General features: G+C 48.8%; 380 protein-coding genes, 6 tRNA genes, 1 pseudogene and 1 riboswitch (2 of these 388 running past the window's edge). Of the genes and pseudogenes, 200 read left to right on the top strand and 187 right to left on the bottom strand.

What is annotated here, in order from left to right; translation table 11 throughout:
* From ACXAGQ_RS02150 to ruvB, 5 genes are all read left to right on the top strand, one after another.
* On the top strand, window positions 1-16 hold the end of the coding sequence (locus ACXAGQ_RS02150; protein WP_475251437.1) for a YebC/PmpR family DNA-binding transcriptional regulator. The gene continues 728 nt to the left of window position 1, outside the view; only the last 16 of its 744 coding nucleotides appear in the window; the start codon falls outside the window, past its left edge; its stop codon occupies window positions 14-16.
* Between the two features lie 12 nt (window positions 17-28).
* Entirely contained in the window at window positions 29-550 is a 522-nt protein-coding gene (gene ruvC / locus ACXAGQ_RS02145) for a crossover junction endodeoxyribonuclease RuvC (RefSeq protein ID WP_475251435.1), read from the top strand.
* A gap of 216 nt (window positions 551-766) precedes the next feature.
* A complete protein-coding gene (locus tag ACXAGQ_RS02140) occupies window positions 767-2,224 on the top strand; it encodes a methyl-accepting chemotaxis protein (RefSeq protein ID WP_475251433.1) in 1,458 nt (485 codons plus the stop codon).
* A gap of 105 nt (window positions 2,225-2,329) precedes the next feature.
* On the top strand, window positions 2,330-2,953 hold the full coding sequence (gene ruvA, locus ACXAGQ_RS02135; protein WP_475251431.1) for a Holliday junction branch migration protein RuvA: 624 nt from the start codon (window positions 2,330-2,332) through the stop codon (window positions 2,951-2,953).
* Window positions 2,954-2,991: 38 nt separating this feature from the next.
* The gene (ruvB, locus tag ACXAGQ_RS02130; RefSeq protein ID WP_475251429.1) at window positions 2,992-4,008 is read left to right on the top strand and encodes a Holliday junction branch migration DNA helicase RuvB; all 1,017 of its coding nucleotides are present in this window, start codon (window positions 2,992-2,994) and stop codon (window positions 4,006-4,008) included.
* Window positions 4,009-4,084: 76 nt separating this feature from the next.
* Here the strand turns inward: ruvB and ACXAGQ_RS02125 are convergent, their stop codons facing one another.
* Window positions 4,085-5,398, bottom strand: a complete 1,314-nt coding sequence (locus ACXAGQ_RS02125) for an IS4 family transposase (protein WP_475251427.1) — start codon at window positions 5,396-5,398, stop codon at window positions 4,085-4,087.
* 1,055 nt (window positions 5,399-6,453) lie between these two features.
* On the opposite strand from ACXAGQ_RS02125, the gene cydA reads away from it, so the two are divergent.
* From cydA to ACXAGQ_RS02060, 13 genes are all read left to right on the top strand, one after another.
* Window positions 6,454-8,040 (top strand): cytochrome ubiquinol oxidase subunit I, encoded by a 1,587-nt coding sequence (gene cydA / locus ACXAGQ_RS02120; RefSeq protein ID WP_475251425.1) that lies wholly within the window; start codon window positions 6,454-6,456, stop codon window positions 8,038-8,040.
* A 17-nt stretch (window positions 8,041-8,057) separates the two neighbouring features.
* Window positions 8,058-9,194, top strand: a complete 1,137-nt coding sequence (gene cydB, locus ACXAGQ_RS02115) for a cytochrome d ubiquinol oxidase subunit II (protein WP_475251423.1) — start codon at window positions 8,058-8,060, stop codon at window positions 9,192-9,194.
* A gap of 11 nt (window positions 9,195-9,205) precedes the next feature.
* Entirely contained in the window at window positions 9,206-9,319 is a 114-nt protein-coding gene (cydX, locus tag ACXAGQ_RS02110; RefSeq protein WP_317523376.1) for a cytochrome bd-I oxidase subunit CydX, read from the top strand.
* On the top strand, window positions 9,312-9,614 hold the full coding sequence (ybgE, locus tag ACXAGQ_RS02105; RefSeq protein WP_475251421.1) for a cyd operon protein YbgE: 303 nt from the start codon (window positions 9,312-9,314) through the stop codon (window positions 9,612-9,614). The genes cydX and ybgE overlap by 8 nt, the downstream gene beginning before the upstream one ends.
* Before the next feature lie 281 nt (window positions 9,615-9,895).
* On the top strand, window positions 9,896-10,303 hold the full coding sequence (gene ybgC, locus ACXAGQ_RS02100; RefSeq protein WP_475251419.1) for a tol-pal system-associated acyl-CoA thioesterase: 408 nt from the start codon (window positions 9,896-9,898) through the stop codon (window positions 10,301-10,303).
* Window positions 10,300-10,983: a protein TolQ gene (gene tolQ / locus ACXAGQ_RS02095; RefSeq protein WP_475251417.1), complete on the top strand. Its 684-nt coding sequence runs from the start codon at window positions 10,300-10,302 to the stop codon at window positions 10,981-10,983. The genes ybgC and tolQ overlap by 4 nt, the downstream gene beginning before the upstream one ends.
* Window positions 10,984-10,988: 5 nt before the next feature.
* Complete coding sequence (tolR, locus tag ACXAGQ_RS02090; RefSeq protein ID WP_475251415.1) at window positions 10,989-11,435, top strand: protein TolR; 447 nt, start codon at window positions 10,989-10,991, stop codon at window positions 11,433-11,435.
* A gap of 13 nt (window positions 11,436-11,448) precedes the next feature.
* The gene (tolA, locus tag ACXAGQ_RS02085) at window positions 11,449-12,492 is read left to right on the top strand and encodes a cell envelope integrity protein TolA (RefSeq protein WP_475251413.1); all 1,044 of its coding nucleotides are present in this window, start codon (window positions 11,449-11,451) and stop codon (window positions 12,490-12,492) included.
* A 10-nt stretch (window positions 12,493-12,502) separates the two neighbouring features.
* On the top strand, window positions 12,503-13,852 hold the full coding sequence (tolB, locus tag ACXAGQ_RS02080; RefSeq protein WP_475251411.1) for a Tol-Pal system beta propeller repeat protein TolB: 1,350 nt from the start codon (window positions 12,503-12,505) through the stop codon (window positions 13,850-13,852).
* A gap of 35 nt (window positions 13,853-13,887) precedes the next feature.
* Window positions 13,888-14,418, top strand: a complete 531-nt coding sequence (pal, locus tag ACXAGQ_RS02075) for a peptidoglycan-associated lipoprotein Pal (RefSeq protein ID WP_475251409.1) — start codon at window positions 13,888-13,890, stop codon at window positions 14,416-14,418.
* Window positions 14,419-14,436: 18 nt separating this feature from the next.
* A complete protein-coding gene (ybgF, locus tag ACXAGQ_RS02070) occupies window positions 14,437-15,183 on the top strand; it encodes a tol-pal system protein YbgF (RefSeq protein ID WP_475251407.1) in 747 nt (248 codons plus the stop codon).
* A gap of 121 nt (window positions 15,184-15,304) precedes the next feature.
* Entirely contained in the window at window positions 15,305-16,366 is a 1,062-nt protein-coding gene (gene nadA, locus ACXAGQ_RS02065; RefSeq protein WP_475251405.1) for a quinolinate synthase NadA, read from the top strand.
* A gap of 101 nt (window positions 16,367-16,467) precedes the next feature.
* Window positions 16,468-17,340 (top strand): bile acid:sodium symporter family protein, encoded by an 873-nt coding sequence (locus tag ACXAGQ_RS02060; protein ID WP_475251403.1) that lies wholly within the window; start codon window positions 16,468-16,470, stop codon window positions 17,338-17,340.
* 90 nt (window positions 17,341-17,430) lie between these two features.
* On the opposite strand, the gene ACXAGQ_RS02055 is transcribed toward ACXAGQ_RS02060, so the two are convergent.
* Window positions 17,431-18,018, bottom strand: a complete 588-nt coding sequence (locus ACXAGQ_RS02055) for a UPF0149 family protein (protein WP_475251401.1) — start codon at window positions 18,016-18,018, stop codon at window positions 17,431-17,433.
* Between the two features lie 244 nt (window positions 18,019-18,262).
* Here ACXAGQ_RS02055 and ACXAGQ_RS02050 point away from each other — a divergent pair.
* Window positions 18,263-18,350: transfer RNA gene (locus ACXAGQ_RS02050), tRNA-Ser, on the top strand.
* A gap of 120 nt (window positions 18,351-18,470) precedes the next feature.
* On the opposite strand, the gene ACXAGQ_RS02045 is transcribed toward ACXAGQ_RS02050, so the two are convergent.
* Window positions 18,471-20,960, bottom strand: coding sequence for a Lon protease family protein (locus ACXAGQ_RS02045; RefSeq protein WP_475251399.1), 2,490 nt, complete (start codon window positions 20,958-20,960; stop codon window positions 18,471-18,473).
* Between the two features lie 151 nt (window positions 20,961-21,111).
* Here ACXAGQ_RS02045 and ACXAGQ_RS02040 point away from each other — a divergent pair, with 151 nt between their 5' ends.
* Window positions 21,112-21,843 (top strand): PHP domain-containing protein, encoded by a 732-nt coding sequence (locus ACXAGQ_RS02040; RefSeq protein ID WP_475251397.1) that lies wholly within the window; start codon window positions 21,112-21,114, stop codon window positions 21,841-21,843.
* A 6-nt stretch (window positions 21,844-21,849) separates the two neighbouring features.
* On the opposite strand, the gene dsbB is transcribed toward ACXAGQ_RS02040, so the two are convergent.
* Window positions 21,850-22,368: a disulfide bond formation protein DsbB gene (gene dsbB / locus ACXAGQ_RS02035; RefSeq protein ID WP_475251395.1), complete on the bottom strand. Its 519-nt coding sequence runs from the start codon at window positions 22,366-22,368 to the stop codon at window positions 21,850-21,852.
* Window positions 22,369-22,602: 234 nt separating this feature from the next.
* A complete protein-coding gene (nhaB, locus tag ACXAGQ_RS02030; RefSeq protein ID WP_475251393.1) occupies window positions 22,603-24,195 on the bottom strand; it encodes a Na(+)/H(+) antiporter NhaB in 1,593 nt (530 codons plus the stop codon).
* Between the two features lie 556 nt (window positions 24,196-24,751).
* On the opposite strand from nhaB, the gene fadR reads away from it, so the two are divergent.
* Window positions 24,752-25,603 carry a fatty acid metabolism transcriptional regulator FadR gene (gene fadR / locus ACXAGQ_RS02025; RefSeq protein ID WP_475251391.1) on the top strand — a complete coding sequence of 284 codons (852 nt, stop codon included), beginning with the start codon at window positions 24,752-24,754 and terminating at the stop codon, window positions 25,601-25,603.
* 91 nt (window positions 25,604-25,694) lie between these two features.
* Here fadR and ACXAGQ_RS02020 read toward each other — a convergent pair whose 3' ends face one another.
* From ACXAGQ_RS02020 to ACXAGQ_RS02010, 3 genes are read right to left on the bottom strand one after another with little or no spacing between them, the layout of a single operon-like run.
* The gene (locus ACXAGQ_RS02020) at window positions 25,695-27,224 is read right to left on the bottom strand and encodes a SpoVR family protein (RefSeq protein WP_475251389.1); all 1,530 of its coding nucleotides are present in this window, start codon (window positions 27,222-27,224) and stop codon (window positions 25,695-25,697) included.
* A 23-nt stretch (window positions 27,225-27,247) separates the two neighbouring features.
* Window positions 27,248-28,519, bottom strand: a complete 1,272-nt coding sequence (locus tag ACXAGQ_RS02015; RefSeq protein ID WP_475251387.1) for a YeaH/YhbH family protein — start codon at window positions 28,517-28,519, stop codon at window positions 27,248-27,250.
* Window positions 28,520-28,553: 34 nt separating this feature from the next.
* A complete protein-coding gene (locus tag ACXAGQ_RS02010; RefSeq protein WP_475251385.1) occupies window positions 28,554-30,488 on the bottom strand; it encodes a PrkA family serine protein kinase in 1,935 nt (644 codons plus the stop codon).
* A gap of 574 nt (window positions 30,489-31,062) precedes the next feature.
* On the opposite strand from ACXAGQ_RS02010, the gene ACXAGQ_RS02005 reads away from it, so the two are divergent.
* Window positions 31,063-31,443 carry a VOC family protein gene (locus tag ACXAGQ_RS02005; protein WP_475251383.1) on the top strand — a complete coding sequence of 127 codons (381 nt, stop codon included), beginning with the start codon at window positions 31,063-31,065 and terminating at the stop codon, window positions 31,441-31,443.
* Between the two features lie 75 nt (window positions 31,444-31,518).
* Here the strand turns inward: ACXAGQ_RS02005 and ACXAGQ_RS02000 are convergent, their stop codons facing one another.
* Both ACXAGQ_RS02000 and gap read right to left on the bottom strand, forming a co-directional pair.
* Entirely contained in the window at window positions 31,519-32,394 is an 876-nt protein-coding gene (locus ACXAGQ_RS02000) for a D-hexose-6-phosphate mutarotase (RefSeq protein WP_475251381.1), read from the bottom strand.
* A 276-nt stretch (window positions 32,395-32,670) separates the two neighbouring features.
* The gene (gene gap / locus ACXAGQ_RS01995; protein ID WP_475251379.1) at window positions 32,671-33,666 is read right to left on the bottom strand and encodes a type I glyceraldehyde-3-phosphate dehydrogenase; all 996 of its coding nucleotides are present in this window, start codon (window positions 33,664-33,666) and stop codon (window positions 32,671-32,673) included.
* 347 nt (window positions 33,667-34,013) lie between these two features.
* Between gap and msrB the strand changes: the two genes are divergently transcribed.
* Complete coding sequence (gene msrB / locus ACXAGQ_RS01990; protein ID WP_475251377.1) at window positions 34,014-34,415, top strand: peptide-methionine (R)-S-oxide reductase MsrB; 402 nt, start codon at window positions 34,014-34,016, stop codon at window positions 34,413-34,415.
* Between the two features lie 76 nt (window positions 34,416-34,491).
* Here msrB and ACXAGQ_RS01985 read toward each other — a convergent pair whose 3' ends face one another.
* Window positions 34,492-35,304 (bottom strand): DUF2989 domain-containing protein, encoded by an 813-nt coding sequence (locus ACXAGQ_RS01985; protein WP_475251375.1) that lies wholly within the window; start codon window positions 35,302-35,304, stop codon window positions 34,492-34,494.
* 195 nt (window positions 35,305-35,499) lie between these two features.
* On the opposite strand from ACXAGQ_RS01985, the gene ACXAGQ_RS01980 reads away from it, so the two are divergent.
* On the top strand, window positions 35,500-35,808 hold the full coding sequence (locus ACXAGQ_RS01980; protein WP_475251373.1) for a YeaC family protein: 309 nt from the start codon (window positions 35,500-35,502) through the stop codon (window positions 35,806-35,808).
* A 26-nt stretch (window positions 35,809-35,834) separates the two neighbouring features.
* Here the strand turns inward: ACXAGQ_RS01980 and ACXAGQ_RS01975 are convergent, their stop codons facing one another.
* The 3 genes from ACXAGQ_RS01975 to sppA all read right to left on the bottom strand — a co-directional run bounded on the left by ACXAGQ_RS01975 (window position 35,835) and on the right by sppA (window position 39,585).
* Entirely contained in the window at window positions 35,835-36,503 is a 669-nt protein-coding gene (locus ACXAGQ_RS01975) for a glutathione S-transferase family protein (protein ID WP_475251371.1), read from the bottom strand.
* A gap of 131 nt (window positions 36,504-36,634) precedes the next feature.
* On the bottom strand, window positions 36,635-37,645 hold the full coding sequence (gene ansA / locus ACXAGQ_RS01970; protein WP_475251369.1) for an asparaginase: 1,011 nt from the start codon (window positions 37,643-37,645) through the stop codon (window positions 36,635-36,637).
* Between the two features lie 89 nt (window positions 37,646-37,734).
* On the bottom strand, window positions 37,735-39,585 hold the full coding sequence (gene sppA / locus ACXAGQ_RS01965) for a signal peptide peptidase SppA (RefSeq protein ID WP_475251367.1): 1,851 nt from the start codon (window positions 39,583-39,585) through the stop codon (window positions 37,735-37,737).
* 344 nt (window positions 39,586-39,929) lie between these two features.
* On the opposite strand from sppA, the gene ACXAGQ_RS01960 reads away from it, so the two are divergent.
* From ACXAGQ_RS01960 to ACXAGQ_RS01940, 5 genes are all read left to right on the top strand, one after another.
* Complete coding sequence (locus ACXAGQ_RS01960) at window positions 39,930-41,942, top strand: NADPH-dependent 2,4-dienoyl-CoA reductase (RefSeq protein ID WP_475251365.1); 2,013 nt, start codon at window positions 39,930-39,932, stop codon at window positions 41,940-41,942.
* A gap of 179 nt (window positions 41,943-42,121) precedes the next feature.
* Window positions 42,122-42,685 carry an NAD(P)H nitroreductase gene (locus ACXAGQ_RS01955; protein ID WP_475251363.1) on the top strand — a complete coding sequence of 188 codons (564 nt, stop codon included), beginning with the start codon at window positions 42,122-42,124 and terminating at the stop codon, window positions 42,683-42,685.
* 140 nt (window positions 42,686-42,825) lie between these two features.
* Entirely contained in the window at window positions 42,826-43,866 is a 1,041-nt protein-coding gene (selD, locus tag ACXAGQ_RS01950; protein ID WP_475251361.1) for a selenide, water dikinase SelD, read from the top strand.
* A gap of 2 nt (window positions 43,867-43,868) precedes the next feature.
* A complete protein-coding gene (gene mnmH / locus ACXAGQ_RS01945) occupies window positions 43,869-44,963 on the top strand; it encodes a tRNA 2-selenouridine(34) synthase MnmH (RefSeq protein WP_475251359.1) in 1,095 nt (364 codons plus the stop codon).
* A gap of 182 nt (window positions 44,964-45,145) precedes the next feature.
* Window positions 45,146-47,164 (top strand): DNA topoisomerase III, encoded by a 2,019-nt coding sequence (locus ACXAGQ_RS01940; protein WP_475254640.1) that lies wholly within the window; start codon window positions 45,146-45,148, stop codon window positions 47,162-47,164.
* A gap of 18 nt (window positions 47,165-47,182) precedes the next feature.
* Here ACXAGQ_RS01940 and ACXAGQ_RS01935 read toward each other — a convergent pair whose 3' ends face one another.
* Window positions 47,183-48,820, bottom strand: a complete 1,638-nt coding sequence (locus ACXAGQ_RS01935) for a sensor domain-containing diguanylate cyclase (protein WP_475251357.1) — start codon at window positions 48,818-48,820, stop codon at window positions 47,183-47,185.
* Window positions 48,821-49,117: 297 nt separating this feature from the next.
* Window positions 49,118-49,813 carry an SDR family oxidoreductase gene (locus tag ACXAGQ_RS01930; protein WP_475251355.1) on the bottom strand — a complete coding sequence of 232 codons (696 nt, stop codon included), beginning with the start codon at window positions 49,811-49,813 and terminating at the stop codon, window positions 49,118-49,120.
* A 118-nt stretch (window positions 49,814-49,931) separates the two neighbouring features.
* Here ACXAGQ_RS01930 and ACXAGQ_RS01925 point away from each other — a divergent pair, with 118 nt between their 5' ends.
* On the top strand, window positions 49,932-50,207 hold the full coding sequence (locus tag ACXAGQ_RS01925) for a hypothetical protein (protein WP_475251353.1): 276 nt from the start codon (window positions 49,932-49,934) through the stop codon (window positions 50,205-50,207).
* A 47-nt stretch (window positions 50,208-50,254) separates the two neighbouring features.
* Here the strand turns inward: ACXAGQ_RS01925 and ACXAGQ_RS01920 are convergent, their stop codons facing one another.
* Entirely contained in the window at window positions 50,255-52,099 is a 1,845-nt protein-coding gene (locus tag ACXAGQ_RS01920) for a DUF3413 domain-containing protein (RefSeq protein ID WP_475251351.1), read from the bottom strand.
* 50 nt (window positions 52,100-52,149) lie between these two features.
* On the bottom strand, window positions 52,150-52,368 hold the full coding sequence (locus tag ACXAGQ_RS01915) for a YejL family protein (RefSeq protein ID WP_107298617.1): 219 nt from the start codon (window positions 52,366-52,368) through the stop codon (window positions 52,150-52,152).
* Window positions 52,369-52,452: 84 nt separating this feature from the next.
* Here ACXAGQ_RS01915 and yejK point away from each other — a divergent pair, with 84 nt between their 5' ends.
* The 3 genes from yejK (at window position 52,453) to ACXAGQ_RS01900 (ending at window position 55,334) form a co-directional block, all read left to right on the top strand.
* Entirely contained in the window at window positions 52,453-53,466 is a 1,014-nt protein-coding gene (gene yejK / locus ACXAGQ_RS01910) for a nucleoid-associated protein YejK (protein ID WP_475251349.1), read from the top strand.
* A gap of 214 nt (window positions 53,467-53,680) precedes the next feature.
* Window positions 53,681-54,913, top strand: coding sequence for an Hpt domain-containing protein (locus tag ACXAGQ_RS01905; RefSeq protein ID WP_475251347.1), 1,233 nt, complete (start codon window positions 53,681-53,683; stop codon window positions 54,911-54,913).
* Window positions 54,914-54,971: 58 nt separating this feature from the next.
* On the top strand, window positions 54,972-55,334 hold the full coding sequence (locus tag ACXAGQ_RS01900) for a nitrous oxide-stimulated promoter family protein (RefSeq protein WP_475251345.1): 363 nt from the start codon (window positions 54,972-54,974) through the stop codon (window positions 55,332-55,334).
* Window positions 55,335-55,442: 108 nt separating this feature from the next.
* Here the strand turns inward: ACXAGQ_RS01900 and fldA are convergent, their stop codons facing one another.
* The 7 genes from fldA to nhaC form a co-directional block, all read right to left on the bottom strand.
* Entirely contained in the window at window positions 55,443-55,931 is a 489-nt protein-coding gene (gene fldA, locus ACXAGQ_RS01895) for a flavodoxin FldA (protein WP_475251343.1), read from the bottom strand.
* Window positions 55,932-56,018: 87 nt separating this feature from the next.
* Window positions 56,019-59,591: a pyruvate:ferredoxin (flavodoxin) oxidoreductase gene (gene nifJ, locus ACXAGQ_RS01890; RefSeq protein WP_475251341.1), complete on the bottom strand. Its 3,573-nt coding sequence runs from the start codon at window positions 59,589-59,591 to the stop codon at window positions 56,019-56,021.
* Between the two features lie 142 nt (window positions 59,592-59,733).
* Entirely contained in the window at window positions 59,734-61,083 is a 1,350-nt protein-coding gene (hcp, locus tag ACXAGQ_RS01885) for a hydroxylamine reductase (protein WP_475251339.1), read from the bottom strand.
* A gap of 443 nt (window positions 61,084-61,526) precedes the next feature.
* Entirely contained in the window at window positions 61,527-62,648 is a 1,122-nt protein-coding gene (locus ACXAGQ_RS01880; protein ID WP_475251337.1) for a M20 family metallopeptidase, read from the bottom strand.
* Between the two features lie 80 nt (window positions 62,649-62,728).
* On the bottom strand, window positions 62,729-63,193 hold the full coding sequence (locus ACXAGQ_RS01875) for a YjiG family protein (RefSeq protein WP_107298624.1): 465 nt from the start codon (window positions 63,191-63,193) through the stop codon (window positions 62,729-62,731).
* Entirely contained in the window at window positions 63,193-63,912 is a 720-nt protein-coding gene (locus tag ACXAGQ_RS01870; RefSeq protein ID WP_475251335.1) for a nucleoside recognition domain-containing protein, read from the bottom strand. Before ACXAGQ_RS01870 ends, ACXAGQ_RS01875 begins: the two co-directional genes overlap by 1 nt.
* Before the next feature lie 496 nt (window positions 63,913-64,408).
* Window positions 64,409-65,857 (bottom strand): Na+/H+ antiporter NhaC, encoded by a 1,449-nt coding sequence (gene nhaC, locus ACXAGQ_RS01865; RefSeq protein WP_475251333.1) that lies wholly within the window; start codon window positions 65,855-65,857, stop codon window positions 64,409-64,411.
* 822 nt (window positions 65,858-66,679) lie between these two features.
* Here nhaC and asd point away from each other — a divergent pair.
* A complete protein-coding gene (asd, locus tag ACXAGQ_RS01860) occupies window positions 66,680-67,798 on the top strand; it encodes an aspartate-semialdehyde dehydrogenase (protein ID WP_170114905.1) in 1,119 nt (372 codons plus the stop codon).
* Window positions 67,799-67,858: 60 nt separating this feature from the next.
* On the opposite strand, the gene ACXAGQ_RS01855 is transcribed toward asd, so the two are convergent.
* The 3 genes from ACXAGQ_RS01855 to sodB form a co-directional block, all read right to left on the bottom strand.
* Complete coding sequence (locus ACXAGQ_RS01855; protein ID WP_475251331.1) at window positions 67,859-70,948, bottom strand: efflux RND transporter permease subunit; 3,090 nt, start codon at window positions 70,946-70,948, stop codon at window positions 67,859-67,861.
* A complete protein-coding gene (locus ACXAGQ_RS01850) occupies window positions 70,948-72,054 on the bottom strand; it encodes an efflux RND transporter periplasmic adaptor subunit (protein WP_475251329.1) in 1,107 nt (368 codons plus the stop codon). Before ACXAGQ_RS01850 ends, ACXAGQ_RS01855 begins: the two co-directional genes overlap by 1 nt.
* Window positions 72,055-72,284: 230 nt before the next feature.
* On the bottom strand, window positions 72,285-72,869 hold the full coding sequence (gene sodB / locus ACXAGQ_RS01845) for a superoxide dismutase [Fe] (RefSeq protein ID WP_039456908.1): 585 nt from the start codon (window positions 72,867-72,869) through the stop codon (window positions 72,285-72,287).
* Window positions 72,870-73,167: 298 nt separating this feature from the next.
* Between sodB and ACXAGQ_RS01840 the strand changes: the two genes are divergently transcribed.
* Complete coding sequence (locus ACXAGQ_RS01840) at window positions 73,168-73,506, top strand: Grx4 family monothiol glutaredoxin (protein ID WP_475251327.1); 339 nt, start codon at window positions 73,168-73,170, stop codon at window positions 73,504-73,506.
* A gap of 140 nt (window positions 73,507-73,646) precedes the next feature.
* On the opposite strand, the gene ACXAGQ_RS01835 is transcribed toward ACXAGQ_RS01840, so the two are convergent.
* From ACXAGQ_RS01835 to ACXAGQ_RS01825, 3 genes are all read right to left on the bottom strand, one after another.
* Window positions 73,647-77,918, bottom strand: coding sequence for a transporter substrate-binding domain-containing protein (locus tag ACXAGQ_RS01835; protein WP_475251325.1), 4,272 nt, complete (start codon window positions 77,916-77,918; stop codon window positions 73,647-73,649).
* A 136-nt stretch (window positions 77,919-78,054) separates the two neighbouring features.
* Window positions 78,055-79,407, bottom strand: coding sequence for a response regulator (locus ACXAGQ_RS01830; protein ID WP_475251323.1), 1,353 nt, complete (start codon window positions 79,405-79,407; stop codon window positions 78,055-78,057).
* 185 nt (window positions 79,408-79,592) lie between these two features.
* Entirely contained in the window at window positions 79,593-80,915 is a 1,323-nt protein-coding gene (locus tag ACXAGQ_RS01825; protein WP_475251321.1) for a Na+/H+ antiporter family protein, read from the bottom strand.
* 317 nt (window positions 80,916-81,232) lie between these two features.
* Between ACXAGQ_RS01825 and ACXAGQ_RS01820 the strand changes: the two genes are divergently transcribed.
* Window positions 81,233-81,838: a peroxiredoxin C gene (locus tag ACXAGQ_RS01820; RefSeq protein ID WP_475251319.1), complete on the top strand. Its 606-nt coding sequence runs from the start codon at window positions 81,233-81,235 to the stop codon at window positions 81,836-81,838.
* Between the two features lie 103 nt (window positions 81,839-81,941).
* Here ACXAGQ_RS01820 and ACXAGQ_RS01815 read toward each other — a convergent pair whose 3' ends face one another.
* The 3 genes from ACXAGQ_RS01815 to rnt all read right to left on the bottom strand — a co-directional run bounded on the left by ACXAGQ_RS01815 (window position 81,942) and on the right by rnt (window position 86,713).
* Window positions 81,942-84,368 carry a VolA/Pla-1 family phospholipase gene (locus ACXAGQ_RS01815; RefSeq protein WP_475251317.1) on the bottom strand — a complete coding sequence of 809 codons (2,427 nt, stop codon included), beginning with the start codon at window positions 84,366-84,368 and terminating at the stop codon, window positions 81,942-81,944.
* Between the two features lie 40 nt (window positions 84,369-84,408).
* Window positions 84,409-85,632: an outer membrane protein transport protein gene (locus tag ACXAGQ_RS01810; RefSeq protein ID WP_475251315.1), complete on the bottom strand. Its 1,224-nt coding sequence runs from the start codon at window positions 85,630-85,632 to the stop codon at window positions 84,409-84,411.
* Between the two features lie 412 nt (window positions 85,633-86,044).
* On the bottom strand, window positions 86,045-86,713 hold the full coding sequence (gene rnt / locus ACXAGQ_RS01805; RefSeq protein WP_475251313.1) for a ribonuclease T: 669 nt from the start codon (window positions 86,711-86,713) through the stop codon (window positions 86,045-86,047).
* 244 nt (window positions 86,714-86,957) lie between these two features.
* On the opposite strand from rnt, the gene motY reads away from it, so the two are divergent.
* The 3 genes from motY to ACXAGQ_RS01790 all read left to right on the top strand — a co-directional run bounded on the left by motY (window position 86,958) and on the right by ACXAGQ_RS01790 (window position 88,661).
* A complete protein-coding gene (gene motY, locus ACXAGQ_RS01800) occupies window positions 86,958-87,806 on the top strand; it encodes a flagellar protein MotY (protein ID WP_475254639.1) in 849 nt (282 codons plus the stop codon).
* A gap of 109 nt (window positions 87,807-87,915) precedes the next feature.
* On the top strand, window positions 87,916-88,224 hold the full coding sequence (locus tag ACXAGQ_RS01795; RefSeq protein ID WP_475251311.1) for a hypothetical protein: 309 nt from the start codon (window positions 87,916-87,918) through the stop codon (window positions 88,222-88,224).
* An 86-nt stretch (window positions 88,225-88,310) separates the two neighbouring features.
* On the top strand, window positions 88,311-88,661 hold the full coding sequence (locus ACXAGQ_RS01790) for a hypothetical protein (RefSeq protein ID WP_475251309.1): 351 nt from the start codon (window positions 88,311-88,313) through the stop codon (window positions 88,659-88,661).
* Window positions 88,662-88,716: 55 nt separating this feature from the next.
* Here the strand turns inward: ACXAGQ_RS01790 and ACXAGQ_RS01785 are convergent, their stop codons facing one another.
* From ACXAGQ_RS01785 to rsxA, 12 genes are all read right to left on the bottom strand, one after another.
* On the bottom strand, window positions 88,717-90,108 hold the full coding sequence (locus ACXAGQ_RS01785) for a CehA/McbA family metallohydrolase (RefSeq protein WP_475251307.1): 1,392 nt from the start codon (window positions 90,106-90,108) through the stop codon (window positions 88,717-88,719).
* Between the two features lie 43 nt (window positions 90,109-90,151).
* Complete coding sequence (locus ACXAGQ_RS01780) at window positions 90,152-91,012, bottom strand: ABC transporter permease (protein ID WP_475251305.1); 861 nt, start codon at window positions 91,010-91,012, stop codon at window positions 90,152-90,154.
* A 20-nt stretch (window positions 91,013-91,032) separates the two neighbouring features.
* Window positions 91,033-92,157, bottom strand: a complete 1,125-nt coding sequence (locus ACXAGQ_RS01775; RefSeq protein WP_475251303.1) for an extracellular solute-binding protein — start codon at window positions 92,155-92,157, stop codon at window positions 91,033-91,035.
* A gap of 23 nt (window positions 92,158-92,180) precedes the next feature.
* The gene (locus tag ACXAGQ_RS01770; protein ID WP_475251301.1) at window positions 92,181-93,137 is read right to left on the bottom strand and encodes an ABC transporter ATP-binding protein; all 957 of its coding nucleotides are present in this window, start codon (window positions 93,135-93,137) and stop codon (window positions 92,181-92,183) included.
* 1 nt (window position 93,138) lies between these two features.
* Window positions 93,139-93,981 carry an ABC transporter permease gene (locus ACXAGQ_RS01765; RefSeq protein ID WP_475251299.1) on the bottom strand — a complete coding sequence of 281 codons (843 nt, stop codon included), beginning with the start codon at window positions 93,979-93,981 and terminating at the stop codon, window positions 93,139-93,141.
* 466 nt (window positions 93,982-94,447) lie between these two features.
* A complete protein-coding gene (gene nth, locus ACXAGQ_RS01760) occupies window positions 94,448-95,092 on the bottom strand; it encodes an endonuclease III (RefSeq protein ID WP_475251297.1) in 645 nt (214 codons plus the stop codon).
* 127 nt (window positions 95,093-95,219) lie between these two features.
* On the bottom strand, window positions 95,220-95,915 hold the full coding sequence (locus tag ACXAGQ_RS01755; protein ID WP_222548870.1) for an electron transport complex subunit E: 696 nt from the start codon (window positions 95,913-95,915) through the stop codon (window positions 95,220-95,222).
* 2 nt (window positions 95,916-95,917) lie between these two features.
* The gene (gene rsxG / locus ACXAGQ_RS01750) at window positions 95,918-96,550 is read right to left on the bottom strand and encodes an electron transport complex subunit RsxG (protein ID WP_475251295.1); all 633 of its coding nucleotides are present in this window, start codon (window positions 96,548-96,550) and stop codon (window positions 95,918-95,920) included.
* A 10-nt stretch (window positions 96,551-96,560) separates the two neighbouring features.
* A complete protein-coding gene (gene rsxD / locus ACXAGQ_RS01745) occupies window positions 96,561-97,607 on the bottom strand; it encodes an electron transport complex subunit RsxD (protein ID WP_475251293.1) in 1,047 nt (348 codons plus the stop codon).
* Window positions 97,608-97,609: 2 nt separating this feature from the next.
* Window positions 97,610-100,234 carry an electron transport complex subunit RsxC gene (gene rsxC, locus ACXAGQ_RS01740; RefSeq protein WP_475251291.1) on the bottom strand — a complete coding sequence of 875 codons (2,625 nt, stop codon included), beginning with the start codon at window positions 100,232-100,234 and terminating at the stop codon, window positions 97,610-97,612.
* 1 nt (window position 100,235) lies between these two features.
* The gene (gene rsxB, locus ACXAGQ_RS01735) at window positions 100,236-100,817 is read right to left on the bottom strand and encodes an electron transport complex subunit RsxB (RefSeq protein WP_475251289.1); all 582 of its coding nucleotides are present in this window, start codon (window positions 100,815-100,817) and stop codon (window positions 100,236-100,238) included.
* Between the two features lies 1 nt (window position 100,818).
* Window positions 100,819-101,400, bottom strand: a complete 582-nt coding sequence (rsxA, locus tag ACXAGQ_RS01730) for an electron transport complex subunit RsxA (RefSeq protein ID WP_475251287.1) — start codon at window positions 101,398-101,400, stop codon at window positions 100,819-100,821.
* 835 nt (window positions 101,401-102,235) lie between these two features.
* On the opposite strand from rsxA, the gene uvrB reads away from it, so the two are divergent.
* The 3 genes from uvrB to ACXAGQ_RS01715 all read left to right on the top strand — a co-directional run bounded on the left by uvrB (window position 102,236) and on the right by ACXAGQ_RS01715 (window position 106,482).
* Window positions 102,236-104,272 (top strand): excinuclease ABC subunit UvrB, encoded by a 2,037-nt coding sequence (gene uvrB / locus ACXAGQ_RS01725; RefSeq protein ID WP_475251285.1) that lies wholly within the window; start codon window positions 102,236-102,238, stop codon window positions 104,270-104,272.
* A 395-nt stretch (window positions 104,273-104,667) separates the two neighbouring features.
* Entirely contained in the window at window positions 104,668-106,104 is a 1,437-nt protein-coding gene (gene luxO / locus ACXAGQ_RS01720) for a quorum-sensing sigma-54 dependent transcriptional regulator LuxO (protein ID WP_475251283.1), read from the top strand.
* An 18-nt stretch (window positions 106,105-106,122) separates the two neighbouring features.
* On the top strand, window positions 106,123-106,482 hold the full coding sequence (locus ACXAGQ_RS01715) for an Hpt domain-containing protein (protein WP_475251281.1): 360 nt from the start codon (window positions 106,123-106,125) through the stop codon (window positions 106,480-106,482).
* Here the strand turns inward: ACXAGQ_RS01715 and yvcK are convergent.
* The 3 genes from yvcK to ACXAGQ_RS01700 all read right to left on the bottom strand — a co-directional run bounded on the left by yvcK (window position 106,444) and on the right by ACXAGQ_RS01700 (window position 108,513).
* Window positions 106,444-107,349 (bottom strand): uridine diphosphate-N-acetylglucosamine-binding protein YvcK, encoded by a 906-nt coding sequence (yvcK, locus tag ACXAGQ_RS01710; RefSeq protein ID WP_475251279.1) that lies wholly within the window; start codon window positions 107,347-107,349, stop codon window positions 106,444-106,446. The genes ACXAGQ_RS01715 and yvcK overlap by 39 nt on opposite strands.
* Before the next feature lie 206 nt (window positions 107,350-107,555).
* Window positions 107,556-108,131, bottom strand: coding sequence for an LON peptidase substrate-binding domain-containing protein (locus tag ACXAGQ_RS01705; protein WP_475251277.1), 576 nt, complete (start codon window positions 108,129-108,131; stop codon window positions 107,556-107,558).
* Window positions 108,132-108,285: 154 nt separating this feature from the next.
* A complete protein-coding gene (locus ACXAGQ_RS01700) occupies window positions 108,286-108,513 on the bottom strand; it encodes a hypothetical protein (RefSeq protein ID WP_475251275.1) in 228 nt (75 codons plus the stop codon).
* 179 nt (window positions 108,514-108,692) lie between these two features.
* A riboswitch (molybdenum cofactor riboswitch) is annotated at window positions 108,693-108,836 on the top strand.
* Here ACXAGQ_RS01700 and moaA point away from each other — a divergent pair.
* The 6 genes from moaA (at window position 108,825) to ACXAGQ_RS01670 (ending at window position 113,348) form a co-directional block, all read left to right on the top strand.
* Window positions 108,825-109,814, top strand: a complete 990-nt coding sequence (gene moaA, locus ACXAGQ_RS01695) for a GTP 3',8-cyclase MoaA (protein WP_475251273.1) — start codon at window positions 108,825-108,827, stop codon at window positions 109,812-109,814. Its footprint overlaps the riboswitch before it by 12 nt.
* A gap of 45 nt (window positions 109,815-109,859) precedes the next feature.
* Window positions 109,860-110,339 carry a cyclic pyranopterin monophosphate synthase MoaC gene (gene moaC / locus ACXAGQ_RS01690; protein WP_475251271.1) on the top strand — a complete coding sequence of 160 codons (480 nt, stop codon included), beginning with the start codon at window positions 109,860-109,862 and terminating at the stop codon, window positions 110,337-110,339.
* Window positions 110,336-110,581: a molybdopterin synthase sulfur carrier subunit gene (moaD, locus tag ACXAGQ_RS01685; RefSeq protein WP_475251269.1), complete on the top strand. Its 246-nt coding sequence runs from the start codon at window positions 110,336-110,338 to the stop codon at window positions 110,579-110,581. Before moaC ends, moaD begins: the two co-directional genes overlap by 4 nt.
* Window positions 110,582-110,583: 2 nt before the next feature.
* Window positions 110,584-111,033 carry a molybdopterin synthase catalytic subunit MoaE gene (gene moaE, locus ACXAGQ_RS01680; RefSeq protein ID WP_475251267.1) on the top strand — a complete coding sequence of 150 codons (450 nt, stop codon included), beginning with the start codon at window positions 110,584-110,586 and terminating at the stop codon, window positions 111,031-111,033.
* 244 nt (window positions 111,034-111,277) lie between these two features.
* Window positions 111,278-111,814: a hypothetical protein gene (locus ACXAGQ_RS01675; RefSeq protein ID WP_475251265.1), complete on the top strand. Its 537-nt coding sequence runs from the start codon at window positions 111,278-111,280 to the stop codon at window positions 111,812-111,814.
* A 487-nt stretch (window positions 111,815-112,301) separates the two neighbouring features.
* The gene (locus tag ACXAGQ_RS01670; RefSeq protein WP_475251263.1) at window positions 112,302-113,348 is read left to right on the top strand and encodes a porin; all 1,047 of its coding nucleotides are present in this window, start codon (window positions 112,302-112,304) and stop codon (window positions 113,346-113,348) included.
* A gap of 112 nt (window positions 113,349-113,460) precedes the next feature.
* On the opposite strand, the gene ACXAGQ_RS01665 is transcribed toward ACXAGQ_RS01670, so the two are convergent.
* Window positions 113,461-113,853 (bottom strand): MerR family transcriptional regulator, encoded by a 393-nt coding sequence (locus ACXAGQ_RS01665; RefSeq protein WP_475251261.1) that lies wholly within the window; start codon window positions 113,851-113,853, stop codon window positions 113,461-113,463.
* Window positions 113,854-114,427: 574 nt separating this feature from the next.
* Between ACXAGQ_RS01665 and ACXAGQ_RS01660 the strand changes: the two genes are divergently transcribed.
* From ACXAGQ_RS01660 to ACXAGQ_RS01630, 7 genes are all read left to right on the top strand, one after another.
* Window positions 114,428-114,601 carry a hypothetical protein gene (locus tag ACXAGQ_RS01660; protein WP_475251259.1) on the top strand — a complete coding sequence of 58 codons (174 nt, stop codon included), beginning with the start codon at window positions 114,428-114,430 and terminating at the stop codon, window positions 114,599-114,601.
* 426 nt (window positions 114,602-115,027) lie between these two features.
* Entirely contained in the window at window positions 115,028-116,659 is a 1,632-nt protein-coding gene (locus tag ACXAGQ_RS01655; protein WP_475251257.1) for an ABC transporter substrate-binding protein, read from the top strand.
* A gap of 115 nt (window positions 116,660-116,774) precedes the next feature.
* On the top strand, window positions 116,775-117,695 hold the full coding sequence (gene oppB, locus ACXAGQ_RS01650) for an oligopeptide ABC transporter permease OppB (RefSeq protein ID WP_475239473.1): 921 nt from the start codon (window positions 116,775-116,777) through the stop codon (window positions 117,693-117,695).
* Window positions 117,696-117,710: 15 nt separating this feature from the next.
* Complete coding sequence (gene oppC / locus ACXAGQ_RS01645) at window positions 117,711-118,622, top strand: oligopeptide ABC transporter permease OppC (RefSeq protein WP_475254637.1); 912 nt, start codon at window positions 117,711-117,713, stop codon at window positions 118,620-118,622.
* Window positions 118,623-118,691: 69 nt separating this feature from the next.
* Window positions 118,692-119,657 carry an oligopeptide ABC transporter ATP-binding protein OppD gene (oppD, locus tag ACXAGQ_RS01640; protein ID WP_475239475.1) on the top strand — a complete coding sequence of 322 codons (966 nt, stop codon included), beginning with the start codon at window positions 118,692-118,694 and terminating at the stop codon, window positions 119,655-119,657.
* Window positions 119,657-120,646, top strand: a complete 990-nt coding sequence (gene oppF / locus ACXAGQ_RS01635) for a murein tripeptide/oligopeptide ABC transporter ATP binding protein OppF (RefSeq protein WP_475239476.1) — start codon at window positions 119,657-119,659, stop codon at window positions 120,644-120,646. Before oppD ends, oppF begins: the two co-directional genes overlap by 1 nt.
* A 221-nt stretch (window positions 120,647-120,867) precedes the next feature.
* Window positions 120,868-122,979 (top strand): methyl-accepting chemotaxis protein, encoded by a 2,112-nt coding sequence (locus ACXAGQ_RS01630; protein ID WP_475251255.1) that lies wholly within the window; start codon window positions 120,868-120,870, stop codon window positions 122,977-122,979.
* Between the two features lie 68 nt (window positions 122,980-123,047).
* Here ACXAGQ_RS01630 and ACXAGQ_RS01625 read toward each other — a convergent pair whose 3' ends face one another.
* Window positions 123,048-124,181 carry a ribosomal protein uL16 3-hydroxylase gene (locus ACXAGQ_RS01625; RefSeq protein WP_475251253.1) on the bottom strand — a complete coding sequence of 378 codons (1,134 nt, stop codon included), beginning with the start codon at window positions 124,179-124,181 and terminating at the stop codon, window positions 123,048-123,050.
* Window positions 124,182-124,426: 245 nt separating this feature from the next.
* Between ACXAGQ_RS01625 and ACXAGQ_RS01620 the strand changes: the two genes are divergently transcribed.
* From ACXAGQ_RS01620 to ACXAGQ_RS01610, 3 genes are all read left to right on the top strand, one after another.
* Entirely contained in the window at window positions 124,427-124,780 is a 354-nt protein-coding gene (locus ACXAGQ_RS01620; RefSeq protein ID WP_475251251.1) for a tRNA-binding protein, read from the top strand.
* Between the two features lie 50 nt (window positions 124,781-124,830).
* Complete coding sequence (locus tag ACXAGQ_RS01615; protein ID WP_475251249.1) at window positions 124,831-125,319, top strand: P-loop nucleotide/nucleoside kinase family protein; 489 nt, start codon at window positions 124,831-124,833, stop codon at window positions 125,317-125,319.
* A 109-nt stretch (window positions 125,320-125,428) separates the two neighbouring features.
* A complete protein-coding gene (locus ACXAGQ_RS01610; protein WP_475251247.1) occupies window positions 125,429-125,764 on the top strand; it encodes a zinc ribbon domain-containing protein YjdM in 336 nt (111 codons plus the stop codon).
* An 83-nt stretch (window positions 125,765-125,847) separates the two neighbouring features.
* Here ACXAGQ_RS01610 and purB read toward each other — a convergent pair whose 3' ends face one another.
* The 4 genes from purB to ACXAGQ_RS01590 form a co-directional block, all read right to left on the bottom strand.
* Complete coding sequence (gene purB, locus ACXAGQ_RS01605) at window positions 125,848-127,218, bottom strand: adenylosuccinate lyase (RefSeq protein ID WP_475251245.1); 1,371 nt, start codon at window positions 127,216-127,218, stop codon at window positions 125,848-125,850.
* 110 nt (window positions 127,219-127,328) lie between these two features.
* Window positions 127,329-127,946, bottom strand: a complete 618-nt coding sequence (hflD, locus tag ACXAGQ_RS01600) for a high frequency lysogenization protein HflD (RefSeq protein ID WP_475251243.1) — start codon at window positions 127,944-127,946, stop codon at window positions 127,329-127,331.
* Between the two features lie 14 nt (window positions 127,947-127,960).
* Complete coding sequence (gene mnmA / locus ACXAGQ_RS01595; protein WP_475251241.1) at window positions 127,961-129,076, bottom strand: tRNA 2-thiouridine(34) synthase MnmA; 1,116 nt, start codon at window positions 129,074-129,076, stop codon at window positions 127,961-127,963.
* Window positions 129,077-129,331: 255 nt separating this feature from the next.
* The gene (locus ACXAGQ_RS01590; protein WP_475251239.1) at window positions 129,332-129,973 is read right to left on the bottom strand and encodes a pseudouridine synthase; all 642 of its coding nucleotides are present in this window, start codon (window positions 129,971-129,973) and stop codon (window positions 129,332-129,334) included.
* 142 nt (window positions 129,974-130,115) lie between these two features.
* On the opposite strand from ACXAGQ_RS01590, the gene icd reads away from it, so the two are divergent.
* Window positions 130,116-131,369, top strand: coding sequence for an NADP-dependent isocitrate dehydrogenase (gene icd, locus ACXAGQ_RS01585; protein ID WP_475251237.1), 1,254 nt, complete (start codon window positions 130,116-130,118; stop codon window positions 131,367-131,369).
* A gap of 139 nt (window positions 131,370-131,508) precedes the next feature.
* Window positions 131,509-132,822, top strand: a complete 1,314-nt coding sequence (locus tag ACXAGQ_RS01580) for an IS4 family transposase (RefSeq protein WP_475251235.1) — start codon at window positions 131,509-131,511, stop codon at window positions 132,820-132,822.
* A 263-nt stretch (window positions 132,823-133,085) separates the two neighbouring features.
* Here the strand turns inward: ACXAGQ_RS01580 and cspD are convergent, their stop codons facing one another.
* Window positions 133,086-133,307 (bottom strand): cold shock domain-containing protein CspD, encoded by a 222-nt coding sequence (gene cspD, locus ACXAGQ_RS01575; RefSeq protein WP_039459846.1) that lies wholly within the window; start codon window positions 133,305-133,307, stop codon window positions 133,086-133,088.
* Window positions 133,308-133,769: 462 nt separating this feature from the next.
* Between cspD and clpS the strand changes: the two genes are divergently transcribed.
* The gene (gene clpS / locus ACXAGQ_RS01570; RefSeq protein ID WP_475251233.1) at window positions 133,770-134,090 is read left to right on the top strand and encodes an ATP-dependent Clp protease adapter ClpS; all 321 of its coding nucleotides are present in this window, start codon (window positions 133,770-133,772) and stop codon (window positions 134,088-134,090) included.
* Window positions 134,091-134,138: 48 nt separating this feature from the next.
* A complete protein-coding gene (clpA, locus tag ACXAGQ_RS01565) occupies window positions 134,139-136,403 on the top strand; it encodes an ATP-dependent Clp protease ATP-binding subunit ClpA (RefSeq protein WP_475251231.1) in 2,265 nt (754 codons plus the stop codon).
* A gap of 190 nt (window positions 136,404-136,593) precedes the next feature.
* Here the strand turns inward: clpA and speB are convergent, their stop codons facing one another.
* The 6 genes from speB to aat form a co-directional block, all read right to left on the bottom strand.
* Window positions 136,594-137,508: an agmatinase gene (gene speB / locus ACXAGQ_RS01560; RefSeq protein WP_475251229.1), complete on the bottom strand. Its 915-nt coding sequence runs from the start codon at window positions 137,506-137,508 to the stop codon at window positions 136,594-136,596.
* Window positions 137,509-137,576: 68 nt separating this feature from the next.
* Window positions 137,577-139,499 carry a biosynthetic arginine decarboxylase gene (gene speA / locus ACXAGQ_RS01555; RefSeq protein ID WP_475251227.1) on the bottom strand — a complete coding sequence of 641 codons (1,923 nt, stop codon included), beginning with the start codon at window positions 139,497-139,499 and terminating at the stop codon, window positions 137,577-137,579.
* 166 nt (window positions 139,500-139,665) lie between these two features.
* The gene (locus ACXAGQ_RS01550) at window positions 139,666-139,842 is read right to left on the bottom strand and encodes a hypothetical protein (RefSeq protein WP_475251225.1); all 177 of its coding nucleotides are present in this window, start codon (window positions 139,840-139,842) and stop codon (window positions 139,666-139,668) included.
* 280 nt (window positions 139,843-140,122) lie between these two features.
* A complete protein-coding gene (gene infA / locus ACXAGQ_RS01545) occupies window positions 140,123-140,341 on the bottom strand; it encodes a translation initiation factor IF-1 (RefSeq protein ID WP_005298441.1) in 219 nt (72 codons plus the stop codon).
* A 175-nt stretch (window positions 140,342-140,516) separates the two neighbouring features.
* Window positions 140,517-141,230, bottom strand: a complete 714-nt coding sequence (locus tag ACXAGQ_RS01540) for an arginyltransferase (protein WP_475251223.1) — start codon at window positions 141,228-141,230, stop codon at window positions 140,517-140,519.
* Window positions 141,227-141,940 carry a leucyl/phenylalanyl-tRNA--protein transferase gene (aat, locus tag ACXAGQ_RS01535; protein WP_475251221.1) on the bottom strand — a complete coding sequence of 238 codons (714 nt, stop codon included), beginning with the start codon at window positions 141,938-141,940 and terminating at the stop codon, window positions 141,227-141,229. Before aat ends, ACXAGQ_RS01540 begins: the two co-directional genes overlap by 4 nt.
* A gap of 82 nt (window positions 141,941-142,022) precedes the next feature.
* Between aat and ACXAGQ_RS01530 the strand changes: the two genes are divergently transcribed.
* Complete coding sequence (locus ACXAGQ_RS01530) at window positions 142,023-142,484, top strand: glycine zipper 2TM domain-containing protein (protein ID WP_475251219.1); 462 nt, start codon at window positions 142,023-142,025, stop codon at window positions 142,482-142,484.
* Between the two features lie 76 nt (window positions 142,485-142,560).
* Here the strand turns inward: ACXAGQ_RS01530 and pyk are convergent, their stop codons facing one another.
* Complete coding sequence (gene pyk, locus ACXAGQ_RS01525; RefSeq protein WP_475251217.1) at window positions 142,561-144,006, bottom strand: pyruvate kinase; 1,446 nt, start codon at window positions 144,004-144,006, stop codon at window positions 142,561-142,563.
* Window positions 144,007-144,364: 358 nt separating this feature from the next.
* Window positions 144,365-145,219 (bottom strand): MurR/RpiR family transcriptional regulator, encoded by an 855-nt coding sequence (locus ACXAGQ_RS01520; RefSeq protein ID WP_039457491.1) that lies wholly within the window; start codon window positions 145,217-145,219, stop codon window positions 144,365-144,367.
* 340 nt (window positions 145,220-145,559) lie between these two features.
* Between ACXAGQ_RS01520 and ACXAGQ_RS01515 the strand changes: the two genes are divergently transcribed.
* From ACXAGQ_RS01515 to fabV, 4 genes are all read left to right on the top strand, one after another.
* Complete coding sequence (locus tag ACXAGQ_RS01515) at window positions 145,560-146,411, top strand: NAD-dependent epimerase/dehydratase family protein (protein ID WP_475251215.1); 852 nt, start codon at window positions 145,560-145,562, stop codon at window positions 146,409-146,411.
* Window positions 146,412-147,645: 1,234 nt separating this feature from the next.
* The gene (gene psrA / locus ACXAGQ_RS01510) at window positions 147,646-148,320 is read left to right on the top strand and encodes a TetR family transcriptional repressor PsrA (RefSeq protein ID WP_475251213.1); all 675 of its coding nucleotides are present in this window, start codon (window positions 147,646-147,648) and stop codon (window positions 148,318-148,320) included.
* Window positions 148,321-148,377: 57 nt separating this feature from the next.
* Window positions 148,378-150,654, top strand: coding sequence for an acyl-CoA dehydrogenase (locus ACXAGQ_RS01505; protein ID WP_475251212.1), 2,277 nt, complete (start codon window positions 148,378-148,380; stop codon window positions 150,652-150,654).
* A 199-nt stretch (window positions 150,655-150,853) separates the two neighbouring features.
* The gene (gene fabV / locus ACXAGQ_RS01500; RefSeq protein ID WP_475251210.1) at window positions 150,854-152,056 is read left to right on the top strand and encodes an enoyl-ACP reductase FabV; all 1,203 of its coding nucleotides are present in this window, start codon (window positions 150,854-150,856) and stop codon (window positions 152,054-152,056) included.
* A gap of 79 nt (window positions 152,057-152,135) precedes the next feature.
* On the opposite strand, the gene ACXAGQ_RS01495 is transcribed toward fabV, so the two are convergent.
* The 5 genes from ACXAGQ_RS01495 to ACXAGQ_RS01475 all read right to left on the bottom strand — a co-directional run bounded on the left by ACXAGQ_RS01495 (window position 152,136) and on the right by ACXAGQ_RS01475 (window position 157,701).
* Window positions 152,136-153,479, bottom strand: coding sequence for an ATP-binding protein (locus ACXAGQ_RS01495; RefSeq protein WP_475251208.1), 1,344 nt, complete (start codon window positions 153,477-153,479; stop codon window positions 152,136-152,138).
* Complete coding sequence (locus ACXAGQ_RS01490; RefSeq protein WP_107297463.1) at window positions 153,479-154,153, bottom strand: response regulator; 675 nt, start codon at window positions 154,151-154,153, stop codon at window positions 153,479-153,481. The genes ACXAGQ_RS01495 and ACXAGQ_RS01490 overlap by 1 nt, the downstream gene beginning before the upstream one ends.
* Before the next feature lie 237 nt (window positions 154,154-154,390).
* Window positions 154,391-156,073, bottom strand: a complete 1,683-nt coding sequence (locus ACXAGQ_RS01485) for an aspartate:alanine antiporter (protein ID WP_475251206.1) — start codon at window positions 156,071-156,073, stop codon at window positions 154,391-154,393.
* A gap of 197 nt (window positions 156,074-156,270) precedes the next feature.
* Window positions 156,271-156,534, bottom strand: coding sequence for a GrxA family glutaredoxin (locus ACXAGQ_RS01480; RefSeq protein ID WP_475251204.1), 264 nt, complete (start codon window positions 156,532-156,534; stop codon window positions 156,271-156,273).
* Between the two features lie 183 nt (window positions 156,535-156,717).
* On the bottom strand, window positions 156,718-157,701 hold the full coding sequence (locus tag ACXAGQ_RS01475; RefSeq protein WP_475251202.1) for a porin: 984 nt from the start codon (window positions 157,699-157,701) through the stop codon (window positions 156,718-156,720).
* 420 nt (window positions 157,702-158,121) lie between these two features.
* Here ACXAGQ_RS01475 and ACXAGQ_RS01470 point away from each other — a divergent pair, with 420 nt between their 5' ends.
* From ACXAGQ_RS01470 to ACXAGQ_RS01450, 5 genes are all read left to right on the top strand, one after another.
* The gene (locus ACXAGQ_RS01470) at window positions 158,122-159,321 is read left to right on the top strand and encodes an iron-containing alcohol dehydrogenase (RefSeq protein ID WP_475251200.1); all 1,200 of its coding nucleotides are present in this window, start codon (window positions 158,122-158,124) and stop codon (window positions 159,319-159,321) included.
* Window positions 159,322-159,464: 143 nt separating this feature from the next.
* The gene (nfsA, locus tag ACXAGQ_RS01465; protein WP_475251198.1) at window positions 159,465-160,187 is read left to right on the top strand and encodes an oxygen-insensitive NADPH nitroreductase; all 723 of its coding nucleotides are present in this window, start codon (window positions 159,465-159,467) and stop codon (window positions 160,185-160,187) included.
* A gap of 197 nt (window positions 160,188-160,384) precedes the next feature.
* Complete coding sequence (locus tag ACXAGQ_RS01460; protein WP_475251196.1) at window positions 160,385-161,662, top strand: hypothetical protein; 1,278 nt, start codon at window positions 160,385-160,387, stop codon at window positions 161,660-161,662.
* 424 nt (window positions 161,663-162,086) lie between these two features.
* On the top strand, window positions 162,087-162,674 hold the full coding sequence (locus ACXAGQ_RS01455) for an acetate uptake transporter (RefSeq protein WP_039457464.1): 588 nt from the start codon (window positions 162,087-162,089) through the stop codon (window positions 162,672-162,674).
* A 131-nt stretch (window positions 162,675-162,805) separates the two neighbouring features.
* A complete protein-coding gene (locus ACXAGQ_RS01450; protein ID WP_475251194.1) occupies window positions 162,806-163,774 on the top strand; it encodes an ADP-ribosylglycohydrolase family protein in 969 nt (322 codons plus the stop codon).
* A gap of 132 nt (window positions 163,775-163,906) precedes the next feature.
* Here ACXAGQ_RS01450 and ACXAGQ_RS01445 read toward each other — a convergent pair whose 3' ends face one another.
* The 5 genes from ACXAGQ_RS01445 to pabB all read right to left on the bottom strand — a co-directional run bounded on the left by ACXAGQ_RS01445 (window position 163,907) and on the right by pabB (window position 170,706).
* Complete coding sequence (locus tag ACXAGQ_RS01445; protein WP_475251115.1) at window positions 163,907-165,343, bottom strand: IS1182 family transposase; 1,437 nt, start codon at window positions 165,341-165,343, stop codon at window positions 163,907-163,909.
* 119 nt (window positions 165,344-165,462) lie between these two features.
* On the bottom strand, window positions 165,463-166,824 hold the full coding sequence (locus ACXAGQ_RS01440) for an L-serine ammonia-lyase (RefSeq protein ID WP_475251192.1): 1,362 nt from the start codon (window positions 166,822-166,824) through the stop codon (window positions 165,463-165,465).
* 233 nt (window positions 166,825-167,057) lie between these two features.
* On the bottom strand, window positions 167,058-168,311 hold the full coding sequence (locus ACXAGQ_RS01435) for an aromatic amino acid transport family protein (protein ID WP_475251190.1): 1,254 nt from the start codon (window positions 168,309-168,311) through the stop codon (window positions 167,058-167,060).
* Window positions 168,312-168,492: 181 nt separating this feature from the next.
* On the bottom strand, window positions 168,493-169,101 hold the full coding sequence (locus tag ACXAGQ_RS01430; protein WP_475251188.1) for a CoA pyrophosphatase: 609 nt from the start codon (window positions 169,099-169,101) through the stop codon (window positions 168,493-168,495).
* Window positions 169,102-169,302: 201 nt separating this feature from the next.
* Window positions 169,303-170,706 carry an aminodeoxychorismate synthase component I gene (gene pabB / locus ACXAGQ_RS01425; protein ID WP_475251186.1) on the bottom strand — a complete coding sequence of 468 codons (1,404 nt, stop codon included), beginning with the start codon at window positions 170,704-170,706 and terminating at the stop codon, window positions 169,303-169,305.
* Between the two features lie 265 nt (window positions 170,707-170,971).
* Here pabB and ACXAGQ_RS01420 point away from each other — a divergent pair, with 265 nt between their 5' ends.
* The 4 genes from ACXAGQ_RS01420 to ACXAGQ_RS01405 all read left to right on the top strand — a co-directional run bounded on the left by ACXAGQ_RS01420 (window position 170,972) and on the right by ACXAGQ_RS01405 (window position 178,130).
* Window positions 170,972-172,480, top strand: a complete 1,509-nt coding sequence (locus ACXAGQ_RS01420) for a fumarate hydratase (RefSeq protein WP_475239540.1) — start codon at window positions 170,972-170,974, stop codon at window positions 172,478-172,480.
* Window positions 172,481-172,904: 424 nt separating this feature from the next.
* Complete coding sequence (locus ACXAGQ_RS01415; RefSeq protein ID WP_475251184.1) at window positions 172,905-173,945, top strand: efflux RND transporter periplasmic adaptor subunit; 1,041 nt, start codon at window positions 172,905-172,907, stop codon at window positions 173,943-173,945.
* A 1-nt stretch (window position 173,946) separates the two neighbouring features.
* Window positions 173,947-175,032, top strand: coding sequence for an efflux RND transporter periplasmic adaptor subunit (locus ACXAGQ_RS01410; protein ID WP_475251182.1), 1,086 nt, complete (start codon window positions 173,947-173,949; stop codon window positions 175,030-175,032).
* A 2-nt stretch (window positions 175,033-175,034) separates the two neighbouring features.
* Entirely contained in the window at window positions 175,035-178,130 is a 3,096-nt protein-coding gene (locus ACXAGQ_RS01405) for an efflux RND transporter permease subunit (RefSeq protein ID WP_475251180.1), read from the top strand.
* 263 nt (window positions 178,131-178,393) lie between these two features.
* On the opposite strand, the gene pyrC is transcribed toward ACXAGQ_RS01405, so the two are convergent.
* Both pyrC and ACXAGQ_RS01395 read right to left on the bottom strand, forming a co-directional pair.
* Window positions 178,394-179,425, bottom strand: coding sequence for a dihydroorotase (pyrC, locus tag ACXAGQ_RS01400; protein WP_475251178.1), 1,032 nt, complete (start codon window positions 179,423-179,425; stop codon window positions 178,394-178,396).
* A gap of 226 nt (window positions 179,426-179,651) precedes the next feature.
* On the bottom strand, window positions 179,652-181,655 hold the full coding sequence (locus ACXAGQ_RS01395) for a methyl-accepting chemotaxis protein (RefSeq protein ID WP_475251176.1): 2,004 nt from the start codon (window positions 181,653-181,655) through the stop codon (window positions 179,652-179,654).
* A gap of 419 nt (window positions 181,656-182,074) precedes the next feature.
* Here ACXAGQ_RS01395 and hinT point away from each other — a divergent pair, with 419 nt between their 5' ends.
* The 9 genes from hinT to ACXAGQ_RS01350 all read left to right on the top strand — a co-directional run bounded on the left by hinT (window position 182,075) and on the right by ACXAGQ_RS01350 (window position 189,509).
* Window positions 182,075-182,425, top strand: a complete 351-nt coding sequence (gene hinT, locus ACXAGQ_RS01390; RefSeq protein ID WP_107297478.1) for a purine nucleoside phosphoramidase — start codon at window positions 182,075-182,077, stop codon at window positions 182,423-182,425.
* A gap of 136 nt (window positions 182,426-182,561) precedes the next feature.
* Window positions 182,562-183,947, top strand: coding sequence for a COG3014 family protein (locus tag ACXAGQ_RS01385; RefSeq protein ID WP_475251174.1), 1,386 nt, complete (start codon window positions 182,562-182,564; stop codon window positions 183,945-183,947).
* Complete coding sequence (locus tag ACXAGQ_RS01380; RefSeq protein WP_475251172.1) at window positions 183,947-184,333, top strand: YcfL family putative periplasmic lipoprotein; 387 nt, start codon at window positions 183,947-183,949, stop codon at window positions 184,331-184,333. The genes ACXAGQ_RS01385 and ACXAGQ_RS01380 overlap by 1 nt, the downstream gene beginning before the upstream one ends.
* A 51-nt stretch (window positions 184,334-184,384) precedes the next feature.
* A complete protein-coding gene (lpoB, locus tag ACXAGQ_RS01375) occupies window positions 184,385-184,978 on the top strand; it encodes a penicillin-binding protein activator LpoB (protein WP_475251170.1) in 594 nt (197 codons plus the stop codon).
* 40 nt (window positions 184,979-185,018) lie between these two features.
* Window positions 185,019-185,909 carry a phosphotransferase gene (locus ACXAGQ_RS01370; RefSeq protein ID WP_475251168.1) on the top strand — a complete coding sequence of 297 codons (891 nt, stop codon included), beginning with the start codon at window positions 185,019-185,021 and terminating at the stop codon, window positions 185,907-185,909.
* 153 nt (window positions 185,910-186,062) lie between these two features.
* Window positions 186,063-186,908 carry a DUF6279 family lipoprotein gene (locus tag ACXAGQ_RS01365; protein ID WP_475251166.1) on the top strand — a complete coding sequence of 282 codons (846 nt, stop codon included), beginning with the start codon at window positions 186,063-186,065 and terminating at the stop codon, window positions 186,906-186,908.
* Between the two features lie 95 nt (window positions 186,909-187,003).
* Window positions 187,004-187,546: an alpha/beta hydrolase YcfP gene (gene ycfP / locus ACXAGQ_RS01360; RefSeq protein WP_475251164.1), complete on the top strand. Its 543-nt coding sequence runs from the start codon at window positions 187,004-187,006 to the stop codon at window positions 187,544-187,546.
* A gap of 420 nt (window positions 187,547-187,966) precedes the next feature.
* Window positions 187,967-189,256 (top strand): NAD(P)/FAD-dependent oxidoreductase, encoded by a 1,290-nt coding sequence (locus ACXAGQ_RS01355; RefSeq protein WP_475251162.1) that lies wholly within the window; start codon window positions 187,967-187,969, stop codon window positions 189,254-189,256.
* A gap of 34 nt (window positions 189,257-189,290) precedes the next feature.
* The gene (locus ACXAGQ_RS01350) at window positions 189,291-189,509 is read left to right on the top strand and encodes a DUF7661 family protein (RefSeq protein WP_475251160.1); all 219 of its coding nucleotides are present in this window, start codon (window positions 189,291-189,293) and stop codon (window positions 189,507-189,509) included.
* Window positions 189,510-189,590: 81 nt separating this feature from the next.
* Here the strand turns inward: ACXAGQ_RS01350 and ACXAGQ_RS01345 are convergent, their stop codons facing one another.
* The 5 genes from ACXAGQ_RS01345 to ACXAGQ_RS01325 form a co-directional block, all read right to left on the bottom strand.
* Entirely contained in the window at window positions 189,591-190,064 is a 474-nt protein-coding gene (locus ACXAGQ_RS01345; RefSeq protein WP_475251158.1) for an FKBP-type peptidyl-prolyl cis-trans isomerase, read from the bottom strand.
* 47 nt (window positions 190,065-190,111) lie between these two features.
* A complete protein-coding gene (locus ACXAGQ_RS01340) occupies window positions 190,112-190,690 on the bottom strand; it encodes a GNAT family N-acetyltransferase (RefSeq protein WP_475251156.1) in 579 nt (192 codons plus the stop codon).
* A 175-nt stretch (window positions 190,691-190,865) separates the two neighbouring features.
* Window positions 190,866-191,702 (bottom strand): peptidoglycan binding protein CsiV, encoded by an 837-nt coding sequence (locus ACXAGQ_RS01335; protein ID WP_475251154.1) that lies wholly within the window; start codon window positions 191,700-191,702, stop codon window positions 190,866-190,868.
* 29 nt (window positions 191,703-191,731) lie between these two features.
* Window positions 191,732-195,187, bottom strand: coding sequence for a transcription-repair coupling factor (gene mfd, locus ACXAGQ_RS01330; protein WP_475251152.1), 3,456 nt, complete (start codon window positions 195,185-195,187; stop codon window positions 191,732-191,734).
* Between the two features lie 2 nt (window positions 195,188-195,189).
* Window positions 195,190-195,768: a PilZ domain-containing protein gene (locus ACXAGQ_RS01325; protein ID WP_475251150.1), complete on the bottom strand. Its 579-nt coding sequence runs from the start codon at window positions 195,766-195,768 to the stop codon at window positions 195,190-195,192.
* Window positions 195,769-195,957: 189 nt separating this feature from the next.
* Here ACXAGQ_RS01325 and lolC point away from each other — a divergent pair, with 189 nt between their 5' ends.
* Genes lolC through lolE form a run of 3 tightly spaced genes read left to right on the top strand, consistent with a single transcriptional unit; the run spans window position 195,958 to window position 199,092 of the window.
* Window positions 195,958-197,166, top strand: coding sequence for a lipoprotein-releasing ABC transporter permease subunit LolC (lolC, locus tag ACXAGQ_RS01320; protein WP_475251149.1), 1,209 nt, complete (start codon window positions 195,958-195,960; stop codon window positions 197,164-197,166).
* The gene (gene lolD / locus ACXAGQ_RS01315) at window positions 197,159-197,848 is read left to right on the top strand and encodes a lipoprotein-releasing ABC transporter ATP-binding protein LolD (protein ID WP_475251147.1); all 690 of its coding nucleotides are present in this window, start codon (window positions 197,159-197,161) and stop codon (window positions 197,846-197,848) included. The genes lolC and lolD overlap by 8 nt, the downstream gene beginning before the upstream one ends.
* A complete protein-coding gene (gene lolE, locus ACXAGQ_RS01310; RefSeq protein ID WP_475251145.1) occupies window positions 197,848-199,092 on the top strand; it encodes a lipoprotein-releasing ABC transporter permease subunit LolE in 1,245 nt (414 codons plus the stop codon). The genes lolD and lolE overlap by 1 nt, the downstream gene beginning before the upstream one ends.
* 174 nt (window positions 199,093-199,266) lie before the next feature.
* Here lolE and ACXAGQ_RS01305 read toward each other — a convergent pair whose 3' ends face one another.
* On the bottom strand, window positions 199,267-199,797 hold the full coding sequence (locus ACXAGQ_RS01305; RefSeq protein WP_475251143.1) for a DUF2062 domain-containing protein: 531 nt from the start codon (window positions 199,795-199,797) through the stop codon (window positions 199,267-199,269).
* Window positions 199,798-199,828: 31 nt separating this feature from the next.
* Between ACXAGQ_RS01305 and ACXAGQ_RS01300 the strand changes: the two genes are divergently transcribed.
* The 5 genes from ACXAGQ_RS01300 (at window position 199,829) to kdsB (ending at window position 205,986) form a co-directional block, all read left to right on the top strand.
* The gene (locus ACXAGQ_RS01300) at window positions 199,829-202,168 is read left to right on the top strand and encodes a DNA internalization-related competence protein ComEC/Rec2 (RefSeq protein ID WP_475251141.1); all 2,340 of its coding nucleotides are present in this window, start codon (window positions 199,829-199,831) and stop codon (window positions 202,166-202,168) included.
* 138 nt (window positions 202,169-202,306) lie between these two features.
* On the top strand, window positions 202,307-204,064 hold the full coding sequence (msbA, locus tag ACXAGQ_RS01295) for a lipid A ABC transporter ATP-binding protein/permease MsbA (protein ID WP_475251139.1): 1,758 nt from the start codon (window positions 202,307-202,309) through the stop codon (window positions 204,062-204,064).
* A complete protein-coding gene (gene lpxK, locus ACXAGQ_RS01290) occupies window positions 204,064-205,080 on the top strand; it encodes a tetraacyldisaccharide 4'-kinase (protein ID WP_475251137.1) in 1,017 nt (338 codons plus the stop codon). Before msbA ends, lpxK begins: the two co-directional genes overlap by 1 nt.
* Window positions 205,061-205,240: a Trm112 family protein gene (locus ACXAGQ_RS01285; RefSeq protein ID WP_039468742.1), complete on the top strand. Its 180-nt coding sequence runs from the start codon at window positions 205,061-205,063 to the stop codon at window positions 205,238-205,240. Before lpxK ends, ACXAGQ_RS01285 begins: the two co-directional genes overlap by 20 nt.
* Window positions 205,240-205,986 (top strand): 3-deoxy-manno-octulosonate cytidylyltransferase, encoded by a 747-nt coding sequence (gene kdsB, locus ACXAGQ_RS01280; RefSeq protein WP_475251135.1) that lies wholly within the window; start codon window positions 205,240-205,242, stop codon window positions 205,984-205,986. The genes ACXAGQ_RS01285 and kdsB overlap by 1 nt, the downstream gene beginning before the upstream one ends.
* Window positions 205,987-206,070: 84 nt before the next feature.
* On the opposite strand, the gene ACXAGQ_RS01275 is transcribed toward kdsB, so the two are convergent.
* From ACXAGQ_RS01275 to elyC, 3 genes are all read right to left on the bottom strand, one after another.
* Window positions 206,071-206,946, bottom strand: coding sequence for a DMT family transporter (locus ACXAGQ_RS01275; RefSeq protein WP_475251133.1), 876 nt, complete (start codon window positions 206,944-206,946; stop codon window positions 206,071-206,073).
* 254 nt (window positions 206,947-207,200) lie between these two features.
* Window positions 207,201-208,589, bottom strand: coding sequence for an L-cystine transporter (locus ACXAGQ_RS01270; RefSeq protein ID WP_475251131.1), 1,389 nt, complete (start codon window positions 208,587-208,589; stop codon window positions 207,201-207,203).
* Between the two features lie 337 nt (window positions 208,590-208,926).
* Window positions 208,927-209,709 carry an envelope biogenesis factor ElyC gene (elyC, locus tag ACXAGQ_RS01265; RefSeq protein ID WP_475251129.1) on the bottom strand — a complete coding sequence of 261 codons (783 nt, stop codon included), beginning with the start codon at window positions 209,707-209,709 and terminating at the stop codon, window positions 208,927-208,929.
* A 120-nt stretch (window positions 209,710-209,829) separates the two neighbouring features.
* Here elyC and cmoM point away from each other — a divergent pair, with 120 nt between their 5' ends.
* The 6 genes from cmoM to ACXAGQ_RS01235 all read left to right on the top strand — a co-directional run bounded on the left by cmoM (window position 209,830) and on the right by ACXAGQ_RS01235 (window position 219,585).
* The gene (gene cmoM, locus ACXAGQ_RS01260; RefSeq protein WP_475251127.1) at window positions 209,830-210,651 is read left to right on the top strand and encodes a tRNA uridine 5-oxyacetic acid(34) methyltransferase CmoM; all 822 of its coding nucleotides are present in this window, start codon (window positions 209,830-209,832) and stop codon (window positions 210,649-210,651) included.
* Complete coding sequence (gene mukF / locus ACXAGQ_RS01255) at window positions 210,648-211,970, top strand: chromosome partition protein MukF (protein ID WP_475251125.1); 1,323 nt, start codon at window positions 210,648-210,650, stop codon at window positions 211,968-211,970. Before cmoM ends, mukF begins: the two co-directional genes overlap by 4 nt.
* On the top strand, window positions 211,951-212,679 hold the full coding sequence (mukE, locus tag ACXAGQ_RS01250) for a chromosome partition protein MukE (RefSeq protein ID WP_475251123.1): 729 nt from the start codon (window positions 211,951-211,953) through the stop codon (window positions 212,677-212,679). The genes mukF and mukE overlap by 20 nt, the downstream gene beginning before the upstream one ends.
* Complete coding sequence (mukB, locus tag ACXAGQ_RS01245; protein ID WP_475251121.1) at window positions 212,679-217,142, top strand: chromosome partition protein MukB; 4,464 nt, start codon at window positions 212,679-212,681, stop codon at window positions 217,140-217,142. Before mukE ends, mukB begins: the two co-directional genes overlap by 1 nt.
* Window positions 217,143-217,438: 296 nt before the next feature.
* Entirely contained in the window at window positions 217,439-218,446 is a 1,008-nt protein-coding gene (locus tag ACXAGQ_RS01240; RefSeq protein ID WP_475251119.1) for a membrane lipoprotein lipid attachment site-containing protein, read from the top strand.
* Window positions 218,447-218,799: 353 nt separating this feature from the next.
* Window positions 218,800-219,585, top strand: coding sequence for a tetratricopeptide repeat protein (locus ACXAGQ_RS01235; RefSeq protein ID WP_475251117.1), 786 nt, complete (start codon window positions 218,800-218,802; stop codon window positions 219,583-219,585).
* 129 nt (window positions 219,586-219,714) lie between these two features.
* Here the strand turns inward: ACXAGQ_RS01235 and ACXAGQ_RS01230 are convergent, their stop codons facing one another.
* Window positions 219,715-221,151: an IS1182 family transposase gene (locus ACXAGQ_RS01230; RefSeq protein WP_475251115.1), complete on the bottom strand. Its 1,437-nt coding sequence runs from the start codon at window positions 221,149-221,151 to the stop codon at window positions 219,715-219,717.
* A 347-nt stretch (window positions 221,152-221,498) separates the two neighbouring features.
* On the opposite strand from ACXAGQ_RS01230, the gene torE reads away from it, so the two are divergent.
* The 4 genes from torE (at window position 221,499) to ACXAGQ_RS01210 (ending at window position 226,088) form a co-directional block, all read left to right on the top strand.
* The gene (gene torE / locus ACXAGQ_RS01225) at window positions 221,499-221,672 is read left to right on the top strand and encodes a trimethylamine N-oxide reductase system protein TorE (protein ID WP_039464313.1); all 174 of its coding nucleotides are present in this window, start codon (window positions 221,499-221,501) and stop codon (window positions 221,670-221,672) included.
* Window positions 221,673-221,730: 58 nt separating this feature from the next.
* Window positions 221,731-222,915 (top strand): pentaheme c-type cytochrome TorC, encoded by a 1,185-nt coding sequence (torC, locus tag ACXAGQ_RS01220; protein ID WP_475251113.1) that lies wholly within the window; start codon window positions 221,731-221,733, stop codon window positions 222,913-222,915.
* 23 nt (window positions 222,916-222,938) lie between these two features.
* Complete coding sequence (torA, locus tag ACXAGQ_RS01215; protein ID WP_475251111.1) at window positions 222,939-225,428, top strand: trimethylamine-N-oxide reductase TorA; 2,490 nt, start codon at window positions 222,939-222,941, stop codon at window positions 225,426-225,428.
* Window positions 225,429-225,647: 219 nt separating this feature from the next.
* Window positions 225,648-226,088, top strand: coding sequence for a group II truncated hemoglobin (locus ACXAGQ_RS01210; RefSeq protein ID WP_475251109.1), 441 nt, complete (start codon window positions 225,648-225,650; stop codon window positions 226,086-226,088).
* An 84-nt stretch (window positions 226,089-226,172) separates the two neighbouring features.
* Here ACXAGQ_RS01210 and ACXAGQ_RS01205 read toward each other — a convergent pair whose 3' ends face one another.
* The 4 genes from ACXAGQ_RS01205 to ACXAGQ_RS01190 are packed head-to-tail and all read right to left on the bottom strand — an operon-like array spanning window position 226,173 to window position 230,016.
* Window positions 226,173-227,078 (bottom strand): LysR family transcriptional regulator, encoded by a 906-nt coding sequence (locus tag ACXAGQ_RS01205; RefSeq protein WP_475251107.1) that lies wholly within the window; start codon window positions 227,076-227,078, stop codon window positions 226,173-226,175.
* A gap of 22 nt (window positions 227,079-227,100) precedes the next feature.
* A complete protein-coding gene (locus tag ACXAGQ_RS01200) occupies window positions 227,101-227,856 on the bottom strand; it encodes a LutC/YkgG family protein (protein ID WP_475251105.1) in 756 nt (251 codons plus the stop codon).
* Window positions 227,857-227,858: 2 nt separating this feature from the next.
* On the bottom strand, window positions 227,859-229,283 hold the full coding sequence (locus ACXAGQ_RS01195; RefSeq protein ID WP_475251103.1) for a LutB/LldF family L-lactate oxidation iron-sulfur protein: 1,425 nt from the start codon (window positions 229,281-229,283) through the stop codon (window positions 227,859-227,861).
* A 13-nt stretch (window positions 229,284-229,296) separates the two neighbouring features.
* Entirely contained in the window at window positions 229,297-230,016 is a 720-nt protein-coding gene (locus tag ACXAGQ_RS01190; RefSeq protein WP_475251101.1) for a (Fe-S)-binding protein, read from the bottom strand.
* 591 nt (window positions 230,017-230,607) lie between these two features.
* Here ACXAGQ_RS01190 and ACXAGQ_RS01185 point away from each other — a divergent pair.
* Entirely contained in the window at window positions 230,608-231,396 is a 789-nt protein-coding gene (locus ACXAGQ_RS01185; RefSeq protein ID WP_475251099.1) for a TSUP family transporter, read from the top strand.
* Between the two features lie 16 nt (window positions 231,397-231,412).
* On the opposite strand, the gene cuyB is transcribed toward ACXAGQ_RS01185, so the two are convergent.
* Window positions 231,413-232,123, bottom strand: coding sequence for a cysteate racemase (gene cuyB / locus ACXAGQ_RS01180; RefSeq protein ID WP_475251097.1), 711 nt, complete (start codon window positions 232,121-232,123; stop codon window positions 231,413-231,415).
* A 205-nt stretch (window positions 232,124-232,328) separates the two neighbouring features.
* Between cuyB and ACXAGQ_RS01175 the strand changes: the two genes are divergently transcribed.
* Window positions 232,329-233,219 carry a LysR substrate-binding domain-containing protein gene (locus ACXAGQ_RS01175; protein ID WP_475251095.1) on the top strand — a complete coding sequence of 297 codons (891 nt, stop codon included), beginning with the start codon at window positions 232,329-232,331 and terminating at the stop codon, window positions 233,217-233,219.
* A gap of 83 nt (window positions 233,220-233,302) precedes the next feature.
* Here ACXAGQ_RS01175 and ACXAGQ_RS01170 read toward each other — a convergent pair whose 3' ends face one another.
* On the bottom strand, window positions 233,303-234,604 hold the full coding sequence (locus ACXAGQ_RS01170; RefSeq protein WP_475251093.1) for an anaerobic C4-dicarboxylate transporter: 1,302 nt from the start codon (window positions 234,602-234,604) through the stop codon (window positions 233,303-233,305).
* A gap of 375 nt (window positions 234,605-234,979) precedes the next feature.
* Here ACXAGQ_RS01170 and ACXAGQ_RS01165 point away from each other — a divergent pair, with 375 nt between their 5' ends.
* A complete protein-coding gene (locus tag ACXAGQ_RS01165; RefSeq protein ID WP_475251091.1) occupies window positions 234,980-235,750 on the top strand; it encodes a TSUP family transporter in 771 nt (256 codons plus the stop codon).
* On the opposite strand, the gene ACXAGQ_RS01160 is transcribed toward ACXAGQ_RS01165, so the two are convergent.
* Both ACXAGQ_RS01160 and ACXAGQ_RS01155 read right to left on the bottom strand, forming a co-directional pair.
* Entirely contained in the window at window positions 235,710-236,555 is an 846-nt protein-coding gene (locus tag ACXAGQ_RS01160) for a LysR family transcriptional regulator (protein ID WP_475251089.1), read from the bottom strand. The two genes, ACXAGQ_RS01165 and ACXAGQ_RS01160, sit on opposite strands and share 41 nt — an antisense overlap.
* A 27-nt stretch (window positions 236,556-236,582) precedes the next feature.
* Window positions 236,583-237,068, bottom strand: a complete 486-nt coding sequence (locus ACXAGQ_RS01155) for a MarR family winged helix-turn-helix transcriptional regulator (protein WP_475239642.1) — start codon at window positions 237,066-237,068, stop codon at window positions 236,583-236,585.
* A 264-nt stretch (window positions 237,069-237,332) separates the two neighbouring features.
* Between ACXAGQ_RS01155 and ACXAGQ_RS01150 the strand changes: the two genes are divergently transcribed.
* From ACXAGQ_RS01150 to uhpC, 11 genes are all read left to right on the top strand, one after another.
* On the top strand, window positions 237,333-238,562 hold the full coding sequence (locus ACXAGQ_RS01150) for an imelysin family protein (protein WP_475254636.1): 1,230 nt from the start codon (window positions 237,333-237,335) through the stop codon (window positions 238,560-238,562).
* A 94-nt stretch (window positions 238,563-238,656) separates the two neighbouring features.
* The gene (locus ACXAGQ_RS01145) at window positions 238,657-240,090 is read left to right on the top strand and encodes a di-heme oxidoreductase family protein (RefSeq protein ID WP_475251087.1); all 1,434 of its coding nucleotides are present in this window, start codon (window positions 238,657-238,659) and stop codon (window positions 240,088-240,090) included.
* A 43-nt stretch (window positions 240,091-240,133) separates the two neighbouring features.
* On the top strand, window positions 240,134-241,141 hold the full coding sequence (locus ACXAGQ_RS01140; protein WP_475251085.1) for an imelysin family protein: 1,008 nt from the start codon (window positions 240,134-240,136) through the stop codon (window positions 241,139-241,141).
* Window positions 241,122-242,288, top strand: a complete 1,167-nt coding sequence (locus ACXAGQ_RS01135; RefSeq protein WP_475251083.1) for a DUF1513 domain-containing protein — start codon at window positions 241,122-241,124, stop codon at window positions 242,286-242,288. The genes ACXAGQ_RS01140 and ACXAGQ_RS01135 overlap by 20 nt, the downstream gene beginning before the upstream one ends.
* 192 nt (window positions 242,289-242,480) lie before the next feature.
* Complete coding sequence (locus tag ACXAGQ_RS01130; protein WP_475251081.1) at window positions 242,481-244,163, top strand: L,D-transpeptidase family protein; 1,683 nt, start codon at window positions 242,481-242,483, stop codon at window positions 244,161-244,163.
* Between the two features lie 174 nt (window positions 244,164-244,337).
* A complete protein-coding gene (gene mepK, locus ACXAGQ_RS01125) occupies window positions 244,338-244,892 on the top strand; it encodes a peptidoglycan L,D-endopeptidase MepK (protein WP_475251079.1) in 555 nt (184 codons plus the stop codon).
* A gap of 171 nt (window positions 244,893-245,063) precedes the next feature.
* Entirely contained in the window at window positions 245,064-245,717 is a 654-nt protein-coding gene (locus ACXAGQ_RS01120; RefSeq protein WP_475251077.1) for an MBL fold metallo-hydrolase, read from the top strand.
* 380 nt (window positions 245,718-246,097) lie between these two features.
* A complete protein-coding gene (uhpT, locus tag ACXAGQ_RS01115; RefSeq protein ID WP_475251075.1) occupies window positions 246,098-247,498 on the top strand; it encodes a hexose-6-phosphate:phosphate antiporter in 1,401 nt (466 codons plus the stop codon).
* A gap of 184 nt (window positions 247,499-247,682) precedes the next feature.
* Window positions 247,683-248,291, top strand: coding sequence for a response regulator transcription factor UhpA (uhpA, locus tag ACXAGQ_RS01110; protein WP_475251073.1), 609 nt, complete (start codon window positions 247,683-247,685; stop codon window positions 248,289-248,291).
* Entirely contained in the window at window positions 248,291-249,817 is a 1,527-nt protein-coding gene (uhpB, locus tag ACXAGQ_RS01105; RefSeq protein ID WP_475251071.1) for a signal transduction histidine-protein kinase/phosphatase UhpB, read from the top strand. Before uhpA ends, uhpB begins: the two co-directional genes overlap by 1 nt.
* A gap of 63 nt (window positions 249,818-249,880) precedes the next feature.
* A complete protein-coding gene (gene uhpC / locus ACXAGQ_RS01100; RefSeq protein WP_475251069.1) occupies window positions 249,881-251,209 on the top strand; it encodes an MFS transporter family glucose-6-phosphate receptor UhpC in 1,329 nt (442 codons plus the stop codon).
* A 58-nt stretch (window positions 251,210-251,267) separates the two neighbouring features.
* On the opposite strand, the gene ACXAGQ_RS01095 is transcribed toward uhpC, so the two are convergent.
* Window positions 251,268-251,942 carry a DUF2982 domain-containing protein gene (locus ACXAGQ_RS01095; protein ID WP_475251067.1) on the bottom strand — a complete coding sequence of 225 codons (675 nt, stop codon included), beginning with the start codon at window positions 251,940-251,942 and terminating at the stop codon, window positions 251,268-251,270.
* Between the two features lie 398 nt (window positions 251,943-252,340).
* Here ACXAGQ_RS01095 and ACXAGQ_RS01090 point away from each other — a divergent pair, with 398 nt between their 5' ends.
* Complete coding sequence (locus ACXAGQ_RS01090; RefSeq protein WP_475251065.1) at window positions 252,341-252,751, top strand: MarR family transcriptional regulator; 411 nt, start codon at window positions 252,341-252,343, stop codon at window positions 252,749-252,751.
* A gap of 306 nt (window positions 252,752-253,057) precedes the next feature.
* Window positions 253,058-253,363 carry a hypothetical protein gene (locus tag ACXAGQ_RS01085; protein ID WP_475251063.1) on the top strand — a complete coding sequence of 102 codons (306 nt, stop codon included), beginning with the start codon at window positions 253,058-253,060 and terminating at the stop codon, window positions 253,361-253,363.
* An 82-nt stretch (window positions 253,364-253,445) separates the two neighbouring features.
* Here ACXAGQ_RS01085 and ACXAGQ_RS01080 read toward each other — a convergent pair whose 3' ends face one another.
* The gene (locus ACXAGQ_RS01080; protein WP_475251061.1) at window positions 253,446-254,636 is read right to left on the bottom strand and encodes an amino acid aminotransferase; all 1,191 of its coding nucleotides are present in this window, start codon (window positions 254,634-254,636) and stop codon (window positions 253,446-253,448) included.
* Between the two features lie 610 nt (window positions 254,637-255,246).
* Here ACXAGQ_RS01080 and ACXAGQ_RS01075 point away from each other — a divergent pair.
* Complete coding sequence (locus ACXAGQ_RS01075; RefSeq protein WP_475251059.1) at window positions 255,247-256,608, top strand: MFS transporter; 1,362 nt, start codon at window positions 255,247-255,249, stop codon at window positions 256,606-256,608.
* Window positions 256,609-256,692: 84 nt separating this feature from the next.
* On the opposite strand, the gene ACXAGQ_RS01070 is transcribed toward ACXAGQ_RS01075, so the two are convergent.
* Entirely contained in the window at window positions 256,693-257,442 is a 750-nt protein-coding gene (locus tag ACXAGQ_RS01070) for an enoyl-CoA hydratase-related protein (protein WP_475251057.1), read from the bottom strand.
* Window positions 257,443-257,596: 154 nt separating this feature from the next.
* Here ACXAGQ_RS01070 and ACXAGQ_RS01065 point away from each other — a divergent pair, with 154 nt between their 5' ends.
* The 3 genes from ACXAGQ_RS01065 (at window position 257,597) to thiE (ending at window position 259,333) form a co-directional block, all read left to right on the top strand.
* The gene (locus ACXAGQ_RS01065; protein WP_475251055.1) at window positions 257,597-257,785 is read left to right on the top strand and encodes a hypothetical protein; all 189 of its coding nucleotides are present in this window, start codon (window positions 257,597-257,599) and stop codon (window positions 257,783-257,785) included.
* A gap of 84 nt (window positions 257,786-257,869) precedes the next feature.
* Window positions 257,870-258,703: a hydroxyethylthiazole kinase gene (gene thiM, locus ACXAGQ_RS01060; protein WP_475251053.1), complete on the top strand. Its 834-nt coding sequence runs from the start codon at window positions 257,870-257,872 to the stop codon at window positions 258,701-258,703.
* A 9-nt stretch (window positions 258,704-258,712) separates the two neighbouring features.
* Window positions 258,713-259,333, top strand: coding sequence for a thiamine phosphate synthase (gene thiE / locus ACXAGQ_RS01055; RefSeq protein WP_475251051.1), 621 nt, complete (start codon window positions 258,713-258,715; stop codon window positions 259,331-259,333).
* Here the strand turns inward: thiE and ACXAGQ_RS01050 are convergent.
* Window positions 259,330-259,548 (bottom strand): VF530 family protein, encoded by a 219-nt coding sequence (locus ACXAGQ_RS01050; protein WP_475239682.1) that lies wholly within the window; start codon window positions 259,546-259,548, stop codon window positions 259,330-259,332. The genes thiE and ACXAGQ_RS01050 overlap by 4 nt on opposite strands.
* 185 nt (window positions 259,549-259,733) lie before the next feature.
* On the opposite strand from ACXAGQ_RS01050, the gene ACXAGQ_RS01045 reads away from it, so the two are divergent.
* A complete protein-coding gene (locus ACXAGQ_RS01045) occupies window positions 259,734-260,204 on the top strand; it encodes a YehS family protein (protein ID WP_475251049.1) in 471 nt (156 codons plus the stop codon).
* A 69-nt stretch (window positions 260,205-260,273) separates the two neighbouring features.
* On the opposite strand, the gene ACXAGQ_RS01040 is transcribed toward ACXAGQ_RS01045, so the two are convergent.
* The 8 genes from ACXAGQ_RS01040 to queE all read right to left on the bottom strand — a co-directional run bounded on the left by ACXAGQ_RS01040 (window position 260,274) and on the right by queE (window position 270,559).
* Window positions 260,274-260,852 (bottom strand): hypothetical protein, encoded by a 579-nt coding sequence (locus ACXAGQ_RS01040; protein ID WP_475251047.1) that lies wholly within the window; start codon window positions 260,850-260,852, stop codon window positions 260,274-260,276.
* A gap of 298 nt (window positions 260,853-261,150) precedes the next feature.
* A complete protein-coding gene (locus ACXAGQ_RS01035) occupies window positions 261,151-261,507 on the bottom strand; it encodes a DUF2937 family protein (RefSeq protein WP_475251045.1) in 357 nt (118 codons plus the stop codon).
* 263 nt (window positions 261,508-261,770) lie between these two features.
* Window positions 261,771-263,171 carry an asparagine--tRNA ligase gene (gene asnS, locus ACXAGQ_RS01030; RefSeq protein ID WP_475251043.1) on the bottom strand — a complete coding sequence of 467 codons (1,401 nt, stop codon included), beginning with the start codon at window positions 263,169-263,171 and terminating at the stop codon, window positions 261,771-261,773.
* Window positions 263,172-263,273: 102 nt separating this feature from the next.
* Complete coding sequence (locus ACXAGQ_RS01025; RefSeq protein ID WP_475251041.1) at window positions 263,274-264,893, bottom strand: methyl-accepting chemotaxis protein; 1,620 nt, start codon at window positions 264,891-264,893, stop codon at window positions 263,274-263,276.
* Window positions 264,894-265,127: 234 nt separating this feature from the next.
* Complete coding sequence (locus ACXAGQ_RS01020) at window positions 265,128-265,736, bottom strand: GNAT family N-acetyltransferase (RefSeq protein WP_475251040.1); 609 nt, start codon at window positions 265,734-265,736, stop codon at window positions 265,128-265,130.
* 81 nt (window positions 265,737-265,817) lie between these two features.
* The gene (locus tag ACXAGQ_RS01015) at window positions 265,818-266,654 is read right to left on the bottom strand and encodes a helix-turn-helix domain-containing protein (RefSeq protein ID WP_475251038.1); all 837 of its coding nucleotides are present in this window, start codon (window positions 266,652-266,654) and stop codon (window positions 265,818-265,820) included.
* Between the two features lie 174 nt (window positions 266,655-266,828).
* On the bottom strand, window positions 266,829-269,720 hold the full coding sequence (locus tag ACXAGQ_RS01010) for a hydrogenase expression protein HypA (RefSeq protein WP_475251036.1): 2,892 nt from the start codon (window positions 269,718-269,720) through the stop codon (window positions 266,829-266,831).
* 170 nt (window positions 269,721-269,890) lie between these two features.
* Entirely contained in the window at window positions 269,891-270,559 is a 669-nt protein-coding gene (gene queE / locus ACXAGQ_RS01005; protein ID WP_475251034.1) for a 7-carboxy-7-deazaguanine synthase QueE, read from the bottom strand.
* 263 nt (window positions 270,560-270,822) lie between these two features.
* Here queE and mlc point away from each other — a divergent pair, with 263 nt between their 5' ends.
* The gene (gene mlc / locus ACXAGQ_RS01000; RefSeq protein WP_475254635.1) at window positions 270,823-272,037 is read left to right on the top strand and encodes a sugar metabolism global transcriptional regulator Mlc; all 1,215 of its coding nucleotides are present in this window, start codon (window positions 270,823-270,825) and stop codon (window positions 272,035-272,037) included.
* A gap of 74 nt (window positions 272,038-272,111) precedes the next feature.
* Here mlc and ACXAGQ_RS00995 read toward each other — a convergent pair whose 3' ends face one another.
* Window positions 272,112-272,678 (bottom strand): LON peptidase substrate-binding domain-containing protein, encoded by a 567-nt coding sequence (locus tag ACXAGQ_RS00995; RefSeq protein WP_475251032.1) that lies wholly within the window; start codon window positions 272,676-272,678, stop codon window positions 272,112-272,114.
* 119 nt (window positions 272,679-272,797) lie between these two features.
* Window positions 272,798-274,057: an adenosylmethionine--8-amino-7-oxononanoate transaminase gene (bioA, locus tag ACXAGQ_RS00990; protein ID WP_475254633.1), complete on the bottom strand. Its 1,260-nt coding sequence runs from the start codon at window positions 274,055-274,057 to the stop codon at window positions 272,798-272,800.
* Window positions 274,058-274,218: 161 nt separating this feature from the next.
* Here bioA and bioB point away from each other — a divergent pair, with 161 nt between their 5' ends.
* Genes bioB through bioD form a run of 4 tightly spaced genes read left to right on the top strand, consistent with a single transcriptional unit; the run spans window position 274,219 to window position 277,905 of the window.
* Window positions 274,219-275,271 carry a biotin synthase BioB gene (gene bioB / locus ACXAGQ_RS00985; protein ID WP_475251030.1) on the top strand — a complete coding sequence of 351 codons (1,053 nt, stop codon included), beginning with the start codon at window positions 274,219-274,221 and terminating at the stop codon, window positions 275,269-275,271.
* A complete protein-coding gene (bioF, locus tag ACXAGQ_RS00980; protein WP_475254631.1) occupies window positions 275,222-276,418 on the top strand; it encodes an 8-amino-7-oxononanoate synthase in 1,197 nt (398 codons plus the stop codon). Before bioB ends, bioF begins: the two co-directional genes overlap by 50 nt.
* Window positions 276,408-277,232 carry a malonyl-ACP O-methyltransferase BioC gene (gene bioC / locus ACXAGQ_RS00975; protein ID WP_475251028.1) on the top strand — a complete coding sequence of 275 codons (825 nt, stop codon included), beginning with the start codon at window positions 276,408-276,410 and terminating at the stop codon, window positions 277,230-277,232. The genes bioF and bioC overlap by 11 nt, the downstream gene beginning before the upstream one ends.
* Window positions 277,225-277,905: a dethiobiotin synthase gene (bioD, locus tag ACXAGQ_RS00970; RefSeq protein WP_475251026.1), complete on the top strand. Its 681-nt coding sequence runs from the start codon at window positions 277,225-277,227 to the stop codon at window positions 277,903-277,905. The genes bioC and bioD overlap by 8 nt, the downstream gene beginning before the upstream one ends.
* Window positions 277,906-277,991: 86 nt before the next feature.
* Here bioD and ACXAGQ_RS00965 read toward each other — a convergent pair whose 3' ends face one another.
* Window positions 277,992-278,648, bottom strand: a complete 657-nt coding sequence (locus ACXAGQ_RS00965) for a hypothetical protein (RefSeq protein WP_475251024.1) — start codon at window positions 278,646-278,648, stop codon at window positions 277,992-277,994.
* Between the two features lie 173 nt (window positions 278,649-278,821).
* Window positions 278,822-278,980 carry a hypothetical protein gene (locus ACXAGQ_RS00960; RefSeq protein WP_475251022.1) on the bottom strand — a complete coding sequence of 53 codons (159 nt, stop codon included), beginning with the start codon at window positions 278,978-278,980 and terminating at the stop codon, window positions 278,822-278,824.
* Between the two features lie 410 nt (window positions 278,981-279,390).
* On the opposite strand from ACXAGQ_RS00960, the gene ACXAGQ_RS00955 reads away from it, so the two are divergent.
* Window positions 279,391-279,858: a hypothetical protein gene (locus tag ACXAGQ_RS00955; RefSeq protein WP_475251020.1), complete on the top strand. Its 468-nt coding sequence runs from the start codon at window positions 279,391-279,393 to the stop codon at window positions 279,856-279,858.
* Window positions 279,859-280,110: 252 nt separating this feature from the next.
* Window positions 280,111-280,989, top strand: a complete 879-nt coding sequence (htpX, locus tag ACXAGQ_RS00950) for a protease HtpX (RefSeq protein WP_475251018.1) — start codon at window positions 280,111-280,113, stop codon at window positions 280,987-280,989.
* Window positions 280,990-281,140: 151 nt separating this feature from the next.
* On the opposite strand, the gene ACXAGQ_RS00945 is transcribed toward htpX, so the two are convergent.
* The 4 genes from ACXAGQ_RS00945 to ACXAGQ_RS00930 form a co-directional block, all read right to left on the bottom strand.
* Window positions 281,141-282,349: an MFS transporter gene (locus ACXAGQ_RS00945; protein WP_475251016.1), complete on the bottom strand. Its 1,209-nt coding sequence runs from the start codon at window positions 282,347-282,349 to the stop codon at window positions 281,141-281,143.
* Window positions 282,350-282,351: 2 nt separating this feature from the next.
* Window positions 282,352-282,522 carry a hypothetical protein gene (locus tag ACXAGQ_RS00940; protein ID WP_475251014.1) on the bottom strand — a complete coding sequence of 57 codons (171 nt, stop codon included), beginning with the start codon at window positions 282,520-282,522 and terminating at the stop codon, window positions 282,352-282,354.
* A gap of 164 nt (window positions 282,523-282,686) precedes the next feature.
* Window positions 282,687-283,751: a PQQ-dependent sugar dehydrogenase gene (locus ACXAGQ_RS00935; protein ID WP_475254630.1), complete on the bottom strand. Its 1,065-nt coding sequence runs from the start codon at window positions 283,749-283,751 to the stop codon at window positions 282,687-282,689.
* Window positions 283,752-283,952: 201 nt separating this feature from the next.
* Window positions 283,953-285,449 (bottom strand): aminotransferase-like domain-containing protein, encoded by a 1,497-nt coding sequence (locus ACXAGQ_RS00930; protein ID WP_475251012.1) that lies wholly within the window; start codon window positions 285,447-285,449, stop codon window positions 283,953-283,955.
* A 100-nt stretch (window positions 285,450-285,549) separates the two neighbouring features.
* Here ACXAGQ_RS00930 and ACXAGQ_RS00925 point away from each other — a divergent pair, with 100 nt between their 5' ends.
* Together ACXAGQ_RS00925 and ACXAGQ_RS00920 are read left to right on the top strand one after the other, a co-directional pair.
* A complete protein-coding gene (locus tag ACXAGQ_RS00925; protein ID WP_475251010.1) occupies window positions 285,550-286,455 on the top strand; it encodes a DMT family transporter in 906 nt (301 codons plus the stop codon).
* A gap of 123 nt (window positions 286,456-286,578) precedes the next feature.
* Window positions 286,579-286,920, top strand: a complete 342-nt coding sequence (locus tag ACXAGQ_RS00920; RefSeq protein WP_475251009.1) for a hypothetical protein — start codon at window positions 286,579-286,581, stop codon at window positions 286,918-286,920.
* Between the two features lie 41 nt (window positions 286,921-286,961).
* Here ACXAGQ_RS00920 and ACXAGQ_RS00915 read toward each other — a convergent pair whose 3' ends face one another.
* The 4 genes from ACXAGQ_RS00915 to ACXAGQ_RS00900 all read right to left on the bottom strand — a co-directional run bounded on the left by ACXAGQ_RS00915 (window position 286,962) and on the right by ACXAGQ_RS00900 (window position 291,584).
* Entirely contained in the window at window positions 286,962-288,341 is a 1,380-nt protein-coding gene (locus tag ACXAGQ_RS00915) for an ABC1 kinase family protein (protein WP_475251007.1), read from the bottom strand.
* A gap of 154 nt (window positions 288,342-288,495) precedes the next feature.
* Entirely contained in the window at window positions 288,496-289,335 is an 840-nt protein-coding gene (locus tag ACXAGQ_RS00910) for an energy-coupling factor transporter transmembrane component T family protein (RefSeq protein WP_475251005.1), read from the bottom strand.
* Window positions 289,335-291,029: an ABC transporter ATP-binding protein gene (locus ACXAGQ_RS00905; protein WP_475251003.1), complete on the bottom strand. Its 1,695-nt coding sequence runs from the start codon at window positions 291,027-291,029 to the stop codon at window positions 289,335-289,337. The genes ACXAGQ_RS00910 and ACXAGQ_RS00905 overlap by 1 nt, the downstream gene beginning before the upstream one ends.
* A 3-nt stretch (window positions 291,030-291,032) precedes the next feature.
* Window positions 291,033-291,584: an ECF-type riboflavin transporter substrate-binding protein gene (locus ACXAGQ_RS00900; protein WP_475251001.1), complete on the bottom strand. Its 552-nt coding sequence runs from the start codon at window positions 291,582-291,584 to the stop codon at window positions 291,033-291,035.
* Between the two features lie 864 nt (window positions 291,585-292,448).
* Here ACXAGQ_RS00900 and uvrY point away from each other — a divergent pair.
* The 7 genes from uvrY to ACXAGQ_RS00865 all read left to right on the top strand — a co-directional run bounded on the left by uvrY (window position 292,449) and on the right by ACXAGQ_RS00865 (window position 297,157).
* Window positions 292,449-293,093, top strand: coding sequence for a UvrY/SirA/GacA family response regulator transcription factor (gene uvrY / locus ACXAGQ_RS00895; protein WP_039468571.1), 645 nt, complete (start codon window positions 292,449-292,451; stop codon window positions 293,091-293,093).
* Window positions 293,093-294,925, top strand: coding sequence for an excinuclease ABC subunit UvrC (gene uvrC, locus ACXAGQ_RS00890; RefSeq protein ID WP_475250999.1), 1,833 nt, complete (start codon window positions 293,093-293,095; stop codon window positions 294,923-294,925). Before uvrY ends, uvrC begins: the two co-directional genes overlap by 1 nt.
* A gap of 38 nt (window positions 294,926-294,963) precedes the next feature.
* Entirely contained in the window at window positions 294,964-295,521 is a 558-nt protein-coding gene (gene pgsA / locus ACXAGQ_RS00885) for a CDP-diacylglycerol--glycerol-3-phosphate 3-phosphatidyltransferase (RefSeq protein ID WP_475250997.1), read from the top strand.
* 403 nt (window positions 295,522-295,924) lie between these two features.
* A tRNA-Cys gene (locus ACXAGQ_RS00880) sits at window positions 295,925-295,998 on the top strand.
* Between the two features lie 3 nt (window positions 295,999-296,001).
* Window positions 296,002-296,077 (top strand) — tRNA-Gly (locus tag ACXAGQ_RS00875).
* Window positions 296,078-296,127: 50 nt separating this feature from the next.
* Window positions 296,128-296,214: transfer RNA gene (locus tag ACXAGQ_RS00870), tRNA-Leu, on the top strand.
* 637 nt (window positions 296,215-296,851) lie between these two features.
* Window positions 296,852-297,157, top strand: coding sequence for a helix-turn-helix transcriptional regulator (locus ACXAGQ_RS00865; RefSeq protein ID WP_475250995.1), 306 nt, complete (start codon window positions 296,852-296,854; stop codon window positions 297,155-297,157).
* Between the two features lie 74 nt (window positions 297,158-297,231).
* Here the strand turns inward: ACXAGQ_RS00865 and ACXAGQ_RS00860 are convergent, their stop codons facing one another.
* The 4 genes from ACXAGQ_RS00860 to ACXAGQ_RS00845 form a co-directional block, all read right to left on the bottom strand.
* A complete protein-coding gene (locus ACXAGQ_RS00860; RefSeq protein ID WP_475250993.1) occupies window positions 297,232-297,537 on the bottom strand; it encodes a helix-turn-helix transcriptional regulator in 306 nt (101 codons plus the stop codon).
* A gap of 284 nt (window positions 297,538-297,821) precedes the next feature.
* On the bottom strand, window positions 297,822-298,670 hold the full coding sequence (locus ACXAGQ_RS00855; protein ID WP_475250991.1) for an SIS domain-containing protein: 849 nt from the start codon (window positions 298,668-298,670) through the stop codon (window positions 297,822-297,824).
* 91 nt (window positions 298,671-298,761) lie between these two features.
* Window positions 298,762-300,183, bottom strand: coding sequence for a glycoside hydrolase family 32 protein (locus ACXAGQ_RS00850; RefSeq protein WP_475250989.1), 1,422 nt, complete (start codon window positions 300,181-300,183; stop codon window positions 298,762-298,764).
* Window positions 300,184-300,223: 40 nt separating this feature from the next.
* Window positions 300,224-301,615 carry a sucrose-specific PTS transporter subunit IIBC gene (locus tag ACXAGQ_RS00845; RefSeq protein ID WP_475250987.1) on the bottom strand — a complete coding sequence of 464 codons (1,392 nt, stop codon included), beginning with the start codon at window positions 301,613-301,615 and terminating at the stop codon, window positions 300,224-300,226.
* 254 nt (window positions 301,616-301,869) lie between these two features.
* On the opposite strand from ACXAGQ_RS00845, the gene rpiB reads away from it, so the two are divergent.
* Together rpiB and rpe are read left to right on the top strand one after the other, a co-directional pair.
* Window positions 301,870-302,319 carry a ribose 5-phosphate isomerase B gene (gene rpiB / locus ACXAGQ_RS00840; protein ID WP_107297574.1) on the top strand — a complete coding sequence of 150 codons (450 nt, stop codon included), beginning with the start codon at window positions 301,870-301,872 and terminating at the stop codon, window positions 302,317-302,319.
* On the top strand, window positions 302,312-302,983 hold the full coding sequence (rpe, locus tag ACXAGQ_RS00835; protein ID WP_475250985.1) for a ribulose-phosphate 3-epimerase: 672 nt from the start codon (window positions 302,312-302,314) through the stop codon (window positions 302,981-302,983). The genes rpiB and rpe overlap by 8 nt, the downstream gene beginning before the upstream one ends.
* Before the next feature lie 99 nt (window positions 302,984-303,082).
* On the opposite strand, the gene ACXAGQ_RS00830 is transcribed toward rpe, so the two are convergent.
* On the bottom strand, window positions 303,083-304,105 hold the full coding sequence (locus tag ACXAGQ_RS00830; RefSeq protein ID WP_475250983.1) for a PTS sugar transporter subunit IIC: 1,023 nt from the start codon (window positions 304,103-304,105) through the stop codon (window positions 303,083-303,085).
* Window positions 304,106-305,065: 960 nt separating this feature from the next.
* On the opposite strand from ACXAGQ_RS00830, the gene ACXAGQ_RS00825 reads away from it, so the two are divergent.
* The 3 genes from ACXAGQ_RS00825 to nspC all read left to right on the top strand — a co-directional run bounded on the left by ACXAGQ_RS00825 (window position 305,066) and on the right by nspC (window position 310,825).
* Window positions 305,066-307,963, top strand: a complete 2,898-nt coding sequence (locus ACXAGQ_RS00825) for a diaminobutyrate--2-oxoglutarate transaminase family protein (protein WP_475250981.1) — start codon at window positions 305,066-305,068, stop codon at window positions 307,961-307,963.
* A gap of 70 nt (window positions 307,964-308,033) precedes the next feature.
* Window positions 308,034-309,278, top strand: a complete 1,245-nt coding sequence (locus tag ACXAGQ_RS00820) for a carboxynorspermidine synthase (protein WP_475250979.1) — start codon at window positions 308,034-308,036, stop codon at window positions 309,276-309,278.
* Window positions 309,279-309,685: 407 nt separating this feature from the next.
* Window positions 309,686-310,825 carry a carboxynorspermidine decarboxylase gene (nspC, locus tag ACXAGQ_RS00815; protein ID WP_475250977.1) on the top strand — a complete coding sequence of 380 codons (1,140 nt, stop codon included), beginning with the start codon at window positions 309,686-309,688 and terminating at the stop codon, window positions 310,823-310,825.
* 69 nt (window positions 310,826-310,894) lie between these two features.
* Here nspC and ACXAGQ_RS00810 read toward each other — a convergent pair whose 3' ends face one another.
* Together ACXAGQ_RS00810 and ACXAGQ_RS00805 are read right to left on the bottom strand one after the other, a co-directional pair.
* Window positions 310,895-312,478 carry a methyl-accepting chemotaxis protein gene (locus ACXAGQ_RS00810; RefSeq protein WP_475250975.1) on the bottom strand — a complete coding sequence of 528 codons (1,584 nt, stop codon included), beginning with the start codon at window positions 312,476-312,478 and terminating at the stop codon, window positions 310,895-310,897.
* A 269-nt stretch (window positions 312,479-312,747) separates the two neighbouring features.
* Complete coding sequence (locus ACXAGQ_RS00805) at window positions 312,748-313,563, bottom strand: hypothetical protein (protein WP_475250973.1); 816 nt, start codon at window positions 313,561-313,563, stop codon at window positions 312,748-312,750.
* A 261-nt stretch (window positions 313,564-313,824) separates the two neighbouring features.
* Between ACXAGQ_RS00805 and ACXAGQ_RS00800 the strand changes: the two genes are divergently transcribed.
* The 7 genes from ACXAGQ_RS00800 (at window position 313,825) to ACXAGQ_RS00770 (ending at window position 317,391) form a co-directional block, all read left to right on the top strand.
* Window positions 313,825-313,898 (top strand) — tRNA-Cys (locus ACXAGQ_RS00800).
* Between the two features lie 3 nt (window positions 313,899-313,901).
* Window positions 313,902-313,977: transfer RNA gene (locus ACXAGQ_RS00795), tRNA-Gly, on the top strand.
* Window positions 313,978-314,151: 174 nt separating this feature from the next.
* Window positions 314,152-314,901, top strand: coding sequence for a 5-oxoprolinase subunit PxpA (locus ACXAGQ_RS00790; RefSeq protein WP_475250971.1), 750 nt, complete (start codon window positions 314,152-314,154; stop codon window positions 314,899-314,901).
* On the top strand, window positions 314,870-315,613 hold the full coding sequence (gene pxpB, locus ACXAGQ_RS00785; protein ID WP_475250969.1) for a 5-oxoprolinase subunit PxpB: 744 nt from the start codon (window positions 314,870-314,872) through the stop codon (window positions 315,611-315,613). The genes ACXAGQ_RS00790 and pxpB overlap by 32 nt, the downstream gene beginning before the upstream one ends.
* Entirely contained in the window at window positions 315,595-316,548 is a 954-nt protein-coding gene (locus ACXAGQ_RS00780; RefSeq protein WP_475250967.1) for a 5-oxoprolinase subunit C family protein, read from the top strand. Before pxpB ends, ACXAGQ_RS00780 begins: the two co-directional genes overlap by 19 nt.
* A 29-nt stretch (window positions 316,549-316,577) precedes the next feature.
* Window positions 316,578-317,171: a gamma-glutamylcyclotransferase family protein gene (locus ACXAGQ_RS00775; RefSeq protein WP_475250965.1), complete on the top strand. Its 594-nt coding sequence runs from the start codon at window positions 316,578-316,580 to the stop codon at window positions 317,169-317,171.
* Window positions 317,140-317,391, top strand: a complete 252-nt coding sequence (locus ACXAGQ_RS00770; RefSeq protein ID WP_475250963.1) for a hypothetical protein — start codon at window positions 317,140-317,142, stop codon at window positions 317,389-317,391. The genes ACXAGQ_RS00775 and ACXAGQ_RS00770 overlap by 32 nt, the downstream gene beginning before the upstream one ends.
* Window positions 317,392-317,420: 29 nt before the next feature.
* Here the strand turns inward: ACXAGQ_RS00770 and ACXAGQ_RS00765 are convergent, their stop codons facing one another.
* Together ACXAGQ_RS00765 and ACXAGQ_RS00760 are read right to left on the bottom strand one after the other, a co-directional pair.
* Complete coding sequence (locus ACXAGQ_RS00765; protein ID WP_475250961.1) at window positions 317,421-318,197, bottom strand: DUF3108 domain-containing protein; 777 nt, start codon at window positions 318,195-318,197, stop codon at window positions 317,421-317,423.
* Between the two features lie 153 nt (window positions 318,198-318,350).
* Complete coding sequence (locus ACXAGQ_RS00760; protein WP_475250959.1) at window positions 318,351-319,895, bottom strand: long-chain-fatty-acid--CoA ligase; 1,545 nt, start codon at window positions 319,893-319,895, stop codon at window positions 318,351-318,353.
* Between the two features lie 401 nt (window positions 319,896-320,296).
* On the opposite strand from ACXAGQ_RS00760, the gene ACXAGQ_RS00755 reads away from it, so the two are divergent.
* Window positions 320,297-320,515 carry a hypothetical protein gene (locus tag ACXAGQ_RS00755; RefSeq protein WP_475250957.1) on the top strand — a complete coding sequence of 73 codons (219 nt, stop codon included), beginning with the start codon at window positions 320,297-320,299 and terminating at the stop codon, window positions 320,513-320,515.
* Window positions 320,516-320,732: 217 nt separating this feature from the next.
* Window positions 320,733-321,206, top strand: coding sequence for a DUF2947 domain-containing protein (locus tag ACXAGQ_RS00750; RefSeq protein WP_475250955.1), 474 nt, complete (start codon window positions 320,733-320,735; stop codon window positions 321,204-321,206).
* 84 nt (window positions 321,207-321,290) lie between these two features.
* Here ACXAGQ_RS00750 and ACXAGQ_RS00745 read toward each other — a convergent pair whose 3' ends face one another.
* The 5 genes from ACXAGQ_RS00745 to ACXAGQ_RS00725 form a co-directional block, all read right to left on the bottom strand.
* Entirely contained in the window at window positions 321,291-323,318 is a 2,028-nt protein-coding gene (locus tag ACXAGQ_RS00745) for a sensor domain-containing diguanylate cyclase (RefSeq protein WP_475250953.1), read from the bottom strand.
* Entirely contained in the window at window positions 323,311-323,883 is a 573-nt protein-coding gene (locus ACXAGQ_RS00740; RefSeq protein WP_475250951.1) for a YfiR family protein, read from the bottom strand. The genes ACXAGQ_RS00745 and ACXAGQ_RS00740 overlap by 8 nt, the downstream gene beginning before the upstream one ends.
* Window positions 323,883-325,940 (bottom strand): TonB-dependent receptor plug domain-containing protein, encoded by a 2,058-nt coding sequence (locus ACXAGQ_RS00735; RefSeq protein ID WP_475250949.1) that lies wholly within the window; start codon window positions 325,938-325,940, stop codon window positions 323,883-323,885. The genes ACXAGQ_RS00740 and ACXAGQ_RS00735 overlap by 1 nt, the downstream gene beginning before the upstream one ends.
* Before the next feature lie 418 nt (window positions 325,941-326,358).
* Entirely contained in the window at window positions 326,359-327,186 is an 828-nt protein-coding gene (locus ACXAGQ_RS00730; RefSeq protein WP_475250947.1) for a pirin family protein, read from the bottom strand.
* Window positions 327,187-327,397: 211 nt separating this feature from the next.
* Window positions 327,398-328,696, bottom strand: a complete 1,299-nt coding sequence (locus ACXAGQ_RS00725) for an outer membrane protein transport protein (protein WP_475250945.1) — start codon at window positions 328,694-328,696, stop codon at window positions 327,398-327,400.
* A gap of 553 nt (window positions 328,697-329,249) precedes the next feature.
* Between ACXAGQ_RS00725 and ACXAGQ_RS00720 the strand changes: the two genes are divergently transcribed.
* Window positions 329,250-331,328, top strand: coding sequence for a carboxylesterase family protein (locus tag ACXAGQ_RS00720; RefSeq protein WP_475250943.1), 2,079 nt, complete (start codon window positions 329,250-329,252; stop codon window positions 331,326-331,328).
* A 69-nt stretch (window positions 331,329-331,397) separates the two neighbouring features.
* Here the strand turns inward: ACXAGQ_RS00720 and ACXAGQ_RS00715 are convergent, their stop codons facing one another.
* Window positions 331,398-333,050: a VRR-NUC domain-containing protein gene (locus ACXAGQ_RS00715; protein WP_475250941.1), complete on the bottom strand. Its 1,653-nt coding sequence runs from the start codon at window positions 333,048-333,050 to the stop codon at window positions 331,398-331,400.
* Window positions 333,051-333,219: 169 nt separating this feature from the next.
* Here ACXAGQ_RS00715 and ACXAGQ_RS00710 point away from each other — a divergent pair, with 169 nt between their 5' ends.
* Both ACXAGQ_RS00710 and ydiJ read left to right on the top strand, forming a co-directional pair.
* Window positions 333,220-334,704, top strand: a complete 1,485-nt coding sequence (locus tag ACXAGQ_RS00710) for a bifunctional NUDIX hydrolase/phosphatase PAP2 family protein (RefSeq protein ID WP_475250939.1) — start codon at window positions 333,220-333,222, stop codon at window positions 334,702-334,704.
* A gap of 158 nt (window positions 334,705-334,862) precedes the next feature.
* Window positions 334,863-337,928 (top strand): D-2-hydroxyglutarate dehydrogenase YdiJ, encoded by a 3,066-nt coding sequence (ydiJ, locus tag ACXAGQ_RS00705; protein WP_475250937.1) that lies wholly within the window; start codon window positions 334,863-334,865, stop codon window positions 337,926-337,928.
* A 70-nt stretch (window positions 337,929-337,998) separates the two neighbouring features.
* Here the strand turns inward: ydiJ and aqpZ are convergent, their stop codons facing one another.
* The 3 genes from aqpZ to ACXAGQ_RS00690 form a co-directional block, all read right to left on the bottom strand.
* Window positions 337,999-338,685, bottom strand: a complete 687-nt coding sequence (aqpZ, locus tag ACXAGQ_RS00700) for an aquaporin Z (protein WP_475254629.1) — start codon at window positions 338,683-338,685, stop codon at window positions 337,999-338,001.
* A 136-nt stretch (window positions 338,686-338,821) separates the two neighbouring features.
* Complete coding sequence (locus ACXAGQ_RS00695; RefSeq protein ID WP_475250935.1) at window positions 338,822-339,643, bottom strand: UDP-2,3-diacylglucosamine diphosphatase; 822 nt, start codon at window positions 339,641-339,643, stop codon at window positions 338,822-338,824.
* Between the two features lie 132 nt (window positions 339,644-339,775).
* Window positions 339,776-340,660 (bottom strand): LysR family transcriptional regulator, encoded by an 885-nt coding sequence (locus tag ACXAGQ_RS00690; protein ID WP_475250933.1) that lies wholly within the window; start codon window positions 340,658-340,660, stop codon window positions 339,776-339,778.
* A 192-nt stretch (window positions 340,661-340,852) separates the two neighbouring features.
* Between ACXAGQ_RS00690 and ACXAGQ_RS00685 the strand changes: the two genes are divergently transcribed.
* Entirely contained in the window at window positions 340,853-341,527 is a 675-nt protein-coding gene (locus tag ACXAGQ_RS00685) for a cation efflux transmembrane domain-containing protein (RefSeq protein WP_475250931.1), read from the top strand.
* A gap of 116 nt (window positions 341,528-341,643) precedes the next feature.
* On the opposite strand, the gene ACXAGQ_RS00680 is transcribed toward ACXAGQ_RS00685, so the two are convergent.
* On the bottom strand, window positions 341,644-342,123 hold the full coding sequence (locus ACXAGQ_RS00680) for a LabA-like NYN domain-containing protein (protein ID WP_475250929.1): 480 nt from the start codon (window positions 342,121-342,123) through the stop codon (window positions 341,644-341,646).
* Window positions 342,124-342,299: 176 nt separating this feature from the next.
* Between ACXAGQ_RS00680 and ACXAGQ_RS00675 the strand changes: the two genes are divergently transcribed.
* The gene (locus ACXAGQ_RS00675) at window positions 342,300-343,043 is read left to right on the top strand and encodes a DUF2884 family protein (RefSeq protein WP_475250927.1); all 744 of its coding nucleotides are present in this window, start codon (window positions 342,300-342,302) and stop codon (window positions 343,041-343,043) included.
* Between the two features lie 81 nt (window positions 343,044-343,124).
* Here ACXAGQ_RS00675 and ACXAGQ_RS00670 read toward each other — a convergent pair whose 3' ends face one another.
* A complete protein-coding gene (locus ACXAGQ_RS00670; RefSeq protein ID WP_475250925.1) occupies window positions 343,125-344,165 on the bottom strand; it encodes an IS481 family transposase in 1,041 nt (346 codons plus the stop codon).
* Between the two features lie 184 nt (window positions 344,166-344,349).
* Window positions 344,350-345,747, bottom strand: coding sequence for a hypothetical protein (locus tag ACXAGQ_RS00665; RefSeq protein WP_475250923.1), 1,398 nt, complete (start codon window positions 345,745-345,747; stop codon window positions 344,350-344,352).
* A gap of 808 nt (window positions 345,748-346,555) precedes the next feature.
* Here ACXAGQ_RS00665 and ACXAGQ_RS00660 point away from each other — a divergent pair.
* Entirely contained in the window at window positions 346,556-348,178 is a 1,623-nt protein-coding gene (locus tag ACXAGQ_RS00660; protein ID WP_475250922.1) for a diguanylate cyclase domain-containing protein, read from the top strand.
* A gap of 116 nt (window positions 348,179-348,294) precedes the next feature.
* Window positions 348,295-348,450: a hypothetical protein gene (locus ACXAGQ_RS00655; RefSeq protein ID WP_475250920.1), complete on the top strand. Its 156-nt coding sequence runs from the start codon at window positions 348,295-348,297 to the stop codon at window positions 348,448-348,450.
* Between the two features lie 76 nt (window positions 348,451-348,526).
* Here the strand turns inward: ACXAGQ_RS00655 and ACXAGQ_RS00650 are convergent, their stop codons facing one another.
* From ACXAGQ_RS00650 to xisR, 3 genes and pseudogenes are all read right to left on the bottom strand, one after another.
* A complete protein-coding gene (locus ACXAGQ_RS00650; protein ID WP_475250918.1) occupies window positions 348,527-350,923 on the bottom strand; it encodes a YgiQ family radical SAM protein in 2,397 nt (798 codons plus the stop codon).
* A gap of 364 nt (window positions 350,924-351,287) precedes the next feature.
* Window positions 351,288-352,496 carry a tyrosine-type recombinase/integrase gene (locus ACXAGQ_RS00645; protein WP_475250916.1) on the bottom strand — a complete coding sequence of 403 codons (1,209 nt, stop codon included), beginning with the start codon at window positions 352,494-352,496 and terminating at the stop codon, window positions 351,288-351,290.
* Window positions 352,497-352,505: 9 nt separating this feature from the next.
* Window positions 352,506-352,604 (bottom strand): annotated as a pseudogene (xisR, locus tag ACXAGQ_RS00640) (excisionase family protein); the annotation flags it as partial.
* A gap of 72 nt (window positions 352,605-352,676) precedes the next feature.
* On the opposite strand from xisR, the gene ACXAGQ_RS00635 reads away from it, so the two are divergent.
* Window positions 352,677-353,827, top strand: a protein-coding gene (locus ACXAGQ_RS00635) for an IS3 family transposase (protein WP_475250914.1) whose coding sequence is annotated in 2 segments (ribosomal slippage) — window positions 352,677-352,914 and window positions 352,914-353,827 — 1,152 coding nt in all. Because the reading frame shifts where the segments join, the coding sequence is not laid out codon by codon here.
* A gap of 321 nt (window positions 353,828-354,148) precedes the next feature.
* On the opposite strand, the gene ACXAGQ_RS00630 is transcribed toward ACXAGQ_RS00635, so the two are convergent.
* Window positions 354,149-355,885, bottom strand: coding sequence for a hypothetical protein (locus tag ACXAGQ_RS00630; RefSeq protein ID WP_475250912.1), 1,737 nt, complete (start codon window positions 355,883-355,885; stop codon window positions 354,149-354,151).
* Window positions 355,886-356,310: 425 nt separating this feature from the next.
* Here ACXAGQ_RS00630 and ACXAGQ_RS00625 point away from each other — a divergent pair, with 425 nt between their 5' ends.
* Window positions 356,311-356,796 (top strand): hypothetical protein, encoded by a 486-nt coding sequence (locus tag ACXAGQ_RS00625; protein WP_475250911.1) that lies wholly within the window; start codon window positions 356,311-356,313, stop codon window positions 356,794-356,796.
* Between the two features lie 447 nt (window positions 356,797-357,243).
* Entirely contained in the window at window positions 357,244-358,893 is a 1,650-nt protein-coding gene (locus tag ACXAGQ_RS00620) for a hypothetical protein (protein WP_475250909.1), read from the top strand.
* 462 nt (window positions 358,894-359,355) lie between these two features.
* Here ACXAGQ_RS00620 and ACXAGQ_RS00615 read toward each other — a convergent pair whose 3' ends face one another.
* The 11 genes from ACXAGQ_RS00615 to ACXAGQ_RS00565 all read right to left on the bottom strand — a co-directional run bounded on the left by ACXAGQ_RS00615 (window position 359,356) and on the right by ACXAGQ_RS00565 (window position 372,125).
* Window positions 359,356-360,804 carry an FGGY-family carbohydrate kinase gene (locus ACXAGQ_RS00615; RefSeq protein WP_475250907.1) on the bottom strand — a complete coding sequence of 483 codons (1,449 nt, stop codon included), beginning with the start codon at window positions 360,802-360,804 and terminating at the stop codon, window positions 359,356-359,358.
* 16 nt (window positions 360,805-360,820) lie between these two features.
* The gene (locus tag ACXAGQ_RS00610) at window positions 360,821-362,119 is read right to left on the bottom strand and encodes an MFS transporter (RefSeq protein WP_475250905.1); all 1,299 of its coding nucleotides are present in this window, start codon (window positions 362,117-362,119) and stop codon (window positions 360,821-360,823) included.
* Window positions 362,120-362,322: 203 nt separating this feature from the next.
* Window positions 362,323-363,474 (bottom strand): FAD-binding protein, encoded by a 1,152-nt coding sequence (locus tag ACXAGQ_RS00605; RefSeq protein WP_475250903.1) that lies wholly within the window; start codon window positions 363,472-363,474, stop codon window positions 362,323-362,325.
* Window positions 363,474-364,274 carry an electron transfer flavoprotein subunit beta/FixA family protein gene (locus ACXAGQ_RS00600; RefSeq protein ID WP_475250901.1) on the bottom strand — a complete coding sequence of 267 codons (801 nt, stop codon included), beginning with the start codon at window positions 364,272-364,274 and terminating at the stop codon, window positions 363,474-363,476. The genes ACXAGQ_RS00605 and ACXAGQ_RS00600 overlap by 1 nt, the downstream gene beginning before the upstream one ends.
* Window positions 364,267-365,727 carry an FAD-binding oxidoreductase gene (locus tag ACXAGQ_RS00595; RefSeq protein WP_475250899.1) on the bottom strand — a complete coding sequence of 487 codons (1,461 nt, stop codon included), beginning with the start codon at window positions 365,725-365,727 and terminating at the stop codon, window positions 364,267-364,269. Before ACXAGQ_RS00595 ends, ACXAGQ_RS00600 begins: the two co-directional genes overlap by 8 nt.
* Window positions 365,724-366,668 (bottom strand): FAD-binding protein, encoded by a 945-nt coding sequence (locus ACXAGQ_RS00590; RefSeq protein ID WP_475250897.1) that lies wholly within the window; start codon window positions 366,666-366,668, stop codon window positions 365,724-365,726. Before ACXAGQ_RS00590 ends, ACXAGQ_RS00595 begins: the two co-directional genes overlap by 4 nt.
* Before the next feature lies 1 nt (window position 366,669).
* Entirely contained in the window at window positions 366,670-367,401 is a 732-nt protein-coding gene (locus ACXAGQ_RS00585; protein WP_475250895.1) for a hypothetical protein, read from the bottom strand.
* A gap of 59 nt (window positions 367,402-367,460) precedes the next feature.
* Entirely contained in the window at window positions 367,461-368,912 is a 1,452-nt protein-coding gene (locus ACXAGQ_RS00580) for an FAD-binding oxidoreductase (RefSeq protein ID WP_475250893.1), read from the bottom strand.
* A 74-nt stretch (window positions 368,913-368,986) separates the two neighbouring features.
* Window positions 368,987-369,763, bottom strand: a complete 777-nt coding sequence (locus tag ACXAGQ_RS00575; protein WP_475250891.1) for an SDR family oxidoreductase — start codon at window positions 369,761-369,763, stop codon at window positions 368,987-368,989.
* A 192-nt stretch (window positions 369,764-369,955) separates the two neighbouring features.
* Entirely contained in the window at window positions 369,956-370,534 is a 579-nt protein-coding gene (locus ACXAGQ_RS00570) for a glycerol-3-phosphate responsive antiterminator (protein ID WP_475250889.1), read from the bottom strand.
* A gap of 10 nt (window positions 370,535-370,544) precedes the next feature.
* The gene (locus ACXAGQ_RS00565; protein WP_475250887.1) at window positions 370,545-372,125 is read right to left on the bottom strand and encodes a BCCT family transporter; all 1,581 of its coding nucleotides are present in this window, start codon (window positions 372,123-372,125) and stop codon (window positions 370,545-370,547) included.
* Window positions 372,126-372,802: 677 nt separating this feature from the next.
* Between ACXAGQ_RS00565 and ACXAGQ_RS00560 the strand changes: the two genes are divergently transcribed.
* On the top strand, window positions 372,803-374,323 hold the full coding sequence (locus tag ACXAGQ_RS00560; protein ID WP_475250885.1) for an ISNCY family transposase: 1,521 nt from the start codon (window positions 372,803-372,805) through the stop codon (window positions 374,321-374,323).
* Window positions 374,324-375,145: 822 nt separating this feature from the next.
* Here the strand turns inward: ACXAGQ_RS00560 and ACXAGQ_RS00555 are convergent.
* The gene (locus ACXAGQ_RS00555; protein ID WP_475250883.1) at window positions 375,146-375,319 is read right to left on the bottom strand and encodes a hypothetical protein; all 174 of its coding nucleotides are present in this window, start codon (window positions 375,317-375,319) and stop codon (window positions 375,146-375,148) included.
* A 618-nt stretch (window positions 375,320-375,937) separates the two neighbouring features.
* Window positions 375,938-376,849, bottom strand: a complete 912-nt coding sequence (locus ACXAGQ_RS00550) for a LysR family transcriptional regulator (RefSeq protein WP_475250881.1) — start codon at window positions 376,847-376,849, stop codon at window positions 375,938-375,940.
* A 117-nt stretch (window positions 376,850-376,966) separates the two neighbouring features.
* On the opposite strand from ACXAGQ_RS00550, the gene ACXAGQ_RS00545 reads away from it, so the two are divergent.
* The 4 genes from ACXAGQ_RS00545 (at window position 376,967) to ACXAGQ_RS00530 (ending at window position 380,073) form a co-directional block, all read left to right on the top strand.
* A complete protein-coding gene (locus ACXAGQ_RS00545) occupies window positions 376,967-377,911 on the top strand; it encodes a universal stress protein (protein WP_475250879.1) in 945 nt (314 codons plus the stop codon).
* A gap of 82 nt (window positions 377,912-377,993) precedes the next feature.
* Window positions 377,994-378,437: a phosphate-starvation-inducible PsiE family protein gene (locus tag ACXAGQ_RS00540; RefSeq protein ID WP_475250877.1), complete on the top strand. Its 444-nt coding sequence runs from the start codon at window positions 377,994-377,996 to the stop codon at window positions 378,435-378,437.
* A 201-nt stretch (window positions 378,438-378,638) separates the two neighbouring features.
* A complete protein-coding gene (locus ACXAGQ_RS00535) occupies window positions 378,639-379,184 on the top strand; it encodes a prepilin-type N-terminal cleavage/methylation domain-containing protein (RefSeq protein ID WP_475250875.1) in 546 nt (181 codons plus the stop codon).
* A gap of 706 nt (window positions 379,185-379,890) precedes the next feature.
* The gene (locus ACXAGQ_RS00530; protein WP_475250873.1) at window positions 379,891-380,073 is read left to right on the top strand and encodes a hypothetical protein; all 183 of its coding nucleotides are present in this window, start codon (window positions 379,891-379,893) and stop codon (window positions 380,071-380,073) included.
* 79 nt (window positions 380,074-380,152) lie between these two features.
* Here ACXAGQ_RS00530 and ACXAGQ_RS00525 read toward each other — a convergent pair whose 3' ends face one another.
* The 4 genes from ACXAGQ_RS00525 to ACXAGQ_RS00510 form a co-directional block, all read right to left on the bottom strand.
* Window positions 380,153-380,584, bottom strand: a complete 432-nt coding sequence (locus tag ACXAGQ_RS00525; protein ID WP_475250871.1) for a hypothetical protein — start codon at window positions 380,582-380,584, stop codon at window positions 380,153-380,155.
* The gene (locus ACXAGQ_RS00520; RefSeq protein ID WP_475250869.1) at window positions 380,563-381,354 is read right to left on the bottom strand and encodes a winged helix-turn-helix domain-containing protein; all 792 of its coding nucleotides are present in this window, start codon (window positions 381,352-381,354) and stop codon (window positions 380,563-380,565) included. The genes ACXAGQ_RS00525 and ACXAGQ_RS00520 overlap by 22 nt, the downstream gene beginning before the upstream one ends.
* 254 nt (window positions 381,355-381,608) lie before the next feature.
* Complete coding sequence (dcuC, locus tag ACXAGQ_RS00515; protein ID WP_475239880.1) at window positions 381,609-382,976, bottom strand: anaerobic C4-dicarboxylate transporter DcuC; 1,368 nt, start codon at window positions 382,974-382,976, stop codon at window positions 381,609-381,611.
* Between the two features lie 325 nt (window positions 382,977-383,301).
* The gene (locus tag ACXAGQ_RS00510) at window positions 383,302-384,171 is read right to left on the bottom strand and encodes a LysR family transcriptional regulator (RefSeq protein ID WP_475250867.1); all 870 of its coding nucleotides are present in this window, start codon (window positions 384,169-384,171) and stop codon (window positions 383,302-383,304) included.
* Between the two features lie 102 nt (window positions 384,172-384,273).
* Between ACXAGQ_RS00510 and ACXAGQ_RS00505 the strand changes: the two genes are divergently transcribed.
* A complete protein-coding gene (locus ACXAGQ_RS00505) occupies window positions 384,274-385,485 on the top strand; it encodes an MFS transporter (protein WP_475250866.1) in 1,212 nt (403 codons plus the stop codon).
* Between the two features lie 3 nt (window positions 385,486-385,488).
* On the opposite strand, the gene ACXAGQ_RS00500 is transcribed toward ACXAGQ_RS00505, so the two are convergent.
* The 5 genes from ACXAGQ_RS00500 to ACXAGQ_RS00480 all read right to left on the bottom strand — a co-directional run bounded on the left by ACXAGQ_RS00500 (window position 385,489) and on the right by ACXAGQ_RS00480 (window position 393,220).
* Window positions 385,489-387,378: a methyl-accepting chemotaxis protein gene (locus ACXAGQ_RS00500; protein WP_475250864.1), complete on the bottom strand. Its 1,890-nt coding sequence runs from the start codon at window positions 387,376-387,378 to the stop codon at window positions 385,489-385,491.
* A 207-nt stretch (window positions 387,379-387,585) separates the two neighbouring features.
* Window positions 387,586-388,797, bottom strand: a complete 1,212-nt coding sequence (glpC, locus tag ACXAGQ_RS00495) for an anaerobic glycerol-3-phosphate dehydrogenase subunit GlpC (RefSeq protein WP_475250862.1) — start codon at window positions 388,795-388,797, stop codon at window positions 387,586-387,588.
* Window positions 388,794-390,137 carry a glycerol-3-phosphate dehydrogenase subunit GlpB gene (gene glpB / locus ACXAGQ_RS00490; RefSeq protein ID WP_475250860.1) on the bottom strand — a complete coding sequence of 448 codons (1,344 nt, stop codon included), beginning with the start codon at window positions 390,135-390,137 and terminating at the stop codon, window positions 388,794-388,796. Before glpB ends, glpC begins: the two co-directional genes overlap by 4 nt.
* Window positions 390,134-391,777 (bottom strand): anaerobic glycerol-3-phosphate dehydrogenase subunit A, encoded by a 1,644-nt coding sequence (glpA, locus tag ACXAGQ_RS00485; protein WP_475250858.1) that lies wholly within the window; start codon window positions 391,775-391,777, stop codon window positions 390,134-390,136. The genes glpB and glpA overlap by 4 nt, the downstream gene beginning before the upstream one ends.
* Window positions 391,778-392,047: 270 nt before the next feature.
* The gene (locus ACXAGQ_RS00480) at window positions 392,048-393,220 is read right to left on the bottom strand and encodes a GGDEF domain-containing protein (RefSeq protein WP_475250856.1); all 1,173 of its coding nucleotides are present in this window, start codon (window positions 393,218-393,220) and stop codon (window positions 392,048-392,050) included.
* Between the two features lie 265 nt (window positions 393,221-393,485).
* On the opposite strand from ACXAGQ_RS00480, the gene ACXAGQ_RS00475 reads away from it, so the two are divergent.
* Window positions 393,486-394,154, top strand: coding sequence for a hypothetical protein (locus tag ACXAGQ_RS00475; RefSeq protein ID WP_475250854.1), 669 nt, complete (start codon window positions 393,486-393,488; stop codon window positions 394,152-394,154).
* Window positions 394,155-394,270: 116 nt separating this feature from the next.
* Window positions 394,271-394,459, top strand: coding sequence for a DUF4250 domain-containing protein (locus ACXAGQ_RS00470; RefSeq protein ID WP_044623045.1), 189 nt, complete (start codon window positions 394,271-394,273; stop codon window positions 394,457-394,459).
* A 46-nt stretch (window positions 394,460-394,505) separates the two neighbouring features.
* Here ACXAGQ_RS00470 and metR read toward each other — a convergent pair whose 3' ends face one another.
* On the bottom strand, window positions 394,506-395,417 hold the full coding sequence (metR, locus tag ACXAGQ_RS00465; protein WP_475254627.1) for an HTH-type transcriptional regulator MetR: 912 nt from the start codon (window positions 395,415-395,417) through the stop codon (window positions 394,506-394,508).
* A gap of 226 nt (window positions 395,418-395,643) precedes the next feature.
* Here metR and metE point away from each other — a divergent pair, with 226 nt between their 5' ends.
* Window positions 395,644-397,935: a 5-methyltetrahydropteroyltriglutamate--homocysteine S-methyltransferase gene (metE, locus tag ACXAGQ_RS00460; protein ID WP_475250852.1), complete on the top strand. Its 2,292-nt coding sequence runs from the start codon at window positions 395,644-395,646 to the stop codon at window positions 397,933-397,935.
* Window positions 397,936-398,002: 67 nt separating this feature from the next.
* Here metE and ACXAGQ_RS00455 read toward each other — a convergent pair whose 3' ends face one another.
* From ACXAGQ_RS00455 to ACXAGQ_RS00420, 8 genes are all read right to left on the bottom strand, one after another.
* The gene (locus ACXAGQ_RS00455; protein ID WP_475250850.1) at window positions 398,003-398,251 is read right to left on the bottom strand and encodes a hypothetical protein; all 249 of its coding nucleotides are present in this window, start codon (window positions 398,249-398,251) and stop codon (window positions 398,003-398,005) included.
* Window positions 398,252-398,889: 638 nt separating this feature from the next.
* The gene (locus ACXAGQ_RS00450; protein WP_475254625.1) at window positions 398,890-399,333 is read right to left on the bottom strand and encodes an META domain-containing protein; all 444 of its coding nucleotides are present in this window, start codon (window positions 399,331-399,333) and stop codon (window positions 398,890-398,892) included.
* Window positions 399,334-399,597: 264 nt separating this feature from the next.
* On the bottom strand, window positions 399,598-401,238 hold the full coding sequence (locus tag ACXAGQ_RS00445) for a mechanosensitive ion channel domain-containing protein (RefSeq protein WP_475250848.1): 1,641 nt from the start codon (window positions 401,236-401,238) through the stop codon (window positions 399,598-399,600).
* 150 nt (window positions 401,239-401,388) lie between these two features.
* Window positions 401,389-401,820, bottom strand: a complete 432-nt coding sequence (locus ACXAGQ_RS00440; protein WP_475250846.1) for a hypothetical protein — start codon at window positions 401,818-401,820, stop codon at window positions 401,389-401,391.
* A 240-nt stretch (window positions 401,821-402,060) separates the two neighbouring features.
* Complete coding sequence (gene pstB / locus ACXAGQ_RS00435) at window positions 402,061-402,810, bottom strand: phosphate ABC transporter ATP-binding protein PstB (protein WP_475250844.1); 750 nt, start codon at window positions 402,808-402,810, stop codon at window positions 402,061-402,063.
* An 18-nt stretch (window positions 402,811-402,828) separates the two neighbouring features.
* Complete coding sequence (gene pstA / locus ACXAGQ_RS00430) at window positions 402,829-403,695, bottom strand: phosphate ABC transporter permease PstA (protein ID WP_187462436.1); 867 nt, start codon at window positions 403,693-403,695, stop codon at window positions 402,829-402,831.
* 5 nt (window positions 403,696-403,700) lie between these two features.
* Window positions 403,701-404,612 carry a phosphate ABC transporter permease subunit PstC gene (gene pstC / locus ACXAGQ_RS00425; protein ID WP_475250842.1) on the bottom strand — a complete coding sequence of 304 codons (912 nt, stop codon included), beginning with the start codon at window positions 404,610-404,612 and terminating at the stop codon, window positions 403,701-403,703.
* A 104-nt stretch (window positions 404,613-404,716) separates the two neighbouring features.
* A complete protein-coding gene (locus tag ACXAGQ_RS00420) occupies window positions 404,717-405,535 on the bottom strand; it encodes a phosphate ABC transporter substrate-binding protein (RefSeq protein WP_475250840.1) in 819 nt (272 codons plus the stop codon).
* A 690-nt stretch (window positions 405,536-406,225) separates the two neighbouring features.
* On the opposite strand from ACXAGQ_RS00420, the gene ACXAGQ_RS00415 reads away from it, so the two are divergent.
* The 3 genes from ACXAGQ_RS00415 (at window position 406,226) to ACXAGQ_RS00405 (ending at window position 409,100) form a co-directional block, all read left to right on the top strand.
* Window positions 406,226-407,143, top strand: coding sequence for a LysR family transcriptional regulator (locus ACXAGQ_RS00415; RefSeq protein WP_475254624.1), 918 nt, complete (start codon window positions 406,226-406,228; stop codon window positions 407,141-407,143).
* A gap of 262 nt (window positions 407,144-407,405) precedes the next feature.
* Window positions 407,406-408,623: a NupC/NupG family nucleoside CNT transporter gene (locus ACXAGQ_RS00410; protein ID WP_475250838.1), complete on the top strand. Its 1,218-nt coding sequence runs from the start codon at window positions 407,406-407,408 to the stop codon at window positions 408,621-408,623.
* Between the two features lie 201 nt (window positions 408,624-408,824).
* The gene (locus ACXAGQ_RS00405; protein ID WP_475254623.1) at window positions 408,825-409,100 is read left to right on the top strand and encodes a hypothetical protein; all 276 of its coding nucleotides are present in this window, start codon (window positions 408,825-408,827) and stop codon (window positions 409,098-409,100) included.
* A gap of 19 nt (window positions 409,101-409,119) precedes the next feature.
* Here ACXAGQ_RS00405 and ACXAGQ_RS00400 read toward each other — a convergent pair whose 3' ends face one another.
* Both ACXAGQ_RS00400 and ACXAGQ_RS00395 read right to left on the bottom strand, forming a co-directional pair.
* Entirely contained in the window at window positions 409,120-409,914 is a 795-nt protein-coding gene (locus ACXAGQ_RS00400) for a family 16 glycosylhydrolase (protein WP_475250836.1), read from the bottom strand.
* A gap of 177 nt (window positions 409,915-410,091) precedes the next feature.
* Window positions 410,092-411,612, bottom strand: coding sequence for a DUF3131 domain-containing protein (locus ACXAGQ_RS00395; RefSeq protein WP_475250834.1), 1,521 nt, complete (start codon window positions 411,610-411,612; stop codon window positions 410,092-410,094).
* Window positions 411,613-411,822: 210 nt separating this feature from the next.
* On the opposite strand from ACXAGQ_RS00395, the gene ACXAGQ_RS00390 reads away from it, so the two are divergent.
* From ACXAGQ_RS00390 to ACXAGQ_RS00365, 6 genes are all read left to right on the top strand, one after another.
* Complete coding sequence (locus tag ACXAGQ_RS00390) at window positions 411,823-413,556, top strand: type I secretion system permease/ATPase (RefSeq protein WP_475250832.1); 1,734 nt, start codon at window positions 411,823-411,825, stop codon at window positions 413,554-413,556.
* Window positions 413,549-414,847 carry an HlyD family type I secretion periplasmic adaptor subunit gene (locus tag ACXAGQ_RS00385; protein ID WP_475250830.1) on the top strand — a complete coding sequence of 433 codons (1,299 nt, stop codon included), beginning with the start codon at window positions 413,549-413,551 and terminating at the stop codon, window positions 414,845-414,847. Before ACXAGQ_RS00390 ends, ACXAGQ_RS00385 begins: the two co-directional genes overlap by 8 nt.
* A 14-nt stretch (window positions 414,848-414,861) precedes the next feature.
* Window positions 414,862-415,131 (top strand): hypothetical protein, encoded by a 270-nt coding sequence (locus tag ACXAGQ_RS00380; RefSeq protein WP_475250828.1) that lies wholly within the window; start codon window positions 414,862-414,864, stop codon window positions 415,129-415,131.
* 1 nt (window position 415,132) lies between these two features.
* Window positions 415,133-416,053 (top strand): hypothetical protein, encoded by a 921-nt coding sequence (locus ACXAGQ_RS00375; protein WP_475250826.1) that lies wholly within the window; start codon window positions 415,133-415,135, stop codon window positions 416,051-416,053.
* 28 nt (window positions 416,054-416,081) lie between these two features.
* Window positions 416,082-417,038: an alpha/beta hydrolase gene (locus ACXAGQ_RS00370; protein WP_475250824.1), complete on the top strand. Its 957-nt coding sequence runs from the start codon at window positions 416,082-416,084 to the stop codon at window positions 417,036-417,038.
* Window positions 417,039-417,206: 168 nt separating this feature from the next.
* Window positions 417,207-420,323 carry a response regulator gene (locus ACXAGQ_RS00365; RefSeq protein ID WP_475250822.1) on the top strand — a complete coding sequence of 1,039 codons (3,117 nt, stop codon included), beginning with the start codon at window positions 417,207-417,209 and terminating at the stop codon, window positions 420,321-420,323.
* Between the two features lie 98 nt (window positions 420,324-420,421).
* Here the strand turns inward: ACXAGQ_RS00365 and ACXAGQ_RS00360 are convergent, their stop codons facing one another.
* The 3 genes from ACXAGQ_RS00360 to ACXAGQ_RS00350 form a co-directional block, all read right to left on the bottom strand.
* The gene (locus ACXAGQ_RS00360) at window positions 420,422-421,303 is read right to left on the bottom strand and encodes an EamA family transporter (RefSeq protein WP_475250820.1); all 882 of its coding nucleotides are present in this window, start codon (window positions 421,301-421,303) and stop codon (window positions 420,422-420,424) included.
* 324 nt (window positions 421,304-421,627) lie between these two features.
* Window positions 421,628-426,808 (bottom strand): beta strand repeat-containing protein, encoded by a 5,181-nt coding sequence (locus tag ACXAGQ_RS00355; RefSeq protein WP_475250818.1) that lies wholly within the window; start codon window positions 426,806-426,808, stop codon window positions 421,628-421,630.
* A 271-nt stretch (window positions 426,809-427,079) separates the two neighbouring features.
* Window positions 427,080-428,009, bottom strand: a complete 930-nt coding sequence (locus tag ACXAGQ_RS00350; protein ID WP_475250816.1) for a hypothetical protein — start codon at window positions 428,007-428,009, stop codon at window positions 427,080-427,082.
* Window positions 428,010-428,320: 311 nt separating this feature from the next.
* On the opposite strand from ACXAGQ_RS00350, the gene ACXAGQ_RS00345 reads away from it, so the two are divergent.
* From ACXAGQ_RS00345 to ACXAGQ_RS00290, 12 genes are all read left to right on the top strand, one after another.
* The gene (locus tag ACXAGQ_RS00345; protein WP_475250814.1) at window positions 428,321-429,580 is read left to right on the top strand and encodes a PP2C family protein-serine/threonine phosphatase; all 1,260 of its coding nucleotides are present in this window, start codon (window positions 428,321-428,323) and stop codon (window positions 429,578-429,580) included.
* Window positions 429,532-429,864 (top strand): STAS domain-containing protein, encoded by a 333-nt coding sequence (locus ACXAGQ_RS00340; protein ID WP_475250812.1) that lies wholly within the window; start codon window positions 429,532-429,534, stop codon window positions 429,862-429,864. The genes ACXAGQ_RS00345 and ACXAGQ_RS00340 overlap by 49 nt, the downstream gene beginning before the upstream one ends.
* An 11-nt stretch (window positions 429,865-429,875) precedes the next feature.
* Entirely contained in the window at window positions 429,876-431,057 is a 1,182-nt protein-coding gene (locus ACXAGQ_RS00335; protein ID WP_475250810.1) for a nucleotidyltransferase family protein, read from the top strand.
* An 18-nt stretch (window positions 431,058-431,075) separates the two neighbouring features.
* On the top strand, window positions 431,076-431,525 hold the full coding sequence (locus tag ACXAGQ_RS00330) for an ATP-binding protein (RefSeq protein ID WP_475250808.1): 450 nt from the start codon (window positions 431,076-431,078) through the stop codon (window positions 431,523-431,525).
* Window positions 431,526-431,563: 38 nt separating this feature from the next.
* Window positions 431,564-433,696 (top strand): glycoside hydrolase family 2 protein, encoded by a 2,133-nt coding sequence (locus ACXAGQ_RS00325; protein ID WP_475250806.1) that lies wholly within the window; start codon window positions 431,564-431,566, stop codon window positions 433,694-433,696.
* Entirely contained in the window at window positions 433,697-435,367 is a 1,671-nt protein-coding gene (locus ACXAGQ_RS00320; protein WP_475250804.1) for a glycoside hydrolase family 9 protein, read from the top strand.
* A gap of 15 nt (window positions 435,368-435,382) precedes the next feature.
* Window positions 435,383-437,248 carry a glycosyltransferase family 2 protein gene (locus tag ACXAGQ_RS00315; RefSeq protein WP_475250802.1) on the top strand — a complete coding sequence of 622 codons (1,866 nt, stop codon included), beginning with the start codon at window positions 435,383-435,385 and terminating at the stop codon, window positions 437,246-437,248.
* Window positions 437,238-438,560, top strand: coding sequence for a DUF3131 domain-containing protein (locus ACXAGQ_RS00310; RefSeq protein WP_475250800.1), 1,323 nt, complete (start codon window positions 437,238-437,240; stop codon window positions 438,558-438,560). Before ACXAGQ_RS00315 ends, ACXAGQ_RS00310 begins: the two co-directional genes overlap by 11 nt.
* A gap of 26 nt (window positions 438,561-438,586) precedes the next feature.
* On the top strand, window positions 438,587-439,993 hold the full coding sequence (locus ACXAGQ_RS00305; protein WP_475250798.1) for a DUF3131 domain-containing protein: 1,407 nt from the start codon (window positions 438,587-438,589) through the stop codon (window positions 439,991-439,993).
* A gap of 17 nt (window positions 439,994-440,010) precedes the next feature.
* Window positions 440,011-441,393: a DUF3131 domain-containing protein gene (locus tag ACXAGQ_RS00300; RefSeq protein ID WP_475250796.1), complete on the top strand. Its 1,383-nt coding sequence runs from the start codon at window positions 440,011-440,013 to the stop codon at window positions 441,391-441,393.
* A complete protein-coding gene (locus ACXAGQ_RS00295; protein ID WP_475250794.1) occupies window positions 441,390-442,583 on the top strand; it encodes a hypothetical protein in 1,194 nt (397 codons plus the stop codon). Before ACXAGQ_RS00300 ends, ACXAGQ_RS00295 begins: the two co-directional genes overlap by 4 nt.
* A 304-nt stretch (window positions 442,584-442,887) precedes the next feature.
* Entirely contained in the window at window positions 442,888-444,165 is a 1,278-nt protein-coding gene (locus ACXAGQ_RS00290; RefSeq protein ID WP_475250793.1) for a glycosyltransferase, read from the top strand.
* 86 nt (window positions 444,166-444,251) lie between these two features.
* Here the strand turns inward: ACXAGQ_RS00290 and ACXAGQ_RS00285 are convergent, their stop codons facing one another.
* The gene (locus ACXAGQ_RS00285) at window positions 444,252-447,101 is read right to left on the bottom strand and encodes an FAD-binding and (Fe-S)-binding domain-containing protein (RefSeq protein ID WP_475250791.1); all 2,850 of its coding nucleotides are present in this window, start codon (window positions 447,099-447,101) and stop codon (window positions 444,252-444,254) included.
* A gap of 219 nt (window positions 447,102-447,320) precedes the next feature.
* On the bottom strand, window positions 447,321-449,009 hold the full coding sequence (locus tag ACXAGQ_RS00280) for an L-lactate permease (RefSeq protein WP_475250789.1): 1,689 nt from the start codon (window positions 449,007-449,009) through the stop codon (window positions 447,321-447,323).
* A gap of 167 nt (window positions 449,010-449,176) precedes the next feature.
* Between ACXAGQ_RS00280 and ACXAGQ_RS00275 the strand changes: the two genes are divergently transcribed.
* Window positions 449,177-450,079 (top strand): LysR family transcriptional regulator, encoded by a 903-nt coding sequence (locus ACXAGQ_RS00275; RefSeq protein ID WP_475250787.1) that lies wholly within the window; start codon window positions 449,177-449,179, stop codon window positions 450,077-450,079.
* 19 nt (window positions 450,080-450,098) lie between these two features.
* On the opposite strand, the gene ACXAGQ_RS00270 is transcribed toward ACXAGQ_RS00275, so the two are convergent.
* Window positions 450,099-450,455 (bottom strand): YcgJ family protein, encoded by a 357-nt coding sequence (locus ACXAGQ_RS00270; RefSeq protein ID WP_475250785.1) that lies wholly within the window; start codon window positions 450,453-450,455, stop codon window positions 450,099-450,101.
* A gap of 193 nt (window positions 450,456-450,648) precedes the next feature.
* On the opposite strand from ACXAGQ_RS00270, the gene ACXAGQ_RS00265 reads away from it, so the two are divergent.
* Both ACXAGQ_RS00265 and ACXAGQ_RS00260 read left to right on the top strand, forming a co-directional pair.
* Entirely contained in the window at window positions 450,649-451,035 is a 387-nt protein-coding gene (locus ACXAGQ_RS00265) for a DUF805 domain-containing protein (RefSeq protein ID WP_475250783.1), read from the top strand.
* Between the two features lie 296 nt (window positions 451,036-451,331).
* Entirely contained in the window at window positions 451,332-452,168 is an 837-nt protein-coding gene (locus ACXAGQ_RS00260) for a hypothetical protein (protein WP_475250781.1), read from the top strand.
* Window positions 452,169-452,246: 78 nt separating this feature from the next.
* On the opposite strand, the gene ACXAGQ_RS00255 is transcribed toward ACXAGQ_RS00260, so the two are convergent.
* On the bottom strand, window positions 452,247-453,899 hold the full coding sequence (locus ACXAGQ_RS00255) for an FAD-dependent oxidoreductase (protein ID WP_475250779.1): 1,653 nt from the start codon (window positions 453,897-453,899) through the stop codon (window positions 452,247-452,249).
* Window positions 453,900-454,076: 177 nt separating this feature from the next.
* Between ACXAGQ_RS00255 and ACXAGQ_RS00250 the strand changes: the two genes are divergently transcribed.
* Window positions 454,077-454,496, top strand: coding sequence for a YeeE/YedE family protein (locus ACXAGQ_RS00250; protein WP_475250777.1), 420 nt, complete (start codon window positions 454,077-454,079; stop codon window positions 454,494-454,496).
* Between the two features lie 13 nt (window positions 454,497-454,509).
* The gene (locus ACXAGQ_RS00245) at window positions 454,510-454,932 is read left to right on the top strand and encodes a DUF6691 family protein (RefSeq protein ID WP_475250775.1); all 423 of its coding nucleotides are present in this window, start codon (window positions 454,510-454,512) and stop codon (window positions 454,930-454,932) included.
* Window positions 454,933-455,069: 137 nt separating this feature from the next.
* On the opposite strand, the gene cobA is transcribed toward ACXAGQ_RS00245, so the two are convergent.
* The 4 genes from cobA to nirB form a co-directional block, all read right to left on the bottom strand.
* Complete coding sequence (gene cobA / locus ACXAGQ_RS00240) at window positions 455,070-455,828, bottom strand: uroporphyrinogen-III C-methyltransferase (protein ID WP_475250773.1); 759 nt, start codon at window positions 455,826-455,828, stop codon at window positions 455,070-455,072.
* Window positions 455,829-455,994: 166 nt separating this feature from the next.
* Window positions 455,995-456,849: a formate/nitrite transporter family protein gene (locus tag ACXAGQ_RS00235; protein ID WP_475254622.1), complete on the bottom strand. Its 855-nt coding sequence runs from the start codon at window positions 456,847-456,849 to the stop codon at window positions 455,995-455,997.
* A gap of 111 nt (window positions 456,850-456,960) precedes the next feature.
* Window positions 456,961-457,284: a nitrite reductase small subunit NirD gene (nirD, locus tag ACXAGQ_RS00230; RefSeq protein WP_475250771.1), complete on the bottom strand. Its 324-nt coding sequence runs from the start codon at window positions 457,282-457,284 to the stop codon at window positions 456,961-456,963.
* The gene (gene nirB, locus ACXAGQ_RS00225) at window positions 457,284-459,845 is read right to left on the bottom strand and encodes a nitrite reductase large subunit NirB (protein ID WP_475250769.1); all 2,562 of its coding nucleotides are present in this window, start codon (window positions 459,843-459,845) and stop codon (window positions 457,284-457,286) included. Before nirB ends, nirD begins: the two co-directional genes overlap by 1 nt.
* Window positions 459,846-460,294: 449 nt before the next feature.
* Here nirB and ACXAGQ_RS00220 point away from each other — a divergent pair, with 449 nt between their 5' ends.
* Window positions 460,295-461,373 carry the beginning of an alpha/beta fold hydrolase gene (locus ACXAGQ_RS00220; RefSeq protein ID WP_475250767.1) on the top strand. Its footprint extends 1,153 nt past the window's final position, so 1,079 of the gene's 2,232 nt are visible here — the first part of the coding sequence; it begins with the start codon at window positions 460,295-460,297; the stop codon falls past the right edge of the window.

Here is a 461,373-nt window from a genome sequence, read left to right as displayed (position 1 = left end):
TGCGGCTCAGCTGTAACGTCTCACGAGAATGTCTATTATTTTGGGGATCGACCCCGGCTCAAGGATCACCGGCTACGGTGTGATCCGCCAAGTCGGGCGGCATTTGGAATACCTCGGCAGCGGCTGTATTCGCACTTCTGTCGAAGATATCCCGGGCCGCCTCAAGCAAATCTATGCCGGGGTGAGCGAGGTTATTACCCAGTTCCAGCCCGATGTGTTTGCTATCGAAGAAGTCTTCATGGGCAAGAATGCCAGCTCGGCGCTGAAATTGGGCCAGGCCCGTGGCAGTGCCATTGTTGCTGCGGTAAATGCCGACTTGCCGGTCAGTGAATATGCCGCCCGCTTGATAAAGCAGGCTGTGGTCGGGACTGGTGGAGCCGATAAGTCACAGGTCCAGCATATGGTCTGCTCGGTGCTGAAGTTGCCAGGCAAGCCACAAGCCGATGCCGCCGATGCCTTGGCAGTGGCGATTTGTCATGCCCATACCCACAAAACCCTGGTGGCGATGGCGGGCCAAGCTCGCGGTGCTCGTCGAGGGCGTTATCGATAATTTCCATTATTACAAAGTGTTATGTCGGTACTACGATATATGCATAATGAGTGATTGATCAAAAAAGCAGCCTTTGGCTGCTTTTTTGTTTTGTTGCGATATTGTTTCTTGGCATATATTGGTCGGAGGTCATATGACCTTGTGATGGTGACAGTGACATATCAAGCTCGAACATACCTGACAATAATAATCTAGACACAACAAGGAACGGACTCCATGACGCCATTGGCATTTTGGCGGGCGATGTTTTTACCGCCTTCTACTAGTTGGCAGGGCGAAGACGCGCGCTATGTCGACACTTTTTTGTTCTTCACGCTAACTTCGTTTTTTGTCGGCATCTATAGCCTGTTCAAATGGTATGAGCATGACCATAGCGCCTTGGTGACCACTTCAGTGCTGCTGGTGGCCCTTGAATGTTTGGCAGGGGTAATGTTTCGCCTAACCCAACGGCATGATGTGGCACTGAATGTCGGTTTCCTCGGGATGGTGATCCATGCCGTCAATATCATCTACCAAACCGGTGGCATCGTTGAATCAACCCAGGCTTTTTGGTTACCGCTGCTGATTGTCGCCTTCTACTTATCGGCCCGCTTGCTGATGGCATCGGTATGGGCGCTTGCCGTGGTGGTGGTGGCCGGTTGGATGGTGAATGGCCACCTGTCTGGCAATACCTACCCGAATGTTGCACTGAGTCCAACCTCCCAGGCCATTGAAACCTGGTCTGGCTTTCTCTTGCCGCTAGTTGTGATTGCTCAGGCATGGTCGGCAAGACAGAGGCAAAACGCAATAGAGCAAGCTGAGTCAGCCCATCAGGTAAGCGAAGCTATCGCAGAACAAGCCAAGCAAGGGGCGACCCAGCTTGCAGAGGTGTTGGATCAGGCCAGTGGCAATGCTGCATCCTTGAGTGATGTTTCAGCCGTGATAGAGCAGCAGTCAACCGAATTGCACCAGCAGGTGGGTACTCTCAACATCAATTGCGAATCACAGGCCAGTGCTGCCGAGCAAATGAGCGAGCAGGTTCAGCACCTGAGCCAAGGTATGGAAGCGTCTGATCAGTTTGTGACTGAGCTGAAACAGCGCAGTGACATTATTCAGCGTCAGGCAGAAACCAGCTCCGATTCCTTACAGGCTTCGAAAGAAGCGATTGCCCGTATCCTCAGCAGTAATGATGAGATCATGTCGGTGGCCGATGTGATCACCTCGGTGGCTGAGCAAACTAATCTGCTGGCACTCAATGCTGCCATTGAAGCCGCTAGGGCCGGGGAGCAGGGCCGGGGATTTGCGGTCGTTGCCGACCAAGTACGTGAGCTATCGGCCAAGAGTAATAGTTCGGCAGTAGATATCCGTGCTTTGCTGGAGCGCAGCCGCCGCGAGGTATCACAAGGTCAGGCGGTGATCGAAAACAGCACGGCCGAACTGAGCGGGATCATCGAGCAGGTAAGCAGTGTATCTGTGGATGTTACCCAGTTGGCCGTGACAATTAGCCAGCAAGTTGAGGCTCTCAGGGAGTTGACTTCAGCCAGTCAGGCTGTGGCGAGCAGCGTGGTGGAAACCAATCAGGTATCTGATGCTGTCGCCTCTCAGGGAGCGTTGCTGGCCGAGCAGGTTGAGCGGCTAAATACCCTTGCCGAGAGCCTCAATCAAGTCGTCGGTATGCGCCAGCAGATGGCATAGTATTGGGCTTGATGACATTGCTGGAAATGAAAAAAGAGCTGGATATACATCCAGCTCTTTACTATCCTAGAGCCAATTTTGTGGATTGAGAAAAGAGATCTTGCTGTGATTGGCCGACTACGTGGAATCATCATTGAAAAACAACCACCTGAAGTATTGCTTGAGGTGAATGGCATAGGCTATGAAGTCCAGATGCCGATGAGCTGCTTTTACGAGCTGCCGGAAGTTGGCCGTGAAGCGGTTATTTCTACTCACTTTGTAGTGCGTGAAGATGCGCAGTTGCTGTATGGCTTCAACAAGAAAAGCGAGCGTGATCTGTTCCGTGAAGTGATCAAGGCCAACGGCGTCGGTCCTAAGCTGGGCTTGGCTATTCTTTCCGCAATGACAGCGAGCCAGTTCGTGCTGAGTGTTGAAAACGAAGACGTGACCACCTTGGTGAAAATTCCGGGTGTCGGTAAGAAGACCGCTGAGCGCTTGGTGGTAGAAATGAAAGACCGCCTCAAAGGTTGGGGTGAAGGTGACTTGTTCACTCCTGCGCTTGATACTGCGGCGTCGAATGCACCTATTCAGGATACGGCCTCTCAGGCCCGTGTCGAAGATGAAGCGGTCAGCGCCCTGGTTGCCCTTGGCTATAAACCGCAACAAGCCTCTAAGGTGGTAGCTCAGGTCGCCCAGCCAGAGATGACCAGCGAAGCCATTATTCGCGACGCACTGCGATCGATGGTTTAAGTGCTGTTTTTATTGATTTTGAATGTAGGTAAGGCTTGATGATAGAAGCAGACAGACTGGTCGCCAATGATTATCCGACAACGCGTGAAGAAGACATTATCGATCGCGCGATCCGTCCCAAATTACTTGAAGACTACAAGGGACAGGATCATGTCCGTGATCAGATGGAAATCTTTATCAAGGCTGCCAAGCTGCGTGATGAAGCCTTGGATCACTTGCTGATTTTTGGTCCGCCGGGATTGGGTAAAACCACGCTGGCGAACATTGTTGCCAATGAAATGGGCGTGAGCATTCGCACCACGTCTGGTCCTGTTCTGGAAAAAGCCGGGGACTTGGCAGCGCTGCTGACCAATCTGGAAGAAAACGATGTACTGTTCATCGATGAGATCCACCGTCTCAGCCCGCAGGTTGAAGAAGTCTTGTATCCGGCGATGGAAGACTACCAGCTGGATATCATGATCGGTGAAGGGCCGGCGGCGCGCTCTATCAAGATTGACCTGCCACCCTTTACCCTGATCGGGGCAACGACCCGTGCAGGTTCACTGACCTCGCCGCTGCGCGACCGTTTTGGTATTACCCAGCGCCTTGAATACTACAAGGTGGAAGATCTCAAGGGGATCGTCCAGCGCAGTGCGAACTGTTTGGATCTCTCGATGGAAGAAGCCGGTGCGTTAGAAGTGGCGATGCGTGCCCGAGGCACGCCGCGTATTGCTAACCGTTTGCTGCGCCGGGTGCGTGATTTTGCCGAAGTGAAGGGCAATGGTCATATCTGCCCGGATGTGGCTGCCAAAGCCTTGGATATGCTCGATGTCGACAGTAGCGGCTTTGACTACATGGACCGCAAACTGCTGATGGCTATTATCGATAAGTTCATGGGCGGGCCGGTTGGACTGGACAACCTTGCTGCGGCGATCGGTGAAGAGCGCGATACGATCGAAGATGTGCTTGAGCCATACCTTATTCAGCAGGGTTTCCTACAGCGTACCCCGCGTGGTCGTATTGCCACCCACCGCGCTTACCTGCACTTTGGTTTTGATGTGCCTGAGAGTAAATAAGAAATAATCTTTATCTTTGAAGAGCACATAAACAAAAACGAGGCCATTTGGCCTAATGCATGTAAGTTAAGATAACTTAACGCCTTTTTGGGGGCCTGGTCGTATAGCGGCTAGGCCTTTTCTTTACTGCTCTTGGGTAGCTTCTTTCCCTTCTCTCCGGCAGCGTAAAACTTTCTGCCATATCTAATATGTAATTCATCACCTCCGGGATTCTGCCAGGAGCCACCGCGGGCAGTAATTGAAGCTGGCCTACTAGGAACAAAGAGGCTTGTTTGAACCCGATTTGGTATGGCATGACGCTCTTCTGGTCATAGGCCATTTGGCACATCAAAAACCTTAATAGGTTGTAAGCGAGTAGCATTCCCCATAGTTCTTGGGTCACTAGTTCTGGTGTTTTGCTTCTTAAGGTAAGGTTATTTTGGAGCATGTATTGCTTCATTTCTCTGTAACCTAGCTCTATTTCCCAACGGTGGCTGTATAGCTCTGCGATGTCTGCGCCCGGGTATCTTAATGGGTCTGTCATTGATGTAAGCAAGCGAACTTCTTTACCCTTGATGTTCTTCGTGATGAGCCGCGCTTGCAGTGTTTCCGGCGCATCCGACCATTTCTTTCTGGCTTGAGGTGATAACTTGAGTTCAACAAGTTCTTGCCCACGCCCTAACTTGGCTACTGTCGTGTATTGAGCTCCTTTACGAAGCGGGATTAACCAATGCTTCTCATCTCCACTGCTTCGCCAACGATGAAGTAGACCAAGAGCATAAAAGCCTCGGTCAAAAATGGTTAGGCTGTTTGACGGAGAACGGTCGACAAGCTGAGTGGTTAAATCGATCTCACTGCTTGATACTGAGTCGAAAGCGGCACTTGTCAGTAAATGGCTGGTGAGTTCCATATGGCAGACCATACGAACTTGCGGGTAGTCCGATATGGTTGTTTTATTTCCTGTGCGACCAAAGTGCTGGTCATTATCTGGTGTCTCAGGAGTGCGCCAAACAACACCATCGACAGCGTGTAATGTTAAGCCGTGCCAATCTGGGTGGGGCGTTTTCGCATGCCATAACTTCTGGGTCTTGTTAAACACCGCTTTGACTACATTTGAACCCAGACGTTTTCTCGCTTGGATAACCGCACTCGGTGCGACAAAAGGCTTTTTACCCGGAAGGAGAATATCGAGTTGAGAGACAACTTTTTCCATAGATAAGTGCCGATATAAAGACATACCGACAACACTCCATACCATCATCTCCATCGGTAAACGGCGTTTTCTGATAGTAGCGATACCAGTATCTTTGAGGCATTCATCAATCATTTCTGGAGAGAGAAGATCGGATAGTCCTGAAAGCTGTTCGGTTGAGAAGTTATGAACAGTATTGAGTGCTTGTCTGAGAAACATAAAAAAATCCGAGTGCATTGAATACACACGGATTTTGACATGCTCCAAGGATCGTTCAACCGATCATTTTAGGCTTAACTGATCGGCATTAGGCCATTTGGCCTCGTTTTTGTTTTTAACACCTAGCACAACTTTTTTGTTTAACGGCTGTTTCTATCGTTACAAGTCTGTGACAACTCGAGCAGCTGCCACAGACAGAAAATATTGGACATTAAACCGCCGTCAGAGCACTTGCTTGCTTTGTGAACAGTTGTTAGCAGTTGCTTTTATACATTTCCGCAAAGCTTGGTTGGTAAAGCGCAACGATTTTTTCAAAAATACGAGCCATATCTACTTCCTCAATCTAAATCAAAATGGTTGGGGAAACAGTCTACAACCCGCCAAAAAGATAACTTTTACTCTCTGGGCGGCCTTATCTGTTTCTGGGGCTGATTATAGGCAGTTTTTAGTAATTCAAAAGCGAGTTAAATTTTAAATTCGGATTATTTTAAATAATGCGAAAAAGTGCTTATTGAGCACTGTAACGATTGATTTATCAGTAGGAGAGCAGAATTAATGATTATTGAATGACCTGTTAAAGCATATTCAATCCTCTTTTTTCTAAGGATAAGTAGGGTATATATGACGGGATAAAACAGAATGTGAAGTGGCATTAATACGGCACTTCGTGATTTGTTAAACCGAAGATTTATTCCTGTCGCTCCAGCAGCATGTAAGGTTCCAAATAGTTTGATCTGGGTCAACCAAGATGCGGGTGATTAATAAATGAGCAATGTTTATTGATATTTATCAAAGCAAATTGTGCGATAAATCCATTGAGCCTGAGAGCGAATGCCAGTAATATTAGCAATGACTTTATTAGCTGTAGCTTAACAACAAATTAACTAATTTGGTACAGTGTCGCAACATATCAGGGATGCCACTGATTATTTAAATAATGGCAACCAGGAAGGTGACAAAATTGCGACGACGTTTGGCTACATTTTGCTAAGCCCAACCATAAGTGCACTGTGTTGTACTGTCGTCAGTCAGCCTGGCGAAAGAAGGAGTTCTCAATGTTCACTGATATCGTCGAACTATCGCGGTTACAGTTCGCATTAACTGCGATGTATCACTTTTTGTTCGTCCCACTGACTCTCGGTATGGCTTTCCTACTAGCCATCATGGAGTCGGTTTACGTAATGACCGGAAAGCAAATCTACAAGGACATGACCAAGTTCTGGGGTAAGCTTTTTGCCATTAACTTCGCCCTTGGTGTTTCCACGGGTCTTACCATGGAGTTCCAGTTCGGTACGAACTGGGCGTATTACTCCCACTACGTAGGTGATATTTTCGGTGCGCCGCTGGCTATCGAAGCACTTATCGCTTTCTTCCTTGAATCTACCCTAGTCGGCCTTTTCTTCTTTGGTTGGGATCGTCTATCCAAGCGCCAGCACCTTGCTGTTACTTGGTTGGTTGCTCTTGGCTCAAACTTCTCGGCGCTATGGATTCTTGTGGCAAACGGTTGGATGCAGAACCCTGTAGGTGCAGAGTTCAACTTCGAAACCATGCGTATGGAAATGGTGAGCTTTGCAGAAGTGGTACTAAACCCGGTTGCACAGGTGAAATTCGTTCACACTGTAGCGTCTGGTTACGTAACAGGTGCGATGTTCGTACTAGCTATCAGTTCTTACTACATCCTTAAAGGCCGCGATATTGCCTTTGCCCGCCGTTCATTCGCGATTGCTGCTGCATTCGGTATGGCGTCAATCCTATCTGTAATCGTGCTTGGTGATGAATCAGGTTACGAACTAGGTGACGTGCAGAAGACCAAACTGGCGGCTATCGAAGCGGAATGGCACACAGAAGAAGCGCCTGCCGCGTTTACTGTGTTTGGTTTGCCAAACCAGGAAACGATGGAAACGGACTACGCGATCAAGATCCCTTACGTAATGGGTATTATCGCAACGCGTTCTTTCGATACCGAAGTAACAGGCCTGCGTGACCTGAAAGCTGAGCACGAAGTACGTATCCGTAACGGTATGGTAGCTTACGGCCTGCTAGAGAAATTGCGTGCCGGTGACAAGACACCAGAAAATATCGCAGCGTTTGATGAGGTTAAGCATGACCTAGGTTACGGCTTCCTGGTTAAGCCATATGCCGAGAACGTTGTTGATGCGACAGATGAAGATATTGCACGTGCTGCGGATGACTCAATCCCAACAGTATGGCCGCTATTCTGGAGCTTCCGTATCATGGTGGCGTGTGGCTTCCTGATGCTGGGTATTATCGGTGCGGCATTCGTTCAGTCTTGCCGTCATAAGATCACCGAGAACAAGTGGGTACTGAAAGCCGCGCTATACGGTCTGCCACTTCCTTGGATCGCAGTAGAAGCGGGTTGGTTCGTTGCAGAGTACGGTCGCCAGCCATGGGCAGTGGGTGAGATCCTGCCGGTATCGATGGCGGTGTCTAACCTGGCACCATCCGATATCATCACTTCTTTGCTAGCAATTATTGCACTGTACACAGTGTTCCTGATTGCTGAATTGTACCTGATGATCAAGTTTGCTCGTCTAGGTCCTAGCAGCCTGAAAACTGGCCGCTACCACTTTGAAACTAATGATGCACCACAGAATGTTGTTGCGCGTCAGGTTGAAGCATAATCAGGGAGAGTTAAGCAATGTTTGAATATGAAGTATTGCGATTTATCTGGTGGGTGCTGATCGGTGTGCTATGCATCGGCTTTGCAGTCACAGATGGTTTTGACATGGGTGTAGGTGTACTGTCCCGCATTATCGGTAAGACAGACAGCGAACGCCGAGTAATGATTAACTCTATCGCCCCGCACTGGGACGGTAACCAAGTTTGGTTGATCACCGCTGGTGGTGCACTGTTTGCTGCATGGCCTCTGGTTTACGCAACAGCGTTCTCGGGTTTTTACTTCGCGATGATCATCACACTGGCGGCACTTTGGCTTCGTCCTATCGGTTTCGACTACCGCTCGAAGATTGAAGATCCAAAATGGCGTGAAGCGTGGGATAAAGCCATCTTCGTCGGTAGCTTTGTACCACCTGTGATCTTCGGTGTGGCGTTCGGTAACCTGATGCAGGGCGTTCCGTTTGAGCTGAACGAGTTCCTAATCCCGACTTACAAGGGTTCGTTCTTCGGCCTGCTTAACCCGTTTGCATTACTTTGCGGTATCGTGAGCATTCTGATGATCACGACCCAAGGTGCAGCATACCTGCAGATGAAAACTACTGACGCTATCCGCGAGCGCGCTCGCCGCGTAGCGATGCTAACTTCAGTAGGTACAGCGGTTTGTTTTGCTATCGCTGGTATCTGGGCTCAGAGCATCGAAGGCTACATCGTGACCTCTGAAATCATGACCAATGCGCCTTCTAACCCGCTGACTAAAGAAGTTATGCGCCAGAGCGGTGCCTTGTTTGCTAACTTCGACGCTTACCCACTACTGTGGATTGCTCCGGCGCTAGCTGTTGCGATGCCTGCATTGACGGTACTGTGTTCTCGTGCGAACCGTGCTGCACTGGCTTTCATCACATCTAGCCTAACCATGGCGGGTGTGATCCTGACTGCTGGCTTTGCACTGTTCCCATTCATCATGCCTTCAAGCCTGGTTCCAAACCACAGCTTGACCATGTGGGATGCAACGTCTTCTGAGCTAACGCTGAACATCATGACCGGTGTTGCAGCGGTGATGGTTCCGATTATCCTGGCGTACACCTCTTGGTGTTACTACAAGATGTTTGGCCGTCTTGATACCAAATATATCGAAGACAACAAGAACTCACTGTACTAAGGAGACAGACTATGTGGTATTTCGCTTGGATCCTGGGTGTGCTACTTGCTTGCTCATTCGGTATCATCAACGCGCTGTGGCTTGAAGCGACAGAAAATATGGATAAAGAGGATACCGGTGAGTAATCTCGATCACTGGGTGAAGCGTGCCCACCAGTGGGTAGACTTCGGTCTGCTGCGCGTAGCGTCACTGCTGATGTCAATGGCATCGGCAGGGTTGGTGGTTTGGGAACCCACACTCTTCGCTCAGGCGATTGGCGGATTTGGACCGGTTGTCTCGCCGGCCTTGATTTGGGCAACGTGTGCAGCCATGGTCTTCGGTGTTGGCTTTGTGCCTCGCCGTTGGTACTGGCAGGTGTTTTTCACCCCGTACATCTCGTTGCCAATCTTGGCTTACATTTTGTTTCTGCGTTTAACGTAACGAATTGATTTCGAACTGTTCACGCTGATACAAAAACATACAATTGAAACAGCCCATTGCAATTGAGTAATGGGCTGTTTTTTTATAACTGGATAAAATGCCATCAGATAGGGTGCAAGTAGAAGAGTACAGGCAGTGACAAGATCATCAAAAAGTAAAACTCTGCGTGTTAACTGGTAATGCATGATTCCAATCAGGTAGCCAAGTTAGGTATAGTAAGCGATTGAGTTTAAGCCTTAATCCATTGGCGAGAGTGATTGAACACCAAGGTTGGAATGATAATGACCGAAGAGCATCCATTTGAATGGCCGATCAGGGTCTATTACGAAGATACTGATGTAGGTGGCCTGGTTTATCATGCTAACTATATTAAGTTTTTTGAGCGGGCGAGGACGGAACTCTTCCGTTCCATCGGTGTCAGTCTTAACGACTTGTTCGCCGACAAAGTCAGTTTTGTAATTCGGCACTTAGAGATTGATTACCTCAAAGGTGCCAAGCTGGATGATCAACTCGTTGTACGGACCTGGCCTAATACTATACGCCGGGCATCGATCGAATTTTGTCAGGTTTTAGTTAACACTAGCGGGCAAACCTTGTGTAGTGCATCGATTCAGGTAGCCTGTGTCCACCCCGATACGTTGAAACCTATCAAGATCCCAGAACATATTTTATCGGAGATAACTAAGTGACTGAACTTTCGATTTTAGACCTATTCCTTCAGGCGAGCCTGCTAGGTAAGGTCGTTGTAATCATTTTGATGTGTATGTCCATGGCATCATGGACCATGATCATCAAACGTTCCCAGGTCTTGTCACGGGCAAAAAACAATGTGGAGCGATTTGAAGACCGTTTCTGGTCGGGGGTCGATTTGTCTCAGCTATACCAAGAGGTAGAAGCGCGCAAAGACAGCCTGACCGGCACTGAGCAAATTTTCCATGCCGGCTTCAAAGAATTCGCCCGCTTGCACCGCAACAACGGCAAGGCGCCGGAAGCGGTGATGGAAGGCACAGGGCGTGCGATGCGCGTTGCCATGTCTCGTGAAGTAGAAGAGCTTGAAACCAACCTGCCATTTTTGGCAACCGTCGGTTCAATCAGCCCATATATTGGCCTGTTTGGTACGGTGTGGGGGGTTATGCACGCCTTTATCGCGCTAGGTGCGGTGAAGCAGGCCACGCTAGCTATGGTTGCTCCGGGTATTGCTGAATCTTTGATTGCAACGGCAATTGGCCTATTTGCGGCAATCCCTGCCGTTATTTTCTTTAACAAGTTGACCAACCAAGTGGCCAAGCTTGAGCACTCTTACGCCACGTTCATGGAAGAGTTTTCTAGCATCCTGCACCGCCAGGCATTTGCTGCTCAGCAGGAGTAAACGCAATGGCTTATCAACCGAAAAAACGCAAGGTTACTTGTGAGATAAACATTGTTCCGTATATCGACGTGATGTTCGTCTTGCTGATCATCTTTATGGTAACAGCCCCTTTTATTACCCAGGGTGTTGATGTTGATTTGCCGGGCACCACAACGGCCAAGACGGCAGCTGAACTGGTTGGTGAGAATAACGAAAAGCCACCGATTATTGTTGAAGTTGACCAAGACGGTCACCTTGGGATCAGTGTTGATGATCAGGAAATGCAGCGCGGGTTGGGTCTTAACGACCTGCTTACCCGTGTACGTGCCGAATTGCAGCTTAACCCGGAATCCGCTGTATTGGTTGGTGGCGATGCACGTGCACCGTATGCATACATCATCGAAACCCTCGATGCCCTTAATCAGGCAGGTGTTGGATCAGTAGGTCTGATGACTGAACCGCTAGAGCAATAAGCAGGCAGGCAGGATGAAGAAAAGAGAATACAGTGCTGCCTTCATTATTTCGTTACTTATGCATGGTTCACTGGTCGTAATGTTGTTGTGGGGAACGGATTTCATCATGACAAAACCCAAGCCATCGGGAAACATCGTTCAGGCGGTGGTCGTCGATCCGGCTTTGGTGAACCAGCAGGCACAGCGTATTCGCCAGCAGCGTGAAGCAGCAAAAGCTGCGGAGCAAGATAGGCTGAAACGTTTGGAGCAGCAAGCCGATGCATTGGAAAAAATGCGTCAGGAAGAAGAACAGCGGTTGCGCCAGCTCAAGGCGGATAAGCTGAAAGCTGAAAAAGAAGCCCGTGAAGCCGAGCAAGAGCGCAAGCGCGTGGCGGCAGAACGAGCCAAAGCGGCGGAAGAGAAGCGTAAAGCGGATGAAGCAGCACGTGTAGCCCGTGAGCAAGCCGCTAAGGCTGAAGCTGAGCGTAAAGCGAAACAGGAAGCAGCCAAAAAAGCTGAGCAGGAGCGCCAGCGTCAAGTCGCGGAACAGCGTAAAGCAGAAGAAGCGAAACGCCAGGCAGAAGCCGCTGCTGCCAAAGCAGAAGCAGAGCGCCAGGCACAGATCGCTGCCAAGAAGAAAGCCGAAGAAGAAGCTCGCAAGGCGGAGGCTGCCCGTAAGGAAGCCGAACGCAAAGCGGCCGAGGCTCGCGAGCTTCAGCGCCAGCAGGAAGCGGCACTGAATGATATGTTCGCCGGCCTTGAAGCTGAGTCTGAGCAGCGTGGCGGTGCCCGCGGCCAGTTTGTGGCGGATGAAACACAGCGTTATGGAGCCATCTATACCCAGATGATTCAACAGAACTTGTTGGTAGAGCAAAACTTTATCGGCAAGGAATGTGTGATCCGTATGCGTTTGTCGAGCAATGGTTTGGTGCTTGATGCGTCGGAAGATGGTGGCGACAGTGCCGTTTGCCGTGCTGCGAAAGCGGCGGTGGTGAAGGTTAGCCAGTTCCCGATGCCGGAAGATCCAGCCGTTGTCGACCAGCTTCGCAATATCAGACTAACAGTAAGCCCGCAATAAGGAAGGAGTAATGATGAAACGTTGGTTAATGGGGTTGTGCGTGGCTCTGTTGAGTTTCAGCCAAATCGCACAGGCAGAGTTGGAATTGGTGATCACCGAAGGGGTAGATTCTGCTCGTCCTATCGGTGTCATACCTTTTAAGTGGGAAGGTACCGGCAAAATGCCGACTGATATCTCGGCTGTCATTGCTTCTGACTTGCGTCGAAGCGGTAAGTTTTCACCGGTGTCGACCAGCAATATGCCGCAAACACCTTCGAGTGAAGAGCAGGTAGACTACAACGCCTGGACGTCAATGGGCGTTGATGCCCTGGTAACCGGCACGGTAACCATGAACGAGCAGGGCAACTATGTCATCAACTACCAGCTGATTGACGTGGTGCGTGGCCAGCTTACCAGCGGCCAGAGCCGTGGCTTAGAAAACGGCGAGTTGGTAATGACCAAAGATCACGTGATGATCAATAACCGAGCAACGATAAAAGAGTCGCGTCTACGCCATTATGCTCACCGTATCTCAGATATCGTTTACGAGAGACTGACAGGTGAAAAAGGGGCGTTCCTTACTCGCATTGCCTATGTCGTGATTGATGACAAGGCACAATACCCTTACCAGTTGCGTGTGGCCGATTACGATGGCTTCAACGAGCGCTTGGTGCTGAAATCCCAGCAGCCACTGATGTCACCATCATGGTCGCCGGATGGCAGTAAGCTGGCCTACGTGAGCTTCGAGAACCAGCAGGCCCAGATTTTTATCATGGATATCTACAAGGGTACCCGTGAAATGGTGTCGTCGTTCCCACGTCATAACGGTAACCCGCGCTTCTCGCCTGATGGCAAGAAGTTGGCCATGGTACTGTCAAAGAGTGGTAGCCTGCAGATCTACATTAAAGACCTAGAAACCAAGGAATTGAAGCAGATCACCCGTGGTCGAGCGAACAATACCGAGGCATTTTGGGATCCGAGCGGCGACTCTTTGATCTTTACCTCAGACAGAGGTGGTAACCCACAGATTTATAGAGTAAATTTAGCTGACGGTTCGACTAAGCGCCTGACTTGGCAAGGAAGTCAGAACCTCGGTGGTCAATTGACGCCTGACGGCCGGTACTTGGTAATGGTGAACAAGTCCGATTCTGGCTACAACATTGCCAAGCAAGACTTGAAAACCAATGCAGTGCAGGTACTGACCAAGACATTTTTGGATGAGTCACCAAGCATTGCGCCAAATGGCGGCATGGTGATCTACAGCTCGGTGAATAATAAGTCTAATGAGTTGTCGCTAGTGTCGATTGATGGGCGATTTAAAGCAAGATTACCTGCCACTAACGGCCGGGTAAGGGCTCCGTCTTGGGGACCTTTCCTTTAAGTTAGTCGCAACAAGCAATAAAAAAGGAAAATAAAATGCAACTGAACAAAGTTTTAAAGGGTTTGGCAATTGCGCTGCCAATGTTCACTCTAGCGGCGTGTAGCTCTAGCGAAAGTACTGATAGCTCAGCAGCATCAGAGAGCAACACAGGTTCAACTACAGAGCAATCTACTGTAGTAACGTCTCCGGTTGAGCAAGAGCCAGTACTTTCTGAGCAGGAGCTACGCAGCCAGCAGCTACGTCAAGAGCAAACTATTTACTTCAAGTTTGATAACGCTGAAATCCAGCCTGACTACCAGGACATGCTGACAGCTCACGCTGAATACCTACGTGACAACGCTGAAGTTAAAGTGATTGTTGAAGGTCACGCTGATGAGCGTGGTACGCCTGAGTACAACATCGCGCTAGGCGAGCGTCGTGCTAACGCGGTTGCTAAATACCTTCAGGCACTAGGCGTATCTGCAAGCCAGATCTCAATTGTTAGCTACGGTGAAGAAAAGCCTCTAGTTCTAGGCCACACTGAAGCTGACTACGCCAAGAACCGTCGTTCGGTTCTGGTTTACTAAGCCATATAGGTAATTACGATGAACAGTAACACAATGCGAAAGCTCGCATTAACGTTGCTGGTTGGTGCGGCGACCCAGGTGGTCGCCGCACCTGCTCCTGTTACTGAAATTAGCGGTAACAGTGCGCAGGGCGATAGCCTGGAACGTCTGGAAAGGATGATTGAGGCTCGCAACCAGGTGCAGTTGGATATGCAACGGCAACTGGATCAGCTGGCAACCGAAATGGATGAGCTACGAGGGATCGTAGAAAGAAACAGCTACGATCTAAGCCAGATGCTTGAGCGTCAGCGTGAGCTATACCGCGAGATAGACTCTCTCAGTCGTCAGCCTCAAGCTAAGCCGGCTGAAGAAAAAACCTCAGAGAAGGCGAGTACCGAAGTATACTCCAGCAATGTGAGTGAGAACGAAGCGTATGAGTCGGCGGTGAACCTGATCTTAAAAGAGAAGGACTACACCGGTGCGATCACGGCGTTCAAGAGCTTCCTTACTACCTACCCTGAATCAGGCTACAAGCCGAATGCCCATTACTGGCTTGGTCAGCTTTACTTCACGCAAAACCAACTTCCTGATGCGGCAGAGCAGTTCACCGCTGTTGCCAGCTTTGAGAAGTCCAACAAGCGCGCCGATGCGTTGCTGAAGCTGGGTATCATTGCCGAGCGGAGCAAGAAGCCGGAAGAAGCGAAGAAATTCTACCAGCAAGTTATTTCAGCCTATCCGAACTCAACCAGTTCGCGACAGGCACAGAGTAACCTCGACAAGCTGTAAGCCATTGTGCGGATGGTTGCAAAAAGGCCGGTTTATCCGGCCTTTTTTGATCCATGATATTTGAACGTTTGCGGTGTATAATGCGCGGATTGTACATGGACAGCAATAGAGCAACCGAGCTATGAGTCTTACATTTGATCCCTCTGAAATGGTCTATCCGTTTCCACCTAAGCCAACGCCGCTATCTGTCGACGAACAGCAGGCGTACAAGGCAAAAATCAAGGCACTGCTAAAGGAAAAAGATGCAGTGCTGGTGGCCCACTACTACACCGATCCTGAAATCCAGGCTCTGGCGGAAGAGACCGGCGGCTTTGTTGGCGACTCGCTGGAAATGGCCAAGTTCGGTAACCAGCATCCAGCGAAAACGCTAGTGATTTGTGGTGTGCGCTTTATGGGCGAGTCAGCCAAGATCCTGACCCCGGAAAAACGTGTTTTGATGCCGACTCTCGAGGCCGAGTGTTCACTCGATCTTGGTTGTCCGATTGATGAATTCAGCAAATTCTGTGATGCCCACCCTGATCATACTGTGGTTGTATACGCCAACACGTCGGCAGCGGTAAAAGCCCGTGCTGACTGGGTCGTTACCTCAAGTATTGCGCTGGAGATTGTCGAGCACCTTGATAGTGACGACAAGAAAATCATCTGGGGCCCAGACCGCCACCTAGGTTCGTATATCCAGAAGCAAACCGGCGCTGACATGCTATTGTGGCAAGGTGAATGTGTGGTGCATGACGAGTTCTCGGCCAAGGCACTGCGTGACATGAAAAATGTTTACCCGGATGCGGCTATTCTGGTGCACCCTGAATCACCAGCCAGCGTAGTGGCGTTGGCTGATGCCGTAGGCTCGACCAGTCAGCTGATCAAAGCGGCCAAAGAGCTTCCTAATCAGCAGCTGATCGTTGCCACCGACAAAGGCATCTTCTTCAAGATGCAGCAGATGGTTCCGGGCAAAGAGCTGATTGAAGCGCCGACAGCCGGTGCTGGTGCAACATGCCGTAGCTGTGCACACTGTCCGTGGATGGCGATGAATGGCCTTAAGGCTATCGAGCAAGGTCTGCGTGAAGGCGGTGAGCAGCATGAAATCTTCGTTGATGAGTCGCTGCGTGAAAAATCACTGATCCCACTGAACCGAATGCTGGACTTTGCTGCCCAGCTTCAGGTGAGTGTAAAAGGTAACGCGTAGATCGTACTGCCTACCAGCAAAGAGCGACCTTGGGTCGCTCTTTTTCTATGTGCGATAAGCCTAGGTGGATTACACTCTAGGTTTTACAAAGGAGGTTTTGAATGGGACAGACAATGCTCACAGTTGCTTTGCCCATCGCGTTGGCTTGGATGATGTACTGTGTTGGCCTGACACTGTCTGTGGCTGACTTCAAGCGGGTTGGCCGTTATCCGCTGTTTATATTCTCCGGCCTGGCAGCCCAACTGGTTGGTTTGCCGCTGATTGCCTTGGCTTTGATTCATTTTCTCGGCCTGCCGGAAGTGGTTGCTGTTGGACTATGGCTATTGGCGCTGGCACCGGGCGGAGCATCGTCTAATGTCATCACGCATCTATGTGGCGGTAATACCGCGCTGTCCATTTCCATGACGGCCGTAAGCAGTTTGATCATCCCATTTAGCCTTCCTTTGCTGTTGCCTGTGGTACTGAGTGATACCCAATTGGTACTGCCTCTGAAAACTGCCATTTTACAGCTAGTCATGGTGACGCTGGTACCCGTGACAATCGGTATGGCTTGCCATCATTTCGGTCAAGGCAAACGTTATGCGAGCTTTGCCAAGTGGGCAGGGCGTTCTTCGATTTGGGTGTTGATGTTTACGGTAACCATTACTCTGGCGGCTAATACTCAGGTATTCCAGCAGCTGTTCTCTAGTGCATCGATTGTTGCGATTGCTTTGTGTTTATTGGGAATGGCGTTAGGTGTGGCCGTTGCCCGTTTGCTCAAAGGCGGGGAGCAGTTGACCAAGACACTGGCTATTGAAGTCGGGATCCAGAATGCAGGAACTGCAATTTTTGTGGCAGTGGTACAGCTTAAGCAACCCGAACTCGCACTGACGCCGCTGTTGTATGGGGTGTTAATGAATATCCCGGTAGTGGTGATGATCTACCGCCATCAGCGCGGGCGGTTGCGAGCTTTGTTTGCCCGCGAGCCAAACTGATCTCACCGTGATATAAAGCCGTGATACAAAAAAGACGGCCACTCAGTACGGGTTGTACTGGTGGCCGCCTTTTTTTTTGTCTGCTATATATTAGGCTTCTTCTGCACCTTCGTTGACCAGCTGGTAGCCACGAATAGTCAGTCCGCACAGCATCGTTGGTAATGAAGTGAAGATTTCTTCAAATTGGGCCAGGCCGTCAGCGCCTTCTTGCGAAAGGGCCTCCATCGCATTCTCTGGATCATACAGCAGGCTGAAGCATAGCAGTACACCACCCAGCAGTGCGTTGTGCTCGCTCTCTTCCGGCATAATCGTTTCCCAGTCATCGCGGGAAAGCTGCCAGCCCTGAAGTATACCTTCAGAAAATTCGCGGGCATCGCTTGAGACCAGCTCTTTGTCATCGAGAGCACAACCTTCAGGCCATTGCCAGCTACCTTCTAGCAAGGCTTGGCGGCTCTCGTTCCAAAGGTCAATAATGGCATTGGCGTAGCTTTCAAGCTCTTCTTGGCTAGTGAAAGGCGCAGACTCTTCGCCACCCCACATGAAGGCTAGCCACTCGGACGGGTTGATAAGGTGAGGAGCCGCTGCCATTGCTGTCACAAAACCACGGGTCTGGGCTTCGGAAAGCAACTGTTGGGCCAGCTGCGGGTTCTCCAGCAGTGTGCGTAAAGATGAAGACATAATTCGCTCTCGTATATTTAGTATCAGGGGTGATCCAACGCAACCTTGCCGCTGGAAGAACACGATTTTATACGAAGTATTGTAACAGGGTAGTGAAGAAGGTGGCACTGTTCACCGGTATTTCGGGAACTTTGCTGCAATAGTAAACACTCGATTGATTGTGCTATGTTTTTTGTTGACCTTTGCCGCCCCAGCCACTATAGTAGCGACCCTGTTGAGGCGACATGCCTTGGCAATACAATTTGGTGAGGTGTCCGAGTGGCTGAAGGAGCACGCCTGGAAAGTGTGTATACGGCAACGTATCGAGGGTTCGAATCCCTCCCTCACCGCCATATTTCATGAAAAAGCCCGTTGATTATCAACGGGCTTTTTCGTATCTGATAATTGGTCAATTTTATCTTGGCCCCCACCATTATCTAATGGGCAAATGCGCCTTGCTTTTCGTTCTTGCCTTAGCGTTTTTGACCCGTCCGGGAACCGTTTATCGCACGGCTGAGTGCCTTGTTCATTTGCTTGATCCGCATAACAATTGCGGCATTGATACTATGGGGCGGATAGTGGCTTTTGGTATTCGCTCTTCCCATCTGCTGGTCGGTGAGCAGTGCCATTATCTGATTAATATGGTCAACAGCCCATATATGAAACTGGCCCTTGGCCACTGATTGGCGGACCTGTTGGCTGACCATTAAGTGGACAGTGTTGGTTTTCGGAATGATCACGCCTTGTTTCCCAGTCAGGCCACTAGCGTTGCAGATATCAAAGAACCCTTCAATTTTCTCGTTGACCCCTCCAATTGCTTCGATATTGCCATGTTGATCGATGGCACCAGTTACGGCAATACTTTGTTTTAGTGGAATTTGTGCAATCGCTGATAAGAGTGCACACAGTTCGGCGGCTGATGCACTGTCACCATCGACCATACCATAGGACTGCTCGAAGGTGAGGGTGGCCGAAAAGGCGAGTGGTTGCTGCTGCTCGTACTGTTCGCGCAGGAAGGCGGTCAGGATCATTACTCCCTTGGAGTGGCTCGGACCGCTGAGATCTACCTCCCGCTCAATATTGATAACGCTTCCTTGGCCGAGGTGCACGGCTGCAGTGATCCGGCTCGGATGGCCGAACAGACAGTCGTCAAGGCTGATCACCGACAGGCCGTTTATTTGCCCGATGGTTTCTCCCTCAATCGCAATCTGGCTGATCCCGCGATGAATATTATCCGTTATGCACTCTTTAAGGTAGCTACTCCGAACGCGGCGGGTGTCAATTGCTTGTTCAACTGTAGCGGCGGTGATCATCTTAAGTGTCTGTTGCTCTGCCCAGTAGTTTGCCTCGACTATGATCCCGCTGATCGTGTCCCGGTGCAGTGTCATCTTTTCGCCATCTTCAACCAGCCGAGAAGCATGCTCAATGATCCTTGCCACCGCACTACGGTCGAGTGGCCGTGCCTGTACCTCTGTTTGCAGTGCTTTGATAAACCTCGAGTAGAGCCTGCATGAGTCCGCTGTACGGCTAATCTCCTCTGAGCAGTCTGCCTGGATCTTGAACATCTGGCCGAAGTCGGGATCGTAGCGCTTGAGCAGGTAGTAGGTCATACGGTCGCCGACCAAAATAACTTTGATATCGATAGGTATTGCATCCGGCTCCAGCGTGGTAAGCGCTGTGACACTGAGCTGCTGCTCGAGCGGTTGGATCTTGATTTCTTCAGATAGCAAAGTGCGCTTGAAGACATCCCAAACAAAGGGCTTGTTGAGCAGTTGGTTCACGTCGATGACTAGGTAGCCGCCGTTCGCTTGATGAAACGCCTCTGGCTTGATTAGGGTAAAATTGGTGATAAAAGTACCGAGCTCACCCTTGTGTTCGATTCGGCCGATTAAATTGGTATAGGTCGGGTTGTCTTCATATATCACCGGGGGAGAACGGTGCTGACTGTTGTCGACAATGATATTGACTTCATAGATGGTGAAGGGGCTAAAGCTGAGTTTTTGTCCGGTATATTCGTTCACCTCTGTCTCAAGGCTACCGTTGAACAGGGGGATGTTACTGAGGATGTGCTGTTTGAGGTTTTCGATATGCCGCTTGATACATTCGATAGCCATGATATCGGCAGGGAGTTGCCCAACAAGATAATCGAGGGTACTGGCGACAAATTCTCTTTCCAACTGCTCTTTTTTGCCCCTCATCTCCTGATCCCAAAACGGCACTTGCTTGATCAGGTTGACAAGCATCAGCCTGAGCTCTTCGACCGACTCATCGATTACTTTCCGTTCGTCTTCTGGGAGCTTCTCGAACTCCTCTTTGCTGATGATTTTGTCTTTTTTGACCGGGTGAATAACATAGCCTTTATGAGAGCGCTTTAAGACGCAACTTTTTTCTTTGGCTCGGGCTTCGATAGCCTGGAATGCCGCGATCTCTTTGTCGTTGAGCTCATTTTGCAGCTTGTCGATGTTATGGATGAATTTGTCGTTTTGCAATAATGAAGGCACGTTTTTTTTCAGCCCTTCAATGAGTATTTGGAGGCTCTCCTTTAGTCGGATTCCCATTCCCGCAGGCAACTGAAGAGCAACGGGTCTGCTGTTGTTGCCGAAGTTATTGACGTAACACCAGTCAGAGAGTTTTTTGTCAGTATCGAAATGCTGGGATAGTAGCTGTTTGGCCATCGAAAGCTTGCCGAGTCCCGCTGAACCCATGACAAAGATATTGAATCCCTTATTAGGGATCCCGATGCCGAGTTTGATGGCCTCTGCGGCGCGCTTTAGCCCCAGGGGAGTATCCGTCGAGTCTATTTCTTCTGTCGTCTCGAAGTCGAAAAGAGCGGGATCACAAGGATGGAACAGTTCGGTTGCTTTGAGTTTGGCCGCAGTTGTCACTTGGTCGGTTTGCGCTGAATGGCTGGATGAAGCCATCGCTTTGCGTTGTTGATTGGCCTTAGAGTGTGAATCCTTCATGGCATCGGCTTTTCCGGCATATCGATATATCGCTAAGTATAATAACCATTGGGCAATTGGCAGCTTCAACTGTTAGAGCGAAGCTTAGAAAGTGCTATTTTCGGGCCTATCAAAGCTGAGGATTTCTCCTATCTTTAAGGTGGAGGGGACTATGATTGAGTTTGATAAGCTTTCCAGTTTTTTCTCTGGCTATTTTCAATTTAAGCCTAGAGATAAGTTTATATATCTTGATTTCCATCTGCACACTGTAGCCGCAGAGGGAGCAACGATAACGCCTTCGGTCGTGTCTTTTCTGTTGGAACAACCCCATTTGATCGCGGTGACAGACCACAACGATATCAGGGGTGCTGCTGCAATGTGTGAAATTGGTATGAACAATATTCCGAGTATAGAGCTGGTTTGCGAGGATGGTTTTGAATTGCTCGTCTATTTTAACAGCCTGCAAGACCTCGAATCTTTTTATGCAAAGGAAGTAGAAAAGAGCAAACATCGCTACCGGATGGCGAGGACGGATAAGGGGATCGATTACTACCTAGATTTGTTGCAAGAAAGGGACTGTTACCTATCAATCCCGCATATCAATGGGTTGGCCGAGAAGAATTACTTGAAAAATATGCCTCAGATGAAAAGTGTGATTAAGAGGGTCGATGCTATCGAAACTTATAATCATGCACTTCCCAAGAACAGAAATGTTAATGCACAAATTATCAGGCGTTTTTATCAGTTAGAGGCAACGTTTGGTAGCAGCGCTTTCATTAGACATGAGCTGTTGTCTTTTTGCCGTTTTCTCGGGCAAGAAGAAAGGCGCCATCGGCGGCTACTGGGTAGCTTATACCAACGTCCTTCGAGGGTGGGGCTTGCCCAGCGCCGGGCTGGGCAATGAGCTCGCTTAGGCTTTCTTATTGCCAAGGATCTGCGCAATCACAATAACCGCAACAGCCACCAAGTTGGCCGCGAAGATCACTTCCAGCCATTGAGGCATGGATAGGCCGAAGAACTGCCATACGATTTTGCCGCAGTCGCCAGAGGCTTCAAACATCCAAGGTACCCACTGGTTGAGCGGTGCCCAAGCCGGGAAGTTCACGTCCAGCGCGCAGGTTGCAGACCAAGGGAACTCAGGGAACTGGTAGCCGATATGTTCCTGGGCCAGTGCCAGACCTTGGTAGGAGCTATAGGCCCAGCCAGCTAGGCCTGCCCAGCGAACCACGTTGTTCTTCGGTGCAATCATCCCCACGATTGCTGCCACCGCGATCCCCATCATGGCAACACGCTCGTAGACACACATCACACACGGGTCGAGCTTCATCACATGCTGGAAGAACAGGGCGCAGGCTTCAAAGAAAATGATGAAAGCCAGTAAGATAGCCCACGAAAGGCGGCTTTTTGAAAAAGTATTTAAAAAATACATACGGTGTTCCCGATTGAAAGGTTAACTGCTAAACCGGCTCGCTCAGGCTTGTATCAAAAAGCGTGAGCCGATTTAGCACTTAGCCATAGCATTATAATGACCAAGAAAATGCTAATTTCTGTCAGTAATTTGCCTTATGAAATAAATCTTAGCACCAATTAATGACGAAAAATACAATAAAGCCCTGATGATTCAGGGCTTTAATACAGACAATCAGAGATTGAAAAAATTCAATTAATGGCCAACTGCAGGCGCAATTTGTGAAGCAGCCTCCACCGTGCCCTGGGTGATCCAGCCTAGGTCATAGAACCACTGTGTCATTGGTACCAGTGTGAATTCGATACAGGCAAGGCCGACCAGCGATAGCACGATAGTGTATGGCAGCGCCATGTATACCATGCGGCCGTACGACAGGCGGATAAGCGGTGCCAGTGCAGACGTCAATGCAAACAGGAAGGCAGCCTGGCCATTCGGCGTTGCCACTGACGGTAGGTTGGTACCGGTATTGATAGCAACGGCCAGCATATCGAACTGATCACGGGTAATGATGCCGTCTAGCAGTGCTGCTTTTACCTCATTGATGTAGACGGTACCCACGAATACATTGTCTGACACCATGGAAAGCAGGCCGTTTGCGATGTAGAACATGGTCATCTGCATGCTACCTTCAAGGCTCAGCACCATCTCGATGATAGGTGCGAACAAGTGCTGGTCGATGATCACCGCAACAATTGAGAAGAATACAGCCAATAGCGCGGTAAAAGGCAGCGCCTCTTCAAACGCTTTACCCAGAGCGTGTTCGTCAGTAATACCGGTGAATGAAGTTGCCAGGATAATAACAGTCAAACCAATCAGGCCAACCGCAGCTAGATGCATGGCCAGGCCAACAATCAGCCAGATAGCAATGACAACCTGAACGATGAGCTTAGCGTAGTCCAAGTTGGTACGGCGCTTGCGCTCTTCGTTGTCAAACTCAACCAAGATGCGTCGTACGTTTTCCGGCAGACGGGCACCGTAGCCGCAGATCTGGAATTTTTCAACCAATACACAGGTCACGAGGCCGCACAGGAACACGGGTAGGGTGACAGGCAGCATCCGGATAATGAACTCGCCAAACAGCCAACCAGCCTGGTCGGCAATGATCAGGTTCTGCGGTTCGCCCACCATGGTCATTACACCACCCAGCGCGGTACCGATACCGGCATGCATCAGCAGGCTGCGAAGGAATGCACGGTAGTTTTCCAGGTCATCACGGCTGACTTCCAGGATATGCTTGTCCGACGTATGGTCGTGAGAAGAATGGGGCTCCTGGCCCGAAGCCACTTTGTGGTAAATGCTGTAGAAACCAATGGTCACACTGATCACAACGGCGATAACCGTCAGGGCATCAAGGAAGGCTGACAGGAAGGCCGCCATCACACAGAATGACAATGAAAGCAGGGTCTTGGACTGAATGCCGATCAGTATTTTGGTGAAGATATAAAGCAGCAGCTGCTTCATGAAGTAGATACCAGCCACCATGAAGATCAGCAGCAGCATAACTTCGATGTTGGCAACCAGTTCATGCTTGACCATCTCGGGGCTGGTCATGCCAATAGCGACCGCCTCGATTGCCAGCAAACCACCCGGCTGTAGCGGGTAGCACTTCAGTGCCATGGCCAGGGTAAAGATGAACTCAATAACGAGTAGCCAGCCAGCCACGAATGGGTCGACAAAGAAGAAAACAAGCGGGTTGATGATCAGGAAAGCAATGATGGCGACTTTGTACCAGTCGGGTGCTTTACCTAGGAAGTTTTTTATAAAGGCGTTCCCTAGCGAAATTGCCATTTGTTCGAGTCTCTATATACGCAAATACTAAAAAAACGAGCTGCGTTGCTATCTTGCCTTTTGAAGTCCGAGAGCAGGATAACCATTATATTGTTGTTCTGGTTAAGTGTTCTTTTGAGACCCTCTAAGCTAAAGACCATTTCCTTGATGGTGTTTAACTTAAAGCAGGCAGCAGCATCCATTCAGCTCCCAGAGTGAAAACGTGCTAACTCTACCGCGTGATCCATCGCAGTCAAGTGCTTACAGATGAAGTTATTTAAGATTGTGAAATTTCATCGCAAAACAAGGCTTGTACGGGTATTTTTCACGTAGCTTTGAAATATATGCTTACAATTTTCATTTTACGTTGAGCTTCGTCAAGTTTTGGTTCGACGAATCTTTGAGCTGAATTTTGCGTGCGCCTTGTATGCTAGGTGCATATCAAGCTCGCTGGAGTGAATGGTTATAAATAGACAGCCGAGATACTTCTTTTGGTAATTAGGTAGGCATTAGGTAAAGACTGGTGGTATGATGAGTTAATAAAAATAGAGCAAGAAGCAACTGGAAAACTGATCAGATGGTTATAAAGGCTGATAGCCCAGCAACATTTGCTGAGAAATATATTATTGAGAGTATCTGGAATAATCACTTCCCACAGGGCTCAATCCTTCCCGCAGAACGAGAGTTGTCTGAATTAATTGGTGTTACTCGTACGACTCTTCGTGAGGTATTGCAGCGTCTGGCGCGTGATGGCTGGTTAACCATTCAACACGGCAAGCCGACCCGGGTGAACAATTACATGGACACCTCCGGCCTGAATATTCTCGACACCCTAATCACACTTGACGGCCAAGATGTTCAGGGCGTTCTGGAAGATTTGCTTTCAGCCCGCACCGATATCAGCAGCGTCTACATGCGTTATGCTGTTAAAGGCAACCCTGAAGAGTCTTCAGCGCTGATCAATCATGTGATTGAAGAATGCGAAGCCTTGTTGAAAGCCGACAGCTTCTCTGACTACATCGAGCAAAGCGAAGACAAAGCAGAGCTGATGCAGGAAGTGAAGAAGATTGTTGATAAGTACGGCAAAGATGATCCCCAATTGTGTGAGGCGATTTCCCGTGCCCGCGCATTCAACTACTTTGATTACCGTATGTTCCAGGGCATGGCCTCTAAGTCGGGCAATACCCTGTATGTACTGACTATCAATGGCCTGCGCAAAATCTACACCCGCGTTGGAGGCTACTACTTCATGTCTAAGGAAGCCTGTGAGCTTGCTCTCGACTTCTACCGCGACATGAAGGCATATTGCGATAACAGCCAGCCCGAGTTGGTCGCAGACCGTATCCGCAAATACGGCCGCGAAAGTGGAGCGATTTGGTATGACAACCGTATTGAAATTGCTCGATACTTGTACGAAGAAGAGCAGTAATCGGGTTTTCTAACCGCGGACAGAAAAAAGGAGATGCCTAGGCATCTCCTTTTTGTTTCTAAATGTTAGTATTTATGTAAGCGATGGTGGGCTAGATCTCGGTATTGTACTGTGCCCGGTTAGGGCAGGTTCCCAAGATATGCGAGCGGCCGTCTGGTAGCTCTTCTTCCAGTGTGACATCAAAGCCCCATAAACGGTGCATGTGCTTAAGTACTTCCTGGTGGCTGTCGGCTAACGGGATACGGTTATGTGGTACATAGCGTAGGGTTAGCGAGCGGTCACCTTTGAGCGCGACATTCCAAACTTGGATATTCGGTTCGTTGTTGCTGAGGTTGTACTGCGATGACAGTTTCTCCCGGATCATCCGGTAGCCTTCCTCATTGTGGATCGCACTGACCTCGACGTAGTTATGGCGGTCGTCGTCATTGACGGCAAACAGCTTGAAGTCCCGCATCACCTTAGGAGACAGGAACTGGCTGATAAAGCTTTCGTCCTTGAAGTTCTCCATGGCAAAGTGCAGTGTATCCAGCCAGTCCTTGCCGGCAATATCCGGGAACCAGTATTTATCCTCTTCGGTTGGGTTTTCGCAAATCCGGCGGATATCCTGGAACATGGCAAAGCCCAGAGCATAGGGGTTGATCCCACTATAATACGGGCTGTTGTAGTCCGGTTGGGCCACCACGTTGGTATGGCTGTGCAAAAACTCAATGATGAACCGATCCGTCACCAAGCCCTCGTCATAGAGATGGTTGAGGATGGTGTAGTGCCAGAATGTTGCCCACCCTTCATTCATGACCTGGGTCTGTTTCTGCGGGTAGAAGTACTGGCTGACTTTACGTACGATCCTGACCACTTCACGCTGCCATGGCTCCAGTAATGGGGCATGCTTTTCAATAAAGTAGAGGATATTCTCCTGTGGCTCTGCCGGGAACCGCACCTCTTCGGCTTCGACTTCTTCCTCCTGTGTCACCGGAATGGTTCGCCACAGTGAATTGACTTGCGTTTGTAGGTAATCTTCCCGGGCTTTCTGGCGCGCTTTTTCCTCGACCATAGAAATCTTCTGCGGTCGCTTGTAACGGTCGACGCCATAGTTCATCAGCGCATGGCAAGAATCCAGCAGCCTCTCAACTTCATCGACACCGTATTTTTCTTCACACTCGGTGATGTATTTACGGGCGAACAACAGGTAATCGATGATTGAGCTGGCATCGGTCCATGTTTTGAATAAGTAATTGCCTTTGAAAAACGAGTTGTGGCCGTAACACGCGTGGGCCATAACCAGAGCCTGCATGGTGATGGTGTTTTCTTCCATCAAGTAGGCAATACAAGGATCTGAGTTGATCACAATTTCATAGGCGAGGCCCATCTGACCGTGTTTATAGCCTCGCTCAGTTTCGATAAAACGCTTACCAAATGACCAGTGATGGTAGTTGATAGGCATACCAATACTGGAATAAGCATCCATCATTTGTTCGGCAGTGATGATCTCGATTTGGTTGGGGTAGGCATCAAGCCGGTAGTGGTCAGCTACCCGCTTGATTTCCTTATGATACTGATCCAACAAATCGAATGTCCAATCTGGACCGTCACTGAGTGTCTTAGATTTGGCGACTGTCTCCATAGCACATTCCCCCTAAAGCGATGTTAACTGACTTGCTTTTTAAATAGCTCCCGGAATACAGGGAAAATGTCTTCCACACTCCTTATGTTCTGCATCGCAAAGTTACTGTGGCTGGCTTGTAGCGCCTCATATTCCCGCCATAGTGTTTGGTGTGCCCGGCGTGTGATTTCGATGTATGAGTAGTAACGGGTGACTGGCAAGAGCTCTTTGTCCAGCAGCTCTCGACAGCCAGGTGAATCATCCGCCCAGTTATCCCCATCCGACGCCTGTGCCGCGTAGATGTTCCATTCGGCAGGGGAGTAGCGTTTTTTCACAATCTCATTCATCAACCGCAGTGCACTCGACACTATGGTGCCCCCAGTTTCCTGGGAGTAGAAGAACTCGTGCTCATCCACCTCTTTGGCTTGGGTATGGTGGCGGATAAACACCACGTCGACATTTTTGTATGTCCGGTTTAGGAACAGGTACAGCAAGATATAGAAGCGTTTTGCCATATCTTTAGTTGCCTGATCCATCGAGCCCGAGACATCCATCAAGCAGAACATCACCGCTTGGCTGCTTGGCTGAGGTCGACGTTCATAGTTTTTGTAGCGTAGGTCAAAAGTATCAATGAACGGTACGCTGCTGATCTTTTGCCGTAGCGCTTGGATCTCGTCTTTCACCCGCTCTTCCTCGAAAGGCTGAGCTGGTTCGGTGTTCATAAGCAGATCCAGTGTTTTCTCCAGCTCGCGAAGCTGACGGCGTTTGGCTGCTGTCATTGCGGTGCGTCGCGCCAGGGAATTCTGGAGCGATTTCACAATCGCAATATTGGCCGGTACGCCTGACGACTTGTAGCCCGAGCGGAAGGTTTTCCATTCAACAATTTTGTTGAGCTGGTTCTTCTCAAGGTTTGGCAACTCCAAATCCTCAAAGAGCAAATCGAGATACTCATCTTTGGAAATTTGGAATACGAATTCATCCTGGCCTTCACCGTCTGGGCTTGCCTGTCCTTCACCGGCGCCGCCTTGTCCGCCCCCTCCTTGGGGGCGTTCAATACGGTCTCCGGGGCTGAACTGGTCGTTGCCCGGGTGGACAACTTCACGTTGTCCACCACGGCCTTGGTGAAAGCTTGGCTCGCGGATGTCACGGTTCGGAATCGTAATATCTTCACCGCTTTCCACATCGGTAATCGAACGTTTGTTTACTGCATCAGCAATAGATTCTTTGATCTGCTGCTTGTGGCGACGCAGGAAACGCTGACGGTTTACCGTGCTTTTGTTTTTACCGTTGAGCCTTCGGTCTATGAAATGCGCCATAAGCTCTCCCCTTATTCATCCCATCCACGCCAACTTAAGAAGACTTACGTACGCGTAGGTACCACTCGGAAAGTAGACGTACCTGCTTGCGGGTATAGCCTTTCTCCATCATACGAGCAACGAAGTCATCATGTTTCTTCTGCTCCTCGGTAGATGTCTTGGCATTGAATGAAATCACTGGAAGTAGCTCTTCGGTGTTGGAGAACATTTTCTTCTCGATAACCGTACGAAGCTTCTCGTAGCTGGTCCAGTTCGGGTTCTTGCCGGCATTACTTGCACGAGCACGCAGTACGAAGTTGACGATTTCGTTTCGGAAATCCTTCGGATTACTGATACCGGCAGGTTTCTCGATTTTCTCTAGTTCGTTGTTGAGTGCGGCGCGGTCGAATAGCTGCCCGGTCTCTGGGTCACGGTACTCTTGGTCTTGGATCCAGAAGTCGGCATAGCTGACATAGCGGTCAAAGATGTTCTGGCCGTACTCAGAGTAAGACTCTAGGTAAGCAGTCTGGATTTCTTTACCGATAAACTCGACGTACTTCGGAGTCAGGTAACCTTTCAGGTGCTCAAGGTACTTCTCGGCCAACTCTTGCGGGAACTGCTCACGCTCAATCTGCTGCTCTAGGACATAGAACAGGTGGACTGGGTTAGCGGCCACTTCGGAGTGGTCGAAGTTGAATACGCGAGAAAGGATCTTGAACGCGAAACGGGTAGATAGGCCGGCCATACCCTCATCGACACCGGCATAATCGCGGTATTCCTGGTAGGACTTGGCTTTCGGATCGGTATCTTTGAGCGTTTCACCGTCGTAGACGCGCATCTTCGAGTACAGGCTCGAGTTCTCAGGCTCTTTCAGGCGAGAAAGCACCGAGAAGCGGGCAAGAATTTCCAAGGTAGAAGGTGAGCATGGTGCCGACGATAGTTCAGAGCTCTGCAGCAGTTTCTCGTAGATTTTGATCTCTTCGGAAACACGCAGGCAGTATGGCACTTTGACAATGAAGACACGGTCAAGGAAGGCTTCATTGTTCTTGTTGTTACGGAATGACTGCCACTCGGATTCGTTGGAGTGTGCCAAGATGATGCCGTCAAATGGCAATGCGGATAGTCCTTCGGTACCGTTGTAGTTACCTTCTTGCGTTGCGGTAAGCAGTGGGTGTAGGACTTTCAGTGGTGCCTTGAACATCTCGACGAATTCCATCAGGCCTTGGTTGGCCTTACAGAGTGCACCGGAGTAGCTGTAAGCATCTGGGTCATCCTGAGCGAAGTGCTCAAGCTGACGGATGTCGACCTTACCAACCAGTGACGAGATGTCTTGGTTATTTTCATCACCGGGTTCGGTTTTGGCAATACCGACCTGGTCAAGAATAGAAGGGCGAACCTTGACGACTTTGAATTTAGTAATGTCACCGCCGAATTCATGCAGGCGTTTAGCGGCCCAAGGCGACATAATGGTGTTTAGGTAACGATCTGGAATACCGTATTCTTTTTTGAGAATATCGCTATCTTCGCCTTTGTCGAACAGACAGAACGGATGGTCGTTGACTGGGCTGCGCTCACCATTGGCTGTTAGCACATAAACTGGCACCTTCTGCATGAGGCTTTTCAGTTTTTCAGCCAAAGATGATTTACCGCCACCTACCGGACCCAGTAGGTAGAGGATCTGTTTGCGTTCTTCCAAGCCCTGTGCAGCATGTTTTAGGTAGGAGACGATTTGCTCAATGGCCTCTTCCATACCATAAAAATCTTCAAAGGTTTTATAGCGGGAAATAACGCGGTTTGAGAATAGTCGGCTCAAGCGTGGGTCTTGAGCGGTGTCAATCATTTCGGGTTCGCCAATAGCCATCAGCAAACGTTCTGCTGCATTGACGTAAGCGCTTCGGTCGTTACGACAGATCTCAAGGAACTCTTGCAATGAAAGCTCTTCATCCTTGGATTCTTCATAGCGTTGACGATAGTGGTCAAAAATACTCATGGTATGCCCCCTGAATCGTTCTTTAATCAATTAGAAAGGACGAAAACACAAATCTTTCACATCCCCCATATCTTAAGACTAGACCTAACTGATTAAATTGCTTGACTGAGTTGTTGGTTTATAAACTAAATTTCCTTTTTCGATATTCCTTACAAGCTGAATGTTTTTTGCTCATTCACTTACTATCCTCCTATAAATCGCGTTCTGCAAGAGTTGGTGTTTAAAAAAAATCACGATTTTGTTGAGATATTGTGATAGCGAGGCCTTGTGTAAATGAATAGTCAGATATGATGAATTTTATTTCCAGTGCAGAGCTATTTGCTGAATGCAAAGGATTTCATTGCTGCAAGATGGTGAAAAGTTAGGGTAGGGGAGGTCATGATGGCTTTTTTGCAAAAAAAGCGATTTAGCGACTTCATTTTTGCAAATAAGCGAAGAGTCAGACAACAATCTTGAACACCATTTGTGTCAAACCCCGGTGTCAAAAAAGTGCGAGGCGGAGTTATTTTGTGCGCTAAATCAAAAACTCTGGCTTAAGCTAGAAATGTGCCGATATTTGGGGGGAGCATAATTAATGAGTATTTCTCGTGTTGATACTGTATCTATCCCGGTTTCTGATCAAAACCTAGCGTTAGCATTTTACCGGGATATGTTGGGATTTGAGCTAATCCGCGATCACCAAGCTGACCAACATAAACGTTGGATTCAGCTCGCGCCCAAAGGAGCAGAAACGACGATTAGCTTAGTTATGCCTTTTGGCGGGATGAAAGCTGGGTCAGTGCAGGGGCTAGTGGTTCAGACTGACGATATTCACTCAACCCATGATGAGCTGTCAAGCCGGGGGGTGCCACTGTCAGAGATTGTTACCTTGATCGGTGGACGCTTTGCGACCTTTGCCGATCCCGACGGCAATGGCTGGGTGTTGATAGAAGCTAACACCCAGATGCTGGCATAACGGTGTATGGCCCTATTCGGCGGGACGCACCCAAGCAACGAGGCGTTACCCGGGCGATCCCTGCTTGAAACCAGCTTAACGTTTAACGCTGATCTCTGTGGTCAAGGTATGTGACTCACCAGGCGCAAGCGCTACACTCGTGTCGTTATGAATGGTCGACTCGACACATACCATTGTTTCGAAGCTATCGTCTGCCATATCAGCCATGCTGACTGACAGGTCTTGCCAAGGGTTCCAGATCACTGCAGCATTGTGGCCGCTGTTGGTTACGGCAATTTGGCGGCGCTGGTGGTCATGGATCATCACTGTAGATTCTGGTTGAGTGTAAACACGGTCCACTTCACCTTCAAAGCTCAGTTGTTCACCGCCATGGCAAACTTTGCCGGCCTGAGTGCTGTCTTGGTATTCGCTACCCATTTGGGTGATGGCCGTGTTATAGATGCTTTCCACATTGAAATAAGTATGAAGGGCACCCGAGAAGCTCCACTCGGTGTCGCCAGTATTGGTCGAGGTCAATGAGACCTTCAGAGTGGTGCCAATTTCGAACGTCAGCACATTACTGAACTTGTGCGGCCATATTGCACGGGTCGCTTCAGAGTCCTCTAGGGTTAAGGCAACAATCACGCCATTGTCGTTCTCGCGATGCTCTTTGAGAGCCCATTCGCTGTTGCGGGCAAAGCCGTGTGATGGGGTGGCAGCTTTGCCGAACCAAGGCCAGCATACAGGGATCCCGCCGCGGATTGCTTTTGTAGTATCGAATTCCGCTTTTTCGCTGAGCCAAATTACCTCATCTTCACCTTGGGGCTTGAACCAAACAAGATGCCCGCCATGCAGTGAAATACCAGCCTCAGCCTGGGCATGTTTGATTCTTACAATCTTGATCCCTTGGTGCTCGCAGATAGTGACAGCATCTGATAAGGCCGCCACAGTTGGAAGAGTATTGAAGTCCATCAGACTATCCTTTGGTTGTAGCAATGTATAAATGATTGCCACCTTGGTGGAAAAGTAACAGTCAATTCTACACTTATTTTTATTTAAAAAATAACCAAGCCTATTAAAAATTATTTGTTAAATTTGTAATTATTTTTTAGCTGCATTTTCATGCTTTAGGCTTGTGGCTTCTTTTTTAAAGCTTCTTATTGGGAAATAGTGGTGCAAGTTTGAAAAACAGATACAAAAAAGGCGACACCGCAGCGTCGCCTTTTATCATCTAGCTAAAAGCTTACATTACTTAGAGATGTGAGCGATTAGGTCTAGAACTTTGTTTGAGTAACCGATTTCGTTGTCGTACCAAGATACAACTTTAACGAATTTGTCAGTTAGAGCAACACCAGCTTTAGCATCGAATACTGAAGTCTGAACTTCACCGATGAAGTCTTGAGATACAACCTGATCTTCAGTGTAACCAAGAACGCCAGCCATTTCGCCTTCTGAAGCAGCTTTCATAGCAGCACAGATTTCGTCGTAAGAAGCAGCTTCTTTAAGGTTAACTGTTAGGTCAACTACAGAAACGTTAGCAGTTGGTACGCGGAAAGCCATACCAGTTAGTTTGCCGTTTAGTTCTGGAAGAACAACGCCTACAGCTTTAGCAGCACCAGTTGATGATGGGATGATGTTCTGAGAAGCACCACGGCCACCGCGCCAGTCTTTAGCAGAAGGACCGTCAACAGTCTTCTGAGTAGCAGTAGTAGCGTGAACAGTAGTCATAAGACCAGATTCGATGCCCCACTTGTCGTTAAGAACTTTAGCGATTGGCGCTAGGCAGTTAGTAGTACAAGAAGCGTTAGAAACGATGTCTTGACCAGCGTAAGAGTCTTGGTTAACACCCATAACGAACATTGGAGTTGCGTCTTTAGATGGACCAGTTAGAACTACTTTCTTCGCACCAGCTGTGATGTGCTGACGAGCAGTCTCGTCAGTTAGGAAGATACCTGTTGCTTCAGCAACAACGTCAACACCGATTTCGTCCCACTTAAGGTCCGCTGGGTTACGCTCTGCAGTTACGCGAACTGTTTTGCCGTTAACGATTAGGTTACCACCTTCAACTTCAACAGTACCGTTGAAGCGGCCGTGAGTTGAATCGTACTTAAGCATGTAAGCCATGTACTCAACGTCGATTAGGTCGTTGATACCAACAACTTCGATGTCGTTACGCTCTACAGAAGCACGGAAAACAAAACGTCCAATACGGCCAAAACCGTTAATACCTACTTTGATAGTCATTACAGTTGCTCCACAACTTAATTTCTAATGAAAGATAACTGGTAGTAAAATTACAGAATCTAATGTGATGCTGCAAGTGAAAAACGAACTTAAATTGCGTGAGGTCAAAAAAAAGTTCGGATCTTTTTTACATTCCCACTACAACGCTGCAAATTTATACAGAAGTTGTATGAATATCCATCATGGCTGTTATTAACTTTTAATATCAACACGAAGCCCACCCAAAATATGCTTAAATGAGCAGTGAAGATGTAAAATCCTTTCGAGCAGAAAGTATGTGCCACAGTTGACGCAATTGGCAACCATTTTTCAAAATTGATAACGTGAATATTAAAAAGGGAAATATAATGTCAGCCAAATCAGACTCTTATTGGCGTGAGAAACTGACGGAAGAGCAGTATCACATCTGTCGTGAGCAAGGAACCGAAGCGCCATTTTCAGGTAAACTGCTCCATAACCGCGAAACAGGTGTTTATAGCTGTACCTGTTGCCAGGCGCCATTGTTCCACTCAAGCGGCAAGTATGACTCAGGTTGTGGTTGGCCGAGTTTCGACGCCCCTATCGAGCGGGATGCTATCCGCTACCTGGAAGACAACAGCCATGGTATGCACCGGATAGAGATCCGCTGCGCCAAGTGCGACAGCCACCTGGGCCATGTGTTTCCAGATGGACCGAAAACGACAGGAGAAAGGTATTGCGTGAACTCGGTCTCCTTGATCTTTGATAGCCAACCGGACGATAAGTCTTAAAGGATGGCTTGATTAAGAATGGCTTGATTAAGGATGCTTCATCAAAATGCTTAGCCCTGCTCTGCCAGCAGGGCTTTTATTTTGCCATCGCGGCGTCGAAGTTACCGTCATGGAGTGCTTGGGCAATACGTTCAGCCTGGTCGTTAAGCGCACTGCGGCGTTCGTCGCTTATTGGGTAGAACGCATTCAACTTGTCTTGGCTGGCAACAGGCAATGCCAGCTCGCTGCCTACTCTGGCCCAAAGGTAGGCTTTCTCCGCTTCGCCACTCTGGTGGGATAATGTCGCTAAGCTTTGGATGATTTCTGGCTTAATCTTCGGTTGCTTGCCGTAAAGCTCCAAGGCGCGTTTGAGCAAGGTAACCGTCTTCTCCTGATCTTTTGTCGTATAGAAGGTCGCCAGCGCTAGCTGCATCTCAGGTGTGTCCATTTCAGGTGTGCCTTCCAGGCGCAAAAACGTTCTCAGCGCTTCCTTGTCTCCCTGGCTCCATCGGAAATAGAGGATTTCTGGATCATTGGATTCACTCAGTTCGTTGTTTAGCCGCTTGATTGAGGCATAGGCACTGAGCATGGCTTGTGTCCGGTGGGTTTTGCGCTCTTTTAATTCTGTCGGCTCTATGCGGGCGGCATATTCCAGGCATTTCTGATAGTCGTACGTGTACTTGAGCTCTTTAAACTTCTCTTTATCTGACGGGTTTTTTAGCACATCGTACCGTTGCCAAATGAGATTGACCCGTTGCAGGCGGCACTGGCCATCATTAAGGTTGGTATCAGCACAAAGCTGTGGCTCGGCCTGGCACAAGCTGTCTGTAGAGCGGTGGCGCTCGAAGCAACCGCTAAGCAAGGCCAAGCAGGCCAGCAAAAGTGTGAGTTTTAGCGCGGGTTTTCTCATTTGGCTTATCAGTGACTGTAATAAAGTGAATCTTGTTAACGAGTTTATCAAAATAGAGATAAAAGACTGCGGCGGGCCGCTGATTTTCAGCAGTGTGATCCCCCAAGCATTTTATCGACGTATTCTTGGCGAGCTTTAGAGGAAACTGTTATTACTGCGGGCAAGAAATGCTAATAAAAGGAAAACAGAACAGCCATGGAACTAGACACTCTGCTTAACGCGATGACCCCAGAAGTTTACCAGCGCCTTGCTACCGCTGTTGAGATTGGCAAGTGGCCTGACGGCACGCCGCTGACCCCTGAGCAGCGCGATTCTTCTATGCAGGCCGTTATGCTCTACCAGTCCCGCCATAACGCTGAAGCTGCCCATATGACAGTGGAGAAAGGTGGGGAGATTAAATTTAAGTCCAAGGCGGAGTTGAAAAAAGAGTTTTCGGGCAACGATACGTCAGTATCAGAGAGGGCGCCTGATGACATTGCCCGTTTCGAACATGACCAACTGTAAATTTACCCCCTTGCGCACTTACTCTCTTATTTAATCGTACCCAATACCACGGGCGGGCAATAAAAACTTGCCAGCTCGTGGTCTTCTTCAGTGACTAAGTTAGCTACCCACGGCTCCTGCTCGATACGGGCCAGGAAGCTATCTAGCGCTGGGTAGTGGGAAAAACGCAAACCTGCCATCCAGCCACTTCGCAACACGCTCCACAGGCTGATTTCCGCCATCGACAAATGATCGCCAATATAGCCCTGTTCGGGCAGTTGTTCTTCTAAATACTGAATGGCTTTTGGTAGGTGTACCTCAAGGCATTGCTCAACGGCCTCTTCATCAACCTCTTTGCCGAGCATCTGACCCCTGAGGATTTTCTGGTAGAACAATACGCCACCAATTAGTGAAGTGAGCCGGGTGTCTGCATACTCTTCCAGCCAACGGATTTTCGCCCTGGTCAATGCACTGCCGGGGTACAGCGGAGGAACCGGGTACTGATCGTCAAGGTAGTGGGCGATGACCGTCGAGTCCATGATGCTGTGCTGGTCGATTTCCAACACAGGAACTTTCCCTAGCGGATGGCGCTTTTGGGCCAGCTCTTTCTCGACGTAAGGGTTGAGTGGCTGAAGCTCGTAGGTGATCCCTTTATAGGCAAGGGCTAGCATGATTTTTCTGACAAAGGGTGAAATCGAGGAGCCGTGTAGGATCATAATGTACGCATGGCCTTTCGCTGACGGGAATAGTCAAAGTGTAGCCGAGTAGTTGATTTTGAGAGAAGAACAATAAAAACGGCAGCCAATGGCTGCCGTTTTTGATATTGGGGGGGATGCAAAGTGGAGACTTAGAGAGTAAGCTCGCCACGCAGATCTTGTTGCATCAGGCTGCGTACGTTTTCTACTGGAAGCTCTTGGCTCAGTAGGAAATGCAGCTTGGCCAGTGCAGCTTCCGGCGTCATATCGTAACCACTTAGGACACCGGCATCGGCCAGGGCACAACCTGTGGCGTAGCCTCCCATGTTGACTTTGCCTGACAGGCACTGGGTCAGGTTCATCACAATCACACCACGGTCGCTCGCTTCCTTGAGCTGCTCCAGCAGTTCAGGGTTCTGCGGGGCATTACCGACACCGAATGTCAGCAGGATCATCGCATTGACTGGCTGGCGCAGGGTGTTGCGGATCACTTCTGGTGAGATCCCCGGGTACATGGTGATCACGCCAATTGGCTGTGGGGTAATGTTGTGAACCTTGAATGCCCCTTCCGGCTTCTTGTCGATTTCAACATTGTTGAGTTGGATGTTGATACCGGCTTCCAGCAGCGGTGGCAGGTTAGGTGAAATAAAGGCACCGAATCCGTCTGCATGGGCTTTGGTGCTGCGGTTGCCACGGATCAGTTTGTTGTTGAAGAACACTGTGACTTCATTGATCGGGTAGTTCGCGGCAACGTGAAGGGCATTGAGCAGGTTGCTCTGGCCGTCGGAGCGCAGTTCCGCAAGCGGGATTTGCGAACCGGTGACAATAACAGGCTTGTCGAGGTTTTCGAACATGAAAGACAGGGCAGAGGCGGTATATGCCATGGTATCCGTACCATGCAGGATCACAAAACCGTCGTACTTGTCGTAGTTCGCTTTAATATCATCAGCAATGCGCTGCCAATCCGCTGGCGTCATATCCGACGAATCGATCAGGGGATCATATTCGTGGATGGTGAACTTTGGCATTTCTGCACGATGGAATTCTGGCATGCTTTCCAATTGCTGTTCCATAAAACCAGCAACGGGTACGTAGCCATGGTCTGACTTCTGCATACCAATTGTGCCGCCCGTGTAGGCGATGTAAATGTGTTTTCTTTCCATATGAAGGTACAGAATTATCGGTTTGGTGGGCGCATTATACGGGGTATGTAGCGTAAAAAAAGCCCAGCGATGCCGGGCTGATCTCACTTTTAAAGATCTGGGCAGTTTACACAGAAGGCATATTGCCCTTTTGGATCATTGAAGTTACCAAGGGTAGAAAGGTCTGTTACAACTTTTTGTGTAACAGGTTGCATTGCCTCTGGCAGCTCCCCCCATACCATTTGGTGGAAGTAGGCTTTGGCTTCAGCGCCGAACTGTTGCATGAACATTTCAGCCGTACTCAATGGCTTAGCCATCCAGCGCACCTCGTAGTCTTCACCCAGCGTCGCCAGCTCAGCGGCACTGGCAATGGCATCATCGAAGTCACCGAGCTCATCGACCAGACCCAGGGCAAGGGCATCCTTACCGGTCCAGACCCGGCCCTGCGCCACGCTGTCAGCTTGCTCGAGTGTCATATCTCGGTATTGGCCGACCAGGCCGATGAAGCGCTGGTAACCGTTTTCGATACCTAGCTGGAAGATCTCAGCGATACCTTCCGGCAGCTCGCGGGTTACGCCGACACCGGTGAATGGCGTCGTGCCCACACCGTCGCTGTAAATGCCCATCTTCTCCAGGCCTTTCTCGAACGTAGTCAGGATGGCAAAGATACCGATAGAGCCGGTAATGGTGGTTGGCTGGGCCATGATCTTGTCAGCAGAAGCCGAAATCCAGTAACCGCCTGATGCCGCAACACTCGACATGGATACCACCACCGGCTTGCCAGCCGCTTTCAGGGCATCAACTTCGTTGCGGATCACTTCCGATGCAAAGGCGCTACCGCCCGGGCTATCGACCCGGAGAATGACCGACTTCACTTTGTCATCAAGGCGAGCTTCGCGCAGCAGGGCCGCCGTGGTATCTCCGCCAACGTTGCCTCTTTGCTGAGGACCGTCCATGATGGCACCGCTTGCAACTACGACAGCGATTTGGTTGTCGCTTGGCAACTGGGTATCACCAATGGTGGGCTGGTAATCGTAATAGCTGATCTGGTTGAAGCTGTGGTCGTCGTTCTCGCCAAAGGCTTCGATAAGCTGTGCCCGCAGCTCAGGACGGTTCACCAGTTCATCGACCAAGCCCATCTTCTTGCTTAGCTTGGCGAAATCACCATCTACGCTTTTCAGCTCAGTGACAAATTTATCTAGCTGTGGGGTCAGTGTGCTGGCGTCAATTTGGCGATTGTTAGCCACATCAGAGGTATAAGCGCCCCAAAGCTGGTTTAGCCAGGCAGTGTTGGCCTCACGGGCTTCGTCAGACATACCATCAAGGGTATAAGGCTCGACAAAGGATTTGTAGGTACCGACACGGAACACATGGGTGTTGACGTTAAGCTTCTCGAACAAGCTCTTGTAGTAAAGGGTATAGCTGCCGTAACCGGTTAGCATGACGCCGCCATCCGGTGACATGAACACTTTGTCAGCGTAGCTCGACAGATAGTACTGGCTTTGCTTGTAGTGGTCGCCAATGGCGTAGACAGGCTTGCCCGACTCCTTGAACTCTTCTAGTGCTTTGGCGATATAGCGTAGCTTGGTCAGGTTGGTTTCGCTCATGTCACGCAGGTTGAGCACCAGGCCGGATATCCGCTCATCGGTGGCGGCGGTACGCAGGGTCTCGACAATGTCGAACAGCACGTTTTCTTGGGTTTGTTCACCGCCCAGTGCACTGCTAGTGAGGCTGTCTAATGGGCTGGTATTGCTACGTTGCTCGACGATAGGCCCCGACAGATCCAACACCAGTGCTGCCTGCTCCGGTAGCTCCGGCTCTTTGCCGCTCTCGGTGAAGGCGAAGAACAGCGCGCCAATGATAACGAGGAATAGTAAGTTGATGATCAGCTGGCGGGTAAAGCTGATCAGTTTCCATATCCAACGGAAGAGTTTGCCAATTCCTTTAAAGATCACTTTCATGAAGTTTCCTGATTTTTCGCCAAGGCTCTGAGCCTGCTTATTTCACAATCTATATAAGATTGGACGTAATAATAATGATTTAGTTCTGTATCTAAATGTATATGCTAACCGAGTAATAGAGGAAATACAGTAATTAATAGAATTAGGTGAATGGCTTAGGGATACATATGCGGAGCAGTTATCACCTAAATGAACAAACACCGTGCCGTTACTTTACGATACGTTTTTATACATGGAGTTAGATCTAAATCAATATATTGTTGCGTTTATGTAAACGATTGTTTGAAATATGGTTGGTCGCTTCGTATACTGGTCAGACCATAACAACATAAAGAATGGAAGCCATGGACGATAAATCTTACCCTCATCTGTTATCACCGCTAGAACTTGGTTTCACTCAATTACGTAATCGTGTGTTGATGGGATCGATGCATACCGGTTTGGAAGAATCCCGTGACGGGTTCAAGAAACTTGCCGCTTTCTACGCTGCCCGTGCCAAAGGCGGTGTTGGCCTTATTGTCACCGGCGGATTCTCGCCGAATTTTCGTGGTCGCCTTCACCCGCTGAGTGCCGAATTCAGTTCCGGCCGCGCAGCGCGGGCACACCGTGTTATTACCGATGCCGTGCATGATGAGGGTGGGAAGATCGCCTTGCAGCTGCTCCATGCCGGGCGTTATGCCATGCATCCTTTTGCCGTCAGCGCTTCCGCCATCAAGGCGCCTATCTCGAAGTTCACTCCCAAAGAGATGAGTACCCGCCAGATCAAGAAAACCATCGAAGCGTTTGCCCGCAGCTCAGAGCTTGCCAGAGAAGCAGGTTACGACGGGGTCGAGCTGATGGGCTCGGAAGGTTACCTGATCAACCAGTTTATCTGTAAGCGTTCGAATCACCGTTACGATGAATGGGGCGGTAGCTATGAGAACCGGATGCGCTTCCCGCTTGAGCTGGTCAAAGCGGTGCGAGCCCGGGTAGGGAGGGATTTCATTATCGTCTTCCGTCTGTCGATGCTCGATTTAGTGGAGCAGGGCAGCACCCATGAAGAAGTGGTGATGCTGGCTAAGCAGCTTGAGCAAGCAGGCGTGACTATCCTCAATACCGGTATTGGCTGGCATGAAGCTAGGATCCCAACTATCGCAACCCAGGTACCGAGAGCGGCCTTTGCCTGGGTAACAGAAAAGCTCAAGTCGGAAATATCTATTCCGCTGGTGACCTGTAACCGAATCAATACTCCCCAGGTCGCGGAAGATATTCTAGCGAGCCAGCAAGCGGATATGGTGTCTATGGCGAGGCCGTTCTTGGCCGATCCGGATTTCGTTGTCAAAGCGGAGCAAGACCGGGCTGATGACATCAATACCTGTATCGGTTGTAACCAAGCGTGTTTGGATCATGTGTTCGTTGGCAAGCGAGCAAGCTGCTTGGTCAATCCGCAGGCTTGTTACGAAACCGAATTAATTTTGTCGCCATCGGCGAGCCAGCGCCGCATTGCCATCGTCGGCGCAGGGCCTGCCGGAATGGCAACCGCTGTTGCAGCGGCTGAAAGGGGCTTCGAGGTGGATTTGTTCGAGAAGAATGATCACCTTGGCGGCCAGTTCAACTTGGCGATGCAGATCCCCGGCAAGGAAGAATTCAAGGAAACCATCCGTTATTTCACCCGCCGCCTAGAGCAGACCGAGGTGAATGTGAAGCTTGGGCATGCCGTGTCCGTGGATGACTTGCAAGGTTATGATGAAGTGATCGTTGCAACTGGCGTCCAACCGCGTCGTCCGCCAATTCCGGGCATAGACCATGAGAAGGTCATCGATTACCAGACGCTGATCCGCGACAAAGTCGAACTGGGCCAGCGAGTAGCTGTCATCGGTGCTGGTGGGATCGGAGTGGATGTCTCTACCATGCTGACCGAACCCGATCATCAGAGCTTGGATGACTGGCTCAAGGACTGGGGGATCGACAAGTCCATTGAGCATGCTGGTGGGCTGTATCCGTATGAGGAATACGTTAGTCAGCGCCAGGTATGGTTGATGCAGCGCCGTCCGGGCAAGATGGGTAAAGGGCCGGGCAAGACGACCGGGTGGATCCACAAGAAAGTATTGGAAAAACGAGGCGTTGAACTACTGAGTGGCGTGAGCTACGACAAAGTCGATGACCAAGGTTTGCACATCACGGTCGAAGGGCAGACGCGGGTCCTGGAGGTCGATAACGTGGTGCTGTGTGCTGGGCAAACTTCGGTGGATGAACTTTCCGATGCGCTCAAGGCCAAGAACATCAATGTCCATGTGATTGGCGGCGCGGATGTCGCCGGCGAGGTCGATGCCAAACGTGTGATCCGCCAAGGGGTTGAGCTGGCGGCGAAGCTCTAGAAGCAGAAGCGAGTACCTAGATCCTAGTTCCGAGGAAGTGCGAAGCCGGTTCTTCAACCTCTAGGAACCTGGATCTAGGTTCTAGGATCTCAATCTCCGAATCTCACACTTTTCCCATGGACTTACCGTATTAAAACTATGCTATCGTCTTAATTAGGATAGGTTTTAACGAGGTTGTTATGGACGCACTTACCTTATTGCTCAACCGCAGATCACTGCCGAAAATGGTTGCACCCGCCCCGCAAGGGGAAGCGCTGGAAGCGGTTCTTCGCGCCGGCTTGCGCGCACCGGACCATGCGGGTCTGACTCCGTGGCGGTTTATTGTTTCTCAGGAGGATGGCTCTAACGGGGATGGTAGACAGAAGCTTTCAGATATTTTAGTAGAAGCGGCCAACAGCGATGGAGCCGATGAAGCGACTATCGAGAAAGCGGGCAAGTCACCTTTCAGGGCGCCGATGGTGATCACCGTTGTGGCTAAGGTTTCTGAGCATGACAAGGTACCGGTGATTGAGCAGCACCTCTCAGCAGGCTGTGCCGTACAGGCGATGCAGCTGGCAGCGGTGGCACAGGGGTTTGCTGGTTTTTGGCGTACTGGGAAATGGGCCTACCATCCGGTTGTGCGACAGGCTTTGGGCGTGGAAGGGAATGATATGATCGTTGGCTTCTTGTATTTAGGGACGCCCGGTTGCCGTGATGCCAAAGCACCAGAGCGGGATTTGACGCAATTTGTTGAGTACCTTTAACCTTATAATCGACGTTCTTTAGCCGCACATAACGCTAAAACAAGAAGGGAACCATAGGTTCTCCTTTTTGATCCAGGTGGATGACAGGATCTGGTTGCAGGAGTAGAATCCATCGCTCTTGTAAATTTTCGGAGCGTGTCATGGAAAATGTTCGCCTTACCCAATACAGCCATGGAGCAGGATGTGGTTGTAAAATCTCCCCTCAAGTTCTTGATACTATTCTTCGAACGCAGCTCGCTCCGTTTGCCGATCCTAACCTACTTGTAGGTAACGAAAGTAAAGATGATGCGGCGGTCTATGACCTTGGCAACGGTACGGCAGTGGTGAGCACTACCGATTTCTTCATGCCGATTGTCGATGACCCGTATGATTTTGGTCGCATTGCGGCAACAAACGCAATCAGTGATATCTACGCCATGGGTGGCAAGCCGATTATGGCGATCGCGATCCTGGGCTGGCCGGTAAATGTATTGGCACCAGAAATCGCCCAGCAGGTGATTGAAGGCGGCCGTGCCGTCTGCCGTGAAGCAGGGATTTCTCTGGCTGGCGGCCATTCCATTGATGCGCCAGAGCCAATTTTCGGTCTTGCCGTGACGGGGATTGTCGATACTGACCGTGTTAAGCGAAACAATCAGGCAGAAGCGGGTTGTAAACTATACCTGACCAAACCATTGGGTATTGGTGTGCTGACGACTGCTGAGAAAAAGTCAAAGCTACTTGATGAGCATCGCGGTCTGGCCCGAGACTGGATGTGTCAGCTGAATAAGCCGGGTGCAGACTTAGCCAATGTTACGGGTGTGAAAGCCATGACCGACGTGACTGGTTTTGGCTTAATGGGCCACCTTAACGAAATCTGCGAAGGCAGCGGCCTGAAAGCAACCATCGATTTCTCCCAGGTTCCTCACTTACCGGGTGTTTTTGAGTATATCGAGCAAGGCTGCGTACCGGGTGGCACCGAGCGTAACTTTGCCAGCTATGGCCATCGTTTGTGCGCCATGACAGATCAGCAGAAAGCGCTGCTTTGTGATCCGCAGACATCAGGCGGTTTGCTGCTGGCGGTGGTACCTGAAGCCGAGCAAGAAGTAAAAGCCCTGGCTCAGCAGCACGGTATCGAGCTCAATGCGATCGGTGATTTGGCTGCGGCTGCAGCTGATGAAACTGTACTGATTGAGATTCGCTAAATATGTCACGTCCGAATTGCCAAGATTTTCGCCAGCTGTTTATCAACGACACACCGCTGATGGACATGCGTGCGCCAGTAGAGTTTGAGCAAGGCGCTTTCCCAGCTTCTATCAACCGCCCATTGATGCTCGATGAGGAACGGAAGGCGGTTGGTACATGCTACAAGGAGCAAGGGCAGGAAGCGGCGATTGCACTAGGCCACAAGCTGGTACATGGTGATATCAAAGCCGAGCGAGTAGCCCAGTGGAAAACTTTTTGCGAAGCGAACCCCAATGGCTACTTGTACTGTTTTCGTGGCGGGCTGCGTTCGCGTATCACCCAGCAGTGGCTGAAAGAAGCAGGTATCGATTACCCGTTTGTCGAAGGCGGTTACAAAGCTCTGCGCCGCTTCTTGATAGATACTATCGATGAGGTGGCGACCAAGCCAATGACATTGATCGGCGGTAATACTGGCTGCGGCAAAACCATTATGGTGAATGAAATTGCCAACGGTATTGACTTAGAAGGTGCTGCCAACCATCGCGGGTCATCATTTGGCCGTTATGTGACGGCGCAGCGAACCCAAATTAACTTCGAGAATATCCTGGCAATTGCCATGCTCAAAAAGCAAGCCGCCGGCGCCTCGCATTTTGTCTATGAAGATGAAGGTAAAATAATCGGCTCGGTCAGTGTCCCTCTGACGATCGTCAAAGCGATGCAACACGCCCAGATAGCCATTGTCGATGATCCGCTGGATGTACGTTTGGCGCGATTGCTGGAAGATTATGTCGTAAGGATGCAACGTGACTTCTGTGCTAAACACGGAGAACAAGAGGGTTGGGTGCTTTTTGCCCAGTATCTTGAGCGCGGCTTGTATTGTATTCGCAAGCGCCTCGGCTTCCAGCGCTACGAAGAATTGCTTCAGGTACAGCAGCAGGCAGTGAAAGCGATGCAGGCAAATGGTGATTTGTCAGGCCACTATGATTGGCTGAGCTTGCTGCTGGAGCAATACTACGATCCTATGTACACCTACCAGCTTGGCAAGAAGGCTGATCGTATTGTTTTCCGTGGTGAGTATGCCGATGTAAAAGCGTGGTTGGCTGAAAAAAGTGCCTAACTGGCTGGTTAGATAACCCAAATGCTGAAAGCCCGGCTCGTAAGACCCGGGCTTTTTTGGATATAGCGCAGTACACCATTTCTACGGAGCTGTGTTTATATCCAGTATTTTCTTGTCCTGTGTGGACTTTTTTCATATAGTTCAGCCAAGTCTTTCCAATGCGATCCAACTTAACTTCAGCCATGTCTCGTCTTTATATTGCAGAAAAACCTAGCCTTGGGCGTGCGATAGCCGCTGTATTGCCTCGACCTCACAAGAACCACGACGGTTATATCGAGGCGGGCAACGGTGATATCGTCACTTGGTGTATCGGCCATTTGCTCGAGCAGGTTGAGCCGGACGCCTATGACGAAAAATACAAAAAATGGAATATGGCAGATTTGCCGATTGTGCCCCAGCAGTGGCAGCTAGCGCCGCGCAAATCAGCTAAAAAACAGTTGGGGGTGGTACGCAAGCTGTGCAAGCAAGCCAGTGAAGTGGTTCACGCCGGAGACCCAGACAGGGAAGGGCAGTTGCTGGTCGATGAGGTGATTGATTATGTCAATCTAGCCCAGGGTAAAAAAGCGGCCATGCAGCGGCTGCTGATTTCCGACCTTAACCCGTCTGCAGTCAAGCGGGCGCTCGGCAAACTGCGTAGCAACCGTGATTTTATTCCGTTGTCAGTCTCGGCACTGGCCCGCTCCCGTGCTGATTGGCTGTATGGCATGAACATGACCCGGGCTTATACCCTGCTGGGCCAGAAAGGGGGTTACCGGGGCGTATTGTCGGTAGGCCGGGTGCAGACACCAGTATTGGGTTTGGTTACCCGACGTGATGATGAAATTGCCAATTTTATCCCCAAGCCATTTTATGAACTGTTTGCGCTTATCCCTTACCAGCAGCAGGAGATCCGCGCCAGATGGAAGCCGAGTGAAGCGTGTAAGCCATGGCTGGATGAAGATGGCCGGATAATGAACCGCAAACTTTGCGAGAACGTTGTTAGCCGTATCAAGGGGCAGCCTGCCGAAGTGACGGCTTCGGAACGCAAGGAAACCCGCCAGGCCCCGCCATTGCCATATTCTTTGTCGGCGCTTCAGATTGATGCTGCCAAGCGCTTCGGTATGAGTGCTGCCGATGTTCTGGCCACTTGTCAGTCGCTGTATGAAAAGCATAAGGTGATCACTTATCCGCGTTCAGATTGCCGTTATTTGCCGATGGATCACTACCGACAGGCTGGCGATGTGTGCCAAGCGATTGCCAATACTGACAGCCAGCTTGGTAAGGCTGTGGATGGGGCGGATACCAGCCTCAAATCAAAAGCATGGAATGATAAAAAAGTCGATGCCCACCATGCGATTATTCCCACCCCCAAGGCGGTCAATGCCGCGAGCCTGAGTGGCAGCGAGCAGAAGGTGTATCAACTGGTTGCCAGACAATACCTGATGCAGTTTTACCCGGCAGCCATATACAGTGAAGCCAAGCTGGAGTTCACCATTGCTGGGGGGCTTTTTGTCGCTCGGGGGCGCCAGTTGATGTCGTCAGGTTGGCGTGCCTTGCTTGGTCGCGATGAACCGGCGGACAAGGAAGCTGATCTTGCCGACAAAGTACCGCCGCTTGAGATAGGCACGGTGCTGACCTGCCGCGATGGTGAGATCCTCGATAAAATGACCGAGCCACCAAAGCCATTTACCGAAGCGACGTTGTTGCAGGCGATGACGGGTATTGCCCGTTTTGTCTCTGACAGCTCGCTAAAAAAAATCCTCCGTGACACTGATGGCTTGGGCACGGAAGCAACCCGGGCAGGGATCCTCGATATATTGTTCAAGCGACAGTTGCTGATGCGTCAAGGTAAAAGTATCCATGCTACCGAGGCTGGAAAGGGGCTTGTCTATGCCTTGCCGGATGAGGCTACCTATCCGGATATGACAGCCCACTGGGAGCACCAGCTACAGGATATGGCAGATAAGAAATGTGCCTACAAACCTTTTATGGATGCGCTGGAAGTGCAGGTGACCCAGTTGATGGAAAAGGTGAAAACCAGCGAGGTTCCGCAAAGCCTTCGTGATTTGAAATCTCCCGAGCCGTTTAAACAACGACGCTACAGTAAAGGTGGTGGTAAGGGGAGTAGTAAGGGCGGGAAGCGATCTTCTGGCAATAGCAGCCGAAGTTCCGCGGGCAGCTCACGTGCCCCCCGCCGGCGTAGTGCGAAAAAACCTGACTAAGTGAATGGGGTAGAAGGGTTATTCGTTGATCATGAATATCTGGTTGCGCCCGCAAGATTTGGCCTCGTAAAGGGCGGCATCGGCGAGCTTGAAGAAGGCGTCAGCCGTGCTGCTCCCAGAGGGAGTCTGGGTACACCCGCCGACACTGATGGTGACAATACTGGCACTATCTTGTGATGACGGGTTTCTGGGTAAGGCCAGGTCACGAATGGCACTGAGCGCACGCTCGGCGGCATATTCCGCGGCTTGCTGGTCTTGGCCCGGCAAGAGCAGGACAAACTCTTCGCCGCCGTACCGGGCAAACAGCGCTCCAGCACGGCGCTCAAGCGGCGCGAGTGTTTGGGCGATAGTTTTTAGGCATTGATCGCCAACAGCATGGCCGAAGCTATCGTTGTACGTTTTGAAGTGGTCGACATCAATAATCAGCAGTGAAATGGGCAGGCAGTGGCGCTCTGCACGCCGCCACTCTTCGGCAAACCGCTCGTCAAACTGGCGCCGGTTGGCGACCTGTGTCAGCGGGTCTTCACGAGAGACTTTCTCCAGTTTTTCGTTGGCCTGCTGTAATGCCTGTGTGCGTTCGGCAACCCTCAGCTCTAGTTCGGTATTAAGCTGGATGAGCTTTTCCTCGGCTTGGCGTCTTACCAAATGCTGGGAGACAATGAAGGCAAACTGCTTGAGCAGCTGGTGCAAGTGAGAGGGCAGTGGCATGCCGCTGAGTAAGTTGTCGCAGGCGATCCAGCCTATCGGTGTATCTTCATCCCAAAGCGAAATATAGGCGCTCCAGCCAAACCCGACCACCTTGAGGTTATGGTAAAGTGGGGTGTTTTCCTCAATGGCCAAATACTCTTCATTCTTCTGCAGGGCATGGACCGAGAACCATAGATCCGGTATTTCCGTCTCAAAATAATGCTCATCGACGGTATTGCCATGGATATCGGTTCCATATGTGCCTTGCATACGATTGTCAGAATTGAACAGGAAGATAGCCATCCGGTCGATATTGAGCTGTTTTTTGGCTTCGTCGACGGTGGTAAAAAGCATGCTGTTGATTGAGTCAGCTCGCCATAGCTTGAACGAGATATCGTGCAGCGCCTGAAGCTGTTTCTGCAAATTGATCTGTTCATGCTGGCGAATTTTCAGCTCGCGCTCGGCAATACAACGGTTACTGTGCTCATCTTGGATAATGGCATCATTCACCGAGGTATTAAGCTCAGAAGCGAGCAACACACCCAGGAAGCGAAAGTCATGGGTATCCAGCTCTTGCGTGGTTGCTGTTTTGGGAAAATCAGCAATAAAGCAGCCAATGATCCGCGAACGTTTTTCCAGTGGCAGAACAAGGCGGATACTTCCCCCGTGCTCGAAAAGCATCGCGCTTTGTAATTTGACTGCCTGGTTTACCTGGTCAAAGGAGAAAACCTCACTGTTAGCATCAGAGGGGGTGATAGCTGGGGAGAAATAGTTGATCCCTGTGTTATCCATGATCAGGAACGTCTTCCAGTTTGAGCCGTCAGCAACCACCAAGATGGCATCTTCCACAGCGAAGCCTAGCATCAGATTCCGGCAAATTTGCTCGCAGGTCGCCCTCAAGTCGTGTGACTTGCCCGAAAGCGCTAGCACCCGGTCGTAGAAGTCTTGAATATGAAAACCTTGAGTCAAATGACCATCCCAAATATTGATAGTGAGCCCGGTACGTAACTAAGTTAAAACCGCAGAGGGTGCGCCCGGAGGCAGTGGATAGGAGCCAGTGACAACGAAAATTAATCAGCCACATACCATTGTTACGAATTTTTTTCGATAAAAGGCATATGGATACAGCAAATTGGCCGTTTTTTATCGTTTGGTTGCAGGAAATGCGACGGGATACACAATGGAGTGTAACTGGCTAATTGCTCAGCCAGTCAAAGTAAGAAGGTGCTCTTAAGTGGGGCGAATACTAGGCACTAAGTAGAATAATCACCAAGCTAAGTAGTTCCCCTGGTAATCCATAAACAGCCCAGAGTCAGCGGGAGTCAAATTATCAATCACTTTCTTTAGACTGGCAGCTGCGGTGTGACTATCTATCAGGGCATTGGGCCCGCCCATCTCGGTTTGGACCCAGCCAGGGTGAAGGGCAACCGAAATGATGCCTTCGGGTAGCAGGTCATTGGACAGGCTTTTGACCACGGAGTTGAGAGCGGCCTTGGATGAGCGGTAGATATACCCGCCACCGCTGGTATTCTCGGCCATACTGCCGACTTTCGAAGACAAGCAGGCTATCACGCCAGGTTCGCCTTGTTTTAGCTGGGGGTAAAACGCTTCAGCGAGCTTGAGTGGGGCAATGGTGTTGATCTCAAAAACCTTGCGCCATTCCTCTGCATCGGTATTGCCAAACCCATAGCCTTTGGGGCCATAGTAACCGGCATTATTGATCAATAAATCGAGGCTGGTGGACTCCATCGTCTGGGCTAGCTGCATGACAGCTTGGTGATCGGTAACATCGAGCTCTGCAATCATCAGGTTGGGAAAGACATCTTGCCGGCGGGTTAACTCATCGGCACGGGCTATATCGCGACAGGTAGCAACGACTTGCCAGCCTGCTTCCAGATAAGCGACGGTTAGCGCCAGCCCCACGCCACGGTTAGCTCCGGTAATTAAGACATGCTTGCTCATTTTATCCCCCTAACATACTGCTGTGAGGTATAAAGATAGCGGATGTATTGAATCTAAGACAGCCCTAAACAGCGGGCTCCGCTACATTTTAGGTGTTTATTTTCATATATGGATGTTTATGACTCTTTCACCTAAGTTTGCAGGGGTAGCCATCATCGCTGGCCTCTTCAGCGGGTGTGCGGACACGCGACATGAAACCCTGTCCGAGCTGGGTTTCACCCGGCCTTACTTGGATGGCTACCAAGATGGCTGCTACAGCCGCAAGCACGAACCCGCTACGCATTTGGACGGCTTCCGCCAGGACCCAGAAAGGATGGAGGCTGACAATAAATATGCCTATGGCTGGCAGGATGGCTATGAGCAATGCTATGCCGACAACAAAGATTACTTATAACAAAAAAAGGGCAGCCGATGTGGCTGCCCTTATCAGATCACTCTGGATTACTCGGACTGATTGAAGCGTTTCATCTCGTGCATGGCTTGCATCAAGGTAGATAGCTTGGGCTTGGCTGAATCCAAGCGCTTGTAGTTTTGGTCATAAACCAAATAATTGCCGTATTTGTCGATGACAGTGGTTGATTCCGGCTGGATCATCACAATGTCTTTTTCGTTACCTGCCAAAATCCAGCGGCGCTTCGTCGAATTGGTAAACAGGCTATTGCCGCTGCTGTAAGCGGACGACGGTGTCGTAGTGTTGAACAGCGATTCCATCAGCGTCGGTGCAATATCAAGGTGGCTCGTTAGCCGGTCACTGACTGATGTAACGCTGCCCGGCCAATGGATGACGAGGGGAACTTTCAGCTGGTACTGGCTATAGTTGCTGTTGGCACCCCAGCTGTTGCTGCCTGTCTCGTTGAATTCTGTACCGTGGTTTGCCGTAATAATGACGATGGTATCGTCCATCAGGTTCAAATCAACCAGTTGGTCAAAGATGCGGATTAATTGCTCATCTATGTAGTAAGCCGCATTACGGTAGCTGTTCTTCAGGATCAAATTAGTGTTTTGCCCTGATACATTGCTCGAACCGAGTGATGGCTCAAATTTCGGCGAGTAATCGCCGCCTTCCTCGAAGTTTTGTACCGAGGTCAGTTCAATGTAGCTGAACCAAGGTTCATTATCAGTTTGGGCTTCAAGCCATTTGCTCCAGTGATCAACGGCTTCGCTATCTTGATTTGTGCTGACCAGCTCATCCAGCGGCAGGCCGCTGAAAATCGCCTCGCTGTAGATAGGATCTTCACTGATGTTGTCTGCGCCAAACAAACCAAACTGGTAGCCGCGTTTTTCAAGCGTGCTGATCAGTAGCGGCTTGGTGCCTGTAGAGCGGGCACTGTTGATATAGCTGTTCGGAAGGCCATAGAACAGGCCGAAAATCCCGGCAGTATTTTCATTGCTGCTGCTGTAATGGTTATCGAAGTGCATATTCTGGCTGGCAAACGCAGAGAGGTAAGGCATGGTTTCAGCCTCGACCATATCACTACGCAGGCCATCAATCATCACGACCAGGAGGTTTTGTCCTGTGCCAGGATCATCAAATGCAATTTTTTCCAGCGGGTAGCGCAGCTGCTCGCTGGTTTCGACCCCTTGGGCATTGAGGCGTTCGGTATACTCTTCACGATCAAGCAGGCCATGCTTCTCCATGAAGGTCTTCGCGGTCATTGGGTATGACAGCGGGAAATTAGAGCGCTGCACGGTGATAGGGCGATACAGTTTAGCATCAGCCCAAATGTACATCAGGTGGCTGCTGATAAAACAGAACCCGAATACCATGGCGATTGGCACACCGACATGTTTGCGAGTGAGTTTTCTAAGTTTGCGCCACAGCCACTCTGACAACACGAGTTGCAGCAGGAAAATCACCGGAACGGTCACAAACAGGTATTGCCAGCGGGCATTGAGCTCGGTTCGCTCACCACTCAACAGCAGATCCCATACCAAGGGGCTCAGGTGGAGCTCAAGGGTTTCGTAGGCATGGGTATCGAGCAACAGGGCTGTGAGGCCGGTAGTAGCAACCAATACCGCAAACAGTCGCATCAGGCGCTGTGACGGGATCAGGAAACTGGCCGGGAAGAGGATCAGTATATAAAAACCAAATACCAAGAAGCCAAAATGGCCTACCCAGCTGAATAGCAGGTAGAACTGGCCAACCAGCGAGGCTGGCCATTCGGAATGGGCAATATACCGCGTACCCAAAAGCATGGCGGCGATAATATTGAAAAAACTGAACCAGTGTCCCCAGCTGATAAGCTGAGAGACTTTCTCTTTGTAATTGTTACCGCTGGAGACCATAGATGTCAGTATTTCCCAGTCCTATATAGCTGTAGCACAAGCAAACAAGATTAATCTTCTTTGATAGAAGACTGCAGAGCGTGTGCGAATTTATCTGCAATAGCTTTCCTTTGCGATGCAGGAACATCTGCATTGATGATATTGGTGGCGATGTTGCCAACGATCATCAGAGCAAGTTCTGCAGAAGCATCATGCTTCTCTAATACATCGAACATATCTTCAATGATTTGTTCAACTTTTTTATTGGTGTATTTTGAAGTAATTGGCATAGGAAGTCTTGTTTAATCTTGTTTAATGTTAAGGAAAGCGACTTATAATAACCTACACATTAGAATTACTGAAATTTTTCCATTATGAGTCTCACGCTTTCCAACGTCATTCTTCACCAATTAGTCAAGAATGAAAACGATGAATTGGAAATTCATCTACGAAAACAATCTCTTGAGAACAATACAGCGACCGAAGAGCTGGTTTCCGAGCTACATCGGGTATACAGCAGCAAAGGAGCCAAAGGGTTCGGTCATTTCTCTGACGATAGCGAATTTGGCCACTGGCTGAAACAGGCTCGTCGTGGTGAGTTGGACTTTCTTACATTTTCTAACCAATCGGCCCAGCGTTTGCAGACTGAACTGGCGAAATACCCGTTTGCAGAAATGGGGACTTTGGTCATTGCCGAATACCAATCGCTGGCGACCGACTACTTATTTATCGGCCTGCTGCCAACCTGCCACAGTATGAAGGTGACAGAGCAACTGGATATCAGCGCAACGGATTATCTGGATGTGTCCAAAATGGATATCGTAGCCCGCATCGATTTGTCTTCTTGGGAAACAGATGCTGAATCGAACCGTTACCTGACGTTTATCAAAGGACGAGTGGGCCGTAAGATCGCTGATTTCTTCCTTGATTTCCTCCAGGCGGAAGTGGGGCTGGATGTTAAAGAGCAAAACCAGGTGCTGATGCAGGCGGTGGAAGATTTCTGTGCAGACTCGCGCATGGATAAAGAAGAGAAGCAGGAATACCGCAAACAGGTATATGACTACTGCAACAGCCAACTTCAGGCTGGCGACGAAGTAACAGTCAAAGAGCTCGCTGCTGAACTGCCTGAGTCGGATGACGGTACCGATTTCTACCAGTTCACTTCGCAGCAGGGTTATGAGCTGGAGGAAAGCTTCCCGGCAGATAGAACGGCGATGCGCAAGCTCACCAAGTTCGTTGGCTCGGGGGGCGGTGTTACAATCAATTTCGACGGCATGCTGCTTGGCGAACGTATTTTCTATGATGCCGATACGGATACCCTGACATTGAAAGGTACGCCACCAAACTTGAAAGACCAGCTATTGCGCAGGCTCAATAGCGACAGTTAAGTTAATGATTAAACGGGTAACTCGAAGAGTTACCCGTTTTTTGTTGACCGTTTTGCTGGCAATTTTTTGAACCAGCCTCTGATTTGGGTTGTAACTCTCTAATTATTTTGCCTACAGTTTTTGTATAGGGTTTGTATGTTTTTTCATACTTACCTGATCGTTTTTGCATACCAAGGTTTGGCTATAGGCCATTGGTAAATGGATAGGAGTGACCATGAAACGCACATCAGGCACAGGTTCTATTTCCCCCAGACCACGCCATAACACGATGTTAGGCTATATCGGCGCCGTGTGTATTTTGACAGCGCTACCCTGCCTATACCTTGGTGTCTCTATGTCTGGTGTGATGGGCTATTCATTGGTCGCTTTTTCCATAATGGCATTGGTGGCAGCATTGGGGATTGGTCATAGCCTGCTGGTCAAGTCAAAGAATGAGGCACTTCTCAACCTCGAGTCTTCACCGGAGCCTGTGGTGGAAAATGAGCCCTTACCTGAGTCCATATCCAAGCCATTAAGCCTTTCTACTGACGTTGAGGCTCTGGCGGTATTTGATAGTGATTACCTACTTGATACCATGGATGGTGATCGCGATATGGTCACCATGCTACTGGAGGTGTTTGTAGACGAGCACCTTGATGATGGCCATAAAATTGTAAAGGCGCTCCGGGACGGTGATTTAGATCAGGTTCAGATGATTTCGCACAGCTTGAAAGGGGTGTCGGCAAGTTTGGGCGCCGAGCAAATCCAGGCTTTGTCTGAGCAGGTTGAACGCCAAGTGATCACACAGGCTGATCCTGTGCAACTGGAAAAACTCTGTGAATTACTGAAGATGGTTTTCACGCCTGCTGCCCTGGCAATCCAAGCATTCCTTGATGAAAGCGAAGAGATCAAGCTCCGTGAGCTAAGCCAGGAAGGTAATATCCATAGTGAACAGCCACAAGCTGGTGCAGCAATGGCTGAACCTGTTGGGAGCCCTGTAGCGGAGACTTCTGAAACGCAAGCAAACAAGCCAGTTGTTACTTCTATTGGCCAGCCGAGTAAAGATGAAGGCGCTGAAACTGACTCTGAGACGAGTCCTGAAATTGCAGAGGCTTGCGAATGGCTTGATGTGGATGCCTTGAGGGATGCGATGGACGGTGATGAGGAAACTGTTTGTATGCTTCTCGAAATTTTCGTAGAAGACAATGCCGGGAAAGGGCAAGTCTTGGTCGCGGCGGCTTCAGAGCCCGGCCAACAAGAGCATGCGCTTAATATTGTCCATGCGCTGAAGGGGGTTGCAGCAAACCTCAGTGCGAGGCCATTGCGTGAATGCACTGGTGTGGTTGAAGCGAAATTTAAACAAAATGAGCCGGTTACCGTTGAAGAGTGCCAGAAAGTAGAGCGAATTTTGAACTATACTATTGCAACAGCAGAGGCTTACCTTACCAAAGCGGCCATAGGGGCATAGCGCTGGGTTTGATCGAGATCATATAAATGCTGCTGCTTGAGTGGATAATAGCACCACTATGATCGTTCAAACTTCTGGTCCAGCTCGTCAGCAGCGTGAGTTGGATACCGCAAAGGCGATGATTCGCCTTTACTGCAAAACGCTGCACCGTGGTGCCATTATGTGCCCTGAGTGTGAAGGGTTAATTCAATATGTTGAACACCGCGTAGAAAAATGCCGGCTCGGTAATGAAAAACCGAACTGTATCCAGTGTAAAAGCCACTGTTATCAGCCAGCCAAGCGCCTGCACTTCAACCATGTGCTGCGTTGGGCTATGCCAAAAATGGCCTGGCGACGTCCGCTGCAAACCCTGAAATTCAAGATCGACTGCTTACGCCGTGGCGAGCAGGTTGATACCACTTCATCATCCTTACAGCAGTAATCTTTTCTATCACCCCCTAAGCTGTATAGGCTGATCTTAGTGATTAAGTCCCAACAAAAAGGGCTGCGGTGTGCAGCCCTTGTCACTCTTTTTTCGATGCCTAACGGCTTAAAGGCCTAGCGTTGATAGCCAAGTGGCAATGCGATCATCTGTCAGTTCAGGCTGGCGGTCTTCATCCAGCGCAAGGCCGACAAATTTCCCGCCTTTGACTGCACGTGAGTCATTGAACTCGTAGCCATCTGTTGGCCATTCGCCGACGAGCTCACCACCTGCCTCTTCTACCATTTCAGCCAACTCACCCATCGCATCCAGGAAGCTATCAGGGTAATCAACCTGGTCGCCAAGGCCAAACAGAGCCACCTTTTTGCCATTGAGATCGGCATCTTCCAGTTCAGGAACAAAGTAATCCCAGTCAGGCTGCATCTCGCCGTAGTTGGCGGTGGGTGTACCGAGGATCAGCAAATCGTAGTCATCAAAGATATCGCTGCTGTTGCCCGCGATATCCTGCGCGTCCAAAGACAGCTTGGTTGCGATCTTTTCTGCTACTTTTTCTGTGTTGCCGGTATCGCTACCGAAGAAAATGCCGATGTTAGCCATATTGTATTCTCCTAACTATTTTCGTGGGCTGGCCGCCGGGGGATTGATCGGCCAGCCGCTTTGTAATGCGGTTTGAAATAAACAGGGTTAATTGTTTGTGTCTTTCGCCGGTTTCCACTGTGCTAGCTGTTCAAGCAGCTGGTGTTTGTGGTTAACCTGTTGGTGAAGGCGGCTGAGGTTCTGCTCGTAGCGCTGCGGATCTTTGCGCTTGATTTGGGTGAAGCGTGCTTCACGGCCAATCAGTTCCTCGATGTCTTTCTTAGCTGGTTTTGAGTCCATCTGCAGCGCGGCACGGCCTTTGGCAACCCGGCGCGGGTCAAAGCGGAACAGCGGCCATAGGCCAGAATCGACCAAGAGTTGCTGATGCTCGACGCCTTCTGCCATGTCAAAGCCATGGGTAATGCAAGGTGAGTAAGCAATCACCAAAGATGGGCCAGGGTAAGCTTCTGCTTCCTGCAGGGCCTTGATGGTCTGGTTCATGTTGGCACCCAAAGCGATCTTGGCGATGTAGACATTGCCATGCATCATCATGTTAAGCGCCAAGTCTTTGCCTTGGCTGGTTTTGCCCTGGGTGGCGAATTTGGCGAACGCGCCGGTTGGCGTCGCTTTTGACTGCTGGCCACCGGTATTGGAATATCCCTGGGTGTCCATGACGAGTACGTTGACGTTATCGCCGCCGGCAAGGACATGATCCAAGCCGCCATAACCGATGTCATAGGCCCAGCCGTCACCACCAACTATCCAGTTGCTTTTCGCCACCAAGTCATCGGCACAAGCATCAAGCTGGCGCATTGAATAAGGCAGGGCGGCACGCAGACGGGTAAGGTTGCCACGTTGGCGGACCACGGCTGCTTCGCTGCTGTCAAAGGCATCCACGCGGATCTGCTCAATTAGCTCTGCCGGAATAATATCGCGCGCGGTATCAAGCAGCGTTAGGGCATTGTTGCGCTTGCTGTCTAGTGCCAAGCGCATGCCCAAACCGAACTCGGCGTTGTCTTCGAACAGCGAGTTAGCCCAAGCCGGGCCACGTCCATCACTGTTAACAGCATACGGTGTGGTTGGTAAGTTACCGCCATAGATTGACGAACAGCCAGTTGCATTGGCGATCAGCAAGCGGTCACCGAATAGCTGGGTAAGCAATTTGACATAGGAAGTCTCGCCGCAACCCGAGCAGGCGCCAGAATATTCGAACAATGGCTGTAGAAGTTGGCTGGTACGGGCATCGAGACGTTTGATATCAATGCGCTCCACTTCAGGCAGTTGCAGGAAGTACTCGTAGTTTGCGCTCTGCTGTTCAATGACTTGCTGTTTCGGCACCATATTGATGGCCTTGCGGGCTGGGTTGTCTTTGTCACTGGCAGGGCATGCAGTGGTGCACAGGTTACAGCCGGTGCAGTCCATAGGTGACACTTGCAAGGTATAGGCCTGGCCTTTGAAGTCACGCTGTTTGTAGTCGGTATGCTTGAAACCGTCAGGGGCATCGATCAGTTCGCCCGGGGATACGGTTTTAGCGCGGATAGCTGCATGTGGGCACACCAAGGTACAGATATTACATTGGGTACACAGATCTTCTTCCCAGACTGGCACTTCCTGGGCAATGTTACGCTTTTCCCACTGGGTCGTGGCTGTCGGCCAACAGCCATCAACGGGGAAGGCACTGACTGGTAATTGATCGCCTTTGTCAGCCATCATCATGGCGCTGACACGCTTGACCAAATCCGGTGCATTTTCACTGACTACCGGTGGACGACGGAAAATACTGGTGACTTCATCCGGAATAACGATTACCTGCAGATGGGCAACGGCGGCATCCACCGCGGCATGGTTGGCTTTAACAATCGCCGGGCCACGTTTGCTATAGCTTTTCTCAATGGCGGTTTTGAGCTGAGCGAGTGCGTCTTCAAGAGGCATTAAGTTGCTAAGGGCAAAGAAACCGGCCTGCATAATGGTGTTGATACGGTTTTTCAGCCCCAGTTCACGGGCAAGTTTGACAGCATCAATCACATACAGCTTCAACTGGCGGCCAATGATTACCTGCTGCACTTCCCGTGGCAGGTGTTGCCAGACACTGTCGGCATCATGGGGGCTGTTGATGAGCAAGGTTGCTTTAGGCGCTGCTTTCTCGAACATTTCAAGTTTGTTGATGAACTGGAACTGATGGCAGGCAATAAAATCAGCCTGCTCAATCAGGTAGGGAGCTTCTACGGCTTGTGGGTCAATGCGCAGGTGCGAGGTGGTGATCCCGCCAGATTTTTTCGAGTCGTAGACAAAATACCCCTGGGTGTGCAGCGGGGTATTTTCACCGAGGATCTTGATGGTGTTCTTGTTGGCACTGACCGTCCCGTCGGCTCCCAAACCATAAAACAGTGCACGCAATCGTCCTGCCGGCTCAATGTCGATAGCTGTTGGCTGAGGAAGCGATAAGTGGGTGATGTCATCGACGATCCCCACGGTAAACGGATGCTTGATCTGATTTTCCAGCATGGCGTTGAAAATGCCAGCCGCATGCGATGGGGTAAATTCTTTGGAAGACAGGCCATAGCGACCACCGACAATCGCAGGCATGTGCGGGAATTGCTGGTTGGCAACGGCCTGCTGCAAGGCAGCCATGACATCCAAGTAAAGTGGTTCGCCCAAGGCACCCGGCTCTTTGGTGCGATCCAGCACTGCGATACGTGCCACCGACGTCGGTAATACTGCAATCAGATGTGATAGCGAGAACGGGCGGTACAAGTGAACAGTAACAACACCGACTTTTTGGCCGAGGGCTAGCTGGTGGTCAACGGCTTGCTTCACAGTCGATGAAGCCGAGCCCATTACCACGATCACATCATCAGCTTGTGGATGACCGTAGTAGTCAAACGGGCGATACTCACGACCTGTCAGTTCGGCAAACTGGGCCATTTTCGCTGCGACGATATCAGGGCAGGCTTGATAGAACAGGTTTGAAGCTTCGCGGGCCTGGAAGAAGGTATCTGGGTTTTGGGCGGTTCCGCGGATACTCGGGGCATCTGGAGTCAGGCCGCGTTCACGGAAGGCGTTGACCTGCTCGTTGTCTACCATGGCATGTAACGTCTCGTCATCAATCACTTTGATTTTGTTGATTTCATGCGAGGTACGGAAGCCATCGAAGAAGTGCATGAAGGGGACACGGCTTTCCAATGTGGCTGCTTGGCAGATCAGCGCAAAGTCATGGGCTTGCTGCACACTGCCAGCGGCCAGCATGGCAAAGCCTGTCTGGCGAACTGCCATCACATCTGAGTGATCACCGAAAATGGACAAAGCATGGGTTGCAAGGGTACGGGCGGCAACATGCATAACGAACGGAGTCAGCTCGCCTGCAATCTTGTACATGTTAGGGATTTTGAGCAGCAACCCCTGCGATGAGGTAAAGGTGGTCGACATCGCGCCAGCCATCAGGGCGCCATGCACGGCACCGGCGGCACCGCCTTCGGATTGCATTTCAATAACCCGAGGGACCTGGCCCCAGATATTTTCCTTTTGCTGCGATTCCCATGTCTCGCACGCTTCCGACATCGGGGAAGACGGGGTGATAGGGTAGATACCGATCACTTCATTACAGCGGTAAGCGACTGATGCGGCGGCTTCATTGCCGTCCATGGTGACAAACTGCGATTGGCTTTGTTGATGAGTAGACATGACTGGCTCCAATGGGCAAGCCCTGTTTAACAGGTGCAGGTAATCGACACAGGCAAACATGTTGCTGTGTTATTGTTTTAATTAAGGGTGGGCCGACCCCTAGTGGGTAGCAGAGGGCCGGCCCGAGGGCATGGTTGCCGTATTACACTTCAACCACGTCTAGCTGTGGCTGAGGGTTCAGCATGCGAGCCAAATCTTCTTTGGCGTTGCCAGTCAGCTGCAGGTTGAACTGCTGCTGCAGGAAGGCGAAGATATCTTCGTTAACAAACTCTGGCGGGTTAGGGCCAAGGTAGATGTTCTGGATACCCAGGTTGAACAGTGCCAGCAGGATCAATACCGCTTTTTGCTCCATCCATGACAGAACGATGTTTACTGGAAGATCGTTCACAGGCACGCCCATCGCATCGCTTAAGGCTAGTGCGATCATCACCGCACCGTAGCTGTCGTTACATTGGCCGAGGTCTAGGTAACGCGGGATCTCTGTGCCCGGAACGGTACCGAAGTCATGGTCGTTGAAACGGAACTTACCGCACGAAGATGTCAGAATAATGCAATCGTCCGGGATCGACAGGGCTAACTCGCGGAAGTAGTCATTAGGTTTACCAGGCTTGTCACAACCGGCAACAACGAAGAACTGCTTGATATTGCCTTCGTTCACCGCTTCAAGGATCTGCGGAGCCAAACCAAGAATCGTCTTGTAGTTGTGGCCAGTCATCAGGGTTTCTTCGCTTTCGAAACCTTCGATGTCCGGCAGGCTTAGTGTCTGCTCGATCAATGGACCGAAATCGTCCTCAAGCTGGCGACAGTTATCGATACCCACAATGCCGTAGCTGTACAGGCGGTCTGCATAATCAGCACGGCCTGTTGGCGGTACAATACAGTTGGTGGTAACGATGATAGTACCGTTCCACTTCTGGAACAGTTGCTTTTGGTCGAACCAAGCTTTACCGATATTACCCTTAAGGTGGCTGTACTTACGCAGCTCAGGATAGCCGTGGGCAGGTAGCATTTCTGAGTGGGTATAGATATTAATGCCTTTGCCCTCGGTGGCAATCAGCAAGCGCTCTAGTAGCTCAAGGTCGTGACCGGTAACCAGGATGCCTTTACCTTCCGCTTTGTTCTGCGGCACACATACAGGAGTAGGGATCCCTAAGCGGCCATGGTGGGCTTCACCGAGGCGAGACATCATCTCGCTACCGGCACCACCGATCTTCATTAGCTGTTCGATATGCTGATCGAAGCTGAAGTTAACGTTAGTCAGCGTGAAGTATAGGGTTTCGGCAATCACGTCATCGACTGATTTGGTGTCTGCACCCAGATCATCGGCATGAGTACGGTAGGCAGAGAGGCCCTTCAGGCCGAAAATCATAATATCTTGCAGGCGGGAAAGGTTTTCGTCTTTACCACAAGTGCCTTGGGTTTTTCCCGTGCTACCACAGCCGCCAGTCTGGGCCATAGAGCATTGGTGACAGAACATTGCTAAGTTCGACATTATTGCATTCCTTTAAAGGTGTATTTATATTGCAACTTATGAGGCGAGGATAGAGGCAAAGCGCAGTAACGTCATTGATCAAGATCAGTTTTGCTAAAAACATCCATATAAAATACCACTTATGTGGACTAGATAGGATAATTGTATCGAATTGTATTGATTGAGCTTGCGCTATTGAACGGTGTTTTGTATGCCTGTAGCCTATCGCATCTCGCTCAGCTATATGGATTTGTTATGGCTACCTCTATGAAAGTAAAGGCACAACTTGCTCAGGCGCACTTAGCCAAGGTGCGGAAGAAATATCTAGAGGCTTACCAAGCAGATGAAAAGAACCGGATGCGGTCAAAGGGATAAGCCGGAGGGAGTTGCTCAGAATGCAAACAGAGCAGAATGAAAAAGGGCGCCGATGCGCCCTTTTGTCTAAAATGGTGAGTTAGTTTTGATTAATCCGCGATTTTAGCCAGTACTTTTTTCAGTAGCTGGATACGAGGCTCGATAGTCTCAAGCTCAAGGTACTCGTCAGCACTGTGGAAACCGGCACCGGCCGGGCCAAGGCCGTCTAGTGTCGGGATACCAAGTACCGCAGTCAGGTTAGCGTCAGAACCGCCGCCTACTTCTTGCCAAGTAATGTCGATACCTAGCTCTTTGCCTGACTCTTCAACCAACGCCATCAGCGCTTCTGTTTTCTCAGAAGGAACCATCGATGGTTTGTGCGCTTCGCGGTCAATAGTGATCGCAACACCGTCAACGAATGGCGTTTCTGCCATCGCACGGATCTTCGAATCGGCAGCAGCGTATTCGTCGTTGTCCCAGAAACGAACGTCAACCACAGCTTCAGCGTGGTCAGGAACGATGTTGGCACCTGCGCCACCTTTAACAACACCGACGTTCAGGGTAGTGCCGCTTTCGAAGTTAGTCAGCTCGTTAATAGCTAGGATCCAGTTGGCCATTTCAGTGATAGCACTGCGGCCGTTTTGTGGTTCGTTACCTGCGTGTGCTGCTTTACCAGCGAAAGTCATGCGGTAGCGAGCCATACCCTTACGGGCTTTTACCAAAGAGCCGTCTGCACGGGCAGCTTCTGCTACCAATACATTTTTCGCGTTAACTGCAACGCTCTTCAGCCATTTTTCTGAGTGTAGCGAACCGATTTCTTCATCTGGGTTCATGCATACACAGATAGACAGCTTGTCCAGGGTTTCCTTGTCCATTTCACGCAGGGCGTAAACAACGTTCAACAGGCCAGATTTCATGTCAGAAACGCCAGGACCGTAGGCACGCTTGTCATCAAACGTCATTGGGCGAGCAGCAACAGTGCCAACAGGGAAAACCGTATCCATGTGGCCGATTAGCATTACGTCAATCTGCTCTGCTTCAGGCTTGTTGCGGACTTCAAGGCCAGTACCGGCAATGCCACAGTCAATGCGCTTAACATTCCAGCCCAGATCAACGTATTTTTGCTCCATCTGGTTGGCAATAACTTCAATGCCTTCTTTGGTTAGCGTACCGCAGTCAACATCGATCAGCGGGCGTAGTTCTTCCAAGTAATCTTGCAGTGAGAAACTCATATTAGCTCCTGAGAGAAACCCTGTAGGGTATGAATAGCGACAGGAAAAAGGGGGCAATACGCCCCCTTAAAGGGAGTGATTTACACTAGGATGTTCATCACGAACATCGCAACGAATGCATTCAGAACAGAGATTGCAACCATCACTGGGATGTGGCGGCCTTCTGTGCCGATAACACCTAGGATACGGCCAAGGTACTGAACCTGAGAGCCCATTAGGTAGATAGCAGGGGCTAGGATAGCGATGTGGTTACCGTCAAGGATACCCGCGTCAAATAGGGTGATTACCACACCCACTGCACCACCCATAGACATCCAAGCACCGATAAGTACGGCTGCTGCTTCACCCGGTAGGCCGAAGATGCCCATGATAGGTGAGAACAGAACGCCCATTGCGTCTAGTGCACCGGTTAGCGAAAGTACTTTGATGATCACGAAAGCCATCAGTACGTTTGGAATCGTTGAGCTGGTAGAGATTGCCCAGCCTTTCTTCGCGCCTTCTACGAAGATGTCAGTAACCATTGGTTTTTTAGTTGCTTGAGACATTATGCGGTCTCCTTCTCAGTAGAAACGTTGTTTTTCTTGTCAGTGGCTTTTAGGTATAGGCGGAAGATGTTCGCGCCAACAATCTTCATCACGAACATGATGACGACTGCCAAACCGATTGAAGAGGTTACTGCGTTGCTGCCGTCAGCGTAGGTTAGGGTGAATAGCACCGCACCTGAAGAGAAGAAGTTAACAATGGTTGCACCGGCAGAGAACTGGAACATCGCGAATACATCGGTTTCACGCTGAGTGATGTGGCCGCCTTCCTGAAGCTGGCGAGTCATTGATGCGCCTGAGTCAGTGTTCTGCAGAGAAGCGATTAGCGCCAGGCCGGTATCGCCTGGTAGGCCAACTAGCGGACGTAGTAGTGGAGTCAGTAGCTTACGTGCTGCGTCAAGGGCACCGTAGTGCTCAAGAACGTTGATCATACCCAGTGCGAACATAACAGTAGGTACAAGTGTTAGGGCGAATAGGAAGCCGTCACGTGCACCGCTACCGCCAGTACCGCGCATAGTGGTTTGCGTGACTTCGATGGCACCGTCTGCCGTAGCAGTTACTGTGTTCGCCATTGTACCGAAAGAACCGTTCAGGGTGTTGAAATCAAATACACCGTACCACTCGTTGGTTTGTAGTAGACCTGAAAAGAACACAAAAGCGAACGCTAGGGCAATGTATGCACCTATCGTTACCTTTTGGTTTTTCTCTGCTGGATTGCTCATATGTAACCTCTTAGGAATCAAAAAGGCCGATTGGCCAAAATAAGGAATCTGTAACAATTCTTCACAGCTCTTCACTGCAAATTGAGCTGTTACACAGCCCTCAAAATAAGAAACGAGGTCATTGTCCCTGATTTATGGGGGAAATAATTGACGGGGGTCAATATGTGCTACTGAATGCTAATCCAAACGGGTTAATGGCTGGTATTTGTGATCATGATCTACATTAATATCTCATTCACATATTTTAATATCGTTCATGGATGTTTTGAAGCATGATTAATTGTTTTTTTATTATTAATTAACCATTTTCAAGTTGTGCTTTGTATGTTTATTTTGATGGTTTCTGTGCTTTCAGGAATGATAAATGTGGGTGTTAAGAGGGCTTAGTTAGTATAAGTTCAATTAATATTTGTTTACAACTATATTGTTGACTCCGGGATAAGAAAGAGCGCCATAGGGCGCTCTTTGAAGTCTTTATAAGTGGCAGTTATGCAAATTATGCGGTTTGTTGCTGTCCTTGAGTGGATGGCAGTGCTGCATCATCAGCCTCTTCGCTTGCTGCTGTTGGTGGGCAGCGGTCAACGAACCAACCCATGTAGGAAGAAACAATGGTGACGATGATACACACGAAGCTCAACCACATGAACGGTGCGTAGGAGAAGGTCGCGACACCCAGAATGCTCGCCATGTAGATACCGTTATCACTCCACGGCACCATGCCGGAAGTCAGGGTACCGCCGAACTCTGCATTACGTGATAGGTTCTTACGCTGGTAGCCAAGGCGGTCGTAGTTCTTGGCACAGATTTTTGGTGTCAGGATCAGTGATACGTACATTGCAGAGCCGAAAACGTTACCTAGGAAGGCGGTAGCAATCGTTGATACCGATAGGCTACCCGCTGAGTTAACGCGTTTCTCGAAGATCTTGGCAATAGTCTGCAATACACCGACTTTGTCCAGTAGGCCACCAAAGCCAAGGCCGAAGATGATAACAGCGACTGAGCCCAGCATGGACGACATACCGCCACGATTGAGGATGGCATCGATGAAATCAACACCCGAATCGATGGAGAAAGGTGCCCAGGCAGTATTAAAGGCAACGAGTGGGTCCATATCCTGAACCATAACCGCCCATACGATACCCAGCAATGAACCTAGCGAAATAACTGGGAAGGAAGGCAGGCGCAAAGCCAGAAGGGCAAGCACAATGATCACCGGAACAAACGAGAATGGCGAGATTACGAACTGCTTGTCCATGGCCAGGATAACAGACTCAACCTGAGACATATCGACATTGCCGGCGTAGTGAATGCCAACACCAGTAAACAGTATACCGGTAATGATGTAGCTGATCAGGGCAATCGGCAGCATGCCTTTGATATGCTCAACAACTTCTACATTCGACATCGATGAAGCCAGAATCACCGAGTCTGATAGCGGTGATAGTTTGTCACCGAAGTAACAGCCAGACAGGACTGCACCGGCTGTCATTGGCGCAGGAATACCAAGACCCTGACCGATCCCCATCATTGCGATACCGGCAGTACCTGCCGCCCCCCAAGAGGTACCCGTTGCCAGCGCTGTCATCGAACAGATCAGCATTGTCGCCAGCAGGAAGATGGATGGGTGGATAGCCTTGAGGCCATAATAAATGATGGTTGGCACAATACCACCGGCAATCCAGGTTCCGACGAGGGCACCGACTGCCAGTAGGATTAGGACAGCACCTAAGCCGTTGGCAATGCCTTTGGTCGCTGCTGTTTCCAGCGATTTGTAATCATGACCAAGCTTGATGCCCAGTGCGATGATCACGAACCAGCCGATGTAAAGCGCAAGCTGGATAGGTAAATCGAGTTTCGCAGTAAAAGAGAAAGCCAGCGCAAGAAAAATACCGAGAGCGATAAAGACCTGAGTCAGCGACGGTAGTTTTACAGTCTGTTTGTTCATACTTCTAACCTTGTAAGTTCGAGCCTGTAAATTGTGAATAGCCTTAGGACAGGAAATATCGGTCCTAAGGGATTATTTTCTAATAGTTTTGATGACCTGATAGGTCTGCTAAAGGGTACTAGCATTGATTCGCCGCTACTCTAGCGGATAGCTTTCGAGCTCACGATAGAAAATGTCTCTAGATGTGATCTCATCCAAAATGAAGTTGTAACCCTTTAAAAAAGCACATTTGTATTTTGAATTATTGTTAATTTTGCGTGCTTAATTTGTGTTTTGTTTGTTTTTTGACTGTTCTTTCATGTTGTTTCCATTTGTGTGATTCCATTAATAGATAGATGATACCACCGCAATTGGGGTGGTATTCTAGAATTAAGCGTTGTGCTTGCGAGTTTTGGTAGGTTATCAATGTGTGGCGAAATGATCAAAATAAGTGATAGTGGAAGTTAGCTGTGACTTAACTGATTTTTCATCTTTTGGTCTTGTTTTTGAACATTTTGTTGGCTTCTGTCTGCTCTTTGTTCGGTTTTTGGTTGTGTTCTAGCCCGAAATTTCACCAAAAATAATGTGGGGATTTAGCATTCTGTGCTGACGGGTGTAATAAATATCGGCGGTTTTGTTTACAGGGTGGTGATTTTTTTTACAGGATTTTTGCAACTTATGCTTGAGTTTCGTTGCTGAAATTACTATAGATGGGGGTCTGCCTGTCGCTATAACTATCGCGGGTTAACTGGGGTTAGGTCTTACCAGTAGGGGCCTTTCCATGCCATATATTAAACGCGATAGTTATACCGATAGAACAATGAATCAGGGAGTGTAGTGCACATGATGAAAGTAGGATTAGTGGGTTGGCGAGGCATGGTGGGCTCTGTCCTGATGCAACGTATGGTAGAAGAAGGTGATTTCAACGTGATTGAGCCTGTATTCTTCTCTACGTCCCAAGTGGGGATCCCAGCTCCGAATTTTGGTAAGGATGCCGGTGTCCTTCATGATGCGTTTGATATTGAGCGCTTGAAACAGTTGGACGCGATTGTCACCTGCCAAGGCGGTGGCTATACCGAGAAAGTTTACCCAGCACTACGCCAAGCAGGCTGGAAAGGGTATTGGATTGATGCGGCTTCTACTCTGCGCATGAAGGAAGAGTCGATCATTGCCCTTGATCCGGTCAACTACGAGCAAATGAAACAGGGTCTGCATAATGGTGTAAGTACCTTTGCCGGCGGTAACTGTACGGTTAGCTTGATGCTGATGGCTGTAGGTGGCTTGTACCAAGCAGGTTTGGTTGAGTGGATGACATCGCAAACTTACCAGGCTGCCTCTGGTGCGGGAGCGAAAAACATGCGTGAGCTGATCAGCCAGATGGGTGTGATCAACGATGCGGTGTCTAGTGAGCTGGCTGACCCTTCAACGTCCATTTTGGATATCGACCGTAAAGTTGCGGAAACCATGCGATCTGAAGACTTCCCAGCTTCTGAGTTCGGTGCGCCGCTTGCGGGTTCATTGATCCCTTGGATTGATGTGAAGCGTGAAAATGGCCAGAGCAAGGAAGAGTGGAAAGGCTCGGTAGAAACCAACAAGATCTTGGGCTTGGATAATAATCCAATTCCAATCGATGGTACCTGTGTGCGTATCGGTGCAATGCGCTGCCACAGCCAGGCGCTGACACTGAAGCTGAAGAAAGCCGTACCGATGGATGAAGTCGAAGAGATCATCGCATCGCACAATGACTGGGTTAAAGTGATCCCGAACGACCGTGATGTGACTGTCCAAGAGCTTAGCCCAACGAAGGTAACAGGGACGCTGTCTGTTCCTGTCGGTCGCCTGCGTAAACTGGCAATGGGTGATGATTACCTCAATGCGTTTACTGTTGGTGATCAGCTATTGTGGGGTGCGGCAGAGCCACTGCGTCGTACACTGCGTATTATCTTGGCTGAAAAGCAATAAGAATCTGATTTATTAGAAACAAGGCCTGCATGATGCAGGCCTTTTTTATTGGTGGGATTGTTAGTTTGCTGGGGCCTGTCGTTGACGGCGCCAAATCGCGAGAACATCTTTCTCTTTCAACTTAGCCATTGCCACATAGGCTACAGGCACCACGAATAGTGAGAAGAATGTACCTGCGACTAAGCCACCAACCAGCACCAGACCGATGTTCACCCGCCCTAGAGAGCCAGGACCGTCGGCAAAGGCCAGTGGCAGCGAGCCGAGGATCATGGTGAGCGAGGTCATCAAGATTGGGCGCAGACGAGAGCGGGCACTCTCCAACGCCGCTTTGATGGCGCAGGCACCCTGGCGTCGCTGCTCGTTGGCAAATTCAACCAGCAAGATGCCATGCTTGGTTACGAGGCCAACCAATGTCAGCAATCCGATCTTCGAGTAGATATTCAAGCTCTGATCAAACATTGCCAAGGTTAGTAACGCACCCACGATACACAGAGGGACCGTCAGCATGATAACTAGCGGATCGATGAAGCTCTCGAACTGCGCAGCCAGGATCAGATAAACAAAGATCAGGGCTAGCAAGAAGAGTAACTGGGTACCAGCTTGGGAATCATCCAACAGTTTGACCGTGCCATTGAAGTCGTAGCCTTGGGCACTGCTGAGCAAGGAAGGAACTTCTTGATCAATGTAAGCCTTGATATCGCTGGCCGTATAGCCGGGCATTAAATCTGCGGTGATTTCAGCACTGTCTTTGCCCATGAAGGTCTTGAAGCTCGATTCCGCCGTGGTTTGTTTGATAGTGACAAACTGCGACAACGGCAGGCTCTGACCTGAGTCTGAGCTGACATAGAGCTTATCAAGTACGTTAAAGCTTCCGAGATCCCGGCGGTTTACCTGTACCTGGATAGGGTAGGTGAAGCCATCATCTGCCTGCAAGTCTGCCGCTTTGACCGAGCCGAGGAAGGTTGATAGGGCATTGGTGACATCGTTGTAACTGACGCCCGACAAAATAATCGCGTTACGGTCAATTTCCAGATCATAGGTTAACTGATCACGCAGGGTTGAGTTCTTAACGTTGGTCACCCCCGGGTACTGCTCTAGTAGTTTAGTCACTTGCTCAGCGGTTTTCGCCAAAGTATCAGTATCACGATCGACCGTTGTCAGTTCCAACACTAGATTCGTTGCGATGCCAAGGTTATCCGCAGAGCGCACGGCGAACGACATGTCGTAGGCTGAAACCGTACGGTTAGCCTTTTCAGTAAGGCTTGCTATGACCTCATCCGCTGTTTGCTGACGCTCCCCCCAAGGCTTGAGTAATACATGGTTGGTTGGCGTACCTTCAATGTATGACAAGTTGGCTTCGATAGCGCGTTGGCCAGCCATCGCACTGTTGAGTTCATCATTATGCGAAAGGTGGTACTGGCGGCCGACACCGGTCGGGGCGGTTGAGGTGACTTCGATGAAACCGGAGTCTTCAGTTGGCAACAGTACCTGCGGCATTTTGATGAAGGCAAACCCAGACAACACTAACAGAAGGCATGACAACCCTGCCATGACTGCCTTGCGGTTAAACCACTTTTCAAGTTCAAGGGTGTACCTGTCGGCCAAGCGGTTGAGCTGGTGGTCGATGCGGGCAAACCACTTTGGGTGTTGCTCTGTTGGCTTGATTAAATAAGCGCTCATCATCGGCGACAAGGTAAGGGCGACCACCCCCGAGATGATCACTGCCGCTGCTAGGGTAAAAGCAAACTGACGAAAGAGATCAGGCGTTAGTCCGGACATCAGCCCGATCGGCAGGTAAACCACGGCCAGGGTGAGTGTCATCGCAATCACCGGGAAGATGATTTCCTTGCTGCCTTTCAAGGCGGCATTGAATGGTGTTTCCCCTTGTTCGATATGGCGGTAGCAGTTTTCTACCACCACAATGGCATCATCGACCACCAAACCAATGGCGAGGATAATCGCAAGGATAGTCAGGACGTTGATGCTAAAGCCAAGCATTGCCATCACGGAAAACACACCGATCACGCATACTGGGATGGTAATGATCGGCACCGAGGCAACGCGAAACGAGCCGAGAAACAACATGACTACGATAGACACCAATATTACCGCTTCAACCAAGGTAGCAAAGCCTTCATTAATAGCAGATTCGATGAAGTCGGCTTGGTTGTAAACCATCTTCATCTCGATACCGTCAGGGAGCTTACTTTGCATCGATTCGATAGCAGCCTTGACCCGCTCGGCGACGACGACGGGGTTTTCTGTTTTTAGTGGTAGAACCTGCAACGACATGGCTTGATTACCATTCACCGTGAGCAAGCTCGGGGTCAGGCTTTCTTCGCCCATGACAACATCGGCAATGTCTTTGACCCGGATGATCTGACCATTATCAACCCGGATGACGAGTTCTTGCACATCTTGCAGCGAAGTGACTTGGCTCACAGGGTTAATCGAGAAGTCTCGAGCTTCACCTTTGATGGTTCCGGCAGTGAAAGTACTGTTGTAGGTGCTCAGTGTGCCGACGACATCAGCGGTTTTGATGTTAAGCGCTTTCATACGCTCCGGTTTGAGCCATACCCGCACGGCTTTCGAAGAGCCCCCATATGGCCCCCAGACACTGCCCACTCCTTGAATGTGACGGAATTGCGGCACAAGCTGTTGGCTGATGTAGTCATACATCTCCTGCTGCTCAAGGCCACCAGTGTTGACGAATGTGATGACGTTACTGGTGGTGCTGGTATCTGACGAATTATCCGTTACCGTTGGCTTGTCGGTCATACTCGGTGGAAAATCACCAATCGTTTCGACACTGCTGCGTAACTTGTTCATCAGGTTGGTGTATTCAACATCATCGACATCATCGCTGAAGTTGATTTTCAGGGTACAGCTACCTTCAACACAGTCGGTGGTCATGGTATCGACACTGTCGAGGCCTGTTGCGGCATCAATCAGTTTATCGGCGACGTTACGAGACATGAACTCGGCACTGGCACCGGTGATATTGGCACTGACGGTCGCGGTCGCGGTTTGATGCTCCGGGAAGTATTGGATGGCCAGCTTCTGGAATGACAAGACCCCCAAGAGTACGACGGCGATACTCAGTACAGAAGCAAAAACCGGATGGCGGATACAAACTTCAGGCAAGCGCATTATCCGGCCTCCTTGTTGGTAACGTCTCCGGCATTATTTACCGATTTTGACAGGTTTTTTTCAGGCTGCTGGGAGGAGAGCACATTAACAGAGCTCTCATCTGTGAGCTTTTGCTGGCCAGTGGTAACGACCTTCTCTCCTTTTTCCAGGCCATTGGTGATCACAACGTAACCATCATTGGTATTGGCACCCAGCTCAACCTCTCGGCGCTCGGGCTTGTTCCCCTCTATGACCCAGATATACCGCTGCTCGTCATTGGCCAGCACGGCATTTTGCGGGATGACCAGTAGAGGCTTGCCTCGTTGCAACTGCTGGCTGACATTGGCAAACATGCCCGGTGCCAGGATCAGCTGTTGATTCTCGATAGTGGCATGTACCTCAACTCGGCCTGAGCTTTCATCGACGGCGGGAGCGATATAACTCACTTCACCGGTGAAAGTCTGTTTTGGATAGGCGGATACTGTCACATTCACTGTCTGGCCGATTTGTGCCATGCCGAGATCTTCCTGGCTGATGGCATAGGTCACGCTAACTGGGTCTAGCTTGTATAAGCTGACCAGGGCACTAGAGGCGTCGATATGGCTACCGATTGAGTGGGTAAAGGTGGTAAGCCGACCATCGAATGGGGCAACGATGGTGTAGTCTTTCAGGGTTGCTTCTTGCTGGCGGAAATCAGCAGCGGCGAGATTGACCTCTTCTTGCAGCTCGTCGACATCCTGGGGCGATAGCGCATCAGGCTGCTTGGCGAGTAGATCACGGGTGCGCTGAAGTTTAGTTTTAGCCAAATTCAGAGTGCTACGGGCTTTATCCAGATCGGCTTTGGCTTTGGTGTTATCGAGTTCGGCGATAACATCGCCTTTTTTTACCGCATCACCATCGCTGAAGGCGATTTTTTCAATCTTCGCCCCGGCACTGAAAGTGAGGCTGGCGTTATCAAGTGCCGTGATCTTTCCTACCTCCTCGATTTTTTGCGCGATATGCCGGGTGGATACCGGCTCCACGGTAACCGGAACCGCTGAAGGCTCAACATCATTGGCTAACACCATCGCAGGGGCTAGGCAAAGGAAAGAAGTGGCAATCTTTTTGCAGGCTGAATGTCTGGTCATAGGAGTATCTTCTTGCTGAATACCCCCGCATTTTTACTTTCATCTGTTCAGCGAATTGTCAGGAAAGCGTCAATCAACTCTATGAAATACCTATATTTTATATTTTTTATAGTTTTTTTAGAGAGCTTGGGATGACGCTGGGTTTTGGAATGCTGTTAGATATTAGAGGCATAAAAAAACGCCTGCATCAGCAGGCGTTTCAATTCGATATAGGGGGAGTTTTAGCGCGATTAAGCTGCTAGGTTCTTCGCTACGAAGTCCCAGTTAACCAGTGCCCAGAAACCGTTCATGTAGTCTGGACGTAGGTTGCGGTAATCGATGTAGTAAGCGTGTTCCCACAGGTCAACAGTTAGAAGAGGAGTCACACCTTCTTCTGTTAGTGGAGTGCCAGCGTTAGACGTGTTAACGATGTCTAGAGAGCCGTCAGCTTTCTTAACAAGCCAAGTCCAAGAAGAACCAAAGTTGTTGATTGCTGAATCAGTGAACTTCGCTTTGAACGCTTCGAAAGAGCCGAATGCTGCGTTGATTGCTTCTGCAACTTCACCTGTTGGTTCGCCGCCAGCGTTTGGTGCTAGGCAGTGCCAGTAGAAAGTGTGGTTCCAGATCTGAGCTGCATTGTTGAATACACCACCAGTTGAAGTCTTAACGATCTCTTCTAGTGATTTTTCTTCTAGCTCAGTACCTTCGATAAGACCGTTTAGCTTAACCACGTATGTGTTGTGGTGTTTGCCGTGGTGGTACTCAAGAGTTTCTTGAGAGATGTGTGGCTCAAGAGCATTTTTTTCGTAAGGTAGAGCTGGTAGTTCGAATGCCATTGCTCGATTCTCCATTTTGGTTAAGGGGCGTTTCCCTTGACATTGCTTCCAGTCGGCTAGGGCCAACTTATTATTTGAAACTGACTATTGTCACTGAATTACTATACCGCGAGGTATGGGTCTAAATTGTGACGGTGAAATCATTTTAGCAAGTTTTTTCTTTATTAAAAGATCTGAAGAGCAAAAAGAGGTGAAAAATAATATCCTTACTTTCTTTAGGCATTTTTTTCCTGCGCGTGACCAAGTAGAATGATGTCTGAGATAGTCAACTTATAAAGCAAAGTCGTAAGAGGAAGCTATGGAAACCATCGACAAAATTAAACAGCAGATTTCTGAAAACGCAATTCTGTTGTACATGAAAGGCTCACCAAAACTGCCAAGCTGTGGTTTTTCTTCTCAGGCGTCGCAAGCGCTAATGGCGTGTGGTGAAAAGTTTGCATATGTCGATATCCTGCAAAACCCTGATATCCGTGCTGAGCTTCCAGCCTACGCACAATGGCCGACTTTCCCTCAGCTATGGATTGAAGGTGAGCTAATCGGTGGCTGTGACATCATCCTTGAGATGTTCCAGAAAGGTGAGCTACAGCCAATGATCAAAGAAGCGGCTGAGCGTCGTGACGGCGAAGCTGCAGAATAATCGCCTGCAATAAACCTGGTGGACACCATGTTCACTGGTTAAGCGACTGGTAGATTAGGCTGAGCCAAAAGCTAACAGAAGCTTTAGCAAAACACCCCGGGAAATTGCTTTCTCGGGGTGTTTTCGTTTTAGGGGCATGGCTACAACAGCTCGCTGAGCAATCTTAACTTCTCAATGGAAGGTTGCGCCTGTTCGATATTCTCGCTATTGGCGTGTTGTTCTATATCAGCCAAGGGCTCTGCTAGCGCTTCACATTCCAGCATCTTTGAGGCTCCCTTCATTCTGTGGGCAATATCGGCGGCTAGGCGTTGATCTTGTTGAGCCAGTGCCGTTTCCAATAGTGCGAGATCATGCTGGTGGGTTTGCTTGAACTCAGCAATCAACTTCTCGGCCAGCTCCCGGTCATTGAACATGCCGACAAGCTTTTGCCTGTCTAAAAGGCTTGAGCCGTTAAGGTTCTCATCCGTGACAGTTGGTTCTGTTACCGCCTCGGACAACACGGAATTGTCTGTATAGCTCGCTTCACCGAAGCTATGTTCATTGCCGAAACTGTGTCTATCAGAACTGGGCTCACCGCCGTTAAGGGCATCAGAAATGTCGCCAAACAAGGCACCAAAATCATCGGCTAGGAAGCCGGTGTCTGGCTGAACCTCAAGCTCCGGAGAGGTGGGGGCAATGTTATGCTGAGCCTCTTTGGCTGGGAGCCAGCGTTCAATGAGGCCTTTGAGCTGTTCAATGGAAACGGGTTTGACCACGAAGTCGCTCATGCCGGCATCAAAACACCGGCCATCTTCCCCCTGAACCGCGTTGGCGGTTAGCGCAACGATCGGGAGCCCTTCATGCAAACACGTATTGGCAATCGTCACCCCTACCGTTGACGTCAATCTTGCCATCATGCCCTCATTGCTCTCTTCATATTGTTCAAATTGAGTATAAAGATCGTAGGCTTGTTGTTCTTTTTGGCGAATAGTCGCCGCAAGGTTATACCCATCCATTTCCGGCATATGGCAATCAGAAAGCAGTAACCCGTATTTATGCTTTTCAAGCGCTTGCAAAGCTTGGATCCCGTTGTCGACAATGTCGGCAACCACGCCTAGCTTTTCTAGCTGTTTGGCGATCACTTGTTGGTTTATCGGGTGGTCCTCGGCGACCTGGATTAAACGGCCTGCCAACTCAGCCTGTTCGCGGGTTTCTGCCTCTTCCTGGTGCTGTGGGCTATGGTCGGAGTGGAACGAGCCCGGTGTGATCTGCTGGGTCATGACATGCCGCAAATTATCAGGGAAAAGCGGATTGACCGACAGGCACCAGTGTTCATCCATGGGCTCCGGCGACAGCATCGGGTTTTGATTAATGATGATGACTTTGGAGGCCGGGGAGTGCCGCTTGAACCAATTTGCTGACAATGCCAGCTGTTGCCATAGGGATAGGGTCAGGAAGACGTAGCTAGGCTGAGATTTACGTATTTTCTCACAAGCAGAAGATGGGCTATCAAGGGTGACTAACTCTGGCTCGACGCTATGGCTCTCGAGGTAATGACATAGTTCTTCCCGTTGCAAGAAATAGCCAAATACCACGGCACTCTGCTGCCCGGCAAACAGGCTTGGTTTGGTTTCCTCTTTGGCAACCACTGGCAGCGGAAGAGTGACACTAAAGGTACTGCCTTTGCCTTCTTCGCTATCTAGGTGGATGCTACCGTTCATTTGCTCTACCAGCTTGCGGGCAATCGCCAACCCGAGGCCAGTGCCGCCAAATTGCCGGCTAGTGGATTGGTCCGCTTGGGCAAATGGCTGGAAAAGCGCCTTTTGCTTTTCTTTTGAAATCCCAATCCCGCTGTCTTTGACGCTGAACCGGACAGTTTGAATGTGTTGGCCTGTACCATCTTCATGATTGTCCAAGATATCAATAGCAAGGGAGATGGTGCCCTGCTGGGTGAATTTTATGGCGTTGTTGAGGAAGTTGTTCAATACCTGCTGCAGGCGAATGTCATCGAGGTAATGGTAAGAGGCCAGGGTAGGGTCTTGCCAGTAATGGAACGCCAACGACTTTTGCTGGGCGTGGATCGACTGGGGCTGGATGATCCGGGCCAGGACATTGCCAAGCTCAACCTCTGTTGGGTTTAGGTCTAACTTGCCGGCTTCTATTTTGGAAAAATCCAATACGTCGTTGACGATATGCAGCATATTCCTTGCCGACTGGGTGAGCCCCCCATGCAGGTTGCGGGTTTCTTCGTTAAGCGGTTGGTCTGCCATCAGCTCGAGCAGGCCGAGAATGCCACTGATCGGGGTACGCACTTCGTGGCTGATGGTCGCGAGGAATTGGGATTTCGCCTCGGTGGCGCTTTCCGCTCTCTGCCGGGCACTCTCGAGTGCCAGCTGCTGCTGTTTGAGCAGAGATATATCGGTGATGACGGTATTCCAGTAAAAGCCGCCATGTTCACTGGGGGTGATTCGGCTCTTGAACTGCACCCACATCGGGGTGGATGTGGACGTTGTAATGGCTTGTTCATGATCCCAATGACCCTGTTGGCAGGCATTGAGCATGCTTTGTTCCAGCTCGCCAATGTTACTAATTTCCATTTTATCAAACAGTGAACGGGGAGCTTGAAATAGCTGGCTTGATGAAACATTTAGCAGATCACGAATACTGGCACTGACAAAGGTGAACTGGAATTGCAGCGGCTTAGCGGGATCGGGCTGGATATGCTGTAGCACGATGCCATCGAGGTTATCGGCTAGATGCTGGAGGCGCAGTTCGGCATTTTTTGCCCGTAGCTCAGCTGCTTTGCGTTGCAAGATTTCCTTGGCCATCTTGCGGTTCCAGCCAATGATGCTGGCTATAACGACGATACCCAGGGTTGAAATGAGCCCGGCCCATTTGGCGACTTCCATCGGGGCTAGGCCTTCTTGGTAATCAAAGGTAAGCCATTGGTGCTCTAACCTTGAATAATCGTCTTGAGGAATAGAGGCCAGGGCCTTGTTGATTATATTCAACAGGATAGGGTGGCGGTAGTTGACCGCAAAACGCAAAGGTACCAAGTTGTCTGGCAAGATCTGGCCTTGCATCCGAAACTGCCCGATATAGTCACTTTGCAGCAGCGGGGAAGCGTGGTGCAGTGATGTGAGGACTTGGTCGATATCCCCGGCTTGCAACGCCTTAAAGGCCGTTTTCTGGTCGGGGTAATCGACCGCACTGCAACCCTTGCACAGTTCTGGTAGCAAACTCTCCCCAGCGGTACCGTTGATGATACCTACCTCCGAGCTGTCTTGGCTGAGTATCTGCACGTAGGCGGAATCGGCATTGCCGAAGAGTACCCAAGGCTCATCGACATACGGGGTGGAAAAATGCATTTGCAGGGCGTCTTCGGGGGTTTCTGCCAACGCTGACAACATCATGATATCGCCATCGATAAAGGCTTCTCGCAACTCGCTGTACGAAGGCTTTGAAATGATGTCGAATTTTATCCCTAGCTCATTGGCAATGATCTTCAGTAGATCGGCAGTGAGCCCAGCGTGGTGTGCTTGCTCGCTGATGAAATCATAAGGCTCCCAGTCACGGTGGACACCAATGGAGATGGTCGGGTTGGCTTCGAGCCAACTGCGCTCCTCCTGGCTCAAGTTGAGATTACCGAAATGGGCAAACATATTGAGTTGATCGGGCGTCAGCCATTGGTTGTAGATGGCTTTGAGGCGGTCAGCTTTAATGTCTTCTAACGCAAAGTTGATTCGGTTGAGCAGCCGGTGCTTGCCTTTCTGGGTTGAGAAATGGAGGTGATTGGTGGGTAAGTCGGGCAAGATGGACAAAGTTAGCTGTTTGTCACCATGTTGCTTGATCAAGTTTGACAGTACGACAGCATCGCCGATATAGCCTTTTGCCTCTTTATCCAAAATGCTTGAGAGGGCCACCGCGCTATCTGGTACGGGGCGGAGCTGAGCCCAGGGCAAAATGGCCGGTAGCAGCTCCTGCAAGGCGAAGCCCTGCTCGATAGCGATAACTTCGCTGTCGAGTTCATGGTAGTGATTAATGGGCTTGTTCAGGGTCACTACGCCCCGGCGCAGGGAAAAAATCGGCTCACTAAACGACATAAACTCCTGCCGCTTTGAGGTCGATGTTACCCCTGCCAGCAGATCCAAATCACCCGCCTTGAACGCATTGGTCACATCCTCAAATGTCGGGTAGAAGACCACCTGATAGTCAAAATCAGCGAGGTGGGAAACCTGCTGGAGCACATCCATCAGCAGCCCGCTGTAACTTTGTGGGCTAGCAGGGAGCCCCTTGGCTGAGATATGCTGTTCGAGTTCTTCATCAAGATAAACGTAAGGTGGAAAGTTAAACCCCGGAAAACCGACTCGAATCAGCGGCCTGGGTTCATTAATTGAGCTAGCCTCAGTGCTAGGATCCAGTCCTGGTGCCACTTGAGCTGCCTGTATATTGAATATTGATAAGAACAACCAAACGGTAAAAATGGCTCGAAAAAGGAATAATGGTTGTGAGAAAGGCGGCATACTTTACGTCCTTGTAAAGAAGTGGGCTAGCAGGGGAGGCAATCCACTATGTGGCCTCGCCTAATTCGATTTTGGCATGCTCGGCAGAGGTTTTGGGCTTGACCATATTAGAGACGGCAATGCGTTGGAGGGTCGCCAGCCCTTCGCTGCTAGGCGCTTGGCTATTAAGGGCAAGCTGCTGGTAGCGAGAAATCTTTTCTTGTTCATCCAAGAAGTTATACGCCCAGCAAACCAGGTAGATTGTTTCGGTATCACTGACTTCTTTGTCTTCAACCATCGCCATAATGGCCCGTGCCTTTTCCTCATCCCCTATCAGTAGGGCTTGGATGGCGAGCAGCGCTTTTTGCACCCCTTTGCTGCGAAGCCTGCTTTTGGGATCATTGCAAAGCCGGCTCCACGCCCCGTCGAGGCGCCAGTTCTTCAGGCCATTGCTGTCTTTTTTATGCTGGAGCGATAACAGATCGGCAAACAAAATCATCCCCCTACGGCCGGGGGTATCCCACATTGAGTGGGGAAGTAGCTGCGCGGTCTTGAATAAAAGGGGGATCGCTTTTTCAAGATCTTGGTGAATAAGGTGAACCCAAGCCAGGGTGAGTGTCTGCTCAATATTCCCGCTGTGGAGTTGGATATGGCGGTGGATGGACTCTTCAACCTCCTCCCATTGCTCGGTAAGGGTGCAGATTGTGGTCTTGAGCTTGAGCAGGCGAATATTAAAGGGGTTGAATTTGATTAATTGGTTAACTTTCTCTAATGCCTGTTGGTAGTTTTTCTGCGCAACCTGAATTTCGGCCTGTTTGATTTTGGCTTGCAGGACGTCATGAACTTGCAGCAAGCCGGCAAGCATTGCCTGAGCATCATCAAATTGCTCCTGCTCAGTGAGCAGATCAGCAACAAATAAAATGCCACTTTTAAGGGCGGCAGTATCCGGTGCTTGGGCAAACAATGGCTTAACGCTGGCAAGCCCGTCGTTAACATAGGCTTGCTGTAATAGTTCGCAATACTCCCGTTTCTGCAACCCGGCAGCAACGCGCTTGATAATATCTTCCGAGCGGATCGGTTTGATCAGGTAGCCATCGGGCTCATGCTGCGAATAACCGAAAAAGACTTCTTGGCTGTCGTTGCCTGTCACAATAAAGACCAGTGCTTGACGAGGGATCAGGTTTTTATAGTGGAGGTATTCGAGCAACTGCAGCCCGCTGCTGCCAGTACCGAGATTATGGTCGATCAACAGGATATCAAATTTGCGCTTGCTGCAGGCAAGCACAGCACCTTTCGCATTGGCGGTACTGATGATGTTGTTCATCGGCACCCCAAGCTTCATGAGCAATGCACGGGTTGCACTTTGAATAATATTGCTGTCGTCGATGATCAGAAAAGAGGATTGCGCAATTCTGTCCATATACCATCCCTGATATAAAACACCTTGAATAACTATAGGACATAAAATTTCGATGTCCAAACACGGTGATGTGACCTATAGCTAATTAAGCATCTAATTTAGCAGGAATTATTGGACAACAAAAAAGGCCAGCCGTAACGCCGGCTGGCCTTTGAAGTATTAGGTGAAAAAGGTATGAACCCGTACTACAGCATCATAGAGGCAAGCCAGCCGAAGGCAATCAGCGGCAGGTTGTAGTGTAGGAATGTTGGAACAACAGAATCCCATACGTGCTCGTGCTGTCCGTCTGCATTCAAGCCTGCTGTTGGGCCTAGCGTAGAGTCAGATGCAGGTGAACCGGCATCACCCAGTGCTGCTGCCGTGCCAACCAGGGCAACGGTTGCCAGAGGAGAGAAGCCGAACGTCAGGCACAGTGGTACGTAGATGGTCGCTAGAATTGGGATGGTCGAGAATGAAGAACCGATCCCCATAGTCACAAGCAGGCCAACAACCAGCATTAACAGTGAAGCCAGTGGCTTGTTGTCACCGATAATATCAGCCAGTGAGCTAACCAGGGTTTCAACCCCGCCTGTGGCTTTCATTACAGAGGCAAAACCTGCTGCGGCAATCATGATAAAGCCGATCATTGCCATCATGTGTACACCCTTGGTGAACACGTCATGAGTCTCTTTCCACTTGATCACGCCTCCAAAGGTGAAGACCATAAAGCCGATCAGGCCGCCAATGATCATTGAGCCACTGTATAGTTGCGCGCCCAGTGCCGCCACAATCGCACCCACAGCAATGTAGACATGCTGCATGTTGATTTCTTTGTGCTCAGGCTCTGCTGCCAGGATTTGCTCTTCTGAATACTCGCGAGGTTTGCGGTAGGTAAAGAAGGTGGCAACCAGCAAGCCGAAAATCATTCCGAGCGCAGGTAGCAGCATCGCAAACGGTACTTGGCCCGCGGTGACATCAAGGCCATTGTCGTGCAAGTTCTTCAACAGAATATTGTTGAGGAAAATACCACCGAAGCCAACAGGAAGTACCATGTATGGTGTTACCAGACCGAATGTCAGCACACAGGCAATTAGACGGCGGTCAATTTTTAGCTTGGCGAATACGTGAAGCAGAGGCGGGATCACAATTGGGATAAATGCAATGTGAACCGGGATCGCATTCTGAGAAGAAATGGCTAGAAGCACAAGAATGATTAAAACAGAATACTTTACGCCCGTGGCAGCCGCTGCATTGTCATGGCCACTGATACGCTTGATCACTTTTTGCGCCAGGACATCGGTAATGCCAGAGCGTGAAATCGCAACGGCAAACGTACCTAGCATGGCATAGCTCAATGCTGTGGTGGCGCCGCCACCTAAACCGCCTTCGAAAGCTGAAATGGTTTCCGAAAGTGGCATCCCGCCAATCAGGCCACCAAGAATGGCACTGAAGGTAAGCGCTACTACAACGTTTACTCGCATTAATGCGAGTAAAAGCATAACGCATACCGATATAACTACTGGGTTCATAAACTTAAGATCCGTCCATTGTGTTATGTCGTGAATTGCATGAAGCTTGCACCTTATGTGCAATGTTTCTTATTTGTTTTGGCTGCTTTGCTCAAAGGAAATCAATTTACAACATGTAGAATAAAAATTCATGTAGTGAAGGAATTTTCTTTTATTGTGCTGCATGTCTAAGCCTTGTCACCTTACCCTGTCTATACTGGTTTTTGCCTTTTTGGTATGAATATTCGGCAGTAGTACATAGGTATTACTGTATGATCTTATCTTGGCTGTGAAATTCTTGGTAAAAGAAAGCACCAGCCAAAAACATGGAGTTTGTTATGAGTGTTCTAGTTGGCCGTCCGGCCCCGGACTTTACTGCTGCTGCAGTGCTTGGCAACGGTGAAATTGTTGATGCCTTCAACTTACACAGTCATCTTGCAGGCAAGCCTGCAGTGCTGTTCTTCTACCCGCTAGATTTCACCTTTGTATGTCCTTCAGAACTGATCGCCTTTGACAAGCGCTTCGCTGACTTCCAGGCCAAGGGCGTGGAAGTGATTGGGGTGTCTATCGATTCCCAGTTCTCGCACAATGCATGGCGTAACACTGCAGTTGAAGATGGCGGTATTGGCTCTGTTCAGTACCCACTGATTGCCGATACTAAGCATGAAATCTGCCAGGCTTATGATGTTGAGCACCCAGAAGCCGGTGTTGCTTTCCGTGGCTCATTCCTAATCGATAAAGAAGGCGTGGTTCGCCACCAGGTTGTCAATGACCTACCGCTAGGCCGTAACATCGACGAAATGCTACGCATGGTTGACGCACTTCAGTTCCACGAAGAACACGGTGAAGTTTGCCCAGCGCAGTGGGAAAAAGGTAAAGAAGGTATGGATGCATCACCACAAGGTGTTGCTGCGTACTTGTCAGAGCACACTGACGACCTATAAGGGTTTCTGTTATTGCCCGCTGCTGAAAGATTTGGTGGTGGTTGATATAAAAAGAAGGCTAGCCGTTGGCTAGCCTTTTTGGTTGATACTTTTGCAGTTGAGATTATTCAATCAGTGTTTTATTACCAACCACAACCCCTTGCCCAGCATTTGCCGAGAAGGTAGCGACTTGTAGCTGAGCTTCATCAGTTGCTGCTTGAGCTTCAGATGGTGTAATAGGGTTGCCTTCACCGTCCACAAGCTGTGGACCAATTACCGTACTGTGCTGGGCTTTAGAAACTTCAGCATTGAAACGGGCGACGTGTCTCACTTCACCTGCAACGCTATCGGTAAGATCTGATAGACCACCCGACTCCGGATCAAACTGCTTCACCAGTGGTTCAGTGCCGCCGATACCGAATAGGCCGGTATCATTCGGTACTACACTGTCTCCTTCAGCCTGCATTACATAAACCGGACCATTGACACCGCTAGCTAGGTTATAAGGATCGACGGTATCTAATACGGTTTGCGCCGCGTAAGCGAACGAGGTGAAGGTACTGTCAATCTTGGCTTTGGTTGTATCATCTAGGCTTTCGTAGAAAGTGGTGAAACATGCGCCACCGTCTTCAGCATTGCCACAGGCTGCCACATACGCCGCCTCATCAGCACCAATTAACAAAGAGTGCTTGATGGTCGGGCCAAAGGTTAATGACTCAAGCAGCAAGGAAGGGATGCCACCGCCCGGGTTGGCAAATGCCCCTGATGTGAAGTTAAACATGGCATCCGCTGCTGGAATACCCATTTCATCGTTACCTAAACGGTAAGTACCAATACCGGTAATCGCGCCCAGTGAATGGCCGAAGAAGCTGACATCCATGACATTCAAGCTTGGGAAGGTTGGCAAGCCACTGCCAGCCATCACAGTCAGTGAGGTGCGAAGACCTAGATCATCAATGATGCTCTGGCGGATATTGTCACGGGCAACATTGAGGTATTCGAGGTTCATGTACACATCAGCGGTTTCACCGGTCGTTACCGTGCCATCGGCTAGCGCACGCTCACCGTGTAGAGGGTGGTCGATGGCGACAATAGCTTTAGATTTCATGCTCGAAGCTGCTATACCGATGTGCTGTGCGCCAAACAGGTAGGCTGTTTCTTTTACTGAAGTAATACCGTGCTGGTAAATCGTCACACCAGGATTTGAGGCAAAGGCTTCTGGTGGAACAATCATCAGCATAGGCACCTGATCGACCGATTGGATTTGCGGTAATGGACTGTATTGGGTGACTAGGCGTTCTTCATCCAATTGTGAACCATCAGCCAGCGTGACTTTCAGGCCAATCAGCTTGATGAACTCAGCACTGTCACCATCAAGCAGCTTGGCAATATCGATCCCATCCAAAGAAGCCTGAACCGCCGCCTTGTCAGCATCAGAACCGTTGGTCATAACATTGCTGATTTTGGCAAGGCTAGGTACCGCGCTCTTCCAAGGGGTTTTCTTCCAAGCTTCACCTTCGGTGTTGCTGTTGAGGAAGTTCGGCAGGCTGACCGTACCGGTGTAGATTTTGGTACCCGGGAGAGTAATTGTATAAGCAGTAACGAGTTCATCAATAGCCCCCTGGTCATTACCAACCAAGGCTCTTAGGGTTACATTGTTATTAAAGAATGTTTCAATATCAGTTACTTCACTGATATTCATCTGGTACAAGCCCGACAAGTCCACATTGTTCGGGTTGGCTTCACCCTTTAGGACATCTTCAGCTTTACCGCCTGCTTGAACAGTGCCGATGGTCTGGGCAATGATGGCTTTTGTAGTATCAAGCACATCACCCACAGACGCTGTTGTGAACCAGCTTGAGTAGATGATTGACTTGGCATCGATGCTTTTAGCTGCTGCAATAGTGGCTTCAATGGCATGGGTGACTTTTTGGGCATCAATCAGGTCACTGCTTGGTGGCTTAACGGTGGATTTCAATACCGCGTATGATTCCGACATGCCCACCGGTTCGCCTTCGCCATCAACCAAGGTATCAGTGACCGCAAACATGTATTCAGACTTTGGATTCAATGGTTTTTTCGGGAAAACGGTTAAGTTGCCATCCAAGGTCACAACGGTGAAGTCTTCGCCATTGATTAATTTATCTTTGACCTGCAAGTCGCCAGAAAGCGGGCTGGTAGTTTCAATGAGATGGAAGGCACCTTGCGCACTCATCATATTCAAATCGCCATCGAATGGCATGACGATCGGCTGCGACACACTCCAGCCGTCGGTTTTACCCAGTGCCGTTAGCGGATCGGATAAATCGGTGTTGTAGTTCTCGTCACCCACGCTTCCTTCAGTCGAGAGTGTCCCGTCAGTGCTGTCCATAGCCAAAAACGTTGGCAGGATTGGGGCGGTCAATACATCAAATTTGATTTTGGTATCGGCCTGAAGGCTCTTGACGATGTGATCTTCGTAGCTGACTTTATTTTCGACTTTGGCGTCGTTACCACAACCTGCCAGTGCCAATGAGGCTGCAATGCTTAGTGCTAAAATACTTTTTTTCATTATGGTGTTCCCTTAACTGAATTTATGTCTACCTAGCGGTTTAGAAGATGTAATTAATCTGCGCAGAGGTTAGGTACGCATCATTTTCGGCATGGAAGGTCTCGCCGCTTTCTTCGAAGCTATTGCTCTTGCCGTAGAGGTAGGTAAAGCCAAAGTCGAACGTCATCTGGTTGCTGTAGGTGTAGGTAAAGCCCGCCGAGTACCAGTAACGGTCGGTATCAGGGATACTTAGGGTTGATTTGCCTGCTTGCTCATCGAATGCAAAACCGGCACGTAGGATCCAGTCAGGGTTTAAGTTGTAAGTGGCACCAATGGAGTAACGGAAATTGTCGTCGAAGTCTTCTTCCTTAAGCAGGCAAGTGTTGTCCACACACTGGTCGCTGGTGGCACGCAATTCATCAAACTTGCTCCACTGTATCCACTGCACACCATAGTGAACCGCCCACTGGCTGTTTAGCTGGTGGAAGCCACCAAATTCAGCGATGGCCGGGGTAATCACGTTCAATTTACCCGGTACGGTATCGCCAGCGTTACCGTCTTCCAGGAATGCACCTGTGTAGTCAGTGAAATCACCATCAAATTTCAGTTCAACTTCCGAGCGGTAGCTCAGGCCGAATCGGTTGTCTTTGTTCACTTCATAAAGGAAACCGATATTCCATCCCCACTCCCACGTATCTCCCTCTAGTTTTAGGAAATCGGCACTTGGGTTAGATGGTTGAAGACCACCGTAGTGGCGAAGCAATTCGGCATCGGCATAAACCAGGTTAACCCCTGCACCAATACTGAAATTGTCATTGATGCGGTAAGCAATATTTGGGTTAAGGTTCAGGGTCAAAAGGTCGGTCTTACCTGCATCGGTGCCATAGGTGAAATCAGTAGGGTACTCGGTGGCAAAACCGTAGTTGGTAAACATTGCCAGCCCCCATGCAAACTGGTCGTTAATTGGCTGGATAAAGTAGCCAGCGGGAACTACGGCAGTAGGGGCAACATCAGTGGCCTTTTCACCGCTTGATTGTGCTGTGATATCGATTTGTGGGTCAATGTAAGAGATTGCACCGGAAAACTGCATCCGGTCGAACATGGTCATTGCCGCTGGGTTGCGGGCGATGACGGAGGCATTGTCTGCGATGGCAGCTTCCCCAGAGAATGCACGCCCAAGGCCGGAGGCAGAATGTTCGTTAACTTGGAAGCCGGCAGAGTGAGCATTGATACTGAGTAGCGCAGCGGATACGGCGAGTGCCGTCAGAGTAATTTTCTTAGTCATTATTATGCGTGCCTTTTAGAGTGGGTTACTTCTTGTTCTTCGATCCATGAATGAAAAACGCAAAAAGGTGTTACTGAACCACGGGGTTTCGGAAGGGGCCCTTGACGACAGGGGAACAGCATATTTGTTCACACGAAGGGGGCGCAGCAACGACAAATAGCCATGGGTTATCGTTAATGCGGTGATACCACTTGAAACAATATGAAACAGTTGGGGCAGTATACGGGCGGAATTTAGAATTGTTAACCTAGTGTAACGCATTGTTTTTGAAAAACATGTCTAATTGACCAATGTTTAATTAGACTGTGTTTAAAACAATCACTTAATTTGGAACGCTTGTTTGAATAGAAGTGTGACCAAGCCCAAATTTAAAGGGCTTGGTCAGAGGTCTGATGAGTCTGTTTTGTTTGAATTATTCGGCGTCGGTGCTAGCTTCTGTTTGATTTTCTAGCAGTGGCCACCCGCCCAATTTTTTCCATTTGTTAACAATCTCACAAAATAGTTCTGCCGTTCTTTCTGTATCGTACAGCGCAGAATGGGCTTCTTTGTTATCAAACGGGATCCCTGCGGTGGCACAGGCTTTTGCCAGTACAGTCTGCCCAAAGGCAAGCCCGCTTAACGCTGCGGTGTCGAATGTCGCAAATGGGTGGAACGGGTTGCGCTTTAATTTTGCACGCTCTGAAGCGGCCATAACAAAACTGTGGTCGAAGTTGGCGTTATGAGCCACCATGATAGCGCGAGAGCAACCCGCCGCTTTTTGCTCTTTGCGGATCTGCTTGTAGATTTCCTTGAGAGCTGCTTCTTCCGACACCGCGCCGCGCAACGGGCTGAATGGGTCGCGGATACCGTTGAACTCAAGGGCTTCTTTATGGATCACAGCCCCTTCAAATGGGGCGACATGGAAATGCAGGGTCGTCGCCGGTTTCAACCAGCCTTCTTCATCCATCTGTAGCGTTACGGCGCAGATTTCTAGCAATGCATCCGTCTTGGCATTGAAGCCTGCAGTTTCTACATCAATGACGACTGGAAAGTAGCCGCGAAAGCGACTTTTCAAAGTATTTAGTTCGTTATCTTGGCTCATAAAACGGCAAATCAATGTAAAATAGTCGGCCATTATGTCAGATTCGACCGATGAGCTAAACCTTTCCCTGTCTTGGAGCAAAATCGTGCAACAGAAAGGGAGGATTAAAGTTTTTTCGGTATTTTCCGATACAATAACGAGCCGTAAATATTTCTCGTGCTGAGTGGCAGTGTGAGAGGGCAAGACAGCAACAATGGGTGGATGAATGGCTATCTCGAAACTTCAATATTGCACGTTGGCATCCATGCTAAGCATGGTGGTGACCAGTGCTGCGAGCGCAACGCCGGTTTATGTCGCCCAGCCGTCACAGTCAACATGGAAAGTGGCAGTGGATACTCCATTGGAATGCCGTATGCTCCATACTATCCCTAATTATGGCGAAGCCCAGTTTACGTCGAAGGCCAGCAAGAAAATTAACCTTGATTTCGAGCTGAAAATGCGCCGCCCGATGGGAGAAACCCGCAACGTCAACCTAGTTTCAATGCCTCCGCGCTGGATGCCGGGCGATGCGGCACAGCCGATCACCAACTTGACGTTCTTCAAGCAGTTTGATGGCTATGTGGGGGGCCAAATCGCCTGGACGATGCTGTCCGAGTTGGAAGGCGGACGTTACCCGACATTCAGTTACCGGGACTGGCAACAGAGCAACAAGCGTATTGATGTGGCTTTGTCGGCAGTGACTTTCCGCCCTGCCTATGATCAGTTCAGCCAGTGTATCAACAACCTTCTTCCTTACAGCTTTGAGGACATTGCCTTTACCGTACTGCATTATGATCAGGGCAGCGATCAGCTGAATAAGTCCTCGCAGCGCCGGTTGTCCCAGATTGCTGACTTTGTCCGCTACAGCGACGATGTTGATTTGGTGCTTGTTGCGGCCTATACCGATGGCCAAGGCGCGAAAACGGGCAACCAGGCGTTGTCTGAGCGCAGGGCCGAACGCCTTGAAGAGTATTTTATGGCGATGGGGCTCCCAGAAGACAGGATTCAGGTTGAAGCCTATGGTGAGCGCCGCCCTATTGCTGACAACAGCACGCCGATTGGGCGAAACAAGAACCGCCGTGTGGTCATCTCATTGGGCCGCACTATTATCTAGATTAAACATCTAGAGGCAATACCTAAATTGAACTGATGCGGAGTAATATTCGCGATTATGGATTCCTTGGCTAACTTTATAGGGTGTAGTCAACAACAGGTAGTCAATAATGAAATCCTTGCTATCCATTGCTCTTTTTGCCGCTTTTCCCCTGATGGCGGAAGACTGTCATTCTGTCACTCAAGTGGATGGTGTGCCTCACGAAGTCAGTGTCGACAAGGCTCAAACGATGGGCTTGAATCGTGCTGACTCATTTACCGTGTATACGGTGTCGGGGAAATCCAAACTTGAACAGTTGGTTTATAACAAACTCAAAGAAAAAAACATTGAATATTACTCTGTCGCCTACGTGGTTCCGCGCAGCGACAACAGTAACTATCAGGCGATAGTAACCAGTTATTACGATAAAATTGAATAACCTATTTTTCTTAATTTTGATGCTGAATTTACTGCTGAAGTGGCTAAGTTTTAGTGTGAACAATAAAACTAAGTAGGGTAGTGGTTATGAAAAAAATGAATTGGCTAGTGGCTTTGAGTTTTTGTTTCAGCGCCGGGTTGGCGACAGCATCTAATGATGTGGTGGTAGATAGCAGTGCAGAGAAAGTGGATAGCGAACTTGCTGCGCAGGTTAAATCTCAGCGCATTACCTTGGAGCAGGCGAAAGAAATGGATCTCAATCGTGCTGAAACCTATGAAGTCGTCAGTACGGTTAGTGTCGATAATTTGGAAATCCAAATTGCGGAAAAACTAAAAGACAGCATTATGCCTTACTACTCCATCGAGTATAACGACCCAACCAGTGATGATGAGTCTTTCGTTGCAACTGTTACTGAGTACTTTGGTAAAGTTGAATAGAGAATAGTTCGATATATGCTCAGTAGTCACGCCCGCTTGTGCGGGCGCTTCTGACTCAGTGGCAGTCTGATTCTATCTGGTCTTTCAGTTTCAACCATTCAAGAGGCGTTTGGCTGTGCTCACCGCAGTAAACCGGGTTGAAGAATACCTTTAAGTTCCCTTCCTCATTGCGGGCATCAATACGGGCGAAGTCACCGTCAGATAACGTCAGGGTGAAACTAACTTCCGCGTTCGCAATCTTTTCAACGACCTCGCCATTGATAATAAGTTGCCATGTTAGGCTTTGCTCGCTGGCGCCATTAAATTGGATAGCGGTATGGGTATCCAATCTTTGTCCCCACAAGACAGGTTTACCCGATAGTTGCTCATAGAATTGGAACTCAACGTCACAATCTTTGGTGATGAAACTATGGCCACTATTGAGTGCTGCTTTTACCGAGCTAGGGCTCGTGGAATTGGCCAAAAAGTGCGTGATAGGCTTTCCTGGGCGGATATATTCAGATCTTGCCTTGGCATGGAAATCACTGCCGCCAACGGCAAAAATGCGATAACCATGGTTCCATAATACATCGAAGGCTTTAACGGTTCTGACATCATCGATACTGAGCTTACCCTCACGGTAAGGGCGGCAGACTTCAATCGTATCAAACAGGGATAAATCGAAGTTATATCTTGCGCCGGTATGAGGGTTGAACGGGTGGTTGAGTGAGATCAGGGCGCCTTGCTGCTTTGCTGCCTTGATACATAACTCTGCACTTTCGTGGACGGTGCCAGCCCCCTTAGTGATGGAATGGATATCCAATGGCTCTGTTAAGCCGATGAAATTGATATGGCCGTTATCATCCAACGTTAGTTCCATCGAGTAGGTCGGGTGTTGATCATCTCGTAAAGACCGTACTGCCAGGTTGTGATCGGTGATGGTGTAGAAATCTAAACCGCCTTGGCGGCACAGTTCATCAAGATGCGCCAGTGACTCGTTGCCATCAGAAACATAGGTGTGCATATGAAAGTCCCCTTTGTACCACTGAGGTGCACTGCTTTTCACTGTGCCGGGGGAGCTGTTGAAATCAAACGCCATATTGAAACTGTCAGTTTGGATACCAGCTTGATCAATCGACACCTTGCCACACCCGTTTAACGGATGAAAATGCGTAAACACAACTTCCCATTCTCCTGACTCATCGATCAGAGGCAAATGAAAGTGCGCCAACTTTGATTTAAAGGTGACTGCACAAGCAAACTGGCCCGATGGACTGTAAAGGCTGACCAGCACATGCTCAAAAGGCACCTCAATCAAATGGATATTTAGAGGTTGTCCGGCATTGGCATTAAAGCGGTAGACCACCGATGCAGGGGTATACGGTTCAAGGTTATTCCTGATCGTCTCGGGATCATTGAATTGAACATCAAGGGTCAGTGGTAGAGTTGGCGTGGTTACGGTATTCACAGAGTTATCCATAAGTCTTCAATAGTATTGGTCAATTAAGCGATTAACTGAACGTGCTTTTCTTGTCGTTAAACATAATGCGGATATACAAAGCACCGACGACAGATGAGATAGCAAAGATAATGACCGAGAGTGCTGCTGCCCTTGAGTAGTCCTGATAGACAGAGAACTCCTGGAACAGGTTGACCCCAAGCATTTTCACCGCATTTTCTCCCATCAGGAATGGGGTGGTAAATGCACCCATGGTACTGATGAAGACGAACGTAGCCGCAAGGTAGATAGTATTTTTGATATGCGGGATCACAATCTTAAATAAGATGTCCAGGCTTTTAAGGCCAATATCCCTGCCTGAGTCGATTTGGTTATTGCTGATTTTGTACAGCGCACTCATTAGCAATAAGGTCGCAAAAGGGATGTTGAACCACAGGTTCATGATAATGATCCCGGTATCGGTATGGAGCAGCTGTGGTAGGAATCGCTCACCGGTGAGCTGGTAACTGATACGCGTCAGGCCACCACCATTGCGAATGACTGACATAAAGGCAAAGACGGCAATGACCCCGGGTACAAACTTTGGCAGCAGGATGATCTTGCCAATCCAAAAAGCATTCTTGGAAGAGGAAAAACGCAAGTAGACCGATAATATCAGGGCAAACAGGATAGTCAGTGCGACAGTCCACAATACGATCGAAACCGTATAGCGGATGTTGGTTTGGACATTGCTGTCAGTTAACAGGCTGATATAAGTATCAAAGCTGTAGCCGCCAGCTCCGTCAGAGAGGCTAGTCACAAAAGAGGAAAATACGGGATAGGCGACAAAGCATAACAAAATGGCCATTGCTGGCATCATTAGACTTATTCCCAGTACTGCTTGTTTGTCAAATTTCTTCATTAGCTTATTCATGTCACATATCCCGATTGTTATTACTTGCTTAGAGAGGCAATTTTATTGGCCCACTGGCGCTTAAGTTGGTTTTCAAGGTTACCCAGTGAGTAAGTGCGGTATTCGCTGACTTCCAAACCACTCAGTGAATTAACAACGTCTTCATCTAGCTGGGAGTTGGCGATAACCGGAATCGCTTTTTGCTCTTTGACGAACAGGTTCTGTGCTTGTGCTGAAACCACGTAGTCGACAAACTGCTTAGCAGCACCCTGCTTGGCAGAATCTTGCGGGATAGCGATAGAGACCAAGCTACCTGTGAAGGCTGGTTCTAGTTGGGTGATGGCAATATTGTCAGGGATCAAACCACGGGACTTCTGATCCAGTACCATATCTGCCCACATAGGCGTCATGTCAATTTCGCCGATAGCAAGTAGGTCAAGGGCACCTTGGTTCTTGAACGGGTAATGGACACGATTGGCCGTTTGGTACATGAACGGGTGAAGTTCTTCCAGTAGCTCAAAGCCCTGAGCCCATTGCTGTGACCACTTCTCGTCACCTGAAGTCATCGCTTCTGTTGGTAGCTTGTTGTAGACCGAGCTGACTAGGAAGGAGTCACACGCGCCGCCAGTACCCGGCTCGCAGTAGCCGAAACGTTGCGGGTTTTCTTTGATCCAGTCATACAGCTCTGCCGATGTGGTCGGGACGTTCTTTACATCTTCTTGGTTGTAGGCCAGCACCACAGTCGTACCACGGTAAGGGATAGCATAGCCCTGAGAGCCGGCATTATCGGCAATAACGTTTTTCAGGTTAGGGATAGACGCCTCGTCCATCTTGACCAAAGCCTCAGTGCCCGCCTGAGACAGAATGTTGTTCAGCTCGGACTGATTGACTTCCAGAATGTCGATACCAGAGCTGCGGCCTGCTTTATGAGAAGCAATAAGGCGGTCAGCACCGACCATGCCGCCAGTACCTGATGGCAAGAACTCGAGATTTACCTTGATGTTAGGGTGGCTTTGCTCGAAATCTTGGATCACTTTATCCCAAGTCGATTTAACATTGTCGGAGCCGCCAGAGTACAGGTTGATGGTTTCAACATTGCTCGCAAAAGAAGCGCCAGAAGCTAGCAGGCTGATAGCGACTGCCAGGCGAGATACGGTAGATTTCATCGGAATATTCCCTTAGATATCGATTAAATTGACATTGAGTGATTAATTTTCAAACCAACGGTTTCATTGGTTTGGAGGTGCGGATATTCGTTGGAGGTCATGGCCACACGAATTTCGCCATATTGGGTGTCAAGGATCAGTTTCGAGAACAAGCCGAATGACATTTTCGACTGTACAACGCCGGTAAAGTCATAGTTTTCCTCGGCAACTGAAATGTGCTCGGGCCTGAAGGCAATGGTTTCGGTACCTTTTTCAATGAAGTTCATCTCACCGATAAACTCAGCAACGAAGCGGGTTTTTGGCTGGTGGTAAATTTCATCAGGGGTACCGATCTGCTCGATGTTGCCCTTGTTCATCACAATGATCCGGTCAGACAGGCTGAGGGCTTCTTCCTGATCGTGTGTCACGAACAAGATAGTGATGCCCAGTTGGTGCTGGATCTTGCGCAGCTCTTCACGCATGTAACGACGGATCTTGGCATCGAGTGCCGAGAAAGGTTCATCCATCAACAATACTTTGGGTTTGAGCAGCAGTGAGCGGGCAATTGCGACACGTTGCTGCTGACCACCTGAAAGTTGATCAGGGTATTTGTCGATGTGATCTTCCATCTTGAGGATGGTAAGCATCTCGCGGACCTGAGCTTGGATGTCCAGTTTGCTAACTTTGCGGATCTTAAGACCCAAGGCCAGGTTCTCGAATACTGTCATATGCGGCCATAGGTTATAGCCCTGAAATACCATCGAGGTTGGTCGGTCGTCTGGGGTCAGTCCAGAAATGTCGTTGCCATCGATATTGACTTCACCGGAGTCGATATCGTTGAAACCGCCAATGGCACGCAGAACCGTGGTTTTGCCGCAGCCCGACGGGCCAAGTAAAGAGACGAGTTCACCGTCGCTAACATGGAAGTTGACACCTTTGACGCCATCGCCACTTGAGAAAACTTTCTTTAATTCATGAACTTTTAGTTTATGAGCAGGCATCTTACATCCCTTTACTTTCGAACATTGATTTAAACAGAACGCTGCGTTTCGCAACGAAATACACGATGGTTAACAGCAGAATAATTGGCACGATATATACCATGGCAAACGCGGCTGCTGCCGGCATTGGGGTATCGAAGATAATGCCGTACATCGCTGTGGGTAGAGTTTTGTAATTAGGCATACCGACAAGGAGCGTACCGGTTGATTCTTCCAAGGATTCCAGGAAGGTAAAAATAGTGGCAACAGCAATACCCGGTGATGCCAGTGGTAGGGTAACCCACCAGAAAGTTTGCAATCGGCTCGCTCCGACATCACGAGCAGCTTCTTCTTGCGCTCGTTGGATGTTCTTGAATGCGGCACTGGTTATCCAAGTCATAATGGTTAACGAGTTGATGATGTGAATAATCATCACCCCGGTTAGCGTGCCAATGAGATCGAATTTGTAGAACACAACCCCGATACTGATGTACAAACCCATTTTCGGGAACGCGTTCGATAGCAGGAACGAGAACAGGAAAAAGTGTTTGAATGGGAAAGACAGGCGGGCTAACGCGTAGGCTGCTGGAATGCAGACCAATAATGACAGTGCGGTAGAAACAATGGCGATCATGTAGGAGTTGTAAAAGGCACTCGTAACGCCATCGCGTTCAATAATAAACTGGAACCAGCGCAGGGACATTTGCTCTGGAACATAGTTTCGCTCAAACGCGTTAAACCGAAAGGCTTCCATCACCATATTCGTCAACGGGCTAATAAAAAACACTACAAAGGAAATAAGCAGGAGTAACTCTAACCAGTTGGTGTTCCTTACGAAGTAAAGTGTTGCTCTATAAAATTTCATCGTGCCAGACCAAATAAAAAAGTTCGGCAATAATGACGATGTAATATTTATTTTTTGCTACAGGCAGGTTAAGAAATGATGCTAGTTGAATTACAGCCGTTGAAATAACTATGACTGGTATATTTCAAACAAAACAATGAATATTTTTATGCCCTTGTATTTAAATGGTTTTATTGGTTGCTAATTATTGCTTTTTGGTTGCGTTAAATTGCATTGCTGAATGGTTTGTTCTGTTTTACTAAATTATTAAATTTAAAAGAATGGTATTTATATACCAGGGGTTAATTTTAATTTTCATTGAAGATTAATCTGTATTTTATTGACTTTAGATATTTGCAATTGTTTTGCAATCTTGCAGACCTCTAATTATATCTAAATTAAATCGTATTAAATGAATCTAGCGTGTGAAATGATAAAGTACTGCCAGCTTAGATGCTGGCAGTGAATGGATATTTAGCTAGAGACTTTATAGCTCTGTCTTTTCTTTTGGTGGAGAGTATTCACAAAGATCCTCGATGATACAACTTCCGCAGCGTGGCTTGCGCGCGACACAGGTATAGCGTCCATGCAAGATCAGCCAGTGGTGGACATCGACCTTAAATTCTTTTGGCACGACTTTAAGCAGCTTTTCTTCGACCTGATCAACATTTTTCCCCATCGCAAACTTGGTGCGGTTCGAGACGCGGAAAATATGGGTATCGACGGCGATGGTCGGCCAGCCAAATGCAGTATTGAGAACGACATTGGCAGTCTTGCGGCCAACACCCGGCAAGGCTTCTAGTGCTTCACGGCTTTCAGGGACTTCGCCGCTGTGTTTATCAAGTAGGATCTTACAGGTCTTGATAACGTTTTCGGCTTTGGAATTAAATAAGCCGATGGTTTTGATGTACTCCTTGACGCCGTCCACACCAAGGTCAAACATGGCTTGTGGCGTATTGGCGACAGGGTAGAGCTTGTCGGTGGCTTTGTTGACACTGACATCGGTGGCCTGCGCTGAGAGCAGCACTGCGATTAACAGTTCAAAGGGCGAACTCCAGTTCAGCTCGGTTTCGGGGTGGGGGTTCTCCGCACGTAAACGTTCCAGAATCTGGACGCGTTTTTGATTATTCATACTAACTTCCGGCGTTGTCTACTCAGCAGCATCAAGCAAGGAAAGGCCGGTTGGTGCTACATGAGTACATGTCATTATAATTGTATTTTCTGCTGGCGATCCCTCACCAGCAGCTTACTTCATTGTCTTAATTGGTGGTCGTGACGCGGGCACGCTCAATTGCAGGCTTGTCCTGCGACTTGGCAGCTTTCTGTTCACGCTTACTATCAATAGCATTTTTCAAGGCAATCATAAAGCCAACACCGATAAAGGCACCCGGTGGCAGGATTGCCAGTAGGAAGCTGCTGTCGAAGCTGAAGACTTCAATGCGCAGTGAGGCAGCCCAGTCACCGAGCAGGCGGTCAGCACCGTCAAACAGGGTACCGTTGCCTAAAATTTCTCTCATCGCACCGAGCACGACCAAAGCGGCAGTCATACCCATCCCCATCCATAATCCGTCCAGTAGGGCAGGGACAGGATCATTTTTGGAAGCGAAGGCTTCGGCACGGCCGATGATGATACAGTTGGTAACGATCAGCGGGATGAAGATACCCAGTGATTGATACAGGCCATAAGTGAAGGCGTTCATCAGCAATTGCACGCAAGTTACCAAGGAGGCAATGATCATCACGAAAACCGGAATACGGATCTCCGACGGTACCCACTGCCTGACCAGAGAAACAATCAGGTTCGAGCCAACCAATACGGCAGTGGTTGCCAAACCAAGGCCAAGGGCATTGGTCACCGTTGCAGAAACGGCAAGCAGCGGACACAGCCCGAGCAATTGAACAATTGCCGGGTTGTTGTTCCACAAGCCATTTTTCATCAGTTCTTTATTCATCATCTTCACTCACCCTGACAGTTCAGTGGCTGTTCGAATAGGCGCTGTTGGTTGGCCTGGTAATACAGCGATACGTTTTTCACTGCGCCCACGACGGCACGTGGGGTAATCGTAGCACCGGTAAACTGGTCGAATTCACCACCGTCTTTGCGTACTGCCCAGCGGGGATCCTTATCGCCGTCTACGCGCTTGCCGGTAAAGCTGTAAATCCAGTCACTGATACGGGTTTCAATCTTGTCACCTAGCCCCGGAGTTTCGTTGTGGCTCAGGATGCGAACACCCGTCACGGTGCCTTCAAGATCCAGGCCGACGATCAGCTTAATGGCACCGCTGTAGCCATCGGGTGCAATGGCCTCGATTGCCATGCCCACTTTTTGACCTTCTTTCTCGGCAATATATGCCGGCATAGGGCTGTCGGTCCCCAAATATTGCTCGCTGGTGATCAAGGTACAGCTCTTGTATAGCTCATTATCATGGCTTTCTGCCGGTATGACTTGATTAAGTACCTTCAATAGCTCTTGTTGCTGCTGTTGCTCGATTCGCCCAGCCGTCAGCAGGTTGGTTACCGAGACTAAGCTGGTGGCCAGAATGGCAAAAATAGCCAGGATGCCACCATTTTTCTTCATTGCATTGATCATGGTTGCTTCCTTAGTGGCCGAAGGTGCGTGGTCGGGTGTAGTAGTCAATCAGCGGTACGCACATGTTGGCAAGCAGTACGCTGAAGGCAACACCGTCTGGGAAGCCACCAAAGGTGCGGATCAAAAATACCAGCACACCAATTAATGCACCGAAGATCAAACGGCCTTTGACTGTTGTCGACGCCGACACCGGGTCCGTCGCGATAAAGAAGGCACCCAGCATGGTTGCACCGGAGAACAGGTGGAACAGCGGTGATGCGGTGTTGTCCGGGCTGATCATAAACGCGATAGTGCTGATGACAAACAGTGAACCCAGCATACCCGCAGGGATGTGCCACTGGATCACTCGCATCTTCAGCATGATCAGACCGCCGATCAAGAAGCCGAGGTTAACCCACTCCCAACCGATTCCACCAATCAGGCCGAAGACAGGACCTGATAGGATCTCTGTTGCGGTATGGCCTGTAGTCAGTGATGTTTTCAGCGTATCGAGTGGCGTTGCCATCGTGACGCCATCGACCGACATGCGAAGTTGGTGGACGCTAAACCCGTCCTGAGTGAAGCCTGTCAGAATAGCGCTAACACTATCCATCAATGTGGCTGGCTCGGCTGCTAGAGATTGCGGAGGCAGCCAAGTTGTCATCTGCAACGGGAATGAAATCAGCAGGACCACGTAGGCCACCATGGCTGGGTTGAACAGGTTCTGGCCTAATCCGCCATAAAGGTGTTTAGCAATAACAATGGCAAACAGGCAGCCGATAACACTGATCCACCAAGGCGCCAGAGGCGGAATCGATAGGCCAATCAATACACCCGTTAACAGCGCGCTGTTATCTCGCAGGTAGGGTATCAAAGGACGTTGGCGTAGCTTCAGGATCACGGCCTCTGTGGCAACACACAAAGTTGCGGCCAATGCGATTTGGAGCAATACGCCCCAGCCAAAGAAGTACCATTGGGCAGCTACGCCCAATCCGGTACAAAGGATAACAGTGCGCATTAAGCTGCTGGTGCTTCGGCGACTGTGGGCATGGGGTGAGCTAGCAATATTAAAAGCCACAGTTAGTTTTCCTCATTTTTTTCTTGTGCTTCTTTCGCAGCTTTGCGTGCCTTAGCGCGGGCAACAGCTGCTGCGACAGCGGCTTTCTTCGGATCAATTTCAGTTTCGTCTGCTTGAGCTGGTCTAGCTTCTAGAGCAGGCTCTCCCGCTTCTGCCTGTGCCTGTTGGGCTGCTTTTCGTGCCTTAGCACGGGCGACGGCAGCAGCAACTGCAGCTTTCTTCGGGTCAACGTCAGTGTCGTCAGTTTGCTCCATCTTGGCTTCTTCAGCCTGTGTTTCTGCTTGTGCTTGCTGGGCTGCTTTACGTGCCTTGGCGCGGGCAACGGCCGCAGCGACAGCGGCTTTCTTCGGATCAACGTCAGCGTCGTCAGCTTCTGCAGCAGGAGCTTCCGTTACGGTTTCCTGTGCAAGGGCTTCTTCCTTCGCCTGCTGGGCAGCCTTGCGTGCCTTAGCACGGGCGACGGCAGCAGCAACTGCAGCTTTCTTCGGGTCAACGTCAGTGTCGTCAGTTTGCTCCATCTTGGCTTCTTCAGCCTGTGTTTCTGCTTGTGCTTGCTGGGCTGCTTTACGTGCCTTGGCGCGGGCAACGGCCGCAGCGACAGCAGCTTTCTTCGGATCCGCGTCAGTATGTGCTGCATCAGCGGATTGCTCAGGCTCACCGCTAGTGCCCTGTGCGGCTTTACGTGCTTTTGCTCGTGCTATAGCGGCAGCAACTGCGGCTTTCTTAGGATCGGACTCAGCGTTGGCTGGTTGCTTATCTGTTGACTCTCTCTGAGCATCAGCTTGCTGGGCAGCCTTGCGTGCCTTGGCACGGGCAATCGCGGCGGCGACCGCATCTTTCTTGCTATCGGCGCTTTGCTCTGCTGGGCTTTCTGCTGTATCCGTTTCTTCAGCTAGTTTCGCAGCCTTGCGCTCACGGGCTTGACGTTTGCGCTCTTCACGCAGCTTCGCCATTTCACTGTTGTCAGGCACCGCGCTGGTGATTTTAGGTGCTGCGTTACCTGCATTTGCCGCTTCTGCTTGCTTGGCTTTGGCACGGGCAATGGCCGCGGCAACAGCCGGTTTTTTGTCAGCGGTTTCTGATGTTGCAGCAGCTTGTTTCGCTTTTACGCGGGCAATGGCTGCAGCAACAGCATCGTCTCCGCCTTTCGCCGCCATATCTTTACGGCGATCTTCGGCAGCTTTCTTGAAGCGGTTTTCCCTTGCGGCTTTATCGCGCTCGAAACGGGCTTGTTTGGCTTCGAAGCGCTGTTTGGCGCGCTCTGCATTGGCCGCTTCTTGCTGGTTAGCCCAAATCTCGGCTTTAGCCTTGCGGTAGTAGTTAACCAGCGGGATTTCGCTTGGGCACACATAGGCACAGGCACCACATTCGATACAGTCGAACAGGTTGTACTCTTCACATTTGTCGTAGTCTTTGTCCTTGGCATACCACTGCAATTGTTGCGGTAGCAGCGAGGTCGGGCAGGCATCTGCACAGGCACTACAACGGATACACGCCATTTCATGAGTATGCAGCGGCAATTCACGGCGCTTTGGCGTTAAGATACAGTTGGTGATCTTGGTAATAGGCACATTGGCATGCGGCAGAGTGAAGCCCATCAATGAGCCACCGATAATCACACGCGGGTATTTGCGGTCTGGTTTGTAACCGTAGTTATCGAGCAGGTAGGAAATAGGGGTTCCCAAACGGGCAAACACGTTACCACGCTGCTTGAAAGCCTCTCCGGTTAGGGTGACGACACGTTCAATCAGCGGCTCGCCGTCGATAATGGCACGCTTAACCGCAAATGCGGTACCGACATTCTGTACCACAACACCGACAGCTGAAGAGCGAGACTGGCTTGGTACTTCACGGCCGGTCAAGACTTTTACCAATTGTTTGGAGCTACCCGAAGGGTACTTGGTCGGTATCACGCGGATGATAATGTTATCTTCCGCAGACACGCATTTTTCCAACGCCTTGATGGCTTCTGGCTTGTTGTCTTCAATACCGATCAGGGTGAGTTTGGGTTTGACGATATGGCGCAGGATCCGGATCCCTTCGATCACTTCCTCTGCACAGTCCTGCATCAGACGATCGTCGGCAGTAATGTAAGGCTCACACTCCGCGGCGTTGATGATCAGGATATCGGCCAAGCCCAAACTGCCTTGTAGCTTACGCCCGGTCGGGAAACCCGCCCCACCAAGGCCGGCAATGCCGCTCAAGCGGATCGCATCAATTAGCTCAGCAGGCTCAAGGGATTCATAATCAGCAATCTTGTGCTGGGAGCCCCACTGGTCTTCGCCGTCACTCTTGATAACAATGCTGAGATCGCTCAAGCCTGAAGGGTGGGCAGTGGTTCTTTGTTCAATGGCAGTGACAGTACCTGAGGTCGGCGCATGAACCGGAACACACATGCTCATGTCGCTTTTAGTCAGTGGTTGGCCTTTTAGCACTTTATCGCCAACGCTGACCAAGATCTCACCTTTAGTACCGATGTGCTGCTTTAGTGGCAGGATCAATTCATCGGGAACACCAGCATGAGTGATCGCTGTACGGTTCGACAGGGTCTTATTCTCGGCAGGATGGATGCCGCCCGGGAAGTCCCACAGCTGACCTTGTTTGATTTGTTCAATAATAGACAGCATGTTACTTCACCGTGCTTTCATTGTTATCTGCTGGGATATTGACGACTGGGATCTGGTTTAAATCCCATTGCCAGTTCTCAGGCGTTGTTTCTACCGGGATCATTTCAATACAATCAGTCGGGCAAGGTGCCACGCAGAGGTCACAGCCGGTACACTCGTCCTTGATGACGGTATGCAGGGCTTTCGTTCCCCCAACAATCGCATCAACAGGGCAAGCCTGAATACACTTGGTACAGCCGATACACATGTCTTCATGGATAAAGGCGACCTTCTTGATGCTTTTCTCTGCATCATGGGCGGATTCTTGAACCTCTACACCCATTAAATCGGCAAGCTTTTCGATTGCCTGCTGGCCACCCGGAGGGCATTTGTTGATGTCATCGCCGTTGGCGATAGCTTCGGCATAGGGGCGGCAACCCGGGTAACCACATTGCCCACACTGGGTCTGGGGCAAAATAGCATCAATTTGCTCGACGATAGGGTCGGCTTCGACCTTAAAACGGATCGATGCAAAGCCCAAAATCAAGCCGAAAATGGCGGCTAGGGCTGCAATGGCAATCACAGCAATGATTAATCCACTCATGTTACAGTTTCACCAATCCAGTAAAGCCCATAAAGGCCAGTGACATCAGACCTGCGGTGATCATCGCAATCGAAGCGCCTTTAAATGGAGCGGGAACATCTGCTGCGGCGATCCGTTCACGCATAGCAGCAAACAGGATAAGCACCAAAGAGAAACCGGCAGCCGCGCCGAACCCATAAATCACTGATTCAATGAAGTTATGGCGCTCGTTGATGTTGAGTAAGGCAACACCCAAAACAGCACAGTTCGATGTGATCAATGGCAGGAAGATGCCCAGTAGGCGGTAAAGAGTTGGGCTTGTTTTGTGAACCACCATTTCAGTGAACTGTACAACAACCGCAATCACTAAGATAAAACTCAGCGTTCTGAGGTATTGGATGCCTAAGGGGACAAGAATGTAGGTTTCGACTAAGTAAGCACACACTGACGCAAGTGTGAGCACAAAGGTGGTAGCCAACCCCATTCCGATGGCCGTTTCCAGTTTTTTGGAAACCCCCATGAAGGGACAAAGTCCTAAAAATTTAACCAGTACAAAGTTGTTGACCAACACTGTACCTACGAGAAGGAGTAGGTATTCAGTCATACCGCCGCATTACTATTTGCAAAAGATCCTTATATTATCTTCCTTTGTTGCATCTATAACAACTCCCCATGAGCAGGGTTTTTCTTCTTCGGCGAGCTTTTCGCCATTCATTGCTGCAAAGTTAATGCAACTTAATCTGTCATTAACAATTTTGTACCCACTCAGTTGGCTACTTTACACATGATCTTGATTGATGATTTAGCCAGTATATCTGGACAAACATGTATGGTATTGCCGAGATAAATTTCATTTTCTTTATCTTTTGGTCGTTTTGCAACCATTCAGGTTTTAGTACGCAGAAATTTCCTTCAATAGCCAATTTGGAACTAAAAAAAGGCTTGATTTCCGCTAGCCCAGACAACACAAGGGTTTAACTCACTTATCCACGGAAACTGTGGATAACTGTGTTGATGGATGTTTGGAAACTAGGGTGTGGGCTCAGCATTGTGCCATTGCGATTAAAATTTGAGCAAGATCGGATGTGCAATAAACCACTGTTATAGAGGGAATGACAGAGGGGAATTATGTGCTGGTTAACAGAGTTAGAGCGTTTACTTTAGAGGTTTGGTAGGCGTAATTTCGCTGTGAATTGATATAAATCAAAACTTGGATAAGTTGTGGAAAGGGTGTACCGAGTAAGGCTTAGAAATAGTTGGGAATAAAATAAGCTGACCGAGAGGTGAACAGCTTGGGTTTGTTGCGTGGGCGGTGATATTACGGCGTTATCAAATTACCGTCAAGAACAAATGGTGATTATTTTGGCATCTTATTGACAAGCTCGATAGCTGCTGCACAATGTTATGTACACTGATCATATAGCCAGTACGGAATCATGATGGACAAGTCTAGTTCTAAAACCTTTACGCTCTCTTCCCGCTATTCCCCTTCTGGTGACCAGCCTACGGCTATCAATCAGCTTCTTGAGGGGCTGGATGCCGGGCTTGCCCATCAAACCTTATTGGGGGCAACGGGAACCGGTAAAACCTTCACTGTGGCCAATGTCATTGCAGAGTCTGACAGGCCAACGCTGATCTTGGCTCCAAACAAGACCCTGGCAGCGCAACTGTATGGCGAGATGAAGGAGTTTTTCCCGGACAACGCCGTAGAGTACTTTGTCTCTTATTATGACTACTACCAGCCTGAGGCTTATGTGCCCACCACGGATACGTTTATTGAAAAAGACGCGTCAGTGAATGCTCACATCGAGCAAATGCGCCTTTCGGCAACCAAGGCGCTGATGGAGCGGCGTGATGTGGTGATTGTGGCATCGGTATCGGCGATTTATGGTCTGGGCGATCCTGATTCCTACCTCAAAATGATGCTGCATGTGCGCCGCGGCGATATTTTGGATCAAAGGGATGTCCTGCGCCGGTTGGCTGAATTGCAATATACCCGTAATGACGTGGCGTTTGAGCGCGGCAATTTCCGGGTAAGGGGAGAAGTCATCGACGTTTTCCCAGCCGAATCGGAAAAGGAAGCGGTACGGATCGAGCTGTTTGATGATGAAGTCGATTGCATCAGTATGTTTGACCCGCTGACTGGCGCTATCCTGCAGCGTGATTTGCCCCGTTGCACTATTTACCCTAAAACCCACTATGTAACACCAAGGGAGCGCGTGCTTGAAGCGATAGACGGCATCAAAGACGAGCTTGAAGTGCGCAAAAAGCAGCTACTGGAAAACAACAAGCTGGTAGAAGAGCAGCGGATCAGCCAGCGAACCCAGTTTGACATCGAAATGATGATGGAGCTGGGTTTTTGCTCCGGGATTGAAAACTACTCCCGCTACCTCAGTGGGCGTGCCGAGGGTGAGCCGCCACCGACCTTGTTTGACTACCTGCCACCGGATGGCCTGCTGATCATTGACGAGTCCCATGTTACCGTCTCGCAGATTGGTGCCATGTACCGTGGTGACCGTTCACGCAAGGAAAATTTGGTGGAATACGGTTTCCGCCTACCCTCTGCGCTGGATAACCGGCCACTGAAATTTGAAGAATTCGAATCCCTGGCACCACAAACGCTGTATATCTCGGCAACGCCCGGCAACTATGAAATAGAGAAATCTGGTGGGGATATTGCAGAGCAGGTAGTAAGGCCGACAGGTTTGCTAGATCCGCAAATTGAAGTTCGCCCCGTTGCGACTCAGGTGGATGATCTGCTGTCAGAGATCAGGATCCGCGAGGCAAAACAAGAAAGGGTGTTGGTAACGACCCTGACCAAGCGAATGGCTGAGGATTTGACCGAGTACCTGACTGAGCATGGTGTGAGAGTGCGCTACCTGCATTCTGATGTCGATACCGTTGAGCGCGTTGAGATCATTCGCGATCTGCGCTTGGGTGAATTCGATGTACTGGTGGGGATCAACTTGCTGCGTGAGGGCTTGGATATGCCAGAGGTCTCGCTGGTGGCTATCCTCGACGCTGATAAAGAAGGCTTCTTGCGCTCAGAGCGATCGTTAATCCAGACCATTGGCCGTGCAGCTCGAAACTTGGAAGGTAGGGCGATTCTATACGCAGATAGGATCACCGGTTCTATGGAGCGGGCGATGAATGAAACCAATCGCCGTCGTGATAAGCAGATTGCCCATAATGAAAAGCACGGCATCGTGCCTAAGGCGCTCGAGACCAAAGTCTCGGATATTATGGAGTTAGGTGCGCCGGGCAAAGGCAATAAAGCCAATCGTGCAGCGCAGCTTCATAAAGTGGCCGAGAAGAAAGGTACGTATACCACCATGTCACCTCAGGAGCTGGAAACTGAGATTTTGCAGCTGGAAAAAGAGATGTACGATGCGGCCCAGAATTTGGAATTTGAAAAAGCGGCGGAGCTAAGGGATAAAATCCATACATTGCGAGAGCAATTTATTACCAATAGCTAACGGTAATCAGTCCAAGCTGGTGGCTGGGTAAATCGCAGGCAAAAAAAAGCCAACCGATAATAGGTTCGGTTGGCGTCATTGTTTTAGTGAAATAATTCCACAAACAACGTCAGTTGGCTAGGTTGACTCTCAGGAAGAGTCATAATTATTAAAGCAGTATGTGTGCCAACTTTTTCTAGTCCTCTTTAATTGCACTTTTTTAGGGGGTTAACAGCAAAAATAGTCGTTCATTGAACTTATTTGTGAACGTGTATTTGCATTTTGCAAAGCAATATGCGATTCATATTGCTAATAGCAAAATACTTGCTATGACTTGAACAATAACTATGAAAAAGTCACATCGTTTTTTTTCTTTTGTTTACAATTAGTAAAGATTGATAGGACTTGGAGGGGCAATGGAAAGCAGATCACACCAACGCCGTATTCTGATGGTGGAGGATACGGCCTCAGTCGCAGCGTTATATAAGTCATACCTCAACCCATTGGGCGTTTCTGTGACCATTGTAGGTACAGGAACAGAGGCACTTGAGTTTGTCAAAGAAGTCACTCCTGATCTTATCCTGCTCGACTTACGCTTACCTGATATGGAAGGTATGCAAGTCTTGGAAGTGGTAAAGCGGGATAATCCGGCGATCCCTGTCGTTATCATGACTGCCCATGGCTCCATTGATGTGGCGGTCGAAGCGATGCGCTACGGCGCGAAAGACTTCCTTATTAAGCCCTGTGAGGCGGATCGCCTCAGGGTGACAGTCAACAACGCCTTGAAAGAGGAAGACCGGAAAGCGAAAGGGGAAACCTCCCAGCCAACCTCTAAGCAGTCTGGTGCCCAGTATCAGGGGTTTATAGGCAACAGCCTGCCAATGCAGGCGGTATACCGGGTGATTGAATCGGCAGCGGCCAGTAAGGCGACAGTCTTTATCACTGGGGAAAGTGGTACCGGCAAGGAAGTGTGTGCCGAGGCGGTGCACGCGGCCAGCCCTCGTAACGACAAGCCTTTTGTGGCACTCAATTGTGCTGCAATCCCCAAAGAGTTGATTGAAAGCGAGTTGTTTGGCCATGTCAAAGGGGCTTTTACGGGGGCGTCGACTGAGCGTCAGGGGGCCGTTGAGCTTGCCAACAAGGGGACGCTTTTCCTCGATGAGCTTTGCGAAATGGATCTGGATTTGCAAAGCAAGTTGCTACGTTTTATCCAAACCGGGACATACCAAAAGGTCGGCTCTTCCAAAACCAGCACGGTCGATGTGCGTTTCGTCTGTGCAACCAACCGCAACCCTTGGCTGGAAGTCCAGGAAGGGCGGTTCCGGGAAGATCTTTACTACCGCTTGCATGTTATTCCCGTGACTCTGCCTCCGCTTCGGGAGCGTGGAGGGGATGTGATGGAAATCGCCCATGCCTTGCTGGCATTGATGTCTGTTGAGGAAGGCAAGGATTTTACCCGCTTTGCACCAGAAGTTAAGGCGTTATTTGAACAATACCATTGGCAAGGTAATGTTCGTGAATTACAAAACGTTATTCGCAATATTGTTGTGCTAAATTCTGGTGAAGAGGTTTCCTTGGAGATGGTGCCACCGCCAATAAACCAAGGTGGCGTTAAAATTGCATCACAGTTATCTATTGTGAATGAAGCCGATGAACTTCCGCGGGAAGGCAGCGCTGCGATATCAACAATAGATAAGTCGCAGGTCGAACCGTTATGGATTGTTGAGAAGCGCGCAATCCAAGCTGCTATTGATGCTTGCGATGGCAATATTCCACGTGCAGCGGGTTTGTTGGAAGTCAGCCCGTCAACAATTTACCGTAAATTACAAACCTGGCAGGACGCGCAAGGTTAGCTGTAGGGAGAGAAATACATGGCAATGACAATAAATGCTGAGACCATCAAGCGCATGGCAGATGAAGTCGGGCAGGAAACACTGACATTACTCCTTAATGTATTTAGCGATGAATTGGAACAATACCAGCGTCAGCTCTCTGAGCACCCATCGATAAGTCAGGTTAGAGAGATCAGCCATTCCATCAAGAGCAGTGCTGCGAGTTTTGGTGCTGACGATTTGGCTGACATGGCGCAGGAGTGTGAGTCACGGGTCAAGCAAGGGCAGGATGAGTGGATTGTGAACCACCTGCCTGAATTCAGGCAGATGGTAGAAGGTACGGCGATTGAATATAAGCGCCTAGCCAGCCACGACAATCCCGTGAATAGCCTGCTTTAATTTTTCCCTATCGTGACGCCATTGATGGTTGTTCGATGCTAACGAGGTAACATGCTGGTTGTATTTTTCATCCAGCTCCTCACATCGCTGGTCTGTCAGTACAACATCAATTTGGCGGCCGCCCATCGAACGTTCGCACCAAATGAGCATCTGCGACAAGCTCATCATTCCTGCCGGGCCATGCTCCTTATCTAGGTTCGTAACGAAGACAATTCTTGCATGGCTGTTCTTTAGAGCTAGCTCAATTTCTTTCAGTAGCAATGGCGGCATCACACTGGTCAGGAAACTGCCCGGCCCCAGCAAAATAATATCAGCCTGCTGGATAGCGGTAACAGCCTCTTTGGTTGCTGGTACTGCTGGCTCGATGTAAAGCCGCTGCGGTACATCTGCCAATTCATCCACGCTGGTCTCACCGCAGATAACTTCCCCCCCCGTCGTCATCGCCGATAAATCAGCAGGATGCTCGGTCATTGGCACGATATGAGTTTTCACCTTCAGCATATCGCGGATCAAATTGATTGCTTCGAGCGGGCGGACAGAGAGGTTATCGAGCGCTTTGAGCATCAGGTTACCAAGGTTGTGGCCGTTTAGTTCCCCGTTGCCCCGAAAACGGTATTCGAAAATCATCGAACCCACAGACGGTTCGGTGATTAGCTGGTTGATACAGTTGCGCATATCCCCCCAGGCTATCCCTCCCTGGCAGGCACGGATCCGGCCTGTTGAACCCCCGTTATCGGTTGTTGTCACTATTCCGGTCACATTCTCGCCAAATTCTGATAGGGCTGAGAGCATGCGACCGAGGCCATGACCGCCACCGATGGCAACAATTTTGGCCTCTGTAATGTTTTTGACTGTATTGGAATGCATCATGAACTGAAAAATGTGAACTTGGTATATGTAAGAAGTGTACCGTGTAAGCCGTAATGAATACAGAGTATGTGCTTATGGTGGTATATCGGTCACGGAATGGGGGCGTAGCTTGAATAAAAAATGCCCCCAATGACTTTTGGGGGCTAACAGGTTAGTACGGCAGTTGAAGCTGGCAGTTCAGTTGGAAAAGTTGAAAAAACAGTTTAATGCGGCTTCTGCATAATGCTGATCAGGTAATCATAGGTGTCTAAACAACTAGGCGCAGAGAGTAGTAGCTGTTTTTCGCTGGCTGGCACCGGCAGCAACTCTAACCAACGCTGGCAGAGCCAGCTGAGGTTGTCGAATTGCTTTTTATGATGCAGCTCTCCAAGTTCAGGGTGCTTGGTGAACATTTGCTTGAGCTTTTCGGCCAGGATTTGCTGGTCTTGGCGAACTTCGGTTTCGGGCCAAGGCGGAATGTACTGACACTCACCGCAGAAATAACCTTCGTCAGTTTCTTCCATATGATCAATGGTAAAGTTCTCGTGGCCCGCTACTGTAACGATTAGGCAGCCATTGTTAGGCGAGACATCAAAGTCCTCAACAGTGACACGGGTACCGATTTGGAAAAAGTGATGGCCGTGTTCGTCTTGGTCAAACATGCAAACACCAAAACTGTTGCCTTCACGTAATGCAGCCTTGAAAGCTTCCATCTGAGAGCCTGGGGCAATGCGAAGGGGAATACGTCCACCGGGTAAGACGTGGCGTTTTTGGAATAGTAGCGGTATGTAAGTATTCATAGTCTCATCCGGTTATTGTTTGTCTGATGAAATAGACATTGCAAATGGGATACCAAGTTTTACATACCGCTTTAAATGGTTTTTCAGCGCTTTTGACTCATTTTTTTGTTGTAAAATGCAAAAAAGTACCAGAACGCAATTCGCATTTTGCGAATTATTTCTGATTCGCAATGATTTTCATTGCATTATCGCTAGGCAGTAACTCCAGATGGCTTTGTTCGTCAAAGTACCAGCCTTTGATTAATCCTTTCTCCTGCATATCTATAAAACCGTTGATGACAAGCTTGGCCTGCTCCCGGGCATTGGCCATGTCGAGCCCTTCTTCGCGTTGTAAGTAGAGGGCAATATCATCGATTGTCGCAGATTCAATAATATTGGACATAATATCCTCACTTTTAGTAAGAAAATTTACGGGTATTCCCTTTAGTAGTATTGTCGTGAAATCAGCTGAAAGGTAGAATGCAGCACGAAAAACCTGTGAGGTTTGCCCATTTTGCAATTCCTCTGATATTTTTATAAGTAATACGCTGTTGTGCGCATTTTGGTTTTATCCGGTGCTGTACAATTGCCATGCTCCGAGCTTTCTTCACTAAGTTCCTTTCTATAAAGGGATAAGTGACTAAAGCCAGTGACAGGTTGTCACCAGGGTCGACAAAGAAATGCGTCGGCCTCCCGTACTTGGAAAGGTGTTCCGTGGCGAAACAATTTGAAGATAATTTCGATCGCAAGTTCTATTACTTGCGTTTGTCGGTTACAGACGTCTGTAACTTTAAATGTACCTATTGCCTTCCTGATGGCTACCATCCTCAACAGAAGAAAAAGCCATCCTTCCTGACGCTTGAAGAAATCCAGCGTGTAACAGGCGCGTTTGCTGAATGTGGCACGTCAAAAGTGCGCATTACTGGCGGTGAGCCAAGCCTGCGTCGTGACTTTACTGATATCATCAGTACCGTTGCGGGGCAACCTGGTATCCGTAAGGTGGCTACCACCACCAATGGCTACCGTATGGCCAAGCATGTCCATGAGTGGCGAGAAGCGGGCCTGACCCATATCAATGTGAGTGTTGATAGCCTTGATCCTAAAATGTTCTACCAGATCACGGGCGAGAACATGTTCAACCAGGTGATGGATGGGATCGATGCTGCGTTTGATGCTGGCTTTGAACAGGTCAAGGTGAATACGGTCTTGCTTAAAGACCTTAACTCTCAGCAATTGCCGCAATTCCTTAACTGGATCAAATCTCGGCCAATCCAGTTGCGCTTTATCGAACTAATGCAGACAGGCGAAATGGACGATTTGTTCAATAACCACCATGTCTCTGGTGTCAGTATTCGTAATTACCTCATTGCCAATGGCTGGGTATTAAAGCTGAAAAGCAACAATGACGGCCCTGCACAAGTCTTTTGTCACCCCGATTACCAAGGTGAAATAGGTTTGATCATGCCTTACGAGAAAGATTTCTGTAAGAGCTGTAACCGCCTACGCGTCTCTGCTCTTGGGAAATTGCATCTCTGTTTATTCGGCGATCACGGTGTAGAACTACGTGATTTGCTGCAGCAGGATGATCAGCGTGATGAGCTCATTGCCCGCATTCAAGGTGGCCTGGCTGAAAAAGCGGTGAGTCATTTCCTCGATGAGGGGAATACCGGTATGACGCCAAACTTAGCCTCTATTGGTGGCTAAACGCCACCTTTCTACATTTTATTTTTCCTGTTTTGGGACGGACGGATGAACCAATTTACCCATATCAATGCTTCTGGTGAAGCGAACATGGTCGACGTGTCGGCAAAAAATGACACGGTACGAGAAGCACGTGCTGAAGCTTTTGTGCGCATGGCACCGGAAACACTACAGCTGATCGTTTCAGGTCAGCATCACAAAGGCGACGTGTTTGCCACCGCGCGTATTGCCGGTATCCAGGCAGCTAAAAAAACTTGGGATTTGATCCCGCTTTGCCATCCTCTGTTGCTATCGAAAGTAGAAGTGCAGCTGGAAGCGATTGAAGCTGAAAACATGGTTCGTATTGAATCATGCTGTAAACTGGCCGGTAAAACAGGCGTTGAAATGGAAGCGCTAACAGCGGCTTCAGTTGCTGCGCTGACCATTTATGATATGTGCAAGGCTGTCCAGAAAGACATGGTGATTGGACAAGTTCGTCTGCTGGAAAAAACAGGCGGTAAGTCTGGGCACTTTAAGGTGGAATCATGATTAACGTATTATTCTTCGCTCAGGTCAAAGAGCTCGTTGGCGTAGACCGCATTGAAGTCGCGGCAGATTTTGCAACAGCTGAATCTTTGCGTCAGCACCTAGCTCAAAAAGGCGACAAATGGCAGTTGGCACTGGAGCAGGGCAAGCTGCTGGTGGCCATCAACCAAACTATTAGCTCGCTTGAGAGTGAAATCAAAGACGGTGATGAAGTGGCCTTCTTCCCGCCAGTAACCGGGGGCTAATCATGATCTCTGTTCAGTTCGAAGATTTTTCTGTCGCAGAAGAGTATGCCCTGCTGTCACAAGGTACAGATGCCGGAGCGGTGGTGACTTTTGTCGGTAAGGTGCGTGATTTTAACCAAGGCGATGCGGTCACTGGTTTATCGCTGGAGCATTATCCGGGCATGACTGAAAAGTCACTAGAAGAGATTGTCGAGCAAGCTCGGGAGCGATGGCCTTTGCTCAAAACCCGAGTGATCCACCGTGTGGGTGATTTAGCGCTTGGTGATCAGATTGTCTTTGTTGGTGTGACCAGTGCCCATCGTGGTGCGGCGTTTGAAGCCTGTGAATTCATTATGGATTACCTGAAAACCCGTGCGCCGTTCTGGAAGAAAGAGCAAACACCAGACGAGTCTCGTTGGGTAGACGCTCGTGAAACCGATACCTCTGCAGCCGATCGTTGGCAGCAAAAATAATTAAGTATTCTGGCACCTGTATCAAGCAGGTGCCAATATTACCCCGCCTCACGCCTCACGCCTCACGCCTCACGCCTCACGCCTCACGCCTCACGCCTCACGCCTCACGCCTCACGTGCGCATAATCTTTCTTTGTTATTCAGCTATTTTTTCACCAACCTCTATGCTACTTTGAAATTAAGGGTATAAATAACCATTTAAAATGAATGGTTATGGTTTTACAAGTAACAGAAGGAGTATGCTTATGATCAGGAGCGATCGACTACTCTACGAATTAGAACCTGATGGTTTTGGCGGACGGCATTGTGAATCTTGGGACGAGTGGCAGCCAAAAGCCAGTCAGGCCCTGCCAAATTTTCCTGATGATGTGCTGAAACAGTGGTTATACAGGCACTGGAAAGGCGTTGTATGTAACTGGGGCTGGTTGGATTTTCAGTCAATGCGATTTGAGCTTCAGTCTTGGAGCAGTGAGCAAATTCAGTCACAGATCCGAACCCCACATCAAGAGGTCATTGATAAACTATCACGTCGAATGACCAACCCGATTTTTCAGCGTAGTTGGCTTGTACAACAAATGCAGGAAAGGGGGACTTGGCCACAAGCACCTATTGTTTTGAAGTATGAGCGCGACATTCCGATGGTTAATGGCAAGTCTCTAAGAGCGCCGTATAATCTGCTGGAAGGGCACCATAGATTGGCGTATTTGAATAAGATTATTGAGCAAGGTGCATATCATCAAAAGCAGCATGATATTTGGTTGGTTACCATTCCGCTGCACTAATAGGTTTTAACACTTCCTTCCGTACTCCCCATAAAGGAAATAGCCATGTGGCTATTTCCTTTTTTTATTATACAAGTTTCTTATTGGTCTATCGTGTTGTAGCTCGAGAGTTACGTATTAGATGTTGCAAATTTGTTTCGTTACTAGCTCAAAAAATGAACTCTTGGTTGTTTTTTTTATACTTTTTTCGCTTTTATTTTGACTTCTTATTCCATATGGTTATTGATAGTGTTGTTATTTGTGAAGGGCGAGACCTGAATAAAAGCTTAACGAATGCGCAGGTATTATGAGTAAATATTGGTTTTTTTTAGCTGTTTTTTGATTTTTTATGCTGCATTTTAGGTTGTTTTAGGTTGGTTTTTTATGTTGTTTTATTTTTTTGTGTCAGTTTTTTGCTCTGTTGATGTATTTTTTTGTTGTTGTTATGTTTCATTTCGGCTCGGGACGAGTCAGCAAGATTAAAAAAAATTATTACAGGTAAGTAAAAATGAAAAAAACACTTTTAGCAGTAGCAATCCCAGCAGTACTTTTCGCTCACTCGGCATCCGCCGTAGAAATCCTAAAATCTGAAGAAGCATTGGTCGACTTTTATGGCCAGCTTCGTACTGAACTGAAAAAGAATGAGGGCACGGACGCCACTCTAAATGCGGGTTCTTCACGTGCAGGTGTACAGGCACAGTACGCTGCAACAGATTCAGTAGATATCTTCGGTAAAGTTGAGTTCGGCCTGAACTATGACACGGCATCTGAAGATTACACCATGAAAAACCGTTTACACTTTGCCGGTGTAGATTCAGACTTCGGTAAAGTATCTTTTGGCCGCCAATGGATTGTTTCGGATGACTTTGGTGTTGCCGATTACTCATACTTCAATGGCGGTACTGGTAACCTATCAAGTACTTTATCTGGCGCTCGCCACGACTCATTCATTAAGTATGCTTACGAAGGTTCAGACTTTATCGTAGCTGCAGGCTATGGTCTTCCTGAAGACGATACCAATCAAGAACTTGCTGAGCTTTATGCTGGAACTAGCGTTGGTAACTTTAACTTCCACGTGGGTGGTGGTGTAAACCGCGATAAATCCGTTGTACTGAAGGATGATGCGAAAGCAGAGCTGGAAGCTGACATCGAGAATACCTACTTTGAAGGTACTGTTGAGTACACTGTGGGCGCTGCTCTAATTGGCTTTACATACTACAATGCCGAGCTAGAGGAAAAATCTTCAGGTATTAGCATTGATCAAGATGCATTTACTGTTGCTGGTACATACAGCTGGGCAGATAATGCTACAGCATATGCTGGTTACGAGTATGTAGAACAAGAATCTGCTGACCTTTCAGAAGATGGAGACGGCAAAGTATTCTACATCGGTACCGACTACCATTTTAATAGCTGGTCTCGTATCTACGTTGAATATGCGTATAAAGATGGTACAACGTTGGGCTACACCAAGAGTGATAACGATGCCACTATTAAACCAACTACCGTTGATGGCGATAACTACTTCGCAATCGGTGCTCGCGTTTACTGGTAAGCGCCCAAACGTTCATTGTCTTATTTATTTTTTGCCCGGCCTAGCGCCGGGCTTTTTTGTGCCTGAGAAAGTGAATACTCATAAGAAATATCTAGAAGATATAAAGGAGGGGTTAATCAAATTTCTTTAGGTGCTGGTAGCATTTGCGCTCTGCTGCATTGAGCTCCATCATCAGCCGGTTGATATCAGCTTGTTGCTGTTTCAGTTTTTGCTGGCGTAGTTGGATGGTCTGCAGCATGTGCTGCACTTGAGAGTGGCTCTGAGCGCCGGAATCATAAAGCTGGAACAGCTCCTGTACCTCCTGCAGGCTAAATCCCAGCCGCTTTCCACGCAGGATGAGGATAAGCCTTGCTCTGTCATGCCTGGAGAAGATCCGCGCTTTACCTTGCCGCTTAGGAGTCAGCAAGCCCTGATCTTCATAGAAACGGATACTGCGAAGGGTAAGCGAAAACTCTTCGGCGAGCTGGGAAATCGTATACGCCTCTGCTTGCTTGTGACTATCCATGTTTTCCTTCCTTGTTGGTTCCAGATGTCAGATCATTCCTTGATCTGGCATGATCTTTTCATAATAGGCTGGATACCTCAAGTTTTTAACATGCCGGATCTGTGGGAGGTATACGAAAAAAGAAAGCCCCTCGCAGAGGGGCTTGTATGCATGTCTATCAAGTTTTAGTTGATACGCTTATTCCGCTTTGGGCTTGCGTGACTTAGGTACGTAGCCGTGGCGGACGCGGGAAGGGCTTGGACGTGAAAAGCAACCAGCTGGTCTCATATTTTCTTTACTCTCAAGGACAACGGAACGGGAACGGAATATTGGGTAAACCAAAGGCTTAACCAACAAAATGATAGTAGCGTTAATAAGAGGTGAGAGAAACGTATCAAAGTTGAAAAGTTCAGCCATGTGAGAACTTAATCTATAAACCTTGTTTTATATATGGTTTGGTTATTAAAACAGCGTGCTATTACGTGGGTTGGAAGGCAGAATGGCCAATCCTGTGCCATAGTTAATGACGTGCCTAAGGCACAGCAAACAATTAAATTGTGGGTCAACAGTGCTGTGGTTAACAGCGGAGGGTTCCATGAAGCATAAAAGAATGTCTAATCGCCGAATCAAACAGATGCTAGAAGATATCAACCATGATGGTTTATTCGACGAAGCAATCAGTAACGAACATAACAGTATGGTTGAGGGTAAAGAACAATCAATAAACGAAGTCCCCCCAAACATCAATATGGATAGCGAGAACAAATAATCAGCGCCGAAAGGCGCTTTTTTTATGGCTAAGTATCATGTTTTTGCATTTATGTTATTGACATATTGAGTCGATGTGAAAAATAAAAGATATTTCTGCTGTATATTTATTCAATCTTACAATTATTTATTCAAGTTTTACTTTTTTTTGGCTTATTTGGCGGATTTTTCTCTAGCTCGTGGTTTTTGTGACAGATCTAGCTGCAACAAATCTGTCATCTAGTTGGTTGTGCTGGTGGAGTATTGAATATTAAGAATTATGTCGGTTTTTGTAATCAAAATGTGGCAAATTACTTCAATGCCTGATAATGTTTTGACCAATTCTTCGGTTTGCTTTGCATTGTTTAGGATTAACGATGCAAATATTGTGAGATGGCACCGGCTGGAGAGCGCAAGGACGTATTTAACGATGTATTGGAGCTAATGCATGTATAAGAATAAAATTACCCAGGCGATTCTTCTGGGTGCTGGTATGGCTGTAGCAGCCACCTCTTTCTCCACTATTGCTGCTGACGTACCGGAAGGGGTAAAACTTTCTGCTAAGCAAGAATTGGTTCGTGGTAACGGTACTGAAGTTGCCTCCCTTGACCCACACAAAACGGAAGGTGTGCCAGAGTCACATGTTATCCGTGACCTTCTAGAAGGCCTAGTGAACCAAGACGAGAACGGTAACACTGTTCCAGGTGTTGCTGAGTCTTGGGAAACCACTGACAACCGCTCATTCACATTCCACCTGCGCAAAGATGCAAAATGGTCTAACGGCGACCCAGTAACTGCACACGACTTCGTGTACAGCTTCAAGCGTGCTGTAGACCCTGCCACAGCATCTCCTTACTCATGGTACCTAGAAATGACTACCATGAAGAACGCAGATGAAATCATCGCGGGTAAAGCAGACAAAGAAACACTGGGTGTATCTGCAAAAGATGACTACACGCTAGTTATCGAGCTAGAGCAGGCAGTACCATACTTCGTTAAGATGATGGGCCACACCACAGTTAAGCCAGTTAACCGCAAGGTTGTTGAGAAGTTCGGTGATAACTGGACTAAACCAGAGAACTTCGTTGGTAACGGTGCTTACACCCTAGACAACTGGGTAGTTAACGAGCGCATCGTGCTTACTCGTAACGAGAACTACTGGGATAATGCCAACACTGTTATCAACAAGGTTACGTTCCTACCAATCGAAAACCAAGTTGCTGAAATGAACCGCTTCCTGGCGGGTGAGATCGACATTACCAACGAATTGCCAAATGAGCATTTCCGTCGTCTGCAGAGCCAGCACGCTGATTCTGTTTCTATTTCTGGTAACCTGTGTTCTTACTACTACGGTTTCAACAACCAAAAAGCACCGTTTGATGATGTTCGAGTGCGTAAAGCGCTGTCTTACGCTATCGACCGTGACATCGTGACTAAAGCGCTATTGGGCCAAGGCCAGAAGTCAGGCTACTTCCTAACGCCTGAAATCACAGCCAACTTCAACCCAGTTACGCCTGAGTACGGTCAGATGACTCAGAAAGAGCGTAACGAGAAAGCGAAAGAGTTACTGGAAGAAGCGGGCTTTGGTCCAGGTAACCCACTGAACTTCACGCTGCTTTACAACACATCTGAAAACCACAAGAAGATTGCGGTAGCGATTGCTTCTATGTGGAAGAAGAACCTGAACGTAACTGCAAACCTGGAAAACCAGGAGTGGAAGACCTACCTAGACACGCGTCGCCAGGGTAACTTCGATGTAACACGTGCAGGCTGGTGTGGTGACTACAACGAAGCATCTAGCTTCTTGTCACTAATGCAGAGCAACAACAGCTCCAACGACCCTAAATACAATAGCAAGGCATACGATGCAATCATGGCGAAAGCACTGGAGTCTACTTCAGATGCTGAGCGTGAAGAGCTATACATCCAGGCTGAAAAACAGCTAGCGGAAGACATGCCAATTGCTCCTATCTACCAATATGTGAAAGCACGTCTGGTTAACCCGAAAGTGGGTGGCTACCCTGCGAACAATGCAGAAGACAAGCTCTTCACCAAAGATATGTACATCATTGCTGACTAATAACCAGCAAGAAGCATGATAATAAGCGCTGCTCTCAGGACGGGAGCAGTGCCCTTTCTGGTATTTCACGCCAGTAATTTTCGACTGTCACAGACTAAATAGAACGGTGGAGTTTATGATTAAATTCATCGCAAAACGGATTTTTGAAGCAATCCCAACCCTGTTGGTGCTAATCACAATTTCCTTTTTCCTGATGCGCTTTGCACCAGGCAACCCATTTTCCAGCGAGCGTCCGCTTCCTCCGGAAGTCATGGCGAACATCGAAGCCAAATACGGCCTAGATAAGCCAGTATTCGAGCAATACACCACTTACCTTGGCAATATCGTGCAAGGTGATTTTGGCCCTTCATTTAAATACAAAGATTTCACCGTAAACGAGTTGGTCTCTAAAGCCCTGCCTGTATCGGCGAAAATCGGTTTCTTTGCCTTTATTTTTGCATTGGTGATGGGGGTCACCGTCGGCACCATTGCCGCCTTGAAGCAAAACAGTTGGATAGACTACTGCATAATGTCGACGGCCATGGCCGGGGTGGTGATGCCGTCGTTTATCCTCGCCCCGGTACTGATCTACATCTTCTCGATTAACCTAGGCTGGCTACCTGCTGGTGGCTGGAACGATGGCGGCCTGAGGTTTATGCTGCTGCCAATGATGGGTATGTCACTGCTTTACGTGGCAACTTTCGCTCGTATTACCCGTGGTAGCATGATTGAAACCCTAAACAGTAACTTCATCCGTACCGCGCGTGCCAAGGGTTTGAGCTACGGCTATATCATTATCAAACACGCCCTAAAGCCTGCTTTGTTGCCTGTTGTATCCTACATGGGCCCGGCTTTCGTCGGTATCATCACGGGTTCGGTAGTTATCGAAACTATTTTTGGCCTGCCGGGTATCGGTAAGCTGTTCGTTAACGCCGCCTTTAACCGTGACTACTCTCTAGTATTGGGTATCACTATCCTGATTGGTTCTTTGACCATTATCTTCAACGCCATTGTCGACATTGTACTGGCGTACATTGATCCGAAAATCCGTTACTAAGGAGCCCAACCGATGATGCTGACTAAAAAAGAAAATGTAGACGCGGTTGAGAAATTCTCCGAGCAATTGGAAATTGAAGGCCGTAGTTTGTGGCAGGATGCCCGTATCCGCTTTATGCGAAACAAAGCGGCAATGGTGAGCTTGACGATCCTTTGCTTGATCACCCTGGCGGTTATCTTTGGCCCAATGTTCAGTAACTATGCATTCGATGATACCGACTGGTATGCATTGCACGCCGCACCAAGCTTTGGTGCAGAAGGCCACTTCTTCGGAACTGACAGCCTTGGCCGAGACCTCTTTACCCGTACCCTGGTTGGCGGCCGTATCTCCCTGATGGTAGGTATTATGGGTGCATTGGTCGCGGTGTTGATTGGTACCTTGTATGGCGCAACCTCCGGCTTTGTTGGTGGCCGTACCGACCGTGTGATGATGCGTATTTTGGAAATCCTATACTCGATCCCGTTCATGTTCTTCGTGATCGTACTGGTGACTTTCTTCGGCCGTAACATCATGCTGATTTTCGTCGCGATTGGTGCGATTTCATGGCTCGATATGGCACGTATCGTTCGTGGTCAAACCCTGTCATTACGCAGCAAAGAGTTTATCGAAGCGGCACGTGTTTCTGGCGTGAGCCAGTGGCGCATCATTACCCGCCATATCGTTCCTAACGTATTGGGTATCGTAGCGGTTTATTCAACCTTGTTAGTGCCATCTATGATCCTGACAGAGTCATTCTTAAGCTTCCTTGGCCTGGGTGTTCAGGAGCCAATGACCAGCTGGGGTGCTTTGCTTCAGGAAGGTTCACAAACGATGGAAGTGGCCATTTGGCAGCTGATGTTCCCGGCGGCATTTATGGTGGTTACGCTGTTCTGCTTTAACTATGTGGGTGACGGTTTGCGTGACGCACTGGATCCAAAAGACAGATAACAAGAAGACCTAGGTTTACCGCCAGAATCTGGCGGTAGTCCAAGGGTAGATAGATTATAAGGAAGTACTATGAGCTTATTAGATGTCAAAGATCTACGCGTAGAATTTAAAACTCAAGACGGCATTGTCACCGCGGTAAATGATCTAAACTTTTCGCTCAACCAGGGTGAGACTCTGGGTATCGTAGGAGAATCCGGCTCAGGTAAGAGCCAGACTGTTTTCGCTATCATGGGCCTACTGGCTAAAAATGGCATGATTGGCGGCAGTGCCAAATTCGAAGGCCGTGAAATTCTAAATCTGCCAGAAAAAGAACTTAACCGGATCCGTGCGGAGCAAATCGCAATGATTTTCCAGGATCCGATGACGTCACTGAACCCTTACATGAAGGTAAGCGATCAGCTGATGGAAGTACTGATGCTGCACAAGGGGATGGGCAAGGCTGAAGCATTCGAAGAAAGTGTTCGTATGCTGGAAGCGGTGAAAATCCCTGAAGCACGCAAGCGTATTACCATGTACCCGCACGAATTTTCGGGCGGTATGCGACAGCGTGTAATGATTGCGATGGCACTATTGTGTCGTCCGAAACTACTGATTGCCGATGAACCGACAACAGCGTTGGATGTTACGGTACAGGCACAGATCATGGAGTTGTTGAACGAACTGAAAACTGACTTCAATACTGCGATCATTATGATCACCCACGATCTGGGTGTCGTTGCCGGTAGCTGTGACAAAGTATTGGTAATGTATGCAGGCCGTACCATGGAATACGGCAAGATTAACGAGATCTTCTACAAGCCATCGCACCCTTATACCGAAGGTTTGCTGAAAGCTATTCCTCGCCTTGATACTGAGGGCGAAGAGCTGCCAACGATCCCGGGTAACCCACCGAACTTACTGAGTTTGCCAGTCGGCTGTCCTTACCAGGAACGATGCCACCGTGTATCTAGCCGTTGTTCGCAAGAAGCGCCTCAATTAAAGGCATTTACTGAAGGTCGCTTGCGCGCGTGTTTTTCTGATATGGGGACGTGGTAATGGAAGCTCAAAAGAAAGTATTACTTGATATTCATGATCTGAAGGTTCACTTCAGCATTGCTCAGAAATCAGCATGGCCGTGGACCAAACCATTGAGCTTGAAAGCGGTTGATGGTGTTGATATTCGTCTCTATGAAGGTGAGACGCTGGGTGTGGTTGGCGAATCTGGTTGTGGTAAATCAACCTTCGCCCGTGCGGTTATCGGTTTGGTTGAAGCTACTGACGGCAATGTGGTTTGGTTGGGTCAGGATCTGACCAAACTTGATCACAAAGAGATGCGTGAGAAGCGTAAAGATATCCAGATGATTTTCCAGGATCCTCTGGCATCGCTGAACCCGCGTATGACCGTCGGTGAAATTATCGCTGAGCCATTGAAAGCTTACTTCCCGGAGCTTTCGGCAGATGATGTGAAACAGCAAGTTAAGGCCATGATGGCCAAAGTAGGTTTGCTGCCTAACGTAATCAACCGTTACCCACATGAATTCTCAGGTGGTCAGTGTCAGCGTATCGGTATTGCCCGTGCACTGATCCTTAAGCCAAAAATGATCATTTGTGATGAGCCAGTGTCGGCATTGGACGTATCGATTCAGGCACAGGTTGTTAACCTGCTTAAATCGCTACAGAAAGAAATGGGCTTGAGCTTGATCTTCATTGCTCACGACTTATCGGTAGTGAAACACATTTCAGACCGAGTGCTGGTGATGTACCTGGGTAATGCGGTAGAGATGGGCGAGGCAGACGCGTTGTTCAGCGAGCCAAAGCACCCTTATACCAAAGCCTTGATGTCGGCTGTGCCTATCCCTGATCCGGATCTGGAGCGCACCAAGCATATCGAGCTGCTGGAAGGGGATTTGCCTTCACCGATGAACCCGCCTTCAGGCTGTGTGTTCCGTACACGCTGCCCGGTTGCAACGGCCGAGTGTGCCAATAAAAAACCAACGCTTAACGGCGATGATGTTCATGCAGTTTCTTGCCTGAACGTTCAATAATTCAAGCCTGTGACAGGCTTTGGGCGCGGTGTAAAAGCCGCGCCTTTTTTATATGTAAATCTGCGCCTTCTGATTAAAAATCCCATTAAAATAAGCAGTTATGCTATTGATGGGGCTGTAATTAACATGTAACAATACAAACTCTCCAGCCTTAATGCCCACGGTAGGGCAAATTTCAGAAAAGGCTGGTGAACATGGAAAAGCAGAACAAGGATTGTTGTATGCGCTCATTATCCGTCAAATGGAAGATAGCCCTGATGGCCGGGCTAGGGCTACTGGCGACAGTAGTGGTATTAACAGGGCTGTCATTTTATTTTGCCTCCCAAAGTCAGCAACTCGTTAGCGAGCAGGTTTACTCCACTCTCAGGGAAAAGTCTCAACTGGTCGTTCAGGCCCAAGCAGAAAAGCAAAGCACCACTGTTCAGCAGTATCTTGATGAGGCGACTCATCGCGCCGAAATGCTGGCGCAAAGTGTATTGTTCCTCAAGTACAATGCGGAAGAGAATTACACCAATAGCTCGGAGTTACGTGGTTCGATCAGCGAGTTATTGCGCCGTACCGTGAATGAGTTCGAGAATATTCATGGAGCCTTTGTGGTATTCAACCCTGATGCTCTTGATGGTGAAGATCGTAATTATACTGGGGCTGATTACGTGGGTGCCAATGAACAGGGACGCTTTGCGCCATATTGGACGAAATCGCCGTCCGGTGAAGCTGAACAGTTTATTTACTCTGAGCAACAACTGCACGTTAGCCAGAATGTGTGGGCACAGTGCATCAATAATCAATCAAGTATGTGTGTGTCTAATCCGCTGTTGGCAGGTTTTGGCCAGCAAGCTCCGGTTGTCAGTACAATTACTGTCCCGCTGGATATTGATGGTGAAGTCTTAGGGGTGATGGGGATTGATATTCAGTTGTCTCCATTACAACCGTTAATTCAATCTGTGGACCAAGCACTGTTCGACAGCGCGGGTAATGTCAGTTTGATCAGTCAGAACGGTACCATTGTCGCTTGGGATCAGTCGCCGAGCCGAATAGGTCAGATCTTTAATCAAACCGACGGGTTGCCTAAGGAGCTAACCCGCTGGTTGCAAGGAAGCGAAGAGCAAATCCTTTGGACCGATGATCAGCAGTGGCTATATAGCTATACGCCAGTCCTGCTCGGCCAGATGAGCTGGGGGGTAGTGATACAGCTGCCGGTAGATCGGGTATTGGCAGAGGCGGTTAAGCTTGATACCGATATTTCCCAGCAGCGTGACCAGTCAGCGTGGGTGCAATTGCTGGCAAGCTCAGTCGTTGCTATTTCAGGCTTGTTATTGGTTATCATTGCGGCTTCTCGTTTGGTGGCACCGATCCGCCATGTTGCGGAACGACTCGAGGATATTGCGACGGGCGAAGGGGATTTAACCCAGCGTTTGCATGTTGCACAAAATGACGAAGTTGGCCAACTTGCTCTATGGTTCAACCGCTTTCTAGATAAGCTCCAAGCCACTATCGGCGATGTTGTGATAGCGGTCAATGATGTAGGGAGTACTTCAAAACAAGCGGCAGAAGTCGCCAATCATACTCGGGACGGCAGCCAGGCCCAGTTCCGTGAAGTGGATATGGTCGCTACTGCGTCGGAAGAGTTGGCACAGACCGCCGAGCAAGTTGTGGGCTATACCGAAACGGCGGTTGTTGCTGCCGGCCAGGCTGATAGTGCGGTGCGTGATGGCCATCAGGTGATCAAACAATCTGCCACATCGATGGATAGTTTGGTGGCTCGGATGGAACATGCCGTGCCGGTTGCCAAGGAGCTCGAAACCAACAGTGAAGATATCAACCAGATCCTTCAGGTGATTGAAGGTATTTCAGAGCAGACTAACTTGCTAGCCTTGAATGCTGCGATCGAAGCGGCCCGGGCCGGCGAGCAGGGGCGTGGTTTTGCCGTTGTTGCCGATGAGGTACGCCAGTTAGCGAGCCGGACACATGATTCGGTTGGTCAGATCCGCACTGTGATTGAAGTACTGCAACAAGGTACACGTGATGTGGTCGTTGCGATTGAAGAAGGTAACCAGTTGGCGGGAGAGACTTCATCCCAAGTCGGTCAGGCGGTGGTGAGCCTTGGTCAAATCACAGAGGCGGTGGCATCCATCCAATCTATGAATGAGCAAATCATGCATGCGGCGCAAGAGCAGCAAGCAGTATCGGCTGAAGTAAACCGAAATGTCTCCAATATCCGTGGTTTGAGTGAGAATATTCTTGAGCAGGCGGAGAGGTCTGCAGGCATAGGCGAGCGGCTAGCAGAGCTATCTAAACACCAGCAGTCGTTAGCGGGTCAGTTCAAGGTTTGAACGAAGGCCTAGCAATGTATTCCATCAAAACACCGAGCAAATGCTCGGTGTTTTTTAATAAAAAGACTTTACTCAACTGGATACCAGTATCCGTGATTGACCAGCTGGGTCAGCAAGGCAATAAATGCCGGGTGGTCGATGAGTTTGCCCAGCATGCCTTGGCTGATGGATTCGGCATCACACAGGTAGGTGGCCGCTGGGCCGCACTCTTGTGGTAGTTCGTAGCTCTCGCCGTTGATGTAGAGCTGGTGGGGATGTTCGGGGTAGTAGAATGCTCGTAACCCACCCAGTCGTTTGAGCACCTCACCGCTTTCGAGGAACTGATAGACTTCGGCAGCTTGCCATGGCGGCTCGGCAGCAATGAGGTCGAGTTCATGGCGGCTTTGGCTGAGGTGTTCTCCCATCCATTGTTTCATCATCTCTGGGTGATCGAGCAGGCTGCGCATCATCGCTTCCATGTCAGCAAACTCGCTAGCCATAATTGCCCCTGGTGTATTGCGGGCGGGCAAGTCAGGGTTGTGGTAGTGAACATCACCGATCTCATTGGCAATGACATAATCAGCAAAACTGCTCAGCAGCTCTTGTTTTTTAGGCGAGCGGAAGCCCATAGAAAAGCTTATCGACGTTTCGATGGCGGTGCCATCGTGTGGGAAGCCCGGCGGAATATAAAGGATATCACCCGGCTCTAGTATTTCATCGATAATCGGATCGAAATTTTTGATTTGTCGAAGTGCCGGATGGCCAAACTCTTCTTCATAGTTGTCTTTCTTCGGCCCTACCCGCCAATGGCGCCTGCCCGATCCCTGGATGATAAATACATCATATTGATCAATATGGGCTCCCACCCCGCCGCCTGGGGTGGAGTAGCTGATCATCAAATCGTCAAACAGCCAGTTGGGTAGCTGGCGAAATGGTGTTACTAGCCTTGCTGCCCCCTCGTGCCAGTGATTGGCTGCCTGGACAATAAATGACCAGTTAGCTTCCGGGACGTCATCAAAGGAGAGGGGGCCATGTTTGACTTCCCATTGGTCGCCATGCTTGGCAATGTAGCGGGAATCGACATCTTCTTCCATGGCAAGCCCTGCCAACTCGTCAGGGCTAATGGGGTCGATAAAATTCATGAATCCACCTTTGATGATGGTTGGCTTCTTTTGCCAGAACTCGGCCAAGAACGTTTCGAGCGAAAAAGTGAGTTGGTACATGGCTTTGCTTTTAATGCTGATAATGATGTAGATATTATACCCAAGTTACCTCAAGTTGCAGGATTCAGAGTCTTCTAAGCTCATATACAGCGTTATTGTTTCTAGATTTAGAACCACTAGAACTTCAAAACAATGCCTTGTTTAAAGGCGCATTTTCGTGAGGTGGGCCTTCGTTTACGGGTTCGTAAAGTGATAGGTTGGACAATTCAATCTGTTACAGCGAAATTGTTGATACGAGTATTAAGATGAAACCAGCACCTATTAAAGAACTAATCGCGTTTGATGACTTTGAAAAATTGGATATCCGAGTGGGTACGATCACCGCTGTGGCTGAAGTAGAGAAATCAAGGAAGCTGATGAAGCTGACAGTAGACTTTGGCGATCATGTTCGTTCAATTCTTGCTGGTATCAAACAAGAGCGGGAGAACCCTTTCGAAATAGAAGGTAAACAAGCTTTGTTCGTAGTGAATTTGCCGGAGCAAAAAATGGCCGGTGAAGTCTCTCAGGGGATGCTGTTTGATATTGGCTACGCCGATAAGTTGACACCTTGCCTTGCTGTACCGGAAGCCAGTATTCCGAATGGCAGTCGAGCGGGCTAGGTATCAGGTACTAGGTATCAGATAATAAGCCAGCTAGAAAGAGGAACCATATGACAGGAAAACTCTATTTTTTCTGCGGCAAGATGGGGGCGGGGAAGTCGACTGAATCTAAGCAAGTTACCATAGAGCGAAATGCGGTCTTGCTATCGGAAGATGAATGGTTGGCAGTGCTTTACCCGAACAAGATTGCCTCGTTTAACGATTACATCCACTATTCAAGCTTGATGAGGCCACTCGTCCGGAGCCATGTTCAACGTATTCTCTTAACCGGCACCAATGTGGTCATGGATTTCCCTGCTAATACCAAAAAACAACGGGCTTGGTTCCTATCACTAGCCTCTGAGGTTAATGCGGCTCATGAGTTGATGTACCTAGCGGTGAGTAATGAGCAATGCCTCAAGCAGATAGCGAAAAGGCGAATTGAACAGCCGCAGCGGGCAGCGTTTGATAATGAAGAGGTGTTTAATCATGTCACTCAGTATTTTGAGGCTCCAGACAGCAACGAAGGCATCTCGATAACAGTTGTTTCAAACGGGTAACGCCATGATGGCAAGCTACAAAATTATTATTATCCGTTAGAATACACTCGCATAGACCCAACTGAGCCATTACCATATACGGCAGATTCATTAATAGAAGAAGTCATGTATGTCTTTCCCACCTTGCCCTGTTTGTAACTCTGAATTTGTGTACCCGGATCAAAACCAGCTGATCTGCCCTGAGTGCTCCCATGAATGGAACCCGTCTGAGCCTGCTGGTGAAGAGGCGTTTACCGTTAAAGATGCCAACGGCACCTTGTTGGCCGAAGGGGATAAAGTCACGCTAGCTAAAGATCTCAAGGTAAAGGGGAGCTCTATGGTGATGAAGATTGGTACCAAAGCAGTCATCCGCCGAATCGTTGAAGGCAAGGATCATCAGTTGGATTGCAAAGTGGATGGTGCGGGCGAAATGATGGTAACAGCGAAGTTCGTGAAAAAAGCTTAATTAAGCGCCTCGCAACAAAAGCCCCTCAACAAAAAAAGGCCAGCTTCAGCTGGCCTTTCAATAAGCGGGATATAACCTTGCGATTACAGCTTGTCAGTTAGTTTAACTGCGTCACCGATGTAGTTCGCTGGGGTCATTTCTTTAAGGCGTGCTTTCTCGTGCTCTGGTAGTTCCAGACCATCGATGAAGTTACGCATGCCTTCACCGTCAACACGCTTACCACGAGTTAGCTCTTTTAGCTTCTCGTATGGCTTCTCGATACCGTAGCGACGCATAACAGTCTGTACAGGCTCAGCCAGTACTTCCCAGTTTTGGTCTAGCTCAGCTTCTAGAGCCGCTTGGTTAACTTCTAGCTTGCTAATACCTTTCAGAGTTGAAGTGTATGCAATGATTGCATAGCCACAGCCAACACCTAGGTTACGCAGAACTGTTGAGTCAGTTAGGTCACGCTGCCAGCGAGAAACTGGTAGTTTCTGTGCTAGGTGGCCGAAGATAGCGTTCGCTAGGCCAAGGTTACCCTCAGAGTTTTCGAAGTCGATTGGGTTTACTTTGTGCGGCATCGTTGATGAGCCGATTTCACCCGCGATAGTCTTCTGCTTGAAGTGACCTAGTGCAATGTAGCCCCAAACGTCACGGTCGAAGTCTAGAAGGATCGTGTTGAAGCGAGCGATAGCATCGAATAGCTCAGCGATGTAATCGTGCGGCTCAATCTGAGTGGTGTACGGGTTCCAAGTTACGCCAAGAGATTCAGTGATGAACTCTTCGCTGAACTGGTGCCAGTCAACTTCTGGGTAAGCAGATAGGTGAGCGTTGTAGTTACCTACCGCGCCGTTGATTTTCGCAAGAATTTCAACGTTAGCGATCTGCTTGTACTGGCGTTCCATACGGTATGCAACGTTAGCCATTTCTTTACCCATCGTTGATGGAGAAGCTGGCTGGCCGTGAGTACGGGAAAGCAGAGGCACTTCGCGGTATTCGTTAGCTAGGGCTTTGATCGCATCGATAACGTTGCGGATCTCAGGCAGGATAACTTGCTCGCGCGCTTCATGTAGCATCAGTGCGTGAGAAGTGTTGTTGATATCTTCAGATGTACATGCAAAGTGAATGAACTCGTTCACTGCGTGTAGCTCTGGTACTTCTGCAACTTTTTCTTTCAGGAAGTATTCAACCGCTTTTACATCGTGGTTCGTTGTGCGCTCGATGGTCTTGATGCGCATTGCGTCTTCTTCGCTGAACTCAGCAGCAACGCGATCTAGGAAGGCATTGGCTTCAGCGCTAAACGCAGGAACTTCCACGATAGCATCAGTAGCGGCAAGTTTCTGTAGCCAGCGGATTTCAACGATTGTACGGTACTTTAGCAGACCAAATTCACTGAAAATGCTGCGAAGTGCAATCGTTTTACTTCCGTAGCGGCCGTCTACTGGGGAAACAGCAGTCAATGCTGACAGTTCCATGTTGCTCTCTCCTGAATCAATTAAGGTTTAAACAAGGTGTAACTTTCACCCTTGCCAAGATTTGGTAAGGGGGTAAAAAAGTGCCAGCAACGCTGGCACGAAATATATTGTTAGCAGCGGGCTAGCAGGATTTTCGCCTGCTCAACCATCTGTTTGCGCCCGAAGATCAAGTGGCGGCGCTTACCACCAACTTGACGCCATAGTACCGCGGAGCGGATCGCGGCGAGAAGTAGGGCACGTACTTTATGCTGCACACTCTGCTGCTGGAGCTGAGCTGGCGTACCGGTTACTTGAATACGAGGCCCAAGTGGGCTGATGATATCCAAGTAGATGCTTGCCAAGTTGCTGATCATTTGGTCTTCAAGCAGTTCAAAATGATCCATCTGGCGTTGGGCTGTGCTGATACGGTCGCCCAGTTGCGCCATGCTATCGCGGCGGCTATCCAGCTTGCGTTCCAGCGCCATCACACTGACCAGGTAGCGAGTGATCTCATTACCGGAGGGTGTGTTATCAATTTCAGCGGCCAGCGCCTCGAGACCCACCTTTAAGTTGGCTTCATTGCCAAAAATCTCAATGGTGTTTGACGGGTTAGTTGCCATGATGCTACGCAGGCTGGCTTCCAGTACGTCATGGTCGCAATGGCCATCTCGGGCAATTTTCTGAACCAGTTTGACTGCCTGGCAAATACCGGCAAAAGCAATGGTACGGTCATATACAGTGTGTGCCACGTGCCTCAACTCCCTTAGATACGCTTCTCAATAATACCGCCGCCAAGGCAGACTTCACCGCTGTAGAAAACAGCAGACTGGCCCGGCGTTACCGCAATTTGCGGCTCGTCGAAGATAACCTTGATGGTCTCGTCATCAACCGGGATAACGGTACAAGGGATATCTTGCTGGCGGTAGCGTGTTTTAACCGTGCACTTGAACGGTTCGCGAATAGGCTGGCGGTCAACCCAGTGTAGCTGGGCAGCAACCAAACCATCTGACTTCAAGCGAGGGTGATCTTTACCTTGGCCTACAATCAGAACGTTACGCTCTACATCTTTGTCGACAACGAACCACGGCTCTTCGTTACCACCGCCACCTTTCTGGCCTCCGATATGAAGACCTTTACGCTGGCCTAGGGTGTGGTACATCAGACCCTGGTGCTCGCCAATCACTTTGCCTTCTTCGGCCGTTTCAATGTTACCAGGCTGAGCCGGTAGGTACTTGCTCAAGAACTCCGTGAACTTACGCTCACCGATAAAGCAGATACCGGTTGAATCTTTCTTCTTCGCAGTGATCAGGCCTTGCTCTTCCGCAATGCGGCGTACTTCTGGTTTTTCCAGCTCACCGACAGGGAACAGGCTGCGAGCGATTTGCTCGTGGCTCAGTGTGTACAGGAAGTAGCTCTGATCTTTGTTGTTATCAACACCGCGTAGCATTTTCGGCAGCTCGCCTTCAGTACTTGGGAAGCTGCGACGGGTGTAGTGGCCCATGGCAATGTAGTCGGCTTCCAGTACTTCATCAGCGAAGTCCAAAAATGCTTTGAACTTGATTTCTTTGTTACAAAGAATGTCTGGGTTTGGTGTACGGCCTGCTTTGTACTCTGCTAGGAAGTACTCGAACACGTTGTCCCAGTATTCTGCCGCAAAGTTGATGGTGTGCAGGTGGATACCCAGTTTGTCACATACAGCTTGTGCGTCAGCGAGATCTTCGGCTGCAGAGCAGTACTCATCGTTGTCGTCTTCTTCCCAGTTTTTCATAAACAGGCCTTCAACTTGGTAGCCCTGTTGAAGAAGAAGGTACGCGGATACCGAGGAATCTACACCGCCGGACATGCCGACAATGACTTTTTTCTGGCTGTTATCTGACATTTTACTCTTCAGTCGTTAATAAAAATTAAGAGCGTGATTCTAACAGAAACCATCTGGGCGAAACAGAGCGAGAGCGGAATCACACTTTAATAATTTTACCAACGTCATTTTTTCATTTGCGCAAACGTTTGCTTTGTGGGGCAATGATAGATGAGGGCGAAGCAAAAGTGTAGTGTTTTTAATGTTAAATTGGTAAAAAACCAGTAGGTAAATGTATAGGGATTACCAGCAGCGGAAAACCGCTGGTAACCTGATTCATGAGGCGTCGATTTTGACTTCCTTCCATTCCCCCGGAGCCAGGTCGCTGACGGTCCAATCAGCCATCTTATAACGGATAAGGCGAAGGGTAGGGTAGCCGATATGGGCGGTCATGCGGCGGACTTGGCGGTTGCGCCCTTCTTTCAAGGTGATGGCGAGCCAAGTGGTCGGAATATTTTTCCGCTCACGGATAGGCGGGATGCGATCCCAAACAATAGGGCTGTCGATCACTTCAACACCCGCTGGCAGGGTTGGCCCGTCTTTGAGGGTAACACCGCGGCGCAGTTGCTCCAGTTCTTCCTCGCTAGGCGCGCCTTCTACCTGTACCCAGTAAGTTTTGGGTTGTTTCGACTTAGGTTGGGTCAACCGGGCTTGCAGGACACCATCATTGGTCAAAACCAGCAATCCTTCACTGTCTTTATCCAACCGCCCCGCAGGGTAGACATCCTTTACTGGTACGAAATCGGCCAGCGTTTTGTCCCCTGGCTCACCGCTAAATTGGGTAAGAACGTTAAAAGGTTTGTTAAATAATATGATCTTTGTCGGGCCGCGGGGACGTCTTGGTTTATTGCGCATTCTTGACGGTCGGCGCTCATTATTGGCACGTTTGGGTTGACGCGAAGTGGTGTTTGGCTTCATAAATAGCGAGTTGTACAAGGGAAAAGTAAATTGACACGCCTATTATACGCGAAAAATACAATGAGTGGCGTATCGATAAAATTTCAAGTATGATTTGCGCGCATCTTACAAAAAGATAACAAATGGACGCTAGGAGATTTAAATGGATAGTAAAGTAGTTGTACCAGCTGAAGGTCAGAAAATCACTCTGGATTCTGAAGGTAAACTGGTCGTTCCTAACAACCCTGTCATTCCTTACATTGAAGGTGATGGTATTGGGGTTGACGTAAGCCCTGCGATGATCAAAGTCGTTGATGCCGCTGTCGACAAAGCCTACGGCGGTGACCGTAAGATTGCCTGGATGGAAATCTACACCGGTGAGAAATCAACGCAAGTATATGGTGAAGATGCTTGGTTGCCACAAGAAACCCTTGATTATATCCGCGACTACAAAGTTGCAATCAAAGGTCCTCTGACTACGCCTGTAGGTGGCGGTATCCGTTCATTGAACGTTGCGCTTCGCCAAGAGCTAGACCTATACATCTGTGCCCGCCCTGTTCGCTACTTCGATGGCGTTCCAAGCCCACTTAAGCAGCCTGAGCTGACTGATATGGTTATCTACCGTGAAAACTCGGAAGATATCTATGCGGGTGTTGAGTTTAAAGCTGGCACCGAAGAAGCTGATAAAGTTATCAAATTCCTACAAGATGAAATGGGCGCAACTAAGATCCGCTTCCCGCAACAGTGCGGTGTGGGTATCAAGCCTGTTTCTGAGGAAGGCACCAAGCGCCTAGTACGTGCTGCGCTTCAGTACACTATCGACAATGACCGTGACTCGCTAACGCTGGTCCACAAAGGTAACATCATGAAGTTCACCGAAGGTGCCTTCAAAGATTGGGGTTACGAAGTGGCGGCGAAGGAGTTCGGTGCAGAGCTGCTAGACGGTGGCCCGTGGATGACGCTGAAAAACCCGAATACGGGCAAAGAAATCATCATCAAGGACAGCATTGCTGATGCGTTCCTACAGCAAATTCTACTGCGCCCAGCAGAATATGATGTCATTGCGACCATGAACCTGAACGGTGACTATGTGTCTGATGCATTGGCTGCACAGGTTGGTGGTATTGGTATCGCACCAGGTGCAAACATCGGTGATGGTGTTGCCCTGTTCGAAGCCACTCACGGTACTGCACCTAAGTATGCGGGCCAGGACAAGGTGAACCCTGGTTCATTGATCCTGTCTGCAGAAATGATGCTTCGCCACCTAGGCTGGACTGAAGCGGCTGATCTTATTATCAGCTCGATGGAAGCAGCGATCAGCAACAAGACAGTTACTTACGATTTCGAGCGCCAAATGGAAGGTGCAACACTGCGTAAGTGCTCAGAGTTTGCTGATGACATGATTGAGCAGATGTAATTCTGTGTCACTCTTGCGATGAAAGTAAAAAAAGCCCAGCTCATGCTGTAATGCCGATCAGTTAAGCCTAAAATGATCGGTTGAACGATCCTTGGAGCATGTCAAAATCCGTGTGTATTCAATGCACTCGGATTTTTTTATGTTTCTCAGACAAGCACTCAATACTGTTCATAACTTCTCAACCGAACAGCTTTCAGGACTATCCGATCTTCTCTCTCCAGAAATGATTGATGAATGCCTCAAAGATACTGGTATCGCTACTATCAGAAAACGCCGTTTACCGATGGAGATGATGGTATGGAGTGTTGTCGGTATGTCTTTATATCGGCACTTATCTATGGAAAAAGTTGTCTCTCAACTCGATATTCTCCTTCCGGGTAAAAAGCCTTTTGTCGCACCGAGTGCGGTTATCCAAGCGAGAAAACGTCTGGGTTCAAATGTAGTCAAAGCGGTGTTTAACAAGACCCAGAAGTTATGGCATGCGAAAACGCCCCACCCAGATTGGCACGGCTTAACATTACACGCTGTCGATGGTGTTGTTTGGCGCACTCCTGATACACCAGATAATGACCAGCACTTTGGTCGCACAGGAAATAAAACAACCATATCGGACTACCCGCAAGTTCGTATGGTCTGCCATATGGAACTCACCAGCCATTTACTGACAAGTGCCGCTTTCGACTCAGTATCAAGCAGTGAGATCGATTTAACCACTCAGCTTGTCGACCGTTCTCCGTCAAACAGCCTAACCATTTTTGACCGAGGCTTTTATGCTCTTGGTCTACTTCACCGTTGGCGAAGCAGTGGAGATGAGAAGCATTGGTTAATCCCGCTTCGTAAAGGAGCTCAATACACGACAGTAGCCAAGTTAGGGCGTGGGCAAGAACTTGTTGAACTCAAGTTATCACCTCAAGCCAGAAAGAAATGGTCGGATGCGCCGGAAACACTGCAAGCGCGGCTCATCACGAAGAACATCAAGGGTAAAGAAGTTCGCTTGCTTACATCAATGACAGACCCATTAAGATACCCGGGCGCAGACATCGCAGAGCTATACAGCCACCGTTGGGAAATAGAGCTAGGTTACAGAGAAATGAAGCAATACATGCTCCAAAATAACCTTACCTTAAGAAGCAAAACACCAGAACTAGTGACCCAAGAACTATGGGGAATGCTACTCGCTTACAACCTATTAAGGTTTTTGATGTGCCAAATGGCCTATGACCAGAAGAGCGTCATGCCATACCAAATCGGGTTCAAACAAGCCTCTTTGTTCCTAGTAGGCCAGCTTCAATTACTGCCCGCGGTGGCTCCTGGCAGAATCCCGGAGGTGATGAATTACATATTAGATATGGCAGAAAGTTTTACGCTGCCGGAGAGAAGGGAAAGAAGCTACCCAAGAGCAGTAAAGAAAAGGCCTAGCCGCTATACGACCAGGCCCCCAAAAAGGCGTTAAGTTATCTTAACTTACATGCATTACAGCTCATGCTGGGCTTTTTTGTGCCTGTTTAACACAAGGGAAACGATAAGAATGGTGGGTGTGTAACGGTTTTGTTAATTGCCGGGGCCGTCGAGCGTGTTCTTTTATGCATAACTTATTCATTTCTCCTCTTTGGGAGGAAGGCGAACTAATCATGCTTGGCTGGGCGGAATATTAACGGGGAATAAAAAAGACGAGCTAATGCTCGCCTTCAGAAAGAATCGTAGAAATGAAACGATTTATTTTACCGCTTCACCTTCCACGGGAACAATTTCCTTGGCATGGAACCCTTTCGGCCCGGTTTCAACTGTATAGTTGACCTGCTGGCCTGCTTTTAGTGTACGGTAACCATCCATCTGAATAGTTGAATAGTGGGCAAAAATATCGCCTTCGCCTGTTTCAGGGCAGATAAAACCAAAACCCTTAGCGTTATTGAACCATTTAACTGTACCTGTTGCCATGCTTACTTCCTTCTGTGCATTCAAGTTCCATTTTGCATTAGCCTGCAACTTCCTTTTTAACATGACTTGCATACTAATGCTAATTTGATGCAGTGAATATCTACTACAAGTTACACTTTAGTAAAAAGACTTAGGCAGTCAAGCTGGTTGCATAACATTTTGTTAAAATGTGGTGCCATGTTGAATTTTCAGCATATTTCTGCATTTTCTTGCTTTTCTGGCACATCTCTTATGCACATGTGGCGTTTTGGCCATATCTCCCAGTTTGGTTCAATTCGCCGCTAATTCCTCCGGATTGTCGGCTTAGTCATAGTCATCTCTGATTTGCTGGAATACAATGTGTGCATTAGTCTGAATATAGGGATAGGAAAAACAGAGGTCGGACGTACCGGGTAAGCATTGTTGAGTGATAACTCATTGTTTCTTGGTGGACTATTCCTATCGTACTGGTAAGTTAAGTTTATGAGTAAGTTATACGAATGGATAATTCCTGACTCTGATGTATTAGAGGAAGAGGAAGTCCAGGTCAAACCGCCATCGATGTACAAAGTAATTTTGAATAATGATGATTACACACCGATGGATTTTGTGATAGAAGTGTTACAGAAGTTCTTCTCCATGGATCTGGAGAAATCAACACAGTTGATGCTAACTGTGCATTACGAGGGGAAAGCGGTGTGCGGAACCTTCACCGCCGAGGTTGCCGAAACCAAGGTGGCCCAGGTGATGATGTATGCGAGGGAGCATGAACATCCGCTACTGTGTACGATGGAAAAGGTATAGTCCTTTTCCGGCACGCCATAATTGAGTGGTATTTAGGGGAGGTGCCTTATGCTAAACAAAGAACTTGAAGCGAGCTTGAATGCTGCTTTTGCGCGCGCTAGAGAGAAGCGTCATGAATTTATGACGGTTGAACACCTGCTGTTGGCGCTGCTGGAAAACCCAGCGGCACAGGAGGCTCTGGAAGCCTGTCGAGCCAACTTGGATACGCTGCGCAAGGAGCTTGATTCGTTTATTGAACAAACGACCCCACTGATCCCAGTGGATGATGAAAGCAGGGAAACTCAGCCTACACTCAGCTTCCAGCGTGTATTGCAGCGCGCTGTATTCCATGTCCAGTCATCCGGTCGCAGTGAAGTGACAGGTGCAAACGTACTGGTCGCTATTTTCAGCGAACAAGAATCACACGCGGCCTACCTGCTTAAGAAAAGTGATATCAGCCGTTTGGATGTGGTTAATTTCATTTCACACGGCACGGTCAAAGACAGCGACAACGACGATATCAACGGTCCGGATGTCGGCGGCGAAGAGCCTCGCGCAGAGCAGGGATCGGAAGACAAACTAGAAAACTTTGCCACCAACCTCAACCAACTTGCCCGTGCGGGTGGGGTTGATCCTCTTATTGGCCGTGATACTGAACTTGAGCGAACGGTGCAGGTATTGTGCCGCCGCCGTAAGAACAACCCGTTGTTGGTGGGTGAGGCCGGTGTCGGTAAAACGGCGATTGCCGAAGGTTTGGCATGGCGCATCGTTGAAGGCCAGGTGCCGGATGTGATCAAAGACTGTGTCATCTATTCGCTTGATATCGGTTCACTGCTAGCCGGCACCAAGTACCGTGGTGACTTTGAGAAGCGCTTCAAGGCAATCCTTAAGCAGCTTGAAAAAGAAGACCAAGCTATTCTGTTTATCGACGAGATCCACACCATCATTGGTGCGGGTGCGGCATCCGGTGGCCAGGTTGATGCGGCAAACCTTATCAAGCCGCTGCTTAGCAACGGTAAGCTTCGTTGCATGGGTTCGACGACGTATCAGGAATACAGCAATATCTTCGAGAAAGAACGTGCGCTGTCACGTCGTTTCCAGAAAATCGATATTATCGAACCGTCGCTGGATGACACCACCAAGATTTTGATGGGCCTGAAGCCGAAGTACGAAGCACACCACGAAGTTCGCTTCACAAACAAGGCTATCCGTGCTGCGGTTGAGCTATCGGCGAAATACATCAATGAGCGCCACCTACCGGATAAAGCGATTGATGTTATCGATGAAGCCGGTGCGCGTTGCCGCCTAGCACCTGCAAGCCGTCGTAAGAAGACAGTTAATGTCAGCGATATCGAGGCGATGATTGCCAAGATGGCGCGTATCCCTGAGAAGTCTGTTTCTTCCAGTGACCGTGATGTGCTGCAGAAGCTTGATAACAAGCTGAAGATGCTAGTCTTCGGTCAGGATCCGGCTATCGATGTGCTGACTGAGGCTATCAAGCTAAGCCGTGCTGGCCTGGGTGCAGAGAACAAGCCTGTCGGTTCATTCCTGTTTGCTGGCCCTACTGGGGTAGGTAAAACAGAGGTGACGGTACAGCTTGCCCGTACCCTTGGTATTGAACTGCTTCGCTTTGATATGTCCGAGTACATGGAGCGCCATACGGTGAGCCGTTTGATTGGTGCACCTCCAGGCTATGTAGGCTTTGACCAAGGTGGCTTGTTGACCGATGCCGTTATCAAGCACCCACATGCTGTGGTACTGCTTGATGAAATCGAGAAGGCCCACCCTGATGTCTTCAACCTGCTGCTACAGGTTATGGACAACGGTACGCTGACGGATAACAACGGACGCAAGGCCGACTTCCGCAACGTGATTTTGGTCATGACGACTAACGCCGGTGTTACCGAGACAGTTCGTAAGTCGATCGGCCTGATCCAGCAGGATCACAGCCACGATGCTATGGGCGAAATCAAGCGCGTATTCACGCCTGAGTTCCGTAACCGACTTGACGGTATCATCTGGTTCAACCATCTCGAGAAAGATGTTATTTCCCTGGTGGTCGACAAGTTCATTGTCGAGCTGCAGGCGCAACTGGATGCCCGCGGCGTGTCTATGGAAGTGTCGTCGAAAGCCCGTGAGTGGCTGGCCAACAAAGGCTATGACAAGGCGATGGGTGCCCGCCCGATGGCCCGTGTGATTCAGGATAACCTGAAAAAACCAATGGCCAACGAGCTGCTGTTCGGTAGCTTGGTCAACGGTGGCTCGGTGCGTGTCGATATCGTCAACGATGAATTGGACTTCCAGTTCAGCAGCGACCTTGAGCCAGCACACTAATCGCAATTATCTCGCTAATAAACAAGAACCGCCTTCGGGCGGTTCTTTTATTTGAATTGGCCCTAGGAGAGGCTGTTCCTAGTAAAGGCGGGAAGAAGCGATCCTAGATCCTAGAAAGAATAAAAGCGAGAGCTAAGACTTTGCTGGTTTTAGCAAGTAGTGAAAGCTTCTGCAGGGCCCAGGACCCGCTTTACTTCCTACTCGCGTACAAATGAAGCAAGTCTGTTGCAATGGTCGCCGCGGCCAAAGCGGTCATGTCGGCATGGTCATAAGCCGGTGCCACTTCTACCACATCCATACCCACCAGGTTGATGCCTTGCAAGCCGCGGATAACTTTCAGCGCTTTGTCTGAGGTTAGCCCACCACATACCGGGGTTCCGGTGCCCGGGGCGAACGCCGGATCCAAGCAGTCGATGTCGAAGGTCAGGTATACTGGCATATCACCGACAGTGTGCTTAATCTTTTCGACAATCTGTTCAACCGACCAGTCGTTGGTAGTGCCCGCATCCAAGACATTGAAACCAAGCTTGTTGTCATAGTCGGTACGGATCCCGATCTGGATTGATTGCTCAGGGTCAATCAAGCCTTCATTTGGTGCATGGTAGAACATGGTACCGTGGTCAAACTGGCTGCCCATGTCATAGGTATCGGTATGGGCATCAAAGTGGATCAGGGCCATTTTGCCAAATTTCTTGGCATGTGCCCGCAGCAACGGCAGGGTGACAAAGTGGTCACCGCCGAAGGTCAGCAGGGTTTTGCCGGCTTCAAGCAGCGATGTTGCATGGTTTTCCAAGCGTTCACACATTTGCGCAGCATCACCGCTGTCAAACACAAGGTCACCGCAATCAGCAATGGTCAGCTTGCTTTTAAGCTCAAATGACCAAGGCCAGCGCTTTCCCTCCCAAGCAAGGTGGGTTGATACCTGGCGGATTGCGTTGGGGCCCATGCGGCTGCCTGAGCGGCCGGTTGTCGCCATATCGAATGGGACACCGGTGATAATGACGTCGGCATCGCTAGAAAGCGGGTAAAATTCAAGCGGCTGGCGCAAAAAACCAAAGGCATTTGCCGTCAGCGAATAATCAGGGTGAGTTGCAAGGGTTGCCATAATTGGGTCCTGTTAAAGGGCCACCACTATGCTGGTGGCCACGTTTTGTTATTTTGCGTTGTTATGTCTTAACGCTGGCTCTGGACATCTTCCAAGTAGGTATAGCCATTTAGCCCTTCTTCGAGCTCGCTCAAGATGGCACTGTGCTCATGTTCAGGCAAGTGCTGCTTGACCATCTGTTCGTACTGGGCCAAGAAGCTGGCAGAATCAAGACGGACAGAGCGCAGCACGTCTTTGACGCTGTCGCCATGGTCTACCCGCTCAATTTCGTAGCCGCCGCCTGGCTGGGCACGGACAATCGCCGTATCGGTATCACCAAACAAGTTGTGCAAATCGCCCAAGATTTCCTGATAGGCACCAACAAGGAAAAAGCCCATCCGGTATGGTGATTCATCGCTCCAGGCCGGGACTGCCAGTGTTGTCTCGATCCCTTGTCCTTCGACGTATTGCTCGATGGCACCGTCGGAATCACAGGTAATGTCGAGGATCACCGCACGGCGCTCCGGCTCCTTATCTAGGTTGCTCAGCGGCAGGATAGGGAAGACTTGGTCGATCCCCCAGGCATCTGGCAATGACTGGAACAGCGAGAAGTTCACAAAGAACTTGTCAGCCAAGCGCTCATGAAGCTCGTCCAGTAACGGGCGATGGGCGCGGTTTTTCGCTGACAGCATTTTCTCAAGCTCGTAGCACAGCCGCAGGCTGATTTGTTCAGCCCAAGCCCGCTCGGTGAAACTCAGCATACCTAAGGCAAACTGAGTGTGTACTTCAGCCAGATCGCTCTGGTTGTCATGGTAAATTTCTATCAGCGAGCGTGAATCAGTCAGTGTCATCAACTCCCGCCATGAGTGCCACATATTGTGCAGGATCTGCGGGGCTGACTCCTCCGGCGGATTAACCGGCTCTTGTTTATACCTTTCCACTCCGATGACGTCAGTGATCAGCACCGCATGGTGGGCAGTCAGGTTACGGCCCGACTCCGAGATAATTCTCGGCATTGGGATATCGTACTCCTTGCAGATATCTCCAAGGGTATAGACCACGTTATTGGCATATTCGCGCAGGCTATAGTTCATTGAGCAGCTGCTCTGACTACGGGTGCCTTCATAATCAACAGCTAAGCCGCCACCGACATCAACAGTAGTGATACCTGCGCCTAGCTTCTTCAGTTCGGCATATACCCGGCCAGCTTCTCCGACACCGCTACGGACATCACGGATATTGGCTATCTGCGAACCGAGGTGGAAATGCAGCAGCTGCAAGCAGTCGAGCATATCGTTGTCACGTAACTGCTCGACCACAGATAGCACCTGTGACGCCGAGAGGCCAAATTTGGACTTCTCGCCACCGCTAGCCTGCCATTTGCCTTTGCCTTGGGATGCAAGGCGAGCACGTAAACCAAGGCGAGGGCGAACACCCAGCTCGATAGCTTCTTGCATAACGGTTTTAAGCTCGGAGAGCTTTTCCAACACGATATAGACATCGTGGCCGAGCTTTTCGCCGATCAGGGCAAGGCGGACGTATTCCCTGTCTTTGTAGCCATTGCAGACTATGACCGAGCTAGCTTGCTGTGCCATTGCCAGCACCGCCATCAACTCAGGCTTACTGCCCGCTTCCAAGCCTAATTGGCGCTGTTGCTTGGCATATTGGCTGGCCAAGATTTCACTGACAACAGCCTCTTGCTGGTTAACTTTGATCGGGTACACCGCCAGGTATTCACCTTGGTACTGGTAGTGGTCGATGGCTTGGTTAAAGACCGTGCAAAGGGTATCGACCCGGTGGTGGAGAATATCTGGGAAACGAACCAAAACAGGTAAAGATGCACCCTTGGCGATTAACTGATCCGCCAACTGTGACAAGGCTATGGTATTAAACGGGTCTTGGCTGTTTGGCCTAGCCACGACTTCACCCTGAGGGTTGATATCAAAGTAGCCCTGTCCCCAATATGGGATGTTGTAAACGTCACGCGCATTTTTAGTCGTCCAATCACTCATTACTTTTTCCTCGGGTAGTGATTGGGTACTGACAGTTGAATGACGGCTGTGGCAAGGCCCAGCCGCAAGACTGTAAGCACCAGGTTTGTTAATACTTATCAGGTAGGTGTGCGGAGCGATGGGAATGCAATAGGCCCCGCGAACATCCTAGGTGAACCAAATTGGGTTAGACGCAGCCAGCGAGCGTCCGTTGTCCCCGTCTTTGCGACATGCGTTTCTTACGTCGCTCAAGGTGCGGCGACGTGTTCAGCGGTCGGTCTTTTGGGTGGATAGTGGCTGCGATGTCGCACATGTGCAATAGGTTGATTTCTACTTGCATATCATGCATTGCGATACGTTTCATTGTCATTCCTAAACGGCCGTGCTGCAGACAGATTTCACGGTATGACAGAAGAAGGTGAGGGCGTACCCCTCGCATACACCTCGCTCGCTTATGGCCTTTGGGTGCAGGGCGATTAAACAACCGAACAGGGGGAGTGGCAAATAAAATAATTTTGCGGTGATGATGAGGGGTTTTTATCGAAAGAAGCAAGGGCAGGTAGCGCAAGGCTTCTTGGCATCAGAAAAAATAAAACCCGGCGAAAGGCCGGGTTTTATTTGTATTCTGTAATCTTGCGATAAGATTAACGGGCGCGGAAGACGATGCGGCCTTTGGTTAGGTCGTATGGAGTCAATTCCACAGTTACCTTGTCACCAGTAAGAATACGGATGTAGTTTTTACGCATTTTGCCAGAAATGTGAGCGGTAACAACGTGACCGTTCTCAAGCTCTACGCGGAACATAGTGTTAGGCAGTGTGTCTAGCACAGTACCTTGCATTTCAATTACGTCTTCTTTTGCCATTGAATCCTCTTAGGCTACCAGCCATTCATCTGATCGGGCTGGATAATGCCTTGAAACTGTTTGAGTGTAAAGTTTAGGCCGCAATTTTACATCTGCGAATGTGCTTTGTCAGCTACTCTGATGCATTAATACGTATTTTATCGTATTTACCTCAGACAGTGGTGAAAAATGCAGCTCAGTTTTCATCGAAATGTTGCCATCCATTGCCTAGCAGCTTCTGGTAGGGCTTGAAACGAATTTTATAATTCATGGCTTTGCATTGGTCTATTTGGTAACCGGGGTAGAGCCAGCGACGCCCTGAGCGCTGGCAATACTGGATCTGGTAGAGCACGCACAATGTACCGAGCGAAAGCGAGCTGCCTGGGTCAAAGAAGCTATATACCGCACTCATTGCATCCTCAAACACATCGGTCACTGCAATGGCTATGAGTTTTTCTTCCTCATAGACATGGAGGAATAAGGTATCCATCCAAGGGGCGGTGCAAAACTCAAAAAACTGTGCCTTGTTTGGTGGGTACATGCTGCCATCGGCATGGCGCTGGGTGATGTAACGTTCATACAGTGGGTACCAATCGGGATCCAGCTCAGATTTGAACTCCCAGCGTAGCTTGGCGACCTGGTTGAGCTGCCGCTTTTGGCTCTTCGACGGGCGAAAAGCTGGGCAATCAACTCGCAGTGGCACACAGGAGCTGCATTGCTGGCACATGGGCTTGTAGACCGCGCTGCCACTGCGGCGGTAGCCTGATGCCAATAAGACGCCATAGCCGGCCGGGGAAAGCCAGTGCTGATCCATAACAACCCCCAGCTGCTCGCTTTGCCCTGGAAGGTAGCTGCATGACGATTCCGGCGTCAAACCGATACGTAAAGGAAGCTTGTTTAAACTGCTCATATCGTCGAGAACGTTAGCTCCTGATTCTGGTAACAGGTCTCTCCCAGTATGGCATCTCTTTGCTGGTGGAGAAAATGGGTGAAGAGTGCCCGCTCCATTTCGGCTGCACCGAGGGAGGCGAGGTGGTCATTCATTATCTGGCAATCAATCAGCTGGCCACCATGGGTACTGAAATGCTCGCAAAAAAGCCACAGGGCAATTTTGGAGGCGTTGTCGGCCAGCGAGAACATCGATTCGCCGCAGAACACACCGCCGACACTGATACCATACAGCCCGCCAACGAGCTTGCCTTGCTGCCAGACTTCCACCGAGTGGCAAAAACCGAGATCGTGCAGGTGCTGGTAGGCTTGGATCATTTCTTGGGTGATCCAGGTTTCCTCGGCCTTGCGGGTACTGGCACATAGCTCAATGACTTCATGGCAGGCGTGGTTCAAGGTGACTTGGTAGCCAGATTTTCGGTAGAATTTGCGTAAGCTTTTACTGGGCTTGAACAGATCGGGCAAGAATACCGCCCTCGGGGCAGGGCTCCACCACAGCAGGGGCTCACCTTCAGAAAACCACGGGAAGATCCCTTGGCGGTAAGCACTGACAAGGCGCTCTGGGCGAAGATCGCCACCGAAGGCGAGCAAACCGTTCGGGTCTGCCAGTGCCGTTTCAGGGGCTGGGAAATCAGTATTGACCGGATCAAGTTCCGGAAGATAAATTGCCATAATTACACTAAATGTAGCTTATTTTACTTGGGAATAAAGCGTAATCCCAAGTGCTCAGGTTGCCGGGAAAGAGGATTATATGATGAGAAAATGGTTAGTGTTATTGTTAATTTTACCTTTGGCACTTTCTGCGGCACCGTATAACAGAAACCAGGCTAGAACGGTGAACCAGGTGGTGTTCGGGGCGGTGGACAGTGTTCGCTATATCACCCACCAGGAGGTGATAGAATCGCAGCGAAATGGCTGGGAAACCCTGTTGGGAGGCGTGATTGGCGGCTTGATTGGCAATCAGTTTGGTGATGGTACCGGTCGGGAAGTTGCCACGGCCGTGGGCGCGGTCGCCGGGGCAGGAATTGCGCATAACCGCCAGCCGACGCAACAGATTGTTCAGTACCGGTTGGTGGAGCTATTGATTAAGGCAGAAGACGGCACCCTGATTGATGTGATCCAAGATGTGAATTCCACCATGCTGTTCCAGCCAAAAGACCCGGTCAGGATACTCTATTTCGATAATGGGGTAAGGGTAGATAAAACGTACCCGTAGCAGGGTATTTAAAAACACAGGCATAAAAAAAGCGTGATGGTTAACACCATCACGCTTTTTTAAATCAGGCTATTGATTACTCTACAGTTAGGATACGCATGTTGTTGGTGCTGCCAACAGTATCCATTACGTCACCTTGGGTAACGATCACTAGGTCGCCAACAGATAGGAAACCTTTTTCCTTCAGGTTTTCTATAGCATGTTTCGCTGCTTCTAGGCCTGCGTCGCTGTCACGATCGAAGTAAACCGGAGTCACACCACGGAATAGCGCTGCGCGGTTTAGCGTGTTTTCGTTGCGAGACATCGCGAAAATTGGCTTGCCAGATGAAATACGAGACATCATCAGTGGCGTACGGCCAGACTCAGTCATTGAGACCATCGCTTTCACGCCTTCCATGTGGTTGGCTGCATACATGGTCGACATCGCAATCGTTTCTTCTGCAGACTCGAAAGTACGTGCTAGGCGGTGGTTAGATACGTTGATGCTTGGCTCTTTTTCTGCACCCATACAAACGCCAGCCATCGCTGTTACTGTTTCTACCGGGTAGCTACCGGCTGCAGTTTCAGCAGAAAGCATAACCGCATCAGTACCATCAAGTACGGCGTTAGCAACGTCCATCACTTCAGCACGCGTCGGCATTGGGCTGGTAATCATGGTTTCCATCATCTGGGTCGCAGTGATCACGGTACGGTTCAGGCTGCGAGCACGGCGGATCAGTTTCTTCTGAACGCCTACTAGCTCTGGGTCACCGATTTCAACACCTAGGTCACCACGAGCAACCATTACGGCGTCAGAAGCCATGATGATGTCATCCATCGCTTCAGTAGTTGCTACCGCTTCTGCACGCTCAACCTTAGCAACAAGCTTGGCTTCAAGGCCTGCTTCCATCGCTAGGCGGCGAGCATATTTCATGTCTTCGCCGTTACGTGGGAAAGATACCGCTAGGTAGTCAACACCCATCTGAGCAGCAGTGATAATGTCTGCTTTATCTTTGTCAGTCAGGGCTTCTGCAGAAAGGCCACCACCTTTCTTGTTGATGCCTTTGTTGTTTGATAGTGGACCGCCAACTGTCACTTCTGTGTGAACTTTGTTGCCTTCAACTGAAGTGACTTTCAATTGAACACGGCCATCATCAAGAAGCAGGATGTCGCCTGTCTCAACGTCTTTTGGTAGTTCTTTGTAGTCAAGACCAACAGCTTGCTGATCGCCTTCACCTTTCGCTAGATCACTGTCTAGGGTGAACTTGTCGCCGATCGCCAATTGAATTTTGCCGTCTTTGAATGTTGACACACGGATTTTCGGGCCTTGGAGGTCGCCTAGGATAGCAACGTGCTTACCTAGTTTGGCGGCGATTTCACGTACAGTCTTAGTGCGTTGGATGTGATCCTCTGGGCTGCCGTGAGAGAAATTCATTCGCACAACATTTGCACCAGCAGCGATAATCTTTTCTAGATTGTTGTCGCGGTCAGTAGCAGGACCCAAAGTAGTAACGATTTTAGTACGTCTTAGCCTTTCAGACATCGGAAACTCCATCTGTATCATTGGTTACCAACGAAACGATTGCTTGTAGAAATCTGCTTCATTGAATTGCGTGAAATTTTACTACATATAAAGGTAGAAAGAAGCTGTTCTTTATCAACAAACTGTAAGAAAAAAACATATTGTCGGACTAGTTATGCATGTTTTTTCATCATACGGTAGAAAAATTGCAGAATTTTAATGGGCAACATTGCCCATAACGGCGGAAGTTTGCTTTCTGGTTGGGATATGTGTAGTTGATGGGCTGTGCTTAAGATCGACTAATCGAGAGGGGAAAAGAAAAAGGCACGGCCGGAGCCATGCCTTATCAATCAAATCCTGAAGCAATAAATCAAGAAGCTTAAATAATGCCTTCTTTAGTGAAGCGAGAGTCTTTCAGAGATTCTTTAACACGCTTAAGGTTCTCGCGAAAGCCGGCACCTCGGCGAAGCGTAAAGCCTGTAGCCAGTACATCGATGACGGTCATCTGGACCACGCGGCTAGCCATCGGCATGTAGACATCGGTATCTTCTGGCACATCTAGGCAGATAGATATCGAGCATTCGCGATCCAGCGGTGAATCCTTCGCGGTAATACCGATAACTGTTGCACCGTTTTCACGCGCCATGCGGGCAACTTCGACCAAACTCTTGGTACGGCCGGTATGGGAGATCATTACCACTACGTCACCGTCGCTGCAATTGATCACGCTCATGCGCTGCATCACAATGTCGTCGAAGCAGACAATAGGGATATTGAAGCGGAAGAACTTGTTCTGTGCATCGTGAGCGACAGATGCTGATGCACCTAGGCCGAAGAAAGAAATTTTCTTGGCTTGGGTCAAAAGGTCAACGGCGCGGTTCACCTGCATTGGGTCTAGGCTGTTCTTCGCTACGTCCAAACATGCCATGGTCGACTCGAAAATTTTAGAGGTGTAAGCGTCTGGGCCGTCATCTTCTTCCACGTTACGGTTCACATAAGGCGTGCCGTTCGCTAGGCTCTGTGCCAGGTGCAGTTTAAAATCTGGGAAGCCTTTAGTATCTAGGCGGCGACAGAAGCGGTTAACGGTTGGCTCACTCACATCCGCCATTTTAGCCAGAGTTGCGATACTCGAATGAATGGCAGTCTGTGGCGATGCTAGGATAACTTCAGCCACTTTGCGTTCTGACTTGCTGAAGTTATCAAGATTCTTTTGAATTTTCTCTAGGGTATTCATGGCGGTTACCGCTCGTAACTGAATTTCGTTGCTGGCTTACTCATCGTATATAGAGCTTTAAGCCATTTTGATGAAACTATACTACTTTTCATGGATCTGCTCCTAGTAAATCCATGAATATCGCTTTCTATTTTTATTATAGTTTGACAGGGATCGAGTTTTTTCTTTCAAAACTGAAAAGATTTTTAGCCAAAATTACAGTTTATTGGGCTGATATCGTGTTTTTCTGTAGCTAATTTTCAATTCACGGGAATTAATTTACAGTTCAAAATAAATCAAGACGAAATAATAGACGGTCAAATGAAACCCACTTTCAGGGTTTTGTGATCTGGGAGAGGCTATGCAACGAGGCAAAATAGGGAAGGTCAGCCTTTGTGGTTGTGGGTGGTTTGGCTTACCGCTGGCAAAGCACTTTGTCCGTATGGGCATCGAAACCTGGGGAAGCAAGCAGTCCGCAGAGCAGGCCAAGATGTTGGGTGAATATGGCATACGCGGGGTTCCTCTAGCACTATCACCTTCACAGCAAGAGGCGGATAAGATTACTCCTCTTGTGAAAGCGTTCTTTGAAACCGATCTACTGGTGATTAATGTTCCTCCCGGCCGCCATGAAGGGGCAGCGACAGAGTGGGTCAGAAATATAAAATGGCTCTCAGACACGGCAAAACAGTTGGGCACTGGCAAGGTGGTGTTCATTAGTAGTACCGCGGTATATGGCGAGTGTCAGGGAAAGGTCGACGAGGCCACTGAACCCCGCCCTAATACCTTGTCGGGCAAAGCTCATCTTGAGGTAGAGCAGTACTTGTTGGCAGAGTGGGGGAAGCAGGCGGTAGTCATGCGCTTTGCTGGCTTGATTGGCCCTCGCCGGCACCCGGTCCGATTTCTGTCCGGGCGCGAAGGTATTGAGCATGGCAAGGATAGGGTCAACCTCATTCACCTGGATGATTGTGTTAAGGCAATATCACAACTGGTTAGCCGGTGGCCATCAAACCAAATTTTGCATTTGGCGTCGCCACAGCACCCTACCCGCGAGGAGTATTATTGCAAAATGGCGCAATTGGCCGGTTTGCCGCTGCCTGGGTTCTCGTATTCCGCTGACCGTAACAGCAAAGTGATTGATGCCGGTAATACTTGCCAGTGGCTCTCCATTTCACTTGATCATGAAAGCCTTCTTTCGCATAAACCTGATTTATAGGTATGCCGATCAGATAGCGGCGAATAAGCACGTAAGTGACTGGTTTTAATATGGGTATGGTAAACGTGTATAGGCATGGTTTAATTCTGAATAGGGTAAAAAAAAGCCCACTGACATTCAGTGGGCATAAACCTATATACACAATTAGGAGTTAAGCAGCAGTGGCATCACAATTAAAGGAAGGGGAGATAAACCTCTATGAACCGAACCTTTAATCTGAAACATGTAAATAAGACTGGCTGAAATCCAGATAGTTCAAAAAAAATTAAATTAATTTGAATAAAAAAAAGCCCACTCAAAGGAGTGGGCGAAAGCTCTATATACACAATTAGGAGTTTAGCAGCAGTGGCATCAATGATTAAAACCGCAAATATACGAAGATAAGAGTTAGCTTGTAATTTGCGCCTTTAATATGAATGTCACTATATATGACTGGCCAAAATTCGTTTGGTTCAAATAAATTAATATTTTTTTGAAAAAGGGATATTAGAACAGATACTGGCTATGAGCTATGAGCTATGAGCTATGAGCTATGAGCTATGAGCTATGAGCTATGAGCTATGAGCTATGAGCTATGAGCTATGAGCTATGAGCTATGAGCTATGAGCTATGAGCTATGAGCTACGGGTAAAAAAAAGCCCACTTTAATTAAAGTGGGCAACGCTCTATATACAATTAGGAGTTTAGCAGCAGTGGCATTGATAGATTAAAGAGTAAATGCAATTTGCGGCCAGCAATTTGTGAAAAGTCTTTAATCTGAATGTCACTATATATGACTAGCTCTTTTTTGGTTAGTTCAGAAAAAATGCAAAAAAAACGATAATTTTTTATAACTGTTTGATTTTATATCAACTAACAACGCTGTATGGGAAATAAAGGGCAAAATAAAGAAAACCCATCTCCATAGGTGGGGACGGGTTTCGAAGAATGTCTTCTAAGAAAAAGCAGTGGCAATAGTTATGACCCGCCAATGTGGGCTTTGTTCCATTATTTTTTCACTTTCTCAGTTTTTTTTTCTGTGCTCGATTCTCAAACTGTTTTTATGAGACGCCGGTAAGACAGATTTTTCCGGTAGCTGACCGCTTAAAAGCTCTCAAAAAATTGATCGCCTTCACGGCTTTTGCATCAAAAGGCCAAAATATCAATGTGTTACAACATGGTGTATATTTGCGACTTGTTAAAAATGTTTCTTAGATGTAAAGTTTAAACAAGTGTTTAATACGGGTGAATGAATATGGCTGGAAAGGGAGAAACCAAGGCACGTATCCTGGATGCTGCCGAGCTACTCTTTGCCGAACACGGCTTCAAAGACACGTCACTGCGAACCATTACCAGCAAAGCTGGGGTGAATCTGGCGTCTGTTAATTATCACTATGGCGACAAGAAAACCTTGGTCAGGGCGGTGCTTGGTCGCTACCTCGAGGCATTTATGCCTTCGTTACAATCAGAACTGGCAGTACTACTGACCCGCGACGACTTTTCGATGGAAGATGTCTTCCGCTGTATCAAAGATCCGTTGTTATCACTGAATGAATACCGTGCCAATGGAGCGACTGTGTTTATGTCGTTGATTGGTAGGGGGTACACCGATGTACAAGGTCACTTGCGCTGGTTCATCATGACCCGCTATGACCAGGTGTTGAACTTATTTACTACCGCGGTGTGCCGCGCCAACCCTTCTTTGGATCCTGAAACTTTATTCTGGCGTTTGCATTTCACACTCGGGGCATCGGTTTTCACTATGGCCTCGTCTACCGCACTGTGTGAGATTGCTGAAAATGACTTCTCCCGCAAGGTAAAGCCTGAAGATTTGATCGAGCGTATGGTGCCTTACTTGGCAGCAGGCGTTGCTGCACCAATAGAACAATCGCTTTCGCTAATCAGCGAACAGCCAACAGGAACACAGTAAAACTATGTAACAAACCATAAAACCAAAAACGATAAAAGTGACAAAAGGACCTGAAACATGAGTACGTTAACCAAGCTAAGAAAACGCTATCTCAGTGATCCCGCATTCAAAATGTTCAAAAAAGTGCTGCCGCCACTTTCCGACACCGAGCGAGAGGCCATGGAGGCCGGTAGTGTCTGGTGGGATGGTGAGCTGTTTGGCGGGAATCCGAATTGGAATACCCTGCTGACCTACCCGCAGCCTAAGTTGAGTGATGAGGAGCAGGCGTTCATCGACAACAAGCTAGAGCCGCTGTTGGATATGCTGAACGACTATCAGATTGTCCAGGAAGATAAAGATCTGCCAACAGAAGTGTGGGAGTATCTGCGTAAGGAAAAATTCTTCTCGCTGATTATCGGTAAGGAATATGGTGGTTTGGACTTTTCCGCCCATGCCAACTCAACCATCGTAACCCGCATTGCGACCAAAAGCTTGAGTGCTGCGGTATCGGTTATGGTACCGAACTCATTAGGCCCAGGTGAGCTCTTGACCCATTACGGCACCCAAGAGCAGAAAGACTACTGGCTGCCTCGCCTAGCTCATGGTGAAGATATCCCATGTTTCGCGTTGACTGGGCCTGAAGCAGGTTCAGATGCCGGTGGTATTCCCGATCAAGGCGTGGTGTGCTACGACGAATACCAAGGTGAGCAAGTGCTGGGTATCCGCGTGAGCTGGAACAAGCGTTACATCACCCTGGCTCCCGTTGCTACCGTGCTTGGCTTGGCGTTCAAGCTACAGGATCCTGACGGCTTGATTGGTGACAAGAAAGAGCTGGGTATTACCTGTGCTTTGATCCCGGCGGATCACCCTGGTGTAGAAATCGGTGAGCGCCATGATCCACTTAATCTTGCCTTCATGAACGGACCGACCCGTGGCAATGATGTCTTTATCCCGATGGATTGGGTCATCGGCGGACAGGATTATGTCGGTCGTGGCTGGCGTATGCTGGTGGAGTGTCTGTCTGCAGGCCGTGGTATCTCTCTTCCTGCGCTCGGCACCGCAGTGGGCCACCTGACAGCAAGAACCACAGGTGCTTATGCCTATGTGCGTAAGCAATTCGGTATGTCGATTGGTAACTTCGAAGGTGTAGCACAGGCGATGGGGCGAATCGGTGGTTTCACCTATATGCTAGAAGCATCCCGAACCCTGACGACGACGTCTCTCGATATGGACGAAACACCGGGAATCGTCACGGCGATTGCCAAATACCATATGACTGAAATGGCCCGTACCATCCTCAATGATGCCATGGACGTCCATGCCGGACGTGCAATCCAGCTTGGGCCGATGAACTATATTGGCCACCATTACTTCGGTATGCCGGTCGCGATTACTGTGGAAGGGGCCAATATCCTGACCCGAAACCTGATGATCTTCGGCCAGGGGGCGACCCGATGCCACCCATATGTATTGAGCGAGATGGAAGCGGCAGCCAACCCGGATAGCAGGGAAGGGGCCAAGGACTTTGACAAACTGCTGGCTAGCCATATCAGCTTTGCGGTAGGCAATGTCAGTAAGTCGCTGCTCAATGCCTTTAGCGGTTCGCGTTTCAATAGTTCGCCAGTCAGTGGCGAAACCGCGAAATACTACAAGCAGCTGTCGCGTATGAGCCGGGCACTGGCTGTTGCCGCAGACTTTGCCATGTTGAGCTTGGGTGGTGAACTGAAGCGTCGTGAGATGGTGTCGGCACGTTTGGGTGATGTATTAAGTCACTTGTATCTGGCATCTGCGGTGCTCAAGCGTTACGAAGACGAAGGCCGCCAGCAGCAAGACTTGCCGTTTGTTCATTATGGCCTGCAGCATTGTTTGCACCAGTGTGGCGTTGCGTTCGACGAAGTGCTGGCTAACTTCCCGCGCAAAGGCATTGGTCGCTTGCTGCGCACCTTGTTGTTCCCGTTGGGTATTCACTATGCTGCGCCGAAAGATGAGGTAGCTGTGAAGATTGCAGAGCTGTTGATGCGTCCTGGCAAGCAGCGTGATCGCTTGACCCACCTTTGCTACGTCGGCAAGCATGAGGACGATCCGGTTGGCCTGATGGAGCGTGCTTTTGTTGCCATGTACGAGGTGAAAGATCTTGAGCGTAAGATCGCCAAGGCCGTCAAAGCTGGTGAGATCCCGCGCAAGGTTTCGTTAACAGAGAAGTTACAAATTGCCCTCGATGCGGGGATCGTCACAGAAGCTGAAGTGAAAAAGATGCAGAATGCTGACCAGCTAAGACAGAGAGCGATCCAGGTGGATCACTTCTCTGCTGCCCACTTCAAAAAAGGCGGCTTGCAGCCGGGAAAAGCAGCCTAAGGCTTATGCCTTGTGAACAATAAACCTGGTGTCTCCCATGTGTCACGCATTCGCGTGGCACTTTTTTTGGTCTATTTCTGTGATTTTCCGCGCGGAACACCTCCAACCACTGCTGAAATTAGCGTTTTCGCTCATAAATTTAATGCGATTTTGTCATTTACCTTTTATCCTACTGTCAATTGTGTAAGGGAAGTTGAAAATGATCATCAAACCTAGAATTCGTGGATTTATTTGTACAACGACTCACCCAGTGGGTTGTGAGGAAAACGTCAAAGAGCAGATTGCATACACCAAGGCACAAGGCCCAATTGCCAATGCCCCTAAGCGTGTACTGGTGGTAGGTTCATCAAGTGGCTATGGCCTGTCTTCGCGTATTGCTGCTGCTTTCGGTGGCGGTGCTGCAACAATTGGTGTGTTCTTCGAAAAGCCGGGTACTGAAAAGAAACCGGGTACAGCAGGCTGGTACAACTCTGCCGCATTCGACAAGTTTGCCAAAGAAGAAGGCCTGTACTCCAAGAGCTTGAATGGTGATGCTTTCTCTCACGAAGCAAAACAAAAAGTGATTGACCTGATCAAAGAAGATCTAGGTCAAATTGACATGGTTGTTTACTCACTGGCTTCTCCAGTTCGTAAAATGCCAGACTCAGGTGAAGTGATTCGCTCTACGCTTAAGCCAATGGGTGAAACTTACACGGCAACGGCTGTTGATACCAACAAAGATGTGCTGATCGAAGCAAGCATCGAGCCTGCAAGTGAGCAGGAAGTGGCTGATACTGTTACCGTTATGGGTGGTCAGGATTGGGAACTGTGGATCAATGCCCTGTCAGAAGCCGGCGTTCTGGCTGATGGCTGTAAGACGGTTGCCTATAGCTACATCGGTACAGAAATCACTTGGCCAATCTACTGGCACGGTGCCCTGGGCCAGGCGAAGATGGATCTAGACCGCGCAGCAACTGAGCTTAACGACAAACTGTCTGCGACTGGCGGCTCTGCTAACGTTGCGGTACTGAAGAGTGTTGTGACTCAGGCGAGCTCGGCGATTCCTGTTATGCCTCTTTACATCGCTATGGTGTTCAAGAAGATGCGTGAAGAAGGTGTACACGAAGGTTGCATGGAGCAAATCCACCGTATGTTTACCCAGCGCCTGTTCAAAGAAGATGGCAGCGCACCTGAGCTGGACAGTGAGAACCGTCTGCGCTTGGATGACTGGGAACTACGTGAAGACATCCAGAAGCACTGCCGTGACCTGTGGCCTAACGTAACCAACGAGAACCTATTCGACGTCGCTGACTACCAGCAGTACAAAGACGAGTTCTTGAAGCTGTTCGGTTTCGGTATCGAAGCGGTTGACTACGACGCTGATGTGAACCCAGCTGTTGAGTTTGATGTCCAGGACATCTAACTGTGGCTTGAATGCCGGGTAATAAAAAACCGCCAACACTGGCGGTTTTTTTGTGCTTGTCGATAGCTGAAAGTCGGAATTAATCCTTCGGCAGTTCAATCACAAAGGCAGCCCCTTCAATCGATGCCGTTTTGACATGGATGGTGCCTTTATAGCTCATCACGATTTCATGGCAAACCGACAGGCCAATCCCTTGTCCGGGGTTGAGCTGGTCAGCACGGACGCCACGCTGGAAGATGGCTTCACGCATTTCTTCTGGTACACCTGGGCCATCATCTTCAATGATAATGATGTAGCGATCAGGCTTTTCCTGAACAATAACCCTGACCTCGGTAATACAGAAGCGGTAGGCATTTTCCAGCAGGTTGCCTAGCAACTCCATCAAGTCACTGCGGTTGACCGGTAGTGTCAATTTGTCGTTGAAGAAGCAACGCAGAGAGACATTCTTCTCGTTATACACCTTGCTGAGCAAACGGCTGAAACTGTCTGTCAGGGGCTTTAGCTCGGTCTTGTCTTTCTGCAGGCCCTGCTGTCCCATCATGGCGCGCTTTAGCTGGTACTGGACGAGTTCATCCATTTGGCTGATCTGCTCCATTACCCGCTGGTTTAGCTCAAAGCGAGGGATCTCTTTGTCGTCTAGCAGGGCATTGGTGGCTGCCAAACGGGTTTTCAGGCTGTGTGCCAAGTCATCCATCGCATGGCGGTAACGGCCTTTTTGCGCGTTGCTGATCTCAATCAGGCGGTTAAGCGCCAAGGTCACATCCTGCAGCTCCATCGGGAAATCGTCATCCAGCTTGTCCCGCTTGGAGTCGGTCATCTGATCGAGCTGTGCCGCCATTTTGCGCAGTGGCTGGAAACTCCAGTGGAAGGCAGCAATCAGGAATGCAATCGCGATAAGCACAAACAGCCCGAGGTAGAAGGTCGTTCGCTTGTGCAGCTGGTTGAGCGACGATACATAGGAATCGCCTGAACGCAGTACCACAAGCTGGTATACCGTGCCGCCTTCACGCTCTTGGCTCATGTTATAGGCAATATACTTTTCTCCCTCTTCGGTCTCTACCAAAGTCGGGACTGGGATATTGTCGGGAAGCTCGCGGCATATATTACCGATGTTGGCCTCTTTGGCCTCATCGGAAAGCCAAATAGTATGGTCTGACTTATCACAAACGACAGACATGTAATCGGTGTCGGAAGGGTCGACGGAGTCAATCCACTTGTCGACATCCTTGATCAAGCCTGCTCGGTTGAGCTGGGCCACTACCATTGGCATCTGTGCGACCAGCTCGGATGAATAAGCCGCCATGTAACTTTGGCTATACAGTTGGTTAATCACCCCCGCTAGGGCAGAGGTGATTAGCACAATGATCGCGACCGAGGTAACAAGTACCCGGCGGCGTAGCCTAGGCTGGATAATTCTCTTCATTATTGCGCTTGAAGTTCGAAAATGTAGCCCTGGCCACGGATAGTGGAGATTGGGTTTTCCTGACCGTTATTAGTGAATTTCTTGCGGAGGCGACTGATCATCACCTCGATAGTGTTCGGATCACCTTCCTGATCTTCGTACAGTACATCCAGCAGGCGCTGCTTTGATACTACCTGACGGCTGTGGCGCATTAAGTATTCCAGCAAGTCGTATTCGAACGCAGTCAGTTCAAGCAGGTTTTCCTGGATGAAGACTTGTTTCGCCAGTAGATCGACACGAATATCGCCAGCGGTCATTTCAGGCTTCACAAAGCCAGCACTGCGGCGAACCAGTGCGCTGAGGCGCGCGACCATTTCTTCTTTCTGGAAAGGCTTGACGAGATAGTCATCGGCACCGGCTTCAAGCCCGGTGACCTTGTCTTGCCAGTTAGAGCGGGCGGTCAAAATCAGGATCGGCAAGCGCAGGCCTTTCTCACGCATATCTTTGATCAGGCTGATACCATCGCGGTCGGGCAGGCCGATATCAACGATAGCCACATCGTTTGGGTAATCCTGGGCAAAAAATAAGCCTTCTTCAGCCGTTCCGGCACACTGAACCTGGTGGCCCATTTCACTTAGCTGAGATTTCAAGTGGTGGCTCAGAATCGGATCGTCTTCAACAATAAGGATACGCATAGTTTTGATTACCAATAGTTTTCTATCTATCCAATCAATATACTGAATAGAGTGTGAAGTGGCGAATATTTCCTAGCAATTTGTGGTGCTAATCAGGGATATACGGCGAATTTTAACTCTATATAGCTTAGATGAAATGGACTGAATATGTGCTGACTCGGCAGTGGCATATTAAGCAAAAAAATGCCCTCGCAGTTTGCTGCAGAGGGCACGTGATTTCGGGGAGGTTGCGACGCCCTAACTGAGGATCACAAACAGGGTACCGGCTATCGTCAGCAAGACGTTGGCTATGGCATAGGTACCAGCATAACCCAGTGCCGGAATGGTACTGCGGGCATGTTCGTTGATCATATCCATCGCCGGGGCACAGGTGCGGGCACCGATGATAGCGCCAAACAATAGGGCACGGTTCATCTTGAGCACATAGGCACCGAACAGGTAAGCCAGCACCACTGGGATCACGCTAACCATCAAACTGGCCGAGAATACGGCCAAGCCGACTTGCGACAGCGAGTCGAACAGGTTCGAACCTGCGCTCAAGCCAATTCCGACCATAAATACCATCAGGCCGAGATCTTTGGTCATATTCAGCGCACCCTGCGGGACGTAGCCGAAAGTCGGGTGGTTGGCTCGCAGGAAGCCAAGCGTGATACCTGCCACCAAAAGGCCGGCAGCACTACCTAGCCCGAAGGCTATTTGGCCGAAGGTCATGGTGATGGTACCTACCAGCAAACCAATAATGAAGAAGCAGCAGAACGCCAGCAGGTCGGCGATCTGGCTGTGTACCGAGATGAAACCAATGCGTTCTGCAAGCCCCATTACCCGGCTCTTTTCGCCACTGACCTGGAGGATGTCCCCTTTGCTCAGCAGGATATTATGATCCATCGGCATCTCGATCTGGGCTCGGACCACGCGGTTGAGGAAACAGCCGTACTCTGACAGGTTCAGCTCGGATAGACGTTTGCCGGCAATGCTGTCGTTCTTTACCACGATCTCTTCTTCGACGATACGCAAGTCAAGCAGGTCACGGTCGAAAACCTCTTTACCATTGCGGAAGCTCGGATCGAGGCGGGCATGGCTATCTGGGTAGCCGACAAGCGCGATTTCATCGCCTTCTTGCAAAATCGCATCACCATCCGGGTTGGCCAGAATGCCGTTACGGCGGATCCGCTCAATGTAGCAACCCGTTTGGCGGTAGATACCCAGCTCACGCAGGTTGCGGCCGTCAATCCAGTTAATGAGCTCCGGGCCGACGCGGTAGGCACGGATGATTGGCAAGTATACCTTTCGCTGGGCACTTTCACCGATGCCGCGCTCACGGGCGATCTGCTGTGATGATTCCGCAAGGTTTTGCTTTTGCAGCTTAGGCATCAGTTTCGCCAGGACAATCACGCTGACCAAGCCAATCAAGTAGGACATGGCGTAGCCGACACTGATGCTGTCGATGATTTGCTGGATACTGTCGGGATCGGAAATACTGGATAGGCCGCTAGCCAAGGCATCTTTCGCGCCAACTAAGACTGGTGTTGCCGTCAGGGAGCCTGCCATCAAACCAGTACTCAAACCTAGCCCGAGGCCAAGGTAGTTACTCATGGTGACGGTAATGAAAATCGCCGAGAGGATCACGACCATAGCCAGCATCAAATAATGCTTGCCATCACGGAAAAAGATACCGAAGAAGTTAGGGCCAGCCTCGATGCCGACACAAAAGATGAACAGCATAAAGCCGATGTTCAGTGCTTCAGCGTCAAAGGTAAAACCGGCGTTACCAAACAGGAGGGCAGTGATAAGAACCCCGATCGAGTTCCCTAATTGCATATTTGCAATGCGAATCTTTCCGGCCGACAGGCCAACAGCAAGTACCACAAAGAGCAACAGAATATCATTCTGATGAAGGAGTGCGGCGACATCGATATTCACAACAGTTTTTTCCGAGATGAGAGAGCAGCAAAAAGTGGTGAAATTCTAGCTGATTTTATGTTCTCGGCATACCGGAAATCATCGCTATTGACAGAAAAATTTCGAACTATTCTGCTGGCAAATAAAACGATAGGTAATAAAAAAGGCTGATATTTCAGCCTTTTTAAGAAAATGTTACTAAACTTGTTGCTTACAGCTTATTGGAACAAGCCTAGGTTTTCTTTTGCGTATGCTTCGAATTCTGTACAGCCTCCGATGTGCTCTTGGTCGATGAAGATCTGAGGTACAGTTTCTACTGGCTTGCCAACGGTTTTTTCTAGGTCAGCTTTGCTGATGCCTTCCGCGTGGATATCAACGTAACGGTAGTTAAAATCTTCGCGTTCTTCTTTTAGTTTGTCAGCAAGATCTTTAGCGCGAACACAGAATGGGCAACCAGGGCGGCCGAAAATAACAACGAACATGACGTCTCTCCTTAAATTTGATGGAGTTACTATAACGTGACTGGCAAGGATGAGAAAGAGGGATTTATCTCTTGGTGTGATAGACAAAACCGATTGAGGATAAAAGCTGCAAAAATACCGGGCTGAATGCCCGGTATGCATAATAAAGCGATGGTAACTTTTACCAGTGCGGCTTAACTCAACTTAGAAGTCGTAGCGAAGACCGGCCTGGAGCTCATCGTCTTTCTTGCTCAGATCATCAGTATCTAGCTGGTTGAATAGGTAGCCGGCGTAGACGCGGAAATTACCGTTGAACTTGTAGATACCCTCAATCGCAAAATAGTCAACTTCGTCGATTGATGAAGCGCCTTTCGGGTCGGTTTCCTGGTAGTTGTACACACCCTGGAAAGTGAACTTGTCGTACTGGTACGCTGCAGCCACTTCATAGGCTGTTAAGTCATCATCACCAGCAGAGCCGGCAGCGTATAGGCCAGAGATGTAGAAATCGTTGTATGTGTATGCTGCGACGAGGTTGTACTGGTCTGTATCAGTATCACCTTTTTTGCCATCGACATAACCCGCGCCAAGGTCAAGACCCATAGGCAGGGAGTAAACGAAAGAAATACCATAGGTGTCTGAATTGTCGGATGTGTCAGCAATGTAGTTAGCAGTGACAGTCAGGTCGTTGAATGAACCCGAGTAGACAAAGTTGCTTTCACGCTTGTCCTTGTTTCCGTCGATAAGATCAGCCGCATCGCCGCCGAAGGTCGCTAGGATATCGGTGAAGTCAGTCAAGATAACCTGGGCAGAGTCTTGTTGGCCGTAAGAGAAGGCACCGTATTCCGTATCAAGCCCGGCAAATAGGTAACGGGTCTCAACGTCAGTACTTTTGCCGTTATCAAGTTCCACCTCATAAGTACCAAATGCACCTAGGCCATCTGCGATTTGGGTTTTTCCTTTCAGGTTGACCCGCGCTCGGCTTTTGTCTTGGAAAGTGCTATCACCGTTCTTAACGGTAGAGTCTGTCACACCATCGTCGTACTGATTGTTATCTGACAGATTGAAACGTGCCTCTGCACGGCCGCCAACACTCAGTGAAGTTGAATCATCTTGGTAAACAGTAGCGGCGCTTGCGGCGCCAGACAAAAGTGTGGCTAAGATTGCTGATGCCAATGCTGCTTTTTTCATTTTAATCCCCTGGAAATAACCTAATGGCGTCATTGCCTTTTTATTAGCTGGGGGCAGCATGTCATTCACAAATGACGATAACATTTAAACTTTTGGTCACTTTTGTGACAGCGAAAAAATGACATTAAAATATCTCTGGTTAATGTTTTTCATGAAACATATTGGTAGCAATGATGATGTATTGGAGGTTATCTGGTTGATAGGTAATGCTTTTGCCGGCCTATGAGTATTTAGACATATTTGCTGTGCAGGTAGCACTAGAGTTGTGAAAAATTGATTGCCAGTTTGAAATGTGACACCTCGCAGAGTATCGCGACGAGGCTGCTATTCAATGGTGAAAAGTTGCTCAGAATCAAAAAAAGGAATGGGTAACGGGGCACACTCGATAATAATTAAACAAAAATACGGAATGGAGTGCCTATGTTTCAGTTTATGACGGCCACCCGGATAATTTTTGGGGAAGGTGCCTTGAATAACTCCCTGTCGACATTAAACCAGTTTGGCTACAGTGTATTGTTGGTTACGGGGCGTGACAGCGCCCGGGCTGAGCCGCTGATCAGCTATTTCAAGCAGCAGGGGATGCGTTACCAGCAAGTGGCCGTTCATGGTGAGCCGCTTATTGCCATGGTAGAAGAGATGGCTGCGATGGGGCGCAAGTTCCGCCCTGATATGGTATTGGCTATTGGCGGTGGCAGTGTGCTCGATGCGGGCAAGGCGCTGGCGGCACTGATCCCCAATCAGGGCAGCGTCTACGATTATGTCGAGGTGGTCGGGCGCAATGTACCGCTGCAGGCCAAACCCATTCCGTTTATCGCGGTGCCCACCACAGCCGGAACGGGCTCGGAAGTGAGTAAAAGTGCGGTGCTTCGCTCTGCCCAGGAAAATGTCAAAGTGGGGCTGCGTAGCCCCGATATGTTGCCGGATTTGGCCATTGTCGACCCAACCCTGACTTATGGCATGGATCCAGTAATGTCTGGCTGTTGCGGGATGGATGCGTTTACCCATTTGATGGAGTCGTATGTGTGTGGCGAGCCCAACCCACTGACCGATATGGTGTGTGAAGAGGGATTGCGCCGGTTGTCCGGGGCTATTTTGGCAGCCTGCGAGGACGATGATCCCCGTGCCCGATCGGATATGGCTTTTGCCGCGATGCTTGGCGGGATGGCACTGGCCAATGCCAAGCTGGGAGCAGCACATGGCCTAGCCTCGTCGCTAGGTGGCCGGCTCCAGGCTCCCCATGGCCTGATCACTGCCCAGTTAGCCCCCTATGTGATGCAGGAAAATGTGTTGGCTGCCCGCGAGGCAGGCAGAGCCGATGTCCTTAACCGCTACCGCCAGTTGGCTTGTATCCTGACAGGGCGGATGAATGCCGAAATCATTGACGGTATAGCCTGGACAAAAAGAACCTTGAAGCGGTTGAATTTGCCTTCGGTAACCGAATATGGGTTCTGCAATGTCATGTTTGAGGAAGTGGCGGAAGATGCGTTGTTGTCTAATTCGATCAAGGGCAACCCGCTGCCACTGAATAAAGAGCGGTTATTGAGTATCCTTAACCAGATCTGCCAATGTAAGGTTTCCGATGCTAAGTCGGTGGATGATTTGTACAGTCAGGAAAACTAACCGGCTATTACATAGTTGCTACTTAGCTGGTACTTAGTTGGCTAAATAGATATATCTGGCTCATATTTAGTGCTTATTTAACAGTGGGTCATGGTGCTGGCCTATGCTAGAGTGACTTCAGGCTCACTGTTACAGGGATATGTATGAACCAGACGATTGAAACTATTCTCCAGCACCGCTCTATTCGTAAGTTTACCGCTGAGCCCATCAGCGATAGCCAACGCAGTACTATTTTGGATTGTGCTATTGCGGCCTCATCGTCAAGCTTTATCCAATGCGTCAGTATTATCCGGGTAACAGATCATGATAAGCGGGTACTGCTTGCTGAATATGCGGGTGGGCAGGACTATGTTGCCAGCGCGGCAGAATTCTTCGTGTTCTGCGCTGATTACAACCGCCATCAGCAAATCTATCCTGATGCTAAATTGGGCTTTACCGAACAAACACTTATTGGTGCCGTTGATGCTGCGCTAATGGCCCAAAACGGATTGCTAGCAGCTGAATCGCTAGGCCTTGGTGGGGTGTATATCGGTGGTTTGAGAAATAACCCAGACAAAGTCGCGACACTACTGTCACTTCCGCAGCATGTCCTGCCATTATTTGGCCTTTGCCTTGGTCACCCAGCCCAATCCCCAGAGGTGAAGCCTCGCCTTCCGCGATCTATAGTTGTGCATGAAAACAGTTATATGCCGGTGGATATGCAAGCGCTGGAAAATTATGACCAACATGTGCGGCAATATTACCAAAACCGAACGGGTGGCAATAAAACGACCTCTTGGAGCGAGCAAATATCGGGCACGTTGAATAAAGAGGCCCGTCCATTTATGAAGCAGTTTATCGAGCAGCAAGGGTTCAGCCTGAAATAATTGCCTGATATCAAAATAGTCATTAGCCGAAATTGCTGAGAAAAGGCACGATTATGTCGGCCTTATGTCAAATTTTGTTCAAAACTGGATGATGAACTTTTTATAAAACAATGAGTCAGATAGAATATCGACAGAAAAGACAATAATAACCAGCCTGTTAATTTACCCAGGCTGAATAAGAACCGGAACACGTATCTATGAAGTATGTTGGGAAAGTAGCCAGCATGTTGGTTTTGGCTGCTTTGCTCGCTGGCTGTGCAAGCACGCCAGATGAAAACGGCGAATTATCAACGGAAGTGAATGTTGAAGGCGTACTTCATTCTGCCAGCAAAGTGCATCGCCATTGGCGCAATACCCTTGTTGATGCCGACGACCTGAAGCAGTATTCGCCAGATAGGTATGCCACGATGATGGAAAGCTGGCAGCGGGCGGATAACCTGTATAAAGATATTCAGTCGTCGCCTGAACTTGCCAATCAAAGCTATTCCCTTTTTTCATCGGTAACCTACCTTGACCGGTTTTACGGTGATATCGATATCGTCGAAAGTAATTATACTGAACTCGTCGATATCAAAAAAATAGCCAATAGGGTCCTGGAGCCTGCCATGACCCAGCTGGCATACCTAAATTCAATCGACGCCAATGCACATTACCGCAGTGAGTTCGTTCGCTTAAACCGGTTTTACAACAACCTTTTTGTGTTTGTTGCCCGGGGAGATTTGAATCGCGCCCGTGAAGAGCAGGCTGAATTTCTCTCGCGTGCTCACAGCTTGGAAGTGAGGGTGATCAAACGCATTTATATCACCCCGCAGGAAGAAGCACTGCGACAATTACGTCGTGATGATGTCCGCTATTACGCACCGCTTAGCTATGCCAAGGTTGAAGAGGAAATCAAAGCAGGAAAAACTTTGATTGATAATTATCCCCGTGCTTTTGATGCGATCAGCCAGGTGGTGTTTGCGATTGAGTTCGAACTCGCACATGCTGCCCATATTGCCGACGAAGTAAAATACCTTCGCGACCGAAACCGTGATGAATATGAAAGCTATATTCTTGTCATGGAGGAGAAACTACTGGGCATTTCCAAGGCGCTCAATGATTCGGACCTCCGTGACCAGCCCCTTGCTGAGCAAGCCAAGCGCCTAAGTGCTGAGGCGGCAGAGACGCGTGAGCAGTATGAACTGGCGAGCCGAAATGCAAAACCTGCTCTACAGCAGCCCCAGCTTGAAACCTTAAAAGGTTTGATTGAGGCGCAAAACCAACAGATTGCGGCACTTCAAGCTCAGTTGTCTGCTGTCGCCCCTCAGGCTCAAGCCCCAGAACTACAACAAGAGCGCCAAGACTCGCTAGCGGCAGGGCAGGAAAGTGACAATGCTCCAGCGCCTCAAGGCGAAGGTGTAGTAGAGAGCTTTGAAAGCCAAAACAATAGTGTGGCAACGACCGGCAATATCGAGGGTAATGAACAAGGGATCTGATTTTGCCTTCAAAGTGAGTGAACAATGAGTCGTGTTAAAAAGCAGCATTTAGGCTGCTTTTTTTGTGCCTGTATTTCCTGCTGTGGTGGCAAACGATGAGAAAAATCCACTTGTGACAGTTTGTGAAAAATCCTTACTTTTTCCTTTGCATTTAAGGTTGTGTTTTAATTGATTTTTTATTTATTTTGGTAAAGTGGTGCTCTTGTGTTGGGTTACAATTTCTAACACTTAGTTGTAGTTAAAGGTTGAAATTTGCTTTACACAAAAGAAGAAAATTCCAACTTTTTTTGAGTTTGGTTAAGTTTTGTACGGGATTTGGCTTGATTTGCCTGTCGGCGTCCTTTAGAATTCGCCGCGCATTGATTGATGCACCCAAATTTTAATCTTTATCATTTTTGTTGAATTACTCCTATTTGAGGAAAACATGTCTACGAAACTAGCTAACCCAGCACCACTAGGTCTTATGGGCTTTGGTATGACTACCATCCTTCTGAACATCCACAATGCGGGTTTTTTCCCAATTGATTCGATGATCCTAGCTATGGGTATTTTTTACGGTGGCTTGAGCCAAGTTATCGTAGGCATGATGTGCTTCAAGCGTGGTGATACGTTCGGTACGACTGCATTTACTTCTTACGGTCTATTCTGGCTGACGCTAGTTGGTCTAATCGTAATGCCTTACATGGGTCTACCAGCTAGCCCTGCTAGCTTCATGGGTTGGTACCTACTGCTATGGGGTATTTTCACTGGCTTCATGTTCATTGGTTCACTGTGCTACCCACGTGCTAAGCAGTTTGTATTCGGTTCTCTAACTGTGCTGTTCTTCCTATTGGCTGCGCGTGATTTTACTGGCAGCACACTGATCGGTACTATCGCTGGCTTCGAAGGCATCATCTGTGGTGCAAGTGCTATCTACTTCGCAATGGCACAGGTGCTTAACAACGAATACGGCCGTACTATCCTGCCGGTAGGCGAGCTGAAGAAAGATAAAGCGCTTAAAGCTGCTGCTTAATGAAAACATTTTGCTAATCGCTAATTTCTAAAACCCGCCTTATGGCGGGTTTTTTTATTCTTGCTCAGCCAGTTCATGGGAATGGGTATAAGCTTATTGCATTGCGTGTAGCTGATGAAAAGGATAAGAAAATGGCACAACGTTATGCAGCCCTGATGGGGGCGCTGGTGGCTGATGCAGCCAGTATGGGAACCCATTGGATCTACTCTCCGGAGCGTATCCGTACCCTCCAGTCTCTTCCGCACTTTCCTTTTATTGAACCCAATGCCCAGCACTATGAAGGGGTAGAAGGTTACTATGCCCATGACAAGCTTACGGCGGGGGAGCTGACCATTTACGGTGAATGGCTCGCGCTGTATATCCGGTTGCTTAGCGAACCCAGTATCGAGACTCACCGTGTACAGCAGGAAATTTTGGACTATTTCGGACCTGGCGGGGAGTTCATTGGCTATGTTGATAGCCCGACCAAGGCGTTGCTGCTGTCATTGTTCTCGTTGCCCCCGGAAGATTGGCCGGAAGACTCCGGCAGTGATGATGATCAAAACCCGGCACTGTGTGCCGTACCGGCTTTGGTGGCGCTTAAGATGCCGTCAGAGAAACTGGAAAGCGAAATTGACCGTATTGTCGGGGTGACCCACCAAAATGAACAGGCACTGGCTTGTGCCAAGGCGTTTGCCAGCGCCCTCAATGAAGCATTGCGCTCAAGGCGGATGGAGCCTGTCCTCAATGTATTGAAGGTCAAATGCCCTGAACCTATTATGGAAAAAATAGAGCAGGCAAGGGGGCTAAGCGGTGATGTCAATGATCTCTCCCATGTGCTGTCGATAGCCAACAGTGCCTGCCACCTGGCAGACAGCTTGCCGATGGCAGCGTGGGTACTGCAAAACAGTTCGAGTTATACCGAGGCAATTCTCAATAATATTGCCGTAGGGGGAGATAGTTGCGGCCGAGGGATCTTGGTCGGGGCGATTGCCGGGGCTTGCTATGGCTTTGGGGATACCCAAGGGATCCCGATTTCGTGGGTTACGACATTGCAATGCGGCGAAGCGCTGGCAGAAGATATCGAGCAACTGCTACACAGTGCAGGTGGGGCATTCTAAGTCACCCGCGCTTAATCAACAGGCATAAAAAAAGCTACCCGTTTGGGTAGCTTCAGATTGCTGACGAACCCCACTTTTTAAGTGGGGTTCTTTTTAGAGAGCGGCCGTAGGCCGCGATCGCGATTTTTTTACCTACCAGCTCGGTTGGAGGCTCCTTTGCTCTTCTCGCCTGATATTGACTCGTATTAACCTAATTAGAGCGTTTATAAGGCCTATTTTCTGTAAGCAGCCCAGCACCAAGGCCATCTTCTTGATATTTTGAGCAGCAGCGGCCAACCAACATTGCATCTGCACCTTGTTCAACCCCCGGAACCGTGCATATCGGTGACCATGATGCTGTTTCGCATCTGCGAAGCTTCTTTCTACCGTTTCTCCCCTTCGCCGATAGGTCCTTTTACCATAAGGTGTCAGCCGTATTTTGTTTGCTCGTTCCACAGCCTCCGCGTAGATATGCCGGGTTATCACCTTCTTCATTGTTTTGCTTTGGGTGCAGTCATTTCTCATCGAGCAGAGCTCACACTCCTTGGGGGCCGAGTGGTATTCTCTGTAGCCTTCTCTTGACGTGGTTTTATAGATAAGTTCCTGGCCATTTGGGCACAGGTAAGTGTCTGTTTCTTTGTTATAGATAAAGTGCTTCTTCTTGATAGCATTCTGGGTGCGAGGCGGCCTACGGTAACCAAAGAGGCCAAGGATTTCTCTTCGTTCAAGGCTCTCAGCAACAGGAGCCGTGAAGTATCCAGCATCAAGGCCTACGGCTATAGGATTCAGGTTGAACTGGTTGAGCGTGTAGTCTAGCCGATTGATATAAGGCTGGGAGTCATTGACGTTACCTGCGGTCGCATAGGTATCGACGATAATCCCATGCATGCCATCGACGGTGCGGTGGTCAAGGTAAAAGAACCCTTGCGGCTTGTTATCCCGCGTCATAAAGCCGCTTTCAGAATCAGTCGTGCTCACTTTGGTATTTTTGAGCTTAGGCTCTGATTTTCGCTCAGCTAAAGGTTTTTTCCCTTCGGCTTCCCGCTCCTTGGCCACATCTTCGTTGAGCATCTCAAGGTAGGCACTGGTGCGGACAGCTTGCTGTTCATTGGTAAATTTCTTCTTGTTAGCATTGGCTTTGAGGTGGGTGCTGTCGGTGAATAATTCATTCCCGGCGACGAGCCCTTTATCCATGGCCTGGAGTACGATATTGGTAAAGATGCGTTCAAAAATATCCGTCCCGTTGAAGCGGCGGATGCGGTTTTGGCTGAGCGTCGAGGCATGGATAACTTTCTCTGTCAGTGACATGCGAAGGAACCACCGATAGGCCACATTGACCTCGATTTCTTTGACTAGCTGACGCTCGCTCTTGATGCCAAAGATGTAGCCCAGCAGGATGATTTTAAACAAGCGGACGGGGTCAACAGGAGGCCGGCCATTGTCTTGGCAATATAGGTGAGCGACTTCGTCTCTAATAAATTCGAAATCTATAACTTGGTCGATTTTACGTACGAGATGATGCTTCGGAACCAGCTGTTCCATTGTGACCATTTCGAGTTCGTACTGTTGGGGTGAGGGTTCTTTTAACATGTCGAGATATCCATATTTCGATATCTCTATTAGATCAAAGGCCTAGCTTAAAAGCCAGACCTTTGTCATCAGTCTGAAGCTACCCGTTTGGGTAGCTTTCTATTATTCACTAAGTGCGATTAGCAAATTACTTTGATTGCCAGGCCACCCTGTGACGTTTCGCGGTATTTCGCGTTCATGTCTTTACCGGTTTCAAGCATCGTTTCGATAACTTTGTCCAGTGATACGCGAGGCTCAGAAGAGCGGCGAAGTGCCATACGCGAAGCATTGATTGCTTTAACCGCGGCGATACCGTTACGCTCGATACATGGAACCTGTACCTGGCCAGCAACTGGGTCACACGTTAGGCCAAGGTTGTGCTCCATCGCGATTTCAGCTGCCATACATACTTGCTCAGGGCTACCACCCATAAGCTCAGCAAGGCCAGCCGCCGCCATAGAACATGCAACACCCACTTCACCCTGACAGCCTACTTCAGCACCAGAGATAGACGCGTTACGCTTGTAAAGGCCGCCGATTGCACCAGAAGCTGCGAAGTAACGGGTGTATTCTTTCGGGCCAACAGGCTGAATGAATTTGTCGTAGTACGCAAGAACGGCAGGAATGATACCGCAAGCACCGTTAGTTGGTGCAGTAACCACACGACCACCGGCTGCGTTTTCTTCGTTAACAGCGAAAGCGTACATGTTAACCCAGTCAACAACTGTCATTGGGTCGTTGCTTAGCTTCTCGGTTGTCATTAGCTGCTGGCGAAGTGCTGCTGCACGGCGTGGTACACGCAGTGGACCAGGCAGGATACCTTCTTCGCTCATACCGCGATCCATACACTCACGCATGGTGCGCCAGATGTTGGCGAAGTAAGTGTTGATTTCGTCTTCGGCATTCATTGCACGCTCGTTGGTCATTACCATAGAGCTTACAGATAGGCCGTTTTCCTTACACTGGTTTACTAGCTCTTCAGCAGTAGTAAACATGTAAGGGACTTTTACCGATGATTCAGTTGATTTGCCGAAGTTCTCTTCGTCAACGATGAAACCACCACCGATAGAGTAGTAAGTTTTTGTGTACGCTTCTTCCTCGCCGATGAAAGCGTGGATAGTCATACCGTTTTCGTGAAGAGGAAGGTTAGTAGTATGGAAGTTCATACCGCCTTCACGAGGAAAATCGACAGTGTGGCAGTGCATGCCAACTGGCAGGCGTTCTGTTTCTTCAACACGGGCGATAAAGCCTGGGATGCTGTCGATATCAACATGTTCAGGACTGTTACCAGCCAGGCCCATAATAATTGCGATATCAGTGTGGTGACCTTTACCGGTTAGAGAAAGCGAACCGTAAACATCCACGGTAATTTTAGTCACGTCACGAAGCTTGCCCATAGCACGCAGGTCATCGATGAACTCTTTACCTGCTTTCATTGGGCCGACAGTGTGCGAACTGGAAGGACCCACACCGATTTTATAGATATCAAAAACACTGATCATTGCTAATACCTCAGTCAGGATAACTGTCTAGTTACCGTGAGACTGTATAGTTTTTATCATTCACGCCCCTTCCTTGGCGAGATAATCAAAACAAAAGAGCAGGGGCAAATGCGTCCTGCTCTTTAGTGGCTCTATTTTACGGAATTTGAGTCAGAAGACTATGCGTTGTAGCACATTTTCTTACAAATTCACTTAGCGCTGGTGAATTATCACTAAGTTGGTGATAAATCGCCTTATAGTGCACCGTAGATTACAGAAGTAATCGCTGCAATACCACATAGTGCTGTGAAAACCTGAGCAGCTGCAGATGTTTTGTACTTAGCCATTGCTGGTACTTTCTGCATTGCAAAGATTGGCATTAGGAACAGGATAGCGGCAATCATTGGCGCGCCCATTGTTTCAATCATGCCCAGGATGCTTGGGTTAACTACTGCAACAACCCAAGTGGTTACCACGATGAAGCCTAGAGAGATTTTCTCGATCTTGCTCTTTGGCATGTCAGAGCGAGACTTAACTAGGCCAACTAGACCTTCGTGAGCACCTAGGAAGTGGCCGAAGTAGCTAGAAGTAATCGCTGCGAATGCAACCAATGGACCCATTAGAGAAATCATTGGAGATTCGTGGATGTTTGCTAGGTAAGACAGTACAGAGATGTTCTGTGATTGTGCTTCAGCTAGCTGCTCTGGAGACAGAGAAAGCACCACTGAGAATACGAAGAACATTACGAAGCCCATCAGCATCATTGCTGCACCGCCAGTGATCATGTCAGTTTTCTGAACTGCATTGTCACCGTAAACACGACGCTGTTCTTTAGAGAACTGAGAGATGATTGGGCTGTGGTTGAACGAGAACACAATGATTGGAATTGCTAGCCAGATGATAGAAGGCATTGAACCCCAGTCTGGGCTAACAGACACCATTGAAGCGTTCCAGTCAGGAATCAGGTAAACAGATAGTGCTAGTAGAACGAATACTAGAGGGTAAACCATTGCTGAAGTCGCTTTCAGCATCAGTTCTTTACCGAATACAACACCTGCTGTCATTGCCATGATTAGGCCACCAGACAGGATCCAGCGTGGAAGAGATTCCATGCCTAGCTGGTTAACCATGAAAGAGTCAACAGTATTGGTAATACCTACACCGTAGATAAGAACGATTGGGTAGATGGCGAAGAAGTAAGCAAAAGTGATGATGTTTGCGCCAGCTTTACCGAAGTGCTCTTCTACAGTATCTGTAATATCTGCTTCTGGGTTTTTAGCAGAAAGAACGAAGCGAGCCAGGCTCTTGTGAGCAAACCAAGTCATTGGAAGAGCAAGCAGGGCAAGGATAACAAGAGGCCAGAAACCGCCAGCACCGGCTTTGATTGGCAGGAACAATACGCCCGCGCCAACAGCAGTACCGAATAGAGATAGTGCCCATGTTACGTCTTTATACGTCCATCCTGCTTTTGCAGCGCTAGTTGCTGCTGTGCTTGTAGATGTTTGCATGATTATATATCCAAAGTTAATTACGGAACGGAAATTAGGAACGGAGCGCATTTTCGTGATTTATTGCAGGAAAACTTTGATCGAGATCTCGTTCTGTAACGGGGCGAAATTGCAATACAATTTAGTGTGATCTTGATCACATCGAGTGGTGGGGTAAAATTAGGGAAATTATCGTGTCAGATTAGATTTTCTCATGCCAGAGCTGATCTGACAGTACTTTGAGCATCTGGGCGGTTGCCCCCCAGATTGAATACTTGCTGAATGGAACTGAATAAATATTGTGTACTTTTCCATCAAGCGTAACTTTCTGTGTCTTGATATTCATCGGGTTTAATACATGTTCAATAGGTGCCTCGAACAATTCATCAACCTCGTTTGGATCCAGTTCTGGCCTGTAATTAGGTGAGATAACCGATAAGTACGGCGTGACGATATAACCACTGATAGTGGGTAAGCTAGGTAGCTGCCCAACAATACTATCACGGCTGCATAAAATACCAGTCTCTTCATGGGTTTCACGCAGTGCGGTATCAATCAAATCAACATCTTGTGGCTCATAACGTCCACCAGGAAAAGAAACTTGGCCTGGATGATGCTTTAAATGGTCTGCACGGCGGGTGAAGATCATACTGAAAGACCCATGACGTGGCACAAGAGGTATGAGCACGGCAGCAGGCTTTAGGGCATGGCCTTCGCTAATATGTTGGCGAACACGACGGGTGTGGCTTTTATCGTAGCTAGCCTGTGGTGCTAGCATAAAGCGGGTAATGATCTGTTGTTGGCAATTCATAAACCTTCCGTGGTGTTACTGTTACGGCATACTATTAACTATAGATGTTGAAACAGCGACTTAGCGAATTGAATTTAATACTAGGCGGTTTTAATGCTGCGGATCCGTGCAGCACTTATTTGATAAGACTATCGATAAATGAAGGCCAAGCCAATAAAAATTGATTGGAATGGCCCTCACCTCAAGACAACAATTATCCAGTTAATTCTCTAGAACTGGCAAAATCCGGCTCAGTTTATCAAGCGTTTCCTGGTACTCGCTGTCAGCCTGGCTGTCTGCGACAATCCCGCCGCCAGCCCAAACATGGAGCTTTTGGTCGTTGGCAACCAAGGTACGTATAGTGATGCTGGTATCCATCTGGCCACAGCGGCTGATATAGCCGATGCTGCCGCAATAGGCACTGCGGCGATTAGGCTCTAGCTCTTCGATAATTTCCATTGCCCTGATCTTCGGGGCGCCGGTAATCGAGCCGCCCGGGAAACAGGCACGCAACAGATCGGTCGCAGTATATTGCTCATCCAACTCGCCCGTAACGGTACTGACCAAGTGGTGCACGGCAGGGAAGCTTTCTACATCGAACAAAAGTGGCACCTTGACCGAGCCCGGTTTTGCCACCCTGCCGATATCATTGCGCAGCAAGTCGACGATCATCAGGTTCTCCGAGCGATCTTTCTCGGTTGAACGCAGGTCATCAGCTAACGCTTTGTCACGGGCAGGATCATTATCTCGCGGCCGCGTACCTTTGATTGGCTTGGTTTCAATATAGCCTTCACGGTGCTGGAGGAACCTTTCCGGTGACACTGACAGTATTGCGCTGTCGCTGGTGCGCAGAAAGCCAGAGAAAGGCGCACCGTTACGCTCTTCTAACAAGCGATAGGCTTGCCACTCATCGCCTTGATAACTGGCTGAAAAACGCTGGGTTAGGTTGATTTGGTAACAGTCACCTGATAGCAAATACTGCTGGATACGATCGAATTTGTTGCAATATTCGTCTTTGTCCATGTTGGCTTGCCATGGTGATGTTAATGCAAACGCAGCAGGGTGTTGCGATTTGGTAGCAGCAGCGATTTGCTTGACGCTACAGCTGCGCTGTTGCAGCCAATGTTTGCGGTCACTGCCTTCAGGGGATACCAAATAAAGCTGCTCGGTTTGATGATCGGCAATTAACGCCCAGTCATAAATGCCAACAGCCATATCTGCAGTCGCAATATCGTGTTTGGCGGTACTGGCTATTTTTTCAACGCGCCTGCCGAGGTCGTAGCTGAACAACCCGACTGCGCCGCCGATAAAAGGCACATCTTTCAAAGGGCTTGTTGAAGGAACCAACTGTTGTTGAAGCGACTGGATCAGCGCGAATGGGTCATCACTGCTCGTCTTTTCATCACCATTTGAAAAATTAATATGAGTTGTTTCACCATATGTCTCTAAAGTGGCTAAAGGATCAGCAACTAAAATGTCGAATCGATTATCTGGGTGATCAGAAGCCGCCGAGCGTAATATCATAGCCCAAGGCTGGCCCGCAAACGATTCAAACCACGTTAGCGAGGCGTCTTTGTGGTAGTCGAGTTGTTCGATACTCAGTTCTGGATGCGATTTACAAATCATTTTCTTTTTTGTGACAGGTGTACGTTTGCCGCATGGCGCGAATTTATCCGCAAGAGTATCATAAACACAGAATTTAATCCGACGCCCAAGGACGTCCTGAGAGCATTATTTTTAGCTAGTAGCACTGAAATAGGCTTGATGGAGAAATGCCATGAGGATCATGGCCGCGTGGTTGCATTTTTCTACTGAAAATGTGAATCACACCCTACACTGGAAGCATAAAAATCGGGCGCCAGGGAATGATAAAAAATCAACGAGGGCAGATATGACCGTCATCCGTAAACAAGATGTAATTAGTAGTGTGGCCGATGCGCTGCAGTACATTTCTTACTACCATCCGCTCGACTTTGTCCAGGCTTTGGAAAAAGCTTACGACAAAGAGCAGAGCCAGGCTGCAAAAGACGCAATTGCTCAGATCCTGATCAACTCGCGTATGTCAGCTGAAGGTCGCCGCCCAATCTGTCAGGATACCGGCATCGTGACCTGCTTCGTCAAAATTGGCATGAATGTACAGTGGGATAGTGATCTAACTGTACAGGAAATGATTGACGAAGGTGTCCGTCAGGCATATACCAACCCGGACAATCCTCTACGAGCCTCTGTCGTAGCGGATCCTGCTGGTAGTCGTAAAAATACCAAGGACAATGCCCCTGCCGTTGTTCATATTGATATGGTACCTGGCGACAAAGTTGAAATTCAGGTTGCGGCTAAAGGTGGCGGTTCTGAGAACAAGACCAAAATGGTCATGCTCAACCCGTCTGATGACGTGGCTGAATGGGTCGAAAAAACGGTACCTTTGATGGGCGCAGGCTGGTGTCCACCGGGCATGCTGGGTATAGGTATCGGTGGTACTGCCGAAAAAGCGGCGGTATTGGCAAAAGAATCTCTGATGGAATCTATCGATATCCATGAGTTGCAGGAGCGCGGTGCGCAAAATGCAGAAGAAGAATTGCGTCTTGATATCTACAACCGAGTGAACAAACTGGGTATCGGTGCGCAGGGTCTTGGCGGTCTGACAACGGTATTGGATGTGAAAATCAAAACCGCACCGACGCATGCGGCTTCCAAACCTGTTTGCATGATCCCTAACTGTGCAGCAACTCGTCACGTGCACTTTACTCTGGATGGCACGGGTCCGGCTGATTTGTCTCCACCTAAACTGGAAGACTGGCCGGAAGTGACTTGGGAAGTGGGTGACAATGTTCGTCGTGTAAACCTTGATGAAATCAGCAAAGAAGATGTTCAGGAATGGCGTTCAGGTGAAACTATTTTGCTGTCAGGCAAAATCCTGACCGGCCGTGATGCGGCACACAAGCGCATCCAAGATATGCTGGCCAAGGGCGAAGACTTCCCGGTTGATTTCAAGAACCGCTTTATCTACTACGTTGGCCCTGTTGATGCGGTTGGCGATGAAGTGGTTGGCCCAGCGGGTCCGACGACTTCTACCCGTATGGATAAGTTCACCGACATGATGCTTGAGCAAGCTGGTCTTACTGGCATGATCGGTAAGGCTGAGCGCGGTCCTGCAGCGATTGAGTCAATCAAACAGCACAAAGCGGTTTACCTAATGGCTGTAGGCGGCGCGGCATACCTGGTGGCTAAGGCTATTAAACAAGCACGTGTGGTAGCCTTTGAAGATCTAGGTATGGAAGCGATTTACGAGTTTGAAGTCGAAGATATGCCAGTAACCGTTGCGGTTGACGCCGAAGGGGTCAACGCCCACCAGACTGGCCCGGATACTTGGAAAGTGAAAATCGCTGAGCTTGAAGGTTAATAGTTGCCTTAAAAGAGCAGTATGCTGATAGGTATCAGTTTGAAAAGGAGCCGACAGGCTCCTTTTTTATTGCCTGTTTATTGGGGTCGGTATCAGACAGCTTATTGAGTCATATAAAAATAGCTAAATCCCCCTCAAAAAATTACTCATTCTATGCGTTTGAGCGAGTTTGAGATTTCTTCATCTGATTATTACTGACTTCTCCTGATTTCCTGCTAGTTCCTATCGTTGTTGGAAATGTGCTCTGATAACGTCAGTGCCTTTCTTAATAACCTGTTTTTTGTTGTTTTTCTGCGCTTTGTTTAATTAATGTAGCGACATGTGGACTATAGTATTAACAAGCATTTTGGTGTCATGCGGTATCGCTCTGTGTGATTGGCGCCATAAATAAATACAACAATAATGAAGAATTACAGAGGATCTTATGGGACGCTTGATGTGGGCCCCGGCCTTGTTAGCATTATTGGTACAAGGATGCGGGGATAAAGAAAACGTCATTCCTGAACCAAACTCCCGGCCAGTAAAACTTGAAGCCGTATCGGTTGGTGAAAATGAGACTTTCCGAACCTTTCCAGCGGTTGTAGAGGCCGGTGACAAAGCAGTATTAGCTTTTCGGGTACCCGGACAGTTAGACAAGGTACACAGTAATCCGGGAGATATCGTAAAACGTGGCCAAGTACTGGCTCATTTGAATACCGATGAGCTGAGCCTCTTGCTTGAGCAGGCTAAGGCTGATTATGAATTAGCTTACGTGCAATATAAACGTGATAAAGAACTGCTCAAGACCAATGTCGTGTCAGAGCTGGACTTTGATCGTTCAGAAGCTGAGCTCAATCAGGCCAAAGCTGATCTCGACAAAGCTCAAGCAAATCTTAGTTATGCCAGTTTAGTTGCTCCTTATGATGGTACGCTCTCCCTATCGCTGGTGGAAAATTATGAATATGTCGCGGCCAAACAACCCGTGATGCATATCCAAAGTGCTGGGCTGATTAATGTGACCTTTCAGCTGCCTGACCAGCTCCTTGCTCGCTTCCAACATCAAGAAAGTGTGGAACGGGACCCTACCGTTAGCTTCGATACCATTCCAGGGCAAACATTCTCTGCTGAGTTCAAGGAAATCGATACTGAAGCGGACGAAAAGACCTCGAGTTATAAAGTAACTCTCTTTATGGAACGCCCCAAGGGCTTTAACTTGTTGCCGGGTATGGCAGGGCACGTTCGTGTCGCCATTCCGCATGTTACAAGTGGTTCTATACCGTCCCGGGCTATCTTGACCGAGGGGGAGGAGACATTTGTCTGGCGTGTTGATGAGCAAGGGATAGTCAGCAAGGTGCCAGTTCAGCTTGATGAGCGACGTAGAGTCCTGAACGGATTGAATGACGGTGACTTGATTGCAACATCAGGGGTATCGGAGTTACAGGAAGGGCAAAAAGTGCGTAAATGGGTAAAAGAGCGGGGACTGTAGGATGAAGATGTTAACGCTAATACCTTGGGTATTGGGTGGCACTATGGTGCTGGCTGGTTGTGAGAAAGCCGCTATTGAGCCACGTACCGTGGTAGCGCCAGTTTCAGTCGCTGAAGTAAGAATGGCAGATGCTGCACCTCAATTAACCTTTCCTGCAGTAGCCGCTGCTGCCGACAAATCGAGCTTGTCTTTCAGGGTACAGGGAGAAATCAGCTTTATTGCTGTTCGACCCGGTGATCAGGTGAAGAAAGGGCAGCTTTTGGCTCGTCTTGACCCGACTGACTATAAATTGGAAGTGGATGATGCCCAGGCTAAGTTCAATGTGGCCGATAGCCAATATCGCCGTTCGGCGAAACTGGTCAAGCAGGGCTTCTTGCCTCAGTCACAATTTGATGAGTTAAAGGCGGAACGCCGGATTGCCAAAGCCCGCTTGGATTACGCCAAGCTCAATTTAACTTTTACAGAACTGAAAGCCCCATTCTCTGGGGTGATTTCCCGTGTACCAGTTGAACAATTTGAAAATGTTCAGGTAGGGCAACTGGTTATGAACCTCCACCTTGCTGATCAGGTCGATGTCATTATCCAAGCGCCTGATATGATTTATTCGCAAAGCACGGCGGTAGAAGTTCAGGAATCAAAGCCTGGGGCGAAGATTTTGCTAGAGGATGGTGCGGCATACCAAGCATTTCTCAAGGAGTTTACCACTGAGCCGGATCCTGATTTGGGCTCGTTCCTCGTTACCTTAACCATGCCGATGCCTAAAGATCGCTTTATCCTCGATGGGATGGCAGTTGAGGTTAAAATTGATGCTCAGAAGCTTAAGGTTTACCGAAAAGGGGAGCCGGTTATCCCGCTCGAAGCCATTTTCAACGAAGATGGCGATGAATTGGCAATGGACAATAAATTTGTCTGGGTCGTCAATGATGACAATACAGTGAGTAAACGCAAAGTCGTCACCGATAAAGTGGTTCCACATGGTGTCAGGCTACTCGAAGGATTGGAGGCGGGTGAGCATATTGTTGTCGAAGGTGCGAATAGATTACGTGAAGGCCAGTCGGTCACCATAGTGGATAAGGAGGCGGGCTGATTATGAAGCAGGATATTGCGAGCTATTTTATTCGGAATAAAGTGATCAGCTGGATGCTGACATTGATCTTCTTGATTGGCGGTACCATGGCCTTCTTCGGGCTTGGGCGGCTGGAAGACCCGGCATTTACTATCAAAGATGCGATGGTGGTCACCGCTTATCCCGGTGCAACGCCGCTTCAGGTTGAAGAAGAGGTGACGTACCCGATAGAAAAAGAAATACAGCAATTGATCTATGTTGATGAGGTTAACTCGGTGTCTAGCCGTGGGCTATCCCAAATCACCGTGACCATGAAGAACAACTATGGGCCGGATGATCTCCCGCAGATTTGGGATGAAATGCGGCGTAAGGTGAACGATCTCAAGCCATCATTGCCGCCAGGGGTGCAGGAGCCGTCGGTTATCGATGATTTTGGTGATGTTTTTGGTATTTTGCTGGCGGTGACTGGCCAAGGTTATAGCTATAAGGAGCTTAGCGACTACGTTGACTACCTGCGCCGTGAAATAGAGTTGGTTGAAGGGGTCGGTAAGGTATCGGTTACTGGTACTCAGCAAGAGCAGGTTTTTATTGAAATCTCATTGCAGCGCTTAAGCAACTTAGGCATTTCACCACAAACCATTTATAGCACATTGGAGACTCAGAACCTGGTCACCAGTGCCGGGGCCGTGAGGATAGGAAGCGAATATATCCGAGTTCACCCAACCGGCGAATTCCAAAGCGTTGATGAACTCGGTGATTTGATTATTACCGAGAGTGGCGCAGAAGGGTTGATCTACCTAAAAGATGTGGCAGAAATCAAGCGTGACTTCAAGGAAGTGCCAAGTAACCTGATCAGCTATAACGGGCGCCAGGCACTGCATGTCGGGATTTCCGCGATTGAAGGGGTCAATGTGGTTGATGTCGGTAAGCGGGTCGAGGCAAGACTTCAGGAGCTCAAAGAGCAGCAGCCGGTCGGTATTGATATTGGTGTGGTATATAGCCAGCCAACCGAGGTAGACAAATCGGTCAGCGGCTTTATCATCAGCCTAGGTCAGGCGGTAGCGATTGTTATTGTTGTCCTGCTGTTCTTTATGGGGCTGCGTTCAGGCTTGCTGATTGGTTTGATCCTGTTGCTTACTGTGTTAGGCACCTTCGTCTTCATGAGCTGGCTCGCCATTGACTTGCAGCGGATTTCGCTCGGTGCCTTGGTTATCGCTTTGGGTATGCTGGTGGATAATGCGATAGTGGTGGTAGAAGGGGTGCTGATAGGCATGCAGAAGGGGAGAACCCGGATGCAAGCTGCCTCGGATATTGTGACCCAAACCAAGTGGCCGTTGCTCGGGGCAACCGTTATTGCAGTGATGGCATTTGCACCGATTGGCCTGTCGCAGGACTCAACCGGAGAGTACTGTCGTACGCTGTTTACCGTGTTGTTGGTTTCCTTGATGCTCAGCTGGTTTACCGCGATCTCCCTGACGCCGTTCTTCAGTGACTTGTTCTTCAAAAGTGTCAAAACAGGTAATGCTGATCCGGATGCCGACCCTTATGCGGGCAAGATTTTTGTTTTGTACAAGGCATTTCTTGAGTTCTGTATGCGCCGTGCTTGGTTGACGGTGATTGTACTGGTAGCGATGTTAGGGGCAAGCCTATACGGCTTTACCTTGCTTAAGCAATCTTTCTTCCCGTCATCGACCACGCCGATGTTTATGGTCGATGTTTGGTTACCTGAAGGGACGGATATCCGGGCAACGGATGCTACATTGGAAGAGCTAGAAGGCATTATTTCGCAGGATGAGCGGGTTGAATATATCAGTACCAGTGCTGGTAAGGGGTCACAACGTTTTATGCTGACCTATACCCCGGAGAAGAGCTACTCCTCTTATGGAGAGTTGGTGATCAGGGTTAAGAGTTTCGAAGACGTTCTACCTGTGATGGGGATGATTGGGGGCCTTCTTGATACCAAACACCCAGAGCTTGAATACAAGCTCAAGCAAATTATGCTAGGCCCATCATCAGGCTCAAAAATTGAAGCCCGTTTGGTCGGCCCAGACCCGACGGTTCTTCGTACGCTCGCTAAGCAAGTTGTGGATATCATGAATGCGGATCCTGGCGCGTTTAATATTCGCCATGATTGGCGTGAGCGGAACAAGGTCATTGAGCCGGTCTTTAATGAAAGCCAGGCGCGTCGTTATGGGATCACCAAGAAAGATGTCGATGACTTATTGCAGATGTCATTCTCTGGCTTAACGGTTGGGGTATATCGAGATGGTACCAACCTGATGCCGATTGTTGCTCGCTTGCCTGACGAAGAGCGCGTCGATATAAGTACCATCGAAGGGATGAAGATTTGGAGTCCGGCAACCCAGGGCTATATTCCGTTGCAGCAGGTGATCAACGGCGTGAATGTCATCTGGGAAGACCCGCTAATTGCCAGGAAAGACCGTAAGCGAATGCTAACGGTGATGGCAGACCCGGACCCATTGGGTGATGAAACAGCCGCAACGGTACAGGCACGGATCCAACCGCTTATCGAAGGGCTGGATTACCCGCCGGGCTATTCGCTGGAGTGGGGCGGTGAGTATGAGTCTTCAGCGGATGCTAAAGCCTCTCTGTTCCAGACCATGCCGATGGGTTACTTGGTGATGTTCCTGATCACTATCTTCCTGTTCAACAAAGTGAAGGAAGCATTGATAGTTTGGGCCACCGTGCCACTGGCGGTTATCGGGGTAACTACCGGCTTGCTATTGCTCAAGACACCGTTTGGTTTCATGGCCTTGCTAGGTTTCCTCAGCTTGTCGGGGATGTTGGTGAAAAACGGTATCGTACTGCTCGATCAGATAGAGATCGAAATTGCCAGTGGTAAGGATAAATACCAGGCGGTGGTTGACGCGGCGGTGAGTCGTGTAAGGCCGGTATGTATGGCAGCAATCACCACCGTGCTTGGTATGGTGCCGCTGCTACCGGATGTGTTCTTCAAGCCGATGGCAGTAACCATTATGTTCGGTTTAGGCTTTGCAACCGTGCTGACGTTGATTGTGGTGCCTGTGCTGTACCGCCTGTTCCATAATGTAGCATTGCCGGGGACGAGCCCTGTGGCACCGGAACCAGTGCACAGCTAGTTACTTATTTAACGGTAAGATAAAGAAAGGGGCGCAATGTGCGCCCCTTCATTTTTAGGAATAATATATCTCATCGATCCATACATCAGGATAAAATTTCAAAACCTACTCTACATGGATGTAGAGTTGGAGCGACATGGATGTCTTTTGCGTTTTTGAAATTTTCATACTGGTGTCATGGAAGTTCGTTTCTGACTTAACTTATGAACAAAGGGGCGCATATTGCGCCCCTTTATATTTGTCTTGATATACAGTGACAGGTTTTAAGCTGTTACTTTCCAAGTCATCTCTTCACCAGCGCGGATTGGCACAACAACATCATTGCCGAAGGCCATTGTTTCAGGCACTGCCCAATTTTCTTTGGTCAGTGTGATGGTATCTGCGTTGCGTGGTAGGCCGTAGAAGTCAGGACCATTGAAGCTGGCAAAGGCTTCTAGCTTATCTAGTGCGCCTGCTTGCTCGAACACTTCAGCATAAAGCTCGATGGCGGCGTGCGCAGTGTATGAACCTGCACAACCACAAGCCGATTCTTTGCGGCCTTGAGCATGTGGTGCTGAGTCAGTACCCAGGAAGAACTTCGGACTACCGCTGGTCGCTGCAGCAACAAGCGCTGCTTGGTGCGTATTGCGCTTTAGGATCGGCAAGCAGTAGAAGTGTGGGCGGATCCCGCCAACCAGCATGTGGTTGCGGTTGAACATCAGGTGGTGTGCAGTGATAGTCGCCGCGACATTTGGACCTGCGTTAGTAACAAACTCTACCGCATCTTTAGTAGTGATGTGCTCTACCACGATCTTCAGGTTTGGCATCTTTTCAACGATAGGGCCAAGCACGGTGTCGAGGAACTGCTTCTCGCGGTCGAAAATATCGACGTCGTGAGTGGTTACCTCACCGTGGATCAGCAGCAGCATACCTTCTTCCTGCATCGCTTCCAGCGTCGGGATCAGTTTGTCGATTGAAGTGACACCTGAATCTGAGTTGGTGGTTGCACCGGCTGGGTAAAGCTTGGCGGCATAGATATGGCCAGTGGCTTTTGCTTTGCGAATTTCGTCAGGAGTGGTGTTGTCGGTGAGGTAGAGCGTCATTAGAGGAGAGAAATTGCCTTGAGGCTTTTCGGCAAGGATACGGTCACGGTAAGCAAGGGCTGCTTCTGTATCGGTTACCGGTGGGACCAAGTTCGGCATGATGATAGCTCGACCCATATAGCGGCTGGTATCGCGAACAGTGTCATTGAGCACGTCGCCATCCCGCAGATGTAGGTGCCAGTCATCAGGACGTGTAATCGTAATAGTCGTCATTGTTGCTTCCCTCCCAAAAAAAATCGACCGATTCTAAAACCTCTACCAGTGCTTGTAAAGCGGCATGTTCAAACTATTGAATTAATTGGTGCAGATTAGAGCAAACGATTGCTTGGTGTGGGGCGGTAGTCGATATTTTAAGCAATAAACAGATGGTGCAATGAAAAAAGCCAGCCGGGAAAGGCTGGCTTAGGAGCGGTTTCAATGGTGGAAAACTTGAGTTTGACTAGAGTTTGAAACGGTGAACAAGATCATTTTGCTGGTGGGCAAGTTGATCGAGTTTGCTGCTGGCTTCTGCGACTTCTTCCATCGAACGGTAGTTTGAGTCGGCAATATGGCTGATATCTTCCAGCGAGCGGGCAATAGAGCCTGTCGTACTGCGCTGCTCTTCAGCCGCTTGTGCAATCTGTGTACTCATCTGACTGATCTCTAGGATGATGGCTTGGATCTCTTCCATCGCACTGTTGGCATCCGAGGCTTGGGTGATGCTGTTTTCCATTTCGCTGACACAGCTTTGCATCACTTCAACCGCCTGGCCTGAGCTGGACTGCAGGCGCTGGATCATCTGCTCGATTTCAGACGTCGAGTCAGTGGTGCGCTTGGCGAGTACCCTGACCTCGTCAGCGACGACGGCAAAGCCGCGGCCCTGTTCGCCCGCCCGGGCAGCTTCGATGGCAGCATTGAGGGCAAGGAGGTTGGTTTGGTCTGCGATATTCCTGATCACATCGAGGATGGAGCCAATATTACTGCTCATCTGCTGCAAATCAGACACGGCATGGACAGATTTGTCGAGCCGGGTTGAGAGTTGGTGGGTGGTATTGATATTGCGGCTCATCACTTCGCGACCGGTGCTGGAGGCTTTTTCAACTTCGTGAACCCGCTCCATGGTGTTTTGGGCACTGTGCGAAACATCAGTCACAGATTGCTCCATCTCTGTCATGGCAGTAGCGACCGACGCTGTTTGCTGGCGCTGCTCATGAAGCCGGTTTTTGGCTTCGGAAGTGGTTGTCTGGTTTTCTTCTGCCACCGAAGTCAGATCGCTGGAGGCTTGGCTGAGTTTGCCAAGGATTTCCTGCAGGTTATCTGCAAGGGTGTTGATGTATTTGCCTAGCTGGCTGAACTCGACAAACTGGTTGACCTGGCTACGCTTGGTCATGTCACCTTTTGCCAGGGCTTCAAGGGTGGCCAAGGTTGCCTTCAGCGGCTTGCGAACACTCTGTGCAATGTACCAGCCGATAAAAAGGGCAAACAGGGTTGCACCAATGCCGAGGATGGTCGCATTGCGGTAACCCTGGCTGTAGGTGCTGTCGGCATTGGTAATTGCCGCTTCCATTTGGGTACTGGCCTGGGCACTGAAGCTACCTAGCAGCTCCATCGCTTGGTCTATTTCATTGGCCAGGATAGCAATATTGTCATACAGGCGGTTACGCGCTTCGATATATTTGAAATGATCATCAAGTACCCCGCCGGATTGGCCAATATCCACCGTGTATTGGGAAATTGACTTGTCAAAAATTGGCTTGAGTTCAGGCATGATCGCAAGCAGCGAGCGGTAGGCATTGTTGAGGTGGTTGATATTGCGTCGGTTGCTCTTGATGGCATCATCGATAACCTGGATATCCTCTGTAGCCAGTGCATCAGATGTCACCACCTCGGTTTCCTGCAGCTTGACGAAGTAATTCTTGGCGATCATTTTGACCGAAATACTTTCCTGGTCATCGACATAATCTTTCATCCGGCTGTTAAGGCTACCGTGCAACTGTTGGAAGCGCCGTGCTGACTGCTGGCGCTCTTCCTGCGCCATCAGCTGGGCTCTGTAGTTGTCCATGGCATTGTGCGCTTCGCTGAAATACCGACTTTCAAGGGCGATAAGGGCTTCAAGCTGGCCACTCAGCGCAACATTGTTTTGTGCGGCCGTTTCAAGCTGCTCAAAGGCTACTTGGTATTGTTGGTGGGCCTGGCCGAATTGCTGCTCGTAGTTGTCCATTCGAAGCAAATCTTGGCTGGTCAGGAAGTCTTTGTAGATCTTATCTGCGGCAAGCAACCGAACGCTGACCTGGTTGGAAAGTGACACCAAAGGCAAGGATTGGTTAGTGACGATCTGGAGTTGTTGGTGGATCCGGCTTGTGCCGTCTAGCATCATCACCAGCGTGGCCACAAAAAGCAGCACCATAACACTTATGCCGGTGTACATACGCCGGATGACTGAGGTCTGTTTCGTTGTCTTCATAATATCCCTAAAAAAATACAAGCAAGCGACAGCAGAACTTACTTATTGCAATGTAATACGAAGTTGGAATTATGGTTTTGGTCTTCGTACAAAATGTGACGCTTAATTTTTTGACTTAAAAAAAGTGCGTCCAAATGCGTTATATTTGACCCCTAAGAACCATAACTCCTTGTTATGGTTCGTGAGAATCGTGCCAAATAGTAAATGATTTTGCGTGGTACATTCTTTGACCGCGGCATCAAAAAATAACTTTGTTACTAGAGCTTACGTTTTTTGCCGGGGCAATTTACGAGTGCGAGATTCGGTTGAGTAATAAAAAAGGCTGGAAATAAGATTAAAAACAATGTTCAATATTGCTCTTGTCATCGTTGTCGAGCATACTGCAAGTGTTGATTTGATAACGAGAAATGGAGCAAGACATGGCTGAAGAAACCATTTTCAGTAAGATTATTCGCAAGGAAATCCCAGCTGATATCCTCTATCAAGACGATTTGGTGACCGCTTTTCGCGATATTAACCCGCGTGCGCCTAGCCATATTCTGATCATCCCGAACAAGCTACTGCCGACGGTCAACGATGTCGAAGCCGAAGATGAATTGATGATGGGACGCCTGTTTACCGTTGCGCGTAAACTGGCTGAGCAGGAAGGTGTTGCTGAAGACGGTTACCGCCTGATCATGAACTGTAATCCGCATGGTGGTCAAGAGGTGTACCATATCCATATGCACCTGCTAGGTGGTCGCCCGCTTGGACCTATGCTTGTCGGTTAATTTACTGTCCTGATAGTTCTCTGTGAGGTTCGCAGACAAGTGAACTTCTGTTCCAAATTGAAGTCTGAGTGGCGTGTATTTCCAGCTTGTGTGCTGAAAAAGGTCACTCAGGTTTTTTATTAGGGTTAGCAAAAAGATGTTGAAAAATGCCGTCGTAGCGGTGTTGTCTCTGGGCTTGGTCGCGTGCGCGAATCTGTCCACCCAGAGCTTATTTAGTCATTATAGTGCGGCAAACAGCAAGACCCATCAGGCAATGCAACAGGGTTTGTATCAACAAGCTTTGGACGTATTGCCTGATGCGCCTGCAGGTGACATCCTTGACGGAATGGAAAAAGGGCGGGTGAGTTTTGTTGCTGCCCAGTATCCTTACAGCTTTGGAGCATTGCAGTCAGCAGACAGCGCCGTTAAGGAGCAGCAGCGCCAGGCCAGCATTCAGATTTCCGAGGGCTTCAACCAAGCCGGTTCGCTGCTGACCAATGACAATATGATCACCTACCGTCCTGCGGATTATGAGCTGGGCTTCTTGCACTTATATTTAGCGCTTAACTATCTCCAGCAAAGTAACCTCGAGGGAGCGTTGGTGGAAGTTCGAAGGGCTAACCAGGTGCAAGAGGCGGCCAAGAGGCAGCGTGAGGCCGAACTCAACAAGGCGGCAACAGAGGCGCGTCGCAAGGGGATGGATCAGAATCTCGGTGCGGTATTGGCCCGTTACCCTGATGTCGGCAGCGAGCTGGGCAATATTCAGAACGGCTATTTGTTTTTCTTGTCAGGTGTATTGTATGAAGCCGACGGGGATCTCAATAGCGCCTATATAGACTACAAACGGGCGCTGGCCGTGGCGCCGAATAACCCGTTTGTGGCCGACACCGTGTTGCGTTTAGCGACAAGGATGAGGATGGATCAAGATCTGCCTGCGCTGGAGGCCCGCTACGGCAAATACCAAGCACCTTCTGCCAATACTGGCCGGGTCGTTATCTTTGACGAGCAGGGTGTGGTTTCAGCAAGGGAAGGGTGGCGCCTGCCGCTCTGGTTGACGGATAGCCGTGGTGACGGGGTGATCTACAACCTGGCATTACCTTACTACCGTAACCCGTCCAACAAGAGTTACTCACCTTTGCAGCTTAATGGTAAACCATTGGTAGATAGCCAAGTCGCCAATGTTGAAGGAATGGCACGCTATAGCCTACAAGAAGATTTGCCGGTTATTGTGCTGCGCCAGGCGCTAAGGGTGGTTGCGAAGAACGAAGTACGCAAGACGGCGGCAAGGAAAGGTGATGATATCGGCAATGTATTGAGCAATATTTTCAATACCCTCACCGAGCAACCAGATACTCGAAGCTGGCAGAGCTTGCCAGCATCAGTGGCCATTGCCCAACAAGATGTTGCGGCAGGGCAGTATAACTTGGCCTGGAATGGCCATCAGATAGACGTTGACGTACAAGCAGGCAGAACAACAATGGTTTGGGTGTCACGTCAGGGAAATCAACTGACCGGTTGGTCAGTCTTACTTGGGAATAACTGATGAGAATATTACTAGTATTGGGGATGATCTTGGGCTTGGCGGCGTGCTCAACGACAACGTCGGGGATCAGTATTGAAAGCAGTAACCAGAGTGTAGTGATTGGCAACTCTCATTTGGCCAGCCGTCTGTCGATTGAACAAGCCTCTATCTCTGAGGTTAACGGCTTAATGAAGGCTGGCGTGCCAGTGACCAGTCAAATTGACTCGGATCTTAACCTCCAATACCGTTTCTATTGGTACGACGCCCAGGGCCTTGAGGTGAGCGGCAGTGATAGCCCATGGCGCCAGGTCGTACTGCACGGCAAAGATACAATGACATTACAAGCGGTTGCCAGAAGTCCTCAGGCAACGCAGTATCGAATTTATATCCGTAAAGCAGATTATTAATTGTGGGATTGGCACTCAAGTGAGTGCTGTTTGACTGATAAAGGTAAGACGATGAAAAAAAGCGTAATTGCATTGATGGGTGTGGCAGCACTGATGGGCGGCTGTGCCCAGAAGGTAAGTTATGGCGATGCCCAGCAGGCAGAAACAACAACGATTGAGTTTGGCTCGACGGATTTGCAAAAGATTGCCGGAGAGATGACGGACAGCATGCTGACATCAGGCTCGGTAGCTTACATTACCGGTAACGGCCAGCGTCCTATCATTATGGTTGATGGCATCAAGAACAAAACCAGCGAGCACATTGATACCGAGTCTATCACTGACTCGGTCAGCACCAAGCTGCTTAACTCTGGCAAATTCCGCTTCGTGGACATGACCCGAGTGGAGAGTGTTCGCAAGCAGCTGAACTTCCAGAACGATGATGAGCTGGTTAACCAAAGCACCGCGATCCAATTCGGTCAAATGGTCGGTGCCGAGTACATGCTGTACGGCAACCTGTCGAGCATCGTGAAATCAGCAGGCAGTGACAAAGATGTCTACTACAAGATGACCATGCGCTTGATGGACTTGAAGACAGGCCTTATCGAGTGGGCTGATGAAACCGAAATCCGCAAGCAGGAATCGAAAAGCCTTCTTGGCTGGTAATCCTGAGTATAAAGTCTGTAGCTAAAGGCGATCTGGTGCAATGAGTGTTGAAACATTACGAGCGTTACTTGCGCTCAGGATGCCGGATTATCATTTAGCCAATGCTGAGCCTTTCAGTGGCGGCCTTAGCAACCGTTGCTGGCAAGTGTCTCTTGAACACAATCAGACTGGTCGCCGCTATCCCTTGGTATGGCGGCCTCATTCAGCCTCTTCTTCGGCGTTTGGTATCTCCCGCCAGCATGAACATGAAATACTGAATTTAATTCCCGCCTCTTTGCAACCGTCACTTGCTCCCCGTGCCTTTGCCCTGTTCCCTGAAGGGTTGCTGGTAGAGTGGGTAGAGGGGGAAACGGCCCAACCTAGCTTTTGTTGTGGAAGCTTGATGGCGTTATTAGCCAAAATTCACCAGCTTCCTACACCATCCTGGCGGCTAGATTGCCGTAGTCGGGCTGCTCACTATTGGCTGTCGCTTGAGGCAATGGTCGATGAGCCTAAGCTGAGACAAATTCATACCCATTTTCAATCTGTGACGACGAAAAAGTGGTTTGCAGACACTTGCTGCCACCACGATCTTGGCTGGTATAACGTTATTATCGGTTCTGATGGGCAGGGCAGGGTGATTGACTGGGAGTATGCTGCGGCTGGCGATCCCTCGCTGGATTTAGCCCTGACGATTGCTGCCAATCAGCTTGAGCTATCCGAAGCGGTGCTCCTATATTGTCAATATCGAGGAATTGTCGATCCTGAGGCGCAGTCCCGGTGGCTGGAGGCGGTGAGTGACTGGCAGCCTTGGTGTGATTACCTGGCACTGCTGTGGTTTTATGTCGGCGCCCAACTTTTTTCAGCCGATGAACAGCCCGAGCAGGGGTACCTGGCAGAGGCTCACCGATTGCAGGAAAAGTTGTGGAATAGGCTGCAATTCTCTGATTAATAGGCACTTATATTTTCTTATCAGCTACAATTGAGTAGCGTTTTTTCCCGTTTGTGCGAAATCTATATAAATGGGGTCTGTATACTGTATAGATGATCTCCGGCCATGGGTGGGTGCGTAATCTATTCAATAGCAAGCGATGAGGAAAAAGTGATGACCAAGAGGCTTCTCAAATGGGCTGTATTTGTTGTTGCCGCCGTCCTGGTGGCGGGCTGTACCACCCGGCTTGCTTACAATAACCTTGATATCTGGCTGAGCTATCGTGTTTCCTCCTATGTGACACTCAATTCCACCCAAGATGCTAGCTTCGACCGGGGATTAGACCGCGCCCTGGCGCTTCATCGCCGGCAAGAGCTCCCTAAGATCCACAGTGCTATCGATCGCCTGCAGGCGGATCTCCTTTCTCCGATGACATTCGGTCATATGCAGGAATACTACAACGTGTTCACTAGGCTTGGGCAGGATTCTGCTGCTGTTCTAGCAGATCCGCTCGCAGATTTGCTCTCGTCACTTAACAGTACGCAGGTTGCCCAAGTTGAATCGAGCTTGCGTGAGCGCTTTGCAGAGTTTGATCAAGAGCGTGCTAAATTGAGCGATTCGCAAAAGCTCGCCAAGCGGGCGGGCCGGCTACAAGATTTCACCAAGGACTGGGTGGGTTCGCTGACAAGCCGGCAAAAGGAGCTACTCACTGAATTGGCTGGCTACCAACTGGAAATGGCACCTGTGTTCCGCTCAATGCGAAATGGGTACTTCGAGCGCTGGCAGCAATTGATGAAGAGCCGCACCCAGCCAACATTCAAATCCCAGTTTACCCAACTGATGCGCGACATGGTTTCGCTAGATAACCCGCGTTACCAGTCTGAAATTCGCTTTTACCTCAACCGCCGTTTCGAGTTGATGCGCCGGCTCAATCATTCCATGTCGCCGGAACAGCAGGCATACCTAAATCGTAAGCTGGTTGGGCTGCGCAAGGATGTAGCGCTACTGATCAATCAATAATTAGATTGTTGTCCCACCTCTTGTGAAAGTAATGTCAACAAACCCTACAAAACGTGTTAGATTGATTTTACTGATAATCACAATAGGGAAGAAAAATGATTATTTATCTGCATGGCTTTGACTCAACAAGCCCGGGGAACCATGAAAAGGTATTGCAGCTTCAGTTCATTGATCCTGATGTGCGTTTTGTGAATTACAGTACCCTGCACCCCAAGCATGACATGCAGCACCTCTTGAAAGAAGTCCACAAACTGAAAGAAGAGTCTGCTGATGAGCAGCCACTGATCTGTGGTGTGGGCCTAGGTGGATATTGGTCAGAGCGCATTGGTTTCTTGTGTGGCATGAAGCAGGTTATTTTCAACCCTAACCTGTACCCAGAGCGCAATATGGAAGGCCGTATTGACCGTCCTGAAGAATATGCCGATATTTCGACCAAATGCGTGAATGATTTTAGGAAAAAGAACGAAGGCAACTGCCTGTGTATTCTTTCCTGCAATGATGAAGTATTAGACAACAGCCATACCCAAGATGTGCTCGGTGATTTTTACGATATTATCTGGGACGATAAAGAAACACATAAATTTAAGAAGATTTCCCAGCATCTGCAAAAAATAAAAGCATTCAAAGAAAACTCTTAATCTCTGCATTTACCCAGTTTGGCTTCAATAGCAGGCGGTCACAACCCACCGCCTGCTTTAATGTCATTCTGATAACCAGCCTAACACTCTCATTGTGCCCGAATTTGCGGGTGTATTTGCCGTGCTTCAGCGTATCGTGCTGTATCTGTGGGCTTGGCAAGCACCAATACATGCTACAGGCATTGATCCTAATCAATTATTTCTTGCCTTGAAATAATATTGGCTTATAATGCAAATCTTAACTTTTTTTGAGGTAAATCAAAAAAAGTTGAGTTAACTAAATGAAGAAGGTGTAGCAAGCACCCCGTAAATATCTAAGCCTAAGTGTATGAAATAAAAGAATTGTGCTGACTGGAAGCTGTTCGGGTCAGTTTAAGTTTTGAGTTTTTAAATTTTTGAATTTGTGGAAGGAGTGTTGTCATGTCTCGAATTATTGTTGTTGGCGGTGGCGCCGGCGGTTTGGAGCTAGCAACGAAACTGGGTCGTACATTGGGCCGTAAAGGCCGTGCTAAGGTAACCTTGGTTGACCGTAAGGGGAGCCACTTGTGGAAACCTCTGTTGCACGAAGTGGCAACCGGCTCTATGGATGCCGGGGTTGATGCCCTGAGCTACCGTGCGCATGCCAAAAACCATTCGTTTGATTTCCAAATGGGCAGCCTGAAAGATATCGACCGTGAGCGTAAGGTGATCACACTTGCTCCGCTGCATGATAAAAAAAATGAACTGCTGATGCCTGAGCGTGAGCTGGAATACGATATCCTAGTCATGGCTATTGGCTCGACGTCGAATGACTTCAACACTCCGGGTGTGCGCGAAAACTGTATCTTCCTAGATAGCCCAGAGCAGGCGCACCGATTCCGTACACAAATGAACAACCAGTTCCTAAAACTGCACGCTAACAAAGAACAGAAAACGGTCGATATCGCGATTGTCGGTGCCGGTGCAACGGGTGTAGAGCTGTCAGCAGAGCTGCACAATGCCGTGAAAGAGCTTCAGAACTACGGCTTTGGTGACCTGGACAGCTCACGCTTGAACGTTAACCTAGTCGAAGCCGGTGAGCGTATCCTGCCAGCCCTGCCTCCGCGTATCTCTTCGGCAGCGCACAGTGAGCTGACTAAGCTCGGTGTGAATGTTCGCACGGCGACTATGGTTACCAAGGCTGATGAAACCGGCCTGACGACCAAAGATGGCGACCATATCCCGGCACAAATCATGGTGTGGGCTGCAGGCATCAAGGCACCTGATTTCATCAAGGATATCGCAGGCCTTGAAACTAACCGTATCAACCAGCTGGTGGTTAAGCCGACGTTGCAGACCACACGCGATGACGATATCTATGTCATCGGTGATTTGGCATCTTGTGCCCAGGAAGACGGTAGCTTTGTCCCACCGCGTGCCCAGGCCGCACACCAGATGGCAAGCCGTTGTTTCTCGAACATCGTCGCGAAAATGACTGACCGCGAGCAGAAGCCATATGTCTACAGCGACCATGGTTCATTGGTGTCACTGAGCCGCTTCTCAACCGTGGGTAGCTTGATGGGTAACCTGACCAAAGGCTCAATGATGGTTGAAGGCCGTATTGCCCGCGTGGTATACATTTCCCTTTACCGTATGCACCAGATCGCGTTGCACGGCGTGGTGAAAACCAGCCTGATGATGCTGGTGGGCCGTATTAACCGCGTACTGCGTCCTAACCTGAAGCTTCACTAAGCAGGGTTCTTATACGGGCCGGAAAAGGAGAACAATGATGTTCCTGCTGTTTGATGTATTTGGTACCAAGATGTCTGTGCAACAAAAAGACGGCTTTTGGTTACTATACAAAGAGTCAGATACCGCGATGCGTGCCCGTATCTATGATGTTGTCATCCCGCCCGAGCTTGAAGAAGGCGATTTGGCGACCTACTTGGCGGATATCTACCATGAGAATGCAACGGCCAATCATCCGGATGTCCGCCGCTGCTGATCTTTTTGGGTTCGCCAAAATAAAAAACCGCCAGAACCGGCGGTTTTTTTGATCGTGCAAAATGCTGAAGGCTTATCTCAATTAGTTGATTTTAAACAGCTCAACATCAAAGATAAGTACCGAGCCCGGTGGGATAGAGCCAATGGCTCGGTTGCCGTAGGCAAGCTCGGCCGGTACGAAGAAGCGTGTTTTCTCCCCCTCAACCATCAGCTGTACCCCCTCTGTCCAGCCCTTGATGACTTGGTTGAGGCCAAACTGGATAGTCTCGCCACGCTCAACCGAGCTGTCGAATACTGTACCGTCTAATAGTGTACCGTGGTAGTGGACAGTTACTTTGTCGCTTGCCTTTGGGTGCACAGTGCCCGTGCCTTCTTGCAGTACCAAGTACTGCAGGCCCGATGCGGTCGTTTGTACCCCTTCTTTCTCTTTGTTCTCAGCTAGGAAAGTTTCACCGGCCTTGATGTTTTCGGCTGCGGCTTGCTTGTTGCCTTGGGAGCGTTGCATAAAGAAGATGATTAGCGCTACAAGGGCAATACCCAGAATAATTTTAAACACGTAAGTTCCTCATATCGTGTTGATTCATCAGCTGATAGTAGCAGAGCTTATGGCAGGGTGAAAGGCGTGGAGGGCGGTGCGAGATCATGGGGGATAAGCGAGAACAACAAACCATCGACCGGGCCGTCTTGGGTCATGATCCGGTTGCGTGCCGTGCACTCAAAGCGGGCTTTGGCCGCAAGGGCGGTGCGCTGACTGGCAAGGTTGCCAGTATGGGTGACAATTTCAATCCGGGTAAGGCCAACAGTTTCGAAGGCGAACTGGGCAATAGCCTGGCACGCTTCCTTGGCATAGCCCTGGCGCTGGGCACTGGAGCGGATCCAATAGCCCATTTCAGCCGAGTTGGAGAGTTCGGACAAGTTGCTAAGGGAGGTACTGCCCAAGAAGGTATCCGTGCTGCGCTCAAAAACGGCGAACTCGTAGCAGATGTCATAGGCCCAGTTCTGTTGGCTAGCATGGATCCACTCATGGGCATCATGTTGGCTGTAGTGGGCGTGGCACCACGGCAGCCAAGGGGCAAGGCTTTGATGCGAGTGGTGGATAGCCTCAAGTAAATCCAACAGGTCGGCATTTTTATAGGGCCGAAGCATTAAGCGCTCGCTGGTGAGTTGGTAGTCTGTTTTCATCCTGTCCACAGCCTCCGTCAATATAATTCCCAATACCATACAGGATGGTACCCAGTGGTAATAGCATAAACTGCAGAGGCGGGGTTGTCGCAGGTGTCGGTTAGGCAAGGGCTGAAAATGTGAAAAGGGCTGCGTTAGCAGCCCTTTGGAAACGAATATTGGCTTATCGACGGAGTTAACCGTCGATACGACGAATTTGGATCACCATGCCCATCAGCGGGTGGTCAAGATAGTGGGTTTCACCACTACGCATCTTGCGTTGCTGCTGGAATTGGTAAGCTTTGAGGAACTCTTCCACTTTAACCTGCTTTTGAACCTCTTGCAGGTGGCCGATCTGGACGTTGCTTTCCGGATCAAGAGAGCCATCAATCGGATCTAGCGGCTCAGCACCGATAATGATCTCTCGGCGGCTTGGCTCGCGAAGGGCAAAGTTAGCCTCAGTGAACAGGAAGTGCTGGACATATACACGCAGCGTACCGTCCAGCTCGCGCAGAGCGCTGGCTTCTTCTTGGGCATAACTATCTTCTTGCGTAGAGCTATAATCTGGAGCTGAAATCAATGATTCTTCGCTGAAGCCTTCATCCATTTGCTCGTCTGCCGGCTCGGTGGATTGTGCCGATTTCACTGAACCATCAGCGGAAAACTGGGCGGAGAAGTCGTCGCCAGCGGTAAAGTGAATGCGGGGTGCGGCCGCTCGGCTTAGATCACCTTGGCGCCAGCCAAAATGGGCTAGCGGGGTAAAGCCCGCGTGCTGCTTGAGCTTATTGTACTGGCTGTTGAGCTCAAACTGCGACGATGGCATCTTAGTGATCCCTCTAGCCTGCAGGCGAGCAGTATCACCAAAGTCGATAGTGCCCTTGAGGTTAATCGGCTTGGGGTTGTCAGGCCAAGACTCACTGACTTGTTCGGGTGCGATGTTACGCTTGAACAAGATCACTTCGATATCAAATTGTCGGGCTGCAAGGCTTGGCCAGCTAATGGCGAACAGCAGCAAATAAATGAGATTTTTCAAGATAATACTCCGCACTTAAGTGCTATCTATTATAGAGCGTTTTCGGCCAACTTTGTTAGAAGACCGTCAACATACTTTATTCTGTCTTTTCTGTCACTCATCGGTGCCATGACTTTCAGTTTGGTTGGCCCTTCCATCCGGAAATGCTGTGGCTGCGACTGCAGCAGGCCGACCAGTAAGCCAGGGTCGATGTTGGCATTGGGGTTAAACTCTATGAAGCCACCTTTTTCGCCGGCTTCAATTTTGCGAACGCCGATACCAGCGGCCTTGAGCTTGATTTGATTGACCACCAACAAGTTGGTTGTCGGATCAGGCAGTAGGCCAAAGCGGTCGATAAGCTCGACCTTGAGTTCATTCAAGGCTTTTTCACTGTTGGCGCTGGCAATACGCTTGTACAAAGACAGGCGGGTATTGATATCCGGGATGAAGTCTTCCGGTAGCAAGGCTGGCAGGCGCAGTTCGACCTCGGTTTGCTGGCGCAGTAGATCATCCAGTGAAGGCTCTTTGCCTTCCTTGAGTGCTTCAACGGCTTGCTCGAGCATTTCCATGTAAAGGGTGAAACCGACAGATTGGATCTGCCCGCTTTGCTCATCACCAAGCAGCTCACCGGCGCCCCGGATTTCAAGGTCATGGGTGGCCAAGGTAAAGCCGGCGCCCAAGTCCTCCAGTGACGAAATCGCTTCGAGTCGCTTGACGGCATCTTTGGTCATGCGCTTAGGGTGAGGCGTAAGCAAATAGGCATAAGCTTGGTGATGCGAACGCCCGACACGGCCTCGCAGCTGGTGCAGCTGGGCCAAGCCAAGGTGATCGGCACGGTTGATCACTATGGTGTTGGCCGTCGGTACGTCGATACCGGTTTCGATAATGGTGGTACAGACCAGCAGGTTGAAACGCTGGTGGTAGAAGTCGCTCATGATCTTCTCGAGCTCGCGCTCGCGCATTTGGCCATGGGCGAAGGTGATACGTGCTTCCGGGATAAGTTTGGCCAGATCCTCGGCCGTCTTCTCGATAGAGTCGACATCGTTGTGCAGAAAGTACACCTGGCCGCCACGCATGATTTCACGCAGTACTGCCTCCCTGACCAGCGCATCGTCCGACTCGCGGACAAAGGTCTTGATGGCCAAGCGGCGGGCTGGCGGGGTGGCGATGATTGACAAGTCGCGCATCCCGCTCATAGCCATATTCAGGGTACGAGGGATCGGTGTTGCAGTCAGGGTCAGGATATCGACATCGGCACGGATCGCCTTAAGCTTTTCTTTTTGGCGAACCCCGAAGCGGTGCTCTTCATCGACAATCAGCAGGCCGAGGTCATAGTAGTCCACCGAGGCATTGAGCAGTTTGTGGGTACCGATCAGGATATCAATTTTCCCCTCAGCCATGTCGGCCAAGATCTGCTTTTGCTCCTTGGCGGTTTTGAAGCGTGACAGTACTTCAACCCTGACCGGGGTATTGGCAAAGCGGTCGCGGAAGTTCTCAAAGTGCTGCTGGGCCAACAAGGTTGTCGGTACCAGTACGGTAACCTGCTTGTTGTTGTCGACAGCGACAAAGGCAGCACGCATGGCGACTTCTGTTTTACCGAAGCCCACATCGCCACACACCAAACGGTCCATCGCCTTGGGCTGGCACATATCTGACAGTACGGCATTGATAGCCAGTGCCTGGTCGTGGGTTTCCTCGAACGGGAAGCCGGTACAGAAGTCGGCGTAGGCTTCACGGTCAAGGTTGAATTTGTGGCCCGGTTTTATTTCGCGCTTAGCGTATACATCAAGTAGCTCGGCGGCAACATCGCGGACTTTTTCTGCTGCTTTCTTGCGGGCTTTGACCCATGTCTCACCACCCAGTTTGTGGATCGGTGCGGTATCTTCCGCCCCACCGGAGTAGCGGCTGATAAGGTGTAGCGAGGCGACAGGGACATAGAGCTTGGCACCACCTTGGTACTCCAGGGTGACGTATTCGGTTGTCATCCCCCCGGCTTCCAGGGTTTGCAGCCCTAGGTAGCGGCCAATACCGTGGTCGATATGGACAACAGGCTGGCCGACTTTGAGCTCGGCGAGGTTGCGGATAATGGTATCGGCATTGACGGATTTTTTCTCGTCACGGCGACGGCGCTGCACCACGCGCTCACCCAGCAGGTCGCTCTCACAGATCAGGGCGATCTCGGGCTGTTCCAGGACAAACCCTTGCTCAGCTGCACCAATCACCAGGCTGAATTTGCCCGGGGCCGCCAAAGCCTCGGTAAGGGTCGGGGCAACGACAGGGCGCAGTTTGATCCGGCCAAGCAAGTCGAGCAAGGCTTCGCGGCGCCCTTCCGAAGCCACCGAGAAGATAATCTTGCCCGGGTAACTTTCCGAGTAGCGGCGCAGCTCGGCCAGCGGCTCTTTGAGCTGGTGGTTGATGGTCAGTTCGGGGATTGCCTTGATTGGCAGGTTATACCGGCCCGCTTTGTCCGGTTCACTGTCATGGCGGATACGCACCTGCGGTAGCGTTTTGAAATGGGTGAACATTTCCTCTTTGGTCAGCCACAGCTCTTTGGGCTCAAGCAGCGGGCGCAAAGGATCGACCTTGCGCTGGTCATAGCGGTAGTCGGCATCATTGAGGAACTGGTCAACGGCTGGCTCCAGCGCACCAATAGTGATCAGCAGGCTGTTATCCGGCAAGTAGTCGAACAGGGTTTCGGTTTGTTCGAAAAATAGCGGCTGCCAATATTCGATACCCGCAGGCCAGGTTTTTTTGCTGACTTGCTGGTAGATGGATTCCGGCTCGCGTCGTGCCTCGAAGCGCTCGCGCCAGCGCATGCGGAAATTCTCGATGGCGATTTCGTCGGTCGGGAATTCGTGGGCAGGCAACAGGCGGATTTGCTCTATCTCTCCGGTCGAGCGTTGGTTTTCCGGGTCAAACTGGCGGATCGAATCGACTTCGTCATCAAAGAAGTCAATACGATAAGGCTGATTGCTGCCCATCGGGAACAAATCAATCAGTGATCCGCGGCTGGCGTATTCACCGTGTTCGATAACCTGATCGACATGGCGGTAGCCCGAGGCTTCAAGCTGCAAGCGCAGTTTATCCAGCGACAGCCTGTCGCCGTTGCGCACCATCAGCGCATGCTGGTGGATGAATGCCCGTGGTGTCATACGTTGCAGCAGGGTGCTGATTGGCACCAACACGACCCCGTTGGCCTGCTGTGGCAGAGAGTATAAGCGAGTCAGTCTGTCTGAAATTATATCCTGGTGCGGCGAAAAGTTATCGTAGGGCAAGGTTTCCCAGTCAGGGAATACGCTCACTTCCAACGAGGTAAACTGGCTGACTTCCGGCTGAAGGCGCAATGCTGTTTGGGTATCAGGGACTACAGTAAGGATAGGTCCCTGATGGTCATGGGCCAGTTCTGCGATCGACAGTGCCAGCGCAGCACCGGACACATTACCAATAAATCGGCTGTCGCCCTGTTTGGACGGTAATGGAAGAGAGAGAATTGACTGTGCTTTCATGATTAACTTTTATTGTCTGATCGCTGTTGGGCGCGTTGGCGCAGAATTTTTTGCTGGAAGTGCAGGGCGGCTCGAATAAGCAAATCCCGGTCATCTTCCATTAAGTATATGTATTTCAAGGCTGTCTCGTAGCTGCCGTCTTGCTGAAGTTGGCACTGGACTACTTCAGCATAGGCGTAAACGGCGGCGGCAGGGTTGTCGAGGAACAGTTTGAGCCTGACATTGCTCCCCTCCGCAAGTGCTTGTGGTGAAAAGTAGGACAGCTGGCTGGCACCGAACGTATGAGTGGTAAAACGTAGTTTGGCGTCATCTTGCTGGGCAAGCACAAAAGAGAGCAACAAGTTGATTTTGTTGTTTTGTGCCGTCAGGTAATTCGACAGTGCTTTGAAGTCATCTTTTTTGAGCTGGGACAGCGAGTGCTCCAGCCCTTCATCCAAGCTGCTGCATTCACTAGCAATACGAAACAGGGGCGGAATTTCTTGCTGGAAAGCCAGCATATCGGGAACACTTTCACCGGGAGAAAGCGGTTCTACGTTGATGGTCAATCCGGCATGGACTGAAAAATACTCGTCCTGATTCATGTCGCACTCGTTATAAATTAACTATCCTACGATTATCACCCAGCAAATGCATCGGGACAAGTGAAGCGGGCTTAGAGTGGGGGGTTTAACCGCTGTTTTTACATTACTTTTACTGCGCTTAATGGTAATCGGAAGCCGCAACAGGTATGCTTTCGAACAGTTTTTATAAGGATGGTATCTTCTTACTCTATGTTTCATCCCGTATCGTTTTTTATCGGGCTGCGATATCTCAGAGGACGCTCTGGAGATAGGTTCAGCCGTTTCGTTTCCTATATGTCGACCGCGGGTATTACCGTCGGGGTGCTGTCCCTAGTCACGGTATTGTCTGTCATGAATGGTTTTGAGCAACAGCTCAAGGAGAGGATCCTTGGGGTGATGCCGCAAGCGGTTGTCTCAAGCCAAGAGGGTCACCTTACCCGTACCGAGCAACCGCCGGAAGTGCTCCAGTCTCTTTCCCATGTCGATATGATCGCACCTCTGACCCGCAGTGAGGCGATTTTGCAAAGTGCCAAATCTTTGTCTGCAGGCATGTTATTGGGCGTTGACCCTGAAGCCTTCGAGCCTGTGGGCTATTACGTCAACCATGGCGATATTATGGATCTGGAAGCGGGTAGCTATAAGGTTATTCTAGGTCAGGTTCTTGCCAATCAATTGGGCGTGAAGGTGGGTGACAAGGTACGGCTAATGGTGACCAGTGCCAGCCAGTATACGCCTTTGGGCCGCATTCCTAGCCAGCGAAATTTCGAGGTCGCGGGCCTCTATAATACCGGCTCGGATGTCGACGGCCAGTTGATCCTGACCCACATCGATGATGCTGGGCGACTGTTACGACTGAAACCCGGCCAAATGACCGGCTGGCGCTTGTTTGTCGATGACCCATTTGTGGTCGCCCAGCTTTCCAACCAGTCTTTGCCTGAGGGCATGACCTGGTCAGATTGGCGTGAGCAGCGTGGTGAGCTTTTTCAAGCGGTAAAAATGGAAAAGAACATGATGGGGTTGATGCTTGGTCTGATCATTGGTGTGGCTGCCTTCAATATTATTTCTGCGCTGATCATGGTGGTGATGGAGAAGCAGGCTGAAGTGGCGATTTTGAAGACACAGGGCATGAGCAGCCGCCAGGTGTTATTGGTATTTATGGTGCAGGGAGCGAGCAGTGGGGTGATTGGTTCGCTCATCGGGGGTATTCTAGGTACCCTGTTGGCACTGAACCTAAACGCGATTTTGACTTTATTCGGTGTGAACCTGATTTCTGCCGGCGGCCAGCTGCCGATAGTCATTTCCCCGCTCCAAATTGCTTTCGTGATTGTCGGTGCCATAGCCTTGAGCTTGCTGGCAACAGTTTTTCCTTCCTACCGGGCGGCATCGGTCCGTCCTGCTGAGGCACTTCGTTATGAGTAATGCGTTATTGGTTTGTCAGGGCTTGAGAAAAGTTTATCGTGAAGCCCAGCTTGAAACAGAGGTGCTCAAAGGGGTGGGTTTCCATCTAGACGCCGGTGAGCTGGTGGGAATTGTAGGCGCGTCTGGCTCTGGCAAGAGTACACTGCTGCACCTGCTGGGCGCATTGGATGACCCGAGCGAGGGGGATGTATATTTCAAAGGGCAGAAACTCAATGCCATGAGTGCCAACAAACAGGCTAAGCTGCGCAACCAGGAGATTGGCTTTGTCTATCAGTTCCATCACCTGCTGGCTGATTTCAGTGCGGTGGAGAACGTGGCGATGCCTTTGCTAATCGGCGGCATTGCAGCAGGCAAAGCTCGTTCACAGGCTCATAGTATTCTGGAATTGGTTGGCCTGGGGCACAGGTTAGAACACCGTCCTTCAGAACTAAGTGGTGGTGAGCGCCAGCGTGTTGCCATCGCCCGGGCTTTGGTCAACAAGCCAGCTTTGGTGTTGGCGGATGAACCAACGGGTAACCTGGATCATAAAACCGCCCTTGAGATCTATGATTTGATGCGCAAGCTCAACAAAGAGTCCGGTACGGCGTTTTTGGTGGTGACCCACGATAATGAGCTTGCCGGTAAGCTTGACCGCTGCATGCACATGCAAGACGGCGAGCTGCAGCAGGTAGAGGTGGCTTGATGTTCCGACCGCTTTCGCTTTTTATCGGTAGCCGCTTTAGCCGCGCCAAGCAAAGAAACCGCATGGTTTCATTTATCTCGATTTCATCGACCCTTGGCATTGCCGTGGGTGTGGCGGTGATCATTATCGGTTTATCGGCCATGAATGGTTTTGAGCGCGAGCTTCAAAACCGCGTGCTGTCGGTGATCCCGCATGGGGAACTGGAGGCGGTCAGCCCGCCTTTTGAAGACTGGCAGCCAGTGCTGGATTTGGTGGAGCAGCACCCTCAGGTGACAGCTGCAGCACCTTACGTTCAGTTTACTGCCTTGCTTGAGAAGGGCGCGAGCCTCAAAGCCGTTGAAGTTCGCGGCGTTGATCCTGAAAAGCAAAAAGAAGTCAGTGTGCTGCCGCAGTATGTGAAAGACAATGCTTGGGATAGCCTTGAAGCAGGCAAGCAACAGGTTGTTCTCGGGCAAGGCGTAGCCGATAAGCTGGGTATTGGGGTCGGTGACTGGATCACTGCAATGATACCGAATCCAGATCCAAGCCTGAAGCTCAAAGCCCCCCACCGCATCCGGCTTCAAGTTGCGGGATTGCTCGCCTTGGCCGGTCAGATTGACCACAATTTTGCCTTGGTGCCTTTGCAAGATGCCCAGCAGTACCTGTCAATGGGCGACGGGGTGACAGGCATTGAACTGAACGTAGACAAGGTGCTGGATGCCCAGAGTATTGTGCGTGAAGTCGGTTTTACCCTGCCGGTGTATGTGTACCTGAAAAGCTGGAACCAGAAATACGGCTATCTTTACCGTGATATCCAGATGGTGCGTACCATTATGTACCTGGTGATGGTGCTGGTGATCGGGGTGGCGTGCTTCAACATTGTTTCGACCTTGATGATGGCAGTGAAAGACAGGGCGGCAGACATTGCTATCCTCCGTACCATGGGGGCGACTGATCGCCTGATCCGTTCTATTTTCGTCTGGCACGGTGTGCTGTCTGGGGTTATCGGCAGTCTATTGGGGTCGCTTGCTGGTTCACTGGTTGCGGTAAACCTGACTCCGCTCATCAAAGGGCTGGAAGGGTTGATTGGCCATCAGTTCCTCTCCGGTGATATCTACTTCGTAGACTTCCTGCCAACGTCATTATCGATGCAAGATGTGATGCTGGTGACATCGACCGCCGTGGTATTGAGCTTTTTGGCTACCTGGTACCCGGCGAAACGTGCAGGTGCCCTGCAGCCCGCAACCGTGCTTAGTGCGAAATAACTCGCTGCTAATTACCGGGCACGGGTCGGTAATTTGGATAAAACGTATGTAATGATGCCCGTTGGCCTGCCAACTGCTTCGCTATTTCATCAGTAAAGTTTGAGTATCATTACACTGCCCCGAAAAAGTTTAGGTATAAAAAAACCTCGCATCTGCGAGGTTTTTTTATGGCGCTTAATCCTTGTGGAGGCTCAAGACTCGGAACCGGCGTTTTTGCCAGCTTCGAACAACAGAGTAGCGCCACAAGCCGCGGATACCGAAGTAGCCAAGCGCTGAGAAAAAGAGCGAACAAATTGCACATCCCAATAGGAAAGGAGGCCCAATCTGGTTCATTTGGTGCAGCAGGAATTCCCACGACAGCTCGAAATGGAAAGCTTGGTGCGGTGTGTTCATCAGCCAAGCGCCAACTTTGTAGGCGCCGTAAAACATCACAGGCATAGTGATAGGATTACTGATCCAAACCAAGCAAACCGCCAGCGGCAAGTTTACGCTGAAGAAGATGGCGGCGCCGGCAGCCATGATCATCTGGCTGGGAAGAGGTACAAACGCCATAAACAAACCGACCGCAAATGCGCCAGACGCCGAACGGCGATTGAGGCACCACAAATTTGGGTTGTAAAGCACATTGCCAAATATCTTCAGCGCTTTTTGGCGCTTGATGACATCGTGGCTTGGCATTATTCGTTTAATTACTTGTCTTGGCATTGTAATTCTATTGTTCACAGGCAGGCTTGAGATGAACAAAAGCGCTGCCGGGGTTGCACTTGGACTGCTATCGCTTCATTTCTGGTCGGCATTGCCAACCTATCATGGTTTTATTACAGCCTTAATGATAGGCAGTGTAGTGTGTTTCTATTTCCGGTGGCGACTTTTGATCTACATCGCGATCGGTGCTTGTTTGGCGAATCTCGCCGCAACATCCTATCTAAAAAACGTCCAACTGGCTTTTATTGAGCCGAGGAATATTACCATAGTTGGTGAAGTTAGTAGCCTATTAAATCATAAGAAATTAGATACTTTGTTTGATTTTGTAACGTCAGAATTACGTCAGGCAGATTTTCGATCAAGTAAAACACTGCGATTAAGGCTGAGTTGGCAAAACCAAACCGATATTCCCATTATGAGGCAGGGAGAACGCTGGGAGTTGCAAGTCAGGATTCGGCCTCCTCATGGCCGGGTCAATAGCGCAGGCTATGACAGGGAAAAGCAGTTCGTCGGCAAAGGGATTCACGGGGTAGGTGTGGTTGTCTCCGGAAAGCGGCTGAACCATGGGCAGAATACATTGGCGAGATTGCGTCAAACCGTATTTGAACATGGGGTGGAATCGACCGATGGGTTGAGCCACCAGGCATACCTGCTGGCACTCGGTTTCGGCTTTCGTGGCGCGCTGGAAGACGATGACTGGGGACTTCTGCGTGACAGTGGGCTGGCTCACCTAATGGCGATATCTGGACTGCATATCGGCCTTGCGATCATGCTGGGCTGGTGGAGTGGTGGGGTCATACGGAATCTTGCCGGTGATTGGCCGCAGGCAATTTGGTTACCGTTATGGTTAGGGCTGCTTGCGGGGGCAGCCTACGCTTGGTTGGCAGGTTTTACGCTGCCTACCCAGCGGGCATTGCTGATGAGCTTGGTGGCACTCTTGCTGCTTCGGCTGCGTATTACTTGGCCGGGTTGGCAGATCTTGCTGGTCGTGTTTGTTGCCAGCCTAGCCAGTAACCCGCTAGCCTCATACAACGCCGGTTTTTGGCTCTCGTTTTCCGCGGTCGCTGTCATTGCTTTGGCCCATTCAAGCGGGGTGAGGTATGACGTTCGCCCTGAGGCGGTGTTTTACCGACGGTGGTTTGGCAAGCTGAAGGTGCTGGCACTGATGCAGCTTACGCTACTTTCTTTGATGCTACCGGTGCAATGGATCTGGTTTGGTGGGTTTTCCCCTTGGGCACCGCTGATTAACCTGATGGCCGTGCCTTGGGTGAGTATGACGACCGTCCCCTTGGTACTTGTCGCCATTGCTTTTTCCCCTTTCGAGTACCTCTCCCACGGATGTTGGCAATTGGCTGACTTAACCTTGTCTCCGGTACTTTGGCTGGCAGAGTGGGCACGAGGGGGATGGTGGGTGCTCGATGATAGCCAGGGGCGCTGGGTAGGGTTTGCTGCAGTCATTGTCGTGCTGCTCTGGCTGCTTCCGGAAAGGCGCTTTACTGCGTTGATTACCACCTTGGTTGCGATAAGTCTTTTGCTGGCAAGGCCTGCGCAGGATAGCGAGGCGGGACAAGGGGAATGGCAGATTGACATGCTCGATGTCGGGCATGGTTTGGCAGTATTGATTTCGTCGGGCAACCGCAGTGTGCTTTACGATACCGGGAACCGTTGGCCGGGTGGCTCCATTGCCAGTTCGGTCATTGAGCCGGTGCTTAAACAAAGGGGGCTGAAAAGGCTAGATGGGCTGATACTGAGCCATGCCGACAGCGACCATGCCGCAGGGGCAGACTACCTTGTGGAGACGTTTAAGCCAATATGGAAAAGGAGCAGTGACCAACGCGATGGCTACCAACCCTGCATCCGAGGTGAGCACTGGCAGTGGCAAAACCTCCATTTCCGGGTGCTCTGGCCGCCAAGGCAGGTTAAGCGGGCGGCGAATCCACACTCTTGCGTCATCGAAGTCAAGCAGCCACACAGCGCGGGCGAAACGGGTAGGGTATCTGTGCTGCTGACCGGGGATATCGATGCGGTGTCCGAACTGCTGCTGGCAAGGCTAGAGCCTGACCTGTCACCGGATCTTTTACTGGTGCCTCACCATGGCAGCCTCAGCTCCTCGACAGCGACATGGCTTGACCAAATGGGATGGCTGGGCAAGATGACGCCGAGCTATGCGCTGGTGTCGGTGGCACGCTTTAATCCTTGGCAGCTACCATCACCTGACGTTCGCCAACGTTATCTCGATAGGGGAGTGGTGTGGCTGTCGACGGCAGAGTCGGGGCAGGTCACGCTAACGATACACCATGGGGAAATAGAGGTGATACGCCACCGCCAAGATCGGGCCGACAGCTGGTTTCGGCCAGCGTTGCTCAAATAGAAAACGATACCCTGCGCCAGTGTTGAGAAAGGCTGCTTGAAAAACAAGCAGTTTGATTACGTGTAGGGTTAACTTATTTGGTCTCCGGCCTTTATGCGAGTAGAATGGAAAAATTGTCTTTAAGAAAAAATGGTTTCCATGACTACTTCGAACGATCAAACCACTTGGGAGACGTTTAAGCGACTTTGGCCTTCAATTAGCCTATACAAAGCCGGCCTGGCTGTCGCTGTTGTTGCATTGATTATCAATGCCGCAAGTGATGCATTGATGCTCTCGATGATTAAACCGCTGATGGATGAAAGTTTCGGTGGTATAGACGGTATCGAATCGAATTTCCTGGCAATGATGCCAATCTATTTATTGGGCTTGATGATCCTGCGTGGGGTCAGCGGTTTTGTTTCGACCTACTGCCTCGCATGGGTATCTGGCAATGTGGTAATGAGCATGCGTCGCCAGATGTTCAATCACTTCATGAAAATGCCAGTGGGCTTTTTTGACAAAGAATCTTCAGGCAAATTGCTATCTCGCATTACCTATGATTCCGAGCAGGTGGCATCGGCAACCAGCGGGGCGCTGGTGAACTTGGTTCGTGAAGGGGCAACGATTATCGCCCTGATGGCGATCATGTTCTACAACAGCTGGCAGCTGTCGGCTATCTTATTGGTGATTGCACCAGTCGTTGCAATCAGTATCCGCGTGGTATCAAAGCGTTTTCGCGGTATTTCCAAAAATATGCAAGATGCCATGGGCTCGGTAACCTCTTCAGCCGAACAAATGCTGAAAGGCCACAAAGTCGTGTTGAGCTATGGTGGCCAGCAGGTTGAGCAGGAGCGTTTCGAGCAGGTGAGTAACCGGATGCGCCAGCAAACCATGAAGCTAGTTTCTGCCCAGGCGATTGCTAACCCGGTGATTCAGGTCATTGCTTCGTTAGCGTTGGTAGTGGTATTGATCCTTGCCAATACTGAAGCGCTGCGCGAATCACTGACTCCGGGTACTTTTGCGCTTATTTTTGGCTCCATGTTTGGTTTGATGCGTCCTCTAAAGTCCCTGACTAACGTGACCTCTCAGTTCCAGCGCGGTATGGCCGCTTGCCAGACCTTGTTCAGCTTGATGGAAATGGAAACTGAGAAAGACCATGGCCAGTATGAAGCCAAGCGCGTGAAGGGTGATATTCAAGTGAAAGATGTGACCTTCACTTATCCAACCAAAGATGCGCCTGCGTTGAAGAATGTGAACTTTGACCTGCCAGCTGGGAAGACGCTGGCTCTGGTTGGTCGTTCAGGCTCGGGCAAGAGTACGATTGCCAACCTCCTGACCCGTTTCTACGATATCGACTCAGGCAGTATCAGTATTGATGAGCATGACATCTGTGACTACAAGCTAAGCAATCTGCGTGATCAGGTGGCTGTCGTCTCGCAAAACGTTCATTTGTTCAACGATACGATTGCCAACAACATAGCTTATGCCAGCGGTGATACTTATAGCCGCGCTGATATCGAAAAAGCGGCTGAGCTCGCTTACGCCATGGACTTTATCAAAGACATGGACAACGGTTTGGATACCATTATCGGTGAGAACGGTGTAAGCCTGTCTGGCGGTCAGCGCCAGCGCCTTGCTATCGCCCGTGCGTTACTGCGCAATGCACCTGTGTTGATCCTCGATGAGGCAACCTCGGCGCTGGATACCGAATCAGAGCGTGCGATCCAGTCTGCGCTGGATGAGCTGCAGAAAGACCGCACGGTATTGGTGATTGCCCACCGTCTGTCGACAATTGAAAAGGCCGACCAAATCTTGGTGGTGGATGACGGTGAAATCATCGAGCGTGGTGTGCATGCTGATTTGCTGGCACAGAATGGTGCATACGCCCAGCTGCACCGTATCCAGTTTGGTGAATAATGGCATCGGTTATCGAAAAGATCTGGTTTGAGGACCACCCGGCAGGGACGGTACTCAAGCCTTTGCTATGGCCGCTGAGCAAGGTGTTTGGCGCGGTGAGCCGTCGCCGTCGCCAACAGTACCAATCCGGCCAGAAAACACCTTACCGCCCGTCGGTACCTGTGGTGGTTGTTGGGAATATTACTGCCGGTGGCAATGGTAAAACGCCTGTTGTGGTTTGGTTGGTTGAGCAACTCAAGGCCGCAGGGCTCAAGCCGGGGGTCGTCTCTCGCGGCTATGGGGCCAAAGCGCCCCATTACCCCTATTTGGTTGACGGGCAGAGTACTACTGCTGAAGCGGGTGATGAGCCAGTTCTGATCTTTCGCCGCACGGGCGTGCCTGTAGCGGTATCTCCCAAGCGTGCAGAAGCGGTTCAGCTGATTGAGCCCGATGTCGATGTCATCATCACCGACGATGGCCTTCAGCATTATGCGCTGGCGAGGGATATCGAAATCGTGGTGATTGACGGCCAGCGCCGTTTTGGTAACCAGCACCTTATTCCGATGGGGCCATTGCGTGAAGGTTGCGACCGCTTGCAAGAAGTGGACTTTCTTATTTGCAATGGTGGTAATGCTCAAGATGGCGAAATCCCAATGTCGTTGGCACCCTCTGACTTCATCAACCTTACCACGGGAGAGCGGTGTGAGCCTGCCCGGCTCCAAGGGGATGTGGTTGCCATGGCAGGAATTGGCCATCCGCCACGATTTTTTAATACACTGAAACAGCTCGGTATCACCCCGGTGAAGTGTCAGCCATTTGCTGATCATCAGGCGTTTGCCGAGCAAGAATTACAACAGCTGTCCGGACAAGGGCAGTACTTAGTCATGACGGAGAAAGATGCGGTGAAATGCCACTCTTTCGCCCAGCCTAATTGGTGGTATTTACCGGTGGATGCCGAGATGCCTGCCGAGTCGGCTGCAAGCTTGATTAACCGGATCATTGAGGTAAAGGAAGAGTATGGATCATCGTCTGCTTGAAATCGTTGCATGCCCAGTATGCAAGGGTAAATTGAACTTCGACAAAGACAAAAATGAGCTGATCTGCAAATTTGATCGTCTGGCATATCCTATTAAAGATGGTATCCCTGTATTGCTTGAGCCAGAGGCGCGAACTCTGAGCTCTGAAGAGGTGAAATAATGTCTTTTACCGTGGTTATTCCGGCTCGCTACCAGTCTTCACGCTTACCCGGTAAGCCGCTGGCTGATATCGCTGGCAAGCCAATGATCCAATGGGTCTACGAGCAGGCAAGCAAGGCCGGTGCTGATCAGGTGATTGTTGCCACTGACGACCAGCGTATTGTCGATGCTGTTAAGGCATTTGGTGGTGAAGTTTGCATGACCCGAGACGATCATGAGTCAGGCACCGAACGTCTGGCGGAAGTGGTTGAGAAATACCAACTGGCTGACGATCAAATCGTGGTGAATGTTCAGGGTGACGAGCCACTGATCCCGGAAAGTATTATCCGTCAGGTGGCAACTAACCTGGCAAGCAGCAGTGCCCCGATGGCAACGCTAGCGGTTGAAATCGACCATGCCGATGAAGTGTTCAACCCGAATGCGGTGAAAGTGGTGACGGATAAAGACGGCTACGCGCTTTACTTCAGCCGTGCTTCTATTCCGTGGGATCGCGATAACTTTGCCAAGCGCCCGCAGGAGATCCACCAGAATTTGATGCGCCATATCGGTATCTATGCCTACCGCGCTGGTTTTATCAACACCTACATCAACTGGGAGCCGAGTGCGTTAGAGAAAATCGAAGCACTAGAGCAGCTTCGCGTGCTGTGGTACGGCGAGAAAATCCACGTTGAAGTTGCAATTGATGCGCCGCCAGCAGGGGTCGATACACCGGAAGATTTGGAGAAAGTGCGTCAGCTCGTCGGGTAACCCGAAGGCTAGAAGCTAATTTAATCAATAAACGGGAGGCATTTGCCTCCCGTTTTTTTAGGTTTTAGGTGCTTGGTTTTAGGGTTAAGACTCGCTGAATGCCGTTTTGGTTTTGTTTCTAAATAAACGCTTCCAGTTGAGTGGCATCATCGGCACCACTATCAGTAATATTCCCAGCACAGTCAGTGCGTCTGGTATTTCATCAAACCACATCACCCCGAAGGCGGTGACAAACACCAGCCCCGAATATTCAGCCAAGGCAATTTGGCCTGCCGCAGCCTTCTTGTAACCGATGACCACCAAGGCGTGGTAACCCAGCACGAACAGGTTGATAGCCATGATCCAACCGATGTGACGCCATTCGATATTTGCCCATTGTGGTAGTGCCAGCACGAGCGAAAGCGGCAGGGTCATGACGCCGGTCCAGAATAAAGTTGAAACCAGGTGCTGATCTTTCGGCAGTTTCCTAATCAATATATTACCCAGCCCCATTGCCAAGGCGCTGCCAAGACCGACAACGGCTGCCCAATGGAAGTGCTCGGGGCGCAATACGACGAGTACACCCGCAAAGCCAATGCTGGTGGCAATAACTTTCGATCGCGGTGGCGTTTCCCTTAGTAGGAGGATGGATAGCGGCAGTATCAGCAATGGCCCAACGTAAAACATGGCATTGGCAGTTGCCAGCGGCAAGAACGTTATTGCCACCATGGCACAGGCACTACCCATCAAGATTAACTGGGCACGCCAGAAGGCAATTTTGCAGCACCCCTGCTGGCGTTTTGCCACAGGCAGCTTGAGCCAAAATGGCAGCAGCATAATGACGCTGAGCAGCTGGCGGATGAAGACATACTGGAAAGTAGGGACTTCACCATTGAGGATTTTCAAAGAAACATCCGAGAAGGAGGCGAGCAAGTTGGCCGCAATAAGTAGAACGATAGCTTGGTTGATAGGGTTACGCATTGACATTCAGTGTTCGGTATAGGATGAGTAAAAAACCGCTAATGCCATATTGTATGGCAAGTGGTGTATTCTACCGAACGAGGATGAAATTTCACTGAGTATTTTATTTTTGCGGGTGATTCAAACAAGGGGCTGTTGATTTCACATACAAAAATGCCACCCATCATAAAGAGGGTGGCATTTTTTAGTTCCTAGTTCCTAGTTCCTAGTTCCTAGTTCCTAGTTCCTAGTTCCTAGTTCCTAGTTCCTAGTTCTTACGTTTTCGCGGTTTCCTGTTCGATGTCGTCGTCAGACTCAAACAGGCTGTTGTCCGCTTGGCCCAGTACGCGGGAAGTAATGGTACCGGCAGTCATGGCGCCACTGACATTTACTGCAGTACGACCCATATCAATCAGTGGTTCGATTGAGATCAACAGGCCAGCCAGCGCAACAGGCATATCCAGTGCTGACAGAACGATTAGGGCAGCGAAGGTTGCACCACCACCGACGCCGGCGATACCGAATGAGCTGATAGTAACAATCGCAATCAGGGTAAGCATGAAGCCTGGATCCAGCGGGTTAATACCTACAGTTGGCGCAATCATCACAGCCAGCATTGCTGGGTATAGGCCCGCACAACCGTTTTGGCCCATGGTGGCACCGAATGATGCTGAGAAGTTAGAGACTGCATCACCGTTACCCAGCTTCTTAACCTGAGTCTCAACGTTGAGTGGAATCGTACCGGCACTTGAGCGCGAGGTGAACGCGAAGGTCAACACAGGCAGGATCTTCTTCAGGTAGCGGATTGGGTTCACACCAACGAAAGTCACCAGCACTAGGTGCATGACCAGAATCAGGCCAAGGCCGACATAAGAAGCCACCACAAAGTTAATCAGGCTTAGGATGTCGTCGTAGTTCGAACCGGCAACCACTTTGGTCATCAGCGCAAGCACACCGTAAGGCGTTAGGCTAAGTACAATGCGGACTAGGGTACGAACAACTTCCTGCGCAACATTCATGAAGCGCTCGAAGCTCGCGCCTAGCTCAGGCTGGGTGCGGATAACAGTAAGTCCTGCGACACCAACGAAAGCAGAGAAAATCACCACTGCGATAGTTGACGTTGGGCGGCTGCCAGCCAAGTCAGCAAATGGGTTTGCAGGGAAGAAAGAGATAATCATGTCAGCAAAAGACATGGCTTCTACTGATGTCAGGCGGGTTTCCAGCATCTCACCACGTGCGATCTCACGAGCGCCCTGGACAATACCTTCGGCACTTAGGCCGAACATGCTGCTGATCAGGATACCGATAAGCGCAGAAGCCGCTGTCGTTGCCAGTAGGATACCGATACTCAGGCCGGAGATTTTACCCAGTGAGCCAGAGTCTTTGACCTTGATGATGGCACCAATGATAGACACGGTGATCAACGGCATGATGATCATCTTCAACAGGCTTACATAACCCGCGCCAACAATGTTGACGTAGTCCAGGGTACCAGCAATAACCTCGCTGCCACCGCCGTAAATAAGCTGCAGTGCACCACCGAAAAGCACACCAAGTCCCAAAGCGGTAAATACACGCTTGGACAGCGTTTGTTCTGATTTTTGTTGTTTAACCAACAGGGCAATAATGATGGCGAAGACCGCCAAGTTGAGTATCTGGAGCATCGAACCTAATCCTACCGTTGTCATTAACCCGCAATTCCATTTTGCAAAGTCATCATTCATTAACTGGCTGCAATATTATGATGTGACTCGCAAAATCTGAATTAATTTCGATGGTTTTAGATATGAGGAATGGGAATTTAATAGATCTAAAAATCATATAGCTTAAACGTTAAGCATTTCCCGATGATCCAGAGGGAAAAAAAGTGGGTTTGTCTTCAGATTGAATAGAGAGTGGTCGATTTATCTTAATGAGAAACAGAGTGTGGGGCAGGCAGGATAATGCTTTGAAGAGTGCCGTCGGCTAACGGACTAGCCGACGGATGAGAAAATAGTGGGGTTATTGGGCCGCTGTCGCTTCTTCATCGGCCATGGTGCGTAGATCCTGCCACCAACGGCCAAGCGTCTCATGCCAGTAGCGCTCGGTTTGCTCAAGGTATTTTGCCTGTGGGCGGTAACGCTCCCAAGGTTGTTCAATCTTATTGCTGGCAAGGAAGTTGGTTGGGGCGGCGGTGGGCGTCAAGCCGACCTGGTGGAACTCGCCGATAGCCCGGGCCATGTGGCTGGCCGAAGTGACCACAACCAATTTGTCTTCACCGACGACAGAGGCAGCCTGGAAGGCTTCTTCCCGCGTATCTTTGGCGGTTTCCAGCAGCAAGATATCGTTCTTGTTGACCCCCAAGGCCAGCGCCACTTTCGCCATCATTCTGGCTTGACTGATATTGGTTCCACCGCCGTAGCCGGACAGAATCAACTTAGAGCCGGGAAACAAACGATGGATCCGCATACCCTCATTGAGGCGCATCAATGCCGTACGCGAAAGCTGCGAGGTAACCGGCATCGCATGATCAATAACATGACCGCTTCCCAGTACCATTACATAATCCACGGACTGCCCGGAGGGTACATAAGGCGGGTAGGCTTTTTCCAGCGGGCGCAGCAGGCTGGTAGCAACCGGTTGGAACGACACCAGGAAGATCCCAAGGAAGGCAAAGCTGATGAAAAAGCTTGCCAGCCCCTTGCGGCGGGTAAACCATAGCAGTAGTAAGCCAAACAAGCCGAGCATGAGCATGGCAGGTAGGGGCATAAGAAAAGCAGAGACAATTTTTTTTAGTTCAAACATGCAATGTAGTCCGAAAAATCAGCAGTTGAGCTCGAAAAAGCACCACAAGCCTTTATTCCTTTATCGCTTGTGAGAAAATAAGCCACATTTTTAGAACCGCTATCATAACGTAAAGCTGACGTGATCGAAGATCGAAATTTTGACGACTTAGCGCAAAAATTTGCAAAAAATATTTACGGAACTGGCAAAGGCCAGATCCGCCAAACGGTTGTTTGGGAAGATCTTGAGCAAATTTTAGCTCTATTGAAGAGCGATAAACCACTGCACCTATTGGATGCGGGTGGAGGAGTTGGCCAGCTGTCACAAAAGGTGGCAGAGCTAGGGCATCACGTTACTTTATGTGATCTTTCTAGCGAAATGCTGAAGCTTGCTGAGCAAGATATTGCTAAAAACGGCTTGCTTGAGCAGTATCGTTTGGTTCACAGCCCGGTACAGACGGTTGGGGAGCACCTCGATAGCCAAGTAGACCTGGTGCTATTCCATGCAGTCATGGAATGGCTGGCCGATCCGCAGGCGGCGCTGGAATACCTTCTCGAGCAGGTTAGGCCAGGCGGTATTATTTCCGTTATGTTCTACAACTATAATGGCCTGCTGTTTAAGAACTTGATTTGTGGCAACCTGACCCATATCGAAGAGGGGATGCCGCATAGGAAGCGCTTCAAGCTTCAGCCTCTGCACGGGATCAAGCCCGACGAGGTCTATAGCTGGCTTGAAAACGCTGGTTTTAATATTCTCGGTAAAACCGGAGTACGCACATTCCACGACTATATGCAGACAACCATGGTCGGGGATTACAGTTTTGAACAGGTACTGGCGATGGAGCAAAAGCTTTGCCGCCAGGAGCCTTATTTGTCCCTGGGCCGATATATTCATGTTTACGCCCAAAAGCCGTTAGCAGGCCCAGAGACGTTGAAAAGCAAAAGCAATAAGGACAACGGATGAGTGAAGTAACCCAGACCGTTCCCGAGTTGGTCAGTTGGGTTAAGCAGCATGAATTTGAGCTTAACCTGCCAACCGAGCGGCTGGCGTTTCTGTTGGCGATTGCTGTATTGAGCGGCGATCGTTTTGATGAAGAATTAGGGGAAGGTGAACTGATCGATGCATTTCGCATTGTCAGTGATATGTTCGACCAGACACCGGAAACCGTGGCCTTCCGTGCCAACAACGCCATTAATGAGTTGGTTCGCCAACGCCTGATTTCCCGCTTTACCAGCGAAGTGACCGACGGTGCCAGTATTTACCGTCTGAGCCCGCTGGCACTCGGGATCACCGATTATTATGCCCGCCACCGCGAGTATTCGACGCTGAAACTTTCCATTCAGCTTGCCATGGTTGCCGATGAGATTAACAAGGCTGCTACGGCTGCGCAGGAAGGCGGCGACGAAAAACACTGGCGCCAGAATGTCCATGCGGTACTGAAATACTCAGTGGCCGAGATCTTTGACCGTATCGATCTCAACCAGCGCACCATGGACGAGCAGCAGCAACAGGTGAAGCAAGATATTGCCGAACTGCTGAACCAGGACTGGCGAGCAGCGATCAGTAGCTGTGAAACCCTGCTGAATGAAACCTCCAGTACCCTCCGTGAGCTGCAGGACACCTTGCAGGCGGCGGGTGACCAGTTGCAAACCCAGCTGTTGATTATCCAGGAGGAAATCCAGGGAAACCCGGATCTGGAGTTTGTTGATGCCATGGTATTTAACTTGCAAGCCAAGTTGGACCGCATCATCAACTGGGGACAGCAGGCGATAGATTTGTGGATTGGCTATGACCGCCATGTCCATAAGTTCATCCGTACTGCCATCGACATGGACAAGAACCGTGCTTTCAGCCAGCGCTTGCGTCAGTCGGTGAAAGATTACTTCGACGCGCCATGGATGCTGACATACGCCGATGCCGAGCGCTTGCTCGATATGCGTGATGAGGCTTTAGTCCTGCGTGATGACGAAGTGACCGGTATCGTGCCGGAAGAAATGGAATTTGAAGAGCTGGATCTGGTCAATGACCAACTGGCAGAACAAATTGCCGCGATGTTGCAGGCCCACAAAGAAACCGGCGCTGCAATTAACTTGAGTTTGCTTCTTAAAGATTATTTGGCTCAGCACCCACATGCGCAGCATTTCGACATGGCGCGTCTGGTGATTGATCAGGCTGTTCGACTGGGTTACTCCGAGTCGGACTTCAATGCCATCCAGCCTGATTGGGAAGCTATTAATGACTACGGAGCCAAGGTACAAGCAAATGTCATTGACAAATATTGAAGAATTTATGCCTGAAAAGCTGGCCAAGGCGATTGCCAACCCGCTTTTCCCGGCACTGGATAACGCCCTTCGCTCTGGTCGCCATATTTCCAGCGAAGATTTGGACAACCATGCCCTGCTGATTGAGTTCGAGCAGGATCTGGCGATGTTTTACAAGCGCTATAACGCAGAACTGGTTCGCGCACCGGAAGGTTTTTTCTACCTGCGTCCGCGTTCAACCTCGTTGATTAGCCGTTCGGTGTTGACCGAGCTTGATATGCTGGTGGGTAAGGTACTGTGTTTCCTATACCTTAGTCCGGAGCGTCTGGCCCACGAAGGGATTTTCACCAACCAAGAGTTGTTTGACGAACTGATGCAGCTAGCCGATGAGAAGAAGCTAATGAAGCTGGTGACTCACCGTGCGACAGGCTCTGATCTCGACCGCGAAAAATTGTTCGACAAGACCAAAACCTCGCTGCGCCGTCTGCGCCGCCTTGGCATGATCATTCCTATTGGCGAAAACGGCAAATTCCGTATCAGTGAGGCGGTGTTCCGTTTTGGTGCGGATGTCCGTGTCGGTGATGATGTGCGTGAAGCGCAGATGCGCCTGATCCGTGACGGTGAAGCGGTAGTGGTTCACCAGCAGGAGCCAAGCCAGTCAAGCTTGCTTCAGGCGGATGACGCACCAGAACAAGAATTAGACAAAGCCGGTTTGGAGGGTGAAGCCTAATGGAACGCGGTAAGTATCAATCGTTGACCATGGTCAACTGGAATGGCTTCTTTGCCCGTACATTCGATATCGATAATCTGGTTACTACGCTATCTGGCGGTAACGGTGCCGGTAAGTCGACCACTATGGCGGCATTTATCACATCCCTTATCCCGGATCAGAGCCTGCTTCACTTCCGTAACACCACCGAAGCGGGAAGCTCCAATGCATCCCGCGACAAAGGTTTGCACGGTAAGCTGAAGCCGGGTACCTGTTACTCGGCACTGGATGTGGTGAACTCGAAGAACCAGCGCATCATTTTTGCAGTGAAACTGCAGCAGGTTGCCGGCCGTGACAAGAAGGTGGATATCAAGCCATTTATTATCCAGGGCTTGCCATCACACGTTAAACCGACCGAAATTTTGGTTGAGACACTGTCTGATAACCAGGCACGAGTACGTCAAATCAACGAAGTCAAAGAGTTGGTTAGCAGCGAATATGAAGGCGTAATGTTCAAAGCTTTCAATTCGGTCACTGACTACCATGTCCAGATGTTCGAGTTCGGTGTGCTGCCGAAGAAACTGCGCAACAGCACTGACCGCTCTAAATTCTACCGCCTGATTGAAGCCTCGCTTTACGGTGGTATTTCCAGTGCGATTACCCGCTCGCTGCGCGACTACCTGCTGCCGCACAACAGCGGCGTTAAGAAAGCATTCCAAGATATGGAAGCGGCGCTGCGTGAAAACCGCATGACGCTGGAAGCGATCAAGCTGACCCAGAGCGATCGTGATCTGTTCAAACATCTGATCACCGAAGCGACCAACTACGTGGCGGCGGACTACATGCGCCATGCCAACGAGCGCCGCCAGAAGCTGGAGAAAACACTGGGCTTGCGCGGTGAGCTGATGGGCTCTCGCAAGAGCTTGGATGATCAGCAGGCGTCCCTGACCAACATGACGGCTGAGCTGGATGAACTGACCGAGCGCGAAGGTGCGCTGGAGCAGGATCACCAAGCCGCTTCTGACCACTTGCAGCTGGTACAAACGGCTGTGCGTCAGCAGGAGAAGATCGAGCGCTACCGTGAAGACCTGGAAGAGCTGACCGAGCGCCTGGAAGAGCAGGTGATGGTGGTGGAAGAAGCCGCCGAGCAGCTAGCGATGGCAGAAGAGCAGGCGCTGCTGACTGAAGAAGAAGTCGACAGCCTGAAAACCCAGCTGGCTGATTACCAGCAGGCGCTGGATATGCAGCAGACCCGTGCCCTGCAATACCAGCAGGCGGTACAGGCACTTGAAAAAGCCCGCGATATCACCGGTGAACACCAGATGCTGGCTGATCAGGCAGTGCCTTACCTTGCCCAACTGAAGCAAGACCAGGACACCCAGACAACCGCATTGCTGGCCCTTAAGCACAAGCTGGATATGTCGTCGGCAGCAGCGCAGCAGTTTGAGAAAGGCCTGCAGATTGTCACCACTATTGCAGGCTCAATTGAGCGTGCAGAAGCCGGTAGCAAAGCCCGTGAACTGATTGCCAAGGCACGCCAGCTAGGCGCGATTACTGAGCGTAGCGATCAGCTAAAAGCCCAGTACCGTGACCTTGAGCGTGCGGTTCGCAACCAGCGTCAAGCGACAGAACTGGCTGAAACCTATGCCAAGCGCTTTGCTGTAACGATTGACGGTGAGCTGGCTTTGGCAGAACAGCAAGCACGCCACGAAGCAACCTTGGAAGAGCTAGAGCAACAGCAGGAAGCTTTGGTTGAGCAGCGTAATGACATGCGCCGCCAGGAGCAGCAGCTCACCAGCCGGATCTCAACGCTGGAAGCGGCTGCACCTGCGTGGATTTCAGCTTCTGATGCATTGGAAAAGCTATCTGAGCAATCAGAGCGCGAGCTTTACGATAGCCAGGCTGTGATGGAAGCGATGCAGCTGACACTGGACAAAGAGCGTGAAGCCTCTTCGACTCGTGACAAGCTGGCTGCCCGTAAACAGCAGATTGAGCTAGATATCGAACGCCTGGCCCAGCCTGGCGGTAGTGATGATTCACGCCTGCGTGCATTGGCTGACACCTTGGGCGGAAGCCTGCTGTCGGAAATCTACGACGATATCACCCTAGCCGATGCGCCATATTTCAGCGCCATGTATGGCCCGGCGCGTCACGCTATCGTGGTACCGGATCTCAAAGGCATAAAAGACAAACTGGTGGCGTTGGATGACTGCCCGGATGACTTATACATCATCGAAGGCGACGCAGATTCATTTGACGACAGTGGTTTTGATGTTGATGAGCTGGAAGAGGCAGTATGCGTTCACCTTAACGATCGCCAGCTGCGTTACTCGCGCTTCCCGAAAGTACCATTGTTTGGCCGTGCCGCCCGTGAGCAGCGCCTTGAGCACCTGCGTGAAGAGCGTGAGCAACTGATTGAAGACCACGCCAAGGCGTCTTTCGACTCGCAGAAACTGCAGCGCTTGTACCAGAGCTTCAACAGCTTTGTCGCGACCCATATGGCGGTGGCTTTCAACGACGATCCTGAAGCCGCGCTAAAAGTGGCGCGTGACAAGCGTAACCAGGTTAGCCGCCAGCTTTCTGAATCACAGGCGCAAGAGCAGCAACAGCGCAGCCAGCTAACAGCGGCTCGCGAAGCGCTTGGCCTACTGGGTAAAATTAACCCATTGGTTAACCTGCTGGAAGATGACACCTTGCAGGCACGCTTCGACGAAGTACAGCAGCAACTGTCGCAGCTGGATGAAGCACGCCAATACCTTGACCGCCATGGCAAAGCTATTGCTGAACTGGAATCATTGGTTACCGCGCTTGATGCTGACCCGCAGCAGTTTGATGCCCTGCAGATCAGCTACGATGATGCCGACAAGCAGCTTCAGACACTGAAAGCGAAGATCTTCGCTGTTGCCGACTTGGCAGAGCGTCGTCACCACTTTGGCTATGCTGATTCCATCGACATGCTCAACAAGAGCTCTGAGCTTAACGAACAGCTGAAAGCCAAGCTAGCTTCGGCTGAGCGTGAGCGTAACCGCTGCCGTGATGCCCTGAAGCAGACTCGTTCGCAGGCGAACCAGTACAACCAGCTATTGGCCTCGCTGAAGAGTTCGCACCAGGCGAAATTGGAAACCGTTCAGGAGTTCGAGCGTGAGCTTCAGGAATTGGGTGTACGTGCTGATGTGGAAGCAGAAGAGCGTGCCCGCTTGCGCCGTGATGAGCTGAACGAGCGTCTACACACATCGCGTACCCGCCGTAGCCAGCTAGAGAAAGGTATTACTTCTGTCGAGCTGGAAATGAAAGGCTTGGTGAAACGCCTGCGCAAAGTAGGCAAAGAATACCAAGAGATCCGTAAGCTTGTCGTTACCGCCAAAGCCGGTTGGTGTGCGGTACTTCGTCTGGCGCGTGAAAGTGATGTCGAGCGTCGCCTGCACCGCCGTGAAATGGCTTACATGTCAGCCGATGAGCTGCGTTCGCTATCGGATAAATCGCTGGGTGCATTGCGTCTGGCAGTCGCGGACAACGAGAACCTGCGTGACGCCTTGCGTGCCTCGGAAGATGTTTCTCGCCCAGAGCGCAAAGTACTGTTCTATATTGCGGTTTACCAGCACCTTCGCGAGCGTATTCGCCACGATATCATCCGTACGGATGATCCGGTCGAAGCGATCGAAGAGATGGAAGTGGAGCTGGCGCGTCTGAGCGAAGAGCTAACTGCCCGCGAACAGCGCCTGGCGATCAGCTCTGACTCGGTGGCGAACATTATCCGCAAGACCATCCAGCGTGAGCAAAACCGTATCCGCATGCTGAACCAGGGCCTGCAGAATATCGGCTTTGGTCAGGTGAAAGGCGTGCGGCTGAATGTGAAAGTGCGCGAAACGCACGAGCAGCTACTAGAAGGCTTGGCTGATCAGCAGGATCAGCACCAGGACTTGTTCGGCAACCACCGTTTGTCGTTCTCCGAAGCGATTGCCAAGTTGTTCCAGCGCCTGAACCCGCATATTGATGTTGGCCAGCGTTCGCCTCAGGTGATGGGTGAAGAGCTGCTGGATTACCGTAACTACCTTGAGCTGAGCATTGAAGTTAACCGTGGTACAGACGGTTGGCTGCAGGCTGAATCCGGTGCGCTGTCTACCGGTGAAGCGATCGGTACTGGCCAGGCAATCCTGCTTATGGTTGTTCAGAGCTGGGAAGAAGAATCCCGCCGCCTGCGGGGCAAAGATATCATCCCATGCCGCCTGTTGTTCCTCGATGAGGCCGCACGATTGGATGGTAAGTCGATTGCTACGCTGTTTGAGCTGTGTGACCGTCTAGATATGCAGCTTCTTATCGCGGCACCTGAGAATATCAGCCCAGAAAAAGGGACCACCTACAAGCTGGTGCGTAAGATCTTTAAAGATCGCGAGCACGTGCATGTTGTTGGACTGCGTGGTTTCGGTCAGGAGGCAAAAGCGCCTGCCAATATCCAGACCATGCTGGAGCTAGATCCGGTATAACCGCATCAAACCTGATTTCGAAATAGTAAAGCCGGTCTTGTGACCGGCTTTTTTCGTCTTGAAGATAAGAACTTTTTCTCATTACTTAATTAGCCTAACGATAAATTTTTTGCCCTTTCATATCCGCCTAAAATTTTAACTGTCAGATTCGGCCACTTGTCAGCCAGAACAAAACACGGCGTTGTTTGCTGTTCGGTTTTGTCCTTGCATGGCACAAAAAATACATAGCCAAACACGAAGCGGCCAGCATGTTGGTTTGGTACAGGCCAGTTTTTATTTGTCGTAGGGGTGATGACATGAAAAAAATAATATTACCAGTGCTCGCCACGCTCATTGTGGCCGGCTGTAGTGATTCAGATGGGGCAGCCTCATCATTGGCAAACAATGATCCGGCACCGAACCAGGACGATGGGGCATCGTCAGTACCTGTATCGGTGGATGTTTCAACGCCACCGAATGAAGTACCTAAGGGGGCAGATGATCTTCAGGCTTGTGTGGCCATTGATGCGGTGCAGGTTATGGATTTGGCGGGGACCATTATCGAGTGGACCACCAAGAGTATGACTGATCCGTACGGTGTGAACTCGACACAGTGTATCCCAGCCGATTCCGAAATCCCGATTGATAACGATGGTTACCCGAAGTTTATTGTAATCGACTTATATGATGTCACTGGGGTGGACTTGGTTAACCTGATTTCCGAGCAGCTCTTGCCAGTTGGCGAATACACCAGTATGGCCCTATCTATTTTGCAGGGTAGCTACGGGGACTTCTTGGATACCCCATACTCTTATGTCGGTAACCCGGTAGACAAGATGAAGATGGACATCGTCGATGATTTGAAGTTCGACGGTTTAGATATCAACATCGATGTACCGACCACTTTTACCATGACGTTTGATCTCAAGAGTATGATCCAGCTGATCGAACAGGCTTATTACCTCAAGAACGAAGGCTTCAAGGTTGTCGATAACATTACGGCAGGCTCTTTGTTCGGTGATATCGATGTCTCATCATGTTCGACCTCGGTGAAAGATGCTTACGTTTACCTTTATGATTCAGAGTCGCCAGAATACGGTGATCTTGGCTCAGACTACCCACCGATTAAAACCGCCAAGGTAAATGACGATAACTCCTATGAGATGAAGTACGTCAAAGAGGGCAACTACGATATCGTCTTGGTGTGTGATGCATTGTTCGATCTGCCAAACCAGATCGACTTGGATATCGACCTGGATGGCGAGTCGAAGAAATACGAAAACCAGTACATCAAAGCAGGTGATGACCACTACCGCAACCTGTAGTTAAAATCAGCTTACCTTTTAAAAACAGCCAGGCTTTATCTGGCTGTTTTTATTTATATATCCAAGCAACTTGGTATATAGGTGTTTCTTTGCGGTGTGGAATATTGTGCTGTCATCCAGCCCTTATTCAGCAAATACCCGTATCTTATAGTTTATATAAATCAGATCTATCTCTCATTTTTGATTTTCGGCTATATTTTTTTGTGAGCGTTAAGTTGCTGACAGGAATAAAATTAAGCGTCGATGTCACCTTTTTTGGTCTCTAATGTCTTACCTTTTGTGGTTGTTTTTTGACCGCTACTTCTTTAAATTTCCTACCCAGAAACCGCAAACGCTTTGAAAGAGACCGAGATATGCCAGCTAAGATGACCCTGAAAAAAGTTGTATTTGGTGCCATTTTCGGCCTAGTTGCACTGGGTGCAACAACCGCCAATGCTTCTGTTACTACTTCTCCTGAGCACCATCTGCTATCTACTCTGAACTATGTAGAGCTTGAAGCCGAGCAGGGTGATAAAAATATGCAGCTGTTTTTGGGGCGTGCATACCTTGAGGGCAGCAATGGTCTTAAAGCCGACCCGCTAAAAGGCATGTACTGGCTAGAGAAAGCGGCTGTCGATATGCCTGAAGTAAAAACCTTGATTGGCGATTTGTTCAAGCGAGGTGAAGTATTGCCTCGCGACAACCAGCAGGCGGTTCACTGGTACACCGAAGCGGCTAACGAAGGCGATGTTCCTGCCATGGTTGAGCTGGGTATGTACTATGCGTCAGGCGCGACAGGCTCAGTTGACTGCGGCAATGCGATTAAATGGTTTAACGAAGCGGCCAACGGTGGCTCTTTGGAATCCAAGCGTAACTTAGTATGGCTCTATGCGACTTGTTCGGACGAGCGTATGCGTGACGGTGAGCGTGCTTTGAAACTGGCGAAGCAGGTATTGAACCGTTCTGGAACGGGTGACGCCGGCGACTACGATAATTTAGCTGCTGCCTATGCTGCTTGCGGCGAATTCCGCCGCGCAGTTGAAGCCCAAGAAACTGCCATTGGCAAGCTAGAAGAGTCAAACGGCCAGCGTTATGCAAACTTCGAGCAGCGCCTGAAGCTTTACCAGCAGAACCAGACAATTTATAGCGCAGCATTGTAATTCGCTGATTAACATAGAACAAAAGATAAAAAAGGTGCCTTGTGGCACCTCAGATTGCTGACGAACCCCACTTTTTAAGTGGGGTTCTTTTTAGAGAGCGGCCGTAGGCCGCGATCGCGATTTTTTTACCTACCAGCTCGGTTGGAGGCTCCTTTGCTCTTCTCGCCTGATATTGACTCGTATTAACCTAATTAGAGCGTTTATAAGGCCTATTTTCTGTAAGCAGCCCAGCACCAAGGCCATCTTCTTGATATTTTGAGCAGCAGCGGCCAACCAACATTGCATCTGCACCTTGTTCAACCCCCGGAACCGTGCATATCGGTGACCATGATGCTGTTTCGCATCTGCGAAGCTTCTTTCTACCGTTTCTCCCCTTCGCCGATAGGTCCTTTTACCATAAGGTGTCAGCCGTATTTTGTTTGCTCGTTCCACAGCCTCCGCGTAGATATGCCGGGTTATCACCTTCTTCATTGTTTTGCTTTGGGTGCAGTCATTTCTCATCGAGCAGAGCTCACACTCCTTGGGGGCCGAGTGGTATTCTCTGTAGCCTTCTCTTGACGTGGTTTTATAGATAAGTTCCTGGCCATTTGGGCACAGGTAAGTGTCTGTTTCTTTGTTATAGATAAAGTGCTTCTTCTTGATAGCATTCTGGGTGCGAGGCGGCCTACGGTAACCAAAGAGGCCAAGGATTTCTCTTCGTTCAAGGCTCTCAGCAACAGGAGCCGTGAAGTATCCAGCATCAAGGCCTACGGCTATAGGATTCAGGTTGAACTGGTTGAGCGTGTAGTCTAGCCGATTGATATAAGGCTGGGAGTCATTGACGTTACCTGCGGTCGCATAGGTATCGACGATAATCCCATGCATGCCATCGACGGTGCGGTGGTCAAGGTAAAAGAACCCTTGCGGCTTGTTATCCCGCGTCATAAAGCCGCTTTCAGAATCAGTCGTGCTCACTTTGGTATTTTTGAGCTTAGGCTCTGATTTTCGCTCAGCTAAAGGTTTTTTCCCTTCGGCTTCCCGCTCCTTGGCCACATCTTCGTTGAGCATCTCAAGGTAGGCACTGGTGCGGACAGCTTGCTGTTCATTGGTAAATTTCTTCTTGTTAGCATTGGCTTTGAGGTGGGTGCTGTCGGTGAATAATTCATTCCCGGCGACGAGCCCTTTATCCATGGCCTGGAGTACGATATTGGTAAAGATGCGTTCAAAAATATCCGTCCCGTTGAAGCGGCGGATGCGGTTTTGGCTGAGCGTCGAGGCATGGATAACTTTCTCTGTCAGTGACATGCGAAGGAACCACCGATAGGCCACATTGACCTCGATTTCTTTGACTAGCTGACGCTCGCTCTTGATGCCAAAGATGTAGCCCAGCAGGATGATTTTAAACAAGCGGACGGGGTCAACAGGAGGCCGGCCATTGTCTTGGCAATATAGGTGAGCGACTTCGTCTCTAATAAATTCGAAATCTATAACTTGGTCGATTTTACGTACGAGATGATGCTTCGGAACCAGCTGTTCCATTGTGACCATTTCGAGTTCGTACTGTTGGGGTGAGGGTTCTTTTAACATGTCGAGATATCCATATTTCGATATCTCTATTAGATCAAAGGCCTAGCTTAAAAGCCAGACCTTTGTCATCAGTCTGAGGTGCCTTGTGGCACCTTTTTTTTGTGCTCTTTGAGACCCCAATCACCAATCGTCATTTTGATTAATCAATTCATTAGCAATTTCAAGTCCAGTTTCAATCCTTAACTATACTTACAGGAATTAGCTCTTAAGAGTGATACCAACCTGCATAAGTAATTGATCTATCTATTTTCCTACACAACCTATAGTTCAACGACTTATCAATACTGGTATTTGGCAACTGCCTACTTGAGAGAAAAAATAACAAGATAGGTAAAAGGAAAGAAGCAATGAGCAACCCGGAACCCGTCAGTGACAAAGAGAAAGCCAAGTATGAATGGCGCTCTTTTTTGTTTATCACCATTTTCTTGTTTCCCATTCTAGCGGTCGCCATCGTAGGTGGTTATGGCTTTATCGTGTGGGCGATGCAAGTGTTTTTCCTTGGGCCTCCTGGCCATGGGTAATTTCGATTGCCGAGATATGAACGCCAGAGTAAAGCTGCAAAGGAATAGGTAGAACACTATGATGAAAGCGTTGAAAAAGCTGTGGGCGACGTTTTGGCGTCCAGCAGTACATATTAGTTTGGGCGTGTTGACGCTCGGCGGATTCATTGCCGGGGTCATCTTCTGGGGGGGCTTTAATACAGCCCTTGAAATGACCAATACCGAGAAGTTCTGTATTGGTTGCCACGAGATGCGTGACAACGTCTACGAAGAACTTCAGCAAACCGTCCACTGGTCAAATCACTCAGGTGTAAGGGCTACATGCCCAGATTGCCACGTTCCCCACAATTGGACCGATAAAATCGCCCGTAAAATGCAAGCTAGTAAAGAGGTATACGGCGCAATTTTCGGAACGATCAATACCCGTGAAAAATTTTTGGAAAAACGTTTAGAGCTAGCCAACCATGAGTGGGAGCGTTTTGCTGCCAATGGGTCGCTGGAGTGCAAAAACTGCCACAACTACGACAGCATGAACTGGGATGAAATGTCGGATCTAGCTCGTACCCAAATGCAGCAGGCGGCGGAGCGTGATCAAAGCTGTATGGATTGCCACAAAGGGATCGCCCACGAGTTGCCGGGCAACATGGAGCTCTCCGGCGGCATGGTTCAGCAGTTGGTGCAAAGGGCCAGCAATACGTCTTTCAAGGAAGGAGAAAACTACTTCAGCGTTCGTTATCTCCCGATGTACGAGGATGAAGCACTGACTATTGATGGCGGCCAACTCAACCCAGCCTCTGAAGTCAAAGTTGTTCAGGTTAAAGACAATGCGGTGCAGGTTGAAATCGCCGGTTGGCGTAAAACCAAGGGTTTTGGCCGGGTGATAAACGAAGACTTTGGTCTCAATATTCCTACAGCGGCACTGAGCAAAGATGCGGCATTGAGTGACACTCTAGTGGAAAAATTTGAAGAGAAAGAAGATGAGTTAACAGGCTTGGGCTGGCAGCGGGTGACGGTCAAGCTCTGGATGCCAAAAGAGTCTCTGCTTGATGATGTGGAAACAATATGGGCTGAAGCACGCCCTGCCTATAACAACAACTGTAGTACTTGTCATACACAGCCCGCAGAAAATCACTTCGATGCAAATACATGGCCGGGTATGTTCAACGGTATGTTGGCTTTCGTCAACCTCGACCGTGACAGCGAAGCCTTAGTGCTGAAATACCTACAGAAACATTCATCAGATTTTTCTGATGGCGGCCATTAAAAGAAGCGAAGCGAGGTAAGAACATGTCTCTGAGTCGACGTCAATTTTTATCAGGGTTAGTCACCACCAGTGCGGTTGGTGTTATCGGCCCGAGTTTACTCACCTCGGTGGCCCGGGCGGCCGAAGAGGTATCGTCACCCTATTCGGCAGATGGAATATGGAAAACCACGGGCTCCCACTGGGGGGCATTCCGCGCCAAAATTTATAACGGTAAGGTGGTAGAGATCAAACCGTTGGAGCGGGATAAATACCCGACGGATATGATTAACGGTGTCAAAGGGATTATCTACAACCCTTCCCGCGTCCGTTACCCGATGATCCGCTTGGATTGGCTCAAGAAGCACAAATACAGTGGTGACACCCGCGGTAACAACCGTTTTGTCCGGGTAACCTGGGACGAAGCGCTGGATATCTTCTACAACGAGCTGGAGCGGATTCAGAAAGACTATGGGCCATGGGCTCTGCACGCCGGGATGACCGGCTGGCGCCAAACCGGTCAATTCCACAGCTGTGGTAACCATATGCAGCGCGCAGTGGGGATGCACGGTAACTTTATGACCAAGGTGGGGGATTACTCTACCGGCGCGGGCCAGACCATTATGCCTTACGTGCTGGGTTCTACCGAAGTGTATGCCCAAGGAACGTCTTGGCCGGATATCCTGGAAAACAGTAAAACCGTGATCCTGTGGGCTAACGATCCGGTTAAGAATACCCAGGTAGGCTGGCAGTGTGAGACCCATGACTCCTATATGTACTATGAGCAGCTCAAGGACAAGGTAGCCAAAGGTGAGATCAAAGTGATCTCGGTCGATCCGGTTAAATCGAAAAGCCAGAATTACCTGGGCTGCGATCAGCTGTACGTCAATCCGCAGACGGATGTGCCGTTCATGCTGGCGATTGCCCATACCCTGTACAAAGAAGAGCTGTACGATAAAGCATTTATCGACACCTATGCCTTGGGTTTTGATGAGTTTATCCCTTACGTGCTGGGTGAAAGCAAAGACAAAGTGGAGAAAACCCCTGAGTGGGCCGAGCCTATCTGTGGCGTGAAAGCGGATGAAATCCGAGAGTTTGCCCGCTTGCTGGCAAAAGATCGTACCCAGATAATCTTCGGCTGGGCGGTTCAGCGTCAGCAGCACGGTGAGCAGCCATACTGGATGGGGGCGGTTATCGCGACCATGTTGGGACAGATTGGTCTGCCGGGTGGCGGTATCTCTTATTCTCACCACTACAGTGGGGTGGGGATCCCACCAACAGGGGCTGCCGGTCCGGGTGGTTTCCCGCGTAATGTCGATGAAGGTAAGAAACCTAAGTGGGACAATAACGACTTCAAAGGCTACAGCCGTACCATCCCGGTAGCCCGCTGGATAGACGCAATTCTCGAGCCGGGTAAGGAAATCAATTACAACGGCGCGAAGGTGGTGTTGCCGGATACCAAGATGCTGGTGGTCAGCGGTTGTAACCCGTGGCACCACCACCAAGACCGCAACCGGATGAAAACCGCCTTCCAGAAGCTGCAAACCGTCGTCACCATTGATTTTGCCTGGACGGCGACGTGCCGCTTCTCGGATATCGTGCTGCCTGCTTGCACCCAGTTTGAGCGCAATGATATCGACTTGTACGGCGCCTATTCGGGTACCGGTGTACTCGCGATGCACAAGTTGGTGGATCCGCTTTACCAGTCGCGCACCGACTTTGATATTTTTACCGACTTTTGCCGCCGCTTTGGTCGCAACAAGGAGTATACCCGCGGCATGGATGAAATGGAGTGGATACGCTCGCTCTATGATGAGTGCCGAGAGGCCAACAAAGCCAACTTTGAAATGCCGGAGTTTGATGAGTTCTGGGAAGTCCGGCAGGCTGGATGGGTTGATTTTGGCGAGGGCAAAAACTTTGTCCGCCATGCAGATTTCCGTGAAGATCCTGAAATCAATCCGCTGGGTACACCATCAGGATTTATCGAGATCTACAGCCGCAAGATAGCCAGTTATAACTATGAGCATTGTCAGGGTCACCCAATGTGGTTTGAAAAAGCCGAGCGTTCGCATGGTGGGCCAGGGTCAGACAAGCACCCGCTTTGGTTACAGTCTTGTCACCCCGACAAGCGTTTGCACTCCCAGATGTGTGAGTCGGACGAATACCGAGCCACCTATGCGGTTCAAGATCGCGAACCGGTTTATATCAGTCCGGAAGATGCCAAAGCCCGTGGCATCAATGATGGTGACTTGGTGAGAGTGTTCAATGACCGCGGCCAGTTATTGGCTGGGGCAGTGGTGTCCGATGATTACCCGCCGGGGGTGATCCGGATCCAGGAAGGGGCATGGTATGGACCGCTTAGCGAGAAAGTGGGGGCGATTGATACCTATGGCGACCCAAATACCTTGACCATGGATGTCGGCACCTCTGAATTAGCTCAGGCAACCAGTGCCAACACGGTCGTGGCAGATATCGAGAAATTTAAAGGCGAGGTACCGCCGGTGACAGCCTTTGGTGGACCGATTATTGAAACCTGAATGTCCTAGAAGTTATGGCATGATAGAAATTTCCAACCCGCCATCCATGGCGGGTTAATTTTGGCTTTTTCCCGTTTGGTTATCACGCTTTTCCTTTTTGTTACCACAGTGTACTTTGACACTGGTTTCTGAGATGTAACACAGCGCCTGCCTGCAGATTTCCCGTATAATTGGACTATTGATAATTCTGAAAGTGTTAGCAGACAGTTGTAGTTAAACATGAAGCCTTACAGACCCAATGATTACACAGTACAAGAAAGAACGGCGCCGGATTACACGATAGCGGGAGTTGCCTTTGAAGCCGCGGGCGGTGAAGAAGGCATCCGGGCATTAGTCGAATCATTCTACCGCCAAATGGATACCTTGCCGCAGGCGAAGAAAGTGCGCGAGATGCATGATGACGATCTCAGCGAGTCTATCGATAAACTGACGACTTTTCTTACCGGTTGGCTTGGCGGGCCTGCCCGGTATGAAGAGAAATTCGGGATGATGAACCTGCCTGGCGCCCACCGCCACTTGGCTATTGGAGTAGCAGAGAAAGAAGCCTGGCTGCATTGTATGCAAAAAGCGCTGGACGAGCAGGGCTATGATGAACTGTTCAAGCGCCATGTCATGGTTCAGTTATCGTTCCCTGCTGAAATGTGCCGGAATAGGACTTAGAACCAAGAATCTAGATTCTAGATCCTAGAACCGAGATCCTGGAACCTAGAGATAAAAGCTGAGAGCCAGACCTTAAAACCAGTTTTAAAACCGTTCTTTCATTGCCATGTAGTGTTCACGGATGTGTTCAATCAAAGCTTGGATACGTTTGGGCGGTTGCTTGGTATAAGGGTAAACCGCATAGATCCCCACCACTTTGCCGGCATGCTCCGGCAACAGTTCCACTAAATCACCACTTTGCAGATCGTCATAGACCAAGCAGGTCGGCAGGTAGGCGATGCCATTGCCTGCAAGGGCAGCTTTGCGCAGGCCTGCGGCGTTGTCACTAGAGAAATTGCCATTAACCTTCATGGTGTAGATATCGTTGCTATTTCGCAGGAAAAGCCAGTCAAATGGCCCGGTACTTTGCTGGGTATAGCCTAAGCAGTTATGGTGCTTGAGTGCCTTTGGCGATTCCGGCACGCCAAACTGTTTAAGGTAGCCAGGCGTTGCACAGATCACCCATCTTGAGTTGAAAGTGTGGCGGGCGATCAGGCTGGAGTCCTCAAGGTAGCCTGTTCTTATCACCAAGTCATAGTTTTGCGCGACCAAGTCGACAAACTGGTTGTCCATCGACATATCAATGGTGAGGCCGGGGTGATGCTGGCAAAAGTCAGACAGGGCTTTTGACAATAATAATTCCCCGGAGATGGTCGGTACCGAAACCCGGATATGCCCTGACAGGGCTTCACTGTAACCCGTCACCGAATCAAAGGCAGACTGAGCGACCTGGCGGACTTCTTTTGCCCGCTGGTAGAGGATAGAGCCCGGCTCGGTGAGTGTCAGCTTGCGGGTCGTCCGGTACATCAGCTGTACCCCTAACTCTTGCTCAAGCTTGCTGATCCGCTTGCTCACAACCGATCTGGTGATCTTGTTGAGCTCGGCGACCTTGCTGAAGGAGCCGTGCTCGATAACTTGGGCAAAAAGTACCAGATCGTCAATCTGCGCCATGAATACCTGCTTTTAGTGTCTGTTATAGATCATCAATGATGACATAGGTGGCATAGACTGGGCCATGAACGCCGACCACCTTTATAAGCTCGATATCAGCTGTCGAGCTAGGCCCTGATATAAAGTTCACACAGGACGGTAGGCGTTCGCCTTGCTCGGCTTTTTTGTGCAGCTCGGCGGTTGCCTGGGTCAAGCGGGCAACCAGTGCACTTTTGGGTACCACAAACACCGAGGCTTCAGGCAGCAGGCTGATAGCACGCCCTTGTGCCGGTTGGCTATACAGCACCATAGTGCCGGACTCAGCCAGCGCTTGTTCGGCATAGACGATACCTACCTTGGCACGTTCGGCAATCTCGATATTCGGCCCGTAGCCAAGTTGGGTATTCCATACATGGACAACATGCTCGTCAGTATCCAGTTGCTCGGGGTCAAATAATTCGAGCAGGCGCGGATCGGCAGAGACCAAGGTTTCGCTCGGTGCAGCCAATGGTGTACTAGCTTGGCTTGGGGCTGTTTCATCCAGGCAGTAACCGGCACAGACCTGCCGCAAGGTGTCTGTTAGCTCGGCCTTTGTAGTGACAAGGGCTTGGGCGCCCAGCGCCTTGTGGGTGTAATCAATCAATACTTGTTTGAGTTCATCATGGCTTTTCCCTGCCATGACATCCTGGTGGCAGGTATAGCGGAGCGAAGGTCGCTCAACAGGCGTTGTTTGCCGAGGCCGCCCCAGCTTGGCGGCGATGTTATCGAGGAAGCGGTCGCGGTTGATGATATCGCTCATGTTCAAGACTCCGGGGTAGATTGTCTGTTTTTAAACCAGCTACGGAATGACTGGCCGTCTGGTTGAGGCAGATCTCTTGCTTCTGTCCATTCTCCGATCGCGCCGACCTGAAGGGGTAGCTTGCCGTTTCGGATCAGGCCGCTGGCCAAGGTGGCACCCACTTTCACGGTTTTATCCCATAACATTGGCTTGGCGTTGATAATGTTGAATGCGGCCACACTCATCCGCTCCGACAGCGGGGTCATGCCTTGCTCTGCCATTTTCTGCCGGTGCTTGAGCAGCAGGTCTGACAGCGGGATTTTGACCGGGCAGACATCATGGCAAGCTTTGCAGAGGCTGCAGGCATACGGCAGCTCCTTGAAGTCCTCATAGCCGCCGAGCAATGGCGACAGTACCGCGCCAATTGGCCCGGAATAAATTGAGCCGTACGATTGGCCTCCGATATGGCGGTAGGCCGGGCAGGTATTGACACAGGCGGCACAGCGCACGCAGCGCAGGATATCTTTGAACTCCGAGCCTAAGATATCAGAGCGACCATTATCAACGATGACTAAATGGAACACTTCCGGGCCGTCAAGGTGCTCTTCTTCCCTTGGGCCGGTCAAGGCTGTGACATAGCCGGTCAGGGGCAGGCCGACCGCACTTCGGCACAGCAGGCTGATCACAATATCCAACTCTTCGAAGGTCGGGACGATCCGCTCCATGCCCATAACCGCAATATGGGTCTTTGGCAGGCTGGTGGCGAGGCGGGCATTTCCCTCGTTGGTTACCAGGGTCACGGTGCCTGATTCGGCAACCGCAAAGTTACAGCCGGTAATACCGATATCGGCTTCCAGGAAGTCATGGCGGATATAGTCGCGGACATAGCGGGTGAGGGCTTCTGGCTCCTCACTGCCTTGGTAGCCGATTTTGTCGCGGAAGATATCACGGATCTGGTAGCGGTTTTTGTGCAGTGCAGGCACGACGATATGCGACGGGGCGTCGTAGTCATCCACTTGCAGGATATATTCACCAAGGTCGGTTTCGACCACATCACAGCCGTTGCGCTCAATCATCGCATTGAGGCTGATTTCCTCAGTTACCATGGATTTGGATTTAACCACTTTCTTGGCATTCTTATCCTGGATGATGGATTCGATATAGGCAGTGGCCTCTTCGGCGGTTTGGGCAAAGAACACTTTGCCGCCGTTACGGCTGACACTCTCGCTCAGCTGGTGGAGGTAGTAGTCCAGGTTTTCCAGAACATGGTTGCGGATATCCATGCCCATTTCTCGCCATTGTTCCCAGTTGCCCAATTTGTCGGCGGCCACCTGGCGGTTGGTGAACATCCGGGTTTGCGCATTGGCGACGGATTCACGCATGAAGGTATCTTGCATCTGGACTTCGATGCGCTGTTTGAATTGGGTGCTGCTGGTTTTCATCGACATGGTATTTCCTCCCTCAGCGGCTCATCAATACATCGACGATGTGCATGACTTTGATGGGCTTACCTTCGCGGCTGATACGGCCGCCGATATTCATCAAGCAGCTGATGTCTGCGCCAATTAGGTAGTCAGGCTCGACGGCGCTGATATGGCTGACTTTCTCTTTGACCATCTCACCGGAGATTTCAGACATCTTGACGGAGAAGGTGCCACCGAAACCACAGCAGGTTTCCTGATGGTTAATATGAAGTAGGGTTAGTCCTTCCACTTGCTCAAGTAGCTTGATTGGCTCCTCGCGGACGTTTAGCTTTCGGATCAGGCTGCAGGAAGGGTGGTAAACCGCGCGGCCGTTTAGCTTGGCGCCGAGCTGGGTCACATCCAGCTGGTTGACGATAAACTGGGTCAGTTCGAAGAAACGGTCGGCGACCTGTTGCGCCCGCATTGCCCATTCCGGCTCATCAGCCAGGTATTCCGGGTAGCGCTTGATAGAAGCGACGCAGGAGCCAGCAGGGGAGACAATCGGGTATTCATTGGCTTCAAAGGCCGTGATGAGGTTTTTCATCCCTTTTTTGCTGTCATTGATGTAGCCAGAGTTGAGCGAAGGTTGGCCACAACAGCCTTGCTGCTCTGGGAAGATGACTTCACAGCCGAGTTGCTCCAGCAGTAATACACTTTTTTTGGCGACTTCCGCCTTGACGGTATCGCACAGGCAGGTGGCGAATAGGTTGACCTTCATACATGCTCCAGTGCTTGGGGTGAAGTGGCTAGCGGGCTAACGCTTCACTCTTTGTAATTTTGTTTACAGGGTGTAACGAAATGGTGTTGTAGGAAGAATATTGTAGGGAATCGCAGTCTTTGCGCTACGCTTTTTTGCGGCCATTAATGCGAAAATCAGCATGAATTTGGTCGGCGTAGGGAAAGGGGAAATGCGGTTATTTAGAGCTATTTATAATTAAAATAGTTACTTATAGATTTTGTTGTTGAAATGATGAAAAGTGATTAATCAACTTTTGGAAACAATGATTTTGTATCCCTGCACTAATGTTGTGGTTAAATTTGCCGCTGTTTCGCCACTGAGGAAGAAAAGGCTAAATAACCAGGCGTAGCTCCCTTCATGCAATGTTTGTAAAATTACGACAAAACGGCGTATTCCTTTCTAGAAAAGAAATAAAGCTACTAGCCCGACCTATTAAAAATGGGAATAGGTCGCTATCCGTATTTTCATTTTTCTTTTTGTTGGCAATCCGTATTCTATCGTGCCTTTGGGGTGGCTTTGCTCCATTGGGCGCTTGCTTGTCGCTGTGTTTTATTTTGTGTTGGAAGTTGTATGGAATTTTCTTGGGAAATTATCGGGGCTTTGTTTTTGGTTGCTAGCCTTGCCGGGTTTATTGACGCCCTTGCTGGCGGCGGCGGTATGCTGACAGTACCCGCTTTACTTGCGGCAGGACTCCCTCCCGCTCAGGCATTGGCGACCAATAAGCTGCAAAGTTCATTCGGTAGTTTTTCGGCTTCCCTCTATTTTGTTCGCAATGGCTTGGTCAAACTGAGCGATATGCGCCTAGCTATTTTGTGCACCTTTGTCGGCTCTGCCGCAGGCGCCTTGCTTGTCCAGTATATGGATGCCGGTACACTCACCAAGGTGATCCCGGCACTGCTGGTGGTGATTGCACTGTATTTCCTGTTTGCGCCAGAAGCCGGCGAGGGTGGCGGTAAGCCAAAGCTAAGCCAGGCGGGGTTTGCCTTGACCGTGGGTACCGGGATCGGCTTTTACGATGGTTTCTTTGGCCCGGGTACAGGCTCGCTGTTTGCCGTTTGTTTTGTGGTCATTGCCCAGCTGGGCATTGTCGAGGCGACGGCGAAAACCAAGGTGCTGAACTTCACCTCCAACTTTGCTGCCTTGCTGTTTTTCGTTGCTGCCGGTTTGCCGGTATGGGAAATCGGTTTGGTGATGGCATTGGGTGGCTTTATCGGCGCAAGGTTAGGCGCGAAAGTGGTGGTGACCAAAGGGCGAAAGTTAATTCGCCCGTTGGTGGTCACGGTATCTATGGTCATGGCGGTGAAGTTACTGGCTGAAGATCACCCCCAGTGGCTGGATACTTTAGTGTCTTTTGTATAACTCTTTGTTTAGCCCTTTAGGCTACAAGCTCGGCTGAGTCAGCCGTTGCCCAGTCAATACAGGCTTTTGCCAAGATATTGAGCGAGTCCAGGCATTGGTCTGGCTGGTTGAACACAGTTTCAGCCAAGGCGACGGGGATCTCTGTGCAGCCTAGGATAACGGCATCTGCGCCTTGTTCGAGCAGGGCGTCAAAGACTGGCTTCATTAACCGGTGGCCCTGCTCGACGTCCCCGGCTTTGACGGCATAGATCCCTTCCATTACGGCGAGTTGCTGGTCTTGCCCTGGGGCAACGGCAGCAATTTGCTTTTGTGCCAGTTTAGTCTCGTACATCCTTGTCGTCATGGTCGCGGTAGTGGCCATGATCCCCACTTTTTTGTAGCCACGTTGTTTGGCTTCATCAACCACACTATCGAGAATGCTGATCATATGTACCCGGCAGGTATTGCTTAATCGCGGGTACCAGTAATGGGCGGTATTGCATGGCATCACGATACATTCGGCACCAGCCTGCTCGAGTTGCTCCATTCCCTGCTTGAGGGCCGGGTAGGGGTCATCGCCGTTGCTGATCAGGAAAGCGGTACGGTCGGGGATCTGCGGGTTATTACTAACCAGCATAGGAATATGTTGTTGGTCACTGCAGGCTGGCGTCTGCGCGATGATTTTTTGCATGAACTCGACAGTGGCTAGAGGCCCCATTCCGCCCAAAATACCTAATTTCCTGCTCATCTTATTGTTCCTACAGTATTTTTCACTAAGTTCACTATAGGGGAGGACGGTGATGGTGAGAAATGCCGTTGCTGAGCCAGTTATGCATAATCGGTATGGAGAACTGTTGGATTTGTGATCTGAGTGGCTTGAAATATCTCTGTATGTGCATTGGGTTTCGTTATACTGCCGCAGCTGAAGTTAGGGAAAAACGTGTTGTACCGTTATGAATATAGAAAGTAAGTGGTTGGAAGACTTCTTGGTGCTGGCTGAAGTGAGAAACTTCTCTCTGGCTGCAGAAAAACGCAATGTTACCCAACCAGCATTCAGCCGGCGTATTAAGGCGCTGGAGCAGACGGTCGGTGCAGAGTTGATTGACCGCAGCAAGACGCCGGTTGCATTGACGGCTAGCGGCCGGTTGTTCCGCATCACGGCCCGTACGTTGATCAATCAAATGATGGACGGTATTGGCCAGTTATCTGATTTATCCAAGTTGGGCGGCAACAATGTCCGGGTGGCGGCAGCCCACTCGTTGGCAACCAGTTTAGTGCCATCGATTCAATCGGAGCTGATGGCCGGCAAGCATAAGCCGATATTGAGCGTCGAGGCGATCGATGTCGATGAAGCGATTGAAGAACTTCAAGAAGGGGGCTGTGATATTCTGTTGGCCTTCGATGATGAACTGTTACGCCTACCACCTTACCAGTCATTGCAAGTTGGCCAGGCTGAGCTATTGCCTGTTTGTGCCTGTGATGAGGCGGGCAAACCGCTTTACAGCATTACCCCAGATGCAGAAGTCCCTTGGCTTGCCTATAGCCCGAGCTCTTACATGGGGCGGCAGGTTGAAGTGGTCAGGGAGCAAGTGAATTTGCAACCTGTGTTTTCCTCTTCCATGACTGATTTGCTCAAGACATTGGCATTACAGGGGCTTGGTGTGGCATGGCTGCCGGATTATGCCATTAAGCAGGATTTGGCAGATGGCAAGGTGGCAATACTGGGCGATGAGTCACTGCGCCTCCCTATCACTTACTACGCCTATCGCTATCAAGCCCGCTTGCACCCTGCGGGCGAGCAAGTGTGGCAGGCATTGCGCTTACACGCTGAAAAGCAGGTGTAATTCCGAGTAATAAAAAAGAAAAAGCGAAGCGCCATTTGGCGCTTCGCTTTTTTCTAGTGGCTTGTTTATGACCTTTTTCGCCATTACACAATCATAGGAGCCAGCAAGAAACCGCATACTGTTGATACCGCCACACCAATCAAGCCTGGCATCAAGAATGGGTGGTCGAAGATGTTCTTGCCCATTCGAGTTGAGCCGGTGGAGTCGAACTCAATCGCTGCCAATGATGTTGGATAGGTAGGAAGAACAAACACCCCGGTAACCGCAACGAATGAAGCGAGGATCGCCCAGTGCGGTACCTGCAAGCTCAAAGCCAGTGGGATGATCAGTGGTGTTGTCGCACCTTGCGAAAGCAATAGGGTACAAGTACCGAACAGTACCAGTGACAGTAGCATCGGGTAGGATTGCAACAAGGTGCCTGCAAACTCTTTGATTTCAGGTAGGTAGGCGTTCACCATGGTTGAGCCCATCGTCACGATGCCAAGGATAACCGCCACTGAGCTCATACCTGAGCGGAAAGTGGTGGTACGGATGATCTTCTCCGGATCAACCTTGCACATAGGAACCATCAAGCAAGCAACGGCGAACATCGACACAATAATGATATCGCGGGTCGACATCATGCTGCCATCGGCAAAGTGCGGACGCAGCACGGGGAAAGCGGCATAAATCACAATGGCAATGGTAGCAAGCAGGAACAGCATCACCGAGTATTTGGCTTTCGGTTCAAGGGTGATGCTTTGCTGTTGTTTCTGCTCCTGGTTCTGCTGCAGACGGGTGAGATAAACAGGATCATCTTTTAGCTCACAACCTTGGCGTGATGCAATGAAGGCACCCACCATCGCAGCGATGAATGATGCAGGCAGGCAGACTGCCATGATTTCCAGGAAGCTCACACCGATTGGCTCCATGATTGAAATCATGGCTGCCATGGCGGCAGAAATAGGGGAGCCGGAAATCGCGACCTGCGAGGCAACCACAGCACCTGCCAGCGGCCGTGAAGGGCGAACACCGATCTCTTTGGCGACTTCAGAGATCACTGGCAAGGTGGAAAATACCGTGTAACCGGTACCGGCCATGATAGTCATCAGCCAGGTGATCATCGGGGCGAGGAAGCAGATGTATTTCGGGTTGCGGCGCATCAGGTTGCCGGCATGGTGAACCAGCCAATCCATCCCGCCTGCGGCCTGCATGGTCGATGCCGCGGTGACCACCGCCATGATGATCAGGATGACGTTGACAGCGGGGGCGCTTGGCTCAAGGCCGAACCCTAGGGTGAGAATGGCCAACCCGAGCCCCCCTGCGAGCCCGACACCTAGCCCGCCCATTTTGAGTCCCCAGTATATGCAGCCTAATACGACCAACAGCTCTATTGCTACTAACATAGTTTTCCAGTCCGTTTGAAATGATAAAACCTTGAATTATTTGTGGGTATAGTGCGCAAACGAAAAAGAGCTGTTAAATGCCAAATATTGCCTTTCAATACCGAATCGGCATGGGGGGTGGGATGAAACTGGGACAGGGTTAACAGACGGGAATGGATTAGGCCGTTTTAGGTTAAATATCCAACGTAATCTGGCTGTTAATTAGACAGGGCTAATGATGTTTTTTAGCAATTTGCATTGGGCCATTTGTGACTTTAGTGTGACTCATTCCTACTTGGAATGGGTTGTGGTCCGTCGTTTCGCTGTTCTGTGATAGGTACAGATGCTATTTTTCAGCCTCATCACTCAGGCACTTAACGAAAGAGAAATATCTACATGGAGTTGTCATTAGACGTATTGGGGCTACTGTTTTTAGTCGCTGGCCTAGCGGGTTTCATCGATGCGATTGCAGGAGGTGGCGGGCTGCTGACAGTGCCCGCCCTGCTTGCCGCAGGGGTGCCGCCAACCCAAGCATTGGCGACCAATAAACTACAGGGTTCATTTGGCAGCTTTTCTGCCTCGCTGTATTTTGTCCGTAATGGCTTGGTCAGTTTGGGTGAAATGCGCAATGCGATGATCTTTACCTTCATTGGCGCAGCCAGCGGCGCAGAACTTGTCCAGCGCATTGATGCTGGAGTGCTCACGCAGTTGATCCCTATTTTGCTGGTTTGTATCTCGCTTTACTTCCTGTTTGCCCCTCAGGTCGGGCAGGGTGGCGGCAAGCCGAGGTTGTCTGAGAACCTTTTTGCCCTGAGTGTGGGTACCAGTATTGGTTTCTATGATGGTTTCTTTGGCCCGGGAGCCGGTGCACTGTATACCATCTGTTTTGTTGCCATTGCCCAGTTTGGGCTGGTGGAAGCCACGGCACGAACTAAAATTTTGAATTTCACCTCGAACTTTGCGGCTCTGCTGTTTTTCATCTTTGCGGGTTTGCCAGTCTGGGAGATAGGCATCATCATGGCTGTCGGTGGGTTTATTGGTGCACGCATGGGAGCGAAAGTGGTGATTTCAAAGGGGCGTAAATTGATCCGGCCAATGGTCGTCATTAGCTCGATGTGTATGGCGATTAAACTGTTAGTTGAACAGAACCCGCAATGGTTTCAATAAGCTGGCGTGTTCGTGACGACTGCAAGCTATTTTGGCGATAGCAGAGCTGAACTGGGCGTGTGAGTTCGTCCATAAAAGGAAAATGGTGGCAGTGGTGGGAGGCGATTTTGAGTGTTTTTACAATCGATATCGGCACCAGTGCTGCTGCAATGCCACTCAGTGCCAGCTGGGCGGCAGCAGTATAGGAGTCCATTTCCATATAGGGGACAATTCCCGCCTTCTGCAATGAGCTGACTTGATTGGCATTAGCCGGGTTTTTCAAGTCATTGACCAGCAATTGGCTCGGTTGTTGCTCGAGCACTTGGTGGCTGACGACTGAAAACGGCTCATCGAACAGGTGGGTGACAGCTAATCCGTGCTGAGGGGGAAGGTGGCCGGCACAGAAACCGACGGCGGCATCGCCTGCCTGCACTCTTTCGACAATGATCGGGGTATGGTGGGTGCTGATGGCAAGGTGGGGATCACGCTGAATGTATTCACCCAGCACTGGTGCCAAATAGCCTGCAACCAGGGTTTCCGAGCAGGCTAAGTGGATAACAGTACGATCATTGACATCGAGCTGATCAAATATCTGCCCTTTCAGGGCTTTGAATCCCGGCTCGACCGCAGCAATGAGCTGCAAAGCGTCGGCAGTCAGTTTGATCCGACGACCATCCGGTTCAATCAGCTTCTTGCCGATCCGCTGCTCTAGCTTGGCAATACGTTTGCTGACCGCACTCTGGCTGAGGTACAGACGGCTGCCCGCTTTGCTCATGGTGCCTTCTTGGGCCAGTACCAGTAACGTTTCAATGCCTTCGAGTAGCAAACGCGATATTCCTTTAATCGGTGCCGGTTAGCGGTCGGTTTCTTGCTTGGTAATACTACCGGTTTCTAGCATCGCGGCCACATCAAGGTGTTCAGCATTCATCATTGAAGAAATACGCTGTACCGAAGATAGCAGTAGCGATTGCTCCCATTCTTCCAAGCGCTGGAAGCGGGCGACAAAATCCTCTTGTAGAGGTGGTGGTGCTTTTGCCAACAACTCTTTGCCTTCATCAGTGAGGTAGGCGTGGACTTTGCGCTTGTCCAGTTTGCTGCGCTCACGGATCACCAAGCTGCGTTTTTCCAAACGATCCAGGATCGTAGTTGCGGTCGCTTGGCTCATATTGGTGTTATTGGAAAGCTGACGGATAGTCACTTCGCCGGAGTCGCGTATTGCGCGCATCAATACCAGCTGCGGGCCAGTCAAACCAGCCAGTTTGTTCAATTTGCGCGAGTGCAGATCGATGGCTCGAATGATTTGTCGCAGGGCAATCAAGACTTCTTCGTGCTTGTCCATATTACTCTCCTAAATAGTGCTCGGCGAAATTACAACAAACCGACCAAAGTTGGAAGCCTTAGTTTTCATAATGTTGTCTTGATCTGATTTGTGATTGCATGTCACAGCATTGTATCGCTCAAGAAAAATAATTTACATTTGCTTACAAACTTAGTTATCATTATTGGAATAAGAATAATTCTCACTAACATTACTGTTTGTGGTTATAAAACAGCTTTCACATGGATGAAAATAATGAAGACTCAATTCCCTCGTAATGTAATTATGGCTGCATTTTTGGTAGCGCCAGCCTTAGCTAGCGCTACCCCTGTTTCTAAAGAGCAGGTCGTGTCCCATTATGCAGATATTGCCCATAGCGTATTCAGTGACTCGCTGACCACGGCACAGGGCTTAGATAAGGCTATTGATGCCTTTATCGCTTCGCCATCTCAAGAAACCCTGGACAAAGCCCGTGTGGCTTGGAAGGCCTCTCGCGTTCCTTACCAACAATCAGAAGTGTTCCGCTTCGGCAATGCGGTGGTTGATGATTGGGAAGGCCAGTTAAATGCTTGGCCACTGGATGAAGGTTTGATCGATTACGTGACCGATGACTACCAATATGAGCTAGGCAATGAAGGGGCCAAGGCAAATATTGTTTCAAACAAGTCAGTGCAGGTAGGTAACCAGAAGGTTGATACATCTAAGATCACCCCTGAGCTGCTGGCAGACTTGAATGAAATCGGCGACTCGGAAGCGAACGTGGCCACAGGTTACCACGCGATAGAGTTTTTGCTGTGGGGGCAAGATTTGAACGGCACGAATGCCGGTGCAGGTGAACGCCCTTACACAGATTTTGCCTACGGTGAAGCCTGTACTAATGGCAATTGTGAACGCCGCCGTGAATACCTGAAAGCGGCATCAGTGCTACTGCAAAATGACTTGAGCTGGATGACCCAGCAGTGGTCACCAGAAGTGGAAGGCAACTACCGTGCTGAGCTAATGGCGGATTCAGCGGATAACGGCCTACGTAAGATGCTATTTGGTATGGGGTCACTGTCATTGGGGGAGTTGGCTGGCGAGCGCATGAAAGTGGCTCTGGAAGCGAACTCGACGGAAGACGAGCACGATTGTTTTTCAGACAACACCCATAACTCCCACTACTACAACGAGCAGGGTATTTATAACGTCTACACCGGTACCTACAAGCGTGTAAGCGGTGAGGTGCTTTCTGGCCCTAGCATTCATGATCTTGTTGCCAGCAAAGACAAAGAAGCGGCTAAAGCAATCCAGGCGGATTTCGACCGTGCCCGCAGCCAGGTTTATACCTTGGTTGAGTCTGCGGAAAAGCAGGATCAAGCCTTTGACCAACTGATTGCCGCAGGTAACCAAGCGGGCAATGCACTCGTCAACGAGTCAATCATGGCATTGGTGCAGCAGACCGCGAGCATCGAGCAAGCGGCATCAGTGATCGGTATTAGCAACCTAAACCCAGATACCGCTGATCACCAGTTCTAAGCCTGGAAGCCATTTAGATACAATTATTTATAAACAATAAGGGCTCGGAAGAGCCCTTTCGTGATCATAATTATTACAGCCCGAGCGATGAATAATGAAGTTGCATTTCACGTCTAAAGCAGCCGGATTGCTGCTATCAGCCTTAATTTCTTTCCCTTCACTGGCCCAAAGTAAAACCAGTTCATTTCCGCCAGAAGATATACTGGCAATGAAATTGGGTGGCGAGACGACGGTCAGAAAAAATGGGGCCAATGCCTTTTCTCTTCCCGCTGCCAACCTGCCGTTGTCCAAGCGGCTGGATTTCAGTGTAGGTAACAGCTTCTTCCGTAACCCTTGGGTTCAGGCACCAGCTACTACAGATGCCCGTGACGGTTTGGGGCCACTGTTTAATACCAATGGTTGCCAGAACTGCCATATCAAAGACGGTCGAGGCCACCCGCCTCAGCAAGGGGATACCAATGCAGTATCGATGCTGGTCCGGTTGAGTATCCCGGCACACACCCCTGAGCAGAAGCAGGCCATTATCAAAAGCGGCGTGATCCCCGATCCAATCTATGGCGGGCAGCTGCAGGACTTTTCTTTATCCGGTGCCAAGCCCGAGGGACAAATTAAGCTGTCCTACCAAGATGTACCCGTAACAATGGCGGGCGGCGAAGTGATCACCCTTCGTAAGCCCCAATTGGCCATCACAGATTTGAACTATGGGCCACTTCACCCGCAGGTCATGATGTCGGCCCGCGTCGCACCACCAATGATTGGGTTGGGGTTGCTGGAGTTGATTCCGGAACAAACATTGGAGCAGATTGCCAAGGAGCAACTGGCCGAGGAAAAAGGGGTTTCCGGTAAGCTTAACCGGGTGTGGGATGTGACAGCACAGGTCTTTGCCGTTGGCCGCTTTGGTTGGAAAGCCGGACAGCCAAGTTTGATGCAGCAAAACGCCGCTGCGTTCAATGGTGACCTTGGGTTGACCAGCGAGCTGTTTCCGGCAGAGAACTGCTCTGATATGCAGTTGGTATGTGATCAGCTGCCTCATGGTGGCAAGCCTGAGGTTAGCCGCAATGTACTGACTTTTGTCGAGTTTTATTCGCGTCATCTAGCGGTCCCAGCGCGGCGCAATATCAATGATCCGAAAGTGGTGAGGGGCGAGGCTCTGTTTGCCGAAGTTGGCTGCCAAAGCTGCCATGTCACCCAGATCAAAACGGCCAAAAGCACAGAAACCCCAGCACTCTCTGAGCAGTTGATCAACCCTTATACCGATCTCTTGCTCCATGATATGGGTGAGGGTTTGGCGGATAACCGCGGTGAGTATCTTGCCAACGGCCGGGAGTGGCGGACAGCCCCGCTCTGGGGTTTGGGATATACCGAGGAAGTTAACGGCCATACCAACTTGCTCCATGATGGCCGGGCACGCAATGTGATGGAAGCTATCTTGTGGCACGGCGGTGAAGCTCAGCTGAGCCGCGATCAGGTTGTTGCCCTTCCAAAAACAGACCGAGAGGCACTGGTCGCCTTTCTCCATTCGCTCTAGAAGCAAGGTAGATAAGAGCATGGTAGATAGGAGCAAGGTATAAATGAAAAAGCGTGTAATTCTGCTGTCGGCGGTGTCGGCAGCGTTGTTGAGTGGCTGCAATATCGATACGGTTAGTACGAGTAAAGCCATTCACCAGCAGCACCTCAGTGCTGCAAAGCAGTTTTCTTCGGCGGCAAATGATTTGAATACGGCGATGGCTGCATTGTGCGAAACAGGTGGTGAAAGTGCACTGGAAAGTGCCCAGGTTGCTTGGACAAATACGATGCAAAGCTGGATGTCGTTCCAAGGACGCGAGAAGGGCAGTGAGGATGCACTAGCACTGAGTTGGCAAATACAGTTCTGGCCCGATAAGAAAAATACGACAGGGTGTAAGCTCAGTCAGTTATTAAAACAAGATACAGCCTGGAGTGCTTCGGATTTAGCCAGCCAAAGTGTTGCTGTGCAGGGCTTGGGAGCGGCAGAGTGGTTTCTCTATGAACAACCACAGGCTCTGAAGACAGAAGACGGCTGCCAATTGGCTGAGGCCGTCACTGCCCATATCAACCTGAGTGGTGAGACGCTGGTAAGCGCGTGGCAAACCAACCCATGGCAGGCGATGACGCCGGAACTTGCACTGGGTGAATACTTAGGGGCGCTGAATAACCAGCTAGATTACAGCATCAAAAAACTGCAGCGGCCAATGGGCAAGCCGGGGCATCCTAAACCCTATCAGGCAGAGTCATGGCGCTCAGGCACTTCTATGGTCAACCTCAAGGCCAGCGTGGCGGCGATGCAGCAGTTGTACATTGCTAACGGGCAAGGTTTGGATCAATTGCTCCGTGATAAAGGGTATGACGGAACCGCCGATCGCCTCAAAGAACAGTTTGCCAGCCTATTGGTAAGTTGGCCTGCCGAGCCATCGATGACAGCCATGCTGAAAAGCCGAGAGGGCTACCGCCAACTTATCTCTATTTTCAATGGCCTGGAATATATAAAGTGGACGCTGCAGGATGAAGTAGCGCCGGAGCTGGGAATTGTCGTGGGGTTCAATGCAACCGATGGTGACTGATCTAACACGGCGCCGGCTACTGCTGGGCGCTTTGGGTAGCGCTGCGCTCCGCCCGCTAGCTGCCGCTGTGGGGGGGAGCTTTGCAACGGCCGCTTTGACCGGATGTAGCCATGCTCAATCAAGCATTGTTGGAAATCCCGCGGATTCTTCACAAGCAACCATTATTGGCTGCAGCCGTCATTCCGATGGTCGCTTTGGTGTGGTGGTGGCCGATAACCGTGGGCAACCGCTTTATCAGTTGCCGCTGCCAGGCCGTGGCCATGGGGTCGCCTTGCAGCCAAATGGTAATTTGGCAGCGGCATTTAGCCGCCGGCCGGGTAGCTACTTGCAAGTCTTCGATTATCAGGCCGGGCAGGCTTGGCCTCTCTATACCGCGCCTTCCGACCGGCATTTTTATGGCCATGGGGTGTTTTCCCCTGATGGCAAGCTGCTGTATGCCACAGAAGGAGTGCGCCAAACCAGCGAGGGGATCATTGGCGTCTACGAGATAGGCGGGGCTGGTGCTGGCAAATTGGCAAAAGTGGCTGAGTTCCGCGGGTTTGGGATTGGCCCGCATGAAGTCGTCCTGGTAGATGATCAAACGCTGGCGGTGGGTGTTGGCGGGGTGCATACCCGAGGGCGGACACCGCTTAACCTAGATACCATGCAACCGGCTCTGGTCTACCTTGACCGGGAAACCGGCGAAATTGTTGACAAAGCGGTTTTGGCTGACAAGCAACTCAGTATCCGCCACCTGAGTGTGACGGATACTGGAGAGGTTGCGTGCGGGCAGCAGTATCGGGGACTGCCCGAAGATGCCGCGCCTTTGGTTGCGCTCCATCGCCGAGGGGAAGGCGGAATGCTCAAACCACTGCAGGCTGATGAAGAGCAGTGGCTGAGGTTCAACCATTATATTGCCAGCATTGCGAGCCTTGATGGCTACCTGCTAGCGACATCGCCACGGGGCAATTGCTATGGAATATGGCATGAAGCCAGCCGCGAGCTGGTTGAACTGAGGCCGCTGGTTGATGCATCAGGAGTCGGTGTCAAGGAAGGAAAGTGGTTAGTAGGATCGGGAGCCGGAAAAGTCCTATCAATTAAACCTCCACAGCAAGTTGCGTCAGTGCAAAGCCCTGTGATGTGGGATAACCATTGGAATATTCTGTAAAATTTTTGAGGAAGTGTTCAAGCACCAAAATAGTGCTGGTAGATTGTTGTCCCAATAATAGCAAAATATGTCAAATATCCTGACAGGTGTCAGGATTTGAAACATTACCCACTGGCAGTGACGGCTAAATTTAGTCCGTTATACATCAAACTTGCCATAATTATGATAACGGCAATGAGGAGTCAGTTGGTAATGTTAAAGCTCAGTCGTCTGGGGCTTGTCCTGATGTGTGTCTTCTCTCAGGTGAACCATGCCGAAGAAGAAACCTGGCCAGTACAGCCTTTATCTGCAAGAGATCAGCTGGAGCAGCAGTTTTCGGATGATATCCTGCAGCAAAAGAAAGCCCGTCAATGGGTACATGAAGTCGCCAATGACATAGCGGCCATTCGTTATGTGGATGAGCTGGCCGATCTGTACCAGAGTATTGGCTTTGTTCCGCTGTGGCAGGATACCTTCACTGCCAGTGATTTCGAGCAGCAGTTACGTATGGTGGTGCTGTCGAACATCAGCAGTGATTTCAACCGCCGCTATTCCCTCCTGAAGCATTACAAACAAGCCAATGACTGGCGCCAATATGATTTGCTGGCGACTGATACCTTGTTTGCCTACATGAGCTATGTCGAAGGGATCCCAACCTATGGCAAAGGCTGGTTGTTTGGTGCAGGGGTTGATCCCCAGTTGCCGATGCCCTCCGAGGCGACCTTATCACGGCTGTATAATGCGATAGACACTGAGCGGTTGCGCTTCTATGTTAACAGCCTCAAACCCGATGATGAAAACTATACCCGGTTGCTGTTGGCGATTGATGCCCTTGAGCCTGCAGCCAGTGATAGCTGGCCGGGGTTCTACCAGCCAGGGATCATCAGGCTAGGTACAAGGCTGAGGGATCCTGATGCGTTGATCTCCATCCTTGAACAGCTCGGTGACCTACGTGATTTCGAAGCAGATCAGATCCGGGCAGCTGGCGTTCGTAGCTACAATATCGATTTGGCCAATGCTGTAAAAAGCTTTCAGCGCCGCCATGGCTTGAAAGAAGATGGCGTGATCGGTCCACAAACCCGGCAGTGGCTGGCGATATCGCCGCAGTCACGCATTCGGGTTTTGGCACTCAATGCCCAGCGGACCCGGTTATGGCCATCGGATGCCGCCTCGTTATTGGTAGTCAATATTCCCAATTATGAACTCAGTCTATGGCTCAATGACCGTCATGTGCTCGACAGTAAAGTCATAGTGGGTAGGCCAAGTCGCCGGACACCGTTAATGACGACGAATGTCTCGTCAGTGGTGTTCAATCCGTATTGGAATGTCCCCATGTCAATCATGCGCAAAGATATCTTGCCCAAGGCCCGTAGGGACAGGGGGTATCTGCACCGCAATGGCTTTGCCGTGATAAGAAGCTGGCAGAGTTCAGAACAAATACCTATCCATACCATCGACTGGCGCATCGTCAATGCCAAACAGTTCCCTTATCGGTTGCGGCAAAAGCCCGGACGGAAAAATGCTCTAGGTCTGTATAAATTCAACATGCCTAATGACCATGCTATCTACCTGCACGATACCCCAGCCAAAAGCTTGTTCGCCAAAGAGACCAGGGCATTCAGTTCCGGGTGTGTCAGGGTAGAGCAGGCGGGTAATTTGGCGATGATCCTGTTAAACCATTCAGGTGTATCAGAGCAAAGAGTCAACCAGCTTAAGGCACGTACGAAAACCAAGACAGTTGGTTTGTCCAACAAGGTCAAGATACAGGTGATCTACCAGACCGCATGGGTCGATAATGAAGGCTTGGTAAACTATCGCAATGATGTTTACGACTATGACAAGTTTGTCGCCATGTCGCAAAACCAAGAATTATTTACATCTATTTACACTGAATAAAATGCTTTCACGTCAATAATTAGGCAGCTTTTGGTTAAAAAGCTGCCAGTTTTTTGTCATTTCAAGGTTTGACTGAACAATATCTGAACGTTATCTTGCTCCTCCATTAAGGGGACCCGGTTGGGGTTGCGTTACCGTGCCTGGAGTAGGCAAGAAGTTAGTTGTTGTTGAGTTATGTCTGAAATTGATTACAAGCGCCGCCAGCTTCTGGCTGCTGGTGGAGTTGCGCTTGGGGCATGCTTACTGCCGAGCTGGGTAGTAGCAAGTCCGTATAAAGCAGGGAGTGCTCGCCAGATTTCGTTGCACAATATCCATACCAGTGAAAACCTTGAGACCGAGTATTTCAATGGTAAGCTGTATGTCAAAGAAGAGCTGCAGAAAATTAACCATATCTGTCGTGATTTTAGACGCAACGAAGTTGCTCATATGGATCGCCGTCTGTTTGATGCGATCACTGAGATCCAAGCGGGGTTGGGTCACAAAGGACAGGTAAGGATTATTTCAGGCTACCGTTCGCCAGCAACCAATAAAGCACTGCAGAAAAATGGCGGTGTGGCGACGAAGAGCTATCATATGAAAGGCCAGGCGATTGACTTCAATCTAGAAGGTGTATCCCTGTCACGGATCCGCAATGCTGCACTTGAATTGCGCCTAGGCGGTGTAGGATATTACCCACGCAGTGGGTTCGTCCATATTGATACGGGCCCTGTGCGCCGCTGGAACGGTTAACCGTTCCTGGAGCGAGCGCTTAAACAAACCGAATAATTACAAAGCCGACACTTCCTCCCTCTCTTGGTAGCTGTCGGCTTTGCTGTCTCTTTCCCGCTATTTTTCCCCACTGTTGTTGCCCTGCTGTTTTTGCTATCCTGCGGCAAGAACTGAAATCGCTAGGAATTATCAATGAGCCTTCAATTTGAAATTGTGCCGGTCACTCCATTTCAGCAAAACTGCTCCATCATCTGGTGTGATGAAACCAAGGAAGCCGCAATGGTTGATCCGGGTGGTGATATCCACCTTCTTAAAGAAAAAGCGCAGCAATTGGGACTAACTGTCACCAAGCTGATCTTGACCCATGGCCATTTGGATCACGTAGGTGGTACTGAGCCGTTGGCAAAAGAGCTGGGTATTCCAGTGGTAGGGCCACACAAAGAAGATGCGTTCTGGCTTCAGGGTTTGCCTCGTCAGAGTGAGATGTTCGGCTTCCCGATGACTGAAGCTTTCGATCCAGACCAGTGGCTGGAAGAAGGTGATACGGTTACTGTAGGCAACCAGGCGCTGTCTGTACTGCATACACCAGGCCACACTCCAGGCCACGTAGTGCTTTACAGCAAAGATGCTAATGTCGCGTTTGTCGGCGATGTGCTGTTCAAAGGCGGTATCGGCCGTACTGATTTCCCGAAAGGTGACTACCAGACCTTGATTGATTCCATCAAAGGCAAGCTATGGCCATTGGGCAACGAAGTCACGTTCATCCCGGGCCACGGTCCGATTTCGACCTTTGGTAGTGAGCGCGTATCCAACCCGTTCGTGGCCGACGAGATGCCGCTGTACTAATTACTTTCTCAGCTAACTCTCCATAGCCCAGGTCCTTCTGGGCTGTTTGCTTTCTCGCTCCCAATGGCTTTCAGCTACCTTTTCCCCATAGTAATTTTGTGACTACTTTCACGTTTCTTTCTCCCTTTGGCTGGAATTAGGAAATTTTCCTAATTGTCCTAGGCCCGGTTCTCAAGCCTGCTTTTATTCGTCTCCCTACAATGTCTGCCAATGGTCTTCTTGCAGTTTGCTTAACTGGCGAGTAGGGGCTGTTGAAGCTTTATCTTGTCGCTGCTAATTGCTGTGCTTGGTGATGTTTCAACAGACCCTATTCGGCTGGAGAAGAGCAGAACTCGCGGCAATTGCTGCACATAACGTCGAAAAAGTATTGAGGGTGACACATGCTTAAACTCCTTGATCAGGTCAGAAAACCAACGCTGGATCTGCCTGTAGAAGAGCGCCGTAAAATGTGGTTCAAGCCATTTATGCAATCTTACCTGGTTGTGTTTATTGGCTATATGACCATGTATCTGATCCGTAAAAACTTCAACGTTGCTCAGAACGACATGATTTCTACCTACGGTTTGTCGATGACAGATCTGGGTCTGATCGGTCTGGGCTTCTCCATTACCTACGGTATTGGTAAAACCGTTGTTTCTTATTATGCCGATGGAAAGAACACCAAACAGTTTCTTCCTTTCATGTTGATTCTTTCCGGCATCGCGATGTTGGGCTTCAGTGTCAGTATGGGTGGCTCAAGCGCCAGCCTGTTCATGATGATTGCTTTCTACGGGCTGAGCGGTTTTTTCCAGAGTACCGGTGGGCCATCTAGTTACTCGACTATCACCAAATGGACGCCGCGCAACAAGCGTGGTACTTACCTAGGTCTGTGGAATATGTCCCACAACGTGGGTGGTGCGGGTGCGGCGGGGGTTGCCCTGTTCGGTGCCAACTACCTGTTCGACGGCCACGTGATCGGTATGTTCATCTTCCCGTCAATCATTGCATTGGTCGTGGGTTTCCTGGGCTTGCGCTTTGGTAGTGATTCGCCGGAAGCGTACGGTCTGGGCAAAGCCGAAGAACTGTTTGGTGAAGAGATCAGCGAAGAAGATATCAGCGCTGAAGAGAACCAGATGACCAAGCGTGAAATCTTCATGGAATATGTACTGAAGAATAAGATTATTTGGCTACTATGTTTTGCCAACATCTTCTTGTACATCGTGCGTATCGGTATCGACCAGTGGTCAACGGTATATGCCTACCAAGAGCTTGGTCTGTCTAAAGAAACCGCGATTTCAGGTTTCACCCTGTTCGAAGTAGGTGCACTAGTCGGTACGCTGATGTGGGGTTACCTGTCTGACCTGGCGAACGGTCGACGTGCCATCGTTGCGTGTGTGTCACTGGTGTTGATTATCTTCTGTCTTGAGTTCTACCAGCATGCAACCAATGAGTACATGTACCTAGGCTCACTGTTTGTACTTGGCTTCTTGGTATTCGGTCCTCAGCTTCTTATTGGTGTGGCAGCAGTTGGCTTCGTACCGAAGAAAGCAATCAGTGTTGCCGACGGTATCAAGGGTACCTTTGCTTACCTGATTGGTGACAGCTTTGCCAAACTTGGCCTGGGTATGATTGCTGACGGTACGCCTATCTTTGGCCTTACAGGCTGGAAAGGCACCTTTGCTGCGCTAGATACCTCTGCAGCTGTGTGTATCGTCCTGCTATTGTTTGTTGCCGTTGCAGAAGAGAAGAAAATTCGCCGCGAGAAGCGCCTGCAAAAGCAACTTGAGCTAGAAACGGCTTAATCGATATCACGAGATGCTTTCAATGAAAAACTGCCTGCGGGCAGTTTTTTTATATCTGTCGTTTAGGTGTTGGTTAGAAGCGCTTTGTTGCAAGAGCACTATTTTTGATTAATTACATTTCAGCCTTGTCTCGGCAGGGCTGAGCAGGTAGCTTATGCCTCTTTTTCGCCTTGGGGGATAAAAAATGATCAACGTTGCTTTGGTTGATGACCATATCATTGTTCGTTCTGGGTTTGCACAGTTATTGATGTTGGAAGATGACATCTATGTAGTGGGTGAATTTGGCTCGGCCAAGGATGCCCGCCAAGGTCTGCCGGGCAGTCAGGCCAATGTCTGTATTCTCGATATTTCGATGCCGGATGAAAGCGGTTTGTCCCTGTTGGCTGATTTACCTGAAGGGATAGCCTGTATCATGCTTAGCGTCCACGATAGCCCATCGGTAGTCGAAAAGGCGTTGGAAGTAGGTGCTAGGGGATACCTGAGCAAACGCTGTAGCCCCGATGAGTTGGTCCAAGCTGTCAGGACTGCAGCCGCGGGAGGCTGTTATCTCACACCCGATATTGCCATTAAGTTAGCGACAACTTCAAAAACATCGGCTTCGGTATCCCAGTTGACCAAGCGTGAACGCCAGGTCGGGGAACTGCTGGCGACCGGCTTGGATGTCAAAGCCGTGGCCACCGAGCTGGGGCTTAGCCACAAGACTATCCATGTCCACCGGGCCAATGCGATGGATAAGTTGGGAGCCAAGAACAACGTCGAGCTTGCCAAGCACTTCGAGACTGAGGTGCTGTAGTGCGCAAATTTGCCCTGACGACTTTGGGCGGGTGGCTGTTGATAGCCTGTGCCTGGTTCTGCCTCTGGGCAATCTCGTCTTACTTTACCCTAGACCCGGAGCTGGCGGTTTTTCTGTTTCCTTTCGCGTTGCGAATGGGGGTGGCCTTGCATTGCCCGAAAAAATACTGGGGGGCGGTGTATGGTGCCGAATGGGGGTTGATGCTGGCATTGGCTCCGCAGGTCGGCAATCCGTTGTGGGGAGCAGCACTGTGTGCGAGTGTGGCCAGTGTCCCGTTATTATGGATGGCACACGGTCAATATTACGGCTCCCAGCTGCGTCGTTTGTGCGTCATGGGGGCTGTGATAGGGTTGGCGGCAGTGCTTAACGTTGCGATCTCGGGGTGGTTCAGCGCTCACAGCTGGATGGTGTTGCTGGTTAGCATCACCGGAGGCCTGATGTTGGTACCAAGCTGTTACTTGATCTGGAGCTACCTGTTCCAACAGGCGTGGATCCCGCTGACGGTGGATTTAGTGTCTCGACCTGTCGCGTTGCGGGTCAGACATATCTTTTTCTATGCCGGGCTGTTTATTGCCAGTATTGCGCTGCAGCTTGGTTTGCCGGATGAAATGCGTCGTTTTGCCCCGTTCTGTTTGGCTATTCCGATTATTCTGCTGGCATTTCGCTACGGCTGGCAGGGCGCTTTGCTGGGAACCTTGCTCAACAGTGTGGCTTTGATTGCTGCGCGTAGTACCGGCAGTGACCTGGAGGTTACCGACTTATTGTTGTCGCTTTCGGCGCAAAGCCTGACCGGGATCTTGCTGGGAATGGGAATCCAGCGCCAGCGCGAGCTCAACCAGCAACTGCGGCTCCAGCTCAACCGCAACCATAGCCTTTCCCGCCAGTTGGTCAAAGCCGAAGAGTCGGTGCGGCGGGACATTGCCCGCGAGCTCCATGATGAAATCGGCCAGAACATTACCGCGATCCGTACCCAGGCATCCATTATCCAGCGGGTCGAAACAACACCTGTCGGAGCCAACTGCGCCGGGATGATCGAAAACCTTTCGCTGAATATCTATGACACCACCAAAGGCTTGTTAAGTCAGTTGCGTCCCAAGTCACTCGATGACATGGGGCTGGCGGATTCACTTGAGCAATTAATCAGGGATTTGGAGTGCGAGGCACAGGGGATCAAGGCGACGATCAAGTGGCACTGTAACGGTCGAGAGCCGGAAGCATTAAGCGATACCCTGAGCGTAACCTTGTATCGTCTTTGCCAGGAAGCGATGAACAATGTGGTTAAGTATGCCCGTGCCAGTCAGCTTGAGCTGACCTTTGTACTCGATACCGAGTCGGTTTGTTTGACCGTCGAGGACGATGGACGTGGTTTTAGTGTTGAACAGGTGATGCAAATGTCTTCAAAAGGTTTTGGTCTTCAGGGCATGCGCGAGCGGGTCGAAGCCCTTGGTGGCGAAATCCAGGTGGAAAGCCATACCTCAGGCTCGCAGACAGGTACCCGTATCGCCATTCAACTGCCTGTGCTTTGATCAAGCCTTGTATCTGCGTGAAATTAATTGAACTTAGATGAGAGCGTCATTGTGGAATCACCGATGTTAGGGAGCGTAAAATCTCCACCTACACCAGAGGCTGAACGCCAATCTGACAGTGTCGATGAACGCTATCGCTACTGGCGCCTGCATATCATGCTGACCATGTATGTGGGTTACGCGGTGTTCTACTTTACCCGCAAAAACTTCAACTATGCCATGCCGACCATGTTGGTAGACCTCGGCTTGGACAAATCCGACATCGGTATGATGGGGACGTTGTTCTATATCACCTACGGCGCCTCTAAGTTTCTCTCGGGAGTGATTTCCGATCGCTCCAACCCCCGTTACTTCATGGGCATTGGCCTGATGGCGACTGGTGTTGTTAACATCATGTTCGGTTTTGCCGATTCACTGTGGTGGTTGATGACGCTTTGGGTTTGTAATGCTTGGTTCCAAGGATGGGGATGGCCACCTTGTTCGAAACTGATGACCACATGGTATTCTCGCTCGGAGCGTGGGTTCTGGTGGTCAATCTGGAATACGGCCCATAATGTTGGCGGGGCGATGATCCCGCTGCTGGTGGGCTACCTAACGTTACACTACAGCTGGCGACTGGGCTTTATTTTCCCCGGAGCTATCGCTGTGGTGGTGGGGGCAGTGTTGTGCTGGCGGCTGCGTGATAAGCCAATCACCCTGGGTTTACCCACCGTCGGCCAGTGGCGCCAGGACAGGCTTGAGTTGACCCATGAGCGAGAGGGGTTTGGCCTCAGCCCACGCGAGATCCTACGTAAGTATGTGCTTAGCAATAAATATATTTGGTTGCTGGCCTTCAGCTATGTGTTGGTCTACGTAGTACGGACTGCGATTAACGACTGGGGCAACCTATACCTGAGCGAGCAACAGGGTTATGGCTTGATTCAGGCCAATATGGCTCTGTCACTGTTTGAGGTCGGTGGCTTTGTTGGCTCTTTGGTTGCCGGCTGGGGCTCAGACCGTTTGTTTGGTGGCAACCGGGGACCGATGAACGTTATCTTTGCCATTGGCATCTTCCTGTCGGTTGCCGCCCTTTGGCTGATGCCAGTGAAAAGCTTCGCCCTTCTGTCAGGCTGTTTTTTCTCGGTGGGCTTCTTTGTCTTTGGCCCTCAAATGCTGATAGGCATGGCAGCGGCAGAGTGTTCACATAAAGACTCGGTAGGGGCAGCCACAGGATTTGTTGGCTTATTTGCATACATGGGGGCAGCTTTGGCTGGCTACCCGCTAGCGTTAGTCATGGAATACTTCCAATGGACTGGTTTTTTTGTGGTTATTTCCATCGCGGCAGGGATCATAGGCTTATTGCTGATGCCATTTCTTAAAGCCCAGTCGGCATCTGAAACCAATGCGGCATAGTTTAACGGGACAAGGTGTGACATGACTAGGTGTGGCAGCATGACTAGGTGTCAGAAGATCAGCTAGCTGCGAGATAGCGCCTGGCCAAGCCGGCAAAGTCAGCGGCAGGGCGGTCGAGGAAGTCTTCCGAAATGAAAAAATCATAACCGATTAGCTCACGGTTATAGTGCATCCGGTTGGCAAGCATGGCTTGCAAGCCCTTGAGGGTTTGGCCTGACAAAGTGATGTAGTGGTGATCATCGAACATGATGTCTTCTATTTCATACGGTGGGTTGTCAATGCCCTTGTGTGCCATGATGAGCAGGATGCGCTGGTCGATAAGGATTTTAGTTGCGACGCGCGGGCAAATAGAGTCGATAAATTCCCCGTAGTCCTTGAGCCTGACCCCAACCCAAGGAACAGGCTGGTGCCAGCCGTCTTTGGCGATGCTGGCCTGGGCGATACTGTCGATGTTTTTCCAGCGGGCGAGCCATCCCCCACAATGGCTGTGGAACTGAATGTGCATGAAAGTCAGGGTGAACGATAATTCTGGCCCCTGGGAATACTTGTAGCCCACCAACATCATGATACAGGCGCCAATTAGCAAGATGGCAACCACAGGTGGTGCCACATCAGGGAAGACCAAGCCAATAAGCGTGGCAACAACGAAGCCAGCAATACCTGCAATAAACAAGTTAGCTTGGTAGGGGGTGATGCCGGTGGTGATGTACCGAGTTTTAAGACTATCGCGCATTGCCAGTACCGAGCTGATTTTATCATCTTAAGTATTGCTGAAATGGCAAAAACGATCACCCAAGATGTGAAATTATCCTAGGGAATACATCTTTAATTGCATATGGGTATTTATCCAGATGTTTGGCGAAGATGGGGAAGTTTCCCTGCATAGTTCCATAACATCTTTTTATTTCGAGCTTTTTTCTGCTGGGCGGGAATAGTCAAAAATGAGAGGTGATCGCTTATTTTTGAGTAAAATCATCTTTTGTTGAGGATGAAATAACCGTTCGCTGGCATTTCTCTGACATCCTTGGTATAACACGCGCTTACTTTTTCCCGCTGGAAGTATCGGCCTGATCTGTTTTCAGGTTGAGCAATGGTGGTGACTGAAAGTAGTGCAACGGAGTAGGAAATTTAATGAGAATCTCTCACAAACGTAAAGTTCAGCTGAAGCTGCAAAAACGCCTTAAGGGTGTGGTAGTTGAAGCAAAACCAGCAGCAGTGAAAGCTGTTGTGAAAAAAGCACCAACTGCAGAAACAGTAAAAGCTGCTCCAGCGGCGAAGCCTGTTGTTGAAGAGCAGAAGACAGTAGAAGCGGCAGCGCCAGTTGCAGCGAAAGTGTCTTTGACTCCAAAACAACAGCAAGTGCTGGATATTGTTGTTAAGAACGCTGAAGGTATCAATCCGAAAGGTATTGGTCTTGAAGCTGGCCAAGAAGACACAAAAGCGGCTTCTTGGGCGACTGGTGCGCTGAAAAAACTGACCGAAGAAGGTTTGGTTGAGCGCATCCAACTGGCAGGCAACAAGGTGCTATACAAAGCACTTTAATTCCCAGCCACGGCACGCGCTGTTTGATATGGTGTGAGCCGAGCCTGCTTGGGAATGACAGCCAGGCCCGTTCCTGAATTATTCAGGGGCGGGTATAACCCCTCCTTCTTCCCCCCATCAATTCGATTAAATTGAGCCATTTTGCAACGTTTGTAACACTGTCTCAAAACTGCGTTAAAATGCATCTCAATGATAAACGTGTTGCATTCTCCTGTCGTTATGTATCATCTCTGCTATAACTTATTATAAATAGACACCTATCAGTAACGTCTTGGTTTTCAAGATGTGTTATGTGGAGGCGAGTTTATGACAATGATAAGTGCTAGAGAGTTCGCCGACTGGTTGCGCGTTCGATTCGCGAATGAAGAGCAAGGCGTGAGTTTGACAAGGGACGACATAAACCAACTAACTGGGCGCCAGAGTTTTTCGCTTGGATTTGTCAACGACATCCATTACGAACTCATGCAGCATAGTATGGCATTTGTCACTGATACATCACGGGAGACATTCTATTTGATCCCTGTGACGAACAAACCTTGGCGCGAGCAGTTAGAGCATCAATACGAACGAGAGCTGTTCTGTAACGTGCTACCGCTGGATAAATCCGGCTAACCGATATGCTAATCTTAGGCATAAAAAAACGGGCGCATAGACGCCCGTTTGTGATCTTTCGAAAGGTGTTTCAAGCTTACGCTTACAGAACCGCTGCAATACCTTTGCACAGTGGCTGCATGTTTGCTTTGGTCATACCGGCAACGCTGATTCGGCCAGAGCCAACGATGTAGATACCAAACTCGTCTTTCAGGCGGTTAACCTGCTCTTTGTTCAAGCCAGAGAATGAGAACATACCGTTCTGGCGCTCGATAAAGCTGAAGTCAGCCTCAACACCCAGATCTTTCAGTGTCTGGACAAACAGAGTACGCATTTCCTGGATACGGTCACGCATATCGGCCACTTCAACTTCCCACTCTGCGCGAAGTGCAGCATCGTTAAGGATTTCAGTCACAATCGCAGCACCGTGGGCTGGTGGGTTAGAGTAGATCACGCGGGCGATGCTTTTCACTTGGCTAAACGCGGTTGTCGCTTCGGCGTTATTTTTAGCAACTAGGGTGAATGCACCCACACGTTCGTTGTACAGACCGAAGTTTTTCGAGAATGAGCTGGCGATAAGAAGTTCTTCACAACAGTCGGCAAAAATACGCAGGCCCTGGGCATCTTCCTCAACACCGCTAGCAAAACCTTGGTAGGCAAAGTCAAACATAGGCAGTAGCTGTTTCTCTTTACAAAGCTCAGCCAGTTGTTGCCATTGTTGTGCTTGTGGATCGATACCAGTTGGGTTGTGGCAGCAGCCGTGAAGCAATACGATGTCACCTGGTGCCGCTTTGGCAAGATCAGCAAGTGCAGCGTCAAAGTCCATGTCTTTGGTTTCTGCATCGTAGTAGCTGTACTGAACGGTTTCTAGGCCAGCAGCGGTGAACACACCGTTGTGGTTCGCCCAAGTCGGGTTGCTGATCCACACTTTTACATCACCCAGCTGGCGCTTGATAAACTCAGCAGCTAAGCGAAGCGCACCTGTACCACCCGGTGCTTGTGCGGTTTGTGCACGCTTGTCCGAGATAATTGGAGAGTCGGCGCCAAACAGCAATTGCTGAACGGCTAGGCCATATTCTGCCGTGCCAGGAATACTTAGGTAAGACTTGGTGGTCTCTTTTTCTAGCAAAATCGCTTCAGCTTTTTTTACGGTTGCTAGAACTGGGGTATTACCTGCTTCGTTTTTGTAGATACCGACACCAAGATTGATTTTCTCTGGGCGGGTGTCTTTTTTAAACTCTTCAGTTAATCCAAGAATTGGGTCGGCGGGTGCAGCAGAAATTTTCTCAAACATTGTCAATCATCCATGCTGGTAATGGTAAAGGGTCAATATGTTCTTTATACCTTTTATCGCCGGGCATTGACAAGAAATTGTAACATCTTGGCCAAATAAAATATGACAGCAGCTAATTGTTATTAGTTTTCACTAACATTTGCACAAAATGGATAAACTTCAACCAATCTTGTCTGCAAGAAAATTACAACAAAAATCATCTATATACTGGTGTTTTGTGCGCCAAATCTCACTGAAACTGTATAAATTTCATCTAAAAACGTAATTAAATTATAAAAGCTGTATGTAAGTGTAATCCTATGTGAAACTGATCACGGTTGGTAGGGGTGGGGTTGTCATAGCATTGCTTCCCGATGGAAATCGGTCAAATATGATGATCATGGCCTGAATTATCGATGTAAACATGGAAAAATCCTGTTTTCGCCGTGAATAGTTCAGGAACAGACTAATTACACCCAAGTTACCTCAAGGTGCAGGATTCAGAGGGTTGTCAGCGCATTCAATACAATGCCTTGTCTATAAGATAAATATGATCATCAGTTTTGTCCGGATGTTGTAAATCTGCTGCCGTTTCAATGTGTTTGCAGCAGGCATTATCGGGGAACACTCAATGGAAAAGCCACGCCTTACGTTTTGGCAGATATGGAATATGAGCTTCGGCTTCATGGGGATTCAGTTTGGTTTCGGGTTGCAAAATGCCAATGTCAGCCGGATCTTTGAAACCCTTGGGGCAAGCATTGATCAAATCCCTATCCTTTGGATCGCAGCACCGCTAACTGGCTTATTAGTACAGCCGATTATTGGTTACTTCAGTGACCGCACCTGGACGGTACTAGGCCGCCGTCGACCTTACTTTCTGTGCGGTGCTATCGCATCTTCGCTGGCTTTGATTATCATGCCATATTCGCCTTACCTGTGGGTGGCGGCAGGTATGCTGTGGATCCTAGATGCTTCGATTAATATCTCTATGGAGCCTTTCCGTGCGCTCGTGGCAGATAACCTACCCTCTGACCAGCGCACCCAGGGGTTTGCGGTGCAGACCTTCTTCATCGGTGTCGGCTCGGTGGTTGCATCGGCAATGCCATACTTGCTCAGTAATGTTTTCGATGTGGCCAACACTGCCCCTGCTGGGGAAGTGCCACCGTCGGTGAAAATTTCGTTCTTGTGCGGTGCATTGGTATTTGTCGCTTCTATTCTCTGGACAGTAATAAGAACCAAGGAATACTCACCGAAAGAGCTGGCGGCTTTTCACGGTGAAGTTTCTGAACCGGAAGAAGAGAAGGCTAGCCTGAAAGCGATTTTTGCGGATATCAAAGCCATGCCAAAGACCATGATGCAATTGGCAGTGGTGCAGTTCTTCTCTTGGTTCGCGCTTTTTGCGATGTGGATTTACACCACCTCTGCGGTGACGTCGCAAATATTTGGTACCACCGACACTAGTTCAGCGATGTATAACGAAGGGGCGGATTGGGTCGGTTTGTGTTTCGCCGCCTATAACGGTATTTCGGCATTGGCGGCGTTCGCCCTGCCATGGTTGGCACAGCGCACCAGCCGCAAGTTTGTCCATAGCCTGTCGTTGATTATTGGTGGCTTGAGCTTGGCGTCGATCTCCCTTATCCAGAACCCAGCCATGCTGATGGTTAATATGGTAGGGATAGGCCTGGCCTGGGCGAGTATCCTGTGTATGCCTTACGCTATCTTGGCGGGCGCACTGCCAGCGAAGAAAATGGGGTTCTATATGGGGGTGTTCAACTTCTTTATCGTCCTGCCGCAAATTCTGGCTGCTGGGATCTTGGGCTTCTTTACCCGCTGGGCTTTCGATGGCAATACCATGATGGCGATTGTATTGGGTGGTGCTTCAATGATTTTCGCAGGCTTAGTGGTTTGCATTGTGAAAGATGAAGACGAGCCGAATAAGGTCGAGTCTAACGAGAAAGGGAAGGCGGCACCTGCGCAGGCGGTGACCGTTTAACTACAGGTTTTGTTGATAAAGCTAAAGGCCAGCTTCATTTAAGCTGGCCTTTTTCGTTTTAATCAATCAAGCAGAGGCCATTATTCAGTTAAACCTGGCAGGGCGCTTTTGCAGAAAAGCACTGACGGCTTCTTTGGCCTCGTCACTTCTGATCCGTTTAATTAGCTCTACGTTTTCGTCCTCAATCGTTCTTAGTAGTCGTGCTTTGTCCTGCTGGCTGAGCATACGCTTACTGATCCGCATTGCTTTGGGAGGAAGCTGGCTGATTTGTTCGGCGCACTGAAAGGCCAGGTCGTCAGGGGTTTGGCTGATTTGATTGATAAAACCCAACGCAAGTGCTTCTTCGGCGATCATCGGCATTCCAAGCAATAGCATTTCTTTGGCTTTTCTCAGGCCGACTATCTTTGCAAACTCCGTGCTCGAGGCCATTTCCGGGCAAAGCCCTAGATGGACAAACGGCGTTTTGAAAACGGCTGAGGGTGAGCAATAAACCACATCAACAAACTGCAGCATCGTGGTGCCAATGCCAACTGCCGGGCCTGAAACCGACGCGATAATGGGTATTTCGCACTCTACCAAAGACTTCATAAAACTTTCGCCATGAAAATCAGCCATGCCTTGCGAGATAGCCACGAAATCCTGCATGTCATTACCACCACAAAAGATCTCTGGCAGGCCGCGCAGGACAATGACACGGGTGTCTGGCGACTGGCCCGCGTGGTTAATGGTGTCTGCCAGCGTATGGTACATCGCTTGATTCAGGGCGTTTTTGGCATCAGGACGGGTGAGCTGGATATCGAGTATCGGTCCATTGTGGGTAATGCAGATGTCCATGTCAGCTTTCCTTAAGTGGTAGGATGAGTTGTTTTTGTCTATTAATCATGGACAAGGAAACAGCTTATGCCAACAAAAGAGCGAAAAGTGAGATCGCTCCCCACTGTTTTTGGCTAAAGCTATAGTTACTCGCAGAGGAAAATAGGGGGGCTCTATGGTTCATTTCAGGTGGGTAATGATTTGCTGGTTGTTCGCTCTTTTGTTGGGAGGCTGCCAGTCGACAGATGAGGGCTATGACTGGTCCCCGGGAGATGACATTCAGACTAACACCAGTGGCGAGGTGGTTGCGCCCGATGCGATTGTATTGCCAGAGGAAGATATTGAGGCAATTAACAAATTATAACCTTGTTTGTGCTGTATTCAGCCCAATGGCAAGGGCAACTTGGGTATAATCTGTTGGTTGATAAATCTAATAAGGAATGCAGCCTTGAATACCACCACTGAGAACTTGATACAGCATGTTTGTGATGCTCTGGCTAAGGTGCGCGAGAGCAAGCCTTTGGTTGTTAATGTCACTAACTACGTCGTGATGAACAATACGGCTAACGCATTGCTTGCCGTTGGCTCGTCCCCAATCATGGCCCATAGCCGTGAAGAAATGGCTGAGATGATGGGCTTCGCTGGTGCGTTGGTGATCAACATCGGTACCTTGGATAGCCAGTGGTTGCCGCGCATGGTGTATGCGGTGGAGCAAGCCAATGCCAATGGCAAACCTGTGGTGCTTGATCCGGTCGGCTGCGGCGCAAGCCAACTACGTACCGAAGCCTCTCTTCAGCTGGCCAAACTGGCAGACAGCTTGATTATCCGTGGCAATGCGTCGGAAGTGATTGCATTGGCAGGAGAATCAGCACAGAGCAAGGGTGTGGATGCGTTGGATAGCAGCGATACAGCCGTTAATGCGGCCAAAGCATTGGCAGAAAACCACAATTGTACCGTCGTAATTTCTGGTGCCACAGATTATGTCGTCGATAGCCAGAGTGTGATTGCACTTGATAACGGTCATGAAATGATGCCTTTTGTCACCGGAATGGGCTGTTCCCATACGGCATTGACCGGCGCTTTTGCTGCAGTTGCCGCGGTTAGCTCAAACGGCGAAGGTGTTAGTGCAGGTGTTGCATCAACTGCTATTCTCGGGGTTGCCGGTGAATTGGCGGCGGCGAAATCGGCAGGGCCGGGTAGCTTGCAGATGAACTTGCTGGATGCCATTTATCAGCTTGATGAAGAAACGCTGAAGGCCCGCCTGAAGATAAGTGTCCGCTAGGAGCCTACCATGTACGATTATCGACTGTATTTGGTGACCGATGAGCATCAGGATATCGAGCAACTGGAATTTGTGATCCGTGAGGCGATAGCTGGTGGCGTCACCATGGTTCAATTGCGTGAAAAGCACGGTGATATCCGGGCGTTCATTCAACGGGCTGAGGCCGTAAAGCCTATGTTGCAGGCGGCAGGGATCCCACTGATCATCAATGATCGGGTCGATGTCGCCTTGGCCGTGGATGCTGACGGTGTTCACCTCGGTCAATCAGATATGCCAGCGGACATAGCCCGGCGCTTGATTGGAGAAGATAAAATCTTGGGTCTGTCGGTAGAGAACGAACAGCAGCTTGAAGCTGCCCAGTCGCTGCCGGTGGACTATCTTGGCTTGAGTGCAATTTTCCCGACACCGACTAAAACCGATACGGTTTATGCCTGGGGGCTGGATGGCCTTGCAAAGGCATCTGCATTTAGTCAGCTGCCGCTGGTCGCTATCGGGGGGATCAACGAGAGTAATATCCGTTCGGTGGTTGAAGCGGGCGCTGATGGTATCGCATTGGTATCGGCGATATGCCATGCTGGCTCTCCGAAAGACGCGAGCCAGCAGCTATTGGCGTTAATTAACGGCAATTAAAGGAAGAAGGTGTCGAGATACAATTGCTCGACTTCTTTTCTTGCCCATTCGGTACGGCGCAGGAACTTCAGGCTTGATTTAATGCTCGGATCGCTATTGAAGCAACGGATTTTGACAATTTGACCAAGCTCTTCCCAGCCGTAGTGATCGACAAGTTCTTCGACAATTCGTTGTAGGGTAAGGCCATGTAATGGGTTGTTCGGTTGGTGATCCATAGTGTGTGCTTCATTGTGTTATCTGAGGCAGCACTATACCAGCTTGGTTAGCACGAATGAATCTTCGGCGTCGAATATCTGTTAGACTATGTAGCCAAGCTCCCTCCAAACCTTTTTTGGTTGTTGGGGGTAGCCATTTCGCAGCAAGCCATTTTGGCAAGCCTGCATTGATTTTAGGATTTACTGTGCTCAATAACGATATCTTGCGACGCCTTCGCTATACCTTTGATTTTAACGATTCAGCAATGATCAATATTTTCGCTGCTGCTGAGCATGAAGTGACGCGTGAGCAAGTTAGTGATTGGTTGAAGAAAGAAGATGATCCTGCATTTACCAAGTGTACGGACCGCGAGTTGGCGATCTTCCTCAATGGTTTAATCAATGAAAAGCGTGGCAAGAAAGAAGGGCCGCAGCCAGAGCCAGAATCACGTTTGACCAATAATATGATTTTCATGAAGCTGCGTATTGCGTTGAACTACAAGGCGGAAGATATTCTGGACATCATGGAAAGCGTTGATTTCAATTTGAGCAAGCATGAGTTAAGTGCTTTTTTCAGAAAGCCAGACAACAAGCATTACCGTGAGTGCAAAGATCAGATTTTGCGCAACTTCCTGTTAGGGGTGCAGAACAAATTCCGTCCGGAAGCTTCGGAATAGTTCTAGGAATCGTTTTAAACATTCCAAAGCGAATTGAACAAAGGCTGCCCTAGGGCAGCCTTTGTTGTTTTACCCAGCAATCTCATCCAGATTGATTTCGCCTTCATGCTGGTTGAGCAGCATCTTCTGGACGTTAAAACCGCACAGCATCAAAATCAGGCACCAGTTCAAAAACGGCATTGTGCCTTTTACCATACTCTCGGCAAGTTGCGCCGGTTTCCATTGGAACGTCTCACACAGGCTGTCGATAGTGATGCCGGTAAAGGTATTGTCGCCAATTACACGCTTGAACTCTTTTTCAGTTGGCATTTCAAATGCAGTTTTGTTTTTGAAAGCGGTCGGCTTGAACGCGCGCATCACTTTCCTTGCATCGACCTCAAGCGGTTGGCCGTTATTCTGGATGTTAGGGCGACCCGCCAAGGCGCAAAGGAAACACCAGCAAGGGTAGGGAATATCAGAAACATTCTCTGGCTCTCGCTTGTAGCGAGACATCCAATCAGAGAGTTTTTTCTCTTGCAGGCCCGTTAATTTTGCAAGGGTTGCACCATCGTAGCCATACTCTTTGAGCAGGTTGATAATTTCAGCCACTTCGGAAACGAAGGGTTTTTTCCATTGGTTTGCCGGGGCTAGGGTGACATCTCTGATCATAATGGACTCATAAAGATTAGGGAGGCTTGAGAGGCTCAAGCAGATGGGCATAAGCTTATTCGAAGCGGTAGGGGAAGTCTATCTGGCAGGGGACATAGGCGACCTTTGTTTTATCGGTTGTTTCAAATGTCGCCACCTAGTTTGCTGATGGCATTGGACTGGCCGTATTTTTCTGTCGGCGGCGAAAAACAATAAAGGGTAAATAAAGGGTAAGGTTTAGTCCTAATGCCATCACAACACAGAAGGCAATGCTTTCAATATCAAGCGGAATGCCGGGTGTGAAATGGATAAGCACCCGTTAAAGCTCACTGATATTTGCTGGGTTAAACATATACAAGGTCTTATCGATAAAGTGGCCATTGGCGAGAATTTCCATGCCTTGCTGCAGTAGGTCATGTTGCTGGAGGACTTTGAGCTTTTGTTCTGCATCGACTCTAACCACGGAATTGTTTTCCTGCAGCAGCGAAGCAATCATGCTCTCTGCACTGTCAAAGCCGTGTTGCTGGGCATTGGCCTGGTAGGCGATGACCTGTTGGTTGGTCGCATCATAAAAACCGGATAAATACTGCAGGTAATTATCAGCCAGCATGGGGATTTGCAGCGTGGCAATGAGTAGCCCGCCGAATATCAGCCTATCGAGAATCCGCTTAATCATATTGCCTCCCTTCGGCACGCCGCTGAACCAACATATTGAATTACCTTGGGTATATAACAATATATAGCGTATTGGCAACAGGATATGTCTTCGCTGGGTCAAAATTACGTGGCTGGGTAAAACTACATGGAAGAGCAGAGAAGAGATGGTTAGGCGATTAGGATGCGCTACGCGGGGAGAGCCTAAAAACAAGCAGGACGAGCATGGGCTCGTCCTATGGGATAGATTTACCTATTTAAAATAGGTTAGCTTCTAATGGATAATTAGAAGTTTGCAGAGCGTGGTGCACGTGGGAATGGGATCACATCACGGATGTTTGCCATACCTGTTACGTAAGTCACTAGACGCTCGAAACCTAGACCGAAGCCAGAGTGCGGTACTGTGCCGTAACGGCGCAGGTCGCGGTACCAGCTCATGTGCTCAGGGTCGATGTTCATCTCAACCATACGCTTGTCCAGTAGCTCTAGACGCTCTTCACGCTGAGAACCACCGATGATTTCGCCGATACCCGGTGCAAGTACATCCATTGCTGCAACTGTCTTGCCATCATCGTTCATACGCATGTAGAACGCTTTGATGTCTTTCGGGTAGTTCTTAACAACAACCGGTGCTTTGAAGTGCTCTTCAGCTAGGTAGCGCTCGTGCTCAGAAGACATATCGATGCCCCACTCAACGTCGAACTCAAAGTCACGGCCTGAGTCTTTCAGGATCTGGATTGCGTCGGTGTAATCTACCTGTGCAAAGTCAGAAGAAACAAACTGCTCTAGACGCGTGATTGCATCTTTGTTGATGCGCTGAGCAAAGAACTCAAGGTCGTCACGACGCTCTTCCAGTACCGCTTTGAACACGTACTTCAGCATGTCTTCAGCAAGCTTAGCAACATCGTCAAGCTCAGCGAAGGCAACTTCAGGCTCAACCATCCAGAATTCCGCTAGGTGGCGGCTGGTGTTTGAGTTTTCAGCACGGAAAGTCGGGCCGAAAGTGTATACCTTGCTCAGGGCACAAGCGTAAGCTTCAGCGTTCAACTGACCAGATACAGTCAGGAATGTTTCTTTACCGAAGAAGTCTTTGTCGAAATCTACTTCGCCAGCATCTGTCATTGGTGTATTTACCAAATCAAGCGTTGAAACGCGGAACATTTCACCAGCACCTTCTGCATCAGAAGCAGTGATCAGCGGTGCAGACATCCAGAAGAAGCCTTGCTCGTGGTAGAAACGGTGGATAGCTTGAGACAAGCAGTTACGCACACGTGCTACTGCACCGATTACGTTGGTGCGTGGACGAAGGTGTGCCACTTCACGAAGGTATTCGATAGAGTGACGCGTTTTCGCCATCGGGTAAGTGTCAGCATCTTCAACCCAACCCACTACTTTTACTTCTGTAGCCGCTAGTTCGAAATCCTGACCTTTAGCTGGTGATTCAACAATCTTACCAGTGACCTCAACAGAGCAACCAGTTGTCAGCTTAAGCACTTCTTCCTGGTAATTATTCAACTCATTAGGGACCACGGCCTGAATCGGGTCGAAACAAGAGCCGTCATAAATGGCAAGGAAAGAGATTCCAGCTTTGGAATCACGACGTGAACGGATCCAGCCGCGAACAGTGACTTCACTGTCAACCGCTAGCTTACCGCTAAGTACGTCTGTTACAGGCGCGTAAGTCATGTGTAAATTATTCTCCGTTAAGGCACTCTAATTGTGTACTACCGGGCATTTTAGCCCAATACACAGTCCAAGGAGACCATATTACCTTTCTTACGTTTAGCATCAACCCTTGTTATTGCCTGAAAGGGTAAATTGATGCAGTAATCGCTCTAATTGTTCTGCTAAGTGTTCAAGATTTACACTAATTTCTTTCGACGCTTGCGCGTGGGTAGCGGTATCGTCTGCATGTTGGGTAATGGTACCGACTTTTGAACGGATACCATCAGCCAATGAAGCCTGGCTGGCACTTTGCTGCTGAATATCGATAGCATGGGCATTGACGACCTGGATCTCATCACCCATTGCCGATAGCGCAGCGGATAGCTCTTGGATCGTGCCCACCTTGGAGTAGGCGGTCTGGCAAGTGGTATCAATAGCATCGGCAGACGCTTCGCAGTCGTTGTGCAGGGTTTCGATAATGGTCTGTATATCACCGGTAGCTTGGTGGGTACGGGTGGCAAGGCTGCGGACTTCATCGGCAACCACGGCAAAACCACGGCCTTGCTCGCCGGCTCGCGCCGCTTCTATCGCCGCATTCAGTGCCAGCAAGTTGGTTTGCTCGGCGATGTTGCGGATCACATCGAGAATGGTACCCACCTGGAGACTCTGCTGGTTAAGGTGGTCGATTTTCAGTTTCACGTTCTCGATATCTTTGACCAGCAGCTGAATGCTTTCCCCTGCTTCAGCGGCAAGCTGCGTGCCTGCAATCGCCGATTCGGCGGCATGTTGGCTCAATGTCGCAGATTCTGTTGTGCGCTGCTCGGTGTCGTGTTGCTGGTGCTGCATGGTGTCTATGGCGCTGAACATATCGCCAGTTTCTACCCGTTGGCTATCTGCAGCCTGGGTGGTGTGGCTAGAGACTGAAATCAAGTGATTGGCCTGCTCGGTCAGTGACTCAGATGTCTGTTGCACCTGCACCAAACTACCGGAAAAGTTGTCCAGCATCTGATCGTAGCTATTGCACAGCTCTCCGATTTCATCCTGACGGCTTTCATTTAAACGTTGGCTGAGATCTTTATTTTCGCTGGTGGTGTGCATGTAATTTGACAGGCGCTTGAGCGGGCTGACAATGATCCGGCGGATCATAAATAGGGTGAAGAAAAAACCGGTCGCCGCGATAGCGGCCATGATCGAGCCCGCTGACAGTAACTGCTGGTTGACCCGCTGGTAGAGCGGAACCAAATCATATTCAAGCCGGACGACTCCCAGCACATCGTCTTCAGGCACGATATGGCATTGCAGGCAGTTGGTGCCTCGGTAGTCGGCGCTGGCTTTCATCGGCAAGGCGACCAATAGTTTTTGGCCGGTTTCGGTCTTAATGGTCTCGGCGACGGTTTCGCCTGCTAACGCTCGTTGGTCAAAGCTGTCAACGGGGGCCTGGTTATCTAATCCGGGGCCGAAAACCTGGGTAATGCCAGCGCCGCGGATCACCCGGACATTTTCAATACCACTGTGGGAGAGCACCTTTTCTCGCAAGGTTTCCTTTTGGCTCATGGTGCCCGTCAGCATCATCATATTGAGGCTGTCAAAGTAATTGCCTGCTTTGTCGAGAGTTTGTTCGGTGATCACTGATTCCAGCAACTTTTTTTGTTGCCCGGCTTCATAGATCAGGCTGCTGACCAGCACGATACTGAAGACAGAAAAGAGGGTGAGCAGCAGTTTGTTGGCAATTGTAAGGCGCATCTTCCATGATCTCTTATTTTTATTGTGGTCATTGTAATGTGTTTGAAATGTTAAGAGATGGCTGAGTGGGATGGGTGTGATGTTGAGCAAATATTCTAGCCAAAAAGGTTGGCTGATTGTGATCTATGCAGGGTGTAGGGTGTTGTAATCACATGCTATTTCATGAGCTGTTCGCAGGTTTATTCCAGTTTGCTCCCAGGTTGGCCAAGCTGCGCCTGGCCTTGTGGTGTTACATTATTGTTGGTTGAAGTACCTGGCGAATGTCATGCCATAGTAGACTTTGTCATCAAAACCATTAGCGAGTTTATAATAATCTTTCTGGCGTCCTTCGAACTGGTAGCCGCATTTCTCCAATGTCTTATAAGAACCCGTGTTTCCGCCATAGCAATCGGCACTGATTTTATGGGCGCCTAGCTGCTGGAAACCTAAATCAGTCATTAGTTGGCAAGCCTGAGTTGCAATCCCTTGGCCCCAGGCGCGGACAGGAAGTTGATAACCTACTTCATAATTCCCTTCACAGAACATCACCTGAGTGACGGCGGCCATCCCCATGTACTGGCCTTTTGGGTCACGGATAACAAAAGTTGGGCTATCAGGCCAAGCGCCGTTTTCAATTGCCTCTTGGGTGTTGTCAATAATTGGGCCGAAGAACCCTTGGTATAGACTTTCGTCAGCAGGGGCAAAGAACAGGTACTGGTTGACCCTGTCGTCGTCAAACATGGTGATGATGTCATTGAGATCAGACGGCTGAATAAGGCGGATAGTCAGTGAGTCGTGGAAGGCGATGGCCTCGCCTTGTTTTAATGCTGAATATAACGCTAGATTTGTTGTTGAATTAGTCATAGTTACCTCGTTATCTGGCATCTATTTTAAACAAGCTAACTGACTGGCGATTGGACTTTTGCGACAAAATAAGCAGAAGCCTTATTCAAAATCGCCATAGATGTCGATAGTTAGGTCTCGGTTTTGCAGGTAACAGGAAGGGGTACGCTTAAGCTGTTGCTTGAGCTGCCTGATTAAATGAGATTGGTCGCTGAAACCAAATTGTTGGGAAAATGCTGTCCAATCAACCTCTTTATCTTGCTGGTAGAGAGCTAGGATCATCAGTTCCAACCTGATCAATAATTGATACTTTTTGATACTCAGCCCAGTGACCTGACGAAAACTGCGTTCCAGCGTGCGTCTCGAACAGGCACATAAATCGGCCAGCTGATTGATATTGATGTTGTCCGCCGGAGATTCAGATTGATTGGTCTCCATCGCCGCAATGGCTTTCTGTGCGACGGTGAAGGACTTATCCATTTGGCTCGGCAAGTCTAGCTTTTCAATTTGTTGTTGAATGCGGCCAACGAGGTTTTGTTTGGAATCGCATTGCCAAAGCTGGAGTTGAAAATGGTTGTCAAAGAGCGGGCTTAGCCACGTAAACCAGCCGCACTGATTGATCAGCGCTTGGTTGGACTTGCTGAGCAAGTAGAGCCCTTCAGGGCGAAAAGTGATCCCTATGCGTTTAAGTGGTGCCGTATCTACAAGTGTAAGCAACCGGTCGCTCGCAGTGAGCAAATGGCTGCCTTTCCCCACTAATTGTTCATCACCACTTTGATAGCAGTAAACTTGCTGTGGTGGAGTAAACAGCAGATGTGCTCGCGGGTTGGGAATGAGCTGAGGCAGCTGCGCGATAGTATCACTCGCTTCAACTTCCAGATACCAGATCTGGTGAATGAGCCATTCATAGCCTTCAAGCGGTTGTTTCCAAGTGATCATTTTTTACCTGCCTAGCACGGGTACTTTTGTCTGCGTTGTTATTTTAATGCACTGACCGTGAAACGGATATTAGCTTTTACCTTGTCGCTTCAAGCTAACACCAAAAGATCGGGCAAACGCAAAAAGCCCGGGGCTGTGAAGTGACCCCGGGCTTTGGATGGTGTGGGTGAAGAGTTATGGTGCTGGCTCTTCTGGCACCTCAAGGTAGGCACAGGTTTGGCCATCGTTGAGAATGGTGCCTGCTGGCTCTTCTTCTGCTGGCGGTGTTTCCTCTTCAGCTGGTGGTGTTTCACCCTCAGCCGGAGGGGTTTCACCTTCAGCCGGTGGTGTTTCTTCAACTGGCGGTGGTGGATCAACCGGTACGACATCAGGAACCAAGCTGGCATCAATCAGGGTGACGATATCACTCCAGATCTCACCTTCATCACTGCCGTAGTTCAAGGTTTCATCCGTTTGCCAGCGGGTTTGATGGTTGAATGCTTTGATAGCTAGCTTCAAACCATCGGTATCAGTGATTTGGATCCGTTCATTCATTGAACCGTCGACCGCTTCGTAATACAAGGTACCGTCATCTTCAATTTTCCAGCGAATGTCGAAGTTGAAGCCACAGCCACTGCCGTCGACATATGCACCTTCAAAATATTCACCGTCGAAGGTGTCGCTTAATTTTAGGTAACGCGCGGTATCTGCATTACTGTGATCGCCAACATCACCACCAGGGTCGCTCGCAAATGTCAGGGCCTTGTCATCACTGTTGTCACCCGTCACACCCAGCAACAAGGATTCGGTAAATACTGGGTTACGGCCAAACCAAATCTCTTTGCATTGCTCTACTTGGCTGGTGTAGTTGGACAAGCTTTCCTTGGTGATTGGTGTCGTGGTCGTCTGATCCCAGCCCGAGTCGCCAGTTAGGCAGGCCGCCAGTAAATCTGGCGCATACTCACGAGTCATCAGGCTGGAGATCTGTGCTTCTTGTCCTTGCTGGCTATATGTTTTGATAGCCAGCAACCGCTGATCGTATTCGTAGCTGGTGAGTGACCAGTAATCGAACTCATCTTCGAGATTGGTATCAGCCACCAGTTTCAAATAGCCGCTATCGTTGAGCGACCAGTTGCGAGAGCCGGTTTCAAGCTCAGTATCGCGGTAAAACTCCCATGTATTGTCGCTCCGTAGAATATGGGCGGTGATTTCACCTTCCTCACTGATTTGGACGAGGGTTTTGTCAACCAAGTCATTGATTGATTGGGAGGTGAATCGCTCGTCACCGCCACACTCGGTAATGGCATTGAGGAAAAGCCCTTCGTTGGCCAGTTCGGTATCACCAAACGCACACTCTCCAAATGGCGGCAGGTTGTCACGGGTCGCCGCATCGAAAATCTGTGCTTTGGCATCATTGTCGAAACCGGAAAAGTTAAACTCGGCTTGTTCCAGCATAACCTGCCCGATGTTGACATAACCCCTGTCCTCTACAAGGAACAGCTTGTCACCGCTGAATGGGTAGTCATCGGCAATTTGCTTGATGACATCAGGGATATCAAAACGGATGACCGACTTGCCTGATACCGTTGTCGGTGCCCAAACACCTTGCTCCTGAATAGTCCATTCATTAGCGGCAATCCGGCTCCAGTAACGGACAGTGAAAAAGTCGTCTTCGATGAATTCGGCAATGATGTTATCGCTGAGCCTGAAGCCGTTGATTTCATCCACAGACAGGGCAATGTTGAAGACCGGCGTTCTGATATCGCTCAGTGAGGTGAATGCTGCATCAGGGGTTAAGACTGGGTAAACCCGGCATGTGTCCTGGTCATTGGTATTGTCGCATAGCAGGTAGGTTTCACTCTCCGGGCGCCAGGAGAAATAGAACCCAGAAGAGCCTTCACCGAAGGTCGCCTCAGGCTTGATGTAGCGCGTCAGGAAGTGGTTTTCTTTGCTTGATAAAAAGTCGTGTATTTTCTTGCCGGTAAGTGAGTAGACTTGGGCTTCGAGCGTTACGCCGAGTTTGTCATCGACGTTAAGCGCGGCATCGGTCATCAAAGCGTCGCGGTCGGTGGCAAATTGTACTTTCAGGTAGTTGAATAAACCAATCCAGCCTTGGTCAGTCAGTACTTGAGAGCGGATATCTTCTGAGCCGAAACTGGTTGAATTACTGAAATAGGAAAAAACGAGATCGAGGGTAATATCGTCGCTTCCCGACTTTTGCCAGCGGAATTCATTTTTTTGCGTCTCGCTACCGTCGTAGGTGGTACTGTCTGTCAAAATTCCTTTGCCGCCGTTGCCTTCAAAGGTGCTGATTGTCCAGTAGCCGTCGTTAAGGATGGCAAGGACATTGGCGGCTGTGGCGGACTGCTCGGTGAAAAAGCGCTCAATTCGACCATCGGTCATAGTTTGCACTATGGTTAAGCTCATAAGATCTTTAAGGCTGAGGCCTTGTACGCCGATTTTTGGCAGCAGGGTGTCCCGAATGTCAATGGCAAGATTGTTGATATCTTCAAGGGCTAAAGAAACCTTGCCTCTCGGGGCGTCGCGGAAGACTTCGGTGTAGATCCCCCAGCTTTCGTCCGCAGCAATACGCTTAGCGAAGGCAAAAAAGGTCAAGCTGGATTCCAATGATATCGCTAGGCGCTCGACAGCAAGCGGGATAAGGAATAATCCTTCAGGGATGGTTTCGCCTATTGTGTACTCAGGAACACCATCAAGATCGACCATCAGCACGGCGTTGATCCGAGGGACGGTGCCAGCATCAAGCTCGTAGATCCCATCCCCTTTGTCCTCGAATCGGGTGATATCGATGGAGTCAAAGATCTTCCCTTTATCGTCCAGCCAGACGCCGGCAAAGTTTTGTTCTGTCAGCCCTTGGACAGCATTGGCATAGGCGGGTTGGATTAATGAAAAGCCTTGCTGGCGGGCGAGCGCCATACCGTCAGGAGCATCGACAGATACTGTGAAAGTGGTTGAGACTGGAACCGGAGTACCCGCAACTGGAGCGGGTTCGTCACTACCGCCTCCGCAGGCAGCAAGCAGCAGGCTGCTGATGAACAGCAGGGTATATCCCAGGTAACTGCGCATAATGTATTCCCCAATAGGTCATTAGTCTTTTATTGGTATTTGTTTTCTGCTCAGTATAGATAGGACAAAAAGGTGCAAAGTTAAGAAAGGAGATGTGTCTCGGATATAGGGCGGTTGTCATAAAAGTAAGACAACCGCACGGTGCCAGGTATGCTTTAGTTATCAGCCGATTACGCGATGGCAAGGTATTTATGGGTTTGGATAGACAGGCGCCAGTTGCGTTTGATGCAGGTGTCGATGCACAATTCTGTCGCCCTTGGCTTCTGGCTGATTGGCTGCAGCGCGATGTTAACCCCTGTTTTGAGTTTTTTGCCTTCAAGCAGCGCATCGAGCTGCTCGATATCTTTCTGGGTGCCGACCGGGTGTTTGATCTCGTCGGCACGTTCAATCGCGCTGGCGATTACCGGAAGTTTGGCCTTCATATTGATTTTCGGCGAGACGGTTACCCAAGTACTGTCGGTCGCCAAGATCTTTGATGTACCACTGGTTTCGATTTGGCATTGGAAACCAGCCTCTTCCAAAGAAGTCGTCAGCGGTCGCAAATCGTAAATACAAGGTTCTCCCCCGGTGATGACAACATGCTTGGCCGTGTATTGCTGTTGTTTGAGCAAATTAACAATGCCTTCGGCGTCAAGCTCAGTCCAGAGAGGGGAGTCGCCGGTTTTTGCCATGACATCGTCTAAAGAACCATGGTCCTGAGGCTCGGCACTCCATGTCTGTTTGGTATCGCACCAAGCACAACCGACAGGGCAAATCTGGAGCCGGACAAAAATGGCTGGCACACCGGTAAATACGCCTTCACCTTGGATCGTTTCAAAGACTTCGTTAATTTTGTACACCGTAAACCTCATGGTGGGGGATTTTGCGACCGGCGATTATCGCAAAATTGCCGAACGCTGTCTTTAATTAGGTTAATTTTTGGAGTTAAAAAAAAGGCAATAGTTTTGCGGTAGAATGAGAGCTATAGCAAATATTGCTTTGTTTTTCATAATTCATCGTGACCGTTGTCACGGACTTAACATAATCGGCTTCACAATTACTTCGCAAAGTAAAAAAATTCAATGTGTTTTAAATTATGACAGATTTTTCCGGGAGTTTAGGCATGTATGTCGCTCAGCCAGGTCATATCGACCATATCAAAAGAAATAATGCCGGCAGCGTCTACAAGCTTATCGACTTGTTTGGCCCCATTTCCCGCATTGAGCTTTCCAAGCGTAGCCAACTGGCACCAGCGAGTATTACCAAGATTACCCGCGAGCTAATTGAAGCCCATTTAATCAAAGAGACTGCGATCCAAGAGTCCTCTAGCAGGGGAAGGCCTGCTGTTGGCCTTGTGCCGGCCAATGAAGGCTGGCAGTTTATGTCTCTTCGTTTGGGGCGTGGCTATATGACCATTGCCTTGCATGAACTGGGGGGCGATATTCTGGTTGAAGAGCGCCAGGATGTCGATGTGCTTCACCAAGATGAAGTATTGAAAAAGCTTATCTCTGAAATTCACACTTTCTTTGCCAACCATGTTAGCGAGTTGGATCGAATCACAGCCATTGCCGTTTCCCTGCCGGGGTTGGTGAACGCGGATGCCGGTATGGTTATCCAGATGCCTCACTATGATGTCCATAACCTAGAACTCGGCCCGGCAATTCATGAGGCCACCGGTTTGCCGGTGTTTGTCGGCAATGATACCCGTTCATGGGCGCTGGCGGAGAAACTGTTCGGTAACTCCCGTGATGTCGCCAATTCGATTCTGGTTTCAATCCACCATGGTGTAGGGGCCGGGATCGTGCTCGATAATGTGGTACTGCAAGGCCGGATTGGCAACGTTGGCGAGTTGGGTCATATCCAAATCAAACCTTATGGTAAGCGTTGCTTCTGCGGTAACCATGGTTGCCTTGAAACCGTCGCGAGTGTGAAAGCGGTCATCGAGCAGGTCGAGCAGCGCTTGCGTGAGGGGCACCCGTCATCCCTGCATGGCAAGAGCCTGACGATTGAGCGGATCTGTGATGCTGCGATAGCCGGGGATACTCTGGCCCGCCAGATCATTGTTGAGCTGGGCCATCACCTGGGGCAGGCAATTGCCATCATGGTCAATTTATTCAATCCGGAAAAGATCCTCATTGGCGGGGAATTTAATCGGGCGAAGGATATTTTGTATCCGGCAATCATGGATTGCGTCCGGAACCAGTCATTACCGGTGTACAACCGTGATCTCGTGATTGAGCAGAGCTCTTTTTATACCCAGGCGACCATGCCGGGGGCGGCTTTGGTCAAGCAGGCGATGTATGACGGTCACTTGCTGATGAAGCTGATCGAAGGTTAGTTGTTTCAGGGCGAAGCCAGCATGTCTTTGTAAAAATTCACATCCACAGACATGTGCTTGCATTTGTTTGTGGCCTAGCAATCTCTTTTTAGTTGTTCGTCAATGACATTGTGCAGGAAAGATAGTGCTGCACGATGGTCATTGCGACTCATAAACCATTGCTTCTGGTTTGTTTCCAGCGGCAAGAGCTCTAGCCAGCGCTGGCATACCCAAGTCATATCATTGTAATCAGGCAGGGGGTAGTTTTCAGCGTGTTCAGGGTATTCTTCAAATAGCGCTTTGAGGCTATTGGATATATCCCGGTCAACGAACTTGATTTGGCTTGGCGTCCAGTTACTCATCGGGGTGACATCACCGAACCTCAGGCCGTCCTCTTCTTGCCAGTGTTTATTGATCAAAAATTTCTCTACCCCCCTGATGGTGATCCCGAGCAGGCCATCGGGCAGCTGTTCGAAATCGGTGATAATCACCCGGGTTCCGAAATGGCACAGTGTATCTTCATCTTTCATGCAGAGTCCGAACCCGTTGCCGTCACCCATAGCCAGCTTGACTAACCGGGTGTAGCGAGGTTCGAAAATCCGCAATTTACTTATCCCGCCTGGCAGCAGGTAAATCTGTAACGGAAATAGTGGTAATTGCATAGTTCCAGCCTTAACTGACGTTATTCATTTTATGTACGGGCCAACACGTAGTTGGGATTGCTATAACGTTCAGGAAAAGTATAAGCAGACAATCTTTGGACGTTGTCTGCTTTTCGATACTACTTAAGTGCTAACAGGATGGCTGAAGTGAGTTGGCTAAGTTGTTGTTGATTAATGATAAATGGAGGCATTATGTAGACAAGTGTGCCAAAAGGGCGAATCCAGACACCACTATCTACAAAAGCTTCCTGAATACTGGCCATCTCGACGGGCTTGTGAAGCTCGACCACACCAATGGCACCCAGCCAGCGTACAGCCTTTACCCGCTCCAGTTTTGCAATCTCGGGAAGTGACTCAGCTAATTGTTTTTCAATCGCTTTCACCTGCTTTTGCCAGTGCCCCTGAGCAAGGATATCCAAGCTGGCATTGGCGACGGCACAGGCCAAAGGGTTGCCCATAAAAGTCGGGCCATGCATGAAGCAGCCGGCCTCCCCACTGCATACCGTATTTGCGACATGCGTGCTGGCTAGGGTTGCCGAAAGGGTCATATACCCCCCGGTGAGGGCTTTGCCGACACACATAATATCAGGGCTAATACCGGCATGTTCGCAGGCAAATAATTTTCCTGTACGGCCAAATCCAGTCGCAATCTCATCGGCGATCAGCAAAATCCCGTACTCATCACACAACTGGCGAACCCGTTTAAGGAAGGTCGGGTGATAGATGCGCATCCCCCCGGCGCCTTGGACGATAGGCTCGATGATCACCGCGGCAACTTCTTCATGGTGTTGCTCGAGCTGGCGTTGGAAGTCATCGATATCCGACTCTTGCCACTGCTCGTAGAAACCACCTTCAGGCGATTGGGCAAAGATGTGCTCCGGCAGGAAGCCCTTATAAAGGCTGTGCATGGAGTTGTCGGGGTCGGTGACCGACATGGCGGCAAACGTATCGCCGTGGTAGCCGTGTTTGACGGTCAAGAATTTTGCTCGGCGCTGCCCTTTGGCATGCCAGTACTGCAGCGCCATTTTCAACGCGACTTCCACAGCCACGGAGCCTGAGTCAGCCAGGAAGACATGCTGGAGGGGAGCTGGTGTGATGTCGACCAGCTTGCGGCATAGCTCAACAGCGGGCTCATGGGTGATACCGCCGAACATCACGTGAGACATTTTATCGAGCTGAGCCTTGGCTGCCTCTGTTAGGGCCGGGTGGTTATAACCATGGATTGTCGACCACCATGATGACATGCCATCAATGATTTCCCTTCCATCTTCAAGCTGCAGGTAAACACCGTTGGCGCTGGTCACTGGATAGCAGGGTAGCGGGTTCAACGTTGACGTGTAGGGGTGCCAGACATGCTTTTGGTCAAAATCCAAATCGATCGGGCTGGTTGTTTTTTGCACAATTGTAAACCTTGATCCTTGTTGGTGGTTGACAGTCTACCGTCTGAAAGTAGACTAGCCAAGTAACAAGAAGCAATGAATGCATAATCTCAACGGCATAAATCAGTGTACGTTGAGCACATAATAAGAGGTGATTACACGTGGAAGTACGTCACGACTGGACAGTCGAGGAAGTTCAAGCGCTATTTGAAAAGCCGTTTATGGATTTGGTGTTTGAAGCCCAGCAGGTGCACCGCCAGTACCATGATCCTAACAAGGTGCAGGTCAGTACCCTGCTTTCTATCAAAACCGGTGCGTGCCCTGAAGACTGCAAGTACTGTCCGCAAAGCGCCCACTACCGTACTGATGTCGATCGCGAGCGCCTGCTGGAAGTCGAGCGGGTGTTAGATGCGGCGCATAAAGCCAAGACCTCTGGTGCGACCCGTTTTTGTATGGGCGCGGCATGGAAAAACCCGAAAGAGCGCGATATGCCTTATCTGCTAGATATGGTGCGTGGGGTGAAATCCATGGGGCTGGAAACGTGTATGACACTTGGCATGATCACTGGCGACCAAGCCAATGAACTCGCGGAAGCCGGTTTGGACTACTACAACCACAACCTTGATACCTCGCCGGAGTTTTACGGCAATATCATTACTACCCGTACTTACCAAGACCGCCTTGATACCTTAAGCCATGTGCGTGAAGCGGGTATGAAGATCTGTTCCGGCGGGATCATCGGGATGGGTGAGAGCTCCCGTGATAGGGCTGGCCTATTGGTTGAACTTGCCAACTTGCCAACCCACCCAGAAAGTGTGCCAATCAATATGCTGGTGAAGGTGAAAGGGACGCCGCTTGAGTCTGTCGATGATGTCGACCCGTTCGATTTTATCCGCATTATCGCGGTAGCCCGAATTATTATGCCGCAGTCGGCAGTGCGCCTGTCGGCAGGCCGAGAAGATATGAACGAGCAGATGCAGGCATTGTGCTTTATGGCTGGTGCTAATTCAGTGTTCTACGGCTGTAAGCTGCTAACGACTCCAAACCCAGGTGAAGACAAAGACATGCAGTTGTTTGCCAAGCTGGGGATCAACCGCCAGGAACAAGCCGCTAAACCGGATGAGGTTCAGGCGCAGGAGTTGTTGGGACAGGTGGCACAGCGTGTTGCTGCGCGGCCAAGCAAGGATGATATGTTCTACGATGCATCGGTTTAGCCAACGGATCGCTTCTGCCCTTGCTGATAGACATGAGCAAGGGCTTTACCGGACTTTGAATTGCCTTGGGCGCGGGCAGGATATGTCGGTGCAACACCGGGAGCAGTCATTGCTGAATTTTTCCAGCAATGACTACCTTGGCCTTGCGCAGGATCCCGCACTTGTTGCCGCCTGGCAGGATGGCTTATCCCTCTATGGAGCAGGTAGTGGTGCCAGCCCGTTGGTGACGGGGTTTCACTCGCCGCACCAGTACTTGCAGTCTCAGCTTGCCGACTGGTTGGGTTATGACCAAGCGTTGTTATTTAGCAGTGGCTTTAGTGCCAACCAAGCATTGCTGTTTGCTTTGCTCCAAGAGGGGGATCACCTCCTACAGGATAAGCTTAACCATGCTTCATTGATTGAAGCCGGAATGTTGTCACCGGCGGTAATGAGACGTTTTCCCCATAATGATCCCTCAGCCTTATCCCGCTTGATCTCGCGCATACCTGATACCTCCCCGCAGCTGGTGGTGACCGAGGGGGTGTTCAGCATGGATGGGGATTTGTCGCCGCTTGGTGATATTGCAAGGGTTTGCCAGCAATCTGGCAGCATGCTGGCGGTAGACGATGCCCACGGCTGCGGGGTGCTTGGTGAGTCAGGCCGTGGCAGTTGTGATCATGCGGGTATCAAACCAGATATTCTGGTGGTGACCTTTGGCAAAGCTTTTGGCCTCCAGGGAGCCGCCATACTGTGCAGCCATGATATTGCCGAGTACTTGGTTCAGTTCGCCCGCCACTTCATCTATTCCACGGCAATGCCTCCGGCTCAAGCTCATGCGCTGTCTAAGTCATGCGAGATGATCCAGCGCGAAAACTGGCGCCGGGAGAAATTGGCTGAGCTTGGTGGAAGTTTGGCAGAGCACTTATCACCAGATGTTGAGATGGTGGATACACAGACCCCAATCAAACCCTTGTTGGTGGGGAGTAGCGATCGGGCAGTCAAGTTTGCACAGCAGCTACGTCAGCGTGGGCTTTGGGTCAGTGCCATCAGGCCGCCAACGGTTCCGGCTAACTCCGCGAGGCTGCGGATCACCCTGACAGCTGCACACAAAGACGCTGAAGTACGTTCGTTAGCGCAGGCAATTAATGAGGTATGGCATGAAGAATAATGCAGACACTGCAGTTCCTTTTCTAGACGATGTCGTTGTTACCGACAAACAAGCGATAGCCGAAGCTTTCGGTAAGGCTGCAAAACATTATGATCAATCAGCGGCGTTCCAGCGCCAAGTGGGCCATCACCTTTTGTCTAAGCTGCCTGCTGTGAGTCTTACCGGCAGCCAAGTACTTGATCTTGGCTGCGGAACAGGATATTTCAGCCAGCAGTTGCAGCAGAGGGGGCTGAAAGTGTGCGCCGCAGATTTGTCTAGCGCAATGCTAGAGCAGGCCAAACGACGCTGTGGTGACGGTCTGACCTATGTCGAAGGGGATGCGGAGTGCCTGCCTTTACCTGAAAACCAGTTTGATTTTGCCTTCACCAGCCTGGCCCTGCAGTGGTGTGATGACTTGTCAGTGCCGCTTAGAGAGCTGCGCCGGGTGGTTAAACCCGGTGGCCATATTGTCTTTTCTACCTTGGCAGAAGGATCACTGCATGAGCTCTCTTATGCATGGAAACAGGTTGATCAATATCAACATGTGAACCAGTTTCTTTCGCAAAAGGCCATAAAACTTGCGCTGGCGCAAGCGGGCTGTTCAGAGGTTGACCTAGAATTCCTGCCAATCACCATGTATTACCGCACGGCAGTTGACCTTATGAAAGATTTGAAAGGTATAGGGGCAACACATATTCATCAGGGGCGAAAAGCAGGCTTGGCCAGTCGCAAGACATTTAAGGCATTAGAGAGCGCTTATGATGAGTTTCGACATGAGGACAACCGACTGCCGGCAACATACCAAGTCTGTTTTGGAGTAATTATTAATGACTAACGCTTTCTTTGTAACAGGTACAGATACTGAAGTAGGTAAAACTGTAGCCTCTCGCGCCATTCTTCATGCTGCAGCTAGCGCGAATATCAAGATGGCGGGTTATAAGCCGGTCGCATCAGGTAGCGCACCGACAGCCAATGGTATGCGTAATTCAGATGCCTTGTACATTCAGGATGCATCGGTTGTTGAGTTAGACTATGACGAAGTGAACCCGTACGCGTTTGAGGCGGCAATCTCTCCGCACTTGGCTGCTGAGCAGGAAAAACGTGTTATTGAGTTTGATGTGCTGTCCAATGGGTTGGATCAGCTTAAGCAGAAATCCGACGCCGTATTGGTCGAGGGTGCTGGCGGCTGGCGTGTACCTGTGTCTTGGAATGACTACCTGTCTTCTTGGGTTAAGCAGGAAAAACTGCCAGTGATCTTGGTGGTCGGGGTTAAGCTGGGTTGCTTGAGCCATGCTATCTTGACGGCTGAAGCTATTCAGAACGATGGCTTGGAAGTGGTTGGCTGGGTAGCAAACCGCATCAATCCAGGAACAGAGAACTACGCTGATATTATCCGCATGCTGGAAGAGAACCTACCAGGCCAAAAGCTGGGTGAGATCCCTTATATGCCGGGTATCAAAAAGCGTAATTTAGCGAACTATATCAATCTGTCACCGCTAGGGCTATAAAGCCTTTGCTGCAGTTGATGTAGCTGGTATAGATAAAACGAAAACCTGCCAATCGGCAGGTTTTTTTATGTGCGGGATAGCAACACTTATTTGGTTGACTGCTTTAAGTTAGGCAAGCAGTACCAAGCGGCTGAGAACAAGATTAAGCTGTAGGACAGCAGCTCAACACCTTCCTCCGCTAAGTTTTTCACGCCTCGTACATAATGTTCCTGCATGATCCCCTGCCAAAGCCCACTCATGCCAAAGATACGGGCAAAAACCAGCAGGGTCACCATGGCACCCAGCATCAGGCTGAAACTGTTGTGCCTCATATAGTCCATCAAAGGTTTTACCGTACTCTCGCGCTGTATGATGGCGTAACCAATGGCGTAGGAAGCTAGCAGCCAGGCTGGGTATTTCCAGAACCCATGGCTGATCTGATCCAAAACAGAATCCATTTCACGGATAAACATCACGCCGAAGAAAGCAGAAACCAGGATGGCAAAGCCTCGTTGCTGTGGTTTGCGTATGGCAACAACGGCAAAGAGGGCAGAGGTAATAAAGAGGTAGGTTTCTTGTAAAAATTCCGTCCAGGAATTTTCACCGATATTGTTTTGGATGTTCAGTACATCAAAATGGATGGTGAATGCTGATAGCGCCATTAGCAACGCAAGCACCAGGAACAGGGACAGGCTCTGTAATAGTGGTTGGTAGAGTGGGTTTCCCTGCGACTGTTGCGCGGCAGTAGTGGTGGTTGATGGCATAGCGAACCTGCGTGCGGTATATAAATAAGAGGCGGGCAAGTTTATGCTCAGGAGCTGAATTGGAGCTGAATCGTGATCTTGATCACGCTAGCTCTGAGTCATTTGGGGATAGGTATAAAAAAACCTCTCGAAAGCGAGAGGTTTTTATTGAATTTGGTTATAAGCAGAAAGGCTTAGTTGTTGCCAGTCAGGCCAATAAGCGCTTCTTGCGTCTCATTGAGCTTTTTGTTATTTCCGTCTAACCCTAGCTCTTTACGCGCTTCATCTGCAGACATACCAAGATGACAGCGTAGAATGTCAATAGCTACCTGGTAGTTTTCGTGATCGGCCATCATTCCTCCTTGATAATTGAATACCATGCATCATCACTAACTAAATACGACAATAGAATACCTTAGTCGTAGATACAATAAGACTAAAGTCTAAACCTGTCTACCCCCACTATTACCCCTAGCTTTAATTTGCTGATAACTTGTCATTTTTTCATTTTAGACAAGTTCTGGTTCGACCACTTTGGGGCTAATGTGCAGCTCAAGCATGGGCTGCATATTTCTTCGAGTGAAATCACTAAAGTGTTATGTGTGGATGACGCGATAGCTTGATCGACTGTGATTAAAGCGGCATGCCAGCACATTGCCCCGTGCTTGCCTGTTAACGGCTAAATACGCTTTAGGCCGAGTCAGGGACATTGGCTCAGTGGACAAATCAGTGAGCAATAGGAAATCAGACTAAGAGGGAGCTAATGGAATACGCGCCGGAGTATACCAAACGAAAAATAGTCATTCGGCTATCTGTGCAAACTTGCTTGGGGCTATTGGTAATAGTGGGCTTTAAATATTGGTTTGAACCATTCATTAAAGTGTTTTCTGAGCAGCCGCACTGTTATGAGTTATACGGGCTCAATGGGGCAGAGTACATTTGGCATATTGTCTTTGTCGGTATTCCACTCTCTGCCGGGCTGATGTCTGGCTTACTGCTAGCCCCAATAGGTATTCGTGGTTTAAAAGAGGGGCAGTTTCCGCCCAAGTCGATGAAAGTGTACAAGCCAACGGTTATCCGCTGGGGAATAGTTGGCAAGTTGAAATCAGGGACATGCCTTGGCGTTCCTTTATTGCTATTTGCCATGAGTATATGGGGATACTACCAAGTTGAAGCAATGCAGTTACTCGATATCAACCAACTGCACGCAGACATTCCTTGCAGTCGCTGACTCTTGTTTTGCGGTGACATCCTCTGCGTTAAGCCCCAATTAAAGGTATTTCTATTACCATAAAAAAGATTGCTTAATAGTATTTGATTGTTTAATAACAAAAATGAAACGTAACAATTTATCACTTCCACTTGTTTTCTGTTTCAACGACCATACTATACATATCAATAACAAATGGATGATATCCCAGTAGTGTAAAAAATAGCCATTATTGGGGTAACAACGCCTTCTTTTCTGGAGAAAGAGTACAATATGAAGCGTATTGCATTGTTTTTGGCAACTAACCTAGCGGTCATGCTGGTTTTCAGTGTTGTCTTGAACGTCGTTTATGCGGTGACAGGCATGCAGCCAGGTAGCCTTTCCGGGCTATTGGTTATGGCAGCCTTGTTTGGTTTTGGTGGTTCGTTGATTTCCCTGTTCATGTCGAAGTCAATGGCACTGCGATCTGTGGGCGGCATGGTTATCGAACACCCGCGCAATGAAACCGAGCATTGGTTGATGGAAACTGTTGCCCGCCAGGCGCAGCAGTCAGGTATTGGTATGCCGACGGTTGCTGTTTACGACTCTGCCGATATCAACGCATTTGCAACCGGTGCCAAGCGTGATGATTCACTGGTGGCGGTGTCGACAGGCTTGCTGCACAGTATGACCCGCGATGAAGCAGAAGCGGTATTGGCGCACGAAGTCAGCCACGTCGCCAATGGCGATATGGTAACCATGACCCTGATGCAGGGTGTGGTGAATACGTTCGTTATCTTTGTGTCTCGTTTGGTTGCCGGTGCAATCAGCGGCGTGAACAACAGCGATGAAGAAGGCGGTAGCGGCAGCTACATGACTTACTTCATTGTTTCTTCAATTATGGAAGTACTGTTCGGCTTCTTGGCGAGCATCCTGACTATGTGGTACAGCCGCCACCGTGAGTTCAAGGCCGATGCAGGCTCTGCTCACCTAGTGGGTAAAGAGAAGATGATTGCCGCGCTTGAGCGTCTGAAAATGAGCCATGAGCCTCAGCTAGAAGGTTCGATGATGGCATTTGGCATCAACGGCAAGAAATCACTGTCTGAGCTGTTTATGACGCACCCACCACTAGACAAGCGTATTGATGCGCTTCGTCGTGGTGAGCATTTGTAATCGACATATAAGCTTCTCGTAGCACTTGGGTGCTACTGGAATGAAAAAGCCCCCGGTTCACATCAGGTGACCGGGGGCTTTTGTTTTTGCATGTTTCTAAACCTTAGAGCTTAGAGCTTAGAGCTTAGAGCTTAAAGTTCGAGATTAAGTGTTACGCCGCTGCTGGTTGACGTACAAGTGGCTTATCATTGATTGGGATGTGGATAAGCGCAGCAATCAGGGCAAAGACCACCGTTGACCACCAGATTGGCTCATAGCTGCCGTAGTAGTCGTAGATGCGGCCACCGAACCAAGCCCCAAGGAAGCTACCGACTTGGTGGGTGAAAAACACCAAACCATATAGCGTCGATAGGTAGCGTGGGCCAAAGATTTGGCGTACCAAGCCTGACGTCAGCGGTACTGTACCTAGCCAGCAGAAACCAATTGCGCCACCGAATAGGGCTGCCGTTTCTGTCGTGACAGGCAAGGTAACAAAGCCCGCGATTACCAGCGTGCGCATGACATACAAGGCAGACATCACGTAGCGTTTGTTGAACTTGTCACCCATTACGCCCCAGAAGTAACTGCCGAAGATATTGAAGATACCGACATAGGCAAGAGCCATCGCGGCTGTCGTGCCCGGTAAGCCTTTATCCGCCAGATAGCTTGGCAAGTGGGTAGCGATAAACATCACGTGGAAACCACATACGAAAAAGCCCATGTGGATCAGCCAGTAGCCACGGTGGCTGAAAGCCTCTTTCAGTGCTTCTTTAAGGGTTTGCTCAGCCTCTGGTGCAGCCGAGGCGGCCGCTGTCTTCTTGTTGGCTTTCATAAAGAAAGAGAATGCCATCATCAGCGCACACAGCATGGCGAAAACTTGCAGCGCCGTCTGCCAGTTAAATTCGCTAAGCATGTACTGGGCACCAGGGATCACCGCAAACATACCGAACGAGCCAGCAGCCGTTGTTAAGCCAAAGGCTTTTGCGGTGTGCTCGGCAGGGACAACACGGGCAACCGCGCCAAGTACAATAACGTAGCTGGTGGCACTCAAGCCCAGGCCGACCAATGCACCAAGAGAGACGTATAACCAGTTTGGCTCAACAGCGATAGAGGTGAGGTACAGACCTAGGCCATAGGCAATTGCACCACTCCAAATCACTTTTTTGGCACCCCAGCGGTCTGATGCCATACCGACAAATGGTTGGAAGACACCGAATAGCAAGTTTTGAAGCGCGATAGCCAGACTAAAGAATTCACGGCCGGTATCAAAATGCATAGAAATCGGCATCATGAAGATACCAAAAGACTGCCTGATCCCTAGGCTGATAATTAGTGTTCCGATGCCCATCCACACAAGCAGTGGAAAGCGAAAAATACTCATGGTTATAGTCCGGTCAAAGTGTGTTCATTTGAGTTTTGCTGATGGCAACCGCCGCTCATGGCATGCTCGGCTAGCGAGTCCAACAAAGGTTGGCAGTGGTGGACACCGACTAGCGTCAGGGCAAGAAGCAATACCATGCGCACCAGTTGAGCTGTCAGAGATTGCGAAAACATCAGTGCCTCAATGTGCAAAAAAGAGCGGGGATAGTAGAGGAATTCAAAACATGACTCAAATGAGAAAATATCAAAGTGTCTATGCATAAAACACATAGTTGGCTGTGCTGTGTTTTGCAACAGCCAATTCTAGAACTGATTGTTCTGTCAGCAGTTATCTGGATTTATTTTGACTGCGGCCTCAGCCGGTAAATTGCCCCAGAATCGGCAGAGAAGTACAGCCAGCCTTGGCTGTCAGTAGCAAGTGCCCTGATGCGCTCGTCGAGCTCTTCGAGCAACCGCTCTTCACCTTTTAAGCTGCCTGCCGCTGTGACGGTGACACGATTCAGGTGGCGCAGCTTGAGCGCACTATTGAATAAATTACCTTGCCAACTTGGGAATGCATCACCACGGTAAAGCAGCAATCCACCCGGTGCTATGGACGGGGTGTATACCTTGGCAGGGGAAACAATGCCTTCTTTTTCTTCCGATTCCCCAACGGAAATTGGCCCCCAGTATTCTTTACCGTGTGACGTTACCGGCCAGCCATAATTAGCCCCGGCTGTGATTAAATTGATTTCATCGCCGCCGCGCGGGCCATGCTCGTTTGACCAAAGGCGGCTAGTCTCAAGGTCATATATTACCCCCTGTGGATTGCGGTGGCCGTAACTCCAAATCTCAGGCAGGGCATTGCTGACCTTGACGAAAGGGTTGTCTTCAGGGACGGAGCCGTCCAGGTTAAGCCGGAGGATACTCCCGGCATGGGTGGAGAGATCCTGTCCGTTGGGGCGGTGGGCTCTATCGCCGATGGAAAAAAAGACATGGCCTTGGTTATCAAAGGCGATACGGCTGCCAAAATGGCGCGAGGCATCACTGAAAGATTGAGTGACCAGCAAGTCCTGCCATTGGGTGAGCTGGGTACCGTCTAGTTTGGCGCGGGCGAGGGTGGTTGCTGCTTGCCCATCACGAGCCTTGCTATAGGTGAAATAGTACCAGGTTTGGTTGTTCGGCATATCCCGGCGAGCCACATCCATGAGCCCACCTTGGCCGTATTGGTTTATGACCGGTTGCCCCGTAACGGGTTGCGTTGAGCCGGTCTCGGTGTTTAAAAGGCGAATTTTACCGTCACGATAAGTTATGAGCAGTGCTTGCCCTGTTGTGTCCTGTCCTGCTTTGTCCTGTACTGGGGTAAAGGTCATCCCCCATGGCACTCCGTCGGTTTGCGCGATGCGCTCTACCACAAATGGCATCCCTGCACTGCTTCCTTCAAGGACAGAAACCGGCGCGGATAAGGCTTGAGGGGAGAATGCCAAGCCCAACTGGCAAACTAGGGCGGTGCATATTGCCTTTATTTTGGGTGGTAGAAAGTGTCCCGGCATCTCAATCGCTCCTTGCTCAATGATTCTGTCTACCAGTAGTGTAGCAGTTTGTATTACCGTGTCTTTTCGACTTTATGGTGATGGCGATGTATGGCTCGCAATGATAGCGGCAAACTGAACAAGCCCTCGTTGCCAGTCTTTAGACTCCCTGAAATTGGCAAAACTCAGGCGCAGGCAGTGCGCATAGCGTTGGTTGGTGCTGAACATGCTGCCAGGCAGGACGCTGATCCCATGTGCCAAAGACTCCTGGTAGATCGCTTGGCCGTCGGTGTGCTCCGGTAGTGTAAGCCAACACAAGAACCCACCACTTGGCTGGGTAAGGTGATAGTGACCATGCAACTGGGGATAATGATCCAAGGCCTGGGTCAGTAGCTTATGAAACAGTTTTTGCTTTTTTGCATAGCTACGGCGAATTTTGCCCAGGTGCTGGCGGTATTTGCCGGTTTCGAGGAACTGCGCGACGGCAGAGTGGATAAGGTTCGGGCTGCCCATATTGTCTGTGAGTAGGCGTTTCTCTATGACTGATTGATACTTGCCAGCAACCACCCAGCCGATACGCAACCGCGAGTCCAAGGTTTTTGACAGGGAGTTGCAGTAGATCACCCTGTCTTCCTGATCGAGGGTTTTCAAAGGCAATGGACGTTGTTGGTAGGCCAGTCCGCCGAATACATCATCTTCAATGATCGGAATACCGCTGGTCATGGCGAGAAAACGAAGCCGATCAGCTGTTGACATGACATACCCGGTCGGGTTGTTGAAACTAGGATTAATCAAGATAGCCTTGACGGGCCAGCGTTGCAGTGCTTGTTCCAGGGCGTCGAGCTGGATTCCCGAAATAGGGCTAGCGGGTATTTCAATGACTTTCAGGTTCAGTGACTCGAGCAGCATCAGGTTACCGAAGTAACTGGCAGATTCAACCAATACAATATCCCCATCATTGGTGAGCGCCTGCAGGCTAAGGCTGATGGCCTGTTGGGCACCATGGGTGACCAATAATGACTGTTTAGAAATCGTCACGCCCAATTCTCTGTTGATGCCTACCAATTGCTGTAATAGCAGGTCATTACCGGGAGGCAGCTGGTAGTGGCTGGGTATATGGCTTTGGTAACGGCTATGGCGGCCGATCTCAGCATAAAGGCTATTGATTGCAGGGAAGTCGGTATCTGGGTGGGCTGATCCCATCGGCAGGATTTCGCGGGAAACTGGGAGACCCATGATCTTTTTACTCAGTGCCATCAGATCGACAAAACCCGGCTCAGGGATAGGCGTCCGTTCAAAGAGTGCTGCCTTGGTGTGGTTCACTCGGTATCCGGAGCGTGCGGAGGCGGAAATCTTCTGGTTGGCCTCGAGTTGCTGGTAGGCTCGGATCACCGTGTTTTTGCTGACAGACAATTGTTGGCTGAGCTCTCGGATAGAAGGAAGGCGCTCCCCGGGCTGAAAGCTTTGCTTGTCAATTCGCTCTTCTACCCATAGGTAAACGTACTGGTATTTTTTCTTAAGCTGGCTTTGCGCCTGATCCTGAGTTTGCGGTTCGGTTTGCCTAACCTGTCCATGATGTTCTGCATTCATACCATCTGTACCCTATAAAATACACCAATCTGTCCCTGTTAAGGTTTTTGTACCCAATTTAAAGTAATCGTTATTGAGGCAAAAGAGAAGAGAGTAGGCCATGATGACGCGCTTTATCCCATTCCTGTTTGTGGTACTTTGGAGCTCCGGCTTTATCGGGGCAAGGCTAGGTTTACCCTATGCAGAGCCTGCGACTTTCCTGCTGATCCGTATGTTGGCAAACATTGCCGTGTTTATGTTGCTGGTGGTTATCCTCAAATCTCGCCTTCCGACGGGTAAAGCGCTAGTTCACTGCATGGTTGCAGGCTTGCTGATCCATGGTTTTTATCTTGGCGGAACCTATATCGCGATTGGCTTGGGTATGCCAGCAGGACTGTGTTCGTTATTGGTCGGGTTACAGCCGATAGTGACTGCCGTAGTCATGTTTGGTTGTGCCGGAGAGCGGATGCGTGTATCGCAATGGCTAGGGCTTGTTATTGGCTTTATCGGGATCAATCTGGTACTGCAGGGCAATATGGCTTGGCATCAGGATGGTAGTCGCGAGGCCGCTTACTTCTTCACCTTTATGGCTCTGGTGGGAATCACGTTTGGCACTCTATACCAGAAGAAATTCTGCCAGGGGATCGATATGGTGGGCAGTGCGGTGTGGCAATACAGCGCAGCGGCTTTACTGTTTTTGCCGGTTGCCCTGACAACCGAAACCATGGTGGTTAACTGGACACCGACGTTTATCTTTGCCCTAAGCTGGTTGGTATTGGTGCTGTCGGTGGTGGCGATTTTGCTGCTGCTTTACATGGTCAAGCATGGTGAGTCATCCAAAGTGGCTTCAACGTTCTACTTGGTGCCACCGATGACGGCGTTCCAAGCCTGGCTTATTTTTGGTGAAAGCTTTGATGAGCTAGGCGCTGCAGGGTTTGTTTTGGCTGCCGTTGCTGTATTCCTTGTAACCCGAAAGCCCAAGTTGCCCCAAACCGAGCCTTATACTCCGGCCAAACCGGCTTCGTAATACGAGATCTGAAGTCTCTAGCTGAGCAAAGAAGGAGGGTGATGGAAAATTGTTCAGCTTTCATTAATTGAACGCCATTCAATTGCTTGTCATTATTGTGTCAATGATCCGGTATGAGGTTGCATGATGATGAAGAATGTTATTAAAACAGGCTTGTTGGGTATAGCGTTAGGCTGTTCATTGCTTGTGGTTAGTCTAGAGCAGGATGCCCCCCATGCCGGAGAGAATGCCATTGGCTATTTAGCCAAAGAAAGCACCGCCCAACAGGGGGCGCGGCAAAATCTATTGCTCGAGTCCCAGCAGGTGTACATTGCCGAGCTGTATCGGGCACGTGATAAGCTGAAGTCTCTGGGAGAAGAAAATTCAGAGCTATACCTTTCGATTGAAAATGCCATCGCGCTTAACGAAGAGCTGTTTGATGATGCCGGGTACTGGCGGGCTCATTACCTGAGCCCTGCTTCGTAGCTGTTGTCCATGTAGCTGTTGTCCATATCGAGTCCACAGCTTTACTCGGCTTTCAGCAAGTATGGCGAGAAAATCTCACGGACATTGACCCTGGCTTGCAGCCTCGCGGCAAGCAGGTATAACCCGCCGAGTTTGCGGTGGAAGAAAATCGCATCGGCAGGCGGGGTATGCCAATAATTCTCTTTAATGCTCAGTGCCGTACCCGCATCTCGTATCCGCCGAGCTAAATCAGTTTGGCCAAAATCAAACACCCCATCAGTCATTATCGGCTCGCAAGCCTCCGCACATAGTTCAATCACGGCATTTTGCTGGGAAGGCGTAATTGGCTGGCTGAAAAATCCGATTTGCCTCAGTGCAGCGTTCATCGCTGTTCTGTTGTAGGCAAGGGCCGCACTGAGCAGCTGCTGGTAGCCTTCCGATACATGGGAGGGATAAGCGCGGGTAGCACCGAAATCGAGCAGCACTAACTGCTGAGATTGCGGGTTGTAGAGGAAATTGGCGAAGTTAGGATCGGTTTGAACTAGCTTGAAATCAAACATTTCCTTGAACAGCAGCTCAAAAGCAAGCGCCATAACACGGTCTCGAACTTGTTGGGGCTGGTTGATCAGTGACTCAATCGGCAACCCCTCAACAAACTGCATGGCGAGGATATTTTCAGTGGTTAACTCATCAAAGACATCGGGTATCAGGTAACGCGAGTCAGGTAAGAGTAACTGCTTGTACTTTTTGAGTAGCTCGGCTTCTAGGTTGTAGTCGGCTTCAGCATGAAGCTGTTTTTTGGCCTCTTCGAGCAAATCCTGGTAGTCGACACCTTTGGGCAGCAACCCTGATACCCTTAATAGTGTGGCGACATTATCAACATCGCTGTCTATGCTCTCTTTTATGCCAGGATATTGGATCTTGAGCGCAATTTTCTCACCTTCCCAATTGGTTGCTGAATGTACTTGGCCGATGGAGGCTGCCGCAACAGGGTAGAATGAAAAGGTTTGGAATCTGTCCTGCCAGTCGATATCCCACTCGTCCTGCAATACGGCATTGAGCTGGCTGATAGGCATGGCTTTGGCTTCAGAACGAAGGCGGGCAAGAAGCTCGGATAATTCTGGTGGTAGCAGGTCGCCAGCGTCCATAGACAGGAGTTGGCCTACTTTCATGGCGGCACCGCGTAGTTGTGCCAATTGCTCGGCAACCCGCTTAGCATTACCGGGAGTAAGCAGTAACTCACTGGCTTTTGGACGGTTTCCCTGTGCGAGTTGTTTTACGCCCTCGGTGACCATGCTGCCTGCCACCTGGGTGGCCAACGAACCAAGCTGCCCTAAGCGGGAAAGCCTTCCCTTCGGCACCTTGGCATACTCTCTTGCTGTTCCTTGCTTGCCCTTGTCGGCCGCTTTTTCACCTTGGTTGATAATTGTCTCCGTTTTCATATCCAGCCATCCACGAAATATATTTAATGAGATTACGTGTTGCTGGCGAAGTTAGTTCATATAGCAAGCGTATCTCGAACCATGGTGAAATGACAGAACAACAAAAAGGCCAGCAATGCTGGCCTCTGAGTCAATGATAGAGCGGGTATCGCAATTAGAACGGATACCAGAACAGCTGCTCAGCGTGATAGCGGTTGGCGAAACCTAATGCTAATACCACCGCAATCGTGAGCAATACCGCAAAGTCAGCCTTGGCCATCGGTTTCATGCTGTACCAGCTGCGGCGTTTGTGCTGGCCGAAGCCACGCAGTGTCATGGCATTGGATATCACCTCGGCACGGTCAAGGCTGGAGAAAATCAATGGGCCAAGGATTTTCGCTACGTTTTTGATACGGGTAAATACCGGGGCATTCTTTGAGATATCCACGCCACGTGCCTGTTGGGCGTGCATGATATTGATGAAGTCCTTGGTCACTTCCGGTAGGTAGCGCAGCGTCAAGCTGACTGCGTAGGCGATACGGTATGGTACCCCAAGCTTATTGAGGCTGGCCGAGAACTCTGTAGGGTGGGTAGTGAACACAAATACCAAGGCAACTGGGAACATGCTGAAATATTTCAGTGTTACTGTCACTAGATAAAACAGGGTTTCCTGGGTTAGCGAGTAATTACCTGGCAAAGCGAACAGTACGGTTTGGCTGCCCATGTATTCTTTACCCTGCTGCGGCGCAATCAGGAACATAAAGAGTGCATTGAGGAGCAGTACGGTGACCGTACCTGTCATCAAGGTTTTATAATTGGCGAAAGGCACACGCGAAAGACGAAGCAGGGCAAAGCCAACCAAAATCATGGCGACAATAATCCGGACATCGAAAGTCATCAGGACCATGGTGACCCAAGCCATAAACAAGATGAATTTGGTGATCCCGTTCAGTGCGTGAAGGGGAGAGCCGGTATTGATGTAACTAATACCGAATTTGATCTTATTGGTTTTCATTAGTGTGAGCCTGCCTCATGGTTGATGAAGCAACGGATAAAATGATCAATACGTTCGATTCCCAGGCGGGATGCCAGGGTATACAAACTGGTGACAGTCAGGTTGGCTTGCTCAAGCAGCGCGGGTTGGCTGAATACTTCGTTGACGGGGGAGTCGGCCAGTAGCTTGCTGTCTGCAATTACGATAGCTCTCTGGGTATATTCCAGTACCAAGTGCATATCGTGGGAGATGATCAAAATGGTGATCCCCAGCTTCTGGTTCAGCTCTTTGATGAAGCTCATCATGGCGGTGTAGTGATGGTAGTCCTGGCCGGCGGTAGGCTCATCAAGGATCAGCAGCTTAGGCTCCAGCACTAGGATAGTCGCGATGGTGACGCGCTTTTTCTGGCCATAGCTCAATGCATCAATCGGCCAGTGACGGTAGCGGTCCAGGCCGCACAGCTTCAGGGTTTCCAGTACTTTGGTTTCAACCTCTGCTTCAGCCACGCCGCGGTTGCGCAGGCCAGAGGCGACCTCATCGAAAATCATATGATGGGAAATCATATGGTTCGGATTCTGCAATACAATCCCGATTTCCTGGCTACGCTCAAAGATAGAGCGGGATGCCAAATCGCGCCCTTCAAAACTGATGCTGCCAGTGTCTGGTTCGAGTACACCCATGATCAAACGGGTGATGGTCGATTTCCCTGAACCGTTTTTGCCCAAGATAGAAACGAATTCGCCCTGGTTGACTGTGAAGCTAACATTGTCGAGGGTTTGGCGCTGACCGTCGTATGAATAGCTGAGGTTGTTGACTTCAAGCAATGGGGTTTTATCTGACTCGGCCGTGACCATGTCACCTTGGTGGAACCAGTCCATCACCTGAGACTTGAACTGTTCAATCTCGAGTGTGGATAGATAAGCGGGTTTATCTGTTTCACTGATCTCACAGCCGGCCGCTTTCAGGGCCGAAAGGTAAAGGGGTTCGCGGATCCCGTGCTGGGCCAGCAGCGGGCTGGCAAGCAGCTGGTCTGGTGTGAGGTTAGCGATGATTTCGCCACGCTCCATCAATATGATGCGGTCAGCATGGCAATGCAAAACATCTTCGAGGCGGTGCTCGATAATCACTACGGTTTTGCCTGTCTCACGGTGCAGGCGGTCGATAATTTCGATGGTTGATTTGCCGGTTTTCGGATCCAAGCTAGCAAGTGGTTCGTCGAACAGGAGAATATCGACGTCGTCGACCATCACACCCGCCAGGGAGACACGCTGCTTCTGGCCGCCGCTGAGATCGAAAGGAGACAGGTGCAGCATGTCATCCAAATCCATCATTGCAGCTGTCTCTTCAACGACTTTGAGCATAGGACCCGGTGCAACCATTTGGTTCTCCAAGGCAAAGGCGATGTCTTCACCGATACTCAAGCCAACAAACTGGCCGTCGGTATCTTGCAATACCGTGCCGACCATGCTGGTACAATGGTGAAGATCCATGGTTTGGGTCTCTTTGCCATTGATTTTCAGGCTGCCGGTAATATCGCCTTTTACCGAGAATGGGATCAAGCCATTCAAACATTGTCCCAAGGTGGATTTACCACTCCCGCTTGGCCCAACAATGACAACTTTCTCACCCTGGTTGATGGTCAGGTTGATGTTTTTCAGCGTTGGTTTTTGCAACGCCCAATATTTGAATGAGAAGTCTGTAAACTGAATGGACATAGCTTATTCGGCCTCGATCAGGTTGTAGCTTTGTTGCTTGCGCTTGGCGACTGCAGTAAGGATTATGTGGCCGACAATAGCGATCAGCACGGTGTTTCCGGCTGCAATGATTGTTAGCTGCGCCAATACTTTGGTAAACGGTTCAGCATAGAGGACAGCATCAAGGAAGGCAGAGCAGCCATAGCCGACCACGTTGCCGATGAAGGCAAGGGTGACAAACAGGCAAAAGTCGAGCTTGGAGAACAGCCCTTTTTCAATGCGCTCTTTGGTGATTTTGGGGTAAAGGCCAATAACGAGGCCGACGATCCCCGAGCCGAGTACCCAAGTGACCCACACGCCCCAGCCTGCGAAGAGGTCGGTCACCCAGTGGCCGATAAATCCAACAAGAAAGCCGACAAGGGGGCCGAACAGTACGCCAAACAAGGCAAGTACAGCCATTGCGGGTTTGAGAGTAGTATTTGCGAAGACAGGAATACCGAACATAGGTAGACCACCAATACCATATAAGGCTGCACCGATTGCGATGAGCACAACTGTCTTGGCAGAGAGATTCATGACATAACCTTTTAAAGCTCTTGGGTATTTGCATGTACATTGCCGGCCACAGGGCTGCTTTGCCATATCCAAAAGAAAACCCACAATCATGTGTCGGTTAGTGCTGCAAAAATCCATATTTAAGCAAGAGCAGTTATGCCGGCAGGCATAAGGACGCGACATAATACATGAACATCAAACAGAAGGGAAACCTCTACATCTAGACGTCTAACTCTTAGCCAGATTCGTATTTTCTTGCTGCTGGGTTGAACGTTGCTAGCGAAGGTTGCGTATTGAATCGTGTACCTATCTGTTGACTGAGGGCTTAAGGCTTCTTTCTGGTGTTGCCTTTGTTATTAGGTGTGGGTGGTTAATAATTTATACATGTAACTTATCTATTGTACTGGCGGTGTCTGTGGCGTGTTGGGAAGGTTGTTGCCGCAAAATTTAATTTATGCTGGCTGATCAGCATGCAGAGTAAACAGGGGTGATAGTGCTAGTAGTTACTATTTCATGGCGTTGGCACAAAATGCTATCAATAGACACCACTTATGGATAGTTGATTTAACTTCCTGATTATCACAATAATATGACAACTTAGAGCTATCTTTTTGAGATAAATCTAACTAATTGGATATCTTGAATATTTCACTTTATTTTTTTTGAAATATAGTAAATACTGCTGTCCAAGCGATTTTATTTTGAAGCTTGTAAAAATTGACAAATCCTTGTTTTGTCAAGCTTAAACTTACTGCGAAAACTTGCGCTGTTACACAGAAACAGCATGAGTTCCGGTAGGAAGTTAAGGTAGAATTGGGTAATATCAGTAACAGCAATCCCGCCAATTAGGCTGGGTGCAGAGCCAAATCATATTGGAGATACAGCTTGATTAATGTATTCCTTGTAGATGATCACGAACTGGTTCGCACAGGGATCCGACGTCTGCTTGAAGATGTCCGTGGTATAAAAGTGGTAGGGGAAGCCGACAGTGGTGAAGAAGCCGTAAAGTGGTGTCGCAACTCGCATGCTGACATCATCCTTATGGATATGAACATGCCTGGTATCGGTGGCCTTGAAGCGACACGTAAAATTTTGCGCTTTAGTCCTGATGTCAAAATTATTGTTTTGACTATTCATACAGAAAACCCATTCCCGACCAAGGTAATGCAGGCAGGTGCGGCAGGCTACCTGACAAAAGGTGCCGGCCCTGACGAAATGATTAATGCTATTCGTATGGTCAACAGCGGGCAGCGTTATATTTCACCAGAGATCGCACAGCAGATGGCATTGAGCCAGTTTGCTCCGGATTCGGAAAACCCTTTCAAAGATCTTTCTGAGCGTGAACTTCAGATTATGATGATGATCACCAAAGGACAGAAAGTGACCGATATTTCAGAGCAACTGAATCTGAGTCCGAAGACTGTAAACAGCTACCGTTACCGTCTATTTAACAAGCTGGACATCAACGGTGATGTTGAGTTAACCCACCTTGCTATTCGCCATGGAATGTTAGACACAGAGACGTTGTAGTGTCGGAACAGTTTGACGCAAAAAGTTTTCTTAAAACAGTAACTCATCAGCCAGGTGTATACCGAATGTATGATCTGGCCGATGAGGTTATCTATGTCGGGAAGGCAAAAGATCTCAAAAAGCGCCTTGCCAGTTACTTCCGAGCCAATGTGGCAGGGGAGAAAACCAGAGCACTGGTTAAAAATATCGCCAAGGTCGATGTCACCGTTACCCATACCGAAACGGAAGCACTCATCCTTGAGCACAACTACATCAAGCTCTACCTACCCAAATACAATGTCCTGCTCCGGGACGATAAATCTTATCCTTATATTTTCCTCAGTGCGTCAGCACACCCGCGGCTATCTATGCATCGTGGTGCCAAGAAACGCAAGGGAGAGTATTTCGGGCCATACCCTGATGGCGGTGCCGTTAGGGAAAGCCTGCACCTACTGCAGAAGATTTTTCCGATCCGTCAGTGTGAAGACTCAGTGTATGCCAATCGCAGCCGACCTTGCTTGATGTATCAAATCGGCCGCTGCCTTGGTCCGTGTGTCAAAGGGCTGGTGACTGATGAAGACTACGAAGAGCAGGTTAACTATGTCCGGATGTTCCTGAAGGGAAAAGACCGGCAAGTGATCACGTCAATGGTCGAGAAGATGGAGCAGGCGAGCCAGCAGCTGGCATTCGAAAAAGCCGCGACATACCGTGACCAGATCCAGGCGTTGAGGCGTGTTCAGGAGCAGCAGTTCGTTAGCCATGATAGTGACGATGACCTGGATGTTGTGGGTATTGCCTATGAAAACGGTATGGCATGTATCCATGCTCTCTATATCCGCCAGGGGAAAATCCTCGGAAGCCGGAGCTATTTCCCTAAAATGCCCGTGGACGCTGAGATAACAGAGGTGTTATCAAGCTTTGTCACCCAGTTCTACCTCAACCAGGCAGAGGGAAGGGTGATCCCGAGTGAAATCCTATTGGGTGAAGCACTGGGCGATGAGCAAGCGGTGATTGCCGAGACGCTGACAGGGCTGGCAGGTCGTAAAATAGTGATCAAATCCAGCACCCGCGGCAATAAGGCCAAGTTCCAGCGTCTGGCGCAAACCAACGCCAGGACGGCACTGACAAGTAAGCTCAGCCACCGGATGACAATCCACCAACGCTTCACTGCTTTGCGTGAGGCGCTTCAGCTAAACCGCCTTGAGCGCATGGAATGTTTTGATATCAGTCATACCATGGGTGAAAAGACAGTTGCCTCTTGCGTGGTGTTCAATCAGGATGGGCCATTGAAGCAAGAGTACCGACGCTATAACATTTCAGGCATTACCGGTGGCGATGATTATGCAGCCATGGCACAAGCTTTGGAGCGTAGGTATGGTTCACAAGTCGATCCGGATAGAATTCCTGATATTATTTTTATCGATGGGGGTAGAGGTCAGCTGTCAAGAGCGTATGATGTAGTTAACCCATTGATGGCTGAGTGGCCTAAGCGCTCGATCCTGGTGGGTGTTGCCAAAGGGACCACTCGTAAACCTGGGCTGGAAACTTTGTTGCTGACTACGGGCGAAGAATTTTCGATGCCTGCCGATTCCCCAGCGTTGCATTTAATTCAACATATCAGGGATGAGAGTCACAATCATGCAATCAGTGGTCACCGTGCCCAGCGTGCAAAAGTAAGAAAACGTAGTGCCTTGGAAGACATTGAGGGTATTGGCCCGAAACGCCGCCAGGCATTGCTCAAGTATATGGGTGGCCTACAGGAACTGAAGAAAGCTAGCAGAGAAGAAATCGCTAAGGTGCCGGGCATTAGTCGTGCGATGGCAGAAAAAATTTATGACGCGCTGAATCATTAGGGCAGCGCGGTACATCTACACAATAAGAACGAACAATTATGCGTTTAACAATTCCGAACATCCTAAGCTTCATACGGCTAACTTTGATTCCATTTTTTGTGATCACCTTTTACCTACCGTATAGCTGGTCCCCATTTGCAACAGCTTTGATTTTTTTGATTGCCGGCATAACCGACTGGTTTGATGGTTACCTGGCTCGCAAGCTCAACCAGACAACCCGTTTCGGGGCCTTTATCGACCCAGTTGCCGATAAGGTGATGGTTGCTGCTGCAATGGTGTTGGTGGTCGAGCACTACAACTCGGTATGGGTAACCATTCCGGCGATTACCATGATCGGCCGTGAGATCATTATCTCTGCTTTGCGTGAATGGATGGCTGAGCTGGGTAAACGCTCAAGTGTCGCCGTATCATGGGTTGGTAAGGTGAAAACAGGCGCACAGATGGTTGCGTTGCTACTATTGCTATGGCACCCGCACGACTGGCTGGTTTGGATTGGCTACATTGCACTGTATGTGGCGATGATCCTGACATACTGGTCAATGTATATTTATCTCAAAGCGGCCAAGCATGACTTGTTGAACTCTGAGCACCTCTAAGAGCAGTGTATTGATTAAATGTAAAAGAAGCGGCGATTAAGCCGCTTTTTTTATACTTGAAAACATCAATACCTAGTCGTTGTTGAAAAAACAGTAAGTTTAGGTGGTTTCCGCACTTTTTCTCATAAACGGTACTGTTTACCTATCAAAATGAACTCTGAATAGGATAAGAGTGATCAAAATCACTTTGTGGGATTTTGGTTTTTTGCTTTAAATTTGAGCACCCTACGGTGGGTTAAGGATAAAAAAAGGATAAAATAGCGCTTATTGACTGTAAATCCACCACTTGACTAAAAATGGTGAATTTTACTGTTGACTCAACCGCAGTATTGCGTAGAATGCACCACATACCGCAACGGAACTTACCAGAGGCGGTTGGTTAATCAAGTGCGATTAACGTTGAGGCGCGTTGGCAGAGTGGCTATGCAGCGGATTGCAAATCCGTGGACCTCGGTTCGACTCCGGGACGCGCCTCCATTTGCGACACTAGCTCAGTTGGTAGAGCGCAACCTTGCCAAGGTTGAGGTCACGAGTTCGAACCTCGTGTGTCGCTCCAAATTAAAAGATGGTGTTTACTGTACTAAACGGCATCGCAAAGAATTGCGTGCCCTGGTGGTGGAATTGGTAGACACAAGGGATTTAAAATCCCTCGACGTTCGCGTTGTGCCGGTTCAAGTCCGGCCCGGGGCACCATCTCATTAGAGCCCACAAGCTTAGCTTGTGGGCTTTTTTGTATATCCTCATTGGCAGCAACTGCCTTACTTTTATTCATCCACTTCTGGATTACCTATCTAACTTGCCGTTAGCGCGTTGACTCATTGCGTTATGGTTGGTTCTGTTTACCTATACGTATCGTAGCACCTGCAATTGTCTCTCTTCGGCTGCAAACAATTAACACATTAGAGATGAACAAAAAACTAGGGGAGGGAGAGTGCCAGGTGATGAAACTAGAAAGAAAAGACCGTCGTACAAAAAGGGTACGACGGTAAAAGAATGTAGAACTCTTAGTAAGGCTTAATTCACCAAGATGAGCCTATTATGCCACAAAAAGAGCGTGTATCAATAAAAATGATATGTAAAAAGATGTTGATAAGAAAAAGTGTTGTTGTGCTTCTAATTGGGTTGTTGTCCAACTTCACAGGGGAAACCAAGCTTTGCTTACATTAGCTTGTGTGATATTAGTTGAATAATTTACATGCATTTTGAATGAAAGTATAATTCCTCCTGATTGAGAAATTTTGTGCTCTTAATTCATTCAGCGCCAAGCGGTGCCAATTGCTTGCTTTTAAGCGGAGAGCTTGGAAGTATTGAGAAAAATCGGTAAGGATAGATGCAACTTAATAACTATGAGCCTGAGTTTCTAGCCCACAGAATTAAAACCCTTCGTGAGTTTCGTGGTAAAACGCAAATCCAGGTTGCCAAATGTATTAATGTTTCCAGAAGGACCTATATTGATATTGAGTCAAATAAATCAGATATTAAGCTCTCCACGCTTTATCGGATTTGTAATTGTCTGAAGTGTGAAATTACTGACGTGTTAGGGATTTCAAAAAAAGATAATGACTCGATGATGGGAAATCGTATTATTGAAATTTTTGAAAACAATGGCTTGATGGTTGTCAATAACACCAAATAGTAAACTCAGTGATAGCCAAGATAAGTGATAGGCAAGAGCCTAGTACTTCATCCTGGCTGCTTATTTCCTGTTTCCTACGCCTCTTTCTTGGTGTCAATGAGTGCGATCCCGCCTTCTGAGAGCATACTTACTATATTGTCACCTGGACGAAGAGGTTGGCTTGGTTCATGTAAAAGATCATTAATATTACAGTTAAGACAATCTGCGAGCTTCAGTAGTGTTTTTACCTTCAAAGAGGTCTTGTTCGATTCGATATCAAGAATGGTTTTCCTTGATACTCCAATACATTGGGCTATTTCTGACTGAGTAAATCCTTTTATCTCCCGTCGCTGTTTGATATTGAATGCGATTACTTCACAATAGTAATCATAAGTTAGCATTGTAGTGGTCCCTGCTGAGTGCGGCTGCTGACTATTAAAATGGATTCCGCATTATAGAAATATAGTATTTATAATTGTAAGTTTTATTATATTTGTACATGCTGATTTGTATATTGAAATCAATACAAATTCACAGTGAAAGATAAATTTTGCTACGGTTTTATCTCAATGTCATTAATTATCCACATCGAGTGAAAGTTACTGCACATAAAATTAAACGTTGTATAAAAGGCAAAGAAAACCCCACTTTTTGTGGGGTTTGAGGGCAAATACTGAAATGATGATTATCGGTGGAGCAGAGCTACAGCCTTGGTCGTTTTCTCGAGGTTCTCGTCAACCAGTTCTGGGATCTTGCCTGCGATAGTGGCGTATAGGCTATCAATCATGGCTAGTTTGACTAAACGTGCAGTACCGTTTTTGCCAAGTAGAGGCTCTGGTGAGGCTGGGGCATATAACGGGTAATCTGATAGCTGGGAAAGCTCTGCATGGTAGTTATTGGTGATGGATATGATTTTGGCACCAGACTGTTTGGCCAAGCGGACGGCATCCATCAGATCAACGGTTTGACCTGAATGTGAGACAACCAACACCACATCGTCACTGCTTAGTACGCTGGCCGACATGAGCATTAGGTGCCTATCGCGTGGCACTGAAGCACGCATACCAAACCGCAGCAACTTGTGCTGGAAGTCCTCACAGATAATAGTCGAGCCGCCAGCGGCATAGAGTTCGATATTCCTGGCATTGACGATGGCATCTGCTGCCGCGCTGACCATCTTGGCATCGACGAAATTAAGGATTTCAGTCAGGGCATTGATAGAGTTCTGCAGTACCTTGGTGATGATTTGCTCGCAGGAATCATCTGGCTCCAGCTGTTCACTTGCTAGGAAACTATCAGATTGGTGCTGGGCATTGAGGGCATCTTTTAATTGCTTGAAGCCACTGAAGCCAAGCTTTTTCGATACTTTCACGATTAAGGCAGTAGACACTCCCAGGCGCTCGGCAACTTCTTTGATAGATGTCGACTTTTGTAAAAAGTGCGGCTTTAAAAAGTTTTCCGCGATCGACTGCTCGGTACGAGTGAGCGAGGGAAGGCGCATGCGAATATTTGGAATTACTTGGTTAAGATCCACGGACAGTATCATTCCTTTTGAAGCAATCGCATCATTATACATAGGGACCCTCGATTAGTCATGGAGGCTACTGGGCGCAGCCCCCTTTGGATTAGGCCGATAATTGCCAATGCGTGGCTGTTATCTCTTTATTGCTAGTAAGCGCAAAGCCAACATTTTTCTCTTCACCTAGCCCGAGGCCGAAGAATCGGGACGTTGAAACAGCAATGCCGCCATTGATAAAGACCTCAATCGAAGAATGATCACGGAGCAGGCGAAGTGAACTGACGGCTCCCTGCCATGCGAAAGATTCCCATTCTGCGGTCTTGAGGTTTTTACGCCAAGTGACAAGCCCGCTTTGGTTGGATTCAATGTAGAGATCGTTGGCGATTTCCAGTTTGATGTCTGCGTACTCTAAGTTTTCGAGAACCAGCTCGGCAGATAAACCGGAGAACTGCTGGTTGAGCCCGGTGAAATCTTGCTGATCTTGACGGAGGCTTTCCAGTTCTTTTACCGGCGTCTGCACCAAGGTATTGTCACGGATAGTCAGTTCGCGGGCGCAGGTCATCTGGTGGATCCAACCCAGTTCGATAGTCGGTTGGTAAGACTCGAATTCGTCAGGCTTACCCATCCAGCCAAACAAAATGCGACGGCCAGACTCATCCTCGAAGGTCTGCGGGGCATAGAAATCGAAACCATGATCCATCAAGACACCTTTGCTGTGCTCGAAGGTTGCAGCCTGGTGATCGAAGTCACCGATATGGTAGGTTACATCAAAGGTTTCGACTTTTTTGCCACCCTTTTCAATCCAGTTTTTCGGGCAAGTGATCAGTACATGCTTGTCAGCAAGCGGGAGCAGGTCGGGGCACTCGAGCATGAAGTCATCGGATTGCTGGTTGCCGACGCCATCGCCAAAGATCTCGCCGATCATTTCCCAGTTGTTGAGATCGTCTGAGCGATATGCCAACACCTTGCCGCGGTAGTTGAGATCTTCGGCACCGAGAACCATGTAAAACGCATCTTGGTATTGCCAGACTTTCGGATCACGGACATGGCCGCTGTAGCCTTCTGGAAGAGATAACACAATACCTTGCTTCTCGACTTGTTTGCCTGCTTCGAGGGTTGCCCGGCATTGGTAAGCGGTTCTTCCGCCTTGGTCAAATTTGACATTGCCGGTGTAGAAAAGCTCTAGCTTGCCGTCGACTACCAAGCCAGAACCGGAATAACAGCCATGGGTTTCGTAGTGCTCTGTTGGCGCGAGGGCAAGCGGTTGATGTGACCAGCTGACTAGGTCTTTACTGGTTGCATGCCCCCAAGCTTTGGCTCCGTGCTGGCAGGCTTTTGGATTCCACTGGTAGAAAAGATGGAATTCGCCGTTGAAATGAGCCAGTCCATTAGGATCGTTGAGTAAGCCAAACTGTGGAGCGAAGTGCCAAGCCGGGCGGAACGGATCATTGTTTGACTGTGATGGCATGTTCATGGCTATGGCGAGTACGTCATTGATGTATTGTTGATCTGCAGTAGCTGTCTTCATTGGATCTCCAAAGCCCCCAGTCAGGGGGCTTCTAATTATTTTATTTATCAAGCATCTTGTCTGAGTAACCGAACATCCAAGTTAAGGTGAATGCGGTTGCGATGGCGATAGCATTGACGGCTAGGTAACCAAGCATCTGGCCATTGAGGTACAACAGGGCACCAGGGATAACCGTGATGGCCATACCGGTCGCCTTGAGGCCAAACATGACAGCGAAGAATCCACCTACGGCACCGCCGATCAAACCCATGATGAATGGTTTGAAGAAGCGAAGGTTGACACCGTATAGCGCAGGTTCAGTAATACCCAAGAACGCTGATAGCGAAGATGGCATAGCCAGCGCCTTGAGCTTTTTATCTTTGGTTTTCAGGCCGACTGCCAAACATGCAGCACCTTGCGCGGCAATCGCTGCAGTAATGATTGCGTTGAACTCATTAGCACCGGTGTTAGTCAGCAATTGGATTTCAAGCAGGTTGAAGATGTGGTGAACACCTGTCATCACAACAATCTGCTGGAAGCCACCAATCAAGATCCCGCTTAGACCGAACGGCAGGTCGAGCATGAACTGTGTTGCTGACAGGATAACCAGCTCCAGCCAATGGAAGATTGGACCGATGACAAACAGCGATGCGGTGATCATAATCAGCAGGGTAAGGAAAGGCGTGACCACCAAGTCCAGTGCTTCCGGCACGATGTTGCGGATCCGGCGTTCGAGCTTCGCCCCTATCATACCGGCAATGAAAGCAGGGATGACCGAGCCTTGGTAGCCGAGTACCGGGATAAAACCGAAGAACATGAGTGGATCCAGTTCACCGGAGGCAACCAACCAGGCATTTGGCAGTGCAGGGGAGACCAGCATCATACCCAGTACCAAGCCAATCAGTGGCGTCCCCCCGAATACCCTCGCTGCTGACCAAGCAATAAGCGCTGGCAGGAAGATAAACGCAGTATCCGTTAGGATTTGGGTATATAGCACGAAGTTTTGCGGGATAGTTTCTGGCGTCAGGCCAAATAGTCCCAAAATTTCTTCTTGCATCAGCAAGCCGCGCAAACCCATAAACAAGCCTGTCGCCACCAGTGCTGGAATAATTGGAACGAATACATCGCCAAAGGTGCGGATAGCACGTTGGAAAGCAGTGCCTTGTTTTTCAGCAGCTTTTCGTTGTTGGTCTTTGTTCGCTACTGTTAATTTCAAACCTTCAATGGCTTCAAATACGCGGTTGACGGTACCTGTACCAAAGATAATTTGGTATTGGCCACTATTAAAAAACGCGCCTTTTACTTTCTCCGTATCTTCAATGCGCTTTTTATCAATCTTGTTTTCATCTGCCACCATAACGCGTAAGCGTGTGGCGCAGTGCGCTACGGAAACAATATTGTCTGCTCCGCCGAGGGAGCCGACAATCTCTTCGGCAATCATTGAATATGACATCTTGTCTACCCTTCACAGTCATTGGTTAACTCCCTATTAAATTATCAGCCAAAAGTCGCTTTAACATCGATCTAAGTCACAGAGAAAAACAATTTCGTGAATTTTTTATTTTTGTGAGTTTTTTTGTGAACTTTTTTATATTTTAAAATTCAGTGCCTTGGTGTTTGGAATGGTATTGAATGAAATTTAAAGTGTTTACAGTGGTAAATTGTTTTGTAAACTATAGCCAGGTTTAGTTATCAGTGAGAGCAAAAATGAAAATCGCTATCGGTTGTGACCACGTAGGCATTGAACATAAAGATCTAGTAATCAGCCACTTAGAAAGCAAAGGCATTGAAGTTGAAGACTTTGGTGCTTTTACAACTGAACGAACTGATTACCCGCAATATGGTTTGGCAGTGGCTGAAGCCGTGGTGGGTAAGCAGGCTGACCTGGGTATTTTGATTTGTGGTACGGGTGTTGGCATTTCACTGTCGGCGAACAAAGTACCGGGTATTCGTGCGGTGGTTTGTAGCGACCCTTATACAGCCCAGCTCTCTAAAGAGCATAACAATACGAATATCTTGGCGTTTGGTTCACGTGTAATTGGTATTGAACTGGCGAAGATGATCATTGATAACTGGCTGAATGCTGAATTTGAAGGTGGGCGCCACCAGAACCGCATTAACCAAATCGCTGCGATTGAGGAGAAGTACCATGGCTAAGTTTTGTCCTTCGATGATGTGTGTGGATTTTTCTAAGTTGGCCCAAGAGCTAAAAGAGTTAGAAAAAGCCAATGTTGATATGCTGCATATCGACGTAATGGATGGCCACTTTGTCCCGAACTTTGCGCTGGGCCCTGAAGATATCAAAGCGATCCGCGAGTTGAGTGACATCGATTATGATGTTCACCTGATGCTTTCAAACCCGGATCAGTTTATCGACCTGTTTGCTTCGCTAGGTCCTAAGCTGATGTATGTTCATGCTGAGGCGCCACCGCATTTACACCGTACACTGGGGAATATCCAGGCCAAAGGTATCCAGTCGGGTTTGGCGATTAACCCTGGCACGCCACTGAGTACGATTGAAGATGTGCTGGATGTGACTGACGTGGTGCTGGTGATGTCTGTGAACCCAGGGTTTGCTGGCCAGGCATTCATTCCAAACGCCTATAGCCGTATCGAACGTATTATTTCGATGATTGAAGAGCAGGGTGTGAATACTCAAATTGCTATTGATGGCGCAATTAGCCCTGAAGTGATTGAAAAGCTGCAAGACAAGGTTGAATACTTTGTCCTGGGTACTGCAGGCCTGTTCGGCAAAGAGAAAAGCTACGCCGAAACTATGGATGATCTGCGCACATTAGGCCAGCACAGCGTAGCGGCCTAATTACACGTTCCACTGTTAATTCAAAGTTCCGCTATTAATTAAGAAATAGGCCCGTTAGCCAACACCCATTTTGGTGTTTGGCTAACGGGTTTGTTCATATCAGCCGTTTGCAAAGTGCTGTAGTGGGACACGCTCAGCCAGTAGCTTATTGTAGATACGGTTACCAATTATGCCCCCTGCCAACCCGGCAATGGCAGCGGCAATAGTTGCCATTAGCAGGGTATGCGGCTCATTGAAGGCAATAGAGGCAAGTAAGCCCGGTATTGGCGCGGCACTACCAGGGGCATCATTGATGATGCCGAAGTAGGCGGCAATGACACCAGCCAATGCGCCACCGATAAAATTAGACATAAATATTGGGACAGGGTTTCTTGTCACTATGTGGGCTTGGGTCAGTGGTTCAAGCATTACACTGATGGTGTTGCTGGATTTGCCGAGTTTGAGTGAGTGGAATATATAACCATTGGTAAATGAGCCACCGACACAGGCAATCGCCGCTATACCCATTGGCAAGCCAGTTAAGCCCAGCATAGCGGTCAATGCCATCGAACTTAACGGTGAAGTGCATACCATTTTGATCAGGCCGCCGAGCAAGAAGCCCATGGCGATAGGCGAGAGCAACGTGGCCTCGGTGATCATACTGGCTAAGGTACCCATTAATACTTCCAGCCCTGGGCTAATGAATATTCCGACCAACCTAGCTAGAGGAGCAAGGGTAAGCACCCCCAGTATGACATCTACCCCTTCTGGCAGGTACCTCTTGAACAGCGGAGCTGCAAAGGAGAACAGGTAGCCGACGATAAAACCTTCCAAGATACCGAGGTTGGCCATGGCTAGGCCGGTTACGATGGCATACACCGGCTGGACGCCCATTCTCAGCATAACCAGTGTGGCTGCGGCTATGCCGCCCATCCCACCGACCATATTCCCGAAATCGGCCAGGTAGCTAATACCGAGTAGGTTACCCATGACATATTTATGGATGGCTTCCACCAAGAAAGTGGCAATTGCCGCATCGGCTAGCCCGCTCATTGCAGCGCTGCCGTTGGGCGCCTTGAAGCTAAACAACGAAAAAAGGCACAGTGCGCCGAGCAGGGCGGCGACACCCATTAAGATTTCCATAATCATTCCTTGTTATTTGCAACTGGATTGGAGAACTAAACGAGCAATCAGCACGGGCCGGGATCGGGAATAGAGAGGAGTTGGTGATGTTTAAGAATAGAAAAGTAAGTGCTGAACAGACCGTTAGCAGCAGCTTGAACTCAGGGTTGGGTTCCTGAGGGAGGGGAAAACAGAACAATGTGCCTCATAGGTAATCCTTAGTAACAGCAATATTCCGCCAAGACAGTAGCATATGAAACTGGTTATTTTGGTGATGTTCTTCATGTTATGCTGGTTTTATGTGAAATGTTGGGTGCATTGTTCTGCTGTTGTGAATTTATTGGTCAACGATCGTGAAGTTAGATTTTGACACATAATTCAATTAAATATTTCTGGCATACACATATCTGGTGTGTTACTTTTCTGCGCAATCTCAGACGGATGTTTCTGAGGCACACTGTATCAAGCGGTATTCGGGCTGATTTCCCCTTGGTACGCCGTAGGTACTAACCTGACTCGGGTTAGTAGAAGGGCATTGATAATGCAGACCTGTAGGAATAACGCAGGCGCATATTGAAGGAACCCAACTGTGAATACTATTACGCTAAAAACTCTAATCAGCTTTGTCTTACCCAACTGCAGTATTATTACTGAGCCTTGATCTTCCTGATCACATTCACTGGTTTATAACTTTCTGATCGCTTTCTGTCGTTTTGACGAGTGGCGTCTAGGCAAACGTTTGTCTGGCTGATCAGTGAGTTTTCGGTCACGCCGAGCGCGCAAGCAATCGGTTGTTTATAGTCAATGCATCTATGCTAGATGGCAAGATGCAGCTGTGCCGGGCCTTGATACCTTCTCCAGTTCTCGCTAAATGCACTCCCGTTATTCACGGGGTGTTTGTAGTGCTGAACAAAAATCACTTTTGACATTGTTATTAATGGAGAAAGGGCAAGGGGCGCAGTGTTTCAAATGGAAAAGAACATGAGTAATGTGTTTGACCTTGACGAGCTAAAACTCGCGTCGAATGTACCTGTTGTCAATGGTGTTTATGACCTAACACCTGACGAGTTGCTGCTTAGTCAAGAGCATTATGAATCCGAAGTGCGATCGTATCCACGTCGTTTGCCTCTGGCTATTGCCAAGGCTTCAGGTGCGCTAGTCGAAGACAGCCGTGGCCAACTGTTCCTAGATTGCCTAGCGGGTGCTGGTACATTGGCAATGGGTTACAACCACCCTGAAATTAACCAGGCAATTGTTGATCAGTTGCAAGCTGGCCTGCCATACCAGACATTGGATATCACGACTCCAGTAAAAGACAAGTTCATCAAAGAGTTGATGAATTTCTTGCCTGATGAGTTTGCCAAAAATGCTCGTATCCAGTTTTGTGGCCCATCGGGCGCCGATGCCGTAGAAGCGGCGATCAAGCTGGCGAAGCAAACCACAGGCCGTAATACCATGGCGGCTTTCCACGGTGCTTATCACGGTATGACCAACGGCACGATGGCGATGATGGGTAACCTAGGTACCAAAGCGCGTCGCCAAGGCCTGATGGCTGATGTTCATTTCCTACCTTTCCCATACAGCCTACGCTGCCCGTTTGGCATCCACGGTGATGAAGGTGCCAAGCAGACGCTTCGCTATATCGAGCGCATGCTCAATGACGATGAAAGCGGTGTGCAAAAGCCTGCGGCTATCATTGTTGAGCCAGTACAGGGCGAGGGCGGTGTGATTCCAGCTCCGGCATTCTGGCTACGCGAGCTACGCCGTATTACTCAAGAGCACGGCATCCTACTGATCTTTGATGAGATCCAGTGTGGTATCGGTAAGACCGGCTCTAACTTTGCCTTCGAAGAGTCAGGTATTACGCCTGATATCCTGTGTTTGTCTAAAGCTGTCGGTGGCGGTTTGCCAATGTCGGTGCTTATCTTTGATAAGTCGATTGATACTTGGAAGCCGGGTGAACACACGGGCACCTTCCGCGGAAACCAGCTAGCGATGGCTACCGGTGCGAAAGCGCTTGAAATTATCCGCCGTGACAACTTAGTTGAACACGCGCACAAAGCAGGCCAATACCTACGCGAAGGCTTGGAGCGTATTGCTCAGTACACCGACTGTATCGCCGAAGTACGCGGTAAAGGTTTGATGCTGGGTATCGAAATTTGCAAGCCTGATGGTTCTAAGAACAAGTTCGGCGAGCCGGAAGCGGATCCTGAGCTGACTATTGCTATCCAGCGTGCAGCACTTGAGCGCGGCCTGATCATTGAAAAAGGTGGTCGCCAGGGCTCTGTTCTGCGTTTCCTACCGCCGTTGATTATCTCTTACGAGCAGCTTGATTTTGCCATTGATGCACTGAGTAAGGCCATTATTGCCACAGCGGGTCCTGCCAAGGTGAAAGAGCCAGTAATTGCTGAAGCTGCAGATTGGCGCAACCACTTCATCCACACAGGCAAAGGCGGTGCGGATACCTTTGAGGCGGCACTGAACCAGACCACGCAAGTGCTCAAGAAGGTGTTCGAAAATACCGAAACACCCTACTCGGGCATGGATCCTCAGCAGCTGAAAACCATGATCAACAACATTGATCTTGATAACCAGCAAATGCCTTTGGACTTGGTGATTGAGCAAACTGGCGAGCTGATTGCCAAGAACTCAATCATGGTACAACACCCGCACTGTATTGCTCACCTGCACACGCCGCCATTGCTGCCGGCAGTAGCAGCGGAAGCTTTCATTGCAGCCCTGAACCAGTCGATGGACTCTTGGGATCAGGCAAGTGCGGCAACATTTGTTGAGCAGAAAGTGGTGGACTGGCTGTGTGAGCTGTACCAGCTAGGTGCTCAAGCAGACGGCGTGTTTACCAGTGGCGGAACCCAATCCAACCTAATGGGCTTGCTGCTGGCGCGTGATTGGGCGGCAGATACAATTTCTGGCCACAATATTCAGAAGCAAGGCCTACCAGATTACGCAGGCAAAATGCGCATTCTGTGCTCGAAGAAATCTCACTTCACGGTTCAGAAATCAGCGTCTCTGATGGGGCTGGGCGAAAATGCCGTAGTGACAGTGGACACCAACCCAGACGGTACCATCAAGCTAGCGTCTTTGGTTAATACCATTGAAACCCTGAAGAACGACGGTTTGCTGCCGTTTGCGATGGTGGGTACGGCAGGTACGACTGACCACGGTGCAATCGACGATCTGACCGGTATGGCCGATGTTGCCCAGCAGCACAACCTGTGGCTGCATGTTGATGGCGCGTACGGTGGTGCCTTGATTTTGAGCCGCCACAAGACTCGTCTGCACGGTATCGAGAAGGCCGACTCTGTGAGTGTCGACTTCCACAAACTGTTCTACCAGCCAATCAGCTGTGGGGCAGTGCTGATCAAAGACAAAGAGAACTTCAAGTACCTGCTTCACCATGCAGATTACCTGAACCGTGAAGATGATTTGTTGCCAAACTTGGTCGACAAGTCCATCGCGACCACCAAACGCTTCGATGCTTTGAAAGTGTTGATGACGATGCAGTGTGTTGGCCCTCAGTCACTAGGTGCGATGTACGACCACCTTCTGAACCAGACCCAACAGGTCGCAGACATGATTAACCAGTCGGCAGAGTTTGAACTGCTGGCGGATCCGGCTCTATCTACTGTGTTGTTCCGTTACATCGGCAACAACGAAGAGTCGGCACTAGATGGAATTAATAAACAACTACGCATTGATGCACTTGTTGAAGGCAAGGCAGTACTGGGTGAAACCGTGGTAGATGGCAAAGTGGCCCTCAAGTTCACGATTTTGAACCCATGTCTGACTCTGTCTGACTTTGAATCATTACTAACAGAAATCAACCAGGTTGCTGCTCAAGCTGAGCGCAAACTAGGTTAATAAACAGGTACGGCACAGCACGTGAAATCGCTGTGCCGGAACACTCATTAATTAGATGGAATAAATAGAAATGGCAATTCTACAGATTGGTGCTGGTGGTGTTGGCTGGGTAGTTGCACATAAAGCAGCTCAGAATAACGAAGTTCTTGGTGATATCACGATTGCATCTCGCACAATCGGTAAGTGTGAAAAAATCATTGAGTCAATCAAGAAAAAGAACAACTTGAAAGACCCATCCAAGAAACTAGAAGCACGTGCGGTAAATGCCGACGACGTTGATGCGCTAGTAGCACTGATCAAAGAAGTTCAGCCTGATCTTGTGATCAACGCTGGTCCTCCATGGGTAAACATGACCATCATGGAAGCTTGTTACCAAGCGAAGGTCTCTTACCTAGATACTTCTGTAGCCGTAGACCTATGTTCTGAAGGCCAGCAAGTACCACAAGCGTACGACTGGCAGTGGGGCTACCGCGAGAAATTCGCTGAAGCGGGCATCACAGGTATCCTAGGTGCTGGCTTCGATCCAGGTGTAGTTTCTGTGTTTGCAGCATACGCTGTGAAGCACCTGTTCGATGAAATCGACACCATTGACGTGATGGACGTTAACGCCGGTGACCACGGCAAGAAGTTCGCAACCAACTTTGACCCAGAAACAAACATGCTGGAAATCCAGGGTGATTCTTTCTACTGGGAAAACGAAGAGTGGAAACAAGTACCGTGTCACTCACGTATGCTTGAATTCGACTTCCCGAACTGCGGCACTCACAAAGTTTACTCAATGGCGCACGATGAAGTTCGTTCAATGAAAGAATTCATCCCAGCTAAGCGTATTGAGTTCTGGATGGGCTTCGGTGACAAGTACTTGAATTACTTCAACTGCATGCGTGACATTGGCCTACTAAGCCCAGATCCGCTAACACTGCACGACGGCACTGTAGTTCAGCCGCTACACGTTCTTAAAGCACTTCTACCAGACCCAACGTCACTAGCACCTGGCTACACAGGCCTAACGTGCATCGGTACTTGGGTACAAGGTAAGAAAGACGGCAAAGAGCGCAGCGTATTCATCTACAACAATGCCGACCACGAAGTTGCTTACGAAGACGTTGAGCACCAGGCGATCTCTTACACCACCGGTGTACCAGCGATCACAGCTGCACTGCAGTTCTTCCGCGGCAAGTGGGCAGACAAAGGCGTGTTCAATATGGAGCAGCTAGACCCAGATCCGTTCCTAGAAACCATGCCTGAAATCGGTCTAGATTGGCATGTTCAGGAGCTGGAAGTCGGCCAACCTGACATCAAAATCCTGAAATAAGGCCCTGAGCTGGTTGTTTCTCTCCATGGCGGTGTCGGAAGTACTCATTTATGTTTATAAACTCCGTGCTTCCTCCTAGCCCTGAAGAGAAACACCGGCGCTCAGAACCTTTTTTTTCGTGAATTAGAGGTGGCCAAGTGTTGTCTCAAATTCCGACGATTTGTAATCAAAACCCGAAAATAGGTGGTTAAAGTTAACTGCCTAATTTATTGGGTAATATCAGAAGGGAGCAGCTACTGCTCCCTTCTTGGATAAGATTCTTAAATCGGTTGTCCTATCAATCGAAGTGAGGGACTGTTGAGAGTCGATATTTACCTGTTTTGTCCTGTCTGAACGCAGTGAGTTACAAAATAGGGAAATATTGAATCCAACATCCTTACAGACACAGCTTGAGTGTGTGAGAAAAAATGACATTTAAGAAAGAAGAATTGAAAACACCTTACTTCATGATCAATGAAGATAAGCTGATTGCCAACTTGGAAAAAGCCAAGCTGCTCAAAGAGCTTTCAGGTGTAAAACTGGTATTGGCCCTCAAGTGCTTCTCGACTTGGGGTGTGTTTGACATCATCAAGCCATACCTTGACGGTACAACCAGCAGCGGCCCGTATGAAGTCAAACTGGGCTACGAAACCTTCGGCGGTGAAACCCATGCTTACAGCGTTGGTTACAGCGAAGATGATGTACGTGAAGTGGCAGACATCTGCGACAAGATGATCTTCAACTCGCAAAGCCAGCTAGCCGCTTACCGCCACATCGTAGAAGGCAAAGCGTCATTGGGCCTACGCCTGAACCCAGGTGTGAGCTACGCAGGCCAAGACCTGGCAAACCCAGCTCGTCAATTCTCCCGTTTGGGCGTACAAGCAGATCACATCAAGCCGGAAGTATTCGAAAACCTAGATGGCGTCATGTTCCACATGAACTGTGAGAACAAAGATGTTGATGCATTCATCGGCCTGCTTGACGCTATATCTGAGCAATTCGGCAGCCATCTGGACAAGCTAGACTGGGTTAGCCTTGGCGGCGGTGTATTCTTCACCTGGCCGGGCTATGACATCGAGAAGCTGGCGCAAGCTCTGAAAGCCTTCTCTGAAAAACACGGCGTTCAGCTCTACCTTGAGCCGGGTGAAGCGATTATCACCAAAACAACCGACCTCGTAGTTACCGTTGTCGATATCGTTGAAAACGTTAAGAAGACCGCTATTGTCGATTCAGCGACAGAAGCCCACCGCCTAGATACTCTGATCTATGATGAGCCAGCTTCTGTACTTGAAGCATCAGAAAATGGTGATCACGAGTACGTGATTGGTTCTTGCTCATGCCTGGCTGGCGATCAGTTCTGTGTCGCTAACTTTGACCAACCGTTAGAGATTGGCCAGAGGCTTCACATCATGGATAGCGCGGGCTACACCATGGTGAAGCTGAACTGGTTCAACGGCCTGAAGATGCCATCCATCTACTGCGAACGCAGCAGTGGTGACATCCAAATGCTGAACGAGTTTGGCTATGAAGACTTCAAGCGCTCATTGTCACAGTGGTCAGTTTCTTGATTAATCACAGCTGATTGATGAAAAATGCCCGACAAATATCATTTGGCGGGCATTTTTGTTTGTGGTCAGTTATGTAAGGGTAAATCGATTGAGGAGTTTCTTCTGATCCACGGCTAACTGTGAGAGCTCTTTGCTAGCGGCTGTAGATTGGGAAATCCCCGTGACACTCTGGTGGATTGTTTCAACAGTGGCTGTGACGTTACTTGAAATTTCCACCGCCACCTGACTTTGCTCTTCTGCTGCTTGTGTCACCAATTGGCTTACTTGCTTCATGTCATCGACTGAACGCGAAATATTTGTGAATGCCTGACTGAGTTGCTCTCCCAAAGCCTTGGATTGCTGAATTAAATCCGCATTTGTCTCCATATGTTGGAAAGTGGTTTGGGTATAGGCCTGAAGCTCGTCTATAGTGCTTTTTATACTGAAGGTCGACTCTTGAGTTTTTACCGCCAGTGCTCTTACTTCATCAGCGACTACAGCAAAACCTCGCCCATATTCGCCTGCTCGGGCTGCTTCTATCGCCGCATTCAATGCCAGCAAATTAGTTTGATCTGAGATAGAGTTAATAACCTCAACCACATCTCCAATATTGACTGAGAGTGACTTTAAGTGTTCAACAACAGAGACAGAATCTATAACTGATTGCTCAATCTGGCTGTTCAAGGAATACGCATGCTGAAGTGACTCATCGCCGGTAGCAACATTATCAATGACTGTATTGTTTATTACCTGGGCCTTGCTGGCTTGCTCAGCAACTTGTTTGGCAGAACTGGTCAGTTGTTCTACGGCCGCAGAGACATTTTCAATCTGTGCTAACTCATGGTTGGAATTCTGCTGTGCCTGGTTCATAACCACCGCTAACTCTTCCGATGCTGATGCGACATTGTTGGATATATCCATCATTTTATGGAACGAACGGTTGAGGTGGCTGGACATCATTAACACATCCCGGTAAATACCTTTTTCCCCACCATGCGATTGGGCCGAAAGATCCCCTTGGCTAATCAGCTGAATTTTATGTGATATTTCATCTGGCTCACCTCCGACATAATTTGAGGTAAATCGGTAAATGACAAACCCTATGGACAGTGTTGCTGACAGGCAAAACAGCATGATAATAGAGATTAGGTACTTGGCAGATTCCGCATCGGCAAGGCTTTCCTGATAAAGTGTCTGCGCGATGGTTTGTTGGATATTGGTTAGCTCTAACCCAATTTCTGACAAGATATCAACGCGTTGATACAGTTCCGTTATCACAGCCGCTGTTACAGGCCGATAGGTCGCTGTTTGTAGGTACTGTTCAACGACATTTTTTTGCTGTTCAAAACTGGTTGCAATAGCCTGCTCTTCGGGGGTGAGGTAGGTAGCCATATACGCTGCCCACTGCTCATCAACGGCAAGAAGCCCAGATTGAATTGAGTTTTGTAGGTCTTGCTGGGTAAAAATGCCAATGTGGTACTTATTAAAAGCATCAATAAAGCTTACTGCAAAAGTGTCGTTAATAACTTTCAATTGCCCCATAGGAATGACTCTGTCTTTATAGAGTTCACTTGATTTTTCATTAATTTTATTGAATGAAACGTTAGTCGCTAAAAAAATGACGATAAACGCCAATAAATTAACACTAAAAAGTAAAATCAGCCTTTTTTTCATAATTATGTTGTGTTGACAGTAAATAAACCAGCATTGTAATTAAATTGAGAGATATTGTTATGTGGCCTAATCAATTTTTACTTATTCCTCTCGGGTATTTATATAAAACCCTTAATATTCAATATCTTGTTATGATTTGGTGAGTGTGAAAAGTGTAACTATTTATATTTCTATCTTTTTTGTGTTCCCACTTCCCATCTATATCGTTAAAGTGTTGGCCGTTCCGATGCGGTCAGTAATTACTTTTGAAGGTAAATATTTATCAGAGGTTAAAACCGACACTGCAGAATATTCCCGTCCGAGTCGAAAGAAACATATAACGTTTGCCAATTCACCCCGGTATGCTCGAATGCCGCAAGGCACGTATTATTCTGGATAGCGACATCGCTCACCTCACCTGCACTAATAATCACATCCAATCCCTTAATTCGTTCAGAAATGTATGAGCTGTACTGAGCGTCGTATTGGCTGAGTAGAACGATCTTGTTTCTGCCTTGGGTCGCCAGCCTGTCAACTGAGTGGGCGAGTACCGTCAAATCGTGGGCGAGGGGAGCATCTTGTTCAGAATGCGTTTGCTTGATGAGTGACAAGTACGCGATGGACTCGCTCTCTTGCTGTTGTTCAAACACATCTGCCCGAGCCTTGTTTGGGTTGTAGGCAAACACATCCGTAGCAGCTTGAGCCATACCAAAGTCAATATTACTGGCAAGGATAGCTTGCTCTGCACTTGCGTTACCTTCAGGCTTATCATTGCCTGCTTTGTTGGAGATCATAGCCGTTACATACGAGAAAGCTGGGGTAAGGATAGGCTTGTCATGTTGCTGATCTGAGTAAAATGCAATGAAAGCGGCGTTATTGTCAGCAGCCTTTCTTGATGCTATCCGATATTGGTGGTTTAGCCAGTTCTCCGTTTTCTTCGGGGCATACTTTTGCCATGAAGTGTTACTGGACTCCTGCAGAAGATAATCTGGAGCTTGGGTAATGAAGCTGATCCCTGTCGTTATCGGCTGATGTTGCTTGGGACTGCAAGCAGTTAATGGGGTGGCTGCAATGGCGAGTAAGCCGATGCGAAAAAGGGTAGTCATGATTAATCGAGATGGTAATTGTGACGAAGGTCACTATTTTCCAAGATCTCCTTGAGGTATTCAAGCATTCTAGGTAGGCAGCTTTGCTTTAATTGTTTGGGGTTATAGAGTCATCATTTGATGAGAAAATATTCGACTTGATATTGTTTGGTTGCAAAGTGACCGCTTGACAATATTTCCCCAAATTTCTTGTTGACTCGATTAGCTCAATCCGTAGAATGCACCCCATACCTCAGCGGGGAACACCTCGTAGGTATTGAAGGCGCGTTGGCAGAGTGGCTATGCAGCGGATTGCAAATCCGTGGACCTCGGTTCGACTCCGGGACGCGCCTCCATTTGCGACACTAGCTCAGTTGGTAGAGCGCAACCTTGCCAAGGTTGAGGTCACGAGTTCGAACCTCGTGTGTCGCTCCAGTTTAAGAAAAAGCCCTAGCAGAAATGCTGGGGCTTTTTCGTATCTGGCCTTCACAGCCTTTCCTCATACTGTCCGCTCCGAGAACTGCTTGTTATACTTATTCGAGTAGATTTAATATCAACCACTTAGTTTGATAACTAATAAGCTAACGTTGGTGTAAGCAGGGAGCAGATATGAAACTCAATTGTGATATGGGTGAGAGCTTTGGCAGCTGGACGATGGGGAAGGATGCCGACGTCATGCCGTATATCGACATGGCCAACATTGCCTGTGGATTCCACGCCTCAGACCCAGATCATATGGCCAAGACCATACAATTGGCACTGGAAGATAACGTCGAAATTGGTGCCCATCCTGGCTACGACGACAAGAGTGGTTTTGGGCGCCGTTCTATCCCCCACAGTGCTGAAGCTATTACCCGATTGGTCGCCTATCAAATTGGTGCGCTCGAAGCGCTTTGCCAGTTATATGGAGGTGTTGTTAGTTATGTTAAACCTCACGGTGCGCTGTACAACGACATGATGGCACAGCCGTGGATCTTCGAAGCGATTCTCAGCGCCATAGCAGAAATAACCCAATACCGCTCCTCGCCGTTGAAACTGATGATCTTAGCCAGGCGAGATAATCAACACTATAAAGAGCTAGCATCACAGCGTAACGTAGAGTTGTTGTTCGAAGGCTTTGCGGATAGGGCTTACGATAGCCAAGGCTTGCTGGTGCCCAGGTCTCAAGCCGGTTCGGTTTACCATGACAGCCAAAGGATTCGCCAACAGGTTGCTGAGCTAGCCAAAGGTAAAATAACCACCATCGATGGTAGGGTGTTAGCGCTTGAAGTCGATACGGTTTGCGTGCATGGCGACAACGACGAGTCGATAGCGGTGGTGCGGCAGCTTGCAGAGGATCTGGCCAATGTTCAAGATTGAACCCGTTTCTGAGTGCAATGCGATAGTCTATTTTGGTGATCACATTGATCTTTCGCTTACACCAAAGATCAGCCAGTTTGTCGCCTACCTGAATTCTTTATCACACCCTGCTTTGATCGAGGCGATCCCTTCCTATACCTCGGTGTTGATCCAGTACCGTCCAGATATGTTGAGCTACGAACAGCTCGTCGGTGTGCTGGCCGCTTATTCGGCACATGCAGAACAGGCCAGTAATAGTGCCGAGGACGAACCAGGACATGGCGATTACCAGCCAAAGCTTATCGCTTTGCCTGTTTACTACGGGGACGAGGCCGGCCCCGATTTAGCCTCTTTGGCGCACGCTAAAGGGATGAGTGTTGAAGCGGTGATCCAGCGCCATAGCCAGCAGGTTTATACCGTTTGTGCCATCGGATTCGCGCCGGGCTTTGCCTTTCTTGCATCGGTCGATGAGTCCATCGCGGCCCCTCGCCATAGTGAACCACGGAAGTGGGTGCCAGCTGGCAGTGTAGGTATCGCTAATCAACAAACGGCGGTATACCCAAATGATTCGCCGGGCGGGTGGCAGATTATCGGCAATTGCCCGCAGGCTTTATTCCAGCCCGACCAGTCACCCATGACCCCTTTTCAAGTTGGCGATAAGGTGCAATTTTCACCAATATCCAAGGATGCGTTTTTAGCTCAAGGAGGACAGTTATGGCCACAATGGAAGTGATCCGGCCGGGTATGCTCACTCTGATCCAAGATGTTGGGCGCTATGGTGCGGGGGCTCAGGGTTTAAGCCAGGGCGGGGCGGTTGATCTGCATGCGTTTTGCTGGGCTAATTATCTGCTCGCCAATGATACCAACAGTGCGATGCTGGAAATTACGCTGGGTCAAGCTGAATTCCATGTCTTGCAAGACTGCCATATTGCGGTGACAGGCGCGGACATGCAGCCACAGTTAGATGGTGTCCTTTTACCCATGTGGCAAAGCATTGAGGTGAGAAAAGGACAAAGGATAGTGTTCGGTTTTGCCCGCTCGGGGCTTAGAGCATATTTGGCTGTCCAGGGCGGGTTTGATGTACCTACGGTACTGGGTAGTGCTGCCTGTGTGCCGCGAAACCAATTGGGCGGCTTGCACCAAGGCAAAGGCTTAGAGAAAGGGGATCGACTACTGGTGAACCCGTTATCTGCGGAGGCATTGAAGCAGATGGAAGGGGACGGGGTTCACCGCCAAGCATCAGCGCGCTTTATTCCGGACTACAACAAGCCCATCCAATTGCGGGTGATAGAGTCTTACCAGCAGGCGAGCTTTCCAGACAGTGAAAAGCAGCGCTTCTATTCAGGGCGCTATACTGTTAGTCAGGAAACTGACCGCATGGGCTGCAAGCTGTCAGGAGAGCCGATCCAAGCAGATGTTGAAGGGATTGTGTCGGAAGGGATAGCGCTGGGGGCGGTTCAGATTCCCCCCAACGGCCAACCCATCGTTTTGCTTAATGACAGGCAGACACTTGGTGGCTACCCCAAGTTAGGCTGTGTTGCTCGTATTGACTTGCCAAGGCTGGCTCAGGCAAGGCCGGGTACCGAAGTGATGTTTAAACGTGCTACATTGGCAGAAGTCATTGAGCAATGGCAGCAGTTTTCGCGCTTTTTTGGTTTATCGCTTTGAGTGAGTGTTAGAGAGGGTGTAGCAGTTATATGTATATTTTTGGTTATGGCAGTTTGATTAACCACGCATCTCGTTTGTTAACCGGGCAGGCGAAAGAAGCCCAGCCTGTTACCGTCCATGGCTTGCAGCGCCATTGGGGGAAGGTAGATGGCTCTTATCGTATTTCACCTTTGGTCGCAGCTCTGGGTGACGGGCTCTGCAATGGCGTGCTTGTCAAAGTGGATGAAAAGGCACTGCAGCAGTTCGACCACCGAGAAAGAGGCTACCGCCGCATAGAGCTTGACCCCTCTCAGGTCAAATCCCAGCAGCCATTGGCTGGCGATTTGCCGGTATGGGTTTATACCAAAGATGATCATGAGCCTCCCTGCCACCTCCAGCCGATCATGCAGACTTATGTGGATACGGTATTAGCCGGCTGCCTCTCAATATCTAGCACTTTCGCCAGCACATTTGTCGAGACGACGATTGGCTGGCATCATCCTCTTGAAAATGATCGTCACCAGCCCAAATATGGCAACCATGCTGGTGTGGAGGACGATCACCTCGTACATATCGATCAACTTCTGTCTCAGGTAAGAACAAAGCACCATCATGGCAAAACCCAATATGAAAGGCCCAACTAAAACCGTTGAAATCTATTGTGCGGGATGCAAAACCAAATTGTATAAATACCGTAAAGGCGGCAAAGGGGCGTTGGTGAAGTGTTTCAAAGAGCGGATTGTCAAAGACTTTACCCTGCAAGAAGGCGTGTGCCCCAACTGCGAACAAACTTTTGCCCGGGACACGTTAATTAGAGGTGCTCCCGCCCTGAAAATGATTGGGGGGAAAGTGTCGATGAAGTAGGCTAGGCCTTGCCAAGAGGTGAAGGGCACTCAGTCGTTGTTCGGGACAGGCATGACTGTGTTCATTGAAAACTGGCTTGTCGGGGGACACACCTTTTTATTGCTAAGCAGGACGGCTTTGAGATCCAGTATCTTACGCTTGTAGGTGGCTCGCACTAATTGGTAGTCAACATCTGGCGAGAACCACATGACAAATTGACGGTCGCTCTTCCTAACTTGCTCAACCCGGATCGCATTGATGCTACCGAAGTTGGAATTGATCTTTTCTTTGCCTTGGACCCGGAAATAATAGCGGTTCACATCGTCGGTATCTTGCAGGTTGTACTCAAACTGGGTTTTGCCTTCGATTAACCCCAACCGCATTTGGCTCCCAATGGCATCTGCATCAAGCAGGGGCAGGGTGTCACTGGTAAATGAGGAGACTTTGCCATCGACGGTGACTTTGGACGAGCTGCCATCATTGTTGAACGAGACATTGGTGCTCCCGCCCAACAAGCCTTTTACTTCCCGGCGAAACCCTTTAGACAGGAAGCTTTGCTGCTCTTCCGACCAATAGACTTGGCTTTGCTGGTTGAAGCGGGTTTTGGTCGCCAGCACCTCAATATTGCTATAGGCATTGATTTGCGCTTGCTTGTCTTGCCAGCGCAGCACCCGAGTCATCTGGCCTATTTTCAAGTTGTTGAAAAATAGCTGGTATGTCAGCGTTTTCGTGCACTGATGGAAGGCATTAGGCGGTTCGGCTTGAACCTTGGCAGAAGCGAAGGGGCTGAGGTAGGCCAATATAAAGATATAAGGTATTACCCGCACACTCGCACCTTCTCAACTTAATCGCGCTAGACAATGTAATTAAGTTAGCAGGGCTGGTGGCAATATGCCAAATTGGCCTGTCTTAACTATTGGCCTGTCTTAATAACAGGCCAACAAAGGTTTATGAGGTATTGAACAGGGTTTTTAAACCGGCTATTTCAGCAGGCGCTTGAGGATTTTCCCCGTCGCTGTCATCGGTAGCTCCCCGGCAATCTCAATGAGGCGGGGATATTTGTAATCGGCCAAACGTTCTTTGCCCCATGCGACCAGTTCCTTGCCAGTGGCCGTCGCGTTGTCTTTGAGGACAACAAAGGCTTTGGCTTCTTCACCATATGTCTTGTGGGGTACGCCGATAACCGCAATCATCGAAACATCAGGGTGAGTCATAAAGGTTTCTTCAATATCTCGCGGATAAATGTTGAATCCACCACGGATGATCACCTCTTTTAGGCGGTCAACCACGTATACATAGCCTTGTTCGTCCATGCGAACGATGTCACCGGTGTGGAGCCAGCCATTGACCACGGTTTTAGCGGTTTCTTCAGGCTTCTTATAGTAGCCTTTCATCACGTTATGGCCGCGGATCAGGAGTTCGCCTTCTTTGCCGCGTGGAACCTCCTCGCCATTGTCATCGACAACTTTCATCGCAACGCCTGGCAATGGCTGGCCGATACTGCCGGGCTTACGCTCATATTCTAAGTGGTTAAAAGCGGCAACAGGGGAAGACTCAGACAAGCCATAGCCTTCGATGACGGGAACTTTTAGTTTTTCTTCGAACTGCTTAAGGATTTCCACCGGCATAGAGGCCCCGCCCGAAATAGTGACTTTGAGGTTATCTGCGATTTCGTCGATGTCTGCGTTGCCATGCTTTTCAGCAAAGGCAAGCAGTCCCATGAACATGGTAGGTACCCCAGCCATATGCGTTACTTTATGTTTGTACATTTGTTGGAAGACATTTTTGGGTACAAAGCGCGGGATCAGAACCAGGGCGCTACCGGCCAGCATAGACGTATTCATGATTAACGACTGGCCGAAGGTATGGAACAGTGGCAGGATGGCGATGCTAACATCAGAGCCTTTTTGGTTTGTCAGGGCTTGGCAGGCTTGGGCGTTACACAGCATATTGCTCTGGCTGAGCTCAGCCCCCTTGGCACGCCCTGTCGTGCCAGATGTATATAAGATCACACACGTATCTTCTGCACGTCGGTATACCGCTTCAAAATCCCTGCTTCCGGTCTTGAGCCATTGGTTGAAGCTATGTGCGCCTTCGGGTAGCGGGGCACCATTGCCAGATTCAATAGAAATAAAATGTTGGCAGCTATCGGTTTGCTTGAAACCTTCCAAGCAATACTCACCGCTTGGCAGCGTGCTGTTGCCCTCGAAACTAATAACGGCGACGGCATCTGAGTCATTGAGGTGGTAGGCCACTTCTGGGCCTTTGAGCATAATGTTCAGCGGGACGGTAACGGCGCCTACTTTTTGGATCGCGTAGTAGCCGATAACAAAAGCTGGCATATTCGGACAGGAAATTGCCACTTTGTCATCAGGCTTGATACCGATTTCACAAAGTTGGTTGGCGATGGCATTGACCATATGATTGAGTGTACGGAAATTGATTTTCTCATCGTTGAAAACCAATGCGGTGTCATTGCCTCGGAAGTCAGCGTTGCGCTCAAGGTTGGTGGCTAAGTTGTACATACTGTAATTTGTTGTTGTATTTGTTTTGCATTTTAAAACTTCAGCTTCAAAACCGCTACTGGGTTACGTTTTTAATATCGGAAGATTAGACATGTGTCCGTAGCCATGCCAAAGAATAAAGACAATTTTGTCAGGTTGAGCCTACTCACAAAAGTATGAATCTTTTTTGTATGAATGAAGAAATTTTAATGATATTTTTAATTTATATATATCAATGGTTTATGTTTTTATTGTGAATGTTAATAATAACGTGGCAAAAGTTGTGGAATTAACTCATTGATATATATAGGCATGAGTTTTGGCTTTTAGTTGATATATATGAACGTCGTAAGAGCATTATTTGACGATTTTCTTAACGCCTCCTATTTTTATTTGGGCTCAATCAATAGAGGTGTGGAAAGATGAAGAAAATGAACTCGGCTTACCGCTTGCAAATCATCAAAGAAGTAGCGACTCGCCGTCGTTTGACGACAGGTGGGGATCCGATGGCATGCCACATCTCGAAGTTGATTGAATCTAGCAAAGAAGAAACGACAATTGTAGAAAAGCACTATACCGGTTGTCATTATGATGATGCCGTAGGTGGCTGGGTAAGTAATTTGTGGGATCAGAAAAAATAAATTGAATCAGTCAGTTCTCGAGCGGTTTCCATGGCCGCTCGATATCGTTTTCACATCCTTTGGCGTCCACCTTTAAAAAGCCTTCTCAAACGACCTTTTCCATGCGGCAGGGACAAACACTTATATAAGCGATAGTTCTGGCTTAAATCGGATATTTACTGGCACAAAGCGGGCGACTCAGGTACATTTCCCCCGTCATAGATTGTTAGGTCGTCCAATGAACTACGTAGAGTTAGATAGCTATTCCCGAAAGTGGATTTTTACCCATGCTTCAATGCCTGTTGCTGAATCAGACTTGGAGAAAATTAAACCTTTTACCCAAGCCCGCTCTGCACAAGTTTGGGGTGAGCATATCAGCCGCCAGAGCCCCGATGCCGATCATTTCGGGAAAGGTGATTGGGCACATGATGACAAAATTTGGTCTGAAGCGATTGATTGGCAAGAAGCTTGGGATACCGATGAACCTGATCTACCAGAAGAAATGATGGAATTCCTAAATTGGGAAGATAATACCACTGTGTTCTTCTGCTACGAGAAGTACAACGTGATTGAAACTAAATGGGACGTTTTTAAGCGCAACTGGAAAAACTTCCTGTTTTTCGATGACGGCCCGATCCTGCTTGGCCGTAAGAAATCACAAGCCGTTTGGTTTAGCTCCAAAGGCACATTCCGTCTGGCTCATCGCCCATAGCCAACGACGGACTCTTCCTTATTGATGGAAAAATAATACCGCCGCCCTGTAATCAACAGTGGCAGCGGTACTAATTCTATCCCTCTATGGAGTATCCGGGAGATTCTTAGGCTCTCGGTGCTGGGAAGGCAGGTAATGAATGAGCTGCCCTTTGCCTTTCAGCTTGGCTTTATACATCGCCTTATCTGCCCGCCGCAAAATATCATTGATATTCTGATATTCGTCGCTTTGAACGAGATAGCTGCCGATACTGGCACCGATTTTCAGCTGGTAACCATCGATCTTCATTGGCGAAGCGATTGAGCGCATGATTTGCTGGCAGGTCTCCTGGATTGCCGTTGGATCTTGTCCTTCAGATAGCACGATGACGAATTCATCTCCTGCAATGCGAGCGACGATATCATGCTGTTTGACTGCCTCGGTCAGTCGGTTGGCAATAGTGATCAGTACTTGATCGCCAATATCATGCCCAAAGTTGTCGTTAACATTTTTAAACCCGTCCAAATCAAGAAACAATACGCAAAATGAATGGCCGGATAGCTGCTGCTCGCGGAGCTTGTCATAAAGGGTTTGGTAAAGCTTGCCCCGGTTAGGCAGGTTGGTCAGTACATCATGGTTAGCTTGGTATTCTAGCTGCTTCATCTTTTTCATCGAGCGCAGATCCGAGCCGATCACAACCGTTTGTTGATCTTGGCTGTGCGGATCATTGATTTGGCTAATTCGGATATACAAAGGGAGATCCTGTCCGCTCTTGGTCCATAAACTGATTTCGCCATGCCACTGGGTTTGAGTAGCCAGGGCTTCCTTGATTTGAGAGACCACCGGGGCGAACTGATCTTCATCGATGATATGGTGGTAGTGCTTGCCCATGATATCTTTTTCTTCAAAGCCCGAAAGCCGTACAAAGGTTGTATTGACCATGCTGATTTTGTCTTCTCGGTCGAAGAGCAAAATCGCATCTTGGCTATTGTCAAAAACCTTGCTGACGAGCTTTTGCTGTCGGTCAGCACGCTGTCGCTCTGTAACATCCTCAATAGCAAATAGCGCCTGCTGCTTGTTGCGAAGCGGCCGGCTGACAAGCTGGAATACTCTTGATTCTTGCTTTGAAGGGCGGCTTTCAATGACCAGGTGCTCGATTTCTTTGTGCTTATTGAGTGTGTCATTAAGCAACAGCAGGAAGGCATTGCGTTCGACTGGCTGCAGGATATTGATCAGCGGTTGGTTGAACAGCTGAAAGGATGAAAGCTCGAACATGTTTTGGCAGGCTTGGTTGGCGAGGGTGATGATCCCCTGGCGGTCAACAACGATCAAGGCATGCTGTACGGTTTCAATTACCTCGTCAGCAAAAGCTTTCTCCATCGCAAGGGTTTGCATCGCAGTACGAAGCTCTTTGTTGCGCTGATTGACAGTATTTACCATGTTGTTGAACCCGAAAGTTAACTCATTGAGTTCGTCATTGGTAAAAGGGCTGTGGGGAATGGGCTGGTGGGCGTCTCCCTTTATCAGGCGCCTGATCCCTTTATTGAGTTCAGTAATTGGCGTCACCACCCAGTGCTGGATCCTGTTGATAAAATACATGCTGGTAATGATCAGTATGATAAACAGGAACAGGCTGACTTTTAGGTGGGTTATCTGGATCTCGTTGAGCTTATGCAACGAAACGGCGAGGTGGATGTGGGCAATTTCTTCACTGTCTAAAGTCACCGGCACGATAAGATACAGGTTGTCACTGCCAAAAGTGTATCCAGCTTGGTGTATTTGCTGTTGCTGAAGCTTAGTTGGCACTGAGTAAGGCAGGTTGTTGTTCTCGAACTCGGCAAAAAGAGAATGGTCTGGTAACTCCAAGCGGGCACGTACAATGAGATCGTCAGCTTTCAGGGCCGAAAGGACCTCTTTGGCAGCAAAGGTGTCATGAAACAATACGGGTGCAGACAAATTACTCCCCACGCCTTTGGCCAGTACTTGTGTTCTTGCAACCAGGTTATCCCGTTCTATCGCCAGGTAACTTTGGTAGCTGATAAATTGGAAGCCCAGCAGTACCAGCAAGTTAAAGCTCATTATTGGAAATGATAACCGTTGGTTGAGGGTGAGGTTTTTGAGCCAATTATTCATTGCTGCCTCCGTTCTCCCCATGGCTTTGTGTCGCATGGCTTTGTGTCGCGTGCAAGGCGATTCTCAATAGCTTCGAGCTGACATCGAGCTGGCTGTTTTGAATGTTACCGCGGTGAAGGGCGGGCTTGACTTGATAGTTGAGCGTGCGTAACTCGATCATCCCCCCTTCTGAGAGCACCTTAGGGGAGTCACTGATAGTCAGCAGGCCCTTATATTGTGGTAGTGGTGTGATAGGTTGCATCGCGTCTTGGGTGATAAAAATAAGATCACAATGCAGCGCGGCATCAGCCAATGAGTGGGTTGCTGTCAGCTCCCCGCGGATACCTTCTTGGCTAAATAGCCTTTCTAGACTTTGTGTAGTGGCATCTGTGCCTAGGGTGCAGTACTTAAGGTTGTTTTTTTTCCCTTCCGGCCAGCGAATGAAACTGGCCAGACGGTAAACATAGACGGCTTTTATATCATGCTCGGAAAAGCTTTGGCTTTGCGGGCTCTTACCCTGCGCCTCCCAGCTGAAAGCCAGAAAAGCAATTGCAGAGAAGAAGGTGGGATACAAACGGTGAAACATTACTGGAACCCCCAGTTCGCCTTGAGGTATACCGTTTGTTCGATACCGGCTTTGCCTGGCATATCCTCGTACCGGTCTTTACCCAATGCATCAACGATTAATTCGATACGAGGCCAATGGGCTTTTTCTTGCCATGCAACCCTAGCGTCCAGCGTGCTGATGGACGGGGCTTCAAGCATAGCGAGGTGTGAGGACACGGCACTTTTATGCTTGAACCAAAGGTCTAACTGCCATGCCGGGGTCACTTGCCACAGGCTTTGCACCGAGACCAGGTGGGCCGGCTGGTGCTCATACATTAATTTGCTGCCGGTAATGGCATCGGGCTGGCAATTGACATGGCCCGAGCAAGAAGCCGACGTCTGGATGTAGCTATAGCTGGTGTTAAGGCTGAGCGCGGGCAGTGGCGACCAGTTGATTGCGGTTTCGAAACCGTAATTGTCGATTTTCAGGTTATCGCTGTAGCTTTGTACCAGGGTAAACATTTCGGCAGGCAGCCGGGTACCGTCCGAACACTGTCCATAGATGCATAGCCATTGACTGTCGTTCTCCATAACAATGTTGTCGTATTGGCTATAAAAAACAGTACTATCTACGGACAGCTGATCGGAGAAGGTATAACGATGACCCATATCAAGGGTGACGACTGACTCAGTATCAAGATCCTCGTTGGCTGCCGTGTATACAAGCGCTGGACGGTTGTCTTGGCAGTCCTCGCTGAGGCATGCCGAGGTTAAAAAGTAGCCATCTGTTTTGGTGGCAACAAATGACGGTGTGGCTACCGCACGGGCGGCACCAAGCCAAAAGTGTTGGTTATCACTGGGTTTGTAAAGCAAACGGGCCTGAGGTTGAAGCTCTGTGCTGTTATTCAGGCTGAAGTGTTCGACCTTCAGCCCCAGCGTTGAAGTCAGGGTTTCGGTTAATTCGGATTCCAGCTGGATATAGGTATTGAATATTGTGTCGGTGCCGATGGGATCATGGCTGTAGCGCCCCCAAGGTGCAATATGCTGGTATTGATTATCTGGGTAGGGTGCTGTCCTACGGTGGATCATGCGAGCCCCGCCGCCAAATGTAAGCTGATGCGCCGGGGTGAGCTGATGATGGGCAAGAACATCCAGATCAACTGTATCGAAATCTCCTTCGGCAGAGGGTTCATCGGTCGAGTTGGTATCAGCCCATAGCTTGAATTCATAGAAGCCTTGGTGATGTTGCTCCTGCCAGTTTAGAAGGAAATATGCACCTTCTGAGTACACATCGAGTTCGGTTTGATGGTAAAGGCCGAAGGGCGTCGAAGAAAAGTCTGCATAATACCAAAGGTGCTCTGACTTGCTTTGGTAACCGCCGACCTCGAGGGTGACTTTACGATCCCCTCTGTGGTAATCCGTTTTGATTCCACCGCGGAGGTTACGCCAGGTATCATTATTCTCAGTGTAGTAATCGCCCTTGACCCCTTTTACAAATGCTCGGGCGGTCAGGTCAGTACTCAATTGGGAGCCATAACGGTAGTTGACTTCCTGGTAGCCAAATTCCCCTCCAGCTAATTCTGTGTAATGGCCCAGTGTGTCTTTGGTGTCTTTGGTAATGATATTGACGACACCGTTGGTTGCATTGCCTCCCCAAATGGTGCCTGCCGCCCCACGGATGATTTCTATCCGGTCAATATCTTCAAGCAAGGTGTCGATGGTATGCCAAAATGTGCCAGACATGAGTGGGCTATAGACCGAGCGACCGTCGATCATAACGAGCAGCTTATTGAATAAGACTTCATTGAGCCCGCGGAGAGAGACTTGCCAGTTGAATTCCGAGATGCGGGTAACTTGAACGCCGGGGGCCAAGGCGAGGGCTTCTGCCACAGATCGGACGCCACTTCGTCTTATTTGCTCGTTGGTGATCACATAAACCGCAGCGGGAATATCCTCGAGTGATTGCGGCTTTTTGGCGGCAGACGTGATATGAAAATCGACCAAGGTGAGCTCTTCTAGGCTCATCTCCATCAGTTGTTCTAGGTCGTTTGCCTGTGCGCTGGCTGCCGTAATGCCAGCCGCAATACCAGTCAACATCGACAGCAATACCCTGTTGCAAGAATATTGAAACAAGTCTGTGAGAGAGAGGGGGGCTGGCATATAATATCGACCTGTCTAAAGCGGCGTGGCTGGATAGACAGATAATAAAATATATCCTTAAAATTTAAATGTTTATGTCGATGGGCAAAAGGTGGTGCTTATTTCCAAAAGCGATACATCCGGCTATTTGTTCAGCGGTGGATTCCTCAAGGGAATACCCATAAAGGCAATAAATTGTCATGCTTACTTGAATAAAGAACCACTGTGTAAGTTAGCCTGTGTTTTTGGGTTTTAATGGGTCAAAAGCAACTCTTTACTTCGGCCGGGGCTCAAGTTTTGCAGTTCGGAGCGTCAATTTTTTGAGTGTTATGTTTTGTGAACTAGCTCTAATAAAAGATTCAGTTATGAAGCAAGATCACTTTCTCGATATCAGTAAGGCGTCAATATTATGGGTCGCTTTTGACATGTTTTTCGCGGATGAGTGCACCGAGTGATGGTTAGCAAATAAAGGTTGTAACTGAGGCTTGCCCGTCGCTATAAAAATTCTCGCCCCCAGCCTACTGGTGCGCACTTCAATCGGTAATGGAGACGGTGACAATGTTGCCATTTGGTGGTGGTGAAGTTGGCTACCGCTAATATAAACGCTCCCTGAGCGGAGATAGACAAAACCGGCAAGTTGCTCTGGATCCGCTTCAAAATACCAGCACCCGTAAGGGGCGATCATAATATCGAGGAAAGTCATTGGAATGCTATATTGAGCTGGGCTGGCTGCATCCTTGTAACGGCCAATAATGATTTTAGTCGTAGAATCATGCTCCTCGATCAAGGGGAGTTGCTGGGCCTGAAGGTTGATACAGCTTGCTGGCGCCATCTCAATTTTGCCAGCGGGCAACACCGTACCAAGGCTGAATGACTCAACCTGACCGTTTTGCGGTGTCATGATGTCTTTGTGGATGATCCCATCCCCAGAGGTCATGATGTGTACATCGCCGCTGGCTAGGGTGACATGGTTGCCAGTTGAGTCGTGATGGCTGACCTTACCGATAACAGGGTAGCTGACTGCGTCAACGCCTGAATGGCTCTGGTAATCGAGGCGCTTGGCGTTGAGGAGGGCTTTGGCGGTAAAATGATCCCATTGGACAAAGGGGTTGAGCTCTTCGAGTTCCGATGGCTTGATGAAAGTGGTTTGGAGCCCACGTTTTTTGCCAAAACGAATTTTATGTACTGTTCTTGTCTTTCTCATGGCGTAGACCCACATCATGAAGCGACGATTAGCATGCCATTAAATCGAGGCTATCAGGGCAAAGAAGCATGCTGCAATCATGAAATTGATACAATAAATCTTAGACCCAAGACAGAGCCTTCACCATTCTAATTGTTGAAAAAAAACAAAAACATTGAGGCAAAAAAATGGAAGCCCAGTTAGGCTTCCATTTAGCGTTAGCAGGTTGCCCTTAAAACGAGCGGCTGTATTGCAAACCAAACAGAATAGCGTCGGCGCGAGTCGTGGCTCCGGTAATCGAAGGCGCATCCAGTTTAGGGTCTAGATGCTCGTCAAACGTTACGTCCTGGCCGACCAGGTAAGTCAGGCCAAAGTCGATGCTTTCTTTTTGGCTCAGGTGATAGCTAAAGCCGGCAGAGAACCACTGGCGATCAGAGTCAGGAATCGAGATTGATTTCAGCTCGTCCGTTGCGGCAATGTCGTACATGTAACCAGCACGAAGTGTCCAATCGTTGTTCAGGTAGTAGGTACCACCAACGGAAATATGGCCTGCATCTTTCCATTTGTATTCTTTCTCAATACCGCCAATATACAGGGTATCGAACGCACTCCATTCTACCCATTGCAAACTATAGTGAGCCGCAAACTTGTTGCTCAGGCGGTGGTAGCCGGAAAATTCTGCAATGTCTGGCAATGGTAAGTCCATCGAGCTGGCGGTTTGCATACCACCCATGACATCACCTTCTGCTTTCACCGTCGGGCTGTAGCGGTAGCTTAAGCCAAAGCGGTGGTTTTCGTTAATTTCGTAAACCATACCGGCATTCCAGCCCAGTGCCGTACCCGAAGCATCGACCTCAAGTACATTTTGCTTGAGCTCGGTACAGAACACAGGACTGCCCATAACCGCGGGGCAAACTTCTGCATCAAAGTCGCGTGATAGCTCACCCACACCGTAGATAACATCCAGCCCAGCACCGAAGCTGAGGTGTTCATTCAGGCGGTATGACAGGCTTGCGCCAAGGTTCATGCTCTTGACGCTGGTTATTCCGCCGAAAATAGAGGCGGCAAAGTCATCTTCAAATTCTGTTGCAGTACCGAAGTTCGAGTACGCCGATAACCCCCAAGCCCACTGTTCGTTGATTGGCATCACCAAGTGAAGGTTTGGCACAAGCGAAGTGCCACCGATGTCTTCGGTACCTGAAATATCGTAGCTGTTAGACTCTACAGCCAGCACCTCACCATTGATGCCTGCAATGACTTTTGGCTGGTGGTAGGTACCAGACTTAACCTGGACATCTGTGGCAATAACATTGAAACCAAGCGAGAAGTTAGCTTCTTTGAACAATGCCATCGCAGCCGGGTTACGGGCAGCTACCGAGGCATTATCGGCAATAACGGCATCACCTGCAAAAGCTCGGCCTAGACCCGTTGCTGATTGGCTATTTAATTGAAACCCTGCAGCGAAAGAGGGGGCGGAAGAAAGCGCAATAGCCGAAACTACAGCACTCGTTAATAGACGCTTCTTGAACATGTGTATATATCTTTTAATTATTGAGTTTGGCGTTTTGATATCGCCTTAAATTATGCTAGAGATTCTAGAGTGAGTATTTATTTAAACAACTCTGATCAGTTAATAATAATGTAATTGTTTTTATATTGTTATTGAGAGTGTTATGGTGCATGCGCTTAGTATTATAACGATAAATGCTATTTGTCTTTGCATTTGAATTTGCAATGTGTTCTGTGTGACATCAGTCAGGTAAATGATTCATTGTTGGATTGATAGATCTAAATTAGCGATAGAGATTTGGTTTTATATGATTGATATTAAAGGATAATAATATATCTCATTCAGCGTGGGTATAGGTGGGTGCCTTGTATATAATAGGGTTCTTAAATTAACTGTTTTTTATCATTTTGTTGTGTTTGTTAAAACGTCAGACCAGATCAAATTTGATTTAATTTTATAGTTAATTAATTATAATAAATAATATTCAAGCACCTTAATTATAAGTGTGGAGATAATATCTCTTTGCTTAAGTTGCTTATTATTAAAAAACAAGAAGCATATAAAGATTATAATTATGAAAGTTTATTCCCGCTCTATCATTGCAACAGGTATCGCGTTGGCCTTGGTTGCATGCAACACTGATTCTTCGACATCAGCAAAAGAAAATATTGCACCGGCCAATGTCACCATCCAAGTTGGCGAGGCACAGGTAACGGGTTTGGTTGAAAAAAGCGCCATTACCAACCTAGCAGGTAGAGCTGAAACTATTGAGGTTGAAGCATTCAAAGGTATTCGCTTTGCTGCGGCAGACCGCTTTAAGCAGAGTGAACTCATTGCTCCGGAAGATCAGGTGGATCCTGAAAGTCAAATTGACGCGACGGAATTTGGCGCAATTTGCCCGCAGCTCGGCAGCGGTGATGTAGCACAGTCTGAAGATTGTCTTAGCCTGAATATTTGGCGCCCTGCAGGTGTGGATTCCGAAGCCAACCTGCCGGTGTACGTATTTATTCACGGTGGCTCTTTTGAAAGTGGTGCGGGTTCATCAGCCCTGAACCAAGCTGATACGGTTGTTGCCCAAAGCATCTCTGACACTTTGCTGGGTGAGCGAGAAAAGCCATTCATTGCTGTCTCACTCAATTACCGTGTAGGCTTGTTGGGTAGCAAATGGGTCGATGCAGAACAGCAACCTCAGGGTGGTAACTTTGGTATCGGTGACCAGAAACGTGGCCTTGAGTGGGTTAACAAGTATATCTCACAATTTGGCGGTGACGCGGCTAATGTGACGGTATTCGGTGAAAGTGCCGGTGCGATGTCGATTGGTATTTTGCAGAAGGATGAAGAAGTCGCTGGCCCGCTTTATCAACGAGCGATTATGCAGAGCAACCCGTATGGCATTGCCTATAAGGATTACGGCTCTGCTATGCGCTTGGCTGGGCTGCTAGAGGCAAAATCTCAGGAGTTGTTTGCTAAACCGCTTGTAGAATTGAGCCTGGAAGAACTAAAAGCCATCCAGGCTTTTGCCAAGGAGCCAACCCAGTTGGTGACAGGGCTGGTCACATCATTCCCGTCCACCTCAGGTTTCTTGCCGTTTGCGCCTTATATCGATAAGGCAAAATCGGAAGAGATAGAGTCATATGGCCATTTATCTGAACAGGCAATTGACACTGATTTTCTAGTACCTACGGTTGTTGGTTTTAATACTGATGAGGCCAATATTTTTACCTCCATGCTGGATTGGATGTTTCTGTATAACTTGGAAAAAGTTAATCCAGAAACAGGGCAAGTAGAGCCACTGTTTTTAAGTGATATTTCATACACAGATTCAATCGATATTAGCAAGGTCAAAACCAAGTTACAGCTTGCGTTAAATTGGTTGATTATTGAAAATTGGTTCGATCGCGACAAAAGAAAACAATATCAGGCGCTGCTTGAAGAAGTAAAAGCATTACCTGATGATGTATCAACTCGCCAGAACCTATATCCAATTATTACCCGCTTGTTCCTTGGGCTGCAAAACCAAACAGCAAACAAAGCACTGGCATTTACAGATTACGCCCCGTTTGATGATAAAACCCTGACTGGCAATGGTGAAGACGGCGATAAAGGCGTGCTAGGTAACATTAGCCAGATCCGCAAGCTGGCTAATGACCTGCTGTTTACCTGTGCTACACGACAAGTTGTAGATAACCCTGATCACGTTGACAACAATACGACGCTGTATCATTACGACTACACCTCCAGCATCAACATCTGGCCATTCGGCCACGGCATGATGGGTAATTTGGCGGCACTGAGCTGCAGCAATACAGACGGCACTGGCAAAGCCTGCCATGCATCGGAATTACCATTTATCTTCAATAAGGCGGTAAACATTGCCGGCGAGAAGATTTACCCGAACAAGCAAGACCGCCAGTTGATGAACACCATGTCGCGTTTTTGGTTCACCGATGGGCTGTTCACTGATTACCAGCGCAGCATTAGTACTGACAATGCATTGATGATCAATGCCCAGGGTGAGTTTGTTGAAGTTGTGGACTGGGATAAAACTAATAACCCAGCTCAAGATGCTGAACTAAGCAATTATGGCGCTGGTATCTGTACCGGCCTGGTTGAAGAGGGTATTTTGTTTGACTACATTGGTAGCAAAAAGTAACCGGCTCAAACCATAGTTATTAAGAAAAGGGCGGCTTCGCCCTTTTTCTTTTTATCTATTTTATTTGCTTTACCTATCTTCAGCCCAAGTGACATAGACCACCTTGGCGGGTATTTGGTGCTGTTGGAACATCTTCAGCCAACGGATTTGGTTATTCTGCAGTGTATCCCCCGGGCCTTTTACTTCGGCAAAGCAGTACTCTTCGCTTTTGAACAACACTAAGTCTGGAAAGCCGCTGCGGTTGTTCCTCGGGTCGAATAAGATCCGCTTGAAAATAGCGGTTAAGGCCGATACAGGAATGGTTGAAATAGCATTTATGATGATTTCTTCAGTGATCACGCCCCAATGAATCCAGTCATTGCTTAGCCCTTGTTTGGCGTTATATACCGCTAACCAATCCTCCCATTCCCCAGTTTCCAGCTGATTGAGGCGCTCATCTATCTGCTGTTTGCGGTTGAGGTAGAAATCACGCGAAAACATATCTTTGGGTGAGCGTTGGAATGGGTTGAGGAAGGCACCTTGCTGGGCCGAGAAAATAATATCCCACATAGCGAGGCCGAAGAGCCCGCAGAGCAAGGTGTTCTCGAGATAATAGGATTGCCATCCTTGTTGTTGGAAGTAGGCGGCGGCATCGAGTTCGACACATGCCAGTTGCTGGGGGAGGGACAGCATTTCATTGTCAAAAACAGGCTTTTTCCTGGGTGGTTGTTTGTCTCCTAGCTTGTTGAGTAAACGGTGTGTGAGCGTATCAGCAACGTCGGCTTCTTCTTCATTCAGTGGGGCTTGGCGCATTTCTTGGGCAATGGTCAGTGCTTGCTCAAGATTAGTTTGTTTGTCGAGGATCCTCACTTGCCTTTCCCTTGATGGTGCCAGTTCACTCTGCTGGAAGAGTGCAAGGGATTGCTGAAGGCGCGTTGCATCGGTATTGCCCAGCCTTTCGACATCTCGGGCGATGTGGTTGATCAGGCGTTGCCTTTTTCTTTCTAGCGGCTGCCAGGAAAATACTGAAGGCAAAGCGTGCTGCATCTCGGCAATGGCCGTAAGGTTTTTGCTCTCTTTATGGTGCCAATATTGTTCTGCCAATACGGAAAGTGCTAGCCAATTATCAATCTCCTGGCGATGGTTGAATAAGCGGTAAGTGGTATCGATAGGGTAGTTTTCAAATGTCTGGATGCCGATATCAGCCAAAACGAACTGGCTAAGGTCTTGGTGGCTGTTGCCAAAAAATAGCAACAGGAATACCGCAAGGTGTTGGTTGTGGTATACCTCAACTAAGTTGCTGTTGTAGTGGCTGAGATCAGGCTGATGTTGGTGAACGAGCTGGACAATCTCGGCTTTCTTGGCCTGTTTGTGTTTGGCAAGGAAATTAAATAATTGGATCAGCTCGGGTTTGGTATGGAGGACACAAAAAGCATCAGAATTCATCCCTTCAGGGGCAATGCCGATCATTTTTGCCTGTTCGAGCTCGGTATAAGCGGCGGCCAGCGAGTCGATTTCAGGGTAATGGATCTTATCTCGACGAAAGTAGGAACCCTTGCGGGTCAACAGCCGGATGTAGAGGCATTGGGCTGAAGGGTTGAGCGCGATGAAAGTGCGGTACCAATGCCGCTCACCGCTGCTAAGCAAATCGGAATACACGTTGTTAACGGTCGTGATAAGCGTCAGAAAGTTATCACGATAATAAGTGTCGGGTAAAACTGGTGGCGGCGGTGGTTTATTCATTGTGCTTCATTGTTTATTGGCATAAGAAATGTGAATTAGCAATGGCCTCATAATTAAAGGCTAATAAATATTTATATAAATATATCATCATTCTATTTCAATAGCTTAGCTTAACTATTGTTGATAGTATTAGCCTTATTTTACCTATAATAAACATTTGGCTATCCCGTTGAAAACACACCCTATATATCTCACTTTCATCTATCTGGCACTATTGTTTGTTAGTTTTACTCTATCAGCAAAGCAAAGTTCTGAGCCAGAAGGGGTGGTGCCGGATAACATATTGGGGGCTGTTTGCGTTATTCGCAATGGCAATAACTTGGTGATGTTATCTGAAGTGATCACCAAGAAACTCTCCTTGCCCGGCGGCTATATAGACAAAGGAGATACCCCCCAGCAAGCCGCAGTGCGCGAAGCGCGGGAGGAGACGGGGATTGAGGTGGAGGCCAAGCACCTTATCCAATACCGGGGGCGGGCGGCAATCTATGCCTGCCAGGCGACATCGCCCATCCCTGTCTCATCGTTCATTGACAGCAGGGGGTATCCGATTGTTGCCTCATGGTTTTCAAAGCATTTCGCAACCGAGGTTGAACGTACCTATCTGATTGCCCCTCAAGCCATAGACAGTAATGACTACCGCTATGCCGAGGATGCGCCGCTGTTACTCCAGTGGTTGGCAGAAACACCTGAAAGTGAAGTCGCCACTTATGACCGCTTTGACACGGAACTGAGCCTGCTACACCAATATGAACTTGATATTATTGAACAGTTTCAGCGTTATACCGCGAATTGGCCCACTTTAGCTGAAGAGCTGTTCAACGTGATCATGCGTGGGGCCAGTGTGATAGGAGAGCCATGGTTTGTCTTTATTATGGCGGTGGTGTTTGCTGGCAGTTTGCGCACACCATTGTTCCTGGAAGTGGCTTTTTTGATGGCGGTGTCATTATTCAGTGCCTCTTTGCTCAAGCATGGCCTGGCGTTGCCTCGCCCATTTTTTATTGTTCCCGCCCTGCAAAAGGCGAACGCTTATGGTTTCGGTTTTCCTAGTGGTCATATTTTGATGGCGACTTTGGTTATTGGAATATGGGGTTACTTTTTGCAACTGCGCTATACGGCAGTGAGCCAAAAGAGGGTGATAGGCTTGCTTACCCTCTCACTGGTTGCTATTCAGTGCGTGGCAAGGGTCTGGCTCGGAGTGCACTTTATCAGCGATGCGGTGTTAAGTTTGATGCTGGGAATTGTCATTGTGGCAATGTTTGTGGTTTGGCGAAACAGTGAGTTTAGTGCATTCCAACAACAACTGACCAATCGCTGGTTCTGGTTGGGTATTAGCGTTTTGGTTGGTGCAGCGGCAGGTATAACCTTGGTACCCGCTCAGGCTTATTTGTTTGCCACTTTGCTAGGAACGGTTCTGGCAATCGATTATGCCGTCCAGTTAAACCAAGACACGCCAAAATTGTCTTTTGTCAGGACGGTGATGGCCGCTGTGTGGGTGCTTTTGGTGGCTTTCGCGATTAATGGCTGCATTAAATGGTTGTCTTCAACGCAGACAGTCAGCTTGATAGTGCTGGGCATCAAGGGAGTGGGCTATCTTGTGCTGAGTGCTTGGTTAGTTGCAGGTTCGGCCTGGGTTAGATCGAAGCTTAGCAAATAGCGCGTATACATACACAGAGGGCACGGTTTTATGCCGCTGCTTTTTTTCCCGATCTCGGTAGGGTAAAGTGTGAAGTAACACAGGCATATATACCCAAATCATAACTATGAGAGAGGCCAGTCGCCGAGGATACGGCGTGACACTGGACAAGGAGAGCAATGTTACCTGCACTGACACACCAAAACAGTACTGATGACGTGGTACTGTCATTTCTGCAAGAGCTCGAAAAAGCGGGCTTCTGCGGTGATATAGAACATACCTATGCCAGCCGCCTAGCGGTGGCAACGGATAACAGCGTCTATCAGCAACTTCCACAAGCCGTCGTATTCCCTACCCGAAACCAAGATCTTGTTGTGCTTGGGCAATTAGCCCAAAAAGACGCCTTCAGCAGTATAACTTTTTCCCCTCGGGGTGGCGGTACTGGGACTAACGGCCAATCACTGACACCCGGCGTGGTGGTGGATTTATCACGGCACATGAACAAGGTGCTGGAAATCAATACAGAAGAGGGCTGGGCCAGAGTCCAAACTGGGCTGGTCAAAGATCAGTTCAATGATGCGCTTCGCCCCCATGGCTTCTTCTTTTCCCCTGATTTATCCACCAGCAACCGGGCAACCATTGGCGGCATGATCAATACTGATGCTTCTGGGCAAGGCTCGCTGAAGTATGGCAAGACGTCAGATCATGTCCTAGGCCTTAAAGCTATCTTGGTTGATGGGTCAGTGCTCGATACCGAGCCATTGCAAAGCGATGCGATACAGTCGATGCCCCCTGCCGAAGACTATGCGACAAGGGCGCTGCAAGTTTCTGAGCAAGTATGCCGGGAAAAGCGTGGGCAAATTGTCAGCAAGTTCCCTCCTCTTAACCGCTTCCTGACGGGCTATGACTTAAAGAACGTTTTCGATGAGCCGCTCAGCCAGTTTGATATCTCTCGTTTGCTCTGTGGCTCTGAAGGCTCGCTGGCCTTTATCACTGAGGCCAAGCTGAACCTCACTCCTATCCCTAAATCCCGGACGCTCGTCAACATCAAGTACGACAGCTTTGATTCTGCATTGCGTAACGCCCCAATGATGGTGGAAGCGAAGGCGTTGTCGGTTGAAACGGTTGACTCCCGTGTACTGAATCTCGCCAAGCAAGACATTATCTGGCATACGGTCAGTGATTTGCTGGCGGATGTACCCAATCAAGAAATGCTGGGTATCAATATGGTTGAGTACGCCAGTAATGATCCCAAAGAGAACCAGCAACAGGTTAACGAGCTGTGCCAGCGTCTAGATGAAATGCTGGAGAAAAAACAGCATGGCATCATTGGCTACCAAGTGTGTAATGAGCTGGCTGGTATCCAGAAAATTTACAATATGCGCAAGAAAGCGGTGGGGCTTCTAGGGGCAGCCAAAGGCAGTAAGAAACCTGTCCCATTTGCCGAGGATACCTGTGTCCCACCGGAAAACCTGGCTGACTTTATCGCTGAGTTCCGCCAGCTGCTCGATGAACATAAGCTCAATTATGGCATGTTCGGTCACGTGGATGCCGGGGTACTGCATGTCCGGCCGGCATTGGACATGTGCGATCCCCAGCAAGAGCGCTTGATGAAACAGATTTCTGATCAGGTGGTTGCTTTGGTCGCGAAATATGGCGGCCTGATGTGGGGTGAGCACGGTAAGGGTTACCGTTCAGAATACGGGCCGGAGTTCTTTGGCGATGAGCTGTTCACTGAGCTTCGCAGGATAAAGGCGGCCTTTGACCCTGGCAACCGGATGAACCCGGGCAAGATTTGTACGCCGCTAGACAGCAATGACGAGCTGGTGCAAGTCGACGGGGTGAAGCGGGGCTACTTTGACCGCCAGATCCCGGTGAAAGTACGCGATAGCTTCAAGCAGGCGATGGAGTGTAACGGCAATGGGTTGTGTTTTAATTACGACACCAGCTCACCGATGTGCCCGTCGATGAAGATCACCGCCGATCGACGTCATTCACCAAAGGGGCGGGCTGGCCTGGTTCGTGAATGGCTGCGCTTGCTTGCCGAGCAAGGGATCGATCCTATGGTGCTCGAAAAAAGCCTGATGGACAGTTCGCCGTCTGTAAAACAAATCATCGACCGTTTCAGGAACACGTTTGGCCCTGCTCGCCATGACTATGATTTCTCCCATGAGGTGATGGAGGCAATGAATGGCTGTCTGGCGTGTAAAGCCTGCGCCAGTCAATGCCCGATCAAAGTCGACGTACCTAGCTTCCGTTCGCGCTTCATGAATATTTACTACAGCCGCTACCAGCGCCCGGCAAAGGATTACCTTGTCGCCTACGTTGAGAGCTATTTGCCGATCATGGCCAAGGCCCCGGCGACGTTTAATGCCATCATGCGTCCAAGCTGGTCGAAAAGCCTGACAGCAAAAGCAATTGGCTATGTGGATATGCCAGCCCTTTCAGTCCCGACACTGTTTGAAAGTCTGGACGGTCACCATTCAACGCGTTTTGACCTGCAGTGGCTGCAGGCACTCTCAGAACGTGAGCGACAGGACTATGTGCTCATCGTCCAAGACCCATTTACCAGCTATTACGATGCTGAGGTTGTCCGCGACTTGGTCTTCCTGGCTGAAAAGCTGGGTAAAAAGCCGATGCTGGTACCGTTCAAGCCCAATGGCAAGGCGCAGCATGTGAAAGGGTTCTTGCGCCAGTTTGCCAAAACGGCCAAAAACACCGCTGATTTCCTCAACCAGCTTGCCGCCATTGGCATTCCAATGGTTGGTGTCGATCCTGCCCTGGTACTTTGCTACCGGGATGAGTACAACGAAGTGCTGGCCGCTAAGCGGGGTGAGTTTGAAGTCCTGACTGCCCATGAATGGTTATTGCCGTTATTGGGTGAGCAACCGGCTGCTGCGAAAGTCGAAGGGGATGACTGGTATCTATTTGCCCACTGTACCGAAAAAACCAAATTGCCTAATGCAGAGAAAGAGTGGGGCATGATATTTGATCATTTCGGGGCAAACCTAGCGCCGGTCTCTGTGGGGTGCTGCGGGATGGCTGGCACATTCGGCCATGAAAAAGACAAGCTAGAAGTATCCAAGGGTGTGTTTGATCTCAGTTGGCAGCCAAACCTTGCTAAGTTGGATCCTGATCGCTGTTTGGCGACGGGGTATTCTTGCAGGAGCCAAGCCAAACGGTTTGAACACATTAAAATGAAGCACCCAGTGCAAGTACTACTTAGGATTTTGACAAGCCGCTAAGATGGCTAGGCGCTAGGCAGTACTAGTTGTCGAAAAAATGCGCCGTTAAGGCGCATTTTTTATTTCGCATTTATTCGTCTGGTGATAACCAGCGGTATACCAGCCCGGCAATCAGAGCGCCGAGTAACGGTGCCAGCCAGAACAACCAGAGCTGTGACATTGCCCAATCACCGACTAATACCGCAGGGCCGGTACTGCGAGCCGGGTTAACCGAGGTATTGGTAACCGGAATGCTGATGAGGTGGATCAACGTCAAAGCCAGCCCTATAGCCAACCCCGCCATTGCCGGAGAGGCGAGTTTGTGCGTTGCACCCAAGATCACGATCAGGAACATGAAGGTCATGACAAATTCGGTGATAAAACCGGACATCATGGTGTAATTACCGGGTGAATGATCGCCGTAGCCATTGGAGGCAAGCCCTCCAGCCAGGCTGAATCCGGCCTGGCCGCTGGCAATCGTATAGAGTACGAATGCCCCAGCTATCGCCCCGAGTACCTGAAAAACGATGTAGGGGATCACTTCGCTGGCAGGGAATCGTCCGCCGGACCAAAGCCCAACGGTTACCGCAGGGTTGAGATGGCAGCCCGAGATATGTCCTATGGCGTAAGCCATGGTGACAACGGTGAGACCAAACGCTAGTGAGACGCCGAGCAAGCCAATGCCTACCTCTGGAAAAGCTGCGGCCAAGACGGCACTACCACAGCCGCCCAGAACCAACCAGAAAGTGCCGATGAACTCGGCCACTAATTTTTTTATCATTTCGGCCTACCTCTAATGAGTTACCACTAAAAAATGTATCCATTAATTGTAGAAACCCTAAATTGAGATATAGGCTCAACACTGAAACGAGATATGCAATGAATCGGTTTATTTGAAGCTTTTTACCTATAAATCAAGCTACTTTATCTTTTGAGACAGACGCTGAGACACTGTCAGAGACTATTTTCAAAGAGTGGCTTCGCGCGATTTCTTGATACCTGTCTGTCCAGCTGATAAGCGACAGCTCACCATCAAATCCTTCGGCGATGCAGGTACAGTTTTCAATCCAGTCACCGTCATTGAGGTAGAGTATATCCTTGTCTTGGACGATGGATGGGTGGTGGATATGGCCACAGACGATGGCGTCTACATCCTGCTGGCGGGCATGGCTGATGGCTGCATGGGTAAACCGATCGATAGCTTGGTTAGCTTTGTCGACTTTGGATTTAAGGTAGCTTGCTAATGACCAATAAGGCCTGTTGCGCAGCTTTTGGAAAAGGTACCACCAACGGTTGATAAACAATAAGAAGTCATAGCCGACATCGCCAATAATGGCGTGAAAACGGTTGTGGCAGACAATGCTGTCAAACTGGTCACCGTGCATAGCAAGTATCCGCTGGCCGTTTGCTGTGGTGTGTATGTAAGAGTCATGTAGTTCGACATGGCCGAAGTTGTACTGGACAAATTTCCTGACTGAGCTGTCATGGTTTCCCGGGATATAAATGATTTTTGTGCCAGCGCTGGCTTGCTCCAGCAATAACTTAATGACCTGGTTGTGGCTTTCAGGCCAAAAGTGCTTATTTTTCAGCGACCACAAATCAATAATATCGCCAACCAGGATCAGGGTGTCGGCTTTGTTCTTGCTGAGGAAATCCAAGAGGTAATCGGTTTTGCAGTCTTTGTTGCCCAAATGGATGTCTGATAGCCAAATCGTTCGGTGATGTATGACGGACATGTCTCTACCTTGTCTATAAGCCAATAAATTCCCGAGGAATCTGCACTTTGAAGTAGCTTGGGTATATATAAGGCTAGAGAGAAAACATGACCCTTTGTTTGAGCTACCGTGACATCCTTATGTCACTTGCATCTAGTTCGACTCCTTGTCTAGATAAGCTTCCAGCTGAGTTGATAGCCACCTGGATACTTTCCCGAGTTGAATATGCTTGCCATAGATCACCCCGTAAGGCTGCCAACGCATGGATTGATAGTGATTGAGCACTTTCAGGGTGCCATCACGCAAGTAACTGTTAATCAGAACGGAAGGGACGGTAGACCAGCCATTGCCATCAAGCACAGCATTTCGCAAGTGCTCGTAAAAAGTAAGCGCGATATAGTTGCTGGAAGTCGGTGACACCGCGATAAGTGTATGATCTTTTATTGCAGCCAGTACAAATTCTGTCGCGTGGGCCAAATCATCGCTGAGCACTTCGCTGAGCTGGTTAAGCGGGTGGTCTGCTCTTGCTACCGACATCATTCTAATCTGGCCCAACTGGGTGTATTGGTTGTTGGGTAGGTTATCGGCGGTAGGCAATAAACAGAAGGCCATATCCACCATATTCTGCTCGACCATTTCATCAAGCTCGGGCGGCGGGGCGACATAGATAGAAATACTGCTGTTGGGGTATTTGACACTCAAGTCGTGGACCAGCTGTCGCCAGAAGGCTTCCGGCAAAGCATCGTCCCGGGCAATTCGCAATGCTGATTCCACCCCTTCGAGGTGCTGCTGGCATTTTGCTTGGATATCACTGGCGATCATCATGATCCGTTCGGCATCACTTCTGATTGAGTCTCCGATTTCTGTTAGCTGTACCTGGTTCCCGCTGCGCTCGAGGAGTGATACGCCTAACTCATCCTCTAAAGCGCCAAGCGCCGAACTGACCGTCGTGCGGTTTTTGCCACTCCGTTTTGCGGCTTCGGTAATCGAACCTGTTTCGCAGGTGTCTAGAAACAGGGCTAATTGGCTAAGTTTCATCGTGTTCCTGTGTCCTGAGTCGGTTTAGGTAGTCAGGGAAATTATCCTTTATTAAACGTTGAAAGTCAGTGTTAGCGTCAAAAAAATTGGCGCTCAGTGATTTTCGGCTTTGTACTTACCTCGGTATGATCACCACTGAAAACAAAACTGGAACACAAGCAGGGGAAATAGAAACCCTGCACTGAGGTAGATATGCAATGTAATGTGGCACTGGAGCGCAAGCTTTTACAATTCTCAACATTTTCTGCGCTGTTGTTTGCCGTTTTAGGGATCGGCTTTGGCTTGTGGATGGGCTCGCTGGTTATTATTTTTGATGGTGCTTATTCGCTGGTCAGTTTGGCGCTGACCGTATTATCCCTAATGGCCGCAGCGTATATCCGTTCACCATCCCGAGAAGGCTCTGAATCAATCCAGAAGGTAGAGCCGATGGTCATCGCTTTTAAAGGTTTAGTGATCACCTTTATGTGCTGTATTTCGTTCAGCTCAGCCATTTTGGCAATACTCGATGGTGGCCGAGATATTGATACCGGCTTAGCACTTCTTTTTGGTGTGATTAATGTTGTTGGTTGCTTGGCAACTTACCTTGTAATGAGAAAGTATGGCCAAAAGTCAGGCTCTAATTTGGTCGTGGCCGAATCGAAGCAATGGATGATGGATACGGTGATCAGCGGCGCCGTCATGGTGGGTTTTATCTTAGCAACGGTAATGCAGTATATCGGCCTGGCGGCATACTCTGTGTATGCTGACCCAGTGATGGTGGTGGTGGCCTCGGTGTACTTTGTCATCGTACCGCTGAAGATGATGATTGGTGCACTAAAGGAGTTACGGGGCACCACAGAGTATGAAGCAATGACGGAAACTCGTTAACTGAAAAGAATCAACGAGGGCTGTGCTAGAAACAAAGCAGAGTTAGAAACAATAAAGGTAGGAGCTGGCTCCTACCTTTACTGTATGGAATCTATTATTTGTATAAAAAAGAGTCTCTAGCGTTTAAGCAGCAGTGTATTTTCAATTTCACGGAAGAAGTTGGCGGTGTTAATCAGTGATGCTGCTGTTAAGCCCGGTACGCCATAGATCTCAACGTCTATCCCGTATTTGCTTTGCACCTTATCAACCAGTAGGTCAAAGTCGCCATCACCCGAAAGCAAGATAATACGGTCGACACAGGGTGCATGCTCCATCACATCCAGCGTGATCCCTACATCCCAATCGCCTTTGGCGGAACCATCGCTACGCTGGATAAAGGGTTTGAGCTTCACGTCGAAGCCAATACCACGAAGAATATTCTGGAATTGACGCTGTTTCTCGTCGCCGCGGTGAATGGCGTAGGCATACGCTGCCACAACTTCTCTGCCTTGGGTCGCTTCAGCCCAAAAAGCATTGTAATCAAAGTTACACCCATAGGTGTCTTTGACGGTGTAATAGATGTTTTGCACATCGACAAAAATAGCGACTTTTTCCACGGTAACTCTTTTTTGATGGGGCCAAGGGGTAGTATATACCTAAGTGGTTGTAATATGTACTCTTCGGCCGGGATAAATTGTGGCGCTTAGGGACCAGGAGAGTCGCTAACTGCTAGCATTTGGCTGTTGTTTGGGTATAAAGTAGGGCAACAAAATCGATAAGATTGAAGTTAGCCATGAAAAAATCCGTTATTTCCTTGTCACTTCTTGCTTGCTCGGCAGGAAGTTTTGCCCAAAGTTGTCCGGTCAATGTGCCGAATGATATCCATATTTCAGGTGAACAGGTTTCAGTTTACCAAGACGGCACGCCCAAGCTTTTGATCAATGAAGCTAACCAGCTATTTATTGATGGTAAGCAAGTTGCGCTTTCTGAGCAACAGATGCAAGCCTTGCAATCTTATAGCGAACATGTGAAATCGTACTTACCTAAAATGGCAGACCTAGCCGATGATGGTGCAAGTATTGCACAGGAAGTTATCGATGAACTGTCGTCACACTTCGGAGAGACTGATGCCTTCGCTGGCGCTGAGCAGTTGGTTGACGAGTACAGCGCGAAGGCCAAGCAGAAGTTTTACCCTGAAGGCGAGTTCGTTATGCCGGCTGATGTGTTCGGGTCGATGGAGACGGACTGGAAGCAAGAGTTTGAAGATGCCTTGAAGCATATCAGTGTCGAGTCGGTATCGGGAGTCATTGCTTCGCTTTCGGAGGAAATGAAAAGCGGCGATCTAAGCTTTTCGGAATTCCAGACTCAGCTATCAGAGTTGAAAAAGAGCCTACAGGAAACAATACGACAGCGCTCTGGTGAAGTAGCGGAGCAGGCAGGTTCAGTGTGTGAGTCTATTGAAGGCTTGGCTGAAGAAGAGCAGGAGCTACAAAAAGTCATTCCTGAGCTAAAAGACTACCCAATGTTTTATATTTAAGCCTGCAATAGGTAATGGTTTAGATGTACTAATTCAGACCCGATCTGACAGTTACCCACTTTCGACTTGGTGCCTGTCAGATTATATCTGGGCTAGATTCTTTTCGGCCCAGATTGATTTCCCATCCTCTAATGTTTCTATGGGCGTTCTGCCACAGCACATTTTTCCTTGATGGGTACGATGATTGTTGTAGTAGTCCACCCATTCGTCCAGATCTTTCTGCAACTCATCCATTGAGCCATACAGTTTCTTTCTGAACGTCACTTGGTAGAACTCATTCAATATGGTCTTGTGGAAGCGCTCGCAGATCCCGTTTGTCTGTGGCGACATGGCTTTAGTTTTAGTGTGATCGATATCATTGATGGCTAAGTAAAGTTGGTAGTCATGTTGCTCAACTCGACCGCAGTATTCAGTACCCCGGTCAGTCAAGATTCGCAGCATTGGCAACTCGTGAGTCTCGAAGAACGGTAGAACCTTGTCATTCAACATATCTGCTGCGGTGATAGGTGTTTTTGTCGTATAGAGCTTAGCGAAAGCAACTTTGCTATAGGTATCAACGAACGTCTGCTGATAGATGCGTCCAACACCTTTCAGATTGCCAACATAGAACGTGTCTTGAGAGCCGAGATAACCTGGGTGTGCAGTTTCTATCTCACCACAGGCCTCATCATCATGCTTCTTGCGCTCAAGGGCAGCGACTTGCTCGTCCGTTAGGATTATACCGTCCTCTGCGACCTGTTTTTCCAGTGCGATAAGACGTTTCTTGAAGTTTTCTAGGTCATTGCGGAGCCAGATTGAGCGTACGCCACTTGGAGAGATAAACACGCCTAGTTTACGCAGTTCATTGCTTGTTCTGACTTGTCCATGCGCAGGGAAGTCGATGGCGTATTTGAGCACAGCCTGCTCAGTCTCACTATCGACACGATTCTTTAAGTTTGGTGTTCTGCGGCTTTGATTAATCAGAGCATCGATACCACCTGTTTCTACCAACTCTTGATAACGATAGAAAGTGTCTCTTGAGACACCCATGACTTTACAAGCTTTTGATACATTACCGAGTTCTTCTGCAAGATTGAGAAGCCCAGCTTTGTGTTTGATGATTGGATTGCTAGTATGAAGCATGAGAGTTACCTCTTATTGTCTTTGATTACGGATTCAGCACCTTTAATCAAAGTGGGTAACTCTCTTCATTTCAATTGAAGTGTCAGATCTAGTCGGAACTAATACAGTTTAGAAATTAAAGGCCCTGTTCCTCAGGGCCTTTATTTTGGAATAACGATTCAGGTGTTACTACCTCAAAGTAGCTTTAGTCATTGACGGCTTGCCACTTTTCCATAATGGATTCCGCCAAGGCTTTGTCTTTGGTGTACAAGTTGAACCACATATCGTGGTTAGAGCCTTCATTCATTATTACTAAACTACCAGTATCGGCAACTTTAGATACTTCGTAAGGGTTTTCACCTTCAGGAAGATGAATTTTAATGACTTCGAACTCTTGTTCTGAGTCATCAAATCTCTTCTCGATAGACCAAGTTGCTTCCTCTGATTCACCATCGCCGGTGTAGGTAAACTTGCCTTCGTTCTTATCGGCATCATAAGCGCCAAAATCAAACTGGGTCAATGTTGGCTCTGGGGTTTGGCTTGAACCGCTGTCGTCAAAGATGGCGTACCAAGTTTGGCCAGAGAAATCGTTGACTACGATGTCCATTGGCTCACCAGATAGAAGTTCGTGTTTAGTCCAAAGGATTAAATCAAGGTCATTGACTGGGACGGCAAGGGCTAAATCAGTTGAGAGATAAATAAATTCATCAGACTCACCCTCTGATGTAATCGTCAGTTTATCTTCATCTATTTCAATACATTCACTGTCATCGGAATTATCACCGAGGCACAAGATATCTTGAGTCATGTTGAATGTTTGAATACCTTCCTCAGAAGCATAGGCCAGATTCGTGCTAATCGTATCCCATGTTCTACCACCATCACCAATCAGGTATTCTTGAAGCGTTTTTGGTTGGTGATTAATAACAACCTTACCATCTTCAACGGTGAAGACAGAGCCATCAAGCGAATCAATCCCATCGCTGTTTACTTTGTCATTGATATGCTCAAGAACCAATGCGGCTTCTACCATAAGAACATTTGCATCAATACCTTCTGCACTTTCAGGCAGTGAGCGTGCAATACCTTGCGCCAATTTGTGGGCAATGATTGCCGCCTCTTTTTGGTCGGCACTTTCTTGAGCTTTGATATAGTCCCCTGAGAGAACGTCCAAATCTAAACCTAGCTCAGCAGCCAGTGCTTCAAGGGTAGTGTCAGCTTTAACAGCTAGGGTCGTGAACGGAGTAACCACATCCGAATCACTTTTCGCGAGCAACTCATAGGTGTTATCAACAAAGCCAATTTGGTCAGTGTCTTTCGCTTCACCACGGGCTACTTTTACAATGACATCATACCCAGCATCTGCCGCTGGGATTGTAAATGTTCCGTCTAAAGCTGTACGCCCATCCAACGCTTCGCCGTCATCACATTTTTGGTTCGCATTTCTATCAACACAAACGATAGCATTACCCAAGTAGCCATCAATGGCTGTAATTGTACGTGCGCTAGCACTTTCACCACCACCTGTACTACCTGAGTCAGAACCACAACCTGCCAAAATAAGAGCAACAGATGTTGCGCATAGAGATAACCTAAGTTTCATATAACTTCCTTATTAGTCATTAGCCTGTTGAGAGTGTTTTTGTGCTCTCATCACAAATGTTGTAATAATTATTGGGGTGTTACATATAAATTGTTGACATTGTTCCAGCAAAGATATGTGCAATCAATTGTGTATTTCCTTTTTCATTCAGATTGTGTTCAGCTTTTGACCGAATTCAAAAATATGGCATGTAAATCATAAGTTATTGATATTTGATTTGTTCGAGTGTCTCAGGCTGCTTAACTAGCGTATTAAGTACCCCATCAGTGTAAAGTGCATGATCTTTATCTATTATGAGTATGTATGAATATTGTTTTATAAAATAATCATAGTGAAAGTGAGCGAGAGGCGGCTCTTATCTTTACATCTCTATATTATTGAGAACGGAACAACGCATTAAGAAAAGAGGTAAAAGGTAACATCGTTTAATCGGCTATCGATTTAATATATGTGGAATTTAATCGCTGCCTTTTGCTTGATTTTTCGACTCTTTTACTTCTTTTTGCGAGGTTTTGTGCAATAGGTCACTAAATAGCATTTTGATTTCTATAACTAAAAGCGATTTTTCTCTACATATGGATAATGTTGCATTACACTCGGTCAAAAATTTGACCAAGTGACAAAAAACAAACTTCAAAGGTTATTGAAGTACATGAAAGTACAGCCTCGATTATTGATATCCCTTATATTTCCACTGGTGTTTTTTATTCTCAGCTTATTAATTTATGTCGGATACAGTGAGTATAAAAGCAACCAAAATACGGCGTTCAATCAAGCGACATCCAATGTACGTATTGCAAGAGAATATTTGGAGCACCATTTTGTTTCTGCTGAAAGCCACTTATATCTCCTCGAGCAACTGTGGGAACAGAAAAACAGCATTTCCGGGGTGATGGAAGCCGCGCAGACCATTGTTAATGCAAAGAGCAAATATCTGGAAGTCGGTTTGCTGGCATACGGCAATTATTACGGCACTGGTGGGTTTTACAAAGAGGGCGTTACTCAATACATAGCGAACCGGCCCTGGTATAAACAAGCAGAGCCGGGGCAAACCTACATCACACCCATCTATCTGAGCGGCAGTACCGGAAAGTGGACGGTGGCTTTGGTATCCGTGCTAGAGACATTGCAAAATCAAGAGGTGAGAATCCTGTTGGAAATCAATGTGGCTAGCCTCTATGAGAATCTATCTTTGTTGAAGACCCTGACCAACGGCTACGTCTATGCGGTAGAGAGGAAAACGGGCAATATTGTCATGCACCCAGATATGACAAGAATTGGAACACCGTCAGTTAGTGTGTCAACTGATCTGATAGCGCGTATTGAAGATGGGGAATACCAAGGGATCATTTCGTCTTATACATATAAAGATGAAGAAAAATTCAGCGTTTATGATGCGTACTCCCTTCATAATTGGATCGTACTTTCAGGGACCGCTAGGTCAGACATTATTATGCATACATTCAGTATCAGTGCGGTGACCTTAACCTTGCTGGTATTTATTCTAATCATTGGCCTTTCATTCTATATTATTCACCGCGTGCATATTTATGGCCGGCAATTAAGTGAAGTTGAAAGTGTTCGGGAGTTAATAACAGCGTTAAGACAAATGGTCGAAGGGGTAATTGGATGCCAAACCATCCATTTGTACATGCGCAATGTCTATTCGGGCGACTTTGAATCAGCCCAATGCAAACATAGTATTTCTGAGCAAGACCTAACTAGGTCATTAGCCACCCGAATCGGTCGTATGGCGAAATTGCCAGCCAAGCAGCCTGATATGATTTCAGCATTCATCGCACCGGGTAAAAAATGTATTCGTATTCCACTGACTAAAAATAAGCAGCTAATTGGTTTGCTATATATTACCTCGCCAAATTTGGGCTTCTTGTTTTTTATTAATATGCTGAGAACTTACGCCCAAAGTGCCCTTGGTCATGTCATGCTGGCTTTACGGATACAACAAACCGATGCGATGACAGGGCTGAGAAATAAAAATTACTTGCAGGCCCAAATTGAAAAGCAGCTAAAGGTAGAGGCGCCATATTATGTTGCCATGATTGATATTGATGACTTCAAGGTGATCAATGATACCTATGGCCATTTGTTCGGCGACAAAGTGATTATTGCCGTGGCAGACTGCCTGCGAAGAGTCAGTGATCGCCATGCCGTTGTTGCCCGTTATGGTGGTGAGGAGTTCGCTATATTATTGCCGTCAGCCAGTTTGAGCGAGGCACAGGAGGTACTGGAAAATATCCGTACCAACGTATCTCGATTGGATCTGGAATTCAGTGGTAAAACTTGCCAAGTGCAAGTGAGCATCGGTGTCGCTGAAGTCAGCGGCAATATGGAGCAATCCATAGCTCGCGCCGATCAGGCCCTTTACCAAGCCAAGGCAAATGGTAAGAACCAAGTTGTTATTTACTGTTAAAACAGTATGTTACAAACAATCCTGGCGAACTAGCCAAAACTTGATTGGTGAGACAGATATTAGGTGAGTTGTTTGATATGGTTGACTTATAAGCCAATTTTAACTGTGGTGTTGAGATGCTGAAGCTTGCTGTAATTATCATACTCTTGTTGGTGGGGGCACTGGTCACCAAGTTTCTTGATGAAAAATCGCAACAGAAAATATTAATTGGCCTCGGTGTGCTAGTCGTACTGGCCGTGGTGGGGCTCATGGCATCGGAATTAATGCGATAGTTTCCCCTGCACTGAGAATCTTGAACCAAAAAGAAAGCCCGCTTGTGCGGGCTTTCTTTTTTATGATGGATGAAGGTTATCTAGCGCGTGAACGGTTAGGCTTTCCTCCAGCACGTGACTGGCTTGGCTTGCCGTTACGCGGGCCATTGCCTTTGCCATTACCGCCTTGCCTTGATTGCGGCTTTGAACCGTTAGCGCTCTGGCCATTTTGGGAGTTCGACGAAGAACCGTTCCGGCTTCCATGCGGCTTGTTGCCTTGCTTGCCAGCATGGTTGTTACCACGGCCTTGGTTGCTACCACCTTGGCTGCCATTCTTACGCTGGCCACCACGCTTACTATCTTTGCGGATGTCTGGCTGGTTAGGGTGCTTGGTCGCAAAGCGTTTTGAGCCATGGCGGCCTGAACCACGGCGCTGTGCTGGTGTCATTTCAGCTTCACTGCCTTCTTCAGGTACCAAGCAGTTAGGTCTGTCACCAATCAAATGCTTCTTGCCCATGCTGACCAATGCTTCACGGATCAGTGACCAGTTAAGCGGGTCATGGTAGCGTAATAGCGCCTTGTGCAATCGGCGTTGGCGTTCACCTTTAGCAACAAACAAGTCTTCACGCTTTTTGTACTTCACACGCTTGAGCGGGTTAGTTTCCGAGTGGTACATCGCAGTGGCGTTACACATCGGTGATGGGTAGAAGTTCTGTACCTGATCACACTGGAAGTCGTTCTTTTTCAGCCACAATGCCAAATTCAGCATGTCTTCATCGGTTGAGCCTGGATGGGCCGAAATGAAGTAAGGGATCAGATATTGCTTCTTACCGGCTTCTTTGCTGAATTTCTCGAACATTTCCTTGAAGCGGTCATAGGTGCCCATGCCCGGCTTCATCATCAGATCCAGCGTGCCTTTCTCGGTATGCTCAGGGGCGATCTTCAGGTAGCCCCCGACATGGTGAGTCACCAGCTCTTTGACATACTCTGGCGATTCAACCGCAAGGTCATAACGAACACCTGAAGCGATCATGATCTTCTTGATGCCATCAACGTTCCGTGCCTTGCGGTACAGGTCGATGGTATACTTGTGGTCAGTATCGAGCTTCTTACAGATCTCTGGGAAAATACATGACGGACGGCGGCAGTTCTTCTCGGCGCGAGGATCAGAACAACCTAGGCGGTACATGTTGGCCGTCGGGCCACCCAGATCAGAGATAGTACCGGTAAAGCCCGGCACCTTGTCACGGATCTCTTCCAGCTCACTGATGATAGACTCATGTGAGCGGTTTTGGATAATCCGGCCTTCGTGCTCGGTAATGGAGCAGAACGAGCAACCACCAAAACAGCCGCGCATGATGTTGATACTGGTTTTGATCATGTCATAGGCAGGGATCTTCGCCTTGCCATATGCAGGGTGCGGTACACGAGCGTACGGCAGGCCGAATACATAATCCATCTCTTCTGTCGTCAGAGGAATTGGTGGGCGGTTAATCCACAGCTCTCGGTCACCATGCTTCTGCACCAAGGCACGAGCTGAATACGGGTTGGTCTCCAGGTGCATCACACGGCTGGCATGTGCATACAAGATCCGGTCGTTACGCAACTTCTCGAAAGAAGGCAGACGAATAACGGTGGTTTCGGCATCATGGCGAGAAGGCTGGATCTGAACTGGTTTGGCTTCAGGTTCTTGCGCCTTTTCATTCTCGTTGGTGGCACTTTTGTTAGTGGCACAGCTTTCTTCTGTCGCGTACGGGTTAGGCATAGGCATCGCCTTACCCGGTTTTTCGATGCGGCTAGAGTCAATCTCTTTGTAATGCTCAGGGCGCTCGCGCATGATAACCGCCGTACCGGCGATATTGGTCAAATCTGCAATGTTTTCGCCATCCGCAAGGCGGTGGGCCACTTCCACCAAGGCACGCTCTGCGTTACCAAATAGCAAGATGTCGCCTTTGGCATCAAACAGTACTGAGCGGCGGACTTTATCAGACCAGTAATCATAGTGGGCCAGGCGGCGAAGGCTGGCTTCGATACCACCCAATACAATAGGGGTGTCTTTGTATGCTTCACGGCAACGCTGAGAATAAACCAGCACAGCACGGTCAGGACGCTTGCCGCCTTCGTTATTTGGCGTATACGCATCGTCATGGCGCAGCTTACGGTCGGCCGTGTAGCGGTTGATCATCGAATCCATGTTTCCGGCGGTGATACCGAAGAACAGGTTTGGCTGCCCCAGTGCCATGAAGGCATCTTTATTGCCCCACTCAGGCTGCGCAATAATACCTACACGGAAGCCTTGTGCTTCAAGCAAACGTCCGATGACAGCCATACCAAAGCTAGGGTGGTCGACGTAGGCATCACCGGTAACGATAATAATGTCACAGCTATCCCAGCCCAGCGCGTCCATCTCGGCACGGCTAGTCGGTAGGAAAGGTGCGGTACCGTAGCATTCCGCCCAGTACTTTGGATACTCGTTAATTTTGTCTGAAATCATGCTCTTACATTAAGCTAAGTCTAAAAGGGGGCATATAGGGGACAGTTCTATATGCAAAGTACCTTGGTCTAAACGTTGGTCCCAAGGCCCGTTATGTTCAGTGGGCATCACTTGCACTCATATGCCCCAGTTTTAGATATAAATGTACTTCGCCCCGTACAATTAAGGCTTTCATAGAAGCGCTCGAATCTAGTATAGGGCTATAAAGGGAGGGGAGTTTAACATGATCACGCCGTATTACAGTAATTTCTGTGCTTCGAGAGTGAAAGACTTTCGCAAGTAATTTAGTAGTTGGTGAGCGGAGGGTTCTACCCCTCCGTCGAAGCTAGGCTTGATGGAGGGGTATGCTAGATGTGGATGATACTTACCCTTCGAATGCTGCGTTTAACTTATCAATCTCACTTGGGGTATAATCAGGCAGCCAGTCGCCGTATGTCCGGTAGATTTCTTTTGCGCTCGAATGTCCCATTTGACGGGCTATGAATGTGGGGTTAGCGCCGTTTGAAAGCATCCAGCATGCATAGGTATGCCTGGTTTGGTACGGTTTACGGTAGGTTACTCCCGCACGTTTGCATAATGATTTCCACTTATCATGAATGCTTGTGTGAAAATAGTATGCTTTAGTTTCCCTTGTTGCCGTCAATTCTGGAGAAAAAACAGGTGTAATTGTCTGTTTTTTGGTCTTCCCGATTTCATATTGTTCGACAATGATTTTTATGCTTTTTTTAGAACCGGTGAGAGTTTTCTGAGCTTTTAGAGCCTCGATTGCCGGTGCAAGTAAATTAATAGTTCTGATACTGTGCTTATTCTTTGGGAGCTTGAACCTACCTGCAAGAGTGAGGTTTCTCTTTACATAAATCACCCCTTTTTGAAGATCTATGTCTTCCCATGCAAGAGCGATTAGCTCCCCATGCCGCAAACCAGTGTACATGGCTAAAAGCCATAGGTTACGATCTTGTTGATTTCGGCAGTGTTCCAGAAGTTTATTTAGTTCAATAATACTAACCGGATTAGGCTTATTGCTATCTTGAGGAAGTGCCTTGATATTGTTTAGTACTTCTTTACCACATAATTTATTGTCAATGGCAAAGTTGATTAACTCTTTTACTGTTCGCATGTATGTATTAACAGTTGAAGCTGCACAACCTGACTTTGAAAATTCATTTCGTAAAGACAAAATAGTTGCTTGGGTTAGATCTTTGACTAATGAATCACCATCTATATACAACCTCATTTTCTTAAGTCGTTGGGCGTAGTTTTTCATAGTACCAGCTGACACTTCTACTTCTTTTGATGACAGCCAGTTTTCACATAATTCATCAATGATCATATTAGGCTTCAATAAACCAAAACATTTTGCATTTTTGGAGTTAGGAAAAAACTTTTCGTAGTCGAAAATACCTGTTTTGATAGCAAGCATAATTGCTTCTCGCTTTTCTCCAGCGAGGCGAATGTTATGACTTGTTGCTGGTAAATGAAGTGATTCACGAAAGCGCTTCCCATTTAATGGAAAGTTAATTCGTAGGTGCTCAGAATGAATTTCAACACCTTTAGGACACTCTTTCTTTGTCATACTATATCCCTATATTTGCGGGTAACTCTCAATCCATTTGTTCAACTCATCAATGTTGTAAAGAATTTTTGCTTTACGAGTTGATGGCATACCACTTGGACCTATTTTTCGATAGTGTGAATAGCCACCGACTTGATAGACACCTTTTAGTTAGACAAAATGACTAATAAAGAGGTGCTTATGAACAGCAAACGATACCCAGAAGAATTCAAAATTGAAGCCGTAAAACAGGTTACAGAAAAAGGCCATAGCGTGGCCGATGTTGCGAATCGTTTAGGGACAACGACCCATAGCCTTTATGCTTGGATCAAGCGCTACGGTCCTGACTCCTCCCAATACCAAGCCCAGTCTGATGAAAGTGCAGAAATCCGCCGACTCAAAAAGGAATTACAAAGAGTCACTGAAGAGCGAGACATATTAAAAAAAGCCGCGGTGTACTTCGCAAGCCAGTCCGACTGAGGTACGCCTTTATTAAAGCCAACCAACCTACTTGGTCTGTTCGGCGCATGTGCAAAGTGCTTGGCATACATCCCAGCGGATATTATGCCTGGCTTAAGCAGCCCGACAGTAGACAGGAAAAGCGGCGCAAATACCTTCTCGGGCTGATCAAACAGTTTTGGCTGGAGTCTGGCGGAGTTTATGGTTACCGGAAGATATACAGTGATCTGCGTGATGAAGGTGAGTTCTGTGGAATTAACCAGGTTCACCGCTTGATGAAACGAGAAGGCATACAGTCGCAGAGAGGCTACCGAAAACCCAGAGCGAAAGCAGGTGGTGAAAATGTTGTGGTTGCTAATAAATTGGCTAGAGAGTTTAACCCTTCCGCTCCGAATCAATCTTGGGTCACTGATATTACGTATATAAAAACTCACGAGGGTTGGCTATACCTAGCCGTCGTAGTTGACCTTTTCTCTCGACGGGTAATTGGTTGGTCAATGAAGAGCAGAATAACTAAAGAGTTAGCTCTGGATGCACTTCTAATGGCTATATGGCGGCGCTCGCCGGTAGTAAATGTACTTGTGCATTCAGACCAAGGAAGCCAGTACACGAGCCATGATTGGGATAGTTTTTTAAAACAACATGGACTTGAATCAAGTATGAGTCGCCGAGGCAACTGCCATGATAATGCCGTCGCCGAAAGCTTTTTCCAACTGCTAAAAAGAGAAAGAATTAAGCGGAAGATATACGCCACTCGAGAAGAAGCTCGGACGGATATCTTCGAATATATAGAGATGTTCTACAACGTTAAACGTAGACACGGTTCCAATAACCAGTTGTCGCCTGTAGAGTATGAAAAGCAGTACAAAGAGAGGCTAACTAGTGTCTACTGAATTAGTGGCTATTCACACTATCATTCTAGTTAAGTCCGACATGTTATCGATGCCCAACGCTAAATGGTTGTATTAATATTGCTATGTTGGTCTAGCAGAACGTGTTAAAGGCACACTAAAGCAAGAGTTCTTGTTTCAATATGCCTGAATAAGAGCGAGTCAACGCAGGCGTTGATTGTCAATATATATTTACAATAATATGAGGCCGCACTTAAGCCTAGGCATTATAAATGCCAAATGAAGGGTATAGAAAAGCCAGCAATAAGAATTACTGGCTTAAAAAAAGACGGTCTACTTATTTATGACGAAACATTCAATTAATCAGTCGACGTTACCCTTTAGTTGTTGAGTAAATAAGGGTTTAAATTTTTCTGTGCTCTTCTTGATGTAATATGCTTCATTCAGGATTCTCTCTGCTTCTCTTTTATTTCTGGCTCTATAGATAATGCTGGAAGAGAAGAAGGCACAGGTGATAGGAATGATACTTGCAGCAATCATACTACTCGTGGACTTAGGTGTAATTCCTAACGCAATGAAATCATAAAGCACTTTTGTACCATTTAGTTGAGACATACCTAATAGGCCAGCAAGTAGCATAAGTAGACTGAACATGATGGAAAAGCCTACGGAGTTAATCAATGCGCTCCGAATAGCTGGAAATCTTAGATTCTTCGTACTTTGTTTAGGTGTAAGGTCTTTCTGTTTGCTAAAGTTATACACATCAGCCGTTAAGGCAAGTACATATTTATCAGGGTAAATATTTCCATCATAAGCATGCGCATCTATTTTTTTTGTGATAGTTGATATAGATACCCAATCACCAATATCAATCCCATTTTGAAACTTTCCGGGTATTGATGTATGTATTACTTCACCTGTTGGGGTTGTCACCATTAGATTAAGGTTGACATCAGAAGAACGCTCATTTTCGTAACTAATACTATGAAAGCTATCACCATTTGATTTAGTACCAGATGTGTGAGTCTCAGTTGTTTTCTCAATGACGAAAGGCTCGGTGGATTTCGCGATCACTTCACCAAAACAAGATTGAATAATAAACTTAGCTTTATGTGTACAAGCAACATTGGTTTTTTGAAGGCTTACAACTTCAGTACTTTTGCAATATTCGCTAGGATTGTCAGAGCAGGTAAGGATTGCTTGTTTGATATCCACTTCGGACTCATCTTCTGGCGCTGGAGTGGCAGTAAAATTGTGCGTTGTTTTACTATCGCACTGGATATTAATACTGTCTTCGTTGCGACCTATTTGTGTCGGGTTGATATCGCTAACATTAGAGAGAGTAGTGTCAGTTAGTGTGGGCTCCAGATTTTGGCTTCCCGCTGGTTCGATAGTGGGTTTCTTACACAGATTAAATATAAGTTCTTTTAGCTTGTCGTAGTTGTTACTATCAATTTTATACTGTTGTTTGTTAGCTTTTTCTAGCTTAGTCGCAAAGAATATATAACTAATAGCGATTGATGCAATCGCACCGACTCCACCCAGGAGTGGATCTATAAGAGAGCCTATAAAGCCAGTTGCTGCAACGGAAGGGATCATGCGCGCAAGCAGCTTTCCTTTATTCATTGGTAGCTCAAAAGGTTCATCAAGTAAGCTATCTTCAACAAAAGGGTTTTGCACATTGTGAAGTATAACTACTTGAGCAAGGTCTTTGTTTAGCACAATATTCTTATCTGGCCTTGGTATCCTAGCGTCAATTGAAGCTGTGCCCGATGAAATTATTGTAGCAATAGTGCCAGTGGCGAGATTCGTCCAACTTTTCTTATCTGCGATTGCGTTAATACAAAGCGTCTCGCCATCACTATTTACCAATGTCAGAAAGTAAAAGTGGCATTCTTGAGAGGACTTTTTGCATTTATAAAGGTGGTGTTCGGTAATTTTACCTGTAAATATAAATGACTTTTCTCCTAGGTACTGGTTCACAATATCTTCATCTGTGAGAGTATTTCCTTTGGCTGTCGTCGACTGTAGAGGTAATAGAGAATCGCAAATTGGACAAAAGGCTTCATTTTTTTGTGCACTCAGGCAGCAGTTGTTCACGCTGTATTTTCCTTGTGTGTGGTGAGGTATTTCATTTGATGGTAATTGTATGCGAAAAAATACATAACAGCTTGATTACATTGTAACTTTGTATTGCAAGAGCGGAGGATCACTGAGCTTCAGTGTAATGCGGTAGAGGTTGATTATGGATAGCCTTTAAGTCTAGATAGGGAGAAAACATAGACACCAATTTGAGGTTTTTTCTTTAGCACAGTTTACTAATTTACTCAACTACTCTAACGCTTTTATTTCCAAGGCTGTGCTAGCTTGGACATTATGTTCTTTCTTCTGCAATCCTAACTGGCCAACAACATTAAGTGGCATAGGTAAATTCTGCTTTCTTGTCGCTACTATTTATCAAAGGTATAATTACGCAAAAATCATAAAGGTGCACTGTAATATAGTGCATCTAAAAGCAAAGGCTAATGAAATACATGTCACGAAAACTTAATGTATTGATGCTATCGGCAAACGTGGTGGCAGCACTTGTACCATTAGGTCTACTATCTTATGCAATTCCTATCGTTTGGAATATTTTCTCAAACGAGAGTTTCTTAGCTAGCTTAATGATGAAGGCTGCTTTTGGTGGAGCCTTTATTGCTTGCCTATCTCACTTGATTCACGTGCTTTACTACATCCAGTATATCTTTGATAAGACGATGGTAGATCACGCTACGTACCACAAGTACATCTTCGATGACCAAAAAGATTTACTAATATGTCATCTAATTGTTTGGGGTATCCTTGTTTGTATTTTCCCGTTCAGTACTCAATGGGGTTTAATTTATTTTCAACTAATAGGCTACGGTGGACCTTTTGTTTACGCATCATGGATTATAAAGGACAGTTACTTCTCTGAAGGGGACACAAATATAAGGCTTGCGATTAAATGTCGTAGTCAGAAATCGTGATAGCTTAGATATGGGTATTAGGTTTTCTTGATTACCACCGAGTCTCAGCAAGTTTAAGTATTCGTTGAGGAATTGGTGATGTTTGAATACGTGTACAAATTAATAGTTCTAACATCTTTTCAAGATCAAAACCCCAATTGACCTAAAACATAACTCTGCAAGGTTCCTTAGAAGGTACTTTTATCTTCGAGTTTCCTTATGACTGGTTTGAGTCATCAAACTCAACAATCGAGTTACTGGCAACTCCACTCAATTAAGGATTACTAGAGACCTATAGGGCTACTAAATTGAATTGCAGAGCTATATTTTGCTGATCACTGATTTAGCATTGACCTTAAATACATCGCTGTTAATCTACAGTCGATATAACCACCTGATAATTATATAATAAAAATATTTCACTGTTAACGTCAGGTATTTGCATTCACTTAATTTGTATTTTTTTACATGACAATTACTACTGAATCTTTAGAAAACACAGAGGCGCAAGCGCCCGTCAGGAAGCATAGCCGATTCACCAAGTGGGAGTGGGTATTACTCGTAATCTCCGTAATTTATATCATTTTTGAAAGTAGCTTTTTCGTTAACTTAGTTGACGTTATTGCAGCAGACAGTGTACACCTTTACGAAGATCTCGATAAGGTAGGGCGCACATTATCAGGGATTGGTCTTGCTATTCTTGTACTTAAGCACATGACAGCAAAATATGCCTTCAACACTAAGGCTCTAATTACTCGAATTTTAGCGGCAATCTTGGCTTTCTCATTTGCATACTATGGTCAGAAGGCGCTAGTAGATACGCTAGTGAACAACCTTTCAGTTGACCAAAAAAGCCAAATGGTACGTGGATATATGTTCCAAAAGACCTTTACTAACGAGGTCATTAAATTTAACACCTCTCACCTAGAAGAATACAATAGAGCAAACCTCATCCAGAAGGCACTGCTAGCCCCCGTAGTCTTACGATACGCTGAAAACAAAAGACCAAATGTGTCTAATGTCGATAAGGTATTAGACCGCGAATTCCAGAACAACACCGTATTTTACTATAAGCAGTACCATAACCTTCTTGAAGAAACATATGTTCCATTAATGGATGCTCATAAAGAGGCACGGAGAAGAATCCTTTCTGAAGTACACAAACAATCAGATCGCGCTTGGAACGAGGTTGCACGCCAAGCCTATCGTGGCCGCAATCGCTATCAACCAAATGAGCTTGCTCGCCTAGTACGACAGCAAGTTCGTAAAGAACTAGGTTTCTCATTGCCGACAAGTTGGCGTCCGAGTAGCGAAGGGAATCACAAGCGTGTATTTCGAGAGCACTTTGTTAAACATCACGAACCAGATGTGTTCAAAAAGATGCAGAAAGTCTTCCAAGATCGCCTTGGTATCCGACTTACGAACTCAGACCCAAACAAATGTCCAAACGTGATAAAATTCCTTAACGAGAAGTATGGAGTGTTCGCGCTTGAAGGTCGCCTTCTAGGTCAAACCTCACTTAGAACCTTCACTTCAACCTATAAAGATGTATTTCCGAAAAACCTACGTAAGATGTACGACGACTACCGCAGTAACGAGTACATGCAAGATATGTCGGTGCGTCTATTCTTGGTACCATTCCTAGCTTTGACATTCTCAGGCATCTTCTTAGTCTTTAACGCACTGTCGCTCATCTCTGATTTGCTACTTAAATTTGCGTTCAATGACAATAATGGAAGGGGATATAAGCACACTAAGTATTGTCTAATGACTATCCTAATCATTCTTCCTTTTTTACTGCCTTACTATTCCGTTGGCTCTCAAGCTATGATCCTCAAACTAATTTCCACGGAGAACGTCTTCTACAGCATGGGCTATAAATACCTAATATCTATCACGTATTTCTTACACTGGCTGATTAACGGAAACTATATCCAAGTATTCGAAAACTTCGGTAATTTCCAAGAAATCACGTGGGCAACTGTTGGTCACCTCAAAACTGCTGGCATGTGGTTCGGTGGACTTGTCGCTATTGGACTTATCGCAATGTTCTGGTCAGTTATCTACCCACTATTGCTTTTAGCTATCGTTGGATTTCTAATTTCTAACTTGATGTAATCAATAGGTACAACAAAGTTCACCTAAACAAGGGAAGGTTGCATTGATTATGCTCCCTCCCTATCTAAAACAACCATCAGCATTACCAATGCAATCCTAATAAAGTTGTAGTGGATGAGAAAATTTGGCCATTCGGTTAAAAGGTTTTGCCATAAATCTGATAATTCATCTTAAGCTAATTTAGTAAAATCACTGACACGCCTTTGTCCAAAAATAATTTACAACCCCTGGTAATCACAATACCCCGGCTAGCTCAGATCTGCCCCAAACCGTTTTTGGCCCACTACAATATCGTTATCGAAGAGTAGGTCAATCACAATAATGATTGCTTTAGACTTTGTTAGAATGAAGGGACTTTCCGTTGGTTTAGAAAATGGCAGAAGATAATTGATTATTAATAACGGTTATGATGCAACCACCGCCAGATACTAGCTAGGTGGTTGCAGCATCATTGTTGACGTTTTAGTCGACTAATGGACTCAGTTCTTCCAGCATGGGGTCAAGATGACGCGACACCTGACTATAAACCCGTTCATTAAGTCGGCTATAGAACTTATGAGCCTCTAGGTTTGGCTGGTACACATCGCCGGATTTTACGAGGCGCTCAATGGCTTGCTGTGCACTGTCAAAGCAGCCGACCGCCATACCAGCGTTTATCGCACAGCCAATAGCGACTGAGCCATTCATTTTGTTACGGGTACTTGGAATACCAAAGACATCAGCAAAAATTTGCATAAATACATCGCTGTTGGCCCCGCCACCTGATATCACCAGCTTGGTCAAAGGCTGACCCTGCTCTTCTGCCATTTTGTCCATGTGGTTCTTTAGTGTATATGCTATTCCCTCGAGGAGAGAACGGAACATATGCCCACGAGTATGGCGGCCGTCGAAACCAATCATTGCACCTTTGCGAAACTCTGCTTCCGATGGGGCAGCCCAATCATGTATAGTCACTAAACCATCGGATCCTGGTGGTACTTGAGCGGCTTCGCGGCTCAACAACTCCTCAATGCAAACCCCTTTGTCTTCTGCTTCTGCCAGCGCTGCTGCACCAAACTGATCGCGGAACCAGCTAACGGTCCACATGCCTCGGCGAACCCCCATACATTCGTACAAGTAGCTGTCGGGCAACGAGGCTTGGAATGGCCAATAGTGCTCAGTATTCTTGGCATTTTCTTTGCCGTGAACCATCGCCCCAATGTAAGTCCCTAGAGATATCAATGCGACACCCGGCTCTAGAGAACCTGCGCCCAGTGCCTCCACGGCTTTATCATGAGCGGTAGCAACAACTGGCAGCCCAATTGGAAGCCCGAAGCGCTCTGCAATACCATCACGTAGGTGACCTAAGATTTCCCCTGGCTTCACGACATCAAATACCTGTGAACGTTCGAGATTACAGTTTTTCCAAAGTTGAGGATCGTCACTCCAGTCCCAGCGGTCGTTATCCATTGGCCACCAACCAATGTAGTTGGCACAAGTATCCTTGCTTTCGCCGGTTAAACGATGGGTGATATATCCCGAAGTAGTTGTGACGTAGTCGACCTGGCCATATTCGGGCAGGTGTTCATATGGATAGTTTAGGCGCTTATCCATCCAGTTGATGACGGGGTGAGCCAGTTCACCATTCTTTCGCATCAGCACCCTACAGCAGCGGATGATGCAAATCCCCATCGCTTTTATTTGTCCCGCGTCTAGCCCCAGCTCATTAAATCGATCCATTGCACGCTTGAAGGCGAGTTGGGTGGCATCCCACAAATCATCATCAGGATGCTCTGCCAGAGAAGGGGCAGGTATAGTCATTTTGCGTAGCGCTTGCTTTCCTTCGCAGACAATATCGCCGTCAGTGTTGAAAACAACGATTTTTGCGCTTTGAGTGCCTACATCAAGCCCCAGTAAGTATTCATTTTTCATAAGAGACCTCTTGTATTTATTTACCGTAGGATTCAGCTTGTAGTTGAACTTCAGACTGTTCATCGTTTGATTTTTGTTGTCTGATTTCTTTGTAAAGTAATGTGGTCGCAATTACCACGAGGGACATAGCGACAAAAGCCATCAACCACATATTTTGATATGCCTGTTCAGCAGGAAGGGTATCCTGCCAGTGCCCGACAATCGGATAGACAAAAATATCCGGCAGGAAGCCTAGTACGGAAACGACGCCAATGGTGGTACCCGTAATATGCAGTGGGGTTTTTACTTCACCGATGGTCGCCCAGTAAAGGCCCCGAGATGCCATACAGACAAATGTTACGACTAAAATCAGACCAATAGCTAACCCTACAGACTGAGGATTGCGGTTGAGGAAGATCAGCCCCATGATGGTAGCTAAACTCAATATCGCGCCAAGACGCAGTACTCGGGTGCTTGATTTTATCGGGCTATACGTTGTGATGAGCCCCCCCGCTGGCCCGCAGATAGCGCGGAACACTTTATTGATGAGGACACCTATAAAGCTGGCTGTCGCGAGGGTCATGCCGTAGTGCTCGACCAGGTAATTGGTGGAATAACTCAAGATGGCATAAATGGAATAGACGCCCATTACAATCGCCGAACACAGCCAGGTGGTCTTGCGGGCCAGTACGCCTAGGATATCCTGCATGGTAATTTGAGGCCGTTTGACCTCTTCGCTACCATAGCCGTGATCAACGAAAACCCAGCATAGAGCCGCCAGCGCGATGTATACGATACTGTAGATTAAAATGACGCTGCGCAGTCCGTTCGCAGATGCCCCCGCCTTGTCCATGCTGGTGAATACCCACATAGTTAGCAGGGCAAGTATCATCACACCAACCCCTCGCATACCTTCCATCCAGCCCATGATGGCACCCTGCTCTTCGGATGACCCTAATAATGAGGCTGCTTTGAGTGTTACCGACCAAAGGGTGAGTATTGTGGTGATCGCAAAGCCGAACTGGATGGCAATCATCACCTCAAAGGAGGGGAAGGTCGACATTAACAAACCCAGCAGCCCGGTTGCCAGCATACTGCCAGTCATCATGTATTTGTGTGAGAACTTATCGGCGATGATACCGCTGGGAGCGTAGAACAGAATCGCTGACATGCCAAAGGTCGACATAATCAGCCCGACTTGCATGTTGGTAAATCCCATGTGTTCAACCATGGGGATTTGATAAACAAAGCGCAGGTAAGCTAGATCGAAGCTGACTCCACCACTAACACTGATGATCAGTAGGACAATCCAGCGGCGCATATTAGCTAATTTCATAACGGCCGTTTCCTTCTATGGATAAAACAAAAAGAGAAAGGCCTTCTAACGCAAAAAAGAGAAAGGTCTTCTTTTGCAAGAAGTTACCTTTCTCTAATATCTCTAAGTAACAACCCTTTTATATCAATCCCACTGTGGGAGAACCGTGAGCGAGCTCTAACTGTATCAAATGGGAATGTGGCGCTTGTCCCGATATTACAATCTTATGTCAGCAAGTGATGAATTTGCTCGACAACCGTATAAAGATCACTACATATGGCTAAATCTGCACGTTGCAAAAGAGGTGCATGTTCATCGTTGTTAATTACGGTTAGGTGATCCACCTTCCCAAGCCCGGCCTGAAACTGAATACTGCCGGATACGCCAACACACAGTACCTTGGAGCCATGAATACGCCTGCCGGAAAGGCCGACCTGTTTATGCGACGGAAGCCAGCCCCGATCAATCAATACCCTTGTGCCCAAAAGTTCAGCCTGCCACTTGTCGGCAAGCACTTGTAGGTCATGCAGATCTTGTACTTGTTTCAAGCCTCCTCCTGCGATAATAAACCGTTGGCGGGCAGGCTGGACACTAATTAGTGAGCTCGTCACGACATCAATAGGGGTTAACGATAGCTTTCGCTCAATCAGAGGGGCTGTTCTGGGCATATTCACTGCTGGCTCTTCTGATGGGGTTGCCTGCACGGTAGCAAATTGTGGCCGAGTGAAAGGGGTGGTGATTCGTGCCATAACCGTACCGCCAAAAGCGGGACGAATCTGTACGAGATCACCATTGCGTCGTAGCTTGAGTTCAGTACAGTCGGCGGTAAGGCCCGTCTTCATTTTCGTCGCGACCCACGGCGCTACAGCCCGAGTCTCCAGGCCTGACGGTAGGATAACTACATTCGGTTTCAGGTGTTCGCAGGCGTCAAGCAACGCTTTAGCATAATTTTGTCCGTCAAAGTCGCGAAAGATTGGATCGAAATAGCACAGTACGCTCTCAGCAGGGAGTGAGGCTAACTGTTGGCGATAACAAGATAGTTCAGTTCCAATCGCAACGGCACAAACGGGCTCACGGCGGACTTCGGCAAGCTGGTGTGCTTGTTGGAGTAATAGTAGACTATCGGTGCTTATCCCTTCTGGTTGCAGCTGTAGATAGACCAATATTCCCCTCCACTCATCCAGACCCTCATCGGGGACGCGCTGTGGGATCTGTATCAGTTGCTTCGGGCAAGCTGGTAGGCACTTTCGGCATAACTGACAGGTGTTGTCGATTTGGGCATAGCCGTCTGTAATGCTGATTGAACCGTAAGGGCAGGAATTCAGGCAGTCGCTGCAACCGTCACACCCTTTACTGTCGACAATAATTCCTAACATTACTCTCCTTCCCATTGCGATACAATAGACAGGGCTAGCTTGGTAGCCTCACCCTTTTGTAAGGTGGGATTACGCCGTTGCCGGGGTTGGTAAACCCGCTCGACCTGGGTCGGGGAAGCATAGTAACCATAGTGATCCGCAATGCTGTCCGGCAATGCGGCCAATGTCAGAACACTAATCGGCTGACGTTGTGCTCGTAAGCGCTGTGCTAGGCTGGCAGGGCGAAGCCCCTGCTCATTCTTGTGTACAACAGCTAGGCTTGGCGAGGGTAGTCGCTGTATCTGGCTTTGCAGGGTCAGAGCCTGGCTTACCTTCCAATAAGGTGGTTCTGCCTCAATTTTCTCTACACCGCAGGCATAAGGCAGATCTAGTTGGGCAGCCAGAGCAGGTCCTAGCTGACCGGTGTCTCCATCAGTACTTTGGCGGCCACATATTATCAGGTCGTATGGTCCGGTACTGGTTATTCCTTGTGCTAGGGTGTAGCTGGTAGCGAGGACGTCTGCTGCTGCAAATACGGGATCGCTGAGCAATATTCCCTCGTCGGCTCCCAGAGCAATCGCCTGGCGTAAAATCGTACTGGCGTAAGGGGGACCCATTGAAATGGCTACAACACGGCTTCCCAGAGAGTCTTTCAGTTGCAGCGCTGTTTCCAGAGCAATGGCATCGTGTGGGTTGAGAATTGCTGATCCAGCCTGGCGATCCAGTTGGCGGGTTTCCTGTCTACTGGAACTGAACTGTGTACTTGGAACTTGTTTTATGCAAACGGCTATGCGTCGATTAAATCCTGCAATATCAAGCATGAAAGCGTCCTTTAGGGTCAAAGTAAGCTTTACATTCCCGCCAGCAACGCTGTACCCCTTCCAAGGCGTCCTCCGGTAGCTGCTCAGCCTTGATTTGGCCCAGACCATGTTCGCCGATCAAAGGTAGGCCGGCTTTCTGGCTGTCGTTAGCCCATTGGCGGATGAGTGTGAGAGCTTGTTTGCGTTGTTGCTCGTTGTGCACAACCCAATTTATGTGCATATGGTTACTCATGGCGTGGCCAAAGATATAGTGTTCAATGCCGCTAGCTCTTGCAGCTTCGGTTACGTGAGGTAAACATTGCTCCATCTCTCCTGTAAGGGGGAAATCGACCGCCAGCTTTATCTGCTGGAAGAGGTCGAGGCGGCTATTCACTAGCTCAGGGAGACGTACTCTCAATTGCTGCAGTGCTTCAAATTCATCTGCTGTACAGCTGGCGAGGATCTGTTCTGGCTCACCACCAATCTCCTCCACCAATAGCATGACCTGCTCGGCGAATGCTTCCAGAAGTTGCTCCTGCTCGGCATGGAGCTCAATGTACAAAGCCTGCTGCCATAACTCTATGTTTCGGCTAAGGTGAATGGCAAAGCGGCATTGGGGATCTTTAGCTAGCAACTCAAGGCTTGCATTGTCCAGCCATTCGGCGCAAGCAAGTTCAGGCTGTCTATCACTCCTACTCCGCAGGTTGTCGATAAAATGGCCGGCATGATCAAGACAGGCAAAGGGCACAAGTAATGCCCAGCGTTGACTGGCTCTGGGTACAGCGCGGAGCCAGAGGTGGGTAATGACCCCGAAGCGGCCTTCGGAACCGAGCAGCACGTCAAGCAGGCAACTGCCCTTAGCTAACTCAAGGGCGTTAACATTGACAGTCGATGTGCCATCCGGGAGTTTTGCGAACCCTTCTGTGATGGGGTACTGTCCTCGCCTGATTTGATGAATACGACCCAATCCATCTACCAACTCCACAGCCTCAATCCCAGTGCGCGCAGAACCATAACGATGAGCATACAGTCCGCTGGCGTTGTTGCTGGCGACCCCACCCAGCGTTGCGTCTTGTTGCGATGGAGCCTGTGGCCAACACCAAGCCTGACCGTTCGTAGTGGGAAAACGCTGATCTAGTTCAGACAAAGCTTTGTCTAGCGCATATAGGCTAATTCCCGCTTCGACTTTGACCAATAGACCAGCGTCATCTTCAGAGATATCACATACCTGTGTCATTTGTTCAGTACAGATAATTGCACAGCTACTGGGCACGGCACCGCCGCATAACCCGGTTCTGGCACCTTGCACGGTAAATGAGCTTTGGGTCTGGGTGATCAATGCTTGTATGGATGATGGGCTGTCTGCGAAGTACAGCTCCGTTGCATTGCCGCGTAACCGGGACTCATCACGTAGGTACGACTCAGGTACGGTGGGGTGTGGGGACACACAGTACTCAAAATGGGATGAGTTCATAATGACTCCTTAATTGCTAGGCCATGTGGCGTGAGGGCTGGAACAAAGTCTTCGATATCAGCAATACAGCCAAAATTAGCCCAGTTGAAAATAGAGGCGCAGGGATCGCTGTTGACGGCAACCAGACATCTACTGTCGATAATGCCGACCTTCAATGCACTGGCTCCGGATGCGCCTAATACGATAGTGAGCTGTGGTGAGATATGCTGGCCGCTTGCGCCAACCAGATCCTGTGGTGCAAGCCAGCCGTTCATGATGGACGGTCGGGAACCATAAACTGATGCATCTATCTGTTGCGCGAGCAGTTTTATTTTCTCTACCTGTTCTCGTGACCCCACCCCTTGACCGATCACGATGGCACATGCTTTCTCTGTTGGTGTTGCAGTCGGGGTGTCGGTGGTTTCTAGGGGAGCGATATCACTAGTTTGTTCATCGTTGATGAGATGCGTGTACTCAAAACCATCAGACATCGAAGGGGTGTCATTGGTCCCCGCCACCGTCATTGTTATCGGGTACATCTGGGGAGTGAGGGTGAGTTTGATCTGTTGGTTATTAATGAACCGTTGTGGCAAGACTGTGTTGGCTGGTTCCAAATTACGCACGGTGCAGCCATTCAGCCGCAGGGCGAGTCTGCTGGCAAGCTGAGTGCTTAGGGAACCGGCAGCAATGAGGATTCGCTCTGGGCCGATCATGTGCAGCTGCTTCTCGAGGTTGTTAATATAACTGTCGGGAAACAGAGGCTGCTCACAGTGAAAGTAGAGGCGTTGGTTGACAGGATCAGGCCAGTTTGGCCAGCCGAGAGGTCGTTCTGAGCCGCCGATACAAATTTGAATACATTCCCCATAACGACCTTGCTCTGCGCACGTTTGCCATTCGTGCAGTTGTCCAGCTGCGTCGGGGGCTTCATCGAGAAATAGCAGAACACAAGGCAAGTTACTCATCTCAGCTCCTTTGGATAACGGCTTTTCTTATTTCGGAAACTAGGGTGCCAATGTCATCAGGCGAAAAGTAACGGCACGATGAATCAGGCTCGGCAATCCACTGGAGGTCGACTGTGCGCCCTTCTTCAACTGGTGCTGTCAGCGGCATGGGGTGGTGGATAATCTTCTGGTTTCTCGACTTCATTCGAGCCATCAATGTAGGCACCGGTAGGCTACGTTGGGCGACACTGCGATGGGCAATCCATACCGAGGGGCCGTTTACTCTGTATCGTTGCCGGATATTACCGTGCAGGCAAGATAACTCTACTTCTGTGTGGCTCATCTGTTGTATTTCCACAACATCCTGTATGCAGGGATAGCCCAGTAACTCTGCGAGTAAGAAGCCTGTCTCATGATTCTCAGCACCGCCTTGCTCGGGGCCGACGACGATCCATGGGATTTGTTGCTGCTTGGCAAAATCTGCGATGATTGTTGCTGTACTGCGCGGGGCAAACTCCAGTGGCCAGTGGGGGGGCTCAATGCGTATGGCTTGATGGTAACCGTTGGCAATTAGTCGTTGAAGAAGAGCATCACCACGCTGGTCTGCAATAGTAAGTGCTGCCATATTGAGTTGAAGGGATTGGTTGGCTTCCAGCAGCAGCGCTAGAGCGCCTTCATCAACGGGATTAAAACTGAGGGTAAAAGAGGCGTCAGAAGACAGGGTGCACTGGGCACCTGTCTCCTGTTTTATCATAGGGGCAGCTGCCTGCCACATGGCCTCAGCAAGCAGCTTTACGCATACCAGAACCTGCATTATTTTAGCGGGAAGATTGTTCCGGTATTCATAATCCCATTGGGATCGAACTCTTTTTTCAGGCCAGTAAGCAGGCGATAGGCAGAACCATGTTCTGCTTCTGTCCACTCAGTTCTGTGCTTGCCGATACCATGATGGTGAACCATGGAGCCCCCGGCTTTGATGGCCTCTTCGGCAATAATCGCATTGAGCGGAATATGATATTTGTTGATTTCCTCTTCTGGCTCGCAGTCGACAACATTGTAATCGTAGACGAAGTACATGTTGGTTCCCGTCTGGTAGCTGTGAGATGAGTGACCACCGAGCATGGTTAGATCTTCAACATGTGGGAACTCCTCATGAATCCGGCGCAATGCATTTTCGTAGATATTGTTAATACAACTCCAGTTACCTGAGACCTCGGTAGTAAAGCCCATATTCATATGCTTGCGAATGAACTCACGCTCGGCTTCAATTTTTTCCGGCCCCCAGTTGAGGTGGGTGAACCAGTTTTCGATAATCGCGCTGTCAACACGTTCACAGCCTTCAAGGCCGGCAGCAATTGCATCGATACCTTCTGCTGTCGCTTTAGCAATGCCCTTGGGGCCCTCAGCCATAAAGATCAGAACACATTGTTCTGGTGCGAACTGGTCAAAACCATGCTGGCGGCCATCTTCCGCATCGTAAAGACGGGCAACGGAAGGGCGATAGCCGTTGGCCATCACTTCGCGAAGCCCCTTGAAGCCTTCCCGCATATCCTGAAGTCGGTAGCCCAGATAAAGGTTATTCTCAGGCATATACTTGAACAGCTTGATGGTGACTTCTGTGATATAGCAAAGTGCGCCTTCGTTGCCAATAATGATATGACGGATATCGGGACCGCAGGCACGGCGGGGGACATCTTTGATACGGGTAACTTCACCGGAAGGTAATACCGCTTCTAACCCCATCACCATATCCTCGATACCCCCATAAAGGGTAGAGAACTGACCGATACTGCGGGTTGCGACCAGGCCGCCATATTGTGCCAGGGGCTTAGATTGCGGTGAGTGACCGGTTGTTAGCCCGTACTCGCGTACTTGCTCTTCCAGCGCTTCGAGGCCAACACCACACTGAATGGTTGCTTGCATGTTTTCTGGGTCGATACTGACAATCTTGTTCATGGATGAACCATCGATAACCACCGAGTTTTCAATGATGGTCTCCAGCCCGCCCTCGGTCGCAGAACCGCCAGTACGCGGCACGCAATTTACACCATGCTCGTTCATGAAGGAGAGTACACGGCTTACTTCATCGGTGCTGTGCACCTTTATGACTGCCGCGGGTAGCGGAAGTGTGTAGATCCCAAAAATGCTAGGCAGTTTATGGAAGCGGTCATGGCTATTTTCCTTGAGCACAGCCTCATCGGTGATCACCTGATCAGGGCTGAGTATGTCAACTAGGTGGGCGACGATTTGTTCACGGTTTAACATTTTAATTCCTTTTGATCAATATCTTATGTATTGGTTACGGCATGGTATTGCCACAATTGGTGTAGATAAGACACCTAGCGAACTAGATAGCCGCCATCTACAACGACCAGGTGACCGTTCACATAGTCTGAGGCTTTGGAAGCCAGATAGACCACGGAGCCCATCAAGTCTTGGGTTTCGCCCCAGCGGTTGGCTGGAATGTGGTCAAGCACTCGCTGGTTGGTTTCCGGGTTGCTTCGTGTTTCGAGAGTAATGTCTGTCGCGTAGTAACCAGGTGCAATCCCGTTGACCTGAATGTTGTACTGTGCCAGTTCATCGCAGTAGGCCTTGGTAAAACCGGCTAGTGCATGTTTTGTTGCAGCATATGCTGGCGACCATTGACCGCCAAGGAAGGAGAATAGCGAGCAGATGTTGATGATTTTACCGCTGCGCTGAGGGATCATGATTTTTGCGGCTTCATGGCTGAGCTCAAAAGCTGCCGTTAGGTTGACGTGGATCATCGGATCCCAGTCTTTACGCCCAAAGTCCAGTACTTCGTTGATGCGGCAAATACCGGCGTTGTTGACCAAAATATCCAATCTACCGAATCGTTCAATACATGCCTGTACGATACGGGCAGGAGCACCGTCAGCAGTAATGTCAACGGTCATAAACTCGGCTTCGATATCTTCTTGTTCGAACAGCACTTTGCAGGCACCGTCCTCTTCCATGATCGTAGGGATAAACAATTTAGCACCGGCTTTGCCTAGAGCTAGTGCGTAGGCTTGGCCCAGTCCAGTGTTGCCTCCCGTGATGATGGCTGTTTTGCCGTGGAGTGAGAAAAAATCCAAAGAAAAGTCTTCGATGCGCATATCAACCTCTTATTATTTTCTAGGGCACAAAAAAAAGAGAAAAGTACCTCCTGGCCATGCCAAGAGTCACTTTTCTCTTTAATCTCTATAAGTAACTGATACTATTTATATCACGTTGGACAGGATGTTCTGTGATAGGGGGCATACTTTTGAATGTGGCGAATAAATCCATAAAAAACACTTCACTTCACTTCACTTCACTTTACAGCCAGTCCCCGCGAGTGCCCAGACCTGCTGATTCGTCGTAGATATGGCATTTGCGCCGGCCTTGAAAGCAGCCAGAGCATCCTCTTCATCACACACAAGTCCGCCTGCAATAACCGGTATGTTAACTTTGTCTGTCACCCAGCGTATAACCTTAGGCATAGCACCAGGCATCAGTTCTATGCAGTCGGGTTTGCTTTGAGCAACTTGCTGATCGATGTTGTGGTAGGTGATTGAGTCGATCATGAAGATGCGCTGAATGGATATCAGGTCATGCGCCTTTGCTGCCTTGATCATGCTGGACTTGGTGCTAATGATGCCGTCAGCTTTGCTGACGATGCTCAAGAACTCAATAACAATATTTTTGTTGGCTGCCCCTTCCAGAAAGTCGACATGGACAAAGGCTGACTTTCCCGCCATTTTTACCTGATTGACGATACGGCCAATATTGCAGATGTTGCCAAATAGAATGAAGATTGTTTGGCATTGTGATTGCAGCGCTGCATCGAGATCGCCTTGGTTTTTGACAGTTGCAATGATTTGCGGTTTGTTGATTGTAGAATTCATGTTTATCTCGCTAATATGCGTTGGAAGCTAGGCTTTTCGGTGTTGTATACGACCTATAAAGTAATATCGTTAGTGAGCCCATGGTGGCCGTAATAATGATTAAGGCGGGAAGCCCCCCGAGGTTTGACATCATCTTGATGCCATCAATGCCGACAAAGGCTGTCATGAACCAGGCTATACCGCCGATCCCGGTTCCCCAGATTACCTTCATCGCGTTTTTGGTCACTGGGCTTTGTTCCTCGTCTTTCACGCAAAGGGATGCGATTGCCTCAGTATTGGAGTCCGCAGCCGTTACATAGGCGAGGAATGCAATGAAAATAAACAGTACTTGTAGCAGTCCCGATTGGGGTAGGGTATCGAATAAAGCGTATATAATAGATTCTGCTCCCTGCTCATGGAGTAGGGTAAGAAAACTGCCGTCAGTGAGGCTCAAGTGAAGTACCGAGCCAGAAAAAATACTCATCCAGGCGATGGAAAAAATGGCCGGGAATAGTAAGTTAACGATCAAAAACTGGCGAACAGTGTAACCTCGAGCAATTTTCCCCAGGAAAAGGGCAATGATAGGAGCCCATGCCAGCCAGTTGGCCCAATAGAAAACTGTCCAGCTTTTCCCCCAGCTATCATCCGGGTGAAGTACGCTGATGAGGCTTCTCGGTACAAATTGCGTAGCATATTCAATCAGCGCATTGCCACCGTTTTGCACCAAGGCTTTGCTGGGGCCATAAAAAAGAACCATAAGGGCAATGCACACAAAGAACACCGTATTCAGCCCGGACAACCTTGCAATACCTCGCTGCAATCCAGAAAGCGAAGAAACCACAAAGCAGCATACAATGGCCAGTGTGACTAACCCTAGCAGCAAAGGTGTGACGGTGTGGTTGCTAAGCGTTGCTACGCCGCCACTTAGAACAAGCGCCCCAGTACCTAATGAGGCTGCCATACCCGAACAAATGGCAAACAGAGCCAGTGCATCTACTCCGCCACCTAATTGGATAGCTTTGTTGCTGCCTAAAAGAGGACTCAGGCATGAACTGATTGAGAAACGGCCATGCAAGTTGTAAAAAACCAGAGCAAACGTCAATGCCGGAACGGTATAAATTGCAAAGGGCGTAAAGGACCAATGCATAAACATCGTCGATAGGGCAAACATCATGGCTTCAGGGCTTTGCTCGGCAATCCCCATAGCGAGAGGAGGGGCACTGAAATGAAATAGCGGCTCGGCACAGGCCCAAAAAAGCATCCCTGTGGCGGTTGTCGTGCAAAGGGTAATACTCAACCAGCGGAATGGGCTCAGTAAGCGGGAGGCATCAGGGCCACCGATACGTATGGATGCCAAGGGGCTGAAGAAGATCAGAATACTTAATACAACCATAAGTAAGCTGGCTATCGAAAACCAGCCAGAGAAATTATCAAGAATGAAGTTATTGAGGGTGGCACTGACATCAAAAAAGCTCTGTGGATCCTTGGCGCTCGCTATCACGCTCAGTCCCAGCAGGGCAAAAGGGGGGAGAAATACACCGACACGGATAGAATGTATGACTTCGCGTACATAAGTTTTGGAGAAGATATTCCAGCTTAAGTGTTTAATCATATTTGTCCAATCCATCGAGTAATTAAATGGTCACTCAAAAGTCCTGTGAAATCCTAAGTGCCATAAGGACCATCAAAAATACCACTTCTCGTTGGAATATTGTTTTATACATTCAAAATTGAGATGGATGTCGATATAAAGCCGTAAAGTTAAGTCATATTTGTGATTGATATACTCAATAGTTAGGTGGTTAATGAAATGGCGTTTTGAAATTTCATTAAAATACAGGTTTGTAGAGAATATCGCTTGTTCATATAAGCTATCCGTATTGTTATGATTTATGGGTGTGCTACATCGATAGTCGTAACACGCATTATCCCATTTAAGTTTGAAGAAACTTAGCTTCTATTAAAGTCTTTAACAGTTGCCCCATATGGATACAGGGCAGCCTGCAGCATTAAATTGCTCGACTGTTTATGAGTTAAATAGATAGTTACTAGTAAGGTGTTTTGTCATACATGAGCAAATTTATCACCCTCGTATTTAGTCAAGCACTGACTCACATTCTGTCCATTTTGAGTTAGCCTGCTTCATGCTTATCTTGTGATCACCAAGCGATTCTGTCGTATGTTAACTACCAAGCGACTTTGTCATTACGTTAACTACCGAGGGAATTTGACGGAACTCATTTAGCGTACCTTTTAAAGTAATTAATGGAGCTTTAAAAGGTGCTAAGGATGTTCTACATGGATTCCAAATCCCAGTTCACTGTCGATATTATTGCCAAAGTTATCGACGGCAGAATGAGTATCAATAGCGCCGCAACCTTGCTCAGCAAGTCACGCAGAACAATCGAACGTTACTTGAACCGTTATCGGAAAGAAGGCATTCAATTCGTTATTCATGGCAACAAAGGCCGTGCTCCTGTTAATAAAATCCCAGAGTCGCTCAAGAAAGAGGTGCAAAACCTCATCCAGACCAAGTATTACGACTTCAACCTGCAACACCTATCAGAGCTCCTGGCGAAGAATGAAGGACTCTCAATCAAACGTGAAACCCTGCGGTCGTGGGCCCATGATATCCATCACGTGAAGCGTGCCAAGCGACGCAGAAGCCGAGTCCGAAAGTATCGTGAGCGTATGGAATCGCCTGGGCTCATGTTGCAAATGGATGGTAGCCCCCATCGCTGGTTCGGTGATGAACGGTCTTGCCTGATTGCCATCATTGATGATGCCACCAGTGATATCCATGCTGAGTTTTTCCCGTCTGAAACCACGGAAGGGTGCATGAAAGTGATGCGGGCTTATATCGAAAAACGAGGCATATTCAAAACCCTTTACGTGGATAGAGCCGGTATTTTTGGCGGCCCTAAGCGCAGCAACTTCTCGCAAATGCAGCGTGCCTGTGAGGAGCTCGGTATCGAGATTATCTTCGCCAACTCACCACAGGGCAAAGGGCGTATAGAGCGATCCTTCGATACCTTCCAAGATCGGCTTGTGCCTGAACTTCGATTAAACAAAGTCACGGATATGGCAAGTGCTAATCGGTATCTACAAGAAGAGTTCATCCCAAACTACTGGGCAAAACACGTCATGGTTCAGCCGAAAAGCGTACGCTCGGCCTTTAAGCGTTTACCAGATGATTTAGACCTCAACACTATCTGTGTGCAAAAAGAGTACCGCAAGATACGGCGAGATCACACGTTCAGCTTCGATAACAAGATGTACGTTATCGACTCGCCTATCCGTTATTCGATAGTCAACCAACAGGTGGAAATCCGCTGTCAGTTCGACGGCACCTTCTCTGCCTATTTTGGCCACCGTCGGCTCGATATAACGGAACTCGTTGAGCCCCGAAAATGCAGTGAATATGGCAAAGAGGTTCAGCGGAAAATAGAAGCATTAGAGCTCGTTGAACAACTTGGAAGTATCTCTAAAGCCGCCCGTATCCTTGGCTGCTCCCGCCAATCCCTTTACACCTATCAGAAAATAATGGCCGAGGAAGGGCCTATGGGGTTAAAGCGCATCAATAAACCCCTCAAGCGCAGTAAGAATCGCATACCAGAGCACGCAGAAGACAAGATTATCGAGCTGACGCTGCTGAACCCTCATGCGACATTAATGCAATTAATGATGGAGTTAAAACAACATGACATCACCGTGAGTATCGGCACGATTAAAAACATCTGGAAGGAAGAAAAACTCAATACTAGGGAGCTTAGGATTAAAAAATCACAATCGATGAATATCGACGTGTAAGGCGAGTGAGCAACATGGGAACTAGAATATAGGAGCATGACAGAATCGGTTGGTATTTATCCCGTCATGTTCCCTCAGTAATGACATGCTTCATGCTTATCTTGATAGTTTTTATCAATGGAATAATAGGGAGGTCATACCCCCATAGATGTCGTTTTGATTCACAACTGCAGATAGTCAGTAAAGTGTTAGGTGCGCATTGCTAGAGGGCGCGTCTCTGTTGTGAAGGGGAGATAATGGCGATCCCAACGCCTATGAGTTAATTGCTAGTAACAGTATGATGACAAACCGCTATGGGGCTGCTTCCCGTTCAGGCCACTCCGTATTTAGGTGGCGAGATCCGGCTAATTTGTCACTGTCGTTCATTTTCGTTCTTCGTTTGATGCAAGGAATGCATCTTCAAGCCTTACCATTATTGGGCTCTGGCCTGTTGTGAATCCCTCGTCTCTTTTTTCTAAAAGAGACGAGGGAAAAGCAGAGGCTATCATTCGCCAACCTTATGACGTTTAGCATGCAAGTAGCTTAGCTTGAAGCTAAGTGATTTTATGGCTTTTCTGCCGCGTTGAGTGAATTACCGATGAATTTCGGTGAGTAAGAGAAGAAGGCACCAGCCTTTTGAATGCGTCTCCGTAAAATCCATAATTGAGCTTTTCAGCCGATCAGCCCTTCGGCATAAACGTCGCTTTGACGTGAATAACTCAATCATACGGCATCTCATTTAGCTATAAACATTAAACACCGGGGAGGTTTTGATTCGAAAGAGCCGCTGTTTTTTAGCAGCGGCATGTATGATTGAGAAGTATTGTTAAGCTGATAACGTCCCTAATCCTGCTTGAGGTAATTGTTCAGGAAGTAGTAGTAAACATCTTCTTCACTGAGGTTACTGCCATGCAGTTGGTAAACGAACTGATGTGTAGTGGCATCGAACACTACAACATAGTTACTATACGCTTGTGTGTAGTATTGGATTCCCTGGTACTCATACATTTGCTTCATGTTTCTTTCCCCCTCTGTTAGTTGATGTATCCAGCTTACCGGAATGCCATCATTGTCAAATTTCAGGGGGTTCAATGGGTCAATAACACCATCGGTATCTGCTGTAGGCTAATTGAGGTGAGTGGGAAAAGTTATGGAGTTTGCATACTGTGTGAGCACCGTTCTAGTGGGACAAAAAGGGGACAAAAAGAGTGAGATTTTGGCTAGGGGACAAAAAAGGGACAGTTGGAAAACCGTTAAAAACCAATTTAGACAAATTAAAGGTATTAAAAAATCAGTGGCTTATATTTGAGGCCAGTAAACACAAGTAATAAACAGGTCACCGTAGCATTCCGCCCAGTACTTTGGATACTCGTTAATTTTGTCTGAAATCATTTGCTTACAGTTTATTTCTCAAAAATATGGCATAGCGGGACAACTTAACGTCCCACCTTTTTGATCATTTATGATTTTATGTCCTATACAAAAAATAGCAGCGCGGAGGTCTCTTCCAGCGCTAGAGAAAAGTATAGGGTGTTTAAAAGGGGAGCAGTTTACCACGTTCGCTGTGTATTACATCTTTTTTACTTCATCGCTAAGCGCAATACTTTGTGGGAAAGATCAAGTAGAAATATCCCTCTAAATAGTGTGTTTATCTGTTGCATGCTGAATAAAGGCTTCGCTTAGCGGGGTCTGGTGTTTGAGCGGTGCTTTGACGATGTGCCAGTTGGTCAGGATGGGAAATCCGGCAATAGATAGTTTCACTAACTCTGAGCTGGGCTCATCTTCCAATGCATATTCTGACAAGATAGCCAGCCCCATACCTGCAATGACACAGTGCTTGATGGCTTCGTTGCTTTCAATAACAAGCTTAGGGTTGAACTGGAGGCGGAGCTTTTCAAAATGGGCATCGATAGCGTAGCGGGTGCCAGAGCCTGGCTCCCTGGATAGCCACGGGTAGTTCAATAAATCTTGCGGTTCTATGCGGGGTTTGTTGGCCAGAGGGTGATCTTCTGGGGCAATGGGGTAGAGCCGATTTGGCAGGAACTGGATAGAGTGGGTTTCCATCTGCGGTTCTAAATGGCTGAATAAGTAGATGTCATCCAGACCTTGGTGGTATCGCTCTAGGATAGATTGCCTATTACCGACTTTCAGCACGATATCAACCAACGGATAGGTATCACAAAAGCTGCCCAATAAATGCGGAATGAAATATTTAGCGGAGGTAACAACGGCGACTTTTAGGGTACCCGCTTTTATCTCGCTCAGGTTAGCCAAATCAATCTCCAACCGGTCAATGGTATCAAACAGCTCGTTGCAGTAAGTCGCCAGTATGTCGGCGGCTTGAGTAAACACTATTTTTTTGCCGACAACCTGGTACAAGGGCGTGCCGACTAACTCGGTGAGCTGGCGCAATTGGATGGAAACCGTAGGCTGAGTCAAGTTTAGTGTTTTGGCTGCTAGGGTAATCGACCCGAGTTCATACACACTTGAGAATACCCTTAAGCCCCTGATGCTGCCGAGCCGGGATCTGAGGTGCTGTTGAGACATGTATAGATAAAAGCCTATGAATGTCATGTTTAATATTAATTATACTTTAGGTATTGAATCCTGCATATTTTCCTCAAGCAAGGCACCCGTGACGGTGTTCTGCACCGAGGAGGCAGTATGAGTTTCAATAAACTTCTTATCCCTATTGCGCCAGAACAGCCGCTTGATGACTCGTTTCATCAGGCTTTCAAATTTGCCAATCAAATTTCAGCCCAGGTGACACTGCTAACTGTTATTGAGGACTTGGCTGAGTTAAAGGAAATCTCCCGTTTCTCATGTACAACGCTCGATCTACTTGATAAATCAACCAAAATTTATCACGGCATTCTGAAAGAGTGGGTGCAGGCACTCAAGCAGGAATACACCAACATCAAATTCCAGACCAAGATACGAATAGGTATCCCGTTTATCGAAATCATCAAAGAGGCAAATGACAGCCAAGCGACCATGGTGATCTTGGACACCCATAGGGAAGCCAAAGAAAAAGCCTGCCAGCGGGGGAGTACGACTCTTCACATAATACGTAAGTCAGAAGTGCCAATCTGGTCGATAAGTACAGCGCCAAGGCCAGTGAAAAATATCGTAGCGGCTTTGGATATCTCAAACCAAGACTATCGCGATTTCAATGAAAAGATATTGGCTCTTGCTGTTGAGTTTTGTTCGATAAGCGGCGCCAACCTTACCGTTTGCCATGCATGGCGGTTGGACTCTGAAGGGTTCTTGAGAAAATGGAGCGGCTATGACGACTTGGATATAGCGCTTATATCCAAAAAAATGCGGGATGAGCGACTAGGTAGGCTGCGGTCTTTGCTGATGCCGTACGAAAACAGCCCAATTCATACTTCAATAAAAGTATTGGAAGGGGAAACCCGCCAAAAACTGCCTCAGTATGTCAATGATGAAGGTACTGACTTAGTGATACTGGGCTCGCTATCACGCTCGGGCATTGCCGGTTTTTTAATGGGCAATACCGCTGAGTCGCTGCTTAATGAAATCAATTGTTCAGTCATTACTCTTAAACCCAATGACTTTACGTCACCAGTATTGGAGGAGGGCGAATAGGGCGCTTCGCAGAAAAAGCTTCATTATGAATCTCTCAATGCAATGTTGCTGGAGCGATGGGTGGTTAAAGGAGGAGAAAACCATGAAAATAGACAGCAATGATGTGTTATCAGCAAAGTTGCAGGTAGTAATCCACTGGGCTGTTAGGGCACTCTCGATTATCATGGTTTTTGTTATTGTGATGGGCGTACTTGATGTCGCCTGGATATTATATCAGCGCCTGATCACACCCCCTCAATATATTCTGACCATCTCAGATATGCTGGCGACTTTCGGCGCCTTTATGGCAGTGCTGATTGCAATCGAAATCTTTATCAATATTACGATTTACCTCCGTGAAAATGTTATTCACGTAAAAATCGTCATGGCAACAGCCCTGATGGCTATCGCCCGTAAGGTGATTATTATTGATGTTGAAGAAATGGAAGTCGCCTACTTGTACGGAATCGCAGCCGTTGTGCTGAGTATGAGTATCGGCTATTGGCTGATTCACCAGCTGCCAAGGAAGAGTCATTTAGAAGAGTGACGTATAAATTTCATTTGTTTCAGAATAAATGTAATGGATATTTATTCACTTTAGTCCGTAGTAATAAATATCCTTATACGGTAAATGCGATAATTCTAATTTGGTATCGAATTTTTTCTGGATATGTGTAATTGTGATTGACTGATTGCTCGTTCGCCATTAAATTGACGTCATTAGAGTAAATACTCAATGGGTTTAATAATGAAAAAGAATGGCTTTACACTGATAGAGTTAGTGGTTGTGATCGTGATTCTTGGCATCTTAGCTGTCACCGCTGCTCCACGGTTTTTAAATTTACAAGTGGATGCGAGAAACTCAGCGCTTGAAGGCCTGAAAGGTGCTGTGGTATCTGGGTTAGAGATTGGCTATGGCAAAATGACGATGGCTGGGCTGGAAAGTCGATATACAACCAATAATAACACTGCGGGCAGTATTGCAACTGATATTCCTATTGCAGGCTGTGAGAAAGACGGCAAAGAACTGTGTATATTCTGGTACGGTTATCCAGAGTCAGACTTCTATACCATCACGACTCTTGTCGATGGCATCAATAAACACTATCAAGAGGACAAAGACTGGGGTATTACGAAAAAGAAAGATGAAGGCGCACTGATAATTACAGATAAATCTAACCTTATTTATAGCGGTACAACGCCTACTCTAAAAAATGATAATTGTTATCTTCGATATAAAAATCCAACTGAAAATGAAGATAGCTACAGTTTAGAAATTATCCCATGTCAGTAAGGAAAATTATTAAATAATAATCCCGCTCTCTGTATAGTGCGGTTTTAATTTTGATAGATCAGTAACGAAGCCGATGCTAAGTGTTTGAACGTCACCTGAGTTAGCTTACTTTAAGTGTGATGTGAGTCACGATTTTCGTGCGGGGGAGATATTTAAGTTTATGAATCATAAAGTATTCATAAAACCAAAGCTGTTAACATGCTTGCAGCACACTGCTATCATTGATACCCTGAATAGGCTAAAGCGTAACGATTTGGGATGCTATGTACACGATTTTTTCGTTACTCAAATGGGTAGTTTTGATTTACTTGGTCAAGACTGGGCGTATCCAAGAATCAACCTTTCAAAAGTGGAAACAAATGACTTTGAATGCTGTCACAATGATTGTGCTGCACTCAACGCTAGTCATCCACTTAGTAGAAGGGGTAGATTTGCAGAGCAATGGAACTGGCGATGGGTATTACCTGAGAGAAACGTTTTCCGCATTACATAATAAGGAGGCTTAAGCCTCCTTATTTTTTATATCTTATCTATTTTATAGTTCACTTTTTATTTGTTATCTGTTTGATATAAAAAATAAATTTTGGATTGGTTTCATCATCCTTAAAACTGCACACTGTTTTCCAACAAGTCATTCCGAGAAATTTCTCGAACAAGGTTGGAGAACGATAGTATGAAAAAATCACTGTTTTTTATGGGGAGTCTATTGGCTGCTTTAAGCTTCTCGCCGATTGCCATGGCGGATTTGGAAGATTGGCATGAGGAGCGTGTTGAAGAGCGCCGCGAAGACAGACGTGAGGAACGTCGTGAAGAGCGTCAGGAAGAACGCCAAGAAGAGCGCAGAGAGGAACGTTGTGAAGAGAGAAGGGAAGAGCGCCGGGACGACTGATCCAATCTCTAGCTAGCTGTCATGCTGCTGAGTCGCATAAGCTGTTACTCAGCAGCATTTGTTGCGTTGTCGCTAGCGATCATTGGACCGGCTTGAGCCGGTATAGCTTGAGCTCATAGCCATTATAGAAACTGGTCAGCAGGCGGTTTTCTCCCGGAATTAATCGAACTGAACTGACAACATTGGTGTTTTTATCAAGGTTGTCTTTTAAGCGAGCATCTTCGGCATTAGCGTCAATTTGACGGATCACGATGCGATCATCGACATCTTTCTGATAGTGGCTGAGGTATTTAACCTCAAATTTCTGGTCTTGCCTGTCCTGCCCATATACGTTCATTTTATTACCATTAAGCTCGACGTAAAACCGTAGGCCATTTTCAGTCGTGGTGTACCACATTCCCTCATGCTGGCTAAAAGTTGGCAAGACCCTTTCTTTCGCTGTGATTAAGGCAGCAGAGAAAATCAGTATGGTAATGAAGAAGTGAATAATTACTGTTTTATTTTTGAACATACTAGATTCTCGTCGCAGCCATACAGTGTGTCTTTTACCTTATCGATGTACTGGTAATTGTGTTGTTCTATTAAGTGTTCAAGTACTTCGATTTCACTATCATCAGGAATGAATAGGATTGTTGTGTCGCCCATGCTATAAGCCGTATCCGTTGGCAGGAACCAATGCAGCATGGCAACGATAGCTAGGCTTGCACATAAAGCAGAGAGGTAAAACCGCACTGACTTGAGGTGGGACAGCGAGTTTTTTTCAGCTTGTGTTTCTTTTCCTGTTAAGGGCTTTTCGTCACTGTTAGCCTTGTTGTCCAGCTCAGGCTGAACGGCCTTGCCTTCTGTGCTAATCGAAGGCGCTTGCTGTGAAGGCACGGAATCATCTGTTGAGCTTTGCGTGGCGTCCAGTGTTTGATTCACATCTGAAGCCGTTGGCTCAGTGTCATGGTATTCCGGCTCAACCGTCAGCTTATATCCTCGCTTTGGCACCGTCACAATATAGGCTTTGCCCAAATTAAACAATTTGGATCGGAGGCCATTAACCGTTTGGTTGATGGTGAAATCAGAGGCGTAGGTGCCTGCCCATATCGTATCGGCCAACTCTTTTCGCAAGGTGACTTCAGGGTAGTTTTGGCAAAGGATTTTCAGGAGATCCATCTCTTTAATACGGAGTTTATTTTGTGCCCCGGTCTGAGTTTGCCTAATGGTCAATTCATTGACAGAGACTTCCAATGTCTGCAATGAAATATAGGGTGATGTAGGTGATTGGTTATTCTGCATATTGTTCGAGTAATAGTTGCGTAGTCAAAAGCCAATATAGAGTAAAAAAATATGGCTACCGTTAGTTTTCTGTCAAAAACGACGATAATTCAAGCAAATAATTACTAGTATACTACGCATTCCCTTTAGTAATAAAAATTGCTGATATTTTTGTTTTGATTTATTTTCTGGGTCTATTACATGGCCGGAAAAGAAAAATCCCGATATAGCTAATGCCATATCGGGATTAATTGTATTTATTGATGAGTGTTGTATTAGCTGTACATTGGTACCAGGGCAACGGTACCGATGATCACAGTCGCAAGACCACATAGCACAGGTACAGAAGTACGCTTAACCACTTCGAATGGGCTAACGTTACCCATACCAGAGGTTGCCACGATTACACCCGATACTGGGGAAATCGTACGACCTAGGTTAGACGCCTGTAGCATCGGAATGATAAGGAATGCAGGGCTAAGGCCCATTTTACCGGCTAGGGCAGGGGCAAGCTCTACGAACGCGTAGAACGGTGCGTTACCAGAACCTGTCGCGATAGCTGCTGCAACCGTCAGGCCTGTTAGTAGTAGCATTAGGGCAAAGCCACCGGCACCGGCTGCTTCTGCAAGGCCGATTAGGTTATCGATAGCACCGATAGACATCAGACCCTGTGCAAATACACCCGCAGCAACCAACAGCATCACAACGCCTTTGAATGCATCAGCCATACCTTGGTAACACGCTTCTAGGTCTTCCAGTGTTTCTTTACCTTTGAAGCGCTTGGTCACGAAGTCAACGATGGCGCCGATGAAGATAGACATTACTACGATAGTGTAGATATCCAGAGATAGGCCCGGGATAGTTTCACCGTTGAAAGCAAATACACCGATGATAGGCATAAATGGCAAGATAGCGTAGTAAGCCGGTGCTTTTACTTCGATTTCAGAAATATCGACTTTTTCCATCACGATATTTTCTTTCTTATCAAGGTACTTATTCCAGAAGAATGCTGCAGCAGCCATCACGATGATTGCACAGATAGAAACAGGCAGTACGGTTTCAACGGCAAACACGTGCAGTGGCAGGCCTGATTTTTCTGCTGCGACAATCACGTCACCAGAGGTTGGTGAAAGAATGATTGCTGCCGGAGAAGCACAGATAGCAACGGCTGCTGGGCGAGAGATACCCATTGCTGTCATCATCGGGAACAGGGTGGCCATCAATAGTACACCCAGGCCAGTTGCAGAACTTACCGCCAGTGACATCAAACACGCGACAATGTAAGCCGCTACTAGCAATATGTATGGTGATTTAATGACTGAAAGTGGTTTAGAGAATTGTTTTACCACCACATTGTTGGCACCGATGTGCGTCATGTAGGATGCAAAACCACAAAGTAGCATGATCTGCATACCTAGGCCGCCCCCACGGTACTGCAGCATGTATTTCACATACTCTAATGAATCGGTGACGAAGTTACCGGTCGCCTGAATCTTTTCAGGCAGTACGTTATATCCAAGAACGCCGGTAATGAGTAGCAACAACAGGCCTGCTGTTAGTAGAACGCCCGCAGGCTTGTATCCTTTAATGATGAAATAGCCAACAGCAACCGTGACTGCCAAACCAATCAATAGCTCCAACATGGAAAAAATCCTCTTAAACCACAAAATTAAGAAACAATGTGTCAATTGATAAAATTTTCTTACACATTATTTTCGATAAATTTACCTAAAAAGAGGTGGAGGAACGACAATAATCGGACCAGTTTATGATCTGAAACAGAATTTTGAGTAATGTGTTAATTTTGCGCTTCAGCTATGAAAAGGTACGCAACATCATATGTTTGAATGTCGTTAATGATTATATTTTGCTTGTCTTTTGTGCAGATTTACTTAAGCGCAGGTAATACATTGCCTATGCGCGTTAATAACCTCTTTACCGTGTTACAAAATGTAAATCTCATTACATCTAACGATTGTTTTTTACATATTCCATAAAGGCTCTATCGGCGACTGACAAATACCCATCTTTCCGCCACGCGATGGCAATATTCAAGATAACGGGCTGTTCAAAAGGAATAGGAACAACGCCGGACTCGTTTTCTGTCACCATGTCGAGCAGGGCTGTGACGGCGAAGTCATTGCGGACAATCTTTAAGATCATGGGTAACAAGTTTGTTTCAAAAGCGATGTTGGGCTCGAAGTGGTTTTCCTGGCAAATGCGGTCAATGTATTCGCGGTGAAAATACCCGGGCTTGAACATGACTAAGTCTTGATCGAAGAAGGTTTTAAAATCGATAGTCTCTAGCGTGGCCAAGTCATTATCGGGATGGACTGCTGCCACCATCTGAGTAGTCAGCAAGTGTTCTGTCGCGAGTCTTTCCGGAATATGGTCACAATGAATAATGCCCAGATCGAGCTCTTTATCCAGTAGCATCCGGCGGATAGTCTCGGTACCCGCTTCGACGATAGTCAATTTGAGGTTAGGGTATTGGCTTTTGAATCCCATCAAGATATCAGGCAGGTAATAAGAGCCCAACGAACTGGGTACACCGAGTTTGACTTCACCTTTGGTGAGCCCTTTCAGCTCCTCCATCGCCACGGTGGCATCGTGCACACTCTGTAGGATCAAGCGGGCGTGGTGTAATAATACTTCTCCTTCGGGGGTCAGGGTTACGCGCCGTTCATTGCGATCGAACAGGATAATCCCTAATTGCTCTTCGAACTTTTTGACTGCGATACTGAGTGCGGGTTGGGCAATGTGGAGTTTGGCCGCTGCACGGGTGAAATTGGCGGTTTCAGCCAGGGTAACGAAGTAATTGAGCTGACGAATATCCATTTGCTATATAATTCCTTTATAGCTTCTATATTTTTAATATATTTTCACTATTCCTCTCTAATTGCTACGGTTGGATCAGATTTCTTTTTGCTGATAACCGACATGATAGACATTAAAACTACAGAGTATCGAAGAGCCAGCTTTGCCTTGTGTCTGGGCTCATTTCTCATTTTCTGCAACCTGTATTTATTCCAGCCAATGTTGCCATTAATGGCGGAGAACTTTGCGGTGTCAGCGACCCGGGTCAATTGGCTGGTGGCCGCTGCGACATTAGCGTTGGCTGTCACGCTGGTGCCCTGGGCGGTATGGTCTGAACGCATTGGCCGGCGGCCTGTCATGTTGATCAGCCTGAGCTTGTTGCCTGTGATTGGCTTTTTGATGCTGACGGCAGAAAGCTTGCTCATGCTCAGTTTGAGCCGTTCCTTGATGGGAGCAGCCTTGGCGGGGTTTGCCGCTGTAGCCGTGGCGTACATGGCCGAGGAGTTTACGTCCCGTGCCCTGATGCTAGCAGTGGGGGGGTATATTAGTGCCAATTCACTGGGGGGTATTGTCGGCAGGATCTCCGGCGGTTTTCTGTCTGAGCGGTTTGGCTGGCAAGGTGCTGTGATTTGCATGGCGGTGTTTAGCTTGGTGGTTGCCATCGCTATCTATTTCCTTTTGCCTGAGCAGCGCAATTTCAAGCCCGCTAAAGGCCAGCTGCGCCAGCAAACCTACAGTGTCTTGGTGCACCTTCGTACTCCAGAGCTCTGGCAGGCCATGCTGATCGGCGGGGTTAACTTTGCCCTGTTTGTGAATTTGTACTCTGTCATGGGGTTCAGGCTGGTTGCCGAACCTTACTCTGTGCCTGTGAGTTGGGCGTCGATGATATTTCTGTGTTATCTCAGTGGTACGGTATCGGCAAAATTGAGCGGGAGCTGGACACAGCGGTTTTCGCCAGTAGCGGGTATGGTTCTGGGAACCTGCATCAGTGCGATGGGGATGTGGGTTGCCTGGTATGAGTCGGTTTATGCCATGGTGCTGGGGTTATTGCTAATCAGTTCAGGATCATTTTTTACCCACTCTTTGGCGTATGGCTGGGTCAGCCAGCGGGCTAAAACTGCCAAAGCCACTGCCACAGCCCTGTACTTGGTCCACTATTATGCTGGCGGGAGTTTAGGTGGCTTCTATTTGATTGGATGCTGGCAGTATTTTGGCTGGACAGGTGTGATAGTGGGTGGCTCGGCCCTGTATGTCTTGATGGGCATGCTTTGCTACCGGTTGTATGCAACAACAGAAGGGAGCTCAGATGCACCATTGCCTTCTGAGCCCCGCTAGCCATTACTTGTACTTGAATTGACCGACAACTGAGTCCAACTGCTTGGCCATGCTGGCAACCCCCTGGCTACTGGTGCTGGTTTGACCGACGGCGGCCGCTGTATCGGTCGCGAGCGCGGCAATCCGGTGGATATTTTGATCTATATCTGATGCAACGACGGTTTGCTGCTCAGAGGCCGAGGCAATCTGAAGGCTCCTGTCCGAAATATCGGTGATAGCCTTAACGATTAAATCGGCAGCCTCTTTAGCTTGCTTGGTGTGAGCGACTGTATCTCCAGCCAATGCTTGGCTGTGCTCCATGGCAGCCACACTTTGGCTGACGGTTGCGAGCAACTGTTCAATAGTTTGCTCAATTTCTTGTGTTGAGCTGTGGGTGCGGTGGGCAAGCTGCCTGACTTCATCGGCAACTACGGCAAACCCCCGTCCGTGCTCACCGGCCCTGGCGGCTTCAATGGCAGCATTTAGCGCAAGCAGGTTGGTTTGCTCTGTGATATCCCTGATAACGGAGGTCACCTTGTTGATATTCTGGCTTTGTGCTTCCAGTGTTTGGATGTGATTTTGTGCTGATTGGATCTCACTCGCAAGCGCATCAATAGAAACGGCAGCCTGTTGGCTGATTTCTTGGCTTTTTACTGCATTTTCCTGTCCACTTTGTGCAGCATTTGCGGTATCACTGATATTGCTGGCAATTTCACTGCTGGTGGCCAGCAGTTCATTGACCGATGTGGCAACATTGGCTGACTCACTCTGCTGTTGTTCGGCGTTAACCAAACTGCCTGAGGCGGCTGATTGTGATTCATTAGCTGCCTGGGAGAGGTGCTTGGAGATGTCGGCAATATTATTGATGATAGTTTGAAGTTTGCCGGTAAATTGGTCGAAAGAGCGGCCGAGTTGGGCTAGTTCATCTTGGCCTTTGTCATTCATTCTAACGGTGAGATCGCCTTCGCCCTGTGCGATGTCATTCATGATACGGTTAACGGTATTGAGCCGTTGGCTGATTGTCCGGCTGATCACCATGAGCACCAGTGTCATGATGAGTGTAATACCAACACCACCGGCGAAAAGGATCATCTTTTCTTGAGACTGGATATCATGGATCGTGTTAAGAATTGCCTGTTCAAGCTGGTCGATTTGGTTTTCAACACGCTGAATATTGGATCTTAAGTCACCGTAAAGCCCCTCATTGTAGCTAAGACCAATGTCGGTATAGCCTTGAACCAGCTCGTCGAACATCATTTGATAGATAGTGATGCTTCTTCTTAAACTTCTTTTTTCTGACGTAGATAGATCGCTAATGGCTAAGGTTGATAGAAGGGTATCAAGGTTGTTGTTAAATACCTCTACATGCTTGGGATCTTTCGTAATGAGGAAGTCTTTTTCATTGCGACGTAAAATCAGTAATAGTCGGTAAAGCTTTTCGTGGCCATTGATGAGCAGCAATTCTTCAGTATCGTTTGCGGCAGAGCGGATATTGCCTCTTAGCCCTTCAGAAGGGGTTAGGCCCAGTAAAATGGTTTGATCGGCAATGATATTAAATTGGTTTGCGTATTGGTCTAGCGACTGTTTAACCTGTTCGAACGCACCGTTTTGGTCAGTATTGTATTGGCCTAAAATATCTTTGATTTGAGCCAACCGGCTATTGAGCTCGATTTGTTTTTGATTGAATTTCTCTATGTATCCAGCGTCAAGCCGGGCAAGAAAGTCTTTCTCATGGCGGCGTAAAGTAAGTACGTCTGCACTGCTGTGTGCCGTTTCCTGGGCGGCGAGCTGTAGATTGTCTAACTTAGTGAAAGACAGCATTTCGAACACACCGAAGGAGAGCATGGCACTGATCAGAAAGAGGCTGGTGAGATATAACTTGGCTTTGATTGTTGCGGCAAACTGTTTTTTCATCCCACTCTCCCTGTGTTGTTGAAGGCCTCCTTTGACTTACAAAGACGAACTGCCTGAGCTATTGCATCAGGGAGTGCCTTTTAAATAAGACTATTAGGTTACCTTTTCCATATACAACTATAGGATCAGAAATGGAAAAATCCCGAAATTTGCTCTTTTAGTGGGGAACTGAAGCAAACTTCGGGATGAGGGTTAGGTCATTGTGCTCTACGCGAGTGCCATCGCGAGCAGTGATACAGGGTGGATGGTTTCTAGATCTGTATTTTCCTCGATCTGCCATTTACAGGTTTCGCAGTCGGTAATGGCGAAATCCGCTTTGGATCTTTTTATTTGGCCAAATAAGTTACTGCCTATGGCCATCGAGGTGTCGTAGTTTTCTGTCTTGAAGCCATAGGTGCCAGCTAGGCCACAGCATTGGCTGTCGAGTACTTCGACCTCAAGCCCCGGGATCATCTTCAGCAGTTCAATGGTATATAAACTACCTCCGGTCTTTTCGAGGTGACACGGCGTGTGATACACCACTTTCTTGTTGATAGGCTTCATTTTCGGCGCTCGCCCGTTCATGAATTCTTTGAGCAGGAAGCGGGTGACATACTCAATTTTATTCGCGACCTTGCTGTTATCTACCTTGAGTACGTTCGGGTACTCTTCTTTCAGGGTGAAAGAGCAGGTTGATGAGGTCGAAAGAATCGGCGCATCATGCTTTTCGACGGCAGCTGAGAAATTGTCGATATTGAGTTTGGCGTTCTTTTTCGCCTTGTCGAAAAAGCCGTTGGCAATCAAAGGCACACCACAACATTTCTCCTTATCCATCAGCTGGACGCCAATGCTCATGGCGTTCATCACGCTGACAAAATCTTTACCCAGCTGCGGGTGGTTGTAATTGACATAGCACCCATGGAAGTAATGCACTTGTTTCGGGTACAAGGCTTGGCTGGTACAGTTTTGCTTGTACCAGCGGCGGAATGTCCCGTGGGAGTATTTGGGCAGGCTTTTGTGATCATGCACGCCAATGGTTTTGTGCATAATCTTCTTAACTGGCTTCAACCCGGTGATAGTGTTGACGATAGGGGCGAACGGTGTCGCCGCCGAGCCCATCAAGTCGGTATGACTCAAGACAAAGTCGCGGATGGTTTTGATGTTCATCGGCAGCTTGGCGTGCTCATCACGGGCAACAGCAATCATGTCGCCGATCTTTACTCCAGAAGGGCACGCCGTTTCACAGCGCTTGCAGTTAGTACATAGCTTCAGTGTTTCATCGTAAAAGTCAGGGCTCTTGATCCGCAGGCGCTCTCCGTCCGGGCCGCATTGCTTAGGGCCAGGGTATTGCGGGTTGGCTTTGGCGACCGGGCAGTAGACGGTACAAACCGTACATTTGATGCATTGGTCGAAGCTAGTATCTTTTTGAAGAAGGCTCATGCGATTGTCCTTTCTTGTTTTGGCTGTGTATCGGTTTGCTGCTCTTGGTGGTGCTGGTGGGCAGCGATCATTTGTTGGGCAACGTAATAGCCGGTCGAGATCGCGACACCAGAGCCGGAACCTTCTTGTACCGGGTCGTAGTGGGCCAAAATGGCGCCAGCACAATAAAGGTTGCTGATAGCCCGCTGGTCGATAGCAGGGTTGAATTGCCTGTTGCACTCAACACCCATCTTCATGAAAGGGTGGCTTTGGCGCGCAAAAAACTGTGGCTGATACCAGTGATCACGATGGGTACTTTCAGCCATATCCAGACCAAAGATGGGCTCATTGACCGCATGGCGCTGTGCAGACAGCCCCTTGCTGAAAAAGCTTCCGCTTGCCAGCAGGTAGCTATCCGCGATGAGTGGGATATCCTCATGGTTGCGGGTGAAGATTCTTTCTAAACGACCATTGTTAAACTCACCCTTGAGCACTTCGTCTCCGGATAACAGCAGGCCGCCCAAGCGTTTGTAGTGTGACTTCATCGCCTCTTCTAAGCGAATACCCAGCAGTGACGGCGGCATGGTTGGCAGCTCGCAGATTTTGAAGCCGGTCAAGCCTTCGAGCAGCTTGATTGTGGCAGCACCGTCACCATTGCCGAAGATAGCAGGCAGGATAACAAGATCCGCTTTGCCGACTTGCTGGATCATCGACTTGGCAAAGGCGTGCAGCTTGGTTTCATCGCGTAGCACGCGTGAAATATCGATTGAACGGAATTCACACGGGTTGCGCTGCATGTTATCGAAATCAGGCAGCTCAACCGCAGCCGTTTTGATGTTCACCCCTTCGAAGGCTGCTAGCTTGGACAGATTGTCAGCAGCCAATTGCGGCTGGAAGTCACGAAAGCCATCAACTGTCACCAAGGCAATGTCGGCTAGCCCTTCGGCTAGCTGGTGCTGCGGGAACTGGTGCACAGTTTGCTGCGACAACCATGTCGAGCGGAAGGTGCCCATCGGAGTGACACGGTAGTGGTTTTTTTCATCAGCTTGCGCGGTGAGGTAGACACCGCACTGTTCCATCATATCTTGGTACCAGTTGATGGCTTCGCGGCATTGCAGCTCTCCCAGCATGCTATAGGGATGAGACGGGCATTGGGCTTTCAGCTCCGCAAAGGCCGCGAAAGGGGCTTCAACCGCTTCGCCATTAGGCTGGCGGCTCAGTATATCCACCGAGCCTGAAGAAAAGTGCAGGGCGCTCTGGCCGGCAGCAATTACTGCTGTTTTCATGCCTGCTTCGGCGCAGCGGATAGCGCAACTGAGGCCTGCGACACCGCCGCCGATGATGATGCTATCAAATTTCATTGTGTTACCTCGTCAGCAGGCGTTGATTGTTGTTCAGGTAGATCGCTGACCCCAAAGAGCCCTTCATAGATCCAGTAGGTAAATTCGCCCTCGCGCAATGCATCCCCCCAAAAAACGGGCTTGATGCCTTTCCAGCGCTCTTCAAGAAACTCTTCGAGCAGATGGCTGGCTTCATTACCGGAAGTTTTACCGTATTCGGAGAACAGGCCAGCAGCCCGGTATGAGCAAAGCTCTCCCTGGCAAGGCCCCATACCGATGCGGGTTCGGCGGCGCAGGTCGACCAGGTTGTGAACGTCTAAATCTTTGATGGCATATTCCACTTCGCCACACGTTACCATTTCACACTCACAGATCACCGCTTGGCTCTTTTTGTCGTTACCAAGGAATTTTTCGGCTCGCTCGCCGTGGCGATAGAATGCGGATTGGTATACCGGTTTGGCAAGGCTGGCGGTAGCCGGTTTCTTCGGCTCGGCTTGCTCGGAACCCGGCAAAGGTTTTTCATGGGTAATACACGGTGCCGTATTGCCTAGCTTCTTAGCCACTAAATCGGTGGTCCATTCCGCCATCATGCGGTAAGTCATCAGCTTGCCGCCTGTAATGGTGATAAAACCGTCCAAGCCATCGCGCTCAGCGTGATCAAGCAGTACGATCCCGCGGCTGATATTACGGCCGCTGGTGTCACCATCGACCGCAACCAAAGGCCTCACACCGGCATAGGCACGCAGTACCCGGGTGTTTGCCATGATAGGGGCAAGCTTGGTGCCTTCTTCGAGCAGGATATCAATTTCCTTGCTGCTGACATGAAGATCGTCAATCTTGCTGTAATCGATCCGTTCTGAAGTGGTACCGATAAGCGAAATGGTATCGCCAGGAACAAGGATGTCTGCATCGGAGGGTTTGCGGCAGCGGTTGATCACTAGGTTGTTGATGCGGTAATCAAGGATCAACAGTGATCCTTTTGCTGGGAACATCTTGATAGACAGATCGCCATATTCACAGATTTGCTGGCCCCAGATACCAGCAGCATTGATCACTTGCTTGGCGCGGATTTCAAATGCCTGGCCGGTTTTCATATCCAGGCAGTAGACTCCGCGTACGGTATCCCCTTCCCTGATCAACCCAGTGACATGGGTATGGTTAAATAAGCGAGCACCGTGCTCAACGGCATCGAGAACATTGGATGCTGACAAGCGGAAAGGATCCAACGTACCGTCAGGTACTTTCACTGCGCCGATAAGTGATGGGTTACAGTTTGGCTCGAGGCGAAGTGCATCTTTTGGCGAGAGCTGTTCAACATCGATATCGGCGTCCTGGCAGGATGAAATAAAGGTTTTTTGGAAATCGAGATCATCGTCAGGCAGGGAAATGAACAGCCCCTTTGTGTCTTCGACACAATGGCGGGCAATTTTTTTTAGAATGCGGTTTTCCTGAATACACTCTTTAGCCGATTCCTGATCGGTAACGGCGTATCTCGCCCCGGAGTGGAGCAGGCCATGGTTTCTTCCCGTTGTCCCTGATGCAAGATCATCTTTCTCAACCAGGATGCATGGGATCCCGCGCAAGGCACAGTCACGCATAATACCTGTACCGGTAGCGCCGCCGCCAATAATCACAACATCTGTTTCAAACCAACTATTCATGTTCGTTTTCGCTTATTGTTTTGGTTCGTGGATCAGGAAATGGATAATTCCCTCAACTTTATGCGGGATAATATGCCATTTTTTATAAGGGTATTATTTGATCGGTCACACACTTATGAGCGTTCGAGCATTCGATCGCGCTTAAATTTGATTGTTTGACTGAAAAAGAAACAATTTTAGCTTGCTCTAGCCATTCGAAAGGCGGAAAACACCGAGGAAGTCCGATAGATTGTGAAACGAAAATGATTAACGCAAAAAGAGAGCGTGGGATCAGGCGATGGCCTTGCGCCTTTCGCTGAGAAGTGGGGTATTTTCTACAGGGTGGAAGCGGCTGCAGTCGCGGCCGGCGTCTTTACAGTCGTACAAGGCCCTGTCTGCACGCTCGATTAAGGATGAAAGGGAGTCATTTTCACCATAGCTGGAAATGCCAATGCTGGTGGTAAAGCTGATAGTTGTGCGGTTAATACCGGTTTCAACTTCCAGTGCGCGAATAGACGACAGCATCCGCTCAGCAATGATTTCAGCGTCGCAAGACGTACAGTTAGGTAGGAAAAGAATAAACTCTTCGCCGCCGAACCGGCCGAACAAGTCGCTTTTACGGATATGCTGCTGCATGAAGTTAGCAAAATCTTTCAATACTTTATCGCCAACGCCGTGGCCCCAGGTGTCGTTGATCCGCTTAAAACGGTCAATATCAAACAACATGATGGAAAAAGGTTGTCCCTTTTGGGTGCAGGTTGCCAGCTGCTTATCTGCCAGTTGCAACAGCATCCGGCGGTTGTAAATGCCGGTGAGTGGATCAAGGGTGGCTTGGCGGTAAAGGCGCATCAGCATATGTAACTTAGACAGCTGGGACCATATCACCATCAGCGCCAGCACATTTTGCAGCCAATAGCTGGCAATATTTTCTGGGCTGAATAAATGGCCAGAAAGGTAGTCAACCAATAGTTGAGTGACTGCCGTCACCGACAGCATACACAGGCTTTCCTTTAAAGTGACAGGGAGGATAGTCAAAATAGCCACATGGATAATCGGTAGCAGGGTGTAACCATAGACGAACCCGCTATAGACGGTAGGGAAATCCAGCAACCAGGCAGTGTAAAGATAAAAGAGGTTAATACCGACCACCATCAAGCCCATATACCACTGGGCGCGCTTGAGTGTCGAGTGGTGGTGGTTCATCCATGCAACAGTGAGCAAGAAGCTGCCTAATAGCAAGCGTGAGCCGGAAATATACAGGTGAGTGGGTTGTTCAAGGAAATACAGATCGAAGGGCAGCCATAAGATCACTAAACATCCCCAAACAGAAGATAGCATGGTGATTCGACTTCGAAGGTAGCCACTACGGGTATTTTTAAAGCTGGTGGAATGTGCTTTAGCGCTCCATAGATCAGGAATGTACAGCTTAAGTGATTGGAGCAATGAGTGCAGTGAAGAGTTCATAATAGCGTATGCCCTTGCTAATTCTGGTTAATCACTGATCCAAAACACTACTGATCGTTGGTTGCCTTAAAGTGCTATTATTCCATGTCGGCATTTGACATTCAGTGATATTGGTTCAAAAAAATCTCTAGTTTGTATAATTTTGTTAACATTGTGAGCTGGATAAAACTAATCCCTGTGCAATTTATGGCTTTTTCATTGTTGGTATCAAACCGGGTAATTGTTATTATCCACGCACTTATTTTCGCCATTTCAAAATAGTCCCATGAATGCTGCTTTAATTTTTCTGATCCCTGCTTTGTTGGGTGCCCAGTTGATATTGACTTTGGTTCTTACCAAAGGAGAGATTTGTCCAGGTCAACGTGGAAGGGTACACAAGACCCTGCCGGCATTGCTGGTTGGTTGGCTGGTTGTGGCCTTTGCCCAGCCTTATGCATTCCTCCCTTTGCTGGCCTTGGGTTACTTCACCCTTAAAGTCAAAACAGGCAAAACCCGTGATGCCGGCCCGCTCAATATTTTCTATGCAGCAAACGTGTTGGCATTTTTTGTCTGGTTTTCCATACTGCCAACGCTGTCATTTCCGGCTGCAGTACTGAGCTTAGCCAGTGTGGTTCTGTTCGGATCTCTGATTGCCCATATCATGCTGACCCAAGCGAGAACGCGATTGCAGGCTTTCCACCGTTTGCTGCCTTTTGCTGGCTTTATCAGCGCAATGGTGAGCGTACTTTGTCTGCTTTGGCTTTCCTCTCAATTTGATGAGGCTCAGTTGGCAGCACTAACGACCAATGTGGTCGCGGCACTTGTCCTGCTGGTGGCTGGGTTGCTGGTGTGGTCGATGCACCTATTGACGGGTAAAACCGTTAACCGCTGGCAGCTGGTGGCAGCAGCGGGCATCTTGGTGCTTTCTGCGAATATGCAAATTGCACTGATGTAGTTTTTTAGCCGGTTGAACGCTGGCTAGATTGGGGAAATGTGAGGCGGCGCTTTTTCTTTCCGCCTCATTCTGTCTATGCTTACTCATGAGTGAATACTTACCGAGGGGCAGGCAGTATGGAGATTAATAATCTTTTGAACATGGATGGCAACATCGTTCTCGGTATCGTGAATGAACGATTACGCCTTGAGTGTTCGACGGTCGAGGAGTTGGTCAGCCGCTATGAGCTGGACTTCAATGAGTTAAACCAAAAAATGGAAGATTTGGGCTACCATTACGACCCAATCAACAATCAATTCAAGTAAACCTACTCACTATTAGCAAGAGGCTGCGTTGGCATCTAAAGCCATATTATGCAGCCTTTATTCCTTCCAGATGTGTTTGACATTGCTGCTTTGCTGTTGCAAAAAAAGCAGCCAGATAATGGCGTTCCCTTTCTTGTGCCCTGATCGCGGCGAACAAGCGCCGCCATAGGCCGTCGCCCAAAGGTTTGCTGATAACAAGGCCTTGCCGGGCAAAGTCAAACACTGCCCAGTTAGGCAGTGCCGCAACGCCTAAACCGGCAGACACCATTTGGATCAGCATTAGGGTATTATCTGCTTGTTTCCAGTTGGCGGGTTCTACACCGGCCGGTTGCATAAAGTGCTTCACTACATCTAGCCGGGTTCGCTGCACCGGATAACTCAGCATCGTTTCATGGGCCAAATCTTCCGGCGTTATCACCTCTTTCGCAGCCAGTGCTGACTGAGGCGAAACAATCAGGCGCATTTCGAAATCAAACAATGGCTCAAAGTGGATTTCACTGCGGGTTTGGATGTCCGACGTAATGACCAGGTCGAGCTCGCCCGCACTGAGGGCTGGCAAAGGCTCGAACCCAAAACCAGATGAAAAATCCAAGGTGACATTTGGCCAGTGGCTTTGGTAAGCCTTGAGTGCCGGCATTAGCCACTGGAAGCAAGAATGGCACTCAATCGCCATATGGAGGCGTCCGTTAGTATCTTCTTTGAGGCTTGCCAGTTCATGTTCTGCCTGGGCTAGGCGAGGAAACAAATCATCGGCTAGCCGCAGTAAAATTTCGCCCTCTGCAGTGAATTTTACTGGGCGGGTCTTGCGCAGAAAAAGTTGGCTGCCTAATCGCTGCTCCAAATCTTTCAGCTGGTGTGACAACGCTGACTGGGTTAAGCACAGCGTCGTGGCTGTCGCGGTTAACGATCCGGTATCTCTTAACACCGTCAGTGTTTTTAAGTGCTTAATTTCAATCAAATCGTTTCCTCTCACTTTCGCCATGCGTTCATCCGTGCAACGCTTTTTAATGTAACGGTAAAACATAGCGGTGTAAACATCTAGACGGCTATTAACAAAAAGACTGCGCAAGCGGGCTCATATGAATTTTATTCAAGGTAAACATTAATGATTAGAAATTGCTCATAGTTAACGTGTAGGCCATTGTAAATCCAACAACGACTAAGATTGCATGGACGGAGCAGCAATGACTTTAAAAACAAAAACACATATTTTGGGATACCCTCGAATTGGCAGCCAGCGCGAGCTGAAGTTTGCACAGGAAAAATATTGGCGCGGGGAAATATCCCAAGCTGAACTGAAAGAAGTGGGTAGCTTGCTGCGCCACCGCCACTGGGGCGAGCAATCAGGAGCCGGGTTAGATGTTGTCGCTGTTGGTGACTTTGCTTGGTACGACCAAGTGCTGGGTACCAGTATGTTATTGGGCCACTTGCCAAAGCGCCACCGCAGCGGTTTCCCTGACCTAGATACCTTGTTCCGTGTTGCAAGGGGCAAGGCGCCGACAGGCTGCGCGTGCGCAGCATCAGATATGACCAAGTGGTTTAATACCAACTACCACTACATTGTGCCTGAATTTAGCGCCGATGATGAATTCAACGTAAGCTGGCCGCAGTTGTTCGAAGAAATTGCTGAGGCCAAGCAAGCGGGTCATAGTGTGAAGCCTGTACTGCTAGGGCCCGTGTCTTACCTATGGCTCGGCAAAGAAAAAGAGCCAGGCTTTAACAGGCTTTCGTTGTTGCCAAGGCTGCTGGCAGCATACCAGCAAATCTTGAATAAGCTGGCAAAGCTCGGTGTTGAGTGGGTACAGGTTGATGAACCGGTTTTGACGCTGGAGCTGCCAAAAGAGTGGATTGATTCGTTCAAGATTGCCTATCAGGTTCTTCACGGCTCGCCGAAAATCCTACTGACGACATATTTCGACACGGTAACCCATCAGCTTGATGCGATCACAGGGCTTAAGGTTGACGGCATCCATGTGGATGTTTCAGCGGCACCAGAACAGTTGTATGAAGTGGTAGAGCGATTGCCTGAGCACTGGGTACTGTCCGCAGGTGTTGTTAACGGTCGTAATGTATGGCGTGCAGATTTAAGTGCTTTGTTGGATCAACTAAAGCCTGTCAAAGCACAGCTTGGGGAGCGGCTATGGCTGGCTTCATCATGTTCGCTGCTTCACAGCCCAATGGATCTGGACTTGGAAACCGATCTTTCTCCTGATGTTAGGCAATGGTTAGCTTTCGCCAAGCAAAAATGCCGCGAGCTGACTTTGTTGGCGCAGGCGGTTGATGGCAATGAGATCGCGATTGATGAATGTGCACGGTACAGTGCACCGATCAGGGCACGTGCTACTAGCTCTGCAGTGAACAATGCCAAGGTACGCCAGCGTACTGGTGCCATTTCCGATGCTTTGGCTGAGAGAAAACTACCATATCAGGAACGAGCCCGTGTTCAGCGTCAGTCATTAGGGCTACCGCTGCTGCCGACAACAACCATAGGCTCTTTCCCGCAAACCAATGAAATTCGCAGTCAGCGTAGAGACTTCAAAGCGGGCCGGTTGAATGAGCAAGACTATGTCACTGCGATGCAAGGCCATATTGCCGATGCGATTGATCGACAAAACAAGCTTGGCCTTGATGTGCTCGTCCATGGCGAGGCAGAGCGTAATGACATGGTGGAATACTTTGCTGAGTTGCTCGAGGGTTTCGCCGCTACTCGCTTTGGTTGGGTGCAAAGTTACGGTTCGCGATGCGTAAAGCCAGCAGTTATTGTGTCCGATATTTATCGTGCTGAGCCGATGACAGTCTCTTGGGCGCAATATGCCCAGTCGTTAACGGATAAACCCGTTAAAGGTATGCTTACTGGCCCGGTGACAATCCTAGGATGGACCTTCCCTCGTGAAGATCTGAGCCGCGAAGACATTGCCAATCAGATAGCACTGGCTTTGCGAGATGAAGTAGCGGATCTGCAAGACAAAGGCATCAAAATCATCCAGATTGATGAGCCTGCGATCCGTGAAGGAATGCCACTCAAAACCAGCCAATGGCAAGCGTACCTTGATTGGGCCGTTAAAGCCTTTAGGATTTCTGCCTCAAGTGCCGAGCCGCAAACGCAGATCCATACCCACATGTGCTACAGCGAGTTCAACGACATGATTGAATCTGTTGCCGCACTGGATGCTGATGTGATCACTATCGAAACCTCACGCTCTGACATGGAGTTGCTAAAAGCCTTTGAAGAATTTGACTACCCGAATGAGATTGGCCCTGGTGTGTATGATATCCACTCGCCGAATATACCAACGGTCGAGCAGATAGTGGAATTGGTAGAAAAGGCTGAAGCACAGATCCCGGCAGAACGTTTATGGGTGAACCCTGACTGTGGGCTTAAAACGCGTAGCTGGGAAGAAACAGAGGCAGCATTAACCAATTTGGTTGAAGCGGCGATTGTGTTACGCGAACAGTACCAATCGAAAGTGGTGTAGCGTCAATTGTTGGTTGGACAAGTTATGGAATGGAAAGCCCCGGATGAAGCTCCGGGGCTTTGTCGCCTTATGAACGACCTTTAATGTCATCAAAACTCGGCTTGTAATCCGACTTGCTATATTTGGTCTTTAGCTCGGGGAAATGCGTTCTGTCGTTTTGGCCCTGAAGTTGTTCGCTGCTTGGAACATAATTGGACGGTTTATATTCAACATGCTGTTTTGACACTTCACTATTGTCATTACGACCTTGTAGCTCATAAGCAACAGCCGAATTGGCAAGAAATAATCCAGCAATAATTAATGCGATATTTTTCATGGCAGCCTACCTTAGCAAGAGTGAAAACGTGTAACGTGTCACAGTTATTATCTTAGATGATAAAAATTCGCTATAGGCATGATTTACAAAACTTTAAGTTAATAACTTATCAGTAAAGCTTAATTGATAACATATTATATAGTTTTTGATAGTGGCATCAGTTATAGGTAACTTATTGAAATGGTTTGTGGATTAATCAATTGAATAAGGAAGGTATGAAGTTTGAGTATGTATGTCTGACAAGAAATTAAAGTTTTGTGAATTAATCGTTTTGACATATACCCAAGCTACTTCAAGATGCAGGTTCAGCGAGAATTTCTAAGCTTATAGAAAAGGCATTGTTTTGAAGATCTAGTGGCTCTAAATCAAGAAACAATAACGCGGTATAGAAGCTTAGAAAACTCGCCCTTCGGGAGGGGGTCAGCCCATTCACTCCTTCGTTGAAGCTTTTTGAAAGGGAATGCCATTCCTGCAAACCTTCGCCTTGCATTGAATGCGCTGACAACCCTCTGAATCCTGCACCTTGAGGTAACTTGGGTATATACCCGAGTTATCTAAAAGTAGTTAGTTTATTCAGAATGGTTTATAAAATAATACTCCTGCAAAAAGCAGGAGTATTGAGTGAGTCGATCAGGTGCTTATTCCGCTTCGGTACGAGTGAAAGTCAGCGTATGCTCAGCACCGGTTAGTGTTAGCTGGTTGCCGGCTACAGTGGCTGCACTCCAGTCCATTAGGGTAGCGCTCATTACGCGCTCAAGCTCCATCGCTGGCTCTGGGCATGCCATCATGGTCATTCCCATTTTTTCGATGCGTAGCTTACCTTCATTAAGCTCAGCCTGACCGAAGTAACGGTTACAGCCCGCATGGCCGTTTGCCGCAAGATCAGAAGAAAGCTGAAGGTTAGGGGCTTTGAAAGGTTCTGCAAGCTCAAGTGCGCTACCGTCAACCTTGTGAAGTACCCAGTTGTGAGTGGCAAGATCGGTATCTTTAATCATAGCGGTAGTCATCTCGCTATCAGTGTTTGATGCACAAGCGGCTAGAATGACTGGTACGGCCAAAGCTGCAAGAAAACGTTTCTTCATCATTATAAATTCCCAGAAGTCTTGATAACTGCCTAGCCAAGTATTATTCCCCTGAATACATAAGCTAGAGAATTAATTGTACGTTGTTTTTTATCTTGTTTTACAATATATATCAGATTTTGGTGTGAGGGAATATAAAAATTCACACTAAACCTAAACTATATTCAGGTTTGGTTATGTTTTCATCTGGTGAGAAAACACAAACACTAAACAAGATAGTAGTTTATACGAGGAAAAAAGAAAAAATGTTAAGCCTGCGTCATTTTAATCTTCATCCTTTTTTATCATATGGAGATGAACATCTTGTTGTGGGAATGGGATAGAGATGCCTTCCCTGTCAAAGCGCATTTTCACCTCCCGGGTGACGTCCCAGTAGACATCCCAGTAGTCTTCGGTTTTGACCCAGGGGCGAACGATGAAATCGACCGAGGAGGAGTTGAGGACATGCAATTTGATGGTTGGCTCCGGAGAGCGAAGTACCATAGGGTGATCGGCTAGGATGGCTTCCAGTACTTTTTCTGTTTTCTCTACATCGTCACCATAGCCGATGCCAAATACCATATCGACCCGGCGAACCCTTTCATGGGTGATATTCTTGATGGTATCGCCCCAAATTTTGCTGTTGGGCACGATGAGGATCTGGTTATCAAAAGTCTTGATAGTGGTGCTGACTAAGCTCATATGGCTAACTTTTCCCGATGTCCCGCCGGCTTCGACAAAGTCATCGACATCGAACGGGCGGTAGATAAGCAGCATCATACCGGATGCAAAGTTAGACAAGGTGTCCTGCAGGGCGAAGCCGATAATTACACCCGCGACACCGAAACCGGTCAGAACCGGGGCAAGGTTCAAGCCTATCTGCGACAGGGCAATCAAAATACCGATACACAATACAGTGTTGCCACTGATAGAGATGAAGAAGTCTTTCATCAGCTGCGACATACGCAGCGTCGGCGAGGAGACTGCGCGGGTAACAATCCGCCGGGTGATATTTTTGAAAATCTTGAAAATAAAGATGATGACCAGAAAGATAAAAAGCTTGAACAAAGCGGCAGGGGTATTTTGCGCTAAATAGTCCCGGAAGTCTTTTAACCCGTCAGAGAGTAATGACCAAAGGACTTTAATATCAAGGAGCTCATTGGTTAGGTTACCGGACACAACAAACAGCTGCTTGGTGTAGTCTGTCGTGTCTATACCAATCTTGCTGGCAAGGTCGACAATAAACTGCAACCCTTCGATATCGCCGACGACTTGTCGCTGGGCGAGAATGTATTGTAGCTGTAATGAGGCTTTCTCTTCTTCGGTCGCTGACTTCAACTGACCCGCCAGCATACTTTCTTGTTGGTTATCAAAAGATAGCTTGGCTGACAGGAAGTCTAAGCGTTGATCAATTTCTTTTATCAGAGCCTCTTTGCTTTCTTCATCCGGTTTGCCCAGCAACTCCAGCCAACCAAAATTGACCCACTGTTCACCCAAGATAGTGTGATAAAAAGCGGTCGTTTCATGCAGGGTTTTTTGGATGATCAGCTTTTGTTCCTGGTCGGCACCATCAAGATCACTCTGCAACTTGGTGACTTGTTCGGCAAGGAAATCTATAGCGAGGGTGAGATATTCTATTTGGTCATTAACAAAATCGATGACCCTCGGTGTGTTTTCCTCTGTCCGGCTTTTGATCAGCTTTTGTAACTCGGCGCGGATATCCTCATTTTTCTTCAGCATCTGCATATCAATGATGCTTTTGGCTGTGCCGGTTTTGTCCAATGACTCCTTGTAGAGTTCGCCCATCTCGGCTTCCATTTGCTCTATCTTGGCAAACTCATCGGGTTTTGGCTCGGGGGCTTGCTCGGCCTCTTCGGCAAAGGATAGTAGAGAGAAGAAAAGCGTAAAGACAACTAGCCAGCGCATAGACGACAGACTCCGGGAGATAGCTACGTAACAATAAACATAGAGAGCTTTTAGAGCAAAAGTGGCTTAAATGTTGGAAGCAAAGAAGGGTCGCCAAGGCAGAGGAGGCTGAACGATTAGATTCCTGTGTTTATAAGGGCAAGGGCAAAATCAGTCCTTGGCTCCCTCGCCATCAATGATCACTTCCAGCTGGTATTGTGCGACTTCGTTGCGGCGAGCAGCTGAGCGCATCATGTAAACTCTAATTTTATAGTCGCCGCTAGAGGGCAGGGTACCTTCGAATTGATTTTCATTGATAGAGCCGTTAAACATGGCCGTTTCATTTTCGCCAGGGGCGAGAATATTAAAGTAGGTCGCAGTGTGTTGGGTGGCAAGGCTGACATTCATTGTTTGGCCTTCCTGTGCGCCTAACAGGTAATCGACTGTTTCATAGCCAGTAATAGAAGAATCAATAGTCGCACTGTTACTGCCAGCTTTAAACTGTACCCGTTCGGAACGGACATCGTCTTGGGCGAAACACCCTACGGCAGCAAAGAGTAAAATAAGGTAAGTGTTTACTTTCGTTGCTAAATTAAGTTTCATGACCAAGATCCTGCTGTGACCTACCAACCAGAAGCCGTTAAATATCAAATACCCCAAACACTAATGGGGCGGTGCAGCATGTACTCCAAATGATTCTCAACAGTTTAGACCAACTTGACGGGAGTTGTTATGCGTAAGCCAGGCAAAAAAAGGCCCCCTACATGAGGGGGCAATATTTACCATCGCTATTATTATTCGTCAAAATACTGCATACGATTTGAGGAAGCGATTAAAAGGTTATTAACCAAAGTCACCGTTGACGTAACCGCGAGTACGGTCATCAGCTGGCTGGCTGAATAGCACGCTTGTTGAATCGTGCTCAACCAGTTCACCCATCAGGAAGAAGGCGGTACGGTCGGAGATACGACGAGCCTGCTGCATTGAGTGGGTAACGATAACGATGGTGAAGTCCTTCTTCAGTGTCTCCATCAAATCTTCAATTTTCTTAGTCGCAATTGGGTCAAGTGCTGATGTTGGTTCGTCCATCAGGATCACTTCTGGCTCCATTGCGATAGTACGGGCGATACACAGACGCTGCTGCTGACCACCCGATAGGCCGAATGCGTGTGATTTCAAACGGTCTTTAACTTCATCCCAAAGTGCCGCACCACGTAGAGAGCGCTCAACCACTTCGTCTAGGACTTTCTTGTCTTTAACGCCCTGGGCACGAAGTCCGTAAGCAATGTTCTCGTAGATGCTCATTGGGAACGGGTTTGGCTTCTGGAATACCATACCTACTTTGATGCGAAGCTGAGCAACGTCGATATTGCCGTAAACATCTTCGCCATCCATAGTTAGCTTGCCGTCGATTTTCACGCCTTCGATTAGGTCGTTCATACGGTTAAGGCAACGTAGTAGGGTTGACTTACCACAGCCAGATGGACCGATAAGCGCCGTTACCTGACGGTTAGGGATTGGCAGGTTGATTTGCTTAAGCGCTTGGTTTTCGCCGTAGTATAGGTCTAGGTTTTCAATGCTAAATTTATTCATGGTTCTCTTCCTCAAAGATTAGTAAGTCGCAGTATTGAATCGGCTAGCGATAAGCTTCGTTAGCAAGTTAATAACAAGAACAACAATAATTAGAATGGTGGCGGTTGCGTATGCCTGGTTCCATTCGTGAATTGTGTATAGCTCCTGCGTTAGTTTGTACAGGTGAACGGTTAGTGTACGGCCAGAGTCGAACATGCTCTCTGGGATACGGGCAACCATACCTGCTGTCATGAAGACCGGTGCTGATTCACCGATAACACGACCTACACTGAGGATGATGGAGGTAACAATACCTGGCATAGCGCTCGGTAGGATTAGTCTCCAGATGGTGTAAATCTTAGATGCACCCAGACCGTATGAACCTTCACGGTAAGTCTGAGGAACAGCCATTAGTGCTTCTTCAGTTGTACGGATAATAACTGGCAGAATCAGGATACTCAGGGTCAGGGCACCTGACAGGATAGAGTAACCAAAGCCCATTACGACAACGAAGAATGTCATACCGAATAGACCGTAGATAATCGACGGAATACCGGCCAGTGATTCAGTACAGAAACGAATCACTTTTACTAGCTTGCTGCCTACCTTCGCGTATTCGGTGAGGTAGATAGCAGTCATGATACCTAGCGGTGCAGCGACACCGATTGAAGCGGCAACCATGTATAGGGTTGATACGATCATTGGCCAGATACCTGACTCTTGACCGATGGTGGTGTAGTCGCTGGTGATGAATGTCCAGTCTACGTAAGACAGGCCATTGCTTAGGATGTACCAAACTACCCACACTAGGAAGCCAACAGTGATAGAGGCTGCCGACCAGATAAGCGCCAGAGAAATTTTATCTTTCATCTGCTGCTTTTGTGTATTTGTACCTTTAAGAGCCATAGTGATTACCTCGCACGCTCACGGTTCAGATAAAGAAGCGCGCCGTTTAGTACCATGATGAAGACCAGAAGAACGATACCCGTTGCGTATAGTGCGCTTGCGTGCAAGCCAGTTGCGTATGACATTTCAATCGCAATGTTTGCCGTTAGGGTACGGGCTGAGTCCAACAGACCTTGTGGCATTGCCGGAGAGTTACCCATAACCATGATGATTGCCATGGTTTCACCCAGTGCACGAGCGACACCCAGGATAACGCCGGTCATGATGCCTGAGCGGGCAGCAGGTACTAGCAGCTTAAAGATAGTGAACATTTGCGATGCACCTAGTGCGTACGAACCTTCTTTGTAAGTACGGGGTACAGCGCGGATTGATGTTTCAGATACTGTGATAACCGTTGGCAGAATCATCACCGCAAGAACGATAACACCAGCCAAGATGGTGTTACCCGCAGGTACAGAGAATACATCTTGAATCAGCGGTACGATGATAACCAAGCCGAAGAAACCGTATACAACAGACGGGATACCAGCAAGTAGTTCAATCATCGGACGAATTGTATTGGCAAGGCGCTTAGGAGCTACCTCGGCAATGAAAATTGCAGTTAGTACGCCAATTGGCACACCCAGAACAACCGCACCTGCAGTAGATACTACAGAGGCCACGATCATCGGAGCGATACCGTAAAGCGCAGGTGGAAGCCAGTTGGTACCGAATACGATAGGGCCAACACCAGCTTCAGCAAAGGCATCGTAGCCTTCACGGAAAATAAAGTAGCCAATTAAGATTAGCGAGAGAATGCCAAGTGCAGCACTCGATAAAAATAGATATTTAAAAAACAGTTCGCGCCAGTCGACTTTATCTTTGGCTTTCAGCGAAGAGCCTTTAGCTGAACTTTCAATGTTGTTTGCGATGGTCATATTTTTACTCCAGATATTGGCTAAACAAGGTTTATCCGAATACCGAGGAATCAACAAAAACCGGTCACCATCATCTGATGATGACCGGTAAATTAAGCGTTTACTTAGTTAACTGCGATGTAGCCTTTGTCAGCAACAATCTTCTGGCCTTCAGCACTCTTAATCCACTTAAGGAAGTCTAGAGCTGCTGCAGATGGGCGACCTTCTTTGTAAAGAACAAGGAATGGACGCTGCACACCGTACTCACCAGCTTGGATTGCTTCTACTGATGGTTCGTGGTTGTCGATTGATAGTGGCTTAACAGAGCCGTCAACAGAACCTAGAGAGATATAGCCGATAGCAAATGGGTTGTTAGCTACGATAGTTTTTAGCTGGCCGTTACCGCTTGCAACTTGTGCACGCTGAGAGATAGCCGAAACAGATTGGCCATTTACTTTCATTTTAAGATCCATGATGTCTTCGAAAGCACCACGAGTACCAGAAGCTGTGTCACGAGTAGCAACTACGATTGGCTTGTCTTCACCACCAACTTCTTTCCAGTTAGTGATTTCGCCTTTGTAGATTTTTGTTACTTCTTCTTTAGATAGATCTGCTACTGGGTTGCTAGTGTGAGCAACAACCGCGATACCGTCACGAGCGATAACAACTTCTTTGATGTTGTCAGCTTTTTCTGAATCTTTAAGATCGCGAGAGCTCATACCTAGGTCAGATGAACCATCGTGAGCAGCACGAACACCAGCAGATGAACCTGGGCCCTGAACTTCGATAGTTACATCGTTAGATTGTGCGTAGGTCTCACCTAGAACTTCCATGATAGGTGTAACAGAGTTCGAACCTACAACAGAAACAGTTTCAGTTGCGATTGCTGGGTTAAATACCATTGAACCTGCTAGGGCTAGTGCGCCGATAACCTTTGTTTTCATTTTCCTAATCCTTAAAAAGCTGGCCGTATTGCCAATAGGTTTTGAATGAACGAGGCAAAGATTAGGGAAGAAGTATGACAGTAATGTTTCAGTAGTTTGAACACTCTATGACGCTCTTCATAAATGTTTAATAAGTGTCCAGTTTGATCTTCATTCCAGTTCTGGCAAGTGCATATTTTACTAGAACAAAACAATTCCCCAAAGAATCATTCATATAGCTTACGAGTATGATTAGCGTTTCTGTGAAATGACTCCAGTTGTATATGTGGTTTTTTCTCAGTAGTGAGATTTACGTTGCAAGTCATGGATTATTATATTTTTGTGGGTTTAAGTTCTGATCTTCCGTGGTTTATGGTGGTTTGTTCTGCTGGGTGTTGTTGGTGCCAAGTCCTGTGTCGAAATGTTCGATTATGACAGTTGTATTTCAGTGCCTTGCAACCTATGACAAAACTTGCAGCTTCTATCGATAAAAAATTTTTTTGTATTTTTTTCCAAAAATAGGCGTTGCTTGTCGGGATCTAAGGCATTTTTGACCGTTCATTTCGTCGAGGCCCATACTTTTATGACAATCATCATGACTGAGCGAGAAAGAAATGGCTGTTAACTGTTTAAAAAGCCATCAGAAGATAAATGCTTGAAGCGGCCTCTGTTACTATTACCTTCTATAGAGTGTTTGTGATTACCCGAAGAATGATAAAAAAAGCCCAACAGATGGTGGTGTTCAATGCATTGACTCACCAGCGTAGTTTTACCAAAGCCGCTCAGCTGCTTGATATTTCACGAACCCAAGTCAGTAAGCAGGTACAGCAACTGGAGCAAAGGCTAGGGGTGCAGTTAGTACAGCGAACAACCCGATCCTTTTCACTTACCGAGGCCGGAGAGCGGTTTGCCGTGCATTGCGCTAACATCGTCGCTGAAATAAATGAAGCAGAAAGCGAGTTGATCCAAAGCACCGATAGCATGCAGGGAATCTTGCGGGTTGGCAGCGCACAGTCATTTGCCCGCCACCATATCGCACCGTACTTGGCCGCTTTCCACCAACAATTCCCCCAGTTGGATGTTGAGATGAGTCTGTTTGATCACAAGGTCGACCTGATTGCCGAGCAATTGGATCTCTGGATAGGTATGACAGACTCACCGCCTGAAGGATTTGTCGCTCGGCATTTGGCTGATTGCCACTTTGTGCTAGCTGCAAGCCCTGACTACCTTGCCCGCCGGGGCGTACCTTACCAGCCAGGCGATCTCGATACGCATAACTGCATTACTTATTACAGCCGTGAGCGTAAAGATAATGTCTGGCGCTTCGAAAAGGATGGCGAGCAGCAAAACGTTAAAGTCTCAGGCAATTACCGGGTCGATTCTGCTGATGCCATCCTGGACGCGACCCTTGCTGGCCACGGGGTCGGTTATTTGGCGACTTATTTGCTCGATAAAGAGTTCCAAGAAGGCCGGCTAGTGCGCTTAATGCCTGATTGGGGTTTATCGCAACACATGCCTCTGTATGCCGTCTACCCCCGTTATCAGTATCTTCCGAAAAAGGTGCAAGCTTTTTTGAGCTTTATTCGCACGCAAATCGGCGAGCCAGTGTATTGGGACAAGGTGCTTTAATCGCCAACTTAGGCTAATGACGGAATCGTTTTCGCGTAAAACATTTGGTAATAGCGGTGATTATTGTCATCCAGGGTGACAATAGTATCCCTTATTTGCACCAATCATGGTGTATAGGCATTATTTGGCTTACAAATAGCCAGATCCCAAGCTGGATGTGGCGAAAGTGTAAATGTGTGTAACAAGTTGATCCTTGTCACAGTTTTAATTCTGCATAGAATGCCTCCGCAATCGTTTACTAACAAATTTGTGGAGTTTGACCATGAGCTATCTGGTCAGTGCACTAGGCGTCATTACGCTTTTTGCGGTTGCAGTTCTATTTTCTGAAAATCGTCGTGAAATTAACTGGCGTACTGTGGGTGGCGCCTTTGCCATTCAGCTGGTTTTTGCAGGCTTTATCTTATACGTGCCTGTAGGCCGTGAGATCCTTAACTCTGTTTCAGCGGCGGTTTCTGGAATCATCGACTACGGCCGTGTGGGCACTGAGTTCCTATTTGGCGAACTGGCTCAGTTCAAACTTGGCTTCATCTTCGCGGTCAATGTCCTACCGACGATTGTTTTCTTCTCGGCATTGATCTCTGTGCTGTACTACTTGGGCGTGATGGGCTTCATTATCCGTAGTATTGGTGGTTTGCTTCAGCGCATGCTGGGTACTAGCCGTACTGAGTCGATGTCGGCGACGGCGAATATTTTTGTTGGATCAGTAGAAGCGCCGCTGGTTGTCCGTCCTTACCTAGCCAAAATGAGCCGCTCTGAGCTGTTTGCCGTGATGGTGGGTGGCCTGGCTTCTGTTGCGGGTGGTACGCTGGTTGGCTACGCTGGCCTTGGTGTTGATATCAGTTACTTGATCGCTGCTAGCTTTATGTCGGCCCCTGCCGGTTTGATGATGGCGAAAATCCTTGTTCCTCAGACCGAAGCTATCAATGATGACAACGCAGCTGATGATGATGCTGACGATGAGCCAGTGAACATTATCGATGCGGCAACGCAGGGCGCACTGAGCGGACTGCAGATTGTGATGGCAGTGGGTGCTAGCCTGCTGGCGATTATTAGCTTGATCGCCCTGATTAACGGCGGCCTGGCACATGTTGGTGGCTGGACAGGTATCGATAACCTGAGCCTTGAGCTAATTTTCGGTTATTTGTTTGCCCCAGTGGCATGGCTGATCGGTGTGCCGTGGTCTGAAGCGACTGTTGCTGCTAGCTTGATCGGTAAGAAGATTGCGGTGAATGAGTTTGTTGCGTTTGCTGATTTGATGGCGGTTAAAGAGCAGCTGAGCAGCCACTCCCAAGCTATTGTCACCTTTGCTCTGTGTGGTTTCGCTAACCTGACTTCAATTGCCATGTTGATGGGTGGCCTGGGTGGTGTCGTACCAAGCCGACGTCCTGATATTGCCCGCATGGGGTTCAAAGCGATTTTTGCTGCGACATTGGCAAACCTAATGAGTGCGACAATCGCCGGTGTATTCCTTTCTTTCTAAAGCAAAAGCTTTTTATAGATAGAAGTAAGTTATAGATAAAAGAAAACAGAGTGCAATGCACTCTGTTTTTGTATGTATCGATAGTGCATGCACACTATGATCTCTTGAACTGCAATATAAGACCTAAGGACCATTTGAGTATAAGTAGCCAATCCGGTAGTGTCTGTCTCACTAGTGATATAAATCAGATAAAGGCTAATGATGAAATCTGATGTAGATAAGTTGCTCAATCAATATAACGAATTGATCCACTCAGAAGATAAAAAGGTTGCTACCCATACCCAACGGGAAGCGGGCGACTGGATCATGCACTCCTTGATGCTTGAAGGCTACGATGTGCCGTTTAAATTCAAGCGCAAGAAAAAGTACCAATCATTGGCAGGTGCAAAGGTGAACCTGACGTATTATCCAGCCACAGAAGTTGTGGCTGGATTGACCTTTGAGGTGATGAAAGTGGTAAGGATTAAGCGCGCTTGATGACGGTTAATATCAGCGGCTAATTTCTCAGCGAGCACTTTCGGCCAGGTATAAAGCGAAAGTTCCTGTACTCGGCGGTGGCCGATACTGCGGGATCTTTGCTGAACTCACCGGCCCAATTAGAGATCCTTTCATCGGTTGCCCAGACATTGGCCATGATCCGAAGGCGGCTGTCGTTTACGGAGGGGATTGGATCGTCGCTGCTGTTTTTCACCTTATAAACCAACTTGCCATCGATATACCACTTGATCGCCCCTTTGGTCCACTTAATCCCATAGCGATGGAAATCTTGTGAGGCATCGAAATCTAAGTAGATTAGCTGTTCGTGACTTTGGGCATAGCGGTCATCGTTGGTCCAGAAGTTCACTTGCATGACATTGGTGTTATTGCCTAAGAACTCCACATCAATTTCATTGTGCATCCCATTGCCATCTTCAGGCTTGTCGTAAGGACCGGCAAAAAGAAAGAACGAACTAATGACACCAGGCTCTGCAATAGGCTTCATTTCTACCTCGTAGCAGCCATAGCCATAATAGTCATGGCTTCTAAGCTCCCCAGATTGGAACTCAAAATCATCGCTACCGTTGGGGGCATGGCTCAAAGTGATTGCCATTCCATCTGCTGAGTAGCTAATTGCTTCTCCTTCCCAACGGCTATAGAAAGGGAAACCATTACTCCAGCCATCGGACTTCCACCAAAAGCCGGTATTGAGTTCTGTGAGGGGGTCTTCAACCGGGCTATTGGCAAGTGCAAAGGGTGTGAGGGTAAACATGGTGATGATGCCTGCCGCTGTGCTGAGAGATCGTAACAACATAAATACAGATCCTTTGAAAATTAGAATAGGTTTGTAGCCAAGTTCATAAGCCACTAGGGAATAAAACTAGCAGGATTATTTTGCTCTATAACTGCAAACCTGTATTGGATCTGAGACGAAAAATAAATATATGCAACGCATTTTGCTAATTGCCCGAAATATTATGCAATTTGCATATTAGCTCGGTTCAATAAGAGGGATATAGTGGCGCCTTTTGTACCATAAAGCGCTTAAAATAAGCGAGTTAGTGTTGATGTTGTAAGCGCTGTTAGGGCCACCATTTAAATAGACACCGGTAGGAATAGCTTTGTGAGTTAGGCTGTTATTTATTACCTCATCAGCTAGCTGCTGGCTGAAGTCATCACCATCAAACAATACACTTAAGCCAAAAGCGACTTTATTGCTAAAAATTTGTGGATTTTCGACGGGCTTGCCACCAGGGGCAATACTCAACCACGAGCTGCCGTAGATAAAAATGTTGTTGTAAGAAAACCAAGGTGACCGGCTCATGGCATCTTCAGCAAAGACCCATGGGGTTGTCTCACTAGCCGATTTTTGTTTTTGGAGTTGAAACAGCACGCTTAGTTGGTTCCACCATTGCGTGTCCGAGCCAAATTCAATGCCATACAGCACATAGGGATCCGTCGTGAAGTAGGGGAGGTTTCGCTTGTCTATCAAAAGTGCAAGGCCGTCAACGGTAACTTCATCGATATTATTTTTCCCATAGGCTTTGCTGACATCAAAGCCGAAGAGATCGAAGCCTGATGCGGCATATTGTAGGTAACCCAGCCGGCCTTCTTGGCGGTAGTGGCGCCTTGTCGATGTTTTAAGTTCGCCGTACAAAGTACCATTGGATACCGCTTTATCTATTTCCCACTTATCCAGGATACGCGCTACATCAGGGACAAATTGGGGTTTGTGCACCTGAGCTATCTCTAGCCAAATTAACAGCCGACCTATGTCTAATGCTGACCAGCCATTGCCGTTTGAGTTGCTGCTACTGTAACGACCTGATGGTTGGGCGGTATGGGTATTGTATTCACGGTTAGGTAACGCGTTGTTGTATAGAGGAAGCGCGAATAGCGTCTCGAACGTCTTTTGTAGTTTGTTGTCTGCTTGTTCTGTTGTGATGAGCCCTAGACCCTCGGCAGAGAGAACCGCGGCAATACCACTGGCGACATCCCACATTGTGCTGTGAGGGTAGCCCTGTACTGAATCAATCAGTCCGGTCTTATCATTCCAGTTTTGTTCAAAGTAGTAGTAGGCTTTTTTGGCGAGTAGCTTTTCGTTGCGGCTAAGCTCGATGGGGGCAAATTGCTCAGGTGAACGCGTGGCAACAGGGCTTTTCGGAACACGACTTTTTGCAGCAAGGCTTTCTGTCTCAAGGCCTTCTGGAGTCAGCAGCGTGCCAGTGTCTGGCTCGGCCTCTTCTGTTATTTCTTCGCTAGTGATAGGTGGGGCGATAGTTCGACGCTGGAACTGGATATTACTACCTGAAACATCTTGGTGACTGTGGGTGACACTGCGGCCACCATAAAAGCTTGGCTCAGGTTCTTCTGTTTCGGTATTAAAAGCAGCCAGCGCTGAAAACGACATGAATAGCGCAGCACACAGGACGATATACACTACAGTATACAATGCTGTTCTTTGCTGCGTTTTCTGCTGCGCTGTTGTCGCTTGCATAGCTGCTTTTGGCATTCAGTCGGCATTCCTTTGTCTGTTTACTTAATAAGTTATATCGGTTTACCCCACAAGTTGGGATAGTTTGGCGTAGGCGCAGAGCGAAAATGTGATGTGGCTCTCGTAGTTAACTGTTTGAAGTTTAGTTAATTATCAGAAAATTCTTCATTGAAATTTTTTTCCTTGTCCTATAATTCATATACCACTAGTGGCGTATGAGGAAGAATTTTGCTTAAGGAAACGTTAGCAACGGCAATCGCTGCGTGTAAGAAGGATCTGTTGTTTGTCGCATTGTTTAGTTTAGCGATTAACTTTCTTGTACTTACGCTACCTGTATACAGCTTGCAATTATTCGATAGGGTCTTGAGCAGTGCCAGTCTGGATACCCTCATGGCGCTGATGGTTGTGGCTATTGGCTTGCTCACGGCACAAGCGGTGATTGAACATGTCAGAACTCTGCTTTTGCAGCGCTCCGGTTTGAAGCTGGATGTATCGCTGAGCTCATCACTATTGGCAGACAGCATTCGTCGTTCGTCCAAAATGAACCGGATAGAGAAGCAAGGCCTGCAAGACCTCACCGAGCTGCGCCAGTTTTTGGTGACGCCATCGACTTCTGCAATTTTCGATATTCCTTGGGTACCATTATTCCTGCTTATCCTGTTTGTATTGCACCCCTTGCTGGGGATTATTGCCCTGGTTGGGTGCTTGGTCTTCTGTGTCTTGGCTGTGGTCATGATGTTATCCGCCAAGGAGCCCAGTGAGCAGGCTCAAGCATTGGGTATTAAAACCAGTATGGAGCTCAATGATTTCTTAAGAAATGCCCCGACATTGAGGGCGATGGGAATGGCCGATAGTGTTGGATCATTGTGGAACCGGCGTAATTTCAAGTTATTGGATCTGCAATGGCGGCTCAATGCCCGAACTGGCCAGTTGTTATCGATTAGCCGTTATTTTAGAACCTTGCTGCAGGCAATCATCTTGACCGCCGGGGTGGTATTGGTACTGCAGAACCAGTTAGGCGCGGGCGCGATTATCGCCAGTTCGATTATCATGGCCCGTGTTTTGTCACCGTTTGAGCAGGCGGTGAGTGGCTGGAAAACGTGGTTCAGCGCACTACAGGCTTATAAACGACTCAACCAGTACGAAGACAGCCAGCAGTCAGAGCCGCAAACCGAACTTCCAGAACCCAAAGGGGAATTGCTGCTTCACAATGTTGGGCTTAAATTCCAACACCAAGGCCAGCCAGTGCTGCAGAACATCAGCTTCAAGCTTGGGGCTGGAAATGCCTTGGCTATCATGGGCAATAGTGGTTCGGGGAAATCTACCCTTGCCGCATTGATCATGGGGATCCACAAACCGAGTATGGGCAGCATCAAGATCGACGGGGCTGCCATTGATCTTTGGCCCGAAGAGCAATTTGGTAAGCATATCGGTTATTTACCACAAGAAGTTGGCTTATTGGCGGGCACGGTAGCTGAAAACATTTGCCGCTTTTCCGATGCGCCAGCCAAAGACATCATTCATGCCGCCCGCTTGGCCTGTATTCATGAGCTGATCACCTCCCTGCCGCAAGGTTACGATACTTATCTGGGGGAGGGCGGTGTACAGCTTTCTGGCGGCCAGAAACAACGGATCGGATTGGCAAGGGCGATTTTTTCCAACCCGAGTGTGTTGGTACTCGATGAACCAAACTCTAATTTAGATCCAGAGGGAGAGGTGGCACTGGCCATTGTGCTGCAGTACTGCAAAGAGAATCAAATCACCGTGGTGATGATCAGCCACCGCCCCGGGTTCTTGAGGCAGATGGATTGGGTGATCGTGCTTAAAGACGGAAAAATAGAAAAAGCGGGTACGTGTGACAAGTTCTTAGGGGCGATGTCGGGAGTAGACAACTCGACAGAAACGCCGGTGGCTAGTGCTCAGCCTTCTTCAGCTTCAGGGAAAGGGGTGAAGCATGGATAAGCAGCGTTTCGATACCCGCAGCATTATTGTATTTGGTTGTATATTTCTTCTAACGACAGTTGGCGGCTTTTTAGCTTGGGCGCTGACCGCACCGCTGGATTCGGCTTCTATCGCACAAGGCACGCTGGTGGTCGAGTCGCAGCGCAAGAAAGTGCAGCATTTACAAGGTGGCTGGGTAAAAGGCATTTATGTTCAGGAAGGTCAGCATGTCGAAACGGGTGATGTATTACTTGAGTTGTCCAATACCAAGGCCGAGTCCGATTATCGCCGTTTGGTATTACGTGCAGCGACGTTAAATGCCCGCCATGACAGGCTGAAAGCCGAACTTGGCCAAGAGCGCAAAATAAATTGGACTTACCACGATCAGCATGATGTCGATGAAACAGAGCTTGCGAATATCGTCAATACTCAGCAGCTCCAGTTTCAGCAGTCGATATTGCGCCGTGATTTATCTGAGGGCCAATACCAGCAGAAAAACATGGTTCTGGAAGAGCAGCTGCGCGGAGCCAGCTTCCAGTTAAAAGCCATTAACCGGCAGTTATCTTTGGTCACCCAAGAGATAGCGATGACCGCCGGTCTGTTGGAAAAAGGCTATGTGTCGAAGACCCGTATGCTTGAACTGCAGCGCTACCAAGCAGGAATTGAAGCACAAGTTGCCGAGTTGACCGCACAGATAGATGTTTTTGAGGGGCAGCTTCGTACCCTGGAGCAAGAGCATCAATCTGAAAAGGTTGAGTGGGAGCAGCAGCGTGCGGCAGAGCTGGCGACGGTGGAGCGGGAATGGCGTGATGTGGTTCAGTCGCTCAATGCGGCCAGCGATATTCGCTCCCGTGTCACCATTCGCAGCGAACATACCGGAACGGTTGTGGGGCTTAATGTTCACAGTATCGGCGGGGTGATTAACCCTGGCGATGTCATTCTGGAGATTGTGCCAGACAGTGATGAACTGATTGTCGAAGCCTTGGTGAAACCTGAAGATATTGATGTAGTGCACAACGGGCTTGAGGCAAGAGTCCGGCTTAGTGCCTACAATGTCCGCCGTACCCCCCCTGTGCATGGTGAGGTTGTTTATGTGGCCGCAGACCGGTTGCAGCCTAAGTCGCAGCAGCAACCTACCGGTTATTTGGTCCGGGTAAAACTGGACAAAGATGAAGTGGCTTCATTGGAGCATATCGAGCTTTACCCGGGAATGCCGACAGAAGTCTTTATTTTGCTGGAAGCACAAACCATGTGGGATTACTTCACAGCACCATTATTCAATTCGTATTACCGTGCATTCAGAGAATCATAATCAGTGGTGAACATATGGAATTTGGTATCGTATTCTGGTTTCTCTTTTATTTGGCTTTTTTCTGCTTGTCGACTTATTTAGGCTATCAGAAAGGGAATTTAATCGCTGGTGTCTTGTTGGGGTATGTTTTGGGCCCGATTGGTGCTTTACTGATTTATATGAGTAAGGACAGAAAGCATATTACTTGCCCGTCTTGCCATGCCGACATCAATAAGCGTTCATACATCTGTCCTAAGTGCCATGTGAAAGTTGGTGTCAGCACAACAGCGGCTCAAGAGGGATGATATGAAAAGAAGAAAAAGCAGAGCAAAGGCATCGTCATCCCCCTTGGTTCAGGATGAGCATAGCTCCATGTTCTCCCAGCGTCGGTTGGTCGCCCTCGCCGGTATCATCTTCACTGTCGTTGTGGCTCAGGCTGGGTACTTTTATTGGCAATACAACCAAGGGCAAATGGACTATTCATCAGTCCAGGACAAGTTTGATGAATACGAACAGCAGCTAGTGGAGAAACAAACGCTGATTGATGAGTTTCAGCAGCAACTTGCTTCGAAACAAGCTCAGCTGGAAGAGCAGCAGCTAGTGATTGATGAACTGGATGAGCGGCTGATTAAGCTAGATGAGCAATATGTTTTCCTCAAGCAGGAGATTAATGCAACGAGTACGCTATTGGTTGATAAAAACAGCGAGATAGCATTGCTTGAGAAACAATATTTGGATTCGCAGAAAGCCTTGAAGAAGAAAAGCTCTCAGCTCTATAGCCTACAGCGACGCTTTGAGAAAGACGTAAATAATGCAATAGCCAAAGAGCGGAGAAAGTTGACGGAATCACAATTGATGGTGGATCAAGAGCTTGCCCAACTACAATCTCAGGAAGCTGAAATCAGCGCCAAAATTTCAAATGTTGATGAGTGGGAGAGAAAGCGGGCTGAATTTGAGAAGCTGTATGCCAGCTCTGCACTTGAAAAGCAGAACGAAGAGCGGGTCAGCAAACTGATGGATCAATTCAATGAGCTCCGTGTTGACCTGGCTGTCGTGAACGAGTGCGATAAAGATTACCTGTATCGCTACAATGAGGCAAAAAGTCTGCTGAATCATATTAGAACGTTTATTCAGAAGTATGAAATGCGGGATGAGTTTTATTATTACGTTATTTCGAATGACAGTATGATTAATTCACAAAACCGCAAGCTATGTGTGGTTGACTAAATACAGTGAGGAAAAGATTGTAGGGCAGATGAAAAAGTCACAATGGGTCATTGTTATTTTCGCGATAGTTGCTGGGGTATATTCATTCAGCCCTCGGGTTGATACCTCCTACGCGTACCAAGCGTTATCCATTCCTCAGGATATCGAGGGGTTTGTTAACGCTCAGGAGCGGAAATATCCAGATATTACCTCTGGTACAGAAAAAAAGATAACCTGGGCGGGGGAAGTAAATAGCCCAACGGACTATTCTGTTGTGTATTTGCATGGCTTTTCGTCCTCCCGTCAGGATACTGCCCCATTAGCGAAATTGGTCGCCAACCAGCTTGGGGCTAATTTGTATGAAGCTCGCCTCAAGGGGCATGGGCGACCCGCGGATAACATGAAGTCAGTAACGGTCAATGACTGGCTGAATGATGCTCGCCACGCTTACGACATAGGCTCAAGATTGGGTGAAAAAGTCGTTGTTATCGGCCTCTCGACAGGTGGTACGTTGGCATTGTGGTTAGCATCCCAGCCTGAGTTGCCAAAACTTAGCCATACGGTATTAATCTCCCCTAACTTGGGGCCTGCGGACAGTAACGCCGAACTGCTCTTGTTGCCTATGGGGGATGAGATTGCCAGGCTTGTGGTAGGCAATTACCGCGAATGGAAACCAGTCAATGAGGTACAAGCCCGCTATTGGACGACCCGTTATCCAGTTGAAGCTTTAGTGACCATGATGGGGGTGGTTGATGTAACACGCAGCCAACCCGTGGAGAATATTAAAACCCCGATTCTGGTCTTCTATTCAGAGCAAGATCGTATTGTCGATATCGCTAAAACCCAAGCCATGCTCGAGCGCTTGCCAGCAGCGAGTCGGCAGTCAATGGTGATTTCAGATAGTGGCGATAAGCTCCAACATGTGCTCGCCGGGGATATACTTTCGCCGCTGACCACTGTGGCACTAGCGGATACCGTCGTTGAGTTCGTTAATACCGAAAAATAGTGCTTCCGACATCGCAAATCATCACATTATTTCATTTAGAGAAATTTGATATACCCCCATTTTGTTATCTTGCTCACATTGATAATGAAATTTTCCTCAATATTCAGCTAAGTATATGAAACTGGTTTTTCTATTCTAGAATTAATAGGCACAAATAATAATTTCAGGATGAAAGCCGTGTTTAGTCAGTTTTGGAATAGGTTGCTTATAAAGCACAAGTTGTTTTTGTTGATTGCAATGCCACTGTGCCTTTCTCTTTTTTTGGTCAATCGACAGCTCACACACATAAATCTCCAAGTTTCTTCATTAGAAAGAGCCCAGCATGCGGTTCAGTTTTTGGAAAACTTATCGCAATACCATTTTAGTAATCGGTTAGCGATTGTTGAAAATGAACAGCCCGCGGATAACTCCTCGGCGAGTGATATTCGAAATGATGTCATGCACTTGTTTGGTAGCGGGGAAAGCGCAAAAACCGTTAATCTCCTGCTTGACAGCTATGTCGCCAATATCACCGAGCTGAAAAGCGCTCAGGATGGCGAAGAGTTGCTCGATTTGATTGAGTGGCAAGTTGATATTTACCGCCAGCTGTTGCTGGAAGTGGAAAAAATCCATTATGTTGAGCTGCTAGAGTCAGTCGATAACGATTTGCGCGCCTTGTATCAACTAGAGTGGTTGATGTTTTGGTCCCAGGAAGAAGGGTGGTTCAGCCAATGGTTGCTGTCTACTGATAGCCAGGAAACATCCCGAAGCACGGCCGATTTTTTAAATGAAATACGTTTGCTGGCTCAAAATCAACAGCTCTTCCTCAATCGCTTCTTGGCGATTAATGCCGACCAAAATCAAGTTAAATTGTTGCTGGACACATTCTCAGACCCAGTATTTCAGCAGAGCAATTCTTTCCGGGCGAGGCTGCTGGCAAGTGAAAGCCTAACCAACTTTACTCCTGAGGAGATGCTTGCTGGGACAGAAGCACTTAATGCACGCCTATACAGGCTACAAGTCGCGGGAAGACAAATTGAAGACCAAGTCCGTATAGAGATTCAGCAATCAATTACAGCATTCAATAAGCAAAAGAATGTGTTTATTGCTGTTAGCTTGTCCCTGTTTTTTATTGTGCTGTTGATTGGTATCAGCCTAACCATGCGGTTAACCGGCAACCTGAAACTCGTATTGAAAATATTGAATGCTAAAGACAGTGCCGACTCTGATGTTAGTGTTACAGTCAGCGGAAAAGACGAGCTAAGCACTTTTGCTAAAGAAGTGAAACGCCTGACTGTTGACAGACTAGAACAGCGAGAGAAGCTCATCGTCGCTAAAGAGGAAGCAGATAATGCGAAAAATGCAGCGATAAAGGCCAGTAAAGCGAAGAGTAGCTTCCTTGCCAATATGTCCCATGAAATACGTACGCCGCTTAATGGTGTCATCGGTATTTCTGAAGTACTGGCCGATACACAGTTGACTGCGACCCAAAAAGATTACGTTAACACGATAGAAACGTCGTCTCACCTGCTGCTGAGTTTGATTAATGACATTCTCGACTTTTCGAAAATTGAGTCGGGTATGCTCCATATCAGTGCCCACTCCACGGCTATCCGGGAAACCATCTACGACATTGCTTCTATTGTTGCGCCGAAGGTGAAAGAGAAAGGGCTCAACTTAGACGTCAATATCGACCAATATGTACCGAGCCGGGTGGTCATTGATGACCATCGTATTAGACAGGTTCTGATGAATTTTATGTCCAACGCGGTGAAGTTTACCGACAAAGGCACGGTGTCTATTGGTATTAAAAGCTTGGAAGAGAAAGGTAATGTTGCTCAATTGCTGTTTGAAGTATCGGATTCCGGTATCGGGATCGACGAAGAGAGGCAAGCGAGTATTTTTGAGCCTTTTACCCAAGAAGATGAATCGACAACCCGTCAGTTTGGTGGCACCGGCCTGGGCCTTGCCATCAGTGTCCAGCTGATTGAGATGATGGGCGGTGAAATTTGTCTAGATTCAACCAAGGGAGTCGGGAGTCGGTTCTATTTTACGTTGTCGCTACCTGTTGATGAAAAGCAGCTAGAGAATCAAGACTCTTATCAAGATGCTGAAGTCATTTTGCTTGGCACAGATGCCTTGAAATTGTCACGTATTACACGTGAATTGGCGTTCTTTGGCATTGATGTTGATACTCGCCTTGGGGAATTATCGCAGGTGCCTAACGCTGGTCACGCTAACAGGCAAGTCGTTATTATTAGTGAAAATCATCAATCGTCGCTGAAGGCACTGAATGCAACCATTAATGAGCTTGAGGGCGAGCACCGCTCATTGTGCCTAATCAGAAACATGAATAGCGAAGCGACAGATTTTGGTGTCAGCATTGATGCGCTTTTGACTTATCCACTACTCGGAAGCCGGCTGTATAAGGCTTTCCAGCATTGCTATCAGAAAGCCGTGGGTTATCAAGTGCAAAATGACGTTGCAGGTCAGCAGGTTCAAGTTCCGCATGTTCTGCTGGTAGAAGATAATCTTGTTAACCAGAAGGTCGCATCTCTCCACCTTCAAAAGGCAGGATGTACGTTTGATATTGCAAACAACGGCCAGGAAGCGGTTGACCTGTTTACTGCTAGCAATCAATACGCCTTTGTGCTTATGGATTGTATGATGCCGGTAATGGATGGCATCCAGGCAACAGAAAAAATCCGTGACTATGAAAAAGCCCACCAGTTGAAACGTACCCCAATCCTCGCGTTGACCGCGAGTGTCGTCGATGATGATATTCAAAAGTGTTTCGATGTGGGAATGGATGACTACATTCCGAAACCGTTTAAAGCCAAGGTGCTTCAGGAAAAAATTGCCGATATTACGTCGCTTCAAATGTCGAGTGAGGCTCAAGTTGATAAGAATGAAGACGCTGAGAAAACAGCCGCATCAAAACGTGTGTTGCTGGTGGAAGACAATCTGGTTAACCAGAAGGTTGCGTCACTTCACTTGAAAAAAGCAGGCTTTGACTATGATATTGCCAACAATGGCCAAGAAGCGGTTGATATCTATTCTTCCAATCAAGATTACTCGTTGATTTTGATGGATTGCATGATGCCGGTAAAAGATGGCTTTGCAGCAACGAGGGAGATTAGGCAGTTTGAGCAGCAGAATCAGTTATCAAAGATACCGATTATTGCGCTTACGGCAAGTGTGGTCGATGACGATATTCAAGCTTGCTTCGATGCCGGAATGGATGCCTATGTGCCTAAGCCGGTACGGAAAGAAAAGCTGTTACATGAGATGGACAACGTAGTCTAATAGGGGGCTTCAAACCCTGCTCATGACAAAATACTATTACATCGCAAAACCGACAGCTGGCTTGGCCGCTGTCGGTTTTTGGTTTTTATTGGCGAACATTATTGCCACATCACCAGTATGGCAGCCAGTGAAAGCAACAATAGGGCGGTCATTTCTTTTCTGCTGATTCGTTGGCCCAGCCAGAAATAAGAGATGAATATCATAAAGATGATCTCAACTTGGCCGAGGGTTTTCACGTATGGCACGGCTTGGAGTGACATGGCGCTGAACCAGCCTAGTGAGCCGATCACACTGGTTAAACTTGTCATGATGACGAGTTTGGGCTTTGCGAACATGGCGGCTAAAGTATGGCGCTCTTTCACCAATAAATAGGTGGTGATTAGCAAGGTTTGGAGCAATATGACTAAAAATAGCACCCAAGCAGCGCTGAAAGGAAAGGGGAGCTGTAAGCTCAGGCTGGCTTCTCTGATCCACAATGACGTGAGGGCAAAGGCTGAACTGCAACTCAGCCCAAGCACTAGGGTTTTTATGGATAGTTGGCGCCATCCCGACGGGCTGCTCAGCAGCAATACACCAAGCGTTCCCAGCAATACGCCTATCCAGCCAGTAAAGGTTAAAACGGTACCGAAAAATAACACACCAAGCACAGCGGAAACCGGGGCTTCACATTTTGCCAGCCCTGCACCGATGGCATAGTTCTCTAGCTTGAACAGCAATACCATTAAGCCGGTAGCGATTATCTGCATGACAGCTGCGCCGATGACATAAAAGCAGAACTCGCCGCTAAACTGTGGCATCGGCGCGTTTTGCCATTGATACAACCCTATCAAATACAGCAAAGCTAGCGGGCTAGCAAAAATAAAGCGTGCCAAGGTCGTACCCGCGACACTCAAATCTTTACTTAATTTGCTTTGAAAGGCATTGCGCCAAGACTGGCTAAGGGCGGCGAGGAGGGTAAAAGCAATCCAGCTAAAAGACATTACGGTTCCATCGTATTGAAGAGCAGCTAGCTAGTGTAGCGGACATGCATTGAAGATGGAAATTATACCCAAGTTACCTCAAGGTGCAGGATTCAGAGGGTTGTCAGCGCATTCAATACAAGGTGAAGATTTGCAGGAATGGCTTTCCCTTTCAATAAGCTTCAAAACAATGCCTTGTCTATAAGCTTATAAATTCTCGCTGAACCTGCATCTTGAAGTAGCTTGGGTATATTGATTGTCAGCAAAAATAAACCCCGGTATGACCGGGGTTTGAGATTAGCTTGGGTTGCCTCTTAAGCCTCTTGGATACTCAAGCTTAGAGGTTTACAGCTCGGAGCCATTAAAGCTGATGTCATCGCTTTCATTATCACTCCAGATGGTGACTTCTTTACCTTCACTGTTAGAGAATGTATAGCCCTGAAGTGAGGCTGTATCGATGTTGCTGGCTTCGTAGGCCGCGCGTAAATCAGCTGACATTTCAGGGGCTTCGGTAGCCATTTCCCAGCCGTAGCCTTCTAGGTCTAGCTTACCCGCACCGGTACAGACAAACTGGCCATTACTGGTGTCGTCTGCTGTGTTATTGGCAAGGATTTTGTCTAGGCCGACTTTCAGTTCAGCATCAGTGGCATCAATGACAACGGCTTCTAGCTCTTGGTAAGCCGTCGCTGTCATATCGATGATCTGACCGTCACCAGCATTGCCGACTTGAAGCATATCGAAGCCCTCACCACCGCTGAAGTGGACACTGACACCGTCGGTATTGTCGATATCATCTTTATCAAACACCAGGATATCGTTACCGCTGCCACCATAGAGTTGGTCAAGACCCGTACCGCCATCCAATATATCATCACCTTCCTGACCAAACAGGAGGTCATCACCACTGCCACCATCGAGGTCATCGTTGCCAACACCGCCATCAAGGTTGTCGTTATTGCTTCCGCCTTGCAGGGTATCGTTGCCTTCACCTCCTGACAGGGTGTCGTTGCCACCATCGCCAATCAGCTTATCGTCACCTTCGGCACCAAATAAGGTGTCGTTCCCGCCGTCACCATCTAGGGTATCGTTCCCGGCCTCACCGAATAGGGTATCGTTGTTACCTCCGCCTCTTAGGGTATCGTTGCCTTCGCCTCCATACAGGGTATCGTCACCGCCATCGCCTTTCATGAAGTCGTTCCCGGCTTCCCCGCGCAGCAAGTCATTCCCAGAGCCGCCGTACATTGAATCGTTACCTTCACCGCCTTCTAGGCTATCGTTGCCAGATTCGCCGTAAAGTCTATCGTTACCGATGCCGCCTTTCAGGACATCATCGCCACTGCCTGCTTTGAGGGTGTCGTTGCCTTCACCGCCTTCAAGCGTATCGACCCCGCCGCCTGTAGTAATGCTGTCGTTACCAAGGCCGCCAACAACCGTGTTGTCGCCATCGCCAGCGTTGATGCTGTCATTGCCTTCGCCACCATCGATGTTGTCATTGCCAGAACCCGCTGTGACAGTATCGTTGCCGGCACCGGCCAGAATAGTGTTAATGCCGCCCCCCGCAGAGATGGTGTCGTCACCTTCGCCGCCGTCGATAATGTTGTTGCCTTCTCCTGCGTCGATGGTGTCGTTACCGGTATTGCCTTGGATATTGTCATCGCCAGCAAAGGTTTCAATTTTATCGTCGCCTTCGCCGCCATCGACGGTATCGTTTCCGGTACCCCCGTAGATGGTATCTTCGCCAGCACCACCTGAAAGGGTATTGGTACCTGCGGTGCCGTGAAGTTCGTCGTCACCTTCGCCGCCTGACAGGCTATCATCACCCTCGCCGGCAAACAGCTTGTCATTACCTAGGCCACCACTGATTTGGTCATTTCCAGCGCCACCCACTAGGGTATCAACGCCTTCACCGCCGGATAGGGTATCTTTGCCCTCGCCACCTTCGAGAAGGTCGTCACCCGCACCACCGGATAAATTGTCATTACCTGCCGCACCATACATGGTGTCGTTGCCGCTGCCTGCGGTTGCGGTGTCATTGCCCGCACCACCGAACAGCGTGTTGGTCCCTTCGCCTAAGGAAATAGTGTTGTTGCCATTTTCGCCGTATACGGTGTCGTCACCTTCACCAGCGTCAATTTGGTCGTTGCCTTCGCCTGCGTATAAGGTGTCATCACCGCCACCACCGCTGATGGTATCGTTGTCCGCTCCACCATAAAGGGTATCGCTCGCTTCGCTACCAATCAGGGTATCATCGCCTTCGCCACCGTAAATCTGATGGCTCCCCCCTGCGGCAGCGGTTAGGGTATCGTTGCCGCCTTCGCCCAATACGGTATCGGTGCCATCATCGGTAATGGTATCGTCACCGTCACCGCCGGCGAGGTAGTCAGCACCCGCACCGCCAATCAGGGTGTCGTTACCGGCGCCGCCGAAGACCGTATCATCGCCATCACCTGCATCGATAACATCATTGCCCGCACCGGCGTCGATATGGTCGGTGCCTGTCCCTGAACTGATGGTATCAGCGCCAGCGCCAGCGAAGACTTGGTCATCGCCAGTACCTGTTGTGATGTTGTCAGTGTCAATCCCCCCGTAGACGGTATCGTTGCCTTCACCGGTATTGATAGTGTTGGCTCCTGATTCACCGTAGACGGTATCGTTGCCGGCACCTGCATCAATGGTATCCTTACCAGCCCCAGCATAGATGGTGTCATCACCAGCATTGGCTGTGATGTTGTCGTTACCTGCACCACCACCAAGAATATCGTTTTCATCGCCACTGACGAGGGTGTCGTTTCCGTCTTCACCGTAAAGCTCGGAGATACCAGTACCGCCATCAAGGGTGTCGTTACCGGTGCCGCCAATGAGTACATCTTTACCCGCACCACCAGAGATAACATCGTCACCCGCGTCGCCCAAGATTACGTCATCACCTTCGCCAGCAGTGATCGTATCGTTGCCGCTACCTGCCTCGACGTAGTCATTGCCGGCGCCAGTATCAACCTTGTCTGCGCCATCTCCGGCTAAAACGGTATCGTTACCTTCGCCTGTGCTAATGTCGTCTTCATTGATACCGCCGTAGACAATATCTGCACCTTCACCCGTGGTGATGGTATTCTGCCCGGCATCGCCAAATACAGTGTCATCGCCGGTACCTGTGTCTATGACATCGTTACCTGTACCGGCGAACACGGTATCATTACCTGCGTTGGACGTAATGGTGTCATTACCGGCACCGCCACTGAGCAGGTCGTTTTCGTCAGCGCTGAGCAGGGTGTCGTCACCGTCATCACCGTAAAGCTCTGAGACACCGGTACCACCGTCGAGGACATCATCGCCAGCCCCGCCGACAAGAATGTCCTTGCCTTCTTCACCAAACAATGTGTCATTACCCGTTCCGCCTACCAGGGTATCGTCTCCAGTTCCGCCGGATACTTTGTCATCACCGGTACCTGACAGCAAGATGTCATTACCTTCTCCGCCTGACAGTTCATCATTACCCGCAGCCCCTTCTAGGGTGTCGTTACCTTTGTTGCCGATAAGTACATCGTTGTCTTCACCGCCATGGAGGTAGTCATTTTCGTCCGAGCCCGTCAGCGTATCTTCGCCCTGGCCACCGTATAGGGTCGAGGCATTTAACCCTGCGTTGATGGTGTCATTGCCCGCTTCGCCAAACAGTTCATTGTTGCCGCTAACACCTTCGATAACATCGTCACCGTCGCCAGCATAGACTTTGTCACTTCCAGTACCTGCGTTGATGGTGTCATTGCCCGCTCCTGTGAAGACTTCATCATCACCGGCTCCGGCCTGAATAGTATCGACACCAGCACCAGAGAAAATGTCATCATCACCGCTACCCGCCGTGACAGTATTGTCGCCATCTCCAGCGTAAACAATGTTATGGCCTTCGCCGGCATCAATCTTGTCTGCGCCGCCTTCGGCATAGACGGTGTCGTTGTCAGCGCCCGTGCTAATCACATTATCACCAGCACCTGCGTAAACAGTATCGTGGCCGTCACCGGTATCAATGGTATCGTTGCCAGCATCGGTATAAACGGTATCATCACCGGTGCCCGCAGTGATTTGGTTATTCCCCGTTTCACCAAAAATAGTATCGTTACCTTCACCGCCGTCGATAACATCGTTACCGTCACCGGCATAAATGAAGTCATCGCCCGCTCCGGCTTTGATAATATCGTCACCTTCGTTGGCATGAAGGCTATCGCTGCCTGTGCCGCCGTCTAGTACATCATTACCTTCACCACCAAACAGCTTGTCATGGCCTTCGCCACCTGAAAGCACATCGTTACCGACACCGCCGTAGACTTCATCATCACCCAGGCCGCCATCGACATTATCATCACCGACTTCACCGAATAATTGGTCATTGCCTTCGCCGCCGGTTAGGGTGTCGTTATCGTCGCCACCGAGGATAAGGTCATTGTCGGCTCCACCATCAAGGATATCGTCTCCGGTACCGCCCATGATGAAGTCTTCGCCCGCACCACCGGTAATATTGTCGACCCCGGCATCGCCGTGTATTTCATCTTTGCCTTCGCCGCCTGCTAGTACATCTTCGCCTAGGCCGCCAAAGAGTTTGTCATCGCCAGTACCGCCAGACAGGGTGTCATTACCATCGTCACCGACGAGAATATCGGCACCAGCGCCGCCATCGATGGTGTCATCGCCCAGTTCACCGAGCAGGGTATCATCACCATCACCACCGTATAGGGTATCGTCGCCATCACTGCCGAGTAAGGTATCGTTGCCTTCATCGCCATACAGGACGTCATCACCATTACCACCGATCAACACATCATCACCGGCACCGCCATGGAGGGTATCGTCATTGATGTCGCCATCGAGGAAATCATTGCCTTCGCCACCATAAATGGTATCTGAGCCTTGCTGGCCAAAGAGGGTATCGTCGCCGCTGCCACCGTGGATGGTATCGTCATAGATGTTGTTGGCTATTACCTCGACCGAATCGATATCAGAAATCGGGTTGCCATCGGGATCAATAAGCTCAAAAGATATCAATTCATCCGAGCTGAATTTTTCACTGTTGTAGGTGTATTCCAGAATAATTTCACCAGACTCGGCCACGGTGGCAGGGACCTTGTCTACAACATTGCCGTCGCTGTCTAGAAGCTGCACAAATACTGCGTCATAAGCCTGGTTTGTTGTGAATTTGGCATTGATGGAGCCAGTATTATCAACCAAATAGTTACCGAGTCGGACACTGTGGGTAATGGATTCTTCTGGCTCTTCAGGCGCGGTATATTGGTAAACAGATTGGGCATTCCCCCAGTTGTCATCAGCAGCAGGCTCAGCGGGAGGCTCTTCACCATACTGGACGTCACCAAAAATAGTGTCATCACCTTCGTTACCAGACAGTTTATCGCTGCCTTCGCCACCAACAACAAAGTCATCACCGCCTTTTGCTTCCACTTCATCGCTACCGGAAAGCACATCAATGCTATCGTCGTTCTCTGTTCCGGTTACTTTGTCGTCGTACTTAGTCCCTTCCATATTGACCTCACTGTGAATGTTGGTAACTCGGTATTAGTTGGTTAACTACTTACTCGATATACAGCATGATGCATGCCAATTAGTTTGCTATATAGGCTTGGTAGAAATGAAATCTAGGCAAGCTTATGTTTTTATTCGATTTATCGAACAGGTAAAAATAACCTATTATGCATTTGTGTTTATATGGTGTTGTAAAATCAAGAATAGACGGATTTATAGGCATTGCTATATGGATTTTTGCAAATTGCAGATGCAGATTGCGAAATGTGATTTAGAAGGAGAAAGAGTAGGCGATGGTGACAGAGCCATCTTTGAAGCGGCCGGTGCCTTCGGCGCGATCCGACGAGTTCCACCGGTTTCCCGAGTAGTTATTGTATTGAATAGTGATGGTGCCAGGTCGCCAGTCGAAGTAACCAAAACCATAGGTGAAGTCAGGGTTCCAAGGCTGTTTCTGTGAACTGTCAAAGTAATAGAAGGCGGTGCCGTTGACATACCAGTTGCCAAATACGGAATACTTGCAACCAAGGCTAAGGGTTTTGTGCCCAGTCATGTAAGAAGTGCTAGCAAGGTCGAAATATTCTGGTGTGTAGTTGAAATCAACTTGGCAGCCAATCGCCCCTTCATCAGTAAACGTCAGCCAGTTTCTTACTGGGTCAACAACGGGGAACTTCCACCCCAGAGACCAAGTGCCTTGGTTGAAATTGGTGACAGGCTGGTCATCCGTGGCTTTAAACCGGTTACCACCATAGTTGGCATACATCAGGCTAAAGGTATAAGGCCGCCAGTCGCTGTATCCAAACACATAGGTGAAGTCTGGGTTCCATGGCTGTTGCTGATCAGCATCCCAGTAATAGTAGAGGGTGCCTGATACGAACCAGTTGCCCAAAATAGTGTACTTGAGTGACAGGGTCGTGGTCATGTTGGTATTGGACGGCCCATTGGTGGCGTTGGCTGGAATATTGGCTGCTGGCGTTTCGAGTAGCGGGTAGCCAAAGCCAAGGTTGCCGCTTAGCCCGTGTAAAAATGACTTGTCTTTATTATCTTCCCACTCATCAAGTGGAAAATAGAATGAGCTCGATACCCCTTTCCAAATCAAATCCGCTTCAGTTTCTTCTTCATCCGCTTCAAAGCTGGGGATCTTGCTAGCTGGAGTTAAAGATGGAGAAGAGGGGCCTGGAGCATGTTTGCGTGTTTCACTCATATACTCATCGGCCATGATGGGCATAGCGATAAAGAGAGGAAAAATAATCAAACAGAAACAGCGCAAGCCCATCATCCTTGTGTGCCAGAGTGCAAGCAATCACTAGTAGTGGCTGCTTTCATATGCAAAGTAAATCATCTGCAAGCAAAATTTTGAGGTAACAAACAGAAAAAGAACAATTTTTTGTTGTGTCTAATAAACCTTACTAGAATGTAGTTGTACATAAAAGTGATTGCATATCAGTTGACGAAAAAAAAATTGTTGTGCAACAATGTGTTTATGCTTGGGTGGCATGGTTTGCAGGTGATTCGATGAAGAAAATCTTACTGGTTGATGATAACAGAACCATGCTTCTATTTATGGAGAAAGTGCTGTCCAAGCGTGGTTTTGATGTTATTACTGCTAGCGATGGCATGCATGCGTTACAGGTGCTTGAGGACCGCCCTGACATTCAGTTTGTCCTCAGCGATTGGATGATGCCGGAAATGGATGGCATTGAGCTGTGCTCAAGGGTTAAGTCAGCTGATTATGGTCGTTACCTGTTTTTCATGCTGCTATCAGGTAAAGACGACAAAGAGTCTATTGTTAGCGGGATCAATGCTGGTGCCGATGACTTTGTGGTGAAAGATACCCATGTCGATGAATTGGTCGCGCGTATTCAGGCTGGGTTTCGAACGTTATCCCTGCATAATGAAATTACCACCAAAAATGAAGCCCTGGATAGTGCCTACGCCACTATGAAAAAGGATTTGGAATCGGCTGGTGAGTTGCTAAAGCGCTTGCTGCCGACAGAAAACACTATGTCTGGGGTAGAGCTTAGCTATGTTTCTATTCCCAGTGCGCAAATTGGCGGGGATATGCTGGGCTACATGAACCTAGATGAGGAGCATGTTGCCATATATCTATTGGATGTAGCGGGGCACGGCGTGTCTTCAGCCTTGTTATCGTTTTCGGTGCAGCAAAGTATTGCCGTGAGCTCTGGCCATGGTTCGATTGTAAAAACAGCACTTGAAGAACCGCCATATTATAGAATCACCCCTCCCCATGAGGTGCTTAAACGCCTTAATGAGCAGTACCTAAGTGATGATCAAAACTTGCTCTATTTCACCATGGTATACGCTGTGCTGAATATCAAAACAGGAAAAATGGCTTTCTCCATAGCTGGCCATCCGCCATTGGTATGGTTGCGCTCTAAGGTGGGAGATGCCGAGTTTATCGGTCAAGAAAGTTTTGTCGTTGGCGCGTTTGATTTCGTTGAGTATGAAACGTCATATATTCAGTTGGAGCCTGGCGACAAAGTGTGGATGTATTCAGATGGAATTACTGAGGCAGAGAAAGGAAGTGAAATGTTTTCGGAAGAGGGCTTCCGCAAGACAGTGGTTGATTTAAAAGATCAGCCAACCACGCTACAAACTGAGTTGTTAGTAAACAATGTTAGAGATTGGCAGCAGGCTGAGCAGTTTGATGATGACGTCAGCGTGCTTGTTGTTGAATGGAAAGGCAATCCAGAAAGGGAGCAGCTATGCAATATGAAACTATCAACCAAGGTCAATGCACAATTCTTCAAATAAAAGAAGAGCGTTTTGATGCGAAGTTAGCACCTAGTTTCCGTGAAGAAGTGGAGAAACTGTCGTCAGCTATTGGCAGTCACCTCGTGCTTGATTTATCGGAAGTCCGTTTTATGGATAGCAGTGGCCTAGGGGCAGTCATGGCGGTTTATAAGATGCTACGTGGTAAGAAAATCAGTGTGGTGAATCCACAGCGAGCGGTTAAAGAGCTACTTAAGTTAACCCGTATGGACAAGTTGATCACCAGCTTCGATACAATTGAAGATGCTGTCGCAACCATGGCATAAAGGAGTATGGCATGAAAGGAATGATCCTCGCCGCAGGGAAAGGAACACGAGTTAGGCCGATTACCCAAATAATTCCTAAGCCGATGATTCCTATTTTGGGCAAGCCCGTGATGGAATCCATGATTCAGCTGTTTGCTTCTCATGGTATTGATAAAATTGTGGTCAATACTAGCCATCTGGCAGAGGTTATCGAAAATTATTTTGGCGATGGCCACCACTTCGATGTACAGCTTTCGTTTTCCTACGAAGGGGAAATCGTTGACGGACAGTTTGTCAGCAAAGCTCTTGGTTCTGCAGGGGGAATGAGAAAGATCCAAGACTTCTCAGGCTTTTTTGATGAGACCTTTGTGGTGGTTTGCGGCGATGCTTGGATTGATCTTGATTTGACTGAAGCAGTCCGTCGCCACAAGAAAAATGGCGGTATTGCGACAATTGTTACCCGGGATGTGGCATTGGAAGAGGTTTCAAAGTACGGGGTAGTCGTCACTGATACCCATGGCAAGGTTACCAGCTTCCAAGAAAAACCGGCGATGGAAGAGGCGCTGTCGACTCAAATCAACACTGGGATATATATTTTCGAGCCTGCTATTTTTGATTATATTCCTGCCGGGCAGGAATATGATATTGGTAGCGAGTTATTCCCTAAACTTGTTGAAAATAAAGTTGACTTCTATGCGACCAGTATGGATTTCCAATGGTTGGATGTCGGCAATATCAGCGATATCTGGACGGTAACTAGCGATATCATGAATGGAAAAGTCCCTGGTTATCCGATTCCTGGCACGCAAGTCAAACCTGGTGTTTGGGTGGGGATCAATACAGTCTTTGACATTGATAGCTGTGATATTACGCCTCCGGTTATTGTTAGTAGCGGCTGTGAAATACAACCAGGTGCGACTATTGAAGGGCCTGTAGTTATAGGTGCTAACAGTAAAGTCGAGTCCGGGGCGGTTATTAAGCAAAGCCTGGTCAGTGAGTATATCCATGTTGCTTCAGCGGCTTATGTTGAAGAAAAAACGGTATTCGGTGATTACTTCATTAGCCATGATGGCTATACCCAGTCATTAAGCGAACTTAAAGCGGTGAACATCCTCAATGATCGACGCCAAGTTCAGCCAATGATGGGCAGCCTAGGCAGTATTTCCACATTTGTTCCCTCTGTATCTGATAAAGAGGAAGAGATTCTTAACTAAGTAGATAAGGGCTAACCAATGGATATAGTCACTGAAAGGTTTAGTAAGAAGTACAGTAGTTCTCCAGATGTATCGCGCGATATTGCTGATGATATGCAGCAATATTTGCGAAATAACCAAGTTTCACAGGACGTCATTGAGCAAGTTGAGCTCTGTCTTGTGGAAGTGGTGAATAATGCGTACGAGCATGCCTACCAGTATTCAGATGAATTACCGATAGAGTGCTCTTGCTTTTTTAACTCGGATAATGAATTGGTCTTTGAAGTGTCTGACTATGGCAAATCAATGAGCAAAGAAGAGTTTAATCGGGCAGTGAATGGTGAATTCATTGAGCCTGATCCTGATGATCCGGAAACATGGACAACATCGGGACGGGGTTTCATTATTGTCGTGCAGCTTACTGACAATCTTGAATATATTCAAAGTGGTAATAAAAACACATTTAAAATTTTAAAACGCGCAGAGTAGCCATAATAAATAAGGGAAATATGAGAATAATATTATTCATGACGTTATTCTCATTATCTTCTTGTGCCTCTTTTTCGGAAAATAATGACTTATTTGTCAATAATAAATCATTAAATGGAAACTGGCGCCTAGAGATAATTGATGAAAACGACAAATGGACAGGGCAGTACAATGTTACTGTACCTGGCCATTGGAAAACGTCAGGCATCAATTATGCCGGTGCTGCTTATTACGACACCCAATTTGAACTGGATAGCCTGAATAAATCAAGTCGCTATTGGCTTGAGTTTGATGGTATTGATTATGAGTCGGCAGTGACGGTCAACGGCAAATATGTTTCCCGTCAGGCGGGCTATTTTGTTCCTCATGAAATGGAGATCACGGGGCTTGTTAATTCCGGTGACAATACCCTGAATGTCTGGGTAAATAGCCCCAACGAGAAGCAGGTCGAGGATTGGTCACTGTATAAAACGTTGATAAAAGGCGTACTGAACCACCATGATACCCGTCCAGGAGGCGCCTGGTCAGAGAAGGGGCAAGATTGGAATTCCGGGGGGATCTGGGGCGATGTAACGCTGAGGCAAACCGGTCCTGTTGCACTAGAAACGCTCAAAGTTCGTCCTCGGGTAAACCACGCAGGTAAGCAAATCACCTCGGCAGAGGTAGAGTTAGCCGTTGATTCAAACCGTGAAGCAGTTGTAACAATCGAGATGGCACTGCATCAGCATGGTAGCGAAGAGACTGAGGTATATATTGCTGAAGAAGAAATAAAAGCCGGCAAAAACAATCTTGAGCTAGCTATTCCTCAAGCAGCCCGCCAGCTATGGTGGCCTTGGGACTGGGGTGAGCCAACGTTATATGACCTTACTATCTCAGTATCAATAGATGGCCAGCTGACGGATCAGAAAGCCGTGGATATTGGTTTTAGGGAAATGACCCTAGACAGCGACAACAAACAATTTCTTGTTAATGGCAAACCCTATTTTATCAGGGGGACAAACTACATCGCTAGCCAATGGCTAGGTGAGGTAACCGCAGAACAGTATGGGCAAGATCTCGCCTTGATGAAAAGCGCCAACGTCAACAGTGTTCGTGTGCATGCGCATGTGGCCGGAAAGGCTTTCTATGAGTTGGCAGACAAGGCCGGTATGGTGGTTTGGCAAGATTTCCCGTTGCAATGGGGTTACAGTGACTCGCCGGGTTTTGCCCTTGAGGCGACTCGGCAAGCAAAGGCAATGACAGACTTATTATTCAATCATCCTTCTATTGCGTTTTGGTCGGGCCACAACGAGCCGCCATGGGATGCAACCTGGATGAAGTACAAGTACCCATCTTATCAACCTACCCAAAACAAGCTGCTCTCGGAAAAGGTCTACCAGGCCTTGCTAGCTGCCGGTGACCGACGGGTAGTGCGCAAAGCCTCTTATACCCATGAGCACCCCTGGCTAGGTTGGTACTCGGGCTCCTACAAAGATTACCGTACTTACCAGCCCTCGATGATTGTGAGCGAGTTCGGCGCTCAGGCGATGCCGAGCTGGGCGTTGATGGAAGCAATCACTCATGGGCAAGTTGAGTGGCCATTGGATGATGCTGTTTTGAACACGCTTGGCTATCACAATTACCAGCATCATGAAACACTGAATATTGCTCATATTCAACAAGGTGAATCCCTGTCACACTTTTGGAATAATTCCCAAGAATATCAAAGGGTAGTAACCAAATTTGCTGCCGAGCATCTAAGGTTGAATAAAGGTGGCGGGGTCGCGGCTATTTACCAATTCATGTTCGTTGATAGCTGGCCGTCTGTGACTTGGTCAGTATTGGATGTAGATAGGGTGCCCAAACCGGGTTACTTGGCTTTGAAGGAATCGTACCAGCCGGTGCTGGCTGTTGCCCAGGCAGAATTGCTTGCAACACGTCCTTTAGTCACGTTAACCATTATCAATGACTCGCTGAAAAGCTATGACAATGCATCTCTGGTTGTGACCAACAGCTACAACCAGAAAAGTTGGGAATACAACGGGCTGACATTGGCCGCCAACTCGATTATGCAGGTTGCCCATCAGCAGCCTCTTGACGGCCTTGCATCATATCTAACGCTCGAAGTGAAGGACAACACAGGCAAGACAGTCAGCATTAATCACTACCTGGCAAAGGACTTGGAAAGCTAGATGATGACAAAGACACTTAGCTATTTAATGGCAGCAGCTGTTACTTTTTCTGCCCACAGCGCCGATATCATGGTCAACCAAATGGGGTATCTTCCCAGCGGTGATAAGTTTGCCTATGTCTCGGCCGATGAGGGGGCAGGGTTCAAACTCGTCTCGATGCAAGATGGTCGTTTGGTGGCTAAGCTGGAGCATTCAGGTAAAGTTGCATTGCCTGATGAGCGGCTGATCGCAGCGGTTGATTTTAGCCAAATCACAGTGCCTGGCTGGTATCAGGTAGTGAGTGAAAACAGTCAGTCTGTACCATTTCCTATTGGCAGTGGTGCCTATGAGCCGCTCAATGAACGTTTAGTACACGCACTCTATTTGCAGCGTTCAGGGATGGCGGTGCAAGATATTTCTACGGGTATGAATCGCCCAGAAAGCCACATGCTCGATGGCCAGATCTTCCGAACCGATGCTTTCCACAAAGCGGGCACCCAGCTGGACGTTGTCGGTGGCTGGTATGATGCTGGTGATTTCGGTAAGTATGTAGCAACCACAACGATTACTGTCGCGAGATTGCTTGAAGCCTATCGTCAAACCCCTCAGTTATATTCGCAGACCAAACTACCGGGCAGCGATAAGCCAGCCATTATTGATGAGTCCATCTATGCACTGGATTGGCTATTGAAAATGCAGCGTGAAGACGGGGCAGTCTACCGCAAAGTCTCGGGGGCAAGTTGGCCGGCGAAAATTGGCCCTTGGCAGGATAACCAGACTCGGTTTATTTACGGCGTCAGTACACCTGAAACGGCAAAATTCGCAGCGACCATGGCCTTTGCCGCCAGGGTTATCAAGCCCTACGATGCCGACCTTTCTCGCCAATACCTCAGTGCGGCCATCCATGCTGCTAACTACCTCTCCAGCCAAGAAGAGCAATATATTGATTGGCAGGAAGGGGATGACAGTGGCTCTGGGCCATACATGAAGAACAAGTTTGATACGGAAGCATCATTGGATACTGATGTGGATGACCGACTTTGGGCTTTTGCAGAACTATATATCACCACCGGCCAAGAAAAATTCAAAGCGGCTTTCAAGCAAGACTACGACCCGCAATGGATAGATATTTTTGAATGGAAGAATCCTGCGGCGATGGGGGTTTGGCACCTTATCCTCGCCGAGGAGAAAGGGGAATTTAGGGATCAGCTTGCCAACGATTTGGATCAAGTAGCCTCACGTTATGTCCAGCAAGCGAAGCAATCGCCATTTAGAGTGGCTAACCAGCGTTTTATCTGGGGCTCGAACAAGATGACGGCAGAGGCAGGAACATTGATTGCCTGGGCAGATTTTGCCAAAGGGCGCTTAGAAAACCGTGCTTCGGTTCAATCGCAAATTGATTATCTATTGGGCGCTAATGCGTTCGATATGAGCTTTGTCACTAACAGTGGCACCTATTCGGTACGCAACCTTCACCACCTGTACCGAATTGCGACAGGGGTCAGTTTACCTGGCTACCTAGTCGGTGGACCGAATGAGATGGCGCAAGCTGGAGTCGCACCGAAAAATATGGGGATGCTGAGTTATATAGATAGCGAGAAGTCGTATGCAGTCAATGAGTTCGCTATTGATTACAACGCCAGTCTGATTGGTTTGATTGCCGTGCATCACGCTTACTTTAATCATTATTAACCGGAGTGAGAACTCATGGATTTTTATTTCAAGGAATTCGAACATCGTAAGCCACCGGAGCCGGTGCCTTACAGCATGTCGAGAGAGTTACTCTACCAATACCTTGCCACATGTAATCTCACTTTGGGTATTTGGTACTTGTGGTGGCGCTGGACCCATGCGCTGAACTATGACGCCATGTGGTTTTCTTTTCCGCTCGTTTTTGCGGAGTCCTGTGCCTTTATTGGCTCAGTGCTGTTCACGTTCAATTTATGGAAGACCAAGGACGAACCGAAAAAAGCACCGCCACATACGATCAATGAGTGCGTCGCAAAAGATAGCCCTGAAGCGAATGAGACAAGGCCGATCAGTATTGATGTATTCTTTCCGAGCTATGATGAAGAGCCGGAATTGGTTCGGCTGAGTATCGAGGATGCCCAGAAGATCCGCTATCCCCATGACATCGATATCAAAATATTTATTCTTGATGATGGCAAGCGTCCGGCAATGAAGGCACTCGCTGATGAGATGGGCGTCGAGTACATTACCCGTGAAAGTAATATTGGTTTCAAGGCGGGTAACTTACGTAATGCCTTGGAGCAGACTTACGGTGATTTCATCGTTATCTGTGATGCTGATACTCGCCCGTTCCCAACGATTCTTGAGCACACCATGGGTTACTTCCGTGACCCGGATGTTGCCTGGGTTCAAACCCCACAATGGTTCTTTGACTTACCTGAGGGTGAGCGCCTACCAAATTGGCTGCAGCGCAAGTTTGGCAAATGGGCATCGCCGATTGGCCGCGGGGTAGAGAAATTCTACGGGCCGGTCAAAATTGGTGAAGACCCCTATGTGAACGATCCGCAGATGTTCTATGACGTGATTCAACGCCGTCGCAACTGGGTGAATGCCTCTTTCTGCTGTGGTGCGGGCTCTATTCACCGCCGTGAAGCGGTTATGGAAGCGGCGCTGCGTAGCTACAGTGAGCAGATCAGCAAAGAGCATAAAGAGATCGAAAAGCAGATCCGCAAGATCACTAAAGAGAAAACGGTCGATCAGGATGTGTCAGATAACCTGCGCCAAGAAATCATTTTCGACACTGAATTTACGCCTTATAAATTCCATGTATCGGAAGATATTTATACCTCGATCGTGCTCCACTCAGATACCGAAAGGAACTGGCGTTCGGTTCAGCATCCGGAAGTTGAAAGTAAGATGCTATCACCGCAGGATCTTCAGACCTGGACAGTGCAGCGCTTCAAGTACTCCGGTGGTTCGATTGATATATTCATGAACGATAACCCGTTGTTCAGAAAAGGCATGAACCTGAAACAGAAGATGATGTACGGTGCCAGCTTCTGGTCAAACTTGTCAGCTATCTGGAACATTATTTTCTTAACTTGCCCGATCATTTACTTCCTGACCAGCATCGCGCCGGTGAGTGCCTATGACGTCACTTTCTACCTGCACTTCATTCCGTTCGTACTGACTGCAGAGCTTGCGATGATGGTTGGTACATGGGGCGTAGCGGGGTACAAAGGTAAAACCAACTTCCTGTCCTTCTTCCCGGTTAATATGCGGGCACTTTGGACAGTGCTGCGCGGCCGGAAAATCAGCTTCCCTGCGACACCAAAGGAAAGACAGGATGGCACCTTTGGTCATTTGGTCATACCGCAAAAGTTGGTCTTCGGCTTGAGCCTATTCAGTATGTGCTTCGCTTGGTTTAGCTACTTTACCGGCATGTTCGGTAGCTATTCTCTTGGCGGGTTGATCTTCAATAGCTTCTGGACAATTAACAACATGATGGCGATGTGGGGGATGATTGCTGCCGCTTATTGGACGCCGCCACCAGCAGATAAGACGCAGGAACAGGAATCTGAGGAATTAGAATATGGAATTTAAGCAAGCAGTCGTCAATGCGCGGCATCATATCGTGTTTTTATTCGGGCTTTTGACCGCACTCTTTATTGCTTTCAATATAGAAACCCGTGATCACGGACATATTTTGGGTAACATCACTTTCGAATCGGAGGAAGTGATTCCAGTGCGCGAGAGCCGTGTACTGTCCGAAGAAGAGTTCGAATGGGCGAATACCGCTTGGGCTTACTTCGAAAATAATTACCAGGAAAATACCGGCTTGGTAAACTCGGTTGATGGATACCCTTCAACCACCATGTGGGATACCGCATCGTATCTAATGGGTTTGCTGGCGGCAGAAAAGCTGAACATTATAAGCCAAAGCACCTTTGAGCTAAGGATGGAAAAAGCGCTGAACACGCTGGCACGCCTGCCGCTGATTGATGGCAAGCTGCCGAATAAAGCTTATAACACCCAAACCGTTGAAATGGTGGACTACCAGAACCAACCCGTAGAGAACGGAATCGGCTGGTCTGCTATCGATATCGGTCGAATTTTGGTGCCATTGAATATCTTGGTTTGGCAATACCCGCAGTTTAATGCTCAGGTCAATGCGGTGCTTAACCACTGGGAAGTGGGGGTAATGATCAAAGACGGTTATCTTTACGGTTCCCGCCCGCAGCAAGATGGTGGCACAGAGATGGAATTGGTACAGGAAGGGCGTATTGGTTATGAAGAATACGCGTCCAAAGCCATGTCCCTGATGGGCCGAGACGTATTCAATGCAATGAAGTATATCGACTACCTAGAGATGCGTAATATCGATGGTGTTGATATCCCAACCGACTTACGTGATCCGGCTAAATATCACGCCCATAACTATGTGGTCAGTGAGTCATACATTCTGGATAGCCTTGAATTTGGTGCCGACAGTGTGTCGAAGATCTTTGCCCACCGCGTCTATAAAGCGCAGGAAAACCGTTTTGAGCGAACCGGTATCCTGACAGCGGTCAGTGAGGATAACGTCGATGAAGCACCTTACTTTGTCTACAACACCGTATTCTCTGATGGCAAAGAGTGGAATGCGATCACAGACCAAGGCGAAGATGCTTCGCACCTAAAAACGCTGTCTACCAAAGCGGCGTTTGGCTGGTATGCCTTGTATGACACTCCATACACTGAGCTGCTAATTGAAGATGCAAAAGAATTATTCTCGGAAGAGAAAGGCTGGTATTCAGGCCGCTATGAAATCGATGGCCGTGTGAATAAAGCAATTACGGCAAATACCAACGGGATTGTTTTGGAATCACTTGCTTACATCGAAAATGGAGCCTTGCTGAGTGTGGGCGTGAAGTAAACCGCAACTGTGATAGGGAGTATCGGATGCGTTATATCATTGTTTGCCTTTTAGGGGTTTTGGCTACCGGTTGCGGTAACAAATACAACAGTTTTTCGGATGATGTGGTGGATAGGAAGAGTCACTGGACCACTCCTAAACCTCGTCAGGGACAGCTGACTGAACAAGAAATGGATATGGCCCGCATTGCCTGGAAGTATTTTGAAAATAACTACCAGGAGTCAACTGGGTTGGTCAATGCAGTAAATAACTACCCCTCAGTAACATGGTGGGATGCCGCGTCATATATGGCGGGTATGGTAAGCGCATATGAGCTAGGGATTATCGAGAAAGAGGAGTTTAACCGTCGTCTTATTCGTATATTGACCACCTTAAATACGCTTGACTTGTTCATGAATGAATTACCGAACAAAGCGTATAACACTCAAACCGCCGCTAAAGTGGACTACGGTAACCAACCCGGAGAAATTGGTTACTCGGCGCTCGACCTTGGCCGTTTGTTGATTTGGCTTCATATCATCAAGCATCGCTACCCTGAGTATGCGACTAGCATCGACTCAGCGATATTACGTTGGAATTTCTGTAACGTGATTGATGAAAATGGCACCATGTTTGGGGCACTGCTTGAGAAAGACAAACCTGTTCAATACCTGCAGGAAGGACGCTTGGGCTACGAAGAGTATGCTGCTAAAGGGTTCGAATTATGGGGCTTTAATACTACCCAGGCAGCAATGGCAGAGCCGTATAGCACCATTAACCTCTATGGCTACGATGTACCGTATGACACCCGTGACCCTCGTAAACTCAAAGCACACAGCTACGTGGTAACTGAGAGCTATGTACTGGATGGTATTGAATTGGGATGGGATGTGGTGGATGACCGCTCGCCACATGATTATAACTATTCCAGTGACTGGGTTGCAGAATTTGCCTTGCAAATTTACCGTGTCCAGGAGGAGCGTTATAAGCAAACCGGTATTATTACAGCCCGTACTGAGCACCAGCTAGCAGGCCCTCCTTATTTCGTGTACGACACGATTTATACTGACGGGTTTGCCTGGAATACCATTTCGGAAGTGGGTGAGTATCTTCCACAGTACTCTGCGGTAGCCATCAAAGGTGCAATGGGGATGTGGGTACTATGGGATACTGAATATACCGATCTGTTGTTTGATCATGTTTCACATTTGTATGATCGTGAAAAAGGCTTCTATGAAGGGATTTTTGAAAACGGCACCGGCCTTATCAACACCTTCACCTCGAACAATAACGGGATTACTTTGGAGATCTTGCTTTATAAACAACAGGGTAAGTTACTTACCTATAAAGATAATGTTGCACCAAGCCTGTGGGAAAAAGCGCTTGAATCACCATTTGGCTATGAGGGGCAGTGTCTGCCTCGCAGAGGGGCTTTCAATAGTAAGCTCAAATAGCCGTAGTAAGGAAATAGATGTTGAGAAATACGGTGATTGCAGTCAGTTTATTCTGCCTGACATCTTGTGGAGTGGTCTACCAAGGTGTTCAGGGGGGAATAACGTCGGTTAACGAGTCGCAGATGCTGCGCCAAGGACGGTATGGTTCGTTAACCGAGCAGGAGCTTGAATGGGCGCAAATTGCCTGGACCTATGTTGAAAATAACACCAACCTCACCACGGGGTTGGTGAATGCCCTTGATAACTACCCGACAACTAATTTGTCTAACATGGCCGATTATCTGATTGCCTTGATGGCGGCCCGAGAATTTGAATTTATTACCAGCAAAGAGCACGACGAGCGCTTGACGTTAGTACTCTCTTTCCTCAATAAAATGCCATTGGGCCTAACCGGTGTGCCCAATAAGGTCTACAGCACAGGAACTGGGATGATGGTGGATTACGCCAATCAACCCGGTGAACTTGGCTGGTCTTCGATAGACATTGGGCGGCTGCTCATCGCCTTGGCAATGGTCAAGCAGCGTAATCCTGAATTTTCCGAATATGTCGACAAGGCGGTATTGCGCTGGAACTTCTGCGAACTGGTCACAGAAGAGGGTGAACTATACGGTGGTGCAATTAACAACGGCAATGTTCATCGCTACAAAGAAGGGCGTTTGGGCATCGAGGAATATACCGCCTATGGGTATCTGGATTGGCAGATAGTCCCAGAAAAAGCCATGATGCTTGATCCTTATGAAGTGGTCACGATAAACGGCATTGATTTACTGTTTGATGGCCGTGATCCGCGTGATTACGATGTTCTTCGTCCTGTCTATAGTACGCCTTACTTGCTGCTGGGGCTTGAGTTTAACTGGGATAATATTGACGACCGTTCTTCGTCGGACTCCAAGCACACCAATGATGTCTTGGCGGCAATGGCTGATTCGGTATACCGCATCCAGGAGTCACGCTGGGATGTTGATCGTATCTATACGGCGCGCGGTGAGCATGTTGTCGCAGGCGAACCGTATTTTGTCTACGACAGTATCTATGCACTTGGCACACCGTGGATCACCGTCGCAGAGGACGGTAGCGACCACGATGAAAAAGCTTTGGTGTCGACTCGGGTGGCCTTTCAAATGTGGGTGTTATGGAAAACCGATTATACCGAACGCTTGCTGACGTTAGTCCGTGAGTTGTACGACCCAGAGCGTGGCTGGTATGAAGGGCGCTACGAGCTGACCAGCAGTTACGAGAAAAGCATCTCCCTGCAGACCAATGCTGGGGTGCTTGAAGCATTGCTGTATAAAGCCAATGGTAAGCTCTACCAGCCGACCAAGAACCGTGAATACCGCGATGTCCAATTCGATTCCCGTTTTTACCATCCTCAAAAATGCTTGGTGGAGACATTCCGATGAAAAGGGTTTACCTGATAGCGATTGTCATAACTATGTTCGCGCTGTTGCCTTTGAAGGGGATAGCTTCAGCCATAGATGTGGAGCTGACTTATTACACCAAGGCCAACCATTTGGTTAATGCTGGTCGTTACCAGCAGGCCTCTGAGCAATGGCATCGGTTGAGTATTTTGTTTTTGAGTTCAGAAGCGAAGCTGGGGCGAAAAAGGATGTGGCAATATGCCGGCCTTTCTGAGGCCTTGGCTGCCATTTCTGCGGATAAGGCCAATGATGCCATGGCCTATCAATATTGGGCGGATAGTACCCGATATTTGATGACTGGAGGGACGAACTGGAAGCAGATGAAAAAGAAGTTGCACCGCCGCTATGAACACGCCAATACATTACTTTCCACCCAACTGCAGGTGGCTGATTTAGCCTCTAGTATTGATAGCGAGTGGGAGAACGAACTCGCAGTGCTGCAGAGCTGGGATGAAAAGCTGTCACTGTTTAGTTTTGAAAGCCCGAAGCTGGGCTTGGCGGATCGCCAAGATAGAGATGCGACAATTCAGCCAGTCCAGGCCACACCTAAAGTGATCCCTGCTTACCAACCGCCACAGGGTGGGAAGAAGCTAAGCGGCTTAAATACCTCATACAGCAAAGAGCAGCATGTTATTCCTACAGGTGCTTTGGTTGAGCCTGTCCCCACCCCTGATAGTACGGGGTTTGACGAGCCATTACCTGATGTTATCGATACGGACACCGAACGAGATAAAGCAAAACCGGTTCCCATTCCAACGGAAACATCAGTCAGTCGCCATTTGGTTGTCTCTGATGCTGAAGTTAAGTTGCAAACAGCCCCAGTTATGAGTAAAGGGATTGTTATCTCGGGGCCTCCAAAATCGGTAAAATCCGCAGAACCTGTAGTGAAACCAAATACAGGTATAGAAGTAAACAAGGTTATATCGCCAGCGGATACGTCTGAATCAGCTGCTGAAAAAGCGAACGATAAAGTACTGGTTACCCCGGTTGAAGAAATCGAGTACGAGGAGCAAGACTTGAAGCAACTCGTCACACCGAATAAGCAAAGCCAGAATGCCCCTCTGGGTGAAGAGGGTAATCAATTAATAATCCCATCAGGCCACTTTGAACAGCCTGAGAAGCATGCTGTTGCCCCTTTGCAGCGCAGAAGTTTCGCCCCCGTTTCGCAGTGACCCTCCCGAAGGGCGCGCCTGTAAGAAACAATGCGTGTCTGTAGCTTATAGCGTTGACTGTATACTTATAAGCTCCCTCTGAATCTGAATCTTGAGTTGGCTTGGGTGTATGCCTTCAGGGTGGTGAGTTATTTTGGGGGAGGAGTAGATATCCGCTTTGTGATGTAAAGCACATCAAAATCATGCTTTTAATGCAATTGATTGCGTAAAAAATTTGTCATTCGTATCTCTGTTACTAAGCTTAATTTAAGCCCTGTTGTCGTTGTGGGTGAGTACTTAAGGGAGTAATGAAGAGGGATAAGCAATGACAGCATCAGAAAAAATTGTTCAACAAGCTTATGACAATGCAAGTGACGTTTTTGACCTAACAGAAGCTCAGCATCAGAAGCGATTATTACAACTTGCCAATACGTTATATTGCTTAACGGACATCACTACCAGCCACTACCAGCAACTCGCATCTTCAAAAGACTGTCCCCTTGAGTTTCGCTTGGCGGTGAAATTAGTCGAATCCAAACGCTATGTGCTCAAACTAAAACGCCCATTGTTGGTCGGGGTGGTGTTTGCAATGTGGGGTGAGCATAACCGGTTAAATGAAAAAACCTCGTTGAATCCAAATGGTGAAGACTCGCTACGAGTTAAGATAGATCAGCTCAATTGGATCACCCAAGGTTCGGTGGTTGATTGGCATCTATACCCTGTTGATGATGGTTGCCCCCATAACAGTGCGGGTATTGCCGAAGACCTTCTTGCTGAGCACCGAGACAAAGACAAAGTGTCTGTATTGCGGCTTGCTGATGAGCTCCCCGTTGCTGAAGGTCCATTGAAAAACCTTGCGTCGGCGGATGATTCCCGAAAAGGCGGGGCGATTATCCTTGGCTGCCAGCAAGCGATGGCCGACAGAGCGGATTGTGTGATGTATACCGATGCGGATAACTCCGTACACCTTGGCCAGTTAGGTTTATTGCTCAAGCCTTATGTTTCAGATAATGCCAAAGTGGTGCTGGGTAACCGCAAGCACCCTGATTCTATTTTGGTTAAGCAGGAAGAGCGTTGGGGCATTGGTATTAAAACATTGCGCCATATGCAGCGGATGATTGGCCGCGCAATTTTCAGCAATAACATCAAAGATACCCAAGCGGCGTTCAAGTTATATGATCAAGAGGTGATCAAATATATTTTAGCCAAGCCTTCTGTGTATGATTTTTCCTTTGATACTGATTGGATTTTCGCCGCTATGAAAGGGGAATTTCCGATGTTGACCGTACCTTTCGCCTTCATTGACTCCGATGCCGAGTCTGCCTCTATAACCCAAGGGCCTATGACGACTTGGTACACGCTGCTAAGTGGCTTGGCGACGGCAGCCAAAGCCCGGGATATTGACCATAACCATGAGATGGTAAGGATCTTTGAAGACCATATTCACAGCCATCAGGATCTGGAGTTGATCATAGATGTATTGCCTGAACAGCTTCAGGATATTGAAGATGTCGATATTGGCGATCCGTTGATCTTTGCTCCACGAGAAATTGAACATTGGCTGGTGGAGCAAAAGCAGGCTGAAATGGAAGACATTTCATAAACTGGACAGCAAACAGGATCAAATTAAAGCCCAAACTGGAGATACCAGTTTGGGCTTTATGTTATTGGGTGCCAATGATCTTGGTGTTATACCGCAGCTTCATCGACCAGATAAAGGATGGATTGGTAGGGAACCCCACTGTGGTGAGACAAACCGATTTCGCAGGTTCGGCTGTTACTGAATCCCCGGGTGCAGCCTGCTGGGACTTGCTCTTTAAGTGGCGCAACAGCAGCTTCATTCAACTCCGGTGTGGTAAAGCCTTTATCACCCGCCCAGCCACAGCACTGGATATGTTCAGGAAGAACGACGTCTTCGGCACACGCTTGAGCCAGCGAAAGCATATCCGCTTCCAAGCCCATGCGGCGGGAGCTGCAGGTAACGTGAAGCATCACCGTCTCTTTTACTGGAGTAAGGGATAGGTGTGGCAGTAAATAGCGTGATACAAAACCAACAGGTTCGAGCACTTCCAAAGGCTGGGTAAAGTTTTCGATACTGCGCTTGGCGCACGGGCTGGTATCCATCAATACCGGATAAGTGCCTTCTTTGCTTGCTGTCCAGAGCAAGGATTCCAGCTCTTTGGCTTTCTGATTGGCTATGTCATTCATCCCTTTGCTGTCATAGGGCATACCACAACATTGGCTACTGAGTTTTTCTGGGGTGATCACCTCAAAGCCTGCTTTCTTCAGTAGCGAAAGCGTGACTTCAGTTAGCGGGCGGGTATCTTTGGCTGAGTCCTGCTGGCCCATAGTACGGCTGGCGCAAGACGGCATATACACGACTTTCTTGTCTGAGCTTTCAGCCTGCTTTGAATGTGCCGAAGCTGAGTGTGTCTGATCGAGCTTATGTGGGTTAGATTGCGGATATTCCGGCATCCAAATAGGAGTTGTGCCCCCAGTTGCTTTGCGCAGGCCATTGGTTATCGCACCGACAGCTTTATCGCCGACCAGTTTGCGGGCGACCTGGTTGCTCTTGAGGCCAACTTTGACCAAAGTTGTGGTAGCCGAGAAATGATCTGCTGTCCAGCGGGCGATAGGGGTAAAACGCTGGTACTTTTCAACTCGGAGCTTCTTAACCAGATCGCCGGTATTAATGCCGACTGGGCAGCGATCTGCACACAAGCCAGTTGCCGCACAGGTATCGATGCCTTGGTATTCGAAAACGGCTTTGAGATCATCTACCGGTGGGCGTCGGCTATTGCCAGCAAGGTATTCCCGTTCACGGTGCTGCAGCTCACGGTAGAGCACGATCCGTTGACGCGGTGATAGCGTCAGCGTCCTTGACGGGCAAACAGGCTCACAAAAACCACATTCAATACAGCGGTCAACAATTTCATCAGCGGCTGGCATCGGTTTGAGGTTGGAAATATGTGCCCGCTCGTCGTCATTGATGATCACCCCAGGGTTGAGCAAACTTTCTGGATCAAACAAGGATTTGATTTGCTGCATCAGGCGATAGCCATCTTTGCCCCATTCAAGTTCGACATATGGCGCCATATTTCGGCCGGTACCGTGCTCGGCTTTTAGCGAACCTTGGTATTTGACGGCGACCAACTCGGCAACATCATCCATAAAGTTACCATAGCGGGTGACTTCTGATTCTTCTTCAAAGCCCTGGGTAAAGACAAAATGCAAGTTGCCTTCAAGGGCATGGCCGAAGATGATTGCCTCACTATAGTCATATTTGTCAAACAACTGCTGAAGTTCACGCACCCCCATGGCAAGGTGTTCAACAGGAAAAGCCACATCCTCAATGATCACCGTTGTTCCCGTTTCTCGCACAGCGCCAACAGCCGGGAACATCCCTTTACGGATCGCCCACAGGCTAGCGACAGTATTGGTATCGGTGGTAAATGGTGTCGACTGGGTAATGGTAAATTCTGTCAATGCCGCCATAACGTCCAAGCACTGCTTCTCAAGCTGGTGGCTGCAACTGGCGCGGGTCTCAACCAATAGCGCAGCGGATTCGAGATCCAGCGCTTGGATATATTCAGGCATACCCGGCTTGTCCGCGACAGAACGCAATGCGCGACCATCCATCATCTCGACGGCAGAAACATTGGTTCTTGCCAGTACGGATACGGCTTTGCTTGCTGCCTCGATGTCTTTGAAAACAAGCAGGGCAGAGGCTTTGTGCGGGTGTTCGATCACTGTGTTATACGTGATGTCAGCGATAAAGCCCAAGGTGCCCTCAGAGCCAATCATCAAGTGCTCTATCACCTCGATAGGGTCGGAGTAATCAACCAGCGCATTTAGGGCATAGCCGGTGGTGTTTTTTAGCCGGTATTTGTGGCGGATCTTATCTGACAGCTCAGTGTTTTTCTGGGTTTCTTCAACTAACTGAGCAAGCCCTTCTATTAAATCAGGGCGCTGGTTTTTGAATGCCTCTATGCTTGCTTCGCTGGCAGTATCAAGCACGGTACCGTCGGTGAAGACAATGGTCATGCTATCGACGGTTTTGTATGAGTTCTGGGCGGTGCCACAGCACATGCCGCTGGCGTTATTGGCGGCGATACCACCGATTTTACAGGTGTTGATAGAAGCTGGATCAGGGCCGATCTTACGCTGGAAAGGCGCGAGGTAACGGTTGGCATCTGCCCCGATAACACCCGGCTGAAGACGGATTTTTTCACCTTGCTCCAGAATGCTATGGTCGCGCCATTTATCGGTCAGGGTGATGAGGACTGAATCAGAAACGGCCTGACCCGACAAACTGGTACCTGCCGCGCGGAAAGTAAACGGGATGCCCAGCTGGCGGCAGGATTGAATGGTGAAAATGACCTCATCCAGGTTATTAAGACGCAAAACTATCTGAGGGATAAGGCGGTAGAAACTGGCATCAGTACCATATGCAAGCCGCTTGGCTTCGTCGGTGATGATCCTAGCTTTGTTAATCTGGGTAGCGAGTAGGGCTTCTAGCTGTAGGTATTTGTTTTCCATTGCTCATCCTGCATCAGTCGGTATTACTGAATCGTTGAATGCTATATCCATCTTACTGATCTCAATCGTTATTGTAGGAATGTTTAGCTGGGATTGAGAGTCAGGACTATAAAATCTATTCTGTTGTTATATTGACTAGGTTGTACAGGGTTTAGCCTTTGCTATGGCTGATAAGGCCAGCTGAGTCGCTGGCCTATTTTATTATTGTTATCGGAATAACTATCCCATCAGTACGTCTGTAATGTGTAGGCCATAAATGATAACGAGGCCGATAATGCCGCTCATCACTAGGTAGTAGAACGTAGGAATAATCGTTTTACGCAATGTGGCACCCTCGCGGCCAAGCAGGCCTACCGTGGCAGAGGCGGCAACGACGTTGTGGATGGCAATCATGTTACCGGCCGCAGCGCCAACCGCTTGCAGGGCAACAATAGCCGCACTGGACACTGTCAGGGTTTGGGCAACTTCAAACTGGAACTGGCTGAACATCATGTTGGAAACAGTATTCGAGCCTGCAATGAAAGCACCCAGTGCACCAATGGTTGCGCTCAATGCCGGGAAGAAACCACCGACAAGCTCTGAGACAAAATTAGCTGTCGTGACAGGCATGCTTGCAAGATCTGCGGCATTGACACCAGAGTTGATAAAGATACGCACCATAGGGATAGTGAACACCAAAACGAAACCGGCGCCAATCAGTGTCTTGCTAGATTCCTTGAATGCTTCTGTCAAAGGGCTCAGCTTACGTGATTGAAGCAGCACGGCTAAAATCGCAACAAATACCAAGATCCCGCCTGGCAGGTATAGCGGTTGGATAGAGGCGCTAATTCCTGTCTCACCCAGAATGTTTGAAAATGATAGGCTGACACTGACCAGCAGGGCTTTGAAGTCAGCGCTGACACGGCTAGCAACCAGGACAACAGCCAGTAGGACATAAGGTGCCCAAGCCAGTGCCAGATTCATTGGTTTGTCAGACGCTTTGAGGTCGATTTTCAGTGATCCCAACCATTCCGCTGGCCACTTATCTTCACTTTCAAAATCCCATTGCTTTTTCGGTACAAGGAAGCCTTTCTTAGCTGCAGTTACCACAACAGCCAGACCCAGCAAGCCTCCAATCAAAGAGGGGAATTCAGGGCCAAGCAGCATGCCTGTCAGGGCGTAAGGCACTGTGAAGGCAACACCGGCGAACAGGGCAAATGGCAGGATATCCAAGCCTTCTGTCCAGCTCTTGTTTTTGCCGAAGAAGCGGGTCAGCATCATTGCCATCAGAACTGGCATCAAGGTACCGATAGTGGCGTGGATTAATGCCACGTTGGTCGTGATCTGCTGCAGGTAGATGTCCCAGTTCGAGCCTTGGCTGATCAGCGTTTCACCAATGTTGTGGGTATCTAGCCCTTTGTTGACCCCCACAATGATCGGTGTGCCGACCGCACCAAAAGAAACCGGTGTGGATTGGATCATCATGCCCATCAATACCGCAGCAAGAGCAGGGAAACCGATAGCAACCAAAAGAGGGGCTGCAATTGCTGCTGGGGTGCCGAAACCGGAAGCGCCTTCGATAAAGGAGCCAAAACACCAAGCAATGATGATCGCCTGTATCCGACGGTCGCTAGATATATCGGTGAATCCATTACGGATGGTGGTAATGGCTCCGGTGTGCTTGAGCGTATTGAGGAGGAATATCGCCCCAAAGACGATCCACAGTACTGCTACGGTAATGGTCAGCCCCTGCAGAGAGGAGGCTAAGACGCGGGTAGCTGACATATCCCAGCAGAACAGGGCGATGGCCACAGTCAGCAAGAATGCCACGGGCATCGCTTTCTTGGCTGGCCAGTTCAACCCGACCAGTAGGATAGCGGCAACCACTATTGGTGAAAATGCAACGAGTGCAAGTAGGGTGTCGTTCATGATTATCAGTCCTTCGGAGTGCTGTTTTGTAATGCATAACCTATGCATCAATGAACATATTTGTTGTTTTTGTATTTGGTTTTGTTAATCGAGTGTGACGATATCGCTTTATTTTTATTTGGTATAGGGAAATAATGAAAAATATTTCTTCCAAAAATGGACTAATAATGGCGAAGGCTGATGATTTGATCTTGTTTGCTCAGGTAGTGGAACATGGTTCATTTAGTAAAGTAGCGGAGTTGAATTCCCTTACAAACTCAGTGGTTAGTAAAAGAATTGCCCGTCTGGAGGATGATTTGGGGGTACAGCTGCTGTATCGAACCACCCGTAAACTCACGGTGAGTGAGGCTGGGAAAGTGTTATACCTAGGTTCCAAAAATGTGAAGCAGGCCGCGATGGAAGCGGTCGATGCAGTCAGTGGCTTTGGTGAAAAAGTCAGCGGCCATGTCAAGATGTCTGTACCTACCATTTCAGGTGACCTGCTCCTGGCAGACGCAGTCGCTGAATTCTGTACCGAGCATCCTGGCTTTACGGTCGATATGTCACTGGACAACCGCTTTGTTGATTTGATTGAAGATGGCTATGACTTGGTGATACGTACCGGTTACCTCGAAGACTCAAGTTTGATCGCTCGGCATATTCTCGATTCGCAGTGGGTGATTTGTGCGGCGCCCAAATACATCAGCCGAAATGGCCGGCCTGAAAGGCCGCAAGATTTGGTCGACCATAACTGCCTGCAATATGCCTACCAAACCACTGGAGCTTCGGAGTGGCAGTTTATCGGCGAGCAGGGCAACTACATTTTGCGGGTCAGCGGTAACTTTTCTACCGATAATGCGGCAGCATTGAGGAAATCGGCGCTGGGCGGCTATGGAATCGCCTATGTACCGCGTTGCTTGGTATACCACGATATTATGGAAGGGAAGTTGGTTGATTTGTTCCCTGAGCAGGTTGGCAAGCGGTTAGGGATCTATGCTGTGTATCCGTATACCCGGCAGCCATCACAGAAGATAAAGCTGTTGATAGAACACATCCGCGCCCGCTACCTGGCGATTCAGCATTTCTTTTGATAGCGGGCTGAACTATTCCTCAGTCAAACAAGATGTTGGTATAGTCTTCCAGTCGTTCGTCGGAGAAGCGGTCAACGAAGCATGCGCGTTGCTCTGAGTCGCAATATACCTTGTTGCTGAATGAGTAGCGGGTAGTGTCGAAGTTTTTGCTACCCACTCTGTTGATCAGCTCCATCATTTTATCTTGGGCTTCTTGGCCCAAGAATTCTTTGGTAAACCCCATTGATATGCCGTAGCTGTCGACACAAAACCCCGCTTGCCTGTCACATATCACGCCTTTGTCTGGGGAAAAAAGCGGCTCATGTATCGTGTGGTTTTCACTGAGCACCGCATGGCTAGCAATTAGAAGGCCCAGAGGGAGAAAAACTGATTTCATATTGGGCACCTTGTCACAATAGGTTTCAACTAGTATTGATCATAAGTGACTTTTTCCCAAACCACATAGCTGGCTACTTATACAAAGCCATACATTACTCAAGATAGTTTTTTTGCATTGGTTGGCAGAAAATAGGGTTTGAACACAATACTATACTGTTATCTGTTGTAACTATTTGAACTAGGGTCTTTTTATGAACTGGTATATCCATGTATTAAAAAACTATGCTGTCTTCAAAGGTAGAGCACAAAGGCAAGAGTACTGGTACTTCTTCTTGTTCAACATCATTATCAGCATTGCTTTGTCTATGTTGGACTCTGCCTTGGGTAACCCTGGGGCTGGCGAAGGGGCTGGAATGATTGGTACTGTCTATTCGCTAGCGATCCTTATCCCTAGCATTGCTGTTGGTGTGCGTCGCTTGCATGATACCGGGCGGACTGGTTGGTGGATGCTGATAGGTTTGATCCCGCTAGTTGGTGTGCTGGTATTGCTGTATTTCTTTGTACAGGATAGCCAGCCAGAGGCCAATGAATATGGTCCAAACCCTAAAGACCCGTCTTCGGCAACACTCTCAATTTAAATCACTTTTAACAGCCTAGGCAGTTAGTCTAGGCTGCCATTCAATTCTTACATTTAAGAAATACGACATAATTATCAATAGTGATTTGTAGGCACATTTATTAAAAGCGTTTTAATTTCAGATAGCTATATAAAATTCTATAAAATACCCCCAAACTGTCTTCCTACCATTTATTCTACAATTTAATCCTGCACGAGAAGTTTTCTCTAGCCGTAAAAAACTTCTAGTGTTTTCTTAAATAAAATTAGACAGTTGGCAATGTAATCAAGTGATACCACCGAACTTAGTGGAGTTACATGATGAGAATTAATTCTATAACAATATCCCTTGCAAGCTTGGCGCTTTGCGTGTCGATACCTTCAATAGCGTATGACAACAGCGAAAGTGACGAGGAGAGTAAAGGATCTTATAGCTATACAAAGACATACACCTCAACAACAACCTATACGAAAAAGACAGAGTATGATGGCTCTGACTACCATGACGGAGAAGAGAAAAACGAAGAAGATGAAGGTAAAAAGTTTGCCTTAAAATCGATTGCCTACGGGCAGCTATATGAAAAAGAAGTAGCCGACATCGATGGGGACAAATACCCAGATTATGCCCTGTGTCTACATGCGGCTCTCTATTCCCTCTCTGACGACAGCCAGGTCGGCTATAGCAAGGAATGTTACTCTGAGGAAATGTATGAAGGAGATGGTAAAAAATTAATTAAAACCATCTACTTCCATTTTGATGATGGCTATTTTGTTGCCCGTTCACATGTCACCGTCCAGCCAATACTACATTATGAAAGCAAGACACCCGATGGCTATGATGTCACCCATATTACGGGCTCAAGTGATAGCGAAAACAGCGTCATCAAAGGTAAGGATGCTTACAAGTGGCATCAGGGCGCTTTGTGGCAGTCAGGCATGGCTAACTTCTCGGGCTATACTGGCACGGAAGGCGATACTGTTTATACCAAGTCTATCTATTATATTGATTTGAAAGAAGTAAAGCCTAAGTACCCCAGGTGGTACAACTGGTATAGGAAGCACTATTATCACGATAGTAAATATTATGATAAGTCAGGGGATGACAAGGGTAAAAAAGGTGAGAGTGACGGAGGCTATGAGAAGCACGGCTATTAACCAACTCATCATCAAAGATCCGGAATAAATAACAAGCCCGTTGCATGCACAACGGGCTTAATTTTATTGAGGGTATTTTTATTGCTTGGCAAAGAGGTAGGTGCGATACCCCCCAATCAGGTTTCGCGCCTTGAATCCACTGTTCACCAACTGGCGGTAGGCGACGTTGCCACGCAGGCCGACAGCACAATAGATGACAATTTCTTTGTCTTTTGGCAGTTCACCCAGACGTTGGCGTAACTGGTCAACAGGAATTTTGATCGCCCCTTCCAAGTATCCTGCGTTTTTGAGTTCGCCTGGGTTACGTACATCCAGCAGCAACTGGTCGTCCGAAAGGTTGTCAATTTCATCAAAATGAATAGGCGTTGCATCACCCTTGATGATGTTGTTGGCGACAAAAGCAGCTTGGTTGATGACATCTTTGGCGCTGCCGTAAGGGGGTGCGTAGGTCAGCTCAAGGTGCTGCAATTGCTCAACAGTCATGCCGGCACGCTGGGCAACGGCAAGTACGTCAATACGTTTATCAACGCCATCTTTGCCAACCGCTTGTGCGCCCAAGATTTTGCCCGAGTTTGGCTCGAACAGCAGCTTCAAGGAGACCGTTTCAGCACCGGGGTAGTAGCTGGCATGGCTTGCGGTGTGAACATAGACTTTTTCGAAGCTAGCGCCATCAGCTTTAAGTTGCTTCTCATTTTTACCGGTAGAAGCTACAGCTAGGTCGAAAACCTTACAAATCGCTGTACCTTGCGTGCCTTGGTAGCTTTCATTGCGGCCCAGCATATTGTCGGCTGCCATACGGCCTTGGCGGTTGGCAGGTCCAGCCAATGGAACCAAGGTTTGCCCACCGGTCACGAAATCTTGATCTTCAATGGCGTCACCCACCGCGAAAATACTTGGATCGCTGGTCTGCATCTGCGGGGTAACCCAAATACCACCGAGTTCACCAATTTTCAGCCCGGCATCTTTGGCTAGCTGGGTTTCCGGGCGAACACCGATCGCCATGATCAAAATGCCAGTTTCGATGGTGTCGCCATTGTTAAGTGTCAGGCGAAGGTGTTGCTGTTCTTCGTCGTAGCTTACCGACTCCAGGGCGGCACCCAAGCGAAGGTCGACGCCTTTGTCGCGGATCTCTTGGTGAACAAAGCCAGCCATTTCACGGTCAACGGGCGTCATGACTTGATCCGCCATCTCTACCAGCGTCGTTTCAATGCCCAGTTGGTGGAAAGCCTCCATCATCTCTAGGCCGATAAAGCCGCCGCCGACTACTGTGGCGTGGTTTGGCTTGTTGCCTTCAAGTGTGGCAATGATCTTATCCATGTCGGGGATATTGCGCAGCGAATGGGTCAGCGGATTATCGATACCAGCAATAGGTGGTATCACAGGCGCAGCACCGGGGCTAAGCAGCAGGAAGTCGTAGCTTTCTGTGTACTCAGTACCATCAAGGATATTCTTCACTGTGACGTGTTTGGCTTCACGGTCAATAGCAATGACTTCGTTCATAACCCTGACATCGACATTGAAGCGGGCAAGGAAGCTCTCGGGTGTCTGGAGTAATAGTTTACTGCGGTCTGTGATATCGCCACCAATGTGGTAGGGAAGGCCACAGTTGGCAAAAGAGACGAACTCTCCGCGCTCAAACATCACGATTTCAGCATCTTCACTTAATCGGCGTGCACGTGCGGCAGCTGATGCCCCACCGGCTACACCGCCCACAATCAAAATCTTGGTCATTGCATTCTCCGTCTGCCCTAATGATAGGGAACTACAGTATCTCGATTTACGATAGCAGCCAATATAAAACATTAAATTAGTAATTGCTAATTTATTTTATTCTAAATTAGTATTGACTGTTTTCGATACTTAAGTATTCTCTAATAAATAAAGTTGCTGACTAGGTTGGAGAGAATAATGGCATTTGAGATCCCATGGGATGCACTCGCAGGTGGAGTGCTGCTGGGTGTCGCGGCATCAGGCTTGTTATTAGTTAATGGCCGGATTGCTGGCATCAGCGGGATAGTTTCTGGTTTGCTGGCACCCAAACAAGGTGAAATATCGTGGCGGCTGCTGTTTGTCATTGGCATGATGGCAAGTGGCCTGTTAGCACCAGCAGTTGGATTTACGTTACCCGATACACTTCCCGTTACCTCATTCTTCTGGGTTGGAATGGCTGGTTTGCTGGTTGGGGTAGGTACCAAGATAGGTAACGGATGTACCAGTGGCCACGGTATTTGCGGGATGGGCCGTTTGTCTAAACGCTCGATTGTAGCAACCTGTATATTTATGGTCGTGGCTATTGCGACCGTCTTTGTTCGTTTGCATGTACTTTGATGGGAGTTCAAAGATGAAAGCTTTTACACAGCTAGTCGCCTTATTGGCGGGGCTACTGTTTGGTTTGGGGATGATGGTGTCAGGCATGGTCGATCCCCACCGCGTTATCGGCTTTCTTGATATAGCCGGAGCTTGGGATCCAAGCTTGATGTTTGTGATGGGTGGGGCGCTAGCGGTATTTCTGCCCGTTTACTTGCTGGTTATTAAGAAGCGCTCGGCACCCGTCTGCTCTGGAAAATTCGAGATGTCGAACAGCACAGTGATTGACAAAAAGCTGGTTACCGGCGCGGCATTGTTTGGCCTAGGCTGGGGGATTGCTGGCATTTGTCCAGGCCCTGCCGTGACATCGACCTTGGGGCTGAACCCGTCAATGTTGGTGTTTATTGTGGCGATGCTGGTGGGTATGGCCGCTGGTACAGTATTGGTCAGACGCTGAAGCCTAGGCATTAACCAGTAAGCGCAGAAAACCCAATGTCGAAAACCAAGTGTCGAAAACCAAGTGTCGAAAAGAAAAGGGCGGGCTTAGTGCCCTTTGTCTTTATTGAGTAGCAGTCATGTTACTGTTTGAATATGTTACGAATTAAACCACTGTAACTTTTCACTCAGTGAGGCAACACTACCAATCACGATGAGCGCGGGGCTTACCGCTTCCTTGGCTAATTCTGGCAGAGTCGCGACTGTGCCGCTTAGTACACGTTGTTCTGGACGGGTGCCGTTCTCGATAATGGCGCAAGGGGTTTCTGCTGAAAGGCCATGGGTGATCAGCTTATCGCAGATATGGCCACTTTGTTTGAGACCCATATAGAACACCAGGGTATTATTGGACTGGGCCAATGAGGCCCATTCAATTTCACGGCCATCTTTTTGTACATGGCCAGTGATAAACTGGACACTTTGGGCATGGTCACGGTGGGTGAGGGGGATCCCCGCATAAGCGGTTGCCCCTGCTGCTGCCGTGATGCCCGGGACGACTTCATATTTAATGCCGAACTTGGCGAGCTCCTCAAGCTCTTCACCTCCGCGGCCGAAGATGAAAGAATCGCCGCCTTTCAAACGTACAACACGCTTACCTTGTTGGGCTTTTTGCACCAAAATCTGGTTGATTTGATCTTGCGGAACACAATGGAAGTCGAGCTTTTTACCAACGTAGATCATCTCTGCTGACGAGTCTGCCAGCGCCAGAATATCTTTTGATACCAAACGGTCATAGACAACAACGTCTGCGGCTTGAATAACCCTAAGCCCTTTAACTGTCAGCAAGTCTGGATCGCCAGGCCCTGCGCCGACCAGTGAAACAAAGCCGCTGTTTGTTGATAGATTACTGATGCCCATAGCAACGCCTTTCTAAAATTTGGATATAAAAAGTAACACTCTAGCGTGGAGGGCGGCTTGTTGCATTTTACCCTGAGAAATTATTACTTTTTATAGCCAAAACAATACAATAGGTTTATTGGTAAGTGTTGGTCCCGGGTCATTACCCGGAACCAAAACATAATGATTACTTAGTGCCGAATGCAGGCGCTGCATCGACAACTGAGTCATTCTCTACGTTGTGCGCAGGGGCTGTTTTCGCGTGAGTCAGGTACAGCGGAACACATGTAAATAGCAAGCCACCAACAAGGTTACCAAGAATGGTTGGTACCAGGTTGAAGCTCAGCCAGGTAGAGATACCAAAATCAGCGCCTAGCATCATACCCAATGGGAACAGGAACATGTTCACCACGGCGTGTTCGAATACTAGCGCGAAGAAGATAAAGATTGGTAGCCACATTGCTACAATTTTACCTGCCACGCTACGAGCGGTCATGTTGCCGATAACACCCAAGCAAACCATTAGGTTACACAAGATACCGCGGACAAAACAGGTGATCCAACCATTGGCACCTAACTCTTCAAAACCTACAGTACGTGCTGTTGCAGCCTTAATAAAGGTTTGGCCAACAGCGCCCGGTTCAACACTGAAGTTCATGGTGAAAGAAAGGGCAATAAGGAAGGCCACAATGAGTGAGCCAATCAAGTTGCCAAGACCAACCAGGCCCCAGCAGCGAAGAACACTGCCCCAAGTAATGCCCGGGCGGTTTTCGAATTTAGCCAGCGGCGCTAGGCCAAATACACCGGTTACCAAGTCATAACCCATTAGGCTCAAGATACAGAACCCGACAGGGAAGACGAGGGCACCAACAATGCCAATGCCTGTCTGTGTGATGGTGGTGATCGCTACAACAACGGCGAGCGAGAGGATAATACCCGCCATCGTGCCACGTAAAATCAAATCACGTGTCGATGTGCGAATTTTTGCCTCGCCCGTATCAATCATTGTCTGAACGAATTCCATCGGTTTTGAATAGGACATCATGTCACTCCAAAAAGTTAAATTAAAATTGAATAGTCAAAGGCTCTCACTCACGTGATGGGCAAAGAGCCTTTTCGCTATTTAATCTTTGTTAACTAACACGTTAGGTTGTTACGCTGCGATTTCTACTTTGCCGTTGGTTACACGGGCGTTGAATGCTTTGATGTTAAAACGTTCATCTTCCATGCATGCACCGGTAGACAAGTTGAAACGTTGCTTTTTCAGTGGGCTCGCAACCCAAAGTTCGTCTTGGTGTTGGCAAATCAAGCCGCGTGACAGCACATTGGAGCGGGCAAATGGGTCCATGTTGCTGATGGCGAACACTTCTTCTGCTTCGTTAGGGCGAAAGATAGCAACCTGCTGGCCGTTGAACAGCGCACAGACACCAGTACCCGGAGTGATATCTTGGATATCGCAGATTTGTTCAAAAGCCATTATGAGTTCTCCAATTCAACGTGCAGGATATCGCCAACCGCACCTGGGTGTTTTTCAGTGAATGTTGCCGGGCGGTGCTGGTCACGCTCGGAAACGAAGACTACATTGTCATCACGCAAGTCAGAGTTGATGAAGTGGGCGAAGCGGGTAAGTTGTGACTCGTCATTGATTGTCGCAGTCCACTCACACTCATACTCATCAACCAGCTTGGCTACGTCAGCTTCAAGCTGGGCGTTGATGCCCAGTTTGTCTTCCACAATCACTTCACGTAGGTAGTCAACACCGCCTTCCATGTTTTCCATCCATACCGAAGTACGCTGAAGTGGCGCTGCGGTGCGGATGTAGAACATCATGAAGCGGTCGATGTACTTGATCAGGGTTTCTTGGTCTAGGTCGCTGGCAAGCAAGTCTGCATGGCGAGGTTTCATACCACCGTTACCACACACATACATGTTCCAGCCTGCATCTGTTGCAATGATGCCAAGGTCTTTGCCCTGTGCTTCAGCACACTCACGGGTACAGCCAGACACACCGAACTTCATCTTGTGCGGAGTACGGATGCCCTTGTAGCGGTTTTCAATCATAGAGCCGAGGCCAACAGAGTCCTGAACGCCGTAACGACACCAAGTCGAGCCCACACAGGTCTTAGCCATACGCAGTGCTTTCGCGTACGCTTGGCCAGTTTCGAAACCAGCATCAATCAGCTTGCGCCAGATCTCAGGAAGATCATCTTTTTGTGCGCCGAACAGGCCGATACGCTGTGCACCGGTGACTTTGGTATATAGGCTGTATTCTTCAGCGACTGCGGCAAGAGCGCCAAGTGCTTGTGGCGTGACTTCACCACCTGCCATACGAGGGATGACTGAATATGTACCGTCTTTCTGGATGTTGCCCAGGAAGTTGTCGTTGGTGTCGTGCAGTTTAACCAACTGAGGCTTCAGGATGTGCTCACCCCAGCATGAAGCAAGGATCGAACCCGCTAGCGGCTTACACACTTCACAGCCGTACCCTTTGCCGTATTTCTCTAGCAACTCATCGAAGGTTTTGATTTCTTCAATGCGGATCAGGTGGAATAGCTCCTGGCGTGAGTAGGCAAAGTGCTCACACACATCGTTCTTCACCTCGATACCAGATTTTGCCAGCTCAGCATTTAGGACTGATGTTACTAGCGGAATACAACCGCCACAGCCAGTTCCTGCACCTGTTACGGCTTTAATATCTGCCAAGGTATGATTGCCGTCAGTCACAGCTTGGGAAATTTTAGCCTTGGTGACATCGAAGCAAGAACAGATCACCGCGCTATCAGGCAGGGCGTCTGCGCCAAGCGATGGTTTCTCGGCACCAGCATGGGCTGGAAGGATCAATGCATCTGGGTGTTCAGGCAGCTCCATTTCATTGAGCATAAGTTGAAGCAGATCACCGTAGTCAGAGGTGTCACCAACCAGTACAGCACCCAGTAGCTTCTTGTTATCTTCAGAAACAATCAGGCGCTTGTACACTTCCAGCTCTTCGTTCTGGTAGACAAAGCTCTTGCAACCAGGAGTACGGCCATTGGCATCACCGATAGAGCCCACTTTCACGCCAAGCAGTTTCAGCTTGGCACTCATGTCAGCACCTTCAAATCGGTTGTCTTCACCAATTAGGTGGCTAACCGCAACCTGTGCCATTTTGTAGCCAGGGGCAACCAAGCCATAGAACATTTCGTTCCAAGAGGCACACTCACCAATAGCGTAGATGTGTTCATCTGACGTCTGGCAGAAATCATTGATGGCAATACCACCGCGAGGGGCCACATTTAGCTCCATTTGGCGTGCCAGTTTGTCCTGTGGGCGGATACCGGCAGAGAATACAATGAAGTCTGTCTCAAGCTCGGTACCATCAGCAAAGCGCATAACGTTACGGGCATTGCTACCTTCTGGTGCGATTTCCAACGTGTTCTTGCTGGTGTGAACATTGACACCCATACGCTCAATTTTCTGGCGCAGTTGGTTACCGCCTGCAAGATCTAGCTGCTCGGCCATTAGCTTTGGTGCGAACTCAACAACGTGAGTTTCAACACCGAGCGCTTTCAGTGCACCGGCGGCTTCAAGACCCAGTAGGCCGCCACCGACAACAACACCGACTTTGCTTTTCTTCGCATTGGCTTCAATGGCTTTGAGATCTTCGATTGTGCGGTAGACAAAGCAATCTTTGCTTTCGTTACCTTTGATTGGCGGTACAAACGGGAAGGAGCCAGTAGCGAGGATCAACTTGTCGTATTGTACTTCACGACCAGTGCTGGAGTAGATGATACGGTTTTCGCGATTGATGTTAATCGCACGTTCGCCGAGCAGGATGTTGATTGAGTGTTTCTGGTAGAAGCCTTCTTTAACGAGCGAAAGTTCTTCGGCGGTATGGTGGGAGAAATACGATGACAGGTGAACCCTGTCATAGGCGACACGAGGTTCTTCACAGAAGACGGTTACCTCATAATTGTCCATATTGGCTTTATCGACCAACTCCTCGATAAAGCGATGGCCTACCATTCCGTTGCCGATGATGGCCAATCTCACTCTGCTCATAAGATCCTCTACTACAAAGTCATAAATTCTGAATAGGATCTTAATGAGACAATGTGTGAATAAATATGACGTAAATCAATTACAGTTTTGAATAACCCTAAAGTGGTAGGTGCAATTAAATCAAAGACTTAAATAATATAATATTGTATTACAAGAATAAATATGAAGGATTTAAACAATAATTATGAATAAGATAGCATTAGTAGAGCGTTGGTTTATTACATAATATGACATTTTTGTGACACAGTTAGAAACAATCGTCGAGGGGATGGCGACGGTTTTGGCTGATGCTGTGTGTTTTGGGAATATAGCTAGGTAAAAACATATAAAAAACATAAATAATATATTAAATCAGCTAGTTAAGAGAGTGTTGTCGTCGGGGTTTTACTGCTTTTCAATTAGGATAGCCGAGCGTCTGAAAGCAGTTTAATAAACCGATGGAAATGACAATGATAAAAAATACACAACCTTTATGCCTGGCACTTGTCATTGCGGCTACGCTCACAGCCTGTAATGAGATAGATACCTCAGAAGATCCTCGGCAGTATGTTCCATTCAGCCTTGATCAGGTCATCTACCCGAATGACATTTTGCTTACCGATAGTGATGGTACCTTGGAGCTTGATCAAGAAGCGAGTGGCGGCGAAGTCGATTACCGAAACTACGAGAACGTCTATGGTGCGCTAGATGGATGGTCTACAGGGTACCCAATCGTCTTGCCAATTTCTGGTCCAGAAGATGCGCTTGATACCACAACGCTAACTGAGAAGACGTATATCCTGAATGTCGAAACTGGCAAGCTACTTAAGCCAAATGAAGACTATGTGGTTGAAGTCAATGAGTCGGGTGATATTCAGGTGATGCCTAAAGTTGTGCTACCTGAGTCAACAACGTTTGTCCTTGCCCTTTCAGATGGGATTAAAGACATTTCGGGCAATACGCTAAGACGCTCAAACTATTATCAAGGCCTGGTTGAGGGGGACAATTTAGGCCATGTCAGGGGGGATGCGTTTGTCAGCCAGATCCAAAGTAACCACAATGATTTAGCCGCAGCAGGGGTTCAAGAGAGCATTGTTTATAGCGCACGCTTTACCACCCAAAGCATTTATCCGGTAATTGAAGCAGCTAAAGCCAATATACCTGAGCAGGGGCTTAAGAACATCAAAGTGCTCAATGACGGTAAGTTTGCGAAGGTTTGGACATACGAAGCAACCATTGAAGTCCCGTACTACCTAGAAATGCCCAATGCCTCTAACTGCCAAGTCGACGCTTTGTATCCTGCGGGTAGCGAGCAAGCTAGGGAGATCAATGCTGATCCTGTGAGTTACTGTGAACCCCTTTACAGCTGGTGGAAAGACGGCAGCGGCAATTTTGTCCATGGTGGTAACCCTGAACCAACAGCACAGAGCGTGGAAGAAATCCCTGTCTTGATATATGCCCCTAAAGGTTGGAGCCCTGAGACTTTAACAACCAGTGCTGCTGCCTTACCTGCCTCAATTTTCGTTCACGGCATTACAGGCTGGAAAGA

Source organism: Photobacterium sp. ABD4_091 (genome assembly GCF_056160145.1).
The sequence above is the reverse complement of the archived record's forward strand: the minus strand, read 5'-3'. Positions and strand labels throughout refer to the sequence as shown.

What these genes read in the sequence shown, in the direction of transcription:
- ACXAGQ_RS00580 (WP_475250893.1), bottom strand. Translation starts at nt 368,912, where the DNA reads ATGTTAAACCGTGAACAAATCGTCGCCCACCTAGTTGACATACTCAGC.
- ACXAGQ_RS01395 (WP_475251176.1), bottom strand. Translation starts at nt 181,655, where the DNA reads ATGAAGACAACGAAACAGACCTCAGTCATCCGGCGTATGTACACCGGC.
- ACXAGQ_RS02015 (WP_475251387.1), bottom strand. Translation starts at nt 28,519, where the DNA reads ATGGCGCATTTCATAGACCGAAGGCTCAACGGTAAAAACAAAAGCACG.
- nfsA (WP_475251198.1), top strand. Translation starts at nt 159,465, where the DNA reads ATGAACCAGACGATTGAAACTATTCTCCAGCACCGCTCTATTCGTAAG.
- ACXAGQ_RS00825 (WP_475250981.1), top strand. Translation starts at nt 305,066, where the DNA reads ATGAGTAATGTGTTTGACCTTGACGAGCTAAAACTCGCGTCGAATGTA.
- ydiJ (WP_475250937.1), top strand. Translation starts at nt 334,863, where the DNA reads ATGTTACCTGCACTGACACACCAAAACAGTACTGATGACGTGGTACTG.
- ACXAGQ_RS02125 (WP_475251427.1), bottom strand. Translation starts at nt 5,398, where the DNA reads ATGTTTCTCAGACAAGCACTCAATACTGTTCATAACTTCTCAACCGAA.
- ACXAGQ_RS01815 (WP_475251317.1), bottom strand. Translation starts at nt 84,368, where the DNA reads ATGAAAAAAAGTATTTTAGCACTAAGCATTGCAGCCTCATTGGCACTG.
- ACXAGQ_RS00290 (WP_475250793.1), top strand. Translation starts at nt 442,888, where the DNA reads ATGACAGCATCAGAAAAAATTGTTCAACAAGCTTATGACAATGCAAGT.
- ACXAGQ_RS00315 (WP_475250802.1), top strand. Translation starts at nt 435,383, where the DNA reads ATGGATTTTTATTTCAAGGAATTCGAACATCGTAAGCCACCGGAGCCG.
- pabB (WP_475251186.1), bottom strand. Translation starts at nt 170,706, where the DNA reads ATGATTTGTAAATCGCATCCAGAACTGAGTATCGAACAACTCGACTAC.
- ACXAGQ_RS00260 (WP_475250781.1), top strand. Translation starts at nt 451,332, where the DNA reads ATGATGAGAATTAATTCTATAACAATATCCCTTGCAAGCTTGGCGCTT.
- ACXAGQ_RS01580 (WP_475251235.1), top strand. Translation starts at nt 131,509, where the DNA reads ATGTTTCTCAGACAAGCACTCAATACTGTTCATAACTTCTCAACCGAA.
- ACXAGQ_RS01980 (WP_475251373.1), top strand. Translation starts at nt 35,500, where the DNA reads ATGGAACTAGACACTCTGCTTAACGCGATGACCCCAGAAGTTTACCAG.
- icd (WP_475251237.1), top strand. Translation starts at nt 130,116, where the DNA reads ATGGATAGTAAAGTAGTTGTACCAGCTGAAGGTCAGAAAATCACTCTG.
- rpe (WP_475250985.1), top strand. Translation starts at nt 302,312, where the DNA reads ATGGCTAAGTTTTGTCCTTCGATGATGTGTGTGGATTTTTCTAAGTTG.
- mfd (WP_475251152.1), bottom strand. Translation starts at nt 195,187, where the DNA reads ATGAAAGCACAGTCAATTCTCTCTCTTCCATTACCGTCCAAACAGGGC.
- ACXAGQ_RS01455 (WP_039457464.1), top strand. Translation starts at nt 162,087, where the DNA reads ATGTCTACGAAACTAGCTAACCCAGCACCACTAGGTCTTATGGGCTTT.
- ACXAGQ_RS00595 (WP_475250899.1), bottom strand. Translation starts at nt 365,727, where the DNA reads ATGAACTCATCCCATTTTGAGTACTGTGTGTCCCCACACCCCACCGTA.
- ACXAGQ_RS01240 (WP_475251119.1), top strand. Translation starts at nt 217,439, where the DNA reads ATGAAAAAAATAATATTACCAGTGCTCGCCACGCTCATTGTGGCCGGC.
- ACXAGQ_RS00615 (WP_475250907.1), bottom strand. Translation starts at nt 360,804, where the DNA reads ATGAAAAATGAATACTTACTGGGGCTTGATGTAGGCACTCAAAGCGCA.
- nirD (WP_475250771.1), bottom strand. Translation starts at nt 457,284, where the DNA reads ATGGCTTTTGAACAAATCTGCGATATCCAAGATATCACTCCGGGTACT.
- ACXAGQ_RS01875 (WP_107298624.1), bottom strand. Translation starts at nt 63,193, where the DNA reads ATGTCTCAAGCAACTAAAAAACCAATGGTTACTGACATCTTCGTAGAA.
- ACXAGQ_RS00730 (WP_475250947.1), bottom strand. Translation starts at nt 327,186, where the DNA reads ATGAGAAAGACAAGAACAGTACATAAAATTCGTTTTGGCAAAAAACGT.
- msbA (WP_475251139.1), top strand. Translation starts at nt 202,307, where the DNA reads ATGACTACTTCGAACGATCAAACCACTTGGGAGACGTTTAAGCGACTT.
- ACXAGQ_RS00540 (WP_475250877.1), top strand. Translation starts at nt 377,994, where the DNA reads ATGAAAATAGACAGCAATGATGTGTTATCAGCAAAGTTGCAGGTAGTA.
- rsxG (WP_475251295.1), bottom strand. Translation starts at nt 96,550, where the DNA reads ATGATCAATGCAATGAAGAAAAATGGTGGCATCCTGGCTATTTTTGCC.
- elyC (WP_475251129.1), bottom strand. Translation starts at nt 209,709, where the DNA reads ATGTTTGAACTAAAAAAAATTGTCTCTGCTTTTCTTATGCCCCTACCT.
- ACXAGQ_RS00865 (WP_475250995.1), top strand. Translation starts at nt 296,852, where the DNA reads ATGCAACTTAATAACTATGAGCCTGAGTTTCTAGCCCACAGAATTAAA.
- torC (WP_475251113.1), top strand. Translation starts at nt 221,731, where the DNA reads ATGATGAAAGCGTTGAAAAAGCTGTGGGCGACGTTTTGGCGTCCAGCA.
- ACXAGQ_RS00385 (WP_475250830.1), top strand. Translation starts at nt 413,549, where the DNA reads ATGGATAAGCAGCGTTTCGATACCCGCAGCATTATTGTATTTGGTTGT.
- fabV (WP_475251210.1), top strand. Translation starts at nt 150,854, where the DNA reads ATGATCATCAAACCTAGAATTCGTGGATTTATTTGTACAACGACTCAC.
- ACXAGQ_RS00905 (WP_475251003.1), bottom strand. Translation starts at nt 291,029, where the DNA reads ATGTCCATTCAGTTTACAGACTTCTCATTCAAATATTGGGCGTTGCAA.
- ACXAGQ_RS01285 (WP_039468742.1), top strand. Translation starts at nt 205,061, where the DNA reads ATGGATCATCGTCTGCTTGAAATCGTTGCATGCCCAGTATGCAAGGGT.
- ACXAGQ_RS00375 (WP_475250826.1), top strand. Translation starts at nt 415,133, where the DNA reads ATGAAAAGAAGAAAAAGCAGAGCAAAGGCATCGTCATCCCCCTTGGTT.
- ACXAGQ_RS01230 (WP_475251115.1), bottom strand. Translation starts at nt 221,151, where the DNA reads ATGTTAAAAGAACCCTCACCCCAACAGTACGAACTCGAAATGGTCACA.
- ACXAGQ_RS00520 (WP_475250869.1), bottom strand. Translation starts at nt 381,354, where the DNA reads ATGCAGAATAACCAATCACCTACATCACCCTATATTTCATTGCAGACA.
- ACXAGQ_RS00770 (WP_475250963.1), top strand. Translation starts at nt 317,140, where the DNA reads ATGGCAAAACCCAATATGAAAGGCCCAACTAAAACCGTTGAAATCTAT.
- pgsA (WP_475250997.1), top strand. Translation starts at nt 294,964, where the DNA reads ATGCGTTTAACAATTCCGAACATCCTAAGCTTCATACGGCTAACTTTG.
- ACXAGQ_RS01505 (WP_475251212.1), top strand. Translation starts at nt 148,378, where the DNA reads ATGAGTACGTTAACCAAGCTAAGAAAACGCTATCTCAGTGATCCCGCA.
- speA (WP_475251227.1), bottom strand. Translation starts at nt 139,499, where the DNA reads ATGAGTGATTGGACGACTAAAAATGCGCGTGACGTTTACAACATCCCA.
- ACXAGQ_RS01475 (WP_475251202.1), bottom strand. Translation starts at nt 157,701, where the DNA reads ATGAAAAAAGCAGCATTGGCATCAGCAATCTTAGCCACACTTTTGTCT.
- ACXAGQ_RS00690 (WP_475250933.1), bottom strand. Translation starts at nt 340,660, where the DNA reads ATGAAACTTAGCCAATTAGCCCTGTTTCTAGACACCTGCGAAACAGGT.
- ACXAGQ_RS01900 (WP_475251345.1), top strand. Translation starts at nt 54,972, where the DNA reads ATGATCGTTCAAACTTCTGGTCCAGCTCGTCAGCAGCGTGAGTTGGAT.
- thiE (WP_475251051.1), top strand. Translation starts at nt 258,713, where the DNA reads ATGTACGATTATCGACTGTATTTGGTGACCGATGAGCATCAGGATATC.
- ACXAGQ_RS01495 (WP_475251208.1), bottom strand. Translation starts at nt 153,479, where the DNA reads ATGAAGAGAATTATCCAGCCTAGGCTACGCCGCCGGGTACTTGTTACC.
- nifJ (WP_475251341.1), bottom strand. Translation starts at nt 59,591, where the DNA reads ATGTCTACTCATCAACAAAGCCAATCGCAGTTTGTCACCATGGACGGC.
- ACXAGQ_RS01170 (WP_475251093.1), bottom strand. Translation starts at nt 234,604, where the DNA reads ATGTTAGTAGCAATAGAGCTGTTGGTCGTATTAGGCTGCATATACTGG.
- ACXAGQ_RS01075 (WP_475251059.1), top strand. Translation starts at nt 255,247, where the DNA reads ATGGAAAAGCCACGCCTTACGTTTTGGCAGATATGGAATATGAGCTTC.
- lolE (WP_475251145.1), top strand. Translation starts at nt 197,848, where the DNA reads ATGTTCCGACCGCTTTCGCTTTTTATCGGTAGCCGCTTTAGCCGCGCC.
- ACXAGQ_RS00960 (WP_475251022.1), bottom strand. Translation starts at nt 278,980, where the DNA reads ATGGCCGATCACGAAAACTACCAGGTAGCTATTGACATTCTACGCTGT.
- ACXAGQ_RS01985 (WP_475251375.1), bottom strand. Translation starts at nt 35,304, where the DNA reads ATGAGAAAACCCGCGCTAAAACTCACACTTTTGCTGGCCTGCTTGGCC.
- ACXAGQ_RS01540 (WP_475251223.1), bottom strand. Translation starts at nt 141,230, where the DNA reads ATGAGCAGTTTAAACAAGCTTCCTTTACGTATCGGTTTGACGCCGGAA.
- selD (WP_475251361.1), top strand. Translation starts at nt 42,826, where the DNA reads ATGGAAAATGTTCGCCTTACCCAATACAGCCATGGAGCAGGATGTGGT.
- ACXAGQ_RS01620 (WP_475251251.1), top strand. Translation starts at nt 124,427, where the DNA reads ATGAAACCAGCACCTATTAAAGAACTAATCGCGTTTGATGACTTTGAA.
- ansA (WP_475251369.1), bottom strand. Translation starts at nt 37,645, where the DNA reads ATGGAAAGAAAACACATTTACATCGCCTACACGGGCGGCACAATTGGT.
- ruvB (WP_475251429.1), top strand. Translation starts at nt 2,992, where the DNA reads ATGATAGAAGCAGACAGACTGGTCGCCAATGATTATCCGACAACGCGT.
- yejK (WP_475251349.1), top strand. Translation starts at nt 52,453, where the DNA reads ATGAGTCTCACGCTTTCCAACGTCATTCTTCACCAATTAGTCAAGAAT.
- ACXAGQ_RS01440 (WP_475251192.1), bottom strand. Translation starts at nt 166,824, where the DNA reads ATGATCAGTGTTTTTGATATCTATAAAATCGGTGTGGGTCCTTCCAGT.
- ACXAGQ_RS01850 (WP_475251329.1), bottom strand. Translation starts at nt 72,054, where the DNA reads ATGACCAGACATTCAGCCTGCAAAAAGATTGCCACTTCTTTCCTTTGC.
- ACXAGQ_RS00360 (WP_475250820.1), bottom strand. Translation starts at nt 421,303, where the DNA reads ATGTCTTTTAGCTGGATTGCTTTTACCCTCCTCGCCGCCCTTAGCCAG.
- ACXAGQ_RS00235 (WP_475254622.1), bottom strand. Translation starts at nt 456,849, where the DNA reads ATGTCCTATTCAAAACCGATGGAATTCGTTCAGACAATGATTGATACG.
- cobA (WP_475250773.1), bottom strand. Translation starts at nt 455,828, where the DNA reads ATGGGCATCAGTAATCTATCAACAAACAGCGGCTTTGTTTCACTGGTC.
- ACXAGQ_RS00565 (WP_475250887.1), bottom strand. Translation starts at nt 372,125, where the DNA reads ATGATTAAACACTTAAGCTGGAATATCTTCTCCAAAACTTATGTACGC.
- lpxK (WP_475251137.1), top strand. Translation starts at nt 204,064, where the DNA reads ATGGCATCGGTTATCGAAAAGATCTGGTTTGAGGACCACCCGGCAGGG.
- ACXAGQ_RS02040 (WP_475251397.1), top strand. Translation starts at nt 21,112, where the DNA reads ATGATTGAGTTTGATAAGCTTTCCAGTTTTTTCTCTGGCTATTTTCAA.
- htpX (WP_475251018.1), top strand. Translation starts at nt 280,111, where the DNA reads ATGAAGCGTATTGCATTGTTTTTGGCAACTAACCTAGCGGTCATGCTG.
- motY (WP_475254639.1), top strand. Translation starts at nt 86,958, where the DNA reads ATGCTAAGCATGGTGGTGACCAGTGCTGCGAGCGCAACGCCGGTTTAT.
- ACXAGQ_RS01150 (WP_475254636.1), top strand. Translation starts at nt 237,333, where the DNA reads ATGGCTGCATTTTTGGTAGCGCCAGCCTTAGCTAGCGCTACCCCTGTT.
- ACXAGQ_RS01765 (WP_475251299.1), bottom strand. Translation starts at nt 93,981, where the DNA reads ATGAAATTTTATAGAGCAACACTTTACTTCGTAAGGAACACCAACTGG.
- bioD (WP_475251026.1), top strand. Translation starts at nt 277,225, where the DNA reads ATGACTAACGCTTTCTTTGTAACAGGTACAGATACTGAAGTAGGTAAA.
- ACXAGQ_RS01855 (WP_475251331.1), bottom strand. Translation starts at nt 70,948, where the DNA reads ATGCGCTTGCCTGAAGTTTGTATCCGCCATCCGGTTTTTGCTTCTGTA.
- psrA (WP_475251213.1), top strand. Translation starts at nt 147,646, where the DNA reads ATGGCTGGAAAGGGAGAAACCAAGGCACGTATCCTGGATGCTGCCGAG.
- ACXAGQ_RS01550 (WP_475251225.1), bottom strand. Translation starts at nt 139,842, where the DNA reads ATGAAACGTATCGCAATGCATGATATGCAAGTAGAAATCAACCTATTG.
- ACXAGQ_RS00300 (WP_475250796.1), top strand. Translation starts at nt 440,011, where the DNA reads ATGTTGAGAAATACGGTGATTGCAGTCAGTTTATTCTGCCTGACATCT.
- ACXAGQ_RS01630 (WP_475251255.1), top strand. Translation starts at nt 120,868, where the DNA reads ATGCGCTCATTATCCGTCAAATGGAAGATAGCCCTGATGGCCGGGCTA.
- nspC (WP_475250977.1), top strand. Translation starts at nt 309,686, where the DNA reads ATGACATTTAAGAAAGAAGAATTGAAAACACCTTACTTCATGATCAAT.
- ACXAGQ_RS00355 (WP_475250818.1), bottom strand. Translation starts at nt 426,808, where the DNA reads ATGGAAGGGACTAAGTACGACGACAAAGTAACCGGAACAGAGAACGAC.
- ACXAGQ_RS01140 (WP_475251085.1), top strand. Translation starts at nt 240,134, where the DNA reads ATGAAAAAGCGTGTAATTCTGCTGTCGGCGGTGTCGGCAGCGTTGTTG.
- ACXAGQ_RS01420 (WP_475239540.1), top strand. Translation starts at nt 170,972, where the DNA reads ATGACCGTCATCCGTAAACAAGATGTAATTAGTAGTGTGGCCGATGCG.
- ACXAGQ_RS01670 (WP_475251263.1), top strand. Translation starts at nt 112,302, where the DNA reads ATGAAAAAAACACTTTTAGCAGTAGCAATCCCAGCAGTACTTTTCGCT.
- ACXAGQ_RS01705 (WP_475251277.1), bottom strand. Translation starts at nt 108,131, where the DNA reads ATGAATACTTACATACCGCTACTATTCCAAAAACGCCACGTCTTACCC.
- ACXAGQ_RS01490 (WP_107297463.1), bottom strand. Translation starts at nt 154,153, where the DNA reads ATGCGTATCCTTATTGTTGAAGACGATCCGATTCTGAGCCACCACTTG.
- cydA (WP_475251425.1), top strand. Translation starts at nt 6,454, where the DNA reads ATGTTCACTGATATCGTCGAACTATCGCGGTTACAGTTCGCATTAACT.
- ACXAGQ_RS01385 (WP_475251174.1), top strand. Translation starts at nt 182,562, where the DNA reads ATGTTGAAAAATGCCGTCGTAGCGGTGTTGTCTCTGGGCTTGGTCGCG.
- speB (WP_475251229.1), bottom strand. Translation starts at nt 137,508, where the DNA reads ATGGCAACCCTTGCAACTCACCCTGATTATTCGCTGACGGCAAATGCC.
- ACXAGQ_RS00405 (WP_475254623.1), top strand. Translation starts at nt 408,825, where the DNA reads ATGAAATCTGATGTAGATAAGTTGCTCAATCAATATAACGAATTGATC.
- dcuC (WP_475239880.1), bottom strand. Translation starts at nt 382,976, where the DNA reads ATGTTGGAGCTATTGATTGGTTTGGCAGTCACGGTTGCTGTTGGCTAT.
- ACXAGQ_RS00810 (WP_475250975.1), bottom strand. Translation starts at nt 312,478, where the DNA reads ATGAAAAAAAGGCTGATTTTACTTTTTAGTGTTAATTTATTGGCGTTT.
- torE (WP_039464313.1), top strand. Translation starts at nt 221,499, where the DNA reads ATGAGCAACCCGGAACCCGTCAGTGACAAAGAGAAAGCCAAGTATGAA.
- ACXAGQ_RS00775 (WP_475250965.1), top strand. Translation starts at nt 316,578, where the DNA reads ATGTATATTTTTGGTTATGGCAGTTTGATTAACCACGCATCTCGTTTG.
- ACXAGQ_RS00900 (WP_475251001.1), bottom strand. Translation starts at nt 291,584, where the DNA reads ATGAATCTCTCTGCCAAGACAGTTGTGCTCATCGCAATCGGTGCAGCC.
- mnmH (WP_475251359.1), top strand. Translation starts at nt 43,869, where the DNA reads ATGTCACGTCCGAATTGCCAAGATTTTCGCCAGCTGTTTATCAACGAC.
- rpiB (WP_107297574.1), top strand. Translation starts at nt 301,870, where the DNA reads ATGAAAATCGCTATCGGTTGTGACCACGTAGGCATTGAACATAAAGAT.
- ACXAGQ_RS00610 (WP_475250905.1), bottom strand. Translation starts at nt 362,119, where the DNA reads ATGAAATTAGCTAATATGCGCCGCTGGATTGTCCTACTGATCATCAGT.
- ACXAGQ_RS00620 (WP_475250909.1), top strand. Translation starts at nt 357,244, where the DNA reads ATGACAATTACTACTGAATCTTTAGAAAACACAGAGGCGCAAGCGCCC.
- ACXAGQ_RS01470 (WP_475251200.1), top strand. Translation starts at nt 158,122, where the DNA reads ATGTTTCAGTTTATGACGGCCACCCGGATAATTTTTGGGGAAGGTGCC.
- ACXAGQ_RS01365 (WP_475251166.1), top strand. Translation starts at nt 186,063, where the DNA reads ATGACCAAGAGGCTTCTCAAATGGGCTGTATTTGTTGTTGCCGCCGTC.
- hcp (WP_475251339.1), bottom strand. Translation starts at nt 61,083, where the DNA reads ATGTCGAACTTAGCAATGTTCTGTCACCAATGCTCTATGGCCCAGACT.
- ACXAGQ_RS00545 (WP_475250879.1), top strand. Translation starts at nt 376,967, where the DNA reads ATGAGTTTCAATAAACTTCTTATCCCTATTGCGCCAGAACAGCCGCTT.
- ACXAGQ_RS01955 (WP_475251363.1), top strand. Translation starts at nt 42,122, where the DNA reads ATGGACGCACTTACCTTATTGCTCAACCGCAGATCACTGCCGAAAATG.
- asnS (WP_475251043.1), bottom strand. Translation starts at nt 263,171, where the DNA reads ATGACTTACGCGCCTGTAACAGACGTACTTAGCGGTAAGCTAGCGGTT.
- ACXAGQ_RS00310 (WP_475250800.1), top strand. Translation starts at nt 437,238, where the DNA reads ATGGAATTTAAGCAAGCAGTCGTCAATGCGCGGCATCATATCGTGTTT.
- ACXAGQ_RS01915 (WP_107298617.1), bottom strand. Translation starts at nt 52,368, where the DNA reads ATGCCAATTACTTCAAAATACACCAATAAAAAAGTTGAACAAATCATT.
- fldA (WP_475251343.1), bottom strand. Translation starts at nt 55,931, where the DNA reads ATGGCTAACATCGGCATTTTCTTCGGTAGCGATACCGGCAACACAGAA.
- ACXAGQ_RS00280 (WP_475250789.1), bottom strand. Translation starts at nt 449,009, where the DNA reads ATGAACGACACCCTACTTGCACTCGTTGCATTTTCACCAATAGTGGTT.
- glpB (WP_475250860.1), bottom strand. Translation starts at nt 390,137, where the DNA reads ATGAAATTTGATAGCATCATCATCGGCGGCGGTGTCGCAGGCCTCAGT.
- moaD (WP_475251269.1), top strand. Translation starts at nt 110,336, where the DNA reads ATGATTAACGTATTATTCTTCGCTCAGGTCAAAGAGCTCGTTGGCGTA.
- ACXAGQ_RS01065 (WP_475251055.1), top strand. Translation starts at nt 257,597, where the DNA reads ATGGTTCATTTCAGGTGGGTAATGATTTGCTGGTTGTTCGCTCTTTTG.
- oppB (WP_475239473.1), top strand. Translation starts at nt 116,775, where the DNA reads ATGATTAAATTCATCGCAAAACGGATTTTTGAAGCAATCCCAACCCTG.
- ACXAGQ_RS00695 (WP_475250935.1), bottom strand. Translation starts at nt 339,643, where the DNA reads ATGTCCGTCATACATCACCGAACGATTTGGCTATCAGACATCCATTTG.
- moaC (WP_475251271.1), top strand. Translation starts at nt 109,860, where the DNA reads ATGAACCAATTTACCCATATCAATGCTTCTGGTGAAGCGAACATGGTC.
- infA (WP_005298441.1), bottom strand. Translation starts at nt 140,341, where the DNA reads ATGGCAAAAGAAGACGTAATTGAAATGCAAGGTACTGTGCTAGACACA.
- ACXAGQ_RS00555 (WP_475250883.1), bottom strand. Translation starts at nt 375,319, where the DNA reads ATGAAGCAAATGTATGAGTACCAGGGAATCCAATACTACACACAAGCG.
- ACXAGQ_RS00270 (WP_475250785.1), bottom strand. Translation starts at nt 450,455, where the DNA reads ATGAAATCAGTTTTTCTCCCTCTGGGCCTTCTAATTGCTAGCCATGCG.
- glpC (WP_475250862.1), bottom strand. Translation starts at nt 388,797, where the DNA reads ATGAGCCTTCTTCAAAAAGATACTAGCTTCGACCAATGCATCAAATGT.
- ACXAGQ_RS01975 (WP_475251371.1), bottom strand. Translation starts at nt 36,503, where the DNA reads ATGATCCTACACGGCTCCTCGATTTCACCCTTTGTCAGAAAAATCATG.
- ACXAGQ_RS01715 (WP_475251281.1), top strand. Translation starts at nt 106,123, where the DNA reads ATGGCAATGACAATAAATGCTGAGACCATCAAGCGCATGGCAGATGAA.
- ACXAGQ_RS00805 (WP_475250973.1), bottom strand. Translation starts at nt 313,563, where the DNA reads ATGACTACCCTTTTTCGCATCGGCTTACTCGCCATTGCAGCCACCCCA.
- ACXAGQ_RS01080 (WP_475251061.1), bottom strand. Translation starts at nt 254,636, where the DNA reads ATGTTTGAGAAAATTTCTGCTGCACCCGCCGACCCAATTCTTGGATTA.
- aat (WP_475251221.1), bottom strand. Translation starts at nt 141,940, where the DNA reads ATGGCAATTTATCTTCCGGAACTTGATCCGGTCAATACTGATTTCCCA.
- ACXAGQ_RS01305 (WP_475251143.1), bottom strand. Translation starts at nt 199,797, where the DNA reads ATGCCAAGACAAGTAATTAAACGAATAATGCCAAGCCACGATGTCATC.
- ACXAGQ_RS01085 (WP_475251063.1), top strand. Translation starts at nt 253,058, where the DNA reads ATGACAATGATAAGTGCTAGAGAGTTCGCCGACTGGTTGCGCGTTCGA.
- ACXAGQ_RS01775 (WP_475251303.1), bottom strand. Translation starts at nt 92,157, where the DNA reads ATGAAATCTACCGTATCTCGCCTGGCAGTCGCTATCAGCCTGCTAGCT.
- ACXAGQ_RS01840 (WP_475251327.1), top strand. Translation starts at nt 73,168, where the DNA reads ATGGAAACCATCGACAAAATTAAACAGCAGATTTCTGAAAACGCAATT.
- ACXAGQ_RS01205 (WP_475251107.1), bottom strand. Translation starts at nt 227,078, where the DNA reads ATGGCGCAGATTGACGATCTGGTACTTTTTGCCCAAGTTATCGAGCAC.
- ACXAGQ_RS02010 (WP_475251385.1), bottom strand. Translation starts at nt 30,488, where the DNA reads ATGAGTATTTTTGACCACTATCGTCAACGCTATGAAGAATCCAAGGAT.
- sodB (WP_039456908.1), bottom strand. Translation starts at nt 72,869, where the DNA reads ATGGCATTCGAACTACCAGCTCTACCTTACGAAAAAAATGCTCTTGAG.
- ACXAGQ_RS01195 (WP_475251103.1), bottom strand. Translation starts at nt 229,283, where the DNA reads ATGTCGATGAAAACCAGCAGCACCCAATTCAAACAGCGCATCGAAGTC.
- ruvC (WP_475251435.1), top strand. Translation starts at nt 29, where the DNA reads ATGTCTATTATTTTGGGGATCGACCCCGGCTCAAGGATCACCGGCTAC.
- ACXAGQ_RS00945 (WP_475251016.1), bottom strand. Translation starts at nt 282,349, where the DNA reads ATGAGTATTTTTCGCTTTCCACTGCTTGTGTGGATGGGCATCGGAACA.
- ACXAGQ_RS00255 (WP_475250779.1), bottom strand. Translation starts at nt 453,899, where the DNA reads ATGACCAAGATTTTGATTGTGGGCGGTGTAGCCGGTGGGGCATCAGCT.
- ACXAGQ_RS00965 (WP_475251024.1), bottom strand. Translation starts at nt 278,648, where the DNA reads ATGCCATCAACCACCACTACTGCCGCGCAACAGTCGCAGGGAAACCCA.
- ACXAGQ_RS01825 (WP_475251321.1), bottom strand. Translation starts at nt 80,915, where the DNA reads ATGAACCCAGTAGTTATATCGGTATGCGTTATGCTTTTACTCGCATTA.
- mepK (WP_475251079.1), top strand. Translation starts at nt 244,338, where the DNA reads ATGTCTGAAATTGATTACAAGCGCCGCCAGCTTCTGGCTGCTGGTGGA.
- ACXAGQ_RS02045 (WP_475251399.1), bottom strand. Translation starts at nt 20,960, where the DNA reads ATGAAGGATTCACACTCTAAGGCCAATCAACAACGCAAAGCGATGGCT.
- uvrB (WP_475251285.1), top strand. Translation starts at nt 102,236, where the DNA reads ATGGACAAGTCTAGTTCTAAAACCTTTACGCTCTCTTCCCGCTATTCC.
- ACXAGQ_RS01185 (WP_475251099.1), top strand. Translation starts at nt 230,608, where the DNA reads ATGGAATTTTCTTGGGAAATTATCGGGGCTTTGTTTTTGGTTGCTAGC.
- ACXAGQ_RS01120 (WP_475251077.1), top strand. Translation starts at nt 245,064, where the DNA reads ATGAGCCTTCAATTTGAAATTGTGCCGGTCACTCCATTTCAGCAAAAC.
- ACXAGQ_RS01020 (WP_475251040.1), bottom strand. Translation starts at nt 265,736, where the DNA reads ATGACTAATTCAACAACAAATCTAGCGTTATATTCAGCATTAAAACAA.
- mnmA (WP_475251241.1), bottom strand. Translation starts at nt 129,076, where the DNA reads ATGTCAGATAACAGCCAGAAAAAAGTCATTGTCGGCATGTCCGGCGGT.
- ybgF (WP_475251407.1), top strand. Translation starts at nt 14,437, where the DNA reads ATGAACAGTAACACAATGCGAAAGCTCGCATTAACGTTGCTGGTTGGT.
- ACXAGQ_RS00715 (WP_475250941.1), bottom strand. Translation starts at nt 333,050, where the DNA reads ATGAATAAACCACCGCCGCCACCAGTTTTACCCGACACTTATTATCGT.
- ACXAGQ_RS00935 (WP_475254630.1), bottom strand. Translation starts at nt 283,751, where the DNA reads ATGCCATTTGTGGTAGAGCGCATCGCGCAAACCGACGGAGTGCCATGG.
- ACXAGQ_RS00475 (WP_475250854.1), top strand. Translation starts at nt 393,486, where the DNA reads ATGAATGCTGCTTTAATTTTTCTGATCCCTGCTTTGTTGGGTGCCCAG.
- ACXAGQ_RS00685 (WP_475250931.1), top strand. Translation starts at nt 340,853, where the DNA reads ATGCAATGTAATGTGGCACTGGAGCGCAAGCTTTTACAATTCTCAACA.
- ACXAGQ_RS01940 (WP_475254640.1), top strand. Translation starts at nt 45,146, where the DNA reads ATGTCTCGTCTTTATATTGCAGAAAAACCTAGCCTTGGGCGTGCGATA.
- pal (WP_475251409.1), top strand. Translation starts at nt 13,888, where the DNA reads ATGCAACTGAACAAAGTTTTAAAGGGTTTGGCAATTGCGCTGCCAATG.
- ycfP (WP_475251164.1), top strand. Translation starts at nt 187,004, where the DNA reads ATGATTATTTATCTGCATGGCTTTGACTCAACAAGCCCGGGGAACCAT.
- ACXAGQ_RS01820 (WP_475251319.1), top strand. Translation starts at nt 81,233, where the DNA reads ATGAGTGTTCTAGTTGGCCGTCCGGCCCCGGACTTTACTGCTGCTGCA.
- rsxA (WP_475251287.1), bottom strand. Translation starts at nt 101,400, where the DNA reads ATGACTGAATACCTACTCCTTCTCGTAGGTACAGTGTTGGTCAACAAC.
- ACXAGQ_RS00305 (WP_475250798.1), top strand. Translation starts at nt 438,587, where the DNA reads ATGCGTTATATCATTGTTTGCCTTTTAGGGGTTTTGGCTACCGGTTGC.
- sppA (WP_475251367.1), bottom strand. Translation starts at nt 39,585, where the DNA reads ATGAAAGTGATCTTTAAAGGAATTGGCAAACTCTTCCGTTGGATATGG.
- ACXAGQ_RS02005 (WP_475251383.1), top strand. Translation starts at nt 31,063, where the DNA reads ATGAGTATTTCTCGTGTTGATACTGTATCTATCCCGGTTTCTGATCAA.
- ACXAGQ_RS00860 (WP_475250993.1), bottom strand. Translation starts at nt 297,537, where the DNA reads ATGCTAACTTATGATTACTATTGTGAAGTAATCGCATTCAATATCAAA.
- ACXAGQ_RS00295 (WP_475250794.1), top strand. Translation starts at nt 441,390, where the DNA reads ATGAAAAGGGTTTACCTGATAGCGATTGTCATAACTATGTTCGCGCTG.
- mukE (WP_475251123.1), top strand. Translation starts at nt 211,951, where the DNA reads ATGTCATTGACAAATATTGAAGAATTTATGCCTGAAAAGCTGGCCAAG.
- ACXAGQ_RS00600 (WP_475250901.1), bottom strand. Translation starts at nt 364,274, where the DNA reads ATGCTTGATATTGCAGGATTTAATCGACGCATAGCCGTTTGCATAAAA.
- ACXAGQ_RS00645 (WP_475250916.1), bottom strand. Translation starts at nt 352,496, where the DNA reads ATGACAAAGAAAGAGTGTCCTAAAGGTGTTGAAATTCATTCTGAGCAC.
- ACXAGQ_RS00560 (WP_475250885.1), top strand. Translation starts at nt 372,803, where the DNA reads ATGTTCTACATGGATTCCAAATCCCAGTTCACTGTCGATATTATTGCC.
- ACXAGQ_RS01615 (WP_475251249.1), top strand. Translation starts at nt 124,831, where the DNA reads ATGACAGGAAAACTCTATTTTTTCTGCGGCAAGATGGGGGCGGGGAAG.
- ACXAGQ_RS01665 (WP_475251261.1), bottom strand. Translation starts at nt 113,853, where the DNA reads ATGGATAGTCACAAGCAAGCAGAGGCGTATACGATTTCCCAGCTCGCC.
- tolB (WP_475251411.1), top strand. Translation starts at nt 12,503, where the DNA reads ATGATGAAACGTTGGTTAATGGGGTTGTGCGTGGCTCTGTTGAGTTTC.
- ACXAGQ_RS00320 (WP_475250804.1), top strand. Translation starts at nt 433,697, where the DNA reads ATGATGACAAAGACACTTAGCTATTTAATGGCAGCAGCTGTTACTTTT.
- ACXAGQ_RS00940 (WP_475251014.1), bottom strand. Translation starts at nt 282,522, where the DNA reads ATGTTTTCGCAATCTCTGACAGCTCAACTGGTGCGCATGGTATTGCTT.
- nadA (WP_475251405.1), top strand. Translation starts at nt 15,305, where the DNA reads ATGAGTCTTACATTTGATCCCTCTGAAATGGTCTATCCGTTTCCACCT.
- ACXAGQ_RS01675 (WP_475251265.1), top strand. Translation starts at nt 111,278, where the DNA reads ATGATCAGGAGCGATCGACTACTCTACGAATTAGAACCTGATGGTTTT.
- ACXAGQ_RS01920 (WP_475251351.1), bottom strand. Translation starts at nt 52,099, where the DNA reads ATGGTCTCCAGCGGTAACAATTACAAAGAGAAAGTCTCTCAGCTTATC.
- uhpT (WP_475251075.1), top strand. Translation starts at nt 246,098, where the DNA reads ATGCTTAAACTCCTTGATCAGGTCAGAAAACCAACGCTGGATCTGCCT.
- ACXAGQ_RS01095 (WP_475251067.1), bottom strand. Translation starts at nt 251,942, where the DNA reads ATGCGCGATAGTCTTAAAACTCGGTACATCACCACCGGCATCACCCCC.
- ACXAGQ_RS01960 (WP_475251365.1), top strand. Translation starts at nt 39,930, where the DNA reads ATGGACGATAAATCTTACCCTCATCTGTTATCACCGCTAGAACTTGGT.
- ACXAGQ_RS01210 (WP_475251109.1), top strand. Translation starts at nt 225,648, where the DNA reads ATGAAGCCTTACAGACCCAATGATTACACAGTACAAGAAAGAACGGCG.
- ACXAGQ_RS00330 (WP_475250808.1), top strand. Translation starts at nt 431,076, where the DNA reads ATGGATATAGTCACTGAAAGGTTTAGTAAGAAGTACAGTAGTTCTCCA.
- pyk (WP_475251217.1), bottom strand. Translation starts at nt 144,006, where the DNA reads ATGTCTGAAAGGCTAAGACGTACTAAAATCGTTACTACTTTGGGTCCT.
- ACXAGQ_RS01790 (WP_475251309.1), top strand. Translation starts at nt 88,311, where the DNA reads ATGAAAAAAATGAATTGGCTAGTGGCTTTGAGTTTTTGTTTCAGCGCC.
- asd (WP_170114905.1), top strand. Translation starts at nt 66,680, where the DNA reads ATGATGAAAGTAGGATTAGTGGGTTGGCGAGGCATGGTGGGCTCTGTC.
- ACXAGQ_RS00535 (WP_475250875.1), top strand. Translation starts at nt 378,639, where the DNA reads ATGAAAAAGAATGGCTTTACACTGATAGAGTTAGTGGTTGTGATCGTG.
- tolR (WP_475251415.1), top strand. Translation starts at nt 10,989, where the DNA reads ATGGCTTATCAACCGAAAAAACGCAAGGTTACTTGTGAGATAAACATT.
- ACXAGQ_RS00755 (WP_475250957.1), top strand. Translation starts at nt 320,297, where the DNA reads ATGAAGAAAATGAACTCGGCTTACCGCTTGCAAATCATCAAAGAAGTA.
- ACXAGQ_RS00590 (WP_475250897.1), bottom strand. Translation starts at nt 366,668, where the DNA reads ATGAGTAACTTGCCTTGTGTTCTGCTATTTCTCGATGAAGCCCCCGAC.
- nth (WP_475251297.1), bottom strand. Translation starts at nt 95,092, where the DNA reads ATGAATAATCAAAAACGCGTCCAGATTCTGGAACGTTTACGTGCGGAG.
- ACXAGQ_RS00440 (WP_475250846.1), bottom strand. Translation starts at nt 401,820, where the DNA reads ATGAAACTTAATTTAGCAACGAAAGTAAACACTTACCTTATTTTACTC.
- oppF (WP_475239476.1), top strand. Translation starts at nt 119,657, where the DNA reads ATGGAAGCTCAAAAGAAAGTATTACTTGATATTCATGATCTGAAGGTT.
- ACXAGQ_RS01040 (WP_475251047.1), bottom strand. Translation starts at nt 260,852, where the DNA reads ATGATCAGAGATGTCACCCTAGCCCCGGCAAACCAATGGAAAAAACCC.
- ACXAGQ_RS00480 (WP_475250856.1), bottom strand. Translation starts at nt 393,220, where the DNA reads ATGAACTCTTCACTGCACTCATTGCTCCAATCACTTAAGCTGTACATT.
- ACXAGQ_RS01130 (WP_475251081.1), top strand. Translation starts at nt 242,481, where the DNA reads ATGTTAAAGCTCAGTCGTCTGGGGCTTGTCCTGATGTGTGTCTTCTCT.
- ACXAGQ_RS01770 (WP_475251301.1), bottom strand. Translation starts at nt 93,137, where the DNA reads ATGCCTGCTCATAAACTAAAAGTTCATGAATTAAAGAAAGTTTTCTCA.
- metE (WP_475250852.1), top strand. Translation starts at nt 395,644, where the DNA reads ATGACTTTAAAAACAAAAACACATATTTTGGGATACCCTCGAATTGGC.
- ACXAGQ_RS01415 (WP_475251184.1), top strand. Translation starts at nt 172,905, where the DNA reads ATGGGACGCTTGATGTGGGCCCCGGCCTTGTTAGCATTATTGGTACAA.
- ACXAGQ_RS00455 (WP_475250850.1), bottom strand. Translation starts at nt 398,251, where the DNA reads ATGAAAAATATCGCATTAATTATTGCTGGATTATTTCTTGCCAATTCG.
- clpA (WP_475251231.1), top strand. Translation starts at nt 134,139, where the DNA reads ATGCTAAACAAAGAACTTGAAGCGAGCTTGAATGCTGCTTTTGCGCGC.
- mukF (WP_475251125.1), top strand. Translation starts at nt 210,648, where the DNA reads ATGAGTGAAGTAACCCAGACCGTTCCCGAGTTGGTCAGTTGGGTTAAG.
- ACXAGQ_RS01880 (WP_475251337.1), bottom strand. Translation starts at nt 62,648, where the DNA reads ATGAGTTTCTCACTGCAAGATTACTTGGAAGAACTACGCCCGCTGATC.
- ACXAGQ_RS01370 (WP_475251168.1), top strand. Translation starts at nt 185,019, where the DNA reads ATGAGTGTTGAAACATTACGAGCGTTACTTGCGCTCAGGATGCCGGAT.
- clpS (WP_475251233.1), top strand. Translation starts at nt 133,770, where the DNA reads ATGAGTAAGTTATACGAATGGATAATTCCTGACTCTGATGTATTAGAG.
- ACXAGQ_RS01275 (WP_475251133.1), bottom strand. Translation starts at nt 206,946, where the DNA reads ATGCGTAACCCTATCAACCAAGCTATCGTTCTACTTATTGCGGCCAAC.
- ACXAGQ_RS00780 (WP_475250967.1), top strand. Translation starts at nt 315,595, where the DNA reads ATGGCCACAATGGAAGTGATCCGGCCGGGTATGCTCACTCTGATCCAA.
- rsxB (WP_475251289.1), bottom strand. Translation starts at nt 100,817, where the DNA reads ATGAGTGGATTAATCATTGCTGTGATTGCCATTGCAGCCCTAGCCGCC.
- ACXAGQ_RS00760 (WP_475250959.1), bottom strand. Translation starts at nt 319,895, where the DNA reads ATGTACAACTTAGCCACCAACCTTGAGCGCAACGCTGACTTCCGAGGC.
- ACXAGQ_RS00380 (WP_475250828.1), top strand. Translation starts at nt 414,862, where the DNA reads ATGGAATTTGGTATCGTATTCTGGTTTCTCTTTTATTTGGCTTTTTTC.
- ACXAGQ_RS02140 (WP_475251433.1), top strand. Translation starts at nt 767, where the DNA reads ATGACGCCATTGGCATTTTGGCGGGCGATGTTTTTACCGCCTTCTACT.
- ACXAGQ_RS01810 (WP_475251315.1), bottom strand. Translation starts at nt 85,632, where the DNA reads ATGACTAAGAAAATTACTCTGACGGCACTCGCCGTATCCGCTGCGCTA.
- ACXAGQ_RS00340 (WP_475250812.1), top strand. Translation starts at nt 429,532, where the DNA reads ATGCAATATGAAACTATCAACCAAGGTCAATGCACAATTCTTCAAATA.
- ACXAGQ_RS01340 (WP_475251156.1), bottom strand. Translation starts at nt 190,690, where the DNA reads ATGAAAACAGACTACCAACTCACCAGCGAGCGCTTAATGCTTCGGCCC.
- lolC (WP_475251149.1), top strand. Translation starts at nt 195,958, where the DNA reads ATGTTTCATCCCGTATCGTTTTTTATCGGGCTGCGATATCTCAGAGGA.
- rsxC (WP_475251291.1), bottom strand. Translation starts at nt 100,234, where the DNA reads ATGCTGTCTATTATTGAACAAATCAAACAAGGTCAGCTGTGGGACTTC.
- ACXAGQ_RS00275 (WP_475250787.1), top strand. Translation starts at nt 449,177, where the DNA reads ATGGCGAAGGCTGATGATTTGATCTTGTTTGCTCAGGTAGTGGAACAT.
- ACXAGQ_RS01325 (WP_475251150.1), bottom strand. Translation starts at nt 195,768, where the DNA reads ATGAATCAGGACGAGTATTTTTCAGTCCATGCCGGATTGACCATCAAC.
- hinT (WP_107297478.1), top strand. Translation starts at nt 182,075, where the DNA reads ATGGCTGAAGAAACCATTTTCAGTAAGATTATTCGCAAGGAAATCCCA.
- oppD (WP_475239475.1), top strand. Translation starts at nt 118,692, where the DNA reads ATGAGCTTATTAGATGTCAAAGATCTACGCGTAGAATTTAAAACTCAA.
- ybgC (WP_475251419.1), top strand. Translation starts at nt 9,896, where the DNA reads ATGACCGAAGAGCATCCATTTGAATGGCCGATCAGGGTCTATTACGAA.
- lpoB (WP_475251170.1), top strand. Translation starts at nt 184,385, where the DNA reads ATGAAAAAAAGCGTAATTGCATTGATGGGTGTGGCAGCACTGATGGGC.
- ACXAGQ_RS02020 (WP_475251389.1), bottom strand. Translation starts at nt 27,224, where the DNA reads ATGGAGACAGTCGCCAAATCTAAGACACTCAGTGACGGTCCAGATTGG.
- rnt (WP_475251313.1), bottom strand. Translation starts at nt 86,713, where the DNA reads ATGAGCCAAGATAACGAACTAAATACTTTGAAAAGTCGCTTTCGCGGC.
- ACXAGQ_RS01380 (WP_475251172.1), top strand. Translation starts at nt 183,947, where the DNA reads ATGAGAATATTACTAGTATTGGGGATGATCTTGGGCTTGGCGGCGTGC.
- ACXAGQ_RS00550 (WP_475250881.1), bottom strand. Translation starts at nt 376,849, where the DNA reads ATGTCTCAACAGCACCTCAGATCCCGGCTCGGCAGCATCAGGGGCTTA.
- ACXAGQ_RS00655 (WP_475250920.1), top strand. Translation starts at nt 348,295, where the DNA reads ATGCTGAAGCTTGCTGTAATTATCATACTCTTGTTGGTGGGGGCACTG.
- uhpC (WP_475251069.1), top strand. Translation starts at nt 249,881, where the DNA reads ATGTTAGGGAGCGTAAAATCTCCACCTACACCAGAGGCTGAACGCCAA.
- mlc (WP_475254635.1), top strand. Translation starts at nt 270,823, where the DNA reads ATGTATGTCGCTCAGCCAGGTCATATCGACCATATCAAAAGAAATAAT.
- ACXAGQ_RS01270 (WP_475251131.1), bottom strand. Translation starts at nt 208,589, where the DNA reads ATGCTCCAGATACTCAACTTGGCGGTCTTCGCCATCATTATTGCCCTG.
- ACXAGQ_RS00575 (WP_475250891.1), bottom strand. Translation starts at nt 369,763, where the DNA reads ATGCGCATCGAAGACTTTTCTTTGGATTTTTTCTCACTCCACGGCAAA.
- nhaC (WP_475251333.1), bottom strand. Translation starts at nt 65,857, where the DNA reads ATGAACAAACAGACTGTAAAACTACCGTCGCTGACTCAGGTCTTTATC.
- luxO (WP_475251283.1), top strand. Translation starts at nt 104,668, where the DNA reads ATGGAAAGCAGATCACACCAACGCCGTATTCTGATGGTGGAGGATACG.
- ACXAGQ_RS01410 (WP_475251182.1), top strand. Translation starts at nt 173,947, where the DNA reads ATGAAGATGTTAACGCTAATACCTTGGGTATTGGGTGGCACTATGGTG.
- ACXAGQ_RS00740 (WP_475250951.1), bottom strand. Translation starts at nt 323,883, where the DNA reads ATGTTTCACCGTTTGTATCCCACCTTCTTCTCTGCAATTGCTTTTCTG.
- ACXAGQ_RS01655 (WP_475251257.1), top strand. Translation starts at nt 115,028, where the DNA reads ATGTATAAGAATAAAATTACCCAGGCGATTCTTCTGGGTGCTGGTATG.
- ACXAGQ_RS01515 (WP_475251215.1), top strand. Translation starts at nt 145,560, where the DNA reads ATGCAACGAGGCAAAATAGGGAAGGTCAGCCTTTGTGGTTGTGGGTGG.
- yvcK (WP_475251279.1), bottom strand. Translation starts at nt 107,349, where the DNA reads ATGCATTCCAATACAGTCAAAAACATTACAGAGGCCAAAATTGTTGCC.
- ACXAGQ_RS00625 (WP_475250911.1), top strand. Translation starts at nt 356,311, where the DNA reads ATGAAATACATGTCACGAAAACTTAATGTATTGATGCTATCGGCAAAC.
- pyrC (WP_475251178.1), bottom strand. Translation starts at nt 179,425, where the DNA reads ATGACGACTATTACGATTACACGTCCTGATGACTGGCACCTACATCTG.
- ACXAGQ_RS01795 (WP_475251311.1), top strand. Translation starts at nt 87,916, where the DNA reads ATGAAATCCTTGCTATCCATTGCTCTTTTTGCCGCTTTTCCCCTGATG.
- ACXAGQ_RS01480 (WP_475251204.1), bottom strand. Translation starts at nt 156,534, where the DNA reads ATGTTCGTTGTTATTTTCGGCCGCCCTGGTTGCCCATTCTGTGTTCGC.
- ACXAGQ_RS00265 (WP_475250783.1), top strand. Translation starts at nt 450,649, where the DNA reads ATGAACTGGTATATCCATGTATTAAAAAACTATGCTGTCTTCAAAGGT.
- ACXAGQ_RS02000 (WP_475251381.1), bottom strand. Translation starts at nt 32,394, where the DNA reads ATGGACTTCAATACTCTTCCAACTGTGGCGGCCTTATCAGATGCTGTC.
- ACXAGQ_RS00830 (WP_475250983.1), bottom strand. Translation starts at nt 304,105, where the DNA reads ATGGAAATCTTAATGGGTGTCGCCGCCCTGCTCGGCGCACTGTGCCTT.
- ACXAGQ_RS00500 (WP_475250864.1), bottom strand. Translation starts at nt 387,378, where the DNA reads ATGAAAAAACAGTTTGCCGCAACAATCAAAGCCAAGTTATATCTCACC.
- ACXAGQ_RS01155 (WP_475239642.1), bottom strand. Translation starts at nt 237,068, where the DNA reads ATGGACAAGCACGAAGAAGTCTTGATTGCCCTGCGACAAATCATTCGA.
- ACXAGQ_RS01460 (WP_475251196.1), top strand. Translation starts at nt 160,385, where the DNA reads ATGAAGTATGTTGGGAAAGTAGCCAGCATGTTGGTTTTGGCTGCTTTG.
- ACXAGQ_RS01530 (WP_475251219.1), top strand. Translation starts at nt 142,023, where the DNA reads ATGAGAAAATGGTTAGTGTTATTGTTAATTTTACCTTTGGCACTTTCT.
- ACXAGQ_RS02060 (WP_475251403.1), top strand. Translation starts at nt 16,468, where the DNA reads ATGGGACAGACAATGCTCACAGTTGCTTTGCCCATCGCGTTGGCTTGG.
- ACXAGQ_RS01405 (WP_475251180.1), top strand. Translation starts at nt 175,035, where the DNA reads ATGAAGCAGGATATTGCGAGCTATTTTATTCGGAATAAAGTGATCAGC.
- ACXAGQ_RS00370 (WP_475250824.1), top strand. Translation starts at nt 416,082, where the DNA reads ATGAAAAAGTCACAATGGGTCATTGTTATTTTCGCGATAGTTGCTGGG.
- moaE (WP_475251267.1), top strand. Translation starts at nt 110,584, where the DNA reads ATGATCTCTGTTCAGTTCGAAGATTTTTCTGTCGCAGAAGAGTATGCC.
- torA (WP_475251111.1), top strand. Translation starts at nt 222,939, where the DNA reads ATGTCTCTGAGTCGACGTCAATTTTTATCAGGGTTAGTCACCACCAGT.
- bioC (WP_475251028.1), top strand. Translation starts at nt 276,408, where the DNA reads ATGAAGAATAATGCAGACACTGCAGTTCCTTTTCTAGACGATGTCGTT.
- ACXAGQ_RS01135 (WP_475251083.1), top strand. Translation starts at nt 241,122, where the DNA reads ATGCAACCGATGGTGACTGATCTAACACGGCGCCGGCTACTGCTGGGC.
- ACXAGQ_RS01925 (WP_475251353.1), top strand. Translation starts at nt 49,932, where the DNA reads ATGACTCTTTCACCTAAGTTTGCAGGGGTAGCCATCATCGCTGGCCTC.
- cydB (WP_475251423.1), top strand. Translation starts at nt 8,058, where the DNA reads ATGTTTGAATATGAAGTATTGCGATTTATCTGGTGGGTGCTGATCGGT.
- ACXAGQ_RS00745 (WP_475250953.1), bottom strand. Translation starts at nt 323,318, where the DNA reads ATGAATAATTGGCTCAAAAACCTCACCCTCAACCAACGGTTATCATTT.
- ACXAGQ_RS01870 (WP_475251335.1), bottom strand. Translation starts at nt 63,912, where the DNA reads ATGAGCAATCCAGCAGAGAAAAACCAAAAGGTAACGATAGGTGCATAC.
- ACXAGQ_RS00365 (WP_475250822.1), top strand. Translation starts at nt 417,207, where the DNA reads ATGAAAGCCGTGTTTAGTCAGTTTTGGAATAGGTTGCTTATAAAGCAC.
- ACXAGQ_RS00820 (WP_475250979.1), top strand. Translation starts at nt 308,034, where the DNA reads ATGGCAATTCTACAGATTGGTGCTGGTGGTGTTGGCTGGGTAGTTGCA.
- ACXAGQ_RS00245 (WP_475250775.1), top strand. Translation starts at nt 454,510, where the DNA reads ATGAAAGCTTTTACACAGCTAGTCGCCTTATTGGCGGGGCTACTGTTT.
- ACXAGQ_RS02055 (WP_475251401.1), bottom strand. Translation starts at nt 18,018, where the DNA reads ATGTCTTCATCTTTACGCACACTGCTGGAGAACCCGCAGCTGGCCCAA.
- pstA (WP_187462436.1), bottom strand. Translation starts at nt 403,695, where the DNA reads ATGGCTCTTAAAGGTACAAATACACAAAAGCAGCAGATGAAAGATAAA.
- nhaB (WP_475251393.1), bottom strand. Translation starts at nt 24,195, where the DNA reads ATGGCAATTTCGCTAGGGAACGCCTTTATAAAAAACTTCCTAGGTAAA.
- ACXAGQ_RS00335 (WP_475250810.1), top strand. Translation starts at nt 429,876, where the DNA reads ATGAAAGGAATGATCCTCGCCGCAGGGAAAGGAACACGAGTTAGGCCG.
- ACXAGQ_RS00525 (WP_475250871.1), bottom strand. Translation starts at nt 380,584, where the DNA reads ATGTTCAAAAATAAAACAGTAATTATTCACTTCTTCATTACCATACTG.
- ACXAGQ_RS00925 (WP_475251010.1), top strand. Translation starts at nt 285,550, where the DNA reads ATGATGACGCGCTTTATCCCATTCCTGTTTGTGGTACTTTGGAGCTCC.
- ACXAGQ_RS00955 (WP_475251020.1), top strand. Translation starts at nt 279,391, where the DNA reads ATGGAATACGCGCCGGAGTATACCAAACGAAAAATAGTCATTCGGCTA.
- ACXAGQ_RS00850 (WP_475250989.1), bottom strand. Translation starts at nt 300,183, where the DNA reads ATGAAGACAGCTACTGCAGATCAACAATACATCAATGACGTACTCGCC.
- fadR (WP_475251391.1), top strand. Translation starts at nt 24,752, where the DNA reads ATGGTTATAAAGGCTGATAGCCCAGCAACATTTGCTGAGAAATATATT.
- ACXAGQ_RS00445 (WP_475250848.1), bottom strand. Translation starts at nt 401,238, where the DNA reads ATGCGCTGGCTAGTTGTCTTTACGCTTTTCTTCTCTCTACTATCCTTT.
- cspD (WP_039459846.1), bottom strand. Translation starts at nt 133,307, where the DNA reads ATGGCAACAGGTACAGTTAAATGGTTCAATAACGCTAAGGGTTTTGGT.
- msrB (WP_475251377.1), top strand. Translation starts at nt 34,014, where the DNA reads ATGTCAGCCAAATCAGACTCTTATTGGCGTGAGAAACTGACGGAAGAG.
- pstB (WP_475250844.1), bottom strand. Translation starts at nt 402,810, where the DNA reads ATGAATAAATTTAGCATTGAAAACCTAGACCTATACTACGGCGAAAAC.
- tolA (WP_475251413.1), top strand. Translation starts at nt 11,449, where the DNA reads ATGAAGAAAAGAGAATACAGTGCTGCCTTCATTATTTCGTTACTTATG.
- ACXAGQ_RS00720 (WP_475250943.1), top strand. Translation starts at nt 329,250, where the DNA reads ATGAAAGTTTATTCCCGCTCTATCATTGCAACAGGTATCGCGTTGGCC.
- ACXAGQ_RS01300 (WP_475251141.1), top strand. Translation starts at nt 199,829, where the DNA reads ATGAACAAAAGCGCTGCCGGGGTTGCACTTGGACTGCTATCGCTTCAT.
- ACXAGQ_RS00675 (WP_475250927.1), top strand. Translation starts at nt 342,300, where the DNA reads ATGAAAAAATCCGTTATTTCCTTGTCACTTCTTGCTTGCTCGGCAGGA.
- ACXAGQ_RS00605 (WP_475250903.1), bottom strand. Translation starts at nt 363,474, where the DNA reads ATGTTAGGAATTATTGTCGACAGTAAAGGGTGTGACGGTTGCAGCGAC.
- oppC (WP_475254637.1), top strand. Translation starts at nt 117,711, where the DNA reads ATGCTGACTAAAAAAGAAAATGTAGACGCGGTTGAGAAATTCTCCGAG.
- ACXAGQ_RS00570 (WP_475250889.1), bottom strand. Translation starts at nt 370,534, where the DNA reads ATGAATTCTACAATCAACAAACCGCAAATCATTGCAACTGTCAAAAAC.
- ACXAGQ_RS00930 (WP_475251012.1), bottom strand. Translation starts at nt 285,449, where the DNA reads ATGAATGCAGAACATCATGGACAGGTTAGGCAAACCGAACCGCAAACT.
- ACXAGQ_RS00725 (WP_475250945.1), bottom strand. Translation starts at nt 328,696, where the DNA reads ATGTTCAAGAAGCGTCTATTAACGAGTGCTGTAGTTTCGGCTATTGCG.
- ACXAGQ_RS01090 (WP_475251065.1), top strand. Translation starts at nt 252,341, where the DNA reads ATGAGAATCTCTCACAAACGTAAAGTTCAGCTGAAGCTGCAAAAACGC.
- ACXAGQ_RS00420 (WP_475250840.1), bottom strand. Translation starts at nt 405,535, where the DNA reads ATGAAAACAAAGGTTATCGGCGCACTAGCCCTAGCAGGTTCAATGGTA.
- ACXAGQ_RS01700 (WP_475251275.1), bottom strand. Translation starts at nt 108,513, where the DNA reads ATGTCCAATATTATTGAATCTGCGACAATCGATGATATTGCCCTCTAC.
- ACXAGQ_RS00285 (WP_475250791.1), bottom strand. Translation starts at nt 447,101, where the DNA reads ATGGAAAACAAATACCTACAGCTAGAAGCCCTACTCGCTACCCAGATT.
- gap (WP_475251379.1), bottom strand. Translation starts at nt 33,666, where the DNA reads ATGACTATCAAAGTAGGTATTAACGGTTTTGGCCGTATTGGACGTTTT.
- ACXAGQ_RS01780 (WP_475251305.1), bottom strand. Translation starts at nt 91,012, where the DNA reads ATGAATAAGCTAATGAAGAAATTTGACAAACAAGCAGTACTGGGAATA.
- ACXAGQ_RS00735 (WP_475250949.1), bottom strand. Translation starts at nt 325,940, where the DNA reads ATGTTGACTGGTATTGCGGCTGGCATTACGGCAGCCAGCGCACAGGCA.
- ACXAGQ_RS00450 (WP_475254625.1), bottom strand. Translation starts at nt 399,333, where the DNA reads ATGAAGAAACGTTTTCTTGCAGCTTTGGCCGTACCAGTCATTCTAGCC.
- ACXAGQ_RS01930 (WP_475251355.1), bottom strand. Translation starts at nt 49,813, where the DNA reads ATGAGCAAGCATGTCTTAATTACCGGAGCTAACCGTGGCGTGGGGCTG.
- ACXAGQ_RS01430 (WP_475251188.1), bottom strand. Translation starts at nt 169,101, where the DNA reads ATGAATTGCCAACAACAGATCATTACCCGCTTTATGCTAGCACCACAG.
- cuyB (WP_475251097.1), bottom strand. Translation starts at nt 232,123, where the DNA reads ATGAGCAGGAAATTAGGTATTTTGGGCGGAATGGGGCCTCTAGCCACT.
- ACXAGQ_RS00670 (WP_475250925.1), bottom strand. Translation starts at nt 344,165, where the DNA reads ATGCTTCATACTAGCAATCCAATCATCAAACACAAAGCTGGGCTTCTC.
- ACXAGQ_RS01905 (WP_475251347.1), top strand. Translation starts at nt 53,681, where the DNA reads ATGAAACGCACATCAGGCACAGGTTCTATTTCCCCCAGACCACGCCAT.
- ACXAGQ_RS00650 (WP_475250918.1), bottom strand. Translation starts at nt 350,923, where the DNA reads ATGATTTCAGACAAAATTAACGAGTATCCAAAGTACTGGGCGGAATGC.
- glpA (WP_475250858.1), bottom strand. Translation starts at nt 391,777, where the DNA reads ATGAATAGTTGGTTTGAAACAGATGTTGTGATTATTGGCGGCGGCGCT.
- ACXAGQ_RS01520 (WP_039457491.1), bottom strand. Translation starts at nt 145,219, where the DNA reads ATGAATACCCTAGAGAAAATTCAAAAGAATCTTGATAACTTCAGCAAG.
- ACXAGQ_RS00325 (WP_475250806.1), top strand. Translation starts at nt 431,564, where the DNA reads ATGACGTTATTCTCATTATCTTCTTGTGCCTCTTTTTCGGAAAATAAT.
- purB (WP_475251245.1), bottom strand. Translation starts at nt 127,218, where the DNA reads ATGGAACTGTCAGCATTGACTGCTGTTTCCCCAGTAGACGGCCGCTAC.
- ACXAGQ_RS00395 (WP_475250834.1), bottom strand. Translation starts at nt 411,612, where the DNA reads ATGCCAAAAGCAGCTATGCAAGCGACAACAGCGCAGCAGAAAACGCAG.
- ACXAGQ_RS01050 (WP_475239682.1), bottom strand. Translation starts at nt 259,548, where the DNA reads ATGGATCACCAACCGAACAACCCATTACATGGCCTTACCCTACAACGA.
- dsbB (WP_475251395.1), bottom strand. Translation starts at nt 22,368, where the DNA reads ATGTATTTTTTAAATACTTTTTCAAAAAGCCGCCTTTCGTGGGCTATC.
- ACXAGQ_RS00910 (WP_475251005.1), bottom strand. Translation starts at nt 289,335, where the DNA reads ATGAAAACCAATAAGATCAAATTCGGTATTAGTTACATCAATACCGGC.
- ACXAGQ_RS01610 (WP_475251247.1), top strand. Translation starts at nt 125,429, where the DNA reads ATGTCTTTCCCACCTTGCCCTGTTTGTAACTCTGAATTTGTGTACCCG.
- lolD (WP_475251147.1), top strand. Translation starts at nt 197,159, where the DNA reads ATGAGTAATGCGTTATTGGTTTGTCAGGGCTTGAGAAAAGTTTATCGT.
- ACXAGQ_RS01165 (WP_475251091.1), top strand. Translation starts at nt 234,980, where the DNA reads ATGGAGTTGTCATTAGACGTATTGGGGCTACTGTTTTTAGTCGCTGGC.
- ACXAGQ_RS01070 (WP_475251057.1), bottom strand. Translation starts at nt 257,442, where the DNA reads ATGGACATCTGCATTACCCACAATGGACCGATACTCGATATCCAGCTC.
- ACXAGQ_RS01625 (WP_475251253.1), bottom strand. Translation starts at nt 124,181, where the DNA reads ATGTACCAACTCACTTTTTCGCTCGAAACGTTCTTGGCCGAGTTCTGG.
- ACXAGQ_RS00250 (WP_475250777.1), top strand. Translation starts at nt 454,077, where the DNA reads ATGGCATTTGAGATCCCATGGGATGCACTCGCAGGTGGAGTGCTGCTG.
- ACXAGQ_RS01445 (WP_475251115.1), bottom strand. Translation starts at nt 165,343, where the DNA reads ATGTTAAAAGAACCCTCACCCCAACAGTACGAACTCGAAATGGTCACA.
- ACXAGQ_RS00665 (WP_475250923.1), bottom strand. Translation starts at nt 345,747, where the DNA reads ATGAAACTTAGGTTATCTCTATGCGCAACATCTGTTGCTCTTATTTTG.
- ACXAGQ_RS01450 (WP_475251194.1), top strand. Translation starts at nt 162,806, where the DNA reads ATGGCACAACGTTATGCAGCCCTGATGGGGGCGCTGGTGGCTGATGCA.
- ACXAGQ_RS00510 (WP_475250867.1), bottom strand. Translation starts at nt 384,171, where the DNA reads ATGGATATTCGTCAGCTCAATTACTTCGTTACCCTGGCTGAAACCGCC.
- cydX (WP_317523376.1), top strand. Translation starts at nt 9,206, where the DNA reads ATGTGGTATTTCGCTTGGATCCTGGGTGTGCTACTTGCTTGCTCATTC.
- ACXAGQ_RS01145 (WP_475251087.1), top strand. Translation starts at nt 238,657, where the DNA reads ATGAAGTTGCATTTCACGTCTAAAGCAGCCGGATTGCTGCTATCAGCC.
- ACXAGQ_RS01660 (WP_475251259.1), top strand. Translation starts at nt 114,428, where the DNA reads ATGAAGCATAAAAGAATGTCTAATCGCCGAATCAAACAGATGCTAGAA.
- nirB (WP_475250769.1), bottom strand. Translation starts at nt 459,845, where the DNA reads ATGAGCAGAGTGAGATTGGCCATCATCGGCAACGGAATGGTAGGCCAT.
- ACXAGQ_RS01830 (WP_475251323.1), bottom strand. Translation starts at nt 79,407, where the DNA reads ATGGACAGAATTGCGCAATCCTCTTTTCTGATCATCGACGACAGCAAT.
- ACXAGQ_RS01435 (WP_475251190.1), bottom strand. Translation starts at nt 168,311, where the DNA reads ATGCAAACATCTACAAGCACAGCAGCAACTAGCGCTGCAAAAGCAGGA.
- ACXAGQ_RS01200 (WP_475251105.1), bottom strand. Translation starts at nt 227,856, where the DNA reads ATGAGCGATATCATCAACCGCGACCGCTTCCTCGATAACATCGCCGCC.
- ACXAGQ_RS00915 (WP_475251007.1), bottom strand. Translation starts at nt 288,341, where the DNA reads ATGAAAACGGAGACAATTATCAACCAAGGTGAAAAAGCGGCCGACAAG.
- ACXAGQ_RS01355 (WP_475251162.1), top strand. Translation starts at nt 187,967, where the DNA reads ATGTCTCGAATTATTGTTGTTGGCGGTGGCGCCGGCGGTTTGGAGCTA.
- ACXAGQ_RS00345 (WP_475250814.1), top strand. Translation starts at nt 428,321, where the DNA reads ATGAAGAAAATCTTACTGGTTGATGATAACAGAACCATGCTTCTATTT.
- ACXAGQ_RS00470 (WP_044623045.1), top strand. Translation starts at nt 394,271, where the DNA reads ATGGAGATTAATAATCTTTTGAACATGGATGGCAACATCGTTCTCGGT.
- pstC (WP_475250842.1), bottom strand. Translation starts at nt 404,612, where the DNA reads ATGACCATCGCAAACAACATTGAAAGTTCAGCTAAAGGCTCTTCGCTG.
- ACXAGQ_RS00410 (WP_475250838.1), top strand. Translation starts at nt 407,406, where the DNA reads ATGAGCTATCTGGTCAGTGCACTAGGCGTCATTACGCTTTTTGCGGTT.
- kdsB (WP_475251135.1), top strand. Translation starts at nt 205,240, where the DNA reads ATGTCTTTTACCGTGGTTATTCCGGCTCGCTACCAGTCTTCACGCTTA.
- ACXAGQ_RS01035 (WP_475251045.1), bottom strand. Translation starts at nt 261,507, where the DNA reads ATGATTAAGCGGATTCTCGATAGGCTGATATTCGGCGGGCTACTCATT.
- ACXAGQ_RS01010 (WP_475251036.1), bottom strand. Translation starts at nt 269,720, where the DNA reads ATGCGCAGTTACCTGGGATATACCCTGCTGTTCATCAGCAGCCTGCTG.
- ACXAGQ_RS00350 (WP_475250816.1), bottom strand. Translation starts at nt 428,009, where the DNA reads ATGAGTGAAACACGCAAACATGCTCCAGGCCCCTCTTCTCCATCTTTA.
- ACXAGQ_RS00400 (WP_475250836.1), bottom strand. Translation starts at nt 409,914, where the DNA reads ATGTTGTTACGATCTCTCAGCACAGCGGCAGGCATCATCACCATGTTT.
- ACXAGQ_RS00995 (WP_475251032.1), bottom strand. Translation starts at nt 272,678, where the DNA reads ATGCAATTACCACTATTTCCGTTACAGATTTACCTGCTGCCAGGCGGG.
- ACXAGQ_RS00585 (WP_475250895.1), bottom strand. Translation starts at nt 367,401, where the DNA reads ATGATAAAACAGGAGACAGGTGCCCAGTGCACCCTGTCTTCTGACGCC.
- ACXAGQ_RS01350 (WP_475251160.1), top strand. Translation starts at nt 189,291, where the DNA reads ATGATGTTCCTGCTGTTTGATGTATTTGGTACCAAGATGTCTGTGCAA.
- uhpA (WP_475251073.1), top strand. Translation starts at nt 247,683, where the DNA reads ATGATCAACGTTGCTTTGGTTGATGACCATATCATTGTTCGTTCTGGG.
- ACXAGQ_RS01025 (WP_475251041.1), bottom strand. Translation starts at nt 264,893, where the DNA reads ATGCGCCTTACAATTGCCAACAAACTGCTGCTCACCCTCTTTTCTGTC.
- ACXAGQ_RS00415 (WP_475254624.1), top strand. Translation starts at nt 406,226, where the DNA reads ATGATAAAAAAAGCCCAACAGATGGTGGTGTTCAATGCATTGACTCAC.
- ACXAGQ_RS00750 (WP_475250955.1), top strand. Translation starts at nt 320,733, where the DNA reads ATGAACTACGTAGAGTTAGATAGCTATTCCCGAAAGTGGATTTTTACC.
- ACXAGQ_RS01590 (WP_475251239.1), bottom strand. Translation starts at nt 129,973, where the DNA reads ATGAAGCCAAACACCACTTCGCGTCAACCCAAACGTGCCAATAATGAG.
- ACXAGQ_RS00790 (WP_475250971.1), top strand. Translation starts at nt 314,152, where the DNA reads ATGAAACTCAATTGTGATATGGGTGAGAGCTTTGGCAGCTGGACGATG.
- ACXAGQ_RS00845 (WP_475250987.1), bottom strand. Translation starts at nt 301,615, where the DNA reads ATGTCATATTCAATGATTGCCGAAGAGATTGTCGGCTCCCTCGGCGGA.
- ACXAGQ_RS00505 (WP_475250866.1), top strand. Translation starts at nt 384,274, where the DNA reads ATGATAGACATTAAAACTACAGAGTATCGAAGAGCCAGCTTTGCCTTG.
- ACXAGQ_RS01235 (WP_475251117.1), top strand. Translation starts at nt 218,800, where the DNA reads ATGCCAGCTAAGATGACCCTGAAAAAAGTTGTATTTGGTGCCATTTTC.
- ACXAGQ_RS01015 (WP_475251038.1), bottom strand. Translation starts at nt 266,654, where the DNA reads ATGATCACTTGGAAACAACCGCTTGAAGGCTATGAATGGCTCATTCAC.
- ACXAGQ_RS00920 (WP_475251009.1), top strand. Translation starts at nt 286,579, where the DNA reads ATGATGATGAAGAATGTTATTAAAACAGGCTTGTTGGGTATAGCGTTA.
- ACXAGQ_RS01175 (WP_475251095.1), top strand. Translation starts at nt 232,329, where the DNA reads ATGAATATAGAAAGTAAGTGGTTGGAAGACTTCTTGGTGCTGGCTGAA.
- ACXAGQ_RS01755 (WP_222548870.1), bottom strand. Translation starts at nt 95,915, where the DNA reads ATGATGAATAAAGAACTGATGAAAAATGGCTTGTGGAACAACAACCCG.
- ACXAGQ_RS01190 (WP_475251101.1), bottom strand. Translation starts at nt 230,016, where the DNA reads ATGAAGGTCAACCTATTCGCCACCTGCCTGTGCGATACCGTCAAGGCG.
- mukB (WP_475251121.1), top strand. Translation starts at nt 212,679, where the DNA reads ATGGAACGCGGTAAGTATCAATCGTTGACCATGGTCAACTGGAATGGC.